Origin of the sequence: Pseudomonas sp. CBC3 (assembly GCF_037967085.1) — a bacterium.
In the GTDB taxonomy this organism is placed as follows: domain Bacteria; phylum Pseudomonadota; class Gammaproteobacteria; order Pseudomonadales; family Pseudomonadaceae; genus Stutzerimonas.
Window position 1 is genome coordinate 341,086 of sequence record NZ_JBANEO010000002.1, and the last position, 457,657, is coordinate 798,742.

General features: G+C 60.6%; 418 protein-coding genes, 11 tRNA genes, 9 pseudogenes and 1 riboswitch (2 of these 439 running past the window's edge). Of the genes and pseudogenes, 246 read left to right on the forward strand and 192 right to left on the reverse strand.

Features of this window, described 5'->3' with window-relative positions; genetic code table 11:
- Both V6943_RS08710 and V6943_RS08715 read left to right on the forward strand, forming a co-directional pair.
- Positions 1-223 carry the 3' end of a catalase gene (locus tag V6943_RS08710; RefSeq protein ID WP_340553242.1) on the forward strand. 1,340 nt of this gene lie to the left of the window's left edge, so 223 of the gene's 1,563 nt are visible here — the last part of the coding sequence; its start codon lies beyond the left edge, outside the window; it ends in the stop codon at positions 221-223.
- Positions 224-373: 150 nt separating this feature from the next.
- Positions 374-1,186 carry an inositol monophosphatase family protein gene (locus V6943_RS08715; protein WP_340553243.1) on the forward strand — a complete coding sequence of 271 codons (813 nt, stop codon included), beginning with the start codon at positions 374-376 and terminating at the stop codon, positions 1,184-1,186.
- 63 nt (positions 1,187-1,249) lie between these two features.
- Here the strand turns inward: V6943_RS08715 and V6943_RS08720 are convergent, their stop codons facing one another.
- The 3 genes from V6943_RS08720 to V6943_RS08725 form a co-directional block, all read right to left on the reverse strand.
- Positions 1,250-1,738 carry a DUF3597 domain-containing protein gene (locus V6943_RS08720; RefSeq protein WP_340553244.1) on the reverse strand — a complete coding sequence of 163 codons (489 nt, stop codon included), beginning with the start codon at positions 1,736-1,738 and terminating at the stop codon, positions 1,250-1,252.
- Positions 1,739-1,947: 209 nt separating this feature from the next.
- Positions 1,948-2,034 carry a hypothetical protein gene (locus V6943_RS20395; protein WP_442963444.1) on the reverse strand — a complete coding sequence of 29 codons (87 nt, stop codon included), beginning with the start codon at positions 2,032-2,034 and terminating at the stop codon, positions 1,948-1,950.
- A 94-nt stretch (positions 2,035-2,128) separates the two neighbouring features.
- Positions 2,129-2,863, reverse strand: a complete 735-nt coding sequence (locus V6943_RS08725) for a sulfite exporter TauE/SafE family protein (protein ID WP_340553245.1) — start codon at positions 2,861-2,863, stop codon at positions 2,129-2,131.
- A gap of 192 nt (positions 2,864-3,055) precedes the next feature.
- Between V6943_RS08725 and V6943_RS08730 the strand changes: the two genes are divergently transcribed.
- Positions 3,056-3,952, forward strand: coding sequence for a CAP domain-containing protein (locus V6943_RS08730; RefSeq protein ID WP_340553246.1), 897 nt, complete (start codon positions 3,056-3,058; stop codon positions 3,950-3,952).
- 12 nt (positions 3,953-3,964) lie between these two features.
- On the opposite strand, the gene V6943_RS08735 is transcribed toward V6943_RS08730, so the two are convergent.
- From V6943_RS08735 to V6943_RS08785, 11 genes are all read right to left on the reverse strand, one after another.
- Positions 3,965-4,336 (reverse strand): SpoIIAA family protein, encoded by a 372-nt coding sequence (locus V6943_RS08735; protein ID WP_131648104.1) that lies wholly within the window; start codon positions 4,334-4,336, stop codon positions 3,965-3,967.
- The gene (locus V6943_RS08740) at positions 4,336-4,593 is read right to left on the reverse strand and encodes a hypothetical protein (protein WP_340553247.1); all 258 of its coding nucleotides are present in this window, start codon (positions 4,591-4,593) and stop codon (positions 4,336-4,338) included. The genes V6943_RS08735 and V6943_RS08740 overlap by 1 nt, the downstream gene beginning before the upstream one ends.
- Before the next feature lie 103 nt (positions 4,594-4,696).
- The gene (locus V6943_RS08745) at positions 4,697-4,978 is read right to left on the reverse strand and encodes a peptidylprolyl isomerase (protein WP_340553248.1); all 282 of its coding nucleotides are present in this window, start codon (positions 4,976-4,978) and stop codon (positions 4,697-4,699) included.
- A gap of 70 nt (positions 4,979-5,048) precedes the next feature.
- Positions 5,049-6,584, reverse strand: a complete 1,536-nt coding sequence (glpD, locus tag V6943_RS08750) for a glycerol-3-phosphate dehydrogenase (protein ID WP_340553249.1) — start codon at positions 6,582-6,584, stop codon at positions 5,049-5,051.
- A gap of 292 nt (positions 6,585-6,876) precedes the next feature.
- Entirely contained in the window at positions 6,877-7,635 is a 759-nt protein-coding gene (locus tag V6943_RS08755; protein ID WP_197445416.1) for a DeoR/GlpR family transcriptional regulator, read from the reverse strand.
- Positions 7,636-7,773: 138 nt separating this feature from the next.
- Positions 7,774-9,285: a glycerol kinase GlpK gene (glpK, locus tag V6943_RS08760; protein ID WP_131648108.1), complete on the reverse strand. Its 1,512-nt coding sequence runs from the start codon at positions 9,283-9,285 to the stop codon at positions 7,774-7,776.
- A gap of 12 nt (positions 9,286-9,297) precedes the next feature.
- The gene (locus V6943_RS08765; RefSeq protein ID WP_131648109.1) at positions 9,298-10,176 is read right to left on the reverse strand and encodes an MIP/aquaporin family protein; all 879 of its coding nucleotides are present in this window, start codon (positions 10,174-10,176) and stop codon (positions 9,298-9,300) included.
- A gap of 471 nt (positions 10,177-10,647) precedes the next feature.
- Positions 10,648-11,073, reverse strand: a complete 426-nt coding sequence (locus V6943_RS08770) for a DUF1810 family protein (RefSeq protein ID WP_181101563.1) — start codon at positions 11,071-11,073, stop codon at positions 10,648-10,650.
- Between the two features lie 564 nt (positions 11,074-11,637).
- Positions 11,638-14,124 (reverse strand): helicase-related protein, encoded by a 2,487-nt coding sequence (locus V6943_RS08775; RefSeq protein WP_340553250.1) that lies wholly within the window; start codon positions 14,122-14,124, stop codon positions 11,638-11,640.
- A gap of 340 nt (positions 14,125-14,464) precedes the next feature.
- Positions 14,465-15,517 carry a serine hydrolase gene (locus tag V6943_RS08780; RefSeq protein ID WP_231752208.1) on the reverse strand — a complete coding sequence of 351 codons (1,053 nt, stop codon included), beginning with the start codon at positions 15,515-15,517 and terminating at the stop codon, positions 14,465-14,467.
- Between the two features lie 29 nt (positions 15,518-15,546).
- Positions 15,547-16,584: a serine hydrolase gene (locus V6943_RS08785; protein WP_231752200.1), complete on the reverse strand. Its 1,038-nt coding sequence runs from the start codon at positions 16,582-16,584 to the stop codon at positions 15,547-15,549.
- A 289-nt stretch (positions 16,585-16,873) separates the two neighbouring features.
- On the opposite strand from V6943_RS08785, the gene V6943_RS08790 reads away from it, so the two are divergent.
- From V6943_RS08790 to V6943_RS08800, 3 genes are all read left to right on the forward strand, one after another.
- On the forward strand, positions 16,874-18,142 hold the full coding sequence (locus V6943_RS08790) for an acyltransferase family protein (RefSeq protein ID WP_197445410.1): 1,269 nt from the start codon (positions 16,874-16,876) through the stop codon (positions 18,140-18,142).
- 77 nt (positions 18,143-18,219) lie between these two features.
- A complete protein-coding gene (locus V6943_RS08795) occupies positions 18,220-18,984 on the forward strand; it encodes a DUF72 domain-containing protein (protein WP_340553251.1) in 765 nt (254 codons plus the stop codon).
- Between the two features lie 109 nt (positions 18,985-19,093).
- The gene (locus V6943_RS08800; protein WP_374105202.1) at positions 19,094-19,840 is read left to right on the forward strand and encodes a dienelactone hydrolase family protein; all 747 of its coding nucleotides are present in this window, start codon (positions 19,094-19,096) and stop codon (positions 19,838-19,840) included.
- Positions 19,841-19,864: 24 nt separating this feature from the next.
- On the opposite strand, the gene V6943_RS08805 is transcribed toward V6943_RS08800, so the two are convergent.
- Both V6943_RS08805 and V6943_RS08810 read right to left on the reverse strand, forming a co-directional pair.
- A complete protein-coding gene (locus V6943_RS08805) occupies positions 19,865-20,461 on the reverse strand; it encodes a hypothetical protein (protein WP_197445407.1) in 597 nt (198 codons plus the stop codon).
- Positions 20,462-20,509: 48 nt separating this feature from the next.
- Entirely contained in the window at positions 20,510-21,373 is an 864-nt protein-coding gene (locus V6943_RS08810) for an SDR family oxidoreductase (RefSeq protein WP_197445406.1), read from the reverse strand.
- Between the two features lie 417 nt (positions 21,374-21,790).
- Here V6943_RS08810 and V6943_RS08815 point away from each other — a divergent pair, with 417 nt between their 5' ends.
- Complete coding sequence (locus V6943_RS08815; protein WP_131648118.1) at positions 21,791-22,228, forward strand: hypothetical protein; 438 nt, start codon at positions 21,791-21,793, stop codon at positions 22,226-22,228.
- Between the two features lie 464 nt (positions 22,229-22,692).
- Complete coding sequence (locus V6943_RS08820; protein ID WP_131648119.1) at positions 22,693-23,883, forward strand: sugar transporter; 1,191 nt, start codon at positions 22,693-22,695, stop codon at positions 23,881-23,883.
- A gap of 48 nt (positions 23,884-23,931) precedes the next feature.
- Here the strand turns inward: V6943_RS08820 and V6943_RS20400 are convergent, their stop codons facing one another.
- From V6943_RS20400 to V6943_RS08875, 12 genes and pseudogenes are all read right to left on the reverse strand, one after another.
- Positions 23,932-24,489 carry a methyl-accepting chemotaxis protein gene (locus V6943_RS20400; RefSeq protein ID WP_257626600.1) on the reverse strand — a complete coding sequence of 186 codons (558 nt, stop codon included), beginning with the start codon at positions 24,487-24,489 and terminating at the stop codon, positions 23,932-23,934.
- Positions 24,472-25,245: pseudogene (locus tag V6943_RS20405) on the reverse strand (PAS domain-containing protein); the annotation flags it as partial. The pseudogene V6943_RS20405 and the gene V6943_RS20400, both read right to left, overlap by 18 nt.
- A gap of 269 nt (positions 25,246-25,514) precedes the next feature.
- Positions 25,515-25,919 carry a septal ring lytic transglycosylase RlpA family protein gene (locus tag V6943_RS08830; RefSeq protein WP_131648121.1) on the reverse strand — a complete coding sequence of 135 codons (405 nt, stop codon included), beginning with the start codon at positions 25,917-25,919 and terminating at the stop codon, positions 25,515-25,517.
- A 160-nt stretch (positions 25,920-26,079) separates the two neighbouring features.
- Positions 26,080-28,080 carry a peptidase U32 family protein gene (locus V6943_RS08835; protein WP_340553252.1) on the reverse strand — a complete coding sequence of 667 codons (2,001 nt, stop codon included), beginning with the start codon at positions 28,078-28,080 and terminating at the stop codon, positions 26,080-26,082.
- A 210-nt stretch (positions 28,081-28,290) separates the two neighbouring features.
- Positions 28,291-29,061 (reverse strand): ion transporter, encoded by a 771-nt coding sequence (locus tag V6943_RS08840; protein ID WP_131648123.1) that lies wholly within the window; start codon positions 29,059-29,061, stop codon positions 28,291-28,293.
- Positions 29,062-29,264: 203 nt separating this feature from the next.
- On the reverse strand, positions 29,265-29,603 hold the full coding sequence (locus tag V6943_RS08845) for a DUF3325 domain-containing protein (RefSeq protein WP_181101550.1): 339 nt from the start codon (positions 29,601-29,603) through the stop codon (positions 29,265-29,267).
- Entirely contained in the window at positions 29,600-31,162 is a 1,563-nt protein-coding gene (locus tag V6943_RS08850) for a PepSY-associated TM helix domain-containing protein (RefSeq protein ID WP_340553253.1), read from the reverse strand. Before V6943_RS08850 ends, V6943_RS08845 begins: the two co-directional genes overlap by 4 nt.
- The gene (locus tag V6943_RS08855) at positions 31,159-31,446 is read right to left on the reverse strand and encodes an iron transporter (RefSeq protein WP_131648126.1); all 288 of its coding nucleotides are present in this window, start codon (positions 31,444-31,446) and stop codon (positions 31,159-31,161) included. Before V6943_RS08855 ends, V6943_RS08850 begins: the two co-directional genes overlap by 4 nt.
- Positions 31,447-31,543: 97 nt before the next feature.
- Positions 31,544-32,842 carry a class I SAM-dependent methyltransferase gene (locus V6943_RS08860; RefSeq protein ID WP_340553254.1) on the reverse strand — a complete coding sequence of 433 codons (1,299 nt, stop codon included), beginning with the start codon at positions 32,840-32,842 and terminating at the stop codon, positions 31,544-31,546.
- A 115-nt stretch (positions 32,843-32,957) separates the two neighbouring features.
- Positions 32,958-35,048: a TonB-dependent receptor domain-containing protein gene (locus V6943_RS08865; protein WP_340553255.1), complete on the reverse strand. Its 2,091-nt coding sequence runs from the start codon at positions 35,046-35,048 to the stop codon at positions 32,958-32,960.
- A gap of 192 nt (positions 35,049-35,240) precedes the next feature.
- Positions 35,241-36,572, reverse strand: coding sequence for a sensor histidine kinase (locus tag V6943_RS08870; RefSeq protein WP_340553256.1), 1,332 nt, complete (start codon positions 36,570-36,572; stop codon positions 35,241-35,243).
- Complete coding sequence (locus tag V6943_RS08875; RefSeq protein ID WP_181101545.1) at positions 36,572-37,273, reverse strand: response regulator transcription factor; 702 nt, start codon at positions 37,271-37,273, stop codon at positions 36,572-36,574. The genes V6943_RS08870 and V6943_RS08875 overlap by 1 nt, the downstream gene beginning before the upstream one ends.
- A 105-nt stretch (positions 37,274-37,378) precedes the next feature.
- On the opposite strand from V6943_RS08875, the pseudogene V6943_RS08880 reads away from it, so the two are divergent.
- Positions 37,379-37,662: pseudogene (locus V6943_RS08880) on the forward strand (CAP domain-containing protein); the annotation flags it as partial.
- Positions 37,663-37,779: 117 nt separating this feature from the next.
- On the opposite strand, the gene V6943_RS08885 reads toward V6943_RS08880, so the two are convergent.
- Positions 37,780-38,358, reverse strand: a complete 579-nt coding sequence (locus tag V6943_RS08885; protein ID WP_340553257.1) for a hypothetical protein — start codon at positions 38,356-38,358, stop codon at positions 37,780-37,782.
- Positions 38,359-38,371: 13 nt separating this feature from the next.
- On the reverse strand, positions 38,372-38,977 hold the full coding sequence (locus tag V6943_RS08890) for a hypothetical protein (protein WP_181101543.1): 606 nt from the start codon (positions 38,975-38,977) through the stop codon (positions 38,372-38,374).
- A 340-nt stretch (positions 38,978-39,317) separates the two neighbouring features.
- On the opposite strand from V6943_RS08890, the gene V6943_RS08895 reads away from it, so the two are divergent.
- Positions 39,318-39,470 carry a hypothetical protein gene (locus tag V6943_RS08895; protein WP_181101542.1) on the forward strand — a complete coding sequence of 51 codons (153 nt, stop codon included), beginning with the start codon at positions 39,318-39,320 and terminating at the stop codon, positions 39,468-39,470.
- Positions 39,471-39,602: 132 nt separating this feature from the next.
- On the forward strand, positions 39,603-39,731 hold the full coding sequence (locus V6943_RS08900) for a hypothetical protein (protein ID WP_256681110.1): 129 nt from the start codon (positions 39,603-39,605) through the stop codon (positions 39,729-39,731).
- Between the two features lie 76 nt (positions 39,732-39,807).
- On the opposite strand, the gene V6943_RS08905 is transcribed toward V6943_RS08900, so the two are convergent.
- Positions 39,808-40,089: a hypothetical protein gene (locus V6943_RS08905; protein ID WP_340553258.1), complete on the reverse strand. Its 282-nt coding sequence runs from the start codon at positions 40,087-40,089 to the stop codon at positions 39,808-39,810.
- 470 nt (positions 40,090-40,559) lie between these two features.
- Here V6943_RS08905 and V6943_RS08910 point away from each other — a divergent pair, with 470 nt between their 5' ends.
- From V6943_RS08910 to V6943_RS08925, 4 genes and pseudogenes are all read left to right on the forward strand, one after another.
- A complete protein-coding gene (locus V6943_RS08910) occupies positions 40,560-41,237 on the forward strand; it encodes a glutathione S-transferase family protein (RefSeq protein WP_340553259.1) in 678 nt (225 codons plus the stop codon).
- Positions 41,234-41,639: pseudogene (locus V6943_RS08915) on the forward strand (TerC family protein); the annotation flags it as partial. The gene V6943_RS08910 and the pseudogene V6943_RS08915, both read left to right, overlap by 4 nt.
- A 257-nt stretch (positions 41,640-41,896) precedes the next feature.
- Positions 41,897-41,995, forward strand: a pseudogene (locus tag V6943_RS20410) (CAP domain-containing protein); the annotation flags it as partial.
- Between the two features lie 85 nt (positions 41,996-42,080).
- Positions 42,081-42,974 (forward strand): DMT family transporter, encoded by an 894-nt coding sequence (locus V6943_RS08925; protein ID WP_340553261.1) that lies wholly within the window; start codon positions 42,081-42,083, stop codon positions 42,972-42,974.
- Positions 42,975-43,041: 67 nt separating this feature from the next.
- Here V6943_RS08925 and V6943_RS08930 read toward each other — a convergent pair whose 3' ends face one another.
- Positions 43,042-43,695 carry an ion channel gene (locus tag V6943_RS08930; RefSeq protein ID WP_131648135.1) on the reverse strand — a complete coding sequence of 218 codons (654 nt, stop codon included), beginning with the start codon at positions 43,693-43,695 and terminating at the stop codon, positions 43,042-43,044.
- 239 nt (positions 43,696-43,934) lie between these two features.
- Positions 43,935-44,327 carry an MAPEG family protein gene (locus tag V6943_RS08935; RefSeq protein WP_340553262.1) on the reverse strand — a complete coding sequence of 131 codons (393 nt, stop codon included), beginning with the start codon at positions 44,325-44,327 and terminating at the stop codon, positions 43,935-43,937.
- A 91-nt stretch (positions 44,328-44,418) separates the two neighbouring features.
- Between V6943_RS08935 and V6943_RS08940 the strand changes: the two genes are divergently transcribed.
- Positions 44,419-44,670: a hypothetical protein gene (locus V6943_RS08940; RefSeq protein WP_340553263.1), complete on the forward strand. Its 252-nt coding sequence runs from the start codon at positions 44,419-44,421 to the stop codon at positions 44,668-44,670.
- A 184-nt stretch (positions 44,671-44,854) separates the two neighbouring features.
- On the opposite strand, the gene V6943_RS08945 is transcribed toward V6943_RS08940, so the two are convergent.
- Positions 44,855-45,916, reverse strand: coding sequence for an SDR family oxidoreductase (locus V6943_RS08945; RefSeq protein WP_340553264.1), 1,062 nt, complete (start codon positions 45,914-45,916; stop codon positions 44,855-44,857).
- An 87-nt stretch (positions 45,917-46,003) separates the two neighbouring features.
- Here V6943_RS08945 and V6943_RS08950 point away from each other — a divergent pair, with 87 nt between their 5' ends.
- Positions 46,004-46,429: a winged helix-turn-helix transcriptional regulator gene (locus tag V6943_RS08950; RefSeq protein WP_340553265.1), complete on the forward strand. Its 426-nt coding sequence runs from the start codon at positions 46,004-46,006 to the stop codon at positions 46,427-46,429.
- Positions 46,430-46,468: 39 nt separating this feature from the next.
- On the opposite strand, the gene V6943_RS08955 is transcribed toward V6943_RS08950, so the two are convergent.
- Complete coding sequence (locus V6943_RS08955; RefSeq protein WP_340553266.1) at positions 46,469-47,572, reverse strand: DUF2855 family protein; 1,104 nt, start codon at positions 47,570-47,572, stop codon at positions 46,469-46,471.
- Between the two features lie 73 nt (positions 47,573-47,645).
- Between V6943_RS08955 and V6943_RS08960 the strand changes: the two genes are divergently transcribed.
- Positions 47,646-48,278 carry a TetR/AcrR family transcriptional regulator gene (locus tag V6943_RS08960; RefSeq protein WP_340553267.1) on the forward strand — a complete coding sequence of 211 codons (633 nt, stop codon included), beginning with the start codon at positions 47,646-47,648 and terminating at the stop codon, positions 48,276-48,278.
- 33 nt (positions 48,279-48,311) lie between these two features.
- Here the strand turns inward: V6943_RS08960 and V6943_RS08965 are convergent, their stop codons facing one another.
- Together V6943_RS08965 and V6943_RS08970 are read right to left on the reverse strand one after the other, a co-directional pair.
- Positions 48,312-48,803, reverse strand: a complete 492-nt coding sequence (locus V6943_RS08965) for an RNA methyltransferase (RefSeq protein WP_197445391.1) — start codon at positions 48,801-48,803, stop codon at positions 48,312-48,314.
- Positions 48,804-49,086: 283 nt separating this feature from the next.
- Positions 49,087-50,184: a hypothetical protein gene (locus V6943_RS08970; RefSeq protein ID WP_340553268.1), complete on the reverse strand. Its 1,098-nt coding sequence runs from the start codon at positions 50,182-50,184 to the stop codon at positions 49,087-49,089.
- Between the two features lie 203 nt (positions 50,185-50,387).
- On the opposite strand from V6943_RS08970, the gene V6943_RS08975 reads away from it, so the two are divergent.
- Positions 50,388-51,212, forward strand: a complete 825-nt coding sequence (locus tag V6943_RS08975; RefSeq protein WP_340553269.1) for a class I SAM-dependent DNA methyltransferase — start codon at positions 50,388-50,390, stop codon at positions 51,210-51,212.
- Here V6943_RS08975 and V6943_RS08980 read toward each other — a convergent pair whose 3' ends face one another.
- From V6943_RS08980 to V6943_RS09000, 5 genes are all read right to left on the reverse strand, one after another.
- A complete protein-coding gene (locus V6943_RS08980; protein WP_340553270.1) occupies positions 51,213-51,908 on the reverse strand; it encodes a GNAT family N-acetyltransferase in 696 nt (231 codons plus the stop codon).
- A gap of 147 nt (positions 51,909-52,055) precedes the next feature.
- The gene (locus V6943_RS08985) at positions 52,056-52,472 is read right to left on the reverse strand and encodes a DUF2141 domain-containing protein (protein WP_340553271.1); all 417 of its coding nucleotides are present in this window, start codon (positions 52,470-52,472) and stop codon (positions 52,056-52,058) included.
- A gap of 203 nt (positions 52,473-52,675) precedes the next feature.
- The gene (locus V6943_RS08990; protein WP_340553272.1) at positions 52,676-53,065 is read right to left on the reverse strand and encodes a hypothetical protein; all 390 of its coding nucleotides are present in this window, start codon (positions 53,063-53,065) and stop codon (positions 52,676-52,678) included.
- Entirely contained in the window at positions 53,062-54,492 is a 1,431-nt protein-coding gene (locus V6943_RS08995; protein WP_340553687.1) for a hypothetical protein, read from the reverse strand. The genes V6943_RS08990 and V6943_RS08995 overlap by 4 nt, the downstream gene beginning before the upstream one ends.
- The gene (locus V6943_RS09000; protein WP_340553273.1) at positions 54,395-55,132 is read right to left on the reverse strand and encodes an FMN-dependent NADH-azoreductase; all 738 of its coding nucleotides are present in this window, start codon (positions 55,130-55,132) and stop codon (positions 54,395-54,397) included. The genes V6943_RS08995 and V6943_RS09000 overlap by 98 nt, the downstream gene beginning before the upstream one ends.
- A gap of 117 nt (positions 55,133-55,249) precedes the next feature.
- Between V6943_RS09000 and V6943_RS09005 the strand changes: the two genes are divergently transcribed.
- Positions 55,250-56,155, forward strand: a complete 906-nt coding sequence (locus V6943_RS09005; RefSeq protein ID WP_340553274.1) for a LysR substrate-binding domain-containing protein — start codon at positions 55,250-55,252, stop codon at positions 56,153-56,155.
- 192 nt (positions 56,156-56,347) lie between these two features.
- Here V6943_RS09005 and V6943_RS09010 read toward each other — a convergent pair whose 3' ends face one another.
- The 4 genes from V6943_RS09010 to V6943_RS09025 form a co-directional block, all read right to left on the reverse strand.
- The gene (locus V6943_RS09010; protein WP_340553275.1) at positions 56,348-57,163 is read right to left on the reverse strand and encodes a DUF6216 family protein; all 816 of its coding nucleotides are present in this window, start codon (positions 57,161-57,163) and stop codon (positions 56,348-56,350) included.
- A gap of 181 nt (positions 57,164-57,344) precedes the next feature.
- Entirely contained in the window at positions 57,345-58,145 is an 801-nt protein-coding gene (locus tag V6943_RS09015; RefSeq protein WP_340553276.1) for a hypothetical protein, read from the reverse strand.
- A gap of 111 nt (positions 58,146-58,256) precedes the next feature.
- A complete protein-coding gene (locus V6943_RS09020) occupies positions 58,257-59,507 on the reverse strand; it encodes a ribonucleotide-diphosphate reductase subunit beta (protein ID WP_340553277.1) in 1,251 nt (416 codons plus the stop codon).
- 331 nt (positions 59,508-59,838) lie between these two features.
- On the reverse strand, positions 59,839-62,730 hold the full coding sequence (locus V6943_RS09025; RefSeq protein WP_340553278.1) for a ribonucleoside-diphosphate reductase subunit alpha: 2,892 nt from the start codon (positions 62,728-62,730) through the stop codon (positions 59,839-59,841).
- A 940-nt stretch (positions 62,731-63,670) separates the two neighbouring features.
- On the opposite strand from V6943_RS09025, the gene V6943_RS09030 reads away from it, so the two are divergent.
- Both V6943_RS09030 and V6943_RS09035 read left to right on the forward strand, forming a co-directional pair.
- Positions 63,671-64,393 carry a winged helix-turn-helix domain-containing protein gene (locus tag V6943_RS09030; protein ID WP_340553279.1) on the forward strand — a complete coding sequence of 241 codons (723 nt, stop codon included), beginning with the start codon at positions 63,671-63,673 and terminating at the stop codon, positions 64,391-64,393.
- A complete protein-coding gene (locus V6943_RS09035; protein WP_340553280.1) occupies positions 64,390-65,991 on the forward strand; it encodes an ATP-binding protein in 1,602 nt (533 codons plus the stop codon). The genes V6943_RS09030 and V6943_RS09035 overlap by 4 nt, the downstream gene beginning before the upstream one ends.
- Before the next feature lie 195 nt (positions 65,992-66,186).
- Here V6943_RS09035 and V6943_RS09040 read toward each other — a convergent pair whose 3' ends face one another.
- Together V6943_RS09040 and V6943_RS09045 are read right to left on the reverse strand one after the other, a co-directional pair.
- Positions 66,187-66,903, reverse strand: a complete 717-nt coding sequence (locus V6943_RS09040; RefSeq protein ID WP_340553281.1) for a 4'-phosphopantetheinyl transferase family protein — start codon at positions 66,901-66,903, stop codon at positions 66,187-66,189.
- Between the two features lie 47 nt (positions 66,904-66,950).
- Positions 66,951-67,859 carry an HTH-type transcriptional regulator ArgP gene (locus V6943_RS09045; protein WP_181102817.1) on the reverse strand — a complete coding sequence of 303 codons (909 nt, stop codon included), beginning with the start codon at positions 67,857-67,859 and terminating at the stop codon, positions 66,951-66,953.
- Between the two features lie 123 nt (positions 67,860-67,982).
- Between V6943_RS09045 and V6943_RS09050 the strand changes: the two genes are divergently transcribed.
- Together V6943_RS09050 and V6943_RS09055 are read left to right on the forward strand one after the other, a co-directional pair.
- On the forward strand, positions 67,983-68,609 hold the full coding sequence (locus tag V6943_RS09050) for a trimeric intracellular cation channel family protein (protein ID WP_340553282.1): 627 nt from the start codon (positions 67,983-67,985) through the stop codon (positions 68,607-68,609).
- A gap of 113 nt (positions 68,610-68,722) precedes the next feature.
- On the forward strand, positions 68,723-71,476 hold the full coding sequence (locus V6943_RS09055) for a response regulator (protein WP_340553283.1): 2,754 nt from the start codon (positions 68,723-68,725) through the stop codon (positions 71,474-71,476).
- Positions 71,477-71,628: 152 nt separating this feature from the next.
- Here the strand turns inward: V6943_RS09055 and ggt are convergent, their stop codons facing one another.
- A complete protein-coding gene (gene ggt / locus V6943_RS09060) occupies positions 71,629-73,422 on the reverse strand; it encodes a gamma-glutamyltransferase (protein ID WP_340553284.1) in 1,794 nt (597 codons plus the stop codon).
- Positions 73,423-73,602: 180 nt separating this feature from the next.
- Here ggt and cysM point away from each other — a divergent pair, with 180 nt between their 5' ends.
- The 6 genes from cysM (at position 73,603) to V6943_RS09090 (ending at position 80,170) form a co-directional block, all read left to right on the forward strand.
- Positions 73,603-74,505, forward strand: a complete 903-nt coding sequence (cysM, locus tag V6943_RS09065; RefSeq protein ID WP_181102807.1) for a cysteine synthase CysM — start codon at positions 73,603-73,605, stop codon at positions 74,503-74,505.
- Positions 74,506-74,538: 33 nt separating this feature from the next.
- Positions 74,539-75,894 carry a 23S rRNA (uracil(1939)-C(5))-methyltransferase RlmD gene (gene rlmD / locus V6943_RS09070; protein WP_340553285.1) on the forward strand — a complete coding sequence of 452 codons (1,356 nt, stop codon included), beginning with the start codon at positions 74,539-74,541 and terminating at the stop codon, positions 75,892-75,894.
- Positions 75,895-75,994: 100 nt separating this feature from the next.
- Complete coding sequence (gene relA, locus V6943_RS09075) at positions 75,995-78,241, forward strand: GTP diphosphokinase (RefSeq protein WP_340553286.1); 2,247 nt, start codon at positions 75,995-75,997, stop codon at positions 78,239-78,241.
- A 169-nt stretch (positions 78,242-78,410) separates the two neighbouring features.
- Positions 78,411-79,241 (forward strand): nucleoside triphosphate pyrophosphohydrolase, encoded by an 831-nt coding sequence (gene mazG / locus V6943_RS09080; RefSeq protein ID WP_131648163.1) that lies wholly within the window; start codon positions 78,411-78,413, stop codon positions 79,239-79,241.
- Between the two features lie 110 nt (positions 79,242-79,351).
- Positions 79,352-79,891, forward strand: a complete 540-nt coding sequence (locus V6943_RS09085; protein WP_131648164.1) for a DUF2058 domain-containing protein — start codon at positions 79,352-79,354, stop codon at positions 79,889-79,891.
- Positions 79,892-80,020: 129 nt separating this feature from the next.
- Entirely contained in the window at positions 80,021-80,170 is a 150-nt protein-coding gene (locus V6943_RS09090) for a hypothetical protein (RefSeq protein ID WP_165914190.1), read from the forward strand.
- Positions 80,171-80,185: 15 nt separating this feature from the next.
- Here V6943_RS09090 and V6943_RS09095 read toward each other — a convergent pair whose 3' ends face one another.
- Positions 80,186-80,866, reverse strand: a complete 681-nt coding sequence (locus V6943_RS09095; protein ID WP_131648165.1) for a phosphoribosyltransferase — start codon at positions 80,864-80,866, stop codon at positions 80,186-80,188.
- 3 nt (positions 80,867-80,869) lie between these two features.
- Positions 80,870-82,201, reverse strand: coding sequence for an erythromycin esterase family protein (locus V6943_RS09100; RefSeq protein ID WP_340553287.1), 1,332 nt, complete (start codon positions 82,199-82,201; stop codon positions 80,870-80,872).
- Positions 82,202-82,378: 177 nt separating this feature from the next.
- Here V6943_RS09100 and V6943_RS09105 point away from each other — a divergent pair, with 177 nt between their 5' ends.
- On the forward strand, positions 82,379-82,612 hold the full coding sequence (locus V6943_RS09105; RefSeq protein WP_131648167.1) for a hypothetical protein: 234 nt from the start codon (positions 82,379-82,381) through the stop codon (positions 82,610-82,612).
- A 9-nt stretch (positions 82,613-82,621) separates the two neighbouring features.
- Here V6943_RS09105 and pdeM read toward each other — a convergent pair whose 3' ends face one another.
- The 21 genes from pdeM to mfd form a co-directional block, all read right to left on the reverse strand.
- Positions 82,622-83,278, reverse strand: a complete 657-nt coding sequence (gene pdeM, locus V6943_RS09110; RefSeq protein ID WP_340553288.1) for a ligase-associated DNA damage response endonuclease PdeM — start codon at positions 83,276-83,278, stop codon at positions 82,622-82,624.
- A 208-nt stretch (positions 83,279-83,486) separates the two neighbouring features.
- Entirely contained in the window at positions 83,487-86,111 is a 2,625-nt protein-coding gene (locus V6943_RS09115; RefSeq protein WP_340553289.1) for a ligase-associated DNA damage response DEXH box helicase, read from the reverse strand.
- 265 nt (positions 86,112-86,376) lie between these two features.
- Positions 86,377-87,075, reverse strand: coding sequence for an urea ABC transporter ATP-binding subunit UrtE (gene urtE / locus V6943_RS09120; RefSeq protein WP_181102779.1), 699 nt, complete (start codon positions 87,073-87,075; stop codon positions 86,377-86,379).
- Positions 87,076-87,142: 67 nt separating this feature from the next.
- Positions 87,143-87,997, reverse strand: a complete 855-nt coding sequence (gene urtD, locus V6943_RS09125; protein ID WP_340553290.1) for an urea ABC transporter ATP-binding protein UrtD — start codon at positions 87,995-87,997, stop codon at positions 87,143-87,145.
- Complete coding sequence (gene urtC, locus V6943_RS09130; RefSeq protein WP_340553291.1) at positions 87,994-89,073, reverse strand: urea ABC transporter permease subunit UrtC; 1,080 nt, start codon at positions 89,071-89,073, stop codon at positions 87,994-87,996. Before urtC ends, urtD begins: the two co-directional genes overlap by 4 nt.
- A 91-nt stretch (positions 89,074-89,164) precedes the next feature.
- Positions 89,165-90,736, reverse strand: a complete 1,572-nt coding sequence (gene urtB, locus V6943_RS09135) for an urea ABC transporter permease subunit UrtB (protein WP_131648173.1) — start codon at positions 90,734-90,736, stop codon at positions 89,165-89,167.
- Positions 90,737-90,944: 208 nt separating this feature from the next.
- Positions 90,945-92,213: an urea ABC transporter substrate-binding protein gene (gene urtA / locus V6943_RS09140; protein WP_131648174.1), complete on the reverse strand. Its 1,269-nt coding sequence runs from the start codon at positions 92,211-92,213 to the stop codon at positions 90,945-90,947.
- 243 nt (positions 92,214-92,456) lie between these two features.
- Entirely contained in the window at positions 92,457-93,032 is a 576-nt protein-coding gene (locus V6943_RS09145) for a HupE/UreJ family protein (protein WP_131648175.1), read from the reverse strand.
- Between the two features lie 148 nt (positions 93,033-93,180).
- The gene (gene ureG / locus V6943_RS09150) at positions 93,181-93,795 is read right to left on the reverse strand and encodes an urease accessory protein UreG (protein WP_131648176.1); all 615 of its coding nucleotides are present in this window, start codon (positions 93,793-93,795) and stop codon (positions 93,181-93,183) included.
- Positions 93,796-93,848: 53 nt separating this feature from the next.
- Positions 93,849-94,526, reverse strand: a complete 678-nt coding sequence (locus tag V6943_RS09155) for an urease accessory protein UreF (protein ID WP_131648177.1) — start codon at positions 94,524-94,526, stop codon at positions 93,849-93,851.
- Positions 94,523-95,023 carry an urease accessory protein UreE gene (gene ureE, locus V6943_RS09160; protein WP_340553292.1) on the reverse strand — a complete coding sequence of 167 codons (501 nt, stop codon included), beginning with the start codon at positions 95,021-95,023 and terminating at the stop codon, positions 94,523-94,525. Before ureE ends, V6943_RS09155 begins: the two co-directional genes overlap by 4 nt.
- 323 nt (positions 95,024-95,346) lie before the next feature.
- A complete protein-coding gene (locus V6943_RS09165) occupies positions 95,347-96,813 on the reverse strand; it encodes an NCS1 family nucleobase:cation symporter-1 (RefSeq protein WP_340553293.1) in 1,467 nt (488 codons plus the stop codon).
- 429 nt (positions 96,814-97,242) lie between these two features.
- The gene (gene ureC / locus V6943_RS09170; RefSeq protein ID WP_340553294.1) at positions 97,243-98,943 is read right to left on the reverse strand and encodes an urease subunit alpha; all 1,701 of its coding nucleotides are present in this window, start codon (positions 98,941-98,943) and stop codon (positions 97,243-97,245) included.
- 93 nt (positions 98,944-99,036) lie between these two features.
- Entirely contained in the window at positions 99,037-99,342 is a 306-nt protein-coding gene (locus tag V6943_RS09175) for an urease subunit beta (protein ID WP_131648181.1), read from the reverse strand.
- Between the two features lie 99 nt (positions 99,343-99,441).
- A complete protein-coding gene (ureA, locus tag V6943_RS09180; RefSeq protein ID WP_131648182.1) occupies positions 99,442-99,744 on the reverse strand; it encodes an urease subunit gamma in 303 nt (100 codons plus the stop codon).
- A gap of 61 nt (positions 99,745-99,805) precedes the next feature.
- Positions 99,806-100,639, reverse strand: coding sequence for an urease accessory protein UreD (locus V6943_RS09185; RefSeq protein ID WP_340553295.1), 834 nt, complete (start codon positions 100,637-100,639; stop codon positions 99,806-99,808).
- A gap of 266 nt (positions 100,640-100,905) precedes the next feature.
- The gene (locus V6943_RS09190) at positions 100,906-102,609 is read right to left on the reverse strand and encodes an ATP-dependent DNA ligase (RefSeq protein ID WP_340553296.1); all 1,704 of its coding nucleotides are present in this window, start codon (positions 102,607-102,609) and stop codon (positions 100,906-100,908) included.
- A gap of 79 nt (positions 102,610-102,688) precedes the next feature.
- Positions 102,689-103,705: a ligase-associated DNA damage response exonuclease gene (locus V6943_RS09195; protein WP_340553297.1), complete on the reverse strand. Its 1,017-nt coding sequence runs from the start codon at positions 103,703-103,705 to the stop codon at positions 102,689-102,691.
- Between the two features lie 168 nt (positions 103,706-103,873).
- Positions 103,874-104,419, reverse strand: coding sequence for a hypothetical protein (locus V6943_RS09200; RefSeq protein ID WP_131648186.1), 546 nt, complete (start codon positions 104,417-104,419; stop codon positions 103,874-103,876).
- Positions 104,420-104,641: 222 nt separating this feature from the next.
- Entirely contained in the window at positions 104,642-107,923 is a 3,282-nt protein-coding gene (locus V6943_RS09205; RefSeq protein WP_340553298.1) for a DEAD/DEAH box helicase, read from the reverse strand.
- A 44-nt stretch (positions 107,924-107,967) separates the two neighbouring features.
- A complete protein-coding gene (mfd, locus tag V6943_RS09210; protein WP_340553299.1) occupies positions 107,968-111,417 on the reverse strand; it encodes a transcription-repair coupling factor in 3,450 nt (1,149 codons plus the stop codon).
- 157 nt (positions 111,418-111,574) lie between these two features.
- Here mfd and V6943_RS09215 point away from each other — a divergent pair, with 157 nt between their 5' ends.
- The 10 genes from V6943_RS09215 to sthA all read left to right on the forward strand — a co-directional run bounded on the left by V6943_RS09215 (position 111,575) and on the right by sthA (position 122,018).
- Complete coding sequence (locus V6943_RS09215) at positions 111,575-113,026, forward strand: glyceraldehyde-3-phosphate dehydrogenase (RefSeq protein WP_181102732.1); 1,452 nt, start codon at positions 111,575-111,577, stop codon at positions 113,024-113,026.
- A 310-nt stretch (positions 113,027-113,336) separates the two neighbouring features.
- A complete protein-coding gene (locus tag V6943_RS09220) occupies positions 113,337-114,674 on the forward strand; it encodes a Na(+)-translocating NADH-quinone reductase subunit A (protein WP_181102730.1) in 1,338 nt (445 codons plus the stop codon).
- 3 nt (positions 114,675-114,677) lie between these two features.
- Complete coding sequence (locus V6943_RS09225) at positions 114,678-115,889, forward strand: NADH:ubiquinone reductase (Na(+)-transporting) subunit B (protein WP_340553300.1); 1,212 nt, start codon at positions 114,678-114,680, stop codon at positions 115,887-115,889.
- Positions 115,882-116,676, forward strand: coding sequence for a Na(+)-translocating NADH-quinone reductase subunit C (locus V6943_RS09230; RefSeq protein ID WP_340553301.1), 795 nt, complete (start codon positions 115,882-115,884; stop codon positions 116,674-116,676). Before V6943_RS09225 ends, V6943_RS09230 begins: the two co-directional genes overlap by 8 nt.
- Positions 116,673-117,347: an NADH:ubiquinone reductase (Na(+)-transporting) subunit D gene (locus tag V6943_RS09235; RefSeq protein ID WP_177493019.1), complete on the forward strand. Its 675-nt coding sequence runs from the start codon at positions 116,673-116,675 to the stop codon at positions 117,345-117,347. The genes V6943_RS09230 and V6943_RS09235 overlap by 4 nt, the downstream gene beginning before the upstream one ends.
- Positions 117,347-117,955: an NADH:ubiquinone reductase (Na(+)-transporting) subunit E gene (gene nqrE, locus V6943_RS09240; protein WP_131648194.1), complete on the forward strand. Its 609-nt coding sequence runs from the start codon at positions 117,347-117,349 to the stop codon at positions 117,953-117,955. The genes V6943_RS09235 and nqrE overlap by 1 nt, the downstream gene beginning before the upstream one ends.
- 15 nt (positions 117,956-117,970) lie before the next feature.
- Positions 117,971-119,194, forward strand: coding sequence for an NADH:ubiquinone reductase (Na(+)-transporting) subunit F (gene nqrF / locus V6943_RS09245; RefSeq protein WP_131648195.1), 1,224 nt, complete (start codon positions 117,971-117,973; stop codon positions 119,192-119,194).
- A 1-nt stretch (position 119,195) separates the two neighbouring features.
- Positions 119,196-120,221 (forward strand): FAD:protein FMN transferase, encoded by a 1,026-nt coding sequence (locus V6943_RS09250; RefSeq protein ID WP_340553302.1) that lies wholly within the window; start codon positions 119,196-119,198, stop codon positions 120,219-120,221.
- Entirely contained in the window at positions 120,218-120,448 is a 231-nt protein-coding gene (gene nqrM, locus V6943_RS09255; RefSeq protein WP_131648197.1) for a (Na+)-NQR maturation NqrM, read from the forward strand. Before V6943_RS09250 ends, nqrM begins: the two co-directional genes overlap by 4 nt.
- A 175-nt stretch (positions 120,449-120,623) precedes the next feature.
- Positions 120,624-122,018 (forward strand): Si-specific NAD(P)(+) transhydrogenase, encoded by a 1,395-nt coding sequence (gene sthA / locus V6943_RS09260; protein WP_131648198.1) that lies wholly within the window; start codon positions 120,624-120,626, stop codon positions 122,016-122,018.
- 173 nt (positions 122,019-122,191) lie between these two features.
- Here sthA and V6943_RS09265 read toward each other — a convergent pair whose 3' ends face one another.
- The 3 genes from V6943_RS09265 to V6943_RS09275 are packed head-to-tail and all read right to left on the reverse strand — an operon-like array spanning position 122,192 to position 123,790.
- On the reverse strand, positions 122,192-122,914 hold the full coding sequence (locus V6943_RS09265; RefSeq protein ID WP_340553303.1) for a glycerophosphodiester phosphodiesterase: 723 nt from the start codon (positions 122,912-122,914) through the stop codon (positions 122,192-122,194).
- The gene (locus V6943_RS09270) at positions 122,911-123,216 is read right to left on the reverse strand and encodes a phosphodiesterase (RefSeq protein ID WP_131648200.1); all 306 of its coding nucleotides are present in this window, start codon (positions 123,214-123,216) and stop codon (positions 122,911-122,913) included. Before V6943_RS09270 ends, V6943_RS09265 begins: the two co-directional genes overlap by 4 nt.
- Before the next feature lies 1 nt (position 123,217).
- Entirely contained in the window at positions 123,218-123,790 is a 573-nt protein-coding gene (locus tag V6943_RS09275; protein ID WP_340553304.1) for a PilZ domain-containing protein, read from the reverse strand.
- A gap of 99 nt (positions 123,791-123,889) precedes the next feature.
- Between V6943_RS09275 and V6943_RS09280 the strand changes: the two genes are divergently transcribed.
- Genes V6943_RS09280 through V6943_RS09290 form a run of 3 tightly spaced genes read left to right on the forward strand, consistent with a single transcriptional unit; the run spans position 123,890 to position 127,090 of the window.
- Positions 123,890-125,137 carry a lipoprotein-releasing ABC transporter permease subunit gene (locus tag V6943_RS09280; protein ID WP_340553305.1) on the forward strand — a complete coding sequence of 416 codons (1,248 nt, stop codon included), beginning with the start codon at positions 123,890-123,892 and terminating at the stop codon, positions 125,135-125,137.
- 7 nt (positions 125,138-125,144) lie between these two features.
- Positions 125,145-125,843: a lipoprotein-releasing ABC transporter ATP-binding protein LolD gene (lolD, locus tag V6943_RS09285; protein ID WP_131648948.1), complete on the forward strand. Its 699-nt coding sequence runs from the start codon at positions 125,145-125,147 to the stop codon at positions 125,841-125,843.
- On the forward strand, positions 125,843-127,090 hold the full coding sequence (locus V6943_RS09290; RefSeq protein WP_340553306.1) for a lipoprotein-releasing ABC transporter permease subunit: 1,248 nt from the start codon (positions 125,843-125,845) through the stop codon (positions 127,088-127,090). Before lolD ends, V6943_RS09290 begins: the two co-directional genes overlap by 1 nt.
- 201 nt (positions 127,091-127,291) lie before the next feature.
- On the opposite strand, the gene V6943_RS09295 is transcribed toward V6943_RS09290, so the two are convergent.
- Complete coding sequence (locus V6943_RS09295) at positions 127,292-127,807, reverse strand: DUF2062 domain-containing protein (RefSeq protein WP_131648204.1); 516 nt, start codon at positions 127,805-127,807, stop codon at positions 127,292-127,294.
- Between the two features lie 176 nt (positions 127,808-127,983).
- Between V6943_RS09295 and V6943_RS09300 the strand changes: the two genes are divergently transcribed.
- The 8 genes from V6943_RS09300 (at position 127,984) to murB (ending at position 134,813) form a co-directional block, all read left to right on the forward strand.
- Positions 127,984-130,209: a DNA internalization-related competence protein ComEC/Rec2 gene (locus V6943_RS09300; RefSeq protein WP_340553307.1), complete on the forward strand. Its 2,226-nt coding sequence runs from the start codon at positions 127,984-127,986 to the stop codon at positions 130,207-130,209.
- 71 nt (positions 130,210-130,280) lie between these two features.
- On the forward strand, positions 130,281-130,913 hold the full coding sequence (locus tag V6943_RS09305; protein WP_131648205.1) for a MotA/TolQ/ExbB proton channel family protein: 633 nt from the start codon (positions 130,281-130,283) through the stop codon (positions 130,911-130,913).
- Complete coding sequence (locus V6943_RS09310; RefSeq protein WP_256047891.1) at positions 130,910-131,338, forward strand: ExbD/TolR family protein; 429 nt, start codon at positions 130,910-130,912, stop codon at positions 131,336-131,338. The genes V6943_RS09305 and V6943_RS09310 overlap by 4 nt, the downstream gene beginning before the upstream one ends.
- Positions 131,338-132,342 (forward strand): tetraacyldisaccharide 4'-kinase, encoded by a 1,005-nt coding sequence (gene lpxK / locus V6943_RS09315; protein WP_340553308.1) that lies wholly within the window; start codon positions 131,338-131,340, stop codon positions 132,340-132,342. Before V6943_RS09310 ends, lpxK begins: the two co-directional genes overlap by 1 nt.
- Before the next feature lie 41 nt (positions 132,343-132,383).
- Positions 132,384-132,569, forward strand: coding sequence for a Trm112 family protein (locus V6943_RS09320; RefSeq protein ID WP_131648208.1), 186 nt, complete (start codon positions 132,384-132,386; stop codon positions 132,567-132,569).
- Positions 132,566-133,330 (forward strand): 3-deoxy-manno-octulosonate cytidylyltransferase, encoded by a 765-nt coding sequence (gene kdsB, locus V6943_RS09325; protein WP_131648209.1) that lies wholly within the window; start codon positions 132,566-132,568, stop codon positions 133,328-133,330. The genes V6943_RS09320 and kdsB overlap by 4 nt, the downstream gene beginning before the upstream one ends.
- A gap of 2 nt (positions 133,331-133,332) precedes the next feature.
- Positions 133,333-133,797: a low molecular weight protein-tyrosine-phosphatase gene (locus V6943_RS09330; protein ID WP_181102720.1), complete on the forward strand. Its 465-nt coding sequence runs from the start codon at positions 133,333-133,335 to the stop codon at positions 133,795-133,797.
- Complete coding sequence (gene murB / locus V6943_RS09335) at positions 133,794-134,813, forward strand: UDP-N-acetylmuramate dehydrogenase (RefSeq protein ID WP_340553309.1); 1,020 nt, start codon at positions 133,794-133,796, stop codon at positions 134,811-134,813. Before V6943_RS09330 ends, murB begins: the two co-directional genes overlap by 4 nt.
- 103 nt (positions 134,814-134,916) lie before the next feature.
- Here the strand turns inward: murB and fdxA are convergent, their stop codons facing one another.
- Together fdxA and mutS are read right to left on the reverse strand one after the other, a co-directional pair.
- Complete coding sequence (gene fdxA / locus V6943_RS09340; protein WP_014851990.1) at positions 134,917-135,240, reverse strand: ferredoxin FdxA; 324 nt, start codon at positions 135,238-135,240, stop codon at positions 134,917-134,919.
- A gap of 129 nt (positions 135,241-135,369) precedes the next feature.
- The gene (gene mutS / locus V6943_RS09345) at positions 135,370-137,937 is read right to left on the reverse strand and encodes a DNA mismatch repair protein MutS (protein WP_340553689.1); all 2,568 of its coding nucleotides are present in this window, start codon (positions 137,935-137,937) and stop codon (positions 135,370-135,372) included.
- A gap of 279 nt (positions 137,938-138,216) precedes the next feature.
- On the opposite strand from mutS, the gene V6943_RS09350 reads away from it, so the two are divergent.
- The 4 genes from V6943_RS09350 to recX all read left to right on the forward strand — a co-directional run bounded on the left by V6943_RS09350 (position 138,217) and on the right by recX (position 140,653).
- Positions 138,217-138,384 carry a hypothetical protein gene (locus V6943_RS09350; RefSeq protein WP_165914191.1) on the forward strand — a complete coding sequence of 56 codons (168 nt, stop codon included), beginning with the start codon at positions 138,217-138,219 and terminating at the stop codon, positions 138,382-138,384.
- Positions 138,385-138,551: 167 nt separating this feature from the next.
- On the forward strand, positions 138,552-139,046 hold the full coding sequence (locus V6943_RS09355; RefSeq protein ID WP_340553310.1) for a CinA family protein: 495 nt from the start codon (positions 138,552-138,554) through the stop codon (positions 139,044-139,046).
- Positions 139,047-139,136: 90 nt separating this feature from the next.
- Positions 139,137-140,180: a recombinase RecA gene (gene recA, locus V6943_RS09360; RefSeq protein ID WP_340553311.1), complete on the forward strand. Its 1,044-nt coding sequence runs from the start codon at positions 139,137-139,139 to the stop codon at positions 140,178-140,180.
- Positions 140,181-140,185: 5 nt separating this feature from the next.
- Positions 140,186-140,653, forward strand: a complete 468-nt coding sequence (gene recX / locus V6943_RS09365; protein ID WP_340553312.1) for a recombination regulator RecX — start codon at positions 140,186-140,188, stop codon at positions 140,651-140,653.
- A 76-nt stretch (positions 140,654-140,729) separates the two neighbouring features.
- On the opposite strand, the gene V6943_RS09370 is transcribed toward recX, so the two are convergent.
- Both V6943_RS09370 and V6943_RS09375 read right to left on the reverse strand, forming a co-directional pair.
- Positions 140,730-141,812, reverse strand: a complete 1,083-nt coding sequence (locus tag V6943_RS09370; RefSeq protein ID WP_340553313.1) for an LOG family protein — start codon at positions 141,810-141,812, stop codon at positions 140,730-140,732.
- A 310-nt stretch (positions 141,813-142,122) separates the two neighbouring features.
- Entirely contained in the window at positions 142,123-142,515 is a 393-nt protein-coding gene (locus tag V6943_RS09375) for a PA3611 family quorum-sensing-regulated virulence factor (RefSeq protein WP_340553314.1), read from the reverse strand.
- A gap of 118 nt (positions 142,516-142,633) precedes the next feature.
- Between V6943_RS09375 and V6943_RS09380 the strand changes: the two genes are divergently transcribed.
- The gene (locus V6943_RS09380) at positions 142,634-143,350 is read left to right on the forward strand and encodes a tRNA-uridine aminocarboxypropyltransferase (protein ID WP_340553315.1); all 717 of its coding nucleotides are present in this window, start codon (positions 142,634-142,636) and stop codon (positions 143,348-143,350) included.
- A gap of 14 nt (positions 143,351-143,364) precedes the next feature.
- On the opposite strand, the gene V6943_RS09385 is transcribed toward V6943_RS09380, so the two are convergent.
- The gene (locus V6943_RS09385) at positions 143,365-144,288 is read right to left on the reverse strand and encodes a DMT family transporter (protein WP_340553316.1); all 924 of its coding nucleotides are present in this window, start codon (positions 144,286-144,288) and stop codon (positions 143,365-143,367) included.
- Positions 144,289-144,523: 235 nt separating this feature from the next.
- On the opposite strand from V6943_RS09385, the gene erdR reads away from it, so the two are divergent.
- Positions 144,524-145,174 (forward strand): response regulator transcription factor ErdR, encoded by a 651-nt coding sequence (gene erdR, locus V6943_RS09390; protein WP_131648220.1) that lies wholly within the window; start codon positions 144,524-144,526, stop codon positions 145,172-145,174.
- A 74-nt stretch (positions 145,175-145,248) separates the two neighbouring features.
- Here erdR and V6943_RS09395 read toward each other — a convergent pair whose 3' ends face one another.
- A complete protein-coding gene (locus V6943_RS09395) occupies positions 145,249-146,175 on the reverse strand; it encodes a LysR family transcriptional regulator (RefSeq protein ID WP_197444520.1) in 927 nt (308 codons plus the stop codon).
- A 117-nt stretch (positions 146,176-146,292) separates the two neighbouring features.
- Here V6943_RS09395 and fpr point away from each other — a divergent pair, with 117 nt between their 5' ends.
- The gene (gene fpr, locus V6943_RS09400; protein WP_131648222.1) at positions 146,293-147,069 is read left to right on the forward strand and encodes a ferredoxin-NADP reductase; all 777 of its coding nucleotides are present in this window, start codon (positions 146,293-146,295) and stop codon (positions 147,067-147,069) included.
- A gap of 55 nt (positions 147,070-147,124) precedes the next feature.
- On the opposite strand, the gene V6943_RS09405 is transcribed toward fpr, so the two are convergent.
- Both V6943_RS09405 and V6943_RS09410 read right to left on the reverse strand, forming a co-directional pair.
- Positions 147,125-147,610, reverse strand: a complete 486-nt coding sequence (locus V6943_RS09405) for a YchJ family protein (protein ID WP_197444521.1) — start codon at positions 147,608-147,610, stop codon at positions 147,125-147,127.
- A gap of 4 nt (positions 147,611-147,614) precedes the next feature.
- Positions 147,615-148,112 carry a DUF6231 family protein gene (locus V6943_RS09410; protein ID WP_197444522.1) on the reverse strand — a complete coding sequence of 166 codons (498 nt, stop codon included), beginning with the start codon at positions 148,110-148,112 and terminating at the stop codon, positions 147,615-147,617.
- A gap of 452 nt (positions 148,113-148,564) precedes the next feature.
- Here V6943_RS09410 and V6943_RS09415 point away from each other — a divergent pair.
- A pseudogene (locus tag V6943_RS09415) lies at positions 148,565-148,921 on the forward strand (OmpA family protein); the annotation flags it as partial.
- Positions 148,922-148,991: 70 nt separating this feature from the next.
- Here V6943_RS09415 and V6943_RS09420 read toward each other — a convergent pair.
- Complete coding sequence (locus V6943_RS09420) at positions 148,992-149,456, reverse strand: CopD family protein (RefSeq protein WP_197444523.1); 465 nt, start codon at positions 149,454-149,456, stop codon at positions 148,992-148,994.
- Between the two features lie 86 nt (positions 149,457-149,542).
- Here V6943_RS09420 and dinG point away from each other — a divergent pair, with 86 nt between their 5' ends.
- The 4 genes from dinG to pdxH all read left to right on the forward strand — a co-directional run bounded on the left by dinG (position 149,543) and on the right by pdxH (position 154,496).
- Positions 149,543-151,687 (forward strand): ATP-dependent DNA helicase DinG, encoded by a 2,145-nt coding sequence (dinG, locus tag V6943_RS09425; RefSeq protein WP_181102700.1) that lies wholly within the window; start codon positions 149,543-149,545, stop codon positions 151,685-151,687.
- 140 nt (positions 151,688-151,827) lie between these two features.
- Entirely contained in the window at positions 151,828-152,976 is a 1,149-nt protein-coding gene (locus V6943_RS09430; protein WP_197444525.1) for a serine hydrolase domain-containing protein, read from the forward strand.
- A 136-nt stretch (positions 152,977-153,112) separates the two neighbouring features.
- Complete coding sequence (locus V6943_RS09435) at positions 153,113-153,742, forward strand: OmpA family protein (RefSeq protein WP_197444526.1); 630 nt, start codon at positions 153,113-153,115, stop codon at positions 153,740-153,742.
- Between the two features lie 106 nt (positions 153,743-153,848).
- On the forward strand, positions 153,849-154,496 hold the full coding sequence (gene pdxH, locus V6943_RS09440; protein WP_197444527.1) for a pyridoxamine 5'-phosphate oxidase: 648 nt from the start codon (positions 153,849-153,851) through the stop codon (positions 154,494-154,496).
- Positions 154,497-154,562: 66 nt separating this feature from the next.
- On the opposite strand, the gene V6943_RS09445 is transcribed toward pdxH, so the two are convergent.
- Positions 154,563-154,799: a hypothetical protein gene (locus V6943_RS09445; protein WP_340553317.1), complete on the reverse strand. Its 237-nt coding sequence runs from the start codon at positions 154,797-154,799 to the stop codon at positions 154,563-154,565.
- 181 nt (positions 154,800-154,980) lie between these two features.
- Here V6943_RS09445 and V6943_RS09450 point away from each other — a divergent pair, with 181 nt between their 5' ends.
- The 7 genes from V6943_RS09450 to V6943_RS09480 all read left to right on the forward strand — a co-directional run bounded on the left by V6943_RS09450 (position 154,981) and on the right by V6943_RS09480 (position 161,444).
- Positions 154,981-155,442 (forward strand): outer membrane lipoprotein, encoded by a 462-nt coding sequence (locus V6943_RS09450; protein ID WP_131648232.1) that lies wholly within the window; start codon positions 154,981-154,983, stop codon positions 155,440-155,442.
- A gap of 287 nt (positions 155,443-155,729) precedes the next feature.
- Positions 155,730-158,522, forward strand: coding sequence for a monovalent cation/H+ antiporter subunit A (locus tag V6943_RS09455; protein WP_131648233.1), 2,793 nt, complete (start codon positions 155,730-155,732; stop codon positions 158,520-158,522).
- Complete coding sequence (locus V6943_RS09460; RefSeq protein WP_131648234.1) at positions 158,522-158,851, forward strand: Na+/H+ antiporter subunit C; 330 nt, start codon at positions 158,522-158,524, stop codon at positions 158,849-158,851. Before V6943_RS09455 ends, V6943_RS09460 begins: the two co-directional genes overlap by 1 nt.
- Positions 158,848-160,350 carry a monovalent cation/H+ antiporter subunit D gene (locus tag V6943_RS09465; protein ID WP_131648235.1) on the forward strand — a complete coding sequence of 501 codons (1,503 nt, stop codon included), beginning with the start codon at positions 158,848-158,850 and terminating at the stop codon, positions 160,348-160,350. The genes V6943_RS09460 and V6943_RS09465 overlap by 4 nt, the downstream gene beginning before the upstream one ends.
- Positions 160,347-160,841 (forward strand): Na+/H+ antiporter subunit E, encoded by a 495-nt coding sequence (locus V6943_RS09470; RefSeq protein ID WP_197444528.1) that lies wholly within the window; start codon positions 160,347-160,349, stop codon positions 160,839-160,841. Before V6943_RS09465 ends, V6943_RS09470 begins: the two co-directional genes overlap by 4 nt.
- On the forward strand, positions 160,835-161,104 hold the full coding sequence (locus V6943_RS09475) for a K+/H+ antiporter subunit F (RefSeq protein WP_131648237.1): 270 nt from the start codon (positions 160,835-160,837) through the stop codon (positions 161,102-161,104). The genes V6943_RS09470 and V6943_RS09475 overlap by 7 nt, the downstream gene beginning before the upstream one ends.
- 10 nt (positions 161,105-161,114) lie before the next feature.
- Positions 161,115-161,444: a Na+/H+ antiporter subunit G gene (locus V6943_RS09480; protein WP_131648238.1), complete on the forward strand. Its 330-nt coding sequence runs from the start codon at positions 161,115-161,117 to the stop codon at positions 161,442-161,444.
- 83 nt (positions 161,445-161,527) lie between these two features.
- Here V6943_RS09480 and V6943_RS09485 read toward each other — a convergent pair whose 3' ends face one another.
- Positions 161,528-164,230 (reverse strand): [protein-PII] uridylyltransferase, encoded by a 2,703-nt coding sequence (locus V6943_RS09485; RefSeq protein ID WP_181102688.1) that lies wholly within the window; start codon positions 164,228-164,230, stop codon positions 161,528-161,530.
- Positions 164,231-164,267: 37 nt separating this feature from the next.
- Complete coding sequence (map, locus tag V6943_RS09490) at positions 164,268-165,050, reverse strand: type I methionyl aminopeptidase (RefSeq protein ID WP_131648240.1); 783 nt, start codon at positions 165,048-165,050, stop codon at positions 164,268-164,270.
- 288 nt (positions 165,051-165,338) lie between these two features.
- Here map and rpsB point away from each other — a divergent pair, with 288 nt between their 5' ends.
- From rpsB to ispD, 23 genes are all read left to right on the forward strand, one after another.
- Entirely contained in the window at positions 165,339-166,079 is a 741-nt protein-coding gene (rpsB, locus tag V6943_RS09495) for a 30S ribosomal protein S2 (protein WP_131648241.1), read from the forward strand.
- A gap of 125 nt (positions 166,080-166,204) precedes the next feature.
- A complete protein-coding gene (gene tsf, locus V6943_RS09500; RefSeq protein ID WP_131648242.1) occupies positions 166,205-167,074 on the forward strand; it encodes a translation elongation factor Ts in 870 nt (289 codons plus the stop codon).
- Between the two features lie 193 nt (positions 167,075-167,267).
- On the forward strand, positions 167,268-168,011 hold the full coding sequence (pyrH, locus tag V6943_RS09505) for a UMP kinase (protein ID WP_131648243.1): 744 nt from the start codon (positions 167,268-167,270) through the stop codon (positions 168,009-168,011).
- The gene (gene frr / locus V6943_RS09510) at positions 168,008-168,565 is read left to right on the forward strand and encodes a ribosome recycling factor (RefSeq protein ID WP_131648244.1); all 558 of its coding nucleotides are present in this window, start codon (positions 168,008-168,010) and stop codon (positions 168,563-168,565) included. The genes pyrH and frr overlap by 4 nt, the downstream gene beginning before the upstream one ends.
- 149 nt (positions 168,566-168,714) lie before the next feature.
- Positions 168,715-169,476, forward strand: coding sequence for a polyprenyl diphosphate synthase (gene uppS / locus V6943_RS09515; protein ID WP_131648245.1), 762 nt, complete (start codon positions 168,715-168,717; stop codon positions 169,474-169,476).
- Positions 169,470-170,285 (forward strand): phosphatidate cytidylyltransferase, encoded by an 816-nt coding sequence (locus V6943_RS09520; RefSeq protein WP_197444529.1) that lies wholly within the window; start codon positions 169,470-169,472, stop codon positions 170,283-170,285. Before uppS ends, V6943_RS09520 begins: the two co-directional genes overlap by 7 nt.
- Positions 170,282-171,472, forward strand: coding sequence for a 1-deoxy-D-xylulose-5-phosphate reductoisomerase (gene ispC / locus V6943_RS09525; protein ID WP_197444530.1), 1,191 nt, complete (start codon positions 170,282-170,284; stop codon positions 171,470-171,472). The genes V6943_RS09520 and ispC overlap by 4 nt, the downstream gene beginning before the upstream one ends.
- Positions 171,473-171,560: 88 nt before the next feature.
- On the forward strand, positions 171,561-172,913 hold the full coding sequence (rseP, locus tag V6943_RS09530) for an RIP metalloprotease RseP (protein WP_197444531.1): 1,353 nt from the start codon (positions 171,561-171,563) through the stop codon (positions 172,911-172,913).
- Between the two features lie 69 nt (positions 172,914-172,982).
- Entirely contained in the window at positions 172,983-175,334 is a 2,352-nt protein-coding gene (bamA, locus tag V6943_RS09535) for an outer membrane protein assembly factor BamA (protein ID WP_340553318.1), read from the forward strand.
- A 46-nt stretch (positions 175,335-175,380) separates the two neighbouring features.
- The gene (locus tag V6943_RS09540; protein WP_131648250.1) at positions 175,381-175,884 is read left to right on the forward strand and encodes an OmpH family outer membrane protein; all 504 of its coding nucleotides are present in this window, start codon (positions 175,381-175,383) and stop codon (positions 175,882-175,884) included.
- Positions 175,884-176,942 carry a UDP-3-O-(3-hydroxymyristoyl)glucosamine N-acyltransferase gene (gene lpxD, locus V6943_RS09545; protein ID WP_340553319.1) on the forward strand — a complete coding sequence of 353 codons (1,059 nt, stop codon included), beginning with the start codon at positions 175,884-175,886 and terminating at the stop codon, positions 176,940-176,942. The genes V6943_RS09540 and lpxD overlap by 1 nt, the downstream gene beginning before the upstream one ends.
- Positions 176,943-177,037: 95 nt before the next feature.
- Positions 177,038-177,478: a 3-hydroxyacyl-ACP dehydratase FabZ gene (gene fabZ / locus V6943_RS09550; RefSeq protein ID WP_131648252.1), complete on the forward strand. Its 441-nt coding sequence runs from the start codon at positions 177,038-177,040 to the stop codon at positions 177,476-177,478.
- Complete coding sequence (lpxA, locus tag V6943_RS09555) at positions 177,475-178,251, forward strand: acyl-ACP--UDP-N-acetylglucosamine O-acyltransferase (protein WP_340553320.1); 777 nt, start codon at positions 177,475-177,477, stop codon at positions 178,249-178,251. The genes fabZ and lpxA overlap by 4 nt, the downstream gene beginning before the upstream one ends.
- 1 nt (position 178,252) lies before the next feature.
- The gene (gene lpxB, locus V6943_RS09560; RefSeq protein WP_340553321.1) at positions 178,253-179,386 is read left to right on the forward strand and encodes a lipid-A-disaccharide synthase; all 1,134 of its coding nucleotides are present in this window, start codon (positions 178,253-178,255) and stop codon (positions 179,384-179,386) included.
- Positions 179,386-180,027 carry a ribonuclease HII gene (rnhB, locus tag V6943_RS09565; protein WP_131648255.1) on the forward strand — a complete coding sequence of 214 codons (642 nt, stop codon included), beginning with the start codon at positions 179,386-179,388 and terminating at the stop codon, positions 180,025-180,027. Before lpxB ends, rnhB begins: the two co-directional genes overlap by 1 nt.
- 99 nt (positions 180,028-180,126) lie before the next feature.
- Entirely contained in the window at positions 180,127-183,648 is a 3,522-nt protein-coding gene (gene dnaE, locus V6943_RS09570; protein WP_340553322.1) for a DNA polymerase III subunit alpha, read from the forward strand.
- Between the two features lie 188 nt (positions 183,649-183,836).
- Positions 183,837-184,787 carry an acetyl-CoA carboxylase carboxyltransferase subunit alpha gene (locus V6943_RS09575; protein WP_131648950.1) on the forward strand — a complete coding sequence of 317 codons (951 nt, stop codon included), beginning with the start codon at positions 183,837-183,839 and terminating at the stop codon, positions 184,785-184,787.
- A gap of 120 nt (positions 184,788-184,907) precedes the next feature.
- Positions 184,908-186,191 carry a tRNA lysidine(34) synthetase TilS gene (gene tilS / locus V6943_RS09580; RefSeq protein ID WP_340553323.1) on the forward strand — a complete coding sequence of 428 codons (1,284 nt, stop codon included), beginning with the start codon at positions 184,908-184,910 and terminating at the stop codon, positions 186,189-186,191.
- Between the two features lie 171 nt (positions 186,192-186,362).
- The gene (locus V6943_RS09585; protein WP_340553324.1) at positions 186,363-187,994 is read left to right on the forward strand and encodes a CTP synthase; all 1,632 of its coding nucleotides are present in this window, start codon (positions 186,363-186,365) and stop codon (positions 187,992-187,994) included.
- A complete protein-coding gene (gene kdsA, locus V6943_RS09590; RefSeq protein ID WP_181102641.1) occupies positions 187,991-188,836 on the forward strand; it encodes a 3-deoxy-8-phosphooctulonate synthase in 846 nt (281 codons plus the stop codon). The genes V6943_RS09585 and kdsA overlap by 4 nt, the downstream gene beginning before the upstream one ends.
- Before the next feature lie 33 nt (positions 188,837-188,869).
- Entirely contained in the window at positions 188,870-190,159 is a 1,290-nt protein-coding gene (gene eno / locus V6943_RS09595; RefSeq protein WP_340553325.1) for a phosphopyruvate hydratase, read from the forward strand.
- 181 nt (positions 190,160-190,340) lie between these two features.
- Complete coding sequence (ftsB, locus tag V6943_RS09600) at positions 190,341-190,619, forward strand: cell division protein FtsB (protein ID WP_131648951.1); 279 nt, start codon at positions 190,341-190,343, stop codon at positions 190,617-190,619.
- A gap of 8 nt (positions 190,620-190,627) precedes the next feature.
- Positions 190,628-191,320: a 2-C-methyl-D-erythritol 4-phosphate cytidylyltransferase gene (gene ispD / locus V6943_RS09605; protein ID WP_340553326.1), complete on the forward strand. Its 693-nt coding sequence runs from the start codon at positions 190,628-190,630 to the stop codon at positions 191,318-191,320.
- 60 nt (positions 191,321-191,380) lie between these two features.
- On the opposite strand, the gene V6943_RS09610 is transcribed toward ispD, so the two are convergent.
- The 3 genes and pseudogenes from V6943_RS09610 to V6943_RS09620 all read right to left on the reverse strand — a co-directional run bounded on the left by V6943_RS09610 (position 191,381) and on the right by V6943_RS09620 (position 193,963).
- Positions 191,381-192,547: a baeRF3 domain-containing protein gene (locus V6943_RS09610; RefSeq protein ID WP_340553327.1), complete on the reverse strand. Its 1,167-nt coding sequence runs from the start codon at positions 192,545-192,547 to the stop codon at positions 191,381-191,383.
- Between the two features lie 82 nt (positions 192,548-192,629).
- Positions 192,630-192,932: pseudogene (hpf, locus tag V6943_RS09615) on the reverse strand (ribosome hibernation-promoting factor, HPF/YfiA family); the annotation flags it as partial.
- A gap of 131 nt (positions 192,933-193,063) precedes the next feature.
- Positions 193,064-193,963 carry a LysR family transcriptional regulator gene (locus V6943_RS09620; RefSeq protein ID WP_340553329.1) on the reverse strand — a complete coding sequence of 300 codons (900 nt, stop codon included), beginning with the start codon at positions 193,961-193,963 and terminating at the stop codon, positions 193,064-193,066.
- Between the two features lie 122 nt (positions 193,964-194,085).
- Between V6943_RS09620 and V6943_RS09625 the strand changes: the two genes are divergently transcribed.
- Positions 194,086-195,201 (forward strand): S-(hydroxymethyl)glutathione dehydrogenase/class III alcohol dehydrogenase, encoded by a 1,116-nt coding sequence (locus tag V6943_RS09625; RefSeq protein ID WP_340553330.1) that lies wholly within the window; start codon positions 194,086-194,088, stop codon positions 195,199-195,201.
- 92 nt (positions 195,202-195,293) lie between these two features.
- Entirely contained in the window at positions 195,294-196,139 is an 846-nt protein-coding gene (fghA, locus tag V6943_RS09630; RefSeq protein ID WP_445324127.1) for an S-formylglutathione hydrolase, read from the forward strand.
- A gap of 90 nt (positions 196,140-196,229) precedes the next feature.
- On the opposite strand, the gene V6943_RS09635 is transcribed toward fghA, so the two are convergent.
- Together V6943_RS09635 and V6943_RS09640 are read right to left on the reverse strand one after the other, a co-directional pair.
- Positions 196,230-197,279, reverse strand: coding sequence for an alkene reductase (locus tag V6943_RS09635; RefSeq protein WP_131648267.1), 1,050 nt, complete (start codon positions 197,277-197,279; stop codon positions 196,230-196,232).
- A gap of 26 nt (positions 197,280-197,305) precedes the next feature.
- Positions 197,306-197,608: an ArsR/SmtB family transcription factor gene (locus V6943_RS09640; RefSeq protein WP_131648268.1), complete on the reverse strand. Its 303-nt coding sequence runs from the start codon at positions 197,606-197,608 to the stop codon at positions 197,306-197,308.
- Between the two features lie 177 nt (positions 197,609-197,785).
- On the opposite strand from V6943_RS09640, the gene ispF reads away from it, so the two are divergent.
- The 8 genes from ispF (at position 197,786) to V6943_RS09680 (ending at position 204,323) form a co-directional block, all read left to right on the forward strand.
- On the forward strand, positions 197,786-198,259 hold the full coding sequence (gene ispF, locus V6943_RS09645) for a 2-C-methyl-D-erythritol 2,4-cyclodiphosphate synthase (RefSeq protein ID WP_131648269.1): 474 nt from the start codon (positions 197,786-197,788) through the stop codon (positions 198,257-198,259).
- Positions 198,256-199,296 (forward strand): tRNA pseudouridine(13) synthase TruD, encoded by a 1,041-nt coding sequence (gene truD, locus V6943_RS09650; protein ID WP_340553331.1) that lies wholly within the window; start codon positions 198,256-198,258, stop codon positions 199,294-199,296. The genes ispF and truD overlap by 4 nt, the downstream gene beginning before the upstream one ends.
- A complete protein-coding gene (surE, locus tag V6943_RS09655; protein ID WP_131648271.1) occupies positions 199,296-200,045 on the forward strand; it encodes a 5'/3'-nucleotidase SurE in 750 nt (249 codons plus the stop codon). Before truD ends, surE begins: the two co-directional genes overlap by 1 nt.
- 41 nt (positions 200,046-200,086) lie before the next feature.
- Entirely contained in the window at positions 200,087-200,722 is a 636-nt protein-coding gene (locus V6943_RS09660; protein WP_029404859.1) for a protein-L-isoaspartate(D-aspartate) O-methyltransferase, read from the forward strand.
- A gap of 17 nt (positions 200,723-200,739) precedes the next feature.
- Complete coding sequence (locus tag V6943_RS09665) at positions 200,740-201,675, forward strand: DUF368 domain-containing protein (protein WP_340553332.1); 936 nt, start codon at positions 200,740-200,742, stop codon at positions 201,673-201,675.
- 56 nt (positions 201,676-201,731) lie between these two features.
- A complete protein-coding gene (locus V6943_RS09670; RefSeq protein ID WP_131648952.1) occupies positions 201,732-202,550 on the forward strand; it encodes a peptidoglycan DD-metalloendopeptidase family protein in 819 nt (272 codons plus the stop codon).
- Between the two features lie 98 nt (positions 202,551-202,648).
- Positions 202,649-203,647 (forward strand): RNA polymerase sigma factor RpoS, encoded by a 999-nt coding sequence (gene rpoS / locus V6943_RS09675; RefSeq protein ID WP_131648273.1) that lies wholly within the window; start codon positions 202,649-202,651, stop codon positions 203,645-203,647.
- A 529-nt stretch (positions 203,648-204,176) separates the two neighbouring features.
- Positions 204,177-204,323: a hypothetical protein gene (locus V6943_RS09680; protein WP_165914192.1), complete on the forward strand. Its 147-nt coding sequence runs from the start codon at positions 204,177-204,179 to the stop codon at positions 204,321-204,323.
- Positions 204,324-204,351: 28 nt separating this feature from the next.
- On the opposite strand, the gene V6943_RS09685 is transcribed toward V6943_RS09680, so the two are convergent.
- Both V6943_RS09685 and V6943_RS09690 read right to left on the reverse strand, forming a co-directional pair.
- On the reverse strand, positions 204,352-204,771 hold the full coding sequence (locus V6943_RS09685; RefSeq protein WP_340553333.1) for an NUDIX hydrolase: 420 nt from the start codon (positions 204,769-204,771) through the stop codon (positions 204,352-204,354).
- Positions 204,761-205,189, reverse strand: a complete 429-nt coding sequence (locus V6943_RS09690; protein ID WP_340553334.1) for a GNAT family N-acetyltransferase — start codon at positions 205,187-205,189, stop codon at positions 204,761-204,763. The genes V6943_RS09685 and V6943_RS09690 overlap by 11 nt, the downstream gene beginning before the upstream one ends.
- Positions 205,190-205,332: 143 nt before the next feature.
- Between V6943_RS09690 and V6943_RS09695 the strand changes: the two genes are divergently transcribed.
- Positions 205,333-207,273 carry a sodium:solute symporter family protein gene (locus tag V6943_RS09695; RefSeq protein ID WP_340553335.1) on the forward strand — a complete coding sequence of 647 codons (1,941 nt, stop codon included), beginning with the start codon at positions 205,333-205,335 and terminating at the stop codon, positions 207,271-207,273.
- Between the two features lie 261 nt (positions 207,274-207,534).
- Positions 207,535-208,050 carry a hypothetical protein gene (locus V6943_RS09700; RefSeq protein WP_340553336.1) on the forward strand — a complete coding sequence of 172 codons (516 nt, stop codon included), beginning with the start codon at positions 207,535-207,537 and terminating at the stop codon, positions 208,048-208,050.
- A gap of 87 nt (positions 208,051-208,137) precedes the next feature.
- Here V6943_RS09700 and V6943_RS09705 read toward each other — a convergent pair whose 3' ends face one another.
- The 3 genes from V6943_RS09705 to V6943_RS09715 all read right to left on the reverse strand — a co-directional run bounded on the left by V6943_RS09705 (position 208,138) and on the right by V6943_RS09715 (position 210,050).
- Positions 208,138-208,929, reverse strand: coding sequence for an SIR2 family protein (locus tag V6943_RS09705; RefSeq protein WP_131648275.1), 792 nt, complete (start codon positions 208,927-208,929; stop codon positions 208,138-208,140).
- A 9-nt stretch (positions 208,930-208,938) separates the two neighbouring features.
- Positions 208,939-209,487 (reverse strand): non-canonical purine NTP pyrophosphatase, encoded by a 549-nt coding sequence (locus tag V6943_RS09710; RefSeq protein WP_131648276.1) that lies wholly within the window; start codon positions 209,485-209,487, stop codon positions 208,939-208,941.
- Between the two features lie 113 nt (positions 209,488-209,600).
- The gene (locus V6943_RS09715) at positions 209,601-210,050 is read right to left on the reverse strand and encodes a group II truncated hemoglobin (protein WP_340553337.1); all 450 of its coding nucleotides are present in this window, start codon (positions 210,048-210,050) and stop codon (positions 209,601-209,603) included.
- A 129-nt stretch (positions 210,051-210,179) separates the two neighbouring features.
- Between V6943_RS09715 and V6943_RS09720 the strand changes: the two genes are divergently transcribed.
- Positions 210,180-210,611: a universal stress protein gene (locus V6943_RS09720; protein ID WP_340553338.1), complete on the forward strand. Its 432-nt coding sequence runs from the start codon at positions 210,180-210,182 to the stop codon at positions 210,609-210,611.
- 73 nt (positions 210,612-210,684) lie between these two features.
- Here V6943_RS09720 and V6943_RS09725 read toward each other — a convergent pair whose 3' ends face one another.
- Both V6943_RS09725 and V6943_RS09730 read right to left on the reverse strand, forming a co-directional pair.
- Positions 210,685-211,029: a YajD family HNH nuclease gene (locus V6943_RS09725; protein WP_131648279.1), complete on the reverse strand. Its 345-nt coding sequence runs from the start codon at positions 211,027-211,029 to the stop codon at positions 210,685-210,687.
- A gap of 27 nt (positions 211,030-211,056) precedes the next feature.
- Positions 211,057-211,761 (reverse strand): YebC/PmpR family DNA-binding transcriptional regulator, encoded by a 705-nt coding sequence (locus V6943_RS09730; RefSeq protein WP_181102614.1) that lies wholly within the window; start codon positions 211,759-211,761, stop codon positions 211,057-211,059.
- Between the two features lie 215 nt (positions 211,762-211,976).
- On the opposite strand from V6943_RS09730, the gene V6943_RS09735 reads away from it, so the two are divergent.
- Positions 211,977-212,873: an EamA family transporter gene (locus tag V6943_RS09735; protein WP_340553339.1), complete on the forward strand. Its 897-nt coding sequence runs from the start codon at positions 211,977-211,979 to the stop codon at positions 212,871-212,873.
- Positions 212,874-212,921: 48 nt separating this feature from the next.
- On the opposite strand, the gene V6943_RS20415 is transcribed toward V6943_RS09735, so the two are convergent.
- From V6943_RS20415 to V6943_RS09745, 3 genes and pseudogenes are all read right to left on the reverse strand, one after another.
- The gene (locus tag V6943_RS20415) at positions 212,922-213,635 is read right to left on the reverse strand and encodes a methyl-accepting chemotaxis protein (RefSeq protein ID WP_445324133.1); all 714 of its coding nucleotides are present in this window, start codon (positions 213,633-213,635) and stop codon (positions 212,922-212,924) included.
- 144 nt (positions 213,636-213,779) lie between these two features.
- Positions 213,780-214,844, reverse strand: a pseudogene (locus V6943_RS20420) (methyl-accepting chemotaxis protein); the annotation flags it as partial.
- A 183-nt stretch (positions 214,845-215,027) separates the two neighbouring features.
- Positions 215,028-215,216 (reverse strand): hypothetical protein, encoded by a 189-nt coding sequence (locus tag V6943_RS09745; RefSeq protein ID WP_131648283.1) that lies wholly within the window; start codon positions 215,214-215,216, stop codon positions 215,028-215,030.
- A 119-nt stretch (positions 215,217-215,335) separates the two neighbouring features.
- Between V6943_RS09745 and dgt the strand changes: the two genes are divergently transcribed.
- Positions 215,336-216,832 (forward strand): dGTPase, encoded by a 1,497-nt coding sequence (dgt, locus tag V6943_RS09750; protein WP_340553341.1) that lies wholly within the window; start codon positions 215,336-215,338, stop codon positions 216,830-216,832.
- A gap of 57 nt (positions 216,833-216,889) precedes the next feature.
- On the opposite strand, the gene V6943_RS09755 is transcribed toward dgt, so the two are convergent.
- The gene (locus tag V6943_RS09755; RefSeq protein ID WP_340553342.1) at positions 216,890-217,543 is read right to left on the reverse strand and encodes a TetR/AcrR family transcriptional regulator; all 654 of its coding nucleotides are present in this window, start codon (positions 217,541-217,543) and stop codon (positions 216,890-216,892) included.
- 95 nt (positions 217,544-217,638) lie between these two features.
- Here V6943_RS09755 and V6943_RS09760 point away from each other — a divergent pair, with 95 nt between their 5' ends.
- A complete protein-coding gene (locus V6943_RS09760; RefSeq protein ID WP_340553343.1) occupies positions 217,639-218,736 on the forward strand; it encodes an efflux RND transporter periplasmic adaptor subunit in 1,098 nt (365 codons plus the stop codon).
- Between the two features lie 5 nt (positions 218,737-218,741).
- A complete protein-coding gene (locus tag V6943_RS09765) occupies positions 218,742-221,816 on the forward strand; it encodes an efflux RND transporter permease subunit (RefSeq protein WP_340553344.1) in 3,075 nt (1,024 codons plus the stop codon).
- Between the two features lie 21 nt (positions 221,817-221,837).
- Here V6943_RS09765 and V6943_RS09770 read toward each other — a convergent pair whose 3' ends face one another.
- Positions 221,838-222,398: a TetR/AcrR family transcriptional regulator gene (locus V6943_RS09770; RefSeq protein ID WP_340553345.1), complete on the reverse strand. Its 561-nt coding sequence runs from the start codon at positions 222,396-222,398 to the stop codon at positions 221,838-221,840.
- Between the two features lie 144 nt (positions 222,399-222,542).
- Here V6943_RS09770 and V6943_RS09775 point away from each other — a divergent pair, with 144 nt between their 5' ends.
- The 5 genes from V6943_RS09775 to V6943_RS09795 all read left to right on the forward strand — a co-directional run bounded on the left by V6943_RS09775 (position 222,543) and on the right by V6943_RS09795 (position 228,976).
- The gene (locus V6943_RS09775) at positions 222,543-223,142 is read left to right on the forward strand and encodes a glutathione S-transferase family protein (RefSeq protein ID WP_340553346.1); all 600 of its coding nucleotides are present in this window, start codon (positions 222,543-222,545) and stop codon (positions 223,140-223,142) included.
- A gap of 11 nt (positions 223,143-223,153) precedes the next feature.
- On the forward strand, positions 223,154-224,083 hold the full coding sequence (locus tag V6943_RS09780; RefSeq protein ID WP_340553347.1) for a pyridoxamine 5'-phosphate oxidase family protein: 930 nt from the start codon (positions 223,154-223,156) through the stop codon (positions 224,081-224,083).
- A 3-nt stretch (positions 224,084-224,086) separates the two neighbouring features.
- A complete protein-coding gene (locus tag V6943_RS09785) occupies positions 224,087-224,833 on the forward strand; it encodes a Zn-dependent hydrolase (RefSeq protein ID WP_340553348.1) in 747 nt (248 codons plus the stop codon).
- Positions 224,834-225,059: 226 nt separating this feature from the next.
- Positions 225,060-228,074 carry a transglycosylase domain-containing protein gene (locus tag V6943_RS09790; RefSeq protein WP_340553349.1) on the forward strand — a complete coding sequence of 1,005 codons (3,015 nt, stop codon included), beginning with the start codon at positions 225,060-225,062 and terminating at the stop codon, positions 228,072-228,074.
- A 122-nt stretch (positions 228,075-228,196) separates the two neighbouring features.
- Complete coding sequence (locus V6943_RS09795; protein ID WP_340553693.1) at positions 228,197-228,976, forward strand: PhzF family phenazine biosynthesis protein; 780 nt, start codon at positions 228,197-228,199, stop codon at positions 228,974-228,976.
- 33 nt (positions 228,977-229,009) lie between these two features.
- Here the strand turns inward: V6943_RS09795 and mapR are convergent, their stop codons facing one another.
- Together mapR and ccoG are read right to left on the reverse strand one after the other, a co-directional pair.
- Positions 229,010-230,419 (reverse strand): GntR family transcriptional regulator MpaR, encoded by a 1,410-nt coding sequence (mapR, locus tag V6943_RS09800; protein ID WP_340553350.1) that lies wholly within the window; start codon positions 230,417-230,419, stop codon positions 229,010-229,012.
- Positions 230,420-230,506: 87 nt separating this feature from the next.
- A complete protein-coding gene (gene ccoG, locus V6943_RS09805) occupies positions 230,507-231,922 on the reverse strand; it encodes a cytochrome c oxidase accessory protein CcoG (RefSeq protein ID WP_340553695.1) in 1,416 nt (471 codons plus the stop codon).
- A gap of 403 nt (positions 231,923-232,325) precedes the next feature.
- On the opposite strand from ccoG, the gene V6943_RS09810 reads away from it, so the two are divergent.
- The 9 genes from V6943_RS09810 (at position 232,326) to mdoH (ending at position 243,386) form a co-directional block, all read left to right on the forward strand.
- A complete protein-coding gene (locus V6943_RS09810; protein WP_340553351.1) occupies positions 232,326-232,691 on the forward strand; it encodes a CidA/LrgA family protein in 366 nt (121 codons plus the stop codon).
- Positions 232,688-233,398 carry an LrgB family protein gene (locus V6943_RS09815; RefSeq protein ID WP_340553352.1) on the forward strand — a complete coding sequence of 237 codons (711 nt, stop codon included), beginning with the start codon at positions 232,688-232,690 and terminating at the stop codon, positions 233,396-233,398. The genes V6943_RS09810 and V6943_RS09815 overlap by 4 nt, the downstream gene beginning before the upstream one ends.
- Before the next feature lie 65 nt (positions 233,399-233,463).
- Complete coding sequence (locus V6943_RS09820; RefSeq protein WP_340553353.1) at positions 233,464-234,339, forward strand: alpha/beta fold hydrolase; 876 nt, start codon at positions 233,464-233,466, stop codon at positions 234,337-234,339.
- 137 nt (positions 234,340-234,476) lie between these two features.
- Complete coding sequence (locus V6943_RS09825; protein WP_340553696.1) at positions 234,477-235,175, forward strand: pirin family protein; 699 nt, start codon at positions 234,477-234,479, stop codon at positions 235,173-235,175.
- A gap of 63 nt (positions 235,176-235,238) precedes the next feature.
- Positions 235,239-235,838: an NAD(P)H:quinone oxidoreductase gene (gene wrbA, locus V6943_RS09830; protein WP_340553354.1), complete on the forward strand. Its 600-nt coding sequence runs from the start codon at positions 235,239-235,241 to the stop codon at positions 235,836-235,838.
- 289 nt (positions 235,839-236,127) lie between these two features.
- Entirely contained in the window at positions 236,128-236,667 is a 540-nt protein-coding gene (locus V6943_RS09835) for a DUF3087 domain-containing protein (protein WP_340553355.1), read from the forward strand.
- 192 nt (positions 236,668-236,859) lie between these two features.
- Positions 236,860-239,142: a beta-glucosidase BglX gene (gene bglX, locus V6943_RS09840; RefSeq protein ID WP_340553356.1), complete on the forward strand. Its 2,283-nt coding sequence runs from the start codon at positions 236,860-236,862 to the stop codon at positions 239,140-239,142.
- A gap of 220 nt (positions 239,143-239,362) precedes the next feature.
- Positions 239,363-240,862, forward strand: coding sequence for a glucan biosynthesis protein G (locus V6943_RS09845; protein ID WP_131648954.1), 1,500 nt, complete (start codon positions 239,363-239,365; stop codon positions 240,860-240,862).
- The gene (gene mdoH, locus V6943_RS09850; RefSeq protein ID WP_340553357.1) at positions 240,855-243,386 is read left to right on the forward strand and encodes a glucans biosynthesis glucosyltransferase MdoH; all 2,532 of its coding nucleotides are present in this window, start codon (positions 240,855-240,857) and stop codon (positions 243,384-243,386) included. Before V6943_RS09845 ends, mdoH begins: the two co-directional genes overlap by 8 nt.
- Before the next feature lie 69 nt (positions 243,387-243,455).
- On the opposite strand, the gene V6943_RS09855 is transcribed toward mdoH, so the two are convergent.
- The 6 genes from V6943_RS09855 to V6943_RS09880 form a co-directional block, all read right to left on the reverse strand.
- Positions 243,456-245,402, reverse strand: coding sequence for a DNA topoisomerase III (locus V6943_RS09855; protein WP_340553698.1), 1,947 nt, complete (start codon positions 245,400-245,402; stop codon positions 243,456-243,458).
- A 152-nt stretch (positions 245,403-245,554) separates the two neighbouring features.
- Positions 245,555-248,047 (reverse strand): glycerol-3-phosphate 1-O-acyltransferase PlsB, encoded by a 2,493-nt coding sequence (plsB, locus tag V6943_RS09860; RefSeq protein ID WP_340553358.1) that lies wholly within the window; start codon positions 248,045-248,047, stop codon positions 245,555-245,557.
- Positions 248,048-248,222: 175 nt separating this feature from the next.
- The gene (locus V6943_RS09865; protein WP_131648313.1) at positions 248,223-248,630 is read right to left on the reverse strand and encodes an ester cyclase; all 408 of its coding nucleotides are present in this window, start codon (positions 248,628-248,630) and stop codon (positions 248,223-248,225) included.
- 102 nt (positions 248,631-248,732) lie between these two features.
- Positions 248,733-249,065: a hypothetical protein gene (locus tag V6943_RS09870; protein ID WP_131648314.1), complete on the reverse strand. Its 333-nt coding sequence runs from the start codon at positions 249,063-249,065 to the stop codon at positions 248,733-248,735.
- Positions 249,062-249,772 carry a class I SAM-dependent methyltransferase gene (locus tag V6943_RS09875; RefSeq protein ID WP_340553359.1) on the reverse strand — a complete coding sequence of 237 codons (711 nt, stop codon included), beginning with the start codon at positions 249,770-249,772 and terminating at the stop codon, positions 249,062-249,064. Before V6943_RS09875 ends, V6943_RS09870 begins: the two co-directional genes overlap by 4 nt.
- 45 nt (positions 249,773-249,817) lie before the next feature.
- Positions 249,818-250,084: a hypothetical protein gene (locus V6943_RS09880; protein ID WP_181102541.1), complete on the reverse strand. Its 267-nt coding sequence runs from the start codon at positions 250,082-250,084 to the stop codon at positions 249,818-249,820.
- 158 nt (positions 250,085-250,242) lie between these two features.
- Between V6943_RS09880 and V6943_RS09885 the strand changes: the two genes are divergently transcribed.
- From V6943_RS09885 to V6943_RS09920, 8 genes are all read left to right on the forward strand, one after another.
- Positions 250,243-250,653, forward strand: coding sequence for an SRPBCC family protein (locus tag V6943_RS09885; protein ID WP_340553360.1), 411 nt, complete (start codon positions 250,243-250,245; stop codon positions 250,651-250,653).
- A 137-nt stretch (positions 250,654-250,790) separates the two neighbouring features.
- Positions 250,791-250,940, forward strand: coding sequence for a type II toxin-antitoxin system CcdA family antitoxin (locus V6943_RS09890; protein ID WP_340553361.1), 150 nt, complete (start codon positions 250,791-250,793; stop codon positions 250,938-250,940).
- A 28-nt stretch (positions 250,941-250,968) separates the two neighbouring features.
- Positions 250,969-251,034 (forward strand): type II toxin-antitoxin system CcdA family antitoxin, encoded by a 66-nt coding sequence (locus V6943_RS09895; RefSeq protein WP_340553700.1) that lies wholly within the window; start codon positions 250,969-250,971, stop codon positions 251,032-251,034.
- Positions 251,034-251,351: a CcdB family protein gene (locus V6943_RS09900; RefSeq protein ID WP_340553362.1), complete on the forward strand. Its 318-nt coding sequence runs from the start codon at positions 251,034-251,036 to the stop codon at positions 251,349-251,351. The genes V6943_RS09895 and V6943_RS09900 overlap by 1 nt, the downstream gene beginning before the upstream one ends.
- A gap of 345 nt (positions 251,352-251,696) precedes the next feature.
- Complete coding sequence (locus V6943_RS09905) at positions 251,697-252,620, forward strand: ABC transporter ATP-binding protein (RefSeq protein ID WP_340553363.1); 924 nt, start codon at positions 251,697-251,699, stop codon at positions 252,618-252,620.
- Entirely contained in the window at positions 252,617-253,348 is a 732-nt protein-coding gene (locus V6943_RS09910; protein ID WP_131648321.1) for an ABC transporter permease subunit, read from the forward strand. Before V6943_RS09905 ends, V6943_RS09910 begins: the two co-directional genes overlap by 4 nt.
- A gap of 10 nt (positions 253,349-253,358) precedes the next feature.
- Positions 253,359-255,194, forward strand: coding sequence for a GldG family protein (locus V6943_RS09915; protein ID WP_340553364.1), 1,836 nt, complete (start codon positions 253,359-253,361; stop codon positions 255,192-255,194).
- A 192-nt stretch (positions 255,195-255,386) separates the two neighbouring features.
- Positions 255,387-255,596 (forward strand): cold-shock protein, encoded by a 210-nt coding sequence (locus V6943_RS09920; RefSeq protein ID WP_340553365.1) that lies wholly within the window; start codon positions 255,387-255,389, stop codon positions 255,594-255,596.
- A 381-nt stretch (positions 255,597-255,977) separates the two neighbouring features.
- Here V6943_RS09920 and V6943_RS09925 read toward each other — a convergent pair whose 3' ends face one another.
- From V6943_RS09925 to V6943_RS09940, 4 genes are all read right to left on the reverse strand, one after another.
- Positions 255,978-256,349, reverse strand: coding sequence for a hypothetical protein (locus V6943_RS09925; RefSeq protein ID WP_340553366.1), 372 nt, complete (start codon positions 256,347-256,349; stop codon positions 255,978-255,980).
- Positions 256,350-256,462: 113 nt separating this feature from the next.
- A complete protein-coding gene (locus V6943_RS09930; RefSeq protein ID WP_340553367.1) occupies positions 256,463-257,269 on the reverse strand; it encodes a putative RNA methyltransferase in 807 nt (268 codons plus the stop codon).
- Entirely contained in the window at positions 257,263-258,411 is a 1,149-nt protein-coding gene (gene dapE / locus V6943_RS09935) for a succinyl-diaminopimelate desuccinylase (protein WP_340553368.1), read from the reverse strand. The genes V6943_RS09930 and dapE overlap by 7 nt, the downstream gene beginning before the upstream one ends.
- A gap of 169 nt (positions 258,412-258,580) precedes the next feature.
- Positions 258,581-259,924: a DUF2254 domain-containing protein gene (locus V6943_RS09940; RefSeq protein WP_340553369.1), complete on the reverse strand. Its 1,344-nt coding sequence runs from the start codon at positions 259,922-259,924 to the stop codon at positions 258,581-258,583.
- A 252-nt stretch (positions 259,925-260,176) separates the two neighbouring features.
- Here V6943_RS09940 and acs point away from each other — a divergent pair, with 252 nt between their 5' ends.
- On the forward strand, positions 260,177-262,132 hold the full coding sequence (acs, locus tag V6943_RS09945; RefSeq protein WP_131648327.1) for an acetate--CoA ligase: 1,956 nt from the start codon (positions 260,177-260,179) through the stop codon (positions 262,130-262,132).
- 44 nt (positions 262,133-262,176) lie between these two features.
- Here acs and V6943_RS09950 read toward each other — a convergent pair whose 3' ends face one another.
- From V6943_RS09950 to V6943_RS09960, 3 genes are all read right to left on the reverse strand, one after another.
- Complete coding sequence (locus V6943_RS09950) at positions 262,177-263,298, reverse strand: mechanosensitive ion channel family protein (protein ID WP_181102525.1); 1,122 nt, start codon at positions 263,296-263,298, stop codon at positions 262,177-262,179.
- Positions 263,299-263,432: 134 nt separating this feature from the next.
- Complete coding sequence (locus V6943_RS09955; RefSeq protein WP_181102523.1) at positions 263,433-263,786, reverse strand: rhodanese-like domain-containing protein; 354 nt, start codon at positions 263,784-263,786, stop codon at positions 263,433-263,435.
- A gap of 1,141 nt (positions 263,787-264,927) precedes the next feature.
- Positions 264,928-265,017 (reverse strand) — tRNA-Ser (locus V6943_RS09960).
- A 235-nt stretch (positions 265,018-265,252) separates the two neighbouring features.
- Here V6943_RS09960 and V6943_RS09965 point away from each other — a divergent pair.
- From V6943_RS09965 to V6943_RS09980, 4 genes are all read left to right on the forward strand, one after another.
- Positions 265,253-266,557: an HD-GYP domain-containing protein gene (locus tag V6943_RS09965; RefSeq protein WP_340553370.1), complete on the forward strand. Its 1,305-nt coding sequence runs from the start codon at positions 265,253-265,255 to the stop codon at positions 266,555-266,557.
- Positions 266,558-266,720: 163 nt separating this feature from the next.
- On the forward strand, positions 266,721-267,416 hold the full coding sequence (locus V6943_RS09970; RefSeq protein ID WP_340553371.1) for a crotonase/enoyl-CoA hydratase family protein: 696 nt from the start codon (positions 266,721-266,723) through the stop codon (positions 267,414-267,416).
- A gap of 117 nt (positions 267,417-267,533) precedes the next feature.
- A complete protein-coding gene (locus V6943_RS09975) occupies positions 267,534-268,754 on the forward strand; it encodes an aspartate aminotransferase family protein (protein ID WP_340553372.1) in 1,221 nt (406 codons plus the stop codon).
- A gap of 64 nt (positions 268,755-268,818) precedes the next feature.
- Entirely contained in the window at positions 268,819-269,106 is a 288-nt protein-coding gene (locus V6943_RS09980; RefSeq protein ID WP_131648334.1) for a topoisomerase II, read from the forward strand.
- Between the two features lie 109 nt (positions 269,107-269,215).
- On the opposite strand, the gene V6943_RS09985 is transcribed toward V6943_RS09980, so the two are convergent.
- Positions 269,216-269,578 carry a YgaP-like transmembrane domain gene (locus tag V6943_RS09985; protein WP_131648335.1) on the reverse strand — a complete coding sequence of 121 codons (363 nt, stop codon included), beginning with the start codon at positions 269,576-269,578 and terminating at the stop codon, positions 269,216-269,218.
- 154 nt (positions 269,579-269,732) lie between these two features.
- Complete coding sequence (locus V6943_RS09990; protein ID WP_340553373.1) at positions 269,733-271,766, reverse strand: S9 family peptidase; 2,034 nt, start codon at positions 271,764-271,766, stop codon at positions 269,733-269,735.
- A gap of 402 nt (positions 271,767-272,168) precedes the next feature.
- Between V6943_RS09990 and fadB the strand changes: the two genes are divergently transcribed.
- The 5 genes from fadB to V6943_RS10015 all read left to right on the forward strand — a co-directional run bounded on the left by fadB (position 272,169) and on the right by V6943_RS10015 (position 279,369).
- Positions 272,169-274,316 (forward strand): fatty acid oxidation complex subunit alpha FadB, encoded by a 2,148-nt coding sequence (gene fadB / locus V6943_RS09995; protein WP_340553374.1) that lies wholly within the window; start codon positions 272,169-272,171, stop codon positions 274,314-274,316.
- Positions 274,317-274,334: 18 nt separating this feature from the next.
- Positions 274,335-275,510 carry an acetyl-CoA C-acyltransferase FadA gene (gene fadA / locus V6943_RS10000; protein ID WP_131648338.1) on the forward strand — a complete coding sequence of 392 codons (1,176 nt, stop codon included), beginning with the start codon at positions 274,335-274,337 and terminating at the stop codon, positions 275,508-275,510.
- 81 nt (positions 275,511-275,591) lie between these two features.
- Positions 275,592-275,819, forward strand: coding sequence for a DUF1653 domain-containing protein (locus V6943_RS10005; RefSeq protein WP_131648339.1), 228 nt, complete (start codon positions 275,592-275,594; stop codon positions 275,817-275,819).
- 310 nt (positions 275,820-276,129) lie between these two features.
- Positions 276,130-278,736, forward strand: a complete 2,607-nt coding sequence (gene topA, locus V6943_RS10010; protein WP_340553375.1) for a type I DNA topoisomerase — start codon at positions 276,130-276,132, stop codon at positions 278,734-278,736.
- Positions 278,737-278,850: 114 nt separating this feature from the next.
- On the forward strand, positions 278,851-279,369 hold the full coding sequence (locus V6943_RS10015) for a DUF6586 family protein (protein ID WP_340553376.1): 519 nt from the start codon (positions 278,851-278,853) through the stop codon (positions 279,367-279,369).
- A gap of 33 nt (positions 279,370-279,402) precedes the next feature.
- Here V6943_RS10015 and V6943_RS10020 read toward each other — a convergent pair whose 3' ends face one another.
- Positions 279,403-280,242 carry a DMT family transporter gene (locus V6943_RS10020; RefSeq protein WP_340553377.1) on the reverse strand — a complete coding sequence of 280 codons (840 nt, stop codon included), beginning with the start codon at positions 280,240-280,242 and terminating at the stop codon, positions 279,403-279,405.
- A 207-nt stretch (positions 280,243-280,449) separates the two neighbouring features.
- Here V6943_RS10020 and V6943_RS10025 point away from each other — a divergent pair, with 207 nt between their 5' ends.
- Entirely contained in the window at positions 280,450-280,686 is a 237-nt protein-coding gene (locus V6943_RS10025) for a hypothetical protein (RefSeq protein ID WP_131648343.1), read from the forward strand.
- Between the two features lie 66 nt (positions 280,687-280,752).
- Here V6943_RS10025 and sulA read toward each other — a convergent pair whose 3' ends face one another.
- Both sulA and lexA read right to left on the reverse strand, forming a co-directional pair.
- Positions 280,753-281,235 carry an SOS-induced cell division inhibitor SulA gene (gene sulA, locus V6943_RS10030; RefSeq protein WP_340553378.1) on the reverse strand — a complete coding sequence of 161 codons (483 nt, stop codon included), beginning with the start codon at positions 281,233-281,235 and terminating at the stop codon, positions 280,753-280,755.
- A 170-nt stretch (positions 281,236-281,405) separates the two neighbouring features.
- Complete coding sequence (gene lexA / locus V6943_RS10035) at positions 281,406-282,014, reverse strand: transcriptional repressor LexA (protein WP_181102494.1); 609 nt, start codon at positions 282,012-282,014, stop codon at positions 281,406-281,408.
- Positions 282,015-282,208: 194 nt separating this feature from the next.
- Here lexA and V6943_RS10040 point away from each other — a divergent pair, with 194 nt between their 5' ends.
- The 8 genes from V6943_RS10040 (at position 282,209) to V6943_RS10075 (ending at position 289,195) form a co-directional block, all read left to right on the forward strand.
- Positions 282,209-282,916, forward strand: coding sequence for a TetR/AcrR family transcriptional regulator (locus V6943_RS10040; protein WP_131648345.1), 708 nt, complete (start codon positions 282,209-282,211; stop codon positions 282,914-282,916).
- A gap of 39 nt (positions 282,917-282,955) precedes the next feature.
- Entirely contained in the window at positions 282,956-283,480 is a 525-nt protein-coding gene (locus V6943_RS10045; RefSeq protein WP_131648346.1) for a L,D-transpeptidase, read from the forward strand.
- Between the two features lie 16 nt (positions 283,481-283,496).
- Positions 283,497-284,495 (forward strand): beta-N-acetylhexosaminidase, encoded by a 999-nt coding sequence (gene nagZ / locus V6943_RS10050; protein ID WP_340553379.1) that lies wholly within the window; start codon positions 283,497-283,499, stop codon positions 284,493-284,495.
- A 14-nt stretch (positions 284,496-284,509) separates the two neighbouring features.
- On the forward strand, positions 284,510-285,244 hold the full coding sequence (locus V6943_RS10055) for an S-methyl-5'-thioinosine phosphorylase (RefSeq protein ID WP_340553380.1): 735 nt from the start codon (positions 284,510-284,512) through the stop codon (positions 285,242-285,244).
- 174 nt (positions 285,245-285,418) lie between these two features.
- Positions 285,419-285,916, forward strand: coding sequence for an LEA type 2 family protein (locus V6943_RS10060; RefSeq protein ID WP_131648348.1), 498 nt, complete (start codon positions 285,419-285,421; stop codon positions 285,914-285,916).
- A 9-nt stretch (positions 285,917-285,925) separates the two neighbouring features.
- Positions 285,926-286,117: an SEC-C metal-binding domain-containing protein gene (locus V6943_RS10065; RefSeq protein WP_131648349.1), complete on the forward strand. Its 192-nt coding sequence runs from the start codon at positions 285,926-285,928 to the stop codon at positions 286,115-286,117.
- Between the two features lie 7 nt (positions 286,118-286,124).
- A complete protein-coding gene (locus V6943_RS10070) occupies positions 286,125-286,589 on the forward strand; it encodes a DUF2489 domain-containing protein (RefSeq protein WP_340553381.1) in 465 nt (154 codons plus the stop codon).
- A 68-nt stretch (positions 286,590-286,657) separates the two neighbouring features.
- Positions 286,658-289,195, forward strand: coding sequence for a penicillin acylase family protein (locus tag V6943_RS10075; RefSeq protein ID WP_340553382.1), 2,538 nt, complete (start codon positions 286,658-286,660; stop codon positions 289,193-289,195).
- Positions 289,196-289,207: 12 nt separating this feature from the next.
- Here the strand turns inward: V6943_RS10075 and tsaA are convergent, their stop codons facing one another.
- The 3 genes from tsaA to V6943_RS10090 form a co-directional block, all read right to left on the reverse strand.
- Positions 289,208-289,906 carry a tRNA (N6-threonylcarbamoyladenosine(37)-N6)-methyltransferase TrmO gene (tsaA, locus tag V6943_RS10080; RefSeq protein WP_340553702.1) on the reverse strand — a complete coding sequence of 233 codons (699 nt, stop codon included), beginning with the start codon at positions 289,904-289,906 and terminating at the stop codon, positions 289,208-289,210.
- A 459-nt stretch (positions 289,907-290,365) separates the two neighbouring features.
- Positions 290,366-290,441: transfer RNA gene (locus tag V6943_RS10085), tRNA-Asn, on the reverse strand.
- A 51-nt stretch (positions 290,442-290,492) separates the two neighbouring features.
- The gene (locus tag V6943_RS10090; protein WP_181102482.1) at positions 290,493-291,689 is read right to left on the reverse strand and encodes an amino acid aminotransferase; all 1,197 of its coding nucleotides are present in this window, start codon (positions 291,687-291,689) and stop codon (positions 290,493-290,495) included.
- A gap of 240 nt (positions 291,690-291,929) precedes the next feature.
- Here V6943_RS10090 and uvrB point away from each other — a divergent pair, with 240 nt between their 5' ends.
- The 7 genes from uvrB (at position 291,930) to V6943_RS10125 (ending at position 296,989) form a co-directional block, all read left to right on the forward strand.
- Entirely contained in the window at positions 291,930-293,945 is a 2,016-nt protein-coding gene (gene uvrB, locus V6943_RS10095) for an excinuclease ABC subunit UvrB (protein ID WP_131648353.1), read from the forward strand.
- 230 nt (positions 293,946-294,175) lie between these two features.
- Complete coding sequence (gltX, locus tag V6943_RS10100; RefSeq protein ID WP_181102478.1) at positions 294,176-295,657, forward strand: glutamate--tRNA ligase; 1,482 nt, start codon at positions 294,176-294,178, stop codon at positions 295,655-295,657.
- Positions 295,658-295,862: 205 nt separating this feature from the next.
- Positions 295,863-295,938, forward strand: a tRNA-Ala gene (locus tag V6943_RS10105).
- A 57-nt stretch (positions 295,939-295,995) separates the two neighbouring features.
- Positions 295,996-296,071, forward strand: a tRNA-Glu gene (locus V6943_RS10110).
- A gap of 49 nt (positions 296,072-296,120) precedes the next feature.
- Positions 296,121-296,196: transfer RNA gene (locus tag V6943_RS10115), tRNA-Ala, on the forward strand.
- 43 nt (positions 296,197-296,239) lie between these two features.
- Positions 296,240-296,315 (forward strand) — tRNA-Glu (locus V6943_RS10120).
- Between the two features lie 224 nt (positions 296,316-296,539).
- Positions 296,540-296,989 carry an acyl-CoA thioesterase gene (locus tag V6943_RS10125; protein ID WP_131648355.1) on the forward strand — a complete coding sequence of 150 codons (450 nt, stop codon included), beginning with the start codon at positions 296,540-296,542 and terminating at the stop codon, positions 296,987-296,989.
- 11 nt (positions 296,990-297,000) lie between these two features.
- On the opposite strand, the gene V6943_RS10130 is transcribed toward V6943_RS10125, so the two are convergent.
- Positions 297,001-297,276 carry a hypothetical protein gene (locus tag V6943_RS10130; RefSeq protein ID WP_131648356.1) on the reverse strand — a complete coding sequence of 92 codons (276 nt, stop codon included), beginning with the start codon at positions 297,274-297,276 and terminating at the stop codon, positions 297,001-297,003.
- A 208-nt stretch (positions 297,277-297,484) separates the two neighbouring features.
- Here V6943_RS10130 and dinB point away from each other — a divergent pair, with 208 nt between their 5' ends.
- On the forward strand, positions 297,485-298,534 hold the full coding sequence (dinB, locus tag V6943_RS10135; protein WP_445324134.1) for a DNA polymerase IV: 1,050 nt from the start codon (positions 297,485-297,487) through the stop codon (positions 298,532-298,534).
- 300 nt (positions 298,535-298,834) lie between these two features.
- Here the strand turns inward: dinB and V6943_RS10140 are convergent, their stop codons facing one another.
- The 8 genes from V6943_RS10140 to V6943_RS10175 form a co-directional block, all read right to left on the reverse strand.
- Positions 298,835-299,236, reverse strand: a complete 402-nt coding sequence (locus tag V6943_RS10140) for an META domain-containing protein (RefSeq protein ID WP_340553384.1) — start codon at positions 299,234-299,236, stop codon at positions 298,835-298,837.
- Positions 299,233-299,670 (reverse strand): hypothetical protein, encoded by a 438-nt coding sequence (locus tag V6943_RS10145; RefSeq protein WP_340553385.1) that lies wholly within the window; start codon positions 299,668-299,670, stop codon positions 299,233-299,235. The genes V6943_RS10140 and V6943_RS10145 overlap by 4 nt, the downstream gene beginning before the upstream one ends.
- 451 nt (positions 299,671-300,121) lie before the next feature.
- Positions 300,122-300,916 (reverse strand): dienelactone hydrolase family protein, encoded by a 795-nt coding sequence (locus V6943_RS10150; protein ID WP_131648360.1) that lies wholly within the window; start codon positions 300,914-300,916, stop codon positions 300,122-300,124.
- A gap of 140 nt (positions 300,917-301,056) precedes the next feature.
- Positions 301,057-301,653 (reverse strand): cytochrome c3 family protein, encoded by a 597-nt coding sequence (locus V6943_RS10155; RefSeq protein ID WP_131648361.1) that lies wholly within the window; start codon positions 301,651-301,653, stop codon positions 301,057-301,059.
- 10 nt (positions 301,654-301,663) lie between these two features.
- A complete protein-coding gene (locus V6943_RS10160; protein WP_131648362.1) occupies positions 301,664-302,146 on the reverse strand; it encodes a nitrate reductase cytochrome c-type subunit in 483 nt (160 codons plus the stop codon).
- Positions 302,147-302,157: 11 nt separating this feature from the next.
- Positions 302,158-304,662, reverse strand: a complete 2,505-nt coding sequence (napA, locus tag V6943_RS10165) for a nitrate reductase catalytic subunit NapA (protein ID WP_181102465.1) — start codon at positions 304,660-304,662, stop codon at positions 302,158-302,160.
- Entirely contained in the window at positions 304,659-304,919 is a 261-nt protein-coding gene (locus V6943_RS10170; protein WP_131648364.1) for a chaperone NapD, read from the reverse strand. Before V6943_RS10170 ends, napA begins: the two co-directional genes overlap by 4 nt.
- 76 nt (positions 304,920-304,995) lie before the next feature.
- Positions 304,996-305,169, reverse strand: coding sequence for a nitrate reductase (locus tag V6943_RS10175; protein WP_340553386.1), 174 nt, complete (start codon positions 305,167-305,169; stop codon positions 304,996-304,998).
- Positions 305,170-305,526: 357 nt separating this feature from the next.
- Here V6943_RS10175 and V6943_RS10180 point away from each other — a divergent pair, with 357 nt between their 5' ends.
- The gene (locus V6943_RS10180) at positions 305,527-306,714 is read left to right on the forward strand and encodes an MFS transporter (RefSeq protein ID WP_340553387.1); all 1,188 of its coding nucleotides are present in this window, start codon (positions 305,527-305,529) and stop codon (positions 306,712-306,714) included.
- 4 nt (positions 306,715-306,718) lie between these two features.
- Here V6943_RS10180 and V6943_RS10185 read toward each other — a convergent pair whose 3' ends face one another.
- The 4 genes from V6943_RS10185 to V6943_RS10200 all read right to left on the reverse strand — a co-directional run bounded on the left by V6943_RS10185 (position 306,719) and on the right by V6943_RS10200 (position 309,457).
- Entirely contained in the window at positions 306,719-307,213 is a 495-nt protein-coding gene (locus V6943_RS10185; RefSeq protein ID WP_131648367.1) for a SprT family zinc-dependent metalloprotease, read from the reverse strand.
- A 56-nt stretch (positions 307,214-307,269) separates the two neighbouring features.
- Positions 307,270-307,935 (reverse strand): Yip1 family protein, encoded by a 666-nt coding sequence (locus V6943_RS10190; RefSeq protein WP_340553388.1) that lies wholly within the window; start codon positions 307,933-307,935, stop codon positions 307,270-307,272.
- A 155-nt stretch (positions 307,936-308,090) separates the two neighbouring features.
- Complete coding sequence (locus tag V6943_RS10195) at positions 308,091-308,690, reverse strand: Yip1 family protein (protein WP_131648369.1); 600 nt, start codon at positions 308,688-308,690, stop codon at positions 308,091-308,093.
- Between the two features lie 137 nt (positions 308,691-308,827).
- On the reverse strand, positions 308,828-309,457 hold the full coding sequence (locus V6943_RS10200) for a DNA-J related domain-containing protein (RefSeq protein ID WP_181102455.1): 630 nt from the start codon (positions 309,455-309,457) through the stop codon (positions 308,828-308,830).
- Positions 309,458-309,566: 109 nt separating this feature from the next.
- On the opposite strand from V6943_RS10200, the gene ttcA reads away from it, so the two are divergent.
- From ttcA to V6943_RS10235, 7 genes are all read left to right on the forward strand, one after another.
- Positions 309,567-310,391, forward strand: coding sequence for a tRNA 2-thiocytidine(32) synthetase TtcA (gene ttcA, locus V6943_RS10205; RefSeq protein ID WP_340553389.1), 825 nt, complete (start codon positions 309,567-309,569; stop codon positions 310,389-310,391).
- 706 nt (positions 310,392-311,097) lie between these two features.
- The gene (locus V6943_RS10210) at positions 311,098-312,168 is read left to right on the forward strand and encodes a 3-deoxy-7-phosphoheptulonate synthase (protein ID WP_340553390.1); all 1,071 of its coding nucleotides are present in this window, start codon (positions 311,098-311,100) and stop codon (positions 312,166-312,168) included.
- Between the two features lie 258 nt (positions 312,169-312,426).
- Positions 312,427-313,098, forward strand: a complete 672-nt coding sequence (locus V6943_RS10215; RefSeq protein ID WP_131648373.1) for a DNA-3-methyladenine glycosylase I — start codon at positions 312,427-312,429, stop codon at positions 313,096-313,098.
- Between the two features lie 93 nt (positions 313,099-313,191).
- Positions 313,192-313,944, forward strand: coding sequence for an NAD-dependent deacylase (locus tag V6943_RS10220; RefSeq protein ID WP_340553703.1), 753 nt, complete (start codon positions 313,192-313,194; stop codon positions 313,942-313,944).
- A 66-nt stretch (positions 313,945-314,010) separates the two neighbouring features.
- Complete coding sequence (locus V6943_RS10225) at positions 314,011-314,652, forward strand: C40 family peptidase (protein WP_340553391.1); 642 nt, start codon at positions 314,011-314,013, stop codon at positions 314,650-314,652.
- 82 nt (positions 314,653-314,734) lie between these two features.
- On the forward strand, positions 314,735-315,262 hold the full coding sequence (locus tag V6943_RS10230) for a C40 family peptidase (RefSeq protein WP_340553392.1): 528 nt from the start codon (positions 314,735-314,737) through the stop codon (positions 315,260-315,262).
- A gap of 72 nt (positions 315,263-315,334) precedes the next feature.
- The gene (locus V6943_RS10235; protein WP_131648377.1) at positions 315,335-315,655 is read left to right on the forward strand and encodes a hypothetical protein; all 321 of its coding nucleotides are present in this window, start codon (positions 315,335-315,337) and stop codon (positions 315,653-315,655) included.
- 32 nt (positions 315,656-315,687) lie between these two features.
- Here V6943_RS10235 and V6943_RS10240 read toward each other — a convergent pair whose 3' ends face one another.
- Complete coding sequence (locus tag V6943_RS10240) at positions 315,688-316,491, reverse strand: metallophosphoesterase family protein (RefSeq protein ID WP_340553393.1); 804 nt, start codon at positions 316,489-316,491, stop codon at positions 315,688-315,690.
- 152 nt (positions 316,492-316,643) lie between these two features.
- Positions 316,644-316,860: riboswitch (cobalamin riboswitch) on the forward strand.
- A 115-nt stretch (positions 316,861-316,975) separates the two neighbouring features.
- Here V6943_RS10240 and btuB point away from each other — a divergent pair.
- The 12 genes from btuB (at position 316,976) to V6943_RS10300 (ending at position 328,366) form a co-directional block, all read left to right on the forward strand.
- Entirely contained in the window at positions 316,976-318,841 is a 1,866-nt protein-coding gene (gene btuB, locus V6943_RS10245; RefSeq protein WP_340553394.1) for a TonB-dependent vitamin B12 receptor, read from the forward strand.
- Positions 318,842-318,864: 23 nt separating this feature from the next.
- Positions 318,865-319,440 carry a hypothetical protein gene (locus V6943_RS10250; protein WP_340553395.1) on the forward strand — a complete coding sequence of 192 codons (576 nt, stop codon included), beginning with the start codon at positions 318,865-318,867 and terminating at the stop codon, positions 319,438-319,440.
- Positions 319,440-320,042 (forward strand): cob(I)yrinic acid a,c-diamide adenosyltransferase, encoded by a 603-nt coding sequence (gene cobO / locus V6943_RS10255; RefSeq protein WP_340553396.1) that lies wholly within the window; start codon positions 319,440-319,442, stop codon positions 320,040-320,042. The genes V6943_RS10250 and cobO overlap by 1 nt, the downstream gene beginning before the upstream one ends.
- Before the next feature lie 97 nt (positions 320,043-320,139).
- Positions 320,140-321,432 carry a cobyrinate a,c-diamide synthase gene (locus tag V6943_RS10260; protein WP_340553397.1) on the forward strand — a complete coding sequence of 431 codons (1,293 nt, stop codon included), beginning with the start codon at positions 320,140-320,142 and terminating at the stop codon, positions 321,430-321,432.
- Positions 321,429-322,079: a 5,6-dimethylbenzimidazole synthase gene (bluB, locus tag V6943_RS10265; RefSeq protein ID WP_340553398.1), complete on the forward strand. Its 651-nt coding sequence runs from the start codon at positions 321,429-321,431 to the stop codon at positions 322,077-322,079. The genes V6943_RS10260 and bluB overlap by 4 nt, the downstream gene beginning before the upstream one ends.
- Complete coding sequence (gene cbiB, locus V6943_RS10270) at positions 322,076-322,987, forward strand: adenosylcobinamide-phosphate synthase CbiB (protein ID WP_340553399.1); 912 nt, start codon at positions 322,076-322,078, stop codon at positions 322,985-322,987. The genes bluB and cbiB overlap by 4 nt, the downstream gene beginning before the upstream one ends.
- Positions 322,980-323,972: a threonine-phosphate decarboxylase CobD gene (cobD, locus tag V6943_RS10275; RefSeq protein ID WP_181102422.1), complete on the forward strand. Its 993-nt coding sequence runs from the start codon at positions 322,980-322,982 to the stop codon at positions 323,970-323,972. The genes cbiB and cobD overlap by 8 nt, the downstream gene beginning before the upstream one ends.
- Positions 323,969-325,420, forward strand: coding sequence for a cobyric acid synthase (locus V6943_RS10280; RefSeq protein ID WP_340553400.1), 1,452 nt, complete (start codon positions 323,969-323,971; stop codon positions 325,418-325,420). The genes cobD and V6943_RS10280 overlap by 4 nt, the downstream gene beginning before the upstream one ends.
- Before the next feature lie 54 nt (positions 325,421-325,474).
- Positions 325,475-326,011, forward strand: a complete 537-nt coding sequence (cobU, locus tag V6943_RS10285; RefSeq protein WP_340553401.1) for a bifunctional adenosylcobinamide kinase/adenosylcobinamide-phosphate guanylyltransferase — start codon at positions 325,475-325,477, stop codon at positions 326,009-326,011.
- On the forward strand, positions 326,008-327,060 hold the full coding sequence (cobT, locus tag V6943_RS10290) for a nicotinate-nucleotide--dimethylbenzimidazole phosphoribosyltransferase (RefSeq protein WP_340553402.1): 1,053 nt from the start codon (positions 326,008-326,010) through the stop codon (positions 327,058-327,060). The genes cobU and cobT overlap by 4 nt, the downstream gene beginning before the upstream one ends.
- Entirely contained in the window at positions 327,057-327,650 is a 594-nt protein-coding gene (gene cobC, locus V6943_RS10295; RefSeq protein WP_340553403.1) for an alpha-ribazole phosphatase family protein, read from the forward strand. The genes cobT and cobC overlap by 4 nt, the downstream gene beginning before the upstream one ends.
- The gene (locus V6943_RS10300) at positions 327,635-328,366 is read left to right on the forward strand and encodes an adenosylcobinamide-GDP ribazoletransferase (RefSeq protein WP_340553404.1); all 732 of its coding nucleotides are present in this window, start codon (positions 327,635-327,637) and stop codon (positions 328,364-328,366) included. Before cobC ends, V6943_RS10300 begins: the two co-directional genes overlap by 16 nt.
- 3 nt (positions 328,367-328,369) lie before the next feature.
- On the opposite strand, the gene modC is transcribed toward V6943_RS10300, so the two are convergent.
- From modC to V6943_RS10320, 4 genes are read right to left on the reverse strand one after another with little or no spacing between them, the layout of a single operon-like run.
- Complete coding sequence (modC, locus tag V6943_RS10305) at positions 328,370-329,461, reverse strand: molybdenum ABC transporter ATP-binding protein (RefSeq protein WP_340553405.1); 1,092 nt, start codon at positions 329,459-329,461, stop codon at positions 328,370-328,372.
- Entirely contained in the window at positions 329,458-330,138 is a 681-nt protein-coding gene (gene modB / locus V6943_RS10310) for a molybdate ABC transporter permease subunit (protein ID WP_340553705.1), read from the reverse strand. Before modB ends, modC begins: the two co-directional genes overlap by 4 nt.
- A gap of 10 nt (positions 330,139-330,148) precedes the next feature.
- Positions 330,149-330,901 (reverse strand): molybdate ABC transporter substrate-binding protein, encoded by a 753-nt coding sequence (modA, locus tag V6943_RS10315; RefSeq protein WP_340553406.1) that lies wholly within the window; start codon positions 330,899-330,901, stop codon positions 330,149-330,151.
- Between the two features lie 10 nt (positions 330,902-330,911).
- On the reverse strand, positions 330,912-331,724 hold the full coding sequence (locus V6943_RS10320) for a TOBE domain-containing protein (RefSeq protein WP_131648393.1): 813 nt from the start codon (positions 331,722-331,724) through the stop codon (positions 330,912-330,914).
- A gap of 163 nt (positions 331,725-331,887) precedes the next feature.
- Between V6943_RS10320 and V6943_RS10325 the strand changes: the two genes are divergently transcribed.
- Positions 331,888-332,436 (forward strand): glutathione peroxidase, encoded by a 549-nt coding sequence (locus V6943_RS10325; protein WP_340553407.1) that lies wholly within the window; start codon positions 331,888-331,890, stop codon positions 332,434-332,436.
- A gap of 45 nt (positions 332,437-332,481) precedes the next feature.
- Here the strand turns inward: V6943_RS10325 and V6943_RS10330 are convergent, their stop codons facing one another.
- Together V6943_RS10330 and V6943_RS10335 are read right to left on the reverse strand one after the other, a co-directional pair.
- Entirely contained in the window at positions 332,482-333,768 is a 1,287-nt protein-coding gene (locus V6943_RS10330) for an OmpP1/FadL family transporter (RefSeq protein ID WP_181102371.1), read from the reverse strand.
- Between the two features lie 167 nt (positions 333,769-333,935).
- Positions 333,936-334,781 carry a sulfurtransferase gene (locus V6943_RS10335; RefSeq protein WP_181102369.1) on the reverse strand — a complete coding sequence of 282 codons (846 nt, stop codon included), beginning with the start codon at positions 334,779-334,781 and terminating at the stop codon, positions 333,936-333,938.
- A 135-nt stretch (positions 334,782-334,916) separates the two neighbouring features.
- Here V6943_RS10335 and rnd point away from each other — a divergent pair, with 135 nt between their 5' ends.
- From rnd to V6943_RS10390, 11 genes are all read left to right on the forward strand, one after another.
- Positions 334,917-336,041: a ribonuclease D gene (gene rnd / locus V6943_RS10340; protein ID WP_197444569.1), complete on the forward strand. Its 1,125-nt coding sequence runs from the start codon at positions 334,917-334,919 to the stop codon at positions 336,039-336,041.
- Positions 336,038-336,331, forward strand: a complete 294-nt coding sequence (locus tag V6943_RS10345) for a YcgL domain-containing protein (protein ID WP_131648398.1) — start codon at positions 336,038-336,040, stop codon at positions 336,329-336,331. Before rnd ends, V6943_RS10345 begins: the two co-directional genes overlap by 4 nt.
- Positions 336,332-336,408: 77 nt before the next feature.
- A complete protein-coding gene (locus V6943_RS10350) occupies positions 336,409-336,858 on the forward strand; it encodes a YcgN family cysteine cluster protein (protein WP_131648399.1) in 450 nt (149 codons plus the stop codon).
- A 52-nt stretch (positions 336,859-336,910) separates the two neighbouring features.
- Complete coding sequence (locus V6943_RS10355) at positions 336,911-338,137, forward strand: hypothetical protein (protein ID WP_131648400.1); 1,227 nt, start codon at positions 336,911-336,913, stop codon at positions 338,135-338,137.
- A 54-nt stretch (positions 338,138-338,191) separates the two neighbouring features.
- A complete protein-coding gene (gene ltaE / locus V6943_RS10360) occupies positions 338,192-339,196 on the forward strand; it encodes a low-specificity L-threonine aldolase (RefSeq protein ID WP_340553408.1) in 1,005 nt (334 codons plus the stop codon).
- 179 nt (positions 339,197-339,375) lie between these two features.
- On the forward strand, positions 339,376-342,000 hold the full coding sequence (alaS, locus tag V6943_RS10365) for an alanine--tRNA ligase (protein WP_340553409.1): 2,625 nt from the start codon (positions 339,376-339,378) through the stop codon (positions 341,998-342,000).
- Positions 342,001-342,159: 159 nt separating this feature from the next.
- Entirely contained in the window at positions 342,160-343,395 is a 1,236-nt protein-coding gene (locus V6943_RS10370) for an aspartate kinase (RefSeq protein ID WP_131648403.1), read from the forward strand.
- Positions 343,396-343,578: 183 nt separating this feature from the next.
- Positions 343,579-343,764, forward strand: coding sequence for a carbon storage regulator CsrA (gene csrA / locus V6943_RS10375; protein WP_003283978.1), 186 nt, complete (start codon positions 343,579-343,581; stop codon positions 343,762-343,764).
- A 62-nt stretch (positions 343,765-343,826) separates the two neighbouring features.
- Positions 343,827-343,917, forward strand: a tRNA-Ser gene (locus V6943_RS10380).
- Positions 343,918-344,025: 108 nt separating this feature from the next.
- A tRNA-Arg gene (locus tag V6943_RS10385) sits at positions 344,026-344,102 on the forward strand.
- A gap of 69 nt (positions 344,103-344,171) precedes the next feature.
- Positions 344,172-344,248 (forward strand) — tRNA-Arg (locus tag V6943_RS10390).
- Positions 344,249-344,289: 41 nt separating this feature from the next.
- Here V6943_RS10390 and V6943_RS10395 read toward each other — a convergent pair.
- Positions 344,290-344,778 carry a DUF4124 domain-containing protein gene (locus tag V6943_RS10395; protein WP_340553410.1) on the reverse strand — a complete coding sequence of 163 codons (489 nt, stop codon included), beginning with the start codon at positions 344,776-344,778 and terminating at the stop codon, positions 344,290-344,292.
- 298 nt (positions 344,779-345,076) lie between these two features.
- Here V6943_RS10395 and mgtE point away from each other — a divergent pair, with 298 nt between their 5' ends.
- The 4 genes from mgtE to V6943_RS10415 all read left to right on the forward strand — a co-directional run bounded on the left by mgtE (position 345,077) and on the right by V6943_RS10415 (position 349,865).
- Positions 345,077-346,519: a magnesium transporter gene (mgtE, locus tag V6943_RS10400; RefSeq protein ID WP_131648405.1), complete on the forward strand. Its 1,443-nt coding sequence runs from the start codon at positions 345,077-345,079 to the stop codon at positions 346,517-346,519.
- A 141-nt stretch (positions 346,520-346,660) separates the two neighbouring features.
- Positions 346,661-346,915 (forward strand): OadG family protein, encoded by a 255-nt coding sequence (locus V6943_RS10405; RefSeq protein ID WP_340553411.1) that lies wholly within the window; start codon positions 346,661-346,663, stop codon positions 346,913-346,915.
- A 21-nt stretch (positions 346,916-346,936) separates the two neighbouring features.
- A complete protein-coding gene (gene oadA, locus V6943_RS10410) occupies positions 346,937-348,718 on the forward strand; it encodes a sodium-extruding oxaloacetate decarboxylase subunit alpha (RefSeq protein ID WP_340553412.1) in 1,782 nt (593 codons plus the stop codon).
- A gap of 10 nt (positions 348,719-348,728) precedes the next feature.
- Positions 348,729-349,865, forward strand: a complete 1,137-nt coding sequence (locus V6943_RS10415) for a sodium ion-translocating decarboxylase subunit beta (RefSeq protein ID WP_131648408.1) — start codon at positions 348,729-348,731, stop codon at positions 349,863-349,865.
- Positions 349,866-350,191: 326 nt separating this feature from the next.
- Here the strand turns inward: V6943_RS10415 and V6943_RS10420 are convergent, their stop codons facing one another.
- The gene (locus V6943_RS10420) at positions 350,192-350,515 is read right to left on the reverse strand and encodes an Arc family DNA-binding protein (protein ID WP_131648409.1); all 324 of its coding nucleotides are present in this window, start codon (positions 350,513-350,515) and stop codon (positions 350,192-350,194) included.
- A gap of 217 nt (positions 350,516-350,732) precedes the next feature.
- Positions 350,733-350,915 (reverse strand): PA3371 family protein, encoded by a 183-nt coding sequence (locus V6943_RS10425; protein ID WP_131648410.1) that lies wholly within the window; start codon positions 350,913-350,915, stop codon positions 350,733-350,735.
- A gap of 520 nt (positions 350,916-351,435) precedes the next feature.
- Between V6943_RS10425 and V6943_RS10430 the strand changes: the two genes are divergently transcribed.
- Positions 351,436-351,512 (forward strand) — tRNA-Arg (locus V6943_RS10430).
- A gap of 155 nt (positions 351,513-351,667) precedes the next feature.
- On the opposite strand, the gene V6943_RS10435 is transcribed toward V6943_RS10430, so the two are convergent.
- From V6943_RS10435 to flgA, 4 genes are all read right to left on the reverse strand, one after another.
- On the reverse strand, positions 351,668-352,414 hold the full coding sequence (locus V6943_RS10435; protein WP_340553413.1) for a flagellar brake protein: 747 nt from the start codon (positions 352,412-352,414) through the stop codon (positions 351,668-351,670).
- A 68-nt stretch (positions 352,415-352,482) separates the two neighbouring features.
- Positions 352,483-352,953: a flagella synthesis protein FlgN gene (locus V6943_RS10440; protein ID WP_340553414.1), complete on the reverse strand. Its 471-nt coding sequence runs from the start codon at positions 352,951-352,953 to the stop codon at positions 352,483-352,485.
- Positions 352,954-352,996: 43 nt separating this feature from the next.
- Positions 352,997-353,326: a flagellar biosynthesis anti-sigma factor FlgM gene (gene flgM, locus V6943_RS10445; protein ID WP_340553415.1), complete on the reverse strand. Its 330-nt coding sequence runs from the start codon at positions 353,324-353,326 to the stop codon at positions 352,997-352,999.
- 98 nt (positions 353,327-353,424) lie between these two features.
- Complete coding sequence (gene flgA, locus V6943_RS10450; protein WP_340553416.1) at positions 353,425-354,171, reverse strand: flagellar basal body P-ring formation chaperone FlgA; 747 nt, start codon at positions 354,169-354,171, stop codon at positions 353,425-353,427.
- 79 nt (positions 354,172-354,250) lie between these two features.
- On the opposite strand from flgA, the gene V6943_RS10455 reads away from it, so the two are divergent.
- From V6943_RS10455 to V6943_RS10520, 14 genes are all read left to right on the forward strand, one after another.
- A complete protein-coding gene (locus V6943_RS10455) occupies positions 354,251-355,183 on the forward strand; it encodes a chemotaxis protein CheV (protein ID WP_340553417.1) in 933 nt (310 codons plus the stop codon).
- Positions 355,184-355,220: 37 nt separating this feature from the next.
- Positions 355,221-356,045, forward strand: a complete 825-nt coding sequence (cheR, locus tag V6943_RS10460; RefSeq protein WP_340553418.1) for a protein-glutamate O-methyltransferase CheR — start codon at positions 355,221-355,223, stop codon at positions 356,043-356,045.
- A gap of 214 nt (positions 356,046-356,259) precedes the next feature.
- Complete coding sequence (gene flgB / locus V6943_RS10465) at positions 356,260-356,664, forward strand: flagellar basal body rod protein FlgB (RefSeq protein WP_197444778.1); 405 nt, start codon at positions 356,260-356,262, stop codon at positions 356,662-356,664.
- Positions 356,665-356,678: 14 nt separating this feature from the next.
- Complete coding sequence (gene flgC, locus V6943_RS10470) at positions 356,679-357,122, forward strand: flagellar basal body rod protein FlgC (protein WP_131648417.1); 444 nt, start codon at positions 356,679-356,681, stop codon at positions 357,120-357,122.
- An 18-nt stretch (positions 357,123-357,140) separates the two neighbouring features.
- Complete coding sequence (gene flgD / locus V6943_RS10475) at positions 357,141-357,821, forward strand: flagellar hook assembly protein FlgD (RefSeq protein ID WP_197444577.1); 681 nt, start codon at positions 357,141-357,143, stop codon at positions 357,819-357,821.
- A 31-nt stretch (positions 357,822-357,852) separates the two neighbouring features.
- Positions 357,853-359,178 (forward strand): flagellar hook protein FlgE, encoded by a 1,326-nt coding sequence (flgE, locus tag V6943_RS10480; RefSeq protein WP_197444578.1) that lies wholly within the window; start codon positions 357,853-357,855, stop codon positions 359,176-359,178.
- 190 nt (positions 359,179-359,368) lie between these two features.
- Entirely contained in the window at positions 359,369-360,109 is a 741-nt protein-coding gene (gene flgF / locus V6943_RS10485) for a flagellar basal-body rod protein FlgF (protein ID WP_131648420.1), read from the forward strand.
- A 45-nt stretch (positions 360,110-360,154) separates the two neighbouring features.
- Positions 360,155-360,940: a flagellar basal-body rod protein FlgG gene (gene flgG / locus V6943_RS10490; protein ID WP_025241209.1), complete on the forward strand. Its 786-nt coding sequence runs from the start codon at positions 360,155-360,157 to the stop codon at positions 360,938-360,940.
- A gap of 29 nt (positions 360,941-360,969) precedes the next feature.
- Positions 360,970-361,665, forward strand: a complete 696-nt coding sequence (gene flgH / locus V6943_RS10495; RefSeq protein ID WP_131648421.1) for a flagellar basal body L-ring protein FlgH — start codon at positions 360,970-360,972, stop codon at positions 361,663-361,665.
- A 13-nt stretch (positions 361,666-361,678) separates the two neighbouring features.
- Positions 361,679-362,782: a flagellar basal body P-ring protein FlgI gene (locus V6943_RS10500; protein WP_131648422.1), complete on the forward strand. Its 1,104-nt coding sequence runs from the start codon at positions 361,679-361,681 to the stop codon at positions 362,780-362,782.
- Between the two features lie 10 nt (positions 362,783-362,792).
- Positions 362,793-363,983: a flagellar assembly peptidoglycan hydrolase FlgJ gene (flgJ, locus tag V6943_RS10505; protein ID WP_340553419.1), complete on the forward strand. Its 1,191-nt coding sequence runs from the start codon at positions 362,793-362,795 to the stop codon at positions 363,981-363,983.
- A gap of 2 nt (positions 363,984-363,985) precedes the next feature.
- Positions 363,986-366,004 carry a flagellar hook-associated protein FlgK gene (gene flgK / locus V6943_RS10510; protein ID WP_340553420.1) on the forward strand — a complete coding sequence of 673 codons (2,019 nt, stop codon included), beginning with the start codon at positions 363,986-363,988 and terminating at the stop codon, positions 366,002-366,004.
- Between the two features lie 11 nt (positions 366,005-366,015).
- Positions 366,016-367,233 carry a flagellar hook-associated protein FlgL gene (flgL, locus tag V6943_RS10515; protein ID WP_340553421.1) on the forward strand — a complete coding sequence of 406 codons (1,218 nt, stop codon included), beginning with the start codon at positions 366,016-366,018 and terminating at the stop codon, positions 367,231-367,233.
- A 131-nt stretch (positions 367,234-367,364) separates the two neighbouring features.
- The gene (locus V6943_RS10520) at positions 367,365-367,679 is read left to right on the forward strand and encodes a ComEA family DNA-binding protein (RefSeq protein ID WP_131648426.1); all 315 of its coding nucleotides are present in this window, start codon (positions 367,365-367,367) and stop codon (positions 367,677-367,679) included.
- A 173-nt stretch (positions 367,680-367,852) separates the two neighbouring features.
- Here the strand turns inward: V6943_RS10520 and V6943_RS10525 are convergent, their stop codons facing one another.
- Positions 367,853-370,759 (reverse strand): EAL domain-containing protein, encoded by a 2,907-nt coding sequence (locus tag V6943_RS10525; protein ID WP_340553422.1) that lies wholly within the window; start codon positions 370,757-370,759, stop codon positions 367,853-367,855.
- A gap of 125 nt (positions 370,760-370,884) precedes the next feature.
- The gene (locus V6943_RS10530) at positions 370,885-371,751 is read right to left on the reverse strand and encodes a LysR family transcriptional regulator (RefSeq protein WP_340553423.1); all 867 of its coding nucleotides are present in this window, start codon (positions 371,749-371,751) and stop codon (positions 370,885-370,887) included.
- A 185-nt stretch (positions 371,752-371,936) separates the two neighbouring features.
- On the opposite strand from V6943_RS10530, the gene leuC reads away from it, so the two are divergent.
- The 14 genes and pseudogenes from leuC to V6943_RS10600 all read left to right on the forward strand — a co-directional run bounded on the left by leuC (position 371,937) and on the right by V6943_RS10600 (position 387,811).
- Entirely contained in the window at positions 371,937-373,364 is a 1,428-nt protein-coding gene (leuC, locus tag V6943_RS10535; RefSeq protein ID WP_340553424.1) for a 3-isopropylmalate dehydratase large subunit, read from the forward strand.
- Positions 373,365-373,375: 11 nt separating this feature from the next.
- On the forward strand, positions 373,376-374,023 hold the full coding sequence (gene leuD / locus V6943_RS10540) for a 3-isopropylmalate dehydratase small subunit (protein WP_340553425.1): 648 nt from the start codon (positions 373,376-373,378) through the stop codon (positions 374,021-374,023).
- A gap of 75 nt (positions 374,024-374,098) precedes the next feature.
- Positions 374,099-375,181 carry a 3-isopropylmalate dehydrogenase gene (leuB, locus tag V6943_RS10545; RefSeq protein ID WP_340553426.1) on the forward strand — a complete coding sequence of 361 codons (1,083 nt, stop codon included), beginning with the start codon at positions 374,099-374,101 and terminating at the stop codon, positions 375,179-375,181.
- 54 nt (positions 375,182-375,235) lie between these two features.
- Positions 375,236-376,348, forward strand: a complete 1,113-nt coding sequence (gene asd, locus V6943_RS10550) for an aspartate-semialdehyde dehydrogenase (protein ID WP_340553427.1) — start codon at positions 375,236-375,238, stop codon at positions 376,346-376,348.
- A gap of 377 nt (positions 376,349-376,725) precedes the next feature.
- Positions 376,726-376,812: pseudogene (locus V6943_RS10555) on the forward strand (aspartate-semialdehyde dehydrogenase); the annotation flags it as partial.
- 152 nt (positions 376,813-376,964) lie between these two features.
- Positions 376,965-379,700: a FimV/HubP family polar landmark protein gene (locus V6943_RS10560; protein WP_131648433.1), complete on the forward strand. Its 2,736-nt coding sequence runs from the start codon at positions 376,965-376,967 to the stop codon at positions 379,698-379,700.
- Between the two features lie 2 nt (positions 379,701-379,702).
- The gene (truA, locus tag V6943_RS10565; RefSeq protein WP_340553428.1) at positions 379,703-380,566 is read left to right on the forward strand and encodes a tRNA pseudouridine(38-40) synthase TruA; all 864 of its coding nucleotides are present in this window, start codon (positions 379,703-379,705) and stop codon (positions 380,564-380,566) included.
- 122 nt (positions 380,567-380,688) lie between these two features.
- Complete coding sequence (locus V6943_RS10570) at positions 380,689-381,312, forward strand: phosphoribosylanthranilate isomerase (RefSeq protein WP_340553707.1); 624 nt, start codon at positions 380,689-380,691, stop codon at positions 381,310-381,312.
- A 224-nt stretch (positions 381,313-381,536) separates the two neighbouring features.
- The gene (accD, locus tag V6943_RS10575) at positions 381,537-382,430 is read left to right on the forward strand and encodes an acetyl-CoA carboxylase, carboxyltransferase subunit beta (RefSeq protein WP_340553429.1); all 894 of its coding nucleotides are present in this window, start codon (positions 381,537-381,539) and stop codon (positions 382,428-382,430) included.
- On the forward strand, positions 382,427-383,731 hold the full coding sequence (gene folC / locus V6943_RS10580; RefSeq protein ID WP_340553430.1) for a bifunctional tetrahydrofolate synthase/dihydrofolate synthase: 1,305 nt from the start codon (positions 382,427-382,429) through the stop codon (positions 383,729-383,731). Before accD ends, folC begins: the two co-directional genes overlap by 4 nt.
- Positions 383,715-384,332: an SPOR domain-containing protein gene (locus V6943_RS10585; protein WP_340553431.1), complete on the forward strand. Its 618-nt coding sequence runs from the start codon at positions 383,715-383,717 to the stop codon at positions 384,330-384,332. Before folC ends, V6943_RS10585 begins: the two co-directional genes overlap by 17 nt.
- A 120-nt stretch (positions 384,333-384,452) precedes the next feature.
- Positions 384,453-384,965 (forward strand): CvpA family protein, encoded by a 513-nt coding sequence (locus V6943_RS10590; protein ID WP_256048158.1) that lies wholly within the window; start codon positions 384,453-384,455, stop codon positions 384,963-384,965.
- An 83-nt stretch (positions 384,966-385,048) separates the two neighbouring features.
- Positions 385,049-386,554: an amidophosphoribosyltransferase gene (gene purF, locus V6943_RS10595; protein ID WP_131648440.1), complete on the forward strand. Its 1,506-nt coding sequence runs from the start codon at positions 385,049-385,051 to the stop codon at positions 386,552-386,554.
- 45 nt (positions 386,555-386,599) lie between these two features.
- On the forward strand, positions 386,600-387,811 hold the full coding sequence (locus tag V6943_RS10600) for an O-succinylhomoserine sulfhydrylase (protein ID WP_340553432.1): 1,212 nt from the start codon (positions 386,600-386,602) through the stop codon (positions 387,809-387,811).
- 49 nt (positions 387,812-387,860) lie between these two features.
- On the opposite strand, the gene gspD is transcribed toward V6943_RS10600, so the two are convergent.
- Both gspD and V6943_RS10610 read right to left on the reverse strand, forming a co-directional pair.
- Positions 387,861-390,128, reverse strand: a complete 2,268-nt coding sequence (gspD, locus tag V6943_RS10605) for a type II secretion system secretin GspD (protein ID WP_340553433.1) — start codon at positions 390,126-390,128, stop codon at positions 387,861-387,863.
- A gap of 3 nt (positions 390,129-390,131) precedes the next feature.
- A complete protein-coding gene (locus V6943_RS10610) occupies positions 390,132-390,767 on the reverse strand; it encodes a type II secretion system protein N (RefSeq protein ID WP_340553434.1) in 636 nt (211 codons plus the stop codon).
- 349 nt (positions 390,768-391,116) lie between these two features.
- Between V6943_RS10610 and V6943_RS10615 the strand changes: the two genes are divergently transcribed.
- The 4 genes from V6943_RS10615 (at position 391,117) to V6943_RS10630 (ending at position 394,241) form a co-directional block, all read left to right on the forward strand.
- A tRNA-Asp gene (locus V6943_RS10615) sits at positions 391,117-391,193 on the forward strand.
- A 412-nt stretch (positions 391,194-391,605) separates the two neighbouring features.
- On the forward strand, positions 391,606-393,045 hold the full coding sequence (locus tag V6943_RS10620; protein ID WP_131648443.1) for a cytochrome ubiquinol oxidase subunit I: 1,440 nt from the start codon (positions 391,606-391,608) through the stop codon (positions 393,043-393,045).
- A gap of 2 nt (positions 393,046-393,047) precedes the next feature.
- Positions 393,048-394,055: a cytochrome d ubiquinol oxidase subunit II gene (cydB, locus tag V6943_RS10625; protein WP_131648444.1), complete on the forward strand. Its 1,008-nt coding sequence runs from the start codon at positions 393,048-393,050 to the stop codon at positions 394,053-394,055.
- A gap of 24 nt (positions 394,056-394,079) precedes the next feature.
- Positions 394,080-394,241 (forward strand): DUF2474 domain-containing protein, encoded by a 162-nt coding sequence (locus V6943_RS10630; protein WP_340553435.1) that lies wholly within the window; start codon positions 394,080-394,082, stop codon positions 394,239-394,241.
- Between the two features lie 265 nt (positions 394,242-394,506).
- Here the strand turns inward: V6943_RS10630 and V6943_RS10635 are convergent, their stop codons facing one another.
- Complete coding sequence (locus V6943_RS10635) at positions 394,507-395,544, reverse strand: AraC family transcriptional regulator (RefSeq protein WP_340553436.1); 1,038 nt, start codon at positions 395,542-395,544, stop codon at positions 394,507-394,509.
- A complete protein-coding gene (locus V6943_RS10640) occupies positions 395,541-396,548 on the reverse strand; it encodes a carbon-nitrogen hydrolase (protein ID WP_340553437.1) in 1,008 nt (335 codons plus the stop codon). Before V6943_RS10640 ends, V6943_RS10635 begins: the two co-directional genes overlap by 4 nt.
- Before the next feature lie 220 nt (positions 396,549-396,768).
- Here V6943_RS10640 and V6943_RS10645 point away from each other — a divergent pair, with 220 nt between their 5' ends.
- From V6943_RS10645 to V6943_RS10665, 5 genes are all read left to right on the forward strand, one after another.
- Positions 396,769-398,799 carry an NADPH-dependent 2,4-dienoyl-CoA reductase gene (locus tag V6943_RS10645; RefSeq protein WP_340553438.1) on the forward strand — a complete coding sequence of 677 codons (2,031 nt, stop codon included), beginning with the start codon at positions 396,769-396,771 and terminating at the stop codon, positions 398,797-398,799.
- Between the two features lie 55 nt (positions 398,800-398,854).
- Positions 398,855-399,286, forward strand: a complete 432-nt coding sequence (locus tag V6943_RS10650) for a nuclear transport factor 2 family protein (RefSeq protein ID WP_340553439.1) — start codon at positions 398,855-398,857, stop codon at positions 399,284-399,286.
- Positions 399,287-399,480: 194 nt separating this feature from the next.
- Positions 399,481-400,842, forward strand: coding sequence for a chromosome partitioning protein ParA (locus V6943_RS10655; protein WP_340553440.1), 1,362 nt, complete (start codon positions 399,481-399,483; stop codon positions 400,840-400,842).
- 4 nt (positions 400,843-400,846) lie between these two features.
- A complete protein-coding gene (locus V6943_RS10660) occupies positions 400,847-401,800 on the forward strand; it encodes a 1-aminocyclopropane-1-carboxylate deaminase/D-cysteine desulfhydrase (protein ID WP_445324128.1) in 954 nt (317 codons plus the stop codon).
- A 24-nt stretch (positions 401,801-401,824) separates the two neighbouring features.
- A complete protein-coding gene (locus tag V6943_RS10665) occupies positions 401,825-402,931 on the forward strand; it encodes a cyclic nucleotide-binding domain-containing protein (protein ID WP_340553442.1) in 1,107 nt (368 codons plus the stop codon).
- Between the two features lie 21 nt (positions 402,932-402,952).
- Here V6943_RS10665 and chrA read toward each other — a convergent pair whose 3' ends face one another.
- Both chrA and V6943_RS10675 read right to left on the reverse strand, forming a co-directional pair.
- Positions 402,953-404,173 carry a chromate efflux transporter gene (gene chrA, locus V6943_RS10670; RefSeq protein WP_340553443.1) on the reverse strand — a complete coding sequence of 407 codons (1,221 nt, stop codon included), beginning with the start codon at positions 404,171-404,173 and terminating at the stop codon, positions 402,953-402,955.
- A gap of 83 nt (positions 404,174-404,256) precedes the next feature.
- Positions 404,257-405,186, reverse strand: a complete 930-nt coding sequence (locus tag V6943_RS10675) for a DUF1853 family protein (RefSeq protein WP_340553444.1) — start codon at positions 405,184-405,186, stop codon at positions 404,257-404,259.
- Positions 405,187-405,390: 204 nt separating this feature from the next.
- Here V6943_RS10675 and V6943_RS10680 point away from each other — a divergent pair, with 204 nt between their 5' ends.
- From V6943_RS10680 to V6943_RS10715, 8 genes are all read left to right on the forward strand, one after another.
- Positions 405,391-406,278 (forward strand): NAD(+) kinase, encoded by an 888-nt coding sequence (locus tag V6943_RS10680; protein ID WP_122164119.1) that lies wholly within the window; start codon positions 405,391-405,393, stop codon positions 406,276-406,278.
- Complete coding sequence (locus V6943_RS10685) at positions 406,278-407,237, forward strand: metallophosphoesterase (protein WP_340553445.1); 960 nt, start codon at positions 406,278-406,280, stop codon at positions 407,235-407,237. Before V6943_RS10680 ends, V6943_RS10685 begins: the two co-directional genes overlap by 1 nt.
- Entirely contained in the window at positions 407,238-408,113 is an 876-nt protein-coding gene (locus V6943_RS10690) for a rhomboid family intramembrane serine protease (protein ID WP_131648456.1), read from the forward strand. It begins immediately after the preceding gene.
- A gap of 70 nt (positions 408,114-408,183) precedes the next feature.
- Positions 408,184-408,459 (forward strand): YeaC family protein, encoded by a 276-nt coding sequence (locus V6943_RS10695; RefSeq protein WP_181102268.1) that lies wholly within the window; start codon positions 408,184-408,186, stop codon positions 408,457-408,459.
- On the forward strand, positions 408,459-409,292 hold the full coding sequence (locus tag V6943_RS10700) for a DUF2797 domain-containing protein (RefSeq protein ID WP_131648458.1): 834 nt from the start codon (positions 408,459-408,461) through the stop codon (positions 409,290-409,292). Before V6943_RS10695 ends, V6943_RS10700 begins: the two co-directional genes overlap by 1 nt.
- Positions 409,293-409,403: 111 nt before the next feature.
- Positions 409,404-412,061 (forward strand): aminopeptidase N, encoded by a 2,658-nt coding sequence (gene pepN / locus V6943_RS10705; protein ID WP_340553446.1) that lies wholly within the window; start codon positions 409,404-409,406, stop codon positions 412,059-412,061.
- A gap of 289 nt (positions 412,062-412,350) precedes the next feature.
- The gene (locus tag V6943_RS10710) at positions 412,351-413,439 is read left to right on the forward strand and encodes a WD40/YVTN/BNR-like repeat-containing protein (RefSeq protein ID WP_340553447.1); all 1,089 of its coding nucleotides are present in this window, start codon (positions 412,351-412,353) and stop codon (positions 413,437-413,439) included.
- A gap of 12 nt (positions 413,440-413,451) precedes the next feature.
- A complete protein-coding gene (locus tag V6943_RS10715) occupies positions 413,452-415,806 on the forward strand; it encodes an efflux RND transporter permease subunit (RefSeq protein WP_340553448.1) in 2,355 nt (784 codons plus the stop codon).
- Positions 415,807-416,114: 308 nt separating this feature from the next.
- Here the strand turns inward: V6943_RS10715 and nuoN are convergent, their stop codons facing one another.
- The 16 genes and pseudogenes from nuoN to V6943_RS10795 form a co-directional block, all read right to left on the reverse strand.
- Positions 416,115-417,584: an NADH-quinone oxidoreductase subunit NuoN gene (gene nuoN / locus V6943_RS10720; protein WP_181102258.1), complete on the reverse strand. Its 1,470-nt coding sequence runs from the start codon at positions 417,582-417,584 to the stop codon at positions 416,115-416,117.
- Positions 417,585-417,591: 7 nt separating this feature from the next.
- Positions 417,592-419,121 carry an NADH-quinone oxidoreductase subunit M gene (gene nuoM / locus V6943_RS10725; RefSeq protein WP_340553449.1) on the reverse strand — a complete coding sequence of 510 codons (1,530 nt, stop codon included), beginning with the start codon at positions 419,119-419,121 and terminating at the stop codon, positions 417,592-417,594.
- Positions 419,122-419,143: 22 nt separating this feature from the next.
- Positions 419,144-420,988 (reverse strand): NADH-quinone oxidoreductase subunit L, encoded by a 1,845-nt coding sequence (gene nuoL / locus V6943_RS10730; protein WP_340553450.1) that lies wholly within the window; start codon positions 420,986-420,988, stop codon positions 419,144-419,146.
- Entirely contained in the window at positions 420,985-421,293 is a 309-nt protein-coding gene (gene nuoK / locus V6943_RS10735) for an NADH-quinone oxidoreductase subunit NuoK (RefSeq protein ID WP_181102254.1), read from the reverse strand. Before nuoK ends, nuoL begins: the two co-directional genes overlap by 4 nt.
- Positions 421,294-421,296: 3 nt before the next feature.
- A complete protein-coding gene (gene nuoJ, locus V6943_RS10740) occupies positions 421,297-421,797 on the reverse strand; it encodes an NADH-quinone oxidoreductase subunit J (protein WP_181102252.1) in 501 nt (166 codons plus the stop codon).
- Positions 421,798-421,867: 70 nt separating this feature from the next.
- Positions 421,868-422,416, reverse strand: coding sequence for an NADH-quinone oxidoreductase subunit NuoI (gene nuoI, locus V6943_RS10745; RefSeq protein ID WP_131648466.1), 549 nt, complete (start codon positions 422,414-422,416; stop codon positions 421,868-421,870).
- A 12-nt stretch (positions 422,417-422,428) separates the two neighbouring features.
- The gene (nuoH, locus tag V6943_RS10750; protein ID WP_340553451.1) at positions 422,429-423,424 is read right to left on the reverse strand and encodes an NADH-quinone oxidoreductase subunit NuoH; all 996 of its coding nucleotides are present in this window, start codon (positions 423,422-423,424) and stop codon (positions 422,429-422,431) included.
- Positions 423,421-426,126, reverse strand: a complete 2,706-nt coding sequence (gene nuoG, locus V6943_RS10755) for an NADH-quinone oxidoreductase subunit NuoG (protein WP_340553452.1) — start codon at positions 426,124-426,126, stop codon at positions 423,421-423,423. The genes nuoH and nuoG overlap by 4 nt, the downstream gene beginning before the upstream one ends.
- A gap of 136 nt (positions 426,127-426,262) precedes the next feature.
- Positions 426,263-427,600 carry an NADH-quinone oxidoreductase subunit NuoF gene (nuoF, locus tag V6943_RS10760; protein WP_340553708.1) on the reverse strand — a complete coding sequence of 446 codons (1,338 nt, stop codon included), beginning with the start codon at positions 427,598-427,600 and terminating at the stop codon, positions 426,263-426,265.
- A gap of 5 nt (positions 427,601-427,605) precedes the next feature.
- On the reverse strand, positions 427,606-428,100 hold the full coding sequence (nuoE, locus tag V6943_RS10765; protein WP_340553453.1) for an NADH-quinone oxidoreductase subunit NuoE: 495 nt from the start codon (positions 428,098-428,100) through the stop codon (positions 427,606-427,608).
- A 1-nt stretch (position 428,101) separates the two neighbouring features.
- The gene (nuoC, locus tag V6943_RS10770) at positions 428,102-429,883 is read right to left on the reverse strand and encodes an NADH-quinone oxidoreductase subunit C/D (protein WP_340553454.1); all 1,782 of its coding nucleotides are present in this window, start codon (positions 429,881-429,883) and stop codon (positions 428,102-428,104) included.
- A gap of 64 nt (positions 429,884-429,947) precedes the next feature.
- Positions 429,948-430,622: a NuoB/complex I 20 kDa subunit family protein gene (locus V6943_RS10775; protein ID WP_340553455.1), complete on the reverse strand. Its 675-nt coding sequence runs from the start codon at positions 430,620-430,622 to the stop codon at positions 429,948-429,950.
- Between the two features lie 10 nt (positions 430,623-430,632).
- Positions 430,633-431,040 (reverse strand): NADH-quinone oxidoreductase subunit A, encoded by a 408-nt coding sequence (locus V6943_RS10780; RefSeq protein ID WP_131648471.1) that lies wholly within the window; start codon positions 431,038-431,040, stop codon positions 430,633-430,635.
- A 259-nt stretch (positions 431,041-431,299) separates the two neighbouring features.
- On the reverse strand, positions 431,300-432,037 hold the full coding sequence (cobA, locus tag V6943_RS10785) for a uroporphyrinogen-III C-methyltransferase (protein WP_181102242.1): 738 nt from the start codon (positions 432,035-432,037) through the stop codon (positions 431,300-431,302).
- A gap of 73 nt (positions 432,038-432,110) precedes the next feature.
- Positions 432,111-434,807, reverse strand: coding sequence for a nitrate reductase (locus tag V6943_RS10790; protein ID WP_340553456.1), 2,697 nt, complete (start codon positions 434,805-434,807; stop codon positions 432,111-432,113).
- Positions 434,808-434,931: 124 nt separating this feature from the next.
- A pseudogene (locus tag V6943_RS10795) lies at positions 434,932-436,132 on the reverse strand (NAD(P)/FAD-dependent oxidoreductase); the annotation flags it as partial.
- Between the two features lie 449 nt (positions 436,133-436,581).
- Here V6943_RS10795 and V6943_RS10800 point away from each other — a divergent pair.
- Positions 436,582-436,893, forward strand: coding sequence for a class I SAM-dependent methyltransferase (locus V6943_RS10800; protein ID WP_340553457.1), 312 nt, complete (start codon positions 436,582-436,584; stop codon positions 436,891-436,893).
- A gap of 12 nt (positions 436,894-436,905) precedes the next feature.
- Here V6943_RS10800 and V6943_RS10805 read toward each other — a convergent pair whose 3' ends face one another.
- The 11 genes from V6943_RS10805 to V6943_RS10855 all read right to left on the reverse strand — a co-directional run bounded on the left by V6943_RS10805 (position 436,906) and on the right by V6943_RS10855 (position 449,726).
- On the reverse strand, positions 436,906-438,507 hold the full coding sequence (locus V6943_RS10805) for a protein kinase domain-containing protein (protein WP_445324135.1): 1,602 nt from the start codon (positions 438,505-438,507) through the stop codon (positions 436,906-436,908).
- 155 nt (positions 438,508-438,662) lie between these two features.
- Positions 438,663-439,874, reverse strand: coding sequence for an MFS transporter (locus V6943_RS10810; RefSeq protein ID WP_131648477.1), 1,212 nt, complete (start codon positions 439,872-439,874; stop codon positions 438,663-438,665).
- 359 nt (positions 439,875-440,233) lie between these two features.
- Entirely contained in the window at positions 440,234-440,677 is a 444-nt protein-coding gene (locus V6943_RS10815; RefSeq protein ID WP_340553459.1) for a thioesterase family protein, read from the reverse strand.
- A 305-nt stretch (positions 440,678-440,982) separates the two neighbouring features.
- Positions 440,983-441,561, reverse strand: coding sequence for an ANTAR domain-containing response regulator (locus tag V6943_RS10820; RefSeq protein WP_340553460.1), 579 nt, complete (start codon positions 441,559-441,561; stop codon positions 440,983-440,985).
- An 11-nt stretch (positions 441,562-441,572) separates the two neighbouring features.
- The gene (locus V6943_RS10825) at positions 441,573-442,796 is read right to left on the reverse strand and encodes a CmpA/NrtA family ABC transporter substrate-binding protein (protein WP_340553461.1); all 1,224 of its coding nucleotides are present in this window, start codon (positions 442,794-442,796) and stop codon (positions 441,573-441,575) included.
- 165 nt (positions 442,797-442,961) lie between these two features.
- Positions 442,962-444,581 carry a BatD family protein gene (locus V6943_RS10830; RefSeq protein ID WP_340553462.1) on the reverse strand — a complete coding sequence of 540 codons (1,620 nt, stop codon included), beginning with the start codon at positions 444,579-444,581 and terminating at the stop codon, positions 442,962-442,964.
- Positions 444,578-446,302: a VWA domain-containing protein gene (locus tag V6943_RS10835; RefSeq protein ID WP_340553463.1), complete on the reverse strand. Its 1,725-nt coding sequence runs from the start codon at positions 446,300-446,302 to the stop codon at positions 444,578-444,580. Before V6943_RS10835 ends, V6943_RS10830 begins: the two co-directional genes overlap by 4 nt.
- A complete protein-coding gene (locus V6943_RS10840; RefSeq protein ID WP_181102222.1) occupies positions 446,299-447,315 on the reverse strand; it encodes a VWA domain-containing protein in 1,017 nt (338 codons plus the stop codon). The genes V6943_RS10835 and V6943_RS10840 overlap by 4 nt, the downstream gene beginning before the upstream one ends.
- Positions 447,308-447,802 carry a DUF4381 domain-containing protein gene (locus V6943_RS10845; protein ID WP_340553464.1) on the reverse strand — a complete coding sequence of 165 codons (495 nt, stop codon included), beginning with the start codon at positions 447,800-447,802 and terminating at the stop codon, positions 447,308-447,310. Before V6943_RS10845 ends, V6943_RS10840 begins: the two co-directional genes overlap by 8 nt.
- Positions 447,799-448,767, reverse strand: coding sequence for a DUF58 domain-containing protein (locus V6943_RS10850; protein ID WP_181102218.1), 969 nt, complete (start codon positions 448,765-448,767; stop codon positions 447,799-447,801). The genes V6943_RS10845 and V6943_RS10850 overlap by 4 nt, the downstream gene beginning before the upstream one ends.
- Positions 448,767-449,726, reverse strand: coding sequence for an AAA family ATPase (locus V6943_RS10855; protein ID WP_131648486.1), 960 nt, complete (start codon positions 449,724-449,726; stop codon positions 448,767-448,769). The genes V6943_RS10850 and V6943_RS10855 overlap by 1 nt, the downstream gene beginning before the upstream one ends.
- Before the next feature lie 280 nt (positions 449,727-450,006).
- On the opposite strand from V6943_RS10855, the gene V6943_RS10860 reads away from it, so the two are divergent.
- Positions 450,007-454,857 carry an NAD-glutamate dehydrogenase gene (locus V6943_RS10860; RefSeq protein ID WP_340553465.1) on the forward strand — a complete coding sequence of 1,617 codons (4,851 nt, stop codon included), beginning with the start codon at positions 450,007-450,009 and terminating at the stop codon, positions 454,855-454,857.
- 169 nt (positions 454,858-455,026) lie between these two features.
- Here V6943_RS10860 and V6943_RS10865 read toward each other — a convergent pair whose 3' ends face one another.
- Positions 455,027-455,932, reverse strand: a complete 906-nt coding sequence (locus V6943_RS10865; protein WP_340553712.1) for a DUF6685 family protein — start codon at positions 455,930-455,932, stop codon at positions 455,027-455,029.
- Between the two features lie 167 nt (positions 455,933-456,099).
- Here V6943_RS10865 and V6943_RS10870 point away from each other — a divergent pair, with 167 nt between their 5' ends.
- Positions 456,100-456,321, forward strand: coding sequence for a DUF2835 domain-containing protein (locus V6943_RS10870; protein ID WP_131648488.1), 222 nt, complete (start codon positions 456,100-456,102; stop codon positions 456,319-456,321).
- A gap of 110 nt (positions 456,322-456,431) precedes the next feature.
- Complete coding sequence (locus V6943_RS10875; protein ID WP_340553466.1) at positions 456,432-457,472, forward strand: quinone-dependent dihydroorotate dehydrogenase; 1,041 nt, start codon at positions 456,432-456,434, stop codon at positions 457,470-457,472.
- Positions 457,473-457,562: 90 nt separating this feature from the next.
- Here V6943_RS10875 and rmf read toward each other — a convergent pair whose 3' ends face one another.
- A protein-coding gene (gene rmf / locus V6943_RS10880; RefSeq protein ID WP_021207445.1) for a ribosome modulation factor crosses the window boundary here: on the reverse strand, positions 457,563-457,657 show its 3' portion. 121 nt of this gene lie beyond the right edge of the window; only the last 95 of its 216 coding nucleotides appear in the window; its start codon lies beyond the right edge, outside the window; it ends in the stop codon at positions 457,563-457,565.

The following is a 457,657-nucleotide window of genomic DNA, read 5'->3' on the forward strand; positions in this document are numbered from 1 at the left end:
GATCGCCAACATAACCGCCGACCTCAAGGAATGCCCTGAGGAAATCTGTCTGCGCATGATCTGGCACTTCTGGCATTGCGACCCGGATTACGGCCAGCGCTTGGCGGAGGGCGTCGGTGTGGACATCGAAAAGGCCAAGGCGTTGCCGCCCTTGGAAGGACGTGCCGCGCCGGGCGAAAACCTGGCGGGGCCGACCTACAGCAGCGGCGAACACGAAAGCTGAGCCGCCTCCAGGCTTCCGTCTGGCGCAATTGCGCCAGACGGAATGGCGCCGCTGTGACTGAGAAGGGCTGCGGCGTGGTATGCCCGTATAGCGTGATTCATTAAAATCCTGCTCCCCGCGCGATTGTGCGCAACCGTTCATAGGACAGCCATGAGTTCCGAGCAACCACTCGATATCGACGCGCGTTATGCCTGCGCCAAAGCCCTTGCTCTCGAGGCGGCACAGCTGGGAATGGAGTACTACCGCAAGCGCGACGCGCTAACGGTCGAGCACAAGGGCGACGACTTGCAGGATGTCGTGAGCGTCGCCGACAAAGAGATTGAACGCTTCATTCGCGGCAGGTTGACCGAACGCTTTCCCGAGGACGGTTTTCTCGGCGAGGAGAGCGGTTCCGCCGATCTTGGCGCTCGCTGCGTGTGGGTGATCGATCCCATCGATGGCACCGCCTGCTTCGTCAATGGTTTGCACAACTGGTGCGTGTCAATTGGTCTGCTGATCGACGGCGAACCGCACCTGGGCGCTATCGCCGATCCCAATCATGACGAGCTGTTCCATGGCTGTCTGGGCCGGGGCGCGTTCGTCAACGACCGCCCCTTGAAAGCGAGCAATGCCACTCATGTGGGCCAAGGCGTGACTGCCACCGGGACCTTTCACCCGCGCGGCAAGGAACACTTCATTCCTTTCCTCGAAAAGCTGCTCGCCGCGGGCGGCATGTTCTTTCGCAACGGCTCTGGTGCGCTGATGACTGCCTATGTGGCGGCGGGTCGCCTGCTCGGCTATTACGAGACCGAGCTCAAGAGCTGGGATTGCGTGGCCGGGCTGGTGATGGTCAAGGAAGCGGGTGGACGAGGGAACGACTTCTTCCGCAACGACGGACTGCTGCTTGGCAATCCTTACCTCGTCGCCTGCCCCGGCGTCTATCCGCAATTGGCCGAGATGATCGGGCCATCATTGGACGGTTGAGGTTTCGGACGCAGGAGCGTCCGGGTTGCGTTCCCACGCTGGCGCGTGGGAACGAACTCTTCATCAGGTGCGCAGTTCGGGTGGTACGGTGCCGCCGTGTTCCGCGAGCTTGTGCATCACGGCGCGATGCAGCCACATGTTCATCTGCGCCGAGTCGGCCATCTTGTCCGGCGGGCAACCCAGCTCGGTAGCGAGTTCCCTGCGCGACTCCAGGCTGCTGTCCAGGCCTAGCAACTTGAGCAGGTCGACGATGGAGGTGCGCCAGTTCAGCTGCTCCGGAAAATTCGCCGCCATGCCGTCGAGCTTCGCCGGGACATCCACAACGTTGTTAGGTCCGCCGACCGTACCGGCGGTGCCAGCCATACCCGTTGCCGATGCGCTGGCCCCGGGCGGTGTGGTGGTTGCGTTGTTAGCTGTCGTCGGGCGGTTGGAGTCGACAACCGTGTCAGTGGCATGCTGGTTGACGCCAGAATTCGGCGCGGCAGGCTTGTGCGCTTCGTTGCTGACGCCGCCCAAGCCCAGTTTGTCTTTGATCTTGTCGAACAGACCCATTTCATCATCCTCGGTTGGTGTAGGTGCTGTTTGGACCATCGTCTCGGTCAAGTCATTCGGTTCCGTAGGTCGGAAGCGATGCCCGCCGAGCTCAGTGCAAAAACGACCATGCCGCCAGAAAGCCCGGCGGCATGGTCGAGAACGGCTGGTGAGTTCGACACAGCGGAATTGCCGAACTGTTTTTGTGCGCCTGTTGGTAGCCGTTGTGGTTAGAACACCAACATGAACAAACCGATCACCACCAACAGACCGATCAGAAAAATGATGCCGATTGTGCTGCCCAGAAACTTCAGCATGAGGATGACTCCTGTTGCAGTGGGTACATTATTTCCGACTGGGGTGAGCTGTGATCGTTCAGCACTGGTGCGCCAGTGGTATGCCGGTCCGGCTTCAGAGATGCTTCCAGATCAGCTGCAAACCAGCGAGCGCCATGCCGATGCGGGCGATCCGGTAGAACCAGGTGTGATCGATGCGCTTGTGCAGCCAAAGCCCGGCCCAGACGCCGAATGGCACGATGGGCGCGAGCGCCAGGCTCAGTAGTAGGTTCTCGCGGTTGAACTGGCCGAGTGCGGCGTAGGGAATCAGCTTGATCGCATTGGTCATCAGAAAGAACAGGTTGATGGTCGCGACGTAGCGTAGCTTGTCCAGTTGCTGTGGTAGCAGATGCATCAGGATCGGCGGTCCGCCCGCATGCGCGACGAAGCTGGTGAAGCCGGCAACCGACGAAAGCAGGGTACCGCGCCCGCGTTGCAGGGGGCGGGGCTTGTCGTTGTTAGTGATCAGCCCGAGCGCCACGAAACCCACGGCGATGAACCCCATCATCAGGCCGATCATCCGTTCGTCGAGCATGCCGAAGGTGAGCGAGCCGAGGGCGATGCCGATCAGCGCGCCGGGCAGCATGACCTTGAGATTGGGGATGTCCCATTTGCCGAAATAGGCCTTCAGACCCACCACGTCCGCCAGACAGAGAATCGGCAGCATTACAGCCGCCGCCTGTTTCGGCGAGATAGCGAGCGCCAGCAGCGGCACGGCGATCCCGCCCAGAGCGCCTCCAAAGCCACCCTTGGACAGCCCGGTGAGAAAGATCGCCGGCAGCGCGAACAGCAGAAAATCGGACAGGGTCATGGCTGGGTGTGGTTCGGAATCGGTGAATGCGGTTACGTGGCGTTCGGTTTTGCCGGGCTGATGATCGCATGTCGAGGACCTGTTTCGCTTGCTCGCCTGGATCGCTCTCGGCTGGCTGTGGTCAGCAGACTAACGACCCCATGTCAGGCTCCGTGTTGTCGGGGCAAGACCAAACCGGAGCGAAGTGTTGCCATGACAGCCTCCAGATCGCCATTAATCACCCCAGCTCGAAAGCATCGAGCGCTGACCCAGGTGGCCGGCCCATTGCTGCTGCTCACTGCGTTGTTCGCGGGCGAGATAAGCGCGGATGAACCGCAAGCTCTGATTGGCTTGATCAACGCTTTCCGCGATACCGAACAGACATGCGACGGTGCCAAAGGCTCCGCGGTAGGGCCGCTTGCCCCCGCTGATGCCTTGGCGGTGGCTCCAGCGACCAGCGGGGCGCAGCTGCAACGTGCGTTGCAGGCGTCCGGCTATCGTCCGGCGAAACTACAAGCGGTCTCGATATCCGGTCCTGCGAGCACGCAGGCCGCCATGGATGCGCTCAGGCAACGCTATTGCAGCGCGCTGCGTAGCGAAGAGTTCGCGGAAATCGGTGTCTCCAGGCAGGGGAGTACCTGGCAGGTGCTGCTTGCCAAGCCTTTGCTATCGCCGGATCTAGGCGACTGGCAGGAAGCAGGGAAGAAGATTTTGAAACAAGTCAACGAAGCCCGCGCGCAAGCGCGAACCTGTGGCAGCCAGACATTCGAGGCGGTGCCGGCATTACGCTGGAATGATCGGCTGGCCGAGGCTGCGCTGGCCCACAGTCGCGATATGGCCAATCAAGACTTTTTCAGCCATCGGGCGGCGAATGGCAGCCAGGTCAGCGATCGAGCCAACCGCGCCGGCTACGCATGGAGCCGGGTCGGTGAAAACATTGCGGCAGGCCAAGGCTCGGTGGAGCAGGCCGTGGCCGGCTGGCTGGCCAGCCCCGGGCACTGCCGCAACATCATGCGGGCGGACTTCACCGAGATGGGCGCCGCATATGCGACGAATCCGGACAGCGCTGCCATCAGTTACTGGACCCAAGTCTTCGGCACGCCGCGTTGAGATACCGGCAGGCTATTGCAGGCCCTCAAGCCAGTTATGCGCCTCGGTACTCTGGTGCGCATCGAATGCCTTGATCGTCAGGCCAGGGATCAGCGCGCCTTCGATCTCGCTGGCCTTGCGCACCCACTCTCTGGAACTGACCACGGCGCAGCGGTCGAAGCGACGGATGAAGCGAAACAGCTGCGGAATCCGTGACAGCTCGACACCGACGGCGCCCAGCGTCGGCATGTCGAAGTCGCCGATGCGATAGAGCATTTGGCCATGGGTGATGCCTTCTGATTTGCGCATCAGCTCATCGAGCGCGAAGCGCATTTCATTGCTGTCGAGCTTGCCGGAAAAATCGACGTCGATGCGTTTGTCGCCTATGCGCGTTACGTGGAACATCACATCGCTCCCCTCAGGGTGGATGAAAATAGCTCTTTCTGAGCATAGCCCGTGGCTGTAATGCCGCCATCGAAACGGTCCGCGCCGGTGATTGCGGGCGTGGGTTCGCGGTGGTCGCGGATCGAAACTAATAAGGCGCTGAGCCAGATCGTCGGTGCGGTGCGGTGCGGTGCGGTGCGGCGTAGAGCAGGTGCGGCTTGAAGAGTCTGGCTGGACGCTTCCGCCACGAAGCTTGACGCATGGGGCAACGTCGGCATGTTGCCCGCGGGCAAGAACTGACAATCAATTGGACGTTGCAGAGAAAGGCTGTGGAGAGCTGGAGGAGGGAGCCCCCGGCGCCGTAGCGCGGGGGCGGCAGGATCAATCCTGACGGTTGGTCACTTCCAGCAGGTGGTAGCCGAACTGGGTCTTCACCGGGCCCTGCACGACATTGAGCGGGGCGCTGAACACCACGGTGTCGAACTCCTTGACCATCTGGCCCGGACCGAACGAGCCCAGGTCGCCGCCCTGACGGCTGGATGGGCAAGTGGAATTGTCCTTGGCAACCTGAGCGAAATCGGCGCCGCCTTCGATGGCAGCTTTCAGTTCGTTGCACTTGTCTTCGGTGGGAACCAGGATGTGGCGGGCAGTGGCTCGGGCCATGGGGAGTTACTCCGTCTTGAGAAGGGGTTGAGCCTACCGCAATCGGCGGTGATTCGAAATGCTGCGGCCATCAGGCCGCATTCATATCCGTTGCCTTCGCTGGCGCAGGCCGGGCGTCCAGATAGTGGCGCAATCGGGCAAGCTCGTCAGCCGTGAACGACAGGCCGAGCTTGGTGCGGCGCCAGAGAATGTCGTCCGCACAGGTTGCCCATTCCTGCTGGTGCAGATATTCAACTTCCAGCGTGTAGAGGTCCTGGCCCAGCAGTTCGCCCAGCTCAGTGACTGAGCGAGCCTCGCCAATCATTTTCCAGACGCGACTGCCGTAAAGATTCGCCCATCGCCGAGCCAGGTCTAAGTCGATGCCTTCGATCCTGTCGACCAACTTTTCGACCAATGCTTGCGGCGAGTCCATGCCTTCGCCACCGGGAAGGCTGGCCTTCGCTGTCCAGCGCTCGCCCATTTGCGGGAAGAACGGCGCAAGGTGTTCCATCGCCGACTCGGCCAGTTTGCGGTAGGTCGTAAGTTTGCCGCCGAACACCGAAAGCAACGGCGCCTGCTTCTGCTCGGCTTCCAGCGACAGGGTGTAATCGCGGGTAACGACCGAGGGATTGTCGGACTCGTCGTCGCAAAGAGGGCGAACGCCGGCAAAGGTGTGCAGGATGTCCTTGGGTTCCAATTGCTCGCGGAAGTGCGCATTGGCCACGCCCAGCAGGTACGCGATTTCTTCTTCGCTGATGCTGACCGTGGCCGGATCGCCGTGATACTCGCGATCGGTGGTGCCGATCATGGTGTAGCGGCCCATGTACGGGATGGCGAACACGATGCGCCGATCCTCGTTCTGCATGATGTACGCCTGCTCGCCTTCGTACAGTTTGGGCACGATTACGTGGCTGCCCTGAATCAGCCGGATGCCGTAAGGCGAGCGCTGCTGAAGGTTTTCGCCGATGAATTGCGCGACCCAAGGACCCGCCGCGTTGACCAGTGCCTTGGCGCGCAGCGAAAAGCGCGTGCCGTCCTGGCGCTGTAGCTCGACATGCCAGATACCGCCGGCACGTTTGGCGCTCAGGCAGCGGGTGCGGGTATGGATGTGCGCGCCTTTTTCGCGCGCCGCCATGGCGTTGAGCACTACCAGTCGTGCATCGTCGACCCAACAATCGGAATATTCGAAACCGCGCCGTATCGCCGGTTTCAGCGGGCTTTCATCGCCGAAGCGCAGGCCGCGCGAGGCGGGAAGTTGTTCCCGCTTGCCGAGGTTGTCATAAAGAAACAGCCCGGCTCGAATCATCCAGGCGGGCCGCAGATGCGGGCGATGGGGCAGGACGAAACGCATCGGCTTGACGATATGCGGCGCCTTGCGCAGCAGCACCTCGCGTTCGGCCAGTGCCTCGCGTACCAGGCGGAACTCATAATGTTCGAGATAACGCAGGCCGCCGTGGATCAGCTTGCTGCTGGCCGATGATGTATGGCTGGCAAGATCGTCGCGTTCGCACAGGAAAACCGACAGCCCGCGCCCAGCCGCATCGGCGGCGATCCCGACGCCGTTGATTCCTCCGCCGATAACGGCGATGTCATAGAGCTCGGAGACGGGGCGGTCGGTGTCGGTCACGGTGTTCTCCTAAAAAACGAATATCTATTTTCGAATATGAACATCGTAGCGTAGAGGAGTTCTTCTCTCCAGATAGAATGTTCACTTTTTATATCAAAAAGAAAATAAACGAACAGAAGTGAGCTGCTTGTTGGTGCTGAGGTTCTTCGGAGTTGTGGCTTTTTTTCTTGGTGGGCTGAAGCCCACCCTACGGTGGCTCGGAGCAGTCAGTCTTTGTAGGGTGGGCTTCAGCCCACCAGATGCTTCAGGCAGGTTGATGCTGGCTCAAACACCTGCCTTTGCTAAACGACGATCACCCCGTGACTTCCAGCTTCACGTCATGGCGCGCGAGCAGGTCGACAAAGGCTTCCGGCGGCTGGGCCTCGGTGAACAGCACATCGATCTGCTCCAGCGAACCGAGGCGGGTCATCGCATTGCGGCCGAACTTGCTCGAATCCGCAGCGAGGAAGATCTTGCGGGCGTTGTTGATAATGGCTTGGGACACGCGGACTTCCTGGTAATCGAAGTCCAGCAGGGTGCCGTCTTCATCGATACCGCTGATGCCGATCAGCGCGAAGTCCACTTTAAATTGACTGATGAAGTCGGCGGTTGCCTGGCCGACCACGCCGCCGTCGCTGCGCACGTTGCCGCCAGCGATCAGGACGTCGAAGTCTTCCTTGGGGCTGAGGATGCTCGCCACATGCAGGTTGTTGGTGATGACCTTGAGGTCGCGATGATTCAGAAGCGCGTGGGCGATGGCTTCGGTGGTGGTACCGATGTTGATGAACAGCGAAGCTTGATCGGGAATGTGCGCAGCCATGGCATCGGCGATACGGCGCTTCTCGTCGCGCATCTGTCGGGCGCGCTGGGTGTAGGCGGTGTTCTGCACGCTGGAGTCGTGAGCGGCGCCGCCATGGTAGCGGCGTAGCAGGCCGGCTTCGCCGAGCTGGTTGATATCGCGGCGGATGGTCTGCGGCGTCACCGCGAACTGCTGCGCCAGCTCTTCGATGCTGACGTAGCCGCGTTCGCGCACCAATTCGAGAATGCTCTGCTGTCGTGGGGCCAGACTCATGGAGGCTTCCTTCTTATCGATATGCCGGAAGCATGCCGCAGTCTGGTCTCCGATTAAAGAATTGTTCGTTTGTGAATAGCGGCGCCGGCGCGGAAACGAATCCGGGCCGGCGCCGTCGAGTGGCAATGCCGGTTTGATTTAGTCCTCTGCCCAGTCTCGAGTGCGGTCTACAGCCTTCTTCCAACCCTTGTAAAGTGCCTCGCGCTGCTCGTTATCGCAGGCCGGTTCGAAGACCCGCTCGATGGTGGCCTTGCTGCGTAGCTCATCGAGGCTGCTCCAGAAGCCGGTCGCCAGGCCCGCCAGATAGGCAGCGCCGAGGGCGGTGGTTTCCTTCATTTGCGGGCGTTCGACATGGGTACCGAGCAGGTCGGCCTGGAACTGCATGAGGAAGTTGTTGGCTACCGCGCCGCCGTCCACACGCAGCGAGCGCAGACGTTCGCCGGCGTCCTGCTGCATGGCATCGAGGACATCGCGGGTCTGGTAGGCGATGGATTCCAGCGCGGCACGGATGAGGTGGTCGACCTTCACACCGCGCGTCAGCCCGAACAATGCGCCACGGGCGCGAGGGTCCCAGTAGGGCGCGCCGAGGCCGGTGAAGGCAGGCACCAGATAGACGCCATTGCTGTCCTTGACCTTGGTGGCGAAGTATTCGGAATCCAGCGAATCATTAATCACCTTCAGCTCGTCGCGCAGCCACTGCACGGTGGAGCCGCCGTTGAAGATGGCGCCTTCCAGTGCGTAATTGACCTCGCCCTTCGGGCCGCAGGCAATGGTGGTAAGCAGGCCGTGCTCGGACTGTACGGCCTTGGTTCCGGTGTTCATCAACAGAAAGCAGCCGGTGCCGTAAGTGTTCTTGGCCTGGCCCGGCTCGACGCACATCTGCCCGAACAGCGCCGCCTGCTGATCGCCCGCGATACCGGCAATCGGGATGCCGGTGCTCTGGCCGGAGCCGAGATAGGCATGACCATAGATCTCGGAGGAGGAGCGCACCTCGGGCAGCATTTCGCGCGGGATATCCAGCGCCTCCAGCATGACCGGGTCCCAGTCCAGCTTGTGGATGTCGAACAGCATGGTGCGCGAGGCGTTGGTGTAATCGGTGACGTGGGCCTTGCCCTGGGTCATCTTCCAGATCAGCCAGCAATCGACGGTGCCGAACAGAAGCTCACCACGCCGCGCACGTTCGCGACTGCCCTCGACGTGATCGAGGATCCACTTGATCTTGGTGCCGGAGAAATAGGGATCGATGACCAGGCCGGTGGTTTTGCGGATGTGCTCCTGCATGCCGTCACGCTTGAGCTGATCGCAGATCGGCGTGCTCTGGCGGCTCTGCCAGACGATGGCGTTGTAGATGGGCCTGCCGGTGAGCTTGTCCCAGACGATGGTGGTTTCGCGCTGGTTGGTGATGCCGATGGCCGCCACTTGCTCGTTGGTGATGCCGGCCTGGGCCAAGGCTTCGACGAAGACGCCGCTCTGGGTGGCCCAGATTTCCATCGGGTCATGCTCGACCCAGCTCGGCTGCGGGTAGATCTGCGCGAACTCGCGCTGAGCGATAGTGACCACGTTGGCGTTGCGGTCCAGCACGATGGCACGGGAACTGGTGGTGCCCTGGTCGAGGGCGACGATGAATTGCTTGTCGTTCGGGTTGCTCATGATGTCGATTCCTTAACGAGCTTCTTGGGCAGTGGCATCGTGTTTGCTGTAACGCTTGGCTTCGTGATCTGGCTCAGGTGCAGCACAAGCGCCCGAGCCCAGATTCGGGAGATGCTTGCAGATTAGTGCCTTGTAGCCTGCGGCGCCGATGCAGGCGCCCAGCACCGGAGCGATCAGCGGGACCAGAAAGTAGGGAATGTCCCGCCCGCCAGTGAAGGCGACCTCGCCCCAGCCGGCGAAGAAAGTCATCAGCTTCGGTCCGAAATCCCGTGCCGGGTTCATAGCAAAGCCGGTTAACGGGCCCATCGCGCCGCCGATCACCGCGATCAACAGGCCGATCAGCAGCGGAGCCAGCGGGCCGCGGGGCAGGCCATTACCGTCGTCGGTCAGCGCCATGATCATTCCCAGCAGAATAGCGGTAATCACCACTTCCACCAGAAACGCCTGGCCGATGGACAGGGACGCGTGAGGGTAGGTGGAGAACACCGAAGCGAGTTCAAGGCTGGCGAGGCTGCCGCGCGTCATCTGCTGGGCTTGTTCGAAATCGAAAAAAAGGCTGCTGTAAAGTCCGTAAACCAACGCAGCGGCGCAGAATGCGCCTGCCGTCTGGGCGAGGATATACGCGGGCACCTTGTTGCGCTCGAAGGTGCCGAACAGCCAGAGCGCGATGGACACGGCAGGGTTCAGGTGAGCGCCCGACACGCCGGCTGCGAGATACACTCCCATGCTGACGCCGATTCCCCAAATAACGCTTATTTCCCAAAGGCCTAGATCAGCACCGCCAAGCTTCAGCGCGGCGACGCAGCCGGTGCCAAAGAAGATCAATAGAGCGGTGCCGAGGAATTCGGCGATGCATTGCCCCCGTAGCGTCGGGGTGGACGGGTTACTCATGCGCAGAACCTCTTCTGGAGACTGTTGTTTTTATAATCCGAATACTGCGTGGGTTCGGAAATGTTCGGAAGCGAAAACTTAAAGTCAAAGTTTGGTGCTGTCAAAGTAAAAACTTGAACATTTCATCGAAAAGGTAGCGAACGGAGCGGTAGATCCGTTGTCGCCATCAGCCGGCGCAGGCTAGCCAGCGGCAAAGTGCGAAGAAGTGCGGAACGTCAACGCCGAGTGGCCTCAGCGCGGCGCAACGCTGATGCACCATCGCATGGAGAGCTACCAGAAGAGTTTTCTCACAGGCAAAGCCGCCTCTCGTAACGGACGTTCAGCCAAGCGAACTGTGGGGTACTGGCCATGCGCAGAGCGCACCCTACGGAGTACGAGACCCTTGTAGGGTGCGCTCCGCGCAGCAAAGCCCTGATGGCATACCGGCAGTGCAATCGCCTCTGACAATCACATGCTAGAGCTTGACAACGCTCAGCGTTGCAGTCTGGCCAACGTCGCCGGATCTGCCTCGCCGCCATAGAAAGCGTCCAGGACCTGACGATAGATGGTCCGCTCAGGTGCGACGGCGCTGAACAGCGTCATGCTCGAACGTAGCTTCAGGTCATCGGGCGAGCCGAGTATCTGCCGCGCCGGACGATCGGTGTGCTGCAGCATCGCCTGCGCGCATTCCTCCAGCCGTGCTCCCAGCAGCGGATGCTGCAGATAGACGAGCGCCTCGTCTGTGCTGGAAATGGCGTAGCGTCGCGCCATGTCGCTATGGCCGAGCCCGGCGATCTGGGGAAAAACGAACCACATCCAATGGCTTTGTTTACGACCGGCTTTCAATTCCGCCAGCGCGCGATCGTAGATGCCGTCTTGGGCGACGACGAATCGTTTCAGGTCGTAAGTATCGTGCATGGGTGCCTCCGCACGCTGCGTCCATCGTTCATATGAGACAGCCCCGGACTCGATGATTCGCTTCTTCTGACGTGGCTGTTTACGCGTTGTTTACACCTGCCTGACGCCCGCTGACCGAGCGGCGGTGTTTGATAGCTGTGGGCAACGAGCCCACTCGTAGAAAGGAGAAAGCCATGTTCAGTCGCATACTCAAGATCGGTCTGCTTACCGGCTGCCTGATCACAGCCAGTACCGCTTCAGCAGCTGATCGCAACGTTGTGGTTCCCGTATTGGCGGGTGCGGCAGTCGGGGCGGTTCTGGTCGCGGTGCTATCGAACGATTCCGATGACCGTCACAGCCATCGGCATTCTCGCCGTTATCAGCATCAGCCGAAGCCTCATGTTCATCACCATCGGCATGCGCCCCGTGCAATAAGGTACCGGCCGAAACGCGTCGAGTACGTCATGGTCCCAGTGGAGCGTCGAGATTGGCGCAGAGGACATCGTTAACAGCCAAAGCAAAGAAGCGGGCACCCTACACTCATAAACCATTGAGCTGATGGGGCGCCCGCCTGGCCGTGAATCGCTACGTTTTTACCTGCTTTGGAGCGCGCCGTTTGGCGTATGGCTGCTCTTTGCCTCGCTGTTCCTGAAAGCAGTTCTGACACAAACGAAATTGTCGCTCGGCCATTGGCATGGCCTTGCCGCACTGCTTGCAGTTTCGGGTTTCGCCTGAGAGGCGGCGGCGGTCCGAACTGCGCGGCTTGCGTTGGCGGGACAGCTCGCGGGTGATCGCGCCGTTTAGCAGGCTGCGGTGCTGTTCGGCCTGTTCCAGCGCCGGGAAGTGCGCCGGCAGCGTTCGCGCCAAGTGCAGGTAGGTTTCGATGACATGCAGCGAACTTTCCAAGGTCGCCAGATCGGCATCGATGATCAGCCGCGGCAGCGGGACTTCCTTGTCCTGCGCAACCTTCTTCAGCCATTGCTGGGCGCAGATGCTGGCGGGACTGTCGAGACCGCCACGGATCGGCGTGCAGGCGAAGATCCAGCGCAGCGGCAGGTCAATGGTCGGGTCGTCGATCAGCTTGATCCACTCGGCCAGCTCGTCCGGCAGCACCGAGATGAATTCATCACCGTAGTTGATGTTGCGATTGAAGGTCAGCCAGGCACGCAGCAGGCTGGGTTCGTCCATCAGCTCGGCGATGGCTTGCAGATGTTCGATCGATGGCCGGACCTGGAATTGCGACAGATCCACTGGCAGATCCGCGCTGTGGAACAAGCGCTTGACCGACTGCAGGGTCTGCACATCGAGCGCAGTGATGAGGCCGCTGTCGTGATGGCCGAAACGCCCGGCGCGCCCGCCGATCTGCTTGACCTCCTGCACCTTAAGTTGGCGGTTCTGGATGCCGTCGTACTTCTCGTCGGTATAGAAGCACAGCGTATGCGCCGGTAGATTGAGGCCCATGCCGACGGCATCGGTGGCGACCATAATGTCCGCCTCGCCTTCACGAAACCGTCGTGCCTGCTCGCGGCGCACTTCCGGCGACAGCGCGCCGTAGACCACCGAGACGCTCTTGCCGGTCATCTCCAGCATGGCCTTGAGTTCCAGTACCGTCTTGCGGCTGAAGGCGACCAGCATCGAGCCTTCGTCGAGCTGCTTGAGCGTGGTCGAGCGACGCGCCACTTCCACCGGCGACAGACGCTTGGTGCGCTTGACCACCAATTCGTCATCGCACAGGTCGCAGAGCGTTTTCAGCGAGGGTTGGATCAGCTCCGGACCGGTCATGATCAGCTCTGGCGTATAGGCGCTGACCAGTGCATCGACCCAGGCCCAGCCGCGCTGCGAGTCGGCCATCATCTGCACTTCATCGATGACCACCACGTCCCAGGGCTGATGGCGGAAGCGGGCGAACTCTTCGACCGTGCAGCAGTAATGCGTGGCGCCTTCGCGGATGATTTCCTCCTCTCCGGTGACCAGCGAGCAAGGCACGCCCATGGACTCGATGCGTTCCTGGTTTTCCAGCGCCATCAGCCGTAGTGGCGAAAGATAGATGGCATGCTCGACGCCGGTCATCGCCTCGATGGCCTGGTGCGTCTTGCCGCTGTTGGTAGGACCGAGCAGGGCGGTCCAGGTGCGGGTAATGCGCCGCGCCGCGTAGAGTTTGTGGTAGTGCACGAAGCGCGGGTTGTTCTCCAGCAGCACGGCGAAGGCCATCTTCTCCTTGTGGTCCTGGCGGGCGAAGCGGATGGTCCGGCGAAGTTTCTTCGGCTCCATCATGAACACTTCGGTCAGGCGCTTCTCGCCCAGCAGCTGCAGGTCGAAGTCGCCGGCTTCCTCGATCATCGTCTCGAACTTGGCCAGCAGATCCTGACGATCCTGCGCCTTCAGTTCGGCCACGTCCTGTTCGCTTAGCACTTGACCTTGGCCACCGGGAATGCGCCGCTGCAGGTCCAGCGCGACGTCGCCGTGGCGCAGTTCCACGACATAACGCAGTTCGTGCTTCACCTCGTTGAGGATATCGACGGCCTTGGCGGCGAAGTCATCGAGCCGGGAGAGTTTTGTCGGCAAGCGATCCAGAACGCGCGTCTTCTGCTCGTCGCTCATGCTGGCGAAGGGGCGCTCCAGCACATGCAGACGGTCCCGGACCCGTGCTTCGATGGCGTCGTCCACGTTGGCTTCGAATTCGTCGATGGAGGTGCTGTCAGGGATGCGCAGCGCGAGCTCGGGTTCCAGCAGGTTCTGTAGCGGACCGCAGTCGAGCGTTTTCTCGACGCCGAAGATGTCGACGTTGCAGCTGTAGTCGTTCAGATCGCGATTGAGCAATCGGCCGATCAGGCTCTGGGGATCGGCACCCTCGACGTTGGCATCGACCGCCGGCTCGTCCAGTCCGAGCCAGAACAACCGCGCCGCGCGCCCGATCTCGGGCGGTTGATGACCGATATAGGTGCTGAACCAATTGTCCTGATGGTTCTTCTTTGGCACGAAGTCGGGATGGCGCTCCGAGGCCCATGTCAGGAAGCGCTGCAGTCGCTCCAGCTTGAGGGAGTTGCGGTGTTTGACTTCGGCCTTGCGCATGATCGACGCCTCTCTGATCAGTTCAGCTGCCCCATTATGGACAACCCGATGGGAACTTCCGATCAATTGCTCTGCATTCGCGTGGATCTCAATTCAACGATCAGCAACGCAAGCGGATCGGCATGGAACTGCGGCAGTGTGCTTTCGCTTCTTGTGGGACTTCGCGGCGAAGCTTTGGCTTTTGCGCTGGCTGAGGGCACGCTTTCGCCGCGAGGTCGCGCCTCCTACGAAAGCGGATCGGCGTGGGGCTGTGGCAGTGCGCATTGCTTTTTGTGGGAGGCCTGCTCTCGGGGCGAAGCTTTTGGGTTGAGCCGCGCGGGAGCGGCGGAACCATCAGCCATCACTCGGTTTTGTTTAGCAGCACTCGGGTAATGGCTTCGCCCAAGCGCTCGAAGGCCGCTCCGGCTTCCTTGGCTTCGTCCAGGGCCTCGGCGCAGGCCACGATGATGACGGTCTTCGCCTGCTTTTCCGCCAGGGGTTCGATCACGCCTACGTGGCAGGCGCGTTCCAGTTGCGTGCCGGTCTTCTGGATGAAGGGCACATCGCTGGGCAGGCCGGCTTCGAGGCGGTAGGCGTCATACCGATCCAGCTTCATGTCCTTGAACAGCAGATCCCGGCTGGACTCGGAAAGCAGATCGCCTTCGACCAGTTTCTCCAGCAGCGTGCCGTAGGCTTCCAGCGTGCTGGAATTCAGGTTGCGCGCGTAATAGCGCTCATAAGCCTGCTCCATGCTGTCGGCCTTCAGCTCGCTTTCGGAGAGCGACAGGGCGTTGGCGACCGCCTCGTAGCGCGGCTCGCTGAAGGGCGCCGATGCAAGCTTCACCAGTTCGATGTTGTCCAGTTCATGCGCACCGGGATGCAGCTCGCCATAGACGTCCCGCCGCACCTGAGTGAAGTCGGTGATGCGTTCAAAGCCCTTGCCGCCCATGTTCTTGCGTGTGCGCTCGTTCAGCTCATCCTCGCCAATGAGCCGGATCAGCATGTTGGCGGCCGTGTTGTCGCTTTCGATGAGCATTTCATTCAGCAGCGCTCGCAGCGAATACTCGACGCCTTCGTCCTGCCAGACCAGATCGCCGGAGCCGTCGACCTTATCCGTGGCTTCCAGGCTCATCTGCTCGTCGAGGCTGTGCTCGCCTTCGTCGACGCTCTGCAGGACCGCGATGGCGATCGGCACCTTGACCGCCGACCCCAGGTACCAGAAGCGGTCCGCCTCGTAGTCGAGTGCCTCGCCGTCACCTAGGTGTTTGATGTAAACGCCGAGATTGCCTGGGCTCTGTTCGTCGATCTGGCGAATGTCCTGCTCCAGCGCGTTGCGCCAGGACTCCGAATAGGCCTGTTCCTTATACGCCCAGAGCGCCAGTCCGAGGCCTACCAAGGCCGGTAGGGCGAGCAATTTTCCGGTGCGCGCGAGCGGGGCTGGTTTCATAGGCGAAGCACTCCAGAGGCGGTTATCGCTTCGCCCGCGCCGCGCAACGCGCGTTCGGCCTTGGCGGTGGATGCAGCACCGCGCACGCAGGCGATCACAACGATACGTCCGGCGGGGTCGGCTATGCGGAAGGGTGGCGGCGCGATCACGCCGGCATCGCAGATACGGGCGAGCTGAGTGCCGGTCTTGTGCGCATAGCCGACCGTCGGCGGCAATCCGGCCTTGATGCGCTGGGCTCCGGTGGCCACGCGATTCATCACGCTGAGCAGGTATTCGGTGCTGGCTTGGCTCAGCGCCTTACCTTCCACCACTGCGGACAGGAGATCGCCATAGGCTTGCAACGTGCCCGAATTGAAGGGCGTCGCGTAATAACGTTCATAGGCCTCGCGCAGCGGGATTTTGGTGAACGCGCTCTGCTGGACGCCCAGCAGGCTGGCCAGAAGCGAGAGGCGTCCGGCTTCGCTGCGCTGCGCTTTGAGCGAAAGGAAATCCCTGCCGGAGAGCAGGCGGGCAGAGGGGTGTAGTTCCCCGTAGATCAACCTGCGCACACCCGCCAGGGTGGTGATCGGGCCGAGGCCTTCCGGCACCAGTTCGCGGGTCACGGCATTGACCGCGTCGAGGCCGACCAGGCGGATGAGCATGTCGCTTGCGGTGTTATCGCTGTGGATCAGCATCTGGTCCATCAGGTAACGGACACTGAGCGAGGTTCCCGGTGCGTGTCGTTTGGTCGGTCCGGCGCCGTCGACGTAGTCCGACTCCAGCAAGCGCACGGTGCTGTCCAGGCTCAGGGTGTCCTGATCGATGCGACGCATGACGGCAATGGCCACCGGGACCTTGACCGTGGACGCAAGGTACCAGGCTTCCTCGCCGTGGTAGGAGGCCGACACGCCGGTATCCAGATCCTTGAGGTAGATGCCCAGCTCGCCCGAGGTGCTCGCATCGACCTTGGCGATGTGTTCGAGGAAGTTTTCCGTCCAGCTGAAACCGTCCTGCGCCACCGCCCGCAGTGGCGATGCAAGCAGGACCATTGCCATCAGCAAGGGCGTTGCGATACCTGTTCGTAGCTGGGGCTTGGCTCGGAACAACACGGTTAGCGGACCTCTCTGCCGGTTATTGGTCATGGTTGGACCTGCATCGCTCCGGCCCGTGCCCGACGCATACGTGACGAAATATTGATCTTTCGGATGACGGCGTTGTGCGACGTGCCGTGTCGCCTATCCAAGCCGGCTGCGGCGCGAATGCTCAGCGGATATCGAACGACTGCCTGCAACGGAACGTCCTATTTGCGGACGGCACGTGGTCGCCGCATAGCAGGAGCAACGCATGGAGCAAGTCAGCAGGGAAAAATTCATCGGGCTCGAGTGGTTGCGATTTTCGCTCGGCATATACCTGGTGTTCTTTCACACGATCCATGTGTATCCCGAGGAACAGCGGCCCTGGTGGCTGTCGGACCTGACCGGGGTGGGGTTCTTCGCGACCAGCAGTTTCTTTGTGCTGTCGGGCTTCTTGCTGGCCCATGTCTATTGTCAGCAAGGACAACTGCGCGAACCGGGGCGCAGCTTCCTCAGCCGGCGTTTCGCCAATCTCTATCCGTTGCACCTGTTTTCATTGGGACTGACGGCGGTGGTGTTGTTCATCATCGCCAAACTCGGTATCCCGCCGGACGACGCCAAGGCGACTCTGCGTTTCGTGGTTTACGACACCAACGAGGATTTGGGCGAGGCGTCCAGAGAGGCCCTTGAGCACTTCATGGGCAATGGCGAGCTGTTGCTCAATTTCGTCCTGCAGCTGTTCATGCTGCAGGCATGGAATCCTTACTACCTGACCTTCAACCCACCGTTGTGGTCGATTTCCACGCTGTTCTTCTTTTATCTGACGTTCCCTTTGCTGGCGCCGCGGCTGATGCGGTTGCGGCACAAGGCACTCTGGCTCGCGGTCATCGCGGCGATCTACCTGATCCCGCCGCTCTGGGTGATTCAGCAGCAGGAATATGGTGTTCCCTATACCGGCATGCTGCACCGCATGCCCTTGCTGCGCCTGCCGGAATTTCTCGCCGGCATCTTGTTGTATGGGGTGTTCCGCGAAATGCAGAGTCAAGGACGCGTGCCGAGGCCGGGCAGTCGTTTGGCGCTGGCAGGCTTCGTGCTGGCCTGCTTCATCGCCGCCATTTGGCTGCTGAAGGGAGAAAAGCTCTGGTACTTCCTGCTGCACAACGGGCTGCTGCTGCCCTCGCAATTGGCGCTGGTCTACCTCTTTGCGCTGATCGCCACGCCAGGCAGCGCCCGCGTGAATCGCTGGTCGCAGCGTCTAGGAACGGCATCGCTGCCGCTGTTCGTGCTGCATGTACCGGCGTTCATCCTGTTTTCTCGTTCGGAAAAATTGCTGGGCGTCGCTTCGTCCAGCTGCTTCGAGACCTGGGCCGATTGCGCCGTCCGGGCCGGAGAACAACCGCTGTCACTGCTGTTCTATCCGCTCTACTTGATCTTGACGGTGGTGCTCTGCGTCTGGGCTCAGGAGCATGCCGTGGTGCCGGCGCGTAAATGGTTGCTCAAGCGGTTGCCGGTCCAGTCGGGCACGCAATCGGCACGCTAGGGTCGATTAGCGCCGGAGGATCAAGCCGGCATGCGCGATGGTCATCTGTAAGAGCCAACATTCGGCGGGACCTCACAGTGAAGGACTTCGACACCTCCATATTTCTCGGCACGGCGGGCTGGAGCCTGCCGCGCGAGCAGTGGCCAGCATTCCCGGACGAGGGCACGCACCTGCAGCGCTACGCTGATCGTTTTCCAGCGGTGGAAATCAATAGCTCCTTCTATCGCCCCCATCGACCCGCCACCTACGCCAAGTGGGCCGAAAGCGTGCCGGCGGCGTTTCGCTTCTGCGTGAAGCTGCCCAAGCAGGTCACCCACGAGCGGCGGCTGATCGCTTGCGAAGAACCGCTCGAACGTTTCCTGCACGAGTGCGGCCATCTGGGCGAGAAATTGGGCTGCCTGCTTGTGCAATTACCGCCTTTGCTGGCCTATGACTCTGCGAGCGCCGGTACTTTTTTCGCTGCATTGAGAGCCCGCCACGACGGGCCGGTGGCCATCGAGCCTCGCCATCGTAGCTGGCTCGATGCCGAGTCGCTGCTGCAGCAGGCGCAGATCGCCCACGTCGCTGCCGATCCCGCGCCCTTTGCCGAAGCGGCCGAGCCGGGCGGCTGGGCGGGGTTTCGCTATTACCGGCTGCACGGCTCGCCGCGCATCTACCATTCCTCATACGCTGCCGATTGGCTCGATTCGCTGGCCGACCGCCTAGCTGATCAGCCGGACGGCGTTGCTAATTGGTGCATCGTCGACAACACGGCCAGTGGGGCAGCGACGGCCAATGCGCTGGCGCTGCAGGGGCGCCTCCCAAGCAACGGGCGCCAACGACACAAACCGAAACGGTCCTGAAGTAGGGTCCGCCTGTACGGTGGGTTTTTTCCGCTACTGTTGAAAAGTCGTCTCACTTCGCAGGTAGAAACCCATGAAAAAGACGTGCATTGCCCTGGCGCTGGCCGGGATGGTCGGCGTTGCCGAAGCCGCTGTGGTGGTCAAGCCCCATGCCTATGAAATCGACGGCGAAGCCTTCGAGGGCTTACTGGTTTACGACGATGCGGTGACCACGCCGCGCCCTGGTTTGGTGATGGTGCCCAACTGGCTAGGGGTAACCGAGCGTTCGGCTGAGAAGGCCGCGCGCGCCGCAGGGGAGAAATACGTGGTGTTCATGGCGGATTTATACGGCAAGGCGGTACGGCCATCGAGTCCGGATGAAGCCAAGGCGGCCGCCACCTCGGTACGCGGTGATCGCGCGCTGATGCGCAAGCGCGCCCAGGCTGCGGTCGATGCGTTCAAATCACAGCAGGACGTAGCGCTGGATACCAGCAAGATGGCGGCGATCGGTTTCTGCTTTGGTGGCGGCGCAGTGCTGGAACTGGCCCGCTCTGGTGCCGATCTGGACGCCTTCGTCTCCTTTCACGGCAACCTGGACACGCCTAACCCCGATGACGCTAAGCAGATCAAGGCACCTGTGCTGGTTTTGCACGGTGCCGATGATCCGGCTGTGCCGAAGGAGCAAGTCGATGGCTTCGTCGCCGAGATGCAAGCCACCGATGCCGACTGGCAAATGGTCAGCTATGGCAACGCCGTGCATTCGTTTACCGACCCCTATGCCAAGGTGCCGGGCCGCAACGAGTACAACCCGTTGGTGGCGAAGCGCGCTTTCGAGGCCATGAACGACCTGCTCGATGAGGTGTTCATGGCGCAATGAGCGTGATGCACTTTCGGCGGCGCGTTACCGCGGAATGATCCGCACCCGCCCGGCCGTGTTGTCACGACGCTCGGCCTTTTCGTTTTCGGCGCGGCCTGGAATCGAGCCATCGTCCGCGCCGCGGTCCGGTGTGGCCATTCCATTCAGCTCGCGTTCGTCGACGCTGATGGATGTGGCGTCCGGGTAGCCAGTCGTCAGGGTTTCGGTGCTGGCCGTGACGGGCGTCGTGTCATCGTCGCCCCAGCCGGCACTGCGCTCGTCGATATCGATCGCACCGTTTCGCTCCATCAGCTGCTCGACCATCGATATCTGGCCTTCGTCGTCCAGCGTGACGGTGACAATGGTCGAACCACGACGAGCCGCCTCTGGGTAGCGACCGGCGTGCTTGCTCGAATCGTCGCCGAAGACGTTCTGGAAGAAGCTGCCAATTTTGTCGGCGACCGTGGCGTCCTTGTCCGGTTCTTCGCCGACGACTTCCACCCGGCTGCTGTCGACCGTGGCGGGGTTGAAGGATGCGGATATCTGAATGTCGTCGCTGGGCACGCCCTTGCTCAGGAGTTCGGTTTTGACGCGCTCGGCTTCGGCGTAGCGGTCGAAGGCGGCAATGAGAATCTGAGTCATGATTTCACCTCGGTTCGTGCGGCCAGGCTGCGTTCGATATGGCGAACCTCAGCCGTTCACCACTTTGCCGCCATTGATGTGAATGGTCTGGCCGCTGACATAGGACGAGTCTTCGCATGCAAGATAAACGTAAGCCGGGCCCAGTTCAGAAGGCTGACCGCAACGGCCCATGGGCATCTGGCTGCCGAAGCCTTCGAGCATCTCGGGATCGTGCTTGCCGATGGTGGCCGGTTGCAGCGGCGTCCAGATCGGGCCGGGAGCGATCTGGTTGACGCGAATGTCGCGCTCGATCAACTGTTGCGACAGGGCTCGGGTGAAGCCGTCGATGGCGCCCTTCGTCGCGGTGTAGTCGACCAGCATCGGATTGCCGATGAAGGAATTGATCGAAGTTGTGTTGATGATTGACGCGCCGGCTTTCAGGTGGGGCAGGGCGGCACGGGTGAGATAGAAATAGCCGTGAATGTTGGTGGCGAAAGTCTTCTCCCACTGCTCGTCGGTGATGTCCTCGAGCCGCGTCTGTACTTCCTGGCGTCCGGCATTGTTCACCAGCACGTCCAGCCGGCTGAAGGCTTCGATCGTCTGCCTGACCGCATCGTTGCAGTAGCGGCTGTCGCGGATATCACCGGGCAGGGTGATGCAGCGCTGCCCTTCGGCTTCCACCATGCGCTTGGCTGTTGCGGCGTCCTCGTGTTCGTCGAGGTACATGATCGTTACGTCAGCACCCTCGCGCGCGAAGTGCAGCGCCGCCGCGCGGCCAATGCCACTGTCGCCCCCACTGATCAGCGCCACCTTGCCGGCCAGCTTGCCGCTGCCTTTGTAGCTGTCACGGATGAACTCGGCTGGCGGCTGCATCTCGCTCTCCAAGCCGGGCTGGCGGTCCTGCTTCTGTGCGGGGATCTTCGGGTAAGCCATACCTTCTCCGGTGTGAATGGGTTCTGTAGGTACGGCTGATGGCGGGCTGGAAAGTTTCGGCTGGATGCCGAGTGGTACACGCATGGCCAGTGATCAAAAAAGGTTTCGTCTAGGACAAGTAGGATGCGCTCCGCGCACCAGATACACCGAAGCCCGGCGGTGCGCGAAGCGCACCCTACATTCCAATCAGCGATGATGCCGCTCCGTTCGGTGCCACCTTGGCCACGTAGGGTGCGCTCCGCGCACCGGATACACCGAAGCCGGCGGTGCGCGAAGCGCGCCCTACGAAACCCAGACCGAGGGCGCTTGGCCATCAGCAAACAGTGTCCTATAGTGCCGCCCGCCAAGGATGGCCGCCGGACCCCAACGTAGGGCCGGTCTAGGTCGTCCACGCCTACCACCTGCAAGGGATTGAACATGAAAGCCAAGCAACTCCTGGCGCTGCCGCTGATGGCTGCGCTGCTGTCCGCCTGTTCCGCCACCACCTCGCTGCGTTCCAGCGATCCGAGCCTCAGCGTCAAGATCAATGACGATGCACCGCTGGTGCTGAAAAACCCGGTCAGCAAAACCTACAAAACCACCAGCTTCGGCCAGTACCGCTTCCGCGCCACGCAGGATGGCATGGAGCCCATGTACGGGCTGATTCCGCTCAAGTTCAACGGTGGCTATCTGGCCGCTGACATCCTCTTCTTCGCCCCGGCTGCGTTCTACAACCTGCGCGAGGTTTATCCCTTCTACGAGTTCGATGTGGCGCAGGGTGTCGTGCGTTACAAGAAGAACGAGAGCGACGAGTGGATCAACTACAAGCCCACCGCCGCAGAAGCGGAGCGCGCGCAGGCGTATTTCGCCGAGTGATACGCGTATCGAACGGCCTCGAACGTTCAAGGCCGGGCGAGCCTTTGGCGACGCTAGCGAGCCGCGGCTGCGGCCGCTCGTCGCAGATGGTTTTTGCGGCCTGACATCGGCACGGCGCGGGCGTAGAATCCGCGCCGCTCCGACTGTCCTGTTTCGTATCTCAATCGTTTCCGCTGCCGCCCGCACTTCTTCGAAGCTCGCGGGCCGGGTGCGTTGTGGTGATCGAGCACGACCGTCACCCCTGAATTCTCTCTCGTCACGCTGTGGTGTGCCTTTTTCAAAAAGGCTATGTCTGTTGCCAATTGGTTTGGGAAGGCTCCGAGCCTTGTAGGGTGGGCTTTAGCCCACGCTGACCGCGTTGGTGGGCTGAAGCGGAACGTCGCTCGGGCCTTTGCGCCAACAGACATAGCTTTTCAAAAAGGCGCGTTGCGGTTGCCGATTGGTCGCATCAAGACATCGCCCACATGAACGAATCGCAACACTCCCACGCCGGGAGCTGGCTCAGTGTCATCGCACTGGCGCTGGCCGCCTTCATTTTCAACACCACCGAGTTCGTCCCGGTCGCGTTGCTCAGCGACATCGGGGGTTCGTTCGACATGCCGCCGTCCCAGGTCGGTCTGATGCTGACCATTTACGCGTGGGTGGTGGCACTGATGTCGCTGCCGATGATGCTGCTGACGCGCAACGTCGAACGCCGCAGGCTGCTGATCGTCGTCTTCGCGGTATTCATCGGCAGCCATCTGGTGTCCAGCGTGGCGTCGAGCTTCAGCATGCTGATGATCAGCCGTATTGGTATCGCGCTTTCGCACGCGGTGTTCTGGTCGATCACTGCATCACTGGCCGTGCGCGTTGCGCCACAAGGCAAGCAGGCACAGGCGCTGGGCCTGTTGGCCACCGGCAGTGCACTGGCGATGGTGCTGGGCATTCCGCTTGGTCGTGTGGTGGGTGAAGCGCTGGGCTGGCGCACGACATTCCTCTCGATTGGCGTGATCGCGGCGCTGGTGGCGCTCTGCCTGGCGCGGACGCTGCCGCTGCTGCCGAGCCAGAATTCCGGTTCGCTGCGCAGCCTGCCGGTGCTGTTCAAGCGCCCGGCGCTGGTCGCGGCCTACGTACTGACCGCTTTGGTGATCACCGCGCAATTCACGGCCTACACCTATATCGAACCCTTTGCGCAGAACATCGCGCACCTGAGCGGTGACATGACGACGGTATTGCTGTTGCTGTTTGGCGGCGCCGGCATTCTTGGTTCGTTCCTGTTCAGTCGCTACAGCGGCCGTTATCCGAGGGGCTTTCTGGTCGCCGCGATCTCAGCGATGGCGACGTGTTTGCTGCTGTTACTGCCGGCTTCACGCGACAGTTCGCTGCTGGGCGCGCTGGTGGTGGTCTGGGGGATCGCCGGGATGTGCTTTGGCCTGGCATTGCAGGCGAAGGTGCTGAATCTAGCGTCCGATGCGACCGACGTCGCCATGGCCATGTTCTCTGGCATCTATAACGTCGGAATCGGCGGCGGCGCGCTGCTCGGCAGCCTGGTTACCGTCCATCTGGGCCTGAGCAATGTGGGCATTGTCGGTGGGTTGCTGGCGTCGAGTGGTGTCGTGCTGTGCTGCTTGGCGACCTATCGTTTCGCCAGGCCGGTAGAAAAGGCTGCGCTCTGATCGCATGAACGAGGCGGATGAAGGCATCCGCCCCATCACAGCTGAGGACTAATTCAGCTCCTTCGCGAAGCGTCCGACAGCGTTCACCACCTGCTTGGCACCGTCCTGAATCTCAACGATCACCGCGCCGGCCTGATTGGCCAGTGACAGGCCTTGGGCGGCCTGCTCTCGGCTGCTGGCCATTTCTCGTACGGCCTCATCTACCAATGACTGGTTCTTCTGCACCACGCTGACGATCTCTTCCGTGGCTGCGCTGGTGCGGCCTGCCAGCTGGCGAACCTCATCGGCGACCACCGCGAAACCGCGACCCTGTTCCCCGGCGCGTGCCGCTTCGATGGCCGCGTTGAGCGCCAGCAGGTTGGTCTGGGCAGCGATACCGCTGATGGTCTGCACGATCGAGCTGATAAGCAGCGATTGCTGGCCCAGGGCCTCGATGCCCTGCGTGGCCGATTCCACTTGCTCGGCGATGCGCTGCATCGTCGCGACCGTGTCCTTGACCACCACGGCACCGCGCTCGGCACTGGTGTCGGTCTGCCTGGACACGTCATAGGCGATGCCGGCCGCCCCCCGAACATCCTCTTCGCGGGCAATCTGGTCGGTGATCACGCTGGCGAACTTGACCACTTTGCACAGCTTGCCCTCAGTGTCGTGTACCGGGTTGTAGCTCGCCTCGAGCCAGACGTCGCGGCCCTGGCTGTCGACCCGCTTGAAGCGGTCGGCAACGAACTCGCCGCGGTTGAGCGTCTGCCAGAAGGCCTTGTACTGCTGCGATCCGGCCTCGCTTGCAGTGCAGAACTGGCTGTGATGCTTGCCCACGACTTGCTTGAGCGAGTAACCCATCGCCTGCAGGAACTGATCGTTGGCGGTAATTACGGTGCCGTCCAGATTGAACTGGATGACCGCGGTGGAGCGAAGAAGCGCGTTGATGAACGCTTCGTTCTCCTTCGCCACCTGCAACTCCTTGGTCACTTCACGGGCAATGCCGCGAATGTTCAGCAGGGTGCCGTGTTCGTTCCCGATGGGATACCAATCGACATGCAACCACGCAAGGCTGCCGTCGGCGCGCAGGTAGCGGTAGTCATCGCTGATGGGGGTCATTTTGGCTATCGCGGCGCGGAAGTTATGAAAGCACGGCAAATTTTTCACGTAAGGCGGCACGATGTCTGCCATCGCGCGACCCTTCAGTTGCTCGACGTTGTAACCGAGCGTGCGAGCGAACCTTTGGTTCAGAGCGGCAATACGAAAATCGGGGTCGAGGGTGATCGACGCCATCGTGCTTTCCATCTGCTCATGGAGCTGACGCAGCAGCGACAGCTCCGCCCTTTGTTCTTGGAGTTGTTTTTTTAGATAGCCGTTGAACATGGAAGCACCATGGTGGATTGACGTGCATCTCTATCGGCACGCCATGGCGATTCTTAACGCGCACCGATGGCTTTAATTTTTACTGTGATCTCTCGATCTTGGTTGAAACGAACGCTGACCAGACACACAGGCGGGCCATTACCGTCACCGGATGTCGACCGTGACCCCAAGCGCTACAGCAAGCTGGCCGAAATGTCTGAAGCTGAGCGGTGCTCTGAGAACTCCCGGAATGCGACCAGATGCGGCGCTTCGGGGGCGCCCCGTCCGATTCAGTCGACCCTTTCGAGGCGCACCCGGATGATGCCGGACCGCGTATTGCCGATGCGCTCGAAGGCCGCTTTCGACAAGTCGATGATTCGCCCACGCACGAAGGGGCCGCGGTCATTGATGCGCACGACCACGCTCTTGCCGTTGCGAGTATTGGTGACCCGGACGTTCGTGCCGAAGGGCAGCGTGCGGTGGGCGGCGGTGAGAGCCGTCTGATCGAAGCGCTCGCCGCTGGCGGTCAGCTTGTTGTGGTGCTGGTTGCCATAGTACGAGGCCTTTCCCGAACCAATGTGCTCGCCTGCGGCAGACTGAGGGGATGGGCTCGTGGCGGGACCTCTGAGCGGCGACGTCGAGCAGCCGGCAAGCGCGGCGGCGAGTGATACGGCGATAATCCAGCGGTGAAGCATGTTCGATCCTTGTCTGCATATGAGCGGGCACGCGAATCGCATTGCCGCGCTGCCGGGGCATATCTCGCCATCCGCTGCGCTTGCCGCGGAGGTTGAACAGCAGACAACCATATTGCCGGAAGTTCAGACCTCGATGCGCCGTCGTTGCCGGAGGGCCTGATCAGGCGCGCGGCTTGCTGCGAATAGTCTTCATCAGGTCGTCCGGCGTGATATGCCCGACCACGCTGGCGGCGCTGCCCGGCTGCGGCAGGTTGAGAATGTTGCCTTTGATCTTGCCGATCACGTGCATCTCGCAAGGCTTGCAATCGAATTTCAAAGTCAGCACCTCGTCACCATGCACCAGCTGCATCGGGGCGACCTTGGTGCGAACGCCGGTGACGCCCTTGGCCTGTTTCGGGCATAGGTTGAAAGAGAAACGCAGGCAGTGCTTGGTGATCATCACCGGCACTTCACCGGTTTCCTCATGGGCCTCGTAGGCCGCGTCGATCAGTTGCACACCGTAGCGGTGATAGAACGCGCGGGCCTTAGCGTTGTAGACGTTGGCGAGAAAGGACAGGTGAGAATCGGGATAAACCGGAGGCGGCACGCTGACGGCCTTGCGGCTGCCCAGCGGACGAATCGCTTCACGGGCCTCGGTCAGCGCCTCGATGGCTTCGCGGCGCAGGGCCTTGAGTTGCGAGTTGGGGATGAAGAACGCCTGCGGCGCATCTACGTCCACTTCTTCGGCGTGGTAGATCGTCGTGCCCAGCTGGCTCAGCAGGTCGGCGATCTGACCGGGCACCTGCTCAGGCTTCTTCGCTTCGCCAAACGGACCGGCCAGCGAGACGGTGGCATAGGCGCCTTCGTCGCTGGTGACGTGGAGTTCGAGCTCATCGGCACGCAGTTTGGCCAGCCAACGCACACCAACGCGGCGTTCGGCAGAGGTTTTCAGTAGCGCGTTTTGCCAGTTGTGGTCCAGGTTGCGATTGAGCGGATGGTTCGGCCGCAGCTGGCGCAGGTCGGCGGGCATTTCGTTGGGTTCGACACGGTATTGCCAGAAAGCCTGGCCGTCCTCTTCGAACTGCTTAATAGGCTCGACCACGCTGGCGCGAAAGCCCACCACTTCGCGTTTGACCAGCACGTTCAGGCCGTCACCGTTGGACAGCGGCTCGCGGGTCTGGACGGTGAGGTCGTGCTTGCCGACCTTGAGCACTTCGCCCACGGCCAGGCCGGTAAAGGTCGGCGAGTCGAAAGCGCCGATGTCGATCTTGCGGTCGGTAACGAAGTAGTCAGTGCTGCCGCGGTGGAAAGTCTTGTCCGGGTCCGGCAGGAAGAAGTGGTCGGTGCGGCCGCTGGAGGCGCGGGCCAGGTCGGTGCGGTCTTCGAGAATCTCGTCGAGGCGCTGGCGGTAGTAAGCAGTGATGTTCTTCACGTAGCTCACATCCTTGTAACGCCCTTCGATCTTGAACGAGCGCACGCCGGCATCGACCAACGCGCGCAGGTTGGCGCTCTGGTTGTTGTCCTTCATCGAAAGCAGGTGCTTGTCGAAGGCGACTACGCGGCCCTGGTCGTCTTTCAGGGTGTAGGGCAGGCGGCACGCCTGGGAGCAGTCGCCGCGGTTGGCGCTGCGCCCGTTCTGCGCGTGAGAAATATTGCACTGCCCGGAAAACGCCACGCACAGCGCGCCATGGATGAAGAACTCGATGGCGGCGTCGGTTTCATCAGCGATTGCGCGGATTTCCTGCAGGTTCAACTCTCGTGCGAGGACGAGCTGCGAGAAGCCGGCCTTGTCGAGGAACTTGGCCCGCTCCAGGGTGCGGATATCGGTCTGGGTGCTGGCGTGCAGCTCGATCGACGGGATGTCCATTTCCATCACGCCCATGTCCTGCACGATCAGCGCATCGACGCCGATTTCGTACAGCTGCCAGATCAGCGCGCGCGCCGCTTCCAGCTCATCGTCATGAAGAATTGTGTTGATGGTGACGAACACCCGCGCATGGAACAGGTGAGCGAAGGTCACCAGCCCGGCAATGTCCGCCACGCTGTTCTCGGCGTTGTGCCGCGCGCCGAAACTCGGCCCGCCGATGTACACCGCATCGGCGCCATGCAGGATGGCCTCCTTGGCAATGGACACATCCCGCGCGGGGCTGAGCAGTTCGAGGTGATGCTGGGGTAGGGACATGAGCGCGGACCGGCTGCGAATCGAAAGTCGCGCATTGTAAGGGCTTACGGCCGGTTTGGGTTTGGCCGCTGGGCGTTTTCGAGAGGTTGACGCGGGAGATCGCGTCGGACATTACCGCACGTTCGGTACGTATCGCGGATTGTGCCGTTCTTCAGGATCGGCGGTAGCCTGGGCGGACAGGCCAAGAGATGCTACCGGTGCCACAGACAATTACTCCCGTGGCGGCTGTCCCCGTTCCTCCAGTTGCCCTCGTAAAGCCTGGACTTCGGTGGTCAATTTTTCTACCTGCTCAAGCAGGTTGTGCAGCACGGCTCGGTCCGCTTCCTGCTGCTCGATGTTTTCATCATGCTTGTCGGCGATAAACAGCGAGCCGATATAGGCGGCGAAGCTGCCGAACAGGCCAACCCCGGACACCATTAGCAGCACCGCCACGATACGGCCTTGGGTCGTGACCGGGTAGTAGTCGCCATAACCGACGGTCGTGACGGTCACGAAGGCCCACCAGAGTGCTTCTTCCGGCGTATTGATAGCGCTTTGCGGGTTAGGCGCCTCGACCAGCAACATAGTGATGGCACCGAATGCCACGAGTAGCAACGTGGCCGTAGCGGCGGACACGACGATGCTTTCTGCACGGTTGCGAAACAGCAGGCGCCAGATCATTTGGGTCGACTTGATCGCACGCAGCGCACGCAACACCTGCACGGCGCGCACCATCTTGAACGCTTGCAGTCCGCCCGCCGGTACGCTGGCCAAAAGGTCGATCCAGCCCCAGCGCATGAAGCGCCATTTATCCTCCGCGAGTTGCAGACGTCTAGCAAAGTCGATGAAAAAGAACAGGCAGACAATGTTGTCTATGTAACTGAGCAACTCAGATACGTCGGGCGGCAGGTCGAACAGGACGTCGGCGATCAATGCGCCCAACACGTAAATCGAGAGCACGAGAATGAGTAGTTGGAAGGGCGATACGGCACGCTGGGTCATGACGGTCACAGAATAGACGTGAGATGGCCGGCAGCTTAAGGCAAGAGACCGCCACGTTACACAGCGCATCTGCTTCGTTGAAAGAGGTCATGAACGCAGGTGCGTCGGGACTCGCGGTCTGAGGACGAGGCTAAAGGCGAACGTAATGCTCGTATTCACGCCTGCGAGAGCGCCGGTCGCCTTAGCCGAGGCAGGGCAGGAAATCACAGCAGTGCCCCAACGGCCCAAAGCAGAGTGCCCATCGCCGGCAACCCAGTCGCCAAGCGAGGGGCGTAGGGGATCAGCAGGAGCAAGGCGAAGCCGGCGAGGGAGATCAGGCCGAACCAGCCAACCAGCGCCATGCCGCCCGGCCAGACGCGGGTTGCGGTATACACGGCAAGGCCGAGCAGCAGGCCTCCCGCCGGAAAGCAGAGGCGACGCAGTTGAGCGGGAACGCGAGAATTGACCAACTGCTTCCAATGGCGCTCCTTGCCCAGGCAGAAGCCGAGCATGCCGGCGTAGGCCAACAAAAGACTGGCGAGCAGGGCTGATGAACCGTTCATGACGAGACTCCCGGAACTGGGCGAGCGAGCTGGGGTTGGCGAGCTTTTCTCGCGGCGACGATCGTAGGGATTTTCCAGGCGGTCCAGCCGGACAGCAGGCCCATCGCAAACACGGCCGCGAGGACAGACAACCGGATGCCGTCCAGCGCCATGTTGGCTGTCATCAGGTCCAGCAGCGGCAGGGTCATCGCCAACGCCGCGGCGGCGAAGAGCTGCTCGCGCCATGCCTGCAATGGCTTGCGCACCCAGGCATGCAGCCAGCTCAAGGCCCAGGTACCGAAGAACAGCCGCAGCTCCCAGTCCTGCCGGGTGGCCAGCTCCGCCGGTAGCAGACGATTGCTCCACAGGAGCGCGACGCAGGCCAGCGAGAGCCCCGCAACGACTGCCACGTTGAGACTCTCCACCATCCGCAGAAACTGCACGTTGGCCTTGGCCTGTTTGCGCTGCTTGACCGCATAGAGCACAAGCCCTGTTGCGATCATGGCGCAGCTGACTAGACCGCAGATGAAGTACAGCCAGCGCATCGGGTAACCGCCAAACTGGGCGAAATGCAGACCCGCCATCACGCGTTGGGTCAGCTGACTGGCACGCGACGGCTCCGGCGCCTGGATCAGCTCACCGGTAACGCCGTTGAAGACCATGCCTTCGCCCTTCGTCAGCTCCATGCGATTGCCCAGCACCGGCCGCGCGGTGACCTGAGCATTGGCTCGGCCAGGGTTGCTCACGGCCAGGCCACCGATCATGCCTGCACCGTAGTGCGCCTCGGCACGGCTGACGATCTCGCCCAGCGCCAGCATAGGCGCTGCTGGTGCCTGGACGGGTTTGCTGCCGCGACCTTCACCGCGCGGCGCTTCGGCAGCACGGACTGGCTGCGCCTCGCGGAAGTAAGCCTGACGATCGCCGTCGTACAGGGCATCGACCGCAGCAGGCATGTAGATCAGGAAGAAGATCACCAGTCCGGTGTAGGTGATCATCAGGTGGAACGGCAGCAGCAGGACGGCGCTGGCGTTATGGCCGTCGAGCCACGAGCGCTGCCCCTTGGCCGGGCGGAAGGTGAAGAATTCCTTGAAGATCTTTTTGTGGATGACGATCCCGCTGATCAGCGCCACCAGCATGGCCATCGCCGCGAACCCGACTACCCAGATGCCGAGAAGCCGCGGCATATGCAGCGTGTAGTGGAAATGGAAGAAGAAGTTGCCGCCTATGGTTTCCCGCGCCTCGATCGGCTCGCCCGTGAGCGGGTCCAACTGCGTGCCACCGGCACCGCGCCGCCGCTCCCCGACCGACACGCCGAGGTCCGGCGAGCGCTCGGTCGGCAGGCTGATGTTCCAGTTCGTCTCATCGGGATGGCGCTCCATTAACCAGCGTTGCGCGACATTGGCGGCAGCGGCGGGGGACTGGCCCCGATCAGTCAGCTCCGGCTGCATCCACCAGCTGATTTCCTTGTCGAACACCGCCAGGGTCCCGGTCAGGAAAATGGCGAACAGCACCCAGCCGAGCAGCAGCCCGCACCAGGTGTGCAGCCAGGACATGGATTGCGTGACGGTCTTGTGCTTCATCCGAGGCGCTCCACCAGCTGTGGCCAGAAGCCGATGACCGCCAAGGGCGCCGCCAACGCTAGCACCGCCCAGGCACGCCATGCGCTGCGGCAGCCAAACGCCCAGAGAATGATCGCCGTATAAATAATGAAGGCTGCCAGCGTCGCGACTACCACCGCATCGGATTTTGCCAAGGGAAGCAGGCGCGCCAGTGCCGCCGTGCAACAGTAGGTGAACACGTAGCCGCCCAGCACGGCCGCGAGGGTTCGCGATACTACCGGCCAAGGTTGTGAAGGGGCTTTCATCGGTGCGTTCTCTTCATGTTGGAACAGGACGTGGAGGTGGAGTGGGGCGAGGTGTACGGACCGAAACGAACGCTCCGGTGTGTCGCGCCATGGTTGTTCATGAGTTGCCGGTCGGCTGGTGAATGGCTGTTCCGCAGTCCTCCACAACGTTCAACTTCAGTTGGCTCCGTTCGATCCAGGCCTTCAGCTTGTTCACTTGCTCAGTGCAGCTGAGGCCATCCTGACGTTGGGGATGGATATGGCCCTGCCACATCAGCATCTGTAGCGCTTGCGATAGCGTGCCGAGCTTTTCGGTAAAGGCTGGCAACTGTCTTAGCTCGGCAAAAGTGGCGGGTCGTTCGGCTAGCTTTTCCAGCAGAGGAGAAAAGATGTCGCCGGGGCCTTGGATTTCCCCGATTGGCGTTTGGAAAGACAGCGCGCCTGAGCGTGGCGCTTGGGGCATAAGCTGAAACCGAAGCGCATCGACCTGCTGTAGAACGTCCTGCTGGTTCAGGCGTACTGGAGCACGCTGAAACAGATCGCTGCGCTGATGCTGATTCCTGGCTAGGTCCTTGACCGTTTCCCTTAGTGCTGGCGAGGCCAGCTTTGCGAGAAGCGGCTGTACGGTACCCGGTACGGACAGGCTGTCCAGATTGTCGAAGACGTTGGCACTGCCTAGATAGGTGACGCCGGCCTGTGCCACCGATTGATGAACATCGGTCGAGTGCTGTGGAGTCCAATGGTCGGTCAGGAAATCGTGGGCGAGATAAGAAGCAGGTTTCTGCTTGAGTGACTTTATCTTTTCGCTCAGGTTGGGCTGGTCTATGAAAGTGCCGGCGACGTCCAGCTCACAGACGAAATCCAGCGCAGCTTGAAGGTTCTGCTCCGAGGAACCCGGTAACTGTCGAGCCAGGTCGTTCAGCAGCTTCTGCACCGGCATCATTTGAGTCGCGCCTGGGTGGCACATGTAGTGCAGATAGAACAACCCTTTGGGTTTGAGCGACTTCGCTACCAATTGCAGGATGCTTTTTTGCTGGCTTTCCGCGATCCATGACCAGACGCCATGGCTGACGATGAAGTCGAAGAACAGGTTGTTGCGCTGGGTAAACTGGGCGAAATCAGCCTGGACGAAACGGATGTTTTTGACGCCCATCGATGCCGCAGCCGAGCGCGCGATGTTCAGCGCTTTGTCGTTGGCATCCACACCCACGAACTGCCCCTGCGGGTTCGTCATTGCAGCGATGAGCAGGTTGATACCCATACCGCAGCCCAATTCACAGTAGGAGTAAGGCTTGGAAATGTCGGGCGCCGCCGAGCCGAGGAATTGAACCAGACTGGTCAGCCAGACAGGTTGGATTTCCTTATGAAAGTGCGGCGGGTAGGCCACATCCATCACATAGCCATCGTTTCTTGTCATGTTGCTTGGCCTCTTGTCCGACCGACCGGAGCGGGTCCGATTGCGCCTCGTGCGTATTCCATACACACGAACGCTCCCTGACGGATAGAGCCGCAGGGAGCATCGTTTCATCCGATCAGAACGCTTGGGTCACCGAGAAGATGAAGCGTCGGCCGTCCAGGTTGTAGGCGTAATCGCCATCGGTGGAAACTTCCTTGTTGCCGATGTTGTAGACGCCCGCTTTCAGGCTCAGGTCGTCCGTTGCTCTGAACGCCACGCCGACGTCCACGAAGCTGTAGGCCGGATAGCGAATTCCATTGGTACTGGAACCGCTGGTACCGGTTTGCCAACGGCCGGAGGTCTTGCCGCGATAGTTGTACTGAGTCCAGGCATTGAGCCGGTCGGTGGCTTGCCAGTCCAATGAGGCGTTGAACATGTGCTTGGCTATGTCGTTGAGCGGCTCGCCTTTGAAGTCGCCGGATTTCTGCTCGGTCTCGGTATAGGTGTAGCTGTGGCGGTAATTCAGGTTGTCGAGCAGGCGATAGTCCAGGGTCCACTCGATGCCGCGCAGTTCCGCCTCGTCCACGTTCTCGTAGGCGGTGTAGCCGAACGGGTGAGCAGGATAATCCGTGCCGTTGTAATTACAGGGCTCGTTCTGCAGGCAGACTCGGCCGGTACGGTTGATCTTGTCCTCGTAGTCGATCACGTAGGCCGTCAGGGTGGTGAGCAGGCCTAGGTTCTGATCTTCGTAGGCGATGCCGATCTCGCGGTTTACGCTGGTTTCCGGCGTTAGATCGGGGTTGCCGATGATCACGCCGCCCATGGAAGTGGAGCCAAAATCGGTGGCGCTGGAGCGCAGGTCAGGCGCCTTGTAGCCAGTGGTGACACCACCCTTAATGGTGAAGCTTTCGTTCAGGTGGTAGACGCCATAGACCTTTGGACTGAACTGACCACCGAATGCCTGGTTGTCGTCGTAGCGTCCGCTCAGGGTCAGGATGAAATCTTCGGTCAGATTCCAGTTGTCCTCGAGGAAGATGGAGTTCTGATAACGATCCATCTCGACCGTGGCATTTGCATCTGCAACTACCGGCTCTCGCAAGCCATTGGAGTTGTGCTCCAGGTTTTCGTATTTGTGGGTCAAGCCGCCCGTGATGGCATGAGCGCCGAGGAAGTAGGTCGCCTGCGTGTTGGCCGTGATGACCTCGTAATCAATGCCTTTGCCGGTCTCGGCGTTTGCGGTGGTCGGGTTTTCCGAGTGGTCGTAGTTGATGTACGACTTCAGCAGAAGGTTGTCGTAGTTCCCTTCATGGTCGATGAAGTAGTTACGCTTGATCGACTCGCTGTATGTCGGCTCTATGTCGACGCCTGCCTCGGTTTGCTCGGCGAGACTTCTGCCCGGATTATGCCAACGCTCCTGCTTGGTGTAGGTGTGCCCTATCGTCAGCGCGTTCTGGTCGTTCAGATTCCAGGAGAGTTTCGCGCCGGCATTGCGCTTTTCGTATTTGGGATCGGTGGCCGCGCTGTCGCCTCCACCGACGAAGTTGCTTTCGTCTTGATTGTGCAAAGCTCCGGTCAGCTGCAGGCCCAGAACGTCCTCAATCAGCGGTACGTTCAGATAGGCGCTGGTCTGAACGGTATCTTCGTTGAGCTTGTTGCCGCTGCCGGGCGTGGTGTATTCGGCGGTGATGCTGCCGGTCAACTCGTTGGATACTTTCTTGGTGATGATGTTGATCACGCCGCCCATGGCATCGGAGCCATAGAGAGCGGACGCCGGGCCACGAATGACCTCGATTCGCTCAATCGACTCGAGCGGAGGAAGGAAGTTGATCGGCGTACCGGCCTGTGATCCCCTCTCGGAAAAGGCATCGTTGCCTTGGGCCGGGCGGCCATCGATAAGGAAGAGGGTGTAGGCCGAAGTCATGCCACGGACCATGATCGATTGCTCGACGCCACCGCCGGAAATCTGCACGCCGGCGACGTTCTTCAGCGCATCGGTGATATCCGTGTAGGAGCGCTTCTTCAGTTCTTCTGCGGTAATGACAGAGATGGTAGCCGGAGCATCCTTGATGTTCTGCTCGAAGCCCGAGGCGGAAACTACAACCGAATCCAGTTCCAATCGCTCTTGTGCGGAGGCCGAGCACGCCAACGAGGCCAGCGCGGCGGCGATGAGGGTTTTCTGGAACGTGGGACGTGGCGTTGTGATGAACGGGCTTTTGACGATGGGCATGTCTTTATCTCTGGTTGTTCGAATATCCCCGGCCCGTAATTGCAGGGCGTGCCTACCGTGCCTGGATCAACGGCAGGGCTGGGCTGTGGGAACGGATAACTAAGCGTGCGTCAGCCTGTGCAGATGTGGTCGAGTTTGCGCAGGCACACGAATGCTAGTCATTCTCAACTGAGAGTAAAGCGCATTTACAATCTATACATCTTGCAAAACAAAACTCACTCGCAGGCCTGGATGGAGGTTTTCCGCCCAGATGCGGCCGCCTTGCAGTGTCACCATGCCGCGCGCGATGGCGAGACCCAGGCCGAAGCCATCGCCACCCGGCCGGGCGGCACTCAGGCGAGAGAACGGGCGGAACATCACGTCTAGCTGATCCTGCCGTACGCCGGGGCCTTGATCGTCGATGCAAAGACGCCAGTGGGCCTCTTCGCGGCAGGCGGTCAGGCGTACGGTGCCGTCGGCTGGAGAATGTCGGATGGCATTGCGCAGGACATTCTCCATCGCTTGGGCCAAGGCGTTGAGGTTGCCGAAAACCTGGCAGTCTTCTGGGATATCGCTGTGAAGGCGCGCTCTAGGCCATCCGGATTCGAAGCAGGCGTCCTCGCAGATCAGGTTCCACAGGGACTCGACATCGACAGCTTCCCGCTCGAGCTGTGGCTGCTCGCTATCGAGCCAGGCCAGCTCCAGCGTGTCGTCGACGAGGCGCTGCATGCCTGAGACTTCTCGCTCCACGCGCTCGCGCAGTACCGCTTGAGGCAGGTCGCTTTCGCAGGCGACCCGAAGTCGGCTCAATGGCGTTCGCAGTTCGTGGGATAGGTCGCGCAATAGCTGTTGCTGCTGGCGGATCGAGTCGTGCAAGCGCCGGGTCAGATATTCGAGCGAGCGGCCAAGCTCTCCCAGCTCGTCGTTGCGGCGGGTTAGCGCGAGCGGCAGCAGTGAGCTCAGGCGGCTGCCGCGCAACGTATTGGCTTGCCGACGCAGCTGGTCGAGGGGCGATATGAGGAGCCGGTAGAGCAGCCAGCCGAACAGGACCGACAACACCACGGGGGGCAGGTATACGATAAGGACGATCAGCAGGGCCTGGTGAGGCCAGGGGCTGAGGCGTTCGGGCAGTTGCATGACCAACTGGTCGCCGCTTCCGTTGAAGGGAATGGCGATCATTGGACGCGGCCCGGCGCGTCGGCTCATGGGACTATCGTAGGGTCGGGCGAAGCGCAGCAGGCTGCGCTCCCGCTCATCCAGTTCACGGTCGCCAAGCGACTGATGATGACGATCCACGACCAGCGCCAGCCCAGGCTCGTCCTGCTGCAACGCGGCGATCCAGCTATCCACCGCGGCGGGCCCACGGCGGGCCGCAACATGAGCCTGCTTAGCGTAGCCATCGAGGGTTTCCAGCGCTTGCGGTGACAGGAACGAGCTGTGGTACGCAACCTTCTGATCGACATAACCGCTGACCCAGATCATCGACAGACAAAACCCGGCGACCAGTATCACCAGACGCCAGAACAGCGAATGACGGTTGGGCATCAGTCGGCCTGCAGTTCCAGTACATAACCCTTGCCCCATACCGACTCCAGACGCAATGCCGTGACTTGCTCGCGCGCCAGTTTGCGGCGGATGTTGCTGATGTGCATGTCCAGGCTGCGATCATGCTGCGAGTAACCGCGGCGCAACGTCTGCTGGTACAGGAAGGGTTTGCTCAACACCTCGCCAGCCGCGTCGTGAAGTACCTTCAACAACCGGTACTCGGTGCCGGTCAAGCCGACCCAGCGTCCCTCGTAACGCAGGTCGCAGCGCTGGTCGTCGAAGCGCATCGACTCATCGTTCGCCGCCGGCTGCACGCTGCGCTCGTACGCCACACGGCGCAGGATCGCGGCGATGCGCACCTGCAACTCCTCGATGCTGAACGGCTTGGGCAGGTAGTCGTCGGCACCGCTATCGAAGCCCTGGATGCGATGCTCTTCATTGCCCAGCGCGGACATCATCAGCACGGGTGTACGGCGCTGCGCCCGCAACCGGGTCAGTAATTCCATGCCACTGAGTTCCGGCAGCATCACGTCGAGCAGGATCAAGTCGTAAGCCGACTCGCTGGCCAAGGTCAGGCCGGTCAACCCGTCATCGGCGAGCGTGACCTGAAAGCCACGGCTTTCCAGGGATGTTTTCAGGTGGGTGCCGAGAACCGGGTCGTCTTCGATTGCAAGAATCTGTCGGGCTGCGGAAGAGAGCATTACGAAGAAATCCGGTGCCAATAAGAATGATTATAGATTGGTGGCATGCCGACGAGGCAATAGGCTCAGCTACAGCTGAGGACAGGTTGCGCCGGTATGCGGTCGCTGGCGGCTCGACTTGAGACGCACTTTCGCAACTTCTTCAACCTGCTCGACAACGATGGCCGTACACCTGGCGATCGGGTGGAGCTGGCGGGTCACAGCGGCACCCAGATAGGGCAAAACATCGCTGCAGCGATGGACCGAAGAGCAAGGTGGTCGAAGGCTGGCTAGCCAGCTCAGAGCATTACGCCGATGTGATGAACTCGCGACTCAGCGAGCCAGGCGCTGCCTATGCGGTCGATCCGCAAAGCGATGCGGGATTATTGGGAGTGTTTGGCAGGCAGTGATGTGCAAAGCGACTCGGGGGCTGAGCCGACCTGCGCTACCTGTCGCGCTGAGTCGAACTCAGAACCACTTGTGGGGCCATCCTTGGCCCGGCAGCGTCCATTAGCGGCGTTGCCTGATCAGATCAGATCCTTGCTTGCCGCCTCTTCCAGATTGCTCTTCGTGAGTTCGGTCAATAGCGCATCGGCCGACTCGTTGAATGGCAAAGCGAAGATCAGAAATAAATGCATCCAGGTCGTCAGCGTTTCCTGCTTCTGTACCCGGCCAAGCTTCTTGCCGCCGCCATCGCGGAACATCATGTCCATGATCAGGGTGTTGTCGAAGGTGCCTGGAACCAGGAATAAGGTGGCGCCGGTTAACACCGCTAGTCCGAGATTGGCGGTTTCCTGATTGCGCAGCGTCACCGTGACATAGAGATCCGAGGCCTCCTGTTCGGTGCTGATTCGGGAGAAGCGCCCGCTGTCGGTAAACGACTGTTTGACGAGGTTTTCCAGCTTGGCAATGTCGGGATTGCTCGCCGTGGGCGTGCCGTTCACCGAGTACTCGGTCTGAACCTTGATATATGCGGTCGGTTTTGTCTGAGCCGATTCGGCGAGTGGCCATGGTTCAACGTCAGGCAAGGTGTTGTGGGAGTACGTCATGCAACCCTGCAAGGTCAGGGATGCGGTAATGGAGAGAAGGGCTATCAATGCTTTCATGTGGGCGTCCTTGTCAGTGTGCAAGTTGCTGAGTGGCGTCATGCAGCAGCTGTTCGACCAACTCGGTCAGCTGCCGCGAGCCCAGCGATGTATTGAAGTAGTCGTAATCCCAAAGACCGGTGTTCTGATTGCGCGCCAGCGTCTTCTGAGAAAGCGCCACCTGCTGACCGGCGGCGTCGACGACCTTCAGCTCGGCTGCGAGGTCATATTTGTCCACGTAGATGGGGCCGTTGACCCAGATCCATACGGTCAGCGTCAGCAGCGCTCCCGGAAAGTAGCCGGGATGCGGCGTGCGCTTGCCCTTGAGCGAGGTGAAATTGAATTGCAGCTGGACGTCTTGCTCGTCCAGCGTAGCGGGGAAGCTGATCATGCGTTCGAAGTATTCGCCGCGCTCGATGTGCTGGGCAATCTGCGCGGTCAGCGTATTGCTGATGTTTCGGCGCTGGGTTTCGTTCAGCCTTGTGTCGGAAACCTCCACGTCCTTGAGCATCGCGCCGGCAGGCACCGAGTGTTCAAGGACTTGCGCAGGCAGCCCGATAGGTCCGGATGGGGTAAAGGAGACGCAGCCGGTCAGCGCCAGCCCCATCAGCGCAGCGGCCAGGTATTTCAACTTGATCATGAAGCATCCTTGAGATTTGCAGAAAGTGTTGGCTTGCCGTGGATGATCGTCGGCGCTCTCTGTGGAGTGATCCTTTAGCCATCCTTGGGCGCGGCGGAGTTTAGCGTCATATTGCCATCACCCGTGCTGGCTAGTTCTCCGTCTGCGGTACTGGTTCTCATTGTTGGGATCATCGCCGACATACGGTTTAGTGCGGCTGGAGGGGATACGTGGTTCCGAGTACATGGAGAGGACTCGCACATCTATCAGCTCTGTTGGCGCTCGCCGCGAACATTGGCGCAGCTCGCGTACTCCAATGGATGACCACTCTGGTCTTTTTATCGTGATGAGGACCGCTGAAATGATCGATCCAAACGACCCGCTCAAGGATGGCCTGACTCCGCCGGATTTTGATGAATATGGCGACGTGCCCGAGTCGGGAGAAAACACCGAGCCGGAAGCGGGCACTGATCCGAAGGACGAGCCGAATCCCGGCGAAAGCCCGCTCGGCTGAACGTCCGCAACGGAAACCGACGGTCTGTCTAGGCGAGCTGCTGGACAATTCGATACCCACGGCCTAAAAAGGCGCGCGCAGCGAGGCGTGCGCTTCAGGCATGCATGTGATTGATCGAAAGGCAGGTGGATCGTGAAAAAGAAAAAGCCCGTGGACCCCGTCCGGCAGGCAGAAAAGAACCATGCGCACCGGATTGGCTGGGCGATCGCGCTGGCGGGAATCGTGGTGGGCTTCGTGCTGGTAATGATGAAGCAAGCGTGACAGCTTGCGTGGTTTCACGCTGTTGGCCATAACCACTACGCATAGACGTCAGCTGATGGTCAGCGAGGCGCCAGCGTCATGGGCTGGTATGGCGTACCGGCTTCTCGGTCATCATCAATAGCACAGGCAAGGGTTTGGCGGACGCCGAATGCTCTGCTGACCCTTCGATCGTTAACGCATTGCCAGCAATGGCGATGACGGTAGCCAATAGCAACAGCACCCATATTCGCGGCGGCACCAGTTGCGCGCGCATCCGAGCGGTACTCCATCCATGGTCAAATGCCGGGTCCGCTCGCCTGATGGTTTCGCTCGCTTGGGTAACAACTTCATCGTTCGACACGCGCTGTCCGATAGCCATGGTGATTCCTCCGAAACCCTGTCCGGCGAGGCTTCCATTAGGGTCTGTTCCTGTTTCGTCGCTAGCCGCGTTGCTGCGCCAAATCTTGCCAGGCAAGGCGCGGGACGCAGGCTCCGGCGCGGCCGCGTACGAAACGGGAACAGACCCTAAGCATCGGTCCGTCCCTGCAGGTGTGCTGGCGACTGTAGCGGAGTGCCACATTGCCATCAATCAATTCAACGGTTGATGCGGTGGTTGCGCCGGGCGTTTGATGCCAGGGCAACCGCATGTGTTCGAATCGGCATCGATCGTTGTCCTAAGCGCTCGCAACGGTTGGAGCCTTTCGACATTGGCCGGCGCTCGTCGGTCGCCAATAATCCCACTAGAAGTCCCCTGAGTGGTGCTGAACAGCGAGACGACGACTGTCAAACGGCACACTGGTCCCTTCTGGCTGTTTCGGCCATGCACTCGAACGACGAGCCGAGGCGACGATGACTGAACTCACCCTGTACCACTGCGTTAGCGCCCGCTCTTTTCGTGTGTTGTGGGCGCTGGAAGAACTCGGGCTGGATTACCGGCTAGTAACGATGGCGTTTCCGCCTCGTCTGCATGACAAAGCGTTCTTTGATATCAACCCGCTGGGCACGGTCCCTGCGCTTGTTGATGGCAATGGCGTGTTAACCGAGTCGGCGGCTATCTGCGAGTACCTTAGTCAGGTGTATGGCGGTGGTGCGTTGTCGGTAAATAAAGGCGAGGCCGATTATGGTCAGTACCTGAACTGGCTAAGCGCGGCCGATGCGACGCTGACTTTTCCTCAAACACTGATCCTCCGTTACGCCTACTTCGAACCCTCCGAGCGACGGCAACCCCAGGTTGTCGAGGACTACACGCGTTGGTTCCTGGGCCGCTTGCGTGGAGTTGAAAACGCCCTGCAAGCAGGTAATCAATACCTCTGTCAGAACAGATTCAGTAACGCCGACATCGCTATCGGCTACGCGCTGATGTTGGCTGACTTCCTCGGACTAAGGCCGCAGTTTCAACCGCTCACCGAGGCGTTTTGGCAGCGATTGCAGGAGAGGGCTGCCTTCGTCAGTGCGCTGGATGCGGAAAATCGGGATGCACGTTCTCATGGCATCGACCCGCTGCCCACGCCATTGATTCGTTGCTAACGCAGAATCGACTGCTGGTATTCCTGCGCCGGCACATCCGCGTGACCGACGATCTTTACGAGAGGCGTTTTCTGGTGCGCCTGCACGGCGGATTTGGTATTCGCCGTGGACAGCGTGCCGGCCCGTGTTCGCCATTGCCCAGGGTCCGTTTATCGTCTATACCTCGAACATCTTCGCCATTCTCGGGTTGCGCGCGCTCTACTTCGCGCTCGCGGCCCTGATACACCGTTTCGTGTATCTGAAGTACGCACTCGCAATCGTGCTGATCTTCATCGGCGGCAAGATCTTCCTGCCTGGCTTTTTCAAGGTGCCGACGTTGTTGTCGCTCAGCGTGACGCTCCGGTGCTGGCCGGCGGTGTACTGCTGTCGCTGCTCAAGACGCGTGCCAGGTTGGGCAGCTGATAGTGGTTTGATACGCAAGGGTTCGCCTGGACGCTACCCGTTCCAGAATGCGCGAACCATTGCAAACTCAGCCTGGTTCAGGTGCACAGTACAGGCGTCATTGGGCGGTCAGGTCTAGGAGCTTATCCATGCGCATCGAGTCATCGCTTGTACGTCTCGCCTTGTCGGTGCTGGGGCTGGTATGCGCTGGTGCTGCCAGTGCTGCCGAGGAGGCCCGGCTCGTCGAGTCGATCAACCTCTATCGCGCCGAAGTGCGCCTAATGACTACGCGATTCAGCGAGCTGGGGGCAGCCTTTGCGGTCGATCCGCAGCGCGATGGCGGCATCTACTGGACGGCCCTGTTCAGGACGCTTTGATGTGATGGGAAGGAAGCGTCCTTCTGCACCGTCGATGTCTTCATTCCTCGTGATGCGCAGAAGGTCATAGGACAGAAAGCAAGAAATGCACAACGATTCATCCAGGGTGCCTTTGTTCGCGTACTTATGTCTCGGTTTGTCTATGTGCATGGTGGGCAGCAATATCGGCATAGGAAAACTGATCGTCACTGAACTGCCGGTGTTTCTGTTTGCGGCGATGCGCTTCTTGATTGCAAGTATCGTTCTGCTTCCGGGGATGTTCCGCCCATCATTTCGTCAAGGCCTGGACAGGCCTGCGTGGCGGGGTTTATTCCTTCAGTCCTTTTTTGGGTGTTTCCTGTTTAGCTTGTTGATGCTTTATGGCGTCATTTACACCACTGCCACGAGTGCTGGAATCATTACCAGCGCTCTTCCGTCGCTCATTGCGTTATTGGCATGGCTATGGCTTCGCGAGCGCCTCAGCCGTCATGCAATAGTGGCTGTTGTTTTTGCCGCGGTAGGAATAGCCGTGCTGAACCTGCAGGATGCGGGTCTTTCTGGAAAGAGCAATGTGCTGGGCAATTTATTGGTCCTGGGAGCCGTTTTAGCCGAGGCGTTATTTGCAGTCTTCTCGCGGCGCTTATCTCTTACGGTGCATCCCTGGAGCATGGCCTTTGGCGTAAATATCGTAGGCTTCTTCCTGTTCGCTCCTTTGGCTGTTGTGCAAGCTATGAACTTTGCTTGGGCTGCGCCTGGATGGGAACTTTGGGGCTGGGTTGTCTTTTATTCACTTACCGCAAGCGTATTGTCCTTTCTGCTCTGGTATAGAGGCGTTTCACAGGTGCCCGCTAATATTGCAGGCCTGTTCACGGGTTTGATGCCACTCAGCGCGGCGCTGGTTGGTTTTCTTGTTCTGGGAGAATTATTGTCGTTCGGACATCTCGTGGGGATGGGTATGGTGATAATGGCAATACTCTTGGGTGCCAAACGGCCCGGCTAAAACAAAGGGGTATCAATTGAATACCGGTGTGCCAGACGCCATGTCCGCTCTTCGGTTTTCAGAGGCACTAGCGCCGGATCGTCAGCCCGATCAGGCGCGAGACTACCAGCGCGATGTACATCACTCCTGCGAATTGCTCGAGCATCACCAGCGCGCGCGCCATCGGCGTGATCGGCAGAATGTCACCAATGCCGACACCCGATAGGATGGAAAAGCTTAGAAACAGCAACTCCAGCCAGGTGCGCGGTGCTTCGGGATCAAGCAACGCGGTAAAGCTGCCCGGCAGCAACAATTGGCAGACCATGAAACTGTAGGCGAAGGCCCAGGCCAGCAGCGTAAAGGTGGCTCCAACCGCGAACAGCTCATCGGTAGTGGCGCGCTGATCTTCCATCATGTAGGCGATCAGACTGGCCGCTGCATAGAAATAGAAAGCCGCCTCCAGCGCGGCCAGCGTCAGACTCAACTCCGGCCCGCCGCGCACTTCCCCAATGATGGTCAATACCAGAATGCACGCCGCCAGCGTGAAGGCCACCCACTGGATCAGCGGACTGCGCCGCACCATGCGCAACGCCGCCACCAGCACTACGATACCGAACGTCCCCATAATCGCCCGACCGCGCGGCAACTCGTCGAGGAAGGGATACAGCACGATGCCCAGCAACTGGATAAGCAGCAGGCTGGCAGATGGGTAACGAAGCAGAAACGATTGTTGGGCGTTCATCGGGGGCGATCACCGAGAGGGGGTTGAAGCGTACTGTTCCGGTAGCGTGCCTGGCCACTGCCTGGCGCTGTTGTTCATCAAATATGCGAGAGCGTCAGGCGCTTGCGGGCGCCAAGGGCTTGTTCGTGCGCAACGAATTGGCCAGCTGTTTTGAGGGATTATTCCGTAGCGTCGTGCTTGCTGCTGGGGCTCGGTAGCGCGACCAATGCGCCACCGCGGCCAGACAGAGGGCTTACCGCTTACCCGATGAAGAACAGGGCGATGCAGCAGGCGAGTCCCAGCGCCCAGAGCACCGACCTCACGTTAGCCCAATCGGCAAGATAAGCGCCGATATAGCCGACTCTGGCCGCGACGAAGGCAACGGCAAGGCCATCAATCAGCGGCTGTGAGGCTTGCTGGTGCTCGGCCACCAGAACGCCGGCGATGAAGATCGGCAGCGCTTCGAGGCTGTTCAACTGCGCGGCGTTTGCTCGAGCCTGCCATCCCTCCAGACTGGCCAACCATTGACGTGGACTGTGATTGTCGAAGCCACCGTCGCGGCGCGGTTTACCGAGGCCTTTCGACTTGGCGATCCATGCGCAGGCAAGGGGAAGAAGGCAAGCAACAAGGACGCAGGCTTCTGCAATGGTCATGTAGTTACACCTGAATAGGGGGAAGAGTGTGGCTAGGGCCGTTCGGCCGCCTAGGGAGCACGTCGATTCAGGCTAGCTCAGGCGTTGTCAGGTGTGGATTCCTTTAGCAGCAAGTGCGATCCACGTAAGTTTTATTACCGTTTCGGTTTATGTAGAAGCAGCCACCCCGTGGTCCCTGCTGCAAGTTCGCTCCGCTTGGGCCGCACGAGGCGGCTTCGGCGACTTGGCTGGTGCCGGAAGGCGCAAGAGCAAAAAGAGCCAGCGCAAGAGCTGCGCCGGTTATGAAGGGTATCGCGCGGATCCTTGGTTTCATCTCGCCATCCTTTTTGTGATGGCTGTGTGATATCACTTAAACGCGACAAAGTGAATTCCAGTTTCCGTACCGCGAGCATCGCCGTACTGCCCGATGCGTCTATTCCGGCTGGCCGGTTCCTTTGAATTAAGGAAGGCCGGCCTACTGAGGAAAGCCACAAGGGCTCGCCTCCGTGATCCGGCTCGCCTGGGAAGGCTTCCTTTGACGCCTTCACTCAGGGGATGAGTCTGCTCGCACGCAGGTCGGCGAAGACCTTGAAGAAGGCCTCGTCACTCGCCTGGTAATCGAGGAACCCGAGTTTGCGGCTTTTCGACATGTCGGTTACGACCTCGATCGGACGACCGAGGTCCGCATCGGTGTGCCACGGCGAAATGAGCTTGCCGATAACCGGCTCGGCGAGGTTGAACTGTTTCGCCATGTCTGCCCAGGTCTCGGCGTCGTTCGCCATCTGCTGTTCCAGCGGTGCGGGTTGGCCGTCGAAGGGCGCCGCTTCGATGTTGAACCACTCGGCGATGCGCGACCACATCCACTTCCAGCGGAACACATCGCCGTTGACGATGTTGAGGGCTTGGTTGGCCGCCGCAGGCGTTGTCGAGGCCCAGCGCAGATGCCTGGCAAGCTGACCCGCGTCGGTCATGTCGGTCAGGCTGTTCCACTGCACTTCCGAGCCCGGAAAGCGGAAAGGTCGGCCGGTAAAACGGCAGATGGAAGCATGGACAGCCAGCGTGGTCGCCATGTTCATCGCGTTGCCGACGGCAATACCGGTCACGGTGTGGGGCCGGTGAACGCTCCAGTTGAAACCGTCGCGGGCTACCGCGGCGAACACCTCGTCTTCCTGTGCGTAGTAGAAGTTCTCTACGTCCAGCCGTCCCTGTTCTTCACGGAAGGGTGTTTGTGGCAGCGAGCCCTTGCCGTAGGCTTCGAACGGACCCAGGTAATGCTTGAGGCCCGTCACCAGTGCGACATGGCGAACCGAGCCAGCCGGACGCAAGGCTTCGAGTAGATTACGCACCATCTGCGCGTTGACGCGGATATTCTCCGCTTCGCTGACCTGGCGCGCCCAGGTCGTCAGGAACACGTGCGTGGGTGCAAGACCGCTCAGCGCCGAGCCTAGCGACGATGTATCCAGCAGGTCCGCGCTTATCGGCGTGATACCCACCTCGGCGTTGGGGCGGCGCGCCAGCCCGGCGACCGCCCAGCCTTCTTTGGCCAGTAGGCGCGAAACCGCCGAGCCAACGATTCCACTCGCTCCGACCACCAGCGCTTGATTTGTCATGTTCAGACCCTCACACAATGAAACAGGCCTGCACCTTAACCACTCGAAAATGCCGATCCAAGTCGGCACCAAATGGTAACCATCCCCATGAACACGGGCTCTGACGAAGAACAATGGCGTGAAGACTGCGCCCCGCGGCGCGTGCTGGAAATCTTCTCGACCAAATGGACCAGCATGATTCTGCATACCCTTCATGCGCGGCATGACGGCATTGCCCGCAGCGGGGCGCTGCATCGGAGCCTGCCGGGTGTTTCGAAAAAGATGCTGATTCAGACGCTGCGGGAGCTGGAGGAAAGCGGGTTGATCAAGCGGCACACCCTCGATTCGGTGCCTCCCGCGGTGAGTTATGCGCTGTCGCCGCTGGGCAAACTCATGGTTCAGCCAATCGAGTTGATCTACGAGTGGGCCAGGCAAAACTCCGCGGCGCTGGATCAGCTGCAGCCGCGGCGAACCTCGCGCAGGCGTGGGAGCGAGCAAGCCGTGAGCGGCGAGCTGACACCGCCACGGCTGTAAGCATTCATTCTTCGCTGCATGTGAAACCCGAAGACGGGCTCAGTCGAGTGCCACCGCGTGCCCCGCGAGCGGGTTGATGTGGCCTTTGATCAGCGACTCGGCCAGCGCTTGAGCGGCTTCCAGGCCGGCATGCTCGTTCACCTGCATCCATGGCTGCTGCGCATCACTCACCCGAGCGATAAAGGCCAGCTGCGCCTCGTTGAAACGGCGGGTGACCTCAGCAGCGCCCCAATCAGCGTTGCGTTTCTTGATCTGGTAGGGCGCGAAATAAGGCTGTGGCTGCGGGCCGGCCAGCGTCTGGTCAAGCTCGGCATAGTCCTGGTTCTGCGCCGATCCGGCATAGCAGTCATGCACCAAGGTGCCTTTGAAATGTGCATGGATCTGATGGCGAAGCCCGGTGCTGCCGGAGAAGTCCACGTAGAGCGTTGGCACGCTTGGGTCCAGCGAGCCGAGCTGGTCGTAGCCCAGCGTCTGGCGATAGCAGCCCAGTCCTTGCACGAAGTCGGAATTGGTGGGGGAGGTCAGTCCAACCAGCCTCACCGTTGGGTTGTCCTGCAGGCAGAACGCCGTGCCGTACGCCGTCTTGCTCGATGCGCTGGATATCACGATCTGCCGCGCGCCGAAGAAGCCGTTGTCCTCCAAGAAATCGGCCAGCATGAACGAGGTGATGAACAGCGGCCGCAACAGCATCTGGTAATTCTCGCTCTCGGCACGGTAGGCGGCATCGGTGCTGATGCGCTGGTACTGGTTATAGGCCGAGGTCAGCGCAAGGCGATGTTCGGCGCCGTCGTAGAAGCCGCGTTCCGAGACCCGCACCGGCTGCATGACGAGGTGGCTGGCGATCGGCCAGAAGCCATAGAAGCGTTCGCCCTTGGCCAGCCCCTCGACCGTACTTTCGACGACCTCGGCAAACCCCCACGCGGGCATGTGGAACCACTCGGCATCGCTGGTCGGGAAAAAGTCCCAGTAGCGCAGGTGCGGGGTTTCGCCGAAGGCCGCGTAGGTGACATTGTTCGTGGTCAGCGCCAGTCGGCTAATTCGCATTAAGGCCTCGCCGGCCTTCAGTTCCGGCATCGGCTGGGTCTGAATGCGGGTTTGCTCCATGCTTCGCTTGTTGTTTTGCAGCTGGTGGATGACGCTCATCGATGGCACCTTGGGGACATATTGAGATGGCATCGACTGTAGCCCTTTCGTTTTACCGCCGGGTTCGGATTTCATGAGCACACGATTGCCGAGCGCCAAGCCGCTCAAACGGCCTATCCAGGCGCGCGCCAAGTTCACGGTTCAGGCGATTTATGACAGCTATGTTCGGATCTGGCAGCGCGATGGCTGGTCTCGACTGACGACCCGTGCCGTTGCGCTTGAAGCCGGCGTTGCGATCGGCACCCTGTACGACTACTTCCCCAGCAAGCAGGCGCTGCACTCGGGCTACGTGCGGTATTGCATTGAGCAGTTGCTCGGGGCGATCGACGAGCATGCAGTGAAGCCCACTGCGATCGGCTGGCCGGTGCGAATTCAGCGGTTGGTGCGATTGCTCGTCGGCGTCGAACCGCATCTGCCCTGGTTTCATCCGGACATGCTAGAACTTGAAGCGCTGGTTGCAGAGCCCAAACACCAGCGTCGGGTTTATGAAGACTTACTGAGCGCCTGGCATCGCGTCATCGACGCGGCGACCGATCTGCCTGTACGCCCGGATGCCGCGACCCTGGAGGCGCTTCATCTGTCGGTCTGGGGTGGGCGCCGCTACGCCATGCTGGTGCAGCTCGAGCCGGAGCGTATCGACGAATGGGCCGGCTGCATGGAGCAGCTGTGCCTGCGCACGCTTGCGGGACCGAACGGGCAGGCCTGAACGCAGCCGGCTATCGCCGGAATGTTCGGCGAGCTAAGTGGTTTGTTGGGGTTGGCGTCCGAACTCGGGGCCGGAGCGGGTGTTGTTGCCTTTCGCCAGCCGGTCGTAAAGCACCACGTTAACGGTCGCTGCGAGGTTCATGCAGCCATTGGTGGGGATGTAGACGACGTCCTCGCACCAGTCGCGGATCTCCTTGCTGAGCGAGCCGTCCTCGGCGCCGAAGATGTACAGGGCGCGATCAGGGTGAGTGTACTCAGGCAGGGAACGCGCGCCCTCGACCAGCTCCACCGCCACCGGCACGCAACCGAGCGGCAGAATCTTGCGCAGGTCGTCGATGTTTATCAGCGGAATGTCCTGGTGAACCTTCTTGGTGTCGGTAATGAAATCCTTGGCGCGGTCATAGCGGGTGCCGGTGTAGAACACCGAGGCGGCGCCATAGCAGCCCGCCGCGCGCATGATCGCTCCCACATTCGACGGCGATTTCGGGTTGCTCAGGCCGATGCAGGCATATCGTTTGTTGCTCACAGTGTGCTGCTCACGGAAGACTCGCGGGAAGCGGCGAGTATACGGACATGTCTCGTTCGCGGCTCGGGCCAGGCACGAATTGATGTAGCGATGTCGCTCCTTGCAGACGCGAACAGGAGCCGTTGCGGTCAACGCTGCATGGGCAGGGAGGCTCACGCAGCCGTGGAGGACGCAGCTGCCTTTGCATGCGCGTCACAGGCGCTTCGTAACGAAAGCGCCCGATGCGGTGCATCGGGCGCTTTACGTTCCGGCAGAATAAGGCCGTTCGGGCTACAAAGGCCTACTAACGCTGGGTGACAGTCGCGCTGTTGTTCATCCCGTTCTGCATGATTGCCGCAGTGTCCATACCGCTGCCAAGGCTGTCTATTCCTTGGGTCAAGCGCGCGTAATTGCCGGTGCCGGTCTGATCGATGATGCCTACGTCTCCTGAAGCCCCATCTTTCATCTGAAACGCTTCAATCACGTTATCCGAGCCACTTTGAGCCAGGTCAAGTGAGTTGCCGTCACCCGTCTGGACGAAGAAGACTTCGTTGTAGTCTCCCTTGGAAATACCGGTAACGCTGCCGTTGCGGACGCCTTGACGCGCGATCAGCTCGTTACCCGTACCAATTTGGGTGAAATCCAATAGACCCTCAGCCGTGCCTGTATAGACGTCAGCCTTGTTACTTGCTCCAGTCTGAGTCAGATACAGATCGCTACTTGAGTCATAACTTCCCTCCGATTGGCTAACGCTCGCCTCGTTGTACTCCCCTGTCTGACTGATGACGGCATTCGCCCGCGAATACGCGCCTTGTTGAAGATCTACTTCGTTTGCCAGGCCGGTTTGATTGATCTGGGCTGTTACATGGCCGGACTGGCGAACATTAGCCAGGTTGCGAGTCCCTTCCTGTGTGGCGTCGAGACTGTTCAGAATGTAGGTCTGCTCCAGCCGGAGCACGTTTTGCTGGCCATGCTGGTTGATCCTGCCATCGTTGTAATCGCCGTCGTTCTGTACAACATATGCCTCGTTATCGGCCCCGTATTGGTAGACGTACGCCGTTACCCCACCTTCAGACCGCTGAGCGATGCTTTGCAGGTTGCCTTCGCCCTCCTGGTGAGACCGAACCCATGTCCCAAATCCTTCCTGGGTGGCCGTCAACTGGTTCGCAACGCCTTGCTGTGTCGCTTCGACCGACACGTTGGTGCCGGCTTGAGAGACGGTTGCTTCGTTTGAATCGCCGTTCTGAGTCAGTTCCGTCCAGAGATAGGTGCCGCCTAATTGAGTGACCTCTGCGGTGTTGTTGTTTCCGTTTTGCTCAATGGAAGCCGTTTGATCAACAGCCTGAGCCTGCCCAGCTAAGACAAGGGACACGGCAGCAGCGAGAAGGGAGCGCATGAACATTTTCAGAATCCTTTGAGTCGTGGGAAGTCGGATTCTTGAGGATTGACCAGAGAAGGAAATAGGCTGAACGGCTGGTTATTTAAGGGCGTATTAACCGATTGTCGGAATTCGGGCTGTTTTTCCGCCCGCGATGAAGGGCGATTTCCATACAGCCCGGATATGATGCGCGCCCCTCAACGTTCCAGCTCAAACTCAGGGCCACCATGCTCGCCATTTATACCGACCTGTCGGGTTACTACGATCTGATGTGTGCCGATATCGACTATCGGGCGCAAAGCCACTGTATCCAACGGCTCCAGCAGTTGTTCGGTAATGCGAGAAAGAGGCATCTGGACTTGGCCTGCGGAACCGGGCCGCATGTGCGCCATTTCATCGATGCGGGCTATGAAAGCAGCGGGCTAGATATCAACCAGCCCATGTTGGACAGAGCGTCTATTCGCTGCCCGGAAGCACAGTTCTCCTTACAGGACATGTGTGGCTTCACGGTGGCAAGGCCGGTCGACCTGATTACCTGTTTTCTGTATTCCATCCACTACAGCGCAGGAATCGAGCGGTTGAAAGCCTGTATAGCCAGCGTGCATGCCGCACTGGCCGACGATGGGCTCTTCTGCTTCAACGCCGTCGACAAGCACACCATCGACAATGATTCATTCGTATCGCACACCGCTAGTCACCCAGACGGCGTGTTCAACTTCAGTTCCGGTTGGTACTACTCCGGCGCTGGCGAGCAGCAGTCGCTAAAGCTACACATTGAAAAAATGATCGCCGATGAAAGCCAGGTATGGTTCGACGAACACCGCATGGTGGCCGTGAGTTTTGGGGAATTGATCGAGCTGTTAAAGCCGTACTTCGATGTTCATGTGCTAGAGCACGATTACGAAAAGATCGTTCCTTGGAACGGGACTTCAGGGAACGCGATTTTTGCTTGTGTGAAGATTCAACCTGCAGGCGCTAAGTCAGCGGCGCAAAGCTCAGTCGACGCCGCGGCACTGATGCAGGGAGAAACGGTGACGCCGCGCCTCAGATGATCAATGCAAGCGCTTAGCTGGAGAGTATGTCTGGACTAAATGCTGTGCCTGTTCGGCCATCTGATCAAGCAGGCGGTCGCGCTCGCTCTCCGCGTCGCTCATGGCTTTTTCACCGTGTTGTTTCACGAGATAGCTGTGAATTTGCCGCACTTCTTTTGACTGGAAGATCGGCTCCAGATCCTGCACCGCCAACATGCCGTTTGACGGCTGGCTCCGAGTGTTCATCACTACTTGCGGGCCGCGAGCCACCAACGGCATAAAGCCCAGCGCTTCAAAGTACGGCACCTTGCCAGCAACGCATGCCACCTCCGCATGCGGATAACGCGCCTCCATCGCGTCGATCATGGCGCGGCCAATGCCTTGTCGACGATGGCTGGCCTGCACCGCCAGATACAGCAGCGAGCACGCTACGGAGTCATCCACATACGGTAGGTACAACGCGAAGCCGAGCAGGCTTACCGGGTCATCGGCATCCAGCGCCAAGATCAGTTCGGGCTTGCCCGGCTGCGCACCGTCCATACTGTCTACATAGCGATGCACCTCGAAACCCACCACATATTGATACAGCTGATACAGCGGGTTGCTGGGTGTAAGCGATACCGGACTGATGTCGGCGAGGTAGTCCACCACCATTTGCAGCACCTGGCTTTTCATCGATTCCGGCGGCGGGGTGTTCAGGTGAGTGAGGGTGAACATGGGGGGAAGCTCCGGAACGGCTAATGAAGGCGCGCATTGTAACGGGCGACGTACTACGAGCGAGGTGAGGCCGACCAGACTGGCATCGGTCATCGGTGGCTGCATGAGGATAAGCCCGCTGTCTGCTAAGTGGAGACAGCCTAACCGCTAGTAACGCATCTCCAGGGTGACCTTGGCGGGCTCGTCAACGGTCACTTCGAACACGCTGTCTTCGAAAGACGGCGGGCCCATCACCTTGGGATTGTTGGACAGCCCGTAGCCCTCGCTGGGGAACATGCCGAAGCGTCGATCCAGCTCACCGTTGTCGTTCTCGTCATGGTAGGCCAGCACTGCGTAGCGCCCGGGTGGCACATCGTTGAATACCAGCGTCACGACTCCCACCTCAGCCTTGACCTTTCGCGCGGCGAAGGCGTGGTTTTCCTTCAGGAAGTTTTTCGGGTCGGCGTATACCGCCACGGCCACCTGACCCTTGTCGTGCTCAAGCCCATTAAGTATGACGCTTAGCTCTTGGGCGTGCGCTAAGGGCGCTAGCAGGGCGAGGGCCAAAGTTGGAAGGGCTTTCATTCTGAACTCCTAAAATTGAGCGTGGCGAAGTCGCTCAGGGGCTGCGTTGATCGGCCAGTGGCGTGGAGGTCGATCCTCGCATATTCGAGTAATTAGCGAAGCGCTGTCCATGCAGTCATTCCGTGCTCTTTCCACGCGTCATTTCTAGAGTTATCTCGCGTACTTGAAAGAAGCATGTGTAACAAGCCGCCGGACTGATGCGTTCAGTTTCCCGTGAGTTTTAGCAGGCCAACCGCCAGGCACAGCCACGCCATGCCGACAAAGCAAAGCCACCAGGCGATAAGCATTCGGCGCTTGATGAAGTGAGGCAGGTTTCGTACTTCATTCTCATCAAGCTCTCCGCGTTTAATGTGGCCTTTCGGCAACAGGGCCACCGCTGCCAAACTGCTGGTCAGAATAAATCGCGAGTAAAGCCCGCTATTGCCCCATAGCATTTTCTGTCTTTGAACGTATTCACTGTTCGGAAACGTGTCGAGGATCATGTCCAGATTTCGGTATGCCATGACAAGAATCATGGCCATGCCCAAAGAGCCGATTACGAAGGGGGCCAGCATAAAAAAGAATGCCCACCAAGAGTTCCAGAACTCAGTCATGGCTTGGTCTGCTCGTACATGAATTCCCCCATCCACTCGCCACCTGCGGCGCCCCCAGCCCCACCCGCCACCGAAGCTCCTCCAACCACTACCAGCCCGCAAACAACGCCGCCGAGGCCGCCTGAGGCTACTCCGAGTGCAACGCAAATAGATCCCGCTACGGGACTAGTTAGAGCCATGGCGAGCGCCCCACCACCCAGCGCTCCAGCAAACCCTCCCGTCTCGGTAAAACGAACCTTCTGACACGCCTGGGTTTCGCCTGCTTGGCACACCTCTTGGACTTTCAAAGCGGAGGCCGTACCGCCCAAGGCAATACCAACATAGGTGCCGTTCGTAAGGTACTTCGCCGCCTTCGCGATTTTATCCATATGCGTCGCGTAGCCGGGAATCTGGCCCGGTGCGCCGCCTTTGCTCCAGTGGTGCACCAGACTGCGGGTGGAAATGCCGAGGTCTTGGCGCAGCGTAGGATAGCTGCCCAGGCCCAACTGCTTGCCGAGGAAGGTTGCTTTCAACTGGTTGTCGAGTTGGCGGTACAGCTGTTGGCGCGAAGCGAAGAACTGCGGACTTTGCAGGTGGCCATGCGTGGCGAACTCGCGCTGGTGCAGGAATTCGATATCGCGCAGCGTGCCGTCGATCTGCTTCAAACCCTTGCTTAGCATGTCGGTGCCAAGCCCTAGCGACTGGCTGGCGCCACCGACCATCAAGGCGATTTCGGCCTGATGCTTCGCCATGAAATCCGCCTCGCTCTCGCTCAGCGGCTCTAAAGCCGTACGAACCTTGGCGGCAGCCGCCATCAGGTCGGCTTCTTCGCGCAGGCAAGCGGTCGGGTTGATCAGGTTACCCAAGACGAACATTTCGCCGGCCTTGAAGCCTTTTGCGAAGGTGGGGTTTAGCGCCTTGATGCGGCTGACCAGGTGATTGTGGGGCGCATCGGCAAACAACTTGGCGAGCACCTGCTCGCCGGACATGCTGCGCGGCACGATGTAGAAACCCGGCGGCTGGGGCTCGGGGAGCCTGAGCATGTCGGGCGGCGGCCAATCCGACAGCTCAGGAGTGCTTTCGACATTCTCTTCCCAGGCAGCAAAGGAGGCGCCGCCGTTAACTGGCTTGGTCTTCGGCAACTCGGCCTGACGGCCCCAGCCACGATCAGGCATCCAACTGAAGTCGCGGCTGCCGGTGCTGTCCGCCTTCCAGCCGGTGTCCAAGTCCCAGCCCTGATCGAGCGGGTAGGCCGCGTCTTTAAGGGTGTCCGTTCCCATGCAAATCTCCTTGTATTGCTGAATCGGGCCGCAGTCTATCTGTTCATGGCGGCGGCCGATCAGCGCTTGTTCACGAAGCTTGTGCCGGAGCAGCACGAGGGACGTGTTCGGTGACGAGGGGCTTGGGATTGGCATCAAGCGCTGCCTGAAGCTCAGCCACCAAGACATCAACCTGACGTAGCGCCTGAGCCACCGAGGCCGCCAGAACATCGCCCCCCGTTTCCTGACCTTCAATCGCGATCTGATGAATGCGAGTAATCCCGATGAAGTTAAGCGCGGTTACCAGGTTCGGCTCCAAGTGATTCATGTGAGCCATTTCCCCGCCGGGACCGAAGCCTATGCCGCCCCTGGCGGTGAGAATGACCGCATGCCGTGGCCGGTCTCCCAGCAATGGGACGTAAGGGTCGGGATGTTTGGTTTCGTCGATCCCAACCGTCCGTCCCAGGCGTACCACTTGGTCGATCCAGGCCTTGAGCGCCGCGGGCATGCCGAAGTTGTAAAGCGGCGTCCCGATGACCAGCACATCGGCTGCCACCAACTCATCGACCAGTAGGTCGCTTTCTGCCAGTGCGTCTTTCATCCAAGCCTCCTGACGATCTTCTGGCGTGAAGGCTGAAGCGATCCAGTCATGGTCGATGAAAGAGGGTGGGTTCTGGCCTATATCCCGATAGTTGATGCTGTCTTGCGCGCGGCGGGACTGCCATTGACTGATAAAGCGGTGGGTGAGGTTGCGGCTGTGGGAGCCGTGGTTGTCTTTACCGGCGAGGCCGGGGCGGGCGCTGGCATCAAGGTGCAGAAGGCGCGTCATGGTGGGTCTCCTCTGTGACTGAATTCATCTGTCATTCGCGGTAGACCCAGACTAGGTCTAGGCTCTACGGGCGACAAACGACCATTTCTTTAGGCTACAGATGAGGAAAACTCAGCCATGGCGCACCGAAGATTGCCTTCGCTTTCCGCCCTGCGAGCCTTCGAAGCGTCCGCCCGCCATGAGAGCGCCAAGCAGGCCGCAGAAGAGTTGTCCGTCACCGCCACGGCCATCAGCCACCAGATTCGCTCGCTGGAAGAATCGCTCGGCGTGGCATTGTTTGTGCGAAAGCCGCGCAAGCTGGAACTCACCGCTCAAGGGCACGAGCTGCACCAGGTGCTGGAAACCGCGTTCGACTCCATCGCCACGACCGTCGACCGCCTCAGCGCGGGGCCCTGTCGGCAGGCGATCACCCTCAGCACCACACCGGCCATAGCCGTGCGCTGGCTGGTGCCCTGGGTCTGCATGCTGCGCGATTCCCATCCCGATATCGACCTGCGCTTCCACACCTCGCACGAGCCGGTGGCGCTGGATGGCGTTACTGCCGATATCGCCATCCGCTACGGCGACGGCCGCTGGCCTGGGCTGGTGGCGGAGAAGCTGTTCGATAACACGTTCGTTCCCGCCTGCAGCCCGCTGCTAGGCTTGCATGATGTGGCCGAGCTGCCCAAGCACTCGTTGATCCACTTCCAAGCCCAGCGCGCCTTATCCGCCCCGATTCACTGGGCGTCATGGCAGAAAATGGCCAACGTGCCGGGGCTGGACGTCAGCGCCGGGCTGGTCTTCTCCGACGAGACCCATGCCATTTCAGCCGCCGTTGGCGGGCAGGGCGTGGCGTTGATGAGTCGTCAGTTGATCGAGGACGAATTGAGGGAAGGGCGGCTGGTTCAGCCGTTTGGGCCGGTGATGGAGGGGAAGCCATTTCACCTCGTGTATCCGGAGAGCCGTCGGGATGATCCGACGGTTCAGGCGGTGAGGGATTGGGTGATGGCGGTGCCGGGTGGGTTGTGTGAGGTGCCGGGCTGATGCGTTGATAAACGTGAGCCAGTAGTCGTGCTTTATGGGAGTTTCGAACACCGGTTTGATGGTGGCGCAGTCGGTTGGCGTATTCCTTCGCCGCTCTACGCAGAAAAACAAATCTTCTCCTTTTCCGCGCGCGGTCGGCTGGCTGCATAAGCGCTCGTCTTGGCTTGTGATATGCCAGCCTACATTGCATATCTAAAAAAGCTCTAGTTGTTCTGGGGTTCGAATATAGGTTCGTTTTCTAATTTCATCAGCCATTCTGGCCTTCGAGTAGCTAGCATAGATAACTGTAAGTGTGATTAGGGTAAAGATTAAAAAAATTAGACCAAAAATTCGCTGCTCTAAAATTGTCTCCGATATATAACCATTCTCGGGTTGGGTTAATAGGTCGCAGATAACCTCTTTGTCACGCTTTGATGGAAGGATTCGCTCGCTCTGACAAGCTTCCGAATTAAGCCTCCACTCGAAGAGATTCCATGAATAAGCAGATTTTCCATTAGTCCAAAAAGTTGTTTTGGTTTCCTTAACTGTTAGCAGGGCTTGGCTGGGTATGCCTAGCACCACAATTGGAGTAGAGACTAATAATAGAAAAGTCGCCATTACCAAATTTTCGATTTTCTTTCCTTTTATATTTGGGTCGCGAATTTCACATGTCTTAGCATTAAAATAATTCCTAATTGGAATTATTTGCTCTAATCCGATGCCGTGTTTTTCAAGAAAGTCAATGGATTGGGCGACGTTAGAGTTGCTGGAAAATTTAATCCCGGTTCTGAGTCGTATGCTGTAAAAATCATAAACTTTTTGCCAAGCGTTATCGATGCGCTTGTCAGAAACGCTTTTATTACCTCCTACGATGAAAAGAAGGCGCTGTAGTATAAAGAAGCCAGAGCCTGCTCTCTTCCATGCCCATAAGTAGGCAGCTATAAGTAAAGCGGGAAATATTATAGGCGCGGCAGCCTTGGAGAGCTCAATAAGCTGCGAAGCAATAGAGAAAAATTCTTTCGACTCCATAAAATTCCTGTCGAGTGAATTCTAGACTTCAAGGCTTGCCAAAACTGGCAGCTTGTCCGGTTGGATTGAATGATAGTTACGCTAACTCATCAGGGTCTTGATTTATGCTGCTGCATTGGCGATGCCGGGACCGATGGAAGCAGCGATCATTTTACGCGTTCCGCCTATGATCGCTATCAGACTACTCGCTTGCGGTGGTGGGTATAGGGCATGAGCTTGCAGATGAGCAGATCTTGCTTATTTCTTCATCACTATGCCTTGAGAAAACGAAAAGATAGTTTCCGTCAATCAAGGCGGCAATGCTTTCATTTATTAAAAATAATTTATCGTTATCTTCTGTTTCTAGGGGATTTCCAAACTTTTCAAGAAAAATATTTGTTATGGCTTGTTTTTTTACTTTTTTGCTATCTTCAATTTCGCTGATTGACGGGACGGGGTTTTCTAAGAAATCGAAATCTTCCTCTTTACTGGCGTCTTGATAGTTATCAAATAGAGTTCTGTAGCTAAATCTAATTTCTTTGATTATTTTCTCGCTATTACATTTTGCTGGGTAGTAAATTGCGGATGAAAATAGGCTGTCTTCAATTTCGATTTTTGAGTAGAGGGTGTTTTCGTCAAACTCAAAATTTGGATATGAGGCTTTTATTTTATTGTATGGATCAAATATTTTTAACTCTCTGAATCCCTTGGGTATAGGGTTGTTCAAAGAGAATCTATCTTCGTTTTTGTATTTTTCCGCATCCGACTTAGCGATGTTAATTTGCTTTTCTTTCTCTGCTATGATGCCATCTCTTTCTTTTAGTTCTTCATCTTTCTGTGCGGAAGATAGTTCTAATTTTAGGTTTTGTTCTGTGAGATAAGTTATTTTGTTTTGGTTGTTTTTTTCAATTGCTGGTAAAGCTACGGTGACGAAGAAGGCAGCAGTAGATGCGCATGCTATTGTTGCAATAATTACAGGGTGGTTTTTCCAGTTGTCAGCCATAAAGATTCCTAAAAAACCCCGCGCAAGGCGGGGCTTTTAATCTTTCGCTACCCTGAGCATCGTTAGTCAGGAAAGCGCATCTAATCTGTCCTAACGGCCTGAACTTCGGTATCAATCCCAGCTCAAAGCCCCACCAGTCTGATACTCAATAACCCGCGTCTCGAAGAAGTTCTTCTCCTTCTTCAAGTCCATGATCTCGCTCATCCACGGGAACGGGTTGGTGGTGCCCGGATACTCTTCCTTCAACCCAATCTGCGTCAGGCGGCGGTTGGCGATGAACTTGAGGTAATCCTCCATCATCGAGGCGTTCATGCCGAGGACGCCGCGGGGCATGGTGTCGCGGGCGTATTCGATTTCCAGCTGCGTACCCTGAAGGATCATCTGGGTCGCTTCGTCCTTCATGGCGGCGTCCCACAGGTGTGGGTTTTCGATCTTGATCTGGTTGATCACGTCGATGCCGAAGTTCAGGTGCATGGACTCGTCGCGCAGGATGTATTGGAACTGCTCGGCGGTGCCGGTCATCTTGTTGCGGCGGCCCATGGAGAGGATCTGGGTGAAGCCGCAGTAGAAGAAGATGCCTTCCAGTACGCAGTAGTAGGCGATGAGGTTGCGCAGGAACTCTTTGTCGGTCTCGACGGTGCCGGTGTTGAACTCGGGGTTGGAGATCGAGCGGGTGTACTTGAGGCCCCAAGAGGCCTTCTTCGCGACGCTCGGGATCTCGTGATACATGTTGAAGATCTCGCCTTCATCCATGCCCAGCGACTCGATGCAGTACTGGTAGGCGTGGGTGTGGATCGCCTCTTCGAAGGCCTGGCGCAGGATGTACTGGCGGCACTCGGGGTTGGTGATCAGGCGGTACACGGCCAGCACCAGGTTGTTGGCGACGAGGCTGTCGGCGGTGGAGAAGAAGCCGAGGTTGCGCATGACGATGCGGCGTTCGTCTTCGCTGAGGCCGTCCTTGCTCTTCCACAGAGCGATGTCGGCGTTCATGTTCACTTCCTGCGGCATCCAGTGGTTGGCGCAACCATCCAGATACTTCTGCCAGGCCCAGTCGTACTTGAAGGGTACGAGTTGGTTGAGGTCGGCGCGGGCATTGATCATCTGCTTGTCGCCGACGTGAACACGGGCGGAGGCGCCTTCGAGGTCGTCCAGGCCTTCCTGGATGTCGAGGTCGTCCAGAGCCTTTTTGGCGCGGGCGATGGCAGCGGAGTCGTCAGCGGCAACGGCGCGGGCTTCTTCGACGGAGCCGGCGGCGTCCTGGTCGAGTTTGGCCGGTGCTTCGGTTGTGGCGGCAGCGGTTTGGGGGGCGGCTGTCGCGGCGGTGGTGGTGTCTTCTTCGTCGAATTCGTCCCAGCTCAGCATGGCGGTTTCTCCTGATTGGGGACCGGGTTGGCCGGTCGGGAATGTTTTGGGCTTTTGTGTGTGCACGCAAAAGCGGAAATTGGTGGGCGGTGGGGGCCCATATCGCCGCGGTGTTTCCGATGGATCGGAGTGGTGGCGGATCGCGAGCAAGCTCGCTCCTACAGGTAAATCAAAAGCGGACGCAGCGGCTCGGTGTGAGCGCGAAGCTGAGCGAGGCAGCGCTAGGCGTCTGCCAAGTCGGAGCCCCTGAGCGTACGGCTGTACGTGATGGGGGCCGGCCTGGCGGACAACAACGCGCGGTCCGCTCAGATTCGTGCGTCAGCCAAACTCCTTATTGGCAGGCTTCGCAGTCGGGTTCGTCGATCGCACACGCCTTTGGGACCGGTGCCGGGCCGGCGGACATTTCTGGGGCTGGCGCGGCTTTCGCCGGGGCGGCGCTGTTGCCGCTATTGCCACCGCTGGACACGGCGTTAAGTTTGCCGGTGTTGACGGTGGACTTCTCGGTGCTGGTCGCGGCCAGGGCACGGAGGTAGTAGGTGGTTTTCAGGCCGCGGTACCAGGCCATGCGGTAGGTCACGTCCAGCTTCTTGCCGCTAGCGCCGGCGATGTAGAGGTTCAGCGACTGGGCCTGGTCGATCCACTTCTGGCGGCGGCTGGCGGCGTCGACGATCCACTTGGTTTCCACTTCGAAGGCGGTCGCGTAGAGGTCTTTCAGCTCCTGCGGGATGCGCTCGATCTGCTGGACCGAACCGTCGTAGTACTTAAGGTCGTTGATCATGACCCCGTCCCACAGACCGCGCGCCTTGAGGTCGCGTACCAGGTAGGGGTTGATCACGGTGAATTCGCCCGAGAGGTTCGATTTCACGTACAGGTTCTGGTAGGTCGGCTCGATGGACTGCGATACGCCGGTGATGTTGGCGATGGTCGCGGTCGGCGCAATGGCCATGATGTTGGAGTTACGGATGCCGTTCTTGACGCGGGCACGGACCGGGGCCCAGTCCAGGGACTCGGTCAGGTCGACGTCGATGTACTTCTGGCCACGCGCTTCGATGAGGATCTGCTGCGAATCCAGCGGCAGGATGCCCTGGCTCCACAACGAACCCTGGAAGGTTTCGTAGGCGCCACGCTCGTCGGCCAGGTCACAGGAGGCCTGGATGGCGTAGTAGCTGACCGCTTCCATAGACTTGTCGGCGAAGTCGATGGCGGCATCGGAACCGTAGGGGATGTGCTGCAGGTACAGCGCGTCCTGGAAGCCCATGATGCCCAGGCCCACCGGGCGGTGCTTGAAGTTGGAATTGCGCGCCTGCGGCACCGAGTAGTAGTTGATGTCGATGACGTTATCGAGCATCCGCACGGCGGTGCGCACGGTGCGCTCCAGCTTGGCGGTGTCCAGCTTGCCGTCGACAATGTGGCGCGGCAGGTTGATCGAGCCCAGGTTGCAGACGGCGATCTCGTCCTTGTTGGTGTTCAGCGTGATCTCGGTGCAGAGGTTGGAGCTGTGCACCACGCCGACGTGCTGCTGCGGGCTGCGCAGGTTGCACGGGTCCTTGAAGGTCAGCCATGGGTGGCCGGTTTCGAACAGCATGGAGAGCATCTTGCGCCACAGGTCTTTGGCCTGCAGGGTCTTGTAGTTCTTGATCTTGCCGTATTCGATCAGGGCTTCGTAGTACTCGTAGCGCTCCTCGAAGGCCTTGCCGGTGAGGTCGTGCAGGTCCGGTACTTCGCTCGGCGAGAACAGGGTCCACTTGCCGTCGTCGAAGACGCGCTTCATGAACAGGTCCGGAATCCAGTTGGCGGTGTTCATGTCGTGGGTACGGCGACGGTCGTCACCGGTGTTCTTGCGCAGCTCGAGGAATTCCTCGATGTCCAGGTGCCAGGTTTCGAGATACGCGCAGACCGCGCCCTTGCGCTTGCCGCCCTGGTTGACCGCGACGGCGGTGTCGTTGACCACTTTCAGGAAGGGCACGACGCCCTGGGATTTGCCGTTGGTGCCCTTGATGTAGGCGCCCAGTGCGCGCACCGGAGTCCAGTCGTTGCCCAGGCCGCCGGCGAACTTGGAGAGCAGGGCGTTATCGCGGATGGCGTCGTAGATGCCGCCCAGGTCGTCCGGCACGGTGGTCAGGTAGCAGGAGGACAGCTGCGGACGCAGGGTGCCGGCGTTGAACAGGGTCGGTGTGGAGGCCATGTAGTCGAAGGACGACAACAGGTTGTAGAACTCGATCGCGCGGGCTTCGCGCTGTTCTTCCTCGATGGCCAGACCCATGGCGACGCGCATGAAGAAGATCTGCGGCAGCTCGAAACGCACGCCATCCTTGTGGATGAAGTAGCGGTCATAGAGGGTCTGCAGGCCGAGGTAGGTGAACTGCTGGTCCTGCTCGTGGTTGATCGCGGAGCCCAGCTTGGCGAGGTCGTATTCCTTCAGGCGCGGGTCGAGCAGCTCGAACTCCACACCTTTGGCTACATAAGCGGGAAGCGCCTTGGCGTAGAGGTCAGCCATCTCGTGATGAGTGGCGGATTCGGCGACTTCCAGGAAGCTCAGGGCCTCGGCGCGCAGGGTGTCCATCAGCAGGCGGGCGGTGACGTAGGAGTAGTTCGGCTCACGCTCGACCAGGGTACGGGCGGTCATCACCAGAGCGGTGTTGACGTCGGTCTGCTCAACGCCGTCGTACAGGTTCTTCAGGGTTTCTTTCTGGATCAGCGCACCATCGACTTCTTCGAGGCCTTCGCAGGCTTCGGTGATGATGGTGTTCAGGCGGCCCAGGTCCAACGGCGCCATGCTGCCGTCGGCACGCTTGATGCGGATGCTCGGGTGGGCGTCGACCGGGGCGTCGACCGCGCCGCGCTTGCGCTCCTGGCTGCGGGACTCGCGATAGATCACGTAGTCGCGGGCGACTTTCTGCTCGCCGGAACGCATCAGAGCCAGCTCGACCTGGTCCTGGATTTCTTCGATATGGATGGTGCCGCCGGAGGGCATGCGGCGCTTGAAGGTGGCAGTGACCTGCTCGGTCAGGCGCTGCACGGTGTCGTGGATGCGCGACGAGGCGGAGGCATTGTTGCCTTCCACTGCGAGAAACGCCTTGGTGATGGCGACGGTGATTTTGTCATCGGTGTAGGGGACGACTGTACCGTTGCGCTTGATCACGCGCAGCTGGCCCGGCGCGGTGGCGGCCAGGTCCAGCGTGCTGTCGGCGTGTGGGTTCTCGCGAATGGACTCGTTCTGCATGGGGTCTCCGGATTCTCTCTGTCTCTAACGCGTTAGGTGTCAGGCCTGCTTTATGAGCGGCCTTTTCTCGAACTGAGTGTCTCGAATTACATGTTTCGTATTGCATGAACCATGCCCCGGCGAACCGGCCCATGGGTGACTCAAAACTGGAAACGATCCGGCACCAGGGGTGGCGAATCGAATGTGCCGAAGCATAGTCAGGCGTTGTGAAGTTCACAACCTCAAAACACAACATGTAGTGTGATGCGTTTGGCGCATGCGCTACCGCTGGGCTTGAGCAAAATCAACGTTGGACGCGGCAGCATCGCGATCTGCGGCGGCGATCTATCGCGCCAGGTGCGGGCGCGAGCCGGGTACAAAACAGAGCGAATTATTTAGCTTGCTTTTTTCGGCGTTTGTGTCTGTTTGTCTTTTGACACCCAATATATGGGGTTAAAAGCGCCTGGAGCGACACGATAGTGGGGGTTCAGGCACAGCGCAAGGCGCCCAAAATGAACAACCTGTGGATAAGATGTGGGTGAACTGTGCGCGATCGAGGCGCAGCCCGCGCCGTTTCGGGGCTACGCAAGGTTCGGATGAAATGCGTGCTCAAGTGTGTTTTCAGATGCCTGGCTCTGTTGAATGCAAAACACTATATGTGGTGTTTTGTCAAAGGCGGATTCATTGCGTTTAGCGGCTGCGAGGCGGGTGATTTGACGGAGCGGGCGTGAATACTGGCCTTTTGCCTAGGGCTCCGTGGGCGCAGAGATGTGAAGGCCGCTGCGAAGTAGCCGCTACCACACGTGTAGCGCTCATCGCTGATCGGAGCCCGGCCAAACGAAGGCGTTTTCATGGGAGTGGCTATGCGCGGATCGGGCAGTCAAGCGGAGCACGTCTGCCGCTGCCATCTGCAAGTGCCCTGACGCTACAATGCTGGCCGTTGTCTGGGGAGGGCGCGTTGGTGGATCAAGAGTCTTGGAACATCCTGATTGTCGAAGATGACCAGCGGTTGGCCGAGCTGACCCGCGACTATCTTGAGGGTAACGGCTTGCGGGTTTCCATCGAAGGGGATGGCGCCCTGGCGGCCGGACGCATCATCGATGAACGCCCCGACCTGGTGGTACTCGACCTGATGCTGCCCGGCGAAGACGGCTTGTCCATTTGCCGCAGGGTGCGCCATCGCTATGACGGCCCGATCCTGATGCTCACCGCCCGTGCCGATGATCTCGATCAGGTGCTCGGTCTGGAGATCGGTGCGGATGATTACGTCTGCAAGCCGGTGCGTCCGCGGCTGTTGCTGGCCCGGATTCGTGCATTGCTGCGCCGACGCGAAGGCGTGGAAGTAGCTGCGACCGCCAGCAGCAAACGGCTGCAATATGGCCCTCTGGTCGTGGACAGCGCGCTGCGCGAGGCCTGGTTGCGAGGCGAGGGCATCGAGCTGACCGGTGCCGAGTTCGATCTGCTCTGGCTGCTGACCTCCAATCCCGGGCGGATCATGTCCCGCGAACAGATCTTCGCCGAATTGCGTGGCATCGAATACGACGGGCAGGATCGTTCCATTGACGTTCGTATTTCGCGCATTCGTCCGAAGATCGGCGATGACCCAGATCACCCACGTCTAATCAAAACGGTTCGCGGCAAGGGCTATCTGTTCGTATCCGAAGCGGCTGAAGCGCTGCAGTGAACTCGATTTTCCTGCGCATCTACGGCGGCGTTCTCGCCGTGCTGGTGCTCGTCGGGCTGCTGGGCGTCGGTGGCGTAAGCCTGCTCAACGAGGCGCGCGCCGATCGGCACCGCGAGATGCTCGCCAGCGGGACCTTTCGCCTGATGGCGCACAACATGAGCGGCATGACACCCATCGAACGGCGCCAGGCAGCCAATCTCTGGGGGCGCCTGCTGGGAATTCCGCTGCGAGTTCGTACCTTGGAAGACGTCAGCCTGGAGAGCCGCCTGGAAGCCCGGCTTCTGCGCGGACAGGTGCTGGTGGAGCAAATGCGCCCGCACAGCGTGACGGTCTATTCGCTGGTCAGCGCCGAGGATCGCCTGGTGCTGACCGGTGAGGTGGAGCAGCTCAGCGAGCAGCTCGCACGCGCGACCATTTATCTGCTGATCGACGAGCTGATCCGCTATCCCGAAGCTGAACAACCTCAGCGTCTCGCCGAACTGAAGAAGGCGCGCGGCTTCGGCTACGAGTTGCGGCTGCTGACCCGTGACAATGCCAGCCTCGATGACGATCAACGTCGCCGGCTGGACGAAGGCGACACCGTAATGGCCTTGGTCCGTGGCGGCGAGGCCGTTCGGGTGTTCGCCGCTATTTCCGGAACGCCCTGGATCATGGCGTTGGGGCCGTTGCACCCGATGAACCCTTACCCGCCGCAATTGCTGGTGCTGATCGGCGTGCTGGGGCTGTCGCTGATCGGGCTGACGGTCTATTTGCTGGTGCGCCAACTGGAACGGCGACTGCGTGAAGTGGAAAGCGCCGCCTCGCGCATCGCTGGAGGGAATCTGGAGGCACGTGTGCCGGGTGCCGGGACGGATTCGGTCGGGCGACTGGCGAAGGCGTTCAACGGCATGGCCAGCCACCTGCAGCGCCTCCTGGCCGTGCAGCGGGAAATGGTCAGTGCGGTGGCCCACGAGCTGCGCACGCCGGTCGCGCGGCTGCGTTTCGGCCTGGAGATGGCCGGCTCGGCACCGACCGCGGATGCTCGGGCGCGGTATCTCGCGGACATGGATGGCGATATCGACGACCTCGATCGTCTGGTGGACGAGATGCTGGTCTATACGCGTCTCGAGCGCGGATCGCCTGATCTCACCTTTCAATCGGTCGATCTGAGTGCTCTGGTCGATCAAGTGATCGGAGAGCTGGCGCCGCTTCGGCCTGACGTTCTGGTCGAGCGCGGACCGTGCGTGCCGGCTGAGGATGGCAGCAGTGTCGCCGAGGCCGAGTTTCATTATCTGCGTCGCGCCTTGAGCAACCTGATCACCAACGCCATGCGCCACGCGGCAACGCGGGTTCAGGTGAGCTTCATCATTGACGCCCAGCGCGCACATCTGGTGGTTGACGACGACGGTCCGGGCGTGCCGGAAGATGCCTGGGAGAAGATATTCGCGCCATTCATGCGTCTGGACGACAGCCGCACACGTGCTTCCGGCGGGCATGGGTTGGGGTTGTCCATCGTCCGGCGAATCTCCTACTGGCACGGCGGCCGCTCGCAGATCGGGCATAGCGAACTGGGTGGCGCGCGCTTCAGCCTGGTCTGGCCGCGCAGGCGGCCGGATTAGCAGAGCGCTGCGCTGGGGTGATCAATGCGTCGCGGGACGGGCATCGCTCCGCTTAATTTCACTTGGGCCGGGTATTTCACGCCGCTAGGCGAACAAGTTCGCCCCTACAGTTGGGGCATGCGCATCGTTGGTTTTTGTAGGGTCGAATTTATTCGATCAAGCTCGGTAGGAAGGATATCGCTGCGCTCGATGCTCCTACGAGGGAGGGATGCTGACCAGGCTCAGCAGATAGTCTTCGAACTGCACGAATTGGCCCTCGAGTTCAGCGCCGGCCTTCCATTCATCCGAGAGATCGCTGAGCAGGCGCAGGCGGGCGTGACCGTCGGCGTCATGATGGATGAGCTCGGCTTCCTGAAAGTAGAAGCGCATTTTCACCAGCGGATAGAGCGCCTTGAACAGGCTCTCTTTGATGGAAAAGGTCAGCGTCACGCGTAGCGCCCGCTGTGAGTCGTCCAGCGCTGCATAGCCTTGCAGTTCACGCGGCGTGAGGATCTCTCCGGCCAAACGGTCGGCGCGGGTGACCGGCAGCAGTTTTTCCACATCAAGCCCGAGCCCGCGCCAGTGATCGCTTCGCGCTGCGACGACTGCCGCCCAGCCGGCACCGTGAGTAATGGAGCCAACCACGCCGGTTGGCCAGCAAGGCGATCGATCCTCGCTAACGGCGGGAATGCCCGGCACGCCGGTCACCTTGCGCAGGGCCTCGGAGGCACAGATGCGGCCGGCGAGAAATTCGGTCTGGCGTTTGCTCACCGCGGCCATCGCCGGCAAGCCCCAGCGGTTGAAGTCCTCGGGATCGAGCAGCCCGGGATCGAAGCGGGTGCTGAGCAGGTGCACGCCGGGGAGGGGATGCGGGAGTGGCCAATGTTCGCTCAGCGGGGAGCAGCAGGCGGGATGTTGGGGCGGGCAGTTCATGGGCGCTAGTGTGCCTCAAGCGTCGATACGAGCGCAGTGCCGACGCGTCATGCTCGTGGCTCGGTCGGTCGCGCGAGGATCATAGGCGCCGCTTCGATGATCTGCCGCGACAGGTTTTCCATCCGTGGCGACTGCACCTTCCAAGTGTGCCAGTACAGAGGAATATCCAGCGGCGCCTCCGCAGCCAGATCGACTACTTCACTTTGCGCCAGCGCATCGTGCAGCAGCAGTTCCGGAACCATACCGTAGCCCAGGCCGTAGCGGATCGCGCTGAAGTGGGGCTCGGCGCCGGGCACGTAATGGCAGGGATAGGCGCGTTCCGGCAAGCCCAGTTGGCGCAGCAGGAAAGATGAAGAAAGGCGGTCCTTGCGCGTATAGGCGACCACGGGTGCCTTGCGCGCGGCGTTGCGATTCAGCCCGTTGGGAAAGTACCGCTGGCAAAACTCGCGGGACGCCACCAGGCGATAGCGCATGCTGCCCAGCGGGCTAGCCGTGCAGCCGCGCATCGGTTTGGGTTCGGTGCTGATGCAGCCGATCGCCAGGCCGGTTTCCAACAGGTTGTAGGTGTGATCCTGATCTTCGATGGTCAGGTCCAGCAGCACGCGCTCGCGGATCAGCACCTCGGCCAGCGCCGGGAAGAACCAGGTTCCCAGGCTGTCGGAATTGAGCGCGGCGACCACCATTAGCGGCGCGTCGCTGCGCTCGTCCAGGTCCGCAAGCAGGTCGGCTTCGAGCATGCTGGCGCGCTTGAGGTATTGCAGCAATCGCTGGCCGGTCTCGGTTGGGCGGCACGGTCGGCTGCGCACCACCAATGCATTGCCCAGTGCGCTTTCTAGAGCGCGAACCCGCTGTGAAATCGCCGGTGGTGTCAGGTGTAGGCGCAGCGCAGCCTGTTCGAAACTGCCGGTCTTGATGACCGCTCGGAAGGCTTCGGTCTGCTTCGGATCAAGATTCAAGCTGTGGCTCTCTGATTAAGTAAATATTTGTATAGCCTACTTTTGCTTAGCCATGCCAATTAAGTTCGCGTCTGCCCCATAATTGCGCATCTTCTGCCTGTCCCGCCCTGTTGGAGTTGCCCCGTGACGCTGTTGCATATCATCTATCTGATCGCCATTACTGCTGAAGCCATGTCCGGCGCGATCATGGGCATGCGTCGCGGCATGGACCTGTTCGGTATTTGCGTGCTGGGCACGGTGACGGCGCTGGGCGGCGGCACGGCGCGCGACGTACTGCTCGGGCACTATCCGATCGGCTGGATCGCCAATCCCGAATATCTCGGCTTCACCGTCGGCGCGGCCATCGTCACGGCGATGGTTGCACGGCACATGCATCACCTGCGGCAGGTATTTCTGCTGGTCGACGGCCTGGGTCTGGTGGCTTTCACGGTGATCGGTTGCGGCGTTGCGATGGAAATGGATGTGCATATGTCGATCGTCGTGCTGGCTGGTGTGATCACTGGCGTATTCGGCGGGCTGTTGCGCGACATCCTGTGCAATGAGGTGCCGATGGTGCTGCAGCGCGAGCTGTACGCCACGGTGGCGTTGTTCACGGGTGTGCTCTACGTCGGCCTGCTGTGGCTGGGTATCGGCAACTCCATCGCCTCGGTTGCTGCGCTCTGTGCCGGCTTCCTGTTCCGCGTCCTGGCGATGACATTTCAGTGGAAGCTTCCCGATTTCCAGGGCCGCGACATCCGCGGTCTGGATTGATGGCGGGCTGATCCGGTGAACGCCGCACGCTCCGTCGCCAGACGGCTCTGGTAGGCAGATTCCCTTACGGCGAGCCGCTACACTAGCGGCCTTGCGATAGAGGGGATGGAACCGTGCTGAGAGACCTGGGAATCAAGAGTCGTGTGCTGGCGCTGATACTGCTGCCTAGCACGGTGCTAGCCGTTGCGCTTGGCGTCTACTTCACCTTGATGCAGCTGTCGGAAATGCGCCACCAGCTCGACGAGCGCGGGCAGCTCATCGCCCGGCAGCTGGCGCCACTGGCAGCGCCGGCCATGGCGCAGGGATATGGCAAGCGGCTGCAGCGGATCCTCAATCAGGTCCTGGACCAGCCCGACGTCCGCGCCGTATCGATCCTCGATACCGAGCGCAACCTGCTGGCCCACGCCGGGCCTAACATGGTCACCCCATCACCACCGACCGACCCCGAGGCCCTGACCCAGGTCAGCAGCATCGACACCACGCGCATTCTCCTGCCGGTCCTCGGTAAACATCTGAATCTCGCTGAAGACAATCCCAGCAACGACCTCCGTCAGATCGGTTGGCTGGAGCTCGAACTGTCGCACCAGGGCACCTTGCTACGCGGTTATCGCAGCCTGTTCACCAGTCTGCTGTTGATTGGCGCGGGGCTGATCATCACCGCGCTGCTGGCGCTGCGCATGAGCACCGCGATCAGCAAGCCGCTGCACAAGGTCAAGGTGGCCGTGGCGCAGCTCAAGGACGGTTATCTGGAGACTCGGCTGCCTGCTCTCGGCAGTCACGAAATGGACGAGGTCGCGGCGGGCATCAACCGCATGGCCGAGGCACTGTTCAGCGCCCGCGAAGAGTTGCAGCAGAGCATCGACCAGGCCACCGAGGACGTGCAGCAAAACCTCGAAACCATCGAAATCCAGAACATCGAACTGGACCTAGCGCGTAAAGAGGCGCTGGAGGCCAGCCGGATCAAGTCCGAATTCCTGGCCAACATGAGCCACGAGATCCGCACGCCGCTCAACGGCATCCTCGGCTTCACCCACCTGCTGCAGAAAAGCGACCTTACCCCGCGTCAGCAGGACTACCTGTCGACTATCGAGAAGTCCGCCGACAGCTTGCTGGGCATCATCAACGAGATCCTCGATTTCTCGAAGATCGAGGCCGGCAAGCTGGTGCTCGACAGTGTTCCGTTCAACCTGCGCGACCTGATCGAAGACACTCTGACCATCCTCGGCCCGGCGGCACATGCCAAGCAGCTGGAGCTGGTCAGCCTGGTCTATCGCGACACGCCGCTGTCGCTGGTGGGCGATCCGCTGCGGCTCAAGCAGGTGCTGACCAATCTGGTCAGCAACGCCATCAAATTCACCAACGAAGGCACCGTCGTCGTACGCGCTATGGTCGAGGACGAGCGCTCCGATCGCGCGCAGCTGCGCATCAGCGTGCAGGACACCGGTATCGGCCTGACCGATCAGGACCTGCGCGCGCTGTTTCAGGCCTTCAGCCAGGCGGATAACTCGCTCTCGCGCCAACCGGGCGGCACCGGCCTCGGGCTGGTGATCTCCAAGCGTCTGATCGAGCAGATGGGTGGGGAAATCGGGGTCGATAGCATTCCGGAGGAGGGCTCCGAATTCTGGATCAGCCTGAGCCTGCCCAAGGCCCGCGACGACATCGAAGATTTGCCTCGCGCCGCGCTGCTGGGCCGCAAGATCGGCGTGCTGGAGCAGCACCCACTGGCACGTCAAGCCTTGCAGCATCAACTGGAAAGCTGCGGCCTGGACGTGTTGCCGTTCGATTCCCTGGACCAGCTTCAAGCGGCGGTGGCTGCTGCGCAAACGAGTGAAACGCCCATCGGAATCGCCGTGCTTGGCGTGACTCATCGCGAGATCGCGCCTCAGCAACTCTGCCAGCGGTTGTGGGAATTCGAAGGGCTGGGCTGCAAATGCATCGTGCTCTGCCCGACCAGCGAACAGGCGCAGTATCACGAAGCCCTGCCCGAATCCCATACGCATACCCAGCTGCAAAGCAAACCGTCCTGCACGCGCAAGCTGCAGCGGGTCCTGCTCGATCTGCTGCGTCCGCAACAGCCATTGGTCGAGAGCTTGGCGATGCCCGAAACACGTCCGCCGCGCGTGCTCTGCGTCGATGACAACCCGGCCAATCTGTTGTTACTCGAAACCCTGCTGACCGACATGGGCGGTGAGGCCGAGGCGGTCAGCAGTGGCCAGGAAGCGCTCGAAGTGGTCAAACGTCAGCCGTTCGATCTGGTGTTCATGGACGTGCAGATGCCCGGCATGGATGGGCGCCAGACCACCGAGGCGATTCGCCGGTGGGAGGAGGACAGCGGCCAGCCGCCGATGCCGATCATCGCGCTGACCGCCCATGCGCTATCCAACGAAAAGCGTTCGCTCCTGCAGAGCGGCCTGGACGATTACCTGACCAAGCCCATCAGCGAACGCCAGCTGGCTCAGGTGATATTGAAGTGGACCGGCTTGCCGCTGTCGCGCAGTTTTCTCGCCGCGCCAGCCGATATGGCGGTAGCGGATAACAACCTGAAGGTTCTGGATGCCGAGGAAGGCTTGCGTCTGGCGGCCGGCAAGGCCGATCTGGCGGCCGACATGATGAGCATGCTGTTGGCATCGCTGGAAGACGATCGCCGGGCAATCAGGACGGCGCGTGATGTGAACGACCGACAGGCGATGATCGACCGCGTGCACCGATTGCACGGCGCCACGCGTTATTGCGGGGTTCCGCAGTTACGCGCGGCCTGCGAGCGCAGCGAAACGCTGCTGAAACAGAACCACCCAAGCGCCGCGCATGCGCTGGATGAACTGGACAGCGCCATCGAGCGGCTGGAGCACGCTGCCCGAGTTGTCTAGCGCAATGTCGTTCACTTAGGCCCATTCGCGCCGAGGTCGGGCCTCCCACAAAAAGCAGCAGGCGCGCGCACCGAGCCGCTGTAGGAGGCGCGCCCTCGCGGCGAAGCAGGCCGCAGGCCTGCCCCAAGCCACGACGCACGCGTTGTCGGCCATCACTCGCCCATCACCACACCTTCACGCCGCGGATCGGCGCCGCCGAACCAGCCGCTGTCGGTACGCTGGATGGCCTGCAGGCCGCTGGTCATGTCTGTCTCATTGACCTCATGGCCGCGTGCTTCCAATGACTCCACCGTGCTGGCCGGGAAGCGTCCGGCTTCGAGTACGGTCGGGCCGTTGAAGCTGCCGAAGTTCGGCAGGTCGATGGCCCGTTGCGCATCCAATCCCCAGCCGTACATGCCCAGCAGGGCTTTCGCCGTGAAATGGATGATGGCCGCACCGCCAGGCGAACCGACGCTGGCGAGCACACGGTCGCCTGCGGCATCGAACACCAGCGTCGGACTCATGCTCGAACGGGGACGCTTGTTCGGCTCGACCCGGTTGGCTACCGGCTTGCCCTGGGAATCCCGCGGCTCGAACGCGAAGTCGGTGAGTTCGTTGTTCAGCAGATAGCCGCCGGGCAGGCCGGTGCCGCCGTCATTGAGCAGACGTGAGCCGAAGGCCTGCTCGATGCTGGTGGTCATCGCCAGCGCATTGCCCTGGTCGTCGACGATGCTGATGTGGCTGGTGCCGTATTCCGGCTGCTCGGGCTGAGGCGCGAACGAGACGGGCATCGCTCCCGGTTCGCCTGCTTGTGCAGTCCCCATGCTGCGCGTGCCGATCAGTTCGGCGCGCTGTTTGAGGTACTTGGGCGCGAGCATGCTGTTCCACGTCCGCCCCGGTACCGGAGCGAAATCGGGGTCGGCGATGTATTTGGCGCGATCCGCGTAGGCCAGGCGCGCGGCTTCGGTGTAGCGGTGCAGGAACTCCGCCGAAGGCACGCCCTGGTCCAGCGCTGGTAGCGGCGACAACTGCTCCAGAATCCCGAGGATCTGCATCTGGGTGATATGCCCGGATGACGGCGGTGGAAAGCCACACACCTGATAGCGCTGCTGCCAGAGGTTGCACAGCGGATCGCGTTGGCGCGGTTCGTAGACCTCCAGGTCACTCAGGGTCATTGCTCCGGCGTTCTGGTGCTCGTTCACCTGGCGCACCAGCGCCTGGGCGTTGGCGCCGCGATAGAAGGCATCGCTGCCGTTCTCGGCGATATTGCTCAGTAGCTCGGCGAGCGCCGGGTTGCGCAGGCGATGCCCAACGGGCCAGGGCGAGCCGTCCGGCTGGTAGTAGAAGGCGGCGGCGGGCGGGTTGTCGCGAAGCGCCGGGTCGCTCTCAAGCAAACGGTGCAGTCGCGGGCTGATTTCGAAGCCGTCCTCGGCGAGCCGGATGGCCGGTTGCAGCAACTCTCGCCAGGGCAACTTGCCGTATTGCTGGTGTGCCTGCTCGAGCATTTTCACGATGCCCGGCACGCCCACCGAGCGGCCTCCAACGACCGCCTGCTGAAAATCCATGGGTGTGCCATCGGGCTTCAAGAACAGCGCTTCGTCGACAGCAGCTGGTGCGGTCTCGCGACCGTCCAGCGCGATCACGTTCTCGCCATCCCAATGCAGCAGAAAGGCGCCGCCACCGATGCCGCTGGATTGCGGCTCGACCAGCGTCAGTACCATCTGCACGGTCACTGCAGCATCCATCGCGCTGCCTCCCGCCTTGAGAATCTGGTAGCCAGCCTCGGTCGCTAGCGGGTTGGCAGCGGCCACGGCAAAGCGTTCGGTGGCCCAACCGGGTTTGGCGGTGTAGCCGCTGGCGCCTTCGGGTGCAGGTGGCGTCTGGCTGGATGAGCCGTCCGGGCTGGAACAGGCAGTCAGGCTGGCGAGTAAAAAGGTGAAGACCAGTGCGGCAGGTCCGACGGGCATGAGTGAGTTCCTTAAGGAAGGGCGATAGGTATAGAGCTAGACCACTGACAACTATCTGCCAAGCTTGATCGCTGCGTTTCGCGCTTACGGTATGCGCTGGCCAAGCCGGGCGGTCTGCCCGTGTCCGGTGGTTGTCGGTATCATGTGCGCCTTCCAAATGCCGCTCGGTTCATCGACGCCATGACAATTCAGTACCCGACCATTGCCGATTGCGTCGGCAACACCCCCCTGGTTCGCCTGCAGCGGCTGCCCGGCGAAACCACCAACACCATTCTGGTCAAGCTCGAAGGCAACAATCCGGCGGGCTCGGTGAAAGATCGCCCCGCATTGTCGATGATTGCGCGCGCCGAAGCGCGCGGTGATATCAAACCCGGCGATACCCTGATCGAAGCCACCTCCGGCAATACCGGCATCGCCCTGGCCATGGCGGCAGCGATCAAGGGTTACAAGTTCATCCTGATCATGCCGGACAACTCCAGCGCCGAGCGCAAGGCGGCGATGACCGCCTACGGCGCCGAGCTTATTCTGGTGAGCAAAGAAGAGGGCATGGAAGGTGCCCGCGACCTGGCAGTGAAGATGGCCGCCGAAGGCCGTGGCAAGGTGCTCGATCAGTTCGCCAATGGCGACAATCCCGAAGCGCACTACAGCAGCACCGGCCCGGAACTCTGGCAGCAGACCGGCGGCGGCATCACCCATTTCGTCAGTTCCATGGGCACGACCGGCACCATCATGGGCGTGTCGCGCTACCTCAAGGAGCAGAACCAGGCCGTCCAGATCATCGGCCTGCAACCCATGGAAGGCGCGGCGATTCCGGGTATTCGCCGCTGGCCGCAAGAGTACCTGCCGAAGATTTATCAGGCCGAGCGCGTCGATCGTGTTGTCGACATGTCCCAGGCGGAGGCTGAAGACGTCATGCGGCGCCTGGCCCGCGAAGAGGGCATCTTCTGCGGTGTTTCCTCAGGCGGTGCGGTGGCGGCTGCGCTGCGTCTGTCGCAGGAAGTTGAGAACGCGGTAATTGTCGCGATCATCTGTGACCGTGGCGACCGCTACCTGTCGACGGGCGTTTATGACCAGCCCAACTGATCGGTTCGTGCGCGCTCGGAGCGGTGTTCTCTGATGGCCAAACGCAGCGGAGGCTTGCGCTTCCAGCCCAGTGGTGGCGAGAAGAAGCCACAGATCCCGACCGGCAAGAAGCAGCGGCTGAATATTCAGCGCCTGGCCAACGACGGCCGCGGTATTGGCTTCGTTGACGGCCGCACCTGGTTCGTCGAAGGCGCCTTGCCCGACGAAGAGGTCGAGGCGCGTGTGTTGGCGGCGCGCAGTCAGATAGTCGAAGCCCGTACCGAGCGGGTGCTGAGCGCCAGCTCCCGCCGTCGCTTAGAACCGTGCCCTCATGCACGGGTTTGCGGTGGCTGCAACCTGCAGCACCTGGGCGCGACTGATCAGCTCGAGCTCAAGCAGCGCAGTCTCGCCGAGCAGCTGTCGCGGCTGGCCGGCATCGAACCTCAGGTCTGGGCGACACCGCTGAGCGGGCCCGAATTCAGCTATCGTCGCCGCGCCCGGCTGGCGGTGCGCTGGGACAACAAGGCCAGACGACTGGACGTTGGCTTTCGCGCCAGCGCCAGTCAGGACATCGTTTCCATTCGTGAATGCCACGTGCTGGTACAGCCTTTGCAATCAATGCTGCCGGCGTTGCTGGCGGTGTTACATGAGCTGGATAAACCGCAGGCCATCGGTCACGTGGAGTTGTTTAGCGGTACCGCCGAAGCGGTGCTGGTGCGTCATACCGTGGCGTTGGATGAGGCCGATCTGCAGCGGCTGTCGGCTTCTGCCCAAGCACATGGCGTGCAGCTCTGGTTGCAGGGCGAAGGCCAGCCGCAGCCGCTGGAACATACGTATGCGTTGGGCTACCGATTGCCGGCCTGGGATCTGGAGTTGGCCTGGCGGCCGGGCGATTTCGTTCAGGTCAACGCGCCGGTGAACGAGGCGATGGTGGCGCAGGCGTTGGAATGGCTGGCGCCGGAAGCGGGTGAGCGGGTGCTGGATCTGTTCTGCGGACTGGGCAACTTCGCCTTGCCGCTGGCACGTGAGGGCGCGCAGGTGGTGGCGGTGGAAGGCGTCGAAGAGATGGTCGAGCGCGCTCGCACCAATGCGGCGCACAACGGTCTGGTCAATGCGCACTTTTATCAGGCGGACCTGTCGAAGCCGCTTGTCGAAGCGCAGTGGGCCAAAGAAGGTTTCTCGGCCGTGTTGCTGGACCCGCCGCGTGACGGCGCGTTCGAGATCGTTCGGCAAATGACGACTTTAGGCGCGCGGCGCGTGGTTTATGTTTCGTGCAACCCTGCGACGCTGGCACGCGATGCCGCCGAGCTGGTTCGCCAGGGCTATAGGCTCAAGCGAGCCGGCGTGCTGGACATGTTTCCGCAAACGGCGCACGTCGAGGCCATGGCGCTCTTCGAGCGTTCGACATAGCAGCAGATTTTTGACAGGCAAACGGCCTGTGGTTCAACCGACCGACTCCCAGAAAGTCGGCGTATTCGACGCAAATACTGCGTAGAGGGAAGGTAAATAGATGGTCCAGGTCAGAGCGCTTCAGCCGATCAACACCGACGGCAGCATCAACCTCGAAGGCTGGCTCGATCATGTGCTCGGGTTGGACCCGGCACTCGACCGCGACGCACTCAAGCAGGCCTGCGAATTCGCTCGATCGGCGGAGCAGCAGGCCAATGCGGCACAGAATCTGTGGAGCGAAGGCACCTCCAGTTACCTGACCGGTCTGGAAATCGCAGAGATACTTGCCGATCTCAAGCTCGATCAGGACAGCCTGGTGGCCGCGGTGATCTACCGCGGCGTGCGTGAAGGCAAGATTCAGCTGGCGGAGGTGCATCAGCAGTTCGGCCCGGTGGTGGCCAAGCTGATCGAGGGCGTGCTGCGTATGGCCGCTATCAGCGCCAGCCTCAACCCGCGCGAGTCGCTAGTACTTGGCACTCAGACTCAGGTGGAAAACCTGCGCAAGATGCTGGTGGCCATGGTCGACGACGTGCGCGTCGCCCTGATCAAACTGGCCGAGCGGACCTGCGCCATCCGCGCGGTGAAGAACGCCGACGATGACAAACGCCATCGTGTCGCCCGCGAAGTGTTCGACATCTATGCTCCGCTGGCGCATCGCCTGGGCATCGGACATATCAAATGGGAGCTGGAGGACCTGTCCTTCCGCTATCTCGAGCCCGAGCAGTACAAGCAGATCGCCCAGTTGCTGCATGAGCGCCGCCTGGATCGCGAGCAGTACATCGATAACGTGGTTCAGCAGTTGCAGGACGAACTGAACGCCGCCGGTATCAATCCGGAAATCGATGGCCGCGCCAAGCACATCTATTCCATCTGGCGGAAGATGCAGAAGAAGGGCCTGCAATTCAGCCAGATCTACGACGTTCGTGCCGTGCGGGTGCTGGTGCCAGAAATTCGTGACTGCTACACCGCGCTCGGTATCGTGCATACCCTGTGGCGGCATATTCCCAAGGAGTTCGACGACTACATCGCCAACCCTAAGGAGAACGGCTACCGCTCACTGCACACCGCGGTACTCGGTCCGGAGGGCAAGGTGCTGGAAGTGCAGATCCGTACCGTGGCCATGCATGAGGAGGCGGAATTGGGGGTTTGCGCCCACTGGCGCTACAAGGGCACCGACGTCAACTCCAGCTCCAACCACTACGAAGAAAAAATCGCCTGGCTGCGGCAGGTACTCGAATGGCATGAGGAACTGGGCGATATCGGCGGTCTGGCCGATCAGTTGCGGGTGGATATCGAGCCGGATCGGGTCTATGTCTTCACGCCGGACGGTCATGCCATCGACCTGCCCAAGGGTGCCACGCCGCTGGATTTCGCTTATCGCGTACACACCGAGATCGGCCACAACTGCCGCGGCGCCAAGATCAACGGGCGCATCGTGCCGCTCAACTACAGCCTGCAGACCGGCGAGCAGGTGGAAATCATTACCAGCAAGCACGGCTCGCCAAGCCGCGACTGGCTGAACCCCAACCTGGGCTACATCACCACCTCGCGCTCGCGGGCGAAGATCGTCCACTGGTTCAAACTGCAGGCCCGCGATCAGAACGTGGCCGCCGGCAAGGCGCTGCTGGAGCGTGAACTGGGCCGCCTCGACCTGCCGCCGGTGGATTTCGACAAGGTGGCAGAGAAGGCCAATCTGAAGAGCGCCGAAGACATGTTCGCTGCGCTCGGCGCCGGCGACCTGCGCCTGGCTCAGTTGGTCAATCACGCGCAGCAACTGGTGGAGCCGGATGGCCACGCCGCCGATCAGCTCGAACTCATCCCGCGCCGTCCCGCCAGCACCAAGCCCGGTAAGCGCGGCGACGTGCAGATCCAGGGCGTCGGCAACTTGCTGACGCAGATGGCCGGCTGCTGCCAGCCGCTGCCGGGCGACCCCATCGTCGGCTACATCACGGTCGGTCGTGGAGTCAGCATTCACCGTCAGGATTGCGCCTCGGTGCTGCAACTGTCCGGGCGCGAGCCGGAGCGGATCATCCAGGTCAGCTGGGGTCCGATCCCGGAGAAAACCTACCCGGTGGACATCATCATTCGCGCCTACGACCGCGCCGGCCTGCTGCGCGATGTCTCGCAGGTGCTGCTGAACGAGCGAATCAACGTACTGGCCGTCAACACCCGCTCGAACAAGGAAGACAGCACGGCGCTGATGACGCTGACCATAGAAATTCCAGGGCTGGGTGCGCTGGGGCGGTTGCTGGGACGGGTATCGCAACTGCCGAATATTATCGAGGCGAAGCGCCAAAGAGCCTCCTGATCCGTTCCGAGCTGCTGCGCTCGATCTGGCGTTGTTGAAGGCCTACCGAAAAATGCTCATTGGCAGACGCCAACTCCGCTTTTTCGGTAGGCCTTCGCCTAGCCAGCTCTTCGCTCGCGACGCTCGGTGCTGAGCAACCGGTGAAAAGCCAAGTCTTTTTGAGGACACCATGTACCAACTCCCCGATCTCCTGCATCTGATGGCCCGCCTGCGTGATCCGCAACACGGTTGCCCCTGGGACCTGCAGCAGGATTACGCCAGCATCGTGCCGCACACGCTCGAAGAAGCTTATGAGGTGGCCGATGCCATCGAGAGCGGCGATTTCGATCATCTGCCCGGCGAACTGGGCGATCTGCTGTTTCAGGTCGTCTACTACAGCCAGTTGGGGAAGGAGGAGGAGCGGTTCGAGTTCGCCACGGTGGTCGATGCCATTACCCGCAAGCTGATCCGCCGCCATCCTCATGTGTTTCCCGACGGTGACCTCTATGGCTCCCCCGAGTTGCCACGGCTCGATGAGACGGCGATCAAGCAGCGCTGGGAAGAAATCAAGGCCGAGGAGCGCGCCGAGAAAGCGGCCGCGCCGGAGCAGCTTTCACTGCTCGATGACGTGCCCAGCGCGCTACCCGCCTTGAGCCGTGCCGCCAAGCTGCAAAAGCGTGCTGCTCAGGTTGGTTTCGACTGGCCCGATGCCTTGCCGGTGGTGGACAAGGTGCGTGAGGAATTGGACGAAATGCTCGAAGCCATGAGCGAGAACGATCCAGAAGCCGTCGCCGAGGAAATTGGCGACCTGCTGTTCGTCACGGTCAATCTGGCGCGTCATCTGAAGGTAGATCCGGAAAACGCCTTGCGCGCCGCCAATCGCAAATTCGAACGGCGCTTTCGGTTCATCGAGCAAGCCTTGCGGGATACCGGTCGGCCCATCGAGAATTGCGACCTGCAAGAGCTGGATGCGCTTTGGGGCGAGGCCAAAAAAGCCGAGCAGGCATCAAGCTGCGGTTGATAGCCGGAGCGTAATCACGGATGTTGTCTACGCCACGAACCTCCGCTCGGTGGATCCAGTAAATCCACCTTTACGTCTAATTTGAACTTCACGACTAAACGAGCCGACACATGAGTCTTTCCCTTCGCGACCAGCTGCTCAAAGCAGGGCTGGTCAATGAGAAACAGGCCAAGCAGGCCGGCAAGCAACAGCAGAAACAGCAGCGCCTGGTAAAGAAAGGCCAGGCCGAACAGGACAATTCCCAGCGTGAGGCGGCACTCAAGGCTCAAGCCGAGAAACAGGCGCGCGACCAGGAACTGAACCGTCAGCAGCAGCAAAAGGCCGAGCAGAAGGCGCGTACCGCGCAGATCAAGCAGCTGATCGAAACCAGCCGCCTGCCCAAGCTGACGACCGAGGATTACTACAACTTCGTCGACGACAAGAAGGTCAAGCGCCTGTCGGTGAACAAGCTGATGCGTGACAAGTTGTCCAGCGGTTCGCTGGCCATCGTCCGCCATGGCGGCGGTTACGAGGTGATCCCGCGCGAGGCGGCGCTAAAGATTCAGGAGCGCGATCCGCGCCGTATCGTTCAGCTCAACACCCAGACTGAAGCGCCGGATGCGGACGATCCGTACGCCGCCTACCAGATCCCCGACGATTTGATGTGGTAACGCGCTGCTGAATGACGTACCGCGACCGGTTATTGCCAGCCCGACAGAAGGATGGATTTCTGCCAGCCGCAAAGCCTCTACTGCTGTAGAAGCATCCGGACGTTCCGGTTACAGCAGGAGGACAGCGACATGGAAAACATCTTCGAATTGGACGACACGCTCAGCTGGCAGGCCAACGGTGTACCGGGTGATCCGGAAGAGCCCGGCGTGCCGGATCTGCCGAGCGAACCCGGTGAGCCAACCATTCCAGACCAGCCGCCCCCCGCGCCAGTGGCCTGAGGTGGTCAGCGCCGGCTAGGGTGCATCCGCAAAATCCTGAGCTTGGGCGAGCAGGTCGATGACCTGCTCGTCACTGGTCTGCGTGAAATCACCATAGTGACGTCCTACACCAACGAACGGCTCGGGCATGGCCAGGCACACCAGCTCGTCGACCTCCGTTTTCAGCATTTCGACTTCCTCGCGCGGACCCACCGGAATTGCGAGCACGATCCGGCTGGGATTCGCCTGTTTCAATCCCTTCAATGCGGCTCTCACAGTCGCACCCGTTGCGACGCCGTCATCGATCACGATGACGCAACGACCGCCCAATAGCGGGGCGGGCCGTCCACCGCAATAGCGTTGCCGACGCCGTTCCAGCTCGGCCAGCTGACGTTCCATTTCGTCATCGAACCAGTTCGGTGGCGGTGCGATCTGGTTGAACAACTCCTGATTGATGACCCATTTCGGCTCGGCGCCATCGATCACCGCGCCGAGCGCCAGCTCTTCGTTGCCCGGTGCGCCGATCTTGCGCACCAGCACCAGGTCGAGACGCGCCTTGAGGCGGCGTGCCACTTCGAAAGCAACGGGCACGCCGCCACGCGGCAACGCAAGTACCACCGGGTTCGCGTCGGCCAGGTGTTGCAGGGCCTCGGCCAGCTCCTGGCCGGCATGGGCACGGTCGCGAAACAGATAGGAATCAGGAATGAACGCACGCATGACTCACTCTCCGAACGGGTAGGTATCCGGAACGATTTCGTCGTCGATCTGTTGCGGGCCTATCGGCGTCACCGCATGGGTCTGTTCCAGCCAGATCAAAGCGTCGAACTGTTCCGACAGTATGGCCTGGAAATAATGACTCTGCCGCTCGGTAGCCGGGCGGTAGATGACGCCGATAGCCCGTTCCAGACGCGGTTTGGCCAGCGTCTGGCGTAGTTGCGCGTTGTCGCGCCAGTTGGTCAGCGACGCAGCGATGCCGGTACGCAGAAATAACTGCTCCCAGCTGTCCGGACGAGACGGGCGGACCTGCTTGATCTGCATCGGCTCGTCCCAGTTGTCCGCCGCCGCCACCTCGCCACGGTCCGTGGCCATGCCGATCAGTACCGCATCGCTGCCGAAAGCGGTACGGCACAGCTCGCCGATATTGAACTCACCGCCCCAGCCCATCGAGGTCGCCGCGGCGTTGCCGATATGCGAGTTGTGCGCCCAGACGATGGCCTTGGCGTCATCGCCGCGGTGGTCCAGCAGTGCGCGTAGGGTGTCGAACATATGCCGGTCACGCAGATTCCAGGAGTTCACCGAACCTTGATACATGGCCCGGTAGTACTGTTCCGCCGCGAGCACGACGCGGGCATTCTGCTCGGCATTGAAGAAGCTGCCGCCGTCCTTTTCCAAGTATTCCAGACGTTGATCGAGCAGCGCGCCCAATTGTTCGACCACCGCGTCTTCACAGGACGGCTGGCCAAGCATGACGTTGTGACCGTAGATCGCTGGCTCTTCGTGCCAAGGGCTGAGGCAACCGTAGCGATCCCGCGCGGCGCTGGCGGCCTGCGGGTCGACGCGATCGAGGTAGTCGAGCACTTCACGGATCGAAGAGCCGAGGCTGTAGACGTCAAGGCCACGAAACTCGACCCGTTGTTTGGGCGCCAGGGCCTCGTTGTGGCCGCGCAGCCAACGGGCGAAATCAGCGACTTCTTGGTTGCGCCACATCCAGGTCGGGAAGCGCTTGAAGCCTTCCTCGACCCAGGTCGGCGGCTGCAGATGGCGCACGTAGCGGTCGATTTTCGCCGCATCCGGCCAGTCCGCTTCGGCAGCGATGATGGTGAAACCGTGACGCTCTACCAGCCGTCGGGTAATGGCCGCTCGGGCACGGTAAAACTCCGACGTGCCGTGACTGGCCTCGCCGATCAATACCACTCGGGCATCGGCGAATTGATCGAATTGGTCGGCGAACGCCTGATCGTCGATTGCCGGTAGCGGGATCGCGTGCTGGCGCAGCAGCTCGACGAGTTGCTCTTCGGTCATTTCTGTAGTTCTTGAGCGTGATCGAATCATGGTTTCGTCTCCGGCTATCTATCGATGACCGGCGCTCGATGGCCCTGTTCAGACCGTTCGGCAGGTCGTCCGAACAAGCATGAGCGGCAGAACTGAACACGAAGGGCTAGGCTCTAAACAAAGCAACGCCCATTTCGGCGAGCAATGCCGAAGGCGCTACGAATAAAGGGGGCATTCATGACGACCTGGATCATCGCGTACAGCAAAGACGGTAATACCTCCATCCTCCGTACCGAATCCGAGCATCAGCCGGACATCGACGAGGCCGTAGAACTGGTTACCCGCAAGGCGGAACAGGATTATGCCGGTGAGGAAGACGCCTATGAGCATGATCCGGATATCGAGGAGACACCCGCCACACGCTTGGCCGAACGCTTCGGTATTACCGTGACCGGTATTTCCGAGGCCTGAATCCCGGGCTCAAGCCACCCGCCACACACAGTCATCCCCAACCACGAACAGACGCCGGCCCGGGTCGGCGTCGACCTCCATCATGCCGGTGAAGCTGCCGAAGGCCGGCATCAGACTCACCCGTTCGCCGATGCAGTAGCAGGGCAGGCGCAACGACTGGCGTCCGCGCCCGTTGAGGCGGAACGCCGGATGCAGATGGCCGGCCAGCACGTGATGGGTGGGGTGCGGGTCGGGTTCGTGTTGCAGGGCGAACGGGCCGAGTAGCAAGGGTTCGGGAACCACGGTCATGCCGAGGGTGGAAGGCGGATCGCCGGCGCGGCGGTCATGGTTGCCACGGATCAAGGTGATGGCGAGCGCTGGGTGCTTGTCGCGCCATGCATGCAGTTGCCCGAGGGTGGCTGGCGTCTGCGATTCCGGTGCGTGAAGAAAGTCGCCCAGGAAAATCAGCTGCTCGCACCGATAGCGGGCCAGTAGCGCATCCAGTCGCTGCAGATTGGCCTGAGTAGTGCCGTGCGGCACCGGCTGACCGAGGCGTCGATACGCGGCGGCCTTGCCAAAGTGGATATCGGCGATCAGCAGCGCGCGCTGTTCCGGCCAGTAGATGGCCTTGTCGGCAAGCAGCCAGAGTTCGGTCTGTTCCAGTTCGATGGAGAGATGCAGGGTCATGCGGGGTAGTGTATCGCGGGCGTGCGAGTCTTCTCAGTGCCCAGTTGGAGGCACGACCTCAAGCGAGGCTTCTCAAAGAATCGGGGCGCACCTGCCGCGATTGTTGGATGCCCGCCCTCGGGGCAAAGCTTTTGATCGTTCGACGCTTTGCGTGGGAACGCACCCGTGACGCTCTTGCGTCTACGAACTGGCTCCGTGTGGAAGATCCTCAACCGGAGCGTTTCGCCTTCTTCAGCCTCGGCGTACCGTCCTTAGCCGCGCGCGGTTTGCGCTTCGGGCTGGTTTCACGTTCCACCGCGATGCTGGCGTTTGCTTCCGGCTGATAGCCGCCAGGTCCCGCCGCCTTGTCCAGCTCGGCGACCATCCGCCGAATACGATCGGCCAGTTTTTCCGTGCTCATGCTTTCGCGGAATCGCTCGACCATCAGTGGGAACGCCAATGGCGTGGTGCGTTTGACCACATGGACGTCCAGCTGGCGTTGCTGCAGCCGGCTCAAGGTCTGTTCCAGCCGTTCGACCTCTAGTTCCTGTCGAAGCACTTCTTCCTCGGCCTGGGTCAGCAGCAGGTTGGCCGGGTCGTATTGGCGGAAGACATCGAAGAACAGGCCGCTGGACGCCTGTAACTGGCGGGCGCTCTTTTGCGCACCGGGGTAGCCGGAGAACACCAGCCCGGCAATCCGGGCGATTTCGCGAAACCGTCGGCGCGCCAGCTCGCCCGCGTTGAGGCTGGCGAGTACGTCATGCAGCAGATTCTGTTGACTGAACAAGGTCGGCGTCAGCCAGTGCAGCCAATCCACTTCAGTGGCCGAGAGCAGTTCCAAGCCGTAATCGTTGACGGCGATGGAGAATGTCAGCGGCTGTCGCTGGCCCATGCGCCAGGCCAACAGGCTGGCGAGGCCGAGGTGCACATGGCGGCCAGCGAAGGGGTAGAGAAATAAGTGCCAGCCTTCACGGGATTTCATTACCTCCGCCAGCAGCGTGGTTTCGGTCGGCAGCGCCGACCAGTCCAGCTGCACGCGCAGCAAGGGCTCGACCAGGCGCATCTCCGCACTGGCGAACTGGCCGCGCGAGGCGGCACCGAGTTGCTCGACCACCGCATCGGCGAGTTCGCTGGACAGTGGCATACGCCCGCCATTCCAGCGCGGCACCGCGGCTTTCTTGCCCGTGGCGCGGCTGACGTAGACGGTCATGTTCTCGACCCGTACCAGCTCCAGCAGGCGACCGCCGAACAGAAAGTTGTCACCCGGTCGCAGACGGGCAATGAAGCCTTCTTCGATGGTGCCCAGCGAGCGCCCGCTGCCACCCTTGGCCCAGAATTTCACCGTCAGGCTGGCATCGCTGACGATGGTGCCGATGCTCATGCGATGGCGCAGAGCGACGCGTTTGCTCGGTACTTTCCACAGGCCGGTTTCGTCCGGCTCGACGCGTTGATAATCCGGGTAGGCCGTCAGCGAATGCCCGCCGTGGCGGACGAACGCCAGCGCCCATTGCCACTGGTCTTCGTCCAGATTGCAGTACGACCAGGCCTGGCGGACTTCGGCGAGTAACTCGTCCGGTCGAAAACCGCCGCCCAAGGCCATGCTGACCAAGTGCTGGACCAGCACGTCGAGAGGCCGATGCGGCGCGCTACGGGCCTCGATACGGCGTTCGGCGATGGCGACCTGAGCGGCGGCGGCTTCGACCACTTCCACGCTGTGCGTCGGCACCAGCGTGACCCTGGACGTCCGACCCGGAGCGTGGCCGGAACGCCCGGCGCGCTGCATCAGCCGCGCCACGCCTTTTGGAGAACCGATCTGCAGTACACGCTCGACCGGCAGGAAGTCGACGCCGAGGTCCAGGCTCGACGTGCAGACCACCGCCTTCAGCGCACCTTGCTTAAGGCCCAGTTCCACCCAGTCGCGCACCTCGCGGGCCAGCGAGCCATGGTGAAGGGCGATCAGCCCGGCCCAGTCCGGCCTCGCTTCGAGGATGGCCTGATACCAGAGTTCGGATTGCGACCGGGTATTGGTAAAGACCAGCGAAGTGGCCGCCGATTCGATCTCCTCCACAACCTGCGGCAGCATACGCAGGCCCAGATGGCCGGCCCAGGGAAAGCGCTCGATGCTCGGCGGCAACAGCGTGTCGACGCGCAGTTGCTTGTCGATCCTGCCTTGCACCAACCGACCCGTGCCCGGATGCAGCAGCACCTCCAGCGCATGCGGTTGATTCCCCAGCGTGGCTGAAAGGCCCCAGACCATCAGCTCTGGCATCCAGCTGCGGAGCCGGGCCAACGCCAGTTGCAGCTGGACGCCGCGCTTGTTGCCCAGCAGCTCGTGCCATTCGTCCACGATCACCATGCGCAGATGGGCGAAAGCCTGCCGCGCGTCAGCGCGGGTCAGCAGCAGTGTCAGGCTTTCCGGCGTGGTAACCAGCGCACTGGGCAGGCGACGATTCTGCCGAGCGCGCTCGGCGCCGGCTGTATCGCCGGTGCGCAGGCCAATGCTCCAATTGATGCCGAGCTCGTCGAGCGGAGCCTGTAGGGCCCGTGCGGTATCGGCCGCCAGCGCGCGCATGGGGGTAATCCAGAGGACGGTGAGCGGGGCGGGTTTATCGGATGGTCTGGGGTGGGCGTGTGATTCGTTCGCCGGCAGGGCTTGTGCAGGCGCAAAGCGGTTCAGTGCGCCTAGCCAGACGGCGTAGGTCTTGCCCGAACCGGTGGTGGCGTGGAGCAGACCGGATTCGCCGTTCTGCACGGCTTGCCAGACGTCCTGCTGGAATGGAAAGGGCTGCCAGCCACGGCTGGCGAACCAGATATCGGCGAGATTGCCGGTTTGCGATGGTGGAGCCTTGCTCATGTGCCATACCGTTGGGTGAAACGGTGCCCGTAGGCGCGATTGCTGCTTGCGATTGGGTCAGCGACCAGATGTGTCGCGGCCGCTCAGGTCAGCACCGCGTTGCATTCGCCGTTCGCTGCACTGACCCTGTTCGAAAGCACCAATTGCTCTGACAGCGTATGAGCTCACTCTATCTTGGAGGCGAGGTGTGCCGGTGGAACGCAGCGGCATCCGGCTCGCCGAAGCGGGCTTGGTTTTGGCAGAACGCCAATCGATACCGCGTCCTTCAGATCGCTACCAGCCCGCGCACCCCTTCGGCCTCCATCGTCTCGCCCCGGCCCTGCTGAATGATTTCGCCGCGGCTCATTACCAGGTACTGGTCGGCCAGCTCGGCGGCGAAGTCGTAGAACTGCTCCACCAACAGAATCGCCATGTCGCCACGTGTGGCGAGTTTCTTGATCACTGCGCCGATCTCCTTGATCACCGAGGGCTGAATGCCTTCGGTGGGCTCGTCCAGGATCAACAGACGCGGCTTGCTCGCCAATGCGCGGCCGATGGCCAACTGTTGCTGCTGGCCACCGGAAAGGTCGCCGCCCCGGCGGTGTTTCATTTCCTTGAGGACCGGGAACAGCTCGTAGATGAACTCGGGCACCTCTTTCGCTTCCTTGGCGCTGAAACGAGACAGGCCCATCAATAGGTTTTCCTCGACGGTCAGGCGACCAAATATCTCGCGGCCCTGCGGTACGTAGGCGATGCCGGCTTGCACGCGCTGGTGCGGCTTGAAGCCGGTGATCGGCTTGCCTTCCCAGTTCACCGCGCCTTCCTTGGCCGGGATCAGGCCCATCAGGCACTTGAGCAGGGTGGTCTTGCCGACGCCGTTGCGGCCGAGCAGGCAAGTCACTTCGCCGATCCTGGCCTCAAACGACAGGCCGCGAAGAATGTGGCTGCCGCCGTAGTATTGATGCAGTTGTTGGACTTGCAGCATGTCGATGTCCTTGTTCATACGTAGGGCAGATCACGTTTATCGATCCACCGTGCGGGTCTCGGACGCTTCAGCGCCCCAGATAAACCTCGATCACCCGCTCATCGCTCTGCACGGTTTCGAGCGAGCCTTCGGCCAGCACCTGGCCCTGGTGCAGCACGGTGACGTGATCGGCGATGGAGCCGACGAAGCCCATGTCGTGCTCGACCACCATTAGCGAGTGCTTGCGCGCCAGGCTCTTGAACAGCTCGGCGGTGAACTCGGTTTCGGCGTCGGTCATACCGGCCACTGGCTCGTCGAGCAGCAGCAGATGCGGCTCCTGCATCAGCAGCATGCCGATCTCCAGGAACTGCTTCTGGCCGTGAGAAAGCAGGCCGGCCGGCCGATTGCGCGAGTTTTGCAAACGGATAGTGGTCAGCACCTCATCGATGCGATCGCGTTGCTGACCGTTGAGTTTCGCCTTCAGGCTGGCCCACACCGACTTGTCGGTTTTCTGCGCCAGTTCCAGGTTTTCGAAGACGCTCAGCGCTTCGAACACAGTGGGTTTCTGGAACTTGCGACCAATGCCGGACTGGGCGATCTCGACTTCGCTCATGCGCGTCAGGTCGAGGGTGTCGCCGAAGAACGCCGTGCCGCTGTCCGGGCGGGTCTTGCCGGTGATGACGTCCATCATGGTGGTCTTGCCGGCGCCGTTGGGGCCGATGATGCAACGCAGCTCGCCGACGCCGATGTAGAGGCTGAGATTGGTTAGGGCCTTGAAGCCGTCAAAGCTCACATTGATGTCTTCGAGGCTGAGAATGGTCCCGTGGCGAGCATCCAGGCCGTCGCTTTTCACACGGCCGAGGCCGATGGCGTCGCGACCGCTGCCGTTGATATCGGACTGGTCGAGGGGCTCGATGAGTTCAGGTACGGGTGCGGTTTTCATTGTTCGCCCCTCCGGCGCAGCAATCCGATGACGCCTTTCGGCAGATACAGGGTGACGACGATGAACAGCGCGCCGAGGGCGAACAGCCAGTACTCGGGAAAGGCCACGGTGAACCAGCTCTTCATGCCGTTGACGATGCCGGCGCCCAGCAGCGGGCCGACCAAGGTGCCGCGACCGCCCAGGGCAACCCAGACGGCGGCTTCGATGGATTGCGTCGGCGCCATTTCGCTGGGGTTGATGATGCCTACCTGTGGCACGTAGAGCGCTCCGGCCAGGCCGCAGAGCACCGCCGACAGCGTCCAGATGAAGAGCTTGTAACCGCGCGGATCGTAGCCGCAGAACATCAGCCGGTTTTCCGCGTCACGCAGCGCGGTCAGTACCCGGCCGAACTTGCTGCGGGCCAGGCGCCAGCCGAGAAACAAACTGCCTGCCAGCAGCGCGACGGTGGCGAGAAACAGCGTGGCGCGGGTGGCCGGGGCCGATATCGAGAAACCGAGGATGGTCTTGAAGTCGGTAAAGCCGTTGTTGCCGCCGAAGCCGGTTTCGTTGCGGAAGAACAGCAGCATACCGGCGAAGGTCAGCGCCTGGGTCATGATCGAGAAGTACACGCCCTTGATCCGCGAACGGAAGGCAAAGAAGCCAAAGGCGAAGGCCAGCAGCCCGGGCGCCAGCACCACCAGGCACATTGCCCAAAGGAAGCTGGAGGTGCCGTACCAGTACCAGGGCAGCTCGGTCCAGGCAAGGAAGCTCATGAACGCGGGCAAGCCGTCGCCGGCACTTTCACGCATCAGGTACATGCCCATGGCGTAGCCGCCGAGCGCGAAGAACAGGCCGTGGCCGAGCGACAGCAACCCGGCGTAACCCCAGACCAGGTCCAGCGCCAAGGCGACGATGGCGTAGCAGAGAATCTTGCCGACCAGCGTCAGGGTGTAAGCCGACACGTGGAAGGCGTTGTCCGCAGGCAGCAGGTGCAGCAAGGGCATGGCCAGCAGAATGGCGAGCACCACGCCGAGTGCGACGGCGGTGACTTTCGGGCCGGCCTTCTGCGCAGCCGTCAGGGTAAGGGGCTGATTCATGGATGTGCGCCTCGGGCAGGGGATACGGACACCTTTGTGGTGTCGATCTGTAGGGGCGAATTCATTCGCCCGCGCTTCAGCGAGAGCTGGCTCAATCGATCACCCTCCCTTTCAACGCGAACAGGCCCTGCGGGCGCTTTTGGATAAACAGGATGATCAGCGCGAGGATCAGGATCTTGCCCAGCACGGCGCCGATCTGCGGCTCGAGAATCTTGTTGGCGATACCCAGCCCAAAGGCGGCAAAGATGCTGCCGGCGAGTTGACCCACGCCGCCGAGAACCACGACAAGGAAGGAGTCGATGATGTAGCCCTGACCCAGGTCCGGGCCGACGTTGCCGATCTGGCTCAGCGCCACGCCGCCGAGCCCGGCGATGCCGGAGCCCAGCCCGAAGGCCATCATGTCGATGCGCCCGGTGGGCACGCCGCAGCAGGCGGCCATGTTGCGATTCTGCGTCACGGCGCGCACGTTCAGGCCGAGGCGGGTCTTGTTCAGCAACAGCCAGGTCAGCAGCACCACGAACAGCGCGAAGGCGATGATCACCATGCGGTTGTAGGGCAGCACCAGATTCGGCAGCACTTGGAGCCCGCCAGACAGCCAGCCGGGATTGGCGACCTCCACGTTCTGCGCGCCGAACAGCACGCGCACCAGCTGAATCAGGATCAGGCTGATACCCCAGGTTGCGAGCAGGGTTTCCAGCGGACGGCCATAGAGGTGACGGATCACGGTGCGCTCCAGCGCCATGCCGACCGCGGCGGTGACGAAGAAGGCCACCGGCAGCGCCACCAGCGGATAAAACGCCAATGCTTCCGGCGTGAGTCGGGCCATCAGTACCTGCACCATGTAAGTGGAGTAGGCACCGAGCATCAGCATCTCGCCGTGGGCCATGTTGATCACGCCGAGCAGGCCAAAGGTGATGGCGAGGCCCAGCGCAGCAAGCAAGAGAATCGAACCCAGCGACAAACCGCTGAAGGCCTGGCCGAGCAGTTCGCCGATCAGCAGCTTGCGTTTGACCTGCGCCAGACTGGTCTCGGCGGCCTTGCGCACGCCGGGGTTGGTTTCGGCTTCATCGGCCAGTAGGTTTTCCAGGCGAACCCGGGCCAGCGGCGCGCCTGTTTCGCCAAGCAGGCGGACGGCAGCCAGGCGTACGGCGGGGTCTGTAGCGCTCAGCTGCAGATTGGCCAGGGTCAGGGTGAGGGCTTCGCGCACGGCCGGGTCGTCTTCGGCTTCGAGGCGCTGTTGCAGGAGCGGCAGCTGTTCCGGCTGGCCGCTGCGCTGTAGGCGCTTGGCAGCGCTGAGGCGTTGCGAGGGATCGTCGGAAAACAGCTTGTGGCTGGCGAGTGCGGTGTTGAGCAAGCCGCGCAAACGGTTGTTCAGGCGCAGCTTCTTCGGCGTGCCGACTGGCGCGGCGTCGCCTTCGAGGGCGCGGTAGTCACCGTTCTCCTCGATAAAAGGCGTCTTGTTCTTGTCGATCACCACGCGGCTGGCGCGCAGGGCTTCGATCAGCTCCAAACGCTCGGGTATGGGCGCGACGGCCCAGCTTTTCAGCAGCTTGGCCTGTTTGGCCGGGCTGGCCTTGGCGTAATCGGCTGCGTCTCCGGCGTGCGCTGCCCAGGGCAGGGCCAGCAGGAGCAGTAGAGTAATTCGATACAGGGCAGTGTTCATCTATGCATTTCCCAGGGGCGCTACGTGCTCTCTTGACGGAGCTGGCGGCTGTCGTAGGTGAATGAGCTGCAGTGTCGTAGGGTGGGCTTCAGCCCACCGATGACGTTACTGGTGGGCTGAAGCCCACCCTACGGACTGTGCGACATCTGCTGGTGGGCTGAAGCGGAGCGCCGCCCGGCCCACCCTACAAAAGCCGTATGGGCGCCAATCAGTTCGACTTCACCGCGTAGTCCGGCTTCTTGTCGTTACCGGGGATGTACGGGCTCCACGGCTGAGCGCGGAGCGGGCTTTCGGTCTCCCAGACCACCGAGAACTGCCCATCATCTTGGACTTCGCCGATCATCACCGGCTTGTGCAGGTGATGGTTCTTCTCGTCCATGGTCAGGGTGTAGCCGCTCGGTGCTTCGAAGGTCTGGCCGGCTAGCGCGTCGCGCACCTTGCCGACGTCGGTGGTGCCGGCTTTCTCGACCGCCTGCGCCCACATATGAATGCCCACGTAGGTGGCTTCCATCGGGTCGTTGGTCACGGCCTTGTCTGCGCCCGGCAGGCCTTTTTCCTTGGCGTAGGCCTTCCACTTGCTGACGAACTGCTCGTTGACCGGATTCTCCACCGACTGGAAGTAGTTCCAGGCGGCCAGGTGACCGACCAGCGGCTTGGTGTCGATGCCGCGCAGTTCTTCTTCGCCGACCGAGAAGGCTACGACCGGAACGTCGGTGGCTTCCAGGCCCTGGTTGGCCAGTTCCTTGTAGAAGGGCACGTTGGAGTCGCCGTTGATGGTCGATACCACGGCGGTCTTGCCGCCTGCGGAGAACTTCTTGATGTTGGCGACGATGGTCTGGTAATCGCTGTGGCCGAAGGGTGTGTAAACCTCTTCGATGCTCGATTCCGGCACGCCCTTGCTGATCAGGAAGGCGCGCAGAATCTTGTTGGTGGTCCGCGGGTAGACGTAGTCGGTGCCCAGCAGGAAGAAACGTTCGGCGCTGCCGCCGTCCTCGCTCATCAGATACTCGACCGCCGGAATGGCTTGCTGGTTTGGCGCGGCGCCGGTGTAGAAAACGTTAGGCGAGAGCTCTTCGCCTTCGTACTGAACGGGGTAGAACAGCAGACCGTCGAGTTCTTCATAGACCGGCAGCACGGATTTGCGCGACACAGAGGTCCAGCAGCCGAAGGTCACCGCGACCTTGTCTTGGGTCAGCAACTGACGGCCCTTCTCTGCGAACAGCGGCCAGTTGGATGCGGGGTCGACCACAACCGGCTCGAGCTGCTTGCCGAGCACGCCGCCCTTGGCGTTGATCTCGTCGATGGTCATCAGTGCCATGTCTTTCAGGGATGTTTCCGAAATGGCCATGGTGCCGGACAGCGAATGCAGGATGCCGACCTTGATGGTCTCGGCGGCCTGCAGGGTGAACGGGAACAGGCCGCTGAGCATCAGGGCACTGGCGGCAAGGGTGGACTTCAGTAGGGGACGGCGTTTCATGGTGGGCGGCTCCTTGGCTGTCCATGCGCAACTATGGGTGGGTCCTTGGGGACGTGGAGCGCTATCGCAGCATCCGTGCCAGCTTTGCGGGAGCCGCCTGGGGCGGGGCTTTGCCGCCGTTTTCACCATGCGCCGCAATTGTGCGGCGCGGCGGTGTGGTGCGAAAAAGGGGCGGCGGGGATGTGATGAAGCGGTGCTTTGCACGCTCGTGGTGCGAAGGCCAGAGGCTGGTTTGCTCTTTGCTCAGCTGACCAGCAGCCAGGCGCCAGCCAGTGCCGAGGCGGCGCCAGCGACCCGGATGAGTGGGGCAGCGGCTTGCGGCAGGCTGCGCGCCAGCACGTAACCGACCGCATGCAACGCAGCCGTGGCGGCGATGAAACCGGCTGCATACCCCCAGGGGCTGGCCAGTTCCGGTAGTTCCAGGCCATGGGCCATCCCGTGGCTGAGCGCGAACAGTGCGGTCAGGCCTGCCGCGAGCGACAGCGGTGGGCGCACCGCCAGAGCAACCAGCAGGCCGAGTGCCAGGACCGAGCCTGCGATACCGGTTTCCATGAATGGCCACTGGACGCCGGCGAAGCCGAGCAGGCCGCCGATCAGCATGGTGGCGACGAAGGTCAGCGGCAGTGCCAGCCGCGCAGTGCCTTGTTGCTGCGAAGCCCACAGGCCGACGGCAAGCATTGCCAGCAGATGATCGAGACCCAAAATCGGGTGGGCGATGCCGGACATCACGCCGGCATGGTCATGCCCCGGATGGGCGAAGGCCAGTGCTGGGCTGAGCAGTAAGGCGGAAGCGAAGAAGAATGTTCTGTGCAGGTTCATGCGATTACCTCTGGTTGTGTATGGCGGTCTCGAATCGTCGAGGTCTGATGCGGTTTGCCGATGAGCCCGCTTGCTCAGGGGTGTTTTCCGCGTGGCCTTAGGGCAGTACGCGAGCAGGGACTCGGCGCTCCTGCGGGGATGTGTCCGGTCAGACGCTGGCAAGCATGCCCTGTCGTTCGATGAAGGCGATGATCTCGTCCAGACCCTGGCCAACCTTCTGGTTGCTAAAGACGAAGGGCTTGTCGCCGCGCATCTTGCGCGTGTCGCGGTCCATGACCTCCAGCGAGGCGCCGACCATCGGCGCCAGGTCGATCTTGTTGATCACCAGCAGGTCGGACTTGCAGATGCCTGGCCCGCCCTTGCGCGGCAGCTTGTCGCCGGCCGACACGTCGATCACATAAATCGTCAGGTCCGACAGTTCGGGGCTGAAGGTGGCCGACAGGTTGTCGCCGCCGGATTCCACGATGATCAGATCCAGCCCCGGAAAGCGCCGGTTGAGCTGCTCGACGGCCTCGAGGTTGATCGAAGCATCCTCGCGGATCGCCGTGTGCGGGCAGCCGCCGGTTTCCACGCCGATGATGCGTTCCGGCGCGAGGGCTTCGTTGCGCACCAGAAACTGGGCGTCTTCCTGGGTATAGATGTCGTTGGTGACCACGGCCAAGTTGTAGCGCTCGCGCAGGGCCAAGCACAGGGCGAGGGTCAGCGCGGTCTTGCCGGAGCCGACCGGGCCGCCGATGCCGACCCGCAAGGGTTGGGTGTTCATGGTGATTTCCTCTGTTGCGGTAATGGGATGACTGCGTGCCGATGCTGTAGCGCTCATGAGCGAAACAGACGGCTGTACTGGCGCTCATGGGCCATGCTCGCCAGCGCCAGGCCGAAGGGGGCGCTGCCCCAGTGCTTGGGATCGATCTCGCGCGCGGCGAGCTGGGCCTGCTCTAGCGCTGGCAGCAACTCGGAAGTCAGCCGTTGGGCAGCCTGTTGGCCCAGCGGCAGGGTTTTCATCAACACCGCCAATTGGTTTTCCAGCCAGCCCCAGAGCCAGGCGCTGAGCGCATCTTCGGGCGATATGCCCCAGGCACGTGCGGCCAGCGCCCAGCCCAGGGCAAGGCCGGGTTCGTCGATGCGTGCAAACAGGACGCGGGCAGGTTCGTCCAGTTCCGGCAGGTTGCTCAGCAGTTGCTTGAGCGAGTAGCCCATTTGCCGGCTTTCCAAGCGCAGCTCCCGGGTTTCGCGGCTGGCGCGATGACGTGCGGCCAGGCGCTCCAGTTCGCACCAGTCTTCGGCGGCGGCTGCCTCGCAATGGGCTAGCAGCAGCGGCATTTCGAAGCGCGCCAGATTGAGCTGCATCTGGTCGCCGAGCCAGCATCGGGCACTGGCCTCGTCCTGTACCAATCCTTGCTCCACTGCCATTTCCAGGCCCTGCGAATAGCTGTAGCCGCCGATCGGCAGCTGGGGGCTGGCCAACCGCAGCAGCGCGAACGCAGCCGGATTCACCTGCGCGCGCCGAACTGGTGCAGCCGCGGCGCGTAACTGAATTCGGCTTCGCCAGCGTGGGAATGATGGTGGCCGCCGCCGTAGGCGCCGTGTTCCGGCTGGAAGGGCGCTTCGATGGGTTCGACGCTGGCGCCCAGTTGCAGCAGCATGTCCTTGAGCACGTAGTCGTCGAGCAAGCGCAGCCAGCCATCTCCGACTTGAAGGGCTACATGGCGATTGCCCAGGTGGTAGGCAGCCCGGGTCAGTTCGAAGCTGCTGGCGCAGGTTACGTGGAGCAGCTGTTCGGCGCGGGCACGCACGATGACGATGCGGCCGTCCTGGGCCTGCAGGCATTCACCGTCATGCAGTGGCGGCTGGCCGCGCTCCAGAAACAGCCCAACGTCCTCGCCATCGGTGGTAAAGCAGCGCAGCCGCGATTTGCTGCGAGCCTCGTAGGTGAGTTCCAGCTCGGCGTCGCCGTTGGCCTGCGTGGTGGTGCGTCTATGGATGACCAGCATGGTGCAGTTCCGCTTGTGTGATGACCAAGCAGAGCAAGGCCCTTGCCAACTTCCTAATTGACGTGTCGTGCGGGCTGCGGTGGCCGGTGTGCCTGAAAATGGAGCTTGATCTGTGTCGTCGTGGTGCGCTGAAGAGCTTCGCGCATCACATTGGTGCGCTGCCGTTGCGGCAGTAAGGACCATCACTTGCGATTGCGTAGTGATTAATGCTGATCGCGAAGATGTGACCGAGCCGTGCGGAGGCGCGCTTAGCGAATCGGCTGTCGGGGGGATGCAACCGAACGAACCGATTTTTGTGATCGGTCCGTTCGGATCCGCTCCCTTTACGGCGTCACAGCGGGTGCTACACCTGAAGCCACTGGGTGTTTACGCATCAGCAGGTAATGCACAAATCCTCCAAATAGCGCGCCGAGCAACCATGCGAAGCCCGACAGGCTTTCCAGTCCTGGCGTCCATACCGATGCGACCGAAAACAGCGAGCTGATGCCGAATGCGATGATCGCCTTTCGATTCCAGCCTGCGCTGAAGTAGTAGGTCGAACCCGGTTCGGCCGAGAACAGTTCCTGCACGTTCAATTGCTGACGGCGGATCAGGTAGTAGTCAGCGACGAGGATGCCGTACAGCGGCGCCAGCACGGCGCCCAGCGTGTCGACGAATGCGGCGATACCAACGGCGCTGATGAACGATACCCAGAGTGCGCCGATGAAGAAGGCGATGACCGCGGTGATGAAACCGCCGGTGCGGGCACTGATGCGGGCGGGCGCGAGGTTGGCGATGTCGTAGGCCGGCGGGATGAAGTTGGCGACCAGATTGATGCCCACCGTGGCGACGAAGAAGGTCAGCGCCGCAATCAGGGTCAGGCCGACGTTGTCGATCCGCGCGACGATATCGGTCGGGTTGGTCAGCGTCTCGCCGAATACCACCACGGTGCCAGCAGTAATCACCAAAGCGATCATGGAGAAGATTGCAAGGCTCACCGGAAGCCCCAGGAAATTGCCGATGCGCATCTGCCGCTCGTTTTTTACGAAGCGGGCAAAGTCCCCGTAATTGATCACCACGGCCGCGAAGTAGGCCACCATGGTTCCGACCACCGCAGCAAATGCGGCTATGGGGCCGCCGGTATAGCTGCCGGTGCCGCTGAAAATGCTGCCAAGCGCGCCGACGAGACCCGGCCCGGCCTTGAAGCAGATGGCGACCATCATGGCGATCATCACGAGATAGACCAGCGGGCCAGCCCAGTTGAGAAATCGTGTGACCCAATCCACGCCGCGCACGAACAACGCCACCTGGAATACGCAGACGATCACATAGGCCATCCAGTCGATTGAGGTCAGGCCCAGCAGCGTTGCCTCCGAGCCGGGGCCCGCTAGTGTGCGAATCAGCAGCGCCACGGCGGTTGAGGCGAAGTAGGTCTGCACGCCGTACCAGAAGATCGCCACGATGCCGCGCACCACGGCTGGGAAATTTGCCCCGCGTACGCCCATGCTGGCGCGTGCCATGACCGGGAATGGGATGCCGTACTTGACGCTGGGTTTGCCGGTCAACTGCACCAGCCCCATGACGATGAACCCCGCCAGTACGATTCCCGCAAGCACCGCCCAGCCGTTCAGGCCATAGCTGATGAACAGGGTAGCGGCGAGGGTATAGCCGAACAGGCTTTGAATGTCGTTGGACCAGACGTTGAATATTTCGAACCAGCCCCATTTGCGCTGCCCGGGGGGCAAGGGCGCAAGGTCGGTGTTGTGCAGGCTGGTATCGATCCGCTTGATATTGAAATCGTCGTGGTTCATGGCGTGCGCTCTGTATGCAAGACAAGGTGGCATAGATCTATGCAGTTCTTGTTCCGCGTACGGCTCAGCCCGCGAGTATCGAGCAATGTCGACCGATTAGGCTCTTGCTTGATGATAGGAGCTTAGACCGTCCGGCACGTTTCGCTACGCGCTTTGTATACATGCGACAAATGAAGAACTGGGGCGGTCGGTCGCGAATCGCCTCTTGTAATGCACCGATAGCTCGCAAGAAAACCGCGCGATGCCCTGGTGGTGTTGAAGTGGGATTCTCTCGGCGTGGCGTGGCGTGGCGTTGAGATGAGCTGAGCTGAGCTGAGCGCCAATGGCGGGTTAAAAACCCGCCCTACGGTGTGCCGCGTCTAGCGCATATGTCGAATGTCGCCATGAGCGGTGGGCGGAAATGTTTCCGCCGTGGTGCTGCACGTTGGGTCAGAACAGGAAATACCGCTGCGCCATCGGCAATACCTCCGCGGGCTCGCACCAAAGCAGCTGGCCGTCTGCCTTCACTTGGTAGTTCTGCGGGTCGACGTCGATCTGTGGCGTGTAATCGTTATGGATCAGATTCTTCTTCTGCACCGCCCGGCACCCCTTCACCACGCCGATTTTTTTCTTCAGCCCGAGCTGCTCGGGCACGCCGGCCTCGGCTGCGGCCTGGCTGATGAAGGTGAAGCTCGATGCGTGTAGTGAGCCGCCGTAGCTGCCGAACATGGGCCGGTAGTGAACCGGCTGCGGGGTCGGGATCGAGGCGTTGGCATCGCCCATCAGGCTGGCAGCGATGACGCCGCCCTTGAGGATGAGGGTCGGTTTGACGCCGAAGAATGCCGGCCGCCAGAGCACCAGGTCGGCCCATTTGCCAGCTTCGATGGAGCCTACTTCGTGGCTGATGCCGTGGGTGATTGCCGGGTTGATGGTGTATTTGGCGATGTAGCGCCTGACACGAAAGTTGTCATTGTCCGGCCCGTCGCCCGGTAAGGCGCCGCGCTGTTTCTTCATCTTGTCGGCGGTTTGCCAGGTGCGGGTGATGACTTCGCCGACGCGGCCCATGGCCTGGCTGTCGGAGCTGATCATCGAGAAGGCGCCGAGGTCATGGAGGATGTCTTCGGCGGCGATGGTCTCGCGGCGGATGCGACTTTCGGCGAAGGCCACGTCCTCGGCGATGCTCGGGTCCAGGTGATGGCAGACCATCAGCATGTCCAGATGCTCGTCGATGGTATTGCGGGTAAACGGCCGGGTCGGGTTGGTCGAGCTGGGCAGCACGTTGGGGAAGCCGCAAGCCTTGATGATGTCCGGGGCGTGGCCGCCACCCGCGCCTTCGGTGTGGTAGGTGTGAATGGTGCGGCCCTTGAACGCGTCCAGCGTTGTCTCGACGAAGCCGGATTCATTCAGCGTGTCGGTATGGATCGCCACCTGAATGTCGTACTGGTCGGCCACGCTCAGGCAATTGTCGATGGCCGCCGGCGTGGTCCCCCAGTCTTCATGCAGCTTGAGGCCGATGGCGCCAGCCTGGATCTGTTCGATCAGCGGCTCGGGCAGCGAGACATTGCCCTTGCCGGTGAAGCCGATGTTCATCGGGAAGGCTTCGGCGGCCTGGAGCATGCGCGCCATGTGCCACGGGCCGGGTGTCACGGTGGTGGCGTAAGTGCCGGTGGCCGGGCCCGTGCCGCCGCCGATCATGGTAGTAGTGCCGCTCATGAGGGCTTCTTCGATCTGCTGCGGGCAGATGAAGTGGATATGGCTGTCGATGCCGCCCGCGGTGAGGATCAGGCCTTCACCAGCGATGACTTCGGTGGCTCCGCCGATAGCGATGGTCACGCCGGGCTGAATATCCGGGTTTCCAGCCTTGCCGATGGCGGCGATACGCCCGTCCTTGAGGCCGACGTCGGCCTTGACGATGCCCCAGTGATCGACGATCAGCGCATTGGTGATCACCGTATCGACCACGTCGGCAGCGCACAGCTGGCTCTGGCCCATGCCGTCGCGGATGACCTTGCCACCGCCGAATTTCACCTCATCGCCGTAGACGGTGAAGTCCTTTTCCACTTCGATCCACAGCTCGGTATCGGCCAGGCGCACCTTGTCGCCAATGGTGGGGCCGAACATGTCGGCGTAGGCTTGGCGGGAGATTTTCATCCTCGTTCCTCGGATTCAGGCTGCAAGCGTCAAGCTGCAAGCCTCAAGTAAAAATGAAAGCCGGACTGCTCTCTTGCAGCTTGCGGCTGCGCTCTAGAGCGCCCCCATCACCCGCCCGGCAAAACCGAACACTCGGCGATCACCGGCCAGATCGACCAGCTCTACCTCGCGGCTCTGGCCGGGCTCGAAGCGTACTGCCGTACCTGCGGGGATGTGCAAGCGCATTCCTCGCGCGGCGGCGCGGTCGAAAGTGAGGGCGTCGTTGGCTTCGAAGAAGTGATAGTGCGAGCCGATCTGGATGGGGCGGTCGCCGCTGTTGGCCACGCTCAGGGTCAGGGTGTGGCGGCCGGCATTGAGCTCAATGTCGCCGTTCTGAATTCGGTATTCGCCAGGGATCATGACAATCACTCCGTAATTTAGCGGTACGTTTGGACAGAAGTCGGAAGCGAAAGCCGCTGGGAATCGCTCTGGTTTGCAGTGTTAGATTTATGGCTGCTGTCAGGCGATCGGTTGATGGACCGTGACCAGCTTGGTGCCGTCAGGGAACGTCGCTTCTACCTGGATTTCCGGAATCATTTCCGGCACGCCTTCCATCACTTGCTCGCGGCTGAGCAGAGTGGTGCCGTAATGCATCAGCTCGGCGACCGTCCGGCCATCACGGGCGCCTTCGAGCAATGCCGCAGAAATGTAGGCCATTGCCTCCGGGTAGTTGAGCTTCACGCCGCGTGCCAGGCGGCGCTCCGCGACCAGGCCAGCGGTGAAGATCAGCAGCTTGTCTTTCTCTCTAGGGGTGAGGTCCATTGGTGCTCCATTCGTAGGGTGGATGTCTTCGTTCACATCCACCGGTTTTCGGCGGGAATCGCTACGTGCTCCAGATTCTCGGCGGTACGACCTCACGCCCCAGCAGCTCCGGGCGCAGCAGGCGCCACAGCTCGATCAGCCAGGCACGGGCGTGCAGCGCTTCGCGGGCCAGGCAGCGGCCGACGATCAGCCCCGGCAGTTGTGTCAGGTCGCCGCGAACCCGGTTCGGTAGTTCGCGGCAGCGCTCCATCAAACCCGCGTCGATTTCTCCCGTGGCGATCAGGGTGGCGAACACCGGTTGGCCATCGAAACCGATTGGCGAATCCAGCAAACTGTCACCGCCGATAACGCGCTGGCATTCGTGCCAGAGCAGTTCGCCGTCACGGCGGATATCCAGTTGCGCCTGAAAATGCCCAGCGTCGAAACGTTCGCTCGCAGCGGGGCGGCCCAGAGCGACCATGTCCCAGTAGAACAGCCTGGCGTCACCTTCCAGTTCGATAGCCGTAGACAACTCGGCCTGCGCAGCGGAGTAGACGATGGTCTCCTGCGGCAGCCATTCGAGCGTGGCGCCGGCTTCGACATGCAGTGCCAATTGCTGGAACGCCGGGGCGGCGGCGCGATACCACTTGGCTGCACCGGGACTGGTCAGCTGTGCCCAGGCGTCGGCGCCGACCGTGGCGCTGATGTCCAAGCGATCACCGCCGGCAATCCCGCCTGGTGGGTGCACGATGATGTGCTGGCAGACTTCTGGGCCTTCGGCATACAGATGCTTCTGCACCCGCAGCGGACCGCTGTGGCGTCGGTACACCGGGCGCGTCGTCTCGCCAAAACGTGCATAGCCGAGTTCCAGCTCGGCGTGCCAGTGAGGAGTAAACAGGGAAGTCAGCGCAGTCATTGCCGAAGGGTTCATCGATAGTTGAACCGTCACTCAGCAATAGTCGTGCCTTGGTAGAGCGCCAGACCGTTACGCCTTGCTCATAGCTAGGGCTCGATGCTTTGGAAACCAATGCTTGCACCGGTTTGGTGCTTGAAGCGTGCAATTTCTTTATTGCGCGCGATTGTGGTGCGGCCGAATAAATTCGGCCCTACAAGGTCGGGGGCGAGACTGCGGTTGTGCTTGTAGGGCCGAACTTGTTCGGCCATGGGGGCAGGCTAGAACGGTCATCCCAACAATTCCTTGAGCGTCTCCAGCGTATCCGCCTCATCCACTGGTTTGTCATGACGCCAGCGCAGCATCCTTGGGAAGCGCACGGCGATGCCGCTTTTGTGCCGGCTGCTGGCGGCGATGCCTTCGAAGCCCAGCTCGAACACCAGCGTCGGTGTCACGCTGCGCACTGGGCCGAACTTCTCCACGGTGGTCTTGCGCACGATGGCGTCCACCTTGCGCATCTCCTCGTCGGTCAGGCCGGAGTAGGCCTTGGCGAAGGGCACCAGCTTGCGTTCGGGATCACCCGGCTCGCCGTCCCACACGGCGAAGGTGAAATCGGTATAGAGGCTGGCGCGGCGGCCGTGGCCGCGCTGGGCGTAGATCAATACTGCATCTACCGAGTAGGGGTCGATCTTCCATTTCCACCAGAGGCCCACATCTTTTGTGCGACCGACGCCATATTGCGCGGCGCGGGCCTTGATCATCATGCCCTCGACGCCCAGGGCGCGGGAGGCCTCGCGCTGGCGGGCCAGGTCCTGCCAGTCGGCGCCCGTGACCAGTGACGACAGCATCAGCCGTGGGTTAGGGCATTGTGCGACCACCGCTTCGAGCTGCCGCCGGCGCTCGCGGTGCGGTCGTTGCCGCCAATCCTCGCCCTGCCATTCCAGCAGGTCATAGGCGAGGACGGAAACGGGCGCATCCTGCAGCACCTTGGCGGTGAGGTTCTTGCGACCAATGCGCTGCTGCAGCAGGGCGAAGGGTTGTACGCCGAACCCTTCAGGTGTGGGCGCTGCGGCATCAAGGCCCGGTAGCGCAGTGGTTGGATGCTCGGGCGGATGTTTCCAGACCAGGATCTCGCCATCGATCACCGTTCCGTCCGGTAGACAGCCGGCCAGCTCGCACAGCTCGGGAAAGCGCTCGCTGACCAGTTCCTCACCGCGCGACCAGATCCAGATCTGCCCGTCGCGCTTGACCAGCTGGGCGCGGATGCCATCCCACTTCCATTCAACGAACCAATTCTCCGGCGCGCCCAGCAGCGTGTCGAAGTCTTCCGTCGGCGCTTGCAGCGGGTGTGCGAGAAAGAACGGGTAAGGCTGGCCGCCTCGCTGGGCATGTTCGTGTTCCGATTCGTCGGCGATCAGCGCCAGATAGCCTTCGGCGCTAGGACGGTGTGACAGATCGGTGTAACCGACCAGGCGCTGCGCCACGCGTTTCGGGTCGAGATCGGCCAGCGCGGCAAGTGCTCGCGTGACCAGCAGCTTCGATACCCCGACGCGAAAAGCCCCAGTGATCAGCTTGATGCACACCATCAGGCTGATCCGATCAAGTTGTGACCAGAGCGCCGGCAAACGCTCGGCCAATATCTCGGGCGGCAGGCCCCGCAGCGGCAACAGCTTGTCCTGCATCCACACCGCCAAGCCTTCGTTCGAACTGTGCTCGGCTTCGGGCATCAGCAGCGAGATGGTCTCGGCCATGTCACCGACGGCTTGGTAGCTTTCCTCGAACAACCATTCCGGTAAACCGGACGCTTGCATGGCCGTATCGCGCAGCACGCGGGTCGGCACCAGCTGGCGCGGTCGGCCCCCGGACAGGAAGTAGACCGCCCAGGCGGCGTCGGCGGGATCTGCTTCGCGGAAGTAGTCGCGCATCGCAGCAAGCTTGGCGTTACTGGAGGTGGTCGCGTCGAGGCGGCTGTAAAGGGTGGCAAAGGCTTTCATTTCCTACCACCGTCATGTCCCGGCGCAGTCTGTGCGTGAGCAAGCTCGCTCTTACAATTCCGCGAGGTTGAGCGCCGGATCATTCGGCCTCCTGTGTGGCTGCGTCGTCCTCTTCGCCGTATTCGGTCTCGAAGGCTTGGGCGTCGAGGCCGCGCATCTCTCGCAGGTAGCGCACCAGTACCGGCACCGAGCCGTGGGTCACCATGACTCGCTCCGCGCCGGTCTGTTCGATGGCCCATAGCAAACCGGGCCAGTCGGCATGGTCGGAGAGCACGAAGCCACGGTCGACGCCACGACGCCGACGGGTGCCGCGCAGCATCATCCAGCCGCTGGCGAAGGCATCGGCATAGTCGCCGAAGCGGCGCATCCAGATGCTACCGCCGGCCGAAGGCGGGGCCAAGATGATTGCCTGTCTCAGGCGTGGATCGCCTTTCTTCAGGTCGCCGGCGTACAGCGTTGGCGGCAGATACACGCCGGCGTCGCGATAGACCCGGTTCAGTGGCTCGACCGCGCCATGCACCACCACGCTGCCGATACTTTCATCGAGGCCATGGAGAATCCGTTGCGCCTTGCCGAAGGCGTAACAGAACAACACGCTGGCGCGCCCAGCGGCGGCATTGGCGCGCCACCAGTCGTTGATGCCGCGAAACACTTCGGTTTGCGCGGGCCAGCGATAGATGGGCAGGCCGAAGGTGGATTCGGTGATGAAGGTATGACAGCGCACCGGCTCGAAGGGCGCGCAGGTGCCGTCCGGTTCTACCTTGTAGTCGCCCGAGGCGACCCAAACTTCGCCGCGGTATTCCAGGCGAATCTGTGCCGAGCCGAGCACATGGCCGGCGGGATGGAAGCTGAGCGTTACGCCGTGATGGTTGATGGTTTCGCCGTAGCCCAGCGTCTGCAGTGGCATGTCGGCGGCGATACGCGAGCGCAGGATGCCTTCGCTGTCGCTGGAAGCCAGGTAGTGACCCATGCCCCAGCGCGCATGATCGCCGTGGGCGTGGGTGATGACGGCGCGTTCAACGGGACGCCAGGGATCGATGTAGAAATCACCGGGAGGGCAGTAGAGGCCTTCGGGGCGGGCGACGACTAGGTCCATGAGTACAGGCACTGTGAGGGCTTGTAGTCTTGGAGCCTGCCGGAGCGGCGGGAGTTCGGCTGGCTGGTGGAGTAGGGTGGGCCGGGCGGCGTTCCGCGTCAGCCCACCAATTCTCCCAGCCAGCACCTGGTGGGCTGAAACGCAGCGCAGCCCGTCCGATGTGGCGCGTTACTCCACCAACTTCAGATGCGAGGTATCTGGAACGGGGGCATCGCTGGCGCGGCGGCGCTCGCTCATGTCACTGCCCACCGGGGCCAGGCTGAACTGCGATAGATTCAGTGTCGGCGGAGGGGTTGTAGGGCGGGCATCCTGCAGATCGACGCCGACCGGCGCGATACCGAAATCCGGGGCCTCGACATCGACGAAAGCAGCCATGTATTCATCGCGAGGTGCGACCTTCAGCGGCTTAGGCGCGGTCGTGGATGCCTGCGGTGCGGGCGGCTCCTCGGCAGGCGGCGGTGCCAGTTCGATTTCCTCGACGGCGACCGGCATCGGCCTGACTTCGACCTGCGCGCCGGCGCGCTCCAAAGCCTGGCGATACTTCTCCACGGCGGCGAAATCCAGGTTCTGCTTGATGACCATGCGCCGCCCGGAAAACAACTGCGCGATGCGCTGGGCGTCGGCCTGGAACAACTTGCTCAGGTTGGCTTCGACCTGCTCGAGCCGTGCGCCGGGGAGCAACTGGCCGGAAAACGCGATTTCATAGAGGCTCATCGGCATGTCCTTGTCTGGTTCGATGGCGGTTTGCAGTTAGTGGTGAAAGCTTGGACTAAAAGCAGGTCGTCATCCAGCTTGGGTGTGAAGGGAATATTGATGTGTGCTGCCCCTCTCGCAATGGCCGATCTGCTGCATCCACGCAGCCGTCTCCGGTGACGGAGACGGCTCTGGGGTCGATGCCCATCGGAAGTCGCAGTCCAACGGCTTGGCTTCCTGCTTTCACCTTTCCAACGGTGCCAGCAGCGCCTCGATATCGCTTTCCTGTAGCGTCCAGTCGGCTTCGCCGCTGCCTTGCAGTACGCCGGCCGCCAACTCGGCCTTGCGGGCCTGCAGTTGCTGGATCTTCTCTTCCACCGTGCCGCGGGCGATGAGTTTGTAGACGAACACGGGCTTGTCCTGGCCGATGCGGTAGGCGCGGTCGGTGGCCTGGTTTTCGACGGCCGGGTTCCACCAGGGATCGTAATGGATCACGGTATCGGCGGCGGTGAGGTTGAGCCCGGTGCCGCCGGCCTTGAGACTGATCAGGAACACCGGCACCTCGCCGTTCTGGAAGCGCTGCACAGGGGTGCGACGGTCGCGGGTGTCGCCGGTGATCTGCACGTAATCGATGCCGCGCTGCTGCAGGCTTTCCTCGATCAGCGCGAGCATCGATGTGAACTGCGAAAACAGCAGCACGCGGCGGCCTTCTGCGAGCAGTTCCTGGAGCATCTCCATCAGACTGTCCAGCTTGCCTGAGCTGCCGCCGCGAACCGCGCGCGCCGTATCACCCTTGACCAGGCGCAGGTCGCAGCAGACCTGGCGTAGCTTGAGCAGGGCGTCGAGAACGATGATCTGGCTGCGCGCCAGCCCCTTGCGGTCGATCTCGTCGCGTACCTTGCGATCCATGGCCAGCCGCACCGTCTCGTAGAGGTCGCGTTGCGCCGGGGTCAGCTCTACCCAATGCAATATCTCGGTCTTGGGCGGCAGCTCGTGCGCCACCTCCTCCTTGTGCCGGCGCAGCAGGAAGGGGCGGATGCGGCCGATCAGGTGTTGCAGCCGCACGGGGTCGCCGTGTTTCTCGATGGGTGTGCGATAGGTACGGTTGAATTCCTTGGCGTTGCCCAGCCAGCCGGGCATGAGGAAGTGGAACAGCGACCAAAGCTCGCTGAGGTTGTTTTCCAGTGGGGTGCCGCTCAGGCATAGGCGTTGTCGCGCCTGCAGCTGGCCAGCGGCCTGGGCGGCCTTGCTGCCGGCGTTCTTGATGTTCTGCGCCTCGTCCAAGACCAGCACATGCAGCGGCTGTTCGGCCAGGCGCTCGACGTCCCGGGGTAGCAGCGCGTAGGTGGTCAGCAGCAGGTCGTAATCGGCCAGTTCGCCGAAGTGTTTTTGCCGGGCCGGGCCGTGCAGGGTGAGCACCCGAAGGTCGGGTGCGAAGCGCGCCGCCTCGTCCTGCCAGTTTGGAATCAGGCTGGTGGGCATCACCACAAGAGCGGGGCGGTCGAGGCGGCCGGCTTGTTTTTCCATAAGCAGATGGGCCAGGGTCTGCAGGGTTTTGCCCAGACCCATGTCGTCGCCAAGAATGCCGCCTACCTCCAATTCGCGCAGCGTCTGCATCCAGCACAATCCCTGTAGCTGATAGGGTCGCAGCTCGGCGTTCAGTCCTGCGGGCGGTGGGCAGGGGCGCTGGCGGTAGTCGCGCAGGCGCTGAGCGAAATCGCGCAGGCGTTCGCCGCCGTGCCACTCCATCGGGAGCGCGTCGAGCTGGGCCAGACGCGCGGCGTCGGCCTGGTCCAAGCGCAGGCTGTCGCTCATGGCCAAGGGCTGTTGCAGATACAGATCGCCGAGGGTCGCGAGAATCGGTTTGAGCCGACCGAAGGGCAGCAACACTTGAAGTGGATGACCGTCGTCGCGGCGCGCGAGGGTGATGCGCAGCATCTCATCATCGCGACGCTGGGCCAGTTGTTCCGGGGCCAGCAGCGCCGGCGTCTTGCGGATCACATCCAACAGCACCGGCAGCAGGCTGATGCGTTCGCCTTCGACGACGATGCCCAGTTCCAGCTCGAACCAGCTGTGTTCCGGCGATTCATCGACCTCGGCGTACCATTGCTCAACCTGCGCCAGGTCGTAGGCGAAGCCCGGCTGGATGACGATCTCCCAACCTTCGTCGCGCAGCTGCGACAGGTGCTGCTGAACGAACTGCAGCCAGGCGGCCTCGTTGGGCAGCTCGTACATCTCTGCCGAGTCCTTGGGCAATGCCTGACTCTGGCGCAGGGCGGGGCGCAGGCCGAATTGCAGCAGGCGCTGGCGCAGTGCCTGTTCGGCTTTGGGCTGGCGGGCAATGCTGAGGATGCCCTGGTCACCGACCTGGCGTATGCGTTCGTCAGCCTTGCTCTTTCCATGGGCCGCCGTGCGGTCATAGACGAAGCTGAGGCCGGCGCGGTGCTGCTGTTCATTGACCATGCGCCCGCTGCCGGGGTGGTAGTTCATGAACTGATGGCTACCCAGCGCCAGGCGTGGTCGGGGCGACAGGTCGTCGATACGTTTTTCCTGCGGTTTGCTCGGTGCGGGTAGCTTGGGGGCGATATCGTTCAGCGAGAGGCTGAATAATGTGGCCTGCGCGGCAGGCACTTCGGGCAGCTTGAGCAGATGCCGGGCCAGCGCATCGCCGAGGCCGTGAGCGATCACACCCAACTCGTTCTTCGCCTCGTCCAGGTAGTAGAGCGGGTCGATGGCTTCGATCAATTCGACATCCTCCGGAACGAGGCTGGCGTATAGGGTTCCGTTGCGATTGGTGCGCCATTGCAGCTGTGCCTCGCGGCAGAGGCCAGGTTGCAAGGCGGGCCGGTCGAAACTCAAGAAGGCGCGCCCGCTTTCAAGCACGAGCCGCAGCACCTCGCCGCCATTCGGGCCTTCCAGCTGGAACGTGTTGCTGCCGCCTGCGCACAGGTTCAGCAGGGCGGCGATGCGCAAATCGATCGGCAGCATGAAGCGTGGTTGCCGGAAGCTCGCCTCGCGCATTGCGAAATAGAGCTGAGGAGTGCTGAAGCTGCCATCCTTGAGTTGCCGCACTTTATATACGGTGACGGTGAGATCTGGTTCGAGCAGATAGTGCAGGCAGTGCTGCGCTGGCGCCGTCGGTACCTCGCTGAGGGCCTGAGGCAGGTGTGAAAGCCAGGCTTGCAGCGCGCCGTGCAAACCGTCTTGGGAATCGCTCACTGGAGCGGTGGATCGTGGCTGTTGCTGTTGTCGCTCCAGCTCATACAGCACGGCCGCCGCGTGTTTGCAGGCCCAGCCCACCGGACAGGTGCAGAGGCAGTGCAGCTCGCCGCGCGGGCCGAGGGTCAGGGTTTGCCGGTAGCTATTACTCCCCGAGCCCTGGCAACTCGCCGCGACCCGCTGCGCCGACTGCTCGATGATCCGCACCCGTCCTTCGGCGGCGTATTGCTCACCACGGCTCAAGGCCAGTGGTGAGAAATAGGTCGTCCAGGGTTCGGGAAGGTGATCGAAAAAAGTCTCGGACATGGCTCAGGTGCAAGGAGGGATAGTCGGCACAACGGCGAATGGTCTCACTGACCAGCCGCCGGTGTCAGACGTTCGAGCAGGGCTTCCAGCGTATTGAAACGTTCTTCCGGTCGTTCCATGGGCACCTGGAATTTGAACACCGTCGCGCCTTCGAACTTGTAGCGCTTGGGCTGCGTCTGGATCAGTTTGATCAGCGCCATCGGATCGACCGGTGTATCGGCGGCGAATTCGATGCGTCCGCCCTGGGGCCCAGCGTCGATCTTGGTGATGCCGAGCTTTTCGGCCTGCAGCTTGAGCAGCGTCAGGCGGATCAGGTGCTTGGCCGGGTCCGGCAGCAGGCCGAAGCGATCGATCATCTCCACCTGCAGCTCGTTCAGGCCGTCCTCGTCGGCGGCGTTGGCGATGCGCTTGTAGAGGATCAGGCGCGCATGCACGTCCGGCAGGTAGTCCTCGGGGATCAGCGACGGGATGCGCAGGTTGATCTCCGGACCGCCGCCCAGTGGCTGGTCCAGGTTCGGCTGTTCGCCCTTCTGGATGGCCTTGACCGCGCGTTCCAGCATTTCCATATAGAGGGTGAAACCCACCGCCTGGATCTGCCCGCTCTGGCCGTCGCCGAGCAGCTCGCCGGCGCCGCGGATTTCCAAGTCGTGGGTGGCCAGCACGAAACCGGCGCCCAAGTCCTGGGCATTGGCGATGGCTTCCAAGCGCTTTTCCGCGTCTGGCGTCATCTGCTTGCGTGGCGGGGTGAGCAGATAGGCGTAGGCCTGGTGGTGACTACGCCCGACGCGGCCACGCAGCTGGTGCAGCTGGGCCAGGCCGAACTTGTCGGCACGCTCGATGATGATGGTGTTGGCGCTGGGCACGTCGATGCCGGTCTCGATGATCGTCGAGGCTACCAGCACGTTGAAGCGCTTATGGTAGAAGTCGCCCATCACCTGTTCCAGCTCGCGCTCGCGCATCTGCCCGTGGCCGATGCCGATGCGCGCCTCGGGCACCAGTTCGGCAAGGTCCGCGGCGCATTTCTCGATGGTCTTCACATCGTTGTGCAGGTAGTAGACCTGACCACCGCGCAGCAGCTCGCGCAGCAGGGCTTCCTTGATGGTCGGGTTGTTGGCCTCCATGACGAAGGTGCGCACCGACAACCGCCGCGCCGGCGGCGTGGCGATGATCGACAGGTCGCGCATGCCGGCGACCGCCATGTTCAGCGTGCGCGGGATCGGCGTGGCGGTGAGGGTGAGGATGTCCACCTCGCTGCGCAGCGCCTTCAGCTGTTCCTTCTGACGCACACCGAAACGGTGTTCCTCGTCGATGATCACCAGGCCCAGGTTGGTGAACTTGACGTCGTCCTGCAGCAGCTTGTGGGTGCCGATGAGGATGTCCACCTTGCCTTCGGCGAGCTGGTCCACTGCGCCCTGAATTTCCTTGGCGGATTTGAAGCGGCTCATTACCTCGACTTTCACCGGCCAGTCGGCGAAGCGGTCGCGGAAACTGTTGTAGTGCTGCTGGGCGAGCAATGTAGTGGGCACCAATACGGCGACTTGGCGGCCACTGTGAACGGCAATGAATGCGGCGCGCATGGCCACTTCGGTCTTGCCGAAGCCGACGTCGCCGCAGATCAGCCGGTCCATTGGCTTGGGCGCGAGCATGTCGCTGCGCACGGCTTCGATGGCGGCCTGTTGGTCCGGCGTTTCCTCGAAGGGGAAGCCGGCGCTGAAGGTGTCGTAGTCCAGCTGCGGGTCCTGGAAGGCATAACCTTCGCGGGCGGCGCGGCGGGCGTAGATGTCGAGCAGTTCGGCAGCGACGTCGCGGACCTGCTCGGCGGCCTTGCGCTTGGCCTTCTGCCAGGTTTCCGAACCCAGCCGATGCAGCGGTGCCAGGGCGTCGTCGCTGCCGGTATAACGGGCGATCAGGTGCAGGCTAGCGACGGGCACGTAGAGCTTGGCTTCCTCGGCGTACTGCAGCTGGAGGAACTCGGCCGACTGGCCTTCGATCTCCAGGGTGATCAGGCCCTGATAGCGGCCCACGCCGTGGTCGATATGCACCACCGGTGCGCCTTCGCGCAGCTCGGTGAGGTTCTTGATGACGTTCTCGCCGGCATCGCGAGTCTTCTCCCGCCGGCGGCGCTGCATGATGCGCTGGCCGAACAGCGGGCTTTCGGCGATCAGCGCCAGCTGCGGGTGTTGCAACAGCAGGCCGTCGTCCAGCGGCGCGATACTGATCGCCAGGCGCTCCTTGCTCTGTAGGAAAGCCGGCCAGCCGTCGACTTCCTGCGGACGCAGCTTCAGGCGGGCCAGCAGTTCCAGCAGCACTTCGCGGCGCCCAGCGGATTCGGCGGTGAACAGTACACGGCCAGGGAATTCATCGAGAAAGCGCCGCAGCGCCCCCAGCGGCTCGCTGGCCTTGGCTTCAATGGCCAGCTCCGGCAGTGGACTGGCCGGGAAGCGTTCGCGGCCGATGCCGGTTTCCACATCTTCCTGGCTGGCGACTACGCGTGGCCATAGCTTCAAACGGGCGAAGCAATCCTCTACCGGCATGAACAACTCGGCAGGTGGCAGCAGAGGCCGTTCGGGATCGACGCGGCGGTCTTCGTAGCGGTTGCGTACGTCCTTCCAGAAGTTCTCGGCGGCCTGCTCGATGCCTGGCAGAGAAAACACTTGGGTGTCCTCGGGCAGGTAATCGAAGAGCGTCGAGGTTTCGTCGAAGAACAGCGGCAGGTAGTACTCGATGCCCGCCGGGGTGATGCCGGTGGACAGGTCCTGGTAGACCGGGCAGCGCCGGAAATCCACGTCGAAGCGTTCACGGAAGCGCGCGCGGAAACCGGTGACCGCTTCCTTTTTCACTGGAAACTCGCGGGCCGGCAGCAGGCGCACCGAATCCACCTTTTCGATGGAGCGTTGGTTTTCCGGGTCGAAGGTCCGCAGCGTTTCGATCTCGTCGTCGAACAGGTCGATGCGATAGGGCAGTGCGCTACCCATGGGATAGAGGTCGATCAGCGCGCCGCGCACGGCGAATTCGCCATGCTCGTACACCGTATCCACGCAGCGGTAGCCCGCCGCTTCCAGCCGCGAGCGCATCTGTTCGACGTCGAGCTTCTGGCCGACATCCAGCACAAGGCTGGAACCCAGCAGGAAGCGCTTGGGTGCGAGGCGGTGTAGCGCGGTGGTGATCGGAACTACCAGTACGCCGTGGGTCAGTTCAGGCAGCTGATAGAGCGCCGCGATGCGCTGGGAGATGATGTCCTGGTGCGGCGAGAACACATCGTAGGGCAGCGTTTCCCAGTCGGGAAAATGCAAAACCGGCAAGCTCGGCGCGAAGAACGCCAGTTCTTCCTTGAGGCGCTCGGCGCTCTGGCTGTCGGCGGTGAGAAGAAGGGTGAAGCATTCTGCGCGGCTGGCGGATTCGGCGATGGCCAGGCTTAGCGCGGCTCCGGGAAGGTTGCCCCAGGTTTGCTTGCCGCTGGCGGCAGGCATGGGCGGAAGGCGCAATACGGACACGAGTGGACGTGACTCCGGTCGAAAAATGGACCGCCCGGATTGTAACTATCCGAGCGGGACGCTGTCAGTGTTTCCGCTGCACAGATTGCCGGCGCTAGGGTGCGCCGGCATAATGTAGCCCTTTTTCTCAGCCCCTACATGTTGGAAGGAACTGCCCGTGACTCAGAAGCCCGACCAGTGTCTTGGTGAATGGATTGATCGAGAAGCCCTCGCCGAAGCGATGATTCCGCTGATTGGTCAGCTGTATCGTAACAATAACGTGGTGACTTCCATCTATGGCCGCGGGTTGATCAACCGTTCGGTCATCGCATTGCTCAAAGCGCATCGTTTCGCTCGTCACCGCCAGGCTGACGAAGCCGAACTCTGTGTCAACGAAACCCATCAGATCCTCACGACCATGAGCAGCATGGACCTGGGCGCCGCCTCGGTGGATCTGGGCAAGGTCGTCGCCAAGTTCAAGGCCGAGGGCAACGGCCGCAGCCTTGACCAGTTCGTGCGTGATGAGTTGGCTGAAGTCGCTGGCAAGCGCAATACGACTGGCGTCCATAAAGGCACCGACGTCGTGCTTTATGGCTTTGGCCGTATCGGCCGCCTGCTGGCGCGCATCTTGATCGAAAAAACCGGTGGCGGCGACGGCCTGCGTCTGCGTGCGATCGTCGTGCGCAAAGGGGCCGAGAACGACTTGGTCAAGCGCGCCAGCCTGCTGCGCCGCGATTCTGTACACGGCCCGTTCGACGGCACCATTCATATCGATGCCGAGAACAACACCATCACTGCCAACGGCAACCTGATCCAGGTGATCTACTCCAACGATCCAGCTTCGGTGGACTACACCCAGTACGGCATCGAGAACGCGTTGCTGGTGGACAACACCGGCAAGTGGCGTGACGCCGAAGGTCTCGGCCAGCATCTCAAGTGTCCTGGCGTTGCCCGCGTCGTGCTGACCGCGCCTGGCAAGGGCGAGCTGAAGAACATCGTGCATGGCATCAACCATGCCGATATCACCGAAGACGACAAGATCGTCTCCGCTGCCTCCTGTACCACCAACGCCATCGTGCCGGTGCTCAAGGCGGTCAACGACCAGTACGGCATCGTCAACGGTCACGTCGAGACCGTGCACTCTTACACCAACGACCAGAACCTGATCGACAACTTCCATAAAGGCAGTCGTCGTGGTCGTAGTGCCGCGCTGAACATGGTCATCACGGAGACCGGCGCTGCAACTGCGGCGGCCAAGGCGCTTCCGGTGCTGAAGGGCAAGCTGACTGGCAATGCTATCCGCGTTCCGACGCCGAACGTCTCTATGGCGATCCTGAATCTGAATCTGGAAAAGGCCACCAACCGCGACGAGATCAACGAATACCTGCGCCAGATGGCCATGCATTCGGATCTGCAGAAGCAGATCGACTTCGTCAATTCACAGGAAGTGGTTTCCACGGATTTCGTCGGCTCGCGCCATGCCGGCGTTGTAGATGCCGAGGCAACCATCTGTAGCGATAACCGCGTCGTGCTGTATGTCTGGTATGACAATGAATTCGGCTACAGCTGCCAGGTAGTGCGCGTCATGGAAGATATGGCAGGGGTCAATCCGCCAGCCTTCCCGCGCTGAGTCTGCGCAGATAATGAACGGGAGCTTCGGCTCCCGTTTTTCATTTTGACCGTAAACAGATTTCCGCCGTATCAAGCCATGTAGCGGCTCGCGTCAATAGTTGGTTACAAGGCGCGCTTGTCCGCAGTCAAAAAATTGAAAGCTCTTGGGTGGCCAGTCTTGGTCCGCGACCTCTATAATCGGGCGGATTTCTACTTGGGACCTGCGGCATGGCGTCGCGCTGATAAATCATCAGTGCGTGTCGTGCAATTCGACTTTGAGCTAGGTCGCAGGCTCGTAAAAAAGCCTTCAATCAGTGGTTAGCGAACCGATGATCAATATAAAACGTGGGCTTGATTTGCCCATTGCAGGTGCGCCGGCGCAGCGTATCGAGGCTGCAAGGCCCGTGCGAAGCGTCGCGGTTTTGGGATTTGACTACCCGGGCATGAAGCCGACCATGGACGTTCAGGTGGGTGATCGGGTCAAGTTGGGGCAGGTTCTGTTCTCGGACAAAAAGACGCCTGGAGTCGTTTTCACGGCGCCTGGCGCCGGCGTTGTCAGTGCAGTTCATCGTGGTGAGAAGCGGGTCCTGCAGTCGGTGGTCATCGACTTGGACGGAACGGACGAAGTGACGTTCAGCCAGTATGGTGCAGCCGAACTCGAAGGGCTCAGCGATGTGCAGGTTCGTGAGAATCTCCAGCAGTCGGGCCTCTGGGCTGCCCTGCGCACGCGTCCATACAGTAAAGTGCCGGCGATCGATGCCGTGCCCAATTCCATTTTCGTCACGGCAATCGACACCCATCCGTTGGCAGCCGATCCATCGATCATAATTGCTGAACGTGCGGCTGATTTCGAAGCTGGCCTCAAGGTTCTCGGCAATCTGGGCAAGCTGTTTCTTTGCAAGGCCGATGGCGCCTCGCTGCCAGGCGAACAGCTCGCCAAGGTCAAGACCGAGAGTTTTGCCGGGCCGCATCCTGCGGGTCTCGCTGGTACGCATATCCACTTCCTTGATCCCGTCAGCGCCAGTAAAAGCGTCTGGACCATTGGCTATCAAGATGTCATTGCCATAGGTGCGCTATTTACGAGCGGTCGCCTGTCGGTTGAGCGAGTGGTATCGCTTGCCGGCCCTGTAGTTGAACAACCGCGCCTGGTGCGCACCCGTCTGGGCGCCAACCTGGATGAACTGACTGCAGGCGAATTGCAGCTGGGAGCCAACCGCGTCGTTTCCGGTTCGTTGCTTGGTGGTCGTACCGCCCATGGCGCCTTCGCCTATCTCGGTCGCTACCATCAGCAGGTTTCCTGCCTGCGCGAGGGCAAGGAGCGCGAGATGCTGCATTACATGCGTCTGGGACGAACCAAGCACTCGGTGCTCAATATCTTCATTTCCAAGCTCAATGCCGGTAAGAAATTCGCGTTCTCTACTTCCACCAACGGCAGCCCGCGCGCGATGGTGCCGGTTGGCAACTACGAGGAAGTGATGCCGCTCGATATCCTGCCGACTCAATTGTTGCGCTCGCTGATCGTAGGCGACACCGAGGTGGCGCAGAAGCTTGGCTGCCTGGAACTCGACGAAGAGGATCTGGCGCTGTGCAGCTATGTCTGCGCTGGCAAATACGAATACGGCCCGATCCTGCGGGACAATCTGACCCGCATCGAGAAGGAGGGGTAAGGCATGGGCATTCGCGCATTCCTCGACAAGATCGAGCATCATTTTGAAAAGGGCGGCAAGTACGAGAAGTGGTACGCACTGTACGAAGCCGCCGATACCTTCCTCTATCGTCCGGGCAGCGTCACCAAGACCACTGCGCACGTGCGTGACGGCATCGACCTCAAGCGGATGATGATTACCGTCTGGATGTGCACCTTCCCGGCGATGTTCTTCGGCATGTGGAACGTGGGCTATCAGGCCAACCTGATTTTCGCGCAGAGCCCCGATCTGCTGGCTGCGCAGGAAGGCTGGCGCTTTGCGCTGATCGGCGCTCTGGCCGGCTTCGATCCGACCAGTTTGTGGGATAACTTCATCCAGGGGGCGGCCTACTTCCTGCCGATCTACGCGGTGACCTTCATCGTCGGCGGTTTCTGGGAAGTGCTGTTCGCATCCATTCGCAAACATGAGGTCAACGAAGGCTTCTTCGTCACTTCGGTGCTGTTCGCATTGATTCTGCCGCCGAGCATCCCGCTGTGGCAGGTGGCGCTGGGCATCAGCTTCGGCGTAGTGATTGGCAAGGAAATCTTCGGCGGCACCGGCAAGAACTTCCTTAACCCGGCTTTGACCGCTCGTGCTTTCCTATTCTTCGCCTATCCGGCGCAGATGTCTGGTGACGCGGTGTGGACATCCGTGGATGGTTTCTCTGGTGCGACCGCACTCAGCCTCGGCTTCGTCGGCGGTATCGAGAATATCATCGGCAACGGCATCACTTGGATGGATGCATTCATCGGTACCGTGCATGGCTCGATCGGAGAAACCAGCACGTTGGCGATCTTCATCGGCGGCGCGGTGCTGCTGCTGACCAAGATTGCCTCTTGGCGCATCGTTTCCGGCGTGATGATTGGCATGATTGTGCTGAGCTACCTGTTCAACCTGATCGGTTCCGACACCAATCCGCTGTTCGGCATGCCTTGGTACTGGCATATGGTGGTGGGCGGTTTCGCCTTCGGTCTGATTTTCATGGCGACCGATCCGGTTTCGGCCTCCATGACCAATACCGGAAAGTGGGTATTCGGCATCCTCATTGGTGTGATGGTCGTGCTGATCCGCGTGGTCAACCCTGCCTTCCCGGAAGGCATGATGCTGGCGATTCTGTTCGCCAACCTGTGTGCACCGCTGATTGACCATTTTGTCATTCAGGCCAATATCAAGCGGAGGCTGGCACGTAATGTCTAGTCAGAAAGAATCAACCGTTCGTACGCTGACGGTAGCCCTATTGGTCTGCCTGGTGTGCTCCATTTTCGTTGCGGGCGCCGCTGTGGCGCTGCGCCCGACGCAGCTGGAAAATCGCTTGCTGGACAAACAACGCAGCATTCTGGCGATCGCCGGCCTGGGTGAGGCTGGAATGTCCGGCAACCAGGTCAAGCAGCTGTTTAACGAGCGTATCGTTGCCCGCCTAGTCGATCTGGAAATTGGCAAGTTCAGCGATGAATTCGATGCCACGACTTTCGATCCGCTGGTTGCTGCCAAGGATCCAGCTTTGTCCGAAGCGCTACCGAGCGACGAGGACATCGCCTCGATCAAGCGCCGCGAGCGTTACAGCACCGTTTATATCGTTGAAGGGGAGAGTGCGGGCGAGATCGATACGCTGATCCTGCCTGTTCGTGGCTACGGCCTGTGGTCAACTCTCTACGGCTTTATGGCGGTCGAAGGCGATCTCGACACCATTGCCGGCTTTGGTTTCTACCAGCATGGCGAAACTCCCGGCCTGGGTGGTGAGGTCGATAATCCGATATGGCGCGGTCAGTGGCCCGGCAAGGAGCTGTTCGATGACAACGGCAACCTTGCTGTGCAAATCGTCAAGGGCAGCGTGGATCCGCAGAGCCCAAAGGCGAATCACCAAGTCGATGGCCTGGCAGGTGCAACGCTGACCAGCAACGGTGTAAACAACCTGCTGCACTTCTGGCTAGGCGAGAATGGCTTCGGCACCTTTATCGCTAATCTGCGCGCAGGGGAGGCATGAGCATGTCGCAACCTACAATCAAGCAAGTCCTGTTCGATCCGATTTTCAACAACAACCCCATCGGCCTGCAGATTCTCGGAATCTGCTCGGCGCTGGCGGTTACTTCCAACCTCAATACTGCGTTAGTGATGTCTGTCGCGCTGACGCTTGTGGTTGCGTTCTCCAACTTGTTCATTTCGATGATCCGCAGCCAGATCCCGAGCTCGATCCGCATGATCGTGCAAATGGTGATTATTGCCTCGCTGGTGATCCTGGTTGATCAGGTGCTCAAGGCTTATGCATTCTCGCTATCAAAGCAGTTGTCGGTCTTTGTCGGTCTGATCATCACCAACTGCATCGTGATGGGACGTGCCGAGGCGTTCGCCATGCAGAACCCGCCGATGCTGTCGTTCTTCGACGGATTGGGTAACGGTCTGGGCTACAGCGCCATGCTGATCGCGCTTGGCATCATTCGCGAGCTGTTCGGTGCGGGCAAGTTGATGGGCTATACCATCTTCCCTGTGGTCAACGACGGTGGCTGGTATCTACCAAACGGCATGATGCTGCTTCCTCCTTCGGCGTTCTTCCTGATCGGTCTATTCATTTGGGGCATCCGTGCCTGGAAGAGGGAGCAGGTCGAGAAGCCGTCCTTCAAGATGGCGCCGCAAGTCTCTAACAAGGAGGCTTACTAATGGAGCATTACATCAGCCTGTTCGTCCGTGCCGTGTTCATCGAGAACATGGCCCTGGCGTTCTTCCTCGGCATGTGTACCTTCATCGCGATCTCGAAGAAGGTGGAAACGGCGATTGGCTTGGGTATCGCGGTTATCGTGGTCCAAGCCATCACCGTGCCGGCCAACAACCTGATCTACACCTATCTGCTCAAGGCGGGTGCGCTGTCGTGGGCCGGTTTGCCTGAAGTGGACCTGAGCTTCCTCGGGCTACTCAGCTACATCGGCGTGATCGCGGCCATCGTGCAGATCCTCGAGATGACCCTCGATAAGTACGTGCCCAGCCTCTACAACGCGCTGGGTGTGTTCCTGCCACTGATCACCGTGAACTGCGCCATCATGGGCGGCACCTTGTTCATGGTCGAGCGTGATTACAACTTGGCGGAAAGTACTGTCTATGGCGTTGGTTCGGGCTTGTCCTGGGCACTGGCCATCGCTTTGCTGGCGGGCATCCGCGAGAAGCTGAAGTACAGCGATGTACCGGATGGTCTGCAGGGTCTGGGCATCACCTTCATCACCATCGGCCTGATGTCGCTGGGCTTCATGTCATTCTCTGGCGTACAGCTCTAAGGACGGGATGAACAGATGAGTTACGAAATTTTCCTCGCCATCGGTATGTTCACCGCCATCGTGCTTGCGCTGGTGGTGATCATCCTGGCGGCGCGCGCCAAGCTGGTTTCTAGCGGCGATATCAACATCGAGATCAACGGCGAACGCACTATTACCGTGCCCGCCGGCGGCAAGCTGTTGCAGACTCTCGCGTCGAATAACATCTTCCTCTCGTCCGCCTGTGGTGGTGGCGGCACCTGCGCGCAGTGCAAGTGCATCGTCGAGAGCGGTGGTGGCGAGATGCTGCCCACCGAAGAGTCGCACTTCACTCGTCGCGAGGCAGGGGAGGGCTGGCGTCTGTCCTGCCAGACTCCGGTCAAGGCAGACATGAAGATCGAGGTGCCGGAAGAAGTCTTCGGCGTGAAGAAGTGGGAATGCACGGTGGAGTCCAACCCCAACGTGGCCACCTTCATCAAGGAGTTGACCCTTAAGCTGCCCGAAGGCGAGAACGTTGACTTCCGTGCCGGCGGTTACGTGCAGCTGGAGTGCCCACCGCACACGGTGGCCTACAAGGATTTCGATATTCAAGAGGAGTATCGCGGCGACTGGGACAAGTTCAACCAGTGGAAATACGTTTCCAAGGTTGAGGAAACAGTGATTCGCGCCTATTCCATGGCCAACTATCCCGAAGAAGTCGGCCTTGTGAAATTCAATATCCGCATCGCTTCGCCGCCTCCGGGTAAGGATCACTTGCCACCGGGGCAGATGTCGTCGTGGGTATTCAATCTCAAACCGGGTGACAAGGTCACCGTTTACGGGCCCTTCGGTGAGTTTTTCGCCAAGGATACCGATGCCGAAATGGTCTTCATCGGCGGCGGCGCCGGTATGGCACCGATGCGTTCGCACATCTTCGATCAGCTCAAGCGTTTGAAGTCCAAGCGCAAGATGACCTTCTGGTATGGCGCACGCTCCATGCGCGAAGCGTTCTACGTCGAAGAGTACGATCAGCTGCAGGCCGAGAATGAAAACTTCGAGTGGCACTTGGCTCTATCCGATCCTCAGCCTGAAGATAACTGGGAAGGCCCGACCGGCTTCATTCACAACGTGCTGTTTGAGAACTATCTGAAGGATCATCCGGCGCCGGAAGATTGCGAGTTCTACATGTGCGGCCCACCGATGATGAATGCCTCGGTCATTAAGATGCTTACCGACATGGGCGTGGAACCGGAGAATATCCTGCTCGACGACTTCGGCGGCTAGCATGACCCACGCGTTATTGCAGCCCGTCATCGTTGCCGCCTTGGCGGCAGCCCTGACGGGCTGTCTTTTTCAGGACAAAGTGGAAAGCTTCGGCGGCCCGACCATGGGCAGCACCTATTCGGTGAAGTACGTGGCGGGCGACCAGGCCGCCAACAAGGCACAGCTACAGCGTGACACCGAGTCGATACTGGCGGAGATCGACAAGCAACTGTCGACCTATCGCTCTGATTCGGATATCGAAGTTTTCAATGCCTTGCCTGCCGGTGAATGCATGGCCATGCCGAGCGGCGTGCGCGAGTTGGTCATGGCAGGACAGCGGCTTTCGGAGGAAAGCGACGGTGCTCTAGATCTCACCATCGAGCCGCTGCTCAACCTCTGGGGCTTTGGTCCTCAGGGACGAGGCGAGCGGGTTCCGTCGGCGGAAGAGATCGCCAGGGTTCGACAGGATGTCGGCCAGCAGCATCTGCGGGTCGAAGGCGAGCAACTTTGCAAGATCAGGGCCGTGCAGGTCGATTTCAACAGCATCGCCGCAGGCTACGCGGTGGATCAGGTGGCGGGAACGCTCGAGGCATCTGGCGTTAGCAGCTATCTGGTAGAAATCACTGGTGAGCTCAAGGCTCGAGGCCGTAAGCCGGACGGTGCGCCTTGGCGCATCGCTATCGAAGCGCCGCATGATGATGAGCGCGTCGCTCAACGGATCATCGAGCTGGATGGCTATGCCGTTTCCACCTCCGGCGACTATCGCAACTATTTCGAGCGTGACGGCAAACGTTATTCCCACACGCTCGATCCGCAGACCGGTGTCCCTATCGATCATCACCTGGCAGCTGTAACGGTTGTCGATCCCTCGACATTGCGTGCCGATGGCTTGTCTACTGTGCTCATGGTGTTGGGTCCCGACCGGGGGTTAGCGTATGCGGCAGAGCGTAAAATCGCAGCGCTCTTCGTCATTCGCGAAGGGCGTAAATTCGTAAGCAGAAGCACCGAGGCGTTCGATGAACTGTTCGGTGCGGGAGTAGAGCAATGACTTGGTTAATTGTTTTTCTCGTCATGTTGTTGGTCGTGTTCGGCATGTCCATCGGTGTGATCATGGGGCGCAAGCCCATTGCTGGTTCCTGTGGCGGTATCGCCAACCTTGGCATTGAGAAGGAGTGCTCGATCTGCGGCGGAAGCCGCGAGAAATGCGAGGAGGTCAACAAGGAGACGAGCCAGGGTGCAGAAGCGGATCTCGCATACGACGCGACCAGACGCTGACAGTGGGCGTTGATCGGACTGCCGGCTTCAGCCATCGGACTCCAAGGTGCTGAGTTTCGCGTCGATGCCGCACGGATTCTCGGCGCATGACTCAAGGCACCGATGCGCAAGCGATCTTGCTGGTCGACCAATTCGTTAAAGCAGCAGGGTTCCTGCTGCGTGTTCAGGGGGGAATATGGCTGTCTACAATTACGATGTAGTGGTATTGGGCTCGGGGCCAGCCGGCGAAGGCGCGGCGATGAACGCGGTCAAAGCGGGGCGCAAGGTAGCCGTAATCGATAGCAGACCGCACGTCGGTGGCAACTCTACCCATCTGGGTACCATCCCTTCCAAAGCGCTGCGCCATTCGGTGCGGCAGATCATGCAATACAACACCAATCCGTTGTTTCGCCAGATTGGCGAGCCGCGCTGGTTTTCGTTCCCCGATGTACTAAAGAGTGCTGAGAGCGTAATCGCCAAGCAGGTGACTTCGCGCACCGGCTATTACGCACGTAACCGCATCGACATCTTCTTCGGCACCGCGAGTTTCGCTGATGAGCAAACGGTGGAAGTCGTCAGTGCCAACGGCATGGTGGAAAAGCTGGTGGCCGGCCAGTTCATCATCGCCACCGGTTCGCGCCCTTATCGTCCCTCCGACGTCGACTTCTCGCACCCGCGCGTCTACGACAGCGACACCATTCTGACCCTGAGCCATACACCGCGCCGGCTGATTATTTATGGCGCCGGGGTGATCGGATCCGAGTATGCGTCGATTTTCAGTGGACTGGGTGTGCTGGTCGACCTGATCGACAATCGCGATCAGTTGCTGAGCTTCCTCGACGATGAAATCTCCGATGCGCTCAGCTATCACCTGCGCAACAACAACGTGCTGATCCGCCATAACGAGGAATACGAGCGCGTTGAGGGTGTCGACAACGGTGTCATCCTGCACCTCAAGTCAGGTAAGAAGATCAAGGCAGATGCCTTCCTTTGGTGCAATGGGCGGACCGGTAACACCGACAAGCTTGCGTTGGAAAACATCGGTCTGAAGGTCAACAGCCGCGGGCAGATAAAAGTAGACGAGCATTACCGTACCGACGTGGGCAACATCTACGCGGCTGGAGACGTGATCGGCTGGCCCTCGCTGGCCAGTGCTGCGTATGACCAGGGGCGTTCGGCCGCTGGCAGCATCGTCGAGAACGACAGCTGGCGCTTCGTTGATGACGTGCCGACCGGCATCTACACCATTCCGGAGATCAGTTCGATCGGTAAGAACGAGCGTGAACTCACCGAGGCGAAGGTCCCCTACGAAGTGGGCAAAGCGTTCTTCAAAGGAATGGCGCGGGCGCAGATCTCAGCCGAACCGGTCGGTATGCTGAAAATACTCTTCCATCGCGAGACGCTGGCGGTGCTTGGCGTGCATTGCTTTGGCTATCAGGCTTCGGAAATCGTCCACATCGGCCAGGCGATCATGAATCAGCCGGGTGAGGCGAATACGATCAAGTACTTCATCAACACCACGTTCAACTACCCGACCATGGCCGAAGCCTATCGCGTCGCTGCATTCGACGGACTAAACCGGCTTTTTTGAGCGGCTCCGACCGGTGGCCTGAGCCGGTCGGAGAGGTTACCCGAAATTGGCGCTGGCCAAATCGGGAGAGTTTTTGATCAGGTAGAAGCAGCTGGAAGGTGGAAGTAAAAGCAGGAAGAGCGCTTGACGGTTTTTCTGCACCAGCTTCCAGCTTCCAGCTTCCAGCTTCCAGCTTATCGCTTGGCCAGTGTTTCAGCCGCCAAACCGGGAAAGTCGGTAATCAGGCTGTCCACACCAAAATCGGCGAGCCGGCGCATCAGCGCCGGTTCGTTCACCGTCCAGACCGATACGTGCAGGCCTTGCTGGCGAGCTTTCGCGATCCGCTCGGGCGTGCATAGCGTCCATTTCAGTGCCAGCAGATCGCAGTCGTATTGCTTGGCCACTTTCAGCGGGTCGAGCCAGGCGTATTCGGCCACCAGACCGCAAGAAATTTCCGGCGTCAGTCGCTTCAGCGCCCGCAACACTTCCCGCGATCCGGACGTGACCGTGATTCGATCAAGCAGGCCGTGACGTTCGGCCAGCTCACGGATTGCCAGCACCGAGCGTGCGGCACGGACTCTGGAGGCGCTTTTGACTTCCAGCTGCCAGTGGTCGAACGCGCATTTCTCGAACAGCTCCGACAGGCGCGGAATAGGGCAGGGCTGTTTCCAGCCAGGCCCACCCTGGCGTGCATCGTAATGAATCAGTTCTTCGGCGTCGTGCTCCACGACCTTGCCCCGCTGCCCGGTGGTGCGCTTGAGCGTCGGGTCATGGATGACCATCAGTTCGCCGTCTTTGGACAGATGCAGATCCAGTTCGCAGCGACGCACGCCATGGTCGAGGCACTGCTGGAAACTGACCAGGGTATTTTCCGGGGCTTCGCCCTTAGCGCCTCGATGTCCGTAGATCAGAGTCACGGTTGTATGCCTCGCTGTAGCGGCGTGATGCGTTGATGATGCTGGACGCTGTTGATGACCCGGTTGCCCTCGAAGTAGACGGAAAATTCACGGTAATCCCAGCGCGTGATGGGCGGCTGGCCCACGGCAGGGTGTTCCTCATCGGCGAGACCGAAGCGGTCCAGTACCAGATTCTTGGAGTCGCCCCGAATGGGCATGGCTAGCTCGGCAGAGCCCTGATGGCCAACGGGAATACGGATGATGTCGGCATGTGCCGGGATGCAGAGTGCGATTGTCAGGAAGGGGATCACTAACCGAGGCATTTCAAGTTCCTTGCAGGCTCTCACGGGCCAGGCGTCGTTCAGTCGCCTGTTTCTGAAGGATATGTCGAGCGAGCAGTTGCCGTTGTGCATCAGTCAGCGCTTCGAAGGACGTACCGATTGCAAACCGATTCTCGTCGAGTGCCTGGCAGCTGGCGATGCGTGCGGTAAGCAACATACCCAGGCCCTGCGGCATCAGCACCAGCTTGAGCATCCAGGCCGAACCCTCTTCGAGAGGCTGATCGTTTACGAAGCTGATGCCGCCTTCCGACAGCACGACCGTGCGCGCTGGGGCGAGATTTTTCACCAAGTCTTGCGCCAGTGCCTGGCCGATCAGGTCGATGCGCTTGTTTTGTACCTTCAGATAGTTGGCCAGTGTGCGGTTGCCCTCGGCTATCTGACGTAGGAGATGTTGCGCTTCGAAGTCGAGTTGGTGCAGCTCGCCAAGTAGATCGAACAGCTGGTTTGCGCCGCTGTCCTTGACTGTTGCTGGGTGTTCCAGCGGCAGGATTTCCAGTGCGATCACGTCCTCGATACGGTAGTATTCGCGGCGATCTTCAGTATCTTCTATGGGCATGTCGTTCCCTGGGCTGCAGTGATGGTTTGAGTGTATCAGGCCGCCTGGCAACGTCATTCAGCTTGTTATTTCCGCCAGCGAAAGCGAACCCATCGATTTATGTTCAGACCGCTGTCCGTATATATCGGGGCGCGTTACACACGCGCCAGACGTCGCAGCCTCTTCGTCTCCTTCATATCCTTCACCTCCATGATTGGGCTCGCGCTGGGTGTGCTAGTCATGATCGTCGTGCTGTCGGTGATGAATGGTTTCGACCACGAGATGCGCACCCGTGTGCTGGGCATGGTTCCGCACGCCACGGTCGAAAGCTCGACGCCGATCGACGACTGGCAAACGCTGGGTCAGCGACTCGAGCAGCATCCGCAAGTCGAGGCGGTAGCGCCGTTCATCCAGATGCAGGGTCTGCTGACCAATCGTGGCCAGGTCACCAAGATTCTCATCAATGCGGTGGACCCGGCACTCGAGCCGGATGTATCCATCATCGGTCAGTTCTTCCGCCAAGGGTCGCTGGATAGTTTGCAGCCAGGCGAGTTCGGCATCGTCATCGGCGACAGGGCTGCGGCCAAGCTCGGCGTCGGCGTCGGCGACAAGGTCACCTTCGTCGCGCCGGAAGTGTCGGTCACTCCGGCCGGTGTTTTCCCTCGCATGAAGCGCTTTACCGTTAGCGGTATCTTTCATGTCGGCGCGGGTGAGATCGATGGCTACGTGGCGATGGCCAACATTTCTGACCTCGCGCGATTGCATCGCTGGAAGCCGGATCAGGTCCAGGGGCTGCGCCTGCGTTTCGCCGATCTGTTCCAGGCTCCGCGTATCGCCTGGGAGCTGGCCGGCCAATTGGGCGACGACTTCTATTCCCGCGATTGGACCCGCACGCACGGCAATCTCTATCAGGCGATACGCATGGAAAAGGCCATGATCGGCCTCTTGTTGTTGCTCATCGTCGCGGTAGCCGCCTTCAATATCATTTCCACGCTGGTCATGGTCGTGACGGACAAGCGTGGCGACATCGCCATCCTGCGTACGCTCGGCGCGACGCCCCGTCAGATCATGGCGATCTTCATGGTTCAAGGCACGGTAATCGGCGTTGTCGGTACCTTGGTAGGTGCCTTGCTCGGCATCTTCGCCGCGCTCAATGTCAGCAGTTGGATCGCAGCGCTGGAGCGCTTGATCGGGCACAAGTTTCTCAGTGCCGAGGTGTATTTCATCGATTACCTGCCGTCTCGGCTGATGGCTGCCGACGTGGTGCAGGTCTGTGTCGCGGCGCTCGTCCTGAGCTTTTTCGCCACCCTGTACCCGGCTTGGCGAGCGGCCCGTACCCAACCGGCCGAGGCGTTACGTTATGAGTGAGCTGGTTATGAACGAAAGGTCTTCGAACGACCGCGCGGTACTGAGTTGCCGCAACCTGGGCAAGCGCTACGAGGAAGGCCCGGAGTCGGTCAGCGTGCTGTCCGGATTGCAGCTGGAGCTTTTTCCGGGAGAACGGGTCGCTATCGTCGGCAGTTCCGGGTCGGGCAAGAGTACATTACTGAACCTGCTCGGAGGCCTCGACACGCCCAGCGAAGGCAGCGTCTGGCTGGCCGGCGAAGAACTCTCGGCATTGAGCGAAAAGGATCGCGGGTTGCTGCGTAACCGCGCGCTGGGCTTCGTTTATCAGTTCCACCATCTGTTACCGGAGTTCACTGCGCTGGAGAATGTATGCATGCCGCTGCTGATCGGCAGGGTGCCGATACCCGAAGCGCGCACGCGGGCCACCGAACTGTTGCAACGGGTCGGGCTTGGCCACCGGTTGGCTCACAAGCCTTCGGAGCTGTCGGGAGGCGAACGCCAGCGTGTGGCGATCGCTCGTGCCTTGGCCAATCGCCCGGCATTGGTGCTACTCGACGAGCCCACTGGCAACCTGGATCACCATACTGCGCAGGGTATTCAGGACCTGATGCTGGAGCTGAGCAGCTCGTTGCGCACAGCCTTTCTTGTCGTGACCCACGACCCGCAACTGGCGGGGCAGATGGATCACATACTGCGTCTGGAAGACGGTCGGCTGGTGGCTGATTGATGTTCAGGCCGCTCAGCATCTTCATTGGCAGTCGTTACACGCGGGCCAAGCGTCGTAACCACTTCATCTCGTTCATCTCCCTGACGTCCATGATCGGCCTCTCGCTGGGTGTGCTGGCGATGATCATGGTGCTTTCGGTCATGAACGGTTTTCAGCGCGAGATGAGCAATCGCATTCTCGGAATGGTCCCGCATGCCGTTATCGCAGGCGACGGACAGCCAGTGGATGATTGGCAAGCGTTGGCTGACCAGGTAATGGCGCATCCTGAAGTGCTCGGCGCCGCGCCGATTACACAGCTCGAAGGCATGCTTTCCTTCAAAGGGGCCATGCAGCCTATCGAGATCAAGGGTATCGATCCGCAGACGGAAGGGGAGGTATCGATCCTCGGCTCGAAAATGATGGCTGGCAGGCTCGACGACCTCAAGCCGGGCGAGTCCGGGGTCATTCTCGGTTTGATGACCGCGCGTCGATTCGGCCTGAAACTGGGCGACAAGCTCACTCTGATCGTGCCGGAGCTCAGCGATACGCCCGGAGGTGTCACGCCGCGCATGCAGCGCCTGAATGTCGTAGGAGTGTTTAAGGTCGGTGCCGAGCTGGACGGCAGTCTGGCCATGATTCATCGGGCCGATGCGGCGCGGATGCTCCGTTGGCAGCCTGATCAAGTCGACGGCGTGAGGGTCAGGCTGGCGGATCTGTACCGTGCACCTGAAACGACGGCTGAGATCATTGCCAGGCTCGATGGGGACTATCGCGGCGAGGATTGGTCGCTGACCCAGGGCAGTCTGTTCAGTGCGATGAAGATGGAAAAAACCATGATCGGCCTGCTGCTTCTGCTGATCGTGGCGGTTGCCGCGTTCAATATCATCGCGACCTTGATCATGGTAGTCGCCGATAAGCGTGCCGACATCGCGATTCTGCGTACCCTGGGCGCAACGCCCCGTCAGATCATGGCGATCTTCATGGTGCAGGGCAGCATCATCGGCCTGACCGGTACACTAATAGGTACTGTTCTAGGAATCCTTGGCGCGTTGAACGTCAGCGCTCTAGTGGCCTGGCTGGAAAAGGTATCGGGACAGCATATCTTTAGCTCCGATGTGTATTTCATCAGCACGTTGCCGTCCGAATTGCGGTTCGAAGACGTCGTCTTGGTGACGCTTGCGGCACTTGTGCTGAGTTTTCTTGCAACGCTCTATCCCGCCTGGCGCGCTGCACAGACACAGCCCGCCGAAGCACTGCGCTACGAGTAGTGCTGCACGTTGGCAATGCCGTATCGAACCGGCCCTGTTGCGGGCCGATCAATCACTACGGCGGTAAAAGACATTGATCCGTTGAGCGTTGCGCTCAACCGTCGAGCCCGTCTGTGGCTGTAATCAATTCAATGTCGGTGCGCCTTGGCTCGCCATGCTCGTGTATTCAACGGCCTGCCAGCCGTAGGAAATGGGTAAAGGTCAGCGGCGATTCTGCTGGCGTTTGCGCCAGCTGCGGCCAACCCACCAGCGCCAATATGCCTGGGTGGCAACGTAGCCCAATACCGATAGCACTATAGCGACGACGAAGGAGCCTAGATAAAGCGGTTGCCAATGGCTATTGAGCATCTGGCGCACCCAGGCGAGGCTCAATTCCACCGGCATTGGCGAGGCCGGAGTATCCATAAGCCAGGCACCAATCTTATAGTTGCAATAGAAAATCGGCGGCATGGTCAGAGGATTGGTCAGCCATACCAGGCCTATGGCAATTGGCAGGTTGGCTCTGGCGGGCACTGCGCAAACTGCGGCGACGAGCATCTGCATGGGCATGGGGATCATGGCCCAGAACAGGCCGATAGCCATCGCCCTGGAAACGGAATGCCGGTTGAGGTGCAGCAGGTTGGGATCGTGAATCAGCGCGCCAAGAAAGCGCAGGGACTTGTCCTCTTTTATGCGATCCGGGTGCGGCATGTAGCGTTTGAAAAAGCGACGCGGCATGGCGTTTCTCTGGCAGGCGTAAGCACGGCGATTATGCCTGAAACGAGACCCGGCACTGCTAGAGTTTGTGACATTAGGTATACACTGCACCGGCCGACAGGATGTCGAGCTTCGTAGTAGACCACCCGATTATTCGGGTCGCGTTTATTGTTTTGGAAGGGAATCCGGGAGATGTAATGCGTGCAGCGATGCTGGCGCTGGCGGCAGGCCTCCTACTGCTGCGCTTTCTACCGCAGTTACCACCAATGTGGGCGCTGCCCCTCATATTCATAACAGGCCTGGCATTGCTGCCGTTGCGCGTTTGGCCGGGCGCTTTTTTCTGCTTTGGGTTTGGCTGGGCCTGCCTGAGTGCTCATTGGGCGCTGGATGATCGCTTGCCGGTAGACCTCGACGGGCGCACCTTCTGGATGGAAGGACGCGTTACCGGACTGCCGGACATCAGTGATGGCGTGGTGCGGTTCGAACTGGTGGATATTTCGTCGCGCCATGCCGGGCTGCCTTCGCGGGTGCGGTTAGCCTGGTACGGTGGGCCGACATTGCAGGCTGGCGAGCGCTGGCGGCTCGCAGCCAAACTGAAACGACCGCGTGGTCTGGTCAATCCGAACTCGTTCGATTACGAGGCCTGGCTTTTGGCGCAGCGGATCGGTGCCAGCGGCACGATCAAGGCCGGCGAGCGCGTGTCGCTCGCGCAAGGAAACCAGTCGTGGCGCGATCGGCTGCGCCAACGCTTGTTGGCAGTCGATGCGCAGGGGCGCTCGGGCGCAATCGCAGCGCTGGTGGTTGGTGACGACAGTGGTTTGTCTACGTCCGACTGGCGGATCCTTCAAGACACCGGAACCGTGCATTTGATGGTGATCTCGGGACAGCATGTAGGGATGCTGGCCGGTCTGCTTTATGGCCTGGTCGCGCTGATGGCGCGCTGGGGTATCTGGCCACTACGGGTCGCATGGCTACCTTGGGCGTGTGGCTTCGCTTTGGTAGGTGCGCTTGGATACGGCTGGTTGGCGGGCTTCGAAGTGCCGGTGCAACGCGCTTGCATGATGGTCGCGCTGGTGCTTCTGTGGCGCTTGCGCTTTCGACATCTCGGTGTCTGGCTGCCTCTGTTGATCGCGCTCGATGGTGTCCTGCTACTGGATCCGTTGGTAAGCCTGCAACCGGGGTTCTGGCTGTCGTTCCTGGCGGTGACATTACTCGTCCTGATTTTTCGTGGTCGGCTCGGCAGCTGGGTCTGGTGGCGGGCGTTGGGTCGCGCTCAATGGGGTATGGCGTTCGGCTTGTTACCAGTATTGCTTGCGTTGGGCTTGCCGGTCAGCCTGAGCGGTCCGATCGCCAATCTGTTTGCCGTGCCGCTGGTCAGTGCGCTGATTGTACCCTTGTCATTATTAGGTACCTCGCTGTTGTGGCTATCGGATGTCGGCGAGCTGCTGCTATGGCTGGCTGGCGGACTGCTGGCGTTTCTGTTCGATGCGCTGCAATGGCTCGCTGGCTGGCAACCGGCATGGCTGTCAACGTCCTTGCCGCTGTGGAGTTGGTTGCTAGTTGCGCTGGGCATGCTGTTGATCTTGTCGCCTTCCGGAGTGCCGTTCCGGGCGCTGGGCTGGGTGTTCTTCGCGCCGTTGCTATTCCCACCGACGAACGAACCCGCGGTGGGCCAAGCGGAAGTGTGGGTATTCGATGTCGGTCAGGGGCTGGCGGTACTTGTGCGTACGCGTGAGCATGCCTTGCTATATGACGCGGGGCCGCGTTACGGGGACTTCGATATCGGCGAGCGTGTTGTGTTTCCTTCGCTAAGGGCGTTGGGGCTGGCCGATCTAGATCTGCTGATCCTCAGCCATGCTGATAGTGATCATTCGGGAGGCGCCGAGGCAATTCAGCGATTGTTACCGGCAGCACGGGTACTTAGCGGCGAACCGGAGCGACTACCTGCTACGTTGGGCGCCGAGTGGTGCCGTTCAGGAGATCGTTGGGAGTGGGATCAGGTCAGTTTCACGCTTTGGCAATGGCCAGAAAGCAAAAATAGCAACCAGTCTTCTTGCGTACTGTTGGTTGAAGCGGCTGGCGAGCGGCTGTTACTCACCGGGGACATCGATGCGGCAGCGGAACAGGCGCTGATAGCGAGCGATATGCCACTCGAGGTGCGATGGCTGCTGGTGCCGCACCACGGTAGTCGCAGCTCGTCTTCCGCAGCGTTCATCGAGGCGGCGAGTGCTGAGGGGGCGCTGGTCTCGCGCAGTCTTCACAATGCTTTCGGCCATCCACACCCGGACGTCGTGCAGCGTCTGCAAGCATCCAATACGCAGCTTTACGACACCGCCGACCAGGGTGCCATACGAATCCTTCTTGGACGTTTTGAATCCGCGCAGGGATTGCGCGCCGAACGGCGATTCTGGCGGGAAAAATGAGAACCGAGGCCGTCGGCTGCCCATCGACCCTATGCTAGAGTGGCGCCACTTTTTCGAGGGGGATTCATCTCGTGTGGGAGCTGGTTAAAGCGGGCGGCTGGATAATGCTGCCAATCATTTTCTGTTCCATCGCTGCCGCTGGTATCGTCGCCGAAAGGCTGTGGACGCTACGGCCTGCTCGCGTGACCCCGCCGCATCTGCTCGGCCAGGTGTGGAAATGGATCAAGGACAAGAAGCTCAGTAATCAGAAGCTCAAGGAGTTGCGCGCCGATTCGCCGCTAGGCGAGATTCTGGCAGCAGGCCTGGCCAACTCAAAACATGGCCGGGAGATCATGAAAGAGTGCATCGAGGAGGCTGCGGCGCGTGTCGTCCATGACCTTGAGCGTTACCTCAATGCACTGGGCACCATCGCCGGGATCGCGCCACTGCTCGGGTTGCTGGGTACAGTGCTTGGGATGATCGAGATTTTCAGTGCCTTCATGGGCTCCGGCATGGCCAACGCACCGTTGCTCGCAGCGGGCATTTCCAAGGCGTTGATCACCACTGCAGCAGGTCTGATGGTCGGCATCCCGGCATTGTTTTTCCATCGTTTCCTGCTACGCCGCGTCGAAGAACTGGTGGTCGGTATGGAGCAGGAAGCGATCAAGCTGGTCGAGGTCGTACAGGGTGACCGTGACGTCGATCTGGGTGAGGGCAAGGCGTGAAATTTCGACGCAAGGCGCGGGAAAACGTCGATATCGGCCTGGCACCGCTGATCGATGTAGTGTTTATCCTGCTGCTGTTCTTCGTGGTGACGACAACCTTCACCCGTGAAACTCAACTCCAGGTTGATCTGCCTGAAGCGGCCAGCGGTACGCCACCACAGCAAGCCGAGACAAAGCGGCTGGAAGTGGTCATCGATGTCGAAGGCAAATTCACCCTTAATGGCAAGACCTTGATCAAGCATGACCTGAGCACGCTCATGGCAGCACTCAGCAAGGAGTCGGAGGGCGACACCAATCTGCCGATGGTGATCAGCGCCGACGGTAAGACTCCACACCAGGCGGTCATCACGGCCATGGATGCGGCGGGCAAATTGGGCTTTGCACAGCTGCGCATCACTACCGTCGAGGCCCAGCCGGAACCCTGATGTCCTTTGCCGAACGTCTACAGCGAGCCTGGTATGAAGGGCACCCGGCGCTGGCCTTGCTCGCCCCGTTGGAGGCGCTCTATCGGTGGGTGGTCGTCGCCAAACGACAGAAATTTCTAAGTGGCTCGACCGACCGTTATCGGGCTCCGGTACCTGTGGTGGTGGTGGGCAATATCACCGTTGGTGGAACTGGCAAGACGCCCCTAATTCTCTGGCTCATCGAGCATTGTCGCCAGCGCGGCCTCAAGGTCGGCGTGGTCAGTCGGGGTTACGGCGCCACGCCACCGGCCCATCCGTGGCGGGTAATGTCCGAGCAGACAGCGGCTGAGGCGGGCGACGAGCCGCTACTGATCGCGCAACGGACAGGCGTGCCGGTGATGATCGATCCGGATCGCGCCCGTGCGGTTCGCGAGCTGCTTAAGCTCGAATCACTCGACCTGATTCTTTCCGACGATGGGTTGCAGCACTACCGGCTTGCGCGGGATCTTGAGCTGGTACTTATCGATGCCGCCCGCGGGCTCGGCAACCGCCGCTGCCTGCCGGCCGGCCCATTGCGTGAGCCTGTGGAGCGGCTGGAGTCGGTCGATGCGGTGCTTTTCAATGGAGCGCTGGCCGACAGTTCCTCCGGTTTCGCCTTCGCCTTGCAGCCATCACGTTTGGTCGAGTTGGTCAGTGGACAGAGCTGGCCGCTCGATCATTTCCCACCGGGCCAGCAGCTGCATGCGGTCGCCGGAATCGGCAATCCGCAGCGTTTCTTCACCACGCTCGAGGCGCTACACTGGCGACCGATTCCGCACCCCTTCGCCGATCACGCTCGCTATAGCCTGGAGCAGTTGAGTTTCTGCCCCGAGCTTCCCGTGGTGATGACGGAAAAGGATGCGGTCAAATGCCGGGCATTCGCGTTGCCGGGTTGGTGCTATCTGCAGGTGCAGGCCGAGCCGTCGGCGGCGTTTGTGACCTGGTTCGATGCCCAGCTGGACCGACTGCTGCCGGAACACCCCTAAGCCGCTCGACTTGCCTGGTGCGGTCGATCCAAGGACTGCGCATGGATACCAAACTGCTCGATATTCTCGCCTGCCCCCTCTGCAAGGGACCGCTGAAGCTGGCCGACGACAAGTCCGAACTGATCTGCAAGGCTGACGGCATGGCCTTTCCTGTGCGAGACGGGATCCCGGTGATGTTGGAGAGTGAAGCCCGCACCCTCGAAGTGGATGAGCGTCTGGACAAATGAGTAGCGCTTATACCGTTGTGATCCCGGCGCGTTACGCGTCCAGCCGCTTGCCTGGCAAACCGCTGCAAGACATCGCAGGCAAACCGATGATCCGCCACGTCTGGGAACAGGCTTGCAAGAGTGGTGCGCAACGGGTGGTGGTGGCGACCGATGATCCGCGCATTTTGAAAGCCTGCGAAAACTTTGGTGCGGACGCCGTGCTGACCCGGGTCGAGCACAACTCGGGGACGGATCGCCTTGCCGAAGTAGCGGAAAAGCTGGGCCTCGCGGCAGATGCGATAGTGGTCAATGTGCAAGGCGACGAGCCGTTGATTCCCCCTTCGGTGATCGATCAGGTCGCATTCAACCTGGCCGCGCATCCCGAAGCGGCAATCGCTACCCTTGCCGAGCCGATCAGTGATTCTCAGGCGCTGTTCAATCCGAACGTGGTCAAAGTGCTCAGCGATATCAATGGCTTGGCGCTGACGTTCAGCCGTGCACCACTGCCTTGGGCGCGGGACGAATTTGCACAGGACCGGAATGCTTTGCCGTCCGGCGTTCCATATCGCCGACATATCGGTATCTATGCTTACCGGGCCGGGTTCCTGGCTGACTTCGTAGCTTGGGGCCCCTGCTGGCTGGAGAATACTGAGTGTCTTGAGCAGCTGCGTGCCCTCTGGCACGGCCAGCGTATTCACGTAGCCGATGCGGTCGAGGCGCCTCCGGCAGGGGTCGACACCGCCGAGGATCTCGAGCGCGTCCGTAAGTTGCTAGGAGCCTGAAGGTGAAGGTTCTGTTCGTTTGCATGGGAAATATCTGCCGTTCCCCCACAGCTGAGGCCGTGTTTCGCAAGTGCGTACAGGACGCGCAGCTGGATGATCGGATCAGCATTGACTCGGCTGGAACCGGTGACTGGCATGTTGGTAAGGGGCCGGATCAGCGGTCCTGCCAGGCTGCCGCCAGAAGAGGCTACGATATCAGTGCGCTGAGAGCGCGGCAGGTGGTAGGGGATGACTTCCGGCGCTTCGATCTGATTCTGGCGATGGATCATGACAACTTGGAGCGATTGCAGGCGCTGCGGCCTGCTGATTCGCGCAGTGAACTCGACCTGTTCCTGCGCCGCTACAAGCTGGGCGAGGACGTAGTGCCCGATCCGTATTTTGGTGGCGACGAGGGCTTCGAGCGGGTGCTTGAGTTGGTGGAGAAAGCATCCGCGGCGCTGCTCGACGAAATCCGGGGGCGTCTGTGAGTCTTCTCATCGAACAGAATCGCTCGCTTAAACCATTCAATACCTTCGCCGTCGAGGCACGCGCGACGCGCTTTGCCGAGGCGCATGACGATCAAGAGGTCATCGAAGCCCTCGCAGAGGCTCGGCGTCTCGGCGTTCGACCGTGGGTGCTCGGCGGCGGCAGCAACTTGGTGCTGACCGGGGATGTGGATGCACTGGTGCTGCGTATGGCCAGCAGAGGCATTCGGATTATCGAGGATGACGGAGAGCGGGTGGTGATCGAGGCGGAGGCGGGAGAACCCTGGCATCCCTTCGTGCTGCGCAGTCTGGCGTGCGGCCTGTGCGGGCTGGAAAATCTCAGTCTGATTCCAGGCACCGTCGGCGCCGCGCCCATTCAGAATGTCGGAGCGTACGGCGTCGAGATCAAGGATGTCTTCGCGGGGCTGACAGCATTGGATCGGGAAACCGGGGAGCTCGTTGAGTTTAGTCTGCAGGCGTGCGAATTCGGTTATCGCGACAGCGTGTTCAAGCGCCAGCCCGAGCGCTACATCATTCTGCGGGTGCGCTTCGCGTTGCAGCGCACACCGAATCTCAAGCTCGAATACGGACCGCTTCGGCATTGGTTGCAACAGCATGCTATCGAGTCCCCGACGCCGACGGATGTAAGCCGTGCAATCTGTTCGATTCGCAGCGAGAAACTGCCCGATCCGAGAGTCTTGGGCAACGCCGGCAGCTTCTTCAAGAACCCCTTGGTGTTTCAGGCGGCAGCTGACACCTTGCGCGAGCGCTTTCCGGACCTCGTCGCGTTTGCGCAGGGGGATGGGCAGGTCAAGCTTGCGGCTGGTTGGCTGATCGAACGGGCCGGCTGGAAAGGTTATCGGGAAGGTGATGCTGGCGTGCATAAACTGCAGGCGCTAGTTCTCGTCAACTACGGTGAGGCCACCGGGCGGCAGATTCTGGAGCTTGCTCGGCGCATTCAGAGGGATATTGGCGAGCGTTTCGGTGTGCAGCTGGAAATAGAGCCGAACGTTATATAGCCGACTTGCTGAAGCCCGCTGCTTTCCGGTTGAGTTGACTGCCGAGGATTGAACGAAAAAAGGGATGCAGAAGCATCCCTTTGTCCTTGTTATCGGTAGCGACTCAGCGCTCCAGATACTGCAGCTTGTCTTTCACACCGTCCCATTCTTCGGCGTCAGGCAGCGAGTCCTTCTTCTCGGTGATGTTCGGCCAGACTTCGGCCAGATCGGCGTTCAGCTCAATGTACTCCTGCTGGTCTTCCGGCACCTCGTCTTCGGAGAAAATCGCCTGCGCTGGACACTCCGGCTCGCAGAGCGCGCAATCGATGCACTCGTCCGGGTGAATGACCAGGAAGTTCGGGCCTTCGTAGAAACAGTCCACCGGACAGACTTCTACGCAATCGGTGTACTTGCACTTGATGCAGTTGTCGGTGACGACGAAGGTCATTTCTATTATCTCCTCAGGCGTTTCGGGTGGCGTTGCAGTGATGCCCCCGGTTCGGCAGGCTCAGCGGCACCAGGCAAATGCCGCTCATGTCAAAAAATGCGCGCGATTCTAGCAGCTTTTTGCGGCCCGTCAGATTTGCGTTTTCAGCTTGTATAGCAGCTCCAGCGCCTGACGCGGGGTCAGGCCATCGGGCTGGACCTTGCCCAGCGCCTCGATGACCGGGTGCGGCAGGCTGGCGAACAGGTCGTTCTGCAGCGGCGGCGCGGGTTGGCCGGGCTCTATTTTCGGCATTTCGTGGGGCAGGCTGGTGGTTTCCAGGCGCGACAGATGGTCGCGGGCGCGCTGGATCACTTCGCCCGGCACGCCGGCCAGTTGTGCCACCGCCAGGCCGTAGCTCTGGCTGGCCGGGCCGGGCAATACATGGTGCAGGAAGACGATGCGCTCGTTGTGCTCGGTGGCCGACAGGTGCACGTTGGCCACCACCGGCTCGCTTTCCGGCAGCACGGTCAGCTCGAAATAGTGGGTGGCGAACAGCGTGAACGCACGCAGCTTGGCCAGGTGTTCGGCGGCGGCCCAGGCCAGCGACAGGCCGTCGAAGGTGCTGGTGCCACGGCCCACTTCATCCATCAGCACCAAGCTGCGGTCGCTGGCGTTATGCAGGATGTTGGCGGTTTCGCTCATCTCCACCATGAAAGTGGAGCGACCGCCGGCCAGGTCATCGGAAGAGCCGATACGGGTGAAGATGCGGTCCACCAGCGACAGCTCGCAAGCCTTGGCCGGGACGAAGCTGCCGATCTGTGCCAACAGCACGATCAAGGCGGTCTGGCGCATGTAGGTGGATTTACCACCCATGTTCGGCCCGGTAATCACCAGCATGCGGGTGTCGTCGTCGAGTCCCAGGTCATTGGCGACGAAGGGCGTCTGCAGGACTTGTTCCACTACCGGATGGCGACCCTGTTCGATGCGCAGGCAGGGCTGCTCGACGAAGCGCGGACGATTCAGGTCCAGCGTCAGCGCGCGCTCGGCGAGGTTGCTCAGTACATCTAGTTCGGCCAGCGCGGCGGCGGAGTCCTGCAGCGGCGCCAGATGGCCGATCAGCAGTTCCAGCAATTCCTCGTAGAGCTGTTTTTCACGGGCCAGGGCACGGCTCTTGGCCGATAGCGCCTTGTCTTCGAATTCCTTGAGTTCCGGCGTGATGAAGCGCTCGGCGCCCTTGAGCGTCTGTCGGCGGATGTAATCGGCGGGCGCGGATTCGGCCTGCTTGCTCGGTAGTTCAATGAAATAGCCGTGCACGCGGTTGTAGCCGACCTTGAGGTTGGCCAAGCCCGTGCGTGCCTTCTCACGGGTTTCCAGGTCTATCAAGTACTGGCCGGCGTTTTCGGAGAGCGATTGCAGCTCGTCCAATTCAGCGTCGTAACCGGTCTTGAGCACGCCGCCGTCGCGGATCACTGCCGGCGGGTTGTCGATGACCGCCTTGGCCAGCAGCTCGGCCAGTTTCGGGTAGGTGCGGATGCTCGCGGCCAGTTCGATCAGGTGTGGTGCGACCAGCTCCTGCATGCCCGCTTGTAGTTGTGGCAGGGCGGCCAGAGCGTCGCGCAGCCTTGCCAGGTCGCGCGGCCGAGCGTTGCGCAGGCCGATGCGGGCAAGGATGCGTTCCAGGTCTCCGATGTCCTTGAGCTGCGGCTGGATCTGCTCGAAGCGGTAGTGCTCCAGCAGGCAGGTGATCGAGTCCTGGCGCGCTTCCAATACCTGGTGGTCGCGCAAGGGACGATTCAGCCAGCGGCTCAAAAGACGGCTGCCCATGGCGGTCTGGCAGCGATCGACCACCGATTGCAGGGTGTTGTCGCGACCACCGCCGAGGTTGATATCCAGCTCCAGATTGCGCCGGGTGGCACCGTCGAGCACCACGCTGTCGTCGAGACGCTCATGGCGCAGGCTGCGCAGATGGTGCAGGGCGGTACGCTGGGTTTCCTTGGCATAGGTCAGCAGGCAGCCCGCGGCACCGATGGCCAGGGTCAGCTTTTCGCAGCCGAAGCCTTTCAGGTCCTGGGTCGCGAACTGCTGGCAGAGGCCCTTGAAGGCGCTGTCGCGGTCGAAATCCCAGGGCGCGCGACGGCGCACGCCACGGCGTCTTTCCAACGGCAGGCCTGCGGGCCAGTCATCGGGGATCATCAGTTCGGCGGGGTTCAACCGCTCCACTTCGGCCAGCAGGGTTTCCCAGCCGCCGAATTCCTGCACCGTGAAGCGACCACTGGTGATGTCCAGCACCGAGAGTCCGAACAACCTCTCATCGCCGACGACAGCGGCCAGCAGATTGTCGCGATGTTCATCGAGCAGCGCCTCGTCGCTCACCGTGCCAGGGGTGATGATGCGCACCACCTGGCGTTCTACCGGTCCCTTGCTGGTGGCCGGATCGCCGATTTGCTCACAGATCACCACCGATTCGCCGAGCTTCACCAGCCGGCTGAGATAGCCTTCGGCGGAATGGAAAGGGATGCCGGCCATGGGGATGGCATTGCCAGCCGATTGGCCTCGGGCGGTGAGGGTGATATCCAGCAGCTTGGCGGCCTTCTTGGCGTCCTCGTAGAACAGCTCATAGAAATCCCCCATGCGGTAGAACATCAGCTGGTCCGGGTGCTCGCGCTTGAGCCTCCAGTATTGCTGCATCATCGGGGTATGTTTGGAAAGATCCTGAATATCTTTATTCATCAATGGTTTAGAGCTGTTCGAGTGTTTGCGTTGGGGCAGCATTGCGGCCAAGGCAGTTCGGGTTGCAGTCGCGCCGAATGGTTCGAAGTCGCGGCTCATCCGCTTGGCGGACGCAAGGTTATCACGGCCAGCAGCCTGGGCTAGCGCGCGGTCGGAAGCGAATGCCGACGGGAGACGTCGGGCTGATCCTAACTGGCGGTCTGCACGATCTATCGCTGTGCCGCTCGAATGACAGGAGGCCACAGGCGGCCTCGTTGGAGATGGATGATGCAAGACCAACGCGACCCTAATGATCCCGATTCGTCTGCGCAGCTGCCCGGTGACCCGGAAGGCGCCGGCATCGACGACGCACCCATGTCGGATCCGGACAACGGCGAGCTGACCGACGAGGACGTCGAGCTGTTCGAGGACGATCCAGACATTCCGACGGTCTGAAAAGCTTCCGCTTGAAGGTAATCAGCCCCGCTTCGGCGGGGCTGTTTTTATTATCCGGAACAGGTTTGGACTGCGTGCTGATTCCAGTTGGCCGACGAGAAGATCGGCTGTACGGCGCCTTTGGCTGAGGTAGGCTGTAGTCTTTTCGTTGCTCTGAGGACATCGCGATGAACCCGACCGAAGCACTCGCCGCCGAACTGGGTCGCGCGCTGCAGCTTGCCAGTGCACAGGTCACCACTGCCGAGTCCTGTACCGGCGGCGGCATCGCCGAAGCCATTACTCGCATCGCTGGCAGTTCGGCCTGGTTCGAGGCGGGTTTCGTCACTTACTCAAATGCGCAGAAGACACGACAGCTGGGCGTGCCAGCCGACTTGTTCGCCCAGGTCGGTGCAGTCAGTCGGGAGGTTGTAGAAGCGATGGTGCGTGGTGCGCTGCATGCCAGCGGAGCGCATTACGGCGTCGCCGTTAGCGGTATTGCGGGCCCAGGTGGTGGTTCGCCGGAGAAACCGGTTGGCACCGTGTGGCTGGCTTGGGCGGCAGGTGACCAGATCGTTGCCAAGCGCTTCCAGTTCGACGGCGACCGGCAGGCCATACGTGAGCAGAGCGTGGACGCCGCGCTCGTCGGATTGATCCGGCTCGCGGCGGGAGAAAAATCGGTTTAGGGCTAGGCGCTTTATTTTGCCTATGCTCTAATACTGTCTACTTATACAGTTGTCGTGGCCTCTGGCCCTCTTGATCAAGTGAGGATTGTAATGGACGAGAACAAGAAGCGCGCCTTGGCCGCCGCCTTGGGCCAGATCGAAAAGCAGTTCGGTAAAGGTGCGGTCATGCGTATGGGCGATCACGATCGCCAGGCTATTCCTTCTATCTCTACCGGCTCGCTGGGCCTGGATATCGCACTGGGCATTGGCGGTCTGCCGAAAGGCCGTATCGTCGAGATCTATGGTCCCGAGTCCTCAGGCAAGACCACCATGACGCTGTCGGTGATTGCCGAGGCGCAGAAGGCGGGTGCTACCTGCGCTTTCGTCGATGCCGAACATGCATTGGATCCCGATTACGCCGGCAAGCTCGGTGTCAACGTCGATGACTTGTTAGTCTCTCAGCCGGACACCGGCGAGCAGGCGCTGGAAATCACCGACATGTTGGTGCGCTCCAATGCCGTCGACGTGATCATCGTCGACTCGGTGGCGGCGCTGGTACCCAAGGCAGAAATCGAAGGTGAAATGGGCGATACCCACGTAGGTCTGCAGGCGCGTCTGATGTCTCAGGCGCTGCGCAAGATCACGGGCAACATCAAGAATGCTAACTGCCTGGTCATCTTCATCAACCAGATCCGCATGAAGATCGGTGTGATGTTCGGTAGCCCGGAAACGACCACTGGCGGTAACGCGCTGAAGTTTTATGCCTCGGTACGCCTGGATATCCGTCGTACCGGTGCAGTGAAGGAAGGCGACGAGGTGGTTGGCAGCGAAACGCGCGTCAAGGTCGTCAAGAACAAGGTGGCGCCGCCGTTCCGCCAGGCCGAGTTCCAAATCCTCTACGGCAAGGGCATCTACCGCAATGGCGAGGTCATTGATCTCGGTGTGCAGCAGGGCCTGGTTGAAAAGTCCGGTGCCTGGTATGCCTACAAGGGCAATAAGATCGGTCAGGGTAAGGCCAACGCCGCTAAATACCTGGAAGAAAATCCGGAAATTGGCCGCGAGATCGAGCAACAGATCCGCGACAAATTGCTGGTGGTCGCACCGAACACCAAGGCCAACCCGGTGGCTGAAAATCTGGCCGAAGCCGATATCTGATCTATATGCCGGTTGTGCTCGATAATCCCGCCGCCGTGCGGCGGGCAGCCATGGATCTTCTGGCCCGTCGCGAACATGGGCGCATCGAGCTCAGCCGCAAGCTGCGCACGCGCGGCGCGCTGCCCGAACTCATCGAGCCGGCGCTGGATCGATTGAGCGCGGAGGGGCTGCTCAGCGAAACACGCTATCTGGAAAGCTTCGTCCGCATGCGCGCAAACGCGGGGTACGGCCCCTTGCGTATCCGTGAGGAGCTGGCCCAGCGAGGGTTGGCCCGTGACGATATCGAGCAGGCGTTGCGTGACAGCGGCTTCGATTGGGGCGCGCAGTTACATGAGGTCTGGATGCGCAAATACGCCGGCGAGCTGCCGAGCGATCAGCGGGAACGCGCTCGACAGGGCCGATTCCTCAGTTACCGCGGTTACCCTCTGGATATGATAGGCCGGCTTTTGCAGCGCGGATCGCTCGATAGTTGAGGCGCGGCTGATTCTTTTCGCAGCATATGTCCGGGTCTGGGTGGTGGATAGACAAGCCTATCCGTGTTTCAGTCGTTCACTCATGCGAAACTGCCCAGTTCTGCCGCTCATTGATGAAGTCGGTCAGCTCGCGTAAGCGACCGTGATCGCGGCCATTGAATACAAAGCTCAGCCGCGGCAACTGTCGCAACTCCGGCTCATCCAGTTCCATCGCGCAACATGGCTGCTGTTCGAAGCAACCCTTCAAGCAAAGATCTGCGAATTCGGTGTTCAGAGCGTCCAGCGCAGCGCCGGTCAGCTGGTAGTTCAAGCGCATGACGAAGCGGTCTTTCCACCAGCGGCTCGAATGGAAGTTGCTGTAGAACTTGTCAATTTCCACGGCGGCGTCTTCGGCGTTATCAACCAGCCGCATCAGGCGCATATCGGTAGGCAGTATGTAGCGATTGCCTTCAAGTTGGCGGCGCATGAAGTCCAGCGCGTCCTTCCAGAAGGAGCCGCCGGGCTCGTCCAGCAGAACGACAGGGACCAATGGGCTTTTTCCCGTCTGTATCAGCGTCAGTATTTCCAATGTTTCGTCCAGCGTGCCGAAACCACCGGGGCACAGGACCAAGGCATCGGCTTCCTTGATGAAGAACAGCTTGCGCACGAAAAAGAAGTGGAAGGACAGCAAATGCTCAGTACCGTCCACCGTGGGGTTGGCGCGTTGCTCGAAGGGTAGGGTGATATTCAGCCCGAGGCTGTTGTCTGTACCGGCGCCCTCATGGGCAGCCGCCATGATGCCACCGCCGGCTCCAGTAATGACCATCAGGTCGTAGCGCGCCAGGGTTTCACCCAGTTCGCGTGCCAGCGCATACAGCGGATGCTCGACGGGCGTACGTGCCGAGCCGAACACCGTGACCTTGCGGCGCCGTTTGAACGGTTCGAGTCGGCTGAAGGCATGCTCCATTTCGCGCATGGTCTGCAGCATTATCTTGGCATCCCAACGGCTTCGATCCGCTTGCGCCATGCGCATGACGGTGATCAGCATTTCGCGGTAAAGGGGGAGGTTCGGGCTGTCTGCCGGTACAACCGAGGCTACCAAGTCATCAACCCTTTTCGACAGCTCGGCACCACTGGTCGCGAAATGTTGTGATAAGTCGTCGCTCGGTTCGAAAGGCATACTACGTCTCCCTTGCATTCCTGCAGCGTTGCTCTAGGCCGCCTTGCGCGAGGGGTTCGCGCGGTGTGCCTAAGCTTGCCAGTAATCTTTGGAACAGACCAAGATTGGGCGATGCTTTGTGCCTTTCTGATGTTAACGGTAGCCCATCGCGGAGATCGATATCAGCCGCGTGCTTGCTTGGTGCTGCGAACCGCCTTGTTCATCGAATAAAGACATAGCAGTAACAAGCAAGCGAGCACGATTTTTTTGCCAGGCGGCAGGGCAGCATGCAGCTGCCCTTTTTAAGGAGCTTTCAGCAGTTTAGGGGGCTTTAGCAATCGCTAGCACGGTACCTTTCGGTTGTGATCGGCTTCTTGTTTTCGTATTCGCTGAACTCGAAGCGCAACACCGCGCCCTGATCCATCAGCTGACGTAGGCCATCATTGCTGCAAACACTCGCAGCCAGCTGCGTGCGGACCTGCTCGGGATTGTCACGCATCTGCGCGGCATGGCGGGGCTGGACGCTCAAATGGTTGACCAGCTCATTGCCGTCGACGCTGTACCCTTCGTCGAGGAGGTCGGAGTTGATTGCCCGCGGTGTTCCGACGCTGCTTTCGCTCGCAACTTTCTCAAGTAACGGGCCGAGTGCCTGATCCTGTGCCATGGCGGCGTGAGCGAAGGGTAGGGCGAGGCAGAGCGTGAATAGAGGGGTCAGACGGTGCATGGTGATCTCCTGGTGACTGCCGTCGTTCGACCGGTCTCCGCCGGCACGGTTCAGCTGCTGCCATGGTTTCCGGCCAGGCTGCTAAACTGCCGCCCCGCCCAGACAGATCGAAACGCTCATGCCACATGCTGTAGCCCGTTTGCGCGAAGCGCGCCTGGCCCGTAGCGCCAAGCCTTTCGTCGCGCGTGGATCGCGTACGTCGCGCTGTCCGCGTTGTCGTGTCGCTAGTAGCCATTGCCTATGCGACTGGCTTCCGCAAGTGGCGGCGAACAGTGCAATGTGTCTGATCATGCATGACATCGAGCCTCTGAAACCGAGCAATACCGGCTGGCTGATCGCCGATATCGTCGCCGATACCTACGCCTTCACCTGGCAGCGGGTCGGGGTGGATCCAGCCCTGCTGGCGCTGCTCGCCGATCCCCGCTACCAGCCGATCGTGGTATTTCCCGGCGAATATGCCGAGCCCGAGCGGGTGGTTTCAGAAGTGGAAGTGGCCTCAGGCAAGCGCCCGCTGTTCATCCTGCTCGATGCGACCTGGACTGAAGCGCGCAAGATGTTTCGCAAGAGTCCTTACCTGAATGGCCTGCCCGTGTTGAGTCTGCAGGCCGAAGTGGTGTCACGCTATCGTTTGCGCCGCTCGACGCGTAGCGAACACCTTTGCACTGCCGAAGTTGCCGCTTTGTGCCTGGGCCTGGCGGGTGATGCTCAGGCCGCTTGTGCACTGGATGTCTGGCTCGATGCATTCACCGATCATTATCTGGGCGCCAAGTATCACCGTACGCCCGATCCGGATGACGCCACGCATCGAACACTGGCGGCGTTCGGGGAGCGCTGATCGGGTCGCTGCGATCAGTGCCTGGCTGTCTGTGGAGTTTCATTATCGATAGCCATAGACAGGGGCTTACGCGGCCAAAGCTGCGCGGCGAGCATGCCGACGAACATCAGCGCGCAACCGAGATAGCCGCGCATACTGAGGCTTTCATCGAGAAACACCGCACCGGCGATCGCGGCGAATACCGCTTCGAGCGACAGAATGATGGCCGCATGCGAGGCAATAGCGTGCTTCTGCGCCACTACTTGCAAGGTGTAGCCCACACCCACTGCAAATAGACCGCCATAGATCAACGCGGGGGCCGCCAGCCAGATGCTGTTCAGACTGGCTTCCTCGAAGACCGCCGCCAGCACCAGGCTGACCACCGCGCAGGTAACAAATTGCAGAAAGGCCAGGCGGATAGCGTCGTGGCGCCCGACGAAAAAACTCACCAGCAATACATGTACGCCCCAGACGAAAGCGCCGGCCAGTTGTATCCAGTCGCCGGAGGCGACCTGGAAGTTTTCGCCAATACTGAGCAGGGCCATGCCGATCACTGCCAGAATCGCACCTAACCAAGTGCCTGCCCCGGTTCGCTGGCCGATGATCAGCCCCAGCAGCGGTACGACGATGACGTACAGGCCGGTGATAAAGCCGGAATTGGTCACGCTGGTGAAGAGCAGGCCGACCTGTTGCAGGTTGATGCCCAGCGTTAGCGCAAGCCCCATGCAAAGGCCGCCCAACAGCAAGCTGCGCTGAAAGAAAGGCTCGTGCCGTGCCGCTCCACGGCCCTGATGCAGCAGCAGCGGCAAGAGAACGATGGCGCCCAGGGCGAAGCGTAGGCCGGTAAAAAGGAAGGGGCCGATGTTATCCATTCCGACCCGCTGTGCGACGAAAGCGCTGCCCCAGATCATGGCCGTTATGAGCATCAGGAAATCAGCGCGAAGGGCTTGGTTACGCATGTTTGAGTTCGTTTTGGGGAAACCTGCGAACTGTGCATCAAAGCGATGCGGTTGGCCACAGATTCATCGGCCCACTAGGCTGGGTCCCTGTTTAAATGCGGAACGGTGATCGAATTTCGAGTGGTGGCGCGATATCATCACCGCGGTCCATCAGGAACGCCTCGGGTTCTTCGACCTGAAGTCGGCATCCGGCTCAGGCCGGTGAAAGCGCCAATAAAAAAATCATAGGTCTGCCATGGCTGCTTACGAAATCCTTATCGCTGACGATCATCCCCTATTCCGCAGTGCGCTCCAGCAAGCCTTGACGCTTGGTCTGGGCGACGGCGTGCATTTGTCCGAAGCGGCGAGCATCGCCGAGCTGGAAGCTCAACTGACCCGGGCCGTAGATTGGGATCTGGTCCTGCTGGATCTGAATATGCCGGGCGCTTATGGCTTTTCAGGACTGGTGCTGCTCAGAGGGCAGTATCCTCAGCTGCCGGTAGTGATGATTTCCGCTCAGGAAGACGCGGCGGTTGTCGCCCGTTCTCGCGAATTCGGTGCCAGTGGCTTCATTCCTAAATCCAGCTCGCTGGAAACCATTCAGGAAGCGGTGCGAATGGTGCTGGACGGCGACGTCTGGTGGCCCAGCAATATTCAGGACGTCGCCCATGTTAGCCCCGAGGCCAAGGCGGCCAGTGAGGGTCTCGCCAGCCTCACGCCTCAGCAGTTCCGGGTATTGACCATGGTTTGTGACGGCCTGCTGAACAAGCAAATCGCCTATGAGCTGAGCGTGTCCGAGGCGACCATCAAAGCGCATGTCACAGCGATCTTCCGCAAGCTAGGCGTTCGTACCCGGACACAGGCGGCGTTGCTGTTGCAACAGATGGGTTCGATTCCGGGCAGCTGATACAGGGCTGGCTACGTCACGGTTCGCCGAAGAGAGGCAGGCCGTAACGGATCTATACCGAGACGATCTACGTATCAGGCGATCGATGGCAGGACGATCTCGTCACTGCGCTGCACTCCCGCAGTCAGTGCCCGGCATTGTTCGATGAACTCGCGCATCGCGGCAGTCTGGTATTTCAGCGAATGCCAGATGAAATAAAACTGCCTAGTCAGATCCAGCTCGCGTGTTTCCACCGCAACCAGACTGCCGCGCCGAAACGCATCGCGCAGTGCCAACCGTGATATGCAGCCGATCCCCAAACCTGATTCGACGGCGCGCTTGATCGCTTCGGTATGTTCCAGTTCGAGTCGGATATTCAGTTTGGCGGGATGATGGCGCATCGCGTGGTCGAATGTCCGCCGAGTGCCAGAACCCTGTTCACGAAGGATCCACGCCTCACGCGAAAGCTCTTCCATGCTTACTTCGGTGCGTCCCGCCAGGACATGTTGCGGTGCGCAGAAGACCACAAGCTCATCTTCTACCCAAGGCAACACCTCGATATCGGGGTGCTGGCAATCGCCTTCGATCAGACCCAGGTCAAGTTCATGTTGTGCGACCTGATGGACAATATGCGCCGTATTTTGCACATGCAGCTTCACTCGGCACTCGGGGTGACGCTGCATGAAACTGCCAATCAGCAAGGTGGCGAGATAGTTGCCAATCGTAAGGGTTGCGCCGACGTTGAGTGAGCCGAATCCGGTCTTGCCGGCCAGCAGGTCCTCGATGGCCTTGGCCTGATCCAGCAGGCTCACCGCTTGCGGCAGCAGTTGATGACCTAGTGAATTGAGCCACAAGCGCTTGCCGGCGCGGTCGAACAACTGGCAGCCCGATTGCCGCTCCAGTTCGGCCAACGAAGTACTAGTAGCCGATTGGGACAGCGCGAGGCTTTGCGCTGCGCGGGAAACGCTTTCCTGGCGGGCGATGGAGACAAATACCTGAAGCTGACGCAGCGTAAAATGCATATCTATATAACCGATAACATATATCGTTAATATTCACTTAGCGGATATTAACGATGCCGGTAAACTCTCGTAAATATCAAAGCGTGCTCTTCGCGAGCTAGAAGGGGAATCCGTAACATGAGTAACCTGAACGTCGAGCGAGTCCTCAGTGTTCATCATTGGAACGACACGCTGTTCAGTTTCAAAACCACCCGTAATCCGGGGCTGCGCTTTGAAAATGGCCAGTTCGTGATGATCGGTCTCGAAGTCGAGGGCCGACCATTGATGCGTGCCTACAGCATCGCCAGCCCGAATTATGAAGAGCATCTAGAGTTCTTCAGCATCAAGGTTCCGGATGGCCCCCTGACGTCGCGCCTGCAGCACCTCAAGGAAGGCGACTCGCTGATGATCAGCCGTAAGCCTACCGGTACGCTCGTCCTGGACGACCTGCTGCCAGGCAAGCATCTTTATTTGCTGAGCACGGGTACCGGTTTGGCGCCTTTCATGAGCGTGATTCAGGATCCGGAAACCTATGAGCGTTTCGAAAAGGTCGTGCTGATTCATGGCGTGCGCTACGTGAACGAAGTCGCTTATCGGGAATTCATTACCGAGCACCTGCCGCAGAACGAATTCTTCGGCGAAGCGCTGAAAGAAAAGCTGATCTACTATCCGACCGTGACGCGCGAGCCGTTCGAAAATCAGGGACGCCTGACCGACCTGATGCGCAGCGGCAAGTTGTTCACTGACATTGGTCTGCCGCCAATAAATCCCGAAGATGATCGCGCCATGATCTGCGGAAGTCCGAGCATGCTGACTGAAACCAGCGAGGTGCTGAACAGTTTCGGCCTCAAGGCTTCGCCGCGCATGGGCGACCCGGGGCATTATCTGATCGAGCGTGCTTTCGTCGAGAAGTAAGCTCAGTGAAATCGTGAAAGAAGGCCGGCTGGCGCGATGCGTTTGCCGGCCTTTTTCATATATAGGCAGCGCAGCACTTTTTGAATTTCTGGCCGCTGCGGCAAGGGCAGGGATCGTTGCGACCGGCTTTCAGTGGGACGGTCGGATCGATGAAATACCATTTCCCGTCGTGCTGAACGAAAGCCGAACGTTCATGCTGCGCATGCTGTCCCGCCGGATCGTGCCAGCGAGCGGTGAACGTCACCAACGCGTGTTCCGGTTGCCCACCAATGAGTTGGCTGTCTTCCACTTCCAGCCCGAGCCAGGTGCTTGTGGCGCTCCAGTCTCTCATCGATTGCACGTCTAGCGACTGCTGCTGCACGGGCAGCGTCGTGGCCTTGAGATAATCGACGAGCCCTAAGACGTAGGCGCTATAGCGTGAACGCATCAGCTGTTCCGCACTCGGCGCCGGCTGGCCGCCGTGGTATCGCCCGCAGCACTCGCTGAGCGAGTCGCCGCTGCCGCAAGGGCAATTGGCGTCATGTTGTGTGTCGCTGATCATCGATTCACCACCAATATTTACCGAACATCTGGGGATTGGCCCAAAACTTCGCATTCAGCCAATCCGGAACCTGCTTGTAAGCAAGCAGGTCGTAGGTGAAGAGGGTCAGGGTCTGGCGGTCACGTTCGAAGTGCGCGCTGATCTGCAGGGCGAGGGCAAAGAAGTCGGTGGCCTGCCAGTCGCATGCATTGAGGTCGATCAGAACCGCGATTCGGTTGGCGTTGAGATTGCGGATGCCACCGAGCAGTTGCAGACCTTCGTGCTTGGGCAAATGTTCGAGGCAATCGGCGACGATCGCCAGATCATAACGTTGGCTCGCCAGTTCCACGGGCAGCGGAGCGGTCGGGGCGTGGTCGATGTGGCTGTTCAGATGGCTGCGGCTGAACGCATCGACTGCTGGCATGGCGCTACGGCCAACCTGCAGGAGCCGCATCGGCACGTACTGCTCAAGCAGTGCGGCCAGTGCCTGTTGCGGCGATTGTAGTGAGCCGGATGCGATCAAGCCGGGATCCTCGAAGTTACGTACTGCACGCTGCAGATTGCGGTTCGTATGTTTTGCCAAGGTGTAAAGACTAGCGCGACGGCGTGCGCCGTCCTAGTCTCGTTATAACTGGAGCCGCTTTGCCATCCCGCATGGCGCTCTGGCCGATTCCAAACTAGGAGGTTTTACCGATGAGTAGCTTACGGACAGCAGTACCCGTGATTGTAATGACCACCTTCCTGGCCGGCTGTGCAGGGGTGCAAAAGCAGGATTGGCCTAGCTGTGCGGCGGTCGGCGGTGTCACCGGTGCTGCGTTGGGTGCGATAGAAAGCAGCACTTACGCTGGGTACGGTGCCTTGATCGGTGGCGGTGTGGCTGCGGCGTACTGCTGGGCCAACGGTACCGAACAGGAAACAGTCGCCGTGGTCGAGACCGTCGAGCCAACGCCGGTTGCCGAGCCTGAACCAGAGCCCATGGCCGAGCCCGTGCGTGTCGAGCTGGACGTCAAGTTCGACTTCGACCGTGCGCAAGTCAAGCAGGACAGCATGGCCGACATCAAGGATCTGGCTGACTTCATGAAGCAGTACGGTCAGACCTCGACCGTTGTCGAGGGGCATACCGACTCGGTTGGTACCGATGCGTACAACCAGCGTCTGTCCGAGCGCCGTGCTAACGCCGTGCGCGACGTGCTGGTCAATCAGCATGGCCTGGATGGTAGTCGAGTCGACGCAGTGGGTTATGGAGAGTCTCGTCCGGTCGCCGACAACTCGACCGATGAAGGGCGGGCCATCAACCGCCGTGTAGAAGCGGAAGTAGAAGCACGCCCTTGAGGCGCGGCTGAAATGAAAAAGCCGGGCACTGCGCCCGGCTTTTTCATGCCGTCGAGTCGATTCGTCTGGTTCAGAACAATGGACGAGCGCTGGCCAGCGCGATGACCAGCAGTCCCAGCAGCAGATTGATACCCACCAGCCGGCGGATTCTTCCGAGCGCCGCGCCACCCTCCGGCCAGTTTTGAGCGGCGATAGCGCGCTTGAGTTCAGGCAGCTGCAACAACTGGATACGCAGAAACAGCGCCAGCATCACCAGAAAAATGCCAGCCATGATGTGTACATAGCGGGGCGCCGCCGCCAGCCCGTCGAAGCGCATGTGCCACATGCCGATACCGCTGATCGGCAATACCAGTACCGTAATCCAGACCCATTTGAAGAAGCGGCGAAATAGTTCTGCCCATAACTTCAACCGCTCGGGAGCCTGCAGTTCGGAGACAGCGGCAGGGCGCACTATCATCCAGGCGAAAAACATACCGCCAACCCAGATCATGGCGGCCAGAACGTGGAGCGAATAGGGTAGGGCGAAGGCGGTCACGGTAAATCTCCGGTGGCGATTGAAGAAACGCGCGCTATCATAGCCACCTCTCCGAAATACTGAAAATATATACAGCTCACGCGCCCATGCTCAGCACCGAACTCAAGTCCCAGATCCAGGGCGCCTACTCGCGATTCCTCGAAGCCAAAGGCCTCAAGCCCCGCTACGGCCAGCGCCTGATGATCGCCGAAGTGGCGAAGGTTCTGGGCGCGATCAAGGTTGATGACGAGGGTCGCCGGGACGGTGAGCCTGCGGTCGTCGCGGTCGAGGCTGGAACGGGTACCGGCAAGACGGTTGCCTACAGTCTGGCGACCATTCCGACGGCGAAGGCAGCGGGCAAGCGTTTGGTGATCGCGACCGCTACCGTCGCGTTGCAGGAGCAAATCGTAAACAAGGATCTACCGGACCTGCTGCGCAACAGTGGTTTGAATTTCTCCTTCGCGCTCGCAAAGGGGCGGGGCCGTTACCTGTGTTTATCCAAGCTCGACGTCCTGCTTCAGGAAGGCCAGGCGCAGAGCGCTACCGCTCAGCTCTTCGAGGAAGAAGGCTTTCGCATCGACGTGGATGAGCGCAGCGAGAAGCTATTCGGCAGCATGATCGAGAAGCTGGCCGGCAATCGCTGGGACGGTGATCGCGACAGCTGGCCGGAAGAGCTGGCCGATCCGGACTGGGCGCGCTTGACCACAGACCACAGCCAGTGCACCGGTCGTCACTGCCCCAATTTCCAGCAGTGCGCGTTTTACAAGGCGCGGGAAGGCATGACCAAGGTCGACGTCATCGTTACAAACCACGACATGGTGCTTGCCGACTTGGCGTTGGGTGGCGGTGCGGTGCTGCCGGACCCGCGTGACACGCTTTATGTCTTCGATGAAGGTCATCATCTGCCAGACAAGGCCATCGGCCATTTCGCACACTTTACCCGTCTGCGCTCCACCGCCGACTGGCTCGCGCAGATCGAAAAGAACCTGACCAAATTGCTCGCCCAGCATCCGCTACCGGGTGATCTGGGTCGGTTGATCGAGGCGGTGCCGGAGATCGCCCGGGACCTGCGCAGTCAGCAGCAATTCATGTTCAGCGCCTGCGAGCAATTGGCGGATTTCAAGGCGGGCGAAGACATGGAAGGGCGCGAACGGCCGAGACACCGTTTCGTCGGGGGCGTGGTGCCAGAACACCTGATCGAACTGGGCATCGAGCTGAAAAAGGGCTTCGCCAAGCTTAACGATCTGTTCACGCGGTTGACCGAGCTGCTGAAGGAAGCGATGGATGGCGAGGCGGGTGTCGGCATCGCCAGTCATCAGGCCGAAGAATGGTACCCGTTATTCGGCAGCCTGTTGACCCGCGCTCAAGGCAACTGGGAGCTATGGACGGCATTTACTGTCGACGACCCGGAAGATAGCCCGCCAATGGCACGTTGGCTGACGCTGGCCGAAGGCGGCGCGCTATTCGATATCGAGGTCAACGCCAGCCCGATCCTGGCCGCCGAGACGCTGCGGCGTAATCTGTGGAATGTCTGCTACGGCGCGCTGGTGACCTCGGCAACCCTCACTGCACTGAACAGTTTCGATCGATACCGCATGCGTGCCGGTCTGCCGCGTTGCGCAGTGACTGCGGTGGTGCCGAGCCCGTTTCATCATGCCGATGCCGGCGTGCTGCGCGTTCCCAACCTCAACGCCGACCCTCGTGATGCGACCGCGCATACGGCCGCGATCGTGCGTGACCTGCCGGCGCAGGTAGAAGCCTCGCGCGGAACGCTGGTGCTGTTCTCGTCACGCAAGCAGATGCAGGACGTATTCGATGGGCTGGACCGTGACTGGCGCCGTCGGGTACTGATCCAAGGGAATTTGTCCAAGCAGGAAACGCTGAACAAGCACAAAGCGCGCGTAGATGACGGGGAGAAAAGTGTGCTGTTCGGGCTGGCGAGCTTTGCCGAAGGCGTCGATCTGCCGGGCGCCTATTGCGAGCACGTGGTGATCGCCAAGATCCCGTTTGCCGTTCCCGATGATCCGGTAGAAGCTGCACTTGCCGAATGGATCGAGGCGCGGGGCGGCAATCCCTTCATGGAAATTGCCGTGCCCGATGCGTCATTGCGACTGGTCCAGGCCTGTGGCCGATTGCTGCGAACCGAAGAGGACCGCGGCACGATTACTTTGCTTGACCGTCGGGTCGTCACTCAACGCTACGGCAAGGCCATCCTCAATGCATTGCCCCCGTTTCGAAGAGAAATCAGCTAACTCCTTTCGCGGCGATCCGGTACGCCGCATGGGGGCTTATTCAAACGGCTGATGGTTCGGTAATCGACGTCGAGTCTGTTTTCTTGCGTCGGCGCGGCTGGAACAATGCGCCGGATAGTTAATAACCAAGGGGCGCGAACGTGCAGGTTCAAGGATATTTCGATCTTCGTTTCGAGGCCGTCAAAGACGCGTTCAGCGATCTGTTCGAGCAGACCCAGCAGCGCGGAGCGGCGGTTTGTGTGAAGGTTGGCGGCGAAACCGTCGTGGATCTCTGGGCCGGCGTAGCCGACAATGCCGGTGAGCAAGTCTGGCAAAGCGACACCCTGGTCAATCTGTTTTCCTGCACCAAGACCTTTACTGCGGTCGCCGCCCTGCAACTGGTAGGCGAAGGCAAGCTGCAGCTGGACGAACCTATCGCACGTGTTTGGCCGGAGTTCGCCGCCAACGGCAAGCAGGCAATCACCTTGCGGCAGCTGCTCAGCCATCAGGCCGGGCTGCCTGCTATCCGACAGTCGCTGCCCCCAGAGGCGTTGTACGACTGGGAGGCGATGATCAAGGCTTTGGCGGCGGAGGCACCGTGGTGGACGCCAGGTGATGGTCATGGATATGCCGCGATTACCTACGGCTGGCTGCTCGGCGAGGTGATCCGCCGCGCCGACGGCCGTGAGCCGGGCGAAGCGATCGTCGCGCGTACTGCCCGACCTTTGGAGCTGGATTTTCATCTGGGACTGGCCGACGCCGAATTCGACCGGGTCGGTTACTTGACCAGGCAGAAGAACAATTTCGGCGATGCGGCTGCTCAGCGCATGCTCAAGGCGTTGACGGGCGATCCGCAGTCGCTGACCGCCCGCGCGTTCACCAACCCGCCATCGATCATGAACAGTGCCAACAAGCCGGAGTGGCGCCGAATGGTTCAGCCCGCCGCTAACGGACACGGCAATGCTCGGGCACTGGCCGGCTTTTATGACGGATTGCTGCGAGGTGAGCTGCTCGATTATGAGTTGTTGACCGAGATGACCCGCGAGCATTGCATCGGTGAAGACCGTACGCTGCTGAGTCGCACCCGTTTCGGCCTGGGTTGCTGGCTGGATCAGCCGGATGTGGAGAACGCAACGTTCGGCACGGGGGCCGGCGCCTTTGGCCATCCGGGTGCGGGTGGCTGCGTCGGTTTCGCCGACCCGCAACGCGACTTGGCGTTCGGCTATGTCACCAATACGCTAGGTCCCTATGTCTTGATGGACCCACGTGCGCAGACCTTGGCTCGTGCCGTGAACGCTTGTTTGGCTTGAACCGCTCGTCTGTTCGCCATGCCAGAGCTTTTCATAACAATGACCTGCGTCCACAATTTAAGACAAATCCTTGCTTAAGCTACGTGTAGATCCAACGCAACCTGTATTCGCCAACTCACCTCACGGAACCTGGCTCATGAACTTGCCGAAAAGCACCTTCCTCATTCTCTGCATGGTCATTGGTGGCTGTAGCTCCAACAGCGAGAAACCAAAAGAGACGGTCGTTGTGCCGGAGACTGTTATCGATCATGCCTGGCTGGATGGCTACGAGCCGCGGCTACGCGATGCATTGAAAGACAGTCGCTTCGAACTCGAGCGGCGTGAGGGTGTGCTGGTGGTCACTGCGCCGGTCGATGCATCGTTCAACCCCGACCGCCCTGGCATGTTGCTGCCTGTGACACTTGGCCCCCTTAGCCGCGTGGCGAAACTGGTCGAAGGTGACGAGAAAACCGCCGTCATCGTGCTTGGTCATGCTGATAGCACCGGATCGCTAGAAATCAATCGCGACATCAGCCGCCAGCGTGCCGGTGCCGTTGCGGCGATCTTTCGTCTCAGCGGCTTGAAGCACGACCGTCTGCGCATTCGAGGGCTGGGCTCGGATATGCCGCGCGCGTCCAATGAAAACGAGGAAGGCCGTGCTCTGAATCGTCGAGTCGAAATGGTGCTGGCACCTCAGCCGACGTTGCTGTCGCTGGTCGCCCAGTACAGCGAGGCGCCCACCAAAGAGACCCAGGTTGCGGTTGCAGAAGTGACCAAGGCCAAATAACCAAGCCGCTAAAGCGAGTTCTTGTTTGGCCTTGTTGTGTTGAATCAAGCGGGACCCAATAGCAAATCGATAAACTTTTAGCTTCGACTGTTTCCAGGATTCCGAGATGACCCAGACCTTGGCCGACATGCGGCGCGACTACACGCGCGAAGGGCTCAGCGAAGCGAATGCGCCGGACGAACCTTTTGCACTCTTTCGCCAGTGGTTCGCTGACGCGGTGCAGACGGAGCAGTTGCCAGTCGAGCCGAACGCCATGACGCTGGCTACGGTCGATGCCGAAGGTCGCCCGCATTGCCGTGTGCTCTTGCTCAAGGCGCTGGATGGTCGGGGTTTCACGTTCTTCACCAACTATGACAGTGCCAAGGCCGAGCAGCTGGCGGCTCGTCCGTTTGCTGCAATGACCTTCTTCTGGCCTAGCCTGGAACGTCAGGTGCGAATCGAGGGGCGGGTCGAGAAAGTCAGTGCTGCCGAGTCGGACGCCTATTACCAGGTGCGGCCGCTGGGGAGCCGCTTGGGGGCCTGGGCTTCACCGCAAAGTCGAGCGATTCGTGATCGGGCCGAGCTCGAGCGGCTGCTCGCCGAGACCGAGCAACGTTTTCTCGATCAGGCGCCTCATTGTCCTCCCCATTGGGGAGGTTACCGTTTGCTGCCGGAGCGGATGGAATTCTGGCAGGGGCGGCCCAGCCGTCTGCATGATCGTCTCAACTATCGGTGCGTCTCCAATAACTGGCAGCGCGAGCGTCTGGCGCCCTGACCGCTGTTACATTCGGAGCATGACTGCGACTATGGCGGAGGCCGGTATAACCGGCTCCACCATGAGTCATTCGGCATCGTAGCGCCCCATTTCTCGCTCCAGCCAAATCTGCAAATCCTTCCTTTTCACACGAGCACCCTTCGCTGCTGCGAGGCGCTGCAATGCCCACTCTCGCTTTTTTGGATCGTTTCCCGCCAGGGATAACGCCAGATCCCGGTCCGCCCAGCGCCTGAAGCGCACAAACAGCCAGGCATGAAAAACCAGTCCGGCGAGCGTGACAACGGTGATGATGAAATAATCCATTGGATCGTCTCGTGAAACAGCTTGAACAGCAGCTTACATGCGGGGCGGGATCGCCTCGGGTAAAGTAAGGTCTTAGTTCAGGAATGCTGAGTAAGGTCGAGACCGCTGCCAAGTGTCTGTTCGTCGCAGGCACTCAGGCGATGCGGTCGGGAATGCCAACCCGTTTCGAGGAGAGTACTTCATGCGCAACTCCATCTTTGTTGCTTCGTTTACCGCCATAGCGCTGACCATCGGCGGTTGTACATCGAACCTCACCGGGGATTCCTATTCCCGCGACGAAGCACGAACGGTTCAGACCGTCCGTTACGGAACTATCGAATCACTACGTCCAGTCAAGCTCGAGGGCACCAAAACGCCTATCGGTAGCGGTGCGGGTGCCGTGGTGGGCGGTATTGCCGGCAGTGGCGTCGGCGGTGGCCGTGGCAGTGCGGTTGCAGCGGTAATCGGCGCGGTGGCAGGCGGCATGCTCGGCGCCGCGGCGGAGGAGGGCATCACCCGTGCACAGGGGGTTGAAATCACGGTACGGGAGGACGATGGGAACATGCGCGCCTATGTACAGGAAGTTGAGCCCAACCAAGTCTTTCGTGTCGGTCAGCGCGTACGCATCATGACGGTCAATGGCACGAGTCGCATTGCACCTTGAAGTAGGCAATCTGCTGTGGCTGAACGATCGCTGTCGCCGCGCATCGTGATTTTGCTATAAGCATGCCGGCCTGAAGCTATGCGCGTTGCGTGGGCTTTTAGCGCCCAAGCTGAGCAGCGTCTGGCTCGGTGTTGGGCTGCGCCTTTTGTTTTTCGAAATACTTGAGTCCATGACGTTGCTTCGACCGGTATGGATAATCGGCCCACACCGCCATGTCTCTTCGGGCTTAGATCCGTGACAGGGAACATAACTGCCGCGCGCATGCGCGGCTTAAGGGGTTTTTGCTCATGGCGCTTGCGCTGATAATCGCTCTGCCATTTTTAGGGATTTGTCTACCGCTACTGCTCGAACGTTTTGGTAGATCCGCCTGTGCGTTTGGTGCTGGGTTGGCTCCGTTGGCGGCTCTGGTTCTTCTGTTATCCAAACGTGCCGCTGTCTTTGGTGGCGAAATAGACGTACAGATGATGCCCTGGCTGCCAGAACTCGGGTTGAACCTGAGCCTGAGGCTCGACGGACTCGGCTTTTTGTTTGCGTTGCTGATTCTAGGCATTGGTCTGCTGGTCATCCTTTATGCGCGTTATTACCTATCCAAGCATGAGCCGATGGGGCGCTTTTATGGATTTTTCCTGCTTTTCATGGGTGCGATGCTCGGCGTGGTGCTGGCTGAAAACCTGTTGCTGATGCTGATGTTCTGGGAGCTGACCAGCCTCTCGTCGTTTCTCCTGATCGGCTTCTGGAATCATCGGACCGAAGCCCGTCAGGGCGCGCGCATGGCGTTGGCGGTGACTGGCGGGGGCGGGTTGGCGCTGCTGGCGGGCATCCTGCTGATCGGACATATCGTCGGTAGCTATGAGCTGACCACTGTGTTGGCTTCGGGCGACCTGATTCGGGCGCATTCGCTATATCCGCTGACGCTGATCCTGGTGCTGCTTGGGGTTTTCACCAAATCCGCACAGTTTCCGTTTCACTTCTGGCTGCCGCAGGCGATGGCGGCACCGACGCCAGTTTCGGCCTTTCTGCATTCGGCAACTATGGTCAAGGCCGGGGTGTTTCTGCTGGCGCGGCTGTATCCGGCACTTTCGGATTCGGAGTGGTGGTTCTATCTGGTCAGCTTGACCGGGCTGGCAACACTGTTGATCGGCGCGGTCATGGCGCTGTTCCAGCACGACCTCAAGGGCCTGCTTGCCTACTCGACCATCAGCCACCTGGGGTTGATCACTTTGCTGTTCGGTCTGGATTCGCGGCTGGGTGCAGTGGCGGCGATCTTCCACATCATCAACCACGCCACCTTCAAGGCGTCGCTGTTCATGGCTGCCGGCATCATCGACCATGAAACCGGGACCCGCGACATGCGGCGCATCAACGGCATGCTGAAATACATGCCGCACACGGCGGCGCTGGCGATGATCGCCTCGCTGGCCATGGCCGGGGTGCCCTTGCTCAATGGATTCCTCAGCAAGGAAATGTTTTTCGCCGAAACCCTCGACCAGCACCTGCTGGGCAGCTTCTATTGGACGATCCCGGCACTGGCGACCCTAGCAAGTGCTTTTTCGGTGGCTTATTCGCTGCGCTTCGTACATGACGTCTTCTTCAACGGCGAGCCGATCGACCTGCCTAAATATCCTCCACACGAACCGGCTCGCTACATGAAGATTCCGGTGGAGATTCTGGTACTGCTCTGCCTGTTGGTTGGAATGTTGCCGGCCTACACCGTAGCGCCGCTGCTGGCGGCTGCGGTTGCCGGAAGCCTGAATGGCCCGGTTCCTGAATACAGTCTGTCGATCTGGCACGGTTTCAACCTGCCGTTGCTGATGAGCTTTGTCGCGCTGGCGGGTGGATTGCTCATTTATTCGCTACGCAAGTGGGCGTTCCGCTGGTACGAGGGGCTTCCCCGAGTGGATTCGCTGCAGGTCTTCACGCGAGTGATCAGCGATCTTGCCGGGAGCGCGCGCTGGTTAACCGAGCGCTTGGAAACTGGCTCATTGCAACGCTATCTGATGCTGGTTCTATTTAGTTCCCTGTTGCTGGTGGTGTATGCCCTGACGCCATTGAAAGCGTTGAGCGGTCCGGTTGCGCTCACTCCGCCGGACGCTATCACTGTTTTTGGGATGCTGGTCCTTTGCCTGGCGTCGCTGCTGACGGTATTTTTCCACCGCCGGCGTCTGGTGGCGTTGATGGTACTGAGCGTCGTCGGCCTGATGGTAGCGCTGGCGTTCGCCCGCTACTCGGCACCCGACCTGGCGCTGACACAGCTTTCGGTCGAAGTGGTGACCATTATCTTGTTGATCTTGGCGCTGTTCTTCATGCCTGACCGCACGCCCACAGAGTCGAGCAGCCTGCGCAGCTTCCGTGATCTGGTTCTGGCCGGCAGCTTCGGCACCATGATCGCCTTGCTCGCTTATGCAGTGTTGACGCGTCCTTACGACAGCATCGCATCGTTCTTCCTAGAGAATAGCGTTTCCGGCGGCGGTGGAACCAACGTGGTCAATGTCATACTGGTCGACTTCCGCGGCTTCGACACCTTTGGGGAGATAGCGGTGCTGGCCATCGCTGCGGTGGGCATCTATGGGTTGCTCTATGGGCTGCATCTGCCTCATCCGCTTCGGGATTACCGTGGACGTTTATGGAGTACCGATAGTCATCCGATGGTTCTGGATACGCTGTCACGTACGCTGCTCCCGATGGCCTTGCTGATTTCTGTTTTCATCTTCCTGCGTGGCCACAACCTGCCGGGGGGAGGCTTCATTGCCGGCCTGATCACCGCAGTCGCACTAATCCTGCAATACATTTCACACGGTGTTATCTGGGCACAACAGCGGCAGCCGTTCAGCTACCACGGCATCGCGGGACTGGGTGTCCTGATCGCCGGGCTGACCGGGCTGGGTAGTTGGTTGTTCGGACGGCCGTTCCTGACCTCGGCTTTCGGTCATTTCCATCTTCCGCTGATTGGTGAGTTCGAGCTGGCTACGGCCATGCTGTTCGACCTGGGCGTGTATCTGACGGTGGTAGGCGCGACTTTGTTGATTTTGTCCAACATCGGCCACGTCAGTCAGGATCAATCGTGCAAGGAGGTGCTCTGATGGAAGCTGTACTGGCGATAACGCTGGGAGTCATGATGGCAAGTGGTGTGTACCTGCTGCTTCGCGCGCGAATATTTCCTGTGGTGATGGGGCTGACGCTAATTTCTTACGCGGTGAACTTGTTCATTTTCTCCATGGGTAGGCTTGCCACGGGCGTGCCGGCCGTAATAGGCAGAAGCGCCGAGTACGGTGATCCGCTTCCGCAGGCTCTGGTGCTAACCGCCATTGTCATCGGCTTCGCCATGACTGCGTTCATTGTGGTGCTGTCACTGCGCGGCCTGGGTGAGTTGCGCACCGACCATGTGGATGGCAGGGAGCCGCGCGAATGAATCATGCGTTGATCCTCCCGATCTTGCTTCCGCTGTTCGTCGGTAGTTTGTTGCTGCTGACCCACAGGCAGGCGTTGCCCTTCAAACGTCTGGTGTCTTTGCTGGCGACTTGGCTGCTGGTGCCGCTGGCCCTATGGCTTCTGCTACAGGCAAACACTGGCACTCTGTTCGTTTACCAGCTGGGAGATTGGCTGCCGCCGTTCGGCATCATATTGCTGCTCGACCGCCTGAGCGCACTGATGTTGCTGGTGACGGCGGTGCTTGCCGGTTTTGTAGTGCTTTACGCGTCGCGCGGTGATGATGAGCGCGGGCCGAATTTCCATGCGTTGTTTCAGTTCCAACTGGCCGGGATCAACGGTGCGTTTCTGACCGGTGATCTGTTCAACCTTTTCGTGTTCTTTGAAATTCTGCTGATTTCATCCTATGCGCTGTTGTTGCACGGCAATGGTGCCAAGCGCGTACAGGCCGGTATTCACTATGTCGTGCTGAATCTGCTGGGCTCAGCACTGTTCCTGGTTGGCGTCAGCATGCTTTATGGGCTCACCGGGACGCTGAACATGGCCGATCTGGCCATCCGAGTCGGTGCGGCTGAATCTGCCGATGCACCGCTTCTCGCGGCGGCGGGTTATCTGCTACTGGTGGTGTTCGGCCTCAAGGGTGCAATCCTGCCACTGTACTTTTGGCTTCCGCGTGCTTATGCATCAGCGACGGCACCGGTTGCGGCCCTGTTTGCGATCATGACCAAGCTCGGTCTCTATGCAATTGTCCGAGTATTCACGCTCATTTACGGCAGCGAAGCGGGCATCCTGAATAACATGGTGCTCGACTGGCTATGGCCATTGTCAATGCTCACGCTCGCAGCCGGCGTGCTGGGCGCGCTGGCAGCCCGTAACCTGCAGATACTCCTGTCTTATCTGGTGGTGGTTTCGGTGGGCACCCTACTGGCAGGTGTTGCACTGGGCACTGAACAAGGGCTGAGCGCTGCGCTTTATTACCTGCTGCACAGCACATTGGTGACAGGTGGTCTGTTCTTACTGGCGGATGTGATTGCTCGTCAGCGGGGCGAGATGGCGTCGGATCTGGTTTCGGCGCCAGCATTGAGGCAGCCTCTTATGCTGGGTGCGCTGTTTTTTGCCGGCGCGATTTCAGTCGCGGGATTGCCACCGTTTTCCGGTTTTTTGGGCAAGGTGATGCTGCTGCAGGCGGTCTCTCCCGGTAGCGGTGCCTCGCTGCTCTGGTCGGTGGTGCTGATTGGTGGGTTGGGTATGGTGATAGCGCTGAGCCGCGCTGGAAGTCTGGTTTTCTGGAGATCGGGCGAGGCGGCAGTCGTGGCCGTGCCAGCCGATTCGCTGCGCATGCTCGCAACCTTCGGGCTGTTGCTGGGTAGTGTGCTGCTGGTTATTGCCGCGCAACCGATCCAGGCCTACGTCCAGGCCACAGCCGCCCAGCTGTTCGACCTTGGGCCTTATCTGGAGATTATTCAGGGAGCTGGTGCATGAAGAAGTCCCGCCTGTTGCCGAATCCTGCTCTTACATTGTTGCTGACCGCGCTATGGCTTTTGCTTAACAACACCTTAGGAGTGGGCCATATCCTGCTGGGCCTCTTCCTTGGCTGGGCGATTCCGCTGCTGATCTCTGGTTTTCTGATTGAGGTGCCGCCTGTACGCAAGCCCGTCAAGCTGTGCCTGTTCATGCTGAAAGTGTTCTATGACATCGTCATCGCCAATATGCATGTGGCCAAGCTGGTACTTGGGCCAAGAGAGAACTTGCGGCCCGCATTCATCGAGGTGCCGATGGTGATCGAGAACGACTTCGTGCTGGCAATGTTGACGAGCATTATCTCGCTGACGCCTGGCACGGTGTCAGCCGGCCTTAGTGAGGACCACAAAGTATTGATTCTGCATGCGCTGGACGTACCCGATATCGAGACGCTGGTCGCTGATGTGAAGAGCAGCTACGAGGCGCCGCTGCTGGAGATTTTTGAATGCTAGCCTATGTAATTCCGCTTTGTATGGGCCTGTTGGGTGTGGCGGCTTTGCTCAATGTCATTCGTCTGATCAAGGGGCCGGACATGCCTGATCGGGTACTGGCGCTGGATACGCTGTACATTAACGGCCTGGCGCTGATCGTGCTGTTCGGTATCTGGCTGGCTTCCGATCTGTTCTTCGAAGCCGCACTGCTGATTGCGGTGATGGGATTCGTCAGTACCGTCGCGGTGGGCAAGCATTTGCTGCATGGCGACATCATCGATTGAGGGAAAGCGCATGCCGTTCTGGATTGAGTTGCTGGTCAGCGCCTGCCTGATCATCGGAAGTATCTTTGCATTGATCGGTGCGATAGGCCTGTATCGTCTACCCGATTTCTATACGCGCCTGCATGGGCCGACCAAGGCTACGACGCTCGGCGTTGGCGGCATCGTCATCGCCTCGATGATTTTCTTCAGCAGCAGGAACGACGGCCTGAGCCTGCATGAATTGCTGATCACCATGTTTCTCTTCATCACCGCTCCGGTCAGCGCGCACATACTGGCGAAGGCTGCCATGCAGCAGAAGCTGAGCTGCACCGAGCGAACCCGTGGCAAGCCTTGGGACTGAAGGCGTTATGCATTGAGTCCGGCCTCTGCGTAGGGCCTCGCTCTTTGTCGCGTGCTTGAGCTTTCATTTACTCAAGCGGCACGTCAGATGACGATGCTGCTTGGGGAGGGCTGGTGCTCATTTTCCTGGGACAGCTGCTTGATCATCGCCTGTTGTAGCTGAACGCAAAGTTTCAGATCCGATAGTGGCTGATTGTCTGCGTTGGTGACGAAGAACACGTCCTCGACGCGCTCGCCGAGCGTGGCGATCTTGGCGTTTTGCACGGACAGATCGAAGTCCTGGAACAGCTGGCCGATACGTGCCAGCAGGCCGGGGCGGTCGGGCGCAATCACTTCGATAATAGTCTGCGGGCGTTGCATATCGTTATGGATGGTGACCTGCGGCGGAAATGCAAAATGCTTCAGCTGACGAGGTACGCGCTTCTTGATGATCGTCAGGTAATCGTCCGGATTGCGCAGCGCATCGATCAGGCCTTGGCGGATTTCTTCGGTGCGCTTCGGATCGTTGCCGATAGGTGTGCCATCGGCATCCAGCACGATGTAGGTGTCCAGGGTGAACTGGCTGCTTGAAGTGATGATGCGGGCGTCGTGAATGTTCAGATTCAATTGATCCATAGCCGCTACGGTCACCGCGAAGAAGTCGTGTTGATCCGGTGCGTAAATGAAAATCTGCGTGCCGCCTTCGAACTCGCGCTGAGTGGTTTCCTTGATTAAAACCAGCGGACCGCCGTCGCTTGGGTGCTCGATGATGGCTTCGGTATGCCAGGCGACATCCGTGGAGCTGTGGCGCATGAAGTAATCGTCGCCCAGCTGCGACCACAGCTGTTCTGCGTCGTCGGGATCGGTGCCGTTGCGCACCAGGTTGTCGAGTGCGGCGCGCTGGGTCTGGCGAATCTGCTCTTCGCGACCTAGTGGGTTTTCCAGGCCACGTTTGAGGGCTCGTTTGGTTTCGGTATATAGCTGGCGCAGCAGACTGGCGCGCCAGGAATTCCAGAGGGTCGGGTTGGTTGCGTTGATGTCCGCCACCGTCAACACGTACAGGTAATCGAGGTGGGTCTCATCGCCGACCAGCTGGGCGAAATCATTGATGACCTGCGGGTCTGATAGGTCCTTGCGCTGAGCGGTGGTGGACATGACCAGATGGTTTTCTACCAGCCAGACCACCAAGCGTGTATCCCAGGCGGGAAGCTTGTGGCGCTCACAGAATGCCTGGGCGTCCACTGCGCCAAGTTCCGAATGGTCGCCGCCGCGGCCTTTAGCAATATCGTGATAAAGCCCTGCGATGTAGATGAGTTCAGGCTTGGGCAGACGCTCGACCAGCTTGCTGGCCAGCGGGTACTTCTCCGCCACGCCGGGCTTGCTGAGCTTGCGCAGGTATTTGATCACGTTGAGCGTGTGGGCATCGACCGTATAGATATGGAACAGGTCATGTTGCATCTGCCCGACGATATGGCCGAACTCGGGCAGATAACGCCCCAGGATGCCGTAGCGGTTCATTCGACGCAGGTTGCGGTGGATGCCTTCCTTGCACTTGAACAGCTCGACGAACAGGCTGGTGTTGCGAATGTCGCTGCGGAACTCGTCATCGATGAGGTGACGATGGTCACGCAACAGACGAATGGTTTCGGCCCGAACACCTTGAATTTCAGGGTGCTGCGCCAGTAGTACGAAGATTTCGAGAATCGCGAAGGGCCTGCGTTGAAACACCGAGTCGTCAGTTACTTCGAGATAACCGTCGCGTACCAGAAAGCGGCTATTGAGCGGTACGGCATCACCGCTGTCGCCTTCCCAAAGAATAACTTCCGCAAAGTGCTGCCCCACCAGATCGCTGAGCTCGGAAATGCTCATGACCACGCGGTAGTACTTTTGCATGAAGCGTTCGATCGCCAGCTTGGCGTCGCTATCCTTATAGCCGAGGAGGGCGGCGAGGCTGCGCTGATGGTCGAATAGCAGGCGATCCTCCGCGCGGCCAGCCAGCATGTGCAGCCCGTAACGGACACGCCAGATGAACTCCTGGCCGGAAACCAGCAATGCGAATTCACCTTCGGTCAAGAACCCCTGGTCCACGATCGCATTCAGGTTCAGGCTGCCGAACTGCCGGCGTGCGATCCACAGGATCGTCTGAATATCGCGCAACCCGCCAGGTGAGCCTTTGACGTTCGGCTCCAGGTTGTACTCGGTGTTGTTGTATTTGGAGTGGCGTGCCGCCTGCTCGTTACGCTTGGCGAGAAAGAATTCCTTGCTCGGCCACATTTCCGACGGGCTGGTGACCTTCAGCATGTTTTGCCGTAGGTGCTCGGGGCCGGCGATGGTGCGGCTTTCCATGAGATTGGTTATAACCGTCAGGTCCGCACGTGCCTCTTCGGCGCACTCCCGGACCGAGCGCACGCTCTGGCCGACCTCGAGCCCGATATCCCAGAGCAGGGTCAGAAGGCCTTCGATGGAATCACGAAATTTCTCGTGACTGTTATCTTCGAGCAGGATCAGCAAATCGATATCGGAATAGGGGTGTAGCTCGCCGCGGCCATAGCCCCCAACGGCAACCAGTGCGATTTCGGCATCGCTGCTCCAGTCGAAGCGGCCCCAGGCGGCCCTGAGGATCTGGTCCACGAACCATGCACGGTCTTCGATCAGACGGCGGATATCACGGCCAGCCAGGAAGCGTGCATCAAGCACTTCTCGCGCATTGCGAATGGCCTTTTTGAAGGCGGCGATGGGGCTGGCCTTGAGTGCCAGTTCTGCTTGGAACTGGCTGCGGTCGAATAACTCCGGATCAACCTGAGGCATGCCGCCGCCCTCCGTCAAACATCAAATCGGTAAGCAATCATGGCGATGTGCGAGCTATGGTGTCATCGCTGCGCAGTGTGAAAATTTCATAGCCGTCAGCGGTGACCACGATCGTGTGTTCCCATTGAGCGGACAGCTTGCGGTCCTTGGTGATGGCTGTCCAACCATCGCCGAGCAGGCGGGTTTCCGAACGGCCTTGATTGATCATTGGCTCGATCGTGAAGGTCATGCCTTCCTTAAGTTCAAGACCGGTTCCCGCGCGGCCATAGTGAAGCACCTGGGGTTCCTCGTGAAAAACCTTGCCGATGCCATGACCACAGTATTCACGGACCACGGAGAATCCATTTTTCTCGGCGTGCTTTTGGATCACTTCGCCAATATCGCCTAGACGCGTGCCGGGACGGACGATCTCGATACCTTTATAGAGGCACTCTTGAGTCACCTTGCACAGGCGCTCGGCCCATTCCGGCGCTTTGCCGACGATGAACATCCTGCTGGTGTCGCCGTGGTAACCATCCTTGATGACCGTGATGTCGATATTGAGAATGTCGCCATCCTTCAAAGGCTTGTCGTTGGGAATCCCATGACAGACCACGTGGTTGATCGAAGTGCAGATCGACTTAGGGAAGCCCTTGTAGTTGAGCGGGGCAGGTACGGCCTGCTGCACGTTGACGATATGGTCGTGACAGAGGCGATCCAGCTCGTCGGTGGTGACGCCCGGCTTGACGTGCTCGCCGATCATCTCGAGCACCTCGGCGGCGAGCCGCCCAGCAATGCGCATCTTCTCGATATCTTCGGGCGTCTTGATGGTGACAGTCATGCAAACCTCATTGGCGCCGGGGAGCGCTGCGAAAAACGAAAGCGCAAATGATAAACCAAATGAATGAGAAGCTGATAAAAGCGCTGGAGGCTAGAGGGCTCAACGAACAGGGCGCTCGAGAATTCCGTCTAGCCTTCCAGACTGTCTTTGTGCTATAAAACGCGCCGCTCAACGGGGAGGCCCGTTGCGCTTAACCCCACACACGTGTCGACACGGTATCCTGGGTGCTCGCAAGAGTTGGATATCGGGGCGCGTGGAGGCCTAACCCGACTTATCCGAGGAAGTATCATGACTCAAGTCACCATGCGCGACATGCTGAAGGCCGGTGTGCACTTCGGCCACCAGACCCGTTACTGGAACCCGAAAATGAACAAGTTCATCTTCGGTGCGCGCAACAAGATCCATATCATCAACCTCGAAAAAACCCTGCCGATGTTCAACGACGCGCTGCAGTTCGTTGAAAAGCTGGCTGCGGGCAAGAACAAAATTCTGTTCGTCGGCACTAAGCGTTCAGCTGGCAAGATCGTTCGCGAAGAAGCCGCTCGTTGTGGCTCGCCGTATGTCGATCATCGCTGGTTGGGCGGCATGCTGACCAACTACAAGACCATCCGTGCGTCGATCAAGCGCCTGCGCGAGCTGGAAGCCCAGTCCCAGGACGGTACTTTCGACAAGCTGACCAAGAAAGAAGCCCTGATGCGTACCCGTGATCTGGAAAAGCTGGATCGTAGCCTGGGTGGTATCAAGGACATGGGCGGTCTGCCGGACGCGATGTTCGTCGTTGACGTCGATCACGAGCGCATTGCCATTTCCGAAGCCAACAAGCTGGGCATTCCGGTTATCGGTATCGTCGATACCAACAGCAGCCCGGAAGGCGTCGACTACATCATTCCTGGTAATGACGATGCCATCCGTGCCGTGCAACTGTATCTGGGCTCCATGGCAGATGCTGTGCTGCGTGGCCGTCAGAATGGCGCCGGTGGTGCTGACGAGTTCGTCGAAGAAGCCGCCCCCGAGGCCGCTCAAGGCTGAGCACGCGGTCGCATAGCTGATACCCGTTGAACAGAAAGGGGGCTATGCCCCCTTTTTGCCAATCACGAATTGATCGCCCGAGTTAGAGGGCATGATCGAAAATCGAATCGAGAGGATTTGCGAACATGGCAGAGATCACTGCAGCCCTGGTTAAAGAACTGCGCGAGCGCACTGGCCAAGGCATGATGGATTGCAAAAAGGCACTCACCGCTGCCGGCGGCGACATCGAGAAAGCCATCGACGACATGCGTGCCGCTGGTGCCATCAAGGCCGCCAAGAAGGCGGGCAACATCGCCGCTGAAGGTTCCATTGCGGTCAAAGTCGCCGATGACAACAAGCGTGCCGTAATTATCGAAGTTAACTCGCAGACCGACTTCCTGGCTCTGCAGGACGACTTTAAGAATTTCGTAAGCAACAGCGTCGAGAAGGCCTTCGCCGAGAAGATGGTCGATGCAGCTCCGCTGATTGCCGCTCAGGAAACTGATCGTGAGGCGCTGGTTGCCAAGTGCGGCGAGAACGTCAATATTCGCCGTCTGACCACTGTTGAAGCTGATCTGGTTGGTTCCTATCTGCATGGCCATCGCATCGGCGTTCTGGTAGCCCTGAAGGGTGGTAACGTCGAGTTGGCTAAAGAAATTGCCATGCACGTCGCGGCCAGCAACCCTCAGTTCCTGGATCCGTCGCAGGTTTCCGAAGAGGCCGTTGCGAAGGAAAAGGAAATTTTCCTGGCGCTGAACGAAGATAAGATCAAGGGCAAGCCCGCCGAAATCGTCGAGAAGATGGTTGCCGGTCGCATCAGCAAGTTCCTTGCTGAAGCCAGTCTGGTCGAGCAGGCCTTTGTCAAAGATCCTGACGTCAAGGTTGGCGAGCTGGCGAAGAAAGCCGGTGCAGAGATCGTTTCCTTCGTCCGTTACGAAGTGGGCGAAGGCATCGAGCGTGCTGAAGTCGACTTCGCTGCTGAAGTTGCGGCTCAGGTAGCTGCCACTAAGCAATAAGACGCTTCTGCTGTCCTCGAAGAGGCTGCCCGCTCACGCGCGCGGCCTCTTCGTCAGACTGGAGGGTGGAAATGTTTTCTGCCGCGCTATAGTCAGCGCTGGCACCAACCCGTCATTGCGCTGTCATAGCGCAGATATTTTCTGGCAGTAGAGCCAGCTTAGTCATACAAACGCCGCAGGAGAGACAACGCCAATGGCTCAGCAGATGAGTGCACGCAATCCTCGCTATAAACGCATTCTGCTCAAATTAAGCGGCGAAGCCCTGATGGGTTCGGAAGACTTCGGCATTGATCCCAAGGTGCTTGATCGCATGGCCTTGGAAGTCGGGCAATTGGTAGGCATCGGCGTAGAGGTGGGTCTGGTCATCGGCGGCGGCAACCTGTTCCGTGGCGCCGCCCTTTCGGCAGCCGGTATGGATCGGGTAACCGGCGATCACATGGGAATGCTGGCAACGGTGATGAACTCGTTGGCCATGCGCGACGCTCTGGAACGCTCGAACATTCCCGCCTTGGTCATGTCGTCGATTTCCATGGTCGGTGTGACCGATCATTACGATCGTCGCAAGGCGATGCGCCATCTCAAAAGCGGCGAGGTGGTGATCTTCTCGGCCGGCACCGGCAATCCTTTCTTCACCACTGATTCGGCCGCCTGTCTGCGCGCTATCGAGATCCATGCTGATGTCGTGCTCAAGGCTACCAAGGTTGACGGCGTTTACACCGCTGATCCTTTCAAGGATCCGAATGCCGAGAAATTCGAGCAACTGACTTATGATGACGTGCTCGACCGCAAGCTGGGCGTCATGGATCTGACTGCCATCTGCCTATGCCGCGACCACAATATGCCGCTGCGAGTGTTCAACATGAACAAGCCCGGTGCCCTGCTCAATATCGTGCTCGGCGGCGCTGAAGGAACACTGATCGAGGAACAGAACCAATGATCAACGAGATCAAGCAAGACGCCCAGGAGCGTATGACGAAGACCCTGGAATCTCTGGGGCATGCATTCGCCAAGATCCGTACCGGCCGTGCTCACCCGAGCATCCTCGATAGCGTGATGGTGTCTTACTACGGCAGCGATACCCCGTTGCGTCAGGTTGCAAACGTGGTTGCCGAAGATTCCCGTACCTTGGCCCTGACCGTTTTCGACAAGAGCATGATTCAGGCCGTTGAGAAGGCCATCATGACCTCTGACCTGGGATTGAATCCCGCTACTGCCGGTACCACTATTCGCGTTCCGATGCCTGCGCTCACCGAGGAGACTCGTAAGGGTTATACCAAGCAGGCGCGTGCCGAAGCCGAGAACGCTCGTGTTGCGGTGCGTAATATCCGTCGCGATGCCATCGCGCAGTTCAAGGATTTGCTGAAAGAAAAGGAAATCAGCGAAGACGAAGATCGGCGGGCTCAGGACGACGTTCAAAAACTGACCGACAAGTATGTTGCGGAAATCGACAAGGCACTTGAAAGCAAGGAAAGCGACCTGATGGCCGTTTGATGGGCGGTACAGGACTTCGTCCGTATTGCTCGCGTCGGAGCGCGCGATCCGTCCAGGATTCTAAGCGCGAGGGGGATGTGCCCCAGGAATTGCCTTCGTCAGTTCCTCCCACTGTTCGCAACGTGATTGAGCGCAGGTAGAGTCGTTTCATGGAAAAGGTCAGGCAGATTGCCGGGCGGAATGTACCCCGTCATGTCGCAGTCATCATGGATGGCAACAATCGCTGGGCCAAGCGCCGTCTCTTGCCGGGCGTGGCCGGGCACAAAGCGGGTGTCGATGCGGTGCGAGCCGTCATCGAAGTCTGTGCCGAGGCGGGTGTCGAGGTGCTGACGCTATTCGCCTTCTCCAGCGAGAACTGGCAACGGCCGGCTGATGAGGTTGGTGCGTTGATGGAGCTGTTTCTAACTGCGCTGCGCCGAGAGGCGCGCAAGCTCAATGAGAACGGCATCAGCCTGCGAGTCATCGGTGATCGCTCGCGCTTTCATCCTGAGTTGCAGACCGCAATGCTCGAGGCCGAAGAGATAACGGCTGGTGCCGGCCGTTTCGTTCTTCAGGTCGCAGCCAATTATGGCGGTCAGTGGGACATCCTGCAGGCGGCTCAACGGATGGCTCGTGAAGCACAGAGTGGTCGTCTAGATCCAGAGTCGGTTACTCCGGCGCTTTTCCAGAGCTATCTCGCTACCGGCGATATGCCCCTGCCGGATCTATGCATTCGCACCGGCGGCGAACGACGCATCAGCAATTTTCTGCTGTGGCAGCTGGCATACGCTGAGCTGTATTTCTCCGACCTGTTCTGGCCGGATTTCAAACACGATGCAATGCGCGCCGCTCTGGCCGATTTCGCCAAGCGGCAACGGCGTTTCGGTAAGACCGGCGATCAGGTCGAGACAGAGGTCCGTGCAGAATGTTGAAACAACGCATCATCACCGCCGCCATCCTGCTGCCAATTGCACTGATCGGCTTCTTTCTCCTCGACGGTCTCGCATTCGCGCTGTTCATTGGTGTGGTGGTGATATTGGGTAGCTGGGAATGGGCGCGTCTGGCGGGGTTTTCCGGTCAGTTTGCGAGAATCGGCTATGCGTTGGTCGTTGCCCTGCTGCTTGTTGCGCTGTACCGGTTGCCATCACTGACTCCTTGGTTACTCTCGATCAGCGTCGTCTGGTGGCTGATCGCAACGGCATTGGTGCTTGGATATCCAGGCAGCCAGCGCCACTGGGGAGGGCGCATTGGCAGTCTAGTGATCGGTTTGTTGATTTTGCTTCCGGCTTGGCAAGCCCTCGTCGTGCTCAAGCAATGGCCGCAAGGAAATTGGCTGATCGTAGCGGTGATGATGCTGGTTTGGGCGGCCGACATCGGTGCCTATTTTTCAGGCAAGACCTTTGGTCGTCGCAAATTGGCGCCTCAGGTTAGCCCGGGTAAGAGCTGGGAAGGCTTGATCGGCGGGCTGGTCACGAGCCTGCTGATCACGCTCGGTGTCGGCCTGTATCAGGGCTGGTCGCCACGGGCGCTGGTATTGGCGCTCCTCGGCGCTGCCCTGGTGGTTGTGATCTCCGTTGTGGGCGATCTGACCGAAAGCATGTTCAAACGTAGCTCCGGCATCAAAGACAGCAGCCAACTGCTGCCCGGACATGGTGGTGTGATGGATCGCATCGACAGTCTGACCGCGGCGGTACCGGTGTTTACCGTTTTGTTGTGGCTTGCTGGCTGGGGTGCTTGGTGAGTCGACCCTTGCAGGTAACGGTGCTGGGGGCGACCGGTTCGATCGGCTTGAGCACGCTGGACGTCATCTCTCGTCATCCGGAGCGCTACAGGGCGTTCGCATTGACTGCGTTCAGCCGTGTCGCTGAACTGCGCGAGCTGTGCCGCATACATCTTCCACGTTATGCCGTGGTGGCTGACAGCGACAAAAGGCGCGAGCTGCAGAGTCAGCTCGACAGCGACGGTGTAAAGACTCGCGTGCTGGTCGGCGAGGGCGGGCTGAGCGAGGTTGCGGCGCATCCCGAGGTTGATGTGGTGATGGCCGCTATTGTCGGTGCGGCTGGCTTGCGTCCCACGCTCGCAGCCGTGCAGGCCAGCAAGCGCGTGCTGTTGGCGAACAAGGAGGCGCTGGTAATGTCCGGCGCGCTGTTCATGCAGGCGCTTCGGGACAGTGAGGCCGTTTTGCTGCCAATCGACAGCGAACACAACGCTATCTTCCAATGCCTCCCGGGCAACTATTCGCAAGGGCTCAGCAGCGTCGGGGTGCGGCGGATACTGCTAACCGCGTCCGGAGGACCGTTCCGCCAGCTGCCGCTAGAACAGCTTTCAGCCGTGACCGCCGAGCAGGCATGTGCGCATCCGAACTGGTCCATGGGGCGCAAGATCTCCGTAGATTCGGCAAGCATGATGAACAAGGGGCTCGAGCTCATCGAGGCGTGCTGGCTGTTCGACGCACGTCCTGAGCAGGTCGAAGTGATCATTCACCCGCAAAGCGTCATTCATTCTATGGTCGACTATGTTGACGGCTCTGTGCTGGCGCAGCTCGGTAACCCCGACATGCGTACTCCCATAGCGCACGCGCTGGCCTGGCCGGAGCGAATCGACTCAGGTGTTTCGGCGCTGGACCTGTTGCAGACAGGAAGTCTGAATTTCGAAGCTCCAGATCTGCAGCGGTTCCCGTGCCTTCGCATTGCTCGGCAGGCTGCTCAGGACGGCGGAACGGCGCCGGCCATGCTCAATGCCGCGAACGAGGTGGCGGTGGACGCGTTCCTCGAGGGTCGCATTCGCTTCACTGAAATCGCGAGTATCATCGAGGCCGTACTCGACCAGGAAGCATCGGTTCCGGCTCGCTGCTTGGCAGATGTGCTTGCTGCCGATGCCCAGGCTCGCACATTGGCTTCGCGCTGGTTGCATAATCGAGATCGCTAGTGGCTGAACCCGTGCCAGCAGCGGCGATGCGCGGAATTGACTTCATCGGAGTCGGTAGCTAACCAGGCCTTTCGAGGCAGAGGAAAATATGAGCGCGCTGTACATGATCATCGGCACCCTCGTGGCGCTGGGTGTGCTGGTAACCTTTCACGAGTACGGGCATTTCTGGGTCGCACGTCGTTGCGGCGTCAAAGTTCTGCGTTTTTCGGTAGGCTTCGGTCGTCCACTGTTGCGTTGGCACGATCGCCAGGGTACCGAGTTCGTCATAGCGGCGATTCCGCTCGGCGGCTATGTGAAGATGCTCGATGAACGTGAAGGTGATGTCCCGCCCGCATTGCTGAATCAGACATTCAACCGCAAGTCAGTGAAACAACGCTTCGCCATCGTATCGGCCGGGCCGTTGGCGAACTTCCTCCTTGCGCTGGTGTTTTTCTGGGCGCTGGCAATGCTTGGAACCGAGCAGATTCGACCGGTAGTCGGTGCTGTTGAAGCGGGCAGCCTCGCCGACCGCGCCGGGCTGATGGCCGCGCATGAAATCGTAGAGGTCAACGGCAAAGCTACCTCGGGCTGGTCAGAGGTGAATCTTCAACTGATCAGGCGGCTGGGTGAAAGCGGCTCGCTCGAATTGCTTGTGCGCGATAGTAATAGCAGTCAGTCGCAGCGACTGCAGTTGGAGTTGAACGATTGGCTGAAAGGCGCCGAGGAACCGGACCCGATCGGTTCGCTGGGTATACGTCCCTGGCGTCCGGAAATCGCCCCGGTAGTCGCTCAGCTCGATCCGCAAGGACCTGCTCAAGCGGCCGGCATGCGTCTTGGCGATCGGCTGCTCAGCCTCGATGGTGAGGCGCTTAATGAATGGCAGGACGTTATCGATCGTGTCAAGCCGCTGTACGGTCAGGCTGTTCAGCTCGAAATCGAGCGTGATGGGCAGCGGTTGGAGTTGCCTCTAACGCTAGCCGAGCGGGGTGAAGACGGTAGCCGTCGTGGGTATCTTGGTGCAGGAGTCGCAGCCGGTGAGTGGCCGGCGGAAATGCTGCGAAACGTCAGTTACGGGCCGCTTGAGGCGGTGGTCGAAGGACTCCGGCGGACCTGGACGATGAGCGTTCTGACGCTCGATTCTTTGAAAAAAATGCTCTTCGGGGAGCTCTCGGTAAAAAACTTGAGCGGCCCGATAACCATTGCTAAAGTGGCGGGCGCTTCTGCACAGTCGGGCGTGGGCGACTTTCTGAACTTCCTCGCCTACCTGAGTATTAGCCTTGGGGTACTCAATCTATTGCCTATCCCGGTCCTGGATGGGGGGCATTTGCTCTTCTATCTGGTTGAGTGGGTCCGTGGACGTCCCTTGTCGGACAGGGTCCAGGGCTGGGGAGTACAGATCGGTATCAGCCTGGTTGTTGGGGTGATGCTACTTGCGCTGGTCAACGACCTTGGCCGCCTTTAATTGCCATATACCTTGATGTCGCCGCGCAAAGCGCAGGTTCAATTATCAGGTTTGAAAAGAAAGGACTTCATGAAACGTCTGCTGCTACCTGCGGTTATTTCCGCACTGATGATTGCCGAAGTTCACGCCGAGTCCTTCACCATCTCCGATATACGTGTCAATGGCCTGCAACGCGTTTCCGCAGGCAGTGTCTTTGGCGCGTTGCCGTTGAACGTCGGTCAGGCTGCCGATGACAGTCGTCTGGTAGACGCAACCCGCGCACTGTTCCGTACCGGCTTCTTCGAGGATATCCAGCTTGGTCGCGAAGGCGATGTGCTGGTAATCAATGTGGTCGAGCGACCATCGATTTCCGGTATCGAAATCGACGGCAACAAGGCCATCAAAACCGAGGATTTGCTTTCCGGTTTGCAGCAGTCTGGCCTCGCCGAGGGTGAGATCTTTCAGCGCGCGACGCTCGAAGGCGTACGCAACGAGTTGCAGCGCCAATACGTTGCGCAGGGCCGTTACTCGGCCACCATCGAGACCGAGGTCGTCCCGCAACCGCGTAATCGCGTCGCGCTGAAGATCAACATCAACGAAGGCTCGGTCGCTGCGATCAAACACATCAACGTCGTTGGCAATTCGGTCTTCCCCGATGAGGACCTTACCGATCTGTTCGAGTTGAAGACCAGCAATTGGCTGTCGTTCTTCCGTAACGACGACAAATACGCTCGGGAAAAGCTCTCCGGTGACCTTGAGCGCCTGCGTTCCTACTATCTGGATCGCGGCTATATCAATATGGATATCACCTCCACCCAGGTATCCATCACGCCTGACAAGAAAGACGTTTACGTCACTGTAAATATCGCCGAAGGCGATCGCTACACGGTTAGCGACGTAAAACTGAGCGGTGATCTCAAGGTTCCGCAGGAGGAATTACAGTCTCTGCTGTTGGCGAAAGAAGGCCAGGTTTTCTCACGAAAGGTGATGACCACCACCTCCGAATTGATCACGCGACGACTGGGGAATGAAGGTTATACCTTCGCCAACGTCAACGGCGTGCCGCAAGCCAACGATGAAGACAACACCGTATCGATTACTTTCGTCGTCGATCCAGGTAAGCGGGCTTACGTCAATCGCATCAATTTCCGTGGCAACACCAAAACTGAAGACGAAGTACTGCGTCGCGAAATGCGCCAGATGGAAGGCGGCTGGGCCTCGACCTACTTGATCGATCAGTCCAAGACCCGTCTGGAGCGCTTGGGATTCTTCAAGGAAGTAAACGTCGAAACCCCGCAGGTGCCTGGCACCGATGACCAGATCGATGTGAATTACAGTGTCGAAGAGCAGCCTTCCGGTTCGATCATGGCGAGCATTGGCTTCGCTCAGAATGCTGGTCTGATTCTGGGTGGTTCGATCAGCCAGAACAACTTCCTGGGTACCGGTAACCGGGTCAGCATCGGTTTGACCCGCAGCGAATACCAGTCGCGTTACAACTTCGGCTTCGTCGATCCCTACTGGACCGAAGACGGTGTCAGTCTTGGCTATAACGCCTTCTACCGGACCACCGACTACGACGAGCTGGACTATGACGTGTCCAGCTACTCGGTCGACAGTCTGGGCGGCGGGGTCAATATCGGTTATCCGATCAGCGAGACGTCGCGGTTGTCGTTTGGTCTGTCCGCGCAACAGGACACCATCGACAGTGGTCGCTACACCGTCGACGAGATTTTCGATTTCATGGAGGAGGAGGGTGACAGCTACCTCAACTTCAAGGCGTCCGTTGGCTGGTCCGAATCCACACTGAACCGCGGCGTACTGGCGACGCGCGGTCACTCGCAAAGTCTCTCGCTGGAAACCACCATTCCAGGCAGCGACCTGTCGTTCTACAAGATCGACTACAACGGTCAGCTTTTCGTGCCGTTGAGCGAGAGCTACACCATGCGTCTGCATACTCAACTAGGGTATGGCGATGCTTACGGCTCGACATCGCGTCTGCCGTTCTATGAGCACTACTATGCCGGCGGTTTCAACTCGGTTCGCGGTTTTGAAGACAGCAGTCTTGGGCCGCGTAGTACGCCGAGTGATGGCTCGAACCCAGGCACCATCAAAGATCCCGATCAGGATGAGCTGCCCTTTGGTGGTAACGTGCTGATTCAAGGGGGCATGGAAGTTCTATTCCCGATGCCCTTCGTGAAGGATCAGCGCTCGCTGCGTACTTCGGTGTTCTGGGACGTCGGTAACGTCTACGATACCAATTGCCCTTCGGAATCAGCCAAATGCAGCGATATCGATTTCGGCGATGTGGCCAGCTCGGTCGGCGTAGGACTGACCTGGATCACCGCGATGGGGCCCTTGAGTTTCAGCTTGGCGATGCCAGTCGTGAAGCCCGACGATGCAGATACCCAGGTTTTCCAGTTCTCGCTGGGTCAAACCTTTTAATCATCCGGAGCGTTGCTCCAGTGTTTCCTGAAGAGTGGTATATACCGTGCGTAAGTTGACTCAATTGCTCCTTGTGGCTGCTGCTCTAGCGGCGACGCCTGCATTCGCCGACATGAAGATTGCGGTGATGAACTACCAGATGGCGCTGCTCGAGTCGGACGCTGCCAAGCGTTACTCCGTCGATGCAGAAAAGAAGTTCGGTCCGCAGCTGGACAAGCTCAAAGGTTTGGAAAGCGATGCCAAGCGCATCCAGGACCGTCTAGGCAAGGATGGGGACAAAATGCAGCAGGCGGAGCGTGAGCGCCTCGAGCTGGAATTCAAACAGAAGGCGCGTGATTTCCAGTTTCTCTCCAAGGAACTGAACGAATCCAAAGCCGCTGCTGATCGCGACATGCTCAAGCAGCTCAAGCCGAAGCTGGATAAAGCTGTGGAAGAAGTCATCAAAAAGGGTGACTACGATTTGGTGCTCGAACGCGGTGCGGTGGTCGATGTCAAGCCGCAGTACGACATCACTCGCCAAGTCATCGAGCGCATGAATCAGCTGCGCTAATGAATACGGTCGTCTATACGCTCGGCGAACTCGCCGAGCAGCTGGGCGCCACGCTGCGTGGCGATGCGGCACAACCGGTGTCGGGCCTGGCTACACTGCAGGACGCCGGTCCGCAACAGCTGAGCTTTCTGGCCAACGCCCAGTACCGCAAGTTTCTCGAAAACTCTCGCGCCGGAGCCGTACTGCTTACGCCGAAGGACGCCGAGGATTACAGCGGCAACGCGCTGCTTATCGACAATCCCTATCTGGCGTATGCACGTGTCTCGCACCTGTTCGAGACACGGCCGAAGGCTGCCAGCGGCATTCACCCAAGCGCAATCATTGATCCAAGTGCACAGGTCGACCCCAGCGCCAGCATTGGCGCCCAGGTCGTAATCGAGGCGGATGCCTGGATCGGTGCGGATGTGGTGATTGGTGCTCAATCGTTCATCGGTGCTCGCAGTCGTGTGGGTGCCGGAGGGCGTCTGGCTTCGCGCGTCACCCTCTGCCACGACGTCCGTATCGGTGAGAGGGTCGTGATTCAGCCGGGTGCGGTGATCGGTGGCGAAGGTTTCGGTTTCGCCAACGAAAAGGGCAGTTGGGAAAAGATCGCTCAGCTCGGCGGCGTGCGCATTGGCGACGACGTCGAGATTGGTGCCAATACCACGATCGATCGAGGTGCGCTCTCTGACACGGTCATCGGGAATGGCGTAAAGCTGGATAACCAGATCATGATCGCGCACAACGTACAGATCGGCGAAAACACTGCCGTAGCAGGTTGTGCCGGGATTTCCGGAAGTACCAAAATCGGTCGTAACTGTATGCTCGCCGGGGGCGTCGGGCTCGTCGGGCATATCGAGGTTTGCGACAACGTGTTCATTACCGGCATGACCATGGTCACCCGGTCAATCACCGAGCCGGGAAGTTATTCTTCTGGGACGGCCATGCAACCCGCTGCGGACTGGCGTAAGAGTGCCGCCCGGATTCGTCATCTCGACGATATGGCTCGTCGCCTGCAGCAAGTGGAAAAACGCCTGGCTTCCGTGACCCCGCACGGGGATGCGGCTTCTGATGCCTGACCCTATCGGCTGATCGTCTCTGCTAGAGGCTTCCACCGCAGGTGCACGACCCTGACCGTGCTGGCTCCCATAATTCTTACGGGCATTATCTTCATATGATGGATATCAACGAGATTCGCGAATACCTTCCTCACCGTTACCCCTTTTTATTGGTTGATCGGGTGACGGAGCTGGATACGGACGCCAAGCGTGTTCGCGCATACAAGAACGTCTCCGTCAACGAACCGTTCTTCAACGGCCACTTTCCACAGCATCCCATCATGCCGGGCGTGCTGATTATCGAAGCCATGGCGCAGGCGGCCGGACTGCTTGGGTTCAAGATGATGGGCACCAAGCCTGCAGACGGTACGCTTTATTACTTCGTCGGCTCGGATAAGCTGCGCTTCCGCCAGCCGGTCGTGCCGGGCGATCAGCTGAGCCTTGAAGCGTCTTTCATCAGTGCCAAGCGCGGAATCTGGAAGTTCGATTGCCGCGCAAGTGTCGAAGGCAAGCTTGTCTGCTCCGCCGAAATCATTTGCGCGGAACAGAAGATATGAATTTGATCGACCCTCGCGCTATCGTCGATCCTTCGGCCAAGCTGGCGGACGACGTCCAGATCGGGCCATGGTCGATCATCGGCCCGGACGTCGAAATAGGCGAGGGGACGGTGATCGCGTCGCATGTGGTCATCAAGGGGCCGACCCGTATCGGCCGCCATAATCGTATTTTTCAATTTTCATCGATTGGCGAGGACACGCCCGACCTCAAGTACAAAGGCGAGCCGACGCGTCTGGTAATCGGTGACCACAACGTGATCCGCGAAGGCGTGACCATTCACCGCGGCACCGTGCAGGATCGAGGCGAAACCACCATCGCCGACCATAACCTCATCATGGCCTACGCACACATCGGTCATGACAGCGTGATCGCCAACCATTGCATCCTGGTGAACAACACCGCGCTGGCGGGACATGTGCACGTCGGTGATTGGGCGATTCTGTCTGGATACACCCTGGTGCATCAGTATTGCCATATCGGCGCGTACAGCTTTTCGGGTATGGGGACAGCCATTGGCAAGGACGTTCCAGCGTTCGTCACTGTATTCGGTAATCCCGCTGAGGCGCGTAGCATGAATTTCGAGGGCATGCGCCGCCGCGGTTTCAGCGCTGAGGCCATCACAGCCCTGCGCAACGCCTACAAGGTCGTCTACCGCAAGGGGCTTACGGTCGACGCTGCGTTGACCGCGCTCGCCGCCGATGCGCAGACGTTTCCCGAAGTGGCGCTGTTCCGTGATTCGGTGCAAGCCTCGAAACGTGGCATCACGCGCTGATATGTCCAGGCCGCTGACAGTCGCGCTGGTGGCCGGTGAGGCCTCTGGCGACATTCTTGGTTCGGGTCTGATGCAGGCGCTCAGAGCGCAGCACCCTGAGGTTGAGTTCATTGGCGTCGGCGGTCCTCTCATGGAGGCGCTGGGGCTCAAATCCTATTTCCCGCTGGAGCGCTTGGCGGTGATGGGATTGGTGGAGGTGCTCGGTCGGCTGCCAGAGCTTCTTGCACGCCGCAAGCGTTTGTTAAAAACGCTGCTCGAAATCCGCCCCGACGTGTTCATTGGTATAGACGCACCGGATTTCAACTTGGATCTGGCCCTCAAGCTGCGGCGCAACGGTATCAGGACTGTGCACTACGTCAGCCCCTCAGTCTGGGCGTGGCGGCAGAAACGTGTGATGAAGATCCGAGACGCCTGCGACCTGATGCTTACCCTTTTTCCGTTCGAGGCGAAGTTCTACGACGCGCACCAGGTCGCGGTGCGTTTCGTCGGTCATCCGTTGGCCGATACCATCCCGCTGGAACCCGATCGCGCCGTGGCACGAGCTGCGTTGAACCTCCCGCAGGAAGGAATGATCGTTGCGCTGATGCCGGGCAGCCGAGGTGGCGAAGTGGGTCGTCTTGGTGAGCTTTTCCTCGACGCCGCTGACCGACTGCGTTCGATGCGCCCTGGTATCCGCTTCGTCGTTCCCTGCGCCAGTCCTGAGCGTCGTGCACAGCTGGAACAAATGCTGGCTAGGCGTGACCTGCCGCTGACACTGCTCGATGGGCGGTCCCATGAGGCGCTGGCGGCGTGCAATGCGGTGCTGATTGCCTCTGGTACTGCGACGCTCGAGGCCTTGTTATTCAAGCGCCCGATGGTCGTGGCCTATAGCGTTGCGCCGTTGACCTTTCGCATTCTCAAACGCATGGTGAAAAGTCCGTACGTGTCATTACCCAATCTTCTTGCCCAGCGCCTGCTGGTGCCAGAGCTTCTGCAGGACGCCGCGACCCCGGATGCCATGGCGCAACTACTGTCGCCCCTGCTGGATAACGGCGATATACAAACCGAAGGCTTCGACGCCATCCATCGGACGCTGCGCTGCGATGCGTCGAGTCAGGCCGCCAGTGCGGTACTCGAACTGGCCGAGGCAAGCTGATGCAGATCGGTCTCGACTTCAACCTCGTCGAAGAGCTGGTGGCTGGCGTCGACGAGGTCGGCCGCGGCCCCCTGTGTGGACCTGTCGTGACGGCTGCGGTGATCCTCGATCCCGCGCGGCCGATCGAAGGGCTCAATGATTCGAAGAAACTCACCGAAGCAAGGCGTGAAGCGCTTTTCGACGAGATATGCGCGAAGGCGCTCGCCTGGTGCATCGCCCGCGCCGAGGTACACGAGATCGACCAGCTGAACATCCTGCACGCTACCATGCTGGCGATGCAGCGAGCGGTCGAGGGGCTGAGTGTCACGCCGCGGTTGGCCCTCATCGACGGCAATCGCTGTCCCCAGCTGGCGGTGCCCAGTGCCCCGGTGATTCAGGGCGACGCCCAGGTGCCTGCCATCGCAGCCGCTTCGATTCTGGCGAAAGTCAGCCGTGACCGGGAGATGTGTGCGCTGGATCTATGCTATCCGGGCTACGGCCTGTCGGCTCACAAGGGGTACCCGACGCCGCATCATCTGGAAGCACTGCAACGGCTCGGTCCGACCGTCATCCATCGGCGCTCGTTTGCACCGGTACGCAATCTGCTGGAGCAGGCCGCCCTCGCAGAGTCTTCCAGCGTCATGGTTGCCTTACCGGTCTGAGCCGGCGCGTTACGCGACTGGTGATCACCCGTCGCCTTCATCGTTCAGGCTTTCCGGTACAATTTGCGGCCTGTCGTTTCACCAGTCCAAGGTTCTTTCATGCCCGTCTCCTTCGTCCATCTCCGCCTGCACACCGAATATTCTCTGGTCGATGGTCTGGTGCGAGTCAAACCGCTGGTCAAGTCGGTTGCTGGCGCGGGCATGCCGGCGGTGGCCGTCACCGACCAGAGCAACATGTGCTCGCTGGTTAAGTTCTACAAAGCTGCTCAAGGAGCCGGGATCAAGCCGATCTGTGGCGCCGATATCTGGCTTGCCGGTCGCGACGAAGACGGCCCGCTCAGTCGGCTGACGTTGCTGGCGATGAACGGCAAAGGTTATCGGAACCTCACCGAGTTGGTATCTCGCGGCTGGACCGAGGGGCAGCGCAACGACCAAATCATCATCGAGCGTGACTGGGTAAAGGCCGCTGCCGAAGGATTGATCGCGCTCTCCGGCGCAAAGGAAGGGGAGATCGGTCACGCCCTACTTGCAGGTGAGGATGCGACGGCCGAGGCATTGCTGACCGAGTGGCAAGCGGTTTTCCCTCAGCGCTTCTATCTCGAGGTTCAGCGCACCAGTCGCGTCAATGATGAGGAGCATCTGCACGCGGCGGTCGCTCTGGCTCAGCGTTGTGACGTTCCGCTGGTGGCTACCAACGACGTGCGTTTTCTCAAACAGGAAGATTTCGAAGCCCACGAAACCCGTGTCTGTATCGGCGAGAGCCGGATCCTGGATGACTCACGGCGGCCGCGAAATTACTCCGATCAGCAGTACCTGAAAACACCCGAGGAAATGTGGGAACTGTTCAGTGATCTGCCCGAGGCGTTGGAAAACACGGTCGAGATCGCCAGGCGCTGCAACATCGAAGTACAGCTGGGCACCTACTTCCTGCCGGACTTCCCCGTGCCGGATGGCATGACCATGGACGAGTATTTCCGCAAGGTCTCGTTCGAAGGGCTCGAAGAACGTCTTGAAGTGCTGCTGCCCAAGGACACGCTTGACTACGAGACGAAGAAGCAGGTCTATGTAGACCGGCTGAATTTCGAACTCGACATCATCATCCAGATGGGCTTTCCGGGTTACTTCCTGATCGTTATGGACTTCATCCAGTGGGCCAAGAACAACGGCGTACCGGTGGGGCCCGGACGTGGCTCGGGCGCGGGTTCGCTGGTTGCCTACGTGCAGAAAATTACCGACCTCGACCCACTGGCCTACGATCTGCTGTTCGAACGCTTCCTCAACCCTGAGCGGATTTCCATGCCCGACTTCGACGTCGACTTCTGCATGGACGGCCGCGATCGGGTCATCGATTACGTGGCGGAAAAGTACGGCCGCAACGCGGTCAGCCAGATCATCACCTTTGGCACCATGGCCGCGAAGGCTGTGGTGCGAGACGTTGCGCGAGTCCAGGGCAAGTCCTATGGTCTGGCCGACCGACTGTCGAAGATGATTCCCTTCGAAGTCGGCATGACGCTGGAAAAAGCCTACGAGATGGAAGAGCCGCTCCGTGATTTTCTTGCCGTCGATGAGGACGCCCGGGAAATCTGGGACATGGCGCTCAAGCTCGAAGGCATTACCCGCGGTACCGGCAAGCACGCGGGCGGGGTGGTGATCGCGCCGACCAAACTCACGGATTTCGCGCCTATTGCTTGCGATGACGAGGGCGGCAGCCTGGTCACCCAGTTCGATAAGGATGACGTCGAACAAGCCGGGCTGGTCAAGTTCGACTTCCTCGGCCTGCGCACCCTGACCATCATCAAATGGGCCATGGAGACGATCAATCGCGAGCAGGCCAAGAAGGGCCTTGAGCCGCTGAACATCGACTTCATCCCGCTGGACGACAAACCCACCTTCTCGCTGCTGCAGAAGGCCGAGACCACCGCGGTGTTCCAGCTCGAATCACGCGGCATGAAGGAGCTGATCAAGAAACTCAAGCCGGACTGCCTGGAAGATCTGATCGCTCTGGTTGCGCTGTTCCGTCCGGGGCCGCTGCAGTCGGGCATGGTCGATGACTTCATCAACCGTAAGCACGGTCGTGCGGAGATTTCCTACCCGCACTCGGATTACCAGTACGAAGGCCTCAAGCCGGTGCTGGCGCCCACCTACGGCATCATCCTGTACCAGGAACAGGTGATGCAGATCGCCCAGGTGATGGGCGGCTACACGCTCGGCCAGGCTGACATGCTGCGCCGTGCCATGGGTAAGAAGAAACCCGAGGAGATGGCCAAGCAGCGCGGCGGCTTCATCGAGGGGTGTGCCAATAACGGCATTGACGCCGATCTGGCAGGCAACATTTTCGATCTGGTGGAGAAGTTTGCGGGCTACGGCTTCAACAAGTCGCACTCGGCTGCTTACGGTCTGGTTTCATACCAAACCGCCTGGCTCAAGGCGCATCATCCTTCGCCGTTCATGGCCGCGGTTCTGTCGGCGGATATGCACAACACCGATAAGGTGGTCACGCTGATCGAGGAATGTCGCAGCATGAAGCTGCGCATCGATGCGCCGGACGTGAACAACTCTGAGTTCAAGTTCACGGTCAGCGATGATGGACGGATCATCTACGGTCTTGGTGCGATCAAGGGTGTCGGCGAAGGTCCGGTAGAAGCGATTTGCGAATGCCGTAACGAGGGCGGTCCGTTCAAGGATCTGTTCGATTTCTGCAGTCGCGTCGACCTCAAGCGAATCAACAAGCGCACCCTGGAAGCGCTGATCCGAGGTGGCGCGCTGGATCGCCTCGGTCCTTATTTCTCAGATGAGCCCAAGGCATATCAAGCCAATATCGACCGCAACCGTGCGGTGCTCTTGTCGGCCATGGAGGAAGCTGTTCAGGCCGCCGAGCAGACGGCGCGTAGCGCGGAGAGTGGCCACATGGACCTGTTCGGCGGTCTGTTTGCCGAGCCTGAGGCAGATGTTTATGCCAACCATCGCAACGCGCGCGAACTGTCATTAAAGGAACGTCTGAAGGGCGAGAAAGATACGCTTGGGTTGTATTTGACCGGCCATCCGATTGATGAATACGAGGGCGAAGTTCGCCGCTTCGCCCGGCAGCGGATCGTCGATCTGCGCCCTGCACGTGGTGAGCAGACTATTGCCGGCTTGATCGTCAACCTGCGGGTAATGAAGAACAAGAAGGGCGACAAGATGGGCTTCATCACCCTCGATGATCGTTCGGGGCGGATCGAGGCCTCGCTGTTCGCCGAAGCTTTCAACAGCGCTCAGGCGCTGCTGCAGACTGACGCCCTGGTAGTAGTCGAGGGCGAGGTCAGTAATGATGATTTTTCCGGCGGTCTACGTCTGCGTGCCAAGCGAGTCATGAGTCTTGAGGAGGCACGTACCGGGCTCGCTGAGAGCTTGCGTGTCAAAGTCGCTGGCGATGCGCTGAAAGGCGACCGGGTGCGCTGGCTGGCCGATGTCTGCGGACGTCACCGCGGCGCCTGCCCAATCACAATGGAGTACACCGGGAGCGACGCGCGAGCGTTGTTGCAGTTCGGCGAGAGCTGGCGGATCGACCCAGCAGACAACTTGATTCAGGCATTGCGTGACCAGTTCGGGCGCGACAACGTCTTTTTGCAATACCGATAGCGGGACGTAACGGATCGGCGTGCCAATGCTGGCTGCCGGTCCGGATGACCGCCGATATGATCCGATCCTGAATCGGTCAAAATTGCGAACATTTTTTGTTCGACCTGAATGCGTCCGTCCCGTAAGGTAGGGCGCAAAAAACGGAACAGCTTCCCGGCCGCCTGGCCGTCGACGCATGACGGATGACTATGAACCCGAATTTTCTCGATTTCGAACAGCCGATCGCCGACCTGCAAGCCAAGATCGAAGAATTGCGCCTGGTTGGTAACGATAACTCGCTGAATATTGGCGATGAGATTGCCAGACTGCAGGATAAGAGCGAGTCGCTCACTGAGAGCATTTTCGGCAACCTCACCAGCTGGCAGATCGCTCGTCTGGCTCGTCATCCGCAGCGCCCCTACACCCTCGATTACGTCAAACATCTGTTCACCGAGTTCGAAGAACTGCACGGTGACCGGCATTTCTCCGATGACGCCGCGATTGTTGGCGGTACGGCTCGCCTGAACGGTGAGCCGGTGATGATCATTGGGCATCAGAAGGGCCGCGAAGTCCGCGAGAAAGTGCGCCGCAACTTCGGCATGCCGCGTCCTGAAGGCTACCGCAAGGCCTGCCGTTTGATGGAAATGGCCGAGCGTTTCAAGATGCCGATCCTCACCTTCATCGATACGCCGGGTGCTTATCCGGGCATCGATGCCGAAGAGCGCAATCAGAGCGAGGCGATCGCTTGGAATCTTCGCGTGATGTCCCGCTTGAAGACGCCGATCATCGCGACTGTCATTGGTGAAGGCGGTTCCGGTGGCGCGTTGGCCATTGGTGTCTGCGATCAGTTGAACATGCTTCAGTATTCCACCTATGCGGTCATCTCTCCGGAAGGCTGTGCCTCGATTCTCTGGCGTACCGCCGAAAAGGCGCCGGAAGCAGCCGAGGCCATGGGCGTTACCGCCGAGCGTTTGAAAGATCTGGGCATCGTCGACAAGGTCATCCCTGAGCCATTGGGTGGCGCGCATCGGAATCCTGCGGTTACGGCCGCATCGTTGCGTGACGAGCTGACTTCGCAGCTTGAAATGCTCAAGGGCCTCGATACCGACGCGCTGCTGGCCCGTCGCTATGACCGTCTGATGAGCTACGGTATCGCTTGAGCGTGACGGCATGACAAAAACGGCGGGCATAGGCCCGCCGTTTCTTTTTGCAGGTCAGGCGGCGCTGCTTCGCGCGTTTTCAGCCCATCCTTGGCGTTTCGCCTTTCCGAGCGTATGCGCATGGCACTTGAATCTCATCTTCTTTGCTTTCTGAAACCGTGGCTCAATGCGCCAGCATGGCGTGTTGCCTTTTCTGGAGGGCTGGATTCGACCGTGCTGCTCACTGCATTGGCCTATCTGCGGCGGCAGCACCGGTTGCCGCCGCTCAGTGCCATTCATGTTCATCATGGCTTGCAGGCGGTGGCCGATAGCTGGCCTGCACACTGCGCGAAGATCTGCGATGGCTTGGGTGTTCCGCTTGAAGTCGTGCCGGTGCAGGTAGCGGCAGGCGCGAGTATCGAGCGCGCCGCCCGAGTGGCTCGCTACAAAGCTTTCGCCGACAGACTTGGCGAGGATGAGGTGCTGCTCATGGCTCAGCACCAGGATGACCAAGCCGAAACACTGCTGTTTCGTATGCTGCGTGGCGCCGGCGTGCGCGGCCTTGGCGCGATGCGAGTGAGTCGCGAGCTAGGGCAGGGCAAGCTGGTGCGGCCGTTACTCGCGATCGATCGGGCCGATTTGGAATCCTACGCTCGCACGCAACAGTTGGAGTGGATCGAAGATCCCTCCAACGCAAGCCTTGTGCATTCGCGCAACTACCTTCGCCACCAGGTGATGCCGGTGCTGAAACAGCGCTGGCCGCGCGCGCCGTCCAGTATGGCTCGAACCGCGGGGCATCTGGCCGAAGCGCAGGCGCTGCTCGATGAGCTCGCCGAGATGGATCTACTGGCGGCTCGCGCGCCGGAAAGCTGGTCATGGCTGCCCCTGCCGAGCCTGGACTTATCGGTACTGCGCTCACTGAGTTCGGCTAGACAGCGCAATGCGCTACGCCACTGGCTGGCTGAGTTCACGCTGTTGCCGGATACCGACCACTGGGCCGGCTGGGAGGCGCTGCGCGATGCCGCTGTGGATGCTACGCCCCGCTGGCGTTTGGAGGGCGGCGAGCTTCATCGTGCCGGAAACCGGCTGTGGTGGCTTTCCGGGCCCTGGCTCGAAGCGGTCGAAGGTGCGTTTCCGTGGGAGCGAAGAGTCACCACGCTGGCATTGCCCGGTAACGGCGCGGTGAGCCTCGGAGGAGCGATGCAGGGCGCGTTCGAGATTCGTTATCGGCAAGGCGGCGAGAGCATGGCACTGTCCGGACGTGGCAGACGCGATCTGAAGCGCCTGCTCAACGAAGTCCAGGTGCCGGGATTCGTCCGCTCACGCCTGCCGCTGCTCTATCTCGATGGCGAGCTGGTTGCCGTTGCCAATCTGCCGCAATTCGATACCGCCCAGGTGTCACTCGTCTGGACGCCACCAGTGTGATGCGCGTTTGAGCTGATGGGGTCTTTCCAGTAGACTACGCTCCCGTCTCAATACAGCTTCTGCGGTTTCTTCGAATCCGTGGCAGTTGCGCTATTGCCGCTCGATGCGCAATGGCACCTTCGCTTTCCCCCGGCGGCGCCAGCCGCTTAACGCAGACTTCTAGGGTTTTTCATGACGCGCTACATCTTCGTCACGGGTGGTGTTGTTTCTTCATTGGGGAAAGGCATCGCCTCGGCTTCATTGGCGGCCATCCTGGAGGCGCGGGGCCTGAAGGTCACGATGCTCAAGCTGGACCCTTACATCAACGTCGATCCGGGCACCATGAGCCCGTTCCAGCACGGTGAAGTGTTCGTCACCCATGACGGCGCCGAGACCGACCTCGACCTAGGTCACTACGAACGCTTCATTCGTACCCGCATGACCCAGAACAACAACTTCACCACCGGCCGCGTCTACGAAGACGTGCTGCGCCGTGAGCGCCGTGGTGATTATCTGGGCGCGACCATTCAGGTCATTCCGCACATCACCGACGAAATCAAGCGTCGCGTCATCAAGGGCGCCGGCGATGCCGACGTGGCTTTGGTGGAAGTGGGCGGCACCGTGGGCGACATCGAGTCGCAACCCTTCCTCGAGGCGATTCGCCAGTTGCGTGTGGAAGTCGGCGCCAAGCGCGCCATGCTGATGCATCTGACGTTGGTGCCTTACATCGCCACTGCCGGCGAAACCAAGACCAAGCCGACCCAGCATTCGGTAAAAGAATTACGCTCCATCGGCCTGCAGCCGGATGTGCTGGTCTGCCGTTCGGAAGTGCCGATCGATCTGTCCTCGCGCCGCAAGATCGCCCTGTTCACCAACGTCGAAGAGCGCGCGGTGATCAGCCTGCCGGACGCCGACACCATCTACAAGATTCCCGGCATGCTGCATGCGCAGGGGCTGGATGATTTTGTCGTCGAGCGCTTCGGCCTAGAGTGCGGCGGCGCCGACCTCTCCGAGTGGGATCGTGTGGTCGATGCCAAGCTGAACCCGGAAAAAGAAGTCACCATCGCCATGGTCGGCAAGTACATGGAACTTCTGGACGCCTACAAATCTCTGATCGAGGCAATGAGCCACGCTGGCATCCAGAGCCGTACCAAAGTGAACCTGCGTTATATCGACTCCGAAGATATCGAAAACCAGGGCACCGGCCTGCTGGAAGGCATGGACGCGATTCTGGTGCCGGGCGGCTTCGGCTTGCGCGGCGTGGAAGGCAAGATCACTACAGTCAAATATGCCCGCGAGAACAAGATCCCCTATCTGGGCATCTGTCTCGGCATGCAGGTTGCGGTAATCGAATTCGCCCGGGACGTACTCGGCTGGACCGACGCCAACTCTACGGAATTCGACAAGGACAGCACCCACCCGGTGGTGGGCTTGATCACTGAGTGGGCTGATGCCACCGGCGCCGTGGAAACTCGCACCGATGCTTCCGACCTGGGCGGCACCATGCGCCTGGGCGCCCAGGAGTGCGGTCTCGAAGCCGGCTCGAACGTTTTTGCCTGCTATGGCGCGGAGCGCATCGTCGAGCGTCACCGCCATCGCTACGAAGTGAACGACAACCTGCTGCCGCAGTTGCAGGAGGCTGGCCTGAAGATCACCGGTCGCTCCGGCGACGGTGCGCTGGTGGAGGTTGTCGAGGCGCCAGACCATCCCTGGTTCGTGGCCTGCCAGTTCCACCCCGAATTCACCTCCACGCCCCGTGACGGTCATCCGCTGTTCAGCGGATTCGTCCAGGCAGCGCTGGATTACAAGGCGGGCAAGGCATGAGTCAGAAGACCATCCGCGTCGGCAACATCGAGATCGCCAACGACAAGCCGTTCGTGCTGTTCGGCGGCATGAACGTGCTGGAGTCCCGCGACCTGGCGCTGCAGATTTGCGAAGCCTATGTGAAGGTGACCGAGAAGCTCGGTATTCCGTACATCTTCAAGGCAAGCTTCGACAAGGCCAATCGCTCCTCGATCAACTCCTTCCGTGGTCCAGGCCTGGAAGAAGGCATGCGCATCTTCGAAGAGGTAAAGAAGACCTTCGGCGTGCCGGTGATCACCGATGTACACGAACCCCATCAGGCGCAGCCGGTGGCTGAGGTCTGCGACATCATCCAGCTGCCGGCTTTCCTGTCGCGGCAGACCGATCTGGTCGTCGCCATGGCCAAGACCGGTGCGGTGATCAACATCAAGAAGGCTCAGTTTCTCGCACCCCAGGAAATGAAGCACATCCTCGCCAAATGCGAGGAAGCCGGTAACGATCAATTGATTCTCTGCGAGCGTGGCTCGTCCTTCGGCTACAACAATCTGGTCGTCGACATGCTCGGCTTCGACATCATGAAGCGGATGCGGTATCCGGTGATTTTCGATGTCACTCATGCGTTGCAGATGCCTGGCGGCCGTGCCGATTCTGCCGGCGGTCGTCGCGCCCAGGTTACCGATCTGGCCAAGGCTGGACTCAGCCAGGGACTTGCCGGATTGTTCCTCGAAGCGCATCCCGATCCAGACAATGCCAAGTGCGATGGCCCGTGCGCCTTGCGCCTCGATAAGCTCGAACCTTTCCTCACCCAACTCAAACAGTTGGATGATCTGATCAAGAATTTTTCGCCAATCGAAACTGCTTGAAGCCTTGAAGCTATCTACGGAGTGTTAATAAAAATGGCAAAGATCGTCGACATCAAAGGGCGTGAAGTTCTCGACTCCCGTGGCAATCCCACCGTGGAAGCGGACGTTATCCTCGATAACGGCATCATCGGTAGCGCCTGTGCGCCGTCCGGTGCGTCCACTGGTTCGCGCGAAGCGCTGGAACTGCGTGATGGCGACAACAGCCGTTATATGGGCAAAGGCGTGCTGAAGGCTATCGGCAACATCAATGGTCCGATTCGCGATCTGCTGCTGGGCAAGGACCCTGTCGACCAGAAAGCCCTGGATCGCGCGATGATCGAGCTGGACGGCACCGACAACAAGGCCAAGCTGGGCGCCAACGCCATCCTCGCCGTGTCCCTGGCTGCCGCCAAGGCTGCTGCCCAGGATCAGGACCTGCCGCTCTACGCGCACATCGCCAACCTCAACGGCACGCCGGGCCAGTACTCCATGCCGGTGCCGATGATGAACATCATCAACGGCGGCGAGCATGCCGACAACAACGTCGACATCCAGGAATTCATGGTGCAGCCGGTCGGCGCCAAGACATTTGCCGATGCCCTGCGCATGGGTACTGAAATCTTCCATAACCTCAAGGCCGTGCTGAAAGCCCGCGGCCTGAGCACTTCCGTAGGTGACGAAGGTGGCTTCGCGCCGAACCTGGCGTCCAACGAAGATGCCCTGGCAGCTATCGCCGAAGCCGTCGAGAAAGCCGGCTACAAGCTGGGTACCGACGTGACCCTGGCGCTGGACTGCGCATCGAGTGAGTTCTACAAGGACGGCAAGTACGACCTGGCTGGCGAAGGCAAGGCATTCGACGCCGCAGGTTTCGCCGACTACCTGGCTGGTCTGTCCGAGCGCTATCCGATCATCTCCATCGAAGACGGCATGGATGAGTCCGACTGGGACGGCTGGAAGGTCCTGACCGACAAGATCGGCAGCAAGGTTCAGCTGGTCGGCGATGATCTGTTCGTGACCAACACCAAGATCCTCAAAGAAGGTATCGAGAAATGCATCGGTAACTCGATCCTGATCAAGTTCAACCAGATCGGCTCGCTGACCGAGACTCTCGAAGCCATCCAGATGGCCAAGGCCGCCGGCTACACCGCGGTGATCTCGCACCGTTCCGGCGAAACCGAAGACCACACCATCGCTGACCTGGCTGTTGGTACTGCCGCAGGTCAGATCAAGACTGGCTCGCTGTGCCGCTCGGACCGCGTGTCCAAGTACAACCAGCTGCTGCGTATCGAAGAGCAGCTCGGCGGAAAAGCGGCCTATAAGGGGCGTGCCGAGTTTCGCGGCTAATACTTCGCATGCTAGAAAGGGGCGGCGTTAGTCGCCCTTTTTTGTGGATAACGTTCAGCACTGATAAGGTCGTCGCCGAAATGAGGCGATGCGCCCGCCAGCAAAGGAAAGCCAGGCCATGTCGCTGACCGCTGCCTATATCTCGTCATCTGAAACCAACCGAAGCCGTTCCATGCCGTCCATGCGTAGCCCCTACTGGTTGTTCGTCGTTTTGATCCTGTTGTTGGGCGGTCTTCAGTACCGTCTGTGGGTGGGCGAGGGGAGCCTCGCTCAGGTCAGTGGACTGAACAAGCAGATCGCTGAACAGCAGGGCGAGAACCAGCGCCTACTAGAGCGCAATCGCATCCTCGAGGCTGAGGTGATGGAGCTCAAGCAAGGTATGGAAACTGTCGAAGAGCGTGCTCGACAGGAGCTTGGGATGGTCAAGGAAGGCGAGACGCTATTCCAGCTCACGGAGTAAGGACGGCCATGTTCCCGGAGTTCTGGGCCGTGATACCGGCCGCCGGTGTCGGCAGCCGCATGCGCGCCGATCGGCCTAAGCAATACCTGCCCTTGGCCGGCAAGAGCGTCATCGAACATACACTCAGCTGTTTTCTCGACCATCCCGGTTTGCTTGGGTTGGTCGTCAGCCTGGCCGCCGATGATCCGTACTGGGCGAATCTGGACTGCGCCAAGGACCCTCGCATTCAACGTGCTGACGGCGGCGCCGAGCGCGCCGACTCGGTACTGGCTGGGTTGCACCGTCTGTCCGAGCGGGGCGCAAGAGACGGCGATTGGGTGCTGGTGCATGATGCCGCTCGGCCCAATCTCTCGCGTCAGGATCTCGACAAACTGCTGGTCGAACTGGGCGACGATCCAGTCGGTGGGCTACTCGCCGTACCGGCCCGGGACACATTGAAACGAGCGGGTACCGACGGACGGGTCGTGGAAACCATCGATCGCAGCGTGATATGGCAGGCTTTCACACCGCAAATGTTTCGCCTCGGGGCGTTACGCGATGCGCTTGCCAATGTGCTCGAAGCTGGCGCAGCCGTTACTGATGAAGCGTCCGCGCTGGAATGGGCGGGATTCAGTCCGCGACTGGTAGAAGGGCGCTCGGATAATTTGAAGATCACGCGTCCGGAAGATCTGCAATGGCTGCAACAGCGCTGGCAATCGTGATTGCGCAGCGCTGTGCATCCTGAAGCGCGATTCTTTCGCAACTTCTTGGCAGATGGCTTACTAGTAGCGGTATATCGCCGCCGCGCCGCTCGCGGTTGGCATACGCTCGGTGGGTACCGAGATCACTTCGCCGCCTTGCTCCAGCGTCCAGATCGTCAACTCGTCGAGCAGATCGGGCGTGGTGGCGGACTCATCGTCGACCACCATCGCTTTGCCTTCCTGCTTGTCCGCCATCCCTGGTATCTGCCGATCAGCTTCGACCAGCAACGTCGCCACCCGCCCTTCCAGGGTCGCCTGGCCGATCTGTTCGAGCTGATCGGTGGCCAGGCCCTGACCGTGCGATTCGCCGTACTGGTTGATAAAGCCTTCGAGGCGTTTGATGTAACGCGGCTGCATGACCATCCAGCTTTTTTCCCGCAGCTCTTTCTGGCTGAGCAGCGAAACATCGCTCTCGATGCCCTCAGGTAGCAGTAGATCGTTGTGACTGTGCTTGCGGAAATGGGACTGATGCTCGGGGAGTGCGGCAAGAATCAACGGTAGGCGGGTCTTGCGGCTATGGTGTTCGAGGATGGCGCGATCCACCTCACGGAAGAAGCGCTCGCGATCCCGATCGATCTCGTCCTGCCGACCGGCTCCGCCGCTCTCGACCTGCATCGCATCGCCGCGTTCGCTGGCGCGGCCATAGCCTTGAGCGAACCCGGTCTGGCCCTTCTCGGTTAGTTCGCGCCCAAGCGCCTCTTCCACGGTTTTTGGTACACCCTCGGCAAGCGGAACTTCATCGACACCGTCACGGTTGCCTTCGAACAGGCGCACCGAATCCAGTGTTATCGCGAGGATCTGGTAGCGATCGGCGGATTGGGCGATGCGCAGCAGCGGCTTAAGGTGCATACGATCGTTGGCGACCGCCAGCTCCGGTACGTTGCGCTGGAGGCGGAACACCTCGAAATAGTCCTTGGCGCCGAACACAGCCAGTCCGTCGCGGTTGGAATTCCAGAAATCGACATCATCGGTCAGCGCATAAAACGGCTCGAGCAGCGATTTGGCCTGATCGCCTCGGCCTTGCTGTTTGAGAGAGTCTTCCAGCTGTCGCACTAGATGCTTGAAGCGGATCGGGTCTTGCTGGCGCTCGGGAAAGCTACGGTGGGTGGGCTGGTACAGCGACAGGCAGGGTGCCTCGCGCTTCGCCAGCAGCTGGGTCATGGTTTCACGATCGAGCAATCTGTTCATGCATGGCCTCTTTCGTAGTCGGGTGGTTCGGTCCCTCGGGCATTGATGGCCTGGTTCGGCAAGTGACGGGTCAGTGATGGTTGAGTTTGTCCAGGGCATGCGCCAGGGCATGGTTGAGCTTCTCCGCGGCGCCGTCGATGGCGAGCGTCATGGATTCCGCCTTATGGGTGGCCGAAATCGGCTCATGGCCTTTCACTCGGGCTTCCATCTGGCAACGCTTGTCCTGAGGGCCGCTTTTACCGCTGTTCTCATCGTTGAGATGAACTTCGACTCGGGTCAGCTGATCATCGAAACGCTCCAGTTCGCTCTCCACGGTTGCCTTCACGTGTTCCTCGAGGTTGCTGGTTACGCTGACGCTGTGATTGCTGTTCACCAGAATCTGCATGATGTCCTCCTGATTGAATCGCCGGGTAGCTCCAGGCAAACGCAAAGGGCACCGGCTACACAATATCGACGTGGCCTACGGAGGCGGGTTCCTCCCGAAATAGGCAGTCAGACGCGCGGCGCCTTAGCTCCTCAGCTGCGGCCGCTGCGATATTCAGAGCGACTGGCCAGGCCTTGCTTCAATGCCTGGATCAGCAGGCGCACCTTCGGTAGCGGATAGCGGCGCTGCGGGTAGACCGCCCAGACGGCGGTATTGGGTGGCTGATTGGCTTCCAGCAGCGACACCAGCTCACCTCGGCGCAGCGGCTCCTGCACGTAATAGTCCGGCAACTGGCAGAGGCCGAAGCCGCGCAGGGCGGCGTCCAGTACCGCCTGACCGCTGTTGCAGCGCCAGTTGCCGCTGGGCTTGAACGGCTGTTCGCGGCCGTCGACCTGCAGCATCCAGGTATCGCCCGTGCCCACCAGGCAGTTGTGTCGCGCCAGCTCGGAAAGCGTGTGCGGGCGTCCGTAGCGTTCGAGGTAGGCCGGTGCGGCGCACAGGTACATGGCGCGTGGCGCGATGCGGGTCGCCACCAGCCGCGACTCGCCGAGGCGGCCCAGGCGGATGGCCAGATCGAAGCCTTCCTGCACCATGTCCAGAGTGCGGTTGGACAGTTCGATCTCCACCCGCAACTGTGGATGCTGCGCCATGAACTCGTTTACCAGCGGCACGATGAAGCGCTCGCCGTAAGCCACGGCTGCGGTCATGCGCAACAGACCAGTGGGTGCCGCGTGCAGATCGCTGATGGCGTGGAAGGCTTCGTCGCGTTCTTCGATCAAGCGCTGGCAGCGCGCCAGGAAGGTGTGGCCGGCTTCGGTCAGCGAGACGCGACGCGTGGTGCGGTAGAGCAGGCGAGCCTGCAAGCGCTCTTCGAGGCGCGCCACCTGGCGGCTGACATGCGAAGACGACACCCGCAACTGCCCGGCGGCGCGCATGAAACTGCCGCACTCGGCGACGGCTACGAACTCGTCGAGACCTTCCCAGCGATTCATCTCAGGCTCCTGTTCGAAAGGCTTGATTAGCCCTATTCGGCAACAATGTTTTCGCGTTTGGCTCATTAACCCAGATTAAGAATGAAACTACACTCTGCTTCATTCACCAAGAGGAGTCCTTCATGACCATCAAATCACGCGCCGCCGTCGCCTTTGGCCCCAATCAGCCTCTGCAGATCGTCGAGGTGGACGTCGAGCCACCCAAGGCTGGCGAGGTGCTGGTACGCATCGTCGCCACCGGCGTTTGCCATACCGACGCTTACACCCTGTCCGGCGAGGATTCCGAAGGCGTCTTCCCCTGCATCCTCGGCCACGAGGGAGGTGGCATCGTCGAGGCCGTGGGCGAGGGCGTGACTTCGGTGGCGGTGGGTGACCACGTGATCCCGCTGTATACCGCCGAGTGCCGCCAGTGCAAGTTCTGCACCTCCGGCAAGACCAACCTCTGCAGCTCGGTACGCGCCACCCAGGGCAAGGGCCTGATGCCGGACGGCACCACCCGTTTCAGCTACCAGGGCCAGCCGATCTACCACTACATGGGCACCTCGACCTTTTCCGAGTACACGGTGCTGCCTGAAGTCTCGGTCGCGAAGATTCCCAAGGAAGCGCCGCTGGACAAGGTCTGCCTGCTGGGCTGCGGCGTCACTACCGGCATCGGTGCGGTGCTCAACACCGCTAAGGTGGAGGCGGGCGCCACGGTGGCCATCTTTGGTCTCGGTGGCATCGGCCTGGCGGCGATCATCGGCGCGAAGATGGCTGGCGCCAGCCGGATCATTGCCATCGACATCAACCCCTCCAAGTTCCCCATCGCTGAAGAGCTGGGCGCCACCGACTTCGTCAACCCGAAAGATCATGACAAGCCGATCCAGGAAGTCATCGTCGAGATGACCGATGGTGGTGTGGATTACTCCTTCGAGTGCGTTGGCAACGTGCAGCTGATGCGGGCTGCCCTGGAGTGTGCGCACAAGGGCTGGGGCGAGTCGGTGATCATCGGCGTCGCTGGCGCCGGTCAGGAAATCAGCACTCGCCCGTTCCAGCTGGTGACCGGCCGCGTCTGGCGTGGCAGTGCCTTCGGTGGCGTCAAGGGCCGCACCGAACTGCCGAGCTATGTGGAGAAGGCCCAGACTGGCGAGATTCCGCTGGATACCTTCATTACGCACAACATGGGGCTGGATGAGATTAATCAGGCCTTCGACCTGATGCATGAAGGCAAGAGCATTCGGACCGTCATCCACTATTGACCCGTAGGTGGACAACGCCGCCGGAAAACGGCGTATCCACCTTGAATGGTGGGAAACACTTCGCTGTTTTCCACCCTGAACGAGGCATATCCATGACCCTTGAAAACATTTCCTGCCAGAAGAGCTTCGGCGGTTGGCATAAGCGCTATCGACATCGCTCGACCAGTTTGAGCTGCGACATGGTTTTCGCTGTGTATCTGCCACCCCAGGCCGAGCAGGGCGAGAAGCTGCCGGTGCTGTATTGGTTGTCCGGCCTGACCTGTACCGACGAGAACTTCATGCAGAAGGCCGGCGCCCATCGATTGGCCGCCGAGCTTGGCTTGATCATCGTCGCGCCGGATACCAGCCCGCGTGGCCCGGATGTACCCGACGACCCCAATGCAGCCTATGATTTCGGCCTCGGTGCAGGGTTCTACCTCAACGCCACACAGGAGCCCTGGGCGCAGCATTACCGTATGTACGACTACGTGGTCGATGAGCTGCCGGCGCTGATCGAGGCGAATTTCCCGGTCTCCGACAAGCGCGGCATCAGTGGGCACTCCATGGGCGGCCACGGCGCGCTGGTCTGTGCGCTGAAGAATCCAGGGCGCTACCAATCGGTTTCGGCCTTCGCGCCCATCGTCAATCCGCTGAACTGCCCCTGGGGCGAGAAGGCGTTTTCCCGCTATCTGGGTGAAGACCGTTCGCGCTGGCGCGAATGGGATACCTGTGCGCTGCTGGCCGAAGCCGGTGAGAAGCTACCGCTGCTGGTGGATCAGGGCGACCGCGACGACTTCATGGAAAGCCAGCTCAAGCCCGAGGCGCTGGAGGCTGCGGCCAAAGCGGCAGGACATCCGCTGACGCTACGGATACAGCCGGGCTACGACCACAGCTACTACTTCATCGCCAGCTTCATTGATGATCATCTGCGACATCATGCCGAGGCGTTGAGATCCTGACAGGAGGGCGTTCCCCCGCGGGAGTGGGAACGATCAACACGAAAAAAGGCCCGACCGGAATAACCGGCCGGGCCTTTCCACCGCTGGGAGCTAGAGCGATGGATAATCGGTGTAGCCCTCTGCGCCCTGGGCGTAGAACAGCTCAGGCTTGGGCTCGTTGAGCGGCGCATCCTGGCGCAGGCGCTTGACCAGGTCCGGGTTGGCGATATAAGGAATGCCGAAGGCCACCGCGTCGGCTTTCCCGTCGCCCAGCCAGGCGTTGGCCTGTTCGCCAGTGAAACGCTCATTGGCGATGTAGTTGCCGCCGAAGATCTGCTTCAACTGCGGGCCGAGGCTGTCTTCGCCGGCTTTTTCACGCGTGCAGATGAATGCGATGCCGCGCTTGCCAAGCTCGCGAGCCACGTAGCCAAAGGTCTCGGCGCGGTTGGAGTCGCCCATATCGTGGGAGTCTGCGCGCGGTGCCAAGTGCATGCCGACGCGGCCGGCACCCCAAACGCTGATCGCGGCATCGGTGACTTCCAACATCAGGCGTGCGCGGTTTTCCAGCGAGCCGCCGTACTGGTCGGTACGCTGGTTGGTGCTGTCCTGCAGGAACTGGTCGAGCAGATAGCCATTGGCGCCGTGGATTTCCACGCCGTCGAAGCCCGCCTCCTTGGCATTCTCGGCGCCTTTGCGGTAGGCCTCGACGATGCCTGCTATTTCTTCGGTTTCCAGCGCGCGCGGGGTCTCGTAATCCTTCATCGGCCGTACCAGGCTCACATGCCCGGCCGGCTTGATGGCGCTAGGGGCGACCGGCAGCTGGCCGTCGAGGTAGAGCGGGTCGGAGATGCGGCCGACATGCCAGAGCTGCAGCACGATCTTGCCACCCTTGGCATGCACGGCATCGGTGATCTTCTTCCAGCCCTGCACCTGCTCGGCGGACCAGATGCCGGGCGTGTCCGGGTAACCGACGCCCATGGGCGTTACCGAGGTGGCTTCGCTGATGATCAGGCCAGCATCGGCGCGCTGGGCGTAGTATTCGACCATCAGCTCGCCCGGTACGCGGCCGGGCTCGGCGCGGCAGCGGGTCAGGGGCGCCATGATGACGCGGTTGGCCAGTTCCAGCTCGCCAATGCGGATCGGATCGAAAAGTGTGGGCATGGTGGTGTTGCTCCTTATATAGGGATTCAGAGTTCCTGGCCGATGCGGGCCAGAAAGTCCTGGATGACCGGCTCATTGCGTTGAAAGAAATGCCACTGGCCGACTTTGCGGCTGGTAATCAACCCGGCTCGCTGCAGGGTGGCCAAGTGGGCCGATACCGTCGATTGCGAAAGACCGGCCCGCTGGTCGATCTGTCCGGCGCAGACGCCGTTCTCCAGGGAGTGATGCTGCTCGGAAAAGTACCGTTGCGGCTCCTTCAGCCACTGCAGGATGTCCCGGCGCAGCGGGTGGGCGAGGGCCTTGATGATGTCATCGAAATTGTCGGGCATGTGTTCGTCTGGTTCGGTATATCGCGATGGAGCGAACTATATATCGTCGAATCACGATATGAGATCGTTTCGGTTGATGGTGACTATCGTGCTCGTTGATGCGGCGCCGGAGCCGATGAGCCAAGCCATGACGTCTCCTGTAGAATCCGCCGCTGATCTTTCAAGGGTGTTCTGACTATGCGTATTGGCCACGGCTATGACGTGCACCGCTTCGGCGAGGGCGACTTCATCACCCTCGGTGGTGTACGGATTCCTCACAGGTTCGGTCTGCTGGCGCATTCCGATGGTGACGTGCTGCTGCATGCGCTCAGCGATGCGCTGCTCGGTGCCGCCGCGCTGGGCGATATCGGCAAGCATTTCCCGGATACCGACCCGCAATTCAAGGGCGCCGACAGCCGTGTACTGCTGCGCCATGTCCTGGAACAGGTAAAGAGCAAGGGCTGGGAGGTCGGTAATGTCGACGCCACCATCATTGCCCAGGCACCGAAGATGGCGCCGCATATCGAGGCCATGCGCGGCCTGATCGCCGAGGACCTGCAGGTCGAGTTGGATCAGGTCAACGTCAAGGCCACCACTACCGAGAAGCTGGGTTTCGTCGGGCGGGAAGAGGGTATCGCCGTGCACGCCGTCGCTCTGCTGGTCCGCGCATGACCGAAGATCAGTTGCTCGGGTCGCAGGCGCACGGCGGGCCATGTGGCCGCGCGGTGCTCAAGGCCGTGGCCGAGGACTTTCAAGTCGATGAAGTGCTGGACATTCCGTTGTCCGGTGAAGGCGAGCACCTCTGGCTCTGGGTCGAGAAGCGCAACCTCAATACCGAGGAAGCGGCGCGCCGCATCTCCCGCGCCGCCGGAGTCCCGGTGCGCAATATCAGCTACGCCGGTCTGAAGGATCGCCAAGCGCTGACCCGCCAGTGGTTCAGCTTGCATCTGCCGGGCAAGGCCGATCCCAATTTGGATAGAGCTGAAGACGAAACGCTGAAGATTCTCAAGACCTGTCGTCACCAGCGCAAACTGCAGCGCGGCGCCCACTCGGCAAACGGCTTCACCCTGCGCCTGACCCAACTGCAGGCCGAACACGCTGAACTGGACGCGCGCCTAGAGCGAATCAAGACGCACGGCGTGCCCAATTATTTCGGCCTGCAACGCTTCGGCTTCGAAGGCAGCAACGTTCATGGCGCACGCGAATATGCCGAGCGACAGGAGCTTCCCGTGCAGCGTAACCTGCGCTCGCGGCTGCTCTCGGCGGGGCGCAGCTATTTGTTCAATCGGGTCTTGGCCGAGCGTGTCGCAAGCGGGACCTGGGATAAGGCGCAGGTGGGCGATCTACTGGCCTTTACCGACAGCCGAAGCTTTTTCCCAGCAGGCGAGGCCGAATGCAGCGACCCGCGTCTGACCATTCTAGATCTGCACCCCACCGGCCCCTTGTGGGGCGTCGGTGAGTCGCCCGCAGGCGGCGGGATACCTGCGCTGGAATCGAATGTCGCGGGGGCAGAACCGGCAATCGCCAAGTGGCTCGCAGAAGCTGGAATGAAGCATGAACGGCGCATTCTTCGCCTCCCCATTGGCGGCTTGTCGTGGCATTATCCCGAGCCTGACATTCTGCAACTTGAATTCGTCCTGCCGACCGGATGCTTCGCCACAGCTGTGGTGCGCGAGCTGGTCAGCCTGGCAGGGCAGACGGACATCTGATGCGTATTCTGATCGCCAACGACGACGGGGTGTATGCACCTGGGCTCGCCGCGCTTTATGACGCGCTGGCCGATTATGCCGAGTGCCGCGTAGTCGCCCCCATCCAGGACATGAGCGGCGCCAGCAGCGCGCTGACGCTGGATCGCCCGCTTCATCCTACGACCATGCCGAACGGTTTCATCGGTGTGAACGGCACACCTACCGATTGCGTTCACCTGGGCATGAACGGGCTGTTAGACGAAGCACCTGACATGGTGGTTTCCGGTATTAATCTGGGCGCCAATCTGGGGGACGACGTCCTGTACTCAGGCACCGTCGCTGCAGCAATCGAAGGCCGCTTCACTGGCAAACCGGCATTTGCGTTTTCGCTGATCTCGCGCGCTTCGGACAATCTGCCCACGGCTGCCTACATCGCTCGCAAGCTGGTCGAGAAACACGATCAGCTCGACCTGCCGCCACGTACTGTGCTCAGCATTAACGTACCCAATCTGCCGCTGGATCATATCCGCGGCATTCAGTTGACCCGCCTTGGTCACCGTAGCCGGGCCAAACCGCCGGTTAAGCAGGCCAACCCGCGCGGCAAGGATGGCTACTGGATCTCGGTTGCCGGCGACGTCGAAGATGGTGGGCCAGGGACCGATTTTCATGCAGTGATGCAGGGCTATGTGTCGATTACTCCTTTGCAGCTCGATCGGACGTTCCATGAGGCGTTCAAGGGGCTCGATAACTGGCTGGAGGACGTACTGTGAATCACCGTGGACAAGATGATCTGCTGCGCCACGGCACCGGTATGACTTCGCAGCGCACCCGCGATCGCCTGATTCAGCGGTTGTATGAGGAGGGCCTGTCCGATCCTCGCGTGCTTGAGGTCATTCGACGCACGCCGCGTCATCTGTTCGTCGACGAGGCGCTGTCGCATCGCGCTTACGAAGACACCGCGCTGCCAATCGGTCACAACCAGACCATCTCGCAACCGTTCATGGTCGCGCGCATGAGCGAGCTGCTGCTTGCGGACGGCCCGCTGGATAAGGTCTTGGAAATCGGTACCGGCTCCGGTTATCAGACCGCTGTGCTGGCACAACTGGTCGAGCGGGTGTTCTCGGTCGAGCGCATCCAGGCGCTGCAGGATCGTGCAAAAGAGCGTCTGGTCGAACTCAAATTGCGTAATGTGGTCTTTCGCTGGGGTGATGGTTGGGAAGGTTGGCCTGCATTGGCGCCTTATAACGGCATCATCGTTACCGCGGCGGCAGCCGACGTGCCACAAGCCTTGCTCGATCAACTGGCTCCCGGCGGGCGGCTGGTGATTCCGGTCGGGGTCGGCGAAGTCCAGCAACTGATGCTGATCATTCGAGAGGAAGACGGTTTTTCCCGCCATCTGCTGGATACCGTACGCTTCGTGCCGCTGCTCAATGGACCTGTAGTTTGATCTCAGCGGAAGGAAGCATGAAAAACACGTTGTTGTTGTACGCCAAGGGCATCGCGATGGGCGCGGCGGATGTGGTGCCGGGAGTTTCTGGCGGTACCATCGCTTTTATTACCGGCATCTATGACGAATTGCTGCGATCGATTGGCGCTATACCCGGCGCTGCGATGCTGTTGTTTCGTGGCCGCATTCGGGAAGCATGGGCGACGGCAAATGCGAATTTCCTTCTGGTTCTATTCGGCGGCATTCTTACCAGCGTGTTCAGCCTCGCGAAGCTGATCACCTATCTATTGGAAGCACACCCGATCCCGGTGTGGTCGTTCTTCTTCGGCCTGATCCTGGTTTCGGTGCATCTTGTCGGCAAAGAGATCCAGCGCTGGGATCTGTCGCGCATCGTCGGACTGATACTTGGCATCATCTTCGCCTACGTGATAACCGTGGCCGCTCCGGTACAGTGGAGCAGCAGTGGTTTGAGCTTGTTTTTCGCCGGTGCCATTGCGATCTGCGCGATGATCCTGCCGGGCATCTCCGGTAGCTTCATTCTTGTGCTGCTGGGACTGTATCCGGTCGTACTCGGCGCGGTGAAGGATCTAGATCTAGCTGTCATGGCGATTTTTGCGGCAGGTTGTCTGGTGGGCATTCTCAGTTTCGCCCGTGTGCTGAGCTGGATGCTCGTCCGTTGGCGCGACCTCACGCTGGCCTTCCTTACGGGCCTGATGCTGGGTTCGCTGAACAAGGTTTGGCCATGGAAGGAGACGCTGACCTGGCGCATTGACTCCCATGGCGAGCGTATCCCGATGCTGGAGCAGAACCTGCTACCTGGCGCCTATGGCGAGCTGACCGGACAGGACCCGCACCTTGCGCTGGCAATAGTACTGGCAGTAGCTGGTATCGTTCTCGTCCTTGGACTCGAATGGTTTGCCGGGCGGCGCCAGCCATCGGTGCAAACGGTCTGAACGGCCTTGTTAATCAAAAGGAGCGCGCCGTGAAGGCCACAGCCAGCATGCGGTGGATGAGCATTCCGCCTTTCCGTTGTGCGCTTGTCGCGCTGCTCGCGGGTGCATTACTTGCTGGCTGCGCCAGTCCTCCGTCGGGAGGCGTGCATGTCGTCGATCGCAATAGCCGCGACCGTGTCACTAGCGGTCACTATATTGTCCAGCGGGGTGACTCCCTTTGGTCGATCGCCTTTCGCTTCGGTTGGGATTGGCGCGAGCTGGCTCAAGTCAACAATATTCCCCCGCCGCACGTCATCCATCCGGGACAGACGATTCGCTTCACTCGGCATACTCAATCCCGGACGGTAGCCGCTCGTCCGACTCCTGTTCCCGTCCCGCCAGCAAGCACATCGCCATCCGTGGTGACTACGCCTGTGCCCATTCCGCCACCGCTGACGAGGCCCAGCGTACCGGCGGCCAAGCCTCCCGCTGCGACTACGCCGGTCAAGCCTGTAGCGCGCTCTGCAAGCGGTTGGGCTTGGCCTACGAACGGCGCTGTAATCGGTCGTTTTTCCTCAAACGGCAGTTTGAATAAAGGCATTGATATCGCTGGGGAATTAGGACAGCCTGTTTTAGCTGCTTCTGATGGGGCTGTTGTGTACGCCGGCAGTGGTTTACGGGGTTACGGCGAACTTGTGATCATCAAGCACAGCGATACCTATGTAAGTGCCTACGGCCACAACCGCAGGCTGCTGGTTCAGGAGGGTCAACAAGTCAAAGCTGGGCAGACCATTGCCGAGATGGGATCGACTGGAACCGACCGGGTGAAGCTGCATTTTGAGATTCGCCGTCAAGGCAAACCGGTAGATCCGTTGCAATACCTGCCAAAGCGCTGATTTGCTACTACCTGTTCCGGCACTAGGAGAGGCTTGAGCGTTACCAGGGAGTGCGTGCCGCCCGAGCCTGTTGTCGAACTCAGAACAGGAAAACAATAATGGCTCTCAAAAAAGAAGTGCCGGAGTTTGACGTAGACGATGCCGTTCTACTCATGGAACCGTCCGCGGACGCCGATCCAATCAGCGATATCTCCCGCGCCGGTTCAACGGGCACCCGATCCAAGACCGCGACCCTCAAGCAACACAAGTTCATCGACTACACCCGTGCGCTCGACGCCACACAGCTGTATCTCAACGAAATCGGATTTTCTCCCCTGCTGACTCCCGAGCAAGAGGTGCATTTCGCGCGTCTGGCTCAGAAGGGTGACCCGGCAGGGCGTAAGCGCATGATCGAAAGCAATCTGCGGCTGGTGGTGAAAATCGCCCGGCGCTACGTCAACCGTGGGCTGTCTTTGCTGGACCTGGTCGAAGAGGGCAACCTGGGGCTGATACGGGCTGTCGAGAAGTTCGACCCCGAGCGTGGCTTCCGATTTTCTACCTACGCCACCTGGTGGATCCGGCAGACCATCGAGCGGGCGATCATGAACCAGACCCGCACCATTCGGCTGCCGATCCACGTGGTCAAGGAGCTGAACGTTTACTTGCGTGCCGCGCGCGAGCTTACCCAGAAGCTCGACCACGAACCCAGCCCGGAGGAAATCGCCAACCTGCTCGAGAAGCCGGTTGCGGAGGTCAAGCGGATGCTGGGGCTGAATGAGCGAGTGACCTCCGTGGACGTGTCTCTCGGGCCGGACACCGACAAAACATTGCTCGATACCCTGACCGATGACCGGCCCAGCGATCCCTGCGATCTGCTGCTTGACGACGATCTGTCGGAAAGCATCGACCAATGGCTGTCCGACCTGACCGAGAAGCAGCGCGAGGTGGTCATCCGGCGCTTCGGTTTGCGTGGCCATGAAAGCTGCACGCTGGAAGAGGTCGGCCAGGAAATCGGGCTGACCCGCGAGCGGGTACGGCAGATTCAGGTCGAAGCGCTTAAGCGGTTACGCGAGATCTTCGAGCGTAACGGTTTGTCGAGCGAGTCCCTGTTCCACTAAGGAACGGCGCCCCTTACCGGCAACGTAAGGGGCGCTCACAGGCTTTCTGTTTTTCTACATGTCGGGCTAACCAACAGGATTAGTCCTGGTTCGTCGTATTTCCTCGAAAGCTGTTTGCTATGTACGCATTTACTTACACAGCGTGTAAGAAAAGAGTGAAAAGTTTTGCTGGCTATACTCCTTTTACTGAGCGCGATTCTTTAACTGCTTGATTTGAGAGGGGAAAAATAAAATCTCACATCCTTATCAAAAAGCCATTACGAATTTTTGGGAGTTGTAGTTGTCGTCTAAAACTTTAATATCGCACCCGTGCTTAAGGACAAGTGCAGGCCGGCAAGGATGTTGGTCAGGATTAACCGCTGGATGCGGTGCGTCAGGAAGACGAGCTGGGAATAAAGGAAGCAGGGAAGGAGGCGGGCGGGGATTAAACCCCGCCCCTTTTTTTGCCTGCGAATAGGTATTCGATCCCGCCGAACGACTGCACTGCTGGGTGGCCTAACGTTCTGATTCAAACTCAGAGGAGCTCACCATGAACGGCAAAGACTCGAATCAACCTACCCAGCCGGGATCAGATCAAGAAGACCACATCGAGCGCCGTCCAGACGAGGCCGATGAAGATAAGCTGGACGAGGCGCTAGAAGAAACCTTTCCGGCAAGTGATCCCATCTCTCCATAGCCTAGCGCCAGCACCAGATGATGGTGTGTCAACTTTCTTCCGCTGCTAGCCGCTGGAGCAGAGCGGGGAGTACCTGTTCGCGCAACAGCGGGGCGAGATGTTCCTGCTGCTGCGTACGAGGTACCAGCCAGTCCAGCGCTTCGATTTCTGCCTGTACCTGTACCTGGCCTTCAACACGGCCCACAAAAACGTCTGCTTCAACCCAATGATCTGGCTCGTTGGCTGCGCGCGACTGGAAATGTCCAAGCGTCTGCAGTTGCGATTCCTCGACCCGTAAACCCAGCTCCTCGTGAAGCTCGCGCCGCAACGCCTGCAACGGCGTTTCTCCCGCCTCGATCTTGCCGCCCGGCAACATGAACATCCGTGTACCGCGCTTGCGGACGACCAATATGTGACCGGCTTCGTTGAACAGGCAGGCTGTAGCGATCTTCAAAACGTTATGTGACATGGGAATTCTCGTTATCGTGCCATAGCGCCACGAGCTTCTTGTTTCGGTTGTAGCGCTGCAGACGGGATGCCAGCACTTCAGGCAGAACCGTGGCCTCGCTGAAGTTCAGTTGTCGGTAGAAGGCAGTTACCTTGGGCTCACAAAACAGCCAGACAGGTCCTTCATTTGCGGCCAGTGCCTGGGTTACCAACCGCGTCGCCAGGCCCTGGTTGCGCTGACTCGGGGCGACCAGCAATCCGGTCAACCAGTGACCACCGGCAATGCCGCTCAAGCAGAGACCGGCAACGATATCGGTGTGCCCGACGACCCAGCAATGCGCACCGGCCGGTACCCGCATGTGGCTGCGATGGGCTCGGTAGAACTTGTCGAGTAGCGGCTGACATTCGGCAGGTAATTGGCGCGGTTGGAGTTCGAACATGAGTGGTATCCGATGACGCAGCGCATGGTACCCGATGAGCGCCGTCAGCTGGCTAGCCGGCCCGTCCGATCCGTTTATCCGATGGCCGCAATTTTTCGCTGCAGTGCAGGCTCTGAAGAGAACTACTCCACAGGGCCATAACAATGATAGATCTCCTGATAGTGGTGGTTTTCATCCTGTACGGTCTGGGTTCGGGCCTCCGTGCGCGCGGAAAGGCTTCTCAGAGCCTCGATGAGTATTTTCTCGCCGGCAAGACGATCAAGGGTTGGAAGGCCGGCTTCTCCATGGGGGCGACTCAGTTCGCCGCCGATACGCCGCTGCTCGTTACCGGCCTCGTTGCGACGGCTGGCATCTTCGCGCTTTGGCGATTGTGGATTTACGGCCTTGCGTTTCTGCTCATGGCGTTCGTGTTCGCGGTTGGCTGGCGCAGGGCCGGCGTATTGACCGATGCCGAGCTGACCCGAGTGCGATACAGCGGCAAGGGTGTCACTCCGCTACGTTTGCTCAAGGCGATCTACTACGGCACGGTGATCAATTGCGTGGTGCTGGCGATGGTGCTGGTGGCTGCCATTCGTATCGCCGAGGTGTTCTTGCCATGGCACCTGTGGCTGCCCTCCGGAGTTTACGAGCCCATCGTGGATTTCATCGCCACTACAGGCATACAGCTCGGGGAAAGTATTACCGGGCTGGAGCCGGCGAGGATGAGCGCCAATAACCTGATATCGATTCTGCTGATTCTCGCGTTCACCGCGATGTATTCGATAACCGGGGGGCTACGCGCTGTCGTCCAGACCGATGTGGTGCAATTCAGCCTGGCGATGATCGGCACGCTGTTTTATGCCTGGTTCGTCGTCGACGCCGCCGGTGGGTTAGGCGGATTGACGGATCGCATCGTGGAGATCTACGGAGCCGAGCAGGCGAGCAGGATGTTGTCCTTCGCCCCTCCAGCCGATGCGGGTGAGGCGCTGATGCCGTTCCTGGTCATTATCGGTCTGCAGTGGTTCTTCCAGATGAACTCCGATGGTACTGGCTATCTTGCGCAGCGAAGCATGGCGTGCCCGACCGACCGCGACGCTCGAATCGCCGGTCTGGTCTTCGCCTGGCTACAGATCTTTCTGCGTAGCCTATTCTGGCTAGCGATCGCGGTTGGGCTGCTGGTGCTGTATCCGTTCACTCCAGCCGAAATGGCCGGCGATGGTTTCACGGCCGGGCGAGAAGCACTGTTCGTGCAAGGTATCGAAGATTTGTTACCGCCCGGTGTGCGCGGCCTGATGCTCGTCGGATTGCTGGCCGCGCTGGCTTCTACCGTCGATACACACCTCAACTGGGGCGCGTCTTATTGGAGCAACGACGTCTATGGCGGCGTATTCGCACCACATGTGCTCAAGCGCAAGCCAAGGGACCGCGAATTGGTGCTGGTGGCGCGGTTGTCCAACGTGCTGATTCTGGTGATCGCGATGATCATCATGGCCAATCTCGGTTCGATCCAGACCGCCTGGTTCATTTCGCTGCTGTTTGGCGCGGGGATGGGTTCGGTACTAGTGCTGCGTTGGCTCTGGGAGCGAATCAATCTGTACTCGGAGCTAACCGCCATGGCGGTATCGCTGATTACGGCGCCTTTGCTTCTCTATTACCTGGGCACCGATCCGGAGCGCGAATGGATACGTCTCGGGATCATGGCCTTGACCACTACATCCGCCGCGATCCTGGTTACCTTCATCACTCCGGCGACCGACGACGCCACGCTCAAACGCTTCTATCGCCGTGTTCGCCCCTTCGGCTTCTGGCGGCACGCAGCGATGCTCAACGGCATTGGGGCTGCGGTGTCGGTCAAGGCGTTGGGGACTCGGCTGTTCGCCGTGGTGGTAACCGCCGTTTCGCTTTTTACATTGCTGATCGGTGTTGGCCGCTTGATGTTCCCTCCACCACAGGGAAGCTCCCTCATCAGTTGGCTGTGTCTGGCGGTTGGGTTATTGCTGATACCGGTCTGGCTACGAATCGCCATGGGACGACAGTTCGATACGGACCCAGAAGATGAACCACTGCCGGAAGACGTGTCGGCACGAAAAAGTGGCTCGGCGTGATATTAACTATCCATTCTAAGTTCGGATTTCATGTCGGCTGACCGGTTGCATAGATTCGCTCCGTTTGTTGTTTGGCGAACTCAGCCCGGTCAGGCCTAACTAGCGAAGCGGCGATAAAAAAATAAATAATCAATTAAAATAACGGGTTGCTTGACATACCTAAAATAAAATGAACAGTGGTTGTGCCCTCTTGTCATTAAAATACGCATCGCGTGAGCGTTACTGCGTATTCCGCCATAGTAAGAACAAGAGGGTGTTGTCATGAAACGACTTTTCAAAACTTCTCTCCTGGTTGCCGCCATGCTTCCCGCTATCGCAGTTGCTGCTCCGGTGGCGGGTGATCGTGAAGTTACCTTGAGTGGTGCGGGAAGTAGCGATAAGGATTTCGACGATACAGTGTTCTCGGTACAGGGTAGTTGGGGTACTTATCTTGATGAGCGATCCATGTGGGGCATCCGGCAAACGGTAAATGCTCGCGACTCGGAAGATGAAAGCGTCCAGTTCGACGGCTCGACCCGCGTGTTTTATGACTACCACTTCGGTAGTGGAAACACTCGCCCATTCATTGGCCTGAGCGTGGGTGGGGTCTACGGCGAAGAAGTGGACGAGACCTTCATGGGTGGACCGGAACTCGGCATCAAATACTGGGTTCAGGACAAGACGTTCATCACTGCGATGGCTGAGTATCAGTTCCTGTTCAAGAGCGGAAGCGATGCGCGAGATCGTTATGACGATGGAGCGTTCTTCTATAGCGTCGGTATTGGTTACAACTACTGATGCATGCGAGTGCGATGCCCGACGGCATCGCACTTTTATCGATTCGTTTGTTTATTCTTTCGCTTCGCTTGATATAACCATTACCCGTTAGCCTTCAACCAGATTTCGCAAAAAGTTCTGCAAGGCCAACCCCGGTTCGTCATCTTCCGAAGTGATCATCTGAATTCCCCATTGGCTGAGAATCTCTTCCTGCACCGGGTTGGGTTTGTGCGAGAAGACATAGGATATCGGCCGGACGCCAAGGGTTTCGTGTTCGTTCCAGATCTTCGATAGTTTGTAGAACAATAATCGAATGTTGGTATCCGAAAGGCTATAGCCAATAAACAGAACGGCTTTGCTCAATGTGTCGGCGCGTAACTTGATATCCAGCGGCGTTTCGAATTGCAGGCGTTCGTAATAGCTCGTTTCGTCGAGCACGATCGAGTCATCGTCATCGAAGTCGCCGTGGAATTTGACGATCTGCCTGACGCCATCACGGGCCTTTACCAGGTCACTGGCATTGGCGATTTTGATGTAACCGACGCCATGAGCGTCATGGGCATTTTCCAGCCAGCGGTCGTAGTTGGTCGTGTAGATGGCTGGAAACCGGCCCTGAACGATCAGCCGGTGAATCTCCGAATCGCGGATCTCGATGCTCTTGTGCCACTCTCGGTCCATCCAGCTGCGCAGTGGCCCGATGTTGCCTTTCCTGATGCGGTAGTACTCGGCAAGCGAGAGGAAGTTTCCATAGGTATCGAAGACATCGGGGTCGTAATCGAGTTGCTGGGCAATTTCGTTGATCAGGTCGCGCCAGGGCGGTAATCCGATATTGGCCGACACGCCGGAGCCTACGAAAAGAATCAGGCGGTTATGCCGGTACGCCTCCAGAAGCTTCTGCATCGATACCTCTCAGACCCGGCGCAAGTGATTGATGAAGGCATCCAGTGCCCGCTTACGCATGGAAAGCTCGTTATGGACGCCGCCCAACTCGGCGAACGTGCAGGAATAACCGTCGGGAATGAACACGTTGTCCCACTCGAAGCCCTCTGCACCCGCCGGTTCGCGGGAAATCCTGCCGGTAACTTCTCCCTCGAAGAAATGCCGCTTGCGACCGTCGCAGTAGCCGATCAGCGAACGTGCCACCGCGGAAGGGTCGTCCAGATTGCCGATCAGTTCGGAGAAGCGCACAGCGTGCAAGCGATCCCAGAATGTCTGGGTCAGCCCGCCGGGAAAGCCGTTCAGGCTATTGATGAACAGGCCCGAGTGCTCGACGAAGACCGGTTTGCCAATCATTTTGAAGGCGTCCATCAGCTTGTCACTGACCAACTGATGCAGATCTTCGGTTTGCTGTTCCACGATGCGCACCGGGAAGCTGATGATCTCGATGCCGCTCTGCTCGAGGAATTCTCGTGCGTCGCGAATCTTCTGCTCGTTGACCGAGGCAAAGCGGATCTTCATCTAAATCACCCTGACTGCTGTTCGAAGCTGCGGATGCCGCATCCGAGCATCGTTATCCCACAGAGTTATGACGCAGCGATGTGCCCAGGGTTCGGCCTGTCGATCCGCGTCGGCTATGGGAGCGGCGAGTGCGGGTGCGCCGGACACGACTGTAGTCCGGCTTGCAGGATGCGTTCCGCCGGTACCCGCAACTGAACCAACAGGTAGTCGGCGAAGTCCGCTGAGTAGTCCTGCCTGGCAATGGCGAGCGCCATGCATTCGAGCCAGGCGTCCCGCTCAGCTTCGCCCACAGTCCAGCGTCTATGGAATTGCGGGATGCTGATGCTGCCGAATTTTTCGGCGTAACGGCGCGGCCCACCCAGCCAGCCACAGAGAAACGCCGCCAGACGTTCGCGCGCCTCGCTCAGATCCTGCGGATATAAACGACGTACGCAATGGGCGGCTTCGTGCTCGTCCATGATCCGGTAGAAGTCCGTGACCAACTGTTGGATGCCGGCTTCGCCGCCGGCTGCCTTGAAAGAGGCGTCGCCGACGCCGAACGGAGCGTTGGAGGTTGTACTCATCGACTGTCTCGCAAAGGAGTTGATTGTTTCCGGTGCCGGAATTGATCCAGCGCAATGGATATGTTCCTGGCGCTCGGGTGCATTGGGCGGTGGTCTATGCTGTTTTCAAATGTTCAATGGAGACCCGCCATGCGCAATATTCTTTTAGCTTTCGACGGTTCGGACAACGCTAAACGGGCGCTGCGATACATCGTCGACTTCGCCGCCGATGCGCCTAAACCGCTTCAGGTGCACGTCCTGAATGCGCAGCAGGAACCGGTCATCTATGGCGAATTCGTCACCGCAAGTACGGTTGAAGATCTGAACAAGAGCTTTCTCGAAAAATCTCGCCGTACTCTGGAGGAAGCCGCTACGGAGCTACAGGCCGCCGGCATACCGCACCAGACCCATGCCGTTCTAGGCGATGTCGCAGCGCAGGTGAATACGGCGGTGCAGCAATTTGGCTGCGACACCGTCGTCATGGGCACACGCGGCCTGGGCAGTTTCACCGGCATGTTGTTGGGCTCGGTTGCCAACCGTGTGGTCCATGAGGTTTCGGTGCCGGTCCTGCTGGTCAAGTAACCGGGACGTGTGAGCTGCGCCCGTTTCGTCGCGGCTCACGGCGAAACGGGAACAAATCCCCGAAGTCACTGAGTCAATCCGACTTGCCCTTGAGCAGGTCACCCAGGTTGGCGAAGGCCTTGAAGGTTTCCTTCGGGCCCAGATCGCTGCCTGGCCTGGCTTCGGCCTGATACTGATTGTCCGTATAGCGGGAATGCTCGTTGTCGTGGCAGTACAGGCAGAGAAGCTCCCAGTTGGAGCCATCCTCGGGGTTGTTGTCATGGTTGTGGTCCTTGTGGTGGACCGTCAACTCGCTCAGTCGCTTGCCGGAGAACTCCCGCGCACAGCGTCCACAGACCCAGGGGTACATTTTCAGCGCCTTCTCGCGGTAACCCTGTTCGCGCTGGGCATACGGCGTATTCGGTTTGTTCGTGCTCATGACCTTTGCCCTCCATTGAATCCAGAGTCAGCCCGCCAAGCCGACATAAACGTTCTGCACATCGTCATGGGCATCGATGGCCGCGAGGAAGGCTTCGACCTCTTCGAGTTCCGCGTCCGACAGGCTGGTGACTGGGTTCTTGGGTCGATAGCCGAGCTGTGCCGACTGTACGGTGAAGCCCTGTTCGGGCAGCGCACGGCAGACCACATCCATGTCGCTAGGGTCACTGATGAATAGCGTGGCCCCGTCTTCGGCGGCTTCGAAATCCTGCGCGCCGGCTTCGATGGCGGCCAGTTCCGGATCGGCATCAGCTGTGTCCGGCGCCGCTTCGATCAGGCCGCAGTGGTCGAAATCCCAAGCGACCGAGCCGGACGAACCGAGCTGACCCTTGCGGAACAGTACGCGGATTTCAGCGACGGTGCGGTTGACGTTGTCGGTCAGGCACTCGACGATCACCGGCACCTGATGCGGGGCGAAACCTTCATAGGTGGTGCGCTCGTAGTTGACGCTTTCACCGAGCAGGCCGGCGCCTTTCTTGATTGCGCGCTCCAGGGTTTCTCGCGGCATCGAGGCTTTCTTGGCCTGTTCCACCACCAGGCGCAAGCGGGGATTCATATCCGGATCGGCGCCGCTGCGGGCTGCGATCATGATCTCCTTCGACAGCTTGCCGAAGGTACGTCCCTTGGCGTTGGCTGCCGCTTCTTTATGCTTCGCTTTCCACTGTGCGCCCATGCTTGCTCTCGTGCGGGTTGATTCGTTTGGCTAGCGATTCTAGCCCTTGCGGCCGAAGCTGGCACGGAGTGCATGTCATCGATAAATGTCGGAAAGAGCCCCGTCGCGGGGCAGGTTTACCGCGCTGCGACTGTATTGCCGAATCCTTTGCTCGCTGTATGAGTGCACGATCGCTATGGAGGGCTTTAATAATTTTTTAATGTGAGAAGTGCGCTATGGCACCCAAAGACCTCCTGCTGGCCCTCGTGGTAATCGTTGTTTGGGGCATGAACTTCGTGGTGATCAAGGTCGGTCTGGACGATATTCCGCCGATGCTGCTGGGCGCGTTGCGTTTCCTGCTTGCCGCGTTCCCGGCGATTCTGTTCATCAAACGTCCGCAACTGCCGCTGCGCTGGCTGCTGGCCTATGGCGCGACTATCTCGCTTGGGCAGTTCGCTTTTTTGTTCTCGGCCATGAATGTCGGCATGCCGGCCGGGCTGGCCTCGTTGGTGCTGCAATCGCAGGCATTTTTCACGCTGTTCTTCGCCGCGCTGTTTCTTGGCGAGCGCCTGCGGGCGACCAATTTCATCGGCTTGTTGATCGCGGCGGGCGGGCTGCTGCTGATCGGCATGCAGGGCGATCGCAGCATGACCTTGGCCGGCTTCGTGCTGACCATCTGTGCGGCGTCGATGTGGGCGCTGGGCAATATCGTGACGCGCAAGGTGGGCAAAGTGAATCTGGTCGGATTGGTGGTGTGGGGCAGCCTGATTCCACCGATCCCATTCTTTGCGCTTTCATGGATGCTGGAAGGCCCGCAATTGATAGAAAGCGCGTTGCGCGGCATCGGCTGGAGTTCGGTTCTGGTGCTTCTCTATCTGGCGTTCGGCGCCACCATCCTCGGCTACAGCCTGTGGAGCCGGCTGTTGTCGCGCTACCCGGCTAACACCGTGGCGCCTTTCTCGCTGCTGGTACCGGTGGTGGGGCTGACCTCCGCAGCGCTGCTGCTCGATGAGCATCTTGGTGTGATGCAGGCGATCGGAGCGCTGCTGGTAATGCTGGGGCTGATGATCAACGTAGGCGGCGGCTGGCTGCTGGGCCGGGTGCGCATGGCGCTGGGCGGTTCGGCTGCCTGAAGAAACCGGATCGCGACTTCCATGCCCGATCCGGTTCTGCAGATCACATTAGACCTTGAAGCGGCCAATCAGCGTCTGCAACTCGCTGCCCAGTTGAGCCAGTTGCGCCGTGGACGCGGCCGTTTCCTGCGCCGCTTCGGCGGATTGGTCGGCCACATCGCGCACGTTGAGCACACTGCGATTGATCTCCTCGGCCACTGAACTTTGCTGCTCCGCAGCGGTGGCGATCTGCTGATTCATCGCCTGAATGATCGACACTGTCTCGGTGATCGCCTGCAGTTCCTCACCGACATCACGCGCCAGGCTGACCGTGTCCTTGGCGAGACTGCTACTGCTGTCCATCATCCCCGAGGCGGTACGCGCGCCTTTTTGCAGGTTGCTGATCAGCTCCTCGATCTGCGCGGTGGATTGCTGGGTGCGCTGTGCCAGGCCGCGGACTTCGTCGGCGACCACGGCGAAACCACGACCCGCCTCGCCTGCACGTGCCGCCTCGATTGCCGCGTTGAGTGCCAGCAGATTGGTTTGTTCGGCGATGCCGTTGATCACCGTCAGCACGGTGCTGATGCCATCGGTTTCCTGGTTCAGCTGGGTCATGGCTTCGGCGGAAAGCGTAACTTCCGCGGATAATCGATCGACTTGTGCCAGCGCCCGTTGCACCACGGCGTTGCCCTTGGTTGCCTGTTGGTCCGCGCGCTTGGCAGCGCCGGATGCTTCTTCGGCGTTGCGCGCCACTTCCTGTACCGTGGCGGTCATTTCATGCATGGCGGTGGCGACCTGATCGGTTTCCTGACGTTGGCTGTTCACGCCTGCGCTGGCCTGGGCGGTGACCGCCGACAGTTCTTCCGAGGCGGCCGCCAGCTGCGTGGTAATACCGCCAATATGGCCGATGAGCGATTGCAGGTTGCTGCGGGTTTTGCCCAGCCCATCGAGCAGCTGACCGAACTCGTCGTGGCGTTTATCCACATCCTGTCCGGTCATGTCGCCGGCGCCGATACGCTCGGCCATTCGCACCGCCTGATTCAGCGGCTGGGTAATCTGCCGAACGATCAAGGCGCTGATCAGCACACCTAGGGCAATAGCCAGCAACGTGATGCCAATGACTTGCACCTTCTTGGTCTGGGCTTCCTCGGCGCGTTTGCTGGTCTGGCTGGCGATGATGCCCTGAGCCTGTTCATAGAGCCTGGCGAAGATCGCCTCCATGTCCTGGTGCGCCTGTTGTTGCAGAGCGACGATGGGCGGTAACTTCTTGACCAGCTCGACGTATTCGTTCGCGCTGGCCTTGAGTATCTTCAGGCGTTCGGCCTGAGGCCCGATCAGCTCGCTTTCCAGGGATGTGATGGCCGCGTTGAGGCTATCGAACTGCTGATTGAGCGCCTGCAGGGCGGCCTCGGACTCTTCCATCAGGTAGCCACGCACCGTGTAGCGCAGCAGCCGGTTCTGCTTGGACAGTTCGCTGGTGAGCAGGGCGATGTTGGCGGTATCGCTGGCTGGATGCAGTACCGGGTTGCCCTGGACGCCGTTCCAGCGTCGCTCCAGGTCGCCGATCAGTTTGTCAGTGTTGTTTCCAGTTTCGACCCAGTTGGCGCGCGTTTGCGTTTTCTGCGCGTGGAGGGCTACCAGTCTTTCGAACGCATCCTGGTAACGGTGGGCTTCATTGGCGATGGTTTCCAGATATTCGAGGTCTTGTGGCTCGGAGAAGCTGGCCCTTTCTTGTTCGATGATCTGAACGATATTCGCCACCGAATCCTTGACGCGAGCGACGTGGCTGGGATCGCTGCGCCGCTCGAAGCGCACCTGCGCGTAGCGAATTTCGTTGGCTTCGTTGAGCAGGCTTTCAGCCGTCTGTGCCTTGTCGCTGCGGGAGATCAGCGCGTCCATGCTGAACACGCCAATAACGGCGACGCAGACGGTCAACAGCAGTACGGCTGCGAAACCCAGAGCCAGCTTGTAGCTGACCTTCAGATTTTTCATTGTTATTTCCTCAAGGCCGGATGCCACTGAAGTTAGTCGTGATATGACATCGGCAGAATCAGCCTTTACTTGAATATGTTGTCTGATGACTGCAGGGGTTTTTTCTGCTCACAACGCATCGCCTGCCGTTGAGGCGAGGCGATTGAGGTCTGGTTGAAGTGTTGGTGCCGGGCTGGCTGTGCTTCAGCCTTCGTTCAGGCGAGCCAGTTCACGGCGAACCATCGCCGCGTATTCTGGTGGGGTGAGTTGGTAGAGTTCCGAGGCGACCCAGGGCAGCCAGCGAGCTCCCAGTTCGGGTCGCTTGTCGAGCAGCCGCCGTGCTTCGGCGGTCGCCCGCTCGGCATGTTGGCGATGAAAATCCGCTCTGCTCATGATGCTTCGCTCCTGGCTGAGCGGGCGATTCTAGTCGAGCAGGGCTCGGCGGGGCAGCGGTCTTGGTAAAGCCGTCATGCCGCGCTAGGCTCGGCTTTCTTATTTATCGAGTGCGATCCATGCCAGTGCCCCTGAACTTCAAGGACAAGATCACCCGTCAACGGCCCTACGGCCAGTTGGAGCCGGGGATGCGCGCCTCGGAAGGCAATCTGCAGGCGGTCATCGATCAGCTGGAAAGCGACCGCGGCCGAATCATAAATTCGGCGGCGGTGCGCCGCCTACAGCAGAAAACGCAGGTGTTCCCGCTGGAGCGCAATGCGGCGGTGCGTAGCCGGCTGACGCATTCGTTGGAGGTCCAGCAGACCGGTCGTTTTATCGTCCGTACGCTATATAAGCAGCTTGGCAACAAGGCCAGCCTGTATGGCCTCGATGATCTGGAAGGGGCACTGGAAAGCTTGGTGGAAATGGCCTGCCTGATGCACGACATCGGTAATCCGCCCTTTGGACACTTCGGCGAGTTCGCCATCAGTGAGTGGTTTGCACGCCATCTCGAGACGCTTTTCGACTCGGCCGTACCGATGGAGCAGGGCGGTATCGAGCTGCGCGCACGCATGCTGCTCGATCTCAAACAGTTCGAAGGCAACGCTCAGGCGATTCGTTTGGTGGTGAGCCTGTTGCGGCTCAATCTGACCTATACCCAGACGGCCGGCCTGCTCAAGTACGTGCGGGCTGCCTACGCGCCCAAGCCTGACAAGGGCACGCCTGGCGCCTATCTGCACAAGAAGCCGGGTTTCTATCTATCCGAAGAGCCGTTCGTGGATGATTTGCGCACCGCGCTGGGTCTGCAATCCGGCACGCGCCATCCCGTCGCCTACATCATGGAAGCAGCGGACGACATCGCCTATTGCCTGGCCGATATCGAGGACTCGGTGGAGAAGGGCATCTTCACCATCGAACAGCTGGCAAATCTGCTGGTGGTCAAGTTCGCCGAGCACGGGTCGCCGGACGAGCCGATCGCGCCAGCTGGGCGCAGCTTCCGCAGCATGGTCGCCTATGCCGAGTCGAGGGCGCGGAGGGAACCGATCAACAAGGTTGGCGAGTTCTTCATCTGGTTGCGGGTGAACATGGTCCATCCGCTGGTGCAGCACGCGGCTCAGCAGTTCGTTGACAACATCGAATCCGTCTACCACGGCACGCTGGATCGAGCGCTGCTGGAAGATTCCAGTCTGGCCAACGCCATCGTGCAGACCTTCAAGGACGTTGCGATGGACCGCGTGTTCTGCCATCGGGAAGTGGAAACCCTGCAATTGCAGGGCTATCGGATTCTGCAGGGCTTGCTCGACGCCTATGCACCAATGCTGCGTGTCTCCCCGGAAACCTTCCAGGCCTTGACCGAGAGTGGCTGCCGCAGCGAACCACATCTGCAGATGCTGGCGCGGCGATTGCCAAGCCAACTGATAAAGGCCTACCACGAGGCCATGAAAGCCCACCCCATGGAATCGCCTGACCAGCCGTTGTGGGAATTCTATTACCGCTGCCGAATGCTGCAGGATTTCGTCAGTGGTATGACCGATCAGCTGGCGCAGGACGAATTTCGAACGCTTTCCGCGCTGTAGATCCTACGGCTGCTCCCGCTGCGTTGTGATTGTTCGAGCTGGGATGTTCGTGCCGGCTCAGCCCTCCGCAGACTGCGCGCAGCCATAGGCGCGGATGAACAGCGCGACGCAGTCCTGCACATGTTCGTCGGCCTCTTCCGAATCGGGCGCATCCGTGTAGCCGATCAGCAAGCGGAAGTGCGCAACGCCTTTTATCAACGAGCAGAAGTGTTCGGCGGCGCGCATGGGCTCGCTTGCCTGCAGCAGTCCGCGCTGGTTGGCCTGAATCAGCAGATGCTCCAGATCTACCAGCAAGCGCTGCGGTCCCGCATCGAAAAACATGCGTGACAGCGCGGAATTCTGCGTGGCCAAGGCGACCATGACACGGTGCAGTCCGATGGATTCCGGGCTGTTGACCAGCGCATGGAATGCGCGGCCCAGATCCAGCAGCACCTGCCGGATCGAACAACCGTCTTCGAGTAAGAACAGCGTGCGCGGCAAGCGCGTCTCGCAGGTGGTCTTTATCGCCTCGCCAAATAGCGCCTCCTTATCCTTGAAGTGGCTATACAGCGTGAGCTTCGAGACGCCCGCCTCGGCGGCGATGGCGTCCATGCTGCTGCCTTCATAGCCGTTGCTCAGAAACAACACCTGAGCGGCGGCGAGAATCGCTTCGCGCTTGGCTGGATCCTTCGGGCGGCCCGGGCCAGAGGGTACGGATTGGTTTTCTGTCATATGGTTTTTAATACTGGACTGGTGAGTTCGCTATTTTTACTATACCGCGCAGTACAAGTATTAGAACCCGCCTTGCGACAGAGAGAGAACCAAACGTGTTCCGACATGCCTTGCCTTTCCTTGGTGTCATTGGTCTCGCCTTGTTATCCGGTTGCGGCAATGGCGAGCCCGAGCAGCTCTCGGCAAGGCCGGTCATGGTGGTTCAACCGCAACCGGCCAGCGAGGCGGTTGAAAGCTATCCGGGCGAGGTGCATGCGCGTTACGAGCCTGAACTGTCGTTCCGAATCGGCGGAAAGGTGACCGAGCGTCTGGTCGAAGCCGGTGAACGGGTGCGCAAGGATCAGCCGTTGGCCAAGCTCGATCCGCGCGACGTGCAGTTGCAGTTGGAAGGTCTGCGCGCCCAGGTAGCCGCCGCCGAGGCCAACCTTCGCGTCGCGCGCGCCGAGCACGAGCGCTACAAGACGCTCATGGATCGCCAATTGGTCAGCCGCTCGCAGTTCGATTCTTCCGAAAACGCCTTTCGCTCGGCCCAGGCGCGTCTGCAGCAGGCGCGCGCTGAGTTCGACGTGGCGCGCAACCAGGTCGACTACGCCGTTCTGCGGGCGACCCGCGATGGAGTGATCGCGCAACGTCGGGTCGAGGTCGGCCAGGTGGTCGCGGCAGGGCAGACCGCGTTCGTGTTGGCCGCTGATGGCGAGCGTGAGGTGGCGATCCATTTGCCGGAGCAGGCGCTGGATCGTTATGCGGTGGGGCAGAAGGTCTCGGTGGAAATCTGGTCGCATCCCGGCAAGCAGTACCCCGGACACATTCGCGAGTTATCGCCGGCGGCCGATCAGCAATCGCGTACCTACTCGGCGCGCGTCGCGTTCGCCGATGCCGAGGTGCCGGCCGATCTGGGTCAGAGCGCCCTGGTGTCGATCCGCAACAACGGCGAGGTGCCGCTGGCCGTGCCGCTTTCGGCTGTCACGGCCGAGCAGGGCAAGGCCTATGTCTGGCGAGTGACGGAGGGCGCCACCTTGGAGCGAGTCGCTGTGCGCACCGGTGCCTTCGGCGAAACTCTGGTACCCATATTGGATGGCTTGCAAGCTGACGACTGGGTCGTGCTGGCCGGCGTTCAGATGCTGCACGAAGACCAGGAGGTAAGGGCAGTGGACCGCGACAACCGACCGGTCGTGCTGGCGGCGCAGGAGTAATCGCGATGCGCTTCAATCTCTCCGCCTGGGCGCTGGGTAACCGGCAGATCGTGATCTATCTGATGTTGTTGGTGGCCGTCGTCGGGGTACTTTCCTACAGCAAACTCGGCCAGAGTGAAGATCCGCCTTTCACCTTCAAGGCGATGGTGATCCAGACTCAATGGCCCGGCGCCACGGCCGAGGAAGTCTCCCGTCAGGTCACCGAGCGCATCGAGAAGAAGCTGATGGAGACGGGCGATTACGAACGAATCGTTTCCTTCTCGCGACCGGGCGAATCCAACGTGACCTTCATGGCGCGCGATTCGATGGGCTCCGGGGAGATTCCCGAACTCTGGTACCAGATTCGCAAGAAGATCGGCGATATCCGCCATACCTTCCCGGCCGGCGTGCAGGGCCCTTTCTTCAATGACGAGTTCGGCACCACCTTCGGCAACATCTATGCGCTGACCGGCAAGGGCTTCGACTATGCGGTGCTCAAGGATTATGCCGACCGCATCCAGCTGCAGCTGCAGCGCGTGACGAATGTCGGCAAGGTCGAGCTGATCGGCCTGCAGGACGAAAAGATCTGGATCGAGCTTTCCAACGTCAAGCTGGCCAACCTGGGAGTACCGCTGGAAGCCGTGCAACAGGCGCTCGAAGCGCAGAATACGGTGTTGTCGGCGGGCTTCGTCGAGACCCCGAGCGACCGCGTCCAACTACGCGTGACTGGCAGCTTCGAGACGGTCAAGGAAATTCGCGACTTCCCCATCCGCGTGGCTGGCAGCACCTTCCGTATCGGCGATGTCGCTGACGTCTATCGTGGCTTCAACGATCCGCCGGCGCCCCGTATGCGCTTCATGGGCGAGCCGGCGATCGGTCTGGCGGTGTCGATGAAGGACGGTGGCGACATCCTCATGCTGGGCGAGGCACTGCAGGGCGAATTCGCGCGATTGCAGCAGGAATTGCCGGCCGGCATGGAGCTGCGCAAGGTGTCCGACCAACCGGCGGCGGTGAAGACTGGTGTCGGCGAGTTCGTTCAGGTACTCATCGAGGCGCTGGTGATCGTGCTGCTGGTGAGCTTCTTCTCGCTCGGCGTGCGCACCGGTCTGGTGGTGGCGCTATCGATCCCGCTGGTCTTGGCGATGACCTTCGCGACCATGAATTACCTCGACATCGGTCTGCACAAGATATCGCTCGGCGCGCTGGTGTTGGCGCTCGGGCTGATGGTGGACGACGCGATCATTGCGGTAGAGATGATGGCAATCAAAATGGAGCAGGGCTTCGACCGGCTCAAGGCGGCGAGCTACGCCTGGACCAGCACGGCTTTTCCGATGCTGACCGGCACCCTGATCACCGCGGCGGGTTTCTTGCCGATTGCCACGGCGCAGTCGAGTACCGGTGAATACACCCGTTCAATCTTTCAAGTGGTGACTATCGCACTGGTTGCCTCGTGGATCGCCGCGGTGGTATTCGTCCCTCTATTGGGTGCGAAACTGCTGCCGGATCTGGCCAAGCGTCACGCGCAGAAACACGGCGGTAGCGACGAAGGGCACGATCCCTATTCGACGCCGTTCTACCAGCGGGTCAGGCGCCTCATCCAGTTCTGCGTGCGTCGGCGCAAAACGGTGATCGTGCTGACGCTGTTGCTCTTTGTCGGTGCGATCGGCCTGTTCCGCATCGTCCCGCAGCAGTTCTTTCCGGCGTCTGGGCGTCTGGAGCTTATGGTCGATCTCAAGCTGGCCGAAGGCGCTTCGCTCAAGGCCACTGAAGCCGAGGTGCACCGCCTCGAAGAAATGCTCAAGGATCGTGCAGGTATCGATAACTACGTGGCCTATGTCGGCAACGGGTCACCGCGTTTCTATCTACCGCTCGATCAGCAGCTGCCCGCTACGAGCTTCGCCCAGATCGTGGTGCTGGCCGAAAGCATTGAGGAACGCGAAGCCCTGCGCAGCTGGTTGATCGATCGCCTGCGCGAAGATTTCCCGACCCTGCGTGGGCGCGTCAGCCGGCTGGAAAATGGCCCGCCCGTGGGGTATCCGGTGCAGTTCCGAGTGACCGGCGAGCACATTGATGCGGTGCGCAAGTTGGCGCGTCAGGTCGCAGCCAAGGTGCGTGAGAACCCCCACGTGGCCAACGTCCACCTGGATTGGCAAGAGCCGAGCAAGGTGGTTTGGCTGAATGTCGACCAGGATCGCGCCCGCGCCCTTGGGGTGAGCACGGTCGAGCTATCGAGTTTCCTCAAGCGCACCTTCACCGGTACCACCGCCGGCCAGTTTCGCGAGGACAACGAGCTGATCGAGATTCTGCTGCGCGGCACCGAACGTGAGCGCGAGATGTTGTCGATGCTGCCCAGCCTGGCGATTCCTACCGCCAGCGGCCTCAGCGTGCCTTTGTCACAGGTCGCCACGCTGGAATATGGCTTCGAGGAAGGCGTGATCTGGCATCGCAATCGCCTGCCGACGGTGACGGTGCGTGCCGATATCTATGGCGAACAGCAGCCGGCTTCGTTGGTGCAGCAGATCGAACCGACGCTGAGCGAAATTCGCGATGCGCTCCCCAGCGGCTATCTGCTGGAAGTTGGTGGCACCGTAGAAGATTCCAGCCGTGGGCAAGCGTCGGTGAATGCCGGTATGCCGCTGTTTATCATCGTCGTGATCAGCCTGCTGATGATCCAGCTCAAGAGCTTCTCGCGCTCGGCCATGGTGTTTCTCACCGCGCCGTTGGGGCTGATCGGCGTTGCGCTGTTCCTGCTGTTGTTCGGCAAGCCGTTCGGCTTCGTCGCGATGCTCGGCACCATCGCGCTGTCGGGGATGATCATGCGCAACTCGGTGATTCTGGTGGACCAGATCGAGCAGGATATTGGCGCCGGGCAGGATCGCTTCAACGCCATCATCGATGCCACGGTGCGCCGCTTCCGGCCCATCGTGCTGACCGCGCTGGCATCGGTGCTGGCGATGATTCCGCTGTCGCGCAGCGTGTTCTTCGGGCCGATGGCCGTGGCGATCATGGGTGGCTTGATCGTTGCGACCGCACTGACGCTGATGTTCCTGCCGGCGCTTTACGCGGCCTGGTTCCGCGTGAAGGAAGAGCGTCCGGCATAAGGGCGCATCGCCGGCGTTTATTCAGACGCCGGCAGCCTGGAGCAACTGATCGGCCGCCGCCTTGGCCAGCAGCGCCTGATCAGCCGGCCCCTCGATGTGCGCCATGCTCAGCGCACCCTCGATCAGAAACTGCAGTTGTCGCGCGAGCTGTTCTGGCTGCGGTGCGTCGAGCGCTTCGAGCAGCTCGCGCACATGCGTCTGAAACTGAGCCTTATACGTCGCCGAGCGCTGATGAATCGGATGGTCGCGGTCCTGATATTCAGCCGCGGCGTTGATGAACAAGCAGCCACAGAACGCGCTCGGGCTGTGAATCATATTGTTCAACCCATCGAAAACGCCGAGCAGCGCCTTGCGTGGCGGCAGCGCGTCGCGCGCTTCGCGCAGGCGCTCGAGCATTGGCAGCTGACGGGCGTCGAGCACCGCGAGAATCAACTCTTCCTTCGATTTAAAGTGCTTGTACAGCGTCATCTTCGCCACGCCAGACTCGCTGAGAATCCGGTCAATGCCCGTGGCGTGGTAGCCCTCTGTGTAGAACAGCCGCTCGGCGGTGCTGAGCAATAGGTCGCGCTTGTTCGTTGCCATATTGATCTCCTCGGCCGGCCATTATGCGGGAGCGATTCTTTTCCCTCCAATCGTCATCCTCGTGAAAATCTGTGCTTGAAGTGTACAGACAGGTCTGTCTATTATCCAGTCGTGCCTCACCCAACCACGCGAAGGAGCGATACGATGAAACTGTACGATCTGACCCTGTCCGGTAATTGCTACAAAGCGCGACTGTTTCTCAGCCTGATCGGCCAGACGGCTGATCTGGTGCCGGTGGACCTGCTGCAAGGCGAGCACAAGCAGCCGGAGTTTCTCGCCTTCAATCCGCGTGGACAGGTGCCGGTTCTGGAGGACGGCGATATCCGTGTGATCGACTCCCAAGCCATCCTCGCTTATCTGGCACGGCGCTACGCCGAAGAAGTCTGGTATCCGCAGGATGCGCTGACCCAGGCGCGCATTGTCGGCTGGCTGAGTTTCGCGGCCAACGAGATGCATCATGGCCCGGCCACGGCTCGGGTAGGGCGCTTGTTCCGCCGTCCAATCGACGAACCCTTGACCACCAGCCGAGCGCTTGCCGCATTACAGCTGGTCGAGCAGCAGCTCACCGAACATGCCTGGCTGGCCGAAACCGCGGCGCCCACCATCGCCGATCTCGCGGTGTATCCCTATGCGGCGCTGGCTGGCGAAGGCGGTATCGATCTTGCTCCGTATCCGGCAATACGCGCCTGGTGCTCGCGCATCCGTGAGCTGCCGGGCTACATCGGCATGCCCGGCCTGGAGTAGGAGATACCGCGATGAGCAGTTCCTTTCACGTCGGCGAGCAATGGGTGCAGACCCGCGCTGGTGTTCGCGAAAAAGCTGAGCAGATAGGCAATCGCATGATCCGCCCGTTCATGTCTGAGCAGCATCGTGAATTTTTCGCCCAACTGCCGGCTTTGCTGGTGGCGGCAGTGGACAGCGAAGGGCAGCCTCACGCATCGGTACTCTGCGGCGCGCCGGGGTTTGCCTGGTCACCGCACGCGGCCTTGTTGTCTATCGAGGCCAGACCGCAGGTTGACGATCCGATCGCGCCGTTACTGCATCCGCGCGCTGCGGTCGGTTTGCTCGGACTCGAATGGCCGACGCGCAGACGCAACCGGATGAACGGACGAATCGTAGAAAGCGATGAGCGCGGCTTCAGCGTTGCGGTCGCCCAATCGTTCGGCAATTGCCCGAAGTACATCCAGGCGCGCAACTGGCAGGCGACCCCGCGCCTCCCGGGTTTAATGCTCGAAGGCGATAGCCTGGACCAGCAATGGCTGACGCTGGTGACGAAGGCGGACACGCTGTTCATCGCCAGCCAGAGCTCGGACCCACAGGGCGGTGGGGTGGATATCTCGCATCGTGGCGGACCGGCCGGCTTCATTGAAATCGGTGGGGACGGTCGTCTCTGGATGCCGGATTACAGTGGCAATCGGCTGTTCAACACGCTCGGCAATTTGCTTCGCGAGCCGCGTTGCGGACTGCTGATGATCGATTTCAGCAGCGGCGATCTGCTTCACCTGCAGGCGCATGCCGAGGTGGTCTGGCCTGAGCAATATGCGGCGTTGGGCGTCACACCGCCGCCCGGCGCCGAGCGAATGCTTGCACTGACTCCGGGACGCTGGATGCTACGCCGCTCGCGTTTGCCGTTGGCGTTCGCTTTACCCCAGTTCTCGCCATTTCTTCCCAAGGCAGGAGTGTGAGCCATGCGCAGCCTGAGGATTATCGGCCTGTCATTTATGCTGTTGGCCGGGACCGTGAACGCGGCCGAACTGCGCTTCAGCTTGGTTCGCACTGCGCAGACTACGTCCAGCGGTGAATTCGCCTGGCGTGACGGTGGCTGGGTAGCGCCGCCAGTGGTCAACCACATAGCCGTTCTGATCGAACATCAGGGCAGTCGGCTGTTATTCGGCACGGGCCTTGGCCGGCAGATCGATGCGCAGCTGAACAGCGCGGTTCCCTGGCGTGAAAAGCGCTACGGGGCCGTGCAGCCTGTGCGTGATCAGCTGGATCGTGACGGCATTACAGTGGATCGGGTTGTGCTGGGTTGCGCCCGTTGGGAGTACGCGTCAGGGCTGGCTGACTTCGCCGATTTGCCGGTGCTGGCCAATCCGGACAGCATCCATTACGCCAGTACCGCAACGCCGCCCGCAGTGATCCCAGCGCAGTACGCCCATGGGGTCGATTGGCGGCCGCTGCGCTTCGAACGGCGTTCTTTTTATGGATTCGAGGACAGCCTCGACCTGTTTGGCGACGGGCGGCTGATAGTGGTGAAACTGCCCGGACATGGCGCGCTAGGACTGTTTCTCCTGCTGGATGATGGGCAGCGCTACTTCTTTCAGGGCGATGCCGTCGGCAGTGAAGGCGCTCAGCCGCTACCTGCCGACGTCTTGCAGGTGCAGGATGCTCAGCTGCAAGCGCGACTCGGTTTTTATCCAACCTGGATCGAATAAGGGGCTCTGCCAAGGCCGTTCTTGAGCGGCTCCGTTCGTCTGCTTGAACACGTGAACGAAGCGCCAACAGCTAAGCTTAAGCCTGTGATTTTCCTAGGAAGCCAGGCCGGAACATATGGGCGCAGTATGGCGGAGCGATACCTCCCGGGCGGCTGGGGGCAAGCGCGCATCGAAGACCAGTAAAGCTGGTAGACCCCCCACCCACGGCAGCCGTCTGGCGCGCCGCATGACGCTGTTGCTGGGCATTTCGCTGCTGGCAGGCGGCGGCTATGCAGCCTGGCATGAGATGCACACCTCAAAGCTGCAGGCGCTCTGGCTGAGCCGTTATGCCGAGAACCTCGACTATCGGGTCGAGCCCGGCGCAAGCACCAGTATCCATTTTCCCGAGGCTGGGCCGTTCGACCGGCGTCTGGGCTACTCGGCCCTGCCGACCTTTCTCGAACGGCTGGCCGAACGCGGTTTCGATATCCAGCAGCAGGTGCGTTTTTCACCGGCTTTGCAACGCTACGCCAGCCACGGCTTCTTCGTGCCCTATCCAGAAAAGTCGCAGGCGGGGCTGACGATAGACGATTGCCGGGGTGAACCCCTGTACGCCAACAGCTACCCGCATCAGTACTACGAAACCTTCGAAGACGTGCCGCCCATCATCGCGATGAGCCTGCTGTTCATCGAGGATCGTGGGCTGCTCAATGCCGAGCGGCCGCACGCCAATCCAGCGGTGGACTGGCCGCGTTTCACCATGGCTGCCGTAAGTCAGGTCGAGAAGAAGCTCGGCCTGCCGGTGCAGGCTGCCGGCGGCAGTACGCTCGCGACCCAGGTGGAGAAATACCGCCACTCGCCCGAGGGCCGAACCGGAAGCGTCGAAGAGAAAATTCGGCAGATGATTTCGGCGAGCGTGCGCACCTACCGCGAAGGCCAACAGACCCTGACCACGCGCAAGCGTATCGTGCGCGACTACCTCAACAGCGTGCCGCTGTCGGCGGCGTACGGCCACGGCGAAGTGCATGGCATCGCCGATGGGCTGCGCCTCTGGTTCGGCGCGGATTTCGCCGAGGTTAACCGTGCGCTGGATTCACGCCGCAACGCCGATGTCAGTTATGAGGCGCAGGGTCTGGCGCTGCGCCAGGTGTTGTCGCTGCTGATCGCGCAGCGGCGTCCATCGTATTACCTGTTCGCCGGGCGCGACGAAATGGCGACGCTCACCGACAGCCACATCCGTCTGCTGGCCAACGGCGGCGTGATCGACACCCGGCTGCGCAACGCGGCGCTGCAGCAGAAGGTCAGCTTTCGCGACCTGCGCCGTGAACCGGGTATTCGTGAAGTCCCGACCAGCAAAGGCATCACCGCTGCGCGCATGCGCCTGAGCAGTCTGCTCGGCGTGTCGCTGTATGAACTGGATCGTCTCGATCTGGCCGCCACCACGCCGCTGCACGGGGAATTGCAGAAGCAGGTCAGCGATTATTTGCTGCGTCTGGCGGAGCCGGAGTTCGCGGGCGAGGTCGGGCTGTTCGGCGAGCGCATGCTGTCGCCGGAGCGCACGGCGGACGTGCGCTACAGCTTCACGCTGTTCGAGCGCGGTGAGCAGGGCTTTCGCGTGCGCGTACAGACCGACAACACCAACCAGCCGTTCGACATCAATGAAGGCAGCAAACTGGAGCTGGGCTCTACGGCCAAGCTGCGCGTGCTGACCACCTATCTCGAAGTGATCGCCGAATTGCACGATCGCTACGCGCAAAGCGAGATCAGCGAATTGCGCAAAGCCGAGGCAGTCGATCCGCTGACACGCTGGGCCGTGGGTTATCTGATCGAGAACGAGGACCGCAACCTGCCGGCAATGCTCGATGCGGCGCTGGAGCGGCGTTACTCGGCCAGTCCCGCCGAGCGTTTCTTCACCGGTGCGGGCATGCACCGGTTCGGCAATTTTCGTCGTGAGGATGACGGACGTTTGCCTACCATGCGCGAGGCGCTGCGAGAGTCGATCAACCTGCCGTTTGTACGCCTGATGCGTGATCTGGTGAGGTACAGCACCTACCAGACCTCCAACGGCGCTGAGCTGTTGAAAAGTGACGACAACCCCGAGCGGCGTGAATATTTGCGACGCTTCGCCGACCGCGAGGGCTCGGTGTTTCTTCAGCGCTTCTGGAAAAAGTACCGTGGCAAGACTGCAGACGAACGCATCGAAGTGCTGCTGGACGGCATGCGCCCGACGCCGCCCCGGCTCGCTGCGGTGCATCGCTACCTAATGCCGGAAGCCGATCACGCCGCCTTTGATCGCTTCCTCAAGCAGGCCCTGCCGGGCGTCGAACTTAACGACGAGAAACTCGATTCGCTGTACACCCGTTACGGCCCCGGTGCCTATAGCCTGCCGGATCAGGGTTACATCGCCCGGGTGCATCCGCTGGACCTGTGGTTGCTGGGCTATCTGATCAAGCACCCGGATGCGGGTATCTCCGAGGTGATTGCCGCCAGCACCGCCGAGCGCCAGGAAGTCTACGGCTGGCTGTTCCGCAGCCGGCACAAGAGTGCGCGCGACAGTCGTATCCGCATCATGTTGGAAGTGGAAGCCTTCACCGATATTCATCGCCGCTGGCAGCGCCTGGGTTATCCCTTCGATCATCTGGTGCCGTCGCTCGCCACCGCGCTGGGCAGCTCCGGCGACCGCCCGGCCGCGCTGGCGGAGTTGATGGGCATTATCGTCAATGACGGCGTGCGGCTGCCCAGCGCGCGTATCGACAGCCTTCATTTTGCCAGCGACACGCCGTATGAAACGCGCGTGGGCATCAGGCCGAATACGGGTGTCAGGGTGCTGCACAGCGAAGTGGCCGCGGCTTTACGCGAAGCGCTCGCCAATGTGGTCGAGGGTGGTACGGCGCGCCGGCTGCGCGGCAGCTTCCTGCAGAGTGACGGCGAACCGCTGCGTGTGGGCGGCAAGACCGGAACGGGCGACAACCGCATCCAGACCATTGGGGCCGGCGGGCGGCTGATCAGTTCGCTGGCATTGAACCGGACTGCCACCTTCGTTTTCTTTCTCGGCCCGAATCATTTCGGCACTTTGACCGCCTACGTTCCAGGGCGCGGCGCGGACAGTTTCCGCTTCACCTCGGCGCTGCCGGTGCAGGTGCTCAAAGGCATGGCGCCGATTCTCCAGCCCTATCTGCAGATCGGCGCACAGACGCAATGTCAGCCGCCGGCAGGGCCGATCAAGCCCACGCTGACCGCCAGCATGGTGTCCAGCTCCTGACCCGGCCGCAGCCACGTCACTCAGGAAGATTGCCGAGCGCTTTCCGCTCGGCGAGACTCGTTCGATCAGCGCGCCCGATGGCGGGCGCCAAACAGGGATGAGGGCCGAGCATGAAACTGCCGATCTACCAGGTCGACGCATTCACCGATGAGCTGTTCAAGGGCAACTCGGCTGCGGTGGTACCGCTGGAACAATGGCTGAGCGATGCGCAGATGCAGTCGATCGCCATCGAAAACAACTTGTCGGAAACCGCCTTTCTGGTCCGCGAGCCGGACGGTGCCTTTCACATTCGCTGGTTCTCGCCCATTACCGAGATCGACTTTTGCGGTCACGCAACGTTGGCCAGCGCCTTCGTGCTGCTCAGCCAGCGAATGGCGACGGCGCCGCTGACCTTCCGTGCGGCGGCGGTGGGCGACATCAGCGTCGCGCAGCTGGACGACGGCTTGCTGGAAATGAACTTCCCCAACCGCGAACCCGAGCGCGTAGATAACCCACCGGCGGAGTTGTTCAACGGCTTAGGCATCGTTCCGCAAGTCGTCCTGAAAAGCAGTCAGGCCTGGTTCGCCGTGTATGAGGACGAGGATCAGGTTCGCAACTTAACGCCCGATTTCGCCGCCCTCAAAACACTCGCGCCACTGGATGTGGTGATCACTGCGCGGGGGCGTGAGCAGGACTTCGTCTCGCGTTACTTCTGGCCGGCCAATGGCGGCGATGAGGATCCGGTGACGGGCTCGATCTATGCCGGCCTCGCGCCCTACTGGAGCGGGCGCCTGGGCAAATCGTCGCTGGTTGCGCTGCAGGCCTCGCGTCGTAGCGGGCTACTGTATTGCCGGGTGGAAGGGGAGCGCGTGTTCGTCGCCGGGCGAGCAGTGCAGTACCTGCAGGGAACGATCGAGGTTTAGCGTCGTGTGTGGCTTACTGCCCAGGTTTTGTTTTTAAAACGATTTGATCATCCGTCCGAGCAATTCCATGGCCTTTTCACTGCGCTCATCCCAGGGGTGGCCATGGTTCAACCGCGCGCAGTTTCGGAATCGTTGAGTGGCCGAGAAGATCGGGCCGGGGGCGAGACTGATGCCTTGGGCGAGCGCGAGCTGCAGCAGCTGCAGGGAATCGACCCGCTCCGGGAATTCGAACCACAGAAAGTAGCCGCCTCCGGGGCGCGTGACCCGCGTGGTCGCCGGGAAATGTCGGGCGGCAGAGGCGAGCATGGCGCCCTGTTGCATTTCCAGTGCGTGGCGCAGCTTACGCAAGTGACGATCGTAGCCGCCGTGCTGCAGATAATCCGCAATGGCCGCCTGGGCCGGGACCGAGGGCGAAATGGTGGTCATCAACTTGAGCCGGCTGATCTGCTCGGCGTACCGCCCGCCAGCGACCCAGCCGACTCGATAACCCGGCGCGAGGCTTTTGGAGAATGAGCCGCAGTGCATGACCAAACCCTCACGGTCATGGCTTTTGACAGGCTTGGGCGGTTCCTGGGTGAAATAGAGCTCGGCGTAGACGTCATCTTCGATCAGCGGCACCTGATGTTGCCGCAGCAGCTGGTAAAGCTGCAGTTTCTTCGCTTCACCCATGCTCGCGCCCAGCGGATTCTGCAGGCTGCTCATAAACCAGCACGCCTTGATCGGAAGCTTGGCGAGGCTGTCAGCGAGTGTGTCCAGATCGATGCCCTCGCGCGGATGCACCGGGATTTCAACGGCCTTGAGCTTGAGCCGCTCCAGCACCTGCAGCGTGGCGTAGAAGGCGGGCGCTTCGATGGCGACCAGATCACCTGGCTCGGTCACGACCTGCAGACATAGATTCAGCGCCTCCATGGCGCCGGTGGTGATCACCAGTTCGTCCATCGGCAGCATCACGCCGCTGACCATGTAGCGCAGGGCGAGCTGCCGGCGCAGGTTCGGATTGCCAGCCGTCATCTCGGCGATCACCGCGCTGGCCGGCATGTCGCGTACGCACTGAGCCATGGAGCGTGCCAGGCGTTGCAGCGGAAAGAGTTCCGGGCTGGGAAAGGCCGAGCCGAAGGGCACGGTGTTTGGGTCGCGTAGCGAGGCGAGTACCGAGAACACCAGCTCGCTGACCCCGACGTCGGTGGTTTCGGCCAGTCGCGGACCGATCTCGGGTTCGTGCAGCGGCCGCTTGGCGTGTTCGCGAACGAAGTAGCCCGAACGCGCCCGCGCCTGGATCAGACCGCGATCCTCGAGCAGGTAATAGGCCTGGAAAACCGTCGACGGGCTGACCCCATAAGTGCGGCTGGCGTGGCGCACCGACGGCACTCTTTCGCCCGGCCTTAGTACGCCGGTGCGGATCAGTTCGGCTATCTCGTCAGCGAATTTTTCGTAGCGCTTCATTTGTTTGGCTCACCTGCAATGCCGGGTGACGATACTGCACGGAGCGCGGACGGTGTATCTCGTGTTGCCGCGCGTCTCACCACGCACTCACGGATTGGCCGGTGCGACGAAGGTGCTGTGAGTACTGACGGCGCTGTGCGGATCGTCCAGGTCACGAACTTCGAACTGCAGCCTGTGGCTCATTGCTCCACGGTGGCTGGCATCAGTGAGCGCCACGCTGACCGGCAGATCGGCGATCTCGCCAGGCGCCAGGCTGATTTCGCGTCGGCCGTGCAGCTCGAATGGTCCCTCGCCGAGCGATATCGCGTACTGCCGGTGCTGCTGGGTCTTGTTGATGACCTTGAGGCTGTACATGTTTTCGATCTGACCCTGCGTATTTTCGCGATACAGGGTGCGGTCCTTAGTGACATCCAGCGACAGCATCGGCCGAACATCCAGCGCCCAGACGAAGGCGCCAATCATCATGAGAAGTGCGGCGGCATAGCCGATCAGGCGCGGGCGAAGCAGGCGCGTTCTGCCGCCCTGTAGCGCGCGTTCAGACGTGAAGCGAACCAGGCCGCGCGCATAGCCCATCCTGTCCATCACGTTGTCGCAGGCATCGACGCAGGCGCCGCAACTGATGCAGTCCAGTTGCAGGCCGTCGCGGATGTCGATGCCGGTGGGGCAGACCTGCACGCACAGGGTGCAGTCGATGCAGTCACCGAGGCCCTGCGCGCGCGGGTCGCTGTCCTTGCGTCGCGCGCCGCGGCTTTCGCCACGGGCCGCATCGTAGGAAACCAGCAGGGTGTCGGCATCGAACATTACCGCCTGGAAGCGCGAATAAGGGCACATGTGCAGGCAGACCTTTTCCCGCAGCCACCCCGCATTGAGGTAGGTCGCAGCGGTGAAAAAGAACAGCCAGAAGCCGGCGGACAACCCGAGCTCCAGGGTGAACAGATCACGGACCAATTCGCGTACCGGAGTGAAGTAGCCGACGAAGGCGAGCGCCGTCGCGAGACTGACCGCCAGCCAGATCGCGTGTTTGGCGGTGCGGCGTAGCAGCTTCGCGGCGGACCAGGGCGCGGCATCGAGTTTGATCCGCTGCCCGCGGTCGCCCTCGGTGACCTTTTCCGCCCACATGAAAATCCAGGTCCAGGTGCTCTGCGGACAGGCGGAGCCGCACCACACGCGGCCAGCCAGTACCGTGATGAAGAACAGGCCAAAGGCCGCGATGATCAGCAATGCCGACAGCAGGATGAAGTCCTGCGGCCAGAAGGTGGCCCCAAAGATATGGAATTGCTGTTTACCGAGATCCCAGAGCACCGCCTGGCGACCATCCCAATTCAGCCATTGGGTGCCGAAGTAGAGCAGCAGCAACAGACCGCCGCCCAGCAGGCGCAGATTACGGAACAGGCCGGAGAAGCTGCGGGTATGGATCGGCCCGCCAGTCTGTGCGGGGGTCAAGCGTATCGGTTTGCTCGGATCAACAGTGGCGATGATCGTGGCGGGGATTCGTTCGGTCATTTTCATGCGCCCCATCAGGTATTCAGGCAGGGCGAATGATCGAGTGGAGCAGAAGTGCATAACAGACTCAGACATCGAGCTTAAATACGGATCAGATAGCGGACGAATGAACGTTTGCGATGACCGAAACAGCGTGGAAGTTTGGCCGTGCCTGGACTTCTGCTCAATTTCAGTAATCTAACGAGACGACTAACTATCTAGGCCCTGCGACGCCGGGTCACAGGCGAATCAGGATGAAATCCATTGGCTAACTGATCCGCTTTTTTACCGTCTATCTGCACCTGTTTTGCCACCACCGCAGCGGGCGATAGTCCCAGGCTTGCATCGGTTGTGCGCGCATGCTGCTATCGATCCTTGGCTTAACCCCCTGCGTTCCGTTCTGCTGTCGACTCAAGGAATTCCAATGATCCTCAAAGGCCTGACCTGGCTAGTAGTGCTGCAATTGCTTGGCAGCGTCATCAATCTTCTGCTGCTTCCGGTATTGCCTGGGCCAATCATCGGCATGGTGCTGCTGTTCGGCCTGCTGTTGCTGCGCCGCGGCATCCCCGAACCACTCGAGAAAACCGCGGCGTTGCTGCTGCAATACCTGCCGCTGCTGCTGATCGTGCCGGCGGCCGGGATCATGACCAGTAGCGATGCCTTGCTGGCCGATCTGCCTGCCATCGCGGCCGGGCTGGTGCTTTCGTTGATGGTCACCGTTCCGTTTTGCGGCTGGCTGATGCAGTACCTCATTCGGCGGACGGAACGCCGCAAGGAGAATCAGCTATGAATCGTCTTGAATGGCGTGATGTCTGGGCGATGACACTGGACCACCCGCTGTTTTCCGTGGCGCTGACGCTGATCGCGTTCCAGCTCGCACTGGCACTCTACCGACGCAGCGGCTGGCTGGTGCTGCAGCCGGTGATGATAGGCATGCTGCTGGTGGTCGGAACGCTCTGCCTGTGCGGGATCGATTATGCGAGCTACCGCGAGGGCGCCTCGATGATCGCCGTGCTGGTCGGCCCCGCAACGGTGGCCTTGGCGGTACCGCTGTATCGTCATATCAAGCGCATCCAGCAGCTGTTCTGGCCGATCCTCATCACCTTGGTGAGCGGCGGCGTGCTGGGCGTCGTCCTGACGTTGGTGATCGCCAGCGCTTTGGGTGCGGATCTGTCCGTGCTGATGAGCCTGTCGCCCAAGGCTGCAACCATGCCAATCGCCATGCTGGTGGCTGAGCAGATTGGCGGCCTCGCTTCGCTGGCGGCGGTATTCGTGATGCTCACCGGCGTCATCGGTACGGCACTGGGGCCGTGGCTGTTGGGTTGGGCAGGTGTCGATCATCCGGCTGCCCGGGGTCTGAGTTACGGCATCAACGCCCACGCCATCGGTACAGCTCGCGCGTTGGAGGAAAGCGATGAGTGCGGCGCCTTCGCTGCGCTGGGCATGAGCCTGCTGGGCATTCTCATCGCGCTATTTCTGCCGCTGCTGATGGGTTGAATGATGCTGTTGCGCTTGAACGATGTGGGCCTAATCTTAAGGTCCTAACCTTCAGGAGTGGTCCCATGTTCGAGCAGTTCCAGCGTGACGAGTGCGAGGTCAATGGCGTACGGATCGCCTATCGCAAAGGCGGCTCCGGACCGCCCTTGCTGCTGCTCCACGGCTACCCGCAGACGCATGTCATGTGGCACGAAGTGGCCGATCAGCTTGCCGTACACTTCACCGTCGTGGCGGCCGATTTGCGCGGTTACGGTGATAGCAGCAAGCCCGAAGGCGGTCAGGATCACGTGGCCTACAGCAAGCGCGAGATGGCGCTTGATCAGGTGGAGTTGATGCGCACCTTGGGCTTCAAGCGTTTCGATATTCTTGCCCACGACCGCGGCGCGCGGGTCAGCCATCGTCTGGCGATGGATCATCCACAGACGGTTCGCCGGCTGATTCTGTTGGACATCGCACCGACCCTCGCGATGTACAGCCAGACCGATGAAACCTTCGCGCGCGCTTACTGGCACTGGTTCTTTCTGATCCGTCCGGCACCGTTGCCGGAAACGCTCATGGAGACTGCGCCCGAGCTGGTATTGAAGACCGCCGTGGCGACCCGCGCCGACCATCATCATCCGTTCACCGCTGCCGCCTACGCCGAATACCTGCGCTGCATGAAGCTGCCCGGCACCGTTCACGCATTCTGCGAGGATTATCGGGCCAGTGCCGGTATCGATCTGCAGCACGACCGGGAAGATCGTGCCGCTGACCGGCGTATCGAGGCGCCCCTGCTGGTGCTATGGGGCGCTAAAGGCGTCGTCGAGCGTTGCTTCGATCCGCTCAAAGAGTGGCGTGCCGTCGCAACGAGCGTGCAAGGCAAGGCGCTGCCGGCAGGTCATTACATCGCCGAAGAGGTTCCGCAACTGCTGTTGGACGAGGTTCTCGGATTCCTGTCGTAACATCAGGCGCCTGAAGTATCGGATAGATAGATAGGTTTTACCGAGAATATCCGCTATTCAGACGATCGATTGAATGGAAAATGGCGGCCATAGCGCTCGGCAAGGTGTCGAGCTGATTGACCCAGAGGCTGCCATCGATGATCGAAATCCGCCCGCGCGCCGAGCTTGGCGCCGCACACCATGGCTGGTTGCATGCCCGCCATCATTTTTCATTTGCCGACTATCACGACCCGCTGCGCATGCACTGGGGCCGCTTGCGGGTCTGGAATGACGACACCATCGCGCCGAACTCGGGCTTCCCGACCCATACGCACCGCGACATGGAAATCATCACCTACGTCCGCAAGGGCGCCATCAGCCACGAAGACAGCCTGGGTAATAGCGGTCGTACGGCTGCCGGTGATGTACAGGTCATGAGTGCCGGCACCGGCATCGCCCATAGCGAATACAACCTCGAAAGCGAGCCCACCGAGATTTTCCAGATTTGGATCTACCCGGACCAAACCGGGCTGCCTCCAAGCTGGGGTACGCGCCCGTTCCCTACAGCGGAGCGTTCGGGTGCATTTGTCACGCTGGCTAGCGGCATGGCTGATGACAGCGATGCGTTGCCGATCCGGGCCGACGCGCGTCTGGCCGCAGCTGCACTTTCACCAGGTCAGGTTGCCCAATACCGAATTGGTGATGGTCGCAAGGTCTATCTGGTGCCCGCCAGTGGGCGTATCGAGGTTGCTGGGCTCGTTGCAGCGACAGGGGATGGCGTGGCGGTGCGTGATGAGACGCTGCTCACCATCAAGGCGCTGGAACATAGCGAAGTGGTGCTGGTGGACGTTCGCTGAGCGATTCGGCGACAGCGTAGATAGAAACAGAGTCGAAACATAACCCAGAAAGAGGAAACGAAAATGGCGAAGATTCTCGTACTGTATCACTCGATGTATGGCCACATCGAAACCATGGCCAACGCGGTCGCCGAAGGTGCGCGTCGTGTTCAAGGCGCCGAAGTGACCATCAAGCGTGTGCCGGAAACCATGCCGCAAGATGTCTTCAAGAATGCAGGCGGCAAGACCGATCAGGCTGCAGACATCGCTACTCCGGCCGAGCTGCCCGATTACGACGCGATCATCTTCGGCACGCCGACCCGCTTCGGCAACATGTCCGGGCAGATGCGCAATTTCCTCGACCAGACCGGCGGCCTCTGGGCCAAGGGCGCGCTGCATGGCAAGGTCGCCAGCGTATTCACATCCACCGGTACCGGCGGCGGGCAGGAGATGACCATCACCTCCACCTGGACCACGCTGGCTCACCACGGAATGATCATCGTGCCGACCGGCTACGGCATCGGCGAGTTCTTCGACATTTCCGAGACCAACGGCGGCACGCCTTATGGCGCCTCGACCATCGCCGGCGGTGATGGCTCGCGTCAGCCGTCCACCAAGGAACTGACCATTGCGCGTTATCAGGGCGAGCTGGTCGCCAAGACCACGCTCAAGCTCAAGGGTTGATCTACTCGTAGGCAGCTCGTAGCTGCCTTTTCACAGCGGGCCGGATGGCATTGCCTGTCCGGCCCGCTTTCCGCTCCGATACAGATAGCTGCGTGTAGTCGATACGGTGATAATGCGCGCCGATGTGGCGTAGGGTGGGCCGGGCAGCGCTCCACTTCAGTATCGTAGGGTGGGCTTCAGCCCACCAGCAATCTACCCAGAGCCGTCCCACAGGTGCATCGACTGAGGGCGCGGCTTCAGCCGCGAAGCTCTCGCCGCACGTAACATATCTGGCAATCGAGGAGCCCTGATGCCCGCATTCGAAATCAAGCCGCTGAATCCCGAAACCTACCGCCAGCAAACCAGACGCAGCACGCTGGCCGTCGTGGCCACTTTCGTGCTCTTGGCGATGGGGCTGTCCGCCGCCGCAGTGGCGATATTCGGCGAGCCGGGCGGCGACAACCTGCGCCTGAACATCGCCGGTGTGGTGATCGGGCTCGGGTTGACGGTACTGCTGGTTCGCCTGGTCTATTGGCAGCAGCCGTGGATGGCATCGGCGGTCTACGGTTGGCGGCTCAAACGCAGCCTGATGAGCCTGACCAACGTCATGCATCACGTGAAAGCGGGCGTGGCGCTCGAAGATCCTACCGCGATGAAGCTGCTGCGCTTCTACCATCTGGGCCTTACCCAGATGCACCAGCTGGACGCCAACAGCGGCTCTCTTCTCGAAATGAGGGCGGAAATCGAACAGCACCGCTGCGCCATGGAAGCGCTGGGCCTGGATGTCGATCAGCAGCGCCTGGAACCGACCTGGATCGAGACTGTAAAAAAGATCGACGCCGCGAAATGAAGGCGGTAATAATCGCCGCCTCGTCCCGCATGAGCGTCAACGCGGGCTGAATACCTTTCGATTTCCTTCACCAGAGCCGTCCTGTCTCTGGTTTTTTGGTGCCGTTCATTTCCCTATGTCACTACACCGCGATCCATGGGTCCGCGTGAAGCGCGACACTGTGCCTCCAAGACCCTTATGCGGGAACCCCTCATGAAAAGGCTGTGTCTACTCGGCTTGCTCACTATCTTCACAGCTTGTCCGGTTCTGGCCGAAAGCAGGCTGGACGACAAGCCCGCGTTTATCGAGCAGTTGCTACAGCGGATGACGCTGCAGGAAAAGGTAGGCCAGCTGCGTCTGATCAGCATCGGCGCGGACATGCCCCGGGAGCGACTTGCCGAGGAGCTGGCTGCAGGCAATGTCGGCGGCACCTTCAATTCGGTCACCCGGCAGGACAACCGTCCCCTGCAGGATGCTGCGCTGCGCAGCCGCTTGCAGATTCCGATCTTCTTCGCCTACGACGTGGTGCACGGGCATCGCACTACTTTCCCCATCGGCCTCGGCCTGGCTTCGACCTGGGACATGCAGGCGGTCGCTACGGCGGGGCGTATTTCGGCCATCGAGGCCAGCGCCGACGGGCTCGACATGACCTTCGCACCCATGGTCGATATCGCCCGTGACCCACGATGGGGACGGACTTCGGAAGGCTTCGGCGAAGATCCTTATCTGGTGTCCGAGATTGCCCGCACCATGGTCGGCGCCTACCAGGGTGAGTCGCTGCGCAACGCCGACAGCCTGATGGCCAGCGTCAAGCATTTCGCGCTCTATGGTGCGGTCGAAGGCGGGCGCGATTACAACGTGGTGGACATGAGCCCGCTGCGCATGCACCAGGATTACCTGCCGCCATACCGTGCGGCCGTTGATGCCGGGGCCGGCGCGGTGATGGTGGCGCTGAACACCATCAACGGCGTACCGGCCAGCGCCAACCGCTGGTTGCTGCGCGACCTGTTGCGTGATGACTGGGGCTTTTCCGGCGTGACCATCAGCGACCATGGAGCGATCACCGAACTGCTCCGCCATGGTGTGGCCGCCGATGGGCGCGAGGCGGCGAAGCTGGCAATTGACGCCGGGCTCGACATGAGCATGGCGGACTCGCTCTACGGTGAGCATCTGGCCGAACTGGTGCAGGCGGGTGACGTGCCGATACAGGCCGTCGACCAGGCTGTGCGCGAAGTGCTGGGCGCAAAATACGATCTGGGCCTGTTCCACGACCCGTACCGGCGCATCGGCCAGGCCAGCGAAGATCCGCCCGAGGTCAATGCCGAAAGCCGCCTGCACCGCGAGGCCGCCCGCGAGGTGGCGCGCCAGTCGCTGGTACTGCTGGAAAACCGCAACAATGTCCTCCCACTCGACAAGGCGGCGCGCATCGCCTTGGTCGGGCCGCTGGCCGATTCGCATATCGACATGCTCGGCAGCTGGTCAGCGGCGGGTGTGGCAAAGCAGACGGTTACGCTGCGCCAAGGCCTCCAGGCTGCCCTCGGCGAGCGCGGACGGCTGATTTACGCCCGTGGCGCCAACATCACCGACGACCCGCGGATGGTCGAGTACCTGAACTTCCTCAACTGGGACAATCCCGAGGTCGTGCAGGACCGGCGCTCGGCCGAGGAGATGATCGCCGAGGCGGTCGCTGCAGCCGAGCAGGCGGACGTCATCGTCGCCGCGGTGGGCGAGTCGCGCGGCATGTCCCATGAATCATCCAGCCGCACCAGCCTGCAGCTGCCGAGTAGCCAGCAGGCTTTGCTGCGCGCCTTGAAACAGACCGGCAAGCCGTTGGTGCTGGTGCTGATGAATGGCCGCCCGCTGAATCTTTCCTGGGCGCAGGCCAACGCCGACGCGATGCTGGAAACCTGGTTCAGCGGCACCGAAGGCGGGCACGCCATCGCCGAGGTGCTGTTCGGCGACTACAACCCCTCGGGCAAGCTGCCGATCTCGTTTCCGCGCTCCGTGGGACAGATTCCCACCTATTACAACCATCCGCGTCTGGGCCGGCCCTTCGTCGAAGGCAAGCCGGGCAATTACACCTCGCAATATTTCGATGAGCCGAACGGCCCGCTGTACCCCTTCGGCTACGGACTGAGCTACACACAATTCAGCCTGTCGCCGCCGCGCCTGTCGACCGATGTGCTTTCACGTGGCGCAAGCCTAGACGTCAGCGTGACGCTGAAGAACATCGGCAAGCACGATGGCGCGACGGTCGTGCAGTTGTATATCCATGACCTGGCCGCCTCGGTAGTGCGCCCGGTCAAGGAGCTGAAGGGGTTTCGCAAGGTCTGGCTCAAGGCTGGCGAAGAGCAGCAGGTGCGTTTCAGGGTTGGCGAAGACCAGCTGAAGTTCGTCGATGCGCAACTGCGCCAGGTGGCTGAAGCGGGGATGTTCGAGGTGCAGGTAGGGCTCGATTCGCAGCGCGTACAGACGCAGCAGTTCGAGTTGCGTTGATTGCAATAGAGCCAATGTAACGGCCAAAAATGGCCTGACGAGCGACGCTGTTTTCGATCAGCGGGGAATCATTCGTGCGGGTAGTAGACCAAGGAACGCAAGCAGGCAAAGGTCTGTGCGCAATTCGTACTGTTCAGGAGGCACCGTGTTTACCATTTTGAATCAAGGATCGAAGGCTCGCACCAGAAGCCGGGTGCTGGGCAATCTGCTGGGCCTTTGCATGGCTTTTGTCGTCGGCAGCAGCTGGGCGTTCAGCCTCGATGATGTCGCTAGCAAGGCCGAGAAGCTGGCAGCGGCGCCCTACGTGCCGGCCAAGAGCAATCTGCCGGCGGTATTCCGTGAGATGGCCTTCGCCGATTATCAGCAGCTGCGCTTTCGTGAAGACAAGGGCTACTGGCGCGATGCCGAAACGCCTTTCGAGCTGTTCTTCTACCATCAGGGCATGCATTTCGACGTACCGGTGAAGATCAATGAGGTCACCGCGACCCGCGTTCGTGAAATCCGCTACGACCCGGAGATGTTCGAGTTCGGCAATGTAGACATCGACCCCGCTGCGCTGCAGAACCTCGGCTTCGCCGGCTTCAAGGTGCTCTATCCGCTGAACAAGAAGGACAAGCAGGACGAGCTGATGACGCTGCTTGGCGCCAGCTATTTCCGCGTGGTCGGCAAGGGGCAGGTCTACGGCCTGTCGGCACGTGGGCTGGCGATCGACACGGCGCTGCCGAGTGGCGAGGAATTTCCACGCTTCACCGAGTTCTGGGTCGAGCGGCCACAGGCCGACCGCGGCAGCCTGCTGATCTACGCCTTGCTGGATTCGCCGCGTGCCACCGGTGCCTATCGCATGGAAGTCACGCCGGGCAAGGACAGCATCGTGGATGTGCAGTCCAAGGTCTTCCTGCGTGCGCCGGTGGAAAAGCTCGGCATCGCACCGCTCACCAGCATGTACCTGTTCGGCGCCAATCAGCCCAGCGAGCAGCTCAACTACCGGCCACAGTTGCACGATTCTGAAGGCCTGGCGATCCATGCCGGCAACGGCGAGTGGATCTGGCGTCCGCTAAACAACCCCAAGCGCCTGGCCATCAGCAGCTACAACGTGGAGAACCCGAGAGGCTTCGGCTTGCTGCAGCGTACCCGCGATTTCGGTCGTTACGAAGATCTGGACGATCGCTACGAACTGCGGCCCAGCGGCTGGATCGAGCCGGTTGGCGACTGGGGCAAGGGCCACGTCGAACTGATCGAGATTCCCACGCCGGATGAAACCAACGACAACATCGTTGCCTTCTGGGTGCCGGAAAAGACGCCAGCGCCGGGCGAAGCGATCGAGATCGGATATCGCCTGCACTTCACTATGGACGAACCCGAGTTGCATGATCCCGAGCTCGCCTGGGTCAAGCAGACGCGCCTGTCGGCCGGCGATGTGAAGCAGTCCAACCTGATTCGCCAACCCGATGGCAGCACCGCATTGATCGTCGACTTCGTCGGGCCGAACCTGGCCGAGTTGCCGGCCGACGCGCCGGTCAGCACCCAGGTCAGCGTCGATGACAATGTCGAGCTGGTGGAGAACAACCTGCGCCATAACCCGGTCACCAAGGGCTGGCGGCTGACGCTGCGGCTGCGGGTCAAGGACCCGGCGCGTCCGGTGGAATTGCGCGCGGCGCTGGTGGATGGCGAGACCACGCTGTCCGAAACCTGGAGCTATCAGATACCCGTCCATGACTGAACACGCGCAACAATCGCTCGCCCAGCGTTATCTCGCCGAGCTTCCCCTCGATGCCGAGCAACGCCAGGCGCTGGGCGAGCAGGTGGATCGGCAAGGAGGCGAGCTGGCCGATGTGCATCGGGCATTGGCACAGGGCACGTCCGACGGGAATGAATCGCCGAGCGATCCGCTCGGCTCGGCTGCGGCGCGGCTGAAGCTTGCCTGGGGTGACCTTTTCGAGCGTGGCGGGGTGCTGACCGCGGATCATCAGGGCCGCACCTGCATCCAGTCGACGCCGCCGATCGTGCGCACGCGGATGGTGCCGGAGCCCTGGCATACCAGCGTGCTGCGCCTGAGCTGGTGGCGCCTGCTGTTCAAGAAGAACCGCACGGTGGAGCAGCCCGACGCGCCGCAGCCCATCGACAGGTCGGGCTGGCGCCGGGTTGCCGCTTACCGGCGTGCCGCGCTGCTGATCCTGATGCTGGCGCAGACGGCCATCGCCACCTGGCACATGAAGGCCGTGCTGCCATATCAAGGCTGGGCGCTGGTCGATCTGCAGGTGGTCTATCACCAACCGTTGCAGGAGTCGGCGCGGCAGATCCTACCTTACGTGGTGCAGACCAGCATCCTGTTGCTGTTCGCTCTGCTGTTCTGCTGGGTGTCGGTGGGCTTCTGGACGGCGTTGATGGGCTTCTTCCAATTGCTCAAGGGACGCGACCGCTACAACATTTCCGCCACCAGCACGGGCAACGAACCGATTCCGGCCGAGGCGCGCACGGCACTGGTAATGCCCATCGCCAACGAGGACGTGCCGCGGGTGTTCGCCGGACTGCGAGCGACCTACGAATCGCTGCTGGCCACGGGTGAGATCGAGCACTTCGACATCTTCGTGCTCAGCGACAGCAACGACCCCGACACCTGCGTGGCCGAGCAGAAGGCCTGGCTGGAGCTGTGCCGCGAGGTCGACGGTTTCGGCCATATCTTCTATCGCCGCCGTCGCCGCCGAGTGAAGCGCAAGAGCGGCAACATCGACGACTTCTGCCGGCGCTGGGGCAGCAGTTACCGCTACATGGTGGTGCTGGACGCCGACAGCGTGATGAGCGGCGGCTGCCTGACGTCGTTAGTGCGGCTGATGGAGGTCAACCCTGGCGCCGGCATCATCCAGACCGGGCCGAAAGCCTCCGGCATGGATACGCTCTACGCGCGCATGCAGCAGTTCGCCACGCGGGTCTATGGGCCGCTGTTCACCGCGGGGCTGAATTTCTGGCAGCTGGGCGAGTCGCACTACTGGGGCCATAACGCGATCATCCGGGTCAAACCCTTTATCGAGCACTGCGCGCTGGCGCCGTTGCCGGGCAAGGGTTCCTTCGCCGGCGACATCCTTTCCCACGACTTCGTCGAGGCGGCCCTGATGCGCCGCGCCGGCTGGGGCGTGTGGATCGCCTACGACCTGCCCGGCAGCTACGAAGAGTTGCCGCCGAACCTGCTCGACGAGCTCAAGCGCGACCGCCGCTGGTGCCACGGCAACCTGATGAACTTCCGGCTGTTCCTGGTCAAGGGCATGCACACGGTGCACCGTTTCGTGTTCCTCACCGGCGTGATGTCCTACCTGTCGGCGCCGCTGTGGTTCACCTTCCTGGCGCTGTCCACCGGGTTGTTGGCGATCCATACGCTGATGGTTCCGGAGTATTTCCTGCAGCCCAACCAGCTGTATCCGTTGTGGCCGCAGTGGCACCCGCGGGAGGCGATTGCGCTGTTCTCCGCGACGCTGACGCTGCTGTTCCTGCCCAAGATGCTCAGCGTGGTGCTGATCTGGATTCAGGGTTCGAAGGAATATGGCGGAGGAATCCGTCTGTTGCTGTCGATGATCCTTGAAACCCTGTTCTCGATGCTGCTGGCGCCGGTGCGCATGCTGTTCCACACCGTGTTCGTCACGGCGGCGTTCCTTGGTTGGTCGGTGCAGTGGAAGTCGCCGCAACGCGCCGACAACGCCACGCCCTGGGGCGAAGCGCTGCGCCGGCATGGTTCGCAGATGTTGCTGGGCGTGCTCTGGACGGCGCTGGTGGCCTGGCTCGATCCGGCATTCCTCTGGTGGCTGGCGCCTATCGTGGTGTCGCTGATCCTCTCGGCACCGGTCTCGGTGCTCACCAGCCGCACGGGACCCGGCTTGGCGGCGTTCCGGCGCAAACTGTTCCTGATTCCCGAGGAATTCAACCCGCCCGCGGAACTGGCCGCCACGGACCGCTACAACCAGCAGAACCAGACCAACGCGCTACAGCAGGGGTTCATCGCCGCCACGGTGGATCCCTCGTACAACGCGCTGGTCTGCGCCATGGCGCGCGCGCGGCACGCCAAGGTGGTGCCGGCCGCGGAAACCCTGCGCGAGCAGCGCCTGGGTGAAATTCTCGCCACCGGACCCAAGGGGGCTGCCGAAGCGACGCGCTGGCGACTGCTCAACGATCCCGAAGGCATGGCGCGCCTGCATGAGCGCGTCTGGCAGGATGAGCAGTATCGGGCCTGGCGTGAGGCGTATCACCGGCGGTAGTTGAGCGTGGGGTGCGCTTTGCGTACCGCCGAACTTCGGTTTATGCGGTGCGCGAAGCGCACCCTACAGTCAGGCGGGAGCGGTGCTTTTACGAGCCGTTCGCTTGGGGCCGCTGGCACTCTTGCGCGGCGCCGCCTTGCGCTTTTTCTTCCAGGGCGCGCCTTTGCCGGGCGGGTTCGCTGGGCCGCTGATGGTCAGGCGCAGCTCGCGGCAGCGTTCCACCTGCTTGCGCATCCACGCCGACTGCTTGGCTACGAATTCCTCCAGACTCATCTCGCCGCTCTGCACCATATCCAGCGCCTGTTCCCAGATCGCCGTGGTGCCGGGGTCGGCAATCGCCCGCGGTACGGCGTCGATCAGGCTGAAGGCCGCCGGGCTGGCCGACAGCGCTTTGCCTTGCTTGATCAGATAGCCGCGGTCCAGCAGCCCTTGAATGATGCCGGCCCGCGTCGCTTCGGTGCCGATGCCGGTGGTGTCCTTGAGCTTCTGCTTCAGGCGTGGGTCGTCCACCAGCTTGGCGACATTCTTCATCGCCTTGATCAGGTCGCCTTCGGTGAAGGGTTTGGGCGGCTGGGTCCAGAGGTCCTTGAGGTTTACACCCAGGACCTTGCAGTGCTGGCCCTCGCTCAATGTCGGCAGTGCCTGGGCTGGTGTTGGTTCACGACTCTTGGCCGGTGTCAGGGCTTCGGGCAACGCGCGCCGCCAGCCGGGTTCGACGATAACCTTGCCCACCGCCCGCAGCGCCTGACCGGCGCAGTCGAAATCCGCCTGGGTGCGGTCGTATTCGTGATTCGGCAGGAATTGCGCCAGGTAGCGGGCGCGAATCAGCGTATAGACCGAGCGTTGCTTGCCCATCAGGCGTGACAGATCGGTAGCGGCGGTGGGGATGATGCCGTGGTGGGCACTGACCTTGGCGTCGTTCCAGGCGCGCGAGCGGCGTTGCGGCTGCACATGTGTGAGCAATTCGGACAACGCCGGGTCGCTGCGGCCAAGGGCGGCGATGATCGCCGGCGCCTCGCTGTGCTGGCTCAGTGGCAGGTAGCCGCAATCGCTGCGCGGATAGGTGATCAGCTTGTGCGTCTCGTAGAGTGCCTGCGCGATATCCAGGGTTTCCTGGGCGCCGAGGCCGAGTTTCTTCGAGCAGACTTCCTGCAGGGTGCCGAGGTCGAAGGGCAGGGGAGGCGCTTCGCGCATGCGTTCGGTGCGCAGCTTCACTACCTGTGCCTGGGCTGCACCGCCGATGGCTGCCGCCGCTTGCCGGGCGTATTCCGGGTCGAGGCAACGCCCCTGTTCATCGCAGCGTTCTTCAGCAGCGCGCCATTGCGCAGTGAAGGGCATGCCGTCAGCCTGCAACGCAACCTCGATGGCCCAGTAAGGCACCGGCACGAAGTCGGCGATGCTGCGGTCGCGATCCACCACCAGGCGCAGCGTCGGCGTCTGCACCCGGCCCACCGGCAGCACGCCTTGGTAGCCGGACTGACGCCCGAGCAGGGTGAACAGCCGGCTCATGTTCATCCCGATCAGCCAGTCGGCGCGCGAGCGGCCCAGTGCCGAGTGGTAGAGGCTGAAGGTCTGGGAGCCGGGCTTGAGCGCGGCCAGCGCCTTGCGGATCGAGGCGTCGTCCAGCGCCGACAGCCAGAGCCGCTGGATGGGGCCGCGATAACGGCAGTGTTCCACCAGCTCGCGGGCGATCATCTCGCCTTCGCGGTCCGCGTCGGTGGCGATCACCAGTTCTTTGGCTTCACCCAGCAGACGCTTGACCGCCTTGAACTGGCTGGCAGTTTTCGGCTTGACCTGCATCTTCCAGCGCTCGGGAATGATCGGCAGATCGCCCAGCACCCAGCGCTTGTAGCGGGCGTCATAGGCATCCGGCGGGGCGGTTTCCAGCAGATGGCCGATGCACCAAGTCACCGTCAGGCCGGGGCCGAACCAGCAGCCGTCGCCACGTCGATTGGCGCCGAGGACCTTGGCGATGTCCTTGGCCTGGGAGGGTTTTTCGCAGAGAAACAGCCGCATCGCCGTCATCTATCCATTTCCACTATGGAGATAGCATGAGCAGCGGAGCGACTTCAGGCAATCTTTATCTGTATGGATGTACAGGTTTTGTCATCTGCGTCGATCTTCGACCGTGCTGGTTGCCATCTGCCGGGTTCCGACGCGAGGTGCTTTTAGCCCTGCTGATCGATCGCAACGTCTTCCTCATGCCGCTCCAGCGCCACCTGACGGATCGAAAGACGAATCTCGGCGGGCAGCACGCGTTTGGCCACGCCTTCGGCCAACTCGCCGAGTTTGTCGTGGTAAGCGAGTTTGCCGGCCGCGTCCAGTCGCAGCACGTCCTGCTCCTGAAGACTCTTGATGAAATGGCGAAACAGGCTCTTGTCGAAGAATTCCGGTGCGTTCAGGCCATGCAGGATCGACAGGCGCTGGGCCATCACCGTGCAGAGCGTTTCCAACTCTTCGGCGGTGAGGCTGTGTTGACCGCTGTTGAGCAGCAGGGAAATTGCCATATAGAAGCGCTGTAATGTCTGCACGATGACCCGCGCCAGTAGCGTCAGCAGCACGAACTGACGCGAACTCGGTGCCGGGCGCACATAGGTTTCGCCATCGAGCTTGAGCAGGCCCTGGTCGACGAAGGCCGCCAGCCAGTGGTCGACCACTGCCTCCAGCTCTTCCGGCTCCCAGCGTATGAACAGCTCCGCGCGCAGGTACGGATACAACGCCTGGGTAAAGCGCAGGATCTGCGCGCGGCTGATCCGCGAACTGCTCTGGAAGAAGCTCGCCAGTAGCGCCGGCAGGGCGAAGATGTGCATTACGTTGTTACGGTAATAGGTCATCAGGACGGCGTTCTGCTCGTCGAGATAGAGGATGTTGCCCAGCGCGTCCTTCTGTTCGGCAAGCAGGCCAAGGTCCTTCACATAGTCGATCAGTACCTCGCCATTGCCGTCCGGTAGCGTTGTATGAGGCGAATAGGGCACTGCGCGCAACAGGCGCTGATAGAGATCGAGGATGCGCGCCAACGAACGCTGATCCAGCGCCTGACGGCTGGTGGACAGCATCGCCAGCGCCACCAGATTGACCGGATTGACCGCCGCCGCTTCGTTGAGTCGCTGGGCGATGCGCTCGGCGAGGCGATTGGTCGTGCCGCTGAGCCATTCCGGGCGGTAATCCGGCGCCAGGTTTTGCTGGCGCCAGCCGGGCTGCTCCTTGTCCAGGAATGCGTTGAGCTTGAGCGGTTCGCCGAAATTTACCCAGACTTGGCCGAAGCGCTGCTTGAGCGCGCCGATGACCTTGAAGATATCGAAAATCGACTCCTTCTTCTTCTGCGCGCCGCGCAGTTCGCCCAGGTAGGTACGCCCCTCCAGCACGCGTTCGTAGCCGATGTACACCGGCACGAAGAGGATCGGCAGCCGCGGCGAACGCAGGTAACTGCGCAGGGTGATCGCCAGCATGCCGGTTTTTGGCTGCAGCATGCGCCCGGTGCGCGAGCGGCCGCCTTCGACGAAGTACTCCACCGGAAAGCCCCGGCTGAACAGCGTGTGCAAGTATTCGTTGAACACCGAGGTGTACAGCGGGTTGCCCTTGAACGAGCGGCGCATGAAGAAGGCGCCGCCGCGGCGCAGCAGCCCGCCGACCACCGGCATGTTGAGGTTGATGCCAGCCGCGATGTGCGGCGGCGTCAGCCCGTTGCGGAACAGCAGATAGGACAGCAGCAGATAGTCGATATGGCTGCGGTGGCACGGCACGTAGATCACCTCATGCCCGCGCACCGCCTCCTGCAGCGGCTCGATGTGATTGACCCGGATGCCGTCGTAAATCTTGTTCCAGAACCAGGACAGCACCACCTCGAGAAAGCGCACCGCCGTATAGGCATAGTCCGAGGCGATCTCGTTGCCGTAGCGCAGCGCTTTGGCCTCGGCCTTCTCCACGGAAATATTCTCGCGCTCGGCTTCGTCGCGGATCGCCTGACGCACCGCCGGCGCGTGTACCAGCCCTTTGACCAGATTGCGCCGGTGCGAAAGGTCTGGACCGATCACTGAGGTCTTCTGCTGCCGGAAGTGCACCCGTAGCATGCGATGAACCATGCGCAGCGTACATTCGTGACCCTTGTTCATCGCCACCAACTCGTCGAGCTGGATCGGCGTGGAGAACTGCACACGCGTCTTGCGCCCGAGTATCAGGATACTCAGCAGCTTGCGCAGTCGGCCGGTCACCGCCCAGCTGTCGGCGAACAGCAGCTTCCAGGGGCTGGTTTCGCGATCCGGGGACTGGCCCCAGAACACGCTCACCGGGACGATTTGCGCGTTATCCACGGCATTCTGCTCCAGTGCGCCGACCAGCCGCACCAGCGGTGCCGGAGGCGCGATCCGTGTGCGTCGACCGAACCAGCTCGCGGCGGGATTGAGAAAGATGAACGCCGTTGGCTCGATATGGCTACCCACAGCGACCTCCGCCACCGGACGTGGCAAACCGGCCTTGCCGCACTCTTGATCGAGCACCGCCAGATCGCTCAGCGAGGCGCGTTGCAACACATAGAACACCGGCCTGCTGCGGTCCAGCTTGAGGTTGAAGGCTGACTGGTTGATGGTTTCCGAGCGCACCCAGAAATACAGCACACGGCGCACGATGGAGAAGAGCAGACGACGGATAGGGGAGCGGGTCATACGAATATTCGGCTAAAAAGGGGCAGGGCCCTCGAAGGCGGCAAGTGTGCCGCAAGCGCAGGCAGTGGACAAAAAAATTGATGCTCGATGTGTGCGTAGGGTGGAAAACCGCGAAGCGTTTTCCAGCGCAGATATTCCTTCCTGCCGACTCGAACCGAGGTGCGCGAGCGAAGTATCAGGTGCCCTCGGACCGAGTCGACAGCTGCGCCTCGATGGCCGCCTTGTCGATGACGGAGCGGACCTCGAAGATCCGCCCGTCCTTGAACGCATAGAAGACGTTCTCCGCGAACGAAACCTTCCGCCCGTAGACGTTCAGCTCCAGAAACCGGGCTTTTGGCGAGCAGTCGAATTGCAGCCGGCTCGCGACATAAGGCGGCTCGGCAACCAGCAATTCGATGTTGAAGTGCAGATCGGGAATGCTGGCGTAGTCGTTCTCCAGCATTTGGCGATAACCGGCCAGGCCGATCCGCTTGCCGTTATGACTCACCTCGTCGTGCACGAAGTGTCCCAGGTTCGACCAATCCCTGGCATTTAGACAGGCGATGTACTGTCGATAGATGCTGGCCAGATCGGCTGGAGCCATTGCTTATCCTCCGTTGCGCGAGTCGTATTGTCGGTCTTGAAACACTAGTTCAGCTTCGCACGATGCGTGTTGGCTATACGAGCAGCGGCACGGCGTATGCCTTCAGCGCGTCCAACTGCGGGAGCCGGCACCGGCACCGACCAGCAACAGCAGTGACCACACCAGCAGGAACACCAGGCCTACCGCCATCAAGGGGCTGGGCGGTAGGAACAGCAGCAGGTACAGCGCCTGCCCGACTAGGCCACCCAGGTAGTGCGCCCAGAGCGGCTTCGGCACCGTGACGCCCGAGAGCAATCCTGCTGCCAGCAGCGCGCCGCTGTAGTACAGGCCTGCGTCCCAGGGTTCAGTCTGGCCGGTGATCAAGGGCGACAACGCCCAGATCGCCGCGCCTGCAAGCGCTGCGATCAGGAAGGGCAGGGCCCATGACCGGCTCATAGCGCCTCGCCTGATGCGCGCCTCGCGAACCAGGCATGGATCAACCCGGCCTGGTAGAAGGGAACGGGCGCACCGAAGCCGCCGGCCTCAATGATCGCAGCTATTCGCTCGGGAGGAAGAATCGCAACGTCCTTGGCATAGGCCGCACGCATCTGCTCGACGCCCGCGGCGGGGATATCCGCCGCCCGCATCATGTTCATCCAGGTATGGAGGAGGGCGTCGTACGCGGTCGAATCCACATCCGCTGCCAGATCGGAACTCGCCAATATCGCCCCCGGGCCAAGCCTCGTCGCGATGGCCCGGAAAAATGCGGTGCGAGCCTCCGGCTCCAGGATGAACTGGGAAACCAGGAAGCAGGTCGCCGCATCGAACGGCGCCTGCCCTGGCAGTGATTCCAGATAACCTTCGTGAAACTCGCAGCGCGATGCAAAGCCTCCCTTCATCGCCTTGTCGCGGCACACTTCCAGCATGGCAGCGGACGGCTCCACCGCCGTGAAGGTCCACTGCGGAAAGCGCTGTGCGAGATAGGCGATCTCCTCACCCGTACCCGCACCGATACACAGCAGCCGTGCATTGGTCGGAAGCTCGGCAAACACCGCTTCGAGGAGGAAGTGCAAGGCCTCGCGAATAGACGCCGTCTTGGCCCAGCGCTCGTCATAGCTCGAAGCCTGTTGATCGAATATCGCCTTGATCTCATCTCTGCGCATGGGGACTCCTTTTGCAGGCTCAGGTCGGGTACACGCCTCGGGGTATCAGATATCGCGCCGGCCTTTCAGCGCCAGCACCGCTACACCATAGCCCAGACCCGCGGCGGCCAACCCCCACAGGTATGAGACAGGAATGGCAATCGCTGCCCACATGCGTGCTTCCGGGTCCGCCGGATAAACAAAGGATGTGAACGCCACCAACACCGGCAAAACCAGGCCGGCGCCGGCAATGGCCACCAGTGCTTTAACACGGCGCCCACGCAAATAACCCGCCAGGAACAGTGTTGCGATAAGGCTTGCCACGAATGCCATCGATGATTCCTTAACGTGCGGAATGAGAAGCGGGCAGGTCACCTGCCGTTCGCTACCGTTTTCGAGGATTGCATATCCGCCGTAACAACTACCGTGTCGAATTTCCACTTCCCCGTTCGACTACAGGACAGGGCAACTGCAATCCAAAGGAGAACATCGTGAAAATCACCGTAGAGACTCACGTAAAGGCCGATCTCGGAAAAGTCTGGGATGCCTACAACAATCCCGAGGACATCAAGCAATGGAATGCGGCTCAGGATGACTGGCACACGACCAGGAGCACCGTCGATCTGCGCGAAAACGGCACGTTCATGTCGCGCATGGAAGCGAAGGACGGCAGCCTGGGGTTCGACTTCGAAGGCACCTACACCCGCGTCGTACCGAAGAAGCTCATCGAATACCGGATGGGCGATGGCCGTGAGGCCGAGATCGAGTTTGCCGAGCGCCCCGACGGCGTTCTCGTGACCGTCAGCTTCGACGCGGAGACCGAAAACCCACCCGAACTCCAGCGCCAGGGTTGGCAGGCCATTCTGGACAACTTCGGTCGGCATGTGGAGGGCAAGAGCTGAGACGGGTCGCCGAAAGGGGCGGCTTTTGCCCCCCCCAATGAGCGAAGCGAACGGTTGCGTCTGTTGTCGGATGCGCCTTTGATGGAACGCCGGGACGCGCATAACATCTGCGCATGCATAGCAAAGGAGTGAGGACCATGCTCGCAGCTTATGACCCTCATGCCCCCAAGCGGGCTGTTAACCTCGGCGTTAACGGTGACTTACTCCATAAAGCCAGAGACTTGAATATCAACCTCTCCGCGACATGGAACAGGCTCTGGTCGAGCCCTGAAGAAGAAACAGCGTGAGCAATGGCTGGCAGAGAACAGCAAAGCCATCGATGCCTATAACGAATACGTGGAAGCCCAGGGTGTGTTCAGCGATGAGCTGCGGAGCTTCTGATGCCTGAGTTTGCCGTTTACAAGAACACAAACTCAGCCACCAAAGCTGCCGTACCCTTCCTGCTCGATGTGCAAAGCGATTTGATCGCCGAGCTGGGTACGCGAGTTGTGGTGCCTCTCTACACGGCTCCTGCCATGAAAGGGAAAACCCTCACGACCCTCACGCCAACCTTTGAAATTGAAGGCAGGCAGTACATGATGGTAACTCCGCAACTGGCCGGTATCGCCAAGAAGCAACTTGGCACCCAAGTTGCGGAACTCTCCGCGCAACGCGATGAAATCATTGCTGCTCTTGATTTGCTTATCGCCGGAATTTGATAGGTGTATCTAACGCTTGATGAATTGTTAGACATTCTTAGTGCCGGCATCGAGCAATTTAACGATTCAGCGCGGAACCGTAAAAAAGTGCACTGCCAGTAGCGTCGATGCCAGATGACGCTGGGACTGAAATAGCCATGATGTTTAACGATTAAGAAGCGAGCAGAAGCATAGCTTTGCGAAAGTCTAGTGGGCGAAGCGAACGATGCAATCTCCGGTAGATCTCCCAACCGCTTTGTCCGTTGCATTCGCCGCGTCCATCTTCATATAGTTCCGCCGGCATTTTTGCAGGCCGGGTGCGTGGTGCATGCGTGGCGCCGGCCTTGATCCACGGATGAGAGGCCAATGATCGAGTTAAAGAGTCTGACCAAACGATTTGCCCAGCACACGGCGGTCGATGCGCTGTCGTTCAGCGTCCAGCCTGGTGAGGTGCTGGGTTTTCTCGGCCCTAATGGTGCCGGCAAGTCCACCACAATGAAGATGCTCACCGGTTTTCTCGCGCCGACGTCCGGCACCGCCAGCATCTTCGGTTGCGACATCCAGACCCAGACGCTGCAGGCCCAGCGGCAGATCGGTTATCTGCCGGAAGGCGCGCCTTGTTATGGCGACATGACGGTACGCGGCTTTCTCGAATTCATCGCTGAGGTGCGCGGCTATCGCGGCGCGGACAAGCGTGTACGGGTCGATACCGCGGCGGGGCAAGTGGAGTTAGAGGCGGTGCTCGGCCAGACGATCGAGACGCTGTCCAAGGGCTTCAAGCGGCGCGTCGGGCTGGCGCAGGCGATTCTGCACGATCCGCGCGTGCTGATCCTCGACGAGCCCACCGATGGCCTTGACCCGAACCAGAAGCATCAGGTGCGCGAGCTGATTCAGGGGCTGGCGCAGGACAAGATCGTGATCATTTCGACCCATATCCTTGAAGAGGTCACCGCGGTATGTACCCGGGCGGTGGTGATCGCCAGCGGTCGCTTGGTGGCCGATGGCACACCACTCGAGCTGGAGAGCCGTTCGAAATATCACCAGGCGGTGACGCTGGTCAGCGACGGTCCGCTGGATGAGATTGCATTGGCAGCCATGCCGGGCGTGGCGGGGGTCGAGCACAACGAGCCGGAACACAGCGTCACGGTGCTGGCCAAGCCGGGCGAGGTGATCTTCCCGCAGATCAATGCGTTGATCGGCCAGCAGGGTTGGCCGGTGAAGGAGCTGAACGTGGAGCGTGGTCGGCTGGACGAGGTGTTCCGTACATTGACCCGCGGGGAGGCGCTATGAGCCAGTTGCCGGTGATCTTCAAGCGCGAGCTGGGCAGCTATTTCGCCACGCCGCTCGCCTATGTGTTCATTCTGATTTTCCTGGTACTGTCCGGGGTGTTCACCTTTTATCTGGGTGGCTTCTACGAACGGGGCCAGGCGGATCTGGTGCCATTCTTCGGCTTCCATACCTGGCTGTACCTGTTCCTTATCCCCGCCATCGCGATGCGCTTATGGGCGGAGGAGCGTAAATCCGGCTCCATCGAACTGTTGATGACGCTACCGATCAGCCTGTTCGAGGCAGTCACCGGCAAGTTTCTCGCCGCCTGGGTGTTTGCCGGAATGGCGCTGCTGCTGACCTTTCCGATGGTCATCACCGTCAACTATCTCGGCGAGCCGGACAACGGCGCGATAGCCGCCGGCTATTTCGGCAGCTGGTTGCTGGCGGGTGCGTTCCTTGCGATAGGTTCGTGCATGTCGGCACTGGCGAAGAACCAGGTGATCGCCTTCATCCTGGCAGTCAGCGTGTGCTTTCTGTTCATCGTCAGCGGCTTGCCGATGGTGCTCGACGCTTTCGCCTGGGCACCGCAGTGGCTGGTGGATGCAGTGGCTTCGCTGAGTTTCCTGATTCGTTTCGACTCGCTCAGCAAGGGCGTGATCGATCTGCGTGATTTGCTGTATTTCGTGACGCTGATCATCGCCTGGCTGGCGGCTACTGCCGTGGTCGTCGATCTAAAAAAAGCGGCATAAGGGAGCCCACATGAAACGAGTGATTTATTCGGGTGCCGGACTGCTGCTGATCGCGCTGGCGTTCTTGGCGTTCAACATGTTCTCCGGTCTGCTGTTCACCGGTGCTCGACTGGACCTGACCGAGCAGAAGCTCTACACCATTTCCGAAGGCACCGAGACCATCCTCGATGAACTCAAGGAGCCCATCGAGCTTCATTTTTTCTATTCCGACCATGCGGTGAAAGACCTAGTAGCGCTGCGTAACTATGCCCGGCGTGTCGAGGAAATGCTGCGCGCCTACGAGCGCGAGGCGGGAGGCAAGATCAAGCTGCACGTGATCGACCCGCAGCCGTTCTCGGAAGAGGAAGATCGCGCCGCCGAGCTGGGCCTGCAGGCGGTGCCGTTGAACCAGAGTGGCGACACGATCTACTTCGGCCTGGCCGGGACCAACGCTGAAGGCCAGACGCAGGGCATTCCGTTCTTCCCGCTGGATCAGGAGGAGTTTCTGGAATACGAGATCAGCCGGCTGGTGCAAACGCTTGCGGCGCCGCAGATGCCCGTCGTGGGCGTGCTGTCCGGGTTACAGATCAATGGCGGTTTCGATATGCGCACCCAGCAGGCGACGCAGCCTTGGATGGTGCTGGAGAACATCCGCCAGGTGTTCCATATCGAGAGCCTCAAGCGCGACGTCGATATGATCCCGGCCAGCGTGTCGGTGCTGATGCTGGTGCACCCCAAGGAGCTACCGGAACAGACGCTCTACGCCATCGACCAGTTCGTCATGCGTGGCGGCAAACTGCTGGTGTTCGTCGACCCATACAGCGAAGCCGATCCTGGCATGGGCATCGGCCCGGGCGAGTTCGGCGAGAACAAGGCGTCCGATCTGGAGCCGCTGTTCGAAGCCTGGGGCGTGCGCATGGCTGCCGATCAGGTGGTGGCGGATGCGTCCTATGCGATGTCCGTCGGCGTTGGCGCCGAGCGTCGATCGGTCCGCCATCCCGGCTGGTTGAACCTACCTCAAGGCACCATGGATACCGAGGATGTCACCACCGCCTCGCTGGAAAGCCTGACGGTGGCCACGGCTGGTTTCCTCGAGCCGCTGGAGAGTGCAACGACCCGCTTCACGCCGCTGATCCAGAGCTCAAGCTATGCCATGCCGTTCGAGGCGGCGCGCTTCGCCACCCTGGACAATCCGGAAGTGCTACTGCGTGAGCTGCAGCCGACCGGCGAGCGCTACACCCTGGCTGCGCGCATTCAGGGGCCTGCGCAATCGGCCTACCCGGACGGGATCGAAGGGCGCATGGACGGCCTTAAGGAAGCGGCTCACATCAATGTCATCGCCGTGGCGGATACCGATCTGCTAGCCGACCGTATGTGGGTACAGGTACAGGATTTCTTTGGCCAGCGGCTGCCGCAGCCCTGGGCCGACAACGGCACCTTCGTGGTCAACGCGCTGGACAATCTCGCCGGTACCGATGCACTGATCAGTATTCGCTCACGTGGGCGCTTCGCCCGGCCCTTCGTCGTGGTCGAAGAGTTGCAACGCCAGGCGGAAAACCGTTTCCGCGAGACGGAAGACGTTCTGCAGCAGCGCCTGGCCGCGACGGAAGCGAAGCTGGCTGAGCTGCAGAGCCCGGACCCGGAACAGGCGCTGGAACTGACCACCGAACAAGAGGCGGCATTGCAGAACTTCATGCAGGAAAAGCTGGGTATCCGCAAGGAGTTACGCGAGGTGCGCTACCAGCTCAACGCTGACATCGAGGCGCTGGGCCGTACGCTGAAGTTCGTCAATATCGCGCTAATACCGCTGTTACTGACGCTGGGCGTGTTGCTGGCTTGGTTGTGGCGCAGGCGCAAGACCGGCTGATGGACGCTTTGAGCGGCTGCAAAGAACCGAAGCCGGGAGTTTCCTGTTTATACTCAGCCGGCGAGCGGCCTGGAAACGCACCTGTCATGTCTGTTCCGGTAGATTGTCGGGCGGACGGTTTGCTGCAAGTCGGGCCGGATCGTTCCATCCCCACGGTGGGGAATAACAAGAATCGAGTTGGAGAAAGTTAGGATGGCTGAGCGCGAGACCGGAACCGTTAAGTGGTTCAACGATGCCAAGGGTTATGGATTCATCCAGCGTGGTAGTGGTGCGGATGTGTTTGTTCACTATCAGGCGATTCGTGGCGAAGGCCACCGCTCTCTGGCCGAAGGTCAGCAGGTGGAATTCTCGGTTATCCAGGGCCAGAAGGGCCTGCAGGCCGAGGACGTGGCAGGGTTCTGATTCCTGCTGCGGCAATGAAGCGGCCCGTCGCTCGATGGGCCTACATTGATGACAAACCCCGCTATTCAGCGGGGTTTGTTTTCTATGACGTCTTTATAGTTCTGTAGGGTGGCTTCAGCCCACCACGCGGTGGCGACCATGGTCTGGTTCCGGCCGAATTAATTCGGCCCTACGGAGTCGCCAGTCTGGCTGCTTTTGTGGGAGGCCGGCCCTCCGGGCGAAGCTTTGACGTCTCTATAGTTCTGTAGGGTGGGCCGGGCGGCGCCCCGCTTCAGCCCACCTCGGCGGCGTCCATGGTCTGGTCGTCGGCCGAATGATCGGCCCCCTACGGATGTGCGCTTCCAACAGAACAAGCCACCAAGGACCCGTTCAGAGGCCCCATCAATCCGTACGCCAGACGATTTCCTCTTCGCCGCGTTCGCTGATGCTGATCCAGCGATCAGCATCTTCCATTGATTCTTCTTCCTGCCAGCCGCCGGGTGCGCAGCGAATTTCTACGCCCAGCGCCTGATATGCGGCACGCGCGCAGGCGACATCGTCTTCCCAGGGTGTTGCGTCGCTTTCGAGCAACAGGCTATGCCATTTACCGACCGCCTTCGGCAGCCAGGTGATCGGGACCTGTCCAGCGCGGCACTTGAACGTCTTACCTTTGGGTTGCCACGCAGAACAGGGCCCGACGGCCAGGTTGAGCCAGTCGGTGACGGCGTCCTGGCTGGCATCCCTGAGGTAGATCTCGATGTCCGGTTGGCGCATGGGCGGCTGCCTTGTTGGGTGATGTTTCAGTTGATTCTGTGGTCGGTCGGTATCTGTACTGGCCCGCTTGCGACGAGGCGTCTGCAAGACGGGTCCTAGCGCGCATGGCAACACTAGGCGTCGCGCTGAATCCAGTCGTAGCGTATCGCAACCCGTACACGCAGTGGCGCCTCGATCACCGTGGCGCGGCGTTCGGCGCTGGCGCGCCAGCCGTGCGGGGTCATCGCCAGTAGATCGGCACGGTCATCGGCACTGTCCAGCTGCAGTTCGAAGGTCAGCGTTTCGCTGTGGGCGAGGTGCATGCCTTCTGGGATCAGTGACAAGTGCTTTTCGTCATCATAGTCACGTACTTCGTCATACAGCAGACCGCGCAGTTCCCAAAGGTGCTCGCGGGTAGGGCCCATGCGCAGCAGGCCGCCGCCGGGTGCGAGCAGGCGCCGGGCTTCGGACCAGTCCAGCGGGCTGAATACGCTGGCGAGCAAGTCGCAGCTGGCGTCTGCCAACGGCACCCGCGCCATGCTCGCCACCAGCCATTCGAGCTGCGGTGCACGCTTGCAGGAACGCTTGACCGCCTCGCGGGAAATATCCAGTGCATAGCCTTCGGCATTCGGCAACGCCTGGGCGATCTGCGCGGTGTAATAGCCTTCGCCACAGCCTATATCCAACCAGCGACCAGGCGCACGTTCGGCCGCCAGCTGCGCCAAACGTGCAGCCAGCGGCGCATAGTGGCCGCCATCGAGAAAGCGCCTGCGCGCTTCGACCATGGCCTGGTTGTCGCCGGGGTCGCGGCTATTCTTGTGCTGCACCGGCAGCAGATTGAGATAACCCTGACGGGCACGATCGAAACGGTGATTGGCCGGGCAGGCGACGCCATTGTCGACTGCGATCAGCCCGGCGCGGCAGATGGGGCAGATCAGCATGCGAGCAGATTGACCAGCGTCTGGTAGTAGATATCGGTCAGCAGGTCGAGATCGCTGGCCAGGATATGTTCGTCCACTTGATGAATCGTTGCGTTGACCGGGCCAAGCTCGACCACTTGGGTTCCCAAGGTCGCGATGAATCGGCCATCCGACGTGCCGCCGCTGGTGGAAGGCGTCGTTTCGCGACCGGTCACGCTGCGGATCGCCGCTGCCACGCCGTCGAGCAGCTCGCCCGGCTCGGTGAGGAAGGGCTGGCCCGACAACGTCCAATCGACGCTCCAGTCCAGCCCGTGCTTGTCGAGGATTGCTGCGGTGCGTTGCTGCAAGTCTTCGACAGTGGATTCGGTGGAAAAGCGGAAGTTGAACACCGCTTCCAGCGTACCGGGGATGACGTTGGTCGCACCGGTACCGGAATTGAGATTGGAAATCTGAAAACTGGTCGGCGGGAAGAAGGCGTTGCCATCGTCCCAATGCTCGGCAGCCAGTTCGGCCAGCGCCGGCGCGGCCAGATGAATCGGATTCTTCGCCAGGTGCGGATAAGCCACGTGACCCTGCTGACCCCGTACGGTGAGGGTGCCGCCGAGCGAGCCGCGGCGGCCATTCTTCACTACATCACCCACCAACGTGGTGCTCGACGGTTCGCCGACGATGCACCAGTCCAGGCGTTGACCGCGTTCGCGCAGACGCTCGACGACCGCCTTGGTGCCGTGGTGCGCAGGGCCTTCTTCATCGCTGGTGATCAGGAACGCGATCTGACCTTTATGGTTGGGATGGTCGGCGGTGAAGCGCTCCACCGCGACGATCATCGACGCCAGACTGCCCTTCATGTCCGCCGCGCCGCGGCCGTGGAGCATGCCGCTCTCGTCGATGCGCGCCGTGAACGGTGGGTTCCGCCACGCCTGCACCGGCCCGGTGGGGACCACGTCGGTATGACCGGCGAAACACAGGACCGGCCCTTCGTTGCCGCGTATCGCCCAGAAGTTTTCGACGTCCTCGATGTGCATCGGCTCGATGGCGAACCCGCAGGCGGCAAGCCGCTCGCTCATCAATTGCTGGCAGCCTTCGTCCAGCGGGGTCACCGATGGACGATTGATCAGCTCGCACGCGAGTTCAAGAGTCGGGGAAAGGGCTGCGGCGGTCATTACGGCTCCGGTACGGCGAAAGGTGGCCATATTAAATTAAAAAGCAGGCGAGCAGAGCGCCAACGACGGAGCGAAAGCGGCGCCTCGCACCGTGCTTGTTGGCGCTTCCTGCTGCGATCTGAAGGGCGAACCGCATCGGCATCCGGACGTATCTGTTGGTGATCGGAGGTTAGGCTGGCGCCTTAATTGCTTTGCCCCGGCTGATGGGAAGAAGCGCTACGGTTAGAGGGCCGATCTTGGAATCAACCAGAAGCTCGAGCGCCTCGTTCACCATATGGCGGTCCTGCTGGTTTTCCAGTTTCGCGTCGGCTTCCTCGCGCAATGCGCATATCTCTTCGTGAAGAGCCTCTCGCTGCGTTTCGCTCGGGTTGCCGTGCAGGGCATTTTTCAGACACTGCAGCAGCGCGAACAGCACCTGTGGATCATGACCGCCGTAGACGCGTATAGGGCCTACGACGGTTTGTAGTAGGCGTCGCATGCCCACTTGCGGATAGAAGAGGCGTGGCTGGCCATCATCGAAACAGCCCACATCGTAAGGCCGCACGCCGCCGAGTTGCTTCAACAGTACGCCGATCAGGTTGGTTGCCCGCATTGCTGTACCGGGGTCGTTGATGGCCGGGCTTATTGCCTTGACTGCGATCTCGGAGATCTGCCGCATACCGTAGGAGACGTTTGCGCTGGCGAATTCGTTGTCATGAAAGTCGAAGCAATCCGACGCTTCACTCGCATCTTCGGCACTCAGCGGCCCGCTGAACTTGATCAGCGGATGGCCATCGATTAGAAAGAAGCCCGGCTCCACTTGAATCATGGCAATCAAACCGCGTTGGCGTAGCAATTTGCCCAGGCGCCTTTCGTTTACCTCGCGCAGGTAACCCGAGTGGGCTGCGGGTAGGCACCACCAATCGTCTGTATTGGGAATTTCGGCAACCTGGGCGATGCGCCGCTTGCGCTTGTCGAGATTCTTTAATGCGCCGTTGTAGAGCTGGCCGAGTATCCAGTCGACTTGAATCGATTGGGAAACTGAGCGGATGAACACGATGAACAAGGCCATGCAGGATATGCCGAACAGCACCGCCAGCAGCAGGCCAAGCACCGGAACGCTTTCTGGGTCGTTCGTGTTGATGCTGCTGATCAGCAGCAGGTAATAGACGATGCTGCCCAGGTAAACCCCGAGGATCACCTGATTCCGCCGATCGCTGACCAATCCAGGCAGCACGCGCGGTGACAGACGGGCCGCCGCGCCATTTAGCACGACCATCACCATCGAGAAACTAAAGACCGTGAGGGATACGATGCCGGTGCTCAGCGTGCCGAGTATCTCGCGACCGTTGTCGACGTCGACCAGGCCTGGCGGTAGTTCGTCGCGTAGCGTCGCAGCAGCGTGGGTCGATTCGAATGCCAATACCAGAACGGCTGCCACGACATAGAGTGCAGGGATAAGGACCGGATACAAAGCGATGCTTTCGTTGATGCGTGTAACGACACGAAAGAGCATGTTGGCTGGATCTGACATCCATCGAACCTCAGTGTTGGCGGGCGCTCGCCCCTCATTTCTACGACCGCGAAGAGCGGCGAAGTACGCCCTGGCCGAACCGTCTATGCTTTACGCAAGGGCGTTTTGCCACGGCTTGCGGCCAGCGGAACGCTTTGACCCCGCGTAGCTCGAACGTGAAGTCGTCCAGGCGCTTGGTTTGATGCGTATGGTTCGCCTGTGAGACAGGGTTATTCGAAACGATAACAAGACCGACGAGTGAGGTATTTACCCATGAGTGCTGAGTCCCTGTATCCCGTAAATCCTGACGTTGCGGCGCGGTCGCTGACCGACGAAGCCACTTACAAAGCCATGTATCAACAGTCGGTGGTCAACCCTGACGGCTTCTGGCGCGAGCAGGCGGAGCGGATTGACTGGATCAAACCGTTCACACGCGTCAAGCAGACATCCTTCGATGATCATCACGTCGACATCAAGTGGTTTGCCGATGGCACCTTGAACGTCTCGGCCAACTGTCTGGATCGCCATCTGGAAACGCGTGGCGATGAGGTCGCGATCATCTGGGAAGGTGATGATCCCTCGGAGCAGCGCAAGATCACCTACCGCGAGCTGCATCAGGAGGTCAGCAAGTTCGCCAACGCCCTGCGTGGGCAAGATGTGCACCGAGGGGACGTCGTCACCATCTATATGCCGATGATTCCAGAGGTTGCCGTGGCGATGCTGGCCTGTGCACGCATCGGCGCCATCCATTCGGTCGTGTTCGGCGGTTTTTCACCGGAGGCGCTGGCCGGACGAATCATCGACGGCAATTCCAAGGTCGTGATAACGGCCGACGAAGGACTGCGCGGCGGCAAGGCCATACCGCTGAAGGCTAACGTCGACGAGGCACTGACCAACCCGAAAACCCGCTGCGTGCAAAAGATCATCGTGGTGCGGCGTACCGGCGGCAATATCAAATGGCATCAGCATCGTGACATCTGGTACGAGGATTTGATGCGTGTCGCGGGTGAAGTCTGCGCGCCCAAGGAGATGGGTGCGGAGGAGCCGCTGTTCATTCTTTATACCTCCGGTTCAACCGGAAAACCCAAAGGCGTGATGCATACCACGGGCGGCTATCTGCTCTATGCCGCGCTGACCCACGAAAGGGTCTTCGACTATCGACCCGGCGAGATCTACTGGTGTACCGCCGACGTGGGCTGGATCACCGGACACAGCTACATCATTTACGGGCCGCTGGCCAATGGCGCGACCACCTTGATGTTCGAAGGTGTGCCTAACTATCCCGACGTGACGCGGATCGCGCAGGTCATCGACAAGCACAAGGTCAACATTCTCTATACCGCGCCCACGGCGATACGCTCGATGATGGCCGAAGGCAGCGCGGCGATGGAGGGTGCCGATGGTTCGAGTCTGCGGTTGCTCGGGACCGTGGGTGAGCCGATCAACCCGGAAGCCTGGCACTGGTATTACGAGACGGTGGGGCGGTCACGTTGCCCAATCGTCGATACTTGGTGGCAAACCGAGACTGGCGGCATTCTCATCAGCCCGCTGCCGGGTGCGACCGCACTGAAGCCAGGTTCTGCGACGCGACCTTTTTTCGGCATAGTACCGGGGCTGGTGGATAACCTCGGCAATCTGCTGGAAGGCGCCACCGATGGCAATCTGGTCATCCTCGATTCCTGGCCAGGGCAGATGCGCAGCATCTATCGTGACCATGACCGCTTCGTCGATACCTACTTCAAGACTTTCCGCGGCATGTATTTCACCGGAGACGGCGCGCGCCGCGACGAGGATGGTTATTACTGGATCACTGGCCGAGTGGATGACGTGCTGAACGTTTCCGGCCATCGCATGGGGACGGCCGAAATCGAAAGCGCCCTGGTGGCGCATCGCAAAGTGGCCGAAGCGGCTGCGGTGGGTGTGCCGCATCCGCTCAAGGGGCAGGGAATATATGTGTATGTGACGCTGGTGACAGGGGAGGAGCCTTCCGATCAGCTGCGTCAGGAATTGCAACAGTGGGTGCGCAAGGAAATCGGGCCAATCGCCGTGCCGGACGTGATTCAGTGGGCGCCGGGGCTGCCGAAGACGCGCTCGGGCAAGATCATGCGGCGCATTCTGCGCAAGATCGCCGCTGACGAATACGACGCCTTGGGCGATATCTCGACACTGGCTGACCCGGGCGTCGTGGAGCAGTTGATTGAAACCCACAAACAGATCCGTCTGCCTTGAAGCGAGCTGCGGCGGCGTCCACTCTGGCCGGACGCCGCCAGTCGTCAGCCGTTTGGCTGAGCGCTCTGAGCTTCCTGGTTGGCAGCGGGTTTTTCCTTGGGAATACCGGCTACGTTCACTTCCGGCAGGTTGCCGCCAGTGAATTCGACCTTGCGGACCGGGAAGGCGAACTGCACGCCCATCTCTCGAATGCCGTCGAGTAATTGCAGGTTGATCTCCTGCTGAGCGTCCATGTACGCGTTGTAGTCCGACACCTGCATGATATAGACGACCTCAAACGTGAGCTGGCTATTGTCGAAGGCAAGGAAGTGCGCCCGGTCGAATTTGGCGTTATCCAGGCTCTCGATGATCTGCTTAACCAGTGCTGAAACCTCGCGAACCTTGTCCGACGGCGTCTGATAGGCAATGCCGAACTTGAACACGATTCGCCGCGTGTTCATGCGTTTGTAGTTGTGCAGGACCTGCGTGAGCAGATCGGCGTTGGCGGTGACGATCTGCTCGCCGCTCAATGCTCGGATGCGCGTGGTCCTAAGGCCGATGTGCTCGATTGTCCCGGCGACATCGCCGAACACGACGAAATCGCCAATCTCGAAGGGTTTGTCCACGCCAATGGACAGAGATGCGAACACGTCGCTGAGCAGCGTCTGGACCGCCAGGGCGATGGCGATACCGCCGACGCCGAGGCTGGCGACCATCGCCGTAATGTCGACGCCGAGGTTAGCCAGGATCGAGAGCAGCATCATGGTCCAGATGACAATGCGGATCATGATGCCGATGATGGTGGTAGTGACCGGGTTTCGCGCCTTGCCGTCGCGGCTTAGGCTTTCCATCCACAGCCTGACGGCGGTGTCCATCCAGAGTGCGAGCTGGAAGGCGAGGGCGATGAACCAGCCATGCGACATCGCCGATTCCCAGCGATCCGGCAGTTCGACGATCTTGAGGCTGATCAGTAACGAGAGAGCAATCAGTAACAGATGGCTGGTGCGGCTGAGCATTTCCGCCGCAATGGCGACGAAGCCGCTTTTGGAGCGTTGGCTCATTGCCCGCAGGCGGCTGGTAATGATCCGCAGAATGGCCTGCAGGATTAGATAGCTGACAATTGTGACGCCAGCGATTATGGCAGTGTTGATCCATAGGGTTTCGTTAAACAGCACGTCCCAATTCATCAATCCGAGTCCTCCGGGCAGTTGCGGGCAGGCGCAAAAATAGCGGCTTCTTTTTCAGTAGCCGCTGCTACGCATTAGTTCCCGCTAAAGGCGAAGGGAGATGACGCTGACGGCGATGAGCAAAAGCGCGCGGCTCAGCGCGGTGGAACGACTGCTTGCAAGTCCTGATAGGCGCCAGCATTGATGACCTGGCGATAACCCATGTCCTGGAGGATATCCTGAGCGGCGGACGAGCGACGACCACTGCGGCAGTACAGAACGATCGGGGCGTCCTTGTCGGGGGCGACACTGGCGATGCGCTCGGAGAGATCCTGGGTCTCGATTCGCGTTGCTCCAGGCAAAGCGCCTTCGGCGTACTCCTGCGCGGTGCGAACGTCGATCAGGATACTGTCGGCGCGTTGCAACGCGGCCAGCGCGGCGGGCTGATCAATTTCGCCGCCAATCGCTGTGCCGGTCGCCATCATCAATAACAGGAACAGTCGGTGCATGGGTTCCTCTCGTGCCGCGCTTGGGCGATCAGCTGATCAGGCGGGTCAGGTTCGGCAGGATCAGGATGATCGCCGTAGCGATCAGGATCATGGTGGCCTGCCTGAACTTCTTGTGTTTGAACATGGTAGCGGCCTTTTTATTGATCTGGCGCGCGGGCTCCGGTTGTCCGGCTCACCCGTCGCGCGTCGTGCCGAAAAATTACGCGCCGATGAATTGCGGCGCGCTGTAATAGGTTTGTGGTAGCGGCATCGGTCTGATCCGCTGTCCGACAACGGCCTGATGATCACTCTCGAAGGCGTGGGCTTAATCTCAAGCAATTTACAGACCAGTAGACGTGAGTTTTCATTCAGGCGCGACCTGACGGGTTAGCTTTTGGGCTGATCATCCCTCGTGCGCAGCTGCGTGGTTTTTGTTGTCCATGAAATGAACACCATGAATGGAGACTAACCATGAACAGGCTTGGCGTGCCGGCAATGCTGTTCGCCCTGATCGTTTCAGGCGCGGCGAATGCCGAAGAAGAAAGCATGACCCTGCAGCAGGAACGTGACCAGATCGGCGCTGAGATGGAGCAAAATCGCCAACGGATCGGGGACGAGATCAACGCCATTCGCGAGCCTGGAGTATCCAGCGGCTCGGCGGCCGAGTCGGGCGCAGCGGGCTCTGCCAGTCCGAACAATTCGGTCGGCACACACGCAACTCAGCCCGGACAGGCCCCGAGTGGTGGCGCTCCTAACCCCGGGGTCACGCAGCCGGGTAATAGCGATAGTCCGATCACAACCACTGGTCCGGGAAGATCGACGGTGGAGTCTGGTAGGTCGACGACCACCGGTACGCCCGTTCAGCCCATCCGCAATCGTGGTGCCAATGGAAACGTCAGCCCCGAAAACGGCGCAGCCGCGGGTGGAATCGGAACATCAGGCGGTAACGGGACCAGAGGACCCGGTAGCAGCCCAGCGGGCTCCGCAGCCGGCGGAGCCAGTGGTAATTGACCGATCGGGTGATGGCCTCGTTGCGGTGCATTTCCAGGCGGGCATGGATCGTATGGCTGCGTGAGGCGAAATGTCCTCGGCACTTCTGATGGTATTGCGAACGGTAGAAACGACAAAGCCCCGATAATCGGGGCTTTGTATGTTTCGAGTCTGGCGGTGAGGGTGGGATTCGAACCCACGATACGATTTCTCGTATACACACTTTCCAGGCGTGCTCCTTCAACCGCTCGGACACCTCACCGGGTCTCGACGGGGCTTGATGTCCGTCGAGGCGCGCTAATGTAGCCGAAGAGAACGCGGATGGCAAAAAGTTTTTTAGATCTTTCATGTGGTTAACGCACCGTTAGAATGCGGGCGAAACGTAGGGTTGAAGTGAACCTATATTAAATTTTGAGGTTCTTAGCTCTAGTAATATCTCGGTGCTTTACGCAAGCGGAGTCGAGCGTCGCGAATATAAAGAGCCAGGACAGGCTTCGATGAAGTTATTCAAAAGCAAGCGCAAGCGGCCTGACGTGGCGGAAGTTGCTACGAAGCGGCGTCTGCACGTCAGTCATCTGGAGCTCGGCATGTATATATGCGAGCTGGATCGACCGTGGCGCCAGACCGACTTTCTATTCCAAGGATTCCCGCTGCTCAAACTGGAGCATATCCAGGCGGTGCGCGAACGCTGCGACTACGTTTTCGTCGATGACACCCGTCGGGTGCTGCTCGATCAGGGCCAGATGATGGTGCCTTCGGCGACGCCACTACGGGTGAAGCGCAAGATGTCGCGCATCCCGCTCTCGCTTGAAGTGCAGGAAGCGCGCGAAGCCTATCGAAGTAGCGCACTGGTGCTGGATCGGGTGCTTTTGGATGTCCAGCAGGGGCGAGTGATCGATACCAAGGCCTGCCAGGCGCTGGTCAAGCGGAACCTGGAGAGCATGCTGCGCAACGAGAGCGCCATGCTTTGGCTGACGCGTCTGAAGTCTAGGGACGTGTACACCAGCCTGCACTGCCTCTCCGTCTCCATTCTGGCGATGGGCTTCGGGACGCACCTTGGGTTGCCCGACGAGAAAATAGAGCTGTTGGGCGTCGCCGGGCTGCTGCACGACGTCGGGAAGATGAAGATCGATCCCGCCATTTTGAACAAGCCGGGGAAGCTGACCCAGGAAGAGTTCGAGCACATCAAGTTACACCCATCGTTCGGCTACGAGGCCTTGTGTGGCCAGAATGATATCCCCGCTGCCGCCGTCCACGCCGCGTACGGGCATCATGAGCGGCTGGATGGCAAAGGTTATCCGCAAGGGCTCGATCAGTATCAGATTCCATTCACCACGCGAGTGATTACCATCGTCGATGCCTTCGATGCGATCACCAGCCATCGCACCTATGACGATGCGCGCCCGATCCAGACTGCCTACGACGTGCTGCGCAGCAGTGCCGGCCAGCAATTCGACGAGAGTCTGGTGAATGAATTCATTCGTTGGCTCGGGGTGTTCCCGGTAGGGACGTTGGTCGAGCTGCATACTGGTGAAATCGCGCTGGTGCTGGAGAAGCATCAGCAGTTGCACCTGCGGCCCAAAGTTGTGGTCATGCGGGACGCAAACAAGATGCCTTGCGAGCCTCGTTATCTGGATCTTTCCCAGTTGACCGTCGATGCCGATGGCACGCCCTATCGGATCAGCGGCGGTATTGCCGATGGCTCCTACGATCTGTTCATCGCCGATCCGCAGTTGCAGACGCTCCTGCACCCCGAGTTGCTTGCCGTGCTCGAACTTGAGCCGGATACAGCCGAGAGCTAAGCCAGCCGCCTTTGAACCGCGAATTTTCTGCTGAACATTGAACGCTGCGACGCTCGTACTGCACTGATGACGCGGCCAATATGACTTGTCAGTCAGTCACGACGCTTTACCTTGCGGGTTGTGCTGGGTAACGTCTGCGCACTTCTAACAAGGAATATTCGTCATGAGTGATCTGGTTTCCTACGACCTCGAAGACGGCATTGCCACGCTGACTCTGAACAATGGCAAGGTCAATGCGCTGGCGCCGGCCGTATTCGACGCGCTCAACGCCGCATTCGATCGTGCAGAGCAAGACCGCGCGGTGCTGATTCTCACCGGCCAGCCGGGGATTCTGTCCGGCGGTTATGACCTCAAGGTGATGACTTCCGGGCCTGAAAGCGCCATTGCCCTTGTGGCCACCGGTTCGGCCTTCACGCGACGAATGCTTGCCCATCCCTTCCCGATTATCGTGGCATGCCCCGGACATGCCATTGCCAAGGGGGCGTTCCTGCTGCTTTCCGCCGACTACCGCATCGGTGTCGACGGCGCATTCAACATTGGTCTCAATGAAGTGCAGATCGGCATGACGATGCACCATTCGGGTATCGAACTGGCGCGGGATCGGCTGACCAAACCGGCGTTCCAGCGTTCGGTGATCAACGGCGAAATCTTCTCTCCGCAGGCGGCGCTCGAAGCCGGCTTCCTCGACAAGATCGTTCCTGCTGGTGAGCTAATGGACATCGCCAAAGCGACCGCGGCACAGCTGAAAAAAATCAACATGACGGCCCACAAGAACACCAAACTCAAGGTACGCAAGGCGCTGCTGGAAACCTTGGATCAGGCCATCGTACTGGACAAGCAACATTCAGTCGTCTCCTGAAGATAATTTTCGCCGGACCGTCCATTCCTGGCGGACCTGCGTTTAAACTGCGAGTGCAACGCCCCGCCATGGCGGGGCGTTTTCATTCCTATCGTATCGCCTCGCAGGAGAGCCCTGATGTCCGCCCCGCACACCCCGGTAGAACGCGCAGATTTCGACCAGGTCATCGTTCCCACTTTCGCACCCGCCGCCTTCATCCCCGTGCGTGGCCAGGGTTCGCGAGTATGGGATCAGCGCGGGCGAGAACTGATCGACTTTACCGGCGGCATCGCCGTGAACGTGCTTGGTCATGCCCATCCGGCACTGGTGGCTACGCTGACTGAGCAGGCCAGCAAGTTGTGGCACATCTCCAATATTTTCACTAACGAACCGGCGCTGCGGTTGGCCAAGAAGCTGGTCGCCGCGACCTTCGCCGATCGGGCGTTTTTCTGTAATTCCGGGGCCGAAGCGAACGAGGCGGCATTCAAGCTGGCGCGCCGCTATGCCTTCGATAATCACGGACCAGAGAAATGCGAAATCATCTCCGCAGTAAACAGCTTCCATGGTCGGACGCTGTTCACCGTGACGGTCGGTGGCCAGCCAAAATACTCCGACGGTTTCGGACCAAAGATTCAGGGCGTCAGCCACGTTCCTTACAACAATCTCGATGCGTTGGCCGCCGCTATTTCCGATAAAACCTGCGCCGTGGTGCTTGAGCCAATTCAGGGTGAAAGCGGCGTTCTGCCGGCCGATCAGGCTTATCTCGAAGGGGCCCGCAAGCTGTGTGACGAGCACAACGCATTGCTGATCTTCGATGAGGTTCAGACCGGCATGGGCCGTACCGGCGAGCTTTTCGCCTACATGAATTACGGGGTCACGCCGGATATCTTGACCAACGCCAAGAGCCTCGGTGGCGGTTTCCCGATCGGGTTGATGCTGACCACAAATGAAATCGCCGCACATTTCAGTGTTGGCACCCACGGCACCACCTATGGCGGCAATCCGCTCGCCTGCGCGGTGGCCGAAGCGGTGGTCGATATCGTCAACACCCCGGAGGTTTTGAACGGCGTCAAGGAGCGGCACGAGCGCTTCAAACGCGGGCTATTGGAGATTGGTCAGCGCTACGGACTGTTCGATCAGGTGCGCGGTATGGGCATGCTGATCGGCTGCGTGTTGAACGAGGCGTGGAAAGGCCGCGCAAGAGAGATCTTCGATGCCGCCGAAAGGGAAGCGTTGATGATTCTGCAAGCCGGTCCTGATGTCATCCGTCTGGCACCGAGCCTGATCATCGAGGAAGACGATATCGCTGAAGGTCTCGCTCGCTTCGAGCGGGCGGCGGCGAAATTGACCCAGGCCTGATCAAGGCCTGAATCCGGCTGGGCGGCTAACGTCCTGCCTTCTTTATCCATCGAGAGTTTTGACCATGAGCGATAGCCTGCAACTGATCCTGGAAGACGTAGACGGTACTCAGCTCGAAACGTCCTGCACCCGTTTTGCCGTGATGTGGCAAGGACGGGAGGTGTGGATTCAACAGGTCGGCAACAACCAGCTGATGATCGGCGTTGACGTGGAAGACGGTGACACTGAATACGCCAATCTGCTGCTGCGCCCGCTGGCTACTAATCTGGTCAGTCTCGAGCTCGAGATGGAGCCCGTCGAGTCGGCCGAAGACGATCATGTTCATGGGCCGGACTGCGGCCACGACCACTGACGGACCGCTTGCGCTCGGCAACTTGTCGAGCTGTGACGCGCTGGTCTGAGTCGGGCGACTGCAATCGGCTTCGGCTTGGCGCGCCCGCCCGAAGCGCGCCGGTTATTGCTCAGACGCCGGTTGGAGGATTGGCGAGTGAATCGTTGCCGGTGACCGTCGCGGTAGAGGTGGCTGCCTGAGCGTTGGCTTTCATTCGCGCCTGGTCCGCTTCGCTGCGCTCCAGCGGCATGCTCCGGTAGTTGCCTTCAGCCATTTTGGCTTGGTCGTTCACTTCGCAAAGCACGCGCTTGGCTTCGCAGTGTCCCGTCACGCCGCGTGCCAGGGCCATACCGCCCACCGCCAGCTGCAATAGCCCGCCCAGACCACCGCGGCCGATGCCCTTGCCGAGGAAGTAGAGCCCGCCTGCGATCGATGCCGCGCGCTCCCAGCCATGCACATTTTGCGATGCCTGGTTTGAGGATGTCCTGGTCATGGGTGATCGCTCCGAACAGTGGTGTGATAGGTGACCCCGGCGCGCCGGAGGCGTTCCGACCACAAGTCGGTAAACCTGCGGTCTACAGAACGGCACCATCAGCCCAGACTCACTGCAGATGTCTCGGGTCATGCAGTGTGAAAGCTTTGACGCCTTAGCGCTTCGCCATATTGAAAACCTTGAGTACGAAAGCGTATTCCAAGGCCACATCCTTCAACCCCTGATAACGACCGCTCATGCCGCCATGGCCGGCGCCGAGTTCGGTCTTCAACAGCAGCAGGTTGTCGTCGGTCTTGCTGGCGCGAAGTTTGGCTACCCATTTCGCCGCCTCCCAGTATTGGACCCGACTGTCGTTGTAGCCGGCGACCGCGAGGATTGCCGGATAGGCTTGCGCCTGGACATTCTCGTAGGGCGCGTAGGCCTTCATTCGCGCGTGCACGTCCGGCTCGTTGGGGTTGCCCCATTCGTCGTACTCGGTGACGGTCAGGGGCAGCTCTTCGTTAAGCATGGTATTGAGCACGTCGAGGAAGGGCACTTCGGCGATGGCGACACCGAAGAGTTCCGGACGCTGATTGAGCACCGCACCGATCAGCAGACCACCGGCACTGCCACCGCTGATGGCCAGGCGTTGCGGCGTGGTATAGCCATCGGCGATCAGTTTCTCCGCGCAGGCGATGAAGTCGCCGAAGGTGTTCGTTTTGTGCTCCAGCTTGCCGGCGCGGTACCAGGCTTCGCCAAGATCGCCGCCGCCGCGCACGTGGGCGATGGCGAAGATGAAACCACGGTCGAGCAGCGACAGCCGCGCATGGGAGAACCAGGGATCGAGGCTGTGGCCGTAAGCGCCGTAGCCATACAGATAAAGCGGTGCGGCTTTGCCGAACGTCTCACTGCGACCCACCAGGCTGATCGGTACTTGCGTGCCATCCGCTGCGGTTGCCCAGATGCGCCGGCTTTCGTAGGCATCGGCGTCGAAGGGGCCTTCCACCGGGGTTTCTTTCAGAACCTTCTGTTCGCCATTGGCAAGCTGCAGCTGACGAATCTGCGCGGGACGGTTGAGCGCTTCGTAGCGCAGACGGATCACCGGGCTGTCGAATTCCAGGGTGTTCTGCACGTGCAGGCTGTAAGCCGCGTCCGGCAGTTGCAGGCGATAGGGTGCATCGTTCTGCGGCCGTACCTCGATGATCGGCAGGCCGGCTTCGCGCAGGCTGAGAGTAAGGGCACTAGCATTCAGGCTGATCTCTTCGAGCATCACCGCGTCGTCTTGTGCGACCAGCTCTTGCCATTTTTCCCGTTGCGGCGCGCTTTCCGCCGCCTGATACAGCGCGAAGTTGATGCCGGTCTGGTTGCTGCGCACGAACCAGCGCCATTCGCCGTCAAGCTGGCCGTGGTCGGGGTAGTACTCGTGGTTCTCCTCGCGAGGGGCAAGGCAGGTCCAGCGGCCTTCCGGTTCATCGGCCGGCAGTACCCAGGCTTCGCTGGTGGTCTTGCTGTTGGACAGGATCACCAACTGGCGCTCAGAGCTGGTGCGGTAGCAATGCACGAAATAGCGGCCATCCGGGTCGTGGTAGACCTCGCTGCGGCCTTCTTCTCCCAGGCGATGGCGATAGATCTTGTGCGGGCGGTGGGTGTCGTCGAGTTCGCCGAAGAACAATGTCTGATGGTCGTTCGCCCAGGTCATGCTGCCGTCACAATTGTCGAAGGGCAGGGCGGTGACTTCGCCGCTCTCCAAATCCTTGACGAACAGCCGGTAGATTTCATCGCCCTGGGTGTCGAGGCTGTAGGCCAGCTTGCGCTGATCCTGGCTAACGCTGAAGGCGCCCAGCGAAAGAAAGCCTTCACCGGCCAGTTCGTTGGGGTCGAGCAGCAGTTGCTCGGCGTTTTCATCGACCGTGAGCGAACCGTCCGCTGGGCGCGGGCAACGGTAGTGACGCGGGTATTCATCCCCGGCCGTGGTGCGCTGGTAGTAAAGCCACGGACCCCATGGGGCGGGCAGCGAGAGATCGGTCTCGCGGATGCGGCTCTTAATTTCTTGGAACAGCACTTCGCGCAGCTCGGCCTGGTCTGCCAGCTGGCGCTCCAGGTAAGCGTTTTCAGCCTTCAGATAATCGAGCACCTCAGGTGCGCCACGGTTCTCCAGCCACTTGTAGGGATCTTGGCCGCTCTCGACGCGGGCGATGGGTACAGACATGCATAACTCCTGAAACGCGGCCGCGAGCGGCGCAGCTGAACGAGGTGAAGCAGGCGAGGAGTGTACTAGGTGCCTCGTCAGTGTGACGACGCCGCGCGGTTTGGGTTCATCGCGCCGACATATCCGCAGCGGCGGCATTTGAGGCCTTGGCTAGGCTTAACTGTTCGACTGGCAAGGGTGAGCGTCTTCGAGCGGATAGACAGCTGATTGACAACAGATCGCTTTTCCATGAAGGTGTGCTACCCAAATCAAACGGGCGTATGAATCGAGCGTTTGCCATGCAAATGCCGTCAGCCCGGTTTATCGTGTCGGTGGGTGTCGTTTCATCGAATTCGGTGACGGTCGTTCAGGCCGATGACGTGCGGCACGTAACGTTCAGCTTCCATTCCTGGAGATCAGTTGATGATTTACGAAGGTAAAGCCATCACGGTTAAGGCTCTTGAGAGCGGCATCGTCGAATTGAATTTCGACCTCAAGGGTGAGTCCGTCAACAAATTCAATCGCCTCACCCTCAACGACCTGCGTCAGGCTGTCGACGCCATCAAGGCCGACGCGTCGGTCAAGGGCGTCATCGTCACCAGCGGCAAGGACGTGTTCATCGTCGGCGCCGACATCACCGAATTCGTCGACAACTTCAAGCTCCCAGACGAGGAACTGGTCGCCGGCAACCTCGAAGCGAACAAGATCTTCAGTGATTTCGAAGACCTGGGCGTGCCTACCGTCGTCGCCATCAACGGCATCGCCCTGGGTGGCGGTTTCGAAATGTGCCTAGCGGCCGACTACCGCGTCATGTCCGCTACCGCCAAGGTCGGTCTGCCGGAAGTCAAACTGGGCATCTACCCGGGCTTCGGCGGCACCGTTCGCCTGCCACGTCTGATTGGCGTCGACAACGCCGTCGAGTGGATCGCCTCGGGCAAGGAAAACCGCGCCGAAGATGCGCTGAAAGTGCATGCCGTCGATGCCGTGGTCGCTCCGGAGAAGCTGCAGGAAGCGGCGCTGGATCTGATCAATCGCGCCATTTCCGGTGAGCTGGACTACAAGGCCAAGCGTCAACCGAAGCTGGACAAGCTCAAGCTCAATGCCATTGAGCAGATGATGGCCTTCGAAACCTCCAAGGGCTTCGTCGCGGGTCAAGCCGGTCCGAACTATCCGGCGCCGGTCGAAGCGATCAAGACCATTCAGAAAGCTGCCAACTTCGGTCGCGATAAGGCGATCGAAGTCGAGGCCGCCGGCTTCGTCAAACTGGCCAAGACCTCCGTGGCGCAGAGCCTGGTCGGCTTGTTCCTCAGCGACCAGGAGCTGAAGAAGAAGGCCAAGAACTACGACAGGCAGGCCCGTGAAGTGAAACTGGCTGCCGTGCTCGGTGCCGGCATCATGGGTGGCGGTATCGCCTATCAGTCGGCCATCAAGGGTACGCCGATCCTGATGAAGGATATCCGCGAGGAAGGCCTCCAGATGGGCCTGGACGAAGCGTCCAAGCTGCTCGGCAAGCGCGTCGAGAAGGGTCGCCTGACCCCAGCGAAGATGGCCGAAGCCCTCAATGCGATTCGCCCGACCACCTCCTATGGTGATTTCGGCAATGTCGACATCGTCGTCGAGGCCGTGGTCGAGAACCCAAAGATCAAGCAGTCGGTACTGGCTGAAGTCGAAAGCCTGGTGCGTGAAGATGCGATCATCGCCTCCAACACCTCGACCATTTCCATCAGCCTGCTGGCCCAGGCGCTCAAGCGTCCGGAAAACTTCTGTGGCATGCACTTCTTCAACCCGGTGCACATGATGCCGCTGGTGGAAGTTATTCGCGGCGAGAAGACCAGCGAAACCGCCATCGCCACCACGGTTGCCTACGCCAAGAAAATGGGTAAGAGCCCGGTCGTGGTCAACGATTGCCCGGGCTTCCTGGTCAACCGTGTGCTGTTCCCGTACTTCGGCGGCTTCGCCCGCGCCATCGCCCACGGTGTCGACTTCGCTCGCGCCGACAAAGTGATGGAGAAGTTCGGTTGGCCCATGGGCCCGGCCTACCTGATGGACGTCGTCGGCATGGACACCGGCCACCACGGTCGTGACGTCATGGCCGAAGGCTTCCCGGACCGCATGAAGGACGACAGCAAGACCGCCGTCGACGTCATGTACGAGGCCAACCGCCTGGGCCAGAAGAACGGCAAGGGCTTCTACGCCTATGAAGTGGACAAGAAGGGCAAGCCGAAGAAGGTTGTCGACCCGCAGTCCTACGAGCTGCTCAAGCCGATCGTCAGCGAGACCCGCGAGCTCTCCGATGAGGACATCATCAATTACATGATGATCCCGCTGTGCCTGGAAACCGTTCGCTGCCTGGAAGACAACATTGTCGAGACCGCCGCCGAAGCCGATATGGGCTTGATTTATGGCATCGGTTTCCCACCCTTCCGTGGTGGTGCACTGCGCTACATCGATTCGATCGGTGTCGCCGAATTCGTGGCGCTGGCGGACAAGTACGCCGATCTGGGCCCGCTGTACCACCCGACTGCGAAGCTGCGTGAAATGGCTGCCAACGGCCAGCGCTTCTACGGTTAATCGAGCGAGAGTGAAGATATGAGCCTTAATCCGAGAGACGTCGTCATTGTCGACTTCGGCCGTACCCCGATGGGTCGTTCCAAGGGCGGCATGCACCGCAACACCCGCGCCGAGACCATGTCCGCGCAACTGATCGAAGGCGTGCTCGCGCGCAATCCGAAAGTCGATCCGGCAGAAGTGGAAGATGTGATCTGGGGCTGCGTCAACCAGACCCTGGAACAGGGCTGGAACATCGCGCGCATGGCGTCGCTGATGACCCGCATTCCGCACACCAGTGCTGCGCAGACCGTCAGCCGCCTGTGCGGCTCGTCGATGAGTGCGCTACATACTGCCGCTCAGGCGATCATGACCGGCAATGGCGATGTGTTCGTCGTCGGTGGTGTCGAGCACATGGGCCACGTCAGCATGATGCACGGCGTCGACCCGAACCCGCAGCTGTCGCTGTATGCCGCTAAGGCGTCCGGCATGATGGGCCTGACCGCTGAGATGCTGGGCAAGATGCATGGCATCACCCGTGAGCAGCAGGATGCCTTCGGTGAGCGTTCGCACCGTCTGGCGCACAAGGCGACCGTCGAAGGCCTGTTCAAGGATGAAATCATCCCGATGCAGGGCCATGACGAGAACGGCTTCCTCAAGGTCTTCGACTACGACGAAACCATTCGCCCGGAAACCACCCTGGAAAGCCTGGCCACCCTCCGGCCTGCGTTCAATCCCAAGGGCGGCACCGTGACGGCGGGGACTTCCTCGCAGATCACCGATGGCGCGTCCTGCATGATCGTGATGTCCGCACAGCGCGCTCAGGATCTTGGCATCCAGCCGCTGGCCGTGATTCGCTCGATGGCGCTGGCTGGTGTCGATCCGGCGATCATGGGCTACGGTCCTGTACCGGCTACCCAGAAGGCGCTCAAGCGCGCTGGTCTGACCATGGACGACATCGATCACGTCGAGCTCAACGAAGCCTTTGCCGCTCAGGCGCTGCCCGTGCTGAAGGATCTGAAACTGCTCGACAAGATGGAGCAGAAGGTCAACCTGCATGGTGGCGCCATCGCCTTGGGTCACCCGTTCGGCTGTTCCGGTGCGCGTATCTCCGGCACTCTGCTGAACGTCATGAAGCAGAACGGCGGCACGTTGGGGGTCTCCACCATGTGTATCGGTCTGGGCCAAGGTATCACCACGGTGTTCGAACGCGTCTAAGCTGTTCGGTGACACGGAAACCGGGGCCTCGTGCCCCGGTTTTCATTTGATGGGTATGTGATTTTTTCAGAGGCAGTCCAGATGCAGGTCACACCAGGTCGTTATCGTCATTACAAAGGCCCCGAGTACCGGGTATATGCAGTTGCCAGGCATTCCGAAACCGAAGAACCAGTCGTCTTCTATCAGGCGCTCTACGGGGATTTCGGTCTTTGGGTGCGTCCGTTGTCGATGTTTACCGAGACGGTGGAGGTCGACGGCGAAACGCTCCCCCGTTTTGCATTGGTCGAAGCCGAGCCCAGCCGTTTTTGAGTGCCGTCAGGCCACTCTGGCTTAACCCTTATGCTTGACCTCGGCTCTATCGCCACTATATATAGCGGTGCTTTCAAACCGAGTGCTGGCGACTTCGCCGGGTTTCGGGCAGTACAAAACCCACCGGACAGCCAGGCCGCCAATGGATTCTGGCCGTGGGTACGAAAGATTTCCGGAGCAAATGACTGCTCTTTGCAGTCCCGTAAAAGGGCTGCTTCGCTTCTTTCAGGCAGGTCGAGCGTTCGTGACGCCCGGCTACTGTCGGTTCGATATTCTCAGTTCACCTCTCGATTCAGGAACTCTCGTCTCCATGGGTAAATCGCTGGTCATCGTGGAATCACCGGCCAAGGCCAAGACAATCAACAAGTATTTGGGCAACCAGTACGTGGTGAAGTCGAGTATCGGCCACATCCGCGACCTTCCTACCAGCGGTTCCGCGGCTCGCGAACCGGCCAAGCGTGGCAAGGCCGTCGCCGAGGCTCCTGCGCTGTCGCCGAAGGAAAAAGCCAAGCGTCAGCTGTTCACCCGTATGGGGATCGACCCTGAGCACGGCTGGAAAGCCAAGTACGAGATCCTGCCGGGCAAGGAAAAGGTGATCGAAGAGTTGCGTCGCCTGGCCAAGGAAGCCGACACCATCTATCTCGCGACCGACTTGGATAGAGAGGGGGAGGCCATCGCCTGGCACCTGCGTGAATCCATCGGCGGTGACGACAGCCGCTTCAAGCGCGTGGTGTTTAACGAGATCACCAAGAAGGCGATCCAGGAAGCCTTCTCCAAACCGGGCGAGCTGGATATCAACCGCGTCAACGCGCAGCAGGCACGACGCTTCCTCGACCGCGTAGTGGGCTACATGGTTTCGCCGCTGCTGTGGGCCAAGATCGCCCGCGGTCTGTCGGCCGGGCGCGTGCAGTCTGTTGCGGTGAAGCTAGTGGTCGAGCGCGAACGTGAGATCCGCGCCTTCGTTCCGGAAGAGTATTGGGAAGTTCACGCCGACCTGGCCACCGCCGACAAGGCCAAGGTTCGCTTCGAAGTGGCGCGCGAAAATGGCGAGGCGTTCAAACCGCTGAACGAAGCTCATGCCATGGCTGCGCTGGAGCAGTTGCGCGGGGCGAGCTACAACGTCACCAAGCGCGAAGACAAGCCGACCAGCAGCAAGCCGTCCGCGCCCTTCATCACATCGACCCTGCAGCAGGCGGCGAGCAATCGCCTCGGCTTCGGCGTGAAGAAAACCATGATGATGGCCCAGCGTTTGTACGAAGCCGGTTACATCACCTACATGCGTACCGACTCGACCAATCTCTCGGCCGATGCCGTCGGCATGGTGCGCGGCTTCATCCAGGACGAGTTCGGCGATAAGTACCTGCCGGAAAAGCCCAACGTTTATTCCAGCAAGGAAGGCGCCCAGGAAGCGCACGAAGCGATCCGCCCGTCCGATGTCAATCTGCGGCCGGCGCAGCTGTCCGGAATGGAACGTGATGCTGAGCGGCTCTACGATCTCATCTGGCGCCAGTTCGTCGCCTGCCAAATGCCGCCGGCGCAGTATCTGTCCACCAGCGTCGCGGTGACAGCCGGGAACTTCGAGCTGCGTGCCAAGGGCCGCATTCTCAAGTTCGACGGTTATACCAAGGTCATGCCACAGCAGAGCAAGAGCGGCGAAGACGATGTACTGCCGGAGATGAACAAGGGCGATGCCATGGTGCTGCTCCAGCTTGACCCGAGCCAGCATTTCACCAAGCCGCCGGCGCGCTTCTCGGAAGCAAGCCTGGTCAAAGAGATGGAAAAGCGTGGCATCGGTCGGCCGTCCACCTATGCGGCGATCATCTCGACCATTCAAGATCGCGGTTACGTGTCGCTGCACAACCGTCGCTTCTACTCCGAGAAGATGGGCGACATCGTCACCGAGCGCCTGTCTGAAAGCTTCAACAACCTGATGGATTACGGCTTCACCGCCGGCATGGAAGAGCACCTCGACGACGTCGCCCAGGGCGAGCGTGAATGGAAGCACGTGCTGGACGAATTCTACGGCGACTTCCGCAAGAAGCTGGATGTCGCCGAGGCCGGCGAAAATGGTATGCGTGCCAACCAGCCGACGCTGACCGACATTCCCTGCAAGGTCTGTGGCCGACCGATGATGATCCGCACGGCTTCCACGGGCGTGTTCCTCGGCTGCTCTGGTTACAGCCTACCGCCGAAAGAGCGCTGCAAGTCCACGGTCAATCTGATTCCGGGTGACGAGATCGCCGCCGACGATGAGGGCGAATCCGAATCTCTAGTATTGCTCGGCAAGCGCCGCTGCTCAATCTGTAGCACCGCCATGGACGCCTACCTGCTAGACGAGACGCACAAACTACACATCTGCGGCAACAACCCCGACTGCACCGGCTACGAGATCGAAGAAGGTCAGTACCGCATCAAGGGCTATGAAGGTCCGAGCCTGGAATGCGACAAGTGTGGCAGCGAAATGCAGCTCAAAACCGGTCGTTTCGGCAAGTTCTTCGGTTGTACCAACGCTGAGTGCAAGAACACGCGCAAACTACTCAGAAGTGGTGAGGCGGCGCCGCCGAAGATGGATGCGGTGAAGATGCCGGAACTCAAGTGCGAAAAGGTGGACGATACTTATGTTCTGCGTGACGGCGCATCCGGGTTGTTCCTTGCGGCCAGTCAGTTTCCAAAGAACCGCGAAACCCGTGCACCGCTGGTGTTGGAGCTGATTCCACACAAGGACGAGATCGACCCGAAGTATCACTTCCTGATGAGTGCGCCGCAGAAGGATCCGGAAGGCCGCCCAGCCGTTATCCGCTTCAGCCGTAAAACCAAGGAGCAGTATGTGCAGACCGAGGTGAGCGGCAAACCGACTGGCTGGAAGGCGTTCTACGATGGCAGCAAGTGGAAGATAGAAGACAAAACCACCAAATAGGCTGAAGCTGGAAAGAGAGCTCGAGGCTGGGCAGAACGGAAGCCGCATAGCCTCGATGGAAGCAGGCGGTGTGCCTGCAACTTTCTTGACGCTGATCTACGAGAGCGACCCGCCATGGCTCATGAGCTGTATACCCGAACCAATCAGAAGATCTATTTCGCCGGGCTCGCTCTCAAGAATTGGCGTCGGGCCGAAGAGCATGGCGCGCTGAACGCTCCCGGCGTAATCCAGGCAGAGCGAGAGGCCAGTCTTTTTCACCTGTACGGCGCGCTGCTAGGCCTTTGCCATGAGATTGCCGGTTATTACCGTCTGCCTGGAGCGAGCGCGCCGCGTGTCGAATTGCTGTTGGTGCGCCCGACGACCGATCCCTCTCCCAGTCCGGAACTTGCAGAGCTGAGCGAGTTGGCCGCGTACTCCGAAACCTGGCTTGCGCAATTGTTGCAGGCCCATACCGCGCTATTCGAGCCGCCACGCGCTCCTGCCAAACGCAAGACCGATCCAACCATGCCGTTGATCGAGGCGATCAGCGTGGACGAAGAAACCCCGGAATTGGCGCGTGCGGATGTGGAATCCTGGCGGAGCAATTTGAAGGATCTGGCCTTGCGCTTCCGCGAATCGCTCACCGAGTGGTGAACGGAAAGCCTTATGCGGCTTTCCGGGGCTGCGTCATGTGTTGTGCTTGACCCGCAGGACCAGAGCGATGCCGCCCAGGATTGCAACACCGGCAATCAAGAGTTGGACGGTTAGCGTTTCCCCGAGCAGCAAGCTGCCCGCAAGCGCAGTGATAAGCGGCACACTCAGCTGCACGCTGGCGCCCTGAATAGCCGTAAGGCCAGGTAACGCGGCATACCAGATCGCGTAGCCGACACCCGATGTCAGCCCGCCGGATAACAAGGCGTATATGACTCCTGCGCGGTCCCATTCGAGCCCATCCAAAGCCAGTAGGCAAAGCACGGCCATGAACGGCAGGCTGCGAATGAAATTCCCAGCGGTGGCGGCCAGCGGATCGGGCGCGCCTTTTCCAAGCAGCGAATAGGCTGCCCAGGCGACACCTGAAATTACCATCAGCAACGAAGCCGATAGCGGCGGCATGCTCGTGCCGGGTAGAAGGATTGTGACCAGTCCCCCTGCAGCCAGTACCAGTCCAGTGATCTGCAGGCGGGATAGCCGCTCTCCTGTGATGAGACCCCAGACAATCATGCTCAGCTGCACGGCACCGAACAGCAGCAATGCTCCAGCGCCAGCATCGAGGTGTAAATAGGCATACGAGAACGCTGCAGCATAGGCAAAGAGCGCGAGGGCGCCATACCAGCCGCCAGCTGCAGCCGAAGGGCCGTTACGTAGCCGTAGCAGTAGCCACAGCACCAGCGCCCCGGCCAGCAGGCGCAGCGCGGTAAAGCTTGTAGGGTCGATCTGGCTGTCACGTAATGCGGCACGGCAAAGCAGCGAATTGCCAGCAAAGGCGAGCATGGCCAATGCGGTCAACAGTAAGGTTCTTGTGCTCATCCTGAGTCCTTGAAGCGGCTAGGGCTGTCCTGACTGCTGTCCGGACGTCTATAAAGTCCCATCCTACTGTGTCGTTGATCGACGGCGCACCTGCTTTAAGCCCACCGCTCCCATGATGAGCACGGCACGGTTCTCACGTGGAGAAGCCAAGGGCAGCCGACAAGTCGGTCGGCTGTTACAATGCGCCGTTTCACGGGGAACAGACTCATGCCAACATCGTTTCTGGAAATCGTCGAGCTACCCGACGGTACCATCGTGCTGCGTCGTGCTGAGGATGAGGGTGTTCTGGTCACGCTGGATTTTTCCGACGATGCCAAGGTGTTCCTGCAAGGTCAGCATGTCGAAATCGCCAAGGCGATGTTCAATGTCGGCGTGCAAATGGCGGGACGAGTATCAGAAGGGGAGTTCGAGCGGGAGGAAGAGGGGCCGCGCGTACTACATTGAGAAGGCTGCCTGGTTGCCTATGCGGCTGGGCGGGTTTCGGCACTTCCTTATGCCGAGCAGCTGGGGTCAGTTTCCCAAGCGTATGTTCAAACTGCGCGCGCTACCTTGGTCCGCTGTCGCGCGGAGTTTCAGCCGACCATGTTTGTCGAGGCGCGGCAGCCAAGTGATGACCGTATGGCTGCAGCCTGACATGAGCGCTTTGCATGCCAGCTCAAGAGCACCTTGCGTCTCTCGGGCTTGCAACAACAGAATGCGGTCGCGGTTGAGTCCGGTATCTCGCAGCCAGCTTTGTGAAAGCGATGCGGGTGGCGCAATCAGTGTTAGCCAGCGCGTATCGGCAGCTTCGCTAAGATCTCGAAGGATGGATGCGAGCAGCAGGTGACAGTGATCACTACTACCGCTCAGGGTCATTTCGCTCAGGCTGTCATCGGTTTCTTTTGACTTGCTGCGGACGACTTCCTGAATTGGCATCAAGCGATGTGCAATCAGGCCTTCGAACAAGGACAGCTGCGGTGGTTTGCCTGTGGTGGGCTGGGGGTGGTACTGCATCAACCTCTCCTTGGCAGGCTGTTGAAACTGCCTGCATTGCCAATACTTCGTTAAAAACAGCCTCAGGCGCTCATTCAAACAGTCAGCTCGTAAGCGAGGCCGGTCCGCATCTTCGGCTGTTTTTCCGTAGGTCGTCGCGCCTCGTCTTGCCTACCTTTTTTAACGGTCTGTTAGCGGCGTATCACACCGACACTCAACCCTTCGATAATAAGCTCTTGTTCCTTGAGATCGATTTCGATTGGGGCAAATTCAGGGTTTTCGGCCAGTAGCCAAACCTTGTGGCCCTCACGCTTGAAACGTTTCACAGTGACCTCATCATCGATGCGGGCCACAACGACCTGACCGTTGCGCGCTTCTCGTGTGGTATGGACGGCCAACAGGTCTCCGTCAAAAATGCCGATGTCTCGCATGCTCATACCGTGCACGCGCAATAGGTAATCGGCTTTCGGGTGAAAGAATGTCGAATTGATTTGGCAGGACTCTTCTATATGTTGCTGAGCCAGAATGGGCGCGCCAGCGGCGACTCGCCCAATGATCGGCAAGCCGCTTTCCTCGGCTGCGGGTTCGAAGCCGGGAATACGTATCCCGCGCGATGCGCCAGGCGTCATCTCGATAGCGCCTTTTTTGTTCAGCGCTTTCAGATGCTCTTCGGCCGCATTGGGCGATTTGAATCCCAGCTCTTGAGCGATCTCCGCCCGCGTAGGTGGGTAGCCGTTGTCTTCCAGGCAGCGCTTGATGAACGAAAGAATTTCCGACTGGCGAGGGGTCAGCTTGATCATGAGCGTCTCTGTGCTTTTATACAGTGACTGGGATTATATACAGTGCCTGATGCTTGGCAATCGTTGTTTGGTGGGGAGCTGGAGGAGCGTGCCGCTAACTTTGGTTGAAAGCGAAAGCGTTCAGGCGCTTTGATGGTTGACTTGATGTGGGCTGAAACGTAAGTTTCAAACAAGTGTTTGTCGGAGGAGGGGGCATGGCGCAGTCTGAAACAGTGGAGCGTATTCTTGACGCAGCGGAACAGTTATTCGCTGAGAAAGGCTTCGCCGAGACTTCGCTTCGTCTTATCACCAGTAAGGCCGGGGTGAATCTGGCTGCGGTGAACTACCACTTCGGTTCGAAGAAGGCCCTGATCCAGGCGGTCTTCTCGCGTTTTCTCGGCCCGTTCTGTGTGAGTCTCGAGCGTGAGTTGGACAGGCGTGAAGCCCAGTCCGACAGAAAGGAAAGTCTCGAAGAGCTGCTGGAGATCCTCGTCGAGCAGGCGCTGGCGGTGACGCCGCGCAGTGGCGACGACCTGTCGATCTTCATGCGCCTGTTGGGCCTGTCCTTCAGCCAGAGCCAGGGCCACCTGCGGCGATACCTCGAAGATATGTATGGCAAGGTCTTCCGTCGCTACATGATGCGGGTGCATGAGGCTGCCCCTTCGATTCCGCCGATCGAACTGTTCTGGCGCGTACATTTCATGCTCGGCGCGGCGGCGTTCAGCATGTCGGGCATCAAGGCGCTGAGGGCGATAGCCGAGAACGACTTCGGTGCCAGAACGTCCATCGAGCAGGTCATGCGGATGATGGTTCCGTTTCTGGCGGCCGGTATGCGAGCTGATTCCGGCGTGGACGATCCCGACCTGGCGCAGGCTCACGCCATTGCCCGTCGCAATGCATTGGCAATGCCGGCCAAGAGTTGAGGTGCACGGTTTGGGAACGATCGGCTAAGCTTGCCGCCCATGTCTGATCTCGATTTACTCCATATCTCAATTGCCGACCAGCTGCTCTACGGATTTTCCGAAGGCAGGCTGCGCCTCAGGCTTCCCGTGTCGACCGCCCTTAATGGTGCGGGGGAACGCAACGGTTCCGGTTGTACGCCGCGTGGCCTTCACCGGGTGCGCGCGCGCATCGGCGAAGGATTGCCGGCCGACGCTGTTCTGCGTGGCCGCCGTTGGACTGGCGAGGTCTGGAGCCCGGAACTGCATGATTGCTACCCAGGACGCGATTGGATACTGACCCGCATTCTTTGGCTCAGCGGTTGCGAGCCCGGATACAACCGAATGGGCGCGGTCGATACCTTCCGTCGATACATCTATTTGCATGGCACGCCTGATTCAGAGCCCATGGGCGTACCGCTCTCTCACGGCTGCATCAGGCTGCGCAATGCCGACTTGCTCGATCTGTTCCCGCGGGTGCCGGCTGGTTGTGCCGTACAGATAGGCGAAGCGGCATGCCCCGATTGGTCGAGCGCAACGCTGAATTAAGGATCTGCTCAATATCATGCAAGGTTCATTGATGCTGGACATCGCCGGCACTTGGCTGACCGCCGAGGATCGCCAGTTGCTGCGTAAGCCGGAAGTAGGCGGGTTGATTCTGTTCGCGCGCAATATCGAAAACCCGCGTCAGGTGCAGGAACTCTGCCGTGCGATTCGGGCTGTACGGCCTGACATTTTGCTTGCGGTCGATCAGGAGGGCGGACGCGTTCAACGGCTGCGGCGTGATTTCATCCGCCTACCGGCGATGCGCGAATTCGCGTCGCGCGCCGATGCACCGCAATTTGCGGAAATCTGCGGTTGGGTGATGGCCACGGAAGTATTGGCGGTTGGACTGGATTTTAGCTTCGCGCCAGTGCTCGACCTCGATCATCAACGCAGCGCAGTGGTTGGTTCACGCGCTTTCGAGGGCGATCCGCAGCGCGCTACCGAGCTTGCGGGCGCGTTCATTAAGGGTATGCACAGCGCTGGAATGGCAGCCACAGGCAAGCATTTTCCGGGCCATGGGTGGGCCGAGGCTGATTCGCACGTGGCGATCCCGGTCGATGAGCGAGGGCTCGAGGCGCTTCGCCAGCGTGACCTGATCCCGTTCCGGCGGCTAGCTGGCGAACTGGATGCGGTAATGCCGGCCCATGTGATTTATCCACAGGTAGACGACAAACCGGCTGGTTTCTCTCAAAGGTGGCTCCAGGACATCCTGCGCAAAGAGCTGGGCTTCCAGGGCGTGATCTTCAGCGATGATCTGTCGATGGCCGGTGCGCATGTCGCGGGTGATGCGGCGAGTCGCATCGAGGCAGCGCTTGCGGCGGGCTGCGACATGGGGCTGGTGTGTAACGACAGGGGTGCAGCTGAACTGGCACTGTCGGCGCTGCAGCGTCGCGGCGCGCAACCGTCACCGATGCTGGCGAAGATGCGCAGTCGTGTTTCAGGCTCGCTGGAATACAAGCAGGATCCGCGTTGGCGCGCATCGATTGCCGCGCTCAAAGCAGCCGAATTGATCGTTTGACCAAGGAAACAAAGATGACAGTCCACGCCATTATTGGCGGCACCGGGCTCACCGAGCTGCCGGGGCTCAGCCTGCATGAAGCTGTACCCATGGAAACGCCCTACGGCCCGCCATCAGCGGAAATTCTGCGCGGGAAATATGCTGGTCGAGAAATACTCTTTCTGGCGCGCCATGGTCATCCGCATCGCATCCCGCCGCATCAGGTGAACTATCGCGCCAACTTATGGGCGCTCAAGCGCGCCGGGGCGCAGGCGATCGTCGCGGTGAACGCCGTCGGCGGCATCCATTCGGCGATGGGGTCGGGCCACTTGTGTGTACCGCATCAGCTCATTGATTACACCTATGGGCGTGAGCACACCTTCTTCGAGGGCGACATCAAGCACGTCACTCACGTCGATTTCAGCTACCCCTACGACGAACCGCTGCGTCAACGTCTGATTGCCGGTCTGGCTGCCGAGGGCTACCTATTCAGCAGTCATGGCGTTTACGGCTGTACCCAGGGGCCGAGGCTGGAGACAGTGGCCGAAATTGCCAGAATGGAGCGCGATGGGTGCGATATCGTCGGCATGACCGGCATGCCCGAAGCGGTGCTCGCTCGCGAGCTTGAGCTGCCGTACGCCTGCCTGGCACTGGTGGTCAATCCGGCCGCCGGCAAAACCACCGGTGTGATCACTATGGCTGAAATCGAAGCGGCGCTGGCGGAAGGGATAGTCAAGACGCGGGCGGTGCTTGCACGAGCGCTTGGTTGATTGAACGCAGACGCAGCGGCGTTCTGGGGGGAGGCCGAAAGGTGAGCAGAGCGCGACGGGACCATGGCAGCGGCAGGAGTAGCAAAGACGTAGCAGGGACATGCTAATTTCGCCATACACCCATTGCAGCTGATCTGCCGCTTGCTACACTTGGCCGTCCTTTGGAGTACCGGAATGCTTTGCCACTCACTTATAAGAAGAATATCGAGAGCAGTGGTTTTGCTGGGTCTGCTGTCTGGCCTTGCGGGTTGTTCGACCTGGTTCAGCGGCGATTTCAAAGATCCTCGGGTTCAGCTTACCGATGTTGAGATCATCAAGGCGAGACTCCTTGAGCAGCAGTTCATGCTGCGTTTTCGCATCGACAATCCCAATGAGCAGAGCCTACCTGTACGTGGCCTGATCTATAGAGTTCATCTCAACGACATTGAGCTGGCGAGCGGCGAGTCCAGCGGCTGGACGACAGTTCCCGGTCATGGCTTCGACTACTACGAAGTGCCCATCCACACCAATCTCTGGCGGCATATGAAGTACATCGTGCGCTTGCTCGAGAAGCCGGATCGGCCGATCGCCTATCGTCTGGATGGTGAGCTGAAAACTGGTTTGATGCTCGGGCGACGCGTGCACATCTCCACCAATGGCGAGATAATCCCCGGCAACTTTATCCCGGAGTAGCGACACCTCATGAACCACGAAACCCACGTGCACGGTCCCGATTGCAATCACGACCACGATCACGACCATGCACCTCATGTTCACGGCCCGCACTGCAATCACAGCCATGATCCGGTACGCAATCCGCTGAAGGATGTCGGCCGCAACGACCCTTGCCCCTGCGGTAGCCAGAAAAAATTCAAGAAGTGCCACGGAGCCTGATCCGCTCATGACGCCCCTTGCCATTGTGCTGTTCGTTGCTGGCCTGTTGCTGATTGTGGCGCTGGCTGGATACGCTCTGCATCTGTGGCGCAGGGTCTGGCGCAGAGAGCAACAACTCGCGGCCCTGCAGGCGCAGCAGCAAGTGGCGCTTGCGGCTGATCTGCGCGTGCTCGCCGGCAGCCTGCTCGACGAGCAGGTGCCGCTGATCGAAGGCGCGATTCGGATCAAGGTTCTGCTGGACAATTACGATTCGAGCCTTGGGCAGGATCCGCGCTGCCAAGTATTTCAGACGCTCTTCGAGGCAACCGAACAGGTACCCACGCACGCCGCCTGGAAAGCCTTGGACAAAACCGAACGCCGCCGTCACGAAGCCAACTTCAGTGCGCTCGAACTGCAACACAAGGCAGCGGCTCGCCGGTCCGCTCGCTGGTTGCTCGACGACGTCTTGCCGAAAGCTCGGGAAGCCGCCTGAGCGCGACGGCATACGCATCGCATCCTCTATCCTGTCTATTCCTCATGCCCTGCCTGCAAGGAGCCATCATGTCTCTGCGTCTGCCGTTCGTTCTGTTTCGCCTGACTCTGGGCGCTGCATTGATCACTGGCGGCCTCAGCGGTTGTCAGGCCTACCTGGACAGTCGCTACAGCGACAGTCTTCCGCCCTCACATGGCGTCCAGGCAATTACCGGTCTGGACAAGAGCGTAAGTATTCGACGCAACACGCTGGGAATGCCGTTGATCGAGACGGCGACGTTCCACGATGCGTTGTTCGGCCTGGGTTATGTCCATGCCACAGATCGCTTGAGCCAGATGGTCAGCTTGCGTCTCATTGCTGAAGGGCGGCTTGCAGAGATGGCTGGGCCTGGTGTGCTGGATATCGATCGCTTCATGCGCGCTGTCGATCTTCGAAAAAGCGCTGCCTTGCTCTATCGCGATGCGTCGCCGCGAATGAAGCGTTTCTTCGAAGTCTATACGCGAGGCGTCAATGCATACCTGTTCCGCCATCGCGACAGGCTGCCGATGGATCTGGCCGCCGCCGACTACACCCCTGAATATTGGAAAGCTGAGGACTCGGTGCTGGTGTTCTGCCTGCTGAATTTCGGCCTGGCGGTGAATCTGCAGGAAGAAATCGCGTCGCTGGTCATGGCGCAGAAAGTCGGCAGCGACAAGCTCGCTTGGCTGATGCCCGTCTATCCTGACGAGCCGCTGCCATTCGAAGAGGCCCAGAAGCTTAAGGGACTCAAGTTGAGTGGAGACATACCGGGACTTGCTGCGCTCGATAACGCTGCTTCCCAGGTTGCCTCACTGAACATGCTGGGTGTCGCCGCTTCGAACAACTGGGCCGTATCCGGCAGCAACACCCGCAGCGGCAAACCGCTGATGGCCAATGACACGCACCTGCCGTTGTCGTTGCCCTCTTACTGGAATTTCGTGCAGATCCGTTCGCCTAGATTCCAGGCTGCGGGGGTGACGACCGCAGGCGTGCCCGCCGTGGTCGCGGGCTTCAACGGCAAGCTCGGTTGGGGCATGACGATGGTCATGGGAGATAACCAGGATCTGTTTCTGGAGCAGGTACGCCGTGAGGGTGGCCGCTTGCTTTATCTCGCCGATGGTAAATGGGTGCCTGCCCGAGAGCGCCACGAGACTTTTTTCGTCAAAGGTGGACGGCCGCAGCGCGAGACAGTTTACGAGACCCGTAATGGCCCATTGCTGAACAGCGTACTGGGCGAGCGCAAGCATCCGTTGCAACCTTTGCAGCTGAGTAGCGGTTACGGGCTTGCGCTGAAAACCACGCAGTTCGAAGGCGATCGGTCGCTGGATGCGTTTTTCGACCTGACTCGCGCGCAATCGGTGGATCAAGCGTTCGAGGCGGCTCGTGAAATCCGTGCCGCGGCACTCAATATCGTTTTTGCCGATGAGCAGAGCACCGGCTGGCAGGTGACCGGGCGCTATCCCAATCGTCGCGAAGGCCTGGGTCTGATGCCGTCACCAGGTTGGGAGGGCCGCTACGACTGGGATGGCTTCGCCGATCCCATGCTGCACCCCTATGATCAGGACCCGTCACAAGGCTGGCTGGCAACTGCCAATCAGCGCACCGTCGCCAAAGGCTACGGCATGCAGTTATCAAACTCCTGGTTTTACCCGGAACGTGGCGAGCGCATTGCCGAGCTGCTTGCTCAGGGCAAACAGGACAGCCGCAGTGCAATCGCCATGCAATACGACCAGACCACGACCTTTGCTGCCAAGCTGCAAACGATGCTGCAGGCGCCAGGAATGGTCGAGTCGCTGAAAACCGCCATCGATACGCTCGCCGCACCTGAGCGAGACAGGGCGCGCGAGGCGCTTACGAGCCTTCTGAGGTTCGATGGTAAGCTCGCCGCAAACTCCGCCGACGCCGCTCTGTATGCCGCCTTCCTGACGGAGTCGGCGCGACAGACCTTCCTCGACGAACTCGGGCCGGACACCAGTGCTGCATGGAAGGGACTGGTGGATATCGCCAACACATCCTACTCGGCGCAGGCGGACCACTTGCTCGGTCGCGACGACAGCCCGTTCTGGGATGACCTGAGCACGCCGCTAAAAGAGGACAAACCCGCCATTCTGGCGCGCTCCCTGGCAGCGGCAACCAAACGCATGGAAGCCGCCCAGGGGCTGGATCGCGGTGCCTGGCGCTGGGGTGGCTTGCACAGCTACACCTGGCAAACCGGGACCACACAGCTAGCGCCCTACATGTCGGCCAGTCAGCGTGCTGGGATCAACGCCATCGCCAACTATCTCGACCGCGGCCCGTTCGCGGCGGGAGGCGATCACAGCACCCTGAACGTTTCCGCTTATCGCTGGGGCGACAACTTCGATACCTGGCTGATCCCGGCCATGCGCATCATTGTCGATTTCGGACGCGATGAACCGATGATGGGACTTAACAGCTCCGGTCAGTCAGGTAATCCGGCCAGCCCGCACTATGCCGACGGTATCGATGCGTGGTTGAAAGGCGGATACATGAGCTTTCCGTTCAAGGCCGAGAATCTGGACAAGGTCTACGGTACTCAACGGCTATTGCTCACCCCGGCGCGTCAGTAGCGTCGGGGCAACCTAGTGCGGTACCCGGGCCACTTCCAGCACGGTGATGGACGCTGGATCAGGGTAGTGCCAGCGCACATCGATGTCCCACAGGCGCGTGCCGTAACGGCGTGCCGGTGAAGGCGTCTGATAGGCCGGTCTCGGGTCTTGAGCCAGACACTGTTCGATCAACTCCTGCAGCGGCTCGCCCAACCGCAGGGCTTCGCTACGGGCCTGTTGCAGACTCGTCTCGGTCCAGCGCACGGTTATCGGCTCCGGCGCATCGGCAGCCAAGCCGTTGTGAGCATTGGTGATTGCATCGGCATACGGCACGTAAGGTTTGATATCCAGCACCGGCGTGCCGTCCAGCAGATCGATTCCCGACAGCTGCAGGCGGCCAGGTGCGATCCCTTCCAGCCTGACCACCGATTGTCCAATCCCATTCGGGCGGTGCGTCGCGCGGGTCGCGAAGACACCTACCATACGGTTGCCACCTAGTCGCGGCGGACGTACCCGCAGGCGTGGCTCGGCTTCCAGCGTCTGATGGAAGAGAAATAGCAGCCAGACGTGACTGACCTGTTCGAGGCCTTCGATCGCATGGGCCTGGTCGAACGGCGGCAGCAACTCAAGAACGCCACGTGCCGCGGGTGCCAGTTGCGGCTGCCGAGGAATGGCGAACTTCTCCTTGAAGCAGGAGCGGATGAAACCAATGGGCGATACGGAATAGGACATGCGCGTGCTGTATGCGGTGAAGAAAGCGGCCATCTTACCTGCTGGCGCAGGGTGGTATGTTCAATGGCTGCGCAGCAGGCACCTCCGAAGGGAGGCTTGCCAAATAATCTTTCCATCCGCCCACAAAAAAGCCCCGGTATGAACCGAGGCTTTGAAGTTTGGCTCCGCGACCTGGACTCGACTGCGCAGCAGAACGCGCTTTAGCGCGGCCCCGAAGGGGTGAGGCTTGCCGAATAACCTGGGACATAGTCCCTGGTGAGAGTCCCGCAGCCACAAAAAAGCCCCGGTATGAACCGAGGCTTTGAAGTTTGGCTCCGCGACCTGGACTCGACTGCGCAGCAGAACGCGCTTTAGCGCGGCCCCGAAGGGGTGAGGCTTGTCGAATAACCTGGGACATAGTCCCTGGTGAGAGTCCCGCAGCCACAAAAAAGCCCCGGTATGAACCGAGGCTTTGAAGTTTGGCTCCGCGACCTGGACTCGAACCAGGGACCCAATGATTAACAGTCATTTGCTCTACCGACTGAGCTATCGCGGAACAGCGGTGCGTATCCTACTGTTTACAAAAGGGAAGTCAAGTCCTTGCCGATCAGATCACCTGCACGATGGCGTCGGTGACGTGGTCCAGGTTGTTGTGGTTAAGCGCGGCCGCGCAGATGCGTCCGGTGCCGATGGCGTAGACGCCAAACTCGACGCGCAGGCGCTCGACCTGAGCGGCGGTCAGCCCGGAATAGGAGAACATGCCGCGCTGCTTGGCGACGAAGCTGAAGTCCTGTTTGGCGCCTTTCTCGGCCAGCAGGCGGACCATGGTCAGGCGCATTTCGCGAATGCGGGTGCGCATCTCGCCCAGCTCGGCTTCCCACATGGCGCGCAGTTCCGCGTTGTTAAGCACGGCGGAAACCACGGTGGCGCCGTGAGTCGGCGGGTTGGAGTAGTTGGTGCGGATCACGCGCTTGATCTGCGACAGCACGCGGGTCGACTCTTCGCGGCTCTGGGTGACCATCGACAGCGCGCCGACGCGCTCGCCATACAGCGAGAAGGATTTGGAGAACGAGCTAGAGACGAAGAAGGTCATGCCGGATTCGGCGAATAGGCGCACCGCAGCGGCGTCTTCCTCGATGCCGTCACCGAAGCCCTGGTAGGCGATGTCGATGAAGGGTACGTGATCTTTGGCACGCAGGACTTCCAGTACCTGCTTCCAGTCTTCGGGCAGCAGGTCGACGCCGGTGGGGTTGTGGCAGCAGGCGTGCAGCACGACGATGGAGCGGGGCGGAAGATTCTTCAGGTCTTCGAGCATGGCTGCGCGGTCGACGCCATGAGTGGCGGCATCGTAATAGGCGTAGTTTTGTACGGCGAAACCGGCGGATTCGAACAGGGCGCGATGATTTTCCCAGCTGGGGTTGCTGATGGCGACCACGGCATCCGGCAGGATGCGCTTGAGGAAGTCGGCACCGATCTTCAGCGCGCCGGTGCCGCCTAGGGCTTGGCTGGTCACTACGCGGCCGTCGGCCACCAGCGCCGAATCCGCGCCGAATAGCAGTCCCTGAACCGCCATGTCATAGCTGGCGATCCCTTCGATGGGTAGGTAACCGCGCGGTGCGTTCAGCTCCAGGCGTGCCATTTCTGCAGCGGCAACTGCGCGCAACAGAGGAATGCGGCCTTCTTCGTTGTAATAAACGCCAACTCCCAAGTTGACCTTGTTCAGCCGCGTGTCGGCGTTGAAGGCTTCATTGAGGCCGAGAATCGGATCGCGCGGCGCCATTTCGACAGCAGAGAACAAACTCATGGTGGGGAGGCTCGAAGAGAAGAAGGTGAGTGATACAGCACCCTCGCTTCGCGCTGAGGGCGGTGCGCAAACGGGGCAGGAGTATAGCCGCACCGGTCCTCGGTCGCGAGATGCCGGGGCGGTTTTTCTGACAGAATTGGCGCCCTTCGACAGCGCAGGGTTCCGCCTGGCATCGCTTCCGGATGGCACCCAAAATGTCACAATCGGCGCTCCAGCCGGTCCGCAACTCCAGAGGTCGTTATGTCGCAATTTGAACTGGTCACCCGTTTCAAACCCGCCGGTGATCAGCCCGAAGCCATTCGGCAGATGATCGAAGGCATCGAGGCCGGGTTGTCGCACCAGACGCTGCTGGGCGTGACGGGCTCGGGCAAGACCTTCAGCATCGCCAACGTGATCGCTCACGTGCAGCGCCCGACGCTGGTGCTGGCGCCGAACAAAACACTGGCGGCGCAGCTTTACGGTGAGTTCAAGGCGTTCTTTCCGCGCAACGCGGTGGAGTATTTCGTCTCCTACTACGACTACTACCAGCCCGAGGCCTATGTACCGTCGTCTGACACCTTCATCGAGAAGGATGCCTCGATCAACGACCATATCGAGCAGATGCGCCTGTCGGCGACCAAGGCGCTGCTGGAACGCAAGGACGCCATCATCGTCACCACGGTGTCCTGCATCTACGGCCTGGGTGATCCCCAGTCGTACCTGAAGATGGTGCTGCATGTGGACCGCGGCGACCGGCTCGATCAGCGTGAGTTGTTGCGCCGTCTGACCGGTCTGCAATACACCCGCAACGATATGGATTTCGCCCGTGCGACCTTCCGTGTAAGGGGGGATGTGATCGACATCTTCCCCGCCGAATCCGATCTGGAGGCGGTGCGTATCGAGCTGTTCGATGACGAAGTGGAAAGCCTGTCGGCCTTCGACCCGCTGACCGGTGAAGTCATCCGCAAGCTGCCGCGCTTCACCTTCTACCCCAAGAGCCACTATGTGACGCCGCGCGAAACCTTGCTGGAAGCGGTGGAAAAGATAAAGGTCGAACTCAAGGACCGGCTGGACTATCTGCGCAGTCAGAACAAGCTGGTGGAGGCGCAGCGCCTGGAGCAGCGTACCCGCTTCGATCTGGAAATGATCATGGAGCTGGGTTACTGCAATGGCATCGAGAACTACTCACGCTACCTCTCTGGGCGCGACAGCGGCGAGGCGCCGCCAACGCTGTACGACTATTTGCCGGCCGATGCGCTGCTGGTGATCGACGAATCTCACGTCAGCGTGCCGCAGGTCGGCGCCATGTACAAAGGCGACCGCTCGCGCAAGGAAACCCTGGTGGAATACGGCTTCCGCCTGCCGTCGGCGCTAGATAACCGGCCCATGCGCTTCGACGAGTGGGAGGCAATCAGCCCGCAGACTATCTTCGTTTCGGCCACGCCGGGCCCTTACGAAGCTGAGCACGCCGGGCGTGTGGTCGAACAGGTGGTGAGGCCTACGGGGCTGGTCGATCCGCAAATCGAAATACGACCGGCGCTGACTCAGGTCGATGATCTGCTATCGGAGATCACCAAGTGCGTGGCCAAGGAAGAGCGCGTGCTGGTTACCACCCTGACCAAGCGCATGGCGGAGGATCTGACCGACTACCTCGGCGACCACGGCGTGCGGGTGCGCTATCTGCACTCGGACATCGATACCGTGGAGCGGGTCGAGATCATTCGTGATCTGCGTCTGGGCGTGTTCGACGTGCTGGTGGGCATCAACCTGCTGCGTGAGGGGCTGGACATGCCCGAGGTCTCGCTGGTGGCGATTCTTGATGCGGACAAAGAAGGCTTTCTGCGTTCCGAGCGTTCGCTGATCCAGACCATTGGCCGTGCGGCGCGCAACCTCAACGGTCGGGCGATTCTCTACGCTGACAACGTGACCGGCTCGATGCAGCGCGCCATTGATGAAACCGAGCGCCGGCGCAACAAGCAGATCGCTTTCAACGAGGCTCACGGCATCGTGCCGAAGGGTGTGTTCAAGGATGTGCGGGACATCCTTGAAGGGGCCACCGTGCCGGGCTCGCGCAGCAAGAAGCGCCGCGGCGAGGCCAAGGCGGCGGAGGAGGCGGCGCGTTACGAAAACGAGCTGCGTTCGCCTAGCGAGATCACCAAGCGCATCCGACAGCTGGAAGAAAAGATGCTTGCCTACGCACGCGACTTGGAGTTCGAGGCCGCCGCGCAGACGCGCGACGAGATACACAAGCTGCGCGAGCGGTTGTTGCAGGTGTAAGGGGGAAGAAGCTGGACGTTGCAGCGGTTGCAACACGTAGCCAAGTGGGTTGGATTAGCCGAGGGCGCAATCCGGCGTTCACGGATCAAGCTTCATGTGTGCAGGCGGATGTGGCCAATTCGCGGTAAACGATGGAGGCGCCTTCGGCGATTCCATCCTACGAACTGGAGCGTCTTACGGCGTGCCTGTTACCATTCATCCCTTCGATTTACGTTCGTTCGAGATCTTTCATGACCACCGTTCGCACCCGCATCGCGCCATCTCCCACTGGCGACCCGCACGTCGGCACTGCCTATATCGCGCTGTTCAACCTCTGCTTCGCCCGCCAGCATGGTGGTCAGTTCATTCTGCGTATCGAGGATACCGACCAGCTGCGCTCGACCCGTGAATCCGAACAGCAGATCTACGATGCCCTGCGCTGGTTGGGCATCGAATGGGACGAAGGCCCGGACGTCGGCGGCCCGCATGGCCCGTACCGGCAGAGCGAGCGTGGTGAGATCTACAAGAAGTACTCGAACGAACTGGTCGCCAAGGGCCATGCCTTCCCGTGCTTCTGCAGCGCCGAGCGCCTCGATCAGGTGCGTGCCGAGCAAATGGCCAACAAGGAAACCCCGCGCTACGACGGCCATTGCATGCACATTGCCCCGGCCGAGGCGCAGCAGCGCATCGCCAATGGCGAATCCCACGTGATACGCATGAAGGTACCGACCGAAGGCGTTTGCCAGGTGCAGGACATGCTACGCGGCACCGTCGAGATCGGCTGGGACCGCATGGACATGCAGGTGCTGATGAAGGCTGATGGCCTGCCAACCTATTTCCTCGCCAACGTGGTCGATGACCACCTGATGGGCATCACCCACGTGCTGCGTGGCGAAGAGTGGCTGCCGTCGGCACCCAAGCTGATCAAACTCTACGAATACTTCGGCTGGGAACAGCCGCAGCTGTGCTATATGCCGCTGCTGCGCAATCCGGACAAGAGCAAGTTGTCCAAGCGCAAGAACCCTACCTCGGTTACCTTCTACGAGCGCATGGGCTTCATGCCCGAGGCGATGCTCAACTACCTGGGCCGCATGGGCTGGTCGATGCCCGACGAGCGCGAGAAATTCACCCTGGCGGAAATGATCGAGCACTTCGACATCAACCGCGTGTCTCTGGGCGGACCGATCTTCGATGTGGAGAAACTGTCCTGGCTCAACGGTCAGTGGATCCGTGAGCTGAGCGTCGAGACCTTCGCCAGCCAAGTGCAGCAATGGGCGCTGAACCCCGAGTACCTGATGAAGATCGCACCGCACGTGCAGGGCAGGGTGGAGACCTTCAGCCAGATCGCGCCGCTGGCCGGTTTCTTCTTCTCTGGTGCGCTGAACCTCGATCCGTCGCTATTCGCTCACAAGAAGCTGGACGAAACCCAGGTGCGCCAAGTGTTGCAACTGACGCTGTGGAAGCTCGAAGCGCTGCGCCAGTGGGACAAGGAGTGCATCACTGATGTCATTCAGGCGGTGGCTGCGCACTTGGAGCTGAAACTACGCGACGTGATGCCGCTGATGTTCGCCTCGATCACCGGTCAGGCCAGTTCTGTGTCAGTGCTTGATGCTATGGAGATTCTCGGTCCTGATCTGACTCGCTTCCGTCTGCGCCAGGCGTTGGAGTTGCTCGGCGGGGCGTCGAAGAAAGAAGTGAAGGAGTGGGAGAAACTGTTGGCGGCGATTGTTTGAGCGGTTTAAACGCTTCTTGAACTAGCCGGCACCTGCGATAGGAAGCACAGGTTTCTGTGGGAGCGAGCTTGCTCGCGAAAAATTTGAGACGCGCCATCCGTCGGCGGTAAGTAATTGTTCTTCTATCGAAATTTCTTCACCGGCCAGTAAAAATTTCGTTGACACTGTGCAGGGCCGCCCCTAACATGCGCCCCGTCCTCGAGATGGGGCTATAGCTCAGCTGGGAGAGCGCTTGCATGGCATGCAAGAGGTCGACGGTTCGATCCCGTCTAGCTCCACCAATCTCGGGCAATGATTGCCACCGGCACGCCTAGCGGCGGGTCGCGTAAGAAGGTTTTGTCCCCTTCGTCTAGTGGCCTAGGACACCGCCCTTTCACGGCGGTAACAGGGGTTCGAGTCCCCTAGGGGACGCCATATTCCAGCAGCGTTGCGCAAGCATCGCGAGTCGGGAGACGTTAAATCCGGGGCTATAGCTCAGCTGGGAGAGCGCTTGCATGGCATGCAAGAGGTCGACGGTTCGATCCCGTCTAGCTCCACCAATTTCCACGCGTTTCGGCAGTCGCTGAATCGTTCGAAGGTTTCGTCCCCTTCGTCTAGTGGCCTAGGACACCGCCCTTTCACGGCGGTAACAGGGGTTCGAGTCCCCTAGGGGACGCCATTTTTATTGCCCGTTTTGGGCGCCAAAGGGTCATTTCTCACGAAGTGGCCCTTTTTGTTTGGGCGCGTTTAAAGTGGGTGCAAGATCCCATTCATCCGGTTGAAACGGCTCGCTGTGCTGAATGGTCCGTCATAGACGTTCTGCGCAGGCGTGACATCCAGCAGCGTCTAGCTTCCAATAGGAGTATTGCGTCTGACGGCGCACAGCACAGCGAGGAGGGATGCATGATTTGGGATCAAGCCGACGCGTTCATAATCGACATCGCAGTCGAGGCCGACCATATCGACGAGTTAGGCCATGCCAACAATGCGGTGTATGTCTCATGGTTGGAGCAGAGCGCCTGGCAGCACTCTCAGAGTCTGGGTCTGGGAGTGGAGGATTACCGCCGTCTGGATCGAGCAATGGCCGTGCTCAGGCATGAGATCGATTATCTGGCAGCGGCTTATCTGGGCGATCGCCTGCAGTTGGCAACCTGGATCGTCGATTCCGATCAGCGGTTGAAGATGAAGCGTAACTTCCAGTTGGTCAGGCCGGCAGATGGCACGACCCTGCTACGGGCTCAGACCACCTTCGTCTGCATTCAGATGTCGAGTGGCAAGCCCAAACGGATGCCGCTGGAGTTCGTGGAGGGGTACGGCCAGGCCCTGGTTCAGCCTTATCCCCTCGAACTCTAACGGGCCTCAAGTCAACGCTGTTCCGGTTTGCTCACATCGGCATCACGGCGTTCATCGGCGTCTTCGCGCCAATCGTCTTGTACTTCTTTTTTCATTTTTTCATCCAGGGTCGTACCGTCTTCATTGACATCGGCGGTGTTGGCGCGCTGATGGTTTTCGCTCATGGCGCTGCCGTGGGCGTCACCGGCGGCACCGTGTGTGCTGTCATGCATATCGTCCTGGTTAGCCATCGCGCCAGTGGCAATAAAGCTGGCAAAGACGGCGGCGGTAAGATGCGTGGTTTTCATGGGAGTCTCCGGTAGTGATTGGCCTACTCCCTAATTCCGACTCGATGCATCGAGGATTGTTCGCTCGCAGCGATTGAGCGCTCTGGTCGCGGGATGATGGATAATGGTGCCGCTCATTCTGGCCTCGTCGTGGTTCGATAGGTGTCGATCGCGTTTTTCAAGTGGACCGATTCAGTTCAAAGTCAAGGCAGGCCAGTTGGTTAACAAGCTGCGCAAAATCATCCACGTCGATTGCGATTGCTTCTACGCGGCCATCGAGATGCGTGACGATCCCAGTCTGGCGAACCGACCTATCGCTGTGGGCGGGCTGGCCGACCGGCGTGGCGTCATTGCCACTTGCAACTACGAAGCACGCGCCTACGGTGTACGCTCTGCGATGGCGTCTAGGCATGCACTGAAGCTCTGTCCAGACCTGCTGATCCTTCGGCCCCGTATGGACGCCTATAAGGAAGCCTCGCGCGAGATCCACGAGATCTTTCGTACCTATACCGATCTTATCGAGCCCCTGTCGCTCGACGAGGCCTTTCTGGACGTGAGCGACTGCGAACACTTCTCTGGTAGTGCGACACGTATCGCCCAGGATATTCGCCGCCGGGTATGGCAGCAGCTGCGCATCACGGTTTCGGCGGGCGTTGCGCCGAACAAGTTTCTCGCCAAGATCGCCAGTGATTGGAACAAGCCTGATGGGTTGTTCGTGATCACCCCGGATCAGGTCGAAGACTTCGTGCTGGCGCTACCGGTCGCCAAGTTGCATGGCGTCGGCCGCGTGACTGCCGAAAAGCTCAAGCGACTGGGCATCCACACCTGCGCGGATCTACGCACCTGGAAGCGCCTGGATCTGGTTCGTGATTTCGGTTCGTTCGGCGAGCGGCTCTGGGGGCTGGCGCACGGGGTCGATGAGCGCCTGGTTAAAGTTGAAAGACGGCGCCAGTCGGTCAGCGTTGAAAACACCTACGAGCGCGACCTGCCGGACCTCGCAGCCTGCCTGGAACGATTACCCGAACTGCTCGAAGCACTCGCCGGCCGGATGGCGCGGCTCGACAGTGGATACCGACCGGGCAAACCCTTCGTCAAACTCAAATTCCACGACTTCACCCAGACGACCTTCGAGCAGGCAGGCGCCGGCCTCGAGCTGGAGAACTACGCTGATCTCGTTGCCGGCGCCTATGCGCGTGGTAAGCGTCCAGTGCGGCTGATGGGCGTCGGGGTCCGTTTGATTGACCTACGCAACGACTTCATGCAGCTGAGTCTGTTCTAGCCTTCTGCCGCTGGTCGGCTCCGTCAATTCAACGGTTTTTGTGCGCCACACTTGGCATAAAAGAGGGGTTGCCCCGGCCTGCCTGTACCGAGGTCCCCGAAACTGGCTGAATGAAGCTATGCATCGCATATGCCAGTTTCGTTTTGGGTATCTGCAATCAACTGATTGGAGGCTGCGTTCGCCAAGGGCCGCGTTCTTGCTGGGTTTTGGGTGGCGATATCAAGCTAGTGCCATGGCTGCCTTCGCTCGTTTCGCGCAAATAGAGTGCAGCTGCACGCGATTCGCACTCTTGTGGCGCAGTCAGTTCTGTTCCGGCCAGACGCGGAGCGGGGCGCCTTCAGCTGGCCAGAAGCGCAGCTGATCGATTTTGGATACGTCCCAGCGCTCAACACGGGAAAGCAAATTCAAGAATTGCTGTTCCTGCTTCATGATGTGCTCGGCGCACATTTTGCGCGTGCTGCCTACTTCGCTGAAGCGGATCTGCTGACCGTCGAGCTGGTAGTTGGCGAACCAGTGATTGCAGCCGGCGTTGCCGTAGGCGCGGTCTTCGCTAAAGGTCAGCGAGACCGGGTTGCGGCCTACCACGGGGTCTTCGCCGATCCATTCGGCGATGTAAGTGACGTCATGCTGCAGGGTGAGCGGGTCGACTGAGCAACCGCTGACAGACAACACGGCAATGCCGGCCATGATGAACTTGTTCATTGTTTGGGCTCCCTGCATGCGGGGCACAGGTGTCGACCGCCGTCGTTCTTCCAGCCCAAATCGCTGATCCGCGCTTCGGCCGCCGGGGCGCGAGCGGCTTCGCCTTTGGCTGCGTCCACGGCGAATTCGAAATCCAGCTGTTTACCGCAAGCGTCGCAGTCGACCTGCCAGTTAATGATCGCGAGTTCACGAAACACCGGGCCGCTCGCCACGGCCATCCACTGGCCCGGCGGGTTGATCAGGTGCCGAACCTTGTCGACCGTCAGGCGCTGGAAGAGCTCCCGGCTGCCTTTGAGCGTGACGATGAGTACGTCGCCCGAGCGGATGTTGCCGCCGTTACCTGTGACCTGATAGCGGCCCGGTGCCAGGGCGCGGCATTCGGTCAGGGTGTGTGCGGGGTTGAGCAGGTTGTAACGGAAATCGTGTTCGGCCATGACTCGCGATCGACTGGAATGAGGGGGGCTTTTGCGGCGGGCCGTCATGCTAGCACGGTAGATGAGCAGAGGCTGCGCTGGACGAGGCAAAGTAATCGAGCAATCGGGTTTTCCGATGCGTTGCTGGACAATCGGTTTAGGGCGCGGCGAGCGGGGACTTCGGCAGCGGGTAGCCCGCCGTCACCCCAGCCCTCTCCCCGGAGGGGAGAGGGGGCGAACCGAGTGGTTGTTGTGGGTGTTTATCTTTTTTGAGGGCGTGGAGCCAGTGTTGCGCGGCCTGGGGGCCGTTTTCGGCGGCGAGGTTCGCCAGTCCCCTCACCTCAGCCCTCTCCCGGAGGGGAGAGGGAGCGGACCGAGTGGCTGCTAGGGCTGTTGTAGGCTGCGGTCACTTTGTTGCGTCATAAAGAATCCGACCATGACCACCGATGCCCAACCAGATTCAATCAGATAGTTACGGACGGGTATCGGCAAAAGTCTCGTCGAGAAAACGCTGCATGTCCTTCCAGGAGCGCTCATCGGCGGCCTTGTTGTACGCCACGTCGACACCTTTTTCCTGAAACTTGTCGGCTCCGGGGTTGGTGAAGCCGTGTTTGGCGCCGGGCAGGTTGACGAAGCGGTAGTCGGCGCCGGCTTTGACCATTTCTGCATTCAGTGCTGCTACGTCATCGACACTGACCATGCTGTCTTCGCTGCCGTGCTCGACCAGTACGCGAGCTTTGACGCTGCCTGGGACGGCACGGGTTTGCGTGGCCAGCGCGCCGTGGAAGCTGACGACGCCAGCGAGCGGTGCGCCCTGGCGTGCCATGTCCAGCACTACCTTGCCACCAAAGCAGTAGCCGACCGCGGCGAGATTGGCGGCGTCGGTTTGCTGTTGGTGCTTGAGCAGGTCCAGGCCGGCGTTGAAGCGGCCCTTGGCGGCGTCGGCATCGGCCAAGGCGGCCTGCATGAAACTCATGGCGTCCTTGGGATGCTCGGTGTTCTTGCCTTCACCGTACATGTCGATCGCCAGCGCGCTGTAGCCTAGCTCGGCCAAATCTCGAGCGCGGCTTTTGGCGTAGTCGTTGAGGCCCCACCATTCATGCACCACCACGACGCCCGGGCGCTTGCCTTCAATGGCGTCGTCATAAGCGTAATAGCCGATCATCTCGGTGCCGTCGGCGGCGGTATAGGGAATTTCCTGAGTCTGGATTTCGGCTTGAGCGAAGGCGCTGGCGGCCATCAGCGCGCCGAGCAGGCAATAGCGCATGAGAGAACTCCTTGTTATGGCAACGTCGATTGATAGCCGTCGTTCGACTCGCCTGCAACCCGGTCGTTCAGGTGTAGCGAAGGGCGTTAGATGTGGAGGAACAGAGCCGGCGCGACCCTGAGGGCCGCGCCGGATCGTGTTTACCAGCCCGGCACGCCGTGCATGTCCGGCAGCCGGTGGGCGATGCCCTTGTGGCAATCGATACAGGTGGCTTCGCCGTTGGCCAGGGCAGTGGAGTGGAACTGCGATGCGCGGGCGGACTGCCGTGTAAAGTCCATGTAGTCGAAATCGTGGCAGTTACGGCACTCCAGCGAGTCATTCGCTTTCAGACGACGCCATTCGCGTTCGGCCATTTCACGGCGCATGCCGAGAAATTTCTCCCGGGTGTTGATGGTGCCGAAGATCTTGCCCCAGACCTCCTTGGACGCCTGCATCTTGCGTGCGATCTTGTCCGTCCATTCATGGGGAACGTGGCAGTCCGGGCAGGTGGCGCGCACGCCCGAGCGGTTGGTGTAGTGAATGGTGTCCTTGATCTCCATGTACACGTTGTCTTCCATTTCGTGGCAGGAGATGCAGAACGCCTCGGTGTTGGTCACTTCCAGCGCTGTGTTGAATCCGCCCCAGAAGATGATGCCGGCGATGAACCCGCCAAGCGTCAGCGCGCCCAGGCTGTAATGCACGCTCGGGCGGCGCAGGACTGTCCAGTATTTCTTGAGAAACGACAGTATCGACTTCATCCAGGCGTCCTCACTGTTCGTTCTGTTGGTTTTCGCGATAGAGCAACTCGTCGATGTTCTCGAAGTCGTTCTGCACCAGCGGTTTCACATCGTGCTGCACCACATGGCACTGGGTGCAGAAATAGCGGCGAGGGGCGACGGTGCCTAACGTCTGGCTGTCGCGATCCGTGAAATGCGTGATGCTGATCATCGGCGCCTGAGTGCGTGCGCTGTTGGCGCGGCTGTGGCATGACAGGCATTTGTTGCTGTTGACGTCGACCTGGTAGCCACGAATCGTGTGCGGAATGGTCGGCGGCTGCTCGGGGTAGTTGCGCTCGCGCTTGAGGTCCTTGTTTTCCTCGTCCTTGAGTGGCGGCGGGGTGAATTCCTGGGTGATGGTGCCGCCTGGGCGCCGGCCGTCCGGCGCGGGGGCGTCCAGTGGGTAGTTCGGCTCGGCGGCGATGGCCAGGCCAAACACCGTGAGGAGCGTCAAAGGCAGTAAGCGAAATTTCATGGCGACTCTCCTCAGGCGATGCTGACCACTTCGATTTTCACGGCGCATTTCTTGTAGTCGGTTTGCTTGGAGATCGGGTCGGTTGCGTCGAGGGTGACCTTGTTGATCAGCTTGTTGGCATCGAAGAAGGGCACGAAGATCAATCCCTTCGGCGGCTTGTTGCGGCCCCGGGTTTCGACGCGAGCCTGCATCTCGCCGCGCCGACTGATGACCTTGACCACGCTGCCACGACGCGCCTTGAGGTCGCGTGCGTCATCGGGATGCATGTACACCAATGCATCGGGAACCGCCTGGTGCAGTTCATCGACGCGCTGAGTCATGCTGCCGGTGTGCCAGTGCTCCAGCACGCGGCCGGTGCTGAGCCAGAATGGATAATCCTCGTCAGGTATCTCCGCCGGGACCTCGTAGGGCAGGGCGAAGATGATCGCCTTCTTGTCTGGATAGCCATAGAACTGCACCCCGGTGCCTTTTTCGACGTAGGGGTCGTAGCCTTCCCGGTAACGCCAGCGGGTTTCTTCGCCGTTTACCACGGGCCAGCGCAGGCCCCGCTCTTGGTGATAGCGATCGAAGTCCGCCAGGTCATGGGCATGGCCGCGGCCGAACTCGGCGTATTCTTCGAACAGGCCCTTTTGTACGTAGAAGCCGTACTCCTCCGACTCCTTGTTGCGGTAGCCCTCTTCGATATCCGAAGTGGGGAAGCGATCGACCTTGCCGTTTTTGAACAGCACATCGAAAAGCGTCTTGCCTTTGAGGTCCGGAGCCTTGGCGAGCAGATCGGCCGGCCATACCTCATCGGTGGTGAAGCGTTTGGAAAACTCCATCAGCTGCCACAAGTCCGAGCGTGCTTCGCCCGGCGCGTTGACCAGTTGGTGCCAGAAATGAGTGCGGCGTTCGGCGTTGCCGTAGGCACCTTCCTTTTCCACCCACATGGCCGCCGGCAGGATGAGATCGGCCGCTTGGGCCGATACCGTCGGATAGACATCGGAAACAACGATGAAGGTTTCCGGATTGCGCCAGCCGGGCAGCGTTTCCTGCATCAGATTCGGGCCGGCCTGCATGTTGTTGGAGGCCTGGGTCCAGTAAACCTTGAGGCCGCCATCCTTCAGTTCACGGCTTTGTTGCACGGCATGGAAGCCGGGTTTCTCCTGGATGGTGCCTTCTGGCAGCTTCCAGATTTTTTCGGTGGTGGCGCGGTGCTTCGGATTGGTGACCACCATGTCCGCAGGCAGGCGATGAGAGAAGGTACCCACCTCCCGCGCGGTGCCGCACGCCGAGGGCTGGCCGGTGAGCGAGAAGGGACTGTTACCCGGCTCGCTGATCTTTCCGGTTAGCAGGTGGATGTTGTAGATCATGTTGTTCGCCCAGACGCCCCGGGTGTGCTGGTTGAAACCCATGGTCCAGAACGACATCACCTTGGTTTTCGGGTCGGCATACAGCTCGGCCAATGCTTTTAGGCGCTCGGCGGGGACGCCCGATTCGTGGGCGGCGTGCTCGAGGGTGTAGGGTTTGAGGAACTCGGCGTAGTCCTCGAAGCTGATATCGGTCCAGCTGGCCGCTACTGCGGCGTTCTCGGCCTTCAACTCACGTGGATCGGTGGGGCGCAGGCCGTAACCGATGTTGGTGGCGCCCTTGGCGAACCGGGTGTGGTTCTTGATGAAGTCCTGATTGACCGCGCCGCTCTGGATGATGTGGTTGGCGATGTAGTTGAGGATCACCAGATCGGTCTGCGGATTGAACACCATCGGGATGTCGGCCAGATCGAAGCTGCGGTGCTCGAAGGTCGACATCACCGCGACCTTGACGTGGGGCGCGCTGAGCCGGCGATCAGTGACCCGGGTCCAGAGTACCGGGTGCATCTCGGCCATGTTCGAACCCCAGAGCACGAAGGCATCGGCCGCTTCGATGTCGTCATAGCAGCCCATGGGCTCGTCCATGCCGAAGGTCCGCATGAAGCCTACCGCCGCCGACGCCATGCAGTGACGGGCATTGGGGTCGAGGTTGTTGGAACGGAAGCCCGCCTTCATCAATTTGTTGGCCGCGTAGCCTTCCCACACGGTCCACTGGCCGGAGCCGAACATGCCGATGGAGCTCGGTCCGCTCTCCCTGAGCGCCGCCTTGTACTTCTCCTCCATGACGTCGAAGGCCTGTTCCCAGCTGACCGGCTGGAATTCGCCCTGCTTGTCGTACTGGCCATCTTTCATGCGTAGTAACGGCTGCGTCAGACGATCGGAGCCATACATGATCTTGGACAGAAAGTAGCCCTTGACGCAGTTGATGCCGCGATTGACCTCGGCCTTCACGTCGCCATGGGTGGCCACGACACGATCCCCGGCAGTGGCGACCATCACACCGCAACCGGTGCCGCAGAAGCGGCAGGGCGCCTTGTTCCATTGAAGGTTGGTGACCTCCGGATTGGTGATCAGGTTGCTGGCGCTGGTGGCGATCGGCAGTCCCGCCACGCTGGCCGCTATGGCCGCAGCATTGGCCTTGGCAAATTGACGTCGTGTGAGGCTCATTCAGGCTCTCCTTCGGGTGAGAGGAGTTCGTGGTAAATCAGGGCGGCATTGAGAACGCCGGGTATTTGTTGGATATGGCTGATCGTGTCGAGGATCCGGCTTTCATGTTCGGCTTCGAGGACTACGACCAGTTTCCCCGCTGCACTCTCTTGATGCAGTTCGGTTCCGGGCAATAACACCAGGTTTCTTTTCACGGCTTCCAGCAGCTCGGCGCGGCAATGCACGAGCAAACTGGCGATATGCAGGGCGTTATTCATTGTTTTAGGTAAGGCTCCGCCTACATTGAAACTGCAAGCTAAAAGAGGACTGTTAAGGTCAGGTTAGTGCCGGTGGTCAACTCGGCGGGCCGGGTGGTCCGAAGACGACCAGCTGGCTTATCCAGACGATGAAGCCGTACCCAGCGACGATCACGACGCTTAGCAGGGGGAACAGGAAGACCAGCAGAAATACGAACAGTCGTGTTTCGTCTGGCTTGCTTATAACGGCGGGATCGGTGTCGTGCGGCACTGCGTTCACCTTTTCTTCGACTGTGTATGGAGTCTAGGAAGCGCCAATGGCTTATTCAAAGTCGCCCGTCGATAAACGACAGGCTAATAAGCGCTAATCACAGTTGTTTTGACCTGGCTCAACAATAAGGTTCGGTACGCGAAATGCGTTGCATCATCCGAGCGATATACGGCCGAAACTCAAAGTCTTGTTTCGTTGCGACTGCGACGAAACAAGTTTGAACATCTAGCGTTGATATATGACCGCTTGTGCCTTTATCTGGCCAGGGTGTGGCTGCGTGGCATCTGTATGGCTGTGTGGTAGGCTGCGCCGCTTTTTTCTGCTCGTTCCGTCGGTAACGGATGTAGGAATAAACGCATGCTTCCTGACTCGCTCGCTCATGATCATCTCAAGCGCGGGACCGCCGCTTATCGCCGCGCCACGCTGGCATTGTTCTGCGCCGGTTTCGCCACCTTCGCCATGCTTTATTGCGTGCAGCCTTTATTACCGCTGTTGGCGTCGCAGTTCTCCGTATCAGCTGCCGTCAGCAGCCTGGCGTTGTCATTGACGACCTTGACACTGGCGCTCTCCCTGTTGATCTCCGGAAGCCTGGCTGAAAGCTGGGGTCGCAAGCCGGTCATGGCGCTGGCACTGGCTTTGGCTTGCCTGCTTGGCCTCGCCTGCGTAGCGGTGGAATCCTGGACGCTGCTGCTCGTGCTGCGAGCGTTGCTGGGGCTGGCGCTCAGCGGATTGCCGGCCTTGGCGATGGCTTACGTCGGTGAGGAATTCGATCCCGAGTCGTTGCCCGCCGCGATGGGCTTGTACATCGGCGGGACCGCTCTAGGCGGCCTGCTGGGCAGATTGCTGTCGGGGCTGTTAAGCGACATCGGCGGTTGGCCATTGGCGCTGGGCGGGATAGCAGGATTAGGGCTGCTGGCGCTGGGATCGTTCATCTGGCTATTGCCAGCGTCGCGACATTTCAAGCCTCAGCCGTTATCGCTGCGCGCACTTCTGGACAACTTCGCTCGACATCTGGGCAACCCGATTCTGCGCAACCTGTTTCTGCAGGCGTTTCTGCTGATGGGCGGTTTCGTCGCGCTGTTCAACTACATCGGCTTCCGTCTGGCAGGGGCGCCGTTCGGCCTATCTTCGACGGTGATCGGCCTGCTATTCATTGTCTATCTAGCGGGAATCTTCAGTGCGGGTTGGGCAGGGCGACTGGTGCCGCGGTTGGGGGCCAAGACGGTCCTGCAATGCGGCGTCGGGCTAATGTTGCTGGGTGTCGGCTTGTGCGCAACGCCCTGGCTGGTCGCGATCATCGTCGGGCTGGCGCTGTTCACGCTCGGTTTTTTTGCCGCACATGCTGTCGCCAGCGGCCAGGTTGGCGTGCACGCCAATGGTGCCAAGGCGCAGGCATCGGCGCTGTATCTATGCGCCTATTATTTGGGCTCAAGCGTGGTGGGCTATGCGGCCGGTTACGTCTGGGAGCACGCCGGCTGGCTACCGCTGATGGCGGTACTCGCTGCGCTATTCGTGTTGGCCGCCTGGCGTGCCGGGCGTCTGTAGACGGTCACTCGACCCGTTGCTCGCCGCTGAATACCAGTGTGGCACGGCAGCTGCGACAGAAATAACGACGGCCTTTGCGGACCAGCGAATGGCGCTGCGGCGTGAACGGAAAATCCTGATCGGGACAGGCGCAGCGATAGATATAGCGGTTGACCTGGCGGCGGCTGACCTCATAACTGTGGCAGCGATCAGGGGTCAGTTCGTACACCCCGCGCATGATCAATTGCCACTCTTCGCCATGCGGGCGGATGCGACCACCAAACATCTGATGGGCGACCAAATGCGCGACTTCATGGGCCACGGTCTGCTTGAGGAAGTGATCGCGATTTTCCCGGTACAGCTGCGGATTGAAGCGCAACAGGTTGCTATCGAGGTGCGCAACGCCGGCCTTTTGCCCGCGCAATCTGAAGCTGACCTGCGGACGCGCGAAGCGTTTGTTGAAGAAGGCCTCGGCCTGCTGATAACAGGCCTCGACGCGGGCATGAAGCTGTTCGGGCATAGGGGCCTCCGAAGAAGCCCGGAATTATGCCGCAATGTGGCAGGGTGACAAACCGTTCAGAGACCGCCGGGCTCCTCCTGTGGACGGCTCTCTTGGGTGCCATAGCTCTGGTTCTGGTCCACGGTGCGCTCGTAGTTCGGCTCGAGCGAGAGCGTCCAGAACAGAATCATGCCGACCAGCACCGTCACCAGTACCAGTAACGCGACGCCCCAGATCGTGCTGGCGTATAGAAAGCTCTGCGAGCTGCGCTGGCGCATGAAAGCGGGCAGTCCGGTGAACAGCAAGTACGTGGAGTAGATCCCAGCGATCAGCAGTACGATCGCGGCGAACCAGCGGTTCGGGTAAAGCCCGGACACTCCAGCCAACAGAAAGGGTGTGATCACGTAGGCGATGAAGCCTATGCACTGGTTCAGGCTTGGCCGTACTTCAAAGGCCCGCGCCATCCAGCGCACTAAGAGGCCCATGATGACGGTGCCGACGACAATGGTGACGTACAGCAGCAGGCATAGCTGGAACGCACTGCCGAAGTCGAGCCTCACCCGTTCCGCATCCACCAGGCTCCAGCCGACGAGAGTGACCCCAATGAACAGGCATACGCTTGGAATCAGGGAAAGCAGGAGCAAGTGCATCAGGTAATGCAGACCGTGCGTATCTTCCTTCTGGCGAATGGCTTCCCAGGCACGATCCGGCCGGGTGAATAAGCTGATGAATTCTGGGGTCATGGAGCCTCCTGATACCGTGCTTGAGCCGCTGTCATGGATATAGACGTCACAGCGGCGCAGGGATTCAGCAGGTTTTCAGCTTCAATCTGTCGCGTCTGGGGTTTAGGCACGCAAAAGCTTCAAGCCCCGCAGTGCGGAGCTTGAAGCTCGGCTCGTCAGCGTATGTAAATCGGCCCGACGCCCATGCCCCACATGATCACCGAGAGCGCGATGATCGCCACCAGCACGACCAGCCCAACGGCCAATACCGAACTGGAGAACAGGAAGCCCTCGTCAGACGGGATATTCATGAACGTCGGCAAACCGACATAGAGCAGGTAAGTCGTGTAGCAGATCGCTGCCGTGCCGACGATCATCCCCAGCCATATGTGAGGGTAGAGCGCGGCCAGGCCACCAACGAACAAAGGCGTTGCGGTGTAGGCGGCGAACACGATGCATTGCACCAGGCTCGGGCTGGCATCGTAGGTGCGTGACATCCAGTGAATGAAGCCGCCCATCACCGCAACGCCCGCGAGCATTGCCAGGTAGGACAGAAGGGTAAGCTGAAATGCACTGCTTTCGGTGAGTCTTACGGCGTCCCCACCGCCAATGCTCCAACCGAACTGAGTGGTACCGATGAAAGCGGAAATGGCTGGTATCGCCGCCAGAACCAACACTTCTCCGAGATGCAAATGTCCGACTTCGCGTTCTTCTCCGGTGATCTCCTGCCATTCCTGACCTGGGTGAGCGAATAATCCCCAAACGTGATTGATCATGCCAGCGTCTCCTCGGTTTTGGAGGGTCGCTTCGCCTGGCGTGCCGTCAGTTGGACGGGCGTGCGACCTTAAGTCGCAGTATAGGAATTTGACGGTACGGCGCACCCGGCTGGTTAGAGCGTTTAGAAGCTATGGCCTTAGCGGTAATAGCGTTGCAGTATTTCCATCGCCAGATTGATTGACTGGATGCGCTTGGTGCTGCCTCCACGATCCGGATGATGGATGCTCACCAACTGGCGATAGCGCCGCTTGATTGCATGCAGCGTCAGCGAGGCACCTTCCTGATCCAGCTCGAACAACTCGAGCGCCGCCTGCTTCTGCTCTGGATCCCAAGCTTCGCTCCGCTCATCGAGGTGGTCGCCGCGCATCCGCGACCAGAAACTCGCCAGCAGGCGTTCCACTTCTCCCTCGTCGGTGTCGCGCAGGTTGGTCATGTCCAGGTAGTACTCGCGCAGCGGGTCGTTCTCGACGACACCGGCGATCCCTGGCATGTAAGGCTGAAGCTGGACACACAACGGTGAAATCTGAAGATTGTGGCGGTTCTCGCCCCAAAGCTGGTCGCGCAGACGGTACAGCGCGTTGAAAACGAGGAAATGCGTACGGAACAGCACTAGCTTGTCGAGTAGCGGCAGGTTGGGAATGTGCGTGCTGTGACGGGCCTTTAGCTGTTGGATCAGCTGGTATTCGCTGCAGCCCTCCGGCTGTTCGCATAGCAGCACGAAAATCTGCTCGGCCAGGTCCATCTCGGATTCGAAGTCGTCGGTCATGCAGGTAAGCCTAGCAGCCAGCGGTGCGAATCGTTGGATGGATGGGGTGGGGCGCGCCGCACTTTGCGCGTAAAATGCGCGCCTTTTCGCATTCCACCGGACTCCTCACATGGGCAACCTTTCGGTCAACCAGAACAAACTGCAAAAACGCCTGCGCCGTCTCGCCGGCGAGGCCGTTACCGATTTCAACATGATCGAAGATGGCGACAAGGTCATGGTCTGCCTGTCCGGTGGAAAGGACAGCTACACCATGCTCGACGTGCTGCTTTACCTGCAGAAGGTCGCGCCGATCCGCTTCGAAATCGTCGCGGTGAACATGGACCAGAAGCAACCGGGCTTTCCCGAGCACGTGCTGCCCGAGTACCTGAAGTCCATCGGCGTCGAGTATCACATCGTCGAGAAGGACACCTACTCAGTGGTCAAGGAAAAGATCCCTGAAGGCAAGACCACCTGCTCGCTGTGCTCACGCCTGCGCCGCGGCACGCTCTACACTTTCGCCGACGAAATTGGCGCCACCAAGATGGCGCTCGGTCATCACCGCGACGACATCCTGGAAACCTTCTTCCTCAACATGTTCTACGGCGGCACGCTCAAAGCCATGCCACCCAAGCTGCTATCCGATGACGGCCGCAACGTGGTGATTCGCCCGCTGGCTTATTGCAGCGAGGCCGATATCGAAGCCTACTCGCAGATGAAGGAATTCCCGATCATCCCGTGCAACCTCTGCGGCTCGCAGGAAAACCTGCAGCGCCAGGTGGTCAAGGAAATGCTGCAAGATTGGGAGCGCAAGTCGCCGGGCCGCGTCGAGATCATGTTCCGCGCCTTGCAGAACGTGGTGCCGTCGCAACTGGCCGATCGCAACCTGTTCGACTTCACCAGCCTGCGCATCGACGACAGCGCGACGCCACGCTTTCTCGACGTGATGAGTCTATAGGGCGGAGCGGTTTCGCAGGGTGAGCCGGGCAGCGCCCGGCTTCAGTTTCGTAGGGTGGGCTTCAGCCCACGGGGCGTTTCATGCCCCTGGTGGTGGCTTGAGGCCCATTGCGGCATTCGAATGGTGGGCTGAAGTCCACCCTACCGGTGTAAGCGTCAGCTACGAGCTTGCAGTTATGTAGGGTGGGCCGGGCGGCGCTCCGCTTCCGCCCACCAAAGCGCAGGAGAGCTGAAAAGGAAGCCACCCAACGAGCTTGCGGCAAGCAGCTCGCAGCAGTAAGGTAGACGCCATTCAGGAGTTTGATATGTCCCTCAGCCTCGCTTCCATTTCCCTCGTAGACGCCGGTGCCGCACGCGCCGAGCAGCTGCGTGGCCAAGCGTTCGCGGCTGATGGTTATTACTTTGGGTATTGGTTTAGCCACAGGCGCGCCTGATACCCCACAGGCGCCCTAGCAAAGCAGGGTCGCCACCAGACAGTTTTCGAACCCCCGGTCGGCCACCCGATCGGGGGTTTTGTTTTTTTCGGCCTGGAAAGGCCACACGCATCGAGGACAGCACCATGTACAGCTACCGCAACGATTACCGCACCTACCGCTATGACTGGCGATTTAGCCGCTTCACCGCCGCCGCTCCGACACCCATAGACCGAACACTTCGCTAGCGCCGACGCGGCATAGAAGCCGCGCCGGCCAAAGGACCGTCAGATCATGAATGCACCGCTTTCCGCTCAGCTCGCCAGCTCCAACCCTGCCTCCAGCCCAGCCAGACGCAGCGCTCATCCACTGCCCAGCCCCGCCGTACTGCGTCAGCGCCTGCCGCTCAGTGCAGCGCTCGCCGAACGTATCCATACCGACCGCAACGCCATTAGCGCCGTGCTCGATGGCAGCGACCCGCGCCTGCTCGTCGTGGTTGGACCTTGCTCGTTGCACGACGCCGAATCTGCTCGTGAATACGCCGAACGCCTCGCTGGACTGGCGGCACAGGTCGACGACCAGTTGCTGTTGGTGATGCGTGCCTACGTCGAGAAGCCGCGAACCACCGTCGGCTGGAAAGGCCTGGTCTACGACCCTCATCTCGATGGCAGCGGCGACATGGCTGAAGGCCTGCGTTTGTCGCGGCGCCTGATGTTGGACATTCTCGAGACTGGCCTGCCGATCGCTACCGAGCTGCTGCAGCCGCTGGCCGCAGGTTACTTCGACGATCTGCTTGGCTGGGCGGCCATCGGTGCACGTACCAGCGAATCGCAGATTCATCGCGAGCTGGTGAGTGGGCTCGATCTGCCGGTGGGCTTCAAGAACGGCACCGACGGCAGCCTGGGCATCGCCTGTGATGCCATGCGCTCGGCCGCCCATGTGCATCAGCATTTCGGTATCGATGATCTCGGGCATCCGGCGCTGCTACAGACCAGCGGGAATCCCGATACCCATCTGGTGCTGCGTGGCGGACACGCTGGCCCGAACTACGACGAAAAAAGTGTCTCCGTGGCTCGTGAGACGCTGCTGCGCCAGGGCATAGCGCCGCGGATCATGGTCGATTGCAGTCATGCCAACAGTGGCAAGAAACCGTTGCGCCAGCCGGCGGTGCTGGATGCGGTTATCGACCAGCGTCTGGCTGGCGAGGCGAGCCTGCGTGGCGTGATGCTCGAAAGCCATCTGTTTGATGGCTGCCAGCCGTTGTCCAGCGAGCTGCGCTATGGCGTTTCGATCACCGATGGCTGTCTGGGCTGGACGGAAACCGAGCGGCTACTGCGCGAGGCTGCCGAGCGACTACGGGGTTGATGATGGATTACGCCGTCTGATCGTCGGATTACGCCTTCGACTAATTCAACCTACGAAAGCTGCATCGTGCAGCTGTTAGACGGAATCGCCGAATGCGCTTCCGTCGTTTACTGCGAATTTTGGCTGCAGGCAAATCCAGTGCGATGGCTTCAGCCAAACCAGCAGGCTTCGGCTGCTTTTACTCGAAGCTCGTGGCTTGCAGCTTGCGGCTGCTATCGGCAACCTGTGTCGCTGCTGTTTTTCGGATCGTAATAAACCATGCATGACTACAAATGGCTGCACGAATACTGTCTCAATCGTTTCGGCTCAGCCGCCGCGCTGGAAAGCCGGCTGCCCTGGCCGAGCAGCCCCGATGAGCTGCGTGCCATTCCTGACGATCGCTACCTGTCGCTGATCAGCCTGCGAATCTTTCGCGCCGGCCTCAAGCACAGCCTGGTGGATGCCAAGTGGCCGGCCTTCGAAGAGGTGTTCTTCCGCTTCGATCCGGAGAAGCTGGTGCTCATGGGCGGCGAGCACATCGAGCGACTGATGCAGGACGCTCGAATCATTCGTCACCTCGGCAAGCTCAAGAGCGTGCCGCGCAATGCCCAGTTCGTCCTCGACGTGGCGAAGGAGCACGGCAGCTTCGGCAATCTCATCGCCGATTGGCCAGTGACCGATATTGTCAGCCTCTGGCGTTATCTGGCCAAGCACGGCACCCAGCTTGGCGGCTTGTCCGCGCCGCGCCTGTTGCGCATGGCCGGCAAGGACACCTTCATTCCCAGTAATGATGTAGTGGCTGCGCTCAAGGCGCAGAAGGTGGTCGATAAAGTGCCGAGTAGCCAGCGCGACCAGGCGGCGGTGCAGGCCGTGTTCAACCAGTGGCATGACCAGAGCGGCCGGCCCATGTGTCAGCTGTCGGCTATGCTGGCGTTTACCGTCAACCACTGAATCGCTGCATTGGCATAGAGGTCAGCAAGAATTCATCAGTTTGCCACGCGTGCCAGCTCAGGTTGATAGAGGAGGCTGGAAGTGAACGGGGCCATGCAGCAAGTCGCCGACGCGTTACGACAAGCCGAGCGCATTCTGATCATCACCGGCGCCGGGCTGTCTGCCGATTCCGGTTTGCCCACCTACCGTGGCGTGGGCGGGCTTTACAACGATCGCACAGAAGATGGCTTGCCGATCGAAACAGCGCTGTCCGGCCCGATGCTCCGGCTCGATCCGGCGCTGTGCTGGAAATACCTGGCTGAAATCGGTCGCGCCTGCATCTCGGCGAAACCCAACGCCGGCCATGCCGCTATCGCTGAACTGCAGCGGCGCAAGCCCAACTGCTGGGTGCTGACCCAGAACATCGACGGCTATCACCGCGAGGCGGGCAGCCCGCCGCAGCGCCTGATTGAGATCCACGGGACGCTCGGCCATCTCTATTGCATGAGTTGTGGGGAGCCGAGCGAGGAATTGACGGAACATCTGGCCCGGCCACTACCGCCTCTTTGTGCGTGTGGCGGTGTGCTGCGGCCGCCAGTCGTGTTGTTCGACGAAATGCTGCCGGAGTCGGCCTTGGCACGGCTGCATGAAGAGTCAGCGAAGGGCTTCGATGCGGTGGTTGCAGTGGGCACTTCGGCCAGCTTCGCGTATATCGTCGAGCCGCTTTTGCGGGCACGCCATAGCGGCGGTTTCACGGCGCAGATCGACCCGGCTGCCAGCGAACTGTCGCTGATGGTGGATGTACATGTCGCGGCGGGCGCCTCAGACGTTTTGCCACAGTTAGTTCGTCACATTTTTCCCAATTGAATTTGATCATCGCGGCTTGGGCAGGCATAGTCACGCCACTTTAGATTTCCCCGATATGCCTGTCCTATGCGCCAACGTTTCGCATCCCTGTTGCTTTTTGCCCTGATCACGCTGCTGACGGCCTGCGCCGTCCAGCCTGAACAGAGCGACAGCACACTGACGCTGGAAGGCTTCGAGTTCGACTTCTCCAACGCGGTATCCGAGTCGGACATCAGCGCCAAGTCGGACGAGCCCACCGAGCAGCAACTCCGAGAGCTTGCCGACGACGAGAGTTACAAGCTACCGGCGCTTGCCGACAGCGTGCTCGAGCGCGGTTTCACACTGGTCGGTACTCCTTATCGCTACGGCGGCAGCTCGACCAGGACGGGTTTCGATTGTAGCGGCTTCGTCGGCTTCGTCTTTCGCAAGGAAGCTGGCCTCGAGCTGCCGCGTTCCACACGCGAGATGATCAAGGTCGACGCACCGAAGGTTGCGCGCAGCGAATTGGAACCGGGCGATCTAGTCTTCTTCAACGATCGCGGCCGTGGCCGGGTCAGTCATGCCGGCATCTACATCGGCGATGACCAGTTCATTCATTCATCCAGCAGCCGCAGTGGTGGCGTACGGGTGGACAGCCTGAACGACAAGTACTGGCGGGCCAGCTTTATGCAAGCCAAGCGCGTACTGGCGCTTGCCAGCGATTCGACCGCCGTTCCCGTTCATCACTGAATACCGGACCGGGCAGCGTCAGAGTTGCATCCTCATGCATATGCCGGCAGAGTGATGGCTCTTGTGCCTGGACTGCTCTGTCATGCCCCTTCCGGCTCGTCTCGCGATCGTTCTGTTAACCGCGCTGTTGCTAAGCGCCTGTGCCAATCGGTCGTCAATTGAACCGGTGACGATGACTCCAATGTCAGCACCGCCTTTGTCGGGTGCTGCGGAGGATGTCCTGTTCACCGCCTTGGGGCTGGTCGGCACGCCTTATCGCTATGGCGGCAACACACCTGACAGCGGCTTCGATTGCAGCGGCCTGATCGGCTATGTATTTCGCGGCGCCGCAGGCCTTTCGTTGCCGCGTACTACTCGGGAAATGAGCACGATTGGCGGCGCCGCAATCAGGCGTGATGCCTTGCAAGCTGGTGATCTGCTGTTCTTCGCCACCAACGGCGGTCGCGGTGTCAGCCATGCGGCCATCTACGTCGGCGAAGGACGTTTCGTCCACGCGCCGTCCAGTGGCGGGACGGTGCGGCTGGATAGCCTTTCCAACAGCTACTGGCAGAAGACTTACCTCAGCGCCAAGCGCATCCTCGATAGCGAGCAGATCGCCCGCAATCCCTGAGCCTCGATATGCCTCATCGTGCCCGGCGGCTGTGTCGTGCACATCGGGTTCGACAGCCAAGAGGAGCTGAGTATGCCGCCCATTCTTCGCCTGCCAGACCCTCCCGAGGTGTGCGAGCTGTGCAAGCGCGAGGTGCCGCTGACCCGCCATCACCTGATTCCCAAAGCGTTACACGGCAAAACCTACATACGTAAACGTTTCGCTCGCGAAGAGCGCATCATCGCCACGCTGTGGGTATGTCGGCCTTGTCATAATCAGATTCACCGTCTGTTCAGCGAGAAGGAACTGGCGCTCACCTACAACAGCCGAGAGGCGTTACTTGCCGATCCGCAATTGCGCACCTTCGTCGATTGGCTGGCCACCAAACCGGCCGGATTCGTTCCACGGCACTGACCTCTCTCATCTCTGACCGGCGCGCAGCGGCGCTACCAGTGCAGATTGAAGTGCGAGCCCAGCACGAAGCGATCATCCAGCAGGTCCCAGCGTTCAACGCAGGCTTTCTTGTCGGCACCGGGGTGAAGCTTCAGGCGGTTGAACGAGTTCGGCGAAGTGCCGCGTACCCGTGACGAAAGCGTGGTGCCGGCCTGGACCATCCAGATCTCCCGTGACAAGCCGGGGTACTGCTTGGAAAGGGGCAAGACGTAGGGCAGGTGGATATGCCCGCCCATCACCAGGTCCAGCCCGTGATCGGCCCAGCGGTGCAACGCGTCGTCGGCGTTGTGTTGCAGGTTGCTCAGATCGCTCAATTTCATCGCCCCGAAAGGCTGATGCGCGACCACGATGCGCAGTTTGTTCTGATCGGTCTGCTTCAATCGCCGCGTCACGGCCTGTACCTGCTCCTCGGTCACCAGACCATCCTTGTGCCGCCGCGGGTGCGTGGTGTTGAGGCCGATGATCAGCGCTTCGTCGTTCTCGAAGGTGGGCTCGAGGTCATCGCCGAAATGCCGACGATAGTTGCGGTAGGGCATCAGGAAACGAGTGAAAACGTTATACAGCGGAATGTCGTGATTGCCCGGAATCACCAGTTTTTCGGCGATGCCATGACCGTGCAGGCGCTGGACGAATGCCTGCGCTGCGGCGAACTGCCCAGCTCTGGCGCGCTGGGTGATGTCGCCCGAGAAGATCAGCAGATCGGCGCGATGCTCGCGCACGTGGTCTTCCATGGCTTGCACCACCGCAGGTTGCTCGGTGCCGAAATGGGTGTCGGAAATCTGCACGATGGTCGTCATGTGGCTGGCGTCTTCTCGTTGGGGATGCCGAATTGATGGACACGTTATCGCATTCGAAGCCGTTAACGGTCCGGCGTTCCGGTAAAAAATCCGGATCGCACCCGAAGCGCCTGCGACATTGCTTTCAGTTGCGCTGCGCAGGGCCTTGGACTAACCTCCGCGTCGCTTCAGGTGCCACTGGTTTAATGCCAGTGGTGAAACAGGGAAGCCGGTCCAGTCGCAATGACGATTCCGGCGCTGCCCCCGCAACGGTAGGCGAGACAGGACACCGCTCACAGCCACTGTGCTACAGGCATGGGAAGGCGACGGTTTCCGGATGCAAGGCATCCGCTCGCAAGCCCGGAGACCGGCCTGTCGCATTCCACGGCAGTGCGGCGGGCGCTGATCGGGGTGCGGCTGCCTGCACCTGCACCTCTTTCACTTTCTCCGTCTGCCTTTATCGACTGTATGTCGTGCGGCGGGCACGACGGAGAATCTCCATTCAATGCGCAATTCCCTTCCCCTGGCTGTGGTGCTACTGGGCCTTCCTTCCTGTGTCCTGGCCAATCACGGCGATACCTTGCTGCTGGGCCAGCAGGTGATTACCGCCAGCCGGACCGGCCATTCGCCGGTCTCCATTGCTTCCAGCAGCCTCATCACCCGTGACGAGATCGAACGCCAGCAAGCTGGCAGCGTGCCGGAGCTGCTGCAGCGCCTGGCCGGGGTTAGCGTCACCAGCAACGGCGGGCGTGGCAAGAGCACCTCGGTATCCATTCGCGGTACCAGCGACAAGCACGTACTGGTGCTGATTGACGGCGTCCGGGTCGGTTCGGCCACCTCCGGCAGCGCCGCGCTGCAAAGCATCCCGGTGGAGCAGATCGAGCGAATCGAGATCGTACGCGGGCCGCGCTCCAGCCTGTACGGTTCAGAGGCCATGGGCGGGGTGATCCAGATCTTCACCCGTCGTGGTGGCGCCGATGGCTTCAAGCCCTATTTCTCGGTGGGTGCCGGTTCGCGTTCGAGCTACACCGGCTCGGCTGGCCTGGCCGGCAGCCACGGCAACGGTTGGTTCAACCTCGGCGTGGCCAGCGAGTCCACCGACGGCATCAATGCCCGTGCCTATCGCGGCACTGCACCCAAAGCCTTCGAGCCGGATGCGGACGGCTACCGCGAACTGTCTGCGCAGCTGCGCGCCGGTTATCGCTTCGACAACGGGCTGGAGCTGGACGGCAGCTGGCTGCAGAGCGAAAACCACAGCGATTTCGACACGCGCTCGACCAGCGGCGCCACCGGTCGTGACGCCTATAGCGACGGCTCTCTGCAGGCGCTCAGCGGCCGTGCACGTTTCTCGCCGCTGGCTTTCTGGGATATCACCCTGCAGGCCGGGCACAGCGAGGACCTGAGCGACAACTTTCAGGATGACCGCTTCTATTCGCGTTTCGATACCCGCCGCGACAGCCTGAGCTGGCAGAACGACCTGCGTTTCGGCGAGGCGCAGGTGCTGAGCCTCGGCATGGACTACCAGGCCGATCGCATCGACAGCAGCGACAACTATGCCGAAGACAGCCGCTACAACAAGGGCTACTTCGTCCAGTATCAGGCCGCCTTCGGTCGTCACGGCGTGCAGGCCGGCCTGCGCCGCGACGACGATGAATTCTTCGGCTCGCATGACACCGGCAGCCTGGGCTACAGCTTCGACCTGAGCGAGGCACTGACCCTGACCGCAGCCTACGGCACCGCCTACCGCGCGCCCACCTTCAATGATCTGTACTACCCGGCCAGCGCCTTTACCGCCGGCAACCCGGACGTCAAGCCGGAGGAATCGGAAAGCTACGAAATCGGCATCCGCGGCACCCACGGCTGGGGCGAGTGGAGTGTCAGCGGCTATGAAAACCAGATCGAGGACCTGATCGTCTGGGCAGGGACTAGCCCCATGCGCCCGGAAAACGTCGACGTGGCGCGCATTCGTGGCATCGAGACCACCGTTGCCACCGTGCTGGCCGGCTGGGATGTGAACGCCAATCTAACCTTCATGGACCCGCAGGACCGCAGCAAGGCGAACCACGGCCACATGCTGCAACGCCGCGCCAAGCGCCAGTTCAACCTGGATCTGGATCGCCAGTTCGGCGCCATCGGGCTGGGCGCGTCGCTGTATGCGGCAAGCGAGCGCTTCGACAAGGCGAGTAATTCCGAGGAGTCGCGCATGCCCGGTTACGCCCTGGTGGATCTGCGCAGCGAATACCGCTTCGACGAGGCCTGGCGCCTGCAGGTCAAGCTGGCGAACCTGTTCGACCGCGAATACGAAACTACCCAGACCTACGAACAGCCTGGCCGCGCGGTGTACTTCACCGTCCGCTACCAGGCCCTCTGACCGGCAATCCAAAGGAGAACACCATGCACGTCCTGTCCACACGCGCCCAGTTGGCAATAGGCGCCGCGCTGATCCTGCTGATGGCCATGACCCGTGGCCAACACTTCGCCAGCGTCGAGAACCTGCCCAGCGCCAGCTGGTCGATCTTCTTCCTGGCCGGCTTCTACCTGCGTCCGCGTGGGATGTTCGTGCTGCTGTTCGCCGTGGCGTCCGTGCTGGATTTCGGCTCCCTGGCCAGCGGCACCATCAGCGACTGGTGCTTGTCGCCGGCCTACTGGGCACTGGTGCCGGCCTACGGCAGCCTGTGGCTGGCAGGGCGGCTGCTCGCCGGCTGGCAGCGTGACGATCTGCGCAGCTTGGCCGTGCTGGCGTTGACGCTGCTGGTCGCGGGTTTCGTCGCCTACTTGATCTCCGGCGGGGCGTTCTACTTCTTCTCCGGCCGCTATCCGGAGCCGACGCTGGCCGGCTTCCTGCCGCGCATCGCCCAGTACGTGCCGCGTCACCTGGGCAACCTGGTGTTCTACGTCGGCACGGCGCTGGTGCTGCATGTCGGTATCGTTTCGGCGCTACGCCTGATGCGTGCGCGGGAGGTGCATTGATGGACGACCGCGACGCACGACACAAGGCGCGCATGCAGCGCAAGAAAGCGGTGGTCGACGCGAAGATCGCCGAGGCCCAGGACGAGTACGGCCTGCTGCTGGTGCACACCGGCAACGGCAAGGGCAAGAGCAGCTCGGCCTTCGGCATGGTCGCCCGTGCGCTGGGGCATGGCATCAAAGTCGGCGTGGTGCAGTTCATCAAGGGCGCAGCCAGTACCGGCGAGGAAAATTTCTTCCGGCGATTCCCCGAGGACGTGCGCTATCACGTGATGGGCGAGGGTTTCACCTGGGAAACCCAGGATCGTCAGCGCGACATCGCCAAGGCTCGCGAAGCCTGGAGCGTCGCGGCCGAGCTGCTGGCTGATCCGGAGATTGGGCTGGTGGTGCTGGACGAGCTGAACATCGCGCTCAAGTACGGCTATCTGGAACTCGACCCGGTGCTCGCCGATATCGAGTCGCGCCCCATGTTGCAGCATGTGGTAGTGACCGGTCGCGGTGCGCCGCCCGGGCTGATCGAGGCGGCCGATACGGTGACTGAAATGAGCCTGATCAAACATGCCTTCAAGGCTGGGGTTAAGGCGCAGAAGGGTGTCGAATTCTGATGCCTGCATGCAAGGCGTTCACGATGACGTTTGTTTCATCCACCCGCGTTGTCGGTGGATGGATGAAACGTCATCCCTACGGTGATCGGAGGCCGCGATGAATAGCCGAAGCTGCCCCGCACTGCTGATCGCCGCGCCCGCGTCAGGCCAAGGCAAGACCACCGTCACGGCCGGCCTTGCACGCTTGCATGCACGGCTGGGCAAACGCGTGCGGGTGTTCAAGTGCGGTCCGGACTTTCTCGATCCGATGGTGCTGGCGCGTGCCAGCGGTCATCCGGTCTATCAGCTCGATCTGTGGATGGTCGGCGAAGCCGAGAGCCGACGGCTGCTGTGGGAAGCGGCGGGCGAGGCCGACCTGATTCTGATCGAAGGGGTGATGGGGCTGTTCGACGGCACCCCATCGGCTGCCGATCTGGCCCGGCACTTCGGTATTCCGGTATTGGCGGTCATTGATGGTTCGGCCATGGCGCAGACGTTCGGCGCGCTGGCGCACGGCCTGGCCAGCTATCAGCCGGACCTGCCATTTGCCGGCGTGCTCGCTAATCGGGTGGGCAGCAGCCGGCATGGCGAGATTCTGCGGGACTGCTTGCCGGAGCAGATCGGCTGGTTCGGCGCCTTGCCGCGCAGCGAGTCGGTGGGCTTGCCGAGCCGCCACCTCGGCCTGGTGCAGGCTCAGGAGCTGGCGGATCTGGATGCCCGGCTCGATGCGGCTGCCGATGCGCTGGCGTTGAGTGCAGATAGCGAGTTGCCGGCGCCGATCAGTTTCCCACCGCCGGGATCACTGGTGTTGCCGCCGCTATTGCAGGGTGTGCGTATCGGCGTTGCGCGCGATGCCGCCTTCGCCTTCGTCTATCAGGCCAATCTCGATCTGCTAGAGGCGCTTGGCGCCGAGCTGCTGTTTTTTTCACCGTTGCATTTTTCTAAGCTGCCCGCAGTGGACGGCCTGTACCTGCCGGGTGGCTATCCCGAGTTGCATCTGTCCACATTGGCTCGCAATCGCGCCATGGGCGAGGCGATCCAGGCGCATCACGCAGCGGGCAAACCGATCCTCGCCGAATGCGGCGGCATGCTCTATCTGCTCGATGGGCTAACCGACCAGGCCGGTCAGCGCGAGGAGATGCTCGGCTTGCTCTCAGGGGAGGCTCGGATGCAGAAGCGCCTGACCGCGCTGGCGCTGCAAGAGGTCGAGCTGCCAGAAGGGCGCCTGCGCGGCCACACCTTTCATCATTCGTCGCTCGAAACGGCCATGCAGCCCATCGCGCGGGGCGAATGTCCGAACTACAAGCGCACCGCCGAAGCGGTCTATCGGCAGGGTCGGCTGACGGCTTCTTATATCCACTTCTATATGCCGTCTGATCCCCACGCGGCGGCGGCGCTGTTCAAGACATGAGCGATCACGCGTTCACCGAGGAACAGCGCGCCGGCGTCTACCGCGCCATCGCCGAACGACGCGACATGCGCCATTTCAGCGGCGGCGAGATAGCGCCGGAGCTGCTCGCACGACTGCTAGAAGCCGCGCATCAGGCGCCCAGCGTTGGTCTGATGCAGCCCTGGCGGTTCATCCGCATTCGTCGCGCCGAGTTGCGTTCGGCCATCGCCGAACTGGTCGAACGGGAGCGTGTGCTGACCGCTGAAGCGCTGGGCGAGCGTGGCCGTGAATTCATGCAATTGAAGGTCGAGGGCATCAAGGATTGCGCCGAACTGCTGGTCGTCGCGCTGATGGACGGGCGCGAAACCCACGTATTCGGCCGTCGCACCCTGCCGCAGATGGACCTGGCTTCGGCGGCCTGCGCCATCCAGAACCTCTGGCTCGCCGCGCGAGCGGAAGGGTTGGGAATGGGCTGGGTGTCGTTGTTCGACCCTCAGGCACTGGCCGACCTATTACAGATGCCCACCGGTGCCGAGCCGGTGGCGGTGATCTGCCTTGGCCCGGTCGATGCGTTCTATCCGGCGCCGATGCTGGCATTGCAGGGCTGGGCGCAACCTCGGCCGTTGCAGGAATTGCTGTTCGAGGACGGCTGGGAGAAACCGTTATGAGCGTCGCGTTGAGCTGCCTCGCCGGGGTCGGCCTGGATGCGTTGCTGGGCGAGCCTCGTCGCAGCCATCCGCTGGTGATCTTCGGCCGGCTGGCTAATCGATTGGAACAGCACTTCAATGGTCCGGGCGGTCGCGGCTGGCGCAGCCATGGCGTCACCGCCTGGTGCCTTGCGGTATTGCCGCTAACCGTCATTGCCTGGTTGTTGAGCCTGTTGCCAGGCATCGGCTGGCTGATCGAAATCCTAATGTTGTATCTCGCGCTCGGCCTGCGCAGCCTGGGCGAGCATCTGATGCCGGTGGCGCTCGCGCTGCGCAGTGGTGACCTGCCCGAGGCGCGGCGACGTGTGGGCTTCATCGTCAGCCGCGACACCGGTGAACTGGACGAGCAGGGCGTGGCCCGCGCGGCGACCGAATCGGCGTTGGAGAATGGCAGCGATGCGGTCTTCGCTGCGCTGTTCTGGTTCGCGATTGCCGGTGCGCCTGGCGTCGTGTTGTACCGTCTGAGCAATACGCTGGATGCCATGTGGGGCTATCGAACCGAACGCTTCGAACGTTTCGGCTGGGCCGCCGCGCGCATTGATGATGCACTCAATTTCATCCCCGCCCGGCTGGTCGCACTGACCTACGCCGTGCTGGGCCAAACGCGCAAAGCCTGGCGCTGCTGGCGACGTCAGGCGCCCTTGTGGGACAGCCCCAACGCAGGGCCGGTGATGGCGGCTGGCGCCGGTGCGCTGGGTGTGTCGTTGGGCGGGCCGGCGAGCTATCAGGATGTGCTGCATCAGCGTCCAGTCCTGGGCGAGGGCGAAGCGCCCGGCGCGCGCGATATCGAGTGCGCGTTGGACATGGTCTGGGCTGGCGTCGGGCTCTGGTTGTTGGCATTGCTGCTGGGAGGCTGGCTGCGTGCTTGAACATGGCGGACGGCTGCGGGCGGCGGCGCGCGATTTCGCTATCCCTCTGGCGGACTGGCTCGATCTGTCCACCGGTATTGCGCCTTATAGCTTCGAGCTGCCGCCCGTTCCGGCGGATGCCTGGCGTCGTCTGCCAGAAGACGAGGATGAACTGGAAGCCGTCGCGCGTGACTATTACGGAGCCGAGTCGCTGCTACCGGTTGCAGGCTCGCAAGCCGCAATCCAGATGCTGCCGCGCCTGCGTCGGAATTCGCAGGTCGGCATCGTTTCGCCTTGTTATGGCGAGCACGCCGAGGCGTGGCGCCGCGAAGGGCATCGCATCAGTGAGTTCAGCGAAGGGGCCGTACCGCGGGCGCTCGATCAGCTCGACGTTCTGGTGTTGGTCAATCCGAACAATCCCACCGGGCGCCTGTCACCGCCCGAACAACTACTCGACTGGCATGCGCGGCTGGCGGCGCGCGGCGGCTGGTTGGTGGTCGACGAGGCGTTCATGGACCCGACGCCCGAGCTCAGCCTGGCGTCCTACGGTCACCTGCCGGGGCTGATCGTGTTGCGCTCGTTCGGTAAATTCTTCGCCATGGCCGGCGCGCGGCTTGGCTTCGTCCTGGCTGAAGCCGAGCTGTTGCGCGGGTTGGGCAATGCGCTAGGCCCCTGGCCGATCGCCGGTCCGTCGCGATTCATCGGCACGGTATTGCTAGCCGATCGCCAGGGACAACGCCGTCAACGCGAGCGGCTCCTGGCCGACAGTGCGCGGCTGGCGGGGCTGCTGACAATCGGCGGCCTGCCGCCCACGGGTGGTTGCGGCCTGTTTCAGTGGGTCGTAACCGAAGAGGCGGGTGTGCTGTACGAATTTCTTGCCTGTCAGGGCATTCTCCTTCGCCGCTTTCACTATCCGCCGAGCCTGCGTTTCGGTCTGCCGGCGGACGAGCTGGGCTGGTCTCGTTTGGCCCGCGCACTGGCTTGCTATCAGGAGATTCGCGCATGAGCACGCTGATGGTTCAGGGCACCACATCCGATGCCGGCAAGAGCACTTTGGTGACCGCGCTGTGTCGTTGGCTTCGCCGACAAGGCGTGTCCGTAGCGCCGTTCAAGCCACAGAACATGGCACTCAACAGCGCTGTCACTGCCGAAGGCGGGGAGATCGGACGCGCCCAGGCGGTCCAGGCTCAGGCCGCCGGGTTGGCGCCGCACACCGATATGAACCCGGTGTTGCTCAAGCCCAACAGCGATATCGGCGCGCAGGTGATCATTCACGGTCGCGCCGTCACGAACATGGACGCCGTGGCGTACCACGACTACAAGCGTGTCGCGATGGACGCAGTGCTTGCATCGCATCGCCGCCTCAGTGCTGAGTATCAGGTGGTGATGGTCGAAGGCGCCGGCTCGCCTGCGGAGATCAACCTGCGCGCCAACGACATCGCCAACATGGGCTTCGCCGAGGCGGTGAATTGCCCGGTCATTCTCATTGCCGATATCGACAAGGGTGGCGTATTTGCCCATCTGGTCGGCACGCTGGAACTGCTCAGTCAAAGCGAGCAGGCGCGGGTAAAGGGATTTGTGATCAACCGCTTTCGCGGCGATATCGCGCTCCTGCAACCAGGCTTGGACTGGCTGGAACAGCGCACCGGCAAACCAGTGCTGGGCGTATTGCCTTATCTGATGGATTTCCATATGGAAGCCGAAGATGCAATCGACGTGCGCCAGTCCGCCAAAGCGGAGCAGACCCTGATGGTGGTGGTGCCGGTGCTGCCGCGTATCAGCAATCACACCGACTTCGACCCGCTGCGCCTGCATCCCCAGGTCGATCTGCGTTTCGTCGGCCCCGGCCAGGCGATTCCGGGTGCGGACCTGATCATCCTGCCGGGCTCCAAGAGCGTCCGCGCCGATCTTGCCTGGCTGCGCGAGAACGGCTGGGAAGCTGCGATCGGTCGCCATCTGCGCTACGGCGGCAAGGTGCTTGGAATTTGTGGCGGGTTGCAGATGCTCGGTGAAAGCATCGCCGATCCCCTTGGGCTCGAAGGCGCGGCGGGGCAGAGTAATGGGCTCGGGTTGCTGGCGTTGTCGACCGAACTGGCCGCTGAGAAACAATTGCGCAACGTGCGCGGGCGATTATGTCTGGATGACGCCGCCATCAGCGGTTACGAGATTCACGCGGGGATCAGCAGCGGCCCGGCACTCGAGCGATCCGCCGTGCAACTCGATGACGGTCGGATGGATGGAGCTATCAGCGAGGACGGCCAGGTACTCGGCACCTACCTGCATGGTTTGTTCGAATCCGCCACGGCCTGCGAAGCGCTATTGCGCTGGGCCGGTTTGGAAGATGCGCAGCGGGTGGATTATCACGCGCTGCGCGAAAGCGACATCGAGCGGCTCGCCGACTTGGTCGAGGCGCATCTGGATACCCGTTTCTTGCGTGAGCTATGCGGTGTTTAACGGTCATGACCACATTCGGCGGGCCGTCCTACGTTCGATCCGAAAGAAACCGAAATGCCTGAATTAATTCTCGGCGGTGCCCGATCAGGCAAGAGCCGGCTGGCCGAGCGTCTGGCCAGCGAATCTGGCTTGGCGGTCACCTACATCGCCACCAGCCAGCCGCTGGATGGCGAGATGAGCGAGCGCATCGCCCAGCACCGCGCGCGACGGCCATCGAACTGGGTACTGGTGGAGGAGCCGCTGGCGCTGGCCGCGGTGCTACGTGAGCACGCCGGCGCTGATCGATGCCTGCTGGTGGACTGCCTGACGCTATGGCTGACCAATCTGCTGATGCTGGAGGATCCGTCGCGCCTGGCCGAAGAGCGCGACGCGCTGCTCGAATGTCTGGCGGAGCTGCCAGGACGCGTGCTGCTGGTCAGTAACGAAACCGGGCTGGGCGTGGTGCCTCTGGGTGAGCTGAGCCGGCGGTATGTGGATGAGGCCGGCTGGTTGCACCAAGCGCTGGCCGAACGCTGCGAGCGTGTGGTGTTTACCGTCGCGGGCCTGCCCATGATTTTGAAAGGACATCATCTGAATGGAGAGCTGCTGTGACCGAACACTGGTGGCAAGCGCCTTGCCACGCTCTGGATGAACGCGCGCGCCAAGCAGCGCTGGCGCGCGATGCGCAACTGACCAAGCCGGGTGGTGCATTGGGTCGTATCGACGCCTTGGTGCCGCAGTTGGCTGCATTGCGAGGGTGCGAGCGTCCGAGCCTGGACCCGGTCTGGATCAGTATTTTCGCGGGCGATCATGGTGTCGCCGCAGAAGGCATCTCTGCGTTTCCGCAGTCGGTGACAGGGCAGATGCTCGCTAACTTCGTCAACGGCGGCGCTGCGATCAACGTGCTGGCTCGTCAGCTCTGCGCGAAGCTGGAAGTGGTCGACCTAGGGACCGCCACCCAGGTCGGGCCATTACCCGGCGTGCGCCATCTGTCACTGGGTGCGGGCACGGCAAACTTCGCCGAGGCGCCGGCGATGAGCATGGAAGTCTGTCTACAGGCGATGCAGGCCGGGCGCGACAGCGCAATGCGTGCAAACGGGGAACAGTCTGCACTGTTCATTGGCGGGGAAATGGGCATCGGCAATACCACCACTGCAGCCGCGCTGGCTTGCGCACTGTTGGAGTGTGATCCCCACAACCTGGCTGGGCCTGGGACGGGCCTGAATGCGGCCGGCGTGGCGCACAAATGCGCCGTGATCAAGCGCGCATTGGTGCTGCATGCCGGTTGTCACGACACCTTGGGCTGGATGCAGCGCCTTGGTGGCTTCGAACTGGCGGCGTTGACCGGCGCCTATCTGGCCTGCGCTCAGCAGGGCATCGTGGTGCTGGTGGATGGCTTTATCTGCGGCGTCGCGGCGCTTTGCGCGGTGCGTCTGAATCCCGCCTGTCGCGACTGGCTGCTGTTCGCCCATCGCTCGGCCGAGCCCGGCCACCTGGCGGTGCTGGAAGCGCTCGACGCCCGGCCCTTGCTCGACCTCGGCCTGCGACTGGGCGAGGGCAGCGGCGCCGCGCTGGCCGTGCCTCTGCTGCGGCTCGCGTGCGTGCTGCACGAGCAAATGGCGACCTTCGCCGAAGCGGCCGTTGCGGAGCGGGGCGCATGAACCTTCATCTCGACATGCTGCGCCACGGCGAGACGGTTTCCGGCGGCGGCTTTCGCGGGCGACTGGACGACGCGCTTACCGAAGCCGGCTGGCAACAGATGCGCCACGCGGTCACCACTGCTGGGCCTTGGGATCGGATCATCAGCTCTCCTTTACGTCGCTGCGCAGCCTTCGCCGTGGAATGGGCCGAGCAGCGTAAGTTGCCGCTGGAATTCGAACCCGACCTGCGCGAACTTGATTTCGGCGACTGGGAAGGTCGTACAGCTGCCGAGCTGATGGCCGATCAAAGCGATGCCTTGGGTCGCTTCTGGAGCGATCCCTACGGCTTCACGCCGCCCGGCGGCGAGCGGTTGATCGAGTTCGAGGCGCGTGTGCTGACGGTGATCGAACGAATCACCGACCGTTTCGCCGGCGAGCGCATCCTGCTGATCACCCATGCCGGCGTGATGCGCCTGTTGTTGGCCGAGGCGCGTGGCTTGCCGCGCGGGCAATTGCTGCAGGTCGAGGTAAGCCATGGCGGAATGTGCGGGCTGAAAACCGGCTTCGCCGACGCCACGCTCTGGCTGGAAGAAGCATGCAGCCCTTTCTGATCGCGCTGCAGTTCCTCACCAGCCTGCCGGTGCGGTTGAGCGGCATGCCCGCGCCTCAGGTGGCTGGCCGATCGCTGCTTCATTACCCGCTGGTGGGATTGCTGCTGGGATCGATTCTCTGGCTTGGCAGTCTCGCAATCGAAGGGACAGCCGTGCCGCTGCAGGCGGCCTTGTTGCTGGCCGTCTGGGTGGCGCTCACCGGCGCGCTGCACCTCGATGGCCTGGCCGACAGTGCCGATGCCTGGCTCGGCGGTTTCGGCGATCGGGAGCGCACCCTCGCGATCATGAAAGACCCGCGCAGCGGTCCGATTGCCGTGGTGGTTCTGGTATTGCTGTTGCTGCTCAAGTTCGTCGCGCTCTGGACACTGCTTGCCGCGGGCGAACGGATGGCTCTGCTGCTGGCACCGTTGCTCGGCCGCGGCGCATTGCTCGGATTATTCCTGACGACATCCTACGTGCGTTCCGGTGGCCTCGGTCATGCACTGGCCGAGCACCTTCCGCGCGCGTCCGTTCGTATCGTTCTGCTTGCGCTCGTGGCTTTTTGTCTGGCGTTAGGCACGAGCGGTTGGCTGGCGCTGATGGTGAGCCTCGCCATCGGCGTGCTGGCGCGTCGGGCCATGTGCCGGCGCATCGGCGGCACCACCGGCGACACGGCCGGTGCGCTGTTGGAGCTGGTGGAGTGCGGCGTACTGGTCGCGCTGGCGCTAAGGGTTTGAGCCTCAGCCAAGCAGGGCGACGGCTTTGATTTGCGTCCATAACGCTTTGCCTTCCACGACGCCAAGCTGATCCGCCGAACGGCGGGTAATGCGCGCCAGTAATGGCGTGCCTTGGGCATCCAGACGCACCAGAACGTGCGCGGGCGTATCGGCGGTGGCTACCTGTTCGACGCGTGCCGGCAGCAGGTTGCTGATACTGGTGCCCTCGGCGCGCTCCAGCGTCAGGCTTACGTCACGCGCGTGGACACGAAAGCGCAGGCGCTGGCCGATTGCTTCATCACGCTGCCCCACCAGTACGTCGCCGCCGGTAAACACCAGGCGTGTGAGGTGATAGGTCGGGTCATGTTCTGCAACCTGCGCCTCGATGACTACGCCTGCGTCTTCGCTGAAGGCGGTCGGCAAATCGAGGCGGGCAAGGGTTTCCTGCAGCCCGCCCTGAGCAATCGCGCGCCCATTTTCCAGCAGCACCACATGATCGGCGAGTCGCGCCACTTCGTCCGGTGAGTGGCTGACATAAAGGACGGGAATTTCCAGCTCGTCATGCAGCCGCTCCAGATACGGCAGGATTTCCTGCTTGCGTTTGAAGTCGAGCGCCGCCAGCGGTTCGTCCATCAGCAACAGTCGCGGGCTGGTCAGCAGAGCGCGGGCGATGCCGACACGCTGCCGCTCACCGCCCGACAGGCGTTCGGGCATGCGGTCGAGCAGGTGACCAATGCCGAGCAATTCCACTGCCTGCTCCCAGATCACGCGGCGCTCGCTTCGCGCGACACGCTTCATGCCGAATTCCAGGTTGCGCTTCACCGAAAGATGGGCGAATAGGTTGGCCTCCTGAAACACATAGCCGATAGCGCGCTGGTGCGGCGGTACGAAGCAGCCGCTGGCCGAGTCTTGCCAGCGCTCGCCGTTGATATCGATCAGCCCGGTTGCGTTGCGCTCGAGGCCTGCGATGCAACGCAGGCAACTGGTCTTGCCGGAACCTGATGGACCGAACAGCGCGGTCACGCCGCGTCCGGGTAGCTTCAGATCCACGTCCAGCCGGAAGCCGGGATGGTCCATCCGCAGCTGCGCCCGGATGCCGCTTGGCGCTTCGTTCATCCACGCCATCCCTGTTTGAGGCGGCTGCTGTAAAGCACCAGCAAGACCAGAAAGGAAAACACCAGCATGCCGCCTGCCAGCCAGTGCGCTTGCGCATATTCCATAGCCTCGACGTGATCGTAGATCTGCACGGACAGCACGCGGGTCTTCTCGGGAATGTTGCCGCCGATCATCAGCACTACGCCAAATTCCCCGACGGTATGTGCGAAGCCGAGGATGCTAGCTGTGACGAATCCAGGGCGAGCGAGCGGAAGAACGACGGTAAAGAAGGTATCCAGCGGCCCGGCACGCAAGGTTGCGGCGGCTTCCAATGGGCGTTCGCCGATGGCCTCGAAGGCGTTCTGCAGCGGTTGCACGACGAAAGGCATGGAATAGAACACCGAGCCCACCACAAGACCCGCAAAGGTAAACGGTAGAGTGCCGAGCCCCAGACTTTGAGTCAGTTGCCCGACCGGACCGTTGGGGCCCATGGCGACCAGCAGGTAGAAGCCCAGCACGCTCGGGGGCAGCACCAGCGGCAAAGCGACCACGGCACCGATCGGCCCCTTGAGGCGCGAATGAGTACGCGCCAGCCACCAGGCGATCGGCGTGCCGATCACCAGCAACAACAGCGTGGTAATGCCGGCAAGCTTGAGTGTCAGCAGGACGGCTGCCAAGCCTGCGTCGTCCAGCAGCATCATGGCGGCGTCATTCCAGGCTGTAGCCGTATGCCTCGATTACCTCGGCGGCTTTTGCGCTTTTGAGGTATTCGAGCAGAGCCTGCGCGGCGGGGTTGTCGCGGCCCTTGTTCAGCAGAAGGGCATCCTGGCGAATAGGTGGATGAAATGACGCCGGTACGATCCAGCCGGAACCTTGGCTGATCGCACCCTCATCCACGACCTGAGAAAGGGCGACGAAGCCGAGTTCGGCATTGCCGCTGGCCACGAACTGATGCGCCTGGGCGATGTTTTCGCCTTGCACCAGCCGGCCACGCGTTGATTCGGTCAGACCGAGCTTCTCTAGCGTGGCCATGGCTGCGGCGCCATACGGTGCGGTTTTTGGATTGGCGATGGAAAGATGGCGATAGGGTTGCCGAGTCAGAGTGGTTTGGTCATCGACGTAATCGCTGCGTGCCGACCACAGCACCAGTGTGCCGATGGCGTAAGGGAAGCGGCTGCCGGTTACGCCCAGGCCTTCGCTTTCCAGCTTGGCCGGAACCTCTTCATCAGCGGCCAGCAGCACGTCGAACGGCGCACCGTTGCGAATCTGCGCATAAAACTTTCCGGTCGAACCGAAGGCGAGTAGGGCCTTGTGTCCTGTGTCCTGTTCGAAGTGTTCGGCGATGGCCTGCATCGGCTTCGTGAAATTCGACGCCACCGCGACCTGCACCTCGGCGGCGTGGCTGGCAAAGGGCAACAGTGCGGTCATAAACAGGGCGGCAATTTTGCAAAGACGCTTCATCCGTTTCTCCTTAATCCACGGCGATGATGACGTGTGACGCCTTGACCAGAGCCGTACAAGATTGTCCGAGTACCAGGCCCAGCTCTTCGGCGCTCTCGTTGGTAACGACCGCGCCCAGCGTGCGGTTGCCGGGCAGCAGCAACTTGACCTCGCAATTCACCGCGCCGGGCGTCAGGCTGCTGATGGTGCCGGTCAGGCGGTTACGGGCGCTGATTTTTACCGCCGGATCGGGTGACAGCAGCACGAAGCTGGCTTTGATCAACGCCATCGCGGTCTTGTCGGGTGTCAGGTGAAGTTCGTCGATGCTGTCGTTGGTCAGGGTTGCGGTAATTGTCTGGCCTTCACCAATATCGAGACTGACGCTGCCGTTTACCGCGCCTTTTTCGACGTGAACGATGCGACCGCGAAACTGGTTGCGTGCGCTGGTTTTCATGGCGATTGCCCGGAGCAGTTTGTCGATGTCGTCGAAGCCTTCGATGCCCTGTGCCACCTGGGCAAGAAAGCGTTCATATTCCTGCTGCATGCGCTGCCAGACGTGCAGCATCTCGCGACCGAAGTCGGTCAGCTGGGTACCGCCGCCCTTTGCCCCGCCGACTGCCCGAACCACCAGGGGGCGTTCCGACAGGTTGTTCATCGCATCCACAGCATCCCAGGCGGCCTTGTAGCTGAGGTTGATGGCCTTGGCCGCGCGGCTGATCGAGCCGGTCGCCTCGATCTGTGCCAGCAGTTCGATGCGTTTGCCGCCGAGATAACCCTTTTCGCCGCGGTTGAACCAAAGTTGTCCGTCGATGCGCAATGGTCCGAGATGCTGTGGATCGTTCATGTTTGGCCCTTGTGAATGCCGGGCATTCTGACAATCGTTATATAGATTTGTATATAGCGAAGGCGAAGCTGTTTGGAATTTGCTGCGTTGGCTGAAAAAAGGCAGGCGTTGCCGGTTGGATGGCTCAGGCGTAGCGTGTGGCGATCCTGCTCGGAGATTTGCCATGAGAATTCAACTGATCGTTGCGTCCCTCGCTCTGATGCTGCTGGCCAGTAATGCCACGGCGGATCAGTGCCCGGCCTTGCTGCAGCATGAACTGCCGAAACTGCGTTCGAAGGAAACCATCGACCTGTGCCAGCAGTTCCAAGGCAAGGCGCTGGTGGTCGTTAACACCGCCAGCTTCTGTGGCTTCGCACCACAATTCAAAGGCCTCGAAGCACTTTATCAACGATACAAGGAGGATGGTTTGGCGGTGCTTGGCGTGCCGTCCGATGATTTCTTTCAGGAGTCGGACGATGCCGCTGAGACGGCTGAAGTCTGCTACGTCAATTACGGCGTGACCTTCCCGATGGCGCAAACGCAACCGGTGCGGGGTGGCGATGCGACGCCGCTGTTCAAGGAGCTAGCCGAGCAGGCCGGAGGCGCGCCGCGCTGGAACTTCTATAAGTACGTGGTGGATCGCAACGGCAAGGTGGTCGACTACTTTTCCAGCAAGGTCGAGCCGGACGATCCTGAGCTGATCGCTGCGGTGGAAAAGGCGTTGGGCAAGTAGCGCGGGGGAAAGAAGCCCCGGCCGAGCGGCCGGGGCGGAGGTGCATCAGAAGCGGTAGCTCAAAGCAGCACCGAAGCCGTGGGCGCTGTTTTCGTAGGTGGCGTTGTAAAGCCCTTTAGTTGGGCTCTGACTGCGAACCGTGGTGTCTTCTTCCCAAAGGTAGGAGTAAGCCAAGTCGACAGTGACATCGTCGGTCGGATTCCAGGCCAGGCCGAAGCTTACGGCGGTGCGATCACCGGACGGAATGCGAGGCGAACGATGAGTGTTGTTGGTCGGGCTCTGGTCGAATGCCAGACCGGTACGCAGTGTCCACTCCTTGTTCAGCTTGTAAGCAGCGCCGAGAGCATAGGACCAAGTGTCATGCCAGTCCTGCTCTTCTACGATAGGCGCAAGGCTTGGCTGCAAAAGTGCAGGGATACCTTCGTTTTCGATAATGATCGATTCGAAGCGGCTCCAGCGCGTCCACATGGCGCCTGCATAAAGGGTCCACTGGTCATCTAGATCGTGTGTAATCGACATGTCGACGGACTCGGGAGTGTCGAGGTCCAGCGAAGCATCGTATTTTCCTGAGGCTTGCAGGCCTATCGCTTCGAACTGATCGAATCCGGCACCTGACAGGCGAGTATCGCCTTCAAGCTTGTACTTGACTTTGGAGCGGTAGGTGATGCCAGCGCGAGTCTGTGGTGTGAACTCGTAGAGCAGGCCAGCATTGAAGCCCAGCGCAGTGTCATCACCTTTGACCTTGACGCGGCCGTCATTGGTGCCGGGGGTAAAGCGGCTCAGGGAGGCACTCTCCAGCTGACCATCGATGCGGTTGATGGTTGGGCCGAAGCCGATCGACAGTTTTTCGTTGAAACGATAGCTAACGGTTGGTTGCACCGTAATTACGCGGACTTCGCTGTAATCACCGAAGTAACGGCCTTGAAAGCCGCTTTCGTAATCGCTCACCAGACCGAAGGGAACATAGACGCCTACGCCAACCGCCCATTTGTCGTCGATAGGTTTGACGTAATAGCCCATCGGCACTGCTGTGAACGGGACCATATCGCCATCGTTGCTACCGCTTGCAGGGAAGCTACTAGTGTTCTTGATATCCGTCTTGGCATGAATCGCCGCCAGACCAAAGCTCACTTCTTCGCGCTTGAGGCGCGACATGCCGGCAGGGTTGCCGAACAGGGTGGTGGCGTCATCGGCAGAAGAGGAGCGACCGGCAAACGAGGTGCCCATGCCGCTGACGCTCTGCTCGTTAAGGGCGAAACCGGCAGCCATGGCCTGAGTGGAAAGGGCGCCCACGGCTACTGCGATCGCGGTCTTCAACCAAGTTGTTTTCATTGTTGTACTCCAGAGAAAAAAGCGGCTCGGACCCTATCAAGCTTCTCTGATTCGTCGCAAACGAAAGAGTGCAATTTTTCGTAAAGCGCGATGATCGGCGGCGATAAGGGTGAATATTCAATAAAACCCGCCGGGCAGATTATGACTGGTCGGCCGCTCAAGTTGCGTCAGGCGACTGGCCGCTGCGGATCGGTGATCCACTCGCTCCAAGAGCCTGGATAAAGTTTAGCCAGCGGATAGCCGGCGAGGCACAGGGCGAACAGGTTATGGCACGCCGTTACGCCAGAACCGCAATAGGCCACCAGGGCATCTGTCGATCGATTGGCGAGCTGCTGGCTGAAACGCGCGCGCAGCTGGTCGGCCGAGAGGAAGTGCCCGTCAGCATCGAGATTCTCGGTGAATGGCACACAGGCGGCGCCTGGAATGTGTCCGGCAACGGGATCGATCGGTTCGACTTCGCCGAGGAAACGGGGCAGAGCGCGGGCATCGATCAGGGTCAGGTTCGGCGTTTCAAGCTCGCCCGAAAGCGCCGCTGCGTCGATGGTCAGGTTGTCATCGGGTTGTCCGTGGAATTCGCCTGTCGTCGGCGATGGCGCATTTTGCTCCACTGGCAGACCGGCATCGCACCAGGCTCGGTAGCCGCCGTCGAGCAGGTATACGCCGTCACGCTTACCCAGCCATGCCAGCAGCCACCAGGCCCGAGCGGCGAAGGCGCCGGGGCCGTCGTCATAGAGCACGATTTCGCTGTCGTTGTTCAAGCCCAGCGCCCGGAACGTCGCGATCAAATCCTCAGGGTGCGGTAGCGGATGCCGGCCGGTTACGCCCGGTACGATTTTTCCGGACAGATCGCGTTCGAGATCGGCATGGCGGGCGCCGGGAATATGCGCATCGGCGTAGCTGCGTCCGCCGTAATCCAGATCATCCAATGCGTAGCGGCAATCGAGGATACGCAGTGCAGGTTCATGCAGGCGCGCGGCCAGTTGGTCGGCGCTGATCAGTTGGGCAAGCGGCATGGCGGGGCTCCGTTCTGAGATTCGCGAAACGTTAGCACGCGATGGATGAGCAGGGCGCGGCGTGACCTCAGCGATATATACTGCGCGCCTTTCGACCAGGCGTCCGGCCGCGAGCCGAATAACAAGGAGGGCCTAGTGGCCATCGAAACTCAATGGGTGCTGGATGACGCGCATCTGGCCCGTCTGTGTGGCGAGTGGCGCCAGCTGCCTTACGTGGCGGTAGATACCGAGTTCATGCGGGTCGATACCTTTTACCCGATTGCGGCGCTTTTGCAGGTTGGCGACGGGCGTTGCGCCTACCTGATCGACCCGCTGCGGATCAGCGATTGGAGTGCATTTGCCGGGCTGCTGGAAGACCCGGCCGTGGTGAAGGTCCTGCATGCCTGCAGTGAAGACCTGGAAGTGTTTTGGCGCCTGACCAACAGTTTGCCGAACCCGCTGTTCGATACGCAGCTCGCCGCCGGCTACCTGAATATCGGTTTCTCCATGGGTTATTCGCGCCTGGTGCAGAGCGTGTTGAACATCGAGCTGCCCAAGGGCGAAACGCGCTCCGACTGGCTCCAGCGGCCACTGAGTGAGATGCAGATTCGCTACGCCGCCGAAGATGCGCAGCATCTGGCCGAGCTGTACGAGGCGCTGCAGCCGAGGCTGTCCGAGGAAAAACGCGCCTGGGTGCTTGAAGACGGTTCCGAGCTGGTTGCCAATCTGCAGCGCGAAACGGACCCTGATGAAGCCTATCGCGACGTCAAGCAGGCCTGGCGTCTCAAACCGCGACAGCTCGCGGTGTTGCGTGTACTGACCGCTTGGCGAGAGCGTGAGGCGCGAGCGCGCAATCAGCCGCGCAATCGGGTGTTGCGTGAGCACAGCTTGTGGCCGCTGGCACGTACCCAGCCGGCCGATCTTGTAAGTCTCGCGCGTATCGACGATATGCATCCGCGCACCGTGCGTCAGGATGGCGAAACCTTGCTGGAGCTCATCCGCGTCGGCGCCGCCGCGCCTGAGCAGGATTGGCCGGGGCCGCTGCCGGAGCCGCTGCCTCTGGAGGTATCGGGGCTGTTGAAAAAGCTTCGTGCGGTGGGTCAGCGCGAAGCCCAGGCGCTTGATATCGCCCCTGAACTAATGCTGCGCAAGAAGGTGCTCGAAGCCTTGTTGAAGAGCGGCTATCCGGATGGTCCCTATGAATTGCCTGATTCGTTGCGCGGTTGGCGTCGTGAACGCATGGGCCAAGCCCTTCTCGATGTGCTGGAAGTGAAGTCATGAAACGCATCTGTTCTATATATAGAAGCCCCCGCAAGAACGAAATGTACCTGTACGTCGAGCGTAGCGAGGCGCTGGCGCGTGTGCCGGAAGCCTTGCTGGCTGCCTTCGGCCCGCCGCAGCATGCGTTCGATATCGTCCTGACCCCCGAGCGCAAGCTGGCCCGGGAAGATATTGCAACGGTGCTCGATAACCTGGAAAAACAGGGTTACCACCTGCAGATGCCGCCGCCGGAAGAGGAATACATCGAGCACCTGCCCGAAGAGTTGCTGCGCCGCAACGATCCCGTTTAAGCCGGCACGCGTGCCCGAGCTTGGCCAGTCGCATCGCAATGGCTAGACTCGCGCCTTTATTCGAGATGGCAAATTCCATGGCGGCAAAAGTCGAACCCTTCTGGAAGCGCAAAACCCTCGCCGAGCTGGATTCGGTCGAATGGGAGTCGCTGTGCGACGGCTGCGGGTTGTGCTGCCTGCAGAAGCTCGAGGACGAGGAGGACGGCAGCGTCTACTACACCCGCATCGCCTGCAAATTGCTCGATCTGAAAACCTGCCGCTGCACGAACTACCCCAACCGACGCGCCAGTGTGCCCGATTGCATTCAGCTGACCGCAGCGGATGCCGCGCAATTCAAGTGGCTGCCACCGACCTGCGGTTATCGACTGGTAGCCGAGGGTAAGGATCTCCCGCTCTGGCATCATCTGGTTTGCGGCGACCCGGATGCAGTGCATGCCGAACGGATTTCTCAGTCCGGGCGGATGATCGCCGAGGGCTCCGTCGCCGAGGACGACTGGGAAGATCACTTGATTTTCCGAGCCGGTTGAATCTCCGTCTGGGCGCGTCGTCATAGCACTGAACTCAACCTGGAGTCGCTCGATGTCCCTTCGCCTGTTACCGCTGCTTGCCGTTCTGTTGTTGTCTTTCATCACGACTGCGCACGCCGCCAAGAGCGTCGATGTCGACTTCAACGTCAAGTTCGTCCCAGAGCAGGATATTGCTGAAGTCGAACTGCTTGTAGAAGACGGCAGCGTTATCCAATACATCGATTTCAATTTGGGTGACGAAGGGCTGTACAGCGGCTTCGTGACCGATCCGGAGGGCAGCTGGCAGGAAGAGAACGGCCGCGGCGTCTGGCGGCCGGTCGCTGGCAAGGCGCGGCTGAGCTATCGGGTCAAGGTCAGTCACCAGCGCAAGAACGGGCGCTTCGATGCGCGAATGACGGACGACTGGGCGTTGCTGCGCGGTGACGATCTGGTGCCTGCCGGTCGCATGGATCATCAGGACGGCGTCAAGTTGATTTCCCGACTGCGGATCGAGCTTCCGAAGGAGTGGAAGAGCGTCGAGACGGGCTGGCCCCGCATCGGCAAGAACCGTTTTCGCATCGACAATCGCGAGCGCCTGTTCGATCGTCCTACCGGCTGGATTCTTGCCGGCAAGCTCGGTAGTCGTCGGGCCAAGCTCGGCGAAACCGACGTAACAGTGGCTGGCCCGGTGGGCGAGGGATTGCGGCGGATGGATATCCTCACGCTGCTCACGTTCGTCTGGCCCGAAGTGCAGAACGTGTTCCCGCGTGATCCGAAGAAACTGCTGATCGTCGGCGCTGGAGACCCGATGTGGCGGGGCGGCTTGTCCGGCCCGAACTCCCTGTTCATGCACGCCGATCGGCCGCTGGTTAGCGAAAATGGCACCAGCTCACTGGTGCATGAACTTGTTCACGTATTTAGCCGTATCACCGATTCCGACCGCAGTGACTGGATTAGCGAAGGGCTGGCCGAGTACTACGCCATCGAACTGATGCGCAGGGCCGGCGGCATGAGCGAGGATCGATACCAGCGGGTGCGTGAACACCTGACTAAATGGAGTCGCAAGGTCACCAGTCTGCGAACCGAACATTCCAGCGGTCCCGTCACGGCCAGGGCGGTGTTGCTGTTGCAGGAGCTCGACCGAGAGATCCGACAGCGCACCAAGAACCGACACTCGCTGGACGATGTCGCGCGCGGTCTGATGCGCCTCGACAAGGCCACCACCGAAGATTTCATCGATATCACCGAAACCATGCTGGGCGGCGCCTCGGCCGTGTTGGACACCCGTCTGTTGCGTTGAAAGACGTGAGGTTGGGGCGCGCCTGGGCAGATGACCCGAAACCAAGGAATTGCCATGAGCCTGATCGATTTACGCAGCGATACGGTCACACAACCTACGACCGGTATGCGCGAGGCCATGCTGAGAGCGCCCACCGGCGATGACGTCTACGGCGAAGATCCTACCATTCGACTGTTGGAACGAACCCTAGCGACGCAGCTGGGCATGCAAGCAGGATTGTTCGTACCCAGCGGCACCATGAGTAATTTGCTGGCGCTGATGTCGCACTGCGAGCGCGGTGATGAATATGTCACCGGCCAGTTGGCGCACACCTATAAGTACGAGGCGGGTGGCGCCGCAGTGCTCGGTTCCATCCAGCCCCAACCGATCGAAATGGAAGCTGACGGCTCGCTGGATTTGGAGCGAGTCGGAGCGGTGATCAAGCCGGACGATTTCCATTTCGCCCGGACTCGCCTGCTGGCGCTGGAAAACACCATGCAAGGTAAGGTGCTGCCGCTCGAATACCTGGCCAAGGCCAGAGCATTCACCCGCGAGCGAGGATTGGCGCTGCACCTCGACGGTGCCAGGCTGTTCAACGCTGTTGTCAAGTTGGGGTGTACGGCGCACGACATCAGCCGTTACTTCGACTCGGTATCGGTGTGCCTGTCGAAAGGGTTGGGTGCTCCGGTCGGCTCGGTGCTTTGCGGTGACGAGGCGTTCATTGCGAAGGCGCGGCGGCTGCGAAAGATGGTTGGCGGTGGTATGCGTCAGGCTGGTGTGCTGGCGGCGGCCGGACTCTATGCGCTGGAGCATCAGGTGCAGCGTTTGGAGCAGGACCACCGGCACGCGCTCGCTATTGCCGAAGGGCTGCAAGCGTTGGGTTACGCGGTCGAGCCGGTACAGACGAATATGGTTTATGTACAGATGGGCGATCGCGCGGCGGCGCTGAAGGCGTTTTGTGCGGAGCGCGGCGTCATCCTCACCGCTGCGCCACGGCTGCGGATGGTGACGCATCTGGATGTGCGGCCCGAGCATATCGAGCCGATCGTCGAGAGCTTCGCTGCTTTCGTCAGAGCATAGGTCCGAATTGCTGTCGAATAGCTTGATTCAATCTCACTTATCCTCTATGCGCGAGGCGTTGGCCCGATATAATGCGGCCCTTTGCCGGCTATCCGTTTGGATAGTTGCGAACCGGCCCCCGGTGCCGCCTCGCCGTGTCGTTTTGCAGCCGTTCGGCCGCTGTCTTCTGGAAGAAATCTATGAAAAGCGCAGAAATCCGTGAAGCCTTCCTCCGCTTCTTCGAAGAGAAGGGCCACACTCGCGTGGCCTCCAGTTCGCTGATTCCGGCGAACGATCCGACCCTGTTGTTCACCAACGCCGGCATGAACCAGTTCAAGGACTGCTTCCTCGGTCTGGAGAAGCGTGCCTATACCCGCGCCACCACCAGCCAGAAATGCGTCCGTGCCGGCGGCAAGCACAACGACCTGGAGAACGTCGGTTACACCGCGCGTCATCACACTTTCTTCGAGATGCTGGGCAACTTCAGTTTCGGCGACTATTTCAAGCGCGATGCCATCACCTACGCCTGGGAATTCCTGACCTCGCCCAAGTGGCTGAATCTGCCATCCGAGAAGCTCTGGGTCACCGTCTACGCCACCGATGACGAGGCCTACGATATCTGGACCAAGGAAGTCGGCGTACCGGCCGAACGCATGGTGCGCATCGGCGACAACAAGGGCGCGCCCTATGCGTCGGACAACTTCTGGGCGATGGGCGACACCGGCCCCTGCGGCCCCTGCACCGAGATATTCTTCGACCACGGCGAGCATATCTGGGGCGGCCCGCCCGGTTCGCCCGAGGAAGACGGCGACCGCTACATCGAAATCTGGAACAACGTGTTCATGCAGTTCAACCGCACCGCCGACGGTGTGATGCACCCGCTGCCGGCCCCGAGCGTGGATACCGGCATGGGGCTGGAGCGCATCAGCGCGGTATTGCAGCACGTCAATTCCAACTACGAGATTGACCTGTTCCAGAGCCTGCTGAATGCGGCTGCCGGGGCGATCGGCTGCAGCAATGAAGGACAGGCTTCGCTGAAGGTTGTCGCCGACCATATCCGCTCTTGCGGTTTCCTCATCGCCGATGGCGTGACACCGTCCAACGAAGGTCGCGGCTACGTGCTGCGCCGCATCGTTCGTCGCGCCTGTCGCCATGGCAACAAGCTGGGCGCCAAGGGTAGCTTTTTCTACAAGATCGTCGCGGTGCTGGTCGCCGAAATGGGCGAGGCCTTCCCCGAGCTGAAACAGCAGCAGGCGCACATCGAGCGCGTGCTGAAAACCGAAGAAGAGCAGTTCGCCAAAACGCTGGAACAGGGCTTGAAAATTCTCGAACAGGACCTGGTCGAGCTGAAGGGCAACGTCATCCCCGGCGAGGTGATCTTCAAGCTTTACGACACCTACGGTTTCCCGGTGGATCTCACCGGCGACATCGCCCGCGAACGCGAGTTGACACTGGACGAGGAAGGCTTCGAGCGCGAGATGGAAGCTCAGCGCGAGCGCGCGCGGTCGGCCAGCGCCTTTGGCATGGACTACAACAGCTTGGTCAAGGTCGAGGGCGAAACGCGTTTTACCGGTTATCTCGGCACCTCTGGCAGCGGTAAGGTGTTGGCGTTGTTCAAAGAAGGCATGGCCGTACAGAGCCTGTCGGCAGGTGAGGAGGGCGTTGTCGTTCTCGATGAGACGCCGTTCTATGCCGAGTCAGGTGGGCAAATCGGTGACTGCGGTTACCTGTCCGCTGAAGGGCTGCGCTTCGATGTGCGCGATACCAGCAAGGCTGGCGGTGCATTTCTACACCACGGCATTCTCGATAGCGGCAACCTTCAGGTGGGCGGGACTGTCGATGCCACCGTCGACGCATCGGTTCGTCAGGCCACGGCGCTGAACCATTCGGCAACGCACCTGTTGCACGCGGCGCTGCGGCAGATTCTGGGCGAGCACGTCAGTCAGAAGGGCTCGTTGGTCGATAGTCAGCGTCTACGCTTCGACTTCAGCCATTTCGAGGCGATCAAGCCTGAGCAGCTCAAGGCGCTTGAAGACAAGGTGAACGCGGAGATTCGCTGCAACTCGGTCGTTGAAATCGAGGAAACCGACATCGAGACCGCGAAGGGCAAAGGGGCGATGGCCCTGTTCGGCGAAAAGTACGGCGATCAGGTGCGAGTATTGACCATGGGCGGAGGCTTCTCGGTCGAACTCTGTGGCGGCACTCACGTCAAGCGCACTGGCGACATCGGGCTGTTCAAGATCATCAGCGAAGGCGGTGTGGCAGCCGGCGTGCGCCGCATCGAGGCGGTCACTGGCGAGCAGGCGCTGGCTTATCTGAACGGCGCGGAAGACCAGCTGAAAGAAGCCGCCGCGCTGGTCAAAGGCAGTCGTGAAAATCTGCTGGATAAGCTGGGCACGATGCTGGAGCGCAATCGTCAACTGGAAAAAGAGCTTGAACAGCTCAAAGCCAAGGCGGCTAGCGCCACCGGCAATGATCTTGCTGGATCCGCTGTCGATGTGAAGGGTGTGAAGACCTTGGCCGTCCGTGTCGATGGCCTGGATGGCAAGGCGTTGCTGGCATTGGTTGATCAGTTGAAGAACAAGCTCGGCAGCGGCGTGATTCTGCTCGGCGGCGTGCAGGACGAAAAGGTCGTGCTGGTGGCTGGCGTGACCCCGGATCTCGCCGGCCGTTTGAAGGCAGGCGATCTGATGAAGCAGGCGGCTGCGGCTGTCGGCGGCAAGGGTGGCGGACGCCCGGACATGGCGCAAGGTGGCGGCAGCGATGCGGGGCGACTCGACGAGGCGCTGGCACTCGCGCACGCATTCGTAGAGCAAGGTTTGTAACCAGAGCGATGATAGTGCCGCTCTGTCCTTGGTCGAGGCGCTGAGGCGTAACGGACAACGCATCGCAAGCGGGCAGGCCGCTGCCCGCACGCAATAAGCGATGCTTTGAGCAGGCAGGTTATTTAATGAGCGCCCGTGACGGGCTTAGGCGGCGATGAAATGGCTTTGATCGTACAGAAGTTTGGAGGTACCTCGGTGGGCTCCGTCGAGCGCATCGAACAGGTGGCGGCGAAGGTCAAGAAATTCCGCGACAACGGCGACGACATCGTCGTGGTGGTCTCGGCCATGAGCGGTGAAACCAATCGCCTGATCGATTTGGCCAAACAGATCACTGAGCAGCCCGTGGCTCGCGAGCTGGATGTCATGGTTTCGACCGGTGAGCAGGTCACCATCGCCCTGCTGGCGATGGCGTTGATCAAGATTGGCGTACCGGCTGTGTCCTACACCGGCAGCCAGGTTCGTATCCTTACCGATAGTGCGCATACCAAGGCGCGTATTCTCCAGATCGACTCCCAAAACATTCAAAAGGAACTCAAGGCCGGCCGCGTGGTGGTCGTTGCAGGCTTCCAAGGCGTGGATGAAAGCGGAAACATCACCACTCTGGGGCGTGGCGGTTCGGATACGACCGGTGTCGCGCTCGCGGCTGCGTTGAAGGCGGACGAGTGCCAGATTTACACCGACGTCGACGGTGTCTACACGACCGATCCGCGCGTGGTCGCCAAGGCTCAGCGCCTGAACAAGATCACCTTTGAAGAAATGCTCGAGATGGCGAGTCTCGGCTCCAAAGTGCTGCAGATTCGCGCCGTGGAGTTTGCCGGAAAATACAGCGTGCCGTTGCGCGTGCTGCATAGCTTTCAGGAGGGTCCGGGAACCCTCATTACACTTGATGAAGAGGAATCCATGGAACAGCCCATCATCTCCGGCATCGCGTTCAACCGTGACGAAGCCAAGCTGACCATTCGTGGTGTGCCGGATACGCCCGGGATAGCCTTCAAGATTCTCGGCCCGATCAGCTCGGCGAACGTCGAGGTCGATATGATCGTGCAGAACGTCGCGCACGATAACACCACGGACTTTACCTTCACTGTCCACCGGAACGACTACCATAACGCGCAGCAGGTGCTCGAGGGCATTGCGCGGGACATGGGTGCACGGGAAGTCATCGGCGATGTCGATATCGCCAAGGTGTCGATAGTCGGCGTCGGTATGCGCTCGCATGCGGGCGTCGCCAGCCGGATGTTCGAGGCGCTGGCGAAGGAAAATATCAACATCCAGATGATTTCCACTTCGGAGATCAAGGTTTCGGTTGTGATCGAGGAGAAGTACCTGGAGCTGGCGGTGCGGGCGCTACATACCGCATTCGAGCTGGACGCTCCAACCGCTAAAGGTGATTGATTCGACGGAATTGCGTTAATTCGCACCTTCTGTCGATTTTGAATGAGCCGAAAGGAACTTTAGAGACGTTTTTGCTGGTCAATAGCTGGTGAAAGGCTCTAGGGTCGATGTCTCACGGAACATTATCCGTTTTTATCTTTGCAGACTGTTTACTGAATTGAATCCGTTTTTAAGGAGAAAGGAATGCTGATTCTGACTCGCCGGGTCGGAGAGACCCTGATGGTGGGTGACGATGTGACTGTCACTGTGCTGGGTGTTAAGGGAAATCAAGTGCGCATTGGAGTGAATGCACCCAAAGAGGTAGCGGTGCATCGCGAGGAGATTTACCAACGGATCCAGAAAGAGAAAGATCAAGAACCAAGCCATTAATATTTATGTGATTTTTGGCTTTGCAAGCGGGGTAAAGATGGGTATCATGCGCCCCGTGTTGCGGAGAGGTGGCCGAGTGGCCGAAGGCGCTCCCCTGCTAAGGGAGTACATCTCAAAAGGGTGTCGGGGGTTCGAATCCCCCCCTCTCCGCCATTTTGCATAGTTAGATAGTGAGTCGATTTAGCTGTTTGGTTTGATGGGATTCATTGAATTAAAGAGCTTGACCAACAAATTCGCGAATCTATAATGCGCACCCTTAGTGCACTCATAGCTCAGCTGGATAGAGTACTCGGCTACGAACCGAGCGGTCGGAGGTTCGAATCCTCCTGAGTGCACCATATTAAACGAGTTGCGGAAATGCGATTCGTTGTTGTAGCCAGCGGTGATCTGGTTTATCAAGCGCTTATGCACTCATAGCTCAGCTGGATAGAGTACTCGGCTACGAACCGAGCGGTCGGAGGTTCGAATCCTCCTGAGTGCACCAACCCAAAAGGGCCTGCAGCGATGCAGGCCCTTTTTTATTGTTCAGGGTTTACCTCGAACGCAGCCGTGCTCGTCGAAGCTGACGGTCCGCGTCCGTCCCTTGTCGCTACTGTAGCGATACTGCATTTGCCCGTTGCGATTGGTTACGGTGTCAGGCGTGCCGAAGGTGCTTTCGATGTCGGCGCGGGTCATGCCTGGAAGGATCTGCTGGCTTATGAGTGCATTGCGTCTCGCGCTGCCTGTCACGCGGTTTCCGCAACCGTCGTCCTGTTTGCCTACAACGGTGAGCTGCCTGGTTTCTTCCCTGGCGGCCTTGGGTGCTTTCCTTGGTTTGGCTAGGGGAACAGCCTTGCCAGAGCTTGGTGTGGGATTTAGCGCTTCTTGAATTTGAGCGGCCTGATTCGTAGGGCAACCCTGTCGGGTAAAGGTGAGGTTGCCTGCATCATCGACGCAGCGATAGATGCGTGCTCCGAGCGTCGGGGTCGTGATGAGAAATAGGGCGCAGCAGCTTGCAGTGAGCAGTTTGTTCATTGTTCGTCCTCCTTGACGATTGGTTGGGCAGCCTAACTAATAATTTGTGGTGCTGCGGTCGTGTCTTCTCGCAACGTGAATGCGTCGACACTGAAAGCCGGCGCAAGCGGTTGTATTGTCTGCAGTTGCGAATCTGGCGTGGTGGGCGCGGTGGTATCATTGCGCGGTTCGCCCCTGTTGGGGCTTCTGGATCCTTCTCATGGATTTGCCCAGTAGTCACATAAATCTTTTTCTTGCCAATCACGTTCCGAATGATTGATCCCTTGGTGCGTTCCGACCGCTGGGGATGGAGTGCGCCATGACTGAAGTAGAAGCAAAAAAGCCGCAGGAAAGTCTCCAGGATCGTCTGGCGCAGGTCATCGACTTGCTTCATCGGCATAAGATCGTTGAAGACTTGGCGCACCGTCAGGAAGGGCAGCACCAAGACATCATTGAGAATCTGGTGCACCGCCAGAACCTCGTCGAGCTGCAGCGCAAACTGGAAGCGCTACACCCCGCAGACATCGCTTACATTCTTGAGGCGTTGCCGCTCGATGAGCGTCTGACGGTCTGGCAGCTGGTCAAGTCGGACCGCGATGGCGACATTCTTCTCGAAGTTTCCGATGCCGTTCGCGAGACACTGATCGCCGACATGGATGATCACGAACTGCTGGCGGCCGCCAAGGAAATGGATGCCGACGAGCTGGCGGATCTGGCTGCCGAGCTGCCCCGTGACGTTGTGCATGAGCTGATGGAAACCCTCGATGCGCAGCAGCGTGAGCGTGTCCGCTCGGCGCTGTCTTACGAGGAGGATCAGGTCGGCGCATTGATGGACTTCGAGATGGTCACGATTCGTGAGGATGTGAGTCTTGAAGTGGTCCTTCGCTATCTGCGGCGGTTGAAGGAGCTACCGGGGCATACCGACAAGCTGTTCGTAGTCGACTATGACGGCGTGCTCAAGGGGGTTCTGCCCATCAAGCGCTTGCTGGTCAACGATCCGGAGCGAGACGTTTCCGAGGTGATGGCCAGCGATCCGGTGACCTTTCACCCGGACGAGGATGCCTACGAGGCAGCTCAAGCGTTCGAGCGTTACGACCTTGTTTCCACGCCTGTGGTGGACAAGAGTGGCAAGCTGATCGGGCGCCTGACCATTGATGAAATGGTCGACCTGATTCGCGAAGAGAGCGAAAGCGAAGTTCTGAACATGGCGGGTCTGCGCGAAGAAGAAGATATTTTCGCGTCGGTCTGGAAGTCGCTGCGCAACCGTTGGGCTTGGTTGGCGGTAAATTTGATCACGGCCTTTATTGCGTCACGCGTGATCGGTCTGTTCGACGGCTCGATCGAAAAGCTGGTCGCATTGGCTGCGTTGATGCCCATTGTCGCCGGTATCGGTGGTAACTCCGGCAATCAAACCATCACCATGATCGTTCGGGCGATGGCGCTGGATCAGATGGGTACGGGCAATAGTGCTCGCTTGCTGCGTAAGGAAGCAGGTGTTGGCATGCTGAATGGTCTGATATGGGGTGGAGTCATAGGCATGGTGGTCTATTGGCTCTATGGCAGCTGGTCGCTGGGGGTGGTGATGACCGCAGCGATGACCCTCAATCTCCTGTTGGCAGCCTTGATGGGGGTGCTCATTCCAGTAACGCTAGCCCGCATGGGGCGGGATCCTGCGCTAGGCGCCAGCGTGATGATCACTGCCGTGACCGATAGCGGTGGTTTTTTTATCTTTCTCGGTCTGGCGACTGTTTTCCTGCTCTGACTCCTTCCCATCTACAGCGGCTTGGCGTTTGCTTTGCTGTCGTTTTTCGGGCTACTGTTCGGAGGTTTCGCCTTGGCGAAGGTTCTAGAACACGATGCGAATAACAGGCGGCCCGAGCCGCTGATTGGACAGGAAATACTGATGACCCCTAGCGAACTCCTGCTTGAAGGCGTCGAACTTATGCTATTCGGCCTAGGTTCTGTCTTCATCTTCCTTGTCTTATTGATTGCATGCATCCGACTGATGGCGTTTGTAATCGCTCGCTTCGATAGTACGCCAGCAGCTCAGGCAGTTTCCGTCAAGCCTGCCACTTCGGGCGCAGCAGCTGAGCCGGACGCGGACATTCTTGCTGCCATCCAGGCCGCTATCCATCAGCACCGTGCCCGTCGCGGTTGATCAGAACAGGGAGTTCCCTTCATGAATTCTGCAAAACGACCGCTCGGCATTACCGATGTGGTGCTACGTGATGCCCATCAATCCATTCTCGCCACTCGGGTACGTCTCGAGGACATGCTGCCGATTGCCGCCAAGCTCGATCAGGTCGGGTTCTGGTCGGTCGAATCCTGGGGCGGTGCGACCTTCGATGCCTGCATTCGCTATCTCGGTGAAGACCCTTGGGAACGCATCCGTGAACTGAAAAGCGCGATGCCCAAGACCCGTCAGCAAATGCTGCTGCGCGGTCAGAACCTGCTGGGCTATCGGCATTACGCCGATGACGTGGTGGAAAAATTCGTCGAGCGGGCTGCGGTCAACGGCGTCGACGTATTCCGCGTATTCGACGCGATGAACGATCCACGCAATCTGGAAACCGCGCTGCGGGCCGTCAAGCAGCAGGGCAAACATGCCCAGGGCACCATTTCCTACACCACCAGCCCGGTGCATACCCTGGAAATGTGGGTCGATTTGGCCAAGCAGATCGAAGACATGGGCGCCGATTCGGTGGCGATCAAGGATATGGCTGGCATCCTCGCGCCTTATACCGCCTATGAGCTGGTCTCGCGTCTGAAAGCAAGCCTGTCCATTCCAATCCATATGCAGTGCCACGCCACGGCGGGCCTTTCTACTGCAGCGATTCTCAAAGCCGTCGAGGCGGGTATCGATAACGTTGATACCGCCATTTCTTCGCTGTCGATGACCTATGGCCATTCGCCGACCGAGTCGGTGGTGGCGATTTTCCAGGGCACCGACCGGGACACGGGCCTTGATCTCGACCTGCTGGAGGAAGTCGCTGCGTATTTTCGCGAGGTACGTAAGAAGTACGCGAAATTCGAAGGCACGCTCAAGGGCGTCGATTCGCGCATCCTCTTGGCGCAGGTGCCGGGCGGCATGCTGACCAACATGGAGGGCCAGCTGAAGGAGCAAGGTGCTCTCGACAAGTTCGATCAAGTACTGGCCGAGATCCCTCGGGTTCGTGAGGACCTCGGTTTCATTCCGTTGGTGACGCCGACTTCGCAGATCGTCGGTACGCAAGCGGTGATCAACGTACTCACCGGCGAGCGCTACAAGTCCATCACCAAGGAAACTGCCGGGATCCTCAAGGGTGAATACGGCTCCGCGCCAGCCCCCTTCAATACCGAACTGCAACAGCGTGTGCTCGACGGTGCGGGCGTCATTACCTGCCGTCCCGCCGATCTGCTGCAACCGGAAATGGACAAGTTGACGGCCGAGCTGAAAGCGCTGGCGCAAGAGAAAGGCATCAGGCTGGCCAAGGACGAAATCGATGACGTCCTGACCTACGCACTGTTTCCACAAATCGGCCTCAAGTTTCTCGAGAATCGTGGCAACGCCGCCGCCTTCGAGCCGGTGCCGACCGGTAATGACAAGGCACCGCGCGAACCGGGCGTACCCGAGGTCTACACCGTCGAGGTCAACGGCAAGTCGTTTGTGGTACAGGTCAATGAAGGTGGCGACATAGAAGGTCTCAAACTGATCGGTGAGGCGGCGGACGCAGCGCCTGGAGCCGCTACCGTACCGGCCGCTGGTACAGGTGAGCCGCAGCCTGCTCCGCTGGCGGGCAATATCTTCAAGGTGCTCGTACAGCCCGGTCAGTCAGTTCAGGAGGGTGATCTGGTCATCATCCTCGAAGCCATGAAGATGGAAACTGAAATCCGCGCATTCAAGGCCGGCACCGTTTCAGGTGTGAACGTCAAGGTCGGCGATGCGGTGTCGGTGGGCGACAGCCTGCTGACCATCGCTTAAGGAGTGCGGCATGGATAAATTGCTCAAGCTGTGGCAGAGCACCGGCTTGTATCATCTGGAGCCCGGTCAGTTGCTGATGATCGTGGTGTGCCTGGCATTGATCTATCTGGCGATTCGCAAGGGTTTCGAGCCCTTGCTGCTGATCCCGATCGGGTTCGGTGGTCTGCTTGCCAACATTCCGGTCGCCAACATGGCCGAGGGTGCGGGCATCTTGCATCTGTTCTACGAAGTTGGCTTGCCGACCAGCGTGTTCCCGCTGCTGATCTTCATGGGTGTCGGGGCGATGACGGATTTTGGACCGATGCTGGCCAATCCCAAGACCTTGTTGCTCGGTGCGGCGGCGCAGTTTGGTATCTTCGCCACCTTACTCGGCGCATTGGCGCTGGCAGCGGCGGGGATTCCGGGTATGGAGTTCACCCTGCGTGAAGCGGCTTCGATCGCGATCATCGGTGGTGCCGATGGCCCAACCTCGATCTTCGTGACGGCGAAGCTCGCGCCGCATCTGCTGGGGCCGATTGCTGTGGCAGCCTACTCGTACATGGCGCTGGTCCCGTTGATTCAGCCACCCATCATGCGAGCACTGACGACCAAAGAAGAGCGCGCCATCGTCATGAAGCAGCTGCGTCATGTCGGCCAGGCGGAAAAGATAGTCTTCCCGCTCATGCTGGCCTTGATGGTCGGTTTGCTACTGCCCGATGCGGCGCCGCTGGTAGGCATGTTCGCCTTCGGCAATCTGTTGCGTGAGTGTGGGGTGGTCGATCGCCTGGCTGATACCTCGCGTAATGCGCTGATCAACATCGTCACCATTGCGCTAGGATTGACCGTCGGTTCCAAGCTGTCTGCCGACGCCTTCCTGCAGCTGAAAACGCTTGGAATCCTCTTGCTTGGGATGGTCGCGTTTTGTGGTGGTACCGCCGCTGGGGTGCTGATGGCCAGAGTGATGAATATGTTCAGTTCGAACAAGATCAATCCGCTGATCGGCTCGGCAGGCGTATCGGCGGTACCCATGGCGGCGCGGGTGTCGAACAAGGTCGGACTAGAGGCCAATCCGCAGAACTTCCTGCTCATGCACGCCATGGGCCCGAACGTGGCAGGGGTAATCGGCTCGGCTGTTGCTGCCGGTGTGCTGCTTAGTTTTGTGGGTTAGCTAGTTGTTTTTCAGGCTCCTCGCAGGACGCCTGCCGTCGGTAACAATGAATGCTTGTACCTCGAGAAGGTGCAGGCATTTTTGTTTCAAGTTAACGCGGTGCGAGGTCACGTACTTAGCGAACCGATGCATGAGGCGATGCTTGGTCGTCAACCAGCCAAGCTTTTCCCTGTTTTGCTCGCGCGTTGTATTAGCGCGTGTGCCCTGCTAACCGTTTCCTCGATCCAGGCCTTAGATCAAGCAAATAACGCTCAGATGGTGCGCCGCAAACGACAACGCCCCGACTGTGTCGAGGCGTTTGTAAGTCCGCAGGCTATCGGCGATGGTTAGTCTTCTTTTGCAGCTTCGGTGTCTTGCGCGATCAGAGCGATCAGGGCGTTCTGCTGGCGATGGGCAAGCTGACGAAAACGCTGGAGCAATTCACGCTCATGAAGTGTCAGTTCCGGGCTGTCCAGCCGCATGCTCAAATCGTCGTCGAGTGCGCCTTCTTGCAGAAGGCTTTGCTCCAGGCGAGCAATGATCTCAGAGTTCATGCTGCGATGATGATTGCGCGCAACCTCGGCGATACGCTCCCGCATTCCGTCTGGTAGCCGAACCACGAATTTGTCAGCCGTACGGCTGGAGTAAACTGCCTGCTTCATAGGGCGCATATTAAACCGGTTAGTCAGGGTGGAGATGGTGGCTTATTGCCGTTCTAGTCCCGGTCTGACAACCAAACAGCACTCGCTGTTCCGCGACCTGAAAAAAAAAGATGCTAGGCGGCTTTATGGCGCCAATTATACGACGACAAATATCAGAGTAAAGACATGATGATGGCGAAACGCCGTTACTGTGATCAGCTACTGATCTTTGTCTGTTAATCGCGTCCTAGCGTAGTACTGGATCGAATTTAATCCGCCGACCGATCAGAAGTGAGATCACGAAGAGAACGCAAAAAAATACCGTGCCTCCTTCTACGACCGGCTCCCACATGTCGGGAAGGGCAGTACCAATGCTCAGTGCGCCACAGATGATGCTGAGCAGAAGGAAAATGCAGCCATAAATAGACATCCGTTATCTCCTTGATGAAACAAAACGCAGGGGTCTTAGAAGACCCACCGTTGCGGTTGCGTGGGCGTGCTCATTGCTTGGCTGCTAATGGTTTGCGCTGGCATTGTCAGCCTATGAACCGACGGGGTAGCGGGTTGCTCCAATGTGCCAGTTGGAGCGTGTTCTGGTTCCTGCGCTGTTGCCTGCAATTGCATCACAGCGACCACGGCCAGGATGGCTGAACTGAATAAATAAGCTGGGCGTAGCATTGGCGGCTCCTTCGCAAATGGTTCGCATGGCTTAAGCATTCGGTGTGCCATCTTTTTAAGGAAAAAATTCCTTATTTTTCATATGCTTACGACAGCTTATTTTATGTCCATGATGCGTTTTGCATGATGCATATAAAAAGCGCAATGCAAAATGCAATATAAGGTGGGTCATGGTTCCAGCGCATTTGTTATACGGCTGACTGACGGGTCTGGCTCTGTTGCCAAGCGCATGACAAACGAGCCGAGGCCCGCTAACATGCTGCGCCTAACGCGTCCCAGTAGCTCAATTGGATAGAGCATCCCCCTCCTAAGGGGAAGGTTGTGAGTTCGAACCTCGCCTGGGACGCCAGCTTTGCTTCCATTAGGTCACGGCATCCCGCCGCCGTCTGGCCTATCGATAGCCGCGGCGGGATAATTCATGACCAATCAGAGTGACGTGGGTTGAACGGCTTGCCGGGAGCCGCTCTAACCATTTGCTCGTCTTTTCGTAACGGGGTATCTATCTCAGCTGAAGCGGCCGCTCGGCTGGTCGCGTCGTGCTTCGCGTTGTAGCTGGTAGACGAATCGTTCGATCTGGCGTTGCGTCAGGCCACTGATGCGATAGAAGCGCATTCCACAAAAAGTGACATCGAGCTTTTCATCGAAAACGACATGCCGTAGTTCGGCCGCCGTTGTGATGGTGCCAAAGGGAAGCCTTGCGGAGAGGTGTTCGTACACTCGTCCCGTCTGTAGGCCACTCTGAAGGTTGCCTTGGAAGCTCAGCTTGCAGCCAGTCGCCGACATGTCTAGCACTTTACCTTCAACAGGCTTGATAGTTTTGTCGCTGAGTTCGGCAACGATAGGTTGGCCAGCCAACGAGGCACGGTACGCGTTGCGTCGTTGATGGTAGAGGACTTGATCGGGTAGGGGTGTCCAGTAGCAGCGGACATCTTCCAGTTCGCCTGGATGCACCGGGTGATCATTGCTCCAGGCAATGCGCACGCCTTCGTAATAGCCTTCAACCTGAAAGGCTTCGCCGGACGCCATCAAGCGTTCGCCGTCGTTAGGTATCAACTCGTCGAGCGCGATCCAGCCCTTCTCACGGTTCATTTCGACCATATAGGTCTGATAGCGCTGGTTACGGTCAACGAATCGGACCAGTAGCGGGATGTGGTTATCCAGCAGTTGCTTCAGAGTCGCGTGGATCTCGGTTGTTGTCTTGAGGATCTGTGGGGGCTGCGGGCCTCCGTCCTCTGCAAACGGATTGGACACTTAGCATTGCTCTCCGGCATGTAACGACGTCCGCCGCATAATAGCATTTTGCCTTTATTTGGCGGCGGTCAGGCCTGGCTGAGCGGGCGATGATTTACCGTTCTGGCGGTGGCGCCTCGGCGGTCGTAGAGATCGGGCGTCTGGTTGCTACCCTGCAGCACATGCAGCATGGCGCCTACTGCGCTCTTATTAGCGCGAATAAGCTTGCCGTTGCGGTCGTTGGAATTTCTGCAGGTTTCTAAAACGCTCTCGAGTTGCTCCGCATGGGCAAGAATGTCGTCGCCTATCGCCGAGTTCGCAACAAAGGCCGCCAAGCCTTTTTTATCAGCGCTAAGCTGCGCCCTGGCAAGGGTCTGGCTGCGAAAGGCGCCATGCTGACCCAGCAGCGCCAGGAGTGTCTGCTTTTGTGTGAGCAGCTGCTCCAGGCCTGCGAGGTTGCGCTCGGCAAGTGCCTGGTACTCGGCATCGATGAGCTCAAGAAGCTTTCGGGCGGTGCCGATATCGTCAACCAGCTGTTGAAGCAATTCGGTATCTTGCATAGTGGTCTCTAATGCGCTGACGCCTGGCTACCTTTTACTGGGTTCAACGCTGGCTTTCGAACGCTAGCAGTTTCGATGCCACCCGCTGAGGATCCACCTGATAGCTGCCATCGGCTATCGCCTGCTTGATCTGAGCGACACGCTCCTGATCGACAGAGGGTTGCTGGCTCAACTTCTCAGCGGTTTGCTGCAGACGTTGTGCTTCCGGGCTCAACTGAACGCTCTCGCCGGATACAGCCGTACTACTGGTGTTCTTTACCGCGTCGGCAGCAGGCTGCGGAACCGTTGACCGCTCAGTGTTCTGCACATTGCTGCTTCGCCCACTGCTCGGTGGGCTGACGGCACCGTTGGGCCGGTTGAAATCGATAGCCATGATCGAAACCTCGAATAAGTCAGGACGCTTGCCTGCTTTTCGGCAAAGCCATGGGAAACTTTAGCTTTATTTTCCCGGAGTGGCTGCGGCAGCGTCCGTCACATCGCGACTTCCACCTGACCGGGACCAACGACGCGGGCCTTGATAACGCGGCCAGATCGCTGATTTTTGACCCTGATCTGACTGCCAAGTGCGCCATCGGATAAAGCTTCGCCTGGCATTCTTACATTTATCGACGAATTTTTCGCGGTGATTACGACCTGATCGCCTTTGCGTATGATCTCTGCGAGCGAAACAGCGTTAGGGGTAAGCACCTGATCGGGAAGGGCGCTGCGGGTGAGTTTGTTACCCAGAACCTGATCGTAGGCCGTCAGGTAACCCTGGGTCAGCAGGCTGACGTCCCGCTCGGCTAGAGTCACGTCGGCTTGCTCCAAGATGCTTTCGCGCGTCAGCGGTCGCCGGGCAACTATTACTTCGCGGAACAAATGGACCTGCGCGGGGACGAAAACGGACCAGGGCGCCGAGCCTTCGCAGCTGACCCGTACGGTTGTGCGGCCAACAGGTTGCGCAGGGCTTTCCAATTTCGTAGTCAACGGGCGATCGCAATGCGCCAGGCGCAGGCGAGGGTCGAGTCTGTTGACCTCGACCTGATGGCGGGCCTGGATTTGGCTACGCTGCAAATAGTCGGTCACCTCACGCTCAAGAAATCCGCGTGCTGCGTCGATAAGCTGTTCAGGCCTTGTTGCCGAGTCAGCAAACTGGCTCAGCCCGCATAGCGCCGAAAACAGGATCGCGCGACAAAGCGCAATGCAAGGACGCCGGAAAAAAGTCATCTGTTCGTTCATGTCATGGCAGAAGCAAAGGGCGTGCCGGTAAGTCTGCCGGATATTCTGAACACCATTTCGCAAAGCAAGAGGAACTGGCATGGCCGGTGTATTGGATTCGGTTAACCAGCGTACCCAGCTGGTGGGGCAGAATCGTCTGGAGTTGCTGCTGTTCAGGCTGGATGACAAGCAGCTCTATGGCATTAACGTGTTCAAGGTTAAAGAGGTCCTGCAGTGTCCTCGGCTCACCATCATGCCTCGGTCCAGTCCGGTTGTGCGTGGCGTGGCGAATATACGTGGCAGCACGCTTTCGATTCTCGATCTTTCCTTGGCTACCGGAAAACCTGCATTGCAGGACCTCTCCAATAGCTTCGCCATCATCGTTGAATACAACAACAAGGTGCTCGGGTTTCTGGTGCGATCGGTGGAGCGGATCGTCAATATGAACTGGGAAGCCATCCTGCCGCCGCCCAAAGGCGTTGGGCCTGATCACTATCTGACAGCTGTCACCCATGTGGATGGCCAGATGGTCGAAATCATCGATGTGGAAAAAGTGCTAGCCGAGGTGGCTCCCGTTTCAGAGGTGCTATCGGTTGGTATCGCGGACGAGGAAACCACCAGCAAGGCGTCATCCAGCCGGGTTCTGATCGTCGATGATTCCTCGGTTGCGCGGAAACAGATAATTCGTTGTCTACAGAATCTGGGAATCGAGGTGGTTGCACACAACGATGGCCGCCAGGCGTTGACCTACCTGCGAAAGTTGATAGCAGACGGCAAGAAGCCATCCGAGGAATTCGTCATGATGATTTCAGACATCGAAATGCCTGAGATGGACGGCTATACGTTGACCACCGAGGTTCGTCATGATCCGGCCATGCGGGATTTGCATATTCTGCTGCATACTTCGCTTTCCGGTGTGTTCAACCAGAGCATGGTCAAGCGAGTCGGTGCGGACGATTTTCTCGCCAAATTTCAGGCGGACGAACTGGCCAACCGGGTGATAGAGCGAATCCGAACTACGGATAAGAATTGAGGCATGTCCTCTTCAATACGACTGGTGGGCCTTATCAGTGTCAGGTGATCCGGATTTCGATCAGTTTCGAGTGTTCCTAGAGAAGACGTGCGGCATTCTGCTGGGCAGCAACAAGCAGTACCTCGTAACCAGCCGGCTGAACAAGCTGATGGAGCAGCAGGGGCTCAAGAGCCTTGGCGATCTGGTCAGGAAAATTCAGGCCCAGCCACGCAGCGGTCTGCGTGAGCAGGTCGTGGATGCGATGACGACCAACGAAACGCTCTGGTTTCGCGATACCTATCCATTCGAAGTGCTCAAGAGCCGGACCTTGCCGGAGCTCCTGAAAACCGCGCCGGGTCAACGCCTGCGTATATGGTCGGCTGCCTGTTCCTCGGGGCAGGAACCTTATTCGTTGTCGATGACTGTCGACGAATATGAGCGCAGCAACCCCAGCCAACTTAAGTTGGCAGTTCAGATCGTCGCTACCGAGCTGTCTGGCACCATGCTTGCTGCAAGCAAGGCTGCGGAGTACGACAGTCTGGCTATCGCGCGGGGATTGTCGAGCGAGCGCTTACAGCGTTATTTCGACGTCAAGACACCAGGCCGTTGGGTTGTCAAACCAGCGATTCGAAACCGCGTCGAGTTCCGTGTTCAGAATCTGCTCGATAGCTATGCGGTGCTGGGGAAGTTCGACGTGGTGTTCTGCCGTAACGTGCTCATCTACTTTTCTGCGGATGTGAAGAAAGACATTCTTCGGCGTATTCACGCCACGCTGAAGCCGGGCGGATATTTGTTTCTCGGGGCATCCGAGGCGCTGAACGGGCTTCCTGAGTTGTACCAGATGATCCAATGCAGTCCAGGCATCATCTATAAGGCTAAGTAGGAACGGTCGATCCTGCAGCGTCGCAGCGAGGCGGCGGCAGAAATCTGTCGGTCATGAGTGAAGAGGCGGCAAAAACATGGAAAAGCTTTGCCGCTTTTGACGCATCGCTCCTGATGCGTTGCTATAAATCCCTTCTAAATCAGTTAATTATCGAAATGGCATGGCCTTTGCTGTTGGTTTGCTAAGCAGACTGTATCCGGCAGAGGGCCAGATCATGAGCATCAGTTTCGATAAAGCTCTGGGTATCCACGAAAAAGCACTTGGCTTTCGCGCTCAGCGTGCCGAGGTGCTTGCCAACAATATTGCCAACGCCGACACGCCTAATTATAAGGCCCGTGATCTGGAGTTCGGCAGCGTTCTGGCTGCCCAGCAGAGCAAAAACCAGGGCGAGTTCGGCGTCGCTGTCACCAGTAGCAAGCACATCGCGGCGCAAGGGTTTGAGATTGCCGATCCAGGCCTTCGATTTCGCACGCCGATGCATGCTTCGCTGGATCAGAACACTGTCGATGCACAGGTCGAGCAAGCCGCTTACGCCGAAAACGCCGTCGACTTCCAGGCAAGCTTCACCTTTCTCAACAGTAAATTCAGGGGGCTCATGAGCGCCCTGCGCGGCGAATAACAGGAGCGAAGCCCATGTCCCTTAGCAGCGTATTCAATATCGCCGGCAGCGGCATGAGTGCTCAAAGCACTCGCCTCAACACCATCTCCAGCAACATCGCCAACGCTGAGACCGTTTCGTCCAGCGTCGATCAAACTTACCGCGCCCGCCATCCGGTCTTCGCGACCATGTTGCAGCAGGCCAACGGTACGCCAAGCGGATCCTTGTTCGCCGAGCAGGATCAAGCTGGTGCCGGTGTTCAGGTGCTCGGCGTGGTGGAAGACCAGAGCGAGCTGCAAGCCCGTTACGAGCCCAACCATCCGGCTGCGAATGAAGAAGGCTACGTCTATTACCCGAACGTCAACGTCGTGGAGGAAATGGCGGACATGATTTCTGCCAGCCGGTCGTTCCAGACCAACGCCGAGTTGATGAATACGGCCAAGACCATGCTGCAGAAAGTTCTGACCCTAGGCCAGTAACCCTTACGAGAGATAGCCATGAGCACGACAGGCGGCGTCAGCGGTACCGGTTCGGTACTCGACCAATACCAGATCAAAGATCGCGAAGTAAAAAGCAACGATCTTGGCAAGAACGAGTTTCTTGAGCTGCTGGTAACTCAGCTGAACAACCAGAACCCTCTGGAACCTCAGGAAAACGGCGAGTTCATTGCACAGTTGGCCCAGTTCAGTACGGTCGAAGGTGTGGAGAAGCTGAACTCAAGCATGGAAACCATGCTATCGGGCTATCAGTCATCCCAGGCGCTACAGGCGTCGTCGCTGGTTGGCCGCAAGGTGATCGTGCCCACCGACAAGGCCGTCGTCGATACCAGCGAAACCTTCAAGGCCAGCCTGGTATTGCCGACGACCAGCAGCAACGTGTCGGTCAACGTTTATGACAGTGCCGGCACGGTGGTCAACCGGATCAACATGGGCCAGCAGGAAGCCGGAAACGTTTCGTTCATGTGGGACGGCAAGGATTCGAGCGGCAATACCTTGCCGCCTGGAACCTACCGATTCGAAGCACAAGCCACCTATCAAGGCGAGACCAAGGGTTTGTACACCTTGCTCCCAGCCAACGTAGACAGCGTCACGCTCGGACAGAACGGCGGGGAGCTGATGCTCAACCTGGCCGGTGTTGGCAGCATTGGGCTGTCTCAAGTCCAGGTCATTGGTCAGTAACTGCCGGCACACCCGGTAACAGGAGCAATTCATGTCGTTCAATATCGGCCTTAGCGGCATGCGTGCCGCCAGCAAAGACCTCAACGTTACAGGTAACAACATCGCTAACGCCGGAACTGCTGGCTTCAAGCAGTCACGTGCAGAGTTTGCGGATGTGTATGCCTCGTCCGTACTCGGAACTGGTAAGAATCCCCAGGGCAGCGGCGTGTTGCTTGCGAACGTGTCGCAGCAATTCAACCAGGGCAACATCAACTACACGCAGAATGCGCTGGACCTGGCGATCAATGGCAACGGGTTCTTTCAGGTCAGCAATAACGGTGCGCTGAGCTATACCCGCGCCGGTTATTTCGGAACGGATAAAGAGGGCAATCTGGTCGATAACTTCGGCTACAACCTTCAGGGTTACTCGGTCGACGGTAATGGCAATATCCAGACAGGGCGTGTGAGCGACCTGAAGATCCAGACGGCCAGCCAGGAGCCTAAGGCGACGACGACAATCGCCCAAGGTTTCAACCTGAATTCGACCAATACCCAGCCGGTCAATACGCCATTCAATCCGGCAGATCCGCTGACCTATAACTCGTCGACCTCGACCAACATCTATGACGAGCAAGGCAATGCTCATGTCATGACGCAGTACTTCGTTAAATCGCCCACGTCTAACTCCTGGCAAATGAACGTACTGATTGATGGGCGTAACCCAGCAATGCCTATCGCCACACCGGGCGATCCGTCTGCCGTCCCGCCAGTAGCTGCTTGGAGCGGCACCGAGCCAGCTTCAGTAACGCTTGAGTTCAGCCCTTCTGGCAGTTTGATCACCCCGGCTGACGGCAGCATGGCGCTTAACGGCTGGCAGCCTGCCATCCAGAACAGTGACGGTACTTGGTCACTGAACAATGCGGCGCCTGCGGGCGGATTGAACATGACGTTGGATATGCGTGGCTCCACCCAGTACGCCAGCGCGTTTGCGGTTAATAGCGTAAGTCAGGACGGCTATACCACGGGCGAGCTTGCCGGCCTTGAGATTGGGGAAACAGGTGAGATCTTTGCTCGCTATACCAACGGCCAATCCAAAGTGCAGGGCCAGATCATCCTGGCCAACTTCGCCAACGTTCAGGGTTTGACCCCAGTAGGCAAAACCCAGTGGGTACAGTCGTTCGAATCCGGCGAACCAGTGCGCAACCCGCCAGGCAGCGGCACGTTGGGCTCGTTGCAGGCCGGCGCCTTGGAGGATTCCAACGTCGAGCTGTCGGACCAGTTGGTCAACCTGATCGTGGCGCAGCGCAACTACCAGGCGAACGCCAAGACAATCGAAACCGAAAGCGCGATCACCCAGACGATCATCAACTTGCGTTGACGAGTCGCAGCGGCAGTCGCTGCATGGCGGAATTCTGCCGCTCCGTCTAACAAAAGGCCCTTCGGGGCCTTTTCTTTTCTCTAAATCTCTGCAAATCAGTAGCTTAAGCGCCTTTTGGTGGTTGGCATGCGCATTGCTTTCGAGAAGGTATGGAACGGTCAAGCGTCAATTCACGCGTCTCGGAGGTTCGATGGACAAGATGCTCTATGTAGCCATGACGGGTGCGAGCCAAAACGCTCGTGCTCAGCAGGCTCATGCCAACAACCTGGCAAATATCTCGACTACCGGCTTCCGTCGTGACTTTGAGCAAGCGCGTTCAATGCAGGTGTTCGGCGACAGTTTTCCGGCACGCGTCTATGCCATGACCGAGCGTCCAGGCACGGATTTCAGTGCCGGCACGTTGCAGGAAACGGGTCGAGATCTGGACGTGGCGGTCGAGGGCGAGGGCTGGATCGCGGTGCAAGCGCCCGACGGCAGCGAGGCCTATGCCCGTACCGGCAGCCTGAATATCGACACGCTCGGCATGCTGCGCACCGGCGACGGTTTGCCGGTGCTCGGCAATGCCGGGCCGATTGCCGTGCCGCCGGAAGAGAAAGTGGAGATCGGCGCCGACGGGTCCATCAGCATTCGTGCGCTCGGAGAAGATCCGAATGTGGTGGTGACGGTCGACCGTCTCAAGCTCGTCAACCCCGATCCGAAGCAGTTGGAAAAGGGCACCGATGGTTTGATTCGGATGAAGGACGGCCAGCCCGTCGAGGCTGACGCCGCGGTTCGCGTGACGTCCGGTTTTCTCGAGGCGAGCAACGTCAACGCGGTGGCGGAGATGACATCGATGCTGGCGCTGTCCCGGCAGTTCGAGCTTCACGTGAAAATGATGCGTACCGCCGAAGAAGACAGTGCCGCTGCGGCCCGAGTCTTGCAACTCAGCTAGTAAACAACGCGCTGCGCCCGAATACCGGCGCACGAGGAGAAGAATATGCTTCCAGCACTGTGGGTGAGTAAGACGGGTTTGTCCGCCCAGGACATGAACCTGACGACCATTTCCAACAACCTGGCCAACGTTTCCACCACGGGCTTCAAGAAAGACCGCGCCGAATTCCAGGATCTGCTGTATCAGATCCGGCGGCAGCCAGGTGGCCAGTCGACCCAGGACAGCGAGCTTCCGTCCGGCCTGCAGCTGGGTACCGGTGTTCGCATCGTCGGCACGCAGAAGCAGTTCACTGCCGGCAGCCTGCAGACTACCGAGCAGCCGCTCGACATGGCGATCAATGGCCGCGGCTTCTTCCAGGTGCTGCTGCCCGACGGCACCGTGTCCTACTCGCGTGACGGTAGCTTCCATCTGAACGCCGACGGCCAGATCGTGACCTCCAACGGCTATGCGCTGGAGCCGGCGATTGTCGTACCGCCGGAAACCCAGACCTTCACGGTCGGCGAGGACGGCACCGTCTCGGTTACCACACTCGGCAACCCGGCGCCGCAAATCATCGGCAACCTGCAGACCGCCGACTTCGTCAACCCGGCAGGCCTGCAGGCCATGGGTAGCAACCTGTTCCTGGAAACCGCCGCAAGCGGTGCGCCGCAGGTCAGCACGCCCGGCCTGAACGGACTGGGCACGGTGCTGCAGAACACTCTGGAAAACTCCAACGTCAGTGTCGTCGAGGAGCTGGTGAACATGATCACCACTCAGCGCGCCTACGAGATGAACTCGAAAGTCATCTCCACGGCCGATCAGATGCTGTCCTTCGTTACCCAGCAGCTGTAACAGCTGTCAGCCGCTGGATTGAGGTGAATATGCGCCGCTTGTTGATTGTTCTTCCGCTGATGTCCGCTGTGGTTCTGACCGGTTGCGTGGCGCCAGCCCCGAAGCCCAATGACCCGTACTACGCGCCGGTCCTGCCGCGTACGCCGCTGCCGGCTGCGCAAAACAACGGCGCCATCTATCAGGCGGGTTTCGAAACCAATCTGTACGACGATCGGAAGGCCCATCGGGTCGGTGACATCATCACCATCACGCTCAACGAGCGGACCCAGGCGAGCAAGAATGCCAATTCCCAGATATCCAAGGAGAGCAGCGCCAATATCGGGCTCGGCTCGTTGTTTGGCGGCGCCGTATCGATGGCCAACCCGTTGACCGGCAACGCCATGAACCTGGGCGCCGAGTACGACGCGGCGCGTGATACTTCCGGCTCCGGCCAGGCAGGGCAGAGCAACAGCCTGTCCGGCTCGATCACCGTCACGGTGTCCGACGTGCTGCCAAACGGCATCCTGGCGATTCGCGGTGAGAAGTGGATGACACTCAACACGGGCGATGAGCTGGTGCGCATTGCCGGCCTGGTGCGCGCGGACGACATCGCCACCGACAACACCGTGCCGTCGACCCGTATCGCCGATGCCCGCATCACCTATTCCGGCACCGGCGCCTTCGCCGATGCCAGTCAGCCCGGTTGGCTGGATCGTTTCTTCATCAGCCCGTTGTGGCCGTTCTAAGCAGGTGCAGGCAATGAAACTGTTCAGCTCATTCGTAGTTGCCTTGCTGTGCCTGGTAGCCGTTCCGGCCCAAGCCGAGCGGCTCAAGGACATCGCCACCATTCAAGGTGTTCGTAGCAACCAGTTGATCGGATACGGCCTGGTGGTCGGCCTCAATGGCAGTGGCGACCAGACCACCCAGACGCCGTTCACGGTGCAGACGTTCAACAACATGATGGCGCAGTTCGGCATCAAGGTGCCGGCAGGTGGCAACGTTCAGCTGAAGAACGTCGCGGCCGTGTCCATTCATGCCGATCTGCCGCCCTTCGCCAAACCGGGCCAGACCATCGATATCACCGTTTCGTCGATCGGTAACGCCAAGAGCCTGCGCGGCGGCAGCCTGTTGATGGCGCCACTCAAGGGTATCGACGGCAACGTCTACGCCATTGCCCAGGGCAACTTGGTGGTGGGTGGTTTTGATGCCGGCGGCGCGGACGGTTCGCGCATTACCGTGAACATTCCATCCGCAGGCCGCATTCCGAACGGCGCGACGGTCGAGCGGCCGGTGCCGAGCGCGTTCAATCAGGGCAACACCCTAACGATGAACCTCAATCGCCCAGATTTCACCACCGCCAAGAACATCGTCGATCACATCAACGAACTGCTCGGCCCGGGCGTGGCCCAGGCGCTCGATGGCGGCTCGATCAGCATCACCGCACCTCTGGACCCGAGCCAGCGCGTCGACTATCTATCGATCCTGGAAAACCTCGAAGTCGACGTTGGCCAGGCGGTGGCCAAGGTAATCATCAACTCGCGCACCGGCACCATCGTGATCGGCCAGAACGTTCGTGTGCAGCCGGCGGCAGTTACCCATGGCAGCCTGACCGTGACCATCTCCGAAGACCCGCAAGTCAGCCAGCCGAACCCGCTGTCGGACGGCCAGACGGTGGTGGTGCCCAACTCCAACGTCAAGGCGGAGCAGGAGGCCAAGCCGATGTTCAAGTTCGGTCCGGGGACCACGCTTGATGAGATCGTGCGAGCGGTGAATCAGGTGGGCGCCGCGCCCAGCGACCTGATGGCTATCCTCGAAGCGCTCAAGCAAGCAGGCGCTTTGCAAGCCGACCTGATCGTGATCTGAGGACCGGGACATGGAAAATCGACTGGGGCTTGGCCGGCGCACACCTGATAGCGGCAGCTATTCCGACCTGAATCGGCTGAATCAGCTCAAGGTTGGCAAGGACCGTGACGGCGCGGAGAACGTGCGCAAGGTTGCGCAGGAGTTCGAGTCCCTGTTCATGAACGAGATGCTCAAGTCGATGCGTTCGGCCACCGAGGTGATGTCCAAGGACAATCCATTCAACAGCCAGGCCAGCAAGCAGTATCAGGATATGCACGACCAGCAGCTGTCGGTCACGCTTTCCAAGGAAGGCGGCGGTATTGGCCTGGCTGACGTGCTGATCCGTCAGCTGAGCAAGCAGCAGGAGCCCAGCGAGAAGCCGAATCCTTTTGCGCAGGTTGCACAGACCGAAGGCGCGAAAGCGTCGATCAGCCCCAGCGCCGCCGTTGCGCCGGCCAGAAATGACTCGCAGCTGCTGAATCAACGCCGCCTGGCGCTGCCGGGCAAGCTTGCCGAGCGCCCGTCGGCAGAGACCGCACCTGTCGAGGTTGCAAAGAACGGAGCCGACGCCCAACAGGCCGGCAAGCCGCAGCCGTTGGTGAATCTCGACTGGCAGCCCGCGACGGCGTTCGCAGCACCTCAAGACGCGCCGTTGATCGTCAATGGCGTCGAGGCGACGGCACCTAGCGCGCCGAGCAAGACGCGTTTCAACTCACCGGCCGAATTCATCGCGACCATGCTGCCCATGGCGGAGAAAGCCGCCAAGCGACTCGGCGTAGAGCCGCGCTTCCTGGTGGCGCAGGCTGCGCTGGAAACCGGCTGGGGCAAGTCGATGATTCGTCAGAAAGATGGCAGCAACAGCCACAACCTGTTCGGCATCAAAGCCACGGGTTGGCAAGGTGAGTCGGCGAAGGTCACCACAACCGAGTACATCAATGGCAAGGCGACCAAGCAAGTCGCGGGGTTCCGGGCTTACGACTCGTTCGAACAGAGCTTCAACGATTACGTTCGGCTGCTCGAAAACAACGACCGCTACCAGCCGGCTATTCAGGTTGCTAGCACCACCGGTAACTCGGAGCGCTTCGTCAACGAATTACAGCGGGCCGGTTACGCGACCGACCCGCAATATGCGAACAAGATCAATCAGATCGCTCGCAAAGTGCAGACCTACCAGACGATCGCTGACGCGAGTTCAGCGCCCGCCGTGCGGACTAGAGGCTAATCATGGCTGACCTACTGAATATTGGCCTGTCGGGCTTGAGTGCGAGCAAGAGCCAGCTGTCGATCACCGGCCACAACATCAGCAACGTCAATACTCCCGGCTATAGCCGCCAGGATGCATCCCAGGCAACTCGGACCCCTCAATTCAGCGGGGCGGGTTATGTCGGCTCGGGCACTACGCTGGTGGAAATCCGCAGGACGTACAGCGAGTTCCTGACCAGCCAGCTGCGCAGCAGCACCTCGCTGAGCAGCGATGTGGAGGCCTACAAAAGCCAGATCGACCAGCTCGATTCTCTGCTGGCAGGCAGCACGACCGGCATCACGCCCTCGCTGCAGAAGTTTTTCTCGGCACTGCAAACGGCAGCGGAAGACCCCGCCAACATTCCGGCACGTCAGTTGGTACTGGCGGAGGCTGAGGGGCTGGCGCGCCGATTCAATACCGTTTCCGACCGGCTGACCGAGCAGAACAACTTCACCAACAAGCAGATGGCTGCGGTCACCGATCAGATCAATCGTCTGGCCGGCAGCATCGGTAGCTTGAACCAAGCCATCGCGACAGCTTCGGCCAACGGCAAACAACCCAATGACCTTCTCGACGCACGCGACGAGGCGGTGCGTCAGTTATCGACCTACATCGGCGTCACCGTAACGCCGCAGGACGACAATAGCTTCAATATCTCGGTCGGTACTGGTCAGCCCCTAGTCGTCGGAAGCGCCGTCAGCCGGCTGGAAATCGTGCCGGGGCAGGGCGATCCCAACCGTCACGAGATCCAGTTTGTCAGCGGCGGCTCGCGCCAGGGGATTACGTCGCAGATTACCGGCGGCGAGCTGGGTGGGCTGATTCGCTATCGCCAGGAAGTCCTGGACCCCACGCTCAATTCGCTGGGGCAGCTGGCGTTGGCTGTGAGTGATCAGGTCAATACCCAGCTGGGACAGGGGCTGGATTTGAAGGGCAACGTTGGCGTCGGCCTGTTCAAAGATATCAATGCGGCCGATCTGGTCGATAAGCGCAGTTATCCGACGGGGATAAATGTCGAGATCACTAACACCTCGTCGCTTGCTGCTAGTGACTACGAGATAGAAATCGGCGCGGGCGACAGTTATCGAATTCGTCCGGTGGGTGGGCGCTGGATCGAGGGTCAAACGTTCGGTACCGAAGTGCCTGGATTGGGTTTTAACTTACATCGGATCGATTCGTCGCTCGGCGAGGGTGACAAGGTATTGATCATGCCGACTCGGCGCGGCGCCTCTGAAATCGGCGCAGTGCTCGATCAGGCTGATCAGCTCGCCTTCGCTGCGGCAGTGCGTGCGGAAAGCAGTTTGCAAAACGGCGGTACCGGAGCGATTGGCCAGCCGGACATGGTTTCCGCGCCTTCGCCTATCGACCCTGCCGAACTGAAAACAGCGTTCGGCAGTGGGTTGAATCTAGCTGCAACCGTCAACGCAGACGGCACCTTCACGTTGTCCGCCGCTACAGGCAACTGGTCATACGTGGATGAAAATGGCAATTCTCTTGTCGATGGCAGCGGCAATCCAGCGACTCCGACGCTTCAATCCGGTAATAGCAACACCGTTCGGCTGGCTTATACGGCAGCATCGGGAGAGGTTTATCAGTTTGATTTCACTATCAACGGACGACCACAGGCGAATGACAGTTTCTCGCTCAACTTCAACCAGAGCGGCGTATCGGACAACCGCAACGCATTAAAGCTGGTGGATCTGCAGACAAAGCAGACGATCGGGGTCGATGGCTCTGTTGTCGGGTCGGGCTCCAGCTTCACCGATGGCTACGGCGAGCTGGTAGAGCGGGTCGGCACGCTGACCGCTCAGGCTCGCATGGACAGCGAAGCGACGGGTGCGATCCTCAAGCAGGCGACCGACAACCGGGACTCGCTCTCGGCCGTGAACCTCGACGAGGAAGCCGCCAACCTAATCAAGTTCGAGCAGTACTACAACGCCTCGGCCCAGATCATTCAAGTTGCGCGCACCATGTTCGATACATTGATCAGCACCTTCAGGTAACAGGCCCGCCCATGCGCATCTCGACCTTGCAAGCATTCAATAACGGCGTGACCGGCATCCAGCGAAACTACGCCAACGCTACGCGCACCCAGGAGCAGATCAGCACCGGCAACCGCATCCTTACGCCTGCGGACGATCCGGTTGCCTCGGTACGCCTGCTGCAGCTGGAGCAACAGCAGAACGTGCTTGGCCAGTACAACTCCAATCTGACGGCTGCGAAGAACAGCCTGACTCAGGAAGAAGTGACGCTGAACTCGGTCAATACCGTGCTGCAGCGTGTCCGCGAGCTGGCGGTTCAGGCCGGTAACGGTGCGCTAGACCCGCAGGACCGCAAAGCCATCGCTGCCGAGCTGGGTGAGCGCGAGGATGAGCTGCTGTCGCTGATGAATACGCGCAATGCGCGCGGTGAGTATTTGTTCTCAGGATTTCAGGGCAAGACGCAGCCCTTTGTCAGGGGCACGGATGGTAGCTACAGCTATCAGGGTGACGAGGGGCAGCGGAAGTTGCAGATTGCCAGTTCGTTGAGTGTTCCGATCAGCGATAACGGCAAGTCCATTTTCGAGAACGTAACCAACGCTGGACGTCTTGGCGCTGCGGTATCTGACCAGGCGGCTTCGACGTTGAATGTTTCAGACGCGCTGGTTAGTGATGAGGTCGCTTTTGCCGGCATTGGAGGGTTGGAAATCACGTTCAGCGCGAGTCCGAACGAGCGGAACTATAGCGTGGCCGACGCCAGCGGGAACGTCCTTAGCACTGGTAGTTTGGACAGTGACGGAGAAAAGGAAAACAAGCTGGTAGTTGGCGGAGTGACTCTTTATATCTCAGGCGAGCCGACTGCCGGCGAGGTAATTACGATTCCCGAAAGTGAGAGTCCTAAACAAGGAGTTCTCGATACGATTGCTAACCTCCGCAAGGCTCTGGAAGATCCAGCGACCGGCAACACCGGCGTCCGCGACGCGGTCGCAGTCGCCTTGACCAACCTCGACCACGGCATGGTCAGTGTCGACGCGGCGCGCGGCAATATTGGCGCACGGTTAAATACCATCGACACCACCCTGACCGACAACGAAGACGTCGCGCTGGTCAACAAAGGCGTCCAGGCGGAACTGCGCGAACTGGACTACGCCGAGGCGTTGTCGCGGCTGTCGATGCAAACGGTCATTCTAGAAGCGGCCCAGCAGAGCTACGTGAAAATTTCCGGGCTTAGCCTGTTCAATGTGATGCGTTAAGCGCGGCCTGGCGGGCGTGGTTCACAGAACCAGCGCGCCGATTTGACTTGGCATTGTTGCAGCATAAAGTGTCCCGGCGGCGCATGGAGTACCGCGCCGGTCGAAAACCAACACTCAAAGGGACGTGAATCATGACCAAGTCTTTTCTCTCCGCAGCACTCTTCGCATTGCTTGCCAGCGTTTCCATTGGCGGCCATGCAGCTCAGACTGAACCTGTTGCAGCAGCAGAAGTAGCCGTAGCTCAAACGGCAACAATCAATCTCAATTCGGCCGATGCCGAAACCCTGACCCGCGAACTCAAAGGCATCGGTGCAACAAAGGCCAAGGCCATCATCGCGTACCGTGAAGCCCATGGCCCGTTCGGCTCGGTCGATGAGTTGCTGGAAGTCAAAGGGATTGGTGCCGCTACCCTGGAAAAGAACCGCGCCAAGTTGAGCCTGAACTGATCAGGTGAGCTCATTTCTAAGCCGGTGTGTTCCGCTGGCTTCAGTACGCTGACAAAGCCCTGGCCTGTGCCAGGGCTTTTGTTTACGGGCTATCGTTCCTGCCCGATCCTGCCCGATCAGCGCGAAGGGCAGTCGCTGCGCTCACATAATATGCCTAGCCGTTTCGCTGCCTATTAGCCGCCGCCATCGTTCGTGTCGGAACCTGTCAGAAGCCTGCTGAACTCGTCGAGGGGCAGCGGACGGCTGAACAGATAACCCTGATACAGGTGACAGCCCTGCAGTTGCAGCAAGTCTAGCTGCGCCTGCTGCTCGACCCCTTCGGCGATCACCTCAAGCCCGAGACTTCTAGCCATCGCGACGATAGCGCGGATGATCTCGGCGTCGTTGGGCGCATCCAGCGCGTCTCGTACAAATGACTGATCTATCTTGAGCAAATCCACCGGCAATCGTTTCAGATAGGTGAGCGATGAATAGCCAGTGCCGAAATCGTCCATGGCGAAGCTGACGCCGTGTCGGCAAAGGCGGCGCATCTTGGCAATGGTGTCGTCCAGGTTCTGGATCACAATACCTTCGGTGATCTCAAGCTTGATCATCCTATGCGGAACCCCGGTGGCCTTCAGCGCATTGAGGGTGCGTTCGACGAACTCGTTCTGACGGAACTGACGCGGGCTGATGTTGACGCAAAGGCTGAAGGTGTCGGGGTGCACCAGTCCCGCGGCCAACAGCGAAGCGCCGATGCGGCTGGCTTGTGTGATGATCCAGTCGCCGACTTCGACGATCAGGCCGTTTTCTTCCAGCACATCAATGAACTGAGCGGGCGAGCGCGGGCCGTGCTCCGGGTGATTCCAGCGCAACAGAACTTCAGCGCCGATCACCGAACCCGAGCGTGCATCCACTTGGGGTTGCAGCTGTAACTCGAATTCGTTGCGCTGCAGCGCCAACCGTAGCTCGCTCTCCAGCTGCAGGCGTGCGCTTGCGGCTTGCTGCATCGTCGTGCGAAACAATTGGATGGCGTTGCGCCCGGCTGCTTTGGCCCCGTAGAGCGCAATGTCGGCTCGCTTCAGGAGATCGGCGGGTGTGTCGCCATGGTCAGGCAGAAGGGCGATACCGATGCTTGGGGTGACGTGCAACCGGTTGCCTTCGAATGTCATGGGCTCGGCGAGCAGGGTCCGTAGCTTTTCGGCAATCTGACGAACATGGCGCGTCACCTCCGAGCGCCTGCCGCTCAAACCTGTCAGCAGAACGACGAACTCATCGCCCCCGAGGCGCGCGACGGTATCTTCCTGGCGGGTGCTGGCTTCGAGGCGAGCCGTAATCATCTTCAGGACAGCATCGCCGACCGGATGCCCAAGCGAATCGTTGATGTGCTTGAAATGATCCAGGTCTAAAAACAGCAGGGCGCCTCGCAGGTCATGGCGCTTGTGCAGCGCAATCTGCTGTACCAGACGATCCATCAGCAGCGCCCGGTTGGGAAGGTTGGTCAGTGGGTCGTGATACGCCAGGTGATGGATCTGCGCATGTGCAGCCTTCAGCTGACTGATGTCTCGCGCCGATATCAACAGGCAGTCGGTGTCGTTGAGTTCGATCGGTTCGACTGACACCTCGATGTGTTTAGGGTTGCTGTGACGATCCTGGCCGACCATTTCCCAGTTGGCGACGCGGCCGTCACGCTCCAGCTGTTCGAGAATGTCCTTGCGCTGCGAGTCCGACCAGATGCCCAGTTCGGTGGATGTACGGCCAATGGCTTCTTCCGGGCGGTAGCCGGAGAGACGGTGAAAACCTTCGTTGACCTCTATGAAGCGTCCGGTGGCGCGTTCGCTGATGATGATGGCGTCGGGGCTTGAATGGAATGCCCTGGCGAACTTGGCCTCGCTGGCTTTCAAGGCTGCTTCGGCCTGCTGGCGCTCAGTGATGTCGCGGAAAGTCGTCACGATGCACAGCCTTCGGTCGATTCGAATGAAGCGGCTGGAGACCACGCATGTGATGTACTGTCCAGCCCTGGTGCGAAATTGCGCTTCGGCGTCGTCCAGGCGTTGGTCACGAGTCAGCCGTTGATAGAGCGACTGCCGCTGTTTCTCGTCGCGCCAGAAATGTATGTCCGGAGCCGAACGCCCAACGATATCGCTGCCTTCCCAGCCGAATACAGCGCTGAAGCTGGGATTGACATCAATGAAGGTGCCGTCGCGGATACGGGAAAGGGAAATGGGGTCGGGACTGCCTTGGAACAAGGCGGAAAATCTGGCTTCGGACGCGGCCAGGTGCTGTTCGCGCAGGACCCGCTCCGTGGCGTCGATAATGATTCCGGCCATCCGCAACGGCACGCCGTGCTCGTCACGGTACAGCTTGGCAGTGGTTTCCAGATGCCGGACGGTACCGTTCGGATGTACTGCCTGATAGGTCGTCTGATAGCTTTGGCGCCGCCCGGCCAGCAGATCGCTGTAAGCCTCGCGCATGGTCTGTCGGTCATTGGCTGCGACGCTGCGAAAAAACTCCCGGAACGAACCATCGAACGGACCGTCGATGATGCCCTGCAATTCAGAAGCGCGGCTCGAAGCATAGAGCCGGTCGCTTGGGATGTGCCATTCCCAGTTGCCCAGCTCTGCTGAGGCCAGCGCCAGTTCCAGGCGCTCCTGGCTGTCTTCGAAGGCCTGGGCCTGAGTGTGCTGAGCGGTAATGTCGCGGACGATGCCCACCAGCATCGATGAGCTGGTGCCGTTGTCCTGCAGCTGCCCATCGATCTCCATCCAGTGCACGCTTGAGTCTGGCCAGCGCACCCGGTGACGAACACTGAAGCGCGACCTGTCGCCCGACAGTACGGAGCGGGCGACGGTTGTGAGATGAAGCCGATCTTCGGCAGCGATCAGATTCAGATACTCGTCCTGAGTAATCTGAGTGAGCGGTTCACTGAGACCAAACAGCCGCCCTGTGCCGAGCGACCAGTGGACGATGCCGCGCTGCAAGTCCCACGACCAAACGCCAAGTCCTGCGGCGTCGAGTACCGATAATAGGCGGGTCGCATCCCGCCAGGGCATTGCCGCTTCGCTGGCGCCGACACCGATCAGGGATTCAGGCGGTCGCATGAATGGTTTCCGCCGGGCAGGTAGGAAGGTGACGGATCGGCCGATAACCGGTGCTGCTCATGATTCTGGTGCTCTTGTTGTTATGTCCCGAACTTATCTGTAGCAGATGGCAAGGTGCAAGTGCGTCAGCCTGCATCCAGCAAAGACATGAAGGCCTTGGCTGCGTTCGACAGGGTGCGCTCGGTATGGGTTATGTAGCCGAGCTCCCTCGTTAGTTGAACCCCAGGCAGCGGCAGACGCACCACCTGTTCATCGAGCATGGTGCGGGGCAGCACGCTCCAGGCGATGCCAATGGAGACCATCATTTTGATCGTCTCCATATAATTGGTGCTCATCGTAATGTTTGGTCTGAGATTCTCGCGCTCGAACAGCCGTTGAGCGATATGGTGGGTGAAGGTGTTGCCACCTGGAAACACGGCGGGGTAGCCGGCCACGTCGGCCAAGGTTATCTGCTGTTTTTGTGCCAGCGGATGCTCCGGTGCGACGACGAAATCCAACGGATCGTCCCATACCTTGCTGGCGCGGATCGGCGCAGTCGTGTGTGGCGCCAGGGTAATCACGGCCAGTTCGGCACGACCATGAAGAACCTCTTCGTAGGCAACTTCTGAATCCAGGAAGCGGATGTCCAGGTTCACGTTGGGATAGGCACGTGTGAAGCTCCTCAGCAACGGCGGCAGGCGATGCAGGCCGATGTGATGACTGGTCGCCAGACACAGGCGACCGCTGACTTCACCGTTGAGATTAGCCAATGCGCGGCGGGTGTCGTCCAGCACATTGAGGATTCGGTAGGCACGGGGCAACAGAGCTCGGCCGGCTTCGGTGAGCCCAATCTCCCGTCCCAGACGATCGAACAGGCGCACATCGAGCTGCGACTCCAGCGCGGCAAGACGCTTGCTCACCGCCGGTTGAGTCAGGTGCAGGCGCTCTCCTGCCAAAGAGAAGCTGCCGGTTTCAGCAATGGCGATGAAGGCGTTGAGGCTGGCTAGATCCATGTATTTTTCCAAGGCGTTAAATGACCGTAGTGGGCCGCCCGGCCCACTCGACTTAATGTTCGTGAGATTCCTGCGAGGAATGCGTTAGATAAAAAATATGAATTTGAGTAATTAAACGCAACCCCCTAGCATCTCCCCATAAGCGAAAGGGCTATTTGCCCGCAGAACTGATGAGGAAGAGTCCGATGGCCGGCAAAACGCTCTACGACAAACTCTGGGAAATGCATGAGGTCAAGCGTCGCGACGATGGCTCGTCGCTGATCTATATCGACCGTCACATTCTCCATGAAGTGACTTCGCCGCAGGCGTTCGAAGGGTTGCGTCTGGCCGGGCGCAAGCCGTGGCGTATCGACGCCAACATCGCCACCCCGGACCACAATGTGCCGACCACCAAGGGCGAGCGCCAGGGCGGCTTGGAAGCCATCGCCGACGAGGTCTCGCGCATTCAGGTGCAGACTCTGGACGAGAACTGCGATGACTTCGGCATTCTCGAATTCAAGATGAACGATATCCGCCAGGGCATCGTGCATGTCATCGGCCCGGAGCAGGGCGCGACCCTGCCGGGCATGACCGTGGTCTGCGGCGATTCGCATACGTCCACCCATGGCGCCTTCGGTGCGCTGGCCCACGGCATCGGCACTTCCGAGGTCGAGCATGTGCTCGCCACGCAGTGCCTGGTGGCCAAGAAGATGAAGAGCATGCAGGTGCGCGTTGAAGGCAAGCTGCCGTTCGGCGTCACCGCCAAGGACATCGTGCTCGCCGTGATCGGCAAGATCGGTACCGCTGGCGGCAACGGCCACGCGCTGGAATTCGCCGGTAGCGCCATCCGCGAATTGTCCATGGAAGGCCGCATGACCCTCTGCAACATGTCCATCGAAGCTGGCGCTCGCGTGGGCATGGTGGCCTGTGACGAGAAAACCGTCGCCTATGTCGAGGGTCGCCCTTATGCGCCGAAAGGCGCGGACTGGGACAAGGCAGTCGAGGTCTGGAAAGATCTGGTATCTGACGAGGATGCGGTGTTCGACACTGTCGTTGAGCTGAAAGCCGAGGACATTAAGCCGCAGGTGAGCTGGGGCACGTCGCCGGAAATGGTCCTGGCGGTCGACCAACAGGTTCCGGACCCGGCGGTAGAATCCGATCCGGTCAAGCGCGACTCCATCGAGCGCGCGCTGAAATATATGGGCCTGCGCGCCAACCAGCCGATCACCGATATCCAGCTGGATCGCGTGTTCATCGGCTCCTGCACCAACTCGCGCATCGAAGACCTGCGCGCTGCTGCCGAAGTGGCCAAGGGGCGCAAGGTCGCCGCGACCGTCAAGCAGGCGATGGTGGTGCCGGGTTCGGGCCTGGTCAAGCAACAGGCGGAATCGGAAGGGCTGGATAAGATTTTCCTCGAAGCCGGTTTCGAGTGGCGCGAGCCGGGTTGCTCGATGTGTCTGGCGATGAACCCGGATAAGCTGGGCAGCGGCGAGCATTGCGCGTCCACGTCCAACCGCAACTTCGAGGGGCGCCAGGGGGCTGGTGGCCGCACTCATCTGGTCAGCCCGGCCATGGCCGCGGCAGCCGCTGTGACCGGCCGTTTCATCGACGTGCGCGAACTGCTCCAGGCCTGAGGAGGCGAAACATGAAAGCATTCACCCAACACACCGGCCTGGTCTGTCCGCTCGATCGTGCCAACGTCGATACCGATCAGATCATTCCCAAGCAGTTCCTGAAGTCGATCAAGCGCACCGGTTTCGGTCCGAATTTGTTCGATGAGTGGCGCTATCTGGATGTTGGCCAGCCGAACCAGGATTGTTCACAGCGTCCGGTCAATCACGATTTCGTGCTGAACTTCCCGCGCTATCGGGGCGCCAGCGTGCTGCTTGTACGTGAGAATTTCGGCTGCGGCTCCTCTCGCGAACATGCGCCCTGGGCGCTTGAAGAGTACGGCTTCCGCACCATCATCGCGCCGAGTTTTGCCGACATCTTCTACAACAACAGCTTCAAGAACGGTCTGCTGCCGATCATCCTGACCGAATCCGAGATGGACGAACTGTTCGAACAGGCCGAGGCCAACGAGGGCTACCAACTCACCGTTGACCTGGCCGAGCAGACCGTCACGCGCCCGGATGGCAGGCAGTACGGCTTCGAGGTCGACGCCTTCCGCAAGCATTGCCTGCTCAACGGCCTGGACGACATCGGCCTGACTTTGCAGGATGCCGACGCGATCAAGGTATTCGAAGCCAGGCATCAGCAGAGCCAGCCCTGGCTGTTCGGCGCGATCAAATAACAGCAGCGGCAAGCCGCAAGAATAAAAGTAGGGTGGGCTTCAGCCCACCATGAGCGCTTATCTGAAGGAATGGAAATGTCGAAAAAGATTCTGGTATTGCCCGGCGATGGTATCGGCCCGGAAATCATGGCCGAGGCGGTCAAGGTGCTGCAGTTGGCGAACGATAAGTTTCAGCTGGGTTTCGAGTTGAGTTATGACGAGCTGGGTGGCGCTGCCATTGATAAGTACGGCGTACCGCTGGCCGATGAAACCCTGGGGCGCGCGCGTGCCGCCGACGCCATTCTGCTCGGCGCCGTCGGCGGTCCCAAGTGGGACAAGATTGAGCCGGCCATCCGCCCGGAGCGCGGGCTGCTGAAAATCCGTTCGCAGCTGGGCCTGTTCGGCAACCTGCGTCCGGCGCTGCTGTATCCGCAACTGGCTGAAGCGTCCAGCCTCAAGCCGGAGATCGTTGCTGGTCTGGATATCCTTATCGTGCGCGAGCTGACCGGCGGCATCTATTTCGGCCAACCGCGCGAAAGCAAAGTGTTGGAGAACGGCGAGCGCATGGCCTACGACACGTTGCCTTACAGCGAGAGCGAAATTCGCCGTATTGCCAAGGTCGGTTTCGACATGGCCATGGTCCGCAACAAGAAGCTCTGCTCGGTGGACAAGGCTAACGTGCTGGCCTCCAGCCAGTTGTGGCGGGTCGTGGTCGAGGAGGTCGCCAAGGACTACCCCGAGGTCGAACTGTCGCACATGTACGTCGACAACGCGGCCATGCAACTGGTCCGCGCGCCCAAGCAGTTCGACGTGATCGTTACGGACAACATGTTTGGCGACATTCTGTCGGATGAGGCTTCCATGCTCACCGGCTCCATCGGCATGCTGCCGTCGGCGTCGCTGGATGCCAGCAACAAGGGTATGTACGAGCCTTGCCATGGCTCGGCGCCGGACATCGCCGGCAAGGGCATCGCCAACCCGCTGGCGACCATCCTTTCTGTATCGATGATGCTGCGCTACAGCTTTAATCAGGTGGTGGCGGCCGATGCCATCGAGCGAGCGGTCAGCGACGTGCTCGACCAAGGCTTGCGCACCGGCGACATATGGTCCGAGAGCTGTAGCAAGGTCGGCACCCAGGCGATGGGCGATGCGGTAGTCGCGGCGCTCGCGAAGTTGTAATCTCTTGGCCCGCCTTCAAGCGGGTGGGCCACTTTATATATAGGTGTAGTTGCGATGAAACGTGTAGGTCTGATCGGTTGGCGCGGCATGGTCGGTTCCGTGCTCATGCAGCGGATGCTGGAAGAGCGGGACTTCGACCTGATCGAGCCGGTGTTCTTTACCACTTCCAATGTAGGCGGTCAGGGGCCTTCGATCGGCAAGGACATCGCGCCGCTCAAGGATGCCTACAGCATCGATGAGCTGAAAAGCCTCGACGTGATCCTGACCTGTCAGGGTGGCGACTACACCAACGAAGTATTCCCCAAGCTGCGTGAAGCCGGCTGGAATGGGTACTGGATCGACGCTGCGTCCGCCCTGCGCATGCAGGATGATGCGGTCATCGTGCTGGACCCGGTCAACCGCAAGGTGATCGACCAGCAGCTCGATGCCGGCACTCGCAACTATATTGGTGGCAACTGCACTGTCAGCCTGATGCTGATGGGGCTCGGCGGCCTGTTCGAGAACGGTCTGGTCGAGTGGATGAGCGCCATGACCTACCAGGCGGCATCCGGCGCCGGTGCGCAGAACATGCGCGAACTGATCAAGCAGATGGGCACCATCAATGCTGCGGTTGCCGATGAACTTGCCGATCCGGCCAGCGCTATTCTGGAGATCGACCGCAAGGTCGCAGAGTGCCAGCGTTCCGAATCCTTCCCGGTAGATAACTTCGGCGTGCCGCTGGCGGGCAGCCTGATCCCGTACATCGACAAGGAGCTGCCCAACGGGCAGAGCCGTGAAGAGTGGAAGGCGCAGGCTGAAACCAACAAGATCCTCGGTCGCTTCAAGAGTCCGATTCCGGTCGATGGCATCTGCGTGCGCGTCGGCGCCATGCGCTGCCATAGCCAGGCGCTGACCATCAAGCTGAACAAGGATGTGCCGATCTCGGACATCGAGGGCATGATTAGCCAACACAACCCCTGGGTGAAGCTGGTTCCGAATCATCGGGACGCCAGCATACAGGAGCTCAGTCCGACCTCGGTGACCGGCACGTTGAACGTACCTGTCGGTCGTTTACGCAAGCTGAACATGGGTTCCCATTACCTGGGCGCCTTCACCGTGGGTGACCAGCTTCTCTGGGGCGCCGCGGAACCCTTGCGGCGGATGTTGCGCATCCTTCTGGAGCGCTAAACCGCAAGGAAGGAAACACCCGAAGCGCCTCGGCACAGCCGCGGCGCTTTTTTTATCCGGTCGAAGCTGTCTAGCTGAGCGCTCTGCAGCGAAGGCTCTGCATGGCGCGTTCGTCGGATCTAGGCTTAACCTCGCAGCGGGACGATCTGCTTCGGCTACAGTGACGCCCTTCGGAACGGCTCACCATGTGTGGGTATCGACGCGGTTAAGGACTGTGTTTTTCGTTTCCATATTTAGGTGGCGGGCCGATAGATATTGCTTAATAACTACACGGCCAGGGTTTCGCATTGTTTCGTTGAGCGTCTTGTTCGCAATGAAGTACAAGGGTTACCGGTTCGCGAGCAGGCTGCAGCTTCGTCGAAGCAGGAGAACGCGAATTGTGGATTGTGTCTGATAACGTGGCAAAAGGCGTGGCGGGCAATGCCGTGCGGTCTGGTGAGTTATTGATAAAACACTATCTGTAAAAGATACTTACCGGCAATTCGAATAACTATTCTAGCTAGCTGCGCTGTTTAGGCTTATCGCTGACGGGGGGCCGCCATCTGGCGGGCACGGGCAGCGTCTATAAGACCCTTCTCGAAGATCCGAGAAAAGTTAAAAAACAAGGGATTACATAATGGTTCGGGTTCGCAATCTGGTGCTGGCAATCGCGGCTGCTACCGCGCTGACTTCCGAAATGGCGTACGCGCTGGGGCTGGGAGAGGTCACGCTGAAGTCGGCACTGAATCAACCGCTGGTGGCTGAAATCGAATTGTTGGATGCGAAAACACTGGCGCCGGGTGAAGTGGTCCCGGTTCTGGCATCTGCGGAAGATTTCAATCGGGCGGGTGTTGACCGCCAGTATTTCCTGACGGACCTGACCTTTACCCCGGTTTTGCGCCCTGATGGCAAGAGCGTTATCCGGGTTTCATCGACCAAGCCGGTTCGCGAACCTTACTTGAACTTCCTCATTGAGGTGCTCTGGCCCAACGGTCGGCTGCTGCGCGAATACACGCTCCTGCTGGACCCGCCGCTTTATTCGCCGGAAATTGCTGCTTCCGTTGCCCCTCAGTTGCCTATTGCAGCGCCAATCGTTCGGTCCGAGACGGCGCCGCGAGTCGCAACGCGGCCTGCACCAGCGCCTGCCGGCGCTTCCGCGCTGCAAGGTGAGCAATACAAAGTCACCCCCAATGACACGCTGTGGGAAGTTGCCGAGCGCGCCCGCCAAGGGGGCACCGTTCATCAGGCCATGCTGGCCATTCAAGACCTGAACCCTGACGCTTTCATCGCTGGCAACATCAACCGAATGAAGAATGGTCAGGTGCTTCGCCTACCGAATGCCGAGCAAATCGGTAGCCGGTCACAAGCCGAGGCGATTCAGCAAGTCGCGCAACAGAACGCAAGTTGGCGTCAGGCTGCCGTCTCTGGCGCAGCAGGCACACGCCAGCTAGATGCGACCCAGCGTGATTCAGTGGGAGCGGCACCATCGCGTAGCGAGCAGGGCGATAATCTGCGCTTGGTCGCACCGGAAGCCGGCGAAGCCACAGCCGGCAGTGATACTGGAAGCGGAGCCGATGCTCAGGCCTTGCGTGACAAGCTCGCGGTTTCCGAGGAAAGTCTTGATTCCAGTCGTCGCGAAAATCTGGATCTCAAGGACCGTCTCAACGATCTTCAGGGTCAACTCGACAAGCTGCAGCGCCTGATGCAGCTCAAGGACGACCAGTTAGCCAAACTACAGGCTCAACTGGCAGCGGGGGTCGAGCCGGGAGGCGATGCGACATCCGCACTGCCTTCGACTGGTGAAATTGATTCAAACGCTAACGTCGCGCCGGAAACGTCCGAAGCGGTAACAGAAACCAATGCCGAGCCCGAAGTTGCTGGTGCTGAGGTCGTAGCCCCAGCAGCGACCCAGGGAGAAGCAGCGGTAGATGCGGAGCCGGCTGCACAGGCGCCGGTCACACCGGCTCCGGCAGCATCGGCCCCAGCGGTACAAGAGCCTGAAGCTGATAGCTACGTCGACGAGCTGTTGGCCAATCCCATTCTCCTCGGCGCCTTGGGTGGCGGAGCCCTTTTGCTATTGCTGGTCGGGCTGATGGCGTTGTCACGCCGCAACGCTTTGAAGGAAGCTGAACTGCAGGAAAGCCTGCTTGCCGATAGTTCACCTGACACGTTCTACATGGCGCAGCAGGATCTCGATTCGTCCGCTGTGGAGTCGACCGTTAAAGACAGCGGCGAACATTCGGCTGACTCGCTCGCTGCCGCTACCAACGACCCTTTGGCCGAGGCCGATATCTACATCGCTTACGGACGTTTTAATCAGGCTGCCGACCTGCTGCAGAATGCATTGAACGATGAGCCGCAGCGCAGTGACCTGCGATTGAAGCTGATGGAAGTCTATGCCGAACTTGGTGATCGGGATGGTTTCGCTCGGCAAGAGGCGGAGCTCCGCGAAATCGGCGGCTCGTTGGACGCAATTGAACAAACGAAGCTCCGTTATCCGGCAATGGCTTCAGCAGCTGGCTTCGCTGCGGCAACCGCCGCGACAAGCACCAATGACTTCGAGAGCTTCAGCCTGGATGATCTCCAACTTGACGAACCGGCTTCGGCAACGACTGCTGAGCAGATGTCGGATGACGCCTTTGACCTGAGTCTGGACGATCTTGAGCTTGATGATGACCTGACTGAAACAGCCGTAGCCCCGTCTGGCGAGGCCTCAGGGGAGCTTGACGAGCTCAATTTCGATGACCTCAATCTTGACGCCGCTGCGCAGGAGCAGGCCGCTGACGATTTCGAATTTGACCTGGACAAATCGTCCGAAGCGGATATGCAATCCCTTGAAGCCGAACTTGCCGGTTTCTCGCTCGATCTTGACGATCAGCCGAAAGCTTCTACTGCCGATGACGATGTGCTGTTAGACCTCGACGAAGAACTGTCGAAGCCAGTAACGGGCGAGCCTGCTGCCGAGGAGTTTGATTTCCAGCTCGCCGATCAAGTCCAGTCTGCGGACATGCCGGATGAATTCGATCTGTCGGTCTCTGACGAGACCAGCGGCGGAGCGGTATCCGAAACGTCTATCTCCGAGTTCGACGAGGCCGAAACTGAGTCTGAAGCCTTGTCGCGAGACATGGGCGAGCCGCTCGACCTATCGGAGCCGGAGGCCGCGCTTGAGGCCGAGTCAACCTCGGAGGGGCTTGACGATGATTTCGATTTCTTCGCTGACACCGATGAAACCACCACCAAGCTGGACCTTGCCCGCGCCTATATCGATATGGGTGATGCCGAAGGCGCTCGCGATATCCTCGATGAGGTCATGAACGAGGGCAGCGATACCCAGCAGCAAGAGGCGCGAGAGATGCTCGCCAAACTAGCCTGACCATGATCGAAGCAGTACCTGAAGCGGCAGCCCTAACGGCTGCCGCTGGCGTTTTCAGAATTGCCCTTGGTGTGGAATACAAGGGCTCCCGTTATCGTGGGTTTCAACGGCAACGCGATGGCGTGCCGTCAATTCAGCTCTCGCTGGAAAATGCCTTGAGTAAGGTGGCCGGCGGGCACCCGATAACGCTGAGTTGTGCCGGACGTACCGATGCGCTCGTTCATGCCTGCGCCCAGGTGGTGCATTTCGATACTCCAGTGACGCGCTCCATGCACGCCTGGGTAATGGGCGCGAACATGAATCTGCCAGGTGATATCAGTGTGACCTGGGCCAAAGAAATGCCCAAGAGCTTCGACGCGCGCTTCAGTGCCATGGCGCGTCGTTATCGCTACGTCATCTACAACGACCAGATTCGCCCGGCTCATCTTGCCGAAGAGGTGACTTGGAACCACCGGCCATTGGATATCACGCGTATGCGCGAAGCGGCCAAAGCATTCGTCGGAACCCACGACTTCAGTGCTTTCAGAGCGCGCCAGTGCCAGGCGAAATCACCGATCAAAACCATTCACCATCTGGAGCTGCTCGAGTATGGCAGGCTGATTGTGATCGACGTGCATGCCAATGCCTTTCTGCACCACATGGTGCGTAACTTTGCCGGTGTGTTGATGACCATCGGGGCGGGCGAGCGCCCGGTCGAATGGGCGAGGGAAGTGCTGGAGTCGCGTGTAAGGCGAACGGGTGGTGTTACCGCGCATCCCTACGGCTTGTATCTCGTTCAGGTAGATTACCCCGGGCAGTTCGAATTGCCTGAGCGCTATCTTGGGCCACATTTCCTGTCAGGCCTGCCGGATGTGCGAATCATCTGACCTGATGCCAGCGGCCGGACAAGTGACGAGTCATCCTTCGGAAATGGACGATAAAGTGATGCGGGTTGCAGCCTGTAGCGCTTTTGTTACCATCCGAGGTCTTTTATCGCAGGTGCCTGCCGTTGCCTATCGTTCGTAGCAAGATATGTGGAATCACCCGGGTTGAGGACGCGCTCGTCGCTGCCGAAGCCGGTGCGGATGCGATTGGCCTGGTGTTCTATGCGAAGAGCCCGCGCGCGGTAAATATCCAGCAGGCGCGGGTCATCATTGCCGCTCTGCCGCCTTTCGTCACCACCGTAGGCTTGTTCGTCAACGCATCGCGTTGCGAGATCAATGAAACGCTGGATGCCGTATCGCTGGATGTACTGCAATTTCATGGTGACGAAACGCCGGCAGACTGCGAAGGCTTTCATCGGCCGTGGTACAAAGCGCTCAGAGTCAAGGCGGGTGAGGATGTCCGGGTGCAGGCCGCACGCTACGCTGGGGCTAGCGCAATTCTGCTCGATACCTTTGTTGCCGGTGTTCCTGGCGGGACGGGCGAGGCGTTCGATTGGTCCCTGATCCCTGCAAATCTGCCCAAACCACTGATATTGGCTGGCGGGCTGACTTCGCAAAATGTTCGTCAGGCGCTGGCCGAGGTGCGTCCGTTCGCCGTCGACGTGAGTGGGGGAGTAGAGCTGAGCAAGGGCGTCAAAGATGCGCAGAAAGTGCGGGACTTCGTTCGGTCAGTAAGATCTTCGATGTGACGAGCGCGGGGGCATTGCCGTCCAGTTACCATTCGCTGGTTTGGCGAACCTCGCCACTGTTACCGATCTGGTGCCAGACGGCGATCAGACTTCAGCGATAGCGATTCCTTGGCTATCGCCTACGCGACGCAGTGAGCTCCGAATGGAGACCGGTCGCAACGATGAATTTTTTCGGTGCGTGCAGTCGTTACGCGCGGGACAGACAAGCTGTGGAGAATAAAAGCATGAGCAACTGGCTAGTAGACAAGCTGATCCCTTCGATCATGCGCTCGGAATCGCAGAAGAGTTCAGTACCCGAGGGCCTGTGGCACAAATGTCCGTCCTGCGAGGCGGTGCTATATCGCCCGGAGCTGGAAAAAACGCTGGATGTCTGCCCGAAATGCCAGCATCACATGCGCATCGACGCACGTACGCGTCTGGATATTTTTCTCGACAAGGAGGAGCGCGAAGAGATCGGCGCCGACCTCGAGCCTGTCGACCGACTGAAGTTTCGCGACAGCAAGAAGTACAAGGATCGCCTGTCCGCGGCGCAGAAACAGACCGGCGAAAAGGATGCACTGGTCGCCATGCGGGGTACCTTGATGAACATGCCGGTCGTGGCCTGCGCGTTCGAGTTCTCCTTCATGGGCGGTTCCATGGGCGCGATCGTTGGGGAGCGCTTCGTTCAGGCGGCCAACGCCGCGCTTGAGCAGCGTTGTCCTCTGATCTGCTTCGCAGCTTCCGGCGGTGCTCGTATGCAGGAAGCGCTGATCTCGCTCATGCAGATGGCCAAGACCTCCGCAGTGCTGGCCCGCATGCGTGAAGAAGGATTGCCGTTCATTTCCGTACTTACCGATCCGGTTTATGGTGGTGTATCGGCAAGTTTGGCCATGCTGGGCGATGTCATCGTCGCCGAGCCCAAGGCCCTGATCGGTTTTGCTGGGCCCCGAGTGATCGAGCAGACAGTGCGTGAAAAGCTGCCTGAAGGTTTTCAGCGCAGTGAGTTCCTGCTTGATCATGGTGCCATCGACCTGATCGTTCCGCGATCCGATCTGCGTAATCGCTTGTCGCGCCTTCTCGCTCAGCTGCAACATCTGCCGACCCCGGCGGAGCCTGCGTTGGTAACGGCCAGCGCATGAATCGGCGGAGCCTGCAGAACTGGCTCGATTATCTTGAGCAGCTGCACCCCACCACTATCGATATGGGCCTTGATCGTTGCCGTGAGGTGGCGACAAAGCTTGGTCTCAAGCGCCCGGCTCCGCAGGTGGTTACCGTTACCGGCACCAATGGTAAGGGATCGACCTGCGCTTTCATCGCCCAGATGCTCACAGGGCAGGGCAAGAAAGTGGGCGTCTACAGCTCGCCTCATCTATTGCGTTACAACGAGCGCGTTCGTCTCAATGGGACGGATGCCAGTGATGAGGCGTTGTGTGAAGCCTTCGAGGCGGTCGAGCAAGCACGAGGTTCAGTATCACTGACCTATTTCGAAATGGGCACGCTCGCCGCTTTCTGGCTTTTCGAACGTGAGGCGCTGGACGCCGTGGTGTTGGAAGTCGGGCTTGGCGGCCGTCTCGACGCGGTGAATCTGATCGATGCGGACGTGGCGGTCGTCACCAATATCGGACTGGACCATGCCGAATGGCTCGGTGATACGCGCGAAAGCGTGGCGTTTGAAAAAGCCGGGATATTCCGCCCCGCAAAGCCTGCCGTATGTGGTGATCCCGCTCCGCCAGACTCCATGCTGAAAAACGCGACTGAGGCGACTGTGCCGTTGCTGGTCCGTGGACGTGATTTCGATCTGGCGATGGAGGCGACCCGTTGGCACTGGCGTGGCCGAGACGGGGCGGGTAATCCCTTGGAATTGCGGAATCTGCCGATGCTGGCGTTGCCAATGGAAAATGCAGCTGTGGCGTTGCAAACGTTTGCATTGCTGCAGTCGTCCTGGCAGCCGGAGCGGCTGGTTGAGGCTCTGCTGAACACTCGTGTCACCGGGCGTCTGGACCGACGGACGATCCGTTGGCAAGGACGTGACTTGTCGATACTGCTCGATGTCGGGCACAACCCGCACGCGGCTGGATATCTGGCCAGACACCTGCAGCGGCAACCGAAGCCTGGCCGTCGGCTGGCGGTATTCGGTCTGCTGGCCGACAAGGATCTGGTTGGCGTGATCGATGCATTGCTGCCTGTGGTCGATGTCTGGGCGGTTGCGCCACTGGCTACGCCTCGCTCGCGCTCGGCAGCTGAGCTGAGTGCGGCATTGCTGGAACACAATGCAAGCGTCACTATCTATCCGGGGATATCCCAGGCGCTCGAAGGTCAGTGCGATCTGGCTGTCGATGGCGACGAGATATTGCTGTTCGGGTCTTTTTACTGTGTGGCCGATGCGCTGAGCTGGATCGATCGGCACGCAACCAGTGGGGAATATGGTCTTGGTAGATAAGGGATTGTTGCAGCGTATCGTTGGCGCCTTGGTGCTTCTGGCACTGGCGGTAATATTCGTTCCGATGCTGTTCAACCGCGAAGATGCCGGCCGGCAGATAGTCGTGGATGCGCCGGAAATGCCCGAAGCGCCTGCTGCGCCTGTGATAGAGGCGCAGCCTGTGGAGGTGCCTGAGCCCGAGGTCGAGCCTTTCCCGGAAGAGTTCGAAATCATCGAGGAGAATGCAGCTTCCCAGCCCGCGACGCCTATCAATCCGGCTCCAACCCCTGTCGAGTCAGCGCCCGCGCCAGCAGCACCTGAGTCGGCAACCGCCGAGACGCCGCCGACCGCTCCAGAAGAGAAGCGATTGGACACGGCTAATTTGCCGATCAGCTGGTCGGTGCAGTTGGCCAGCCTGTCGAGTCGCGAGAATGCCGACAAGCTGCAGAAGACACTGCGTTCTCAGGGGTATAACGCTTATATACGTACCGCAGACGGGATGAACCGGGTCTTCGTCGGGCCGCTTGTCGAGCGAGCGGAAGCCAACCGCCTTCGTGATCAACTACAACGCCAGCAAAAGCTGAACGGGTTCGTAGTCCGTTTCAAGCCTGAACAGGGTTAAGCAAGGGGGCAGGCTTGTCGCTGGTCGTCCCGCCGCTCCGCGGGTAAGCATGATTGCCTGCTTACCCCTTCGCGGGCGCTCTGCTAAAATGCGCCGCCTTTCTCCTTAGCAGGAAACCCTGTGACGCTCACCTGGGTCGATTGGGCGTTTATCGCCGTTGTGGTCATCTCCAGCCTGATCAGCTTGAAACGCGGCTTCGTTAAGGAAGCGCTTTCGCTGCTCACCTGGATCATTGCTGGCGTGGTTGCCTGGATGTTCGGTGGTGCGCTGTCCCATCATCTTGCCGAGTTCATCAGTACCCCTTCTTTTCAGGTCATCGCGGCATGCGCGATTCTGTTCATCGTGACGCTACTGGTCGGCGCGCTGGTCAATTTCCTCATCGGGGAGCTGGTTCGGGTAACCGGCTTGTCAGGCACGGATCGCTTTCTCGGAATGGTATTCGGTGCGGCTCGTGGCGGGCTTTTGATCGTTGTGCTCGTTGGTCTGCTCAGCCTCGCGCCTGTACACCAGGATCCGTGGTGGCGTGAGTCGACACTGCTGCCCCATTTTCTATTGGTTGCCGACTGGTCGAAAAATCTGATTCTCGGGTTTGGAAGCCAATGGGTAGCCGGCTCGCTCGATGCGTCCGGCTGAGACGAGCATTTTCAACGGGTGTGTTGGGCCTTCAGGTCTGTGTCATGTCCGGGTCAGCCTGTATTAACTGAGAGGTTCCTTGCATGTGTGGCATTGTCGGCATCGTCGGTAAGTCGAACGTCAATCAGGCGTTATATGACGCACTTACCGTACTACAACATCGTGGGCAGGATGCGGCCGGAATCGTAACCAGTGACGGCGGCAAGCTGTTTCTGCGCAAGGACAACGGGTTGGTCCGCGACGTCTTTCAGCAGCGTCACATGCAGCGTCTGGTCGGTAACATGGGAATCGGTCACGTACGTTATCCCACTGCGGGCAGCTCCAGCTCGGCGGAGGCACAGCCGTTCTATGTGAACTCCCCGTATGGCATTACGTTGGCGCACAACGGCAACCTGACCAACGTCGATCAGCTGACCAAGGAAATCTACGAATCCGACCTACGCCACGTGAACACCAACTCCGATTCGGAGGTGCTGCTCAACGTGTTCGCCCACGAGCTGGCGGTGCGGGGCAAGCTGCAGCCCACCGAAGAGGACGTTTTCGCCGCCGTGGCCAAGGTCCATGAGCGTTGTGTCGGCGGCTACGCGGTAGTGGCCATGGTGACGGGTTACGGCATCGTCGGTTTCCGCGATCCGAATGCCATTCGCCCGATCGTGTTCGGGCAGCGGCACACCGAGCATGGTGTCGAGTACATGATCGCCTCCGAAAGCGTCGCACTGGATGTGCTGGGCTTCTCGTTGATCCGGGATCTCGCTCCAGGCGAAGCGGTTTACATCACATCGGACGGCAAGCTGCATACCCGTCAGTGCGCGCCGAACCCCCATTACGCGCCTTGCATCTTCGAGCACGTCTACCTGGCGCGTTCGGATTCCCTGATGGATGGCGTGTCGGTATACAAGGCCCGTCTGCGGATGGGCGAAAAGCTGGCCGACAAGATTCTTCGCGAACGTCCGGATCACGATATCGACGTGGTCATCCCGATTCCTGACACTAGCCGTACTGCGGCGCTTGAGCTGGCTAACCGGCTGGGTGTGAAGTTTCGAGAAGGCTTCGTCAAGAACCGCTACATCGGCCGGACCTTCATCATGCCGGGGCAGGCCGCGCGCAAGAAATCGGTGCGGCAGAAGCTCAATGCCATCGATCTCGAATTCCGTGGCAAGAACGTCATGCTGGTGGATGACTCCATCGTCCGCGGCACGACCTGCAAGCAGATCATCCAGATGGCCCGCGAAGCAGGGGCGAAGAATGTCTATTTCTGCTCCGCCGCACCGGCCGTTCGCTACCCGAACGTCTACGGCATCGACATGCCCAGCGCCCACGAACTTATCGCGCATAATCGCAGTACCGAGGAAGTTGCAGAGCTGATCGGCGCCGACTGGCTGGTTTATCAGGATCTGGATGATCTGATCGATGCGGTCGGTGGCGGCAAGGTGAAGATTGAGAATTTCGATTGTGCGGTATTCGATGGCAAATACGTGACCGGCGATATCGATGAGGTCTACCTGCACAAAATCGAGCAGGCACGTAACGACTTGAGCAAAAGCAAGAGCATCACGGGCAGCGCTATCATCGATCTCCATAACAACTGATCGACAATTCGGCGGCTTGCCGCCTCCGTTCAGGGTGGACAACTTATGACAACTGACTGGGACGCAGGCCGGCTGGACAGTGATCTGTCCGGAGTGGGCATGGATACTCTGGCTGTTCGTGCGGGCCAGCACCGCTCGCCCGAAGGTGAGCATGGCGAGCCGCTGTTCTTCACATCCAGCTACGTGTTCCGGAGTGCCGCCGACGCCGCCGCACGTTTTGCCGGTGAAGTGCCGGGAAATGTCTATTCGCGCTATACCAACCCCACCGTGCGTGCGTTCGAAGAGCGTATCGCCGCTATGGAAGGTGCCGAGCAAGCCGTGGCGACCGCATCTGGGATGGCTGCGATCCTGGCAACGGTGATGAGCCTGTGCTCCGCTGGCGATCATGTGCTGGTTTCGCGCAGCGTCTTCGGTGCGACGGTTTCGTTGTTCGAGAAATATCTGAAACGCTTCGGGCTTGAAGTCGACTACGTTCCGCTCACGGAAGTTGACGTTTGGGAGCCCGCATTCAAACCCAATACGCGACTGGTATTCGTCGAGTCACCTTCGAACCCGCTTGCCGAGCTGGTCGATATCGAGGCGTTGGCCGAACTCTGCCATGCCAAGGGCGCCATGCTGGCGGTGGATAACTGCTTTTGCACACCGGTGCTGCAGCAACCATTGGCGCTCGGCGCTGACATCGTTATTCATTCCGCCACCAAGTACATCGACGGCCAGGGGCGCTGTCTGGGCGGCGTGGTGGCCGGCCGAGCCGAGCAGATGAAAGAAGTGGTGGGCTTTCTGCGCACGGCGGGTCCGACGTTGAGCCCGTTCAATGCCTGGGTGTTTCTCAAGGGGCTGGAGACCCTGCGGCTGCGTATGCAGGCGCACTGCGCAAACGCGCAGGCGCTCGCTGAGTGGCTCGAGCAGCAACCGGGAGTCGAAAAGGTTTACTACGCTGGCCTGACCAGCCACCCGCAGCACGAGCTGGCCAAGCGTCAACAGAAGGACTTTGGGGCTGTGCTGAGCTTCGAGGTTGCGGGCGGCAAGGAGGCTGCGTGGCGCTTTATCGACGCGACCCGGCTCATCTCCATCACCGCCAATCTGGGCGACAGCAAGACCACCATCACTCATCCAGGGTCGACCACTCACGGTCGGCTTTCGCCGGAAGATCGTGCAACCGCTGGCATCCGTGACAGTCTGATCCGTGTGGCCGTGGGCCTGGAAGATGTGGCTGACTTGAAAGCCGATCTCGCCCGAGGGCTGGCTGCGCTGTGATGCTGAATTGGGGACGAAGGATCGTCCTCAATCCGGATTGCACGGTATCTCAGTTGTCCCCAGCGTCGAAGCTCACTACGAAACCGTCCAGGCGCTGTTCCTCGGAGAGCTGGTCGCGGACCCGACTGGCTTCCTGGCGCTGCTCCATTGGCCCGACGAATATGCGATGTGTCCGGCCTGTCGTTCTTATATAGGTATCGAATCCTTCAGCACCCAGCTTTCCCCGTAGCGCTTCGGCGCTATCGCGGTTCTGCAGGCTGGCTACCTGGACGGCCCAGCCAGAGCGAATCGATGACTGTTCCCTTTGCGGCATGGGAGCGGAGACTGCCGGGGCTCGTTGTGTTGCCGGCGCTTTGGGAATCGCACGGCGCTGCTCCGGTTCGTTGGAGCGAAGATCGATGGCCGGTGCTGGCTGACCTTGGCCGTCAAACAGCCGCTCTGGCGTGGCAGGGAGGATGCTCGGGCTGTCCGAGCCGGTTTCGATGACCCGGATATCGCTGTATTTCTTGCCGGACAGCGCTGCCAGCCCAGCGCGATCTCGGATAACGGTCGGGCGCAGAAACACCATCAGATTGCGCTTGATGTGAGTTTCCTGAGTAGAACGAAACAGCGCGCCTAGAAACGGGATATCTCCGAGGAGCGGGACCTTCGAGTCGGTGCGGGTAACGTCGTCCTGAATGAGGCCTCCCAGTACGATCACCTGGCCGTCTTCCGCGAGAATGGTGCTCTTGATCGAACGCTTGTTCGTCACCAAGTCGACCGCTTGCGCCGAAAGCGATGCCGATGGCGCGATCGTGGAAATCTCCTGTTCGATTTCCAGGCGCAGCGTGGCTCCGTCGTTGATGTGCGGCACCACCTTCAGTGTCACACCCACGTCCTGGCGTTCGATGGTGGTAAACGGATTGTTTGCGCCGGACGAGTCCGTCGTGTAACTGCCGGTCTGAAAGGGCACGTTCTGTCCCACGAGAATTTCGGCCTCCTGATTGTCCAGCGTCAGCAGACTGGGCGTCGACAGGAGGTTGCTCTTGCTGTTGGCAGACAACGCAGTGATCAATGCGCCGAAGCTGCGCGTGCCGACCCCAATAATCGCGCCATCAGGAAGGTTGCTTGGTATCTCGTCCTCGTTGATCGAATTGAGCACACTGCCGATGGATATGCCGGTATTGCCGAAGCTGACGCCGCCGGCACCGCCCGTGCCTCCGCGCGCATCGACCGCCCACTGGACGCCGAGTGCGTCGGTGATATCGCCGGAAACTTCAACGATGGCAGCCTCGACCATAACCTGCGCACGTGGAATATCTAGCTGACGCACGATCGACTCCAGGGTGCCGATCAGTTCGGGTTCGGCGAGCATGACCAGGGCGTTGAGGCTTTCATCGGCGCGAATCAGGATGTTCTGCGAACGGCCGCCCTGAACCTCGCCATCCACTGGTGTTGCGAGACCTTCGGAAATATCGCCGAGGGTCTCGGCCAAGGACTTGGCATCGTTATGGCGCAGGCGGATGACGCGTGTATTGGCCGATCGGGTGCTTGGCGTGTCGAGTGTCCTCGCCAGATTGGCAAGTTTCTGCCGCGCCTGTTCCGGCCCGGTAAAGATCAGTCGATTGGTGCGTGAATCGGCAATGATCTGTGCGCCTGCGGTATCCCGGGCTTCGCCCCGTGCCAGCGTGTTGCGCAGCACTTCGGCAATGTCCACGGCCCAGCCATACTGCAGATTGACCACGCTGTGGTCGTCGGTTTGGGCGCGGTCGAGTTGACGGACCAGATCTTCGATGCGGGCGATGTTTGCACTGCGATCACTGATGATCAGTGCATTGGCCGAACCGACCGCGGCGAGATGGCCATATTGCGGGACCAGCGGGCGAATCAGTGGGATCAATTCGGTGGCAGAAGTGTGCTGGACCTGGATGACACGGGTTTCCAGTAGATCGCCGCCGGCCGGTCCTCCGCCTGCCTCCGATTTTGCTTCGGCGTTCGGCACGATTCGCGTGACTTCGCCCTGGGTGAGCACGCTGAATCCGTGAGTCGCCATGACCGACAGGAACAGCTGGTAGACCTCTGCTAGCGAGAGCGTCGTCGATGACACGACACTGACCTGTCCCTTGACCCGTGGGTCGACGATGAAGGTCTGCCCCGTCAGTTGGCTGATCTGATCGACGAAGGCGCGAATGTCGGCATCCTTGAGGTTGATCGTCCAGCCGTCCTGTTGGGTTTCGCTCGGCTCGATTCCGGGGTCGACCGCCAGCAAGGGCAGGGGAGCGGCGAGTACGCCAACGGCGATCAATGCAATCAACGGGCGAGAGGAAAAAGGCAGCATCAGTCAGTCGTCTTCCGTGGGCTGTTCATCGGTGGGCATGGTTTCTGGTGGGCTGGTGGCCCCTTCCATCTGTTGGCGGAGCGCTTCCATTTGCTGTTGCAGCATTTTCGCTTGCGGGTCGACGTACTCCGTCTCCGCAGGGTCGCTGTAGTCCGGCAGGTTGTCGGGAACCGCCGTAGCGGAGCGAACGCTCGGGAAATACAGGCTTTCGACGCGGCCGCCTCTCAGTATTTCGACGCTGTCAGGGTGAACGCTGTGCAGGCTGACATCCGGTTCCAGTTCCTCTTCGACCCGATATAGCTGTGGTGGAAAGCCGCTCAGCTGGATTATTGCCGTGGAACGGGCCGGATCGGCGTGTACGAAGCTGCCTAGCAAGGTCAGATCGGAATTTGATGTCCCGGCTGTGTAGCCCTGGCTGGACGATACGGGGGTGCCGAATAGGCTTTCCATGCGTTGAAGATCCGGCGCGACGCCCGCTGGCTGGCTGCTCTGCGCAGCAGCCGCCGAGGGCGCCTGGGTAAGTTGCAGCCATTCCCTGATCTGACCAGCCAGATAGAGACCGAAGAGCACGACGATAGCCGCGCTGATGATCAGCGGCGCGTGTTGGCGAACATTCTGCAGGGCGGCGGTGGAAGCCAAGCCAGGCACTCCGTGAAACTGAATAAGGGTGAACGCTGTTTGGGTAGAGGTTGGTGGGTACCGTCGATGTCCGGCATGCCTGGAGTCTAGACCAGACCATGACAACTGAAGCACCTAAAATAGCCAGTGCAAATGACTGTTTTTCAGGCAAAAGGTGCCCGGCAACGTGCGATTCCTGGCAGTGATTGCAAATGGCCGGATTTTTTCTGAAAAAAACGCTGCGCACAGTTGACTTGGTTCGGGTGGATGCGTAAATTGCGCGCCTCGCAAGGCGATCAACCGGTTGGTTACTCGGTTGGCCACTGCTTAACAGCAAGCCTTACGATTCGGACGAAAGTCCGGCCGACGCGCAGCGGTAGTTCAGTCGGTTAGAATACCGGCCTGTCACGCCGGGGGTCGCGGGTTCGAGTCCCGTCCGCTGCGCCATATTTACTTCCAGGCCCTAGCCGCTGGGAAGTCTCGCAAAAAGCGACCTTCGGGTCGCTTTTTTCGTTTCTGCCTCGCCGTTATTTAGCGCATCCATTCGAGAGTGTCCTGGCTGATTTTCGCTGGCTCCTTTGAGCACGCCGCTCTGCCGTGCGGATAAGCGATTGTTTACCGCGCTCAGCTTTCTTCGTTACGCATCCGCGCTCTGCATATCGGGACGTCGCCTGATCGCACCGTGCAGCGATGGTACTTACATCTGTCCTCCTTGCTCTGCACTGTCATGGCGCGTTCTGCTCGGTCTAGCGACGTGGTTGCCGAGCGATCGAGCGCACCCTTGCGGTTTCTTGCTGTCAGTAATGCGTGACGACATCCATCTGCCATGGGCACGCGGCTAACTGACGAGGGGCCTTGAATGTTCGGTTTAGAAGCTCTCGAGCTTGCGCGGATCCAATTCGCTTTCACCATTTCCTTTCACATCATCTTTCCGGCGATCACGATCGGGCTGGCCAGTTTTCTCGCCGTGCTGGAAGGGCTATGGCTCAAGACCAAACGTGGTGTATATCGCGACCTCTACCACTTCTGGCTGAAGATATTCGCCGTCAACTTCGGCATGGGCGTGGTCTCCGGTATCGTCATGGCCTACCAGTTCGGCACCAACTGGAGCGCGTTCTCGGAGTTCGCCGGCAGCGTGACCGGGCCATTGCTGGCCTATGAGGTTTTGACCGCGTTTTTCCTTGAGGCCGGGTTCCTCGGCGTCATGCTATTTGGCTGGAACCGCGTCGGACCGGGGCTGCACTTCTTTTCCACGATCATGGTGGCGGTCGGCACGCTGATCTCGACCTTCTGGATCCTGGCCTCTAACAGCTGGATGCATACGCCCCAGGGCCACGAGATCATCAATGGCATTGTGGTGCCGGTGGACTGGTTCGCCATCGTCTTCAACCCGTCGTTTCCGTATCGGCTGACACACATGGCGATCGCGGCGTTTCTTGCCACGGCGTTCATGGTCGGTGCTTCGGCGGCCTGGCACCTGCTGCGTGGACGAGACAATCCGGCGGTTCGCAAGATGTTTTCCATGGCCATGTGGATGGCGCTGATCGTTGCCCCAATTCAAGCTGTGGTCGGCGATTTTCATGGTCTGAATACGCTCGAGCATCAACCCGCAAAAATCGCTGCGATGGAAGGGCACTGGGATAACTCCTCTGGCGAGCCAACCCCTCTGCTGCTGTTTGGCTGGCCGGACATGGAGCGTGAAGAGACGCGCTTCAAGGTGGAAATTCCGTACCTCGGCAGCCTCATTCTCAAGCACAGCCTGACCGAGCCCATTCCGGCCCTCAAAGATTTCCCTCCAGAAGACCGGCCCAACTCGACGATCGTGTTTTGGACGTTCCGGATAATGGTCGCGCTGGGTTTTCTGATGATCCTCACCGGCGTATGGAGTCTTTTGCTGCGGCGCAGCGGCAAGTTGTATGAATCGCGTGCGTTTCTGCGGCTGGCATTGTGGATGGGACCTTCGGGACTCATCGCAATCCTCGCCGGTTGGTTCACGACGGAAATTGGCCGTCAGCCGTGGGTTATTTACGGCGTGATGCGCACCGCCGATGCAGTCTCGAATCATGGTGCCGAACAGCTGGGCCTGACGCTGGCGCTGTTCGTGCTCATCTACTTCGCAGTGTTCGGCATCGGTTTCGTCTACGTGCTGCGGTTGATTGCGAAAGGGCCGGTCATCAACGAAGGCAGCGAGAAGGGCGCAGGTGGGCCCGGTGAAAAAAGAACGCCGATGCGGCCGATTTCCGCCGCCGACGAGGCGATTCCCCATGAGCACGGCGATCAACTGGGCGAGAGGAACTGAATATGGGTGTCGATCTATCGCTGATCTGGGCTGTGATAATCATTTTCGGGATCATGATGTACGTCGTAATGGACGGCTTCGACCTGGGTATCGGAATTCTTTTCCCGTTCCTTGCCGACAGTTCCGAGCGTGACGTGGCGATGAACACCGTGGCGCCGATCTGGGATGGCAACGAGACCTGGCTGGTGCTGGGCGGTGCCGGACTGTTCGCCGCTTTCCCGCTGGCTTACTCAGTCGTGCTGTCCGCTCTGTATCTGCCGATCATTTTCATGCTGATGGGGCTGATTTTTCGCGGTGTCGCCTTCGAGTTTCGTTTCAAGGCGAGCGCTGCGCGCCAACATATCTGGGACAAAGCCTTCATTGGTGGCTCGCTCGCCGCGACCTTCTTCCAAGGCGTCGCGCTGGGCGCCTTCATCCACGGCTTTCCGGTGGCCGATCGGGCCTATGTCGGTGGCCCGCTGGATTGGTTGACGCCGTTCTCGGTGTTCTGCGGGCTGGCCTTGATCGTCGCTTATGCCTTGTTGGGTTGCACCTGGTTGATCATGAAAACCGCCGGTGATCTGCAGCGGCGCATGCACGATATAGGTGTGCCGCTGGTCTGGGCGCTGCTGGCGGTGACCGGCGTCGTGAGCTTGTGGACACCGCTGACGCATCCGGACATCGCCGAGCGCTGGTTCAGCATGCCGAACCTGTTTCTCTTCATGCCGGTGCCAATCCTGGTACTGCTGTGCACATACGGCCTGCTGCGTTCGATCGCACGCTACGCCCATTACTCGCCGTTCCTGTTCACACTGGCGCTGATCTTTCTTGGCTACAGCGGCCTGGGCATCAGCCTCTGGCCGAACATCATTCCGCCGTCGGTAAGCATTTGGGAAGCTGCCGCGCCGCCGCAGAGCCAGGGTTTTACGCTGGTTGGGGCGCTGTTGATCATTCCGCTGATCCTGATGTACACGGCTTGGAGTTACTACGTGTTCAGGGGAAAGGTCAGTGCCGAAGATGGCTATCACTGAGTTGGTCGCGTCATGAAGGATCCTATGCAAAAGGAGCGTGAAAGCAGCGCATCATCAGAGGCCAAGCCGTTATGGAAGCGCATGACCTGGCTCGTGCTGATCTGGTCCGCAAGCGTATTGGTGCTTGGGGTAGTCGCCTGGTTGCTGCGTCAGTTCATGACGGCCGCCGGCCTGACGACTCCATGAACGTCGCGCCAAGTGCGATGCTGTGCGGCGTTTAGGCGCGTTGTGGTGGCGGTGAGCTTGGGCTATTCAGATATTCCAACATCGGTGCGCAGCGGGTCATGTTTTGGTCATGTACTCGCGTTAGCGTGCTGGTACGGATTTATCGATTAGAGACCCAATACGAGGAGCGCTCCTATGGATGACTACCAGGACGAAATACTCGAATGGCACGCCGCCGAGCAGGATGGTCCCGAGCCGGCCGAAGACGCTTTCGAGCTTTAGTTGATCAGTCGGCACGCCGCTGCTGGCGCCGGTATTCGCCAGGCGTTTGCCCGCTCCAGCGCTTGAATGCGCGCTGAAACGCCTCCGCCGAGGAAAAGCCCAGAAGCCAGGCGATCTCGCCGAACGCCAATTCGGTGTCGCGAATATAGGTCATGGCCAGGTCGCGGCGCGTATCGTTGAGAATGGCTCGATAGCTGGTGCCTTCTTCATCCAGTTTGCGACGCAGCGTCCAGGATGGCAGCTGCAGTCGATTGGCAATTTGCTGAAGGTCCGGCTCGCCGCCTTTGAGCATCGGCCCCAGAAGTTGCGTGACCCGCTCCCGCAGGCTGCGTGTACGGGTCCGCTGTTCCAGTTCCGCTTCGCAAAGTTCCAGTAGCTGGCGCCAAGTACCCGGGCAGTACTCCGGGTTGCGCAGCGCCAGTGTGGCTTTATCCAGCCGGAGCTGATTGTGCTCGGCAGCGAACTCAACGGGTTTCGTAAAGATCGGCTCGTAACGCGCGGCATAGTCGGGGCGTTCGAACTCGATATGAATCGCGACCGGGGTTATTGGACTCGCGGCGACCGTGGCCAGTTGTGTGATCCAGCTGGCCAATACGGTATCGACGACGAACTGGTTGTAGCTGTTGTAAGGGCTGATCGAATAGAACCGCAGCCAGGCCCCTTCGGCGTCTTCATGAAAGGCCGACGCGCCACGGTAGTTGGATGCGTACAGCGGCTCGTAGCGAATCAGGGTGCGTGCCGCTTCGCGAACGGTTGGCGCCTGGGCGGAGGTTATTCCGACCAGACCCAGATGACCGGCCTTGCGCAGTCGCCCCATTTCCAGGCCCAGGCTCGGGTCGCCAGTCAGCTGGATAGCCGTGTGGCCGAGGCGCATATAACGCGGGATGGACAGGCGTGCGTGTGGCTCGGACAGGCGCGCCAGATCCAGACCGTAAGCATCCAGCAGCGGCTGCGGATCGATCTGTTTTTCCTGCAGGGCACTGCTCAGGCTGTGTACGAAGCCAACCGAGAGGTCACCGAGGCGCACCCGCTGGCGATTCACGAGCGCTCCGGCAGCCACAGATTGTTCAGTTGCACTGGCGCGTTGTAATGCTGCGGTGCGGGTCGACGGGGCGAGCCGACCAGATTCCAGGGCAGCCCGAACGTGCGTACTTCCATGCGGGGCAGCGACGTTTGCGGCAAGGGAGCGGTTGCGCAACTGGCGTGCGGATTATCGCGCATGCCGGGGAGGGCGAGCAGTTCAGCATCGGTAGGTGGCTGGCGGATATAGCCGTCGCAGCCGATCAGCACAGCCAGGCGCCCGGCAGGCGTGGGCATCGTAGACGATGGCAGGTCTGGTGCCTGGCTGTAGCGGCGTTCATAGCGGCTTAAGGCCATTTTGTATTGCAGCGGACCAATGGGCTGGCCGTCCGCGGCGAAGCTGAGACTGACTTGCCGCAACGGACCATCGCCGATCCGTAGACTGCCATCCTCGAGGCGCGGCTCGGGCAGCACTATGGAGCCGGCGACCAGCGTGACGCCGTAGACGCGCGCGAGATTGCCGAAGATGAGTTGATAGTCGGCGGCCATTTGCCGCCCTTTGATCTTCAGCACGGCCTCGGTGCGGTGGTGGCCGCCCTCGTTGGCAAACAGCGCGCGCACGTAGTCCCAAGGATTGCTCAATGCCGTCCACTGCATGGCATCGCGTAGCGTACGTGCCTGTTGCACTTCGGGCTTTTCGCCCAGGGCGAACAGGCCGGTGCCGACGTGCTCCGGCAGCACGACGATCGTGCGCGGGTTCAGCAGGCCGGCGTCACGCGCCTGATCGAGGTAGGTGGTGAACTTCAGCTGCAACCGCTCCCTGCTTTGATAATCGGCGGGCATCAGCCGCGTTTCGATCCCGAGCAGATTACCGGCGGACCCCGGTTGGCCCTGGCTATTGATCGGCAGCGTGCGCAGATCGGATAGCAATGGGCCGCTGCGCCGGTCACCGGTCCAGTCCAGATAGATGATGAGTGCGGCAAGGGCGAGGGCGGTCAGACCGAGCAATTTGCTGTAGGTACGCATGGAAGGCGCTGCTGAAGGCATATGCGGAAAGACTAGGTATATCGTTCACGATTGCCAAGTGTTTTGCGCACCAGGGTCAGGCAGTTGTGAGTTTCGATCATTGAGCGCTTCGTGGCGCCTGTTTATCTTCGATCCATAGCGACCACGACCCCATGAGGCGTGGCGATTTTACCGTTGACTACAGCGCACCACTCTCGCGCCGCTTGATCGAGGAACGACCATGACCGCTTTCCCGCACCTGCTTGCCCCGTTGGATCTGGGCTTCACCACGCTGCGCAACCGTACGCTGATGGGTTCGATGCACACCGGTCTCGAGGAAATGCCCAACGGGTTCGAGCGCATGGCGGCATTTTTTGCTGAGCGCGCGCGCGGTGGTGTCGGCCTGATCGTCACTGGCGGCGTGGGGCCCAACGAAGAAGGTTCGGTACGCGCAGGCGCGGCCAAGTTGTCGACCGTCGCCGAAGCCGAAGAGCACAAGGTCGTCACTCAAGCCGTTCACGAAGCGGGCGGCAAGATCTGCATGCAGATCCTCCATGCCGGTCGTTACGCCTATAGCCCGCAACTGGTGGCGCCTAGCGCCATCCAGGCGCCGATCAACCCCTTCACGCCGCGCGAGCTGGACGAAGAGGGAATCGAAAAGCAAATCCGTGACTTCGTCAATTGCGCGAGCCTGGCCCAGCAGGCCGGCTACGATGGCGTGGAGATCATGGGTTCGGAAGGCTACTTCATCAACCAGTTCCTGGTGGCCCATACCAACCACCGTACGGACCGCTGGGGTGGCAGCTACGAAAACCGCATGCGCCTGCCGGTGGAAATCGTGCGGCGCGTGAGGGAGGCGGTAGGGCCTGAATTCATCATCATCTATCGCCTGTCTATGCTCGATCTGATGGAAGGCGGCAGCGCCTGGGGAGAAGTCGTGACGTTGGCCAAAGCCATCGAGCGGGCCGGCGCGACACTGATCAACACCGGCATCGGTTGGCACGAGGCGCGCATTCCCACCATCGCCACCAAAGTGCCGCGTGCAGCGTTCACTAAGGTAACGGCGAAGTTGCGCGGCGAGGTGAGCATTCCGCTGGTGACCACCAACCGCATCAATACCCCCGAGGTTGCTGAACAGGTGCTGGCCGAGGGCGACGCCGACATGGTTTCGATGGCGCGCCCGTTCCTGGCCGATCCGGATTTCGTCAACAAGGCGGCCGCCGATCGCAGCGATACCATCAACACCTGTATCGGTTGCAACCAAGCCTGTCTCGACCATACGTTCAGCGGCAAATTGACCACCTGTCTGGTCAACCCGCGGGCCTGCTACGAGACCGAGTTGAACTACATTCCCACCGCAGCGGTGAACAAGATCGCCGTGGTCGGCGCGGGTCCGGCTGGTCTGGCGGCGGCCACCGTCGCCGCCGAGCGTGGCCATCAGGTAAGCCTGTTCGATTCGGGTAGCGAAATCGGCGGCCAGTTCAACGTGGCCAAACGCGTCCCGGGCAAGGAAGAGTTCTACGAAACCCTGCGCTATTTCGACAGCAAACTGAAAAGCACCGGTGTCGACGTCCGCCTGAATACCCGCATCGGTGCGGCCGATCTGCTGGCCGGCGGTTACGACGAGATCATCCTCGCCACCGGCATCGCGCCACGTACGCCAGAGATTCCGGGCATCGAGCATCCGATGGTGATCGGTTACCTCGATGCGATCCTGCAGCGCAAGCCGGTGGGGCAGCGCGTTGCCGTCATCGGCGCTGGCGGTATTGGCTTCGATGTTTCGGAGTTCATCACCCATCAGGGGCAGTCGACCAGCCTGGATCGCGAGGCGTTCTGGAAAGAGTGGGGGATCGACCTTGGGCTCGAAGCGCGCGGCGGCGTCGCCGGCATCCAGCCGGTACCGCACGCACCGGCGCGTCAGGTCTATTTGCTGCAGCGCAAGAAATCCAAGGTCGGAAATGGGCTGGGCAAGACCACCGGTTGGATTCATCGCACCGGCTTGAAGAACAAGCAGGTGCAGATGATCAGTTCTGTGGAATATCTCAAGGTCGACGACCAGGGCCTGCATATCAGCGTCGCCGGAGGCGAACTGCAAATCCTGCCGGTGGATACTGTGATCGTGTGCGCCGGGCAGGATCCGTTGCGTGAGCTACAGGCTGAGCTCGAAGCGGCGGGCGCCAAGGTGCATCTGATCGGTGGTGCGGATGTCGCCGCCGAGCTGGATGCCAAACGCGCGATCAACCAGGGCTCGCGCCTTGCTGCCGAGATCTGATAAACCCAACCCCGCTTCGAGCGGGGGTTTTTATACAATAAAAAAGGAGCCCCACATGACTGCTTCTCTCCCGCTGCAACCGGCCGCTGCCGCTACGCTGCAGCGCTGGCATCGCATGATCGAAGCCGCCGATCTCAGCCGCCTGCCGGAGTTGCTGCATCCGCACGCCGTGTTTCGCTCACCGATGGCCTACAAGCCCTATGAGAGTGCGGCAGCGGTCAGTCTGATCCTCAATACCGTGGTGAAGGTCTTCGAGGATTTCGCTTATCACAGCGAGTTGGCCAGTGCGGACGGCTTGAGCGTCGTGTTGGAATTCAGCGCGCGTGTCGGCGATCGACAGCTCAAGGGCATCGACATGATTCGCTTCGACGAGTCCGGCCTGATCACTGATTTCGAAGTCATGGTGCGCCCAATGAGCGGCCTGGCGGCCCTTGGTGAAGAAATGGGCCGGCGTCTGGCGCTTCAACTTGCGGCGATGAAGTCCTGACGGGTTTCTCCAACTCAGTCACAGTTTTTCTCCTGCGCAACTCAGGAGTTGTGGGCACCGGACTCGCTGCCAACCCAATCACATCGCCCGTTTCGATTTTTCTCCTACACTTGCGCCCGACAATAGAGAAGCGGCGTGATGCGACCGCCTCATGGAAACATTCGCTAGCTGATCAAGCCATTGAGGGTGCGAGCATGCAGATCAAACCGCAGACGGTCGAAGCCGTACTGTTCTTCAATGATGGCGGCGTCTGTAAGGAAATGCTCTATCCGGAATTCGAGGCCATGCTCGATGGCGTGGTGAGCATGCCGGAGTTCGCCGATCAGCAGATGCGTGTCGCCTACGTTTTGATCAATACCCGGTTGCAGATCCGTGCGGCGGTGTTCTTTTACCTGGATTTCAACGAAGACGGCTCGGCGGACAGCGGCTGGAACATTCCACTGCGCAATCTGGCCGAGCGCACCGGACGTGGGCCTGACCTAGGCGCGGGCCCCATTCGCCTGGCATGCCGCAGCCAATGTCCGGTGTCCTGGTATCAGATGCATCTCTGGGACCCGGAACTGACCCAGAGCCGGAATCATCTCGTCATGCTGCGTGACCGAATCAGGCGCAACCAGCTCGGCCTGCTGGTCGAAGAAGAAATACCTCAGGTGGTACCGGCCGAACGCCTACAGATGGTCGCCGAGGACGCCTGGTATGCGGCTGATTCGGCCAAGCAAGCGGCCACCGAGCGAGCCGAAAAGCGCGAGCAGGAGCAGCGCCTCAAGGCGGCGCAGCTGATCAAGCAGCAGCGTCTGCGCATCGCCAATCTCGAGCAGCAGCGCGAGGCCGATATCACCCGACTACGCGATTTGGCTGCACAGCAGCAGGCCAGGCTACTGGAAGAGGCTGCCCAGTTACGCCAGGAGCTCCTGGACAAGGAGCAGCTCGTCGAACAGCTTCGCTCGCAGCTCGCCGAGCAGGCGGAGGGTTTCCAAAAAAACCGTGAAGAAATGAGCCAGCAGCTGCGTGCGCTGGAGCACAACAGCCGCGCCGAAGCGCAAGCCTCGCAGGCGCAGTTCAATGAGGAGTTGAGGCGGCAGATCGCAGCAGCGGTCGCCGAATACAAAGAGCAAGTGTCCATCCGTGATGTGGAGCTGGCCTACCGCAACGAACTGGACTCCCAGCTGCAGCAGGAGATCGAGCAACTCCAAAAGCAGCGTGATGCACTCATCGAGCAAAGCGGTGAGCAAGTGCTCAAGCGTCTTTCAGGACTCGGCGTGACGTTCATGGCTTATCACCCCGGTGCGGGCCACCTGACCATTCCGCTGCATGACATGGCGCGCTATCAGCAAAACCCTCTCGCCTATGCCGCAGCCAAATGTGCCGTTTCCGAAGAGCAGTACGGCCAGTGGGTACAGCATTATCAACAGCCGACCTGCGTCGCTACCTTGTCCAGTGGAGAGCGCTGCAATATGCCGCTGGACAAAGTGGAAGCCCCTAGCCGTTTTTTCATTGGCGAGTCCAACTGCTGTGCCAGACATAGAGCTCAGGACCGGCTGCGCACGGGTAGCTGACGATTTGCCGGCATTCCCATCATCATTTCCAGAGTTACGGCCCGCGCCATTGCAGCTCATCATCTTGCCTTGGCTGCGACGAGCACAGGTGCAGGTCGCCGTGTTGCGCCTGGATCTGGTCGATCCCGAGCTGTCTGGAAACAAGTGGTTCAAGCTCGCTCACCATTTGCAGGCCGCGCGGGCGACCGGTGCACCAGGACTCATCAGCCTTGGTGGCTCCCATTCGAATCATCTACATGCGCTGGCGGCGGCTGCCAAACGCAGCGGGTTAGCCAGTGTCGGCCTGCTGCGCGGGCAACCACAGCGGACGGCGACCATCGACGATCTGCAGAGCTTCGACATGCAACTGCATTGGCTGGGCTACGGCGGCTACCGTGAGCGGCACCAGCCGGGATTCTTCGATGCCTGGTGCGAACGTTATCCCGGCTTTTACTGCGTGCCGGAAGGCGGTGGCGGCCTCGCTGGCGCGCGGGGTTGCGCACCGCTGGTGACACGCGTACGAGAGCAACTGGACGCGATTGGCTGGGACGATCACGACGGCTGGTGGCTGGCCGTTGGAACTGGTACGACCCTGGCAGGACTGGTGATCGGCGAGGCCGAGCAGAACGAGCGCCGCGTCTACGGTGCGCTGGCAGGGCCGCCGTCTCATGGTGTTGCGCAGGAAGTCGGCAGGCTGCTCGGCGAGGCTGAAGTCTCCAGCTCAAACTATCAGCTGATCGATGCGAGTCGCGGCGGTTTCGGTCGGTTCGACGAGGCGCTTGCGCGCTTCATGGTGGAAACCGAGCGTACCACCGGGTTGCCGTTGGAACCGGTTTATACGGCTAAGGCGATGATGGCATTGCGCCTTTATATTGAGCGCGGCTATTTTACGCCCGGCACGCGGCTCATCTTCTTGCATACCGGTGGCTTGCAGGGCCGGCGAGCTGCGCAGGCGCAGCTGGACGAGCTGCTGCGCTGACTTTCCCGTCTTCTGGAACCATGGATGAACAAGCCGCTGCGTCCCGATCAGTTAGGTAGTCTGATTCCGCTCAACGCGCTCTCGCCTCGTCGACTTCAGACGCTTCGCGCGCAGTTGATTCCGCGACTGCTGCTCGCCGATGAGCTGTTGTTCGATGACGAGACAGGCGCCGGTTCCTGCTACTTCCTGCTCACCGGCGCCTTGTCCATGCATGGGCCGGACGGCAAGCAATGGCGGATGGCCGCTGGCTCGCCGGAAAGCTGCCACGCATTCGGCCCCGGACCCCGGCTGAGCCAGGTGCGGGCGCTGGAAGACTGCAGGGTATTGACGATCGATGGCGCCCAGCTGGATCGTTTGCTGTCTTGGCATCAGACCCATGCCGATCTGCTCCTGGAGCTGTCCACGGCTGGCGAACTGACTGACTGGCTCGAAGCGCTGCTGGACAATCCGCTGTTCGCCAAGGTGCCGCCGGAAAACGTGCGAAAGATGCTTGGCAGGCTCGAGTCGATCGAGCTACCTGCCGGTTACGTACTGCTGCGTGAAGGTGATGCCGGCGACTGCTGTTACTTCCTCAAGAGCGGTCGAGCCGAGGTCATATCCGGCCTTGGCGGTGTAGAGCAGGTCGTGGCGGAACTGGACGTCGGCGCCTGCTTCGGCGAAGAAGCTTTGCTCACCGAATGCCCTCGCAACGCCACCGTGACGCTGCTTGAGAATTCTCAGGTGCTGCGCCTGGCGCGGCGGGATTTCATCGCCCTGTTGAAGGCGCCGGTGGTAGCCGAGCTTGACCTTGCCGAGGCGAACGAACTGATCGCGAAGGGTGCTCAATGGCTGGATGTCCGGCTGCTGGAGGAATACCAGCGCGGCCATGCGCTGCAGGCACTGCATATGCCGCTGCATCTGTTGCGTCTCAAGACACGCCTGCTGGCTCAGGATCGGATCTATCTGTGCTACTGCGACAGCGGCAAGCGCAGCGCCAGCGCGGTCTTTCTGCTGACCCAACTGGGTTTTACCGCTTATCCGCTGTGTGACGGTCTCGATGGGCTGTCCGCCGAGCAACACGCGACGTTGATCTGTGAGCAGGGCAGCGGCTATCTAGCTCGTTCCGGCGGTCGCACTGAACGCAGCGGCTGAGCCGAAACCACTGACGAACGATCAAGACACCGCGGCGATAGCCCAGCCTGCAAGGCCGCCCACCAGCACGACCAGCCAGGGCGGTAGCTTCCAGACCATCAAGGCGACCAGCGCGACTAGCGCCAGAGCGAAGTCGACGGGGCTGAATATGGCGCTGGTCCAGACCGGATCATAAAGCGCCGCCAGTAGCAGGCCGACCACCGCGGCGTTCACTCCACCCAGCGCTGCCTGTACGCGAAGGTTGGCGCGTACCCTGTCCCAGAACGGCATGACGCCGACCACCAGCAGAAATGAAGGGATGAATATCGCCACAAGGCATACGGCTGCGTTTATCAGGCCGGCGCTGCCAGTACCGATGGACCCGCCGAGAAATGCAGAAAAAGTGAACAGCGGCCCCGGCACCGCCTGGGCGGCGCCGTAGCCGGCAAGGAATATGTCGTTGCTGACCCAGCCATTGGGTACGACTTCGGCCTGCAACAACGGAAGCACCACGTGCCCCCCACCGAAGACCAGCGCGCCGGCGCGGTAGAAGGTGTCGAACAATGCCAACAACTGACTGCTGGAAGCGGCGGCCAGCGGGGGTAAGGCCATCAGCAGCGCGAAGAACGACAACAGGAAGAGGCCGGCAACCGAGCGACCCTGACGGCCCTGATGAGGTGCGAGAGAACCTTTCGATGTAGGGCGAAACAGCATCAGCCCGGCCAGACCTGCCAGCACGATAACGCTAAGCTGCGCCCAGGCATTATGCATAGCCAGTACCGCGCACGCGGCGAGCAGCGCGATGGTGATACGCGTTCGATCGGTGCACAGGTTGCAGGCCATGCCCCAAACCGCCTGGGCCACCACAGCAACCGCAACGATCTTCAGGCCATGCAGAAGCCCATCCGGAACGGCTTCGCCCCAACTGCTGATGCCGAACGCGAAGAGCATCAGCGCGATCGCCGACGGCAAGGTGAACCCGGCCCAGGCGGCCAGCGAGCCGCGATAACCACCGCGTAGCAAACCGATGGCAATGCCGACCTGGCTGCTCGCCGGCCCTGGCAGGAATTGGCAGAGTGCTACCAGATCGGCATATCCCGCCTCATCCAGCCAGCGGCGGCGGTTGACGAACTCTTCGCGGAAATAGCCGAGATGAGCCACCGGACCTCCAAAGGAGGTCAGCCCCAGACGCAGAAACACCAGAAAGATGGTCGAGGTGCTTGAATGCTGCAGAGGGATTGAATCGGGTTGGACTGAGGACATCAATGGGCCGTTCTGTTACTGAGGGGCAGTCTGATGGGCGCTGTAGTGTGTCGCATGTGGATGACGATTTGATGAAGAGTGCATCACCCAGGCCAGCTATCGGATACCACGAAAAGGCGTTCGCGCTCGACCCAGTGCCCATCTGCGTCGGGCTCCATTCGAGCCAGCAGGCGTGCCTGGCTGCGATTGGCATCGACAATCCATTGCTGAACGTCTTCGGCTTGCCAGAGTTGGCTGTCTTCCAATTGCGCCGGGGCCAGCCAGGTTTGACGGGGCAGCGGTTGCCAGTGCGCATCGCTATCGGTGACAGCCGAATGCAGCCAGTCGCGCAGCCGCAACCATGACCCGCCGAGATGCATCGGGTTGGCTCCAGCGGGCGGTTCACACCCGTCCTTCCAGGGTTGGAACAGGTAGCCACCGAGCCACAAGGCGCTTTTGATCTGGCGGCAAGTCAGCTCGGTCAGTAGTGCCTGTGCCTGTTGGCTGGACGAGAGTCGCAGCTGGTGCTCGCAGAGGCGCTGCAACTTGATATCCAACCGATCATGGCTGCCGGGACCCAGCCAGTGGTCGTGTCGGCGGCGATCGCCGGTCTGCAGGCCCAAGTAGAATTTCACCGCGAGTTCAAGGTGATGCACGCCTTCGGCATCGCGCAGGATCAGATCCAGCTCGCCCAGCGTCTGGCCGCCCTGGCGGATCGGCAGATTCGCCACCAGCAGTTCGACATCCGGCGCCTGAGCCAGCGCGAATTGCCAGAGGCGTTCGTAATACAGGCCCAGCCGGCGAATGCTGTGTTGTGCCAGCCACGCCTGGAGTACCGCCGGCTGTCTGTCGAGCAATAGCAACCAGTCGCTCAGCGCAGCGGGGTCATTGCTCCAGCGACTCGCCGAAAGCGGGTGGCGCTGGGGTGATGGGGCATCGATCAAAAGCGGCGGCGAGAGCACTACCCAGGCGAGATCCCGCACCTGTGGGTGCCGCAAGTTAGACATTAATTCGTCAAGACAGGGGAGGGTCATGCAGCAAGCATAGCCGGGATGGTTTGCTGCGCCTCTGGCCTTTCGCCCATAATCCTCGCGCCGCACCGCAACGGGGTCCGCCAGCGCGCTGTTGAACTCAAACGCGCCCGCGCGACACCAATCTAGAGCCTGTTAGGCTCTGCCCGGCCCGCTACCGCTCGATGCGTACCGGCCTGTTACCCGCCACGCTATCAGGGAGCTTCAATGGACCAGTTCCGCAACATCGGCATCATCGGCCGCCTGGGCAGTTCCCAGGTGCTGGACACCATTCGCCGACTGAAGAAATTCCTCGTGGAGCGCCACCTGCACGTCATTCTCGAAGAAAACATCGCCGAGGTGTTGCCGGGGCATGGCATGCAGACCTCGTCGCGGCAACGGCTGGGCGACTCTTGTGATCTGGTGATTGTCGTCGGCGGTGACGGCAGCTTGCTTGGCGCGGCGCGAGCGCTGGCCAAGCATCGTGTCCCGGTGCTTGGAATCAACCGTGGCAGCCTTGGCTTCCTCACCGATATTCGCCCCGACGAACTGGAAGAGAAGGTCGCTGAAGTGCTGAGTGGGCAATACACCCTGGAAAATCGCTTTCTGCTCGAAGCTCAGGTCAGGCGCTTCGAGGAGTCCATCGGAGAAGGCGACGCGCTCAACGACGTGGTGCTGCATCCAGGCAAGTCGACCCGAATGATCGAGTTCGAGCTGTACATCGATGGCCAGTTCGTCTGCAGCCAGAAGGCCGATGGCCTGATCATCGCCACGCCCACCGGCTCCACGGCCTACTCGCTGTCTGCTGGCGGGCCGATCATGCACCCGCGGCTGGATGCAATCGTCGTCGTGCCAATGTATCCACATACCCTGTCTAGCCGGCCGATCGTGGTGGATGGCAACAGCGAGCTGAAGATCGTGGTATCGCCGAACATGCAGATATATCCGCAGGTCTCCTGTGACGGCCAGAACCATTTCACTTGCGCGCCGGGCGATACCGTCACGGTGCGCAAGAAGCCGCAGAAGCTGCACCTGATCCATCCGCTGGACCACAATTATTACGAGGTCTGCCGCACCAAGCTTGGCTGGGGCAGCCGCCTCGGTGGAGGGGAATAGTGATCGTCGATCCGGAGCGCAGCTACGACCTCATCGGGGACGTGCATGGTTGCGCTCGTACCCTGGAGCGGCTGCTCGATCAGCTCGGCTATCGCCGGCATGGGGATGTGTGGCGGCATCCGCGCCGACAGGTGATCTTTCTCGGCGACATCATCGACCGCGGCCCACGCATTCGTGAGGCGTTGCATTTGGTGCATGCGATGGTCGAGGCGGAACAGGCCTACTGCATCATGGGCAACCACGAATTCAACGCACTGGGCTGGTACACCCCGGCACCGCCGGAAAGCGGCAAGACCTTCGTCCGCGAACATACCCCGCGCTACGAGACGCTGCTGCAGGAGACCTTCCAGCAGTTCGAGCACTATCCGGATGAATGGCGGGCGTTTCGCGAGTGGTTCATGGAGCTGCCTCTGTTTCTTCAGAGCGAGCGTTTCCGCGTGGTTCACGCCTGCTGGGATAACGCCGTCATCGATCAGCTTCGTCAGCGTTTGAGCCACGGCTGTGTCGATCCAGAATTCTTGCGCGATGCCGCGTTCAGTGACGGATTCGCGGCCAAGGCACTGGACCGTCTACTGCGTGGCACCGACATGCCGCTGCCCCAGGGCCTGACGCTGACCAGCGCCGAGGGATTCACTCGCAGCTTCTTCCGCACCAAGTTCTGGGAAGAGAACCCCAGGACCTACGGCGATATTGTGTTCCAGCCCGACGGCCTGCCGGAAAAGGCGGCGCGCCTGCCGCTTAGCGAAAGCCAGAAGAACCGCTTGTTCCTGTACGGGCCTGACGATCCGCTGCTGTTCGTCGGGCATTACTGGCGTAGCGGCGAGCCCGCGCCCATACGCCATAACCTGGCTTGCCTGGATTACAGTGCGGTGAAATACGGCAAGCTGGTCGCCTACCGGCTCGACCAGGAAACCCGACTCGACCCGGCGAAATTCGTCTGGGTGAATGTGGAGCGCTAGATGGTGGTTGTCGAGGCGTTGCGCCTGCCCTTATCCGAAGACCTGAGTGGTTTCGTCGCGCTGCTGCGGCGCCTGCAGGTGCCTTGTCGCGTCTCCGAAGAGTCGGGTGAGCAGGTACTGCGCGTGCCGGCTGAAACCGCTGAGCAAGTCCGTGAACTCTATCAGCGTTACCCGCAAGGCGACGGCGCGGTCGTCGCCGAGCAACCGCCACGCCGCGGTGGGGGATTCGTCGCCAGTCTGCGCCGCAGTCCGCTGACCGCCGCGGTGTTGCTGCTGACGCTGATCGCGGCGGCGATCACCATGCTCGGCGAGAATTTCGAGACCATTCGCTGGTTCAGCTTCAGCGACTTTCGTATCGACGGCGAGTACGCCTATTTCGCGACGCTCGAACAGACCCTCGCAGAAGGGCAGTGGTGGCGGCTGGTGACGCCGATCTTCGTGCACTTCGGCTTCCTGCATCTGGCGATGAATTCCATGTGGTACTGGGAGCTGGGGCGGCGCATCGAATATCGCCAGGGCGCGCTGATGCTGTTCGGGTTCACGCTGCTGTTCGGCGCCGTGTCCAACCTGGCGCAATACCTGTTCGGCGGGCCGAGCATCTTTGGCGGGTTGTCCGGCGTTTTGTACGGACTGCTCGGCCACTGCTGGCTGTTCCAGAAGCTGTCGCCGGACGAAGCCTACCGACTGCCGCCCGGTGTGGTGGTGCTGATGCTGATCTGGCTGGTGGTATGCCTGACCGGGGTGATCGAAGTGGTGAGCTTCGGTGCATTGGCGATCGCTAACGCGGCCCACGTCGGCGGGCTGGTCGCTGGGTGCCTGACCGGTATCCTTGGTGGGCTGCTGGCGCGCCGCAGGGCCGCGGGCCAAGGCAACTGAAAGGCTGATCGTTTTTCCCTAAAGCAGCGGCGCTCGGTAGAATGCGCGCTTGTTTCCCCGGGAGCCGGCCATGTCGTCCTTTATCGAAGCCATCGAAAACATCACCCCCGAAATCTACGAAAACCTGAAAACTGCCGTCGAGCTGGGCAAGTGGAGCGACGGTCGCAAGCTGACGCCCGAGCAGAAGGAAACCTGCCTCGGCGCGATGATCGCCTGGGAAATCCAGAACCTGCCGGAAGAAGAGCGCACCGGTTATATGGGCGGTGATGAATGCGCCTCCAAGAGCAAGAGCAAGGCGCCGATCGACACCAGTCTGTTCGCACCTGCTTCCGGGACCCGTCACTGATGTTGGAGCTAGGACGCGGCGCCCTGAGCAAGATGTCAATTCAGCTGGGTGCCCAAGCGCAATATTCCTTCCGTCTGAACGACGAACTGGTGCCCGTCAATCCGCTGATCGGCAAGACCCTGCGGCTGGAGTACCTCGGCGCCATCAATTGCACGCATTGCGGACGCAAGACCAACAAGAGTTTCAGCCAAGGCTATTGCTATCCCTGCTTCAAGAAGCTCCCGCAGTGCGACATCTGCATCATGAGTCCGGAAAAATGCCACCACGATTTCGGCACTTGCCGCGATCCGCAGTGGGGCATGGACTTCTGCATGACCGACCACGTGGTCTATCTGGCCAACTCGTCAGGTATCAAAGTAGGTATCACTCGCGCCACGCAGTTGCCGACCCGTTGGCTCGACCAGGGCGCGAGCCAGGCGCTGCCGATCATGCGTGTCGCTACTCGCCAGCAGTCGGGCATGGTCGAAGACCTGTTGCGCAGCCAGGTGGCTGATCGCACCAATTGGCGCGCGCTGCTCAAGGGGGATGCCGAGCCCATCGACCTGATCGAGATTCGCGAGCAAATATTCGATGCCTGCGCCGAAGGCCTGCGGGGCCTGCAGCAGCGCTATGGGTTACAGGCAATCCAGCCAGTGGCGGACGCCGAGGTATTGGAGATCCGTTACCCGGTCGATGCCTACCCGACCAAGATCGTCAGTCTAGACTTGGAAAAGACGCCCGTTGTTGAAGGCACCCTGCGCGGCATCAAGGGTCAATACCTGATCCTGGACACCGGCGTGATCAACATCCGCAAGTTCACCGCTTATCAAATAGCCGCAAGCTGCACGCCATAAATTCAAGCTTGACCCGCGAAGGCTTGATTCCGGGCGTCGGAGGCAGCCACGGCACATTTACCTGCAGCTTCAAGCTTGCGGCTTGTAGCTGCCTCGAAGAGGCTTTTATCGATGCGCACCGAACAACCGAAAGTCATTCATCTCAAGGATTATCAGGCGCCCGAGTACCTGATCGATGAAACACACCTGACCTTCGAACTGTACGAAGACCGCACCCTGGTGCATGCGCAACTGGTGATGCGCCGCAATCCTGAAGCGGGCGCCGGCCTGCCGCCGTTGCAGTTGCACGGCCAGGATCTCGAGCTGATATCGCTGTCGCTGAACGACCGCCAGCTGGGCCTGGGCGATTACGAAGTCGCCGGCGAAAGCCTGACCCTGCAGCCCGATAGCGCCGCGTTCACCCTCGACAGCAGCGTGGTCATCCATCCGGAGAGCAACACTGCGCTGGAAGGCCTCTACAAGTCCGGCAGCATGTTCTGCACCCAGTGCGAGGCCGAGGGCTTTCGCAAGATCACCTACTACCTCGACCGCCCGGATGTGATGAGCAAGTTCACCACGACGGTGAGCGCCGAGAAGCATGCCTATCCAATCCTGCTGTCCAACGGCAACCCGATCGCCAGCGGCGAAGAGGACGACGGCCGCCACTGGACGACCTGGGAAGATCCGTTCAAGAAGCCGGCTTATTTGTTCGCACTGGTGGCCGGTGATCTGTGGTGCGTCGAGGACAGCTTCACCACCATGAGCGGCCGCGACGTGGCGCTGCGTATTTACGTCGAGCCGGAGAATATCGACAAATGCCAGCACGCCATGGACAGCCTGAAGAAATCGATGAAGTGGGATGAAGAGGCCTACGGTCGCGAGTACGATCTGGACATCTTCATGATCGTCGCGGTCAACGACTTCAACATGGGTGCGATGGAGAACAAGGGCCTAAACATCTTCAACTCCAGCGCCGTGCTGGCTCGAGCGGAAACCGCCACCGACGCCGCACATCAGCGGGTCGAGGCGATCGTTGCCCACGAATACTTTCATAATTGGACCGGCAACCGTGTGACCTGCCGCGACTGGTTCCAGCTGTCGCTCAAGGAAGGTTTCACTGTCTTTCGCGATGCGCAGTTCTCCTCCGACATGAATTCGGAAACAGTCAAGCGCGTCGAGGACGTGTCCTACCTGCGTACCCATCAGTTCGCTGAAGATGCCGGGCCGATGGCCCACTCGGTTCGCCCCGAGTCATTCATCGAGATCTCCAACTTCTACACCCTGACCGTGTACGAGAAGGGTGCCGAGGTGGTGCGCATGATCCAGACGCTGCTGGGCGAGGAGAGCTTCCGCAAGGGCAGCGATCTCTACTTCGAGCGCCATGACGGCCAGGCCGTGACCGTCGATGATTTCGTCAAGGCCATGGAAGACGCCAACGGTGCCGACCTGACCCAGTTCAAGCGCTGGTACAGCCAGGCCGGCACGCCGCGCCTCGCCGTCAGCGAGCAATACGATGCTGCCGCGAAGACCTATAGCCTGACCTTCCGCCAAAGCTGCCCGCCGACGCCGGGCCAGAGCGAGAAGCTGGCATTCGTGATCCCTGTTTCGCTGGGCCTGCTGGACGGCCAGGGCAACGAGATTGCGCTGCGCCTGCAAGGCGAGGATGCCGCCGTCGGGACCACTCGCGTGCTGGCAGTCGATCAGGCCGAACAGACGTTCACCTTCGTCGACGTTCCCGAGCAGCCGTTGCCCTCGTTGCTGCGCGGTTTCTCCGCGCCGGTGAAGCTTGAGTTTCCGTACAGCCGCGATCAGCTGATGTTCCTGATGCAGCACGATTCCGACGGTTTCAACCGCTGGGAGGCCGGTCAGCAGTTGTCGGTGCAGGTGCTGCAGGAAATGATCGCGCAGCATCAGCGCGGCGAAGCGTTGCAACTGGACCAGCGTCTGGTCAAGGCGTTGCGCAGCCTGCTGGAAGACGAAAGCCTCGATCCAGCGATGGTTGCCGAAATGCTTTCGCTGCCGAGCGAGGCCTACCTCACCGAAATCAGCGAAGTGGCGGATGTCGATGCCATTCACGCGGCGCGCGACTTTGCTCGCCAGGGTATCGCTACAGCGTTGTTCGACCTGTTCTGGAAGCGCTACCAGGCCAACCGCGAGCTGTCCCGGCAGACGCCTTATATTGCCGAAGCCAGCCACTTCGCCCGTCGTGCTCTACAGAACATCGCCTTGTCGTATCTGATGCTCAGCGGCAAGCCCGAAGTGGTGGCCGCCTGCGTCGAGCAGTTCGAGGAGGCCGACAACATGACCGAGCGCCTGGCTGCGCTGGCCGTGCTGGTCAACTCGGGCTTCGCAGCCGAGCGTGACAAGGCGCTCGAAGCCTTTGCCGAAAACTTCAAGGACAACCCGCTGGTAATGGATCAGTGGTTCAGCGTGCAGGCTGGCAACACCCAGCCGGGCGGCCTGGAGCGTGTCCAGCACCTGATGCAACACCCGTCCTTCACGCTGAAGAACCCGAACAAGGTTCGTGCGTTGATCGGCGCCTTCGCCAATCAGAACCTGATCAACTTCCATCGCGCCGATGGTGCCGGTTATCGGTTCCTGGCCGATCAGATCATCGTATTGAATGGTCTCAACCCGCAGATCGCCTCGCGCCTGCTGGCACCGCTGACTCGCTGGCGCAAGTACGACGCCGGTCGGCAGGGCCTGATGAAGGGCGAGCTGGAACGGATTCTGGCCTCGGGCGAGCTGTCCAGCGATGTCTACGAGGTGGTCAGCAAGAGCCTCGCCTGACACGCTGCAGCGCCTGCAAGGTGATATGAACCACCCTGAATCCCGTGCGATGTCACGGGATTCGTTCTTTCGGGGGTACTCATCGGAGATCGGATCGTTTCCGTGAAACGGAATGTAAAGCGGCGGTGAAATGCCGTGCCATAAAGCCTGCTAATCAAGCAACATCAATCAGCCTGGCTTAACAAAACATAACGTCCAGGCAATTGCCGCCGCTTTCGAAAGCCCTATAGCATGGCTCCGCCTGGTACTTAACGCAGGTCTTACCTTAATAAGAATAAAGGGGGTATGTATGAGTGAGCCCGTCATGTGGCGCACCCGGTTCGGCCGTGCGGAAAAAACATCCCGCAAGTCGAATTTCAAGTATTCGCCGCTTGCAAGAACGCTCTCGCTCTGCAGTGTTCTATCCATCCTGTTTCTCGCCACCGCTCCCGCTCATGCGCAAAGCGCTGAGCCAGCGACCCGCTATGCGATCGAATCGGAGAAGGCCGCATCGGCTCTTCTGCTCGATATCACTTATGCGGGTAAGCGCTTGGTCGCGGCTGGTGATCGCGGGCATATCCTCTTTTCCGATGACGCCGGCGCTACGTGGTCTCAGGCCAAGGTTCCGACCCGTCAGATGCTCACGGCTGTTTATTTCGTCGATGACAAACATGGCTGGGCGGTCGGCCACGACGCGTTGATCCTGGCGACCAGCGATGGCGGTGAAACCTGGACGCAGCAATACGAAAATCGCGAAGGCGAAGTGCCTTTACTTGACGTCTGGTTCGAAAATTCGGAGCACGGCTTCGCCACGGGTGCTTATGGCGTGCTGCTGGAAACCACTGACGGCGGCCAGAATTGGGAAGATGTTGCTGATCGCCTCGACAACGAGGACGGCGCCCACTTGAACGCCATCACCCACATTCAGGACGCGGGTCTGTTCGTCGTTGGCGAAATGGGCGGAATGTTCCGTTCCAGCGACATGGGTGAGACCTGGGAGCGCGTCGAGTCGCCCTATCAGGGATCCTTGTTCGGCGTCGTGAGCGGCGGCGAACCCGGAGTGGTCGTGGCGTTCGGTCTGCGCGGTCATCTGTTCCGTTCCGCCGACTTCGGTGATAGCTGGCAAGCAATCGATCTGCTCGACGGAAGCGATGCCCTCGAGTCGGGGCTAGCGGACGGCAATCTGCTGCCGGATGGTCGTATCGTCGTGGTCGGCCACGGCGGCACCGTGCTTAGTAGCGAGGATCAAGGACGGAGCTTCAAGCTGTTCAGTCGCCCGGATCGACGCTCACTGTCAGGCGTCGTCTCCAACCCGGACGGCAAACTGGTCCTCGTCGGGCAGAGCGGCGTCAGGGTCGTTTCGCCGACCGGCGCCAACTTGCCCGCACAACAACAATAAGCCGGAGCCAACATGACCAAGCATCAGCAGAAGCCGGCGTCCTTTCTAGAACGCCTGATTTTCAACAATCGACCGGCAGTGATCCTTGTCTGCCTGTTGATCAGCGTATTCCTGTTCTACCAGGCTGCTCAGGTCCGTCCTTCGACCAGTTTCGAAAAGATGATTCCGCTGGGGCATCCCTACATTCAAAACATGCTCCAGCATCGTGATGATCTGGCCAACCTGGGCAACACGGTGCGTATCTCCGTGGCGGCGAAGGATGGCGACATCTTCTCCAAGGAGTACATGGAGACGCTGCGTCAGATCCATGACGAAGTGTTCTACATCCAGGGTGTCGACCGCTCGAACATGAAGTCGCTGTGGAGCCCGAGCGTTCGCTGGACCGAGGTGACGGAGCAGGGCTTCGCCGGCGGTGAAGTCATTCCGCAGACCTATGACGGCTCGCCTGAAAGCCTCGACGATTTGCGCAACAACATCCTCAAGTCCGGTCAGATCGGGCGTCTGGTGGCCAACGACTTCAAGTCCAGCATCATCGACGTGCCGCTGATGGAGTCCTACTCGGATCCTGATGACCGTAGCAAGCAGATCACCCTCGACTACCAGAAGTTTTCCCACGAGCTCGAAGAGAAGATTCGCGACAAGTACGAAGCGCAGAACCCGAATGTGGACATCCACATCATCGGTTTCGCCAAGAAGGTGGGCGATCTGATCGATGGGCTGGTCGGTGTCGCGTTGTTCTTCTTCGTTGCTATCGGCATCACGCTAGCGCTGCTACTGTGGTTCACCCGCTGCTTCAAGAGCACCATCGCGGTGGTAGTGACTACGCTGATCGCCGTGGCCTGGCAGCTCGGCTTGCTGCACACGCTGGGCTTCGGGCTCGATCCCTATTCGATGCTGGTGCCGTTCCTGGTGTTCGCCATCGGTATTTCCCACGGTGTTCAGAAGATCAACGGCATCGCCATGGCTTCGGGCGAAACCGATGATCCGCTGGCGGCTGCACGCATGGCGTTCCGTCAGTTGTTCATCCCCGGCATGGTCGCACTGGCGTCTGATGCCGTTGGTTTCGTGACGCTGCTGCTGATCGATATCGGTGTGATTCGCGAGTTGGCGATTGGCGCTTCGCTGGGCGTGGCGGTGATCATCCTGACCAACCTGATCCTGCTGCCGGTGGCGATTTCCTATATGGGTATCAGCCAGCGTGCGGTCAAGCAGGCTCGCGAGGAAGCGGCGCGCAACCACCCGTTCTGGCGGTTGCTGTCGAATTTCGCCAACCCGGTGGTCGCGCCGATTTCCATCGTCATTGCCTTGCTCGCCGTGGGCGGGGGGCTCTGGTACGGCCAGAACCTGAAGATCGGCGATCTCGACCAGGGCGCACCGGAACTGCACCCGGATTCGCGCTACAACCTGGACAATGACTTCGTCATCCGCAACTACTCGACCAGCTCCGACGTGCTGGTGGTAATGGTCAAGACGGCGCCTGAAGGCTGCGCCCATTACGACACGCTCGCCGCCATGGACGAGCTGATGTGGAAGATGGAGAACACAGAGGGCGTGCAGTCGGCGGTGTCGATGGTCACGGTCGCGCGGCAGAGCATCAAGGGCATGAACGAGGGCAGCCTGAAATGGGAAACCCTGTCGCGTAACCAGTTCGTCCTGAATAGCTCCATCGCTCGTGCCGAGGGCATGTACAACGGTGATTGCTCGTTGGCGCCGGTACTGGTGTTCCTCAACGACCACAAGGCTGAAACGCTGGAGCACGTCGTAGCCGCGGCGCGTGAGTTCGCCGAGGAGAACAACCGTGAAGGGTTGGAGTTTGTTCTCGCTGCCGGTAACGCCGGTATCGAAGCGGCTACCAACGAAGTCATCGCAGCCTCCGAAACCACCATGCTGATCGCGGTTTACGCGGCGGTGAGCTTCATGTGCCTGTTGACGTTCCGCTCCGTTGCCGCGACGCTCTGCGTGATTCTGCCGCTGGTGCTGACCTCGATCCTCGGCAATGCGCTGATGGCTTTCATGGGCATTGGCGTAAAGGTAGCAACACTGCCAGTGATCGCCTTGGGCGTGGGTATCGGTGTGGATTACGGCATCTACATCTATAGCCGGCTGGAGACGTATCTGCGTCAAGGCATGACGTTGCAGGAAGCCTACTATCAGACCTTGAAATCCACTGGCAAGGCGGTGATCTTCACCGGCGTCTGCCTGGCGATCGGCGTGTTCACCTGGGTGTTCTCAGCGATCAAGTTCCAGGCGGACATGGGCCTGATGCTCACCTTCATGTTCCTCTGGAACATGGTCGGCGCGATCTGGCTGCTGCCAGCCCTGGCGCGCTTCCTGATCAAACCGGAAAAGCTGCAGCAGAAGGTGTGATGCTTCGGCAGTAAGCAAAACCGCGGCCCTTGGGTCGCGGTTTTTTTTGCGGAAGTGCTCGGTTCCGTGATGCGAAGCGTCTGGGTGCGCCCCACTAGAAGCGTAGAAACGGTTACGAAAAACCAGCGCTGTATGCAACATGAGAACCACATCGCTAGATGCGGTCTGCTTGGCAGCTAGCAGATGCATGAGTTGCGCGAGCGTCTGTCGGACTGATCGACATCACAAAGGAGTTGAGAGAGATAGCTTACTATCCGCAGAAAGCAGAACGCCCCGAGCTGGGGCGTTCTGCTTCTAGATCGAGCGTGTCAGAGCGCAGCGAACCCCGCCTGCTGCACCAGCTCCAGCAACGGCTGCGGATAAACTCCAAGGAAGAACGCAAGCAGGGCAATCGCCAGCAACATGATGCCGCCCGCGCGCTGGCCCCAATTAATCGGCGCGTCGTGGCGGCGAATGCCTGGTTCGACTAGGTACAGCGTCACCATCACCCGCAGGTAATAGAACAGGCCCACAGCGCTGCCGATGATCAGCGCGCCCAGCAACCACCACAGTTGGGATTCGACACCGGAGGCGATCACGTAGAACTTGCCGATGAAGCCTGCCGTCAGCGGAATGCCAGCCAGCGACAGCATCATCACGGTGAGCACGGCGGTGAGGTAGGGGCGCCGCCAGAATAGCCCGCGGTATTCATAGAGCGCATCGGCATCGCGCCCGTTGTAGGGGCTCGACATCAGGGTGATCACGCCGAAGGCGCCCAGGGTGGTCAGCACATAGGTCACCAGGTACACGCCGATGGCTTCCACCGCGAGCCCCTTGCTGGCGATCAGCGCCACCAGCAGGTAGCCGAAATGGGCGATGGACGAATAACCCAGCAGCCGCTTGAGGTTGCTCTGGTTCAATGCCAGCAGGTTGCCGATCAGGATCGAGGCGATGGCGATCAGGCTCAGCGCGTCGTTCAGCCAGCCACCGCTTGTGGCCGGCGACAGCTGATACAGGCGCAGCAGCACGGCGAACACCGCCACCTTGCTGACGGTGGCCAGGAAGGTCGCCACCGGAGCCGGCGCGCCTTCGTAGACGTCCGGCGTCCACAGGTGGAAGGGAGCCAGCGAGAGCTTGAAGCCGAGGCCGATCAACATCATGCCGATGCCGGCCTGCACCAGTGGCGACGAGCCTTGCGCAGCCAGGCTGGCGCCGATACCGGCAAAGCTTAGGCTGCCCGACTCAGCGTAGAGCAGCGCCATGCCGAACAGCAGGAAGGCGCTGGCGGCGGCGGAAAGCACCACATACTTGATGCCGGCTTCCAGCGAGCGCTTGTTGAAGAACGCGTAGGCGACCAGCCCGTAAACCGGTACCGAGAGCAGCTCCAGGCCGATGAAGAACCCGGCCAGGTGCTGCGCGCTGACCAGCACCAGCCCGCCTGCTGCCGACAGGGTCATCAACAGATAGAGCTCTTCTCGATTACCCGGAAAACCCTCGGAGCCGGCTTTCTCGCCCAGGTAGGCGTGGGCCAGGGTCACGCAGGCCAGTGTCGCGACCAGTACCACGGCGCTGTAGAAGTAGGCGAAGGCGTCCAGCCGCAGCAGTGGCGTCACATCCAATGGGGCGACCCGCAGTGCAGGCACAATGGATAACAGGGCGAGCGTCAGGCCTATCGAGGTGACGATGAAACTGAGCCCGTGATTGCGTCGCCAGGCGATGGCCAGCATCACCGCGATAGCGGTGGCGCCAGTGATCAGCAAAGGCAGCAGGGCGATGAAGTGTTGCTGTGTGAATTCCATGGCGAGACTACCGGGCCGAAGCTGTTGGGGTGAAAGCGGTATCGATCCATTGCTGCACACCGTTCATGGTGGCGAGCGAGGTGTCGAACACCGGCTGCGGATAGACGCCGAGCAGCACCAGCAGTACGGCCAGCAACAGCACCATTCCTATCTCGCGTGCGTCCAGGCCGCGTAGTAGCCCTTCGGCCTTGGTCGGGCCAAAATAGGCGCGGTGGATCATCGCCAGCGAGTAAATGGACGACAGCACCAGACCGAAGGTGGCGATCACCACGACCCATGGCGAATTGGCGAAGGCGCCGAACAGCACCACGAACTCACCGATGAAGTTGCCGGTGCCGGGCAGGCCCAGCGAGGCGGCGGCGAAGAACAGACTCAGCGGCGGCAGCCATGGCAGGCGCGACCATAGGCCGCCCATTTCGCGCATGTCACGCGTGTGCAGGCGTTCATAGAGCTGGCCGCTGAGGATGAACAACGCTGCAGCCGAGAGACCGTGAGCGATCATCAGCACCACCGCGCCTTGCAGGGCGAGCTCGCTGCCCGAATAGATGCCGATCAGCACGAAGCCCATGTGCGAGACGCTGGAATAGGCGATCAGACGCTTGATATCGGTCTGCGCGAACGACAGCACTGCACCGTAGAAGATGCCGAGCAGGCCGAGGCCCATGGCGATGGGCGCGAAGTCCATCGAGGCGTCGGGAAACAGCGGCAGAGCGAAGCGGATCATGCCGTAGGCGGCGGTCTTCAGCAGAATCCCCGCCAGGTCGACAGAGCCGGCGGTAGGCGCCTGGGCGTGGGCATCGGGAAGCCAGGAATGCAGCGGCACGATGGGGAATTTCACCGCGAAGGCGATGAAGAAGCCCAGCATCAGCAGGTACTCGACGCCCGGCGCCAGGTCGGCCTGGAGCAGCAGCTCGTAGTCGAAGGTCAGCACCCCGGTGTTGTAGAAGTTGGCCAGCACCAAGCCGAGAATGGCCACCAGCATGATCAGGCCGCTGGCCTGGGTGTAGATGAAGAACTTGGTCGCCGCGTTGATCCGCGAGCGCTTGCCTTCCGAGCTGTGACCCCAGAGCGCGATGAGGAAGTACATCGGCACCAGCATCATTTCCCAGAAGAAGAAGAACAGGAACAGGTCCAGGGCGAGGAACACCCCGACCACGCCGCCGAGAATCCACATCAGGTTGAGGTGGAAGAAACCGACATGGCGCTGGATTTCCTTCCAGGAGCAGAGCACCGAGAGCACGCCGAGCAGGCCGGTGAGCATGATCATCAACAACGACAGGCCATCGAGCGCCAAGTGCAGGTTGATGCCGAAGCGCTCGATCCAGACGTGCTTGAATTCCACGGCCCAGTTGGCCTCGGCGCCAGGCGCGGGGGCGAGCTGGTAATTGCCGTCCGCCCACAGCCAGAGGCCAAGCGCGAGCAGCAGCGTCATGGTGAGCAGGGCGATCCAGCGCGGCATGCTCTTGTCGAAACGTTCGACGAACCAGCAGAGCAGGCCGCCGATGAAGGGAATCAGGATTAGCCAGGGCAGAATCACGATTTCGAGTCCTTGCGCAAATTCAGAGCAGAACGATGCCGAGCAACAGCACGGCTCCGCCAACGATGGACAGGGCGTACCAGCGCAACTGGCCGGTTTCGCTGCGGCTCAGCAGCACATGGCTGCCCCGCGCCGTGCGCGGTACCAATCCGATGGTGGCGTCGATGGGGTCGCGCGCCAGCAGGCGGGTGAGCCAGAGGTAGGGCTGCACGAAAAGCTTGTCGTAAAGCCAGTCGAAGCCCCAGGCGGCGTACCACCAGGCCGACAGGAAACGCCCCGGTGCGCTTTGCGCGATGGCGCTGACCAGGCCGCGCTTGCCGAGGAACAGCAGCGCCGCGAGCAGAATGCCGGCCAGGGCGATGGCGCCGGAGGCGATCTCCAGGCTGTGCTTGGCCTCGCCACCGGCATGGCCGACGCTCTGTGGCAGCACGCCAGACAACGGCGGCGAGATCATCGCGCCGAGGAAGGTGGACAGCACGATCAGCACCACCAGCGGCAGGCCGTGGGCAATACCGCGCCCGGCGTGCGCCTCGGTCTTCGCCTCGCCGTGGAAGGCGATGAAGATCAGGCGGAAGGTGTACAGGGAGGTCAGGAAGGCCCCGAGCAGACCTGCGTAGAGCAGGCCGCTGTGGCCGCTGGCGAAGGCTTCCCAGAGGATTTCATCCTTGGAGTAGAAGCCGGCGGTGATCAGCGGCAGCGCCGCCAATGCCGCGCCGCCGACGATGAAGCTGGCGTAGGCCAGTGGCAGCTTCTTCCACAGCCCACCCATCCTGAAGATGTTCTGCTCGTGATGGCAGGCGTTGATCACCGAGCCGGATGCGAGGAAAAGCAGCGCCTTGAAGAAGGCATGGGTCATCAGGTGGAAGATCGCCGCGTCCCAAGCACCGACGCCCAGGGCGAGGAACATGTAGCCGATCTGGCTCATGGTCGAGTAAGCGAGGATGCGTTTGATGTCGGTCTGCACCAGTGCGGCGAAGCCGGCCAGCACCAGGGTGACGCCACCAACGATACTCACCAGCTCAAGCACGTCCGGCGCCAGAAGGAACAGGCCATGGGTGCGGGCGATCAGGTAGACGCCGGCGGTGACCATGGTCGCCGCGTGGATCAGTGCCGAAACTGGCGTCGGGCCGGCCATGGCGTCTGCCAGCCAGGTCTGCAGCGGTAGCTGGGCAGACTTGCCCACCGCACCGCCCAGCAGCGCCAGGGTCGCCAGGGTGATCCACAGGTCGCCTTCGGCGAACTTCTGCGGCGCGAGCGTCAGCAGTTCCTGAATGTTCAGCGTGCCGAGCTGGACGAACAGGATGAACAGGCCGAAGGCCATCAGCACGTCGCCGACGCGGGTGACGATGAAGGCCTTGAGCGCCGCGTTGCCGTTCTTGCGCTCCTTGAAGTAGAAGCCGATCAGCAGGTAGGAGCACAGCCCCACGCCTTCCCAGCCGAAGTACAGCAGCAGCAGGTTGTCGCCCAGCACCAGCAGCAACATGCTGAAAATGAACAGGTTGGTGTAGGCGAAGAAGCGCGAATAACCCTCTTCACCGCGCATGTACCAGCTGGCGAACAGGTGGATCAGGAAGCCCACGCCGGTGACCACGCCGAGCATGGTCAACGACAGCCCGTCCAGGTGCAGGCCGAAGGCGACGCTGAAGCCGACTACGTCCAGCCACTGCCACAGGTGCTGGCTGAATACGCCGCCCTCCGGTGGCGAGGTGTTGAACTGCCAGATGCACAACGCCGCAATCAGCGCCGACAGGCCGATCGAACCGACACCGATCACGGCGGCCAGGTTCTCGGAGATACGCCCGCGCGAGAACGCCAGCAGGAAGTAGCCGAGCAGCGGGAAAACGAAGGTCAGGAATAGTAGGTTCATCCGCGCATCTCGCTTGCAGCGTCGACATCGAGGGTGTTGAAGCGGCGATACAGCTGCAGCAGGATCGCCAGGCCGATGGCGGCCTCGGCGGCGGCCAGGGTGATCACCAGGATGAACATGATTTGCCCATCCGGCTGTTCCCAGCGACTACCGGCCACGACGAAGGCAAGGCCTGCGGCGTTCATCATCACTTCCAGGCTCATCAGCATGAACAGGATGTTGCGCCGCACCATCAGGCCGACCAGCCCCAGGCAGAACAGCACGGCGGCGATGGCCAGGCCGTGCTCCATTGGAATCGAATGCATGGCTTACTCCTTCGCCTCGTGGCGGCCCAGGTGGAAGGCGGCGACCAGCGCTGCCAGTAGCAGCATGGAAGCCAGCTCGACGGCCAGCAGGTAAGGCCCGAACAGGGCGATGCCGACTTCCTTGGGACCGACGGTGGTCAGGCCGGCCGGTGCGTATTCCGGCGCCGAGAACAAGGCCCAGAGCAGCTGCGCCAGTAGGATCGCCGCCAGCAGCGACGGGCCGATCCACACGCGCGGCGCCATCCAGGCGCGCTCCTGGCCGGCGGTATTGCGACCCAGGTTGAGCATCATCACCACGAACACGAAGAGCACCATGATGGCGCCGGCATAGACGATGATTTCCAGCGCGCCGGCAAAGGGCGCACCGAGGGCGAAGAAGCACATCGACACGGCCAGCAGCGAGGTGATCAGGTAGAGCAGGGCGTGCACCGGATTGCTGCCGGTGATCACGTGTAGCGTGGCGACCACGGCCACGCCGGCGGAAAAGTAGAAGGCGAATTCCATCAACGCATCCTCGACCGATGGGTGTCCGGCGCGAAGCCGGCATGCGGGAAACCTGCGAATAGACAGCGCGTCATGGCAACAACCCCTTGACGTTGATCGGCTCCGCCTCGTTCTGCGCGGCGCCCTTCGGTTTGCCGGCAATGGCCAGGCCCGAGACGCGGTAGAAGTTGTAGTCGTGATACTTGCCCGTGCCGGAAATCAGCAGGTCTTCCTTCTCGTACACCAGGTCCTGGCGCTTGTATTCGCCCATCTCGAAATCCGGGGTGAGCTGGATCGCGTTGGTTGGGCAGGCTTCTTCGCAAAGGCCGCAGAAGATGCAGCGCGAGAAGTTGATGCGGAAGAACTCCGGATACCAGCGGCCTTCATCGGTTTCGGCCTTCTGCAGCGAGATGCAGCCCACCGGGCAGGCCACCGCGCAGAGGTTGCAGGCCACGCAGCGCTCTTCGCCGTCGGGATCGCGGGTCAGGACGATGCGACCGCGATAGCGCGGCGGCAGGTAGACCTGCTCTTCGGGGTACTGCAGGGTGTCGCGCTTGCGAAAGCCGTGGCTGAAGACCATCACCAGGCTGCGCAGTTGGGTGTAGGTGCCGTGCAGCACCGCGCCAATGTACTTGAACATCGAATTCTCTCCTTACTGGGCCGCGGCCAGCACGAGCGCGCCGGTCACCAGCAGGTTGATCAGGGTCAGCGGCAGGCAGAATTTCCAGCCGAAGGCCATCACCTGGTCGTAGCGCGGGCGCGGCAGCGAGGCGCGCAACAGCACGAACAGCATGATGAAGAAAGCGGTCTTGATCGCGAACCAGAAGAACGACAGCCAGGGCAGGGTGTCGAGGAATGGCCCATGCCAGCCGCCGAAGAACAGCGTGGTCAGCAGCGCCGAGATGGTCACGATGCCGATGTATTCGCCGACGAAGAACATGCCCCATTTCATCCCGGCGTACTCGACGTGGTAACCGTCGGCCAGCTCCTGCTCGGCCTCCGGCTGGTCGAAGGGGTGGCGGTGGGTGACCGCGACGCCAGCAACAAAGAAGGTACAGAAGCCCAGGAACTGCGGAATGATGAACCACAGGTTCTGCTGCTGGTATTCGACAATGTCGCGCATGTTGAACGAACCGACCTGGGCGACGATGCCCATCAGCGACAGCCCGAGGAACACCTCGTAGGACACCGTCTGCGCCGAGGCGCGCAGGGCGCCGAGCAGGGCGAACTTGTTGTTGCTCGCCCAGCCTGCGAACAGCACCGCGTACACCGTGAGGCCGGCCATGGCGAAGAAGAACAGCAGGCCGATGTTCAGGTCCGCTACGCCCCAGGTCGGGGTGACCGGCACGATGACGAAGGCCAGCAGCAGCGAGCTCATCGCCACCACCGGCGCCAGGGTGAAGATCAGCCGGTCGGAGAACGGTGGATTCCAATCCTCCTTGAAGAACATCTTCAGCATGTCGGCGGCGATCTGGAACATGCCGAACGGCCCGACCCGGTTGGGGCCGTAGCGATCCTGCCACCAGCCCAGCAGGCGGCGTTCGACGAAGCTCAGCAGAGCACCGCACACCACCACCGCCAGCATGATCACCAGCGCCTTGACCACGGCGATGATCACGTCGATCACTTCGGGAGTCAGCCAGCTCATCGCGACGCCTCCAGTTCAGTGGCCAGGCAGGTGCCGTTCAGTACCGGAATGCCTTCGAGGCCGACCGGCAGACCGACCAGACCGAGGCCCAGCGATTCATCGATGCGCACCGGCAGTTGCAGGTGCGCATCGGCGACCCGCAGGCTGAGCAGTTCGCCTTCGGCCACGCCGAGGCGCTCGGCTTCGGCTTCGGCCAGGGCGACATAGGGCTGCGGGATACGGCTCTGGATAGGTGCGGCAAGCGCTGTGGTTTCCTCGCTGCCGAACAGATGATGCAGCGGCACCACCTGCCAGCTGCCAAGCGCGGGGGCGAAAGCGGCGGGGGCGGATCTCCAGGCCAGATCCTGGCGGACGTCGTCGAGCAGGCGCACACCGGGGTCGCCGGCACGCAGATGACCGCCGACCTCGTCCTGGAACTTGTTCCAGGCCTGTGGCGAGTTCCATCCCGGTGACCAGGCGAAGGGAATCTGCTGGCGATCCTCTTTGCTGCCGGAATAACCTTCCATGGAATAGGCGAACGGCGAGTCCTGGTCCTGCGGCTGACGCGGCTCGTGCACGCTGATGTTGGCGCGCATGGCGGTGCGTCCGCTGTAGCGCAGCGGCTCGCGTGCCATTTTCAGGCCCTTGATGCGGAACGAGGAAAGCGGTGCGGCGGCCAGAATGCCCTGCAGCTGCGGGTTGGCCGCGGCGCAATCGGCGGTGGCCTGATCCAGATTGGTCCAGTCCACTGCCTTGCCTTGCAGCGTGCACTGCAGCGCGTGCATCCAGCGCCAGCCTTCGCGCACCAGGATCTTGCCGTCGTAGTAGCTGGGCTCGAAGACCTGGAAGAAGCGCTGCGCGCGGCCTTCCTGACTGACCAGGGTGCCATCGGCTTCGGCGAAGCTGGCGGCGGACAGCACCAGATGGGCCTTGGCCGTGGTGGCGGTCTGCTGGTGATCGGCGACGATGACGGCCTTGGCAGCGGCCAATGCCTTGTCCACCTTGGCCTGATCGGCGCGGCGGTAGAGGTCGTTTTCCAGCACGATCACGGCCTCGGCCTCGCCGGCGATCAGCGCATCCAGCGCGGCATCCACGGATTCGCCACCGAGTAGCGTCACGCCGAGGCTGTTGGCTTCCGGCACGACGAGGCTGATCGAAGCGTTCTTCTCGCGATTTTTCAGCGCCTGGGCAATGTTGCCGGCGGCTTCGATCAGGCTCTTCTCGCCCAGTGAGGCGCCGCTGATCAGCAGCGGGCGCTTGGCGGCGAGCAGGGCGTCGGCGATCCGCTGCACCAGCTCGCGAGCTTCGGCTTCCAGGCCGTCAACGGCCGGCGCGCTGGGGTCGATGGCGTGCGCCACGGCGAAACCGAGACGGGCCAGATCGGCCGGCGCGGCGTGCACGCTCTGTTCGGCGATGTCGTCGAGACGGGTTTCGCTGACGCTGGCGATGAACACCGGATGCAGGGCGCCTTGTGCAACGTTCTGCACGGCGGCGATGTGCCAGTCCTGAATCTTCATCGAGGTGGCGATCTCGGTGGCCTTGCCCTTGGCGGCCTGGCGCACGGCCAGCGCCATGCGCGCGGCCGTCTGGGTCAGGTCTTCGCCGAGGATGAACACCGCATCGTGGCTTTCGATGTCTCGCATCGTCGGCACCGGCAGCGGGCCGTTCTGCAGCAGTTGGCGGATCAGCCGGATATTTTTCAGCTCGGCGGCGGCGATGCCGCTGTAGAAGTTTTCCGCACCGACCAGCGCACGCAGGGCGTGGTTGCTTTCCAGGCTGGCGCGTGGCGAGCCGATGCCAATCACCCGCCTGCCGCGCAGCAGCTCGGCGGCGCTATCCAGGGCGGCGTCGATGCCGAGCCTGTCCGCGCCCAGCAGCGGCTGGCGTGGGCGATCGCTGCGGTTGACGTAGCCGTAGCCGAAGCGCCCACGGTCGCAGAGGAAGTAGTGGTTCACCTCGCCGTTGAAACGGTTCTCGATGCGGCGGATTTCGCCATAGCGCTCGCCGGGGCTGATGTTGCAGCCGGAAGCGCAGCCGTGGCAGATGCTCGGTGCGAACTGCATGTCCCACTTGCGGCTGTAGCGCTCGGAGTGGGTCTTGTCGGTGAACACGCCGGTGGGGCAGACCTCGGTGAGGTTGCCGGAGAACTCGCTTTCCAGCACGCCGTCTTCGACTCGGCCGAAATAGACGTTGTCGTGTGCGCCAAACACGCCGAGGTCAGTGCCGCCAGCGTAGTCCTTGTAGTAGCGCGTGCAGCGGTAACAGGCGATGCAGCGGTTCATCTCATGGGCGATGAACGGGCCGAGTTCCTGGTTCTGGTGGGTGCGCTTGGTGAAGCGATAACGGCGCTGGTTGTGGCCGGTCATCACCGTCATGTCTTGCAGGTGGCAGTGACCGCCTTCCTCGCACACCGGGCAGTCGTGCGGGTGGTTGATCATCAGCCATTCGACCACGCTGGCGCGGAAGGCCTTGGCTTCCTCGTCGTCAATGGAGATCCAGCTGTTGTCGGTGGCGGGCGTCATGCAGGACATGACCAGGCGACCGCGGGTGTCGTTCTCGTCGCTGTACTGCTTTACCGCGCACTGGCGGCAGGCACCGACGCTACCCAGCGCCGGGTGCCAGCAGAAATAGGGAACGTCGAGGCCGAGGGACAGACAGGCCTGCAGCAGGTTGTCCGCCCCATCGACTTCGTAGTCTTTGCCGTCTACGTGGATAGTGGCCATTTCTAGGTCTTCTCATCCCGCTTGCGCGGGTCTGGCTAATAGGAAACTTTTTGTCCGCTGAAGGTTGAGGATCAGGGCTGGATGAGGCCGTACGGCTCTTTCATCCAGCGTTCAGCCTTCAGCGTCTTTCAATTCTTCATGCCGGCTGTGGAGGCGCGGTTGCCGCCTGGGCGACACCCGCCTCGAATTCGTCCCGGAAATACTTGATCGCGGCGCCCAGCGGCTCCACCGCGCCGGGTGCATGGGCGCAGAAGGTCTTGCCCGGGCCGAGGAAGTCCACCAGCCGCAGCAGGATGTCCAGGTCCTGGCGCGTGCCCTGGCCGCGCTCCAGTGCGCGCAGGGTCTTCACGCTCCAAGGCAGACCGTCACGGCACGGTGTGCACCAGCCGCAGGATTCGCGGGCGAAGAACTCTTCCATGTTGCGCAGCAGCGAGACCATGCTGACGGTGTGGTCGACGGCCAGCGCCAGGCCGGTGCCCATGCGGGTACCGACCTTGCCGATACCGCCGGCGTACATCTGCGCCTCGAGGTGCTCGGGCAGCAGGAAACCGGTGCCGGCACCGCCGGGCTGCCAGCATTTGAGGGTGTAGCCATCCTTCATGCCGCCGGCGTAATCCTCGAAGAGTTCGCGCGCGGTGATGCCGAAGGGCAGTTCCCAGATGCCAGGGTTCTTCACCTTGCCGGAGAAGCCCATCAGCTTGCTGCCATGATCTTCGCTGCCGGGACGCGCCAGTGACTTGTACCAGTCCACGCCGTTGCCGATGATCGCCGGCACGTTGCACAGGGTTTCGACGTTGTTGACGCAGGTCGGCTTGCCCCAGACGCCGACGGCAGCCGGAAAGGGCGGCTTGGCGCGCGGGTTGGCGCGGCGTCCTTCCAGCGAGTTGATCAGCGCGGTTTCCTCGCCGCAGATGTAGCGACCGGCGCCGGTGTGCACGAACAGTTCGAAATCGAAGCCGCTGTCGAGGATGTTCTTGCCCAACAGGCCGGCGGCCTTGGCTTCGTCGATGGCGCGGTTGAGGTTGCGCGCTGCATCGACGTATTCGCCGCGCAGGAAGATGTAGCCGCGATAGGCCTTGAGCGCGCGGGCGCTGATGATCATGCCTTCCACCAGCAGGTGCGGCAGCTGTTCCATCAGCAGGCGGTCCTTCCAGGTGTTGGGCTCCATCTCGTCCGCGTTGCACAGCAGGTAGCGGATGTTCAGCGATTCGTCGGCGGGCATCAGGCCCCACTTCACGCCCGTGGGGAAGCCCGCACCGCCACGGCCCTTGAGGCCGGATTCCTTCACCGTCTGCACGATGTCGGCCTGGGCCATTTCGGCCAGCGCCTTGCGCAGCGCGACGTAGCCGTTCTTCTGGCGATATTCGTCGAGCCAGACCGGCTGGCCGTCGTCGCGCAGGCGCCAGGTCAGCGGATGGGTTTCTTCGCTACGGGCGATGCGGTTGGCCGGACCGAAGGATGCCAATTGCTTCATGACGCTCATTGATAGGCCTCCAGCAACTGGGCGACGCCGCCGGGCTGAACGTCACCGAAGGTGTCGTCGTCGATCATCAGGGCCGGGGCCTTGTCGCAGTTGCCCAGGCAGCACACCGGAATCAGAGTGAAGCGGCCATCGGTGGAAGTCTGGCCGGGTTCGATGCCGATTTCGTTACGGATGCTGTCCAGTACGCTTTCATGGCCGCCGATGTAGCAGGTCATGCTGTCGCAGACGCGGATAATGTGGCGGCCCACCGGCACGCGGAAGATCTGGCTATAGAAGGTGGCCACGCCTTCGACATCGCTGGCCGGGATGCCGAGCACTTCGCCGATGGCATCGCAGGCGCCGTCCGGCACCCAGCCGCGCTGCTGCTGGACGATCTTCAGCGCCTCGATGCTGGCCGCACGCGGGTCTTCGTAATGGTGCATCTCATGCTCGATGGCCGAGCGTTCGGTTTCGCTGAGGACGAAACGGTCAGTCTTGATAACAGTGCTCATATCAGCGGTCCACGTCGGCCATAACGAAATCGATACTGCCCAGATAGGCGATCAGGTCCGGAATCATGCTGCCGCGGATCACCGAGGGGATCTGCTGCAGATGCGGGAAGCTGGGCGTCCGAATGCGCGTGCGGTAGCTCATGGTGCTGCCGTCGCTTGTCAGGTAATAGCTGTTGATGCCCTTGGTCGCTTCGATCATCTGGAAGCTCTCGTTGGCCGGCATCACCGGACCCCAGGAGACCTGCAGGAAGTGCGTGATCAGCGTTTCGATGTGCTCCAGCGTGCGCTCTTTCGGCGGCGGCGTGGTCAGCGGGTGGTCGGCTTTGTAGGGGCCTTCGGGCATGTGCTTGAGGCACTGCTCGATGATCTTCAGGCTCTCGCGCATCTCGCCCATCTTCACCATGCAGCGGTCATAGGCGTCGCCATTGACCGCCAGCGGCACTTCGAAATCGAAATGCTGATAGCCGGAGTAGGGGCGTGCCTTGCGAATGTCGAAGTCGCAGCCGGTGGCGCGCAGGCCGGCGCCGGTGGTGCCCCATTCCAGCGCTTCCTTGGTGTTGTAGGCGGCGACGCCCTTGGTGCGGCCGATGAGAATGCTGTTCTTCAGTGCGGCCTTTTCGTACTCATTGAGACGCTTGGGCATCCAATCGAGGAATTCGCGCACCAGCGTGTCCCAGCCGCGTGGCAGGTCGTGAGCGACGCCGCCGATGCGGTACCAGGCCGGGTGCATGCGGAAACCGGTGATGGCCTCGATGACCTTGTAGGCGCGCTGGCGGTCGGTGAAGGTGAAGAACACCGGCGTCATGGCGCCGACGTCTTGGATGTAGGTGCCGAGATAGAGCAGGTGGTTCTGGATGCGGAAGAACTCGGCCATCATCACGCGGATGAAGTCGACGCGCGACGGCACGGTGATCCCGGCTAGTTTCTCCACCGCCAGCACGTAAGGCAGGTTGTTCATCACCCCGCCGAGGTAGTCGATGCGGTCGGTGTAGGGGATGAAGCTGTGCCAGCTCTGGCGCTCGGCCATCTTCTCGGCGCCGCGATGGTGGTAGCCGATCTCCGGTACGCAATCGAGGATTTCCTCGCCATCGAGCTGCAGGATGATGCGGAAGGCACCGTGGGCCGAGGGGTGGTTCGGGCCGAGGTTGAGGAACATGTAGTCCTCGTGCTCGCTGTGGCGCTGCATGCCCCAGTCTTCGGGCTTGAAGCGCAGGGCTTCCTGCTCCAGATCCTGCTTGGCCGCGTTCAGGCTGTAGGGGTCGAACTCGGTGGCGCGCGCCGGGTAGTCCTTGCGCAGCGGGTGGCCTTCCCAGGTCGGCGGCATCAGCATGCGGGTGAGGAAGGGATGGCCTTCGAAGGTGATGCCGAACATGTCCCAGATCTCGCGCTCGTACCAGTTGGCGTTGGGCCAGACGGAGACGGCGGTGGGCAGGTTGAGATCGCCCTCCTTGAGCGCGACCTTGATCATCACATCGCTGTTTCGCTCAAGCGACATCAGGTGATAGAACACGCTGAAATCGGCGGTTGGCAGGCCACGGCGATTGGTGCGCAGGCGCTCATCGGTGGCGCTCAGGTCGTAGAGCATCACATAGGGCTTGCTGACCTGGCGCAGGAAGCCCAGCACCTCCATGAGCTTTTCGCGTGGCACCCAGAGTACTGGCATGCCGGTCAGGCTAGGTTGCAGCGTGAAGGTCTCGGCGCCGAAGCGCGCGTTCAGTTCGACGACGATATCCTGGTCGTCAGCCTTGTAGGGCGGGATGTACAGAGCATTGCCTGCAGTCATGATCTCGGTCGCTTTCGGTCAACGTTTGGGTGTGCGGAGGCCTTCCGGTCGGGAAAGCCGGAATTCACACGTCGTCGGGGCTGCGCAGGTTGGTGACCTGGATACGCTGTTCGCGTCGCTGTTCTTTCTGCGACGGCATCTCGGCGCGATAGACGCCTTGATCACCGACGACCCAGGAAAGCGGGCGACGCTCCTTGCCGATGGATTCCTGCAGCAGTTGCAAACCTTGCAGGAACGCCTCGGGGCGGGGCGGGCAGCCGGGTATGTACACGTCCACGGGGAGGAACTTGTCGACCCCCTGAACGACCGAGTAAATGTCGTACATACCACCGGAATTGGCGCACGAGCCCATGGAAATGACCCATTTGGGTTCGAGCATCTGTTCGTAAAGGCGCTGGATGACGGGTGCCATCTTGATGAAGCAGGTACCGGCAATGACCATGAAATCGGCCTGACGCGGCGAGGCGCGGATCACCTCGGCGCCGAAGCGGGCGATGTCATGAGGCGCGGTGAAGGCAGTGGTCATCTCCACATAGCAGCACGACAGGCCGAAGTTGTACGGCCAGAGGGAATTCTTGCGCCCCCAGTTGACCGCGCCACTCAGCACGTCTTCCAGCTTGCCCATGTAGATGTTGCGATGAACCTGGTCTTCTAATGGATCGGCAACAGTCTCCTGCTGGCCGATCGGATAACGGTCATTGACCGCATCCGGATCGATCCGGGTAAGTTTGTATTGCATGTGAAGAGCCTCATTGTTTTAGCTTCGCCTGTCGCTCGCGACGGCTGGATGGCGCCCAATCGAGCGCACCCACCCGCCAAAGGTAGACAAGACCCGCCAACAGAATTGCTATGAATACGGTAGCTTCAATGAGGCCCGCCCAGCCGCTTTCGCGCACCGAGACAGCCCAGGCAAAGAGATAAAGGGCTTCAACGTCGAAGATCACGAAGAGCATCGCGACCAGATAGAACTTTGCGGAGAAACGCAGCCGTGCGTTGCCCGTGGGCAGAATGCCGGACTCGAAAGGTTCGTTCTTGGCGCGGCCCCAGGCTTTGCTGCCGAGCAGGCTGGATACGCCGAGCATGAATGCGCATAGCGCGATAACGCCGAGAACAAATACAGCGAAGCCCCAGTTATGGGACAGGGATACATCAGGCATGCCGGGCCCCTTAACGGAACGGCTTATGTATGTCCAGCTTGCGACAGCGACCAAGCGTCGCAACCCCTAATGGCCGGGCATTCTATGCCTACCTAAAGTTTAAGTACATGTTTCTACATGAAACATATTGAAGTATTTCCCGTATTTCATTGATGGCTTCGATTGTTGTATTTCGCGAGACGGCGTCGAGCCGGGCGTTACGTAGGTGAATAGCCGGCTGTCGCAAAACTTGGATTAGTCGGCAGTTCATCCTGGTCGGTCAGGCTACACGGTTACCGGACATGGTCTGCGCGTGCGCGGCGACCTGGCCGATCACCAGGATCGCCGGACTTTTCAGCTGAAAGGCCAGGGCATCGCGGCACATGTCTGCCAGGCTGGAGCGGCATTCACGTTGCTGCGTAAGGGAGGCGTTTTCGATCATCGCGACGGCGGTCCACGCCGGCAGACCGCCTTCGATCAGGCCGGCCTGTACCTGATGCAGGCTGCTGACGCCCATGTAGACGACCAGTGTCGTGCCGGTTTTCGCCAGCGCGTGCCATTCGGGACTGCTGCCATCCAGCGTATGTGCTGTAACCAACGTAACGCCACGGGCGACGCCGCGATGGGTCAGCGAGATACCGCACTGGGTTGCGCCGGCAAGGCCTGCGGTTATGCCATTGACGATCTCCACTTCGACGCCACGCTCCGCAAGCCATTCCGCTTCTTCACCGCCACGTCCGAAAATGCACGGATCGCCGCCTTTCAGGCGCACCACACACTTGCCCTGGCGTGCGTAGCGCAACATCAATCTATGGATGAAGGCCTGCGGCGTCGAGCGGCAGCCGCCGCGCTTGCCCACCGGGATCACCCGCGCGTTCGGGCAGTGTTCGAGCACGGCGGGATTGACCAAGTCGTCGATCAGTACTACCTGCGCCTCGCCCATGGCCCGCACGGCCTTGAGCGTCAACAGTTCCGGATCACCGGGACCTGCTCCCACCAGCCATACTTTTGCGCTCATGTGTCTACCTCTCATGCTGCTTCGATCATGCTGACGATGCGCTATGCATCGCTTGTTCCGTCATCGATGTCGTTCAGGCCATCGTTGGCTGTTTCATCAGCAGTCGCCTGATTTCCGGTACGCAGGAACCACAGCTGGTCCCACAGCCCAGTTCACGCTTCAAACCATCCAGATCCAGGCCCCGCTCCATTCCCGCACAGACCGCGTCATGGCTGATGTTCATGCAGTTGCACAGAATCTTGCTGACGCGTATATCACTGCCAGGCGGCGTGCTTAGCGGGGCCAGTAACCAGCGGCGCAGCGCCGGATCGGCCTTGCCGTCGTGCCAGAGCTGCTTCAGCCAGTGGCGTGCGGCGGTTTCGCCGGACAGGCTGATGGCGACGATGCGGCCGTCTTCGATGCGCACCCGTTTGCCAACCCTGCGGCGCGGGTCGTCGTAGATCAGTACCGGACCTTCATCCAGTCGCAGCAAATGATTGAGCTGCGCCAGTAACGCTGTGCTCGGCGCCTCGCTACCAGCGGCGCGGATCACCAACGCTGCCTGGTCCCGCCCGGCAAGGCTGAAACTGGCGTAGGCGAACCCTTCGAACAATGGGCGCAGCGCCTCGAAACGTTGCTGCACCGAGCCTTCGACGAGGGCGAAGAACTGCCAGGGCAGCTCGATCTTCTCTACCTCGACACCGGCATGCTTGAGTTCGGGTTGCTTCGAAATCGGGTCGAATGCCGGCAACGTGAGCCGGTTGACGCCCAACCCCTTGAGGAAGCGATCACCCCAATGCATGGGCATGAAGACCTGGCCAGGGCGCAGGCTGTCGTCCTCGCGTACCGGCAACAGCAGCTCGCCACGGCGGCTGCGGACCTTGACCAGTTGGCCATCGAGCAGTAGGCGGCTACGCATGTCCTCGGCGCTCATGCTCAGCAGCGCTTCTTCGACATAGCCGAACAGGCGCGCGGCGGTGCCGGTGCGGCTCATGCCATGCCAGTGATCGCGAAGCCGACCTGTGTTCAGCGTCAGCGGGAATTGGGTTTCGCGTTTCTCCTTCGGCGCCTGATAGTGCTCAGCGATAAAGCGTGCGCGGCCGTTATCGGTCGGAAACACGCTGTCGCCGTAGAGCCGCGGCGTGCCTCGCTGGCTGCCGGCAGGGAAGGGCCATTGCTGTGGGCCGAGCTGGTCAATCACCGCGTGACTGAGACCGGACAGGTCCAGGTCACGGCCCTGGGTGAGCAATTTGTATTCCTCGAACAGCGCGGCGGCGGTGTCGAACGCGAACAGGCTGGCTTGACCGGGGCGCATCAGGATTTCCAGCCGGCGAGCAAAATCACAGGTGATCGACCAATCGGTGCGCGCCTCGCCCGGTGCGGGAATGGCGCGTCGCACATGGCTGACGCGGCGCTCGGAGTTGGTTACGGTGCCGTCCTTTTCGCCCCAGCTGGCGGCGGGCAGCAGCAGGTCGGCGTAGCGGCAGGTCTCGGTGGTGAAAAAAGCTTCCTGGACGACCACGAAAGGGCACGCCGCCAGCGCTTGATGAATGCTCTGCTGATCAGGCATCGACTGCGCGGGATTGGTGCAGGCGATCCACAGCGCCTTGACCTTGCCGCTGCGTACGGCATCGAACAGTTCGATGGCAGACAGGCCCGGCGCTTCAGGCAGCGCAGGGATGTTCCAGTAATTAGCGACTTCGGCACGATGCCCCGCGTTGCCCGATTCACGATGGCCTGGCAACAGGTTGGACAGGCTGCCGGTTTCGCGTCCGCCCATGGCGTTGGGCTGGCCAGTCAGCGAGAAGGGCCCGGCGCCGGATTTGCCAATCTGGCCGGTAGCCAGGTGCAAATTGATCAGCGCGCTGTTCTTGGCGCTGCCGGATGTCGACTGGTTCACGCCCATGCACCAGAGCGACAGAAAGCTAGGCGCGCTACCAATCAAACGAGCACAAATCTGCAGATCTTCGGTGCTGATGCCGCACAGGTCCGCGACCCTGGCCGGACTGTATTCACGCACCATGTCCCCGAGTTCGTCGAAGCCATCGGTGTGGGCCTCGATAAAGTTCCGGTCGACCCAGCCCTCGCACAGGAGTAGGTGCAGAATGCCGTGGAACAGCGCGACATCGCTGCCGGGCAGGATCGCCAGGTGCAGGTCGGCCAGGTCGCAGGTGTCGGTGCGGCGCGGGTCGACCACGATGACTTTCATTTCTGGTCGCTTCGCCTTGGCTTCTTCCAGGCGGCGAAACAGCACCGGGTGGGCATAGGCCATGTTGCTACCGACGATCAGCAAACAGTCGCTTTGTTCGATGTCTTCGTAGCTGCAGGGCGGGGCGTCGGCGCCGAGGCTGCGTTTGTAACCGACCACGGCGGACGACATGCACAGGCGCGAGTTGGAGTCGATATTGTTGGTGCCGACCAGCGCGCGGGCGAGCTTGTTGAACGCATAGTAATCCTCGGTCAGCAACTGACCGGAGATGTAGAAGGCGACGCTGTCCGGGCCGTGTTTGGCAATCGTCTCGGCGAATACATGAGCGGCATGGTCGAGCGCGCTGTCCCAGCCGGTGCGGGCACGGGCCAGGCCCTTGCTCAGGCGCAGCTCGGGGTAGAGCGCGCGGGCGTCGAGATCACCGGTCAGGTGCAAGGTCGATCCCTTGCTGCACAGCTTGCCGAAGTTGGCTGGATGATTCGGGTCGCCAGCGACATCGAGGATGCGCTCGCCGTCGTGTTCGATCAGCACGCCGCAGCCGACGCCGCAGTAGCAGCAGGTGGAGGCGGTGGTTTGGCGCATGGCGTTCTCTCCTGACTCGGTGGGACAGTGCGCCGTCAGGCGCATTCGGTTGCGCTATCCGTTGAAAGCCGAACGGCGCCGGATTCGCTACCGTTGCGCCGGGCATCAGCCCCAACGCCCGAGTCGGGGCCGAACATCAAGCAATCCCGAATATCACTGACGTTCTGACTCTCGCGTACCTGGCGTAAATACCAGCCGGCATCGGAGGTGTCGCCGTACAGGCAGGCGCCGACGAGGACGTCGTCCTTGATCACCAGTTTCTTGTAGACGCCGCCGATGGGGTCGGAGAGTGTGATGGTCTCGGTGCCTTCACCGCCGATGAAATCACCGGCGGAGAACAGGTCGATTCCGGTGACCTTCAGCTTGGTCGACGTCACCGAGCCCGGGTAACGGGAGAAGCCCAGCATCGCCAGGTGATTGGCGCAGACCTGGGCCTGTTCGAACAAGGGTGCGACCAGCCCATAGGCGGTGCCCCGATGGCTGGCGCATTCGCCGACGGCATAGATGCGAGGGTCGTAGGTCTGCAGGGTGTCGCTGACGAGAATGCCGCGGTTGCAGGGGATTCCGGCCTGCTCCGCCAGCGCGCTATTGGGGCGGATGCCGGCGGCCATGACCACCAGATCGGCGTCGATCAGCTCGCCGTCGGTGAAGCGTACGGCCTGGACCCGGCCCTGATCGTTGCCGATCAGTTCGGCGGTCTGCTTGTTCATCCTGAAGGTCAGGCCGCGGGCTTGCAGCGCGTTCTGCAGCAAGGTGCCGGCGCTCTGGTCGAGCTGGCGCTCCATTGGCCATTCGCCGAGGTGCACTACGGTCACCTGCATGCCGCGCAGCTTCAGGCCGTTGGCCGCTTCCAGCCCAAGCAACCCGCCACCGATCACCACAGCGTGTTTATGGTTCCTGGCGGCGTCCAGCATCGCCTGGGTGTCGGCGATATCGCGATAGCCGATCACCCCGTCCAGCCGGTTACCGGGAATCGGCAGGATTAACGGTGTCGAACCGGTGGCGATGAGCAGGCGGTCATACTCGGCTTCGCTGCCGTCTTCGGCTATGACCCGACGCCTGATCCGGTCGATCTGAATCACCTTGCGGTTGAGTAACAGGCGGATGCCGTTCTTCGCATACCAGTCGAGGTCGTTGAGCACGATCTCCTCGAAGGTCTGCTCGCCGGCCAATACGGGCGAAAGCAGGATACGGTTGTAATTGGGATGGGGCTCGGCACCGAATACCGTGATGTCGTAGAGATCGGGGGCGAGCTTGAGCAGTTCCTCCAGGGTACGAACCCCGGCCATGCCATTGCCGATCATTACGAGTCTGAGTTTTTTCATACCGTTCTCCGCGCGGGCTGGGCGTCAACGAAAAAGGCGCCCCCACCAGTTACCCGGTGAGGACGCCTTTGTCCTTGTTCCGTATTCGGAGCCCGGCCCTCCACGTTGAAGACCCGGCTTGATGTTGCTCCTGACAATGCAGGGGCTGTGCCAATCCTGTGTTCGCTTGTTTTCCGGCGCTTCGCGTCAGCGACGGGGAATGCTGAGGCGGTGTTTTTGCACCGCTATGATGCGCGCCGTGCAGCACTGGTGCAGCCAAACTGCCTAGCACGCGGAAAATTCGCCGTTGACAGCACCCGTGCCGCTTTTTATTGTTTCGCCTCATGCGCCGATTTAGTCAGCTACTTGCGGGGCGCCTGGAGCCGAAGGCTTCGAAATACCGCTAAAGCGCTGGTTCGGTGTCGCCTCCCACCGCTGCCCAGCGGAATCCTCGAGGCGGGATATCTTTCATGAATGCATCGCAACGCACCTGTCTACGTTTGGCCCCCATCACCAGCGGGCTGGTCCGCAGCAATCCGAAAATTCTCCTTGGCGGTAATCATCAACCGTCGCTGTTGCGCTATCTGGACGGTTGGCCAAAGCGCTGGGGAAAGCCACGCGCTTTTCTCGTTCAGTTCACAGGTGCTGATGAATCGCTGGCGCATTTCGCCACGAACAGTTTCGATCTGGCAGTCATTCAGTCCCCGAGCGGCGAACGGCTTGAGGAGTGCGTGCGCGAGCTGACGCGTATCGCGCGCCAAGGCCTGATCGTTCGGCGGTGAGCCGCCAATCGCTTAGTCGCCTTTGGCCAGCCACACCAGCAGCACCAGATTCAGCAGCAGAGAGAACAGGGCGAGGCCGCGCCAGACCTTCAATGGCTCTCGCTCGAGCAATGGCCGCGTCGGCGCGTTGCTTGCCAGGCGCTCGCCCTGTTCCAGTACCAGCAGCCACTCTTCCGCTGTTTCGAAGCGCTGCGTGGGCTCGGCCGCAACTGCGCGTCTGAGCATTTCATCCAGCCACTGGGGTAAGTCAGGTCGATAGCGGCTGGCCGATACCGGCGTACCGAAACGGGGACGCTGGAAAGCCTCGATCTCACCGTAGGGATAGCGCCCGGTGAGCAGGTAGTAGAGCGTGACGCCTGCTGCGTAGAGGTCCTGTTCCCGGCTCGGCTCCACGCCACTGAAGGCTTCGGGTGCGATAAAACTCGGCGTACCTGGCAGCTTGTGCGGCGAATCCTGCGAGAGGCCCGGACAATAGGCCAGACCGAAATCCAGCAGGCGCAGCTCGTCCGCGTCGTCCAGGTGGAGATTTTCCGGTTTGATGTCGCGGTGCAGGATGTTGCGTCGATGCAACATGCCCAGTGCGCGGATCAGGCGCGGCGCCAACTGCAGCCAGTCGACCAGCAACATCGGGCCTTGCTGCTTGAAGCGCTGGGCGAGCGTCTGGCCGCTGTATTCGCGCTGCACGTAGTAAAGGTGTTGACGTTGGGGCAGGTCGTGGAGCTCGGGGAAATGACGACCGGCGACTCGGCGCAGAAACCATTCCTCTTGCAGCAGGGCTGGTCCGGCTTCGGGTTCGTCAGCCCGGCTCGGCGGCAAGGTCTTGAGCAGCCAGGGCTGACCCTGTTGATCGCGCACCCGGTAGACCAGCGACTGGCGCGACTCGGCCAGCAACGCCTCGACGGTCCAGCCTTCGAATGTCTGGCCGAGCCGCAATCTGGGTGGCAACGGCCAATCGGCCAGCTGAGCGAGCGAATCGGCAAGCGCCGCTTCCGGGAGTTCGTCGACCCGCAGCAGCAGGACGCTGGCGTTGTCTTGGCTGCCGCTCTGGTGCGCGAGATCGACCAGCGTTCTGGTTGCGCTGGATAGATCTGGCTCGGCGCTAAGAACGTTCCGGATATCATCCTCGGCGATGCTGGCCCAGACGCCGTCGCTGAGCAGCGCGAAGGATTCGCCGAGCCGTAGTTCGCCGTCGAGGTAATCCACCACCAGATGCTGATCCAGGCCCATGGCACGCTTGAGCACGTGCTGCATGTTCGGCTGGTCCCACACATGGTCTTCGCTCAGCCCCTGTAGCTGGCCGTCATACCAGCGATAAGCCCGGCAGTCGCCAACATGGGCGAGGGTGAAGCGACGGCCACGCAGCACCAGTGCGGTCAATGTCGTCAGCAACGGCTGCCCGCCACCGTTGGCTTGCAGCCAGCGATTGTGGGCAACCAGTACTCGATCGAGCGACTGCGCGACGGTCCAGGTTTCCGGTGTGGCGTAGTAATCGGTCGCCAATGCCTGCAGAGTTGTCCGCGCCGCCAGGCCGCCGTCCGCGCACTGGCTGACACCGTCGGCGATAGCGAACAGCGCACCCTTGCTTGCCGCAAGGCCTAGCGTCGGCGTGACGATACGCAGTGCGTCCTGATTTTCTGCACGCGGGCCGGTTGCGGTGGCTTCGCCGAAGGAGAGTTGAAGGCGCATAAGTCGATCCGAATCGATCAGGTTTAGCTCGAAGCTCGAAGCTAGAAGTTAAATGCAACGCTTCCAGCTTCCAGCTGCTTCTTTTATACCCTTGCCACTGTCATTGCCGCCGACCCCCAGGTGGTTCTCCAACGACGCTTGACACCATAGAGGCCGAACCAGGCCAGCGCACCCAGGCTGGCGAACAGCCAGAGGCCCAGCTGATAGTCGCCTGTGGCCTGCTTGACGGCGCCCAGGCCGGCTGTGAGCAGGAAGCCCCCTATGCCGCCGGCCATGCCGACTAGCCCGGTCATCACGCCGATTTCCTTGTTGAAGCGCTGCGGCACCAACTGGAACACCGCGCCGTTGCCGGCACCGAGGCTGAGCATGGCGACGACGAACAACGCCAATGCGGCCGTCGAGCTCGGCAGATTGAACCCAACGATGAACAGGCAGATGGCCGTCACGGTATACATCACCAGCAGCGAGCGGATGCCGCCGATACGGTCGGCCAGCGCGCCACCCAGCGGCCGCAACAAGCTCCCAGCGAACACGCAGGCAGCGGTGTAGTAGCCGGCCTTGACCGGGTCGAACGCGTACTGGTCGTGAAAGTAGCCGGGCAGGGTGCTGGCCAGTCCGAGGAAGCCGCCGAACGTCACGCTGTAGAAGAACATGAACCACCAGCTATCGCGGTCACCCAACGCCTTCATGTAGTCGGCGAAGGACTTCGGCGCGGGACGGTTCGGTGCGTTCTTGGCGACGCTGGCGAAGATGATCAGGGTCAGTACCAGCGGGATCAGCGCCAGGCCGAACACGTTGCTCCAGCCGAACATCGTTGCCAGCACAGGTGCAAACAATGCTGCAAGGACGGTCCCGGAGTTGCCGGCACCGGCGATACCCATGGCCTTGCCCTGATGCTGCGGCGGATACCACTGTGACGCTAACGGCAGCGCGACGGCGAACGAGGCACCTGCCATGCCGAGGAACAGCCCGAGCAGCAGCGCTTGCTCATAGCTGTGGACGCCGTGGAGCCAGGCCACGAACAGCGCGGCGATCACCACGATCTGGCCGAACAGCCCAGCTGCCTTCGGTGAGGTGCGGTCGGCCAGCATACCCAGCACCAGACGCAGAACGGCGCCGGAGAGAATGGGTGTAGCCACCATGAAGGCACGCTGCTGCGTGGTCAGCCCGAGATCAGCAGCGATCTGCACGCCCATCGGGCCGAGCACGTACCAGACCATGAAACTCAGATCGAAATAGAGAAAGGCGGAGAAGAGCGTCGGCGTATGGCCGGCTTTCCAGAAACTCGTATTCATTGAATACCTCACTAGACGGTGTAACCGCCGCGCCGAAATAGGCGGCGGCCATGCGGTGACTGCCCAGCCGATCCGGCTGCGCGCTCGAAGCTGTTGCGAATGGCTGGGTCGTTGCCATCGCGCCCCGATCCCTGGAGCAAACGAAAAAGCGCCGCGAAACCGCCGTCAGTCTCGACGGGGCAACGCGACGCCTTTGTCATGTCTGTGAGTAACCGCCTTTGGCTACCTGATGTGCACTAAGCATTGGTTGTGCCAAGAGTCGAAGCCTGACGTTTAGCGGCTTCGCGCGCAGGTCAGGGCTTCGCTGCCGAGCGAAATGGGCGCACCTCAGGTGTGTCGTGCTTCGAAGTGGGGCGTTTTCAGCCGATGCGGTTAGCCTTGGGGAACTTCGCGTCGAACTCGCTGGGCATCGGCACGACGCGCTTGTTCAGATAGTCATAGAAAACGAAACCGGATTTGGCCATGGCGATCAGGGTGCCGTCGGCGGGCCGGGTAATGCGGAAGATGATGTCGCCACCATAGCGGTTGAAATCCATCACGCCGACTTCGAACAGCAGCACGTCACGCGCATGGGCTTCGGCTTTGTAGGTAGTGGCGAGGTCGGTGACGATGATGCCGCTGCCGTCCTTGCGAGATTCAGCGATGCCGTAGGCAAACAGAAAGCGCGCGCGGGCTTCGGAAATCATCGAGATCATCGAATCGTTGGCCAGATGGTTGGCGGCGTTGATGTCGGTGATGCGTACGGTCAGTTGCGTGGTGAAGCAGAACTGGTCTTCGGGAAACTGCAAGGTCAGGCGGGCCATGGTGTGCTCGGTCGAGGAGGAATGGCGCGCATTCTAGGGCATCACGGGGCGGCTGGAAGGCATGTCCTGCAAGCCTGCAGCCTTGTAGCGGATGCTTTGAGGGTGCGCTCCGCGCATCAGCACTTGGTGCCCTGCGGTGCGCGGAGCGCACCCTACGGGCCCGGTAACATGGGGGAGGAATTGCACGCATCCAGGCCATCATCGGACAGCTGGAGGGCACGTTCTGCGGTGACGGCCCGCAAGTCTTCGGCCTTGTAGCGGATGCTTTGTAGGGTGCGCTCCGCGCACCCTACGGCCCGGTAACTTCACTGGCCAAGCAATTCGTTCATCGCGATGATCTGTTCGGCCACCTGAATCAGCTTCTGCTGGCGGCTCATGGCCTGGCGGCGCATCAGGGTGTAGGCGTCTTCCTCGTTGCAGTCGCGCATCTTCATCAGCATGCCTTTGGCCAGTTCGATGCGCTTGCGTTCGATCAGCTGCTGATCGCGCGCCTGCAGTTGCGCGCGAATCGCCTGATCGCTTTCGAAGCGGGCCATGGCCACGTCGAGGATGGGTTTCAGACGCTGGGCCTGGATGCCTTCGACGATATAGGCGCTGACACCAGCGCGAATCGCCTGGCGCATGGCATCGCGGTTGTCGTCGTCGGTGAACATCACGATGGGCCGCGGCTGATCGCGGCTGACCATCACCACTTGCTCCATCACGTCTCGGCCTGGTGAGTCGGTGTCGATCAGCACTACGTCGGGGCGAATCGCTTCGACCCGTTCGGGCATATCAATGGTCAGGCCGGATTCCTCGATCACCTCGAAGCCGGCTTCCATCAGCGCGGCGCGCAGGCGACCGACCTTGCGGGGCGTATCGTCGATCAGAAGGACGCGAAGCATGGCTTTCTCCCCTAGCTCGGCTCAGAGAGCACGGCGGTATCCGTTAGAGCATGCAAGGCGAAGCTGCGCGCATAAGCCGCCGGATCGTTGCCGTTCCAGCGACTGCCATCCATCAGCACGGCGCTGCGCATGACCGAGTCCGGCACGGGAATGTTCAATGCCGTCGCCGCATCGCGGTAGAGGCTGGTTTGCTGCACCTTCTGCGCAACGGCCAGATAGTCCTGATCTTCACGCAACAGGCCCCAGCGGCGCAGTTGGGTCATGAACCAGAGGCCGTCGGAATGGTAGGGCATGTTCACCTCGCCATTGCCGAAGAAGCGCAACGGGTGGCTGTCCTGCCAGGCGCGCCCCAGGCCATCTTCATACTGGCCGAGGAAACGCGGCTCGATGGCTGCCACCGGTGCATCGACGTAGCCGCTGCCGGCGATCAACTGCGCGGTGCTGCGTCGATTCTCCTGGCTCTCGTCGATGAAACGGCTGGCTTCGAGAATTGCCATGACCAGCGCGCGGGCAGTGTTGGGATATTGCTCGACGAAGGCGCGCGTGCAGCCCAGCACCTTTTCCGGATGGTCGGGCCAGATCGATTGGCTGGTGGCCAGGGTGAAGCCCAGGTCTTCCCGGATTGCCTGGGCGCCCCAGGGTTCGCCAGCGCAGAAGCCATCGATGCGACCTGCTTGCAGGTGCGCCACCATTTGCGAAGGCGGCACCACCAGCGTATGTACGTCGTTCAGTGGATGGATGCCTTGGGCGGCCAGCCAGTAGTACAGCCAGAGGGCATGCGTGCCGGTGGGAAAGGTCTGCGCCAGAACGAGTTTTGCACCGCTCTGGCGCACGCTGCGGTTGAGCGCTTCGGGATCGGTCACGCCAGACGTCTTGAGCGTGCTGGACAAGTTGATGCTCTGGCCGTTCTGCGCTAGCCCCATGAGCACCGCCATGTCTATCGGCGCGCTGCCGCCGATACCCAGATGCACGGCATAGATCAGGCCGTACAGACCATGGGCGGCGTCCAGCTCACCTTCGATCAGCTTGTCGCGAATATTCGACCAGGACGTTTGCCGTTGCAGATTGAGGGTCAAGCCGTAGGGTTGAGCAAAGCCTTGCGTGGCGGCAACGATCAGCGATGCGGCATCGGTCAGGGCCATGAAGCCGAGATTGACGACGTGCTTTTCCGGTGCATCGCTGCCCGTGACCCAGGCCAATGGATCGGGCCGTGGCGGCGTGTTGGGATGAGTCATACGGACGGGCCTTCGACATGCTGGACGCGCGGATCGCCGCCGGAGGCGGCTAATGCGCTGAGAGATCATGTGCCTGACGAAGCAAGCCACATGCCAAAGGGAATGACGACCTGCCCGCTCGCGGTTCAAGCGGCGGGTCACACGTTAACTGCTGCTCTGCGAGCTTTAGCGTGGATACAGCGGTGGCAAGGCGCCGGCTTCCGCCTCGGTGATGGTCGGTTGAGCAGTCGGCAGATTCTGGATGGCCTGCCATAGCGCCTCGCCTTGCCAGCGCTGGCCGGTCTCGCTGTAGAGCGCGCCGTTCAAGCCATCCAGTGCATCGGACAGCGGAACGAAGCGTGCAGCCATGTCCGCCAGCGTCTCGGGTTGCTGACGTGCCCAGGCGTCGAGCGCGTGGCGGGTCGCCTGGGTGTCGTTAGCCAGACAGGCGCGCTTGAGGTCGTCGAGCAGGCTGCGCGGTGTCGGACCGCTCTGTACCGTGCGAATCACCGCTGGCTGGCTGCGTGCCCGCAGCCACAGGCCGAAGCCGAGCAGGGTGGTCAGGGCCAGCACTGCACTGCTCAGCTGCCACGGCCATAGCCGTGTTTCGGTCTGCGCCTGAGGCGTGTCTGGATGCTCGATCGGTGCATGTTGAAATTCAGGGTTTTCTGATACCTGAAGCATCCGCTCGGGCAAGGTGCTGCGTTCCAGTCGATCTTCCACGGTGTTCCACCAGACCAGCTCTACGCTTGGCAGTACATATTCCCCGGCGCCTGTCGCAACGAGCGCCTCGCGCTGCTCACGGCTGCCGCTGACGCCCTTGTCGGTGACCTCGTCGTTCAGGCTTGGCTGGTCGGGATAACGCCGCAGTCCAGCCACCGGCGGCGATTCGAGCGGTGGCAACTGAGTGCTGGACAGGCCTTCGGCCTTCAGCATCAGGCTGCGCGTCAAGGCCTCGCCCAGCTGTGCGTCCTGCGGTTGCGGACTCCAGGCTTCGACCAGGGTCAGATTGGTCGCCGGAAGCCAGGGCGCATCGGCGGGATATTCGGCCGGCTTGGCTTTGACCTCCAGAGGAATCTCAGGAGATTTGACCTGGGTGGATTTGCCGAAGCGAGAGCCGTAAAAGGCACCGTTCGACGCCACGGTGGTCGCACTGAACAGCTGCGCGGGAATGCTCAACGTGCCGCTTTTCTGCGGGAACAGCGCATAGCGAATCTCGATGACGCCGTGACGAATACCGTTGATGTCTTTTTCGTAAGTACGCGGCTCGCCAAGCCGCTCGACCAGCGCATCGCTCATCTGCAAGGGCGACAGCGTGCTGTCGTCGTAGAGCGACACGGAATGGTAAATGCGCAGGGTCAGCACGACTTGCGCCTGGACGTAGACGCTGTCCTGGTCGAGGCTGGAGTCGATGAATATTGGCGCAAGCGTGTCGCTGCCTTCGTTCCCAGGCTCGCTCACATGCAGCGTGATGGGTTCGCTGCGCCAGTCGCCCAGCTGCAATGGCGGAATCACCACGTAGCCGGTCTGTAGCGGCTGAAGTGTGATCAGCCACTGCGTGATGGTGCGTGCCTCGCCATTGGCACCGGACAGCTGGTTGACCTGGCGGCTGTCGAAGACTTTGAACAGGCCATCGAGCGGCTGCAGGTTCGGTCTGCCGAAGGCCGTGATATCCCCCGTCTCAAGTGTCAACTCGACGGTTTCATCCAGGCTCAGCTGGGTGCGATCGACCCGAGCGACCAGCGCAGCGGCGCTCGCCTGGCAGCCGAGCAGGAGCAAAAACACCAGTGTCATCAGCCGCGTCATCTAATCGTTTCCTGGCGCTTGCGTTGTTCGTAGAGGAATTTGCGGCGCAGCAACTCGCCGGGGTTGTCGGGAATCTTGCGCAGCCATTGGTCCATCGCCTGATCCTGCTCGGGATCGAGCGAGCCGTCCTGGGACTGAGCAAGTAACTCATCCGTCTCGTTCTGCTCTATCGGTTCCGGCGTCGCGGTGGGTGTGGTGTTTGCGGTTTCGCCGTCATCGCTGGCTTCATCCGCGTCGACCTGCTCGGTGGCTTCGGGTCGACTGGCCGCCGAGCCGCTGGTCGAAGGCTTTTGCTCGGCATCGGGCGACGCATCCTGGACATGCTGGTCGTCAGGTGCTTTCTCCTGCTGCGCCTGTTGCTGGCGCTGGCGCAGGATTTCTTCGACGGTGGATTTGTTGCGGTGGGCGTGTTCCAGCGCCGGGTCGAGCGCCAATGCTTGATCATAGGCTTCGATCGCCGCTTCCAGCTCGTCGTTGCGCGCCAGTGCGTTACCCCGGTTGTAATGGTCCGCGGCAGTATCGCCCTTACCGAACTGCTCGGCGGCACCGGAAAAATCGTCGGCCAGGTAAAGAGCGTAGCCTCGCCATTGCGGGTTTTCGAAGCGCTCTGCGGCTTCGGCGGGACGTTCGGATTCGAGCAGGCGCATGCCTTGCTGATCCGGGCGCAACCACAGGTCCTGCATGCTCAATGCGTTGGCCGGTTGCGGCATGAAGAGGATCAACGGCAGGCAGAACAACCAGCCGCGGCGACCGGCACAGGCGGCCAGCAACAGCAACGGCAGCAGCAGCCAATGCCCTTGATCAAGCCAGGCGCTGAGGCGAGTGGTGTCGTCTCGGGTCACGATCTCGCCGGTGCGCGCCAGTAATCCCAGCGCATGCAAGTCGCTTTCATCGAGCCGCGCCTGCTGATAGCGCCCGCCGATTTCGCTGGCGAAGCGGCGTAAACCATTGTCATCGAGCCTTGGAATCAGAATGGCGCCGTTGTCATCCTTCATAAAACTGCCGTCTTCGCGGGCGATCGGCGCGCCTTGCTCGGTGCCGATGCCCAGTATCAGCAGTTGTACGGAACTGTCCTCCAATAGCGTGGCGATCGCGGAGCGCTCCCGTTCATCCAGCTGGCTACCGATCAGCAACAACCGGCCACGTTCATGGCCACCCTGAACGAGCAAGTCGAGGCCATGGGCAACGGCCAGATCCGCTCGGTGACCCGCCTCAGGCATCAGCTCGGGCTGGAGGGCATCCAGCAGATTCTGGGTCGTGGCGATATCGTTGGTCAGCGGCACCAGCGTGTGGGCGCTGCCGGCGAACGCCACCACTGCGGTCTGTGCATCCTGGCGGGTCTGCAACAGATCGAGGATCTCGTGTTTGGCTTGTTCTAGACGGGTGGGCCGAACGTCGGCGGCGAGCATGGCAGGCGTGGTGTCGAGCAGCACCACCAGCGGATCGGCACGCGACAGGCTCGGCTGCTCGGCCTGCTGCCAACTCGGTCCGAGCAGCGCCAGACAGGCAAGCAGCCAGGCCGCGCCGAGCACCAGCCAGGGGCGTCGGCTGTTGCGCAGCCTGCCGCGGGTCAGCAAGGCGGCATGGAATGCTTCGGGCAACAGGCGTTGCCAGCGGCCGATCTGCCGCTGGCGATGCCAGAGCCGCCACAGCAGCCAGATCGGCAACGGCAGGATCAGTAACCAGAAGGGTCGAAGTAGCTGCGGCAAAAACTCCATCACGGCCGCTCTCCACGCCAGAACAGGCGTTGCAGTGAGGAATGCCAGAGACTGTTGGCCACCAGCAGCAGGCTGATCAGCAAAGCGGCGGACAATGGCCAGACATAGAGCGCATCGGCGACGCGTGCCTGGGTTGGTTGTTGCGCGGCGGGTTCGAGCTGATCGAGTGCCGCGCCGACGGCTGCCAATTCACTGCTCGAACGCGCGCGGAAGTATTCGCCACCGGTTTGTTCAGCGATTGCCCGCAGCGTCGGTTCGTCCAGTTCGGCGCCGACATTGAAGCCGAAACGCTGCAGCACGCCGCCGCTTTCCGCGTCGGCGCCGATGCCAATGGTATGCACCTTGATGCCTTGCGCTGCAGCCAGGCGAGCAGCCAGTAGCGGCTCGATCTCGCCGCCGTTGTTGGCGCCGTCAGTAATCAGTACCAGTACCCGGCTGTCCGCTGGACGTTCACGCAGCCGTTTGACCGCCAGACCTATGGCATCACCAATCGCCGTGTTGCCGCCGGCGATGCCGATCGCCGCCTCGTCGAGCCAGGTGCGCACGGTTTGCCGGTCGAAGGTCAGCGGAGCCTGCAAATAGGCCTGGCTGCCGAACAGGATCAGCCCGACGCGGTCGCCGCGCCGCTCGATGATGAAGTCCCCGAGCAGGTGCTTGACCAATTCGAGCCGGCTGATTTCCTCGCCCTGCCATTGCATGTCGGGGTAGTCCATCGATCCGGAAACATCCACCGCCAGTAGCAGGTCGCGGCCACTGGTGGGCAGCGGTAACGGCTCGCCGAGCCATTGCGGCCTGGCAGCGGCGAACAGCAGCAGCAACCAGACCAGCAGATACGGAAGTTGCTGGCGCCACGCCGGCAGCGTGACCATGGCGCGGCGACCGGCCAGTGCCTCCAGGTCGTCGAGAAAGCTGACCTTCAAGGCCGCATCGCCACTGTCGGCGGCGGGCAACAGCCAGCGCAGTACCCAGGGCAGCGGCAGCAGCAGGAAGACCCACGGCCATGCCAGATCAAACATGTTTGCGAATCCAGATTTGCACAGCCTGCTCCAGTCCCTGGATAGCCTTGTCGTCCAGTCGGCATTCGGCGCGATAGACGCCTTCAACCAACACCATCCAGCGCGTCAGGCCAGCCGCCGGGCAGCGATTGTCGAGAAACGCCAGCCAGGCCCGCCCGCTGAGCGTATGCGGGTGGGCGTCCGGATAACGGGTTCGGCAGAGGCGCTTGAGCAGCGCGTTGAGCTGCTGCAGCCAATGGTTGGCCGGCTGGCCTCCGTAGGGTTTGTTCAGCTGTGCAAGTTCGTCGAGGGCGATCTGTCGTTGAGGTTCGAGTGGCGGCTCGGCTTCGGTCGTGTCGTCTCGCTTCCAACGCTGCCAGGGGCGTAGGCGTACGAGCAGAACGAGGCTGAGCAGCAATGCGGCGAGAAACCACCAGCCGGGCGCGGGTGGCCAGGCGCTTATCGGAGCAGGAGCCATAAGGGGTTCGAGTTGATCGAGCGAACTCATCGGGGCGCCCCCGGATGCTGCACGCTGAGGTGTTCACGCAGCTGTTCGATCAACTCGCGATGGGCGTCGAGCGGCATCAACGGCAATCGCAGGCGATCTGCCAGGCGGCGCCACCGAGCGGTGCGAGCTTCGCCCTGGCTTCGGTAGGCCTGGCGTATGGCGGCGTCGTGGCTGTCCAGCTCCAGCCGTGCGCCGGACTGGGCGAAGCGCAGCAGACCGGCAGCGGGCAGGGCATGGTCGAGCGGATCGAACACCGGAATCAGCAACAGGTCGACATGGCGGGCCAGCAAGGTCAGCTGTTGTTCGGCGGCATCGCTCAGGGTGCGCTCATCGCAGACGATCACCGCCAGGCTGCCGGGACGCAGCACTTCGCGGGCGCGCCTGAGTGCCATGCCGAACGCGTCGGCATCGCAATTCTGGTCGGTATTCAGGTTGGCGTTGGCGCGGGCCAGACGATCGAGCAGCTGCAGCAGGCTCTGCTTGCTGCGCCGAGGCTTTACCTCGTGCTGCTCGCCACAGCCAAAAACCAAGCCGCCGACGCGGTCGTTGTGACTCAGCGCGGCCCAGCCGACCAGGCTGGCAGCCTGGGCGGCGAGTACCGATTTGAAGGCCAGACCGCTGCCGAAGAACAACCGGGGGCTCTGTTCCACAAGGATGTAAATGGGCCGTTCGCGCTCCTCGTGGAACAGCTTGGTATGGGGCTCCTGGGTGCGAGCCGTTACCCGCCAGTCGATGGTGCGCACATCGTCGCCCGCCTGATAGATGCGCACCTGGTCGAAATCCACGCCGCGCCCGCGGAGCTTGGAGTGATGCAGGCCGACCAGCGAGCTGCGTCGATGCGGGCTGGAGAACAGCGGGACTTCCCTGACGCGGTGACGCATGTCGATCAACTCGGCCAGGCTCACGCGAATGCCCGCGCCCTGGAAGGGCGTCGCGTCGCTGCCAGGCGATGGCGAGGGTTGCATCAGGCCACCGCGACCACGTCGAGGATGCGTTGCAGCACTCGATCCTGATCGATGCCGGCGGCTTCCGCTTCGAACGAGAGGATCAGCCGGTGGCGCAGCACATCGAACAGCATGGCCTGGATGTCTTCCGGACTGACGAAATCGCGGCCCGCCAGCCAAGCGTGGGCGCGGGCGCAGCGGTCCAGCGAGATCGAGCCGCGCGGGCTGGCGCCATAAGCGATCCAGCCGGCCAGTTCGGCATCGAATTTGGCGGGCGTGCGGGTCGCCATGACCAGCTGCACCAGGTATTCCTCCACCGCATCGGCCATGTACAGGCCGAGGATTTCCTTGCGCGCAGCGAAGATGGCTTGCTGCGAGACGCGGTGTTCCGGAGGAGTTTCGCCGTTAATGGCCTCGCCACGAGCCTGCTGAAGGATGCGGCGCTCCACCGAGGCATCGGGAAAGCCCAGCTTCACGTGCATCAGAAAGCGGTCGAGCTGCGCTTCCGGCAGTGGGTACGTGCCCTCCTGCTCGATGGGGTTCTGCGTGGCCATTACTAGAAACAGCGGTGACAGGTCGTAGGTGCTGCGGCCAACGCTGACTTGGCGCTCGGCCATGGCTTCGAGCAGCGCCGACTGGACCTTTGCCGGGGCGCGATTGATTTCGTCGGCCAGCACCAGATTGTGAAAGATCGGGCCTTGCTGAAAAACGAAGCTGCCGGTTTCCGGGCGGTAGATTTCCGTGCCGGTGATGTCGGCCGGAAGCAGGTCCGGGGTGAACTGAATGCGATGGAATTCGGCCTCCAGGCCACCGGCCAGCTCCTTGATCGCGCGGGTCTTGGCCAGGCCCGGAGCGCCTTCGACGAGCAGATGCCCGTCGGCCAGCAAAGCGATCAGCAACCGCTCGATCAGCCGTTCCTGGCCGAGGATCTGGGTTGAAAGGAACTGTCGCAAGGCGACTATTGCTTCACGGTGGACCATCGCTGAGCTCTTCTGCTGGGAATGTCGGGGCGGGGGCGCTCGACGTCGCGACTTTAATTCATTTGCCGGGGAGCGAGCTATGCGCGGCTCGGCAACTTCGTCGCCTCAGGAGGTACCAACGCATTGGAGACTGCCTGGCAGAGCCATGGCTCGCCAGATCGGGCAGGCTGATATTGATGCAATCCTTGTCTGCTGAACTACCGTTGAACTTGAACGTTGCGTTGCCAGTCTGGTGCCGCGACTGCCTTAACTGAATCTCAAGCCAGAATGGAGCGAACCAATGGCGTTCTTTACCGCTGCCAGCAAAGCCGACTTTCAGCAACAACTGCAAGTGGCCCTGGCGCAGCATGTCGACGAGAGACTCCTGCCACAAGTAGGACTTTTCGCCGAGCAGTTCTTCGGAATTGTCGCCCTGCCCGAACTCACCCAGCGACGCATGACCGATCTCGTCGGTTCGACACTTGCCAGTTGGCGTCTGTTGGAGCGTTTCGATCCGGCCAGTCCAGAGGTTCATGTCTTCAATCCTGACTACGAGAAGCACGGTTGGCAGTCGACCCATAGTGTGGTCGAGGTGCTGCATCCGGATATGCCGTTCCTGGTGGACTCGGTACGGATGGAGCTGACCCGCCGTGGTTATGCGATTCATACGCTGCAGAACAGCGTGCTGCAGGTTCGCCGGAACGCCGATGGCAGTCTGATCGAGCTGCTGCCTAAAGGGCGCTCTGCCGAGGACAGCAAGGCCGAGTCGTTGATTTTCGTCGAGATAGACCGCTGCGCCAGCGCCGCTGCCTTGCGCGAACTGGAACAGTCGCTGCATGCGGTGCTCGCCGACGTGCGTATTACCGTGAACGACTTTCCGCCCATGAAGGCCAAGGCCGAGGAACATTACGCCCGACTGAGCGCATTGCCGCAGCACGTCGGCGACGGGCAACTGGCGGAGATCATGGATTTCATGCGCTGGCTCGCCGATGACCACTTCACCTTTCTCGGCTATGAAGAATTCACCGTGGTGGACCAGGGCGAAGGCGGACGCATCGTGTATGACGAGTCGTCACTGTTGGGTTTGTCACGCACGCTGCGCATCGGGTTGGAGGAAAGCGATCAGCTGATCATGTCGCCGGCCCTGGCCTATTTACGCGAGCCGCTGCTGCTGTCGTTCGCCAAGGCTGCGACGCCGAGCCGAGTGCATCGCCCGGCCTATCCCGATTTCGTTTCCATCCGCGAGTTCGACGAGCAGGGGCGGGTAGTCAAGGAATGTCGTTTCCTCGGGCTGTTCACCTCCTCGGTCTACACCCAGAGCGTGCGGCGGATTCCCTATATCCGCAGCAAGGTCGCGCAGGTGGTTGAGCGCTCTCACTTCGACGATTCGGCGCATCTGGCCAAGGAGCTGATCCAGGTGCTCGAAGTGCTGCCGCGCGATGAGCTGTTCCAGATGACGCTCGACCAGCTGTTCGACACCGCGATCGCCATCGTGCAGATCCAGGAGCGGAACAAGCTGCGGCTGTTCCTGCGCACCGACCCTTATGGGCGTTTCTGCTACTGCCTGGCCTACGTCCCGCGTGACAGCTATTCGACCGAAACGCGGTTGCGCATCCAGCAGGTGCTGATGGATCGGCTAGAAGCCAGCGGCTGCGAGTTCTCCACGTACTTTTCCGAATCCGTGCTGATTCGCGTGCAGTTTCTGCTGCGTGTGGATCCGAGCAAGCAGGTGCAGTTCGATGCGGCTCAACTGGAGCGGGAAGTCGTACAGGCCTGTCGCACCTGGCAGGACGATTATTCCAGCGTGGTAATCGAGCGCTTCGGCGAGGGGCAGGGCACCGGCATCCTCGCTGATTTCCCTAGGGGTTTCCCGGCCGGCTACCGCGAACGCTTCGCTCCGCATTCGGCGGCGGTGGACATGCAGCACGTGCTGAGCCTGAGCGAAGAGCGGCCGCTGGTGATGAGCTTCTATCAGCCGATTACCGCAGCCGAGAATCGCCTGCATTGCAAGCTCTACCACCTGAACACGCCGCTGCCGCTGTCGGACATGTTGCCCATCCTGGAAAACCTTGGCCTGCGGGTGCTTGGCGAGTTCCCCTTCCATCTGCGGCACAAGGGTGGGCGCGAATACTGGATTCACGATTTCGCCTTTACCTACGCCGAAGGTCTGGAAATCGACCTTATGGAGATCAACGAGCCGCTGCAGGATGCCTTCATCGCCATCCACAACGGCCAGGCTGAAAACGATGCCTTCAACCGACTGGTGCTGACAGCCGGCCTGACCTGGCGTGAGGTGGCGCTACTGCGCGCCTATGGGCGCTATCTCAAGCAGATCCGCATGGGCTTCGATCTGGGTTACATCGCCAGCGCACTGCTCAATCACACCGACATCGCCCGTGAGCTGGTGCGCCTGTTCAAGATGCGCTTCTATCTGGCGCGCAAGCTCGGCGAAGAGGATCTGGCCGACAAGCAGGCACGCCTGGAACAGGCCATTGTCACCGCGCTGGATGATGTCGCGGTCCTGAACGAAGACCGCATCCTGCGGCGCTACCTGGCCCTGATCAAGGCGACGCTGCGGACCAACTTCTACCAGACCGATGCCAGCGGGAAATTGAAAAGCTATTTCAGTTTCAAGCTCGATCCCCGCTCGATTCCAGAGATGCCGCGGCCGGCGCCGAAATTCGAGATCTTCGTCTACTCGCCTCGGGTCGAAGGCGTGCATCTGCGTGGCGGCAAGGTGGCGCGTGGTGGGCTGCGCTGGTCGGATCGTGAAGAGGATTACCGCACCGAGGTGCTGGGCCTGGTGAAGGCGCAGCAGGTGAAAAACGCGATCATCGTGCCGGGCGGCGCAAAGGGGGGCTTCGTTCCGCGCCGGCTGCCGACAAGTGGCTCGCGCGACGAGGTGTTGGCCGAAGGAATCGCCTGCTACCGAATTTTCATCAGCGGCTTGCTGGATATCACGGACAACCTCAAGGACGGCAACGTCGTCCCGCCGGTCAACGTGTTGCGTTATGACGAAGACGATCCCTATCTGGTGGTGGCGGCCGACAAGGGCACCGCGACTTTTTCCGACATAGCCAACGGCATCGCCGCCGACTATGACTTCTGGCTGGGCGATGCCTTCGCCTCCGGCGGCTCGGCGGGTTACGACCACAAGAAAATGGGGATCACCGCCAGGGGCGCCTGGGTGTCGGTGCAGCGACATTTCCGCGAACGCGGCATCGATGTTCAGCGCGACCCGGTCAGCGTGATCGGCATCGGCGACATGGCCGGTGATGTTTTCGGCAACGGCTTGCTGATGTCCGAAACCCTGCAAATGGTCGCAGCGTTCAACCACCTGCACATCTTCATCGACCCCGATCCTGATGCGGCGCGCAGCTTCATCGAACGCAAGCGTCTGTTCGATCTGCCGCGCTCGTCTTGGGCCGATTACGATATCTCGCTGATTTCAGCGGGCGGCGGCGTCTTTTCGCGGTCGGCCAAGCGCATCGCGATCACTCCGCAGATGAAAGCGCGTTTCGATATCGCCGCGGATCAGCTCACACCCGCCGAATTGATCCATGCATTGCTCAAGGCGCCGGTTGATCTGCTCTGGAACGGTGGTATCGGTACCTACATCAAGAGCAGCATGGAGAGCCACACCGATGTCGGCGATAAGGCCAACGACGTGCTGCGCGTCAACGGTAACGAAGTGCGGGCCAAAGTGATTGGCGAAGGCGGCAACCTGGGTGTCACGCAACTGGGGCGGGTCGAATATGGCCTGCACGGTGGTGCCTCGAACACCGACTTCATCGACAACGCCGGTGGGGTCAACTGCTCCGACCATGAGGTCAATATCAAAATCCTGCTCAATGAGATCGTCAGCGCCGGCGACATGACCGGCAAGCAGCGCGATCAGCTGCTGTTCGAGATGACCGATGCGGTGGCCGAGCTGGTGTTGCATGACAACTACAAGCAGACCCAGGCGCTGTCGCAAGCGCAGCACCGTGCCCGTGAAGGTGGCAGTGAGTACAAGCGGTTGATTACCGGCCTTGAAGCCGATGGGTTGCTGGATCGCGCGCTGGAGTTCCTACCGAGCGACGAGGCCCTGGCCGAGCGCGCGAACCAGGGCAAGGGCCTGACGCGTGCCGAGCTGTCGGTGCTCATTTCGTACAGCAAGATCGATCTGAAGGAAGCGCTGCTGCAGTCACGCGTGCCGGACGATGCCTATCTGGCGAGAGAGATGGAAAGCGCGTTCCCGCAGCTGCTGAGCGAGCGTTATCGTCAGCCGATGCTGCAGCATCGCCTCAAGCGCGAGATTGTCAGCACGCAGATCGCCAACGACCTGATCAACAACATGGGCATCACATTCGTGCAGCGCCTCAGAGAGGCCACCGGCCTGAGCGCCGCGAACGTCGCTGGCGCCTATGTGATCGTGCGCGACATCTTCCATCTGCCGCACTGGTTCCGCCAGATCGAAGCGCTGGATTACAAGGTGCCGGCCGAGCTGCAGCTCAATCTGATGAATGAACTCATGCGTCTGGGCCGCCGTGCGACCCGCTGGTTCCTGCGCAACCGTCGCAACGAGCTGGACGCGGCGCGTGACATCGCTCATTTCGGGCCGCGTGTGGCGGCGCTTGGCCTGAAGCTCGACGCGCTGCTCCAAGGCGGTACGCGTGAGTTGTGGCAGGGCCGTTACGAGCGTTACACCGAGGCAGGCGTCCCTGAGCTGCTGGCGCGGATGGTGGCTGGCACCAACCACCTGTACACCTTGTTGCCAATCCTCGAAGCCGCCGACAAGACCGGTCAGCCGCCGGCTGATGTCGCCGCGGCCTATTTTGCCGTCGGCGGCGCGCTGGAGTTGCCCTGGTATCTGCAGCAGATCACCGCGCTTCCGGTCGAGAACAACTGGCAGGCGCTGGCGCGGGAAAGTTTCCGCGATGATCTCGATGCTCAGCAGCGTGCGATCACGGTGTCGGTGCTGCAGATGAGTGACGCACCGGAAGATCTGGATGCTCGGGTTCAGCTCTGGCTGGAGCAGCGTGAGTATCAAGTCCAGCGCTGGCGGCGGATGCTGGTCGAGTTGCAGGGCGCCAGCAGTGTCGACTACGCAATGTACGCCGTCGCCGGTCGCGAGTTGCAGGACCTGGCGCTGAACAGCACGCAACCGTAGTAACGGTCAGCTGCCGGACTGCCCGGTAGCTGGCGCTCGTTAAAACGCCGGTGCATGTCGTGTGCACCGGCGTTTCGCGTTGTGCAATTGGCCTCGAGGTTACGCAGCGGCCCGTCCATGGAATGGCCGCCGTGATTATAAGGGCGACGTTTAGTCCGCTTTGTACGGGTTAGTTGCCGAGGCGGAAACGGGTTATCTGTGGCAGGTGGTGCAGATAACGCACCATGTCTGGCGCTCCGGCCAGCTTCAGTCCTTCGCCGAGCGCATTGGCGGCCGGCCGTCGCTTGTCTAGCAGGAGTAATTCGGTGTTGTTGGCGTTGCGCAGGAGCGTCAAGCGGGCGTATGGGATCTTCGCTTCCAGCAATAGCCCCATGAATTCACGATCATTCCAGGCCTGCGCTGGCATGGTGACGGCGTGATATTCGTTATCCAGTGCATGCAGCCCGCCCGCGTCGAGCCGGTAGTCGGTCAGCTCGCAAGGCAGGCTCACTTCCAGACCACGCAGTCGCGCATAGGCGATGGCGCAGGCGAAGGCTTCGGCATGGTGCTCGCCCGTCCAATAAATGCGCTCGCCCAGCCAACTGGCCTGACGAAGCTCGATCGGAGCCCGAGCTAGAAAATCGGGCAGGGCGGTGGTGATGGTCCGAACGAAATCCTTGTAGCTGATCACGCGGAGTTGACGGCAAGCTGGTGTGGCAGCCAGGGCTTCGAACGTCGGATAGGTCATTCCGTCGGCGCTTTGGCCACCGAGCCCGTCGATCTGCCGCAGGTCGATTGCCCGATGGCTGCTCTGCTCCTGACGCACGAGTCGCATCAGAGCCGCGCGAGCTCGGGCCTTGTCTTCCTGTATCGGGCCGGACAGGGCGCTTCTCGGGAGATCGACGAATCGCTGCAGGCACGGTCCGTCGTTCCAGAAGATGCTCGGTGCCGGTTCGCAGAGCGGGGCGAACGGCAATCGGATCTGGCTGGCGTGCTCAAGAATCTGGCGCGGCGATTTGCCGGTCAGCCCAAGGCGCTGGGCAAATCTGGAGATTCGGGAAGTCACGGGTGGCATCGGCTCTGGCAAGCTCATCATTGTGGATGAACGCATGGGGCAACGGTCGAAGTGTGGCAGAGCGGGCGAGGCCGTGCACCGTGTTTGCCGAGCTTTTGCTCGAAGATGAGATATTCGGGTACCGGCGATGTATCTTCCGCAGGGCGCCAATATGGCAAAATCGCTGAGCTGATCAATGAGGAGCCTCCATGCCAAGCCTCGTGCTGGATATCGCGCTGCCCGCCGAAAAACTGTTGGCGGTCTACCAGGGGCGCGCCAATCGCATCCTGATCAAGAGCCGGGAAGGAAGAAATGTCAGCTTACCGGCCCATCATCTGCGACCCTTTCTGACAAGTGCGGGCGTGTTTGGTTCATTCGAGATGGAATTTGCTCCAGAGGGCCAGCTGATTCGCTTGCGCCGCCTCGATTAACGCTCGCTCGAATAAGGGCGATGCGGGTGGTCGAACTGCGTTTCGCCCCGCTGACGAATCCTCCTGCCTGCTATACTCCCGCGCCACACTTTCCAGGATCTAGGCTGCGTATGTATAACCTGGCTCGCCAGCTGTTGTTCAAGTTCACCCCCGAGACGTCCCATGAATTATCGCTCGATCTTATCGGTGCAGGCGGTCGTCTGGGGCTCAACGCGCTATTGAACAAGACGCCGGCCGCGTTGCCGGTGCGCGTGATGGGCCTGGATTTTTCCAATCCGGTGGGGCTGGCGGCCGGACTGGATAAAAATGGCGAAGCGATCTGCGGAATGTCCCAGCTGGGATTCGGCTTCGTCGAAGTGGGTACCGTGACGCCGAGGCCGCAGCCGGGCAACCCGAAGCCGCGTATCTTCCGCCTGCCTGAGGCCGAAGCCATCATCAATCGCATGGGGTTCAACAACCATGGGGTCGATGCGCTGCTGGACCGGGTCGATGCAGCGCGATTCAAAGGCATTTTGGGTATCAACATCGGCAAGAATTTCGATACACCGGTCGAGCGTGCCCAGGACGACTACCTGATGTGCCTGGACAAGGTTTATCACCAGGCAAGCTATGTCACCGTCAACGTCAGTTCCCCCAACACGCCGGGACTGCGCAGTCTGCAATTCGGTGATTCGCTCAAACAATTGCTCGACGCGCTTCGCCAACGCCGCGAAGACTTGGAAATACTGCATGGCAAGCGTGTGCCGCTGGCCATCAAGATCGCGCCGGACATGAGCGACGAAGAAACCGTGCTGGTGGCCGAAGCGGTTTTTCAGGCTGGGATGGACGCGATCATCGCGACCAACACCACGCTGAGCCGTGAAGGCGTCGCGGGGCTTGCCCATGCCGACGAAGCCGGTGGGCTTTCGGGGGCTCCGGTGCGCGAGAAAAGCACCCATACCGTAAAGGTGTTGGCTGAAACCCTGGCTGGTCGTCTACCGATCATTGCGGTCGGCGGGATCACGGAAGGCCGGCACGCGGCGGAAAAGATCGAAGCCGGAGCGAGCCTCGTTCAGCTGTATTCGGGCTTCATCTACAAGGGGCCAGCATTGATACGCGAGGCGGTGGATGCCATCGCCGCGTTGCAATCAAGAAAGGAAGTGAATCGCTGATTGGTTGCCCGGAGGGGCTCCCTGAGGGAGCCCCGGGCTTCAAGCCCGCCGCCCGGGTGGGGCGTGCCAGTTGAGGTCGGTGTGATCGTGTCAGCCGACCGCGTGGAGTTCGTTCAGTCGATGAAGACCGGCGGCGCCGGTCAGACCATCCCAGTTGTCGCCGCGACCCTCCCGCCAGCCGTTAA

Excerpts from the sequence above, each read along its gene's own strand:
- V6943_RS08715 (WP_340553243.1), top strand. The coding sequence starts at position 374 with ATGAGTTCCGAGCAACCACTCGATATCGACGCGCGTTATGCCTGCGCC.
- V6943_RS08720 (WP_340553244.1), bottom strand. The coding sequence starts at position 1,738 with ATGGGTCTGTTCGACAAGATCAAAGACAAACTGGGCTTGGGCGGCGTC.
- V6943_RS20395 (WP_442963444.1), bottom strand. The coding sequence starts at position 2,034 with ATGCTGAAGTTTCTGGGCAGCACAATCGGCATCATTTTTCTGATCGGT.
- V6943_RS08725 (WP_340553245.1), bottom strand. The coding sequence starts at position 2,863 with ATGACCCTGTCCGATTTTCTGCTGTTCGCGCTGCCGGCGATCTTTCTC.
- V6943_RS08730 (WP_340553246.1), top strand. The coding sequence starts at position 3,056 with ATGACAGCCTCCAGATCGCCATTAATCACCCCAGCTCGAAAGCATCGA.
- V6943_RS08735 (WP_131648104.1), bottom strand. The coding sequence starts at position 4,336 with ATGTTCCACGTAACGCGCATAGGCGACAAACGCATCGACGTCGATTTT.
- V6943_RS08740 (WP_340553247.1), bottom strand. The coding sequence starts at position 4,593 with ATGCCGACGTTGCCCCATGCGTCAAGCTTCGTGGCGGAAGCGTCCAGC.
- V6943_RS08745 (WP_340553248.1), bottom strand. The coding sequence starts at position 4,978 with ATGGCCCGAGCCACTGCCCGCCACATCCTGGTTCCCACCGAAGACAAG.
- V6943_RS08755 (WP_197445416.1), bottom strand. The coding sequence starts at position 7,635 with ATGAGTCTGGCCCCACGACAGCAGAGCATTCTCGAATTGGTGCGCGAA.
- glpK (WP_131648108.1), bottom strand. The coding sequence starts at position 9,285 with ATGAGCAACCCGAACGACAAGCAATTCATCGTCGCCCTCGACCAGGGC.
- V6943_RS08765 (WP_131648109.1), bottom strand. The coding sequence starts at position 10,176 with ATGAGTAACCCGTCCACCCCGACGCTACGGGGGCAATGCATCGCCGAA.
- V6943_RS08770 (WP_181101563.1), bottom strand. The coding sequence starts at position 11,073 with ATGCACGATACTTACGACCTGAAACGATTCGTCGTCGCCCAAGACGGC.
- V6943_RS08775 (WP_340553250.1), bottom strand. The coding sequence starts at position 14,124 with ATGCGCAAGGCCGAAGTCAAACACCGCAACTCCCTCAAGCTGGAGCGA.
- V6943_RS08785 (WP_231752200.1), bottom strand. The coding sequence starts at position 16,584 with ATGGCAATGGTCCTGCTTGCATCGCCACTGCGGGCGGTGGCGCAGGAC.
- V6943_RS08790 (WP_197445410.1), top strand. The coding sequence starts at position 16,874 with ATGGAGCAAGTCAGCAGGGAAAAATTCATCGGGCTCGAGTGGTTGCGA.
- V6943_RS08800 (WP_374105202.1), top strand. The coding sequence starts at position 19,094 with ATGGTCGGCGTTGCCGAAGCCGCTGTGGTGGTCAAGCCCCATGCCTAT.
- V6943_RS08805 (WP_197445407.1), bottom strand. The coding sequence starts at position 20,461 with ATGACTCAGATTCTCATTGCCGCCTTCGACCGCTACGCCGAAGCCGAG.
- V6943_RS08810 (WP_197445406.1), bottom strand. The coding sequence starts at position 21,373 with ATGGCTTACCCGAAGATCCCCGCACAGAAGCAGGACCGCCAGCCCGGC.
- V6943_RS08815 (WP_131648118.1), top strand. The coding sequence starts at position 21,791 with ATGAAAGCCAAGCAACTCCTGGCGCTGCCGCTGATGGCTGCGCTGCTG.
- V6943_RS08820 (WP_131648119.1), top strand. The coding sequence starts at position 22,693 with ATGAACGAATCGCAACACTCCCACGCCGGGAGCTGGCTCAGTGTCATC.
- V6943_RS08830 (WP_131648121.1), bottom strand. The coding sequence starts at position 25,919 with ATGCTTCACCGCTGGATTATCGCCGTATCACTCGCCGCCGCGCTTGCC.
- V6943_RS08835 (WP_340553252.1), bottom strand. The coding sequence starts at position 28,080 with ATGTCCCTACCCCAGCATCACCTCGAACTGCTCAGCCCCGCGCGGGAT.
- V6943_RS08840 (WP_131648123.1), bottom strand. The coding sequence starts at position 29,061 with ATGACCCAGCGTGCCGTATCGCCCTTCCAACTACTCATTCTCGTGCTC.
- V6943_RS08845 (WP_181101550.1), bottom strand. The coding sequence starts at position 29,603 with ATGAACGGTTCATCAGCCCTGCTCGCCAGTCTTTTGTTGGCCTACGCC.
- V6943_RS08850 (WP_340553253.1), bottom strand. The coding sequence starts at position 31,162 with ATGAAGCACAAGACCGTCACGCAATCCATGTCCTGGCTGCACACCTGG.
- V6943_RS08855 (WP_131648126.1), bottom strand. The coding sequence starts at position 31,446 with ATGAAAGCCCCTTCACAACCTTGGCCGGTAGTATCGCGAACCCTCGCG.
- V6943_RS08860 (WP_340553254.1), bottom strand. The coding sequence starts at position 32,842 with ATGACAAGAAACGATGGCTATGTGATGGATGTGGCCTACCCGCCGCAC.
- V6943_RS08865 (WP_340553255.1), bottom strand. The coding sequence starts at position 35,048 with ATGCCCATCGTCAAAAGCCCGTTCATCACAACGCCACGTCCCACGTTC.
- V6943_RS08870 (WP_340553256.1), bottom strand. The coding sequence starts at position 36,572 with ATGCCCAACCGTCATTCGCTGTTCTGGCGTCTGGTGATACTGGTCGCC.
- V6943_RS08875 (WP_181101545.1), bottom strand. The coding sequence starts at position 37,273 with ATGCTCTCTTCCGCAGCCCGACAGATTCTTGCAATCGAAGACGACCCG.
- V6943_RS08885 (WP_340553257.1), bottom strand. The coding sequence starts at position 38,358 with ATGAAAGCATTGATAGCCCTTCTCTCCATTACCGCATCCCTGACCTTG.
- V6943_RS08890 (WP_181101543.1), bottom strand. The coding sequence starts at position 38,977 with ATGATCAAGTTGAAATACCTGGCCGCTGCGCTGATGGGGCTGGCGCTG.
- V6943_RS08895 (WP_181101542.1), top strand. The coding sequence starts at position 39,318 with ATGATCGATCCAAACGACCCGCTCAAGGATGGCCTGACTCCGCCGGAT.
- V6943_RS08905 (WP_340553258.1), bottom strand. The coding sequence starts at position 40,089 with ATGGCTATCGGACAGCGCGTGTCGAACGATGAAGTTGTTACCCAAGCG.
- V6943_RS08910 (WP_340553259.1), top strand. The coding sequence starts at position 40,560 with ATGACTGAACTCACCCTGTACCACTGCGTTAGCGCCCGCTCTTTTCGT.
- V6943_RS08925 (WP_340553261.1), top strand. The coding sequence starts at position 42,081 with ATGCACAACGATTCATCCAGGGTGCCTTTGTTCGCGTACTTATGTCTC.
- V6943_RS08930 (WP_131648135.1), bottom strand. The coding sequence starts at position 43,695 with ATGAACGCCCAACAATCGTTTCTGCTTCGTTACCCATCTGCCAGCCTG.
- V6943_RS08935 (WP_340553262.1), bottom strand. The coding sequence starts at position 44,327 with ATGACCATTGCAGAAGCCTGCGTCCTTGTTGCTTGCCTTCTTCCCCTT.
- V6943_RS08945 (WP_340553264.1), bottom strand. The coding sequence starts at position 45,916 with ATGACAAATCAAGCGCTGGTGGTCGGAGCGAGTGGAATCGTTGGCTCG.
- V6943_RS08950 (WP_340553265.1), top strand. The coding sequence starts at position 46,004 with ATGAACACGGGCTCTGACGAAGAACAATGGCGTGAAGACTGCGCCCCG.
- V6943_RS08955 (WP_340553266.1), bottom strand. The coding sequence starts at position 47,572 with ATGAGCGTCATCCACCAGCTGCAAAACAACAAGCGAAGCATGGAGCAA.
- V6943_RS08960 (WP_340553267.1), top strand. The coding sequence starts at position 47,646 with ATGAGCACACGATTGCCGAGCGCCAAGCCGCTCAAACGGCCTATCCAG.
- V6943_RS08970 (WP_340553268.1), bottom strand. The coding sequence starts at position 50,184 with ATGTTCATGCGCTCCCTTCTCGCTGCTGCCGTGTCCCTTGTCTTAGCT.
- V6943_RS08975 (WP_340553269.1), top strand. The coding sequence starts at position 50,388 with ATGCTCGCCATTTATACCGACCTGTCGGGTTACTACGATCTGATGTGT.
- V6943_RS08980 (WP_340553270.1), bottom strand. The coding sequence starts at position 51,908 with ATGTTCACCCTCACTCACCTGAACACCCCGCCGCCGGAATCGATGAAA.
- V6943_RS08985 (WP_340553271.1), bottom strand. The coding sequence starts at position 52,472 with ATGAAAGCCCTTCCAACTTTGGCCCTCGCCCTGCTAGCGCCCTTAGCG.
- V6943_RS08990 (WP_340553272.1), bottom strand. The coding sequence starts at position 53,065 with ATGACTGAGTTCTGGAACTCTTGGTGGGCATTCTTTTTTATGCTGGCC.
- V6943_RS08995 (WP_340553687.1), bottom strand. The coding sequence starts at position 54,492 with ATGTCTTGGTGGCTGAGCTTCAGGCAGCGCTTGATGCCAATCCCAAGC.
- V6943_RS09000 (WP_340553273.1), bottom strand. The coding sequence starts at position 55,132 with ATGACGCGCCTTCTGCACCTTGATGCCAGCGCCCGCCCCGGCCTCGCC.
- V6943_RS09005 (WP_340553274.1), top strand. The coding sequence starts at position 55,250 with ATGGCGCACCGAAGATTGCCTTCGCTTTCCGCCCTGCGAGCCTTCGAA.
- V6943_RS09010 (WP_340553275.1), bottom strand. The coding sequence starts at position 57,163 with ATGGAGTCGAAAGAATTTTTCTCTATTGCTTCGCAGCTTATTGAGCTC.
- V6943_RS09015 (WP_340553276.1), bottom strand. The coding sequence starts at position 58,145 with ATGGCTGACAACTGGAAAAACCACCCTGTAATTATTGCAACAATAGCA.
- V6943_RS09020 (WP_340553277.1), bottom strand. The coding sequence starts at position 59,507 with ATGCTGAGCTGGGACGAATTCGACGAAGAAGACACCACCACCGCCGCG.
- V6943_RS09025 (WP_340553278.1), bottom strand. The coding sequence starts at position 62,730 with ATGCAGAACGAGTCCATTCGCGAGAACCCACACGCCGACAGCACGCTG.
- V6943_RS09040 (WP_340553281.1), bottom strand. The coding sequence starts at position 66,903 with ATGAACTGCCCGCCCCAACATCCCGCCTGCTGCTCCCCGCTGAGCGAA.
- ggt (WP_340553284.1), bottom strand. The coding sequence starts at position 73,422 with ATGCCCGTCGGACCTGCCGCACTGGTCTTCACCTTTTTACTCGCCAGC.
- cysM (WP_181102807.1), top strand. The coding sequence starts at position 73,603 with ATGACAATTCAGTACCCGACCATTGCCGATTGCGTCGGCAACACCCCC.
- rlmD (WP_340553285.1), top strand. The coding sequence starts at position 74,539 with ATGGCCAAACGCAGCGGAGGCTTGCGCTTCCAGCCCAGTGGTGGCGAG.
- relA (WP_340553286.1), top strand. The coding sequence starts at position 75,995 with ATGGTCCAGGTCAGAGCGCTTCAGCCGATCAACACCGACGGCAGCATC.
- mazG (WP_131648163.1), top strand. The coding sequence starts at position 78,411 with ATGTACCAACTCCCCGATCTCCTGCATCTGATGGCCCGCCTGCGTGAT.
- V6943_RS09085 (WP_131648164.1), top strand. The coding sequence starts at position 79,352 with ATGAGTCTTTCCCTTCGCGACCAGCTGCTCAAAGCAGGGCTGGTCAAT.
- V6943_RS09090 (WP_165914190.1), top strand. The coding sequence starts at position 80,021 with ATGGAAAACATCTTCGAATTGGACGACACGCTCAGCTGGCAGGCCAAC.
- V6943_RS09095 (WP_131648165.1), bottom strand. The coding sequence starts at position 80,866 with ATGCGTGCGTTCATTCCTGATTCCTATCTGTTTCGCGACCGTGCCCAT.
- V6943_RS09100 (WP_340553287.1), bottom strand. The coding sequence starts at position 82,201 with ATGATTCGATCACGCTCAAGAACTACAGAAATGACCGAAGAGCAACTC.
- V6943_RS09105 (WP_131648167.1), top strand. The coding sequence starts at position 82,379 with ATGACGACCTGGATCATCGCGTACAGCAAAGACGGTAATACCTCCATC.
- pdeM (WP_340553288.1), bottom strand. The coding sequence starts at position 83,278 with ATGACCCTGCATCTCTCCATCGAACTGGAACAGACCGAACTCTGGCTG.
- V6943_RS09115 (WP_340553289.1), bottom strand. The coding sequence starts at position 86,111 with ATGAGCAAGGCTCCACCATCGCAAACCGGCAATCTCGCCGATATCTGG.
- urtE (WP_181102779.1), bottom strand. The coding sequence starts at position 87,075 with ATGCTGCAAGTCCAACAACTGCATCAATACTACGGCGGCAGCCACATT.
- urtD (WP_340553290.1), bottom strand. The coding sequence starts at position 87,997 with ATGAAAACCGCACCCGTACCTGAACTCATCGAGCCCCTCGACCAGTCC.
- urtC (WP_340553291.1), bottom strand. The coding sequence starts at position 89,073 with ATGAATCAGCCCCTTACCCTGACGGCTGCGCAGAAGGCCGGCCCGAAA.
- urtB (WP_131648173.1), bottom strand. The coding sequence starts at position 90,736 with ATGAACACTGCCCTGTATCGAATTACTCTACTGCTCCTGCTGGCCCTG.
- urtA (WP_131648174.1), bottom strand. The coding sequence starts at position 92,213 with ATGAAACGCCGTCCCCTACTGAAGTCCACCCTTGCCGCCAGTGCCCTG.
- V6943_RS09145 (WP_131648175.1), bottom strand. The coding sequence starts at position 93,032 with ATGAACCTGCACAGAACATTCTTCTTCGCTTCCGCCTTACTGCTCAGC.
- ureG (WP_131648176.1), bottom strand. The coding sequence starts at position 93,795 with ATGAACACCCAACCCTTGCGGGTCGGCATCGGCGGCCCGGTCGGCTCC.
- ureE (WP_340553292.1), bottom strand. The coding sequence starts at position 95,023 with ATGCTGGTCATCCATAGACGCACCACCACGCAGGCCAACGGCGACGCC.
- V6943_RS09165 (WP_340553293.1), bottom strand. The coding sequence starts at position 96,813 with ATGAACCACGACGATTTCAATATCAAGCGGATCGATACCAGCCTGCAC.
- ureC (WP_340553294.1), bottom strand. The coding sequence starts at position 98,943 with ATGAAAATCTCCCGCCAAGCCTACGCCGACATGTTCGGCCCCACCATT.
- V6943_RS09175 (WP_131648181.1), bottom strand. The coding sequence starts at position 99,342 with ATGATCCCTGGCGAATACCGAATTCAGAACGGCGACATTGAGCTCAAT.
- ureA (WP_131648182.1), bottom strand. The coding sequence starts at position 99,744 with ATGGACCTCACCCCTAGAGAGAAAGACAAGCTGCTGATCTTCACCGCT.
- V6943_RS09185 (WP_340553295.1), bottom strand. The coding sequence starts at position 100,639 with ATGACTGCGCTGACTTCCCTGTTTACTCCTCACTGGCACGCCGAGCTG.
- V6943_RS09190 (WP_340553296.1), bottom strand. The coding sequence starts at position 102,609 with ATGAAAGCCTTTGCCACCCTTTACAGCCGCCTCGACGCGACCACCTCC.
- V6943_RS09195 (WP_340553297.1), bottom strand. The coding sequence starts at position 103,705 with ATGGACCTAGTCGTCGCCCGCCCCGAAGGCCTCTACTGCCCTCCCGGT.
- V6943_RS09200 (WP_131648186.1), bottom strand. The coding sequence starts at position 104,419 with ATGAGCCTCTATGAAATCGCGTTTTCCGGCCAGTTGCTCCCCGGCGCA.
- V6943_RS09205 (WP_340553298.1), bottom strand. The coding sequence starts at position 107,923 with ATGTCCGAGACTTTTTTCGATCACCTTCCCGAACCCTGGACGACCTAT.
- V6943_RS09220 (WP_181102730.1), top strand. The coding sequence starts at position 113,337 with ATGATCAATATAAAACGTGGGCTTGATTTGCCCATTGCAGGTGCGCCG.
- V6943_RS09225 (WP_340553300.1), top strand. The coding sequence starts at position 114,678 with ATGGGCATTCGCGCATTCCTCGACAAGATCGAGCATCATTTTGAAAAG.
- V6943_RS09230 (WP_340553301.1), top strand. The coding sequence starts at position 115,882 with ATGTCTAGTCAGAAAGAATCAACCGTTCGTACGCTGACGGTAGCCCTA.
- V6943_RS09235 (WP_177493019.1), top strand. The coding sequence starts at position 116,673 with ATGAGCATGTCGCAACCTACAATCAAGCAAGTCCTGTTCGATCCGATT.
- nqrE (WP_131648194.1), top strand. The coding sequence starts at position 117,347 with ATGGAGCATTACATCAGCCTGTTCGTCCGTGCCGTGTTCATCGAGAAC.
- nqrF (WP_131648195.1), top strand. The coding sequence starts at position 117,971 with ATGAGTTACGAAATTTTCCTCGCCATCGGTATGTTCACCGCCATCGTG.
- V6943_RS09250 (WP_340553302.1), top strand. The coding sequence starts at position 119,196 with ATGACCCACGCGTTATTGCAGCCCGTCATCGTTGCCGCCTTGGCGGCA.
- nqrM (WP_131648197.1), top strand. The coding sequence starts at position 120,218 with ATGACTTGGTTAATTGTTTTTCTCGTCATGTTGTTGGTCGTGTTCGGC.
- sthA (WP_131648198.1), top strand. The coding sequence starts at position 120,624 with ATGGCTGTCTACAATTACGATGTAGTGGTATTGGGCTCGGGGCCAGCC.
- V6943_RS09270 (WP_131648200.1), bottom strand. The coding sequence starts at position 123,216 with ATGCCTCGGTTAGTGATCCCCTTCCTGACAATCGCACTCTGCATCCCG.
- V6943_RS09275 (WP_340553304.1), bottom strand. The coding sequence starts at position 123,790 with ATGCCCATAGAAGATACTGAAGATCGCCGCGAATACTACCGTATCGAG.
- V6943_RS09280 (WP_340553305.1), top strand. The coding sequence starts at position 123,890 with ATGTTCAGACCGCTGTCCGTATATATCGGGGCGCGTTACACACGCGCC.
- lolD (WP_131648948.1), top strand. The coding sequence starts at position 125,145 with ATGAACGAAAGGTCTTCGAACGACCGCGCGGTACTGAGTTGCCGCAAC.
- V6943_RS09290 (WP_340553306.1), top strand. The coding sequence starts at position 125,843 with ATGTTCAGGCCGCTCAGCATCTTCATTGGCAGTCGTTACACGCGGGCC.
- V6943_RS09295 (WP_131648204.1), bottom strand. The coding sequence starts at position 127,807 with ATGCCGCGTCGCTTTTTCAAACGCTACATGCCGCACCCGGATCGCATA.
- V6943_RS09300 (WP_340553307.1), top strand. The coding sequence starts at position 127,984 with ATGCGTGCAGCGATGCTGGCGCTGGCGGCAGGCCTCCTACTGCTGCGC.
- lpxK (WP_340553308.1), top strand. The coding sequence starts at position 131,338 with ATGTCCTTTGCCGAACGTCTACAGCGAGCCTGGTATGAAGGGCACCCG.
- V6943_RS09320 (WP_131648208.1), top strand. The coding sequence starts at position 132,384 with ATGGATACCAAACTGCTCGATATTCTCGCCTGCCCCCTCTGCAAGGGA.
- kdsB (WP_131648209.1), top strand. The coding sequence starts at position 132,566 with ATGAGTAGCGCTTATACCGTTGTGATCCCGGCGCGTTACGCGTCCAGC.
- fdxA (WP_014851990.1), bottom strand. The coding sequence starts at position 135,240 with ATGACCTTCGTCGTCACCGACAACTGCATCAAGTGCAAGTACACCGAT.
- V6943_RS09350 (WP_165914191.1), top strand. The coding sequence starts at position 138,217 with ATGCAAGACCAACGCGACCCTAATGATCCCGATTCGTCTGCGCAGCTG.
- V6943_RS09355 (WP_340553310.1), top strand. The coding sequence starts at position 138,552 with ATGAACCCGACCGAAGCACTCGCCGCCGAACTGGGTCGCGCGCTGCAG.
- recA (WP_340553311.1), top strand. The coding sequence starts at position 139,137 with ATGGACGAGAACAAGAAGCGCGCCTTGGCCGCCGCCTTGGGCCAGATC.
- recX (WP_340553312.1), top strand. The coding sequence starts at position 140,186 with ATGCCGGTTGTGCTCGATAATCCCGCCGCCGTGCGGCGGGCAGCCATG.
- V6943_RS09370 (WP_340553313.1), bottom strand. The coding sequence starts at position 141,812 with ATGCCTTTCGAACCGAGCGACGACTTATCACAACATTTCGCGACCAGT.
- V6943_RS09375 (WP_340553314.1), bottom strand. The coding sequence starts at position 142,515 with ATGCACCGTCTGACCCCTCTATTCACGCTCTGCCTCGCCCTACCCTTC.
- V6943_RS09380 (WP_340553315.1), top strand. The coding sequence starts at position 142,634 with ATGCCACATGCTGTAGCCCGTTTGCGCGAAGCGCGCCTGGCCCGTAGC.
- V6943_RS09385 (WP_340553316.1), bottom strand. The coding sequence starts at position 144,288 with ATGCGTAACCAAGCCCTTCGCGCTGATTTCCTGATGCTCATAACGGCC.
- erdR (WP_131648220.1), top strand. The coding sequence starts at position 144,524 with ATGGCTGCTTACGAAATCCTTATCGCTGACGATCATCCCCTATTCCGC.
- V6943_RS09395 (WP_197444520.1), bottom strand. The coding sequence starts at position 146,175 with ATGCATTTTACGCTGCGTCAGCTTCAGGTATTTGTCTCCATCGCCCGC.
- fpr (WP_131648222.1), top strand. The coding sequence starts at position 146,293 with ATGAGTAACCTGAACGTCGAGCGAGTCCTCAGTGTTCATCATTGGAAC.
- V6943_RS09405 (WP_197444521.1), bottom strand. The coding sequence starts at position 147,610 with ATGATCAGCGACACACAACATGACGCCAATTGCCCTTGCGGCAGCGGC.
- dinG (WP_181102700.1), top strand. The coding sequence starts at position 149,543 with ATGCTCAGCACCGAACTCAAGTCCCAGATCCAGGGCGCCTACTCGCGA.
- V6943_RS09435 (WP_197444526.1), top strand. The coding sequence starts at position 153,113 with ATGAACTTGCCGAAAAGCACCTTCCTCATTCTCTGCATGGTCATTGGT.
- pdxH (WP_197444527.1), top strand. The coding sequence starts at position 153,849 with ATGACCCAGACCTTGGCCGACATGCGGCGCGACTACACGCGCGAAGGG.
- V6943_RS09445 (WP_340553317.1), bottom strand. The coding sequence starts at position 154,799 with ATGGATTATTTCATCATCACCGTTGTCACGCTCGCCGGACTGGTTTTT.
- V6943_RS09450 (WP_131648232.1), top strand. The coding sequence starts at position 154,981 with ATGCGCAACTCCATCTTTGTTGCTTCGTTTACCGCCATAGCGCTGACC.
- V6943_RS09455 (WP_131648233.1), top strand. The coding sequence starts at position 155,730 with ATGGCGCTTGCGCTGATAATCGCTCTGCCATTTTTAGGGATTTGTCTA.
- V6943_RS09460 (WP_131648234.1), top strand. The coding sequence starts at position 158,522 with ATGGAAGCTGTACTGGCGATAACGCTGGGAGTCATGATGGCAAGTGGT.
- V6943_RS09465 (WP_131648235.1), top strand. The coding sequence starts at position 158,848 with ATGAATCATGCGTTGATCCTCCCGATCTTGCTTCCGCTGTTCGTCGGT.
- V6943_RS09470 (WP_197444528.1), top strand. The coding sequence starts at position 160,347 with ATGAAGAAGTCCCGCCTGTTGCCGAATCCTGCTCTTACATTGTTGCTG.
- V6943_RS09475 (WP_131648237.1), top strand. The coding sequence starts at position 160,835 with ATGCTAGCCTATGTAATTCCGCTTTGTATGGGCCTGTTGGGTGTGGCG.
- V6943_RS09480 (WP_131648238.1), top strand. The coding sequence starts at position 161,115 with ATGCCGTTCTGGATTGAGTTGCTGGTCAGCGCCTGCCTGATCATCGGA.
- V6943_RS09485 (WP_181102688.1), bottom strand. The coding sequence starts at position 164,230 with ATGCCTCAGGTTGATCCGGAGTTATTCGACCGCAGCCAGTTCCAAGCA.
- map (WP_131648240.1), bottom strand. The coding sequence starts at position 165,050 with ATGACTGTCACCATCAAGACGCCCGAAGATATCGAGAAGATGCGCATT.
- rpsB (WP_131648241.1), top strand. The coding sequence starts at position 165,339 with ATGACTCAAGTCACCATGCGCGACATGCTGAAGGCCGGTGTGCACTTC.
- tsf (WP_131648242.1), top strand. The coding sequence starts at position 166,205 with ATGGCAGAGATCACTGCAGCCCTGGTTAAAGAACTGCGCGAGCGCACT.
- pyrH (WP_131648243.1), top strand. The coding sequence starts at position 167,268 with ATGGCTCAGCAGATGAGTGCACGCAATCCTCGCTATAAACGCATTCTG.
- frr (WP_131648244.1), top strand. The coding sequence starts at position 168,008 with ATGATCAACGAGATCAAGCAAGACGCCCAGGAGCGTATGACGAAGACC.
- uppS (WP_131648245.1), top strand. The coding sequence starts at position 168,715 with ATGGAAAAGGTCAGGCAGATTGCCGGGCGGAATGTACCCCGTCATGTC.
- V6943_RS09520 (WP_197444529.1), top strand. The coding sequence starts at position 169,470 with ATGTTGAAACAACGCATCATCACCGCCGCCATCCTGCTGCCAATTGCA.
- rseP (WP_197444531.1), top strand. The coding sequence starts at position 171,561 with ATGAGCGCGCTGTACATGATCATCGGCACCCTCGTGGCGCTGGGTGTG.
- bamA (WP_340553318.1), top strand. The coding sequence starts at position 172,983 with ATGAAACGTCTGCTGCTACCTGCGGTTATTTCCGCACTGATGATTGCC.
- lpxD (WP_340553319.1), top strand. The coding sequence starts at position 175,884 with ATGAATACGGTCGTCTATACGCTCGGCGAACTCGCCGAGCAGCTGGGC.
- fabZ (WP_131648252.1), top strand. The coding sequence starts at position 177,038 with ATGATGGATATCAACGAGATTCGCGAATACCTTCCTCACCGTTACCCC.
- lpxA (WP_340553320.1), top strand. The coding sequence starts at position 177,475 with ATGAATTTGATCGACCCTCGCGCTATCGTCGATCCTTCGGCCAAGCTG.
- lpxB (WP_340553321.1), top strand. The coding sequence starts at position 178,253 with ATGTCCAGGCCGCTGACAGTCGCGCTGGTGGCCGGTGAGGCCTCTGGC.
- rnhB (WP_131648255.1), top strand. The coding sequence starts at position 179,386 with ATGCAGATCGGTCTCGACTTCAACCTCGTCGAAGAGCTGGTGGCTGGC.
- dnaE (WP_340553322.1), top strand. The coding sequence starts at position 180,127 with ATGCCCGTCTCCTTCGTCCATCTCCGCCTGCACACCGAATATTCTCTG.
- V6943_RS09575 (WP_131648950.1), top strand. The coding sequence starts at position 183,837 with ATGAACCCGAATTTTCTCGATTTCGAACAGCCGATCGCCGACCTGCAA.
- tilS (WP_340553323.1), top strand. The coding sequence starts at position 184,908 with ATGGCACTTGAATCTCATCTTCTTTGCTTTCTGAAACCGTGGCTCAAT.
- V6943_RS09585 (WP_340553324.1), top strand. The coding sequence starts at position 186,363 with ATGACGCGCTACATCTTCGTCACGGGTGGTGTTGTTTCTTCATTGGGG.
- kdsA (WP_181102641.1), top strand. The coding sequence starts at position 187,991 with ATGAGTCAGAAGACCATCCGCGTCGGCAACATCGAGATCGCCAACGAC.
- eno (WP_340553325.1), top strand. The coding sequence starts at position 188,870 with ATGGCAAAGATCGTCGACATCAAAGGGCGTGAAGTTCTCGACTCCCGT.
- ftsB (WP_131648951.1), top strand. The coding sequence starts at position 190,341 with ATGCGTAGCCCCTACTGGTTGTTCGTCGTTTTGATCCTGTTGTTGGGC.
- ispD (WP_340553326.1), top strand. The coding sequence starts at position 190,628 with ATGTTCCCGGAGTTCTGGGCCGTGATACCGGCCGCCGGTGTCGGCAGC.
- V6943_RS09610 (WP_340553327.1), bottom strand. The coding sequence starts at position 192,547 with ATGAACAGATTGCTCGATCGTGAAACCATGACCCAGCTGCTGGCGAAG.
- V6943_RS09620 (WP_340553329.1), bottom strand. The coding sequence starts at position 193,963 with ATGAATCGCTGGGAAGGTCTCGACGAGTTCGTAGCCGTCGCCGAGTGC.
- V6943_RS09625 (WP_340553330.1), top strand. The coding sequence starts at position 194,086 with ATGACCATCAAATCACGCGCCGCCGTCGCCTTTGGCCCCAATCAGCCT.
- fghA (WP_445324127.1), top strand. The coding sequence starts at position 195,294 with ATGACCCTTGAAAACATTTCCTGCCAGAAGAGCTTCGGCGGTTGGCAT.
- V6943_RS09635 (WP_131648267.1), bottom strand. The coding sequence starts at position 197,279 with ATGCCCACACTTTTCGATCCGATCCGCATTGGCGAGCTGGAACTGGCC.
- V6943_RS09640 (WP_131648268.1), bottom strand. The coding sequence starts at position 197,608 with ATGCCCGACAATTTCGATGACATCATCAAGGCCCTCGCCCACCCGCTG.
- ispF (WP_131648269.1), top strand. The coding sequence starts at position 197,786 with ATGCGTATTGGCCACGGCTATGACGTGCACCGCTTCGGCGAGGGCGAC.
- truD (WP_340553331.1), top strand. The coding sequence starts at position 198,256 with ATGACCGAAGATCAGTTGCTCGGGTCGCAGGCGCACGGCGGGCCATGT.
- surE (WP_131648271.1), top strand. The coding sequence starts at position 199,296 with ATGCGTATTCTGATCGCCAACGACGACGGGGTGTATGCACCTGGGCTC.
- V6943_RS09660 (WP_029404859.1), top strand. The coding sequence starts at position 200,087 with ATGACTTCGCAGCGCACCCGCGATCGCCTGATTCAGCGGTTGTATGAG.
- V6943_RS09665 (WP_340553332.1), top strand. The coding sequence starts at position 200,740 with ATGAAAAACACGTTGTTGTTGTACGCCAAGGGCATCGCGATGGGCGCG.
- V6943_RS09670 (WP_131648952.1), top strand. The coding sequence starts at position 201,732 with ATGAGCATTCCGCCTTTCCGTTGTGCGCTTGTCGCGCTGCTCGCGGGT.
- rpoS (WP_131648273.1), top strand. The coding sequence starts at position 202,649 with ATGGCTCTCAAAAAAGAAGTGCCGGAGTTTGACGTAGACGATGCCGTT.
- V6943_RS09680 (WP_165914192.1), top strand. The coding sequence starts at position 204,177 with ATGAACGGCAAAGACTCGAATCAACCTACCCAGCCGGGATCAGATCAA.
- V6943_RS09685 (WP_340553333.1), bottom strand. The coding sequence starts at position 204,771 with ATGTCACATAACGTTTTGAAGATCGCTACAGCCTGCCTGTTCAACGAA.
- V6943_RS09690 (WP_340553334.1), bottom strand. The coding sequence starts at position 205,189 with ATGTTCGAACTCCAACCGCGCCAATTACCTGCCGAATGTCAGCCGCTA.
- V6943_RS09695 (WP_340553335.1), top strand. The coding sequence starts at position 205,333 with ATGATAGATCTCCTGATAGTGGTGGTTTTCATCCTGTACGGTCTGGGT.
- V6943_RS09700 (WP_340553336.1), top strand. The coding sequence starts at position 207,535 with ATGAAACGACTTTTCAAAACTTCTCTCCTGGTTGCCGCCATGCTTCCC.
- V6943_RS09705 (WP_131648275.1), bottom strand. The coding sequence starts at position 208,929 with ATGCAGAAGCTTCTGGAGGCGTACCGGCATAACCGCCTGATTCTTTTC.
- V6943_RS09710 (WP_131648276.1), bottom strand. The coding sequence starts at position 209,487 with ATGAAGATCCGCTTTGCCTCGGTCAACGAGCAGAAGATTCGCGACGCA.
- V6943_RS09715 (WP_340553337.1), bottom strand. The coding sequence starts at position 210,050 with ATGAGTACAACCTCCAACGCTCCGTTCGGCGTCGGCGACGCCTCTTTC.
- V6943_RS09720 (WP_340553338.1), top strand. The coding sequence starts at position 210,180 with ATGCGCAATATTCTTTTAGCTTTCGACGGTTCGGACAACGCTAAACGG.
- V6943_RS09725 (WP_131648279.1), bottom strand. The coding sequence starts at position 211,029 with ATGAGCACGAACAAACCGAATACGCCGTATGCCCAGCGCGAACAGGGT.
- V6943_RS09730 (WP_181102614.1), bottom strand. The coding sequence starts at position 211,761 with ATGGGCGCACAGTGGAAAGCGAAGCATAAAGAAGCGGCAGCCAACGCC.
- V6943_RS09735 (WP_340553339.1), top strand. The coding sequence starts at position 211,977 with ATGGCACCCAAAGACCTCCTGCTGGCCCTCGTGGTAATCGTTGTTTGG.
- V6943_RS20415 (WP_445324133.1), bottom strand. The coding sequence starts at position 213,635 with ATGCATGAAATGACCGCCACGGTACAGGAAGTGGCGCGCAACGCCGAA.
- V6943_RS09745 (WP_131648283.1), bottom strand. The coding sequence starts at position 215,216 with ATGAGCAGAGCGGATTTTCATCGCCAACATGCCGAGCGGGCGACCGCC.
- dgt (WP_340553341.1), top strand. The coding sequence starts at position 215,336 with ATGCCAGTGCCCCTGAACTTCAAGGACAAGATCACCCGTCAACGGCCC.
- V6943_RS09755 (WP_340553342.1), bottom strand. The coding sequence starts at position 217,543 with ATGACAGAAAACCAATCCGTACCCTCTGGCCCGGGCCGCCCGAAGGAT.
- V6943_RS09765 (WP_340553344.1), top strand. The coding sequence starts at position 218,742 with ATGCGCTTCAATCTCTCCGCCTGGGCGCTGGGTAACCGGCAGATCGTG.
- V6943_RS09770 (WP_340553345.1), bottom strand. The coding sequence starts at position 222,398 with ATGGCAACGAACAAGCGCGACCTATTGCTCAGCACCGCCGAGCGGCTG.
- V6943_RS09775 (WP_340553346.1), top strand. The coding sequence starts at position 222,543 with ATGAAACTGTACGATCTGACCCTGTCCGGTAATTGCTACAAAGCGCGA.
- V6943_RS09780 (WP_340553347.1), top strand. The coding sequence starts at position 223,154 with ATGAGCAGTTCCTTTCACGTCGGCGAGCAATGGGTGCAGACCCGCGCT.
- V6943_RS09785 (WP_340553348.1), top strand. The coding sequence starts at position 224,087 with ATGCGCAGCCTGAGGATTATCGGCCTGTCATTTATGCTGTTGGCCGGG.
- V6943_RS09790 (WP_340553349.1), top strand. The coding sequence starts at position 225,060 with ATGACGCTGTTGCTGGGCATTTCGCTGCTGGCAGGCGGCGGCTATGCA.
- mapR (WP_340553350.1), bottom strand. The coding sequence starts at position 230,419 with ATGAAGCGCTACGAAAAATTCGCTGACGAGATAGCCGAACTGATCCGC.
- ccoG (WP_340553695.1), bottom strand. The coding sequence starts at position 231,922 with ATGACCGAACGAATCCCCGCCACGATCATCGCCACTGTTGATCCGAGC.
- V6943_RS09810 (WP_340553351.1), top strand. The coding sequence starts at position 232,326 with ATGATCCTCAAAGGCCTGACCTGGCTAGTAGTGCTGCAATTGCTTGGC.
- V6943_RS09815 (WP_340553352.1), top strand. The coding sequence starts at position 232,688 with ATGAATCGTCTTGAATGGCGTGATGTCTGGGCGATGACACTGGACCAC.
- V6943_RS09820 (WP_340553353.1), top strand. The coding sequence starts at position 233,464 with ATGTTCGAGCAGTTCCAGCGTGACGAGTGCGAGGTCAATGGCGTACGG.
- V6943_RS09825 (WP_340553696.1), top strand. The coding sequence starts at position 234,477 with ATGATCGAAATCCGCCCGCGCGCCGAGCTTGGCGCCGCACACCATGGC.
- wrbA (WP_340553354.1), top strand. The coding sequence starts at position 235,239 with ATGGCGAAGATTCTCGTACTGTATCACTCGATGTATGGCCACATCGAA.
- V6943_RS09835 (WP_340553355.1), top strand. The coding sequence starts at position 236,128 with ATGCCCGCATTCGAAATCAAGCCGCTGAATCCCGAAACCTACCGCCAG.
- bglX (WP_340553356.1), top strand. The coding sequence starts at position 236,860 with ATGAAAAGGCTGTGTCTACTCGGCTTGCTCACTATCTTCACAGCTTGT.
- V6943_RS09845 (WP_131648954.1), top strand. The coding sequence starts at position 239,363 with ATGGCTTTTGTCGTCGGCAGCAGCTGGGCGTTCAGCCTCGATGATGTC.
- mdoH (WP_340553357.1), top strand. The coding sequence starts at position 240,855 with ATGACTGAACACGCGCAACAATCGCTCGCCCAGCGTTATCTCGCCGAG.
- V6943_RS09855 (WP_340553698.1), bottom strand. The coding sequence starts at position 245,402 with ATGCGGCTGTTTCTCTGCGAAAAACCCTCCCAGGCCAAGGACATCGCC.
- plsB (WP_340553358.1), bottom strand. The coding sequence starts at position 248,047 with ATGACCCGCTCCCCTATCCGTCGTCTGCTCTTCTCCATCGTGCGCCGT.
- V6943_RS09865 (WP_131648313.1), bottom strand. The coding sequence starts at position 248,630 with ATGGCTCCAGCCGATCTGGCCAGCATCTATCGACAGTACATCGCCTGT.
- V6943_RS09870 (WP_131648314.1), bottom strand. The coding sequence starts at position 249,065 with ATGAGCCGGTCATGGGCCCTGCCCTTCCTGATCGCAGCGCTTGCAGGC.
- V6943_RS09875 (WP_340553359.1), bottom strand. The coding sequence starts at position 249,772 with ATGCGCAGAGATGAGATCAAGGCGATATTCGATCAACAGGCTTCGAGC.
- V6943_RS09880 (WP_181102541.1), bottom strand. The coding sequence starts at position 250,084 with ATGGCATTCGTGGCAAGCCTTATCGCAACACTGTTCCTGGCGGGTTAT.
- V6943_RS09890 (WP_340553361.1), top strand. The coding sequence starts at position 250,791 with ATGCTCGCAGCTTATGACCCTCATGCCCCCAAGCGGGCTGTTAACCTC.
- V6943_RS09900 (WP_340553362.1), top strand. The coding sequence starts at position 251,034 with ATGCCTGAGTTTGCCGTTTACAAGAACACAAACTCAGCCACCAAAGCT.
- V6943_RS09905 (WP_340553363.1), top strand. The coding sequence starts at position 251,697 with ATGATCGAGTTAAAGAGTCTGACCAAACGATTTGCCCAGCACACGGCG.
- V6943_RS09910 (WP_131648321.1), top strand. The coding sequence starts at position 252,617 with ATGAGCCAGTTGCCGGTGATCTTCAAGCGCGAGCTGGGCAGCTATTTC.
- V6943_RS09915 (WP_340553364.1), top strand. The coding sequence starts at position 253,359 with ATGAAACGAGTGATTTATTCGGGTGCCGGACTGCTGCTGATCGCGCTG.
- V6943_RS09920 (WP_340553365.1), top strand. The coding sequence starts at position 255,387 with ATGGCTGAGCGCGAGACCGGAACCGTTAAGTGGTTCAACGATGCCAAG.
- V6943_RS09925 (WP_340553366.1), bottom strand. The coding sequence starts at position 256,349 with ATGCGCCAACCGGACATCGAGATCTACCTCAGGGATGCCAGCCAGGAC.
- V6943_RS09930 (WP_340553367.1), bottom strand. The coding sequence starts at position 257,269 with ATGCTGATCTGCCCCATCTGCCGCGCCGGGCTGATCGCAGTCGACAAT.
- dapE (WP_340553368.1), bottom strand. The coding sequence starts at position 258,411 with ATGACCGCCGCAGCCCTTTCCCCGACTCTTGAACTCGCGTGCGAGCTG.
- V6943_RS09940 (WP_340553369.1), bottom strand. The coding sequence starts at position 259,924 with ATGTCAGATCCAGCCAACATGCTCTTTCGTGTCGTTACACGCATCAAC.
- acs (WP_131648327.1), top strand. The coding sequence starts at position 260,177 with ATGAGTGCTGAGTCCCTGTATCCCGTAAATCCTGACGTTGCGGCGCGG.
- V6943_RS09950 (WP_181102525.1), bottom strand. The coding sequence starts at position 263,298 with ATGAATTGGGACGTGCTGTTTAACGAAACCCTATGGATCAACACTGCC.
- V6943_RS09955 (WP_181102523.1), bottom strand. The coding sequence starts at position 263,786 with ATGCACCGACTGTTCCTGTTATTGATGATGGCGACCGGCACAGCGATT.
- V6943_RS09965 (WP_340553370.1), top strand. The coding sequence starts at position 265,253 with ATGAAGTTATTCAAAAGCAAGCGCAAGCGGCCTGACGTGGCGGAAGTT.
- V6943_RS09970 (WP_340553371.1), top strand. The coding sequence starts at position 266,721 with ATGAGTGATCTGGTTTCCTACGACCTCGAAGACGGCATTGCCACGCTG.
- V6943_RS09975 (WP_340553372.1), top strand. The coding sequence starts at position 267,534 with ATGTCCGCCCCGCACACCCCGGTAGAACGCGCAGATTTCGACCAGGTC.
- V6943_RS09980 (WP_131648334.1), top strand. The coding sequence starts at position 268,819 with ATGAGCGATAGCCTGCAACTGATCCTGGAAGACGTAGACGGTACTCAG.
- V6943_RS09985 (WP_131648335.1), bottom strand. The coding sequence starts at position 269,578 with ATGACCAGGACATCCTCAAACCAGGCATCGCAAAATGTGCATGGCTGG.
- V6943_RS09990 (WP_340553373.1), bottom strand. The coding sequence starts at position 271,766 with ATGTCTGTACCCATCGCCCGCGTCGAGAGCGGCCAAGATCCCTACAAG.
- fadB (WP_340553374.1), top strand. The coding sequence starts at position 272,169 with ATGATTTACGAAGGTAAAGCCATCACGGTTAAGGCTCTTGAGAGCGGC.
- fadA (WP_131648338.1), top strand. The coding sequence starts at position 274,335 with ATGAGCCTTAATCCGAGAGACGTCGTCATTGTCGACTTCGGCCGTACC.
- V6943_RS10005 (WP_131648339.1), top strand. The coding sequence starts at position 275,592 with ATGCAGGTCACACCAGGTCGTTATCGTCATTACAAAGGCCCCGAGTAC.
- topA (WP_340553375.1), top strand. The coding sequence starts at position 276,130 with ATGGGTAAATCGCTGGTCATCGTGGAATCACCGGCCAAGGCCAAGACA.
- V6943_RS10015 (WP_340553376.1), top strand. The coding sequence starts at position 278,851 with ATGGCTCATGAGCTGTATACCCGAACCAATCAGAAGATCTATTTCGCC.
- V6943_RS10020 (WP_340553377.1), bottom strand. The coding sequence starts at position 280,242 with ATGAGCACAAGAACCTTACTGTTGACCGCATTGGCCATGCTCGCCTTT.
- V6943_RS10025 (WP_131648343.1), top strand. The coding sequence starts at position 280,450 with ATGCCAACATCGTTTCTGGAAATCGTCGAGCTACCCGACGGTACCATC.
- sulA (WP_340553378.1), bottom strand. The coding sequence starts at position 281,235 with ATGCAGTACCACCCCCAGCCCACCACAGGCAAACCACCGCAGCTGTCC.
- lexA (WP_181102494.1), bottom strand. The coding sequence starts at position 282,014 with ATGATCAAGCTGACCCCTCGCCAGTCGGAAATTCTTTCGTTCATCAAG.
- V6943_RS10040 (WP_131648345.1), top strand. The coding sequence starts at position 282,209 with ATGGCGCAGTCTGAAACAGTGGAGCGTATTCTTGACGCAGCGGAACAG.
- V6943_RS10045 (WP_131648346.1), top strand. The coding sequence starts at position 282,956 with ATGTCTGATCTCGATTTACTCCATATCTCAATTGCCGACCAGCTGCTC.
- nagZ (WP_340553379.1), top strand. The coding sequence starts at position 283,497 with ATGCAAGGTTCATTGATGCTGGACATCGCCGGCACTTGGCTGACCGCC.
- V6943_RS10055 (WP_340553380.1), top strand. The coding sequence starts at position 284,510 with ATGACAGTCCACGCCATTATTGGCGGCACCGGGCTCACCGAGCTGCCG.
- V6943_RS10060 (WP_131648348.1), top strand. The coding sequence starts at position 285,419 with ATGCTTTGCCACTCACTTATAAGAAGAATATCGAGAGCAGTGGTTTTG.
- V6943_RS10065 (WP_131648349.1), top strand. The coding sequence starts at position 285,926 with ATGAACCACGAAACCCACGTGCACGGTCCCGATTGCAATCACGACCAC.
- V6943_RS10070 (WP_340553381.1), top strand. The coding sequence starts at position 286,125 with ATGACGCCCCTTGCCATTGTGCTGTTCGTTGCTGGCCTGTTGCTGATT.
- V6943_RS10075 (WP_340553382.1), top strand. The coding sequence starts at position 286,658 with ATGTCTCTGCGTCTGCCGTTCGTTCTGTTTCGCCTGACTCTGGGCGCT.
- tsaA (WP_340553702.1), bottom strand. The coding sequence starts at position 289,906 with ATGTCCTATTCCGTATCGCCCATTGGTTTCATCCGCTCCTGCTTCAAG.
- V6943_RS10090 (WP_181102482.1), bottom strand. The coding sequence starts at position 291,689 with ATGAGTTTGTTCTCTGCTGTCGAAATGGCGCCGCGCGATCCGATTCTC.
- uvrB (WP_131648353.1), top strand. The coding sequence starts at position 291,930 with ATGTCGCAATTTGAACTGGTCACCCGTTTCAAACCCGCCGGTGATCAG.
- gltX (WP_181102478.1), top strand. The coding sequence starts at position 294,176 with ATGACCACCGTTCGCACCCGCATCGCGCCATCTCCCACTGGCGACCCG.
- V6943_RS10125 (WP_131648355.1), top strand. The coding sequence starts at position 296,540 with ATGATTTGGGATCAAGCCGACGCGTTCATAATCGACATCGCAGTCGAG.
- V6943_RS10130 (WP_131648356.1), bottom strand. The coding sequence starts at position 297,276 with ATGAAAACCACGCATCTTACCGCCGCCGTCTTTGCCAGCTTTATTGCC.
- V6943_RS10140 (WP_340553384.1), bottom strand. The coding sequence starts at position 299,236 with ATGAACAAGTTCATCATGGCCGGCATTGCCGTGTTGTCTGTCAGCGGT.
- V6943_RS10145 (WP_340553385.1), bottom strand. The coding sequence starts at position 299,670 with ATGGCCGAACACGATTTCCGTTACAACCTGCTCAACCCCGCACACACC.
- V6943_RS10150 (WP_131648360.1), bottom strand. The coding sequence starts at position 300,916 with ATGCGCTATTGCCTGCTCGGCGCGCTGATGGCCGCCAGCGCCTTCGCT.
- V6943_RS10155 (WP_131648361.1), bottom strand. The coding sequence starts at position 301,653 with ATGAAGTCGATACTGTCGTTTCTCAAGAAATACTGGACAGTCCTGCGC.
- V6943_RS10160 (WP_131648362.1), bottom strand. The coding sequence starts at position 302,146 with ATGAAATTTCGCTTACTGCCTTTGACGCTCCTCACGGTGTTTGGCCTG.
- napA (WP_181102465.1), bottom strand. The coding sequence starts at position 304,662 with ATGAGCCTCACACGACGTCAATTTGCCAAGGCCAATGCTGCGGCCATA.
- V6943_RS10170 (WP_131648364.1), bottom strand. The coding sequence starts at position 304,919 with ATGAATAACGCCCTGCATATCGCCAGTTTGCTCGTGCATTGCCGCGCC.
- V6943_RS10180 (WP_340553387.1), top strand. The coding sequence starts at position 305,527 with ATGCTTCCTGACTCGCTCGCTCATGATCATCTCAAGCGCGGGACCGCC.
- V6943_RS10185 (WP_131648367.1), bottom strand. The coding sequence starts at position 307,213 with ATGCCCGAACAGCTTCATGCCCGCGTCGAGGCCTGTTATCAGCAGGCC.
- V6943_RS10190 (WP_340553388.1), bottom strand. The coding sequence starts at position 307,935 with ATGACCCCAGAATTCATCAGCTTATTCACCCGGCCGGATCGTGCCTGG.
- V6943_RS10195 (WP_131648369.1), bottom strand. The coding sequence starts at position 308,690 with ATGATCAATCACGTTTGGGGATTATTCGCTCACCCAGGTCAGGAATGG.
- V6943_RS10200 (WP_181102455.1), bottom strand. The coding sequence starts at position 309,457 with ATGACCGACGACTTCGAATCCGAGATGGACCTGGCCGAGCAGATTTTC.
- ttcA (WP_340553389.1), top strand. The coding sequence starts at position 309,567 with ATGGGCAACCTTTCGGTCAACCAGAACAAACTGCAAAAACGCCTGCGC.
- V6943_RS10210 (WP_340553390.1), top strand. The coding sequence starts at position 311,098 with ATGAATGCACCGCTTTCCGCTCAGCTCGCCAGCTCCAACCCTGCCTCC.
- V6943_RS10215 (WP_131648373.1), top strand. The coding sequence starts at position 312,427 with ATGCATGACTACAAATGGCTGCACGAATACTGTCTCAATCGTTTCGGC.
- V6943_RS10220 (WP_340553703.1), top strand. The coding sequence starts at position 313,192 with ATGCAGCAAGTCGCCGACGCGTTACGACAAGCCGAGCGCATTCTGATC.
- V6943_RS10225 (WP_340553391.1), top strand. The coding sequence starts at position 314,011 with ATGCGCCAACGTTTCGCATCCCTGTTGCTTTTTGCCCTGATCACGCTG.
- V6943_RS10230 (WP_340553392.1), top strand. The coding sequence starts at position 314,735 with ATGCCCCTTCCGGCTCGTCTCGCGATCGTTCTGTTAACCGCGCTGTTG.
- V6943_RS10235 (WP_131648377.1), top strand. The coding sequence starts at position 315,335 with ATGCCGCCCATTCTTCGCCTGCCAGACCCTCCCGAGGTGTGCGAGCTG.
- V6943_RS10240 (WP_340553393.1), bottom strand. The coding sequence starts at position 316,491 with ATGACGACCATCGTGCAGATTTCCGACACCCATTTCGGCACCGAGCAA.
- btuB (WP_340553394.1), top strand. The coding sequence starts at position 316,976 with ATGCGCAATTCCCTTCCCCTGGCTGTGGTGCTACTGGGCCTTCCTTCC.
- V6943_RS10250 (WP_340553395.1), top strand. The coding sequence starts at position 318,865 with ATGCACGTCCTGTCCACACGCGCCCAGTTGGCAATAGGCGCCGCGCTG.
- cobO (WP_340553396.1), top strand. The coding sequence starts at position 319,440 with ATGGACGACCGCGACGCACGACACAAGGCGCGCATGCAGCGCAAGAAA.
- V6943_RS10260 (WP_340553397.1), top strand. The coding sequence starts at position 320,140 with ATGAATAGCCGAAGCTGCCCCGCACTGCTGATCGCCGCGCCCGCGTCA.
- bluB (WP_340553398.1), top strand. The coding sequence starts at position 321,429 with ATGAGCGATCACGCGTTCACCGAGGAACAGCGCGCCGGCGTCTACCGC.
- cbiB (WP_340553399.1), top strand. The coding sequence starts at position 322,076 with ATGAGCGTCGCGTTGAGCTGCCTCGCCGGGGTCGGCCTGGATGCGTTG.
- V6943_RS10280 (WP_340553400.1), top strand. The coding sequence starts at position 323,969 with ATGAGCACGCTGATGGTTCAGGGCACCACATCCGATGCCGGCAAGAGC.
- cobU (WP_340553401.1), top strand. The coding sequence starts at position 325,475 with ATGCCTGAATTAATTCTCGGCGGTGCCCGATCAGGCAAGAGCCGGCTG.
- cobC (WP_340553403.1), top strand. The coding sequence starts at position 327,057 with ATGAACCTTCATCTCGACATGCTGCGCCACGGCGAGACGGTTTCCGGC.
- V6943_RS10300 (WP_340553404.1), top strand. The coding sequence starts at position 327,635 with ATGCAGCCCTTTCTGATCGCGCTGCAGTTCCTCACCAGCCTGCCGGTG.
- modC (WP_340553405.1), bottom strand. The coding sequence starts at position 329,461 with ATGAACGAAGCGCCAAGCGGCATCCGGGCGCAGCTGCGGATGGACCAT.
- modB (WP_340553705.1), bottom strand. The coding sequence starts at position 330,138 with ATGCTGCTGGACGACGCAGGCTTGGCAGCCGTCCTGCTGACACTCAAG.
- modA (WP_340553406.1), bottom strand. The coding sequence starts at position 330,901 with ATGAAGCGTCTTTGCAAAATTGCCGCCCTGTTTATGACCGCACTGTTG.
- V6943_RS10320 (WP_131648393.1), bottom strand. The coding sequence starts at position 331,724 with ATGAACGATCCACAGCATCTCGGACCATTGCGCATCGACGGACAACTT.
- V6943_RS10325 (WP_340553407.1), top strand. The coding sequence starts at position 331,888 with ATGAGAATTCAACTGATCGTTGCGTCCCTCGCTCTGATGCTGCTGGCC.
- V6943_RS10330 (WP_181102371.1), bottom strand. The coding sequence starts at position 333,768 with ATGAAAACAACTTGGTTGAAGACCGCGATCGCAGTAGCCGTGGGCGCC.
- V6943_RS10335 (WP_181102369.1), bottom strand. The coding sequence starts at position 334,781 with ATGCCGCTTGCCCAACTGATCAGCGCCGACCAACTGGCCGCGCGCCTG.
- V6943_RS10345 (WP_131648398.1), top strand. The coding sequence starts at position 336,038 with ATGAAACGCATCTGTTCTATATATAGAAGCCCCCGCAAGAACGAAATG.
- V6943_RS10350 (WP_131648399.1), top strand. The coding sequence starts at position 336,409 with ATGGCGGCAAAAGTCGAACCCTTCTGGAAGCGCAAAACCCTCGCCGAG.
- V6943_RS10355 (WP_131648400.1), top strand. The coding sequence starts at position 336,911 with ATGTCCCTTCGCCTGTTACCGCTGCTTGCCGTTCTGTTGTTGTCTTTC.
- ltaE (WP_340553408.1), top strand. The coding sequence starts at position 338,192 with ATGAGCCTGATCGATTTACGCAGCGATACGGTCACACAACCTACGACC.
- alaS (WP_340553409.1), top strand. The coding sequence starts at position 339,376 with ATGAAAAGCGCAGAAATCCGTGAAGCCTTCCTCCGCTTCTTCGAAGAG.
- V6943_RS10370 (WP_131648403.1), top strand. The coding sequence starts at position 342,160 with ATGGCTTTGATCGTACAGAAGTTTGGAGGTACCTCGGTGGGCTCCGTC.
- csrA (WP_003283978.1), top strand. The coding sequence starts at position 343,579 with ATGCTGATTCTGACTCGCCGGGTCGGAGAGACCCTGATGGTGGGTGAC.
- V6943_RS10395 (WP_340553410.1), bottom strand. The coding sequence starts at position 344,778 with ATGAACAAACTGCTCACTGCAAGCTGCTGCGCCCTATTTCTCATCACG.
- mgtE (WP_131648405.1), top strand. The coding sequence starts at position 345,077 with ATGACTGAAGTAGAAGCAAAAAAGCCGCAGGAAAGTCTCCAGGATCGT.
- V6943_RS10405 (WP_340553411.1), top strand. The coding sequence starts at position 346,661 with ATGACCCCTAGCGAACTCCTGCTTGAAGGCGTCGAACTTATGCTATTC.
- oadA (WP_340553412.1), top strand. The coding sequence starts at position 346,937 with ATGAATTCTGCAAAACGACCGCTCGGCATTACCGATGTGGTGCTACGT.
- V6943_RS10415 (WP_131648408.1), top strand. The coding sequence starts at position 348,729 with ATGGATAAATTGCTCAAGCTGTGGCAGAGCACCGGCTTGTATCATCTG.
- V6943_RS10420 (WP_131648409.1), bottom strand. The coding sequence starts at position 350,515 with ATGCGCCCTATGAAGCAGGCAGTTTACTCCAGCCGTACGGCTGACAAA.
- V6943_RS10425 (WP_131648410.1), bottom strand. The coding sequence starts at position 350,915 with ATGTCTATTTATGGCTGCATTTTCCTTCTGCTCAGCATCATCTGTGGC.
- V6943_RS10440 (WP_340553414.1), bottom strand. The coding sequence starts at position 352,953 with ATGCAAGATACCGAATTGCTTCAACAGCTGGTTGACGATATCGGCACC.
- flgM (WP_340553415.1), bottom strand. The coding sequence starts at position 353,326 with ATGGCTATCGATTTCAACCGGCCCAACGGTGCCGTCAGCCCACCGAGC.
- flgA (WP_340553416.1), bottom strand. The coding sequence starts at position 354,171 with ATGAACGAACAGATGACTTTTTTCCGGCGTCCTTGCATTGCGCTTTGT.
- V6943_RS10455 (WP_340553417.1), top strand. The coding sequence starts at position 354,251 with ATGGCCGGTGTATTGGATTCGGTTAACCAGCGTACCCAGCTGGTGGGG.
- flgB (WP_197444778.1), top strand. The coding sequence starts at position 356,260 with ATGAGCATCAGTTTCGATAAAGCTCTGGGTATCCACGAAAAAGCACTT.
- flgC (WP_131648417.1), top strand. The coding sequence starts at position 356,679 with ATGTCCCTTAGCAGCGTATTCAATATCGCCGGCAGCGGCATGAGTGCT.
- flgD (WP_197444577.1), top strand. The coding sequence starts at position 357,141 with ATGAGCACGACAGGCGGCGTCAGCGGTACCGGTTCGGTACTCGACCAA.
- flgE (WP_197444578.1), top strand. The coding sequence starts at position 357,853 with ATGTCGTTCAATATCGGCCTTAGCGGCATGCGTGCCGCCAGCAAAGAC.
- flgF (WP_131648420.1), top strand. The coding sequence starts at position 359,369 with ATGGACAAGATGCTCTATGTAGCCATGACGGGTGCGAGCCAAAACGCT.
- flgG (WP_025241209.1), top strand. The coding sequence starts at position 360,155 with ATGCTTCCAGCACTGTGGGTGAGTAAGACGGGTTTGTCCGCCCAGGAC.
- flgH (WP_131648421.1), top strand. The coding sequence starts at position 360,970 with ATGCGCCGCTTGTTGATTGTTCTTCCGCTGATGTCCGCTGTGGTTCTG.
- V6943_RS10500 (WP_131648422.1), top strand. The coding sequence starts at position 361,679 with ATGAAACTGTTCAGCTCATTCGTAGTTGCCTTGCTGTGCCTGGTAGCC.
- flgJ (WP_340553419.1), top strand. The coding sequence starts at position 362,793 with ATGGAAAATCGACTGGGGCTTGGCCGGCGCACACCTGATAGCGGCAGC.
- flgK (WP_340553420.1), top strand. The coding sequence starts at position 363,986 with ATGGCTGACCTACTGAATATTGGCCTGTCGGGCTTGAGTGCGAGCAAG.
- flgL (WP_340553421.1), top strand. The coding sequence starts at position 366,016 with ATGCGCATCTCGACCTTGCAAGCATTCAATAACGGCGTGACCGGCATC.
- V6943_RS10520 (WP_131648426.1), top strand. The coding sequence starts at position 367,365 with ATGACCAAGTCTTTTCTCTCCGCAGCACTCTTCGCATTGCTTGCCAGC.
- V6943_RS10525 (WP_340553422.1), bottom strand. The coding sequence starts at position 370,759 with ATGCGACCGCCTGAATCCCTGATCGGTGTCGGCGCCAGCGAAGCGGCA.
- V6943_RS10530 (WP_340553423.1), bottom strand. The coding sequence starts at position 371,751 with ATGGATCTAGCCAGCCTCAACGCCTTCATCGCCATTGCTGAAACCGGC.
- leuC (WP_340553424.1), top strand. The coding sequence starts at position 371,937 with ATGGCCGGCAAAACGCTCTACGACAAACTCTGGGAAATGCATGAGGTC.
- leuD (WP_340553425.1), top strand. The coding sequence starts at position 373,376 with ATGAAAGCATTCACCCAACACACCGGCCTGGTCTGTCCGCTCGATCGT.
- leuB (WP_340553426.1), top strand. The coding sequence starts at position 374,099 with ATGTCGAAAAAGATTCTGGTATTGCCCGGCGATGGTATCGGCCCGGAA.
- asd (WP_340553427.1), top strand. The coding sequence starts at position 375,236 with ATGAAACGTGTAGGTCTGATCGGTTGGCGCGGCATGGTCGGTTCCGTG.
- V6943_RS10560 (WP_131648433.1), top strand. The coding sequence starts at position 376,965 with ATGGTTCGGGTTCGCAATCTGGTGCTGGCAATCGCGGCTGCTACCGCG.
- truA (WP_340553428.1), top strand. The coding sequence starts at position 379,703 with ATGATCGAAGCAGTACCTGAAGCGGCAGCCCTAACGGCTGCCGCTGGC.
- accD (WP_340553429.1), top strand. The coding sequence starts at position 381,537 with ATGAGCAACTGGCTAGTAGACAAGCTGATCCCTTCGATCATGCGCTCG.
- folC (WP_340553430.1), top strand. The coding sequence starts at position 382,427 with ATGAATCGGCGGAGCCTGCAGAACTGGCTCGATTATCTTGAGCAGCTG.
- V6943_RS10585 (WP_340553431.1), top strand. The coding sequence starts at position 383,715 with ATGGTCTTGGTAGATAAGGGATTGTTGCAGCGTATCGTTGGCGCCTTG.
- purF (WP_131648440.1), top strand. The coding sequence starts at position 385,049 with ATGTGTGGCATTGTCGGCATCGTCGGTAAGTCGAACGTCAATCAGGCG.
- V6943_RS10600 (WP_340553432.1), top strand. The coding sequence starts at position 386,600 with ATGACAACTGACTGGGACGCAGGCCGGCTGGACAGTGATCTGTCCGGA.
- gspD (WP_340553433.1), bottom strand. The coding sequence starts at position 390,128 with ATGCTGCCTTTTTCCTCTCGCCCGTTGATTGCATTGATCGCCGTTGGC.
- V6943_RS10620 (WP_131648443.1), top strand. The coding sequence starts at position 391,606 with ATGTTCGGTTTAGAAGCTCTCGAGCTTGCGCGGATCCAATTCGCTTTC.
- cydB (WP_131648444.1), top strand. The coding sequence starts at position 393,048 with ATGGGTGTCGATCTATCGCTGATCTGGGCTGTGATAATCATTTTCGGG.
- V6943_RS10630 (WP_340553435.1), top strand. The coding sequence starts at position 394,080 with ATGCAAAAGGAGCGTGAAAGCAGCGCATCATCAGAGGCCAAGCCGTTA.
- V6943_RS10640 (WP_340553437.1), bottom strand. The coding sequence starts at position 396,548 with ATGCGTACCTACAGCAAATTGCTCGGTCTGACCGCCCTCGCCCTTGCC.
- V6943_RS10645 (WP_340553438.1), top strand. The coding sequence starts at position 396,769 with ATGACCGCTTTCCCGCACCTGCTTGCCCCGTTGGATCTGGGCTTCACC.
- V6943_RS10650 (WP_340553439.1), top strand. The coding sequence starts at position 398,855 with ATGACTGCTTCTCTCCCGCTGCAACCGGCCGCTGCCGCTACGCTGCAG.
- V6943_RS10655 (WP_340553440.1), top strand. The coding sequence starts at position 399,481 with ATGCAGATCAAACCGCAGACGGTCGAAGCCGTACTGTTCTTCAATGAT.
- V6943_RS10665 (WP_340553442.1), top strand. The coding sequence starts at position 401,825 with ATGAACAAGCCGCTGCGTCCCGATCAGTTAGGTAGTCTGATTCCGCTC.
- chrA (WP_340553443.1), bottom strand. The coding sequence starts at position 404,173 with ATGTCCTCAGTCCAACCCGATTCAATCCCTCTGCAGCATTCAAGCACC.
- V6943_RS10675 (WP_340553444.1), bottom strand. The coding sequence starts at position 405,186 with ATGACCCTCCCCTGTCTTGACGAATTAATGTCTAACTTGCGGCACCCA.
- V6943_RS10680 (WP_122164119.1), top strand. The coding sequence starts at position 405,391 with ATGGACCAGTTCCGCAACATCGGCATCATCGGCCGCCTGGGCAGTTCC.
- V6943_RS10690 (WP_131648456.1), top strand. The coding sequence starts at position 407,238 with ATGGTGGTTGTCGAGGCGTTGCGCCTGCCCTTATCCGAAGACCTGAGT.
- V6943_RS10695 (WP_181102268.1), top strand. The coding sequence starts at position 408,184 with ATGTCGTCCTTTATCGAAGCCATCGAAAACATCACCCCCGAAATCTAC.
- V6943_RS10700 (WP_131648458.1), top strand. The coding sequence starts at position 408,459 with ATGTTGGAGCTAGGACGCGGCGCCCTGAGCAAGATGTCAATTCAGCTG.
- pepN (WP_340553446.1), top strand. The coding sequence starts at position 409,404 with ATGCGCACCGAACAACCGAAAGTCATTCATCTCAAGGATTATCAGGCG.
- V6943_RS10710 (WP_340553447.1), top strand. The coding sequence starts at position 412,351 with ATGAGTGAGCCCGTCATGTGGCGCACCCGGTTCGGCCGTGCGGAAAAA.
- V6943_RS10715 (WP_340553448.1), top strand. The coding sequence starts at position 413,452 with ATGACCAAGCATCAGCAGAAGCCGGCGTCCTTTCTAGAACGCCTGATT.
- nuoN (WP_181102258.1), bottom strand. The coding sequence starts at position 417,584 with ATGGAATTCACACAGCAACACTTCATCGCCCTGCTGCCTTTGCTGATC.
- nuoL (WP_340553450.1), bottom strand. The coding sequence starts at position 420,988 with ATGAACCTACTATTCCTGACCTTCGTTTTCCCGCTGCTCGGCTACTTC.
- nuoK (WP_181102254.1), bottom strand. The coding sequence starts at position 421,293 with ATGCATTCGATTCCAATGGAGCACGGCCTGGCCATCGCCGCCGTGCTG.
- nuoJ (WP_181102252.1), bottom strand. The coding sequence starts at position 421,797 with ATGGAATTCGCCTTCTACTTTTCCGCCGGCGTGGCCGTGGTCGCCACG.
- nuoI (WP_131648466.1), bottom strand. The coding sequence starts at position 422,416 with ATGTTCAAGTACATTGGCGCGGTGCTGCACGGCACCTACACCCAACTG.
- nuoH (WP_340553451.1), bottom strand. The coding sequence starts at position 423,424 with ATGAGCTGGCTGACTCCCGAAGTGATCGACGTGATCATCGCCGTGGTC.
- nuoG (WP_340553452.1), bottom strand. The coding sequence starts at position 426,126 with ATGGCCACTATCCACGTAGACGGCAAAGACTACGAAGTCGATGGGGCG.
- nuoF (WP_340553708.1), bottom strand. The coding sequence starts at position 427,600 with ATGAAGCAATTGGCATCCTTCGGTCCGGCCAACCGCATCGCCCGTAGC.
- nuoE (WP_340553453.1), bottom strand. The coding sequence starts at position 428,100 with ATGAGCACTGTTATCAAGACTGACCGTTTCGTCCTCAGCGAAACCGAA.
- nuoC (WP_340553454.1), bottom strand. The coding sequence starts at position 429,883 with ATGACTGCAGGCAATGCTCTGTACATCCCGCCCTACAAGGCTGACGAC.
- V6943_RS10775 (WP_340553455.1), bottom strand. The coding sequence starts at position 430,622 with ATGCAATACAAACTTACCCGGATCGATCCGGATGCGGTCAATGACCGT.
- V6943_RS10780 (WP_131648471.1), bottom strand. The coding sequence starts at position 431,040 with ATGCCTGATGTATCCCTGTCCCATAACTGGGGCTTCGCTGTATTTGTT.
- cobA (WP_181102242.1), bottom strand. The coding sequence starts at position 432,037 with ATGAGCGCAAAAGTATGGCTGGTGGGAGCAGGTCCCGGTGATCCGGAA.
- V6943_RS10790 (WP_340553456.1), bottom strand. The coding sequence starts at position 434,807 with ATGCGCCAAACCACCGCCTCCACCTGCTGCTACTGCGGCGTCGGCTGC.
- V6943_RS10800 (WP_340553457.1), top strand. The coding sequence starts at position 436,582 with ATGAATGCATCGCAACGCACCTGTCTACGTTTGGCCCCCATCACCAGC.
- V6943_RS10810 (WP_131648477.1), bottom strand. The coding sequence starts at position 439,874 with ATGAATACGAGTTTCTGGAAAGCCGGCCATACGCCGACGCTCTTCTCC.
- V6943_RS10815 (WP_340553459.1), bottom strand. The coding sequence starts at position 440,677 with ATGGCCCGCCTGACCTTGCAGTTTCCCGAAGACCAGTTCTGCTTCACC.
- V6943_RS10820 (WP_340553460.1), bottom strand. The coding sequence starts at position 441,561 with ATGCTTCGCGTCCTTCTGATCGACGATACGCCCCGCAAGGTCGGTCGC.
- V6943_RS10825 (WP_340553461.1), bottom strand. The coding sequence starts at position 442,796 with ATGACTCATCCCAACACGCCGCCACGGCCCGATCCATTGGCCTGGGTC.
- V6943_RS10830 (WP_340553462.1), bottom strand. The coding sequence starts at position 444,581 with ATGACGCGGCTGATGACACTGGTGTTTTTGCTCCTGCTCGGCTGCCAG.
- V6943_RS10840 (WP_181102222.1), bottom strand. The coding sequence starts at position 447,315 with ATGTTTGATCTGGCATGGCCGTGGGTCTTCCTGCTGCTGCCGCTGCCC.
- V6943_RS10845 (WP_340553464.1), bottom strand. The coding sequence starts at position 447,802 with ATGAGTTCGCTCGATCAACTCGAACCCCTTATGGCTCCTGCTCCGATA.
- V6943_RS10850 (WP_181102218.1), bottom strand. The coding sequence starts at position 448,767 with ATGCAACCCTCGCCATCGCCTGGCAGCGACGCGACGCCCTTCCAGGGC.
- V6943_RS10855 (WP_131648486.1), bottom strand. The coding sequence starts at position 449,726 with ATGGTCCACCGTGAAGCAATAGTCGCCTTGCGACAGTTCCTTTCAACC.
- V6943_RS10860 (WP_340553465.1), top strand. The coding sequence starts at position 450,007 with ATGGCGTTCTTTACCGCTGCCAGCAAAGCCGACTTTCAGCAACAACTG.
- V6943_RS10865 (WP_340553712.1), bottom strand. The coding sequence starts at position 455,932 with ATGATGAGCTTGCCAGAGCCGATGCCACCCGTGACTTCCCGAATCTCC.
- V6943_RS10870 (WP_131648488.1), top strand. The coding sequence starts at position 456,100 with ATGCCAAGCCTCGTGCTGGATATCGCGCTGCCCGCCGAAAAACTGTTG.
- V6943_RS10875 (WP_340553466.1), top strand. The coding sequence starts at position 456,432 with ATGTATAACCTGGCTCGCCAGCTGTTGTTCAAGTTCACCCCCGAGACG.